Annotated in this window: 323 protein-coding genes, 4 tRNA genes, 4 pseudogenes, 1 riboswitch and 1 other annotated feature (1 of these 333 cut by a window edge); of the genes and pseudogenes, 137 read left to right on the top strand and 194 right to left on the bottom strand. The window is 59.1% G+C overall.

The window, feature by feature from the left end:
• The 3 genes from B3229_RS21230 to B3229_RS21220 all read right to left on the bottom strand — a co-directional run.
• On the bottom strand, window positions 1–267 hold a 267-nt coding region (locus B3229_RS21230; protein ID WP_286874194.1), incomplete at its 3' end, for a hypothetical protein.
• Between the two features lie 84 nt (window positions 268–351).
• Window positions 352–666, bottom strand: a complete 315-nt coding sequence (locus tag B3229_RS21225; RefSeq protein ID WP_048786048.1) for a hypothetical protein — start codon at window positions 664–666, stop codon at window positions 352–354.
• Window positions 647–1,036 carry a hypothetical protein gene (locus B3229_RS21220; protein ID WP_048786050.1) on the bottom strand — a complete coding sequence of 130 codons (390 nt, stop codon included), beginning with the start codon at window positions 1,034–1,036 and terminating at the stop codon, window positions 647–649. Before B3229_RS21220 ends, B3229_RS21225 begins: the two co-directional genes overlap by 20 nt.
• Window positions 1,037–1,176: 140 nt before the next feature.
• Between B3229_RS21220 and B3229_RS21215 the strand changes: the two genes are divergently transcribed.
• Window positions 1,177–1,803, top strand: a complete 627-nt coding sequence (locus tag B3229_RS21215) for a helix-turn-helix domain-containing protein (protein ID WP_286874191.1) — start codon at window positions 1,177–1,179, stop codon at window positions 1,801–1,803.
• A gap of 311 nt (window positions 1,804–2,114) precedes the next feature.
• Here B3229_RS21215 and B3229_RS21210 read toward each other — a convergent pair whose 3' ends face one another.
• The 3 genes from B3229_RS21210 to B3229_RS21200 form a co-directional block, all read right to left on the bottom strand.
• Window positions 2,115–2,279: a hypothetical protein gene (locus tag B3229_RS21210; protein ID WP_193390102.1), complete on the bottom strand. Its 165-nt coding sequence runs from the start codon at window positions 2,277–2,279 to the stop codon at window positions 2,115–2,117.
• A gap of 533 nt (window positions 2,280–2,812) precedes the next feature.
• Complete coding sequence (gene zinT, locus B3229_RS21205) at window positions 2,813–3,457, bottom strand: metal-binding protein ZinT (RefSeq protein ID WP_286874189.1); 645 nt, start codon at window positions 3,455–3,457, stop codon at window positions 2,813–2,815.
• A 79-nt stretch (window positions 3,458–3,536) separates the two neighbouring features.
• Window positions 3,537–3,893, bottom strand: a complete 357-nt coding sequence (locus B3229_RS21200; RefSeq protein WP_286874186.1) for a hypothetical protein — start codon at window positions 3,891–3,893, stop codon at window positions 3,537–3,539.
• A 462-nt stretch (window positions 3,894–4,355) separates the two neighbouring features.
• Here B3229_RS21200 and B3229_RS21195 point away from each other — a divergent pair.
• Together B3229_RS21195 and B3229_RS21190 are read left to right on the top strand one after the other, a co-directional pair.
• Window positions 4,356–5,416, top strand: a pseudogene (locus B3229_RS21195) (acyltransferase family protein).
• Window positions 5,417–6,625: 1,209 nt separating this feature from the next.
• Entirely contained in the window at window positions 6,626–7,801 is a 1,176-nt protein-coding gene (locus B3229_RS21190) for a glycosyltransferase (RefSeq protein WP_286874183.1), read from the top strand.
• Between the two features lie 958 nt (window positions 7,802–8,759).
• Here B3229_RS21190 and fliE read toward each other — a convergent pair.
• Window positions 8,760–9,071 (bottom strand): flagellar hook-basal body complex protein FliE, encoded by a 312-nt coding sequence (gene fliE, locus B3229_RS21185; protein ID WP_033749815.1) that lies wholly within the window; start codon window positions 9,069–9,071, stop codon window positions 8,760–8,762.
• A gap of 232 nt (window positions 9,072–9,303) precedes the next feature.
• On the opposite strand from fliE, the gene fliF reads away from it, so the two are divergent.
• From fliF to B3229_RS21110, 15 genes are all read left to right on the top strand, one after another.
• Complete coding sequence (fliF, locus tag B3229_RS21180) at window positions 9,304–11,016, top strand: flagellar basal-body MS-ring/collar protein FliF (RefSeq protein ID WP_286874181.1); 1,713 nt, start codon at window positions 9,304–9,306, stop codon at window positions 11,014–11,016.
• The gene (fliG, locus tag B3229_RS21175; protein WP_048781571.1) at window positions 11,013–12,005 is read left to right on the top strand and encodes a flagellar motor switch protein FliG; all 993 of its coding nucleotides are present in this window, start codon (window positions 11,013–11,015) and stop codon (window positions 12,003–12,005) included. The genes fliF and fliG overlap by 4 nt, the downstream gene beginning before the upstream one ends.
• Entirely contained in the window at window positions 11,998–12,690 is a 693-nt protein-coding gene (fliH, locus tag B3229_RS21170) for a flagellar assembly protein FliH (protein WP_048781572.1), read from the top strand. The genes fliG and fliH overlap by 8 nt, the downstream gene beginning before the upstream one ends.
• Complete coding sequence (gene fliI, locus B3229_RS21165) at window positions 12,690–14,042, top strand: flagellar protein export ATPase FliI (RefSeq protein ID WP_048781574.1); 1,353 nt, start codon at window positions 12,690–12,692, stop codon at window positions 14,040–14,042. The genes fliH and fliI overlap by 1 nt, the downstream gene beginning before the upstream one ends.
• 26 nt (window positions 14,043–14,068) lie before the next feature.
• Complete coding sequence (fliJ, locus tag B3229_RS21160; protein WP_033749821.1) at window positions 14,069–14,512, top strand: flagellar export protein FliJ; 444 nt, start codon at window positions 14,069–14,071, stop codon at window positions 14,510–14,512.
• A complete protein-coding gene (locus B3229_RS21155; protein WP_286874176.1) occupies window positions 14,509–15,789 on the top strand; it encodes a flagellar hook-length control protein FliK in 1,281 nt (426 codons plus the stop codon). The genes fliJ and B3229_RS21155 overlap by 4 nt, the downstream gene beginning before the upstream one ends.
• A 129-nt stretch (window positions 15,790–15,918) precedes the next feature.
• On the top strand, window positions 15,919–16,404 hold the full coding sequence (fliL, locus tag B3229_RS21150) for a flagellar basal body-associated protein FliL (protein WP_033749823.1): 486 nt from the start codon (window positions 15,919–15,921) through the stop codon (window positions 16,402–16,404).
• A 4-nt stretch (window positions 16,405–16,408) separates the two neighbouring features.
• A complete protein-coding gene (gene fliM / locus B3229_RS21145; protein WP_033749825.1) occupies window positions 16,409–17,416 on the top strand; it encodes a flagellar motor switch protein FliM in 1,008 nt (335 codons plus the stop codon).
• Window positions 17,409–17,813, top strand: a complete 405-nt coding sequence (fliN, locus tag B3229_RS21140) for a flagellar motor switch protein FliN (RefSeq protein ID WP_033749826.1) — start codon at window positions 17,409–17,411, stop codon at window positions 17,811–17,813. The genes fliM and fliN overlap by 8 nt, the downstream gene beginning before the upstream one ends.
• Before the next feature lie 5 nt (window positions 17,814–17,818).
• Complete coding sequence (fliO, locus tag B3229_RS21135; RefSeq protein ID WP_096073917.1) at window positions 17,819–18,208, top strand: flagellar biosynthetic protein FliO; 390 nt, start codon at window positions 17,819–17,821, stop codon at window positions 18,206–18,208.
• A complete protein-coding gene (gene fliP, locus B3229_RS21130) occupies window positions 18,208–18,939 on the top strand; it encodes a flagellar type III secretion system pore protein FliP (RefSeq protein WP_033750714.1) in 732 nt (243 codons plus the stop codon). The genes fliO and fliP overlap by 1 nt, the downstream gene beginning before the upstream one ends.
• A gap of 25 nt (window positions 18,940–18,964) precedes the next feature.
• Window positions 18,965–19,234 carry a flagellar biosynthesis protein FliQ gene (fliQ, locus tag B3229_RS21125; protein WP_033749828.1) on the top strand — a complete coding sequence of 90 codons (270 nt, stop codon included), beginning with the start codon at window positions 18,965–18,967 and terminating at the stop codon, window positions 19,232–19,234.
• Complete coding sequence (gene fliR / locus B3229_RS21120) at window positions 19,234–20,019, top strand: flagellar biosynthetic protein FliR (protein ID WP_033749829.1); 786 nt, start codon at window positions 19,234–19,236, stop codon at window positions 20,017–20,019. Before fliQ ends, fliR begins: the two co-directional genes overlap by 1 nt.
• A gap of 635 nt (window positions 20,020–20,654) precedes the next feature.
• On the top strand, window positions 20,655–21,290 hold the full coding sequence (gene rcsA / locus B3229_RS21115; protein WP_286874170.1) for a transcriptional regulator RcsA: 636 nt from the start codon (window positions 20,655–20,657) through the stop codon (window positions 21,288–21,290).
• Between the two features lie 134 nt (window positions 21,291–21,424).
• Window positions 21,425–23,137 carry a methyl-accepting chemotaxis protein gene (locus B3229_RS21110; protein ID WP_286874168.1) on the top strand — a complete coding sequence of 571 codons (1,713 nt, stop codon included), beginning with the start codon at window positions 21,425–21,427 and terminating at the stop codon, window positions 23,135–23,137.
• 126 nt (window positions 23,138–23,263) lie between these two features.
• Here the strand turns inward: B3229_RS21110 and dsrB are convergent, their stop codons facing one another.
• The gene (gene dsrB, locus B3229_RS21105) at window positions 23,264–23,458 is read right to left on the bottom strand and encodes a protein DsrB (RefSeq protein ID WP_048781581.1); all 195 of its coding nucleotides are present in this window, start codon (window positions 23,456–23,458) and stop codon (window positions 23,264–23,266) included.
• A 54-nt stretch (window positions 23,459–23,512) separates the two neighbouring features.
• Window positions 23,513–23,671, bottom strand: coding sequence for a YqaE/Pmp3 family membrane protein (locus B3229_RS21100; RefSeq protein WP_033749833.1), 159 nt, complete (start codon window positions 23,669–23,671; stop codon window positions 23,513–23,515).
• Window positions 23,672–24,027: 356 nt separating this feature from the next.
• Between B3229_RS21100 and B3229_RS21095 the strand changes: the two genes are divergently transcribed.
• The 3 genes from B3229_RS21095 (at window position 24,028) to B3229_RS21085 (ending at window position 26,653) form a co-directional block, all read left to right on the top strand.
• Entirely contained in the window at window positions 24,028–24,264 is a 237-nt protein-coding gene (locus B3229_RS21095) for a DUF2525 domain-containing protein (protein WP_048781583.1), read from the top strand.
• Window positions 24,265–24,610: 346 nt separating this feature from the next.
• Complete coding sequence (locus B3229_RS21090; RefSeq protein ID WP_286874159.1) at window positions 24,611–25,399, top strand: mannosyl-3-phosphoglycerate phosphatase-related protein; 789 nt, start codon at window positions 24,611–24,613, stop codon at window positions 25,397–25,399.
• A gap of 33 nt (window positions 25,400–25,432) precedes the next feature.
• Window positions 25,433–26,653, top strand: a complete 1,221-nt coding sequence (locus B3229_RS21085; protein ID WP_033749838.1) for a glycosyl transferase — start codon at window positions 25,433–25,435, stop codon at window positions 26,651–26,653.
• Here B3229_RS21085 and dgcQ read toward each other — a convergent pair.
• From dgcQ to B3229_RS21055, 6 genes are all read right to left on the bottom strand, one after another.
• A complete protein-coding gene (gene dgcQ / locus B3229_RS21080) occupies window positions 26,650–28,299 on the bottom strand; it encodes a cellulose biosynthesis regulator diguanylate cyclase DgcQ (RefSeq protein ID WP_286874156.1) in 1,650 nt (549 codons plus the stop codon). The two genes, B3229_RS21085 and dgcQ, sit on opposite strands and share 4 nt — an antisense overlap.
• 109 nt (window positions 28,300–28,408) lie before the next feature.
• Complete coding sequence (locus tag B3229_RS21075) at window positions 28,409–28,588, bottom strand: YodC family protein (RefSeq protein WP_048781589.1); 180 nt, start codon at window positions 28,586–28,588, stop codon at window positions 28,409–28,411.
• Between the two features lie 177 nt (window positions 28,589–28,765).
• Window positions 28,766–28,897, bottom strand: coding sequence for a hypothetical protein (locus tag B3229_RS21070; RefSeq protein ID WP_255351574.1), 132 nt, complete (start codon window positions 28,895–28,897; stop codon window positions 28,766–28,768).
• A gap of 41 nt (window positions 28,898–28,938) precedes the next feature.
• Window positions 28,939–29,850, bottom strand: a complete 912-nt coding sequence (locus tag B3229_RS21065) for a DUF808 domain-containing protein (RefSeq protein ID WP_286874154.1) — start codon at window positions 29,848–29,850, stop codon at window positions 28,939–28,941.
• Window positions 29,851–29,860: 10 nt separating this feature from the next.
• A complete protein-coding gene (locus B3229_RS21060; protein ID WP_033791378.1) occupies window positions 29,861–30,133 on the bottom strand; it encodes a hypothetical protein in 273 nt (90 codons plus the stop codon).
• Between the two features lie 65 nt (window positions 30,134–30,198).
• Window positions 30,199–30,675 (bottom strand): very short patch repair endonuclease, encoded by a 477-nt coding sequence (locus B3229_RS21055; protein ID WP_033791379.1) that lies wholly within the window; start codon window positions 30,673–30,675, stop codon window positions 30,199–30,201.
• A gap of 211 nt (window positions 30,676–30,886) precedes the next feature.
• Between B3229_RS21055 and dcm the strand changes: the two genes are divergently transcribed.
• Entirely contained in the window at window positions 30,887–32,257 is a 1,371-nt protein-coding gene (gene dcm / locus B3229_RS21050; RefSeq protein ID WP_286874211.1) for a DNA (cytosine-5-)-methyltransferase, read from the top strand.
• A gap of 115 nt (window positions 32,258–32,372) precedes the next feature.
• A complete protein-coding gene (locus tag B3229_RS21045) occupies window positions 32,373–33,965 on the top strand; it encodes a methyl-accepting chemotaxis protein (protein WP_286874149.1) in 1,593 nt (530 codons plus the stop codon).
• A 39-nt stretch (window positions 33,966–34,004) separates the two neighbouring features.
• Here B3229_RS21045 and B3229_RS21040 read toward each other — a convergent pair whose 3' ends face one another.
• Entirely contained in the window at window positions 34,005–34,256 is a 252-nt protein-coding gene (locus B3229_RS21040) for an Arc family DNA-binding protein (protein WP_048781596.1), read from the bottom strand.
• Window positions 34,257–34,333: 77 nt separating this feature from the next.
• On the bottom strand, window positions 34,334–35,032 hold the full coding sequence (locus B3229_RS21035) for a phosphohydrolase (protein ID WP_033749854.1): 699 nt from the start codon (window positions 35,030–35,032) through the stop codon (window positions 34,334–34,336).
• A 604-nt stretch (window positions 35,033–35,636) separates the two neighbouring features.
• Here B3229_RS21035 and B3229_RS21030 point away from each other — a divergent pair.
• The 3 genes from B3229_RS21030 (at window position 35,637) to B3229_RS21020 (ending at window position 37,430) form a co-directional block, all read left to right on the top strand.
• Window positions 35,637–36,314, top strand: coding sequence for a hypothetical protein (locus B3229_RS21030; RefSeq protein WP_033749856.1), 678 nt, complete (start codon window positions 35,637–35,639; stop codon window positions 36,312–36,314).
• A 160-nt stretch (window positions 36,315–36,474) separates the two neighbouring features.
• Window positions 36,475–37,251 (top strand): DgsA anti-repressor MtfA, encoded by a 777-nt coding sequence (gene mtfA / locus B3229_RS21025; protein ID WP_286874145.1) that lies wholly within the window; start codon window positions 36,475–36,477, stop codon window positions 37,249–37,251.
• 103 nt (window positions 37,252–37,354) lie between these two features.
• Window positions 37,355–37,430 (top strand) — tRNA-Asn (locus B3229_RS21020).
• Between the two features lie 392 nt (window positions 37,431–37,822).
• Here the strand turns inward: B3229_RS21020 and B3229_RS21015 are convergent.
• Window positions 37,823–37,978 (bottom strand): annotated as a pseudogene (locus B3229_RS21015) (LysM peptidoglycan-binding domain-containing protein); the annotation flags it as partial.
• A 516-nt stretch (window positions 37,979–38,494) separates the two neighbouring features.
• Here B3229_RS21015 and B3229_RS21010 point away from each other — a divergent pair.
• The 3 genes from B3229_RS21010 (at window position 38,495) to B3229_RS21000 (ending at window position 39,583) form a co-directional block, all read left to right on the top strand.
• Window positions 38,495–38,755 (top strand): GlsB/YeaQ/YmgE family stress response membrane protein, encoded by a 261-nt coding sequence (locus tag B3229_RS21010; RefSeq protein ID WP_048782259.1) that lies wholly within the window; start codon window positions 38,495–38,497, stop codon window positions 38,753–38,755.
• 21 nt (window positions 38,756–38,776) lie between these two features.
• Window positions 38,777–39,157, top strand: coding sequence for a YidB family protein (locus B3229_RS21005; RefSeq protein ID WP_286874141.1), 381 nt, complete (start codon window positions 38,777–38,779; stop codon window positions 39,155–39,157).
• A gap of 81 nt (window positions 39,158–39,238) precedes the next feature.
• The gene (locus B3229_RS21000; protein ID WP_286874138.1) at window positions 39,239–39,583 is read left to right on the top strand and encodes a hypothetical protein; all 345 of its coding nucleotides are present in this window, start codon (window positions 39,239–39,241) and stop codon (window positions 39,581–39,583) included.
• 272 nt (window positions 39,584–39,855) lie between these two features.
• On the opposite strand, the gene B3229_RS20995 is transcribed toward B3229_RS21000, so the two are convergent.
• The 11 genes from B3229_RS20995 to B3229_RS20945 all read right to left on the bottom strand — a co-directional run bounded on the left by B3229_RS20995 (window position 39,856) and on the right by B3229_RS20945 (window position 51,532).
• Window positions 39,856–40,620: an alpha/beta fold hydrolase gene (locus B3229_RS20995; protein ID WP_286874136.1), complete on the bottom strand. Its 765-nt coding sequence runs from the start codon at window positions 40,618–40,620 to the stop codon at window positions 39,856–39,858.
• Between the two features lie 9 nt (window positions 40,621–40,629).
• A complete protein-coding gene (locus tag B3229_RS20990) occupies window positions 40,630–41,694 on the bottom strand; it encodes a class I mannose-6-phosphate isomerase (RefSeq protein WP_286874134.1) in 1,065 nt (354 codons plus the stop codon).
• 18 nt (window positions 41,695–41,712) lie between these two features.
• A complete protein-coding gene (locus B3229_RS20985) occupies window positions 41,713–42,570 on the bottom strand; it encodes a glucose 1-dehydrogenase (protein ID WP_048782270.1) in 858 nt (285 codons plus the stop codon).
• 211 nt (window positions 42,571–42,781) lie between these two features.
• Complete coding sequence (locus B3229_RS20980; protein ID WP_286874132.1) at window positions 42,782–44,584, bottom strand: DNA/RNA non-specific endonuclease; 1,803 nt, start codon at window positions 44,582–44,584, stop codon at window positions 42,782–42,784.
• Between the two features lie 123 nt (window positions 44,585–44,707).
• Window positions 44,708–44,878, bottom strand: coding sequence for a hypothetical protein (locus B3229_RS20975; RefSeq protein ID WP_193390070.1), 171 nt, complete (start codon window positions 44,876–44,878; stop codon window positions 44,708–44,710).
• Between the two features lie 107 nt (window positions 44,879–44,985).
• A complete protein-coding gene (locus tag B3229_RS20970) occupies window positions 44,986–46,404 on the bottom strand; it encodes an EmmdR/YeeO family multidrug/toxin efflux MATE transporter (RefSeq protein WP_033749875.1) in 1,419 nt (472 codons plus the stop codon).
• A gap of 119 nt (window positions 46,405–46,523) precedes the next feature.
• Complete coding sequence (locus B3229_RS20965) at window positions 46,524–47,273, bottom strand: ABC transporter ATP-binding protein (protein WP_286874130.1); 750 nt, start codon at window positions 47,271–47,273, stop codon at window positions 46,524–46,526.
• Complete coding sequence (locus B3229_RS20960) at window positions 47,266–48,141, bottom strand: ABC transporter ATP-binding protein (RefSeq protein WP_286874128.1); 876 nt, start codon at window positions 48,139–48,141, stop codon at window positions 47,266–47,268. Before B3229_RS20960 ends, B3229_RS20965 begins: the two co-directional genes overlap by 8 nt.
• Window positions 48,134–49,411, bottom strand: coding sequence for a high-affinity branched-chain amino acid ABC transporter permease LivM (gene livM, locus B3229_RS20955; RefSeq protein WP_152904193.1), 1,278 nt, complete (start codon window positions 49,409–49,411; stop codon window positions 48,134–48,136). The genes B3229_RS20960 and livM overlap by 8 nt, the downstream gene beginning before the upstream one ends.
• A 7-nt stretch (window positions 49,412–49,418) precedes the next feature.
• Window positions 49,419–50,333: an ABC transporter permease subunit gene (locus B3229_RS20950; protein ID WP_096073395.1), complete on the bottom strand. Its 915-nt coding sequence runs from the start codon at window positions 50,331–50,333 to the stop codon at window positions 49,419–49,421.
• Window positions 50,334–50,416: 83 nt separating this feature from the next.
• On the bottom strand, window positions 50,417–51,532 hold the full coding sequence (locus tag B3229_RS20945) for a branched-chain amino acid ABC transporter substrate-binding protein (RefSeq protein WP_286874125.1): 1,116 nt from the start codon (window positions 51,530–51,532) through the stop codon (window positions 50,417–50,419).
• 59 nt (window positions 51,533–51,591) lie between these two features.
• Here B3229_RS20945 and B3229_RS20940 point away from each other — a divergent pair, with 59 nt between their 5' ends.
• The gene (locus tag B3229_RS20940) at window positions 51,592–51,954 is read left to right on the top strand and encodes a hypothetical protein (RefSeq protein ID WP_161801240.1); all 363 of its coding nucleotides are present in this window, start codon (window positions 51,592–51,594) and stop codon (window positions 51,952–51,954) included.
• The gene (locus B3229_RS20935) at window positions 51,879–53,333 is read left to right on the top strand and encodes an AMP nucleosidase (RefSeq protein WP_286874122.1); all 1,455 of its coding nucleotides are present in this window, start codon (window positions 51,879–51,881) and stop codon (window positions 53,331–53,333) included. The genes B3229_RS20940 and B3229_RS20935 overlap by 76 nt, the downstream gene beginning before the upstream one ends.
• A gap of 70 nt (window positions 53,334–53,403) precedes the next feature.
• On the opposite strand, the gene B3229_RS20930 is transcribed toward B3229_RS20935, so the two are convergent.
• The gene (locus B3229_RS20930) at window positions 53,404–54,045 is read right to left on the bottom strand and encodes a hypothetical protein (protein ID WP_286874119.1); all 642 of its coding nucleotides are present in this window, start codon (window positions 54,043–54,045) and stop codon (window positions 53,404–53,406) included.
• A 399-nt stretch (window positions 54,046–54,444) separates the two neighbouring features.
• Window positions 54,445–55,743 (bottom strand): NCS2 family permease, encoded by a 1,299-nt coding sequence (locus B3229_RS20925; RefSeq protein WP_216491711.1) that lies wholly within the window; start codon window positions 55,741–55,743, stop codon window positions 54,445–54,447.
• 428 nt (window positions 55,744–56,171) lie between these two features.
• Between B3229_RS20925 and B3229_RS20920 the strand changes: the two genes are divergently transcribed.
• Window positions 56,172–56,906 (top strand): response regulator, encoded by a 735-nt coding sequence (locus B3229_RS20920; protein ID WP_286874117.1) that lies wholly within the window; start codon window positions 56,172–56,174, stop codon window positions 56,904–56,906.
• 26 nt (window positions 56,907–56,932) lie between these two features.
• Here the strand turns inward: B3229_RS20920 and B3229_RS20915 are convergent, their stop codons facing one another.
• The 3 genes from B3229_RS20915 to B3229_RS20905 all read right to left on the bottom strand — a co-directional run bounded on the left by B3229_RS20915 (window position 56,933) and on the right by B3229_RS20905 (window position 60,449).
• Window positions 56,933–57,871, bottom strand: a complete 939-nt coding sequence (locus B3229_RS20915) for an ABC transporter substrate-binding protein (protein WP_033749891.1) — start codon at window positions 57,869–57,871, stop codon at window positions 56,933–56,935.
• Window positions 57,872–57,940: 69 nt separating this feature from the next.
• On the bottom strand, window positions 57,941–58,921 hold the full coding sequence (locus tag B3229_RS20910; RefSeq protein WP_033791420.1) for an ABC transporter permease subunit: 981 nt from the start codon (window positions 58,919–58,921) through the stop codon (window positions 57,941–57,943).
• Window positions 58,922–58,934: 13 nt separating this feature from the next.
• Window positions 58,935–60,449, bottom strand: coding sequence for a sugar ABC transporter ATP-binding protein (locus B3229_RS20905; RefSeq protein ID WP_286874113.1), 1,515 nt, complete (start codon window positions 60,447–60,449; stop codon window positions 58,935–58,937).
• A 144-nt stretch (window positions 60,450–60,593) separates the two neighbouring features.
• Here B3229_RS20905 and B3229_RS20900 point away from each other — a divergent pair, with 144 nt between their 5' ends.
• On the top strand, window positions 60,594–63,170 hold the full coding sequence (locus B3229_RS20900) for an ATP-binding protein (RefSeq protein ID WP_286874110.1): 2,577 nt from the start codon (window positions 60,594–60,596) through the stop codon (window positions 63,168–63,170).
• Here B3229_RS20900 and phnE (B3229_RS20895) read toward each other — a convergent pair.
• The 14 genes from phnE (B3229_RS20895) to phnF form a co-directional block, all read right to left on the bottom strand.
• Window positions 63,124–64,008 carry a phosphonate ABC transporter, permease protein PhnE gene (gene phnE / locus B3229_RS20895; RefSeq protein WP_286874107.1) on the bottom strand — a complete coding sequence of 295 codons (885 nt, stop codon included), beginning with the start codon at window positions 64,006–64,008 and terminating at the stop codon, window positions 63,124–63,126. The two genes, B3229_RS20900 and phnE (B3229_RS20895), sit on opposite strands and share 47 nt — an antisense overlap.
• Window positions 64,005–64,865 carry a phosphonate ABC transporter, permease protein PhnE gene (gene phnE, locus B3229_RS20890; RefSeq protein ID WP_286874105.1) on the bottom strand — a complete coding sequence of 287 codons (861 nt, stop codon included), beginning with the start codon at window positions 64,863–64,865 and terminating at the stop codon, window positions 64,005–64,007. The genes phnE (B3229_RS20895) and phnE (B3229_RS20890) overlap by 4 nt, the downstream gene beginning before the upstream one ends.
• Window positions 64,866–65,148: 283 nt before the next feature.
• Window positions 65,149–66,075 (bottom strand): phosphonate ABC transporter substrate-binding protein, encoded by a 927-nt coding sequence (gene phnD, locus B3229_RS20885; RefSeq protein WP_286874102.1) that lies wholly within the window; start codon window positions 66,073–66,075, stop codon window positions 65,149–65,151.
• Window positions 66,076–66,101: 26 nt separating this feature from the next.
• Window positions 66,102–66,932, bottom strand: coding sequence for a phosphonate ABC transporter ATP-binding protein (phnC, locus tag B3229_RS20880; RefSeq protein WP_048781723.1), 831 nt, complete (start codon window positions 66,930–66,932; stop codon window positions 66,102–66,104).
• Between the two features lie 83 nt (window positions 66,933–67,015).
• Window positions 67,016–67,786 (bottom strand): phosphonate metabolism protein PhnP, encoded by a 771-nt coding sequence (phnP, locus tag B3229_RS20875; protein ID WP_048781721.1) that lies wholly within the window; start codon window positions 67,784–67,786, stop codon window positions 67,016–67,018.
• Window positions 67,783–68,319: a ribose 1,5-bisphosphokinase gene (phnN, locus tag B3229_RS20870; protein ID WP_286874098.1), complete on the bottom strand. Its 537-nt coding sequence runs from the start codon at window positions 68,317–68,319 to the stop codon at window positions 67,783–67,785. Before phnN ends, phnP begins: the two co-directional genes overlap by 4 nt.
• Window positions 68,319–69,455, bottom strand: a complete 1,137-nt coding sequence (phnM, locus tag B3229_RS20865; protein ID WP_286874095.1) for an alpha-D-ribose 1-methylphosphonate 5-triphosphate diphosphatase — start codon at window positions 69,453–69,455, stop codon at window positions 68,319–68,321. Before phnM ends, phnN begins: the two co-directional genes overlap by 1 nt.
• The gene (gene phnL / locus B3229_RS20860) at window positions 69,452–70,156 is read right to left on the bottom strand and encodes a phosphonate C-P lyase system protein PhnL (protein WP_152904192.1); all 705 of its coding nucleotides are present in this window, start codon (window positions 70,154–70,156) and stop codon (window positions 69,452–69,454) included. The genes phnM and phnL overlap by 4 nt, the downstream gene beginning before the upstream one ends.
• Window positions 70,157–70,170: 14 nt before the next feature.
• The gene (phnK, locus tag B3229_RS20855; protein ID WP_286874092.1) at window positions 70,171–70,932 is read right to left on the bottom strand and encodes a phosphonate C-P lyase system protein PhnK; all 762 of its coding nucleotides are present in this window, start codon (window positions 70,930–70,932) and stop codon (window positions 70,171–70,173) included.
• On the bottom strand, window positions 70,922–71,770 hold the full coding sequence (locus tag B3229_RS20850; protein WP_048781710.1) for an alpha-D-ribose 1-methylphosphonate 5-phosphate C-P-lyase PhnJ: 849 nt from the start codon (window positions 71,768–71,770) through the stop codon (window positions 70,922–70,924). The genes phnK and B3229_RS20850 overlap by 11 nt, the downstream gene beginning before the upstream one ends.
• Window positions 71,763–72,839, bottom strand: a complete 1,077-nt coding sequence (locus tag B3229_RS20845) for a carbon-phosphorus lyase complex subunit PhnI (RefSeq protein ID WP_286874088.1) — start codon at window positions 72,837–72,839, stop codon at window positions 71,763–71,765. The genes B3229_RS20850 and B3229_RS20845 overlap by 8 nt, the downstream gene beginning before the upstream one ends.
• Complete coding sequence (gene phnH, locus B3229_RS20840; protein WP_033749918.1) at window positions 72,839–73,414, bottom strand: phosphonate C-P lyase system protein PhnH; 576 nt, start codon at window positions 73,412–73,414, stop codon at window positions 72,839–72,841. The genes B3229_RS20845 and phnH overlap by 1 nt, the downstream gene beginning before the upstream one ends.
• A complete protein-coding gene (gene phnG, locus B3229_RS20835) occupies window positions 73,414–73,860 on the bottom strand; it encodes a phosphonate C-P lyase system protein PhnG (protein ID WP_048781706.1) in 447 nt (148 codons plus the stop codon). Before phnG ends, phnH begins: the two co-directional genes overlap by 1 nt.
• Entirely contained in the window at window positions 73,860–74,573 is a 714-nt protein-coding gene (gene phnF, locus B3229_RS20830; protein ID WP_286874084.1) for a phosphonate metabolism transcriptional regulator PhnF, read from the bottom strand. Before phnF ends, phnG begins: the two co-directional genes overlap by 1 nt.
• A gap of 306 nt (window positions 74,574–74,879) precedes the next feature.
• Here phnF and B3229_RS20825 point away from each other — a divergent pair, with 306 nt between their 5' ends.
• Window positions 74,880–77,039 carry a putative bifunctional diguanylate cyclase/phosphodiesterase gene (locus B3229_RS20825; RefSeq protein ID WP_286874081.1) on the top strand — a complete coding sequence of 720 codons (2,160 nt, stop codon included), beginning with the start codon at window positions 74,880–74,882 and terminating at the stop codon, window positions 77,037–77,039.
• Window positions 77,040–77,072: 33 nt separating this feature from the next.
• On the opposite strand, the gene B3229_RS20820 is transcribed toward B3229_RS20825, so the two are convergent.
• The 20 genes and pseudogenes from B3229_RS20820 to B3229_RS20725 form a co-directional block, all read right to left on the bottom strand.
• Complete coding sequence (locus B3229_RS20820; RefSeq protein WP_286874078.1) at window positions 77,073–77,915, bottom strand: oxidoreductase; 843 nt, start codon at window positions 77,913–77,915, stop codon at window positions 77,073–77,075.
• 116 nt (window positions 77,916–78,031) lie between these two features.
• Window positions 78,032–79,810, bottom strand: coding sequence for a thiamine pyrophosphate-requiring protein (locus B3229_RS20815; protein ID WP_048781698.1), 1,779 nt, complete (start codon window positions 79,808–79,810; stop codon window positions 78,032–78,034).
• Window positions 79,811–79,866: 56 nt separating this feature from the next.
• Window positions 79,867–81,828: a hydantoinase B/oxoprolinase family protein gene (locus tag B3229_RS20810; protein WP_286874075.1), complete on the bottom strand. Its 1,962-nt coding sequence runs from the start codon at window positions 81,826–81,828 to the stop codon at window positions 79,867–79,869.
• A 2-nt stretch (window positions 81,829–81,830) separates the two neighbouring features.
• Entirely contained in the window at window positions 81,831–83,882 is a 2,052-nt protein-coding gene (locus B3229_RS20805) for a hydantoinase/oxoprolinase family protein (protein WP_286874073.1), read from the bottom strand.
• Window positions 83,883–83,898: 16 nt separating this feature from the next.
• Window positions 83,899–84,345: a GNAT family N-acetyltransferase gene (locus B3229_RS20800; RefSeq protein WP_048785677.1), complete on the bottom strand. Its 447-nt coding sequence runs from the start codon at window positions 84,343–84,345 to the stop codon at window positions 83,899–83,901.
• Window positions 84,346–84,532: 187 nt separating this feature from the next.
• Window positions 84,533–85,102 (bottom strand): hypothetical protein, encoded by a 570-nt coding sequence (locus B3229_RS20795; protein ID WP_286874070.1) that lies wholly within the window; start codon window positions 85,100–85,102, stop codon window positions 84,533–84,535.
• 84 nt (window positions 85,103–85,186) lie between these two features.
• Window positions 85,187–85,420 (bottom strand): hypothetical protein, encoded by a 234-nt coding sequence (locus B3229_RS20790; RefSeq protein ID WP_286874068.1) that lies wholly within the window; start codon window positions 85,418–85,420, stop codon window positions 85,187–85,189.
• Window positions 85,421–85,608: 188 nt separating this feature from the next.
• Window positions 85,609–86,121 (bottom strand): Lrp/AsnC family transcriptional regulator, encoded by a 513-nt coding sequence (locus B3229_RS20785; RefSeq protein WP_033749932.1) that lies wholly within the window; start codon window positions 86,119–86,121, stop codon window positions 85,609–85,611.
• 141 nt (window positions 86,122–86,262) lie between these two features.
• Window positions 86,263–87,579: a 4-aminobutyrate--2-oxoglutarate transaminase gene (gene gabT / locus B3229_RS20780; protein WP_048785673.1), complete on the bottom strand. Its 1,317-nt coding sequence runs from the start codon at window positions 87,577–87,579 to the stop codon at window positions 86,263–86,265.
• Window positions 87,580–87,692: 113 nt separating this feature from the next.
• A pseudogene (locus B3229_RS20775) lies at window positions 87,693–88,827 on the bottom strand (M20 aminoacylase family protein).
• 5 nt (window positions 88,828–88,832) lie between these two features.
• Window positions 88,833–89,759, bottom strand: coding sequence for a 2-hydroxyacid dehydrogenase (locus B3229_RS20770; protein WP_286874061.1), 927 nt, complete (start codon window positions 89,757–89,759; stop codon window positions 88,833–88,835).
• Window positions 89,759–90,607, bottom strand: a complete 849-nt coding sequence (locus B3229_RS20765; RefSeq protein ID WP_286874058.1) for a GNAT family N-acetyltransferase — start codon at window positions 90,605–90,607, stop codon at window positions 89,759–89,761. The genes B3229_RS20770 and B3229_RS20765 overlap by 1 nt, the downstream gene beginning before the upstream one ends.
• 249 nt (window positions 90,608–90,856) lie before the next feature.
• The gene (locus B3229_RS20760) at window positions 90,857–92,521 is read right to left on the bottom strand and encodes an ABC transporter ATP-binding protein (protein WP_286874055.1); all 1,665 of its coding nucleotides are present in this window, start codon (window positions 92,519–92,521) and stop codon (window positions 90,857–90,859) included.
• Window positions 92,518–93,366 (bottom strand): ABC transporter permease, encoded by an 849-nt coding sequence (locus tag B3229_RS20755; protein ID WP_033749946.1) that lies wholly within the window; start codon window positions 93,364–93,366, stop codon window positions 92,518–92,520. Before B3229_RS20755 ends, B3229_RS20760 begins: the two co-directional genes overlap by 4 nt.
• A complete protein-coding gene (locus B3229_RS20750) occupies window positions 93,363–94,319 on the bottom strand; it encodes an ABC transporter permease (protein WP_286874051.1) in 957 nt (318 codons plus the stop codon). The genes B3229_RS20755 and B3229_RS20750 overlap by 4 nt, the downstream gene beginning before the upstream one ends.
• A 24-nt stretch (window positions 94,320–94,343) precedes the next feature.
• Window positions 94,344–95,930 (bottom strand): ABC transporter substrate-binding protein, encoded by a 1,587-nt coding sequence (locus tag B3229_RS20745; protein ID WP_286874049.1) that lies wholly within the window; start codon window positions 95,928–95,930, stop codon window positions 94,344–94,346.
• A gap of 45 nt (window positions 95,931–95,975) precedes the next feature.
• Window positions 95,976–97,253: an NAD(P)/FAD-dependent oxidoreductase gene (locus tag B3229_RS20740; protein WP_286874047.1), complete on the bottom strand. Its 1,278-nt coding sequence runs from the start codon at window positions 97,251–97,253 to the stop codon at window positions 95,976–95,978.
• Window positions 97,254–97,263: 10 nt separating this feature from the next.
• Entirely contained in the window at window positions 97,264–97,932 is a 669-nt protein-coding gene (locus B3229_RS20735) for a haloacid dehalogenase type II (protein ID WP_286874045.1), read from the bottom strand.
• 28 nt (window positions 97,933–97,960) lie between these two features.
• Window positions 97,961–99,430 (bottom strand): aldehyde dehydrogenase family protein, encoded by a 1,470-nt coding sequence (locus B3229_RS20730; RefSeq protein ID WP_286874043.1) that lies wholly within the window; start codon window positions 99,428–99,430, stop codon window positions 97,961–97,963.
• A gap of 373 nt (window positions 99,431–99,803) precedes the next feature.
• The gene (locus B3229_RS20725) at window positions 99,804–101,264 is read right to left on the bottom strand and encodes an NAD-dependent succinate-semialdehyde dehydrogenase (protein ID WP_286874040.1); all 1,461 of its coding nucleotides are present in this window, start codon (window positions 101,262–101,264) and stop codon (window positions 99,804–99,806) included.
• 162 nt (window positions 101,265–101,426) lie between these two features.
• Between B3229_RS20725 and B3229_RS20720 the strand changes: the two genes are divergently transcribed.
• Window positions 101,427–102,092 carry an O-methyltransferase gene (locus B3229_RS20720; protein WP_286874037.1) on the top strand — a complete coding sequence of 222 codons (666 nt, stop codon included), beginning with the start codon at window positions 101,427–101,429 and terminating at the stop codon, window positions 102,090–102,092.
• Here the strand turns inward: B3229_RS20720 and cbl are convergent.
• Window positions 102,089–103,048: an HTH-type transcriptional regulator Cbl gene (gene cbl / locus B3229_RS20715; protein WP_033749969.1), complete on the bottom strand. Its 960-nt coding sequence runs from the start codon at window positions 103,046–103,048 to the stop codon at window positions 102,089–102,091. The genes B3229_RS20720 and cbl overlap by 4 nt on opposite strands.
• Before the next feature lie 250 nt (window positions 103,049–103,298).
• Here cbl and B3229_RS20710 point away from each other — a divergent pair, with 250 nt between their 5' ends.
• Both B3229_RS20710 and B3229_RS20705 read left to right on the top strand, forming a co-directional pair.
• The gene (locus B3229_RS20710) at window positions 103,299–104,012 is read left to right on the top strand and encodes a hypothetical protein (RefSeq protein ID WP_048781819.1); all 714 of its coding nucleotides are present in this window, start codon (window positions 103,299–103,301) and stop codon (window positions 104,010–104,012) included.
• 198 nt (window positions 104,013–104,210) lie between these two features.
• Complete coding sequence (locus B3229_RS20705) at window positions 104,211–104,690, top strand: Hcp family type VI secretion system effector (RefSeq protein ID WP_286874031.1); 480 nt, start codon at window positions 104,211–104,213, stop codon at window positions 104,688–104,690.
• Window positions 104,691–104,779: 89 nt separating this feature from the next.
• Here B3229_RS20705 and nac read toward each other — a convergent pair whose 3' ends face one another.
• The 4 genes from nac to B3229_RS20685 form a co-directional block, all read right to left on the bottom strand.
• The gene (gene nac, locus B3229_RS20700; RefSeq protein WP_033749973.1) at window positions 104,780–105,697 is read right to left on the bottom strand and encodes a nitrogen assimilation transcriptional regulator NAC; all 918 of its coding nucleotides are present in this window, start codon (window positions 105,695–105,697) and stop codon (window positions 104,780–104,782) included.
• 402 nt (window positions 105,698–106,099) lie between these two features.
• Window positions 106,100–107,122, bottom strand: coding sequence for an ABC transporter permease (locus B3229_RS20695; protein WP_193390071.1), 1,023 nt, complete (start codon window positions 107,120–107,122; stop codon window positions 106,100–106,102).
• Window positions 107,123–107,145: 23 nt separating this feature from the next.
• The gene (locus B3229_RS20690) at window positions 107,146–108,630 is read right to left on the bottom strand and encodes a sugar ABC transporter ATP-binding protein (RefSeq protein ID WP_048781811.1); all 1,485 of its coding nucleotides are present in this window, start codon (window positions 108,628–108,630) and stop codon (window positions 107,146–107,148) included.
• A 32-nt stretch (window positions 108,631–108,662) separates the two neighbouring features.
• Window positions 108,663–109,586 carry a sugar ABC transporter substrate-binding protein gene (locus tag B3229_RS20685; protein ID WP_286874027.1) on the bottom strand — a complete coding sequence of 308 codons (924 nt, stop codon included), beginning with the start codon at window positions 109,584–109,586 and terminating at the stop codon, window positions 108,663–108,665.
• 506 nt (window positions 109,587–110,092) lie between these two features.
• Between B3229_RS20685 and B3229_RS20680 the strand changes: the two genes are divergently transcribed.
• A tRNA-Asn gene (locus B3229_RS20680) sits at window positions 110,093–110,168 on the top strand.
• Window positions 110,169–110,329: 161 nt separating this feature from the next.
• Here B3229_RS20680 and B3229_RS20675 read toward each other — a convergent pair.
• The 10 genes and pseudogenes from B3229_RS20675 to B3229_RS20630 all read right to left on the bottom strand — a co-directional run bounded on the left by B3229_RS20675 (window position 110,330) and on the right by B3229_RS20630 (window position 119,910).
• On the bottom strand, window positions 110,330–111,628 hold the full coding sequence (locus B3229_RS20675) for an NtaA/DmoA family FMN-dependent monooxygenase (protein ID WP_048784776.1): 1,299 nt from the start codon (window positions 111,626–111,628) through the stop codon (window positions 110,330–110,332).
• Entirely contained in the window at window positions 111,625–112,836 is a 1,212-nt protein-coding gene (locus tag B3229_RS20670) for a M20 family metallopeptidase (protein WP_286874023.1), read from the bottom strand. Before B3229_RS20670 ends, B3229_RS20675 begins: the two co-directional genes overlap by 4 nt.
• A complete protein-coding gene (locus B3229_RS20665) occupies window positions 112,833–113,621 on the bottom strand; it encodes an ABC transporter ATP-binding protein (protein WP_286874020.1) in 789 nt (262 codons plus the stop codon). Before B3229_RS20665 ends, B3229_RS20670 begins: the two co-directional genes overlap by 4 nt.
• Window positions 113,618–114,391: an ABC transporter permease gene (locus B3229_RS20660; protein ID WP_286874017.1), complete on the bottom strand. Its 774-nt coding sequence runs from the start codon at window positions 114,389–114,391 to the stop codon at window positions 113,618–113,620. The genes B3229_RS20665 and B3229_RS20660 overlap by 4 nt, the downstream gene beginning before the upstream one ends.
• Window positions 114,388–115,392, bottom strand: coding sequence for an ABC transporter substrate-binding protein (locus B3229_RS20655; protein ID WP_286874015.1), 1,005 nt, complete (start codon window positions 115,390–115,392; stop codon window positions 114,388–114,390). Before B3229_RS20655 ends, B3229_RS20660 begins: the two co-directional genes overlap by 4 nt.
• 87 nt (window positions 115,393–115,479) lie before the next feature.
• Window positions 115,480–116,193 (bottom strand): annotated as a pseudogene (locus B3229_RS20650) (aspartate/glutamate racemase family protein).
• The gene (locus tag B3229_RS20645) at window positions 116,186–117,202 is read right to left on the bottom strand and encodes a D-cysteine desulfhydrase (RefSeq protein WP_286874011.1); all 1,017 of its coding nucleotides are present in this window, start codon (window positions 117,200–117,202) and stop codon (window positions 116,186–116,188) included. Before B3229_RS20645 ends, B3229_RS20650 begins: the two are co-directional and overlap by 8 nt.
• 110 nt (window positions 117,203–117,312) lie before the next feature.
• The gene (locus tag B3229_RS20640; RefSeq protein ID WP_286874009.1) at window positions 117,313–117,969 is read right to left on the bottom strand and encodes a methionine ABC transporter permease; all 657 of its coding nucleotides are present in this window, start codon (window positions 117,967–117,969) and stop codon (window positions 117,313–117,315) included.
• A complete protein-coding gene (locus B3229_RS20635; RefSeq protein ID WP_048782315.1) occupies window positions 117,950–119,068 on the bottom strand; it encodes a methionine ABC transporter ATP-binding protein in 1,119 nt (372 codons plus the stop codon). The genes B3229_RS20640 and B3229_RS20635 overlap by 20 nt, the downstream gene beginning before the upstream one ends.
• 11 nt (window positions 119,069–119,079) lie before the next feature.
• Window positions 119,080–119,910 carry a MetQ/NlpA family ABC transporter substrate-binding protein gene (locus B3229_RS20630; protein WP_286874006.1) on the bottom strand — a complete coding sequence of 277 codons (831 nt, stop codon included), beginning with the start codon at window positions 119,908–119,910 and terminating at the stop codon, window positions 119,080–119,082.
• A 213-nt stretch (window positions 119,911–120,123) separates the two neighbouring features.
• On the opposite strand from B3229_RS20630, the gene B3229_RS20625 reads away from it, so the two are divergent.
• The 3 genes from B3229_RS20625 (at window position 120,124) to B3229_RS20615 (ending at window position 123,068) form a co-directional block, all read left to right on the top strand.
• Window positions 120,124–120,765, top strand: coding sequence for a TetR family transcriptional regulator (locus tag B3229_RS20625; RefSeq protein ID WP_033750734.1), 642 nt, complete (start codon window positions 120,124–120,126; stop codon window positions 120,763–120,765).
• 73 nt (window positions 120,766–120,838) lie between these two features.
• Window positions 120,839–122,221, top strand: a complete 1,383-nt coding sequence (locus B3229_RS20620) for a D-arabinono-1,4-lactone oxidase (protein WP_286874000.1) — start codon at window positions 120,839–120,841, stop codon at window positions 122,219–122,221.
• Between the two features lie 19 nt (window positions 122,222–122,240).
• Window positions 122,241–123,068: a glycosyltransferase family 8 protein gene (locus tag B3229_RS20615; protein WP_286873998.1), complete on the top strand. Its 828-nt coding sequence runs from the start codon at window positions 122,241–122,243 to the stop codon at window positions 123,066–123,068.
• A 40-nt stretch (window positions 123,069–123,108) separates the two neighbouring features.
• Here the strand turns inward: B3229_RS20615 and B3229_RS20610 are convergent, their stop codons facing one another.
• Entirely contained in the window at window positions 123,109–124,230 is a 1,122-nt protein-coding gene (locus B3229_RS20610; RefSeq protein ID WP_286873995.1) for a Gfo/Idh/MocA family protein, read from the bottom strand.
• Between the two features lie 329 nt (window positions 124,231–124,559).
• Between B3229_RS20610 and B3229_RS20605 the strand changes: the two genes are divergently transcribed.
• Window positions 124,560–124,635 (top strand) — tRNA-Asn (locus B3229_RS20605).
• Between the two features lie 53 nt (window positions 124,636–124,688).
• On the opposite strand, the gene B3229_RS20600 is transcribed toward B3229_RS20605, so the two are convergent.
• The 3 genes from B3229_RS20600 to B3229_RS20590 form a co-directional block, all read right to left on the bottom strand.
• Complete coding sequence (locus B3229_RS20600) at window positions 124,689–125,021, bottom strand: type II toxin-antitoxin system PemK/MazF family toxin (protein WP_286873993.1); 333 nt, start codon at window positions 125,019–125,021, stop codon at window positions 124,689–124,691.
• Entirely contained in the window at window positions 125,022–125,279 is a 258-nt protein-coding gene (locus B3229_RS20595; RefSeq protein ID WP_048782244.1) for an AbrB/MazE/SpoVT family DNA-binding domain-containing protein, read from the bottom strand. It lies immediately after the preceding gene.
• A 517-nt stretch (window positions 125,280–125,796) separates the two neighbouring features.
• Window positions 125,797–127,008 (bottom strand): MFS transporter, encoded by a 1,212-nt coding sequence (locus B3229_RS20590; protein ID WP_286873990.1) that lies wholly within the window; start codon window positions 127,006–127,008, stop codon window positions 125,797–125,799.
• A 201-nt stretch (window positions 127,009–127,209) separates the two neighbouring features.
• Here B3229_RS20590 and B3229_RS20585 point away from each other — a divergent pair, with 201 nt between their 5' ends.
• Window positions 127,210–127,752: a TetR/AcrR family transcriptional regulator gene (locus tag B3229_RS20585; protein ID WP_048782251.1), complete on the top strand. Its 543-nt coding sequence runs from the start codon at window positions 127,210–127,212 to the stop codon at window positions 127,750–127,752.
• A gap of 76 nt (window positions 127,753–127,828) precedes the next feature.
• Window positions 127,829–129,025: an MFS transporter gene (locus B3229_RS20580; protein WP_286873988.1), complete on the top strand. Its 1,197-nt coding sequence runs from the start codon at window positions 127,829–127,831 to the stop codon at window positions 129,023–129,025.
• Window positions 129,026–129,067: 42 nt separating this feature from the next.
• On the opposite strand, the gene B3229_RS20575 is transcribed toward B3229_RS20580, so the two are convergent.
• On the bottom strand, window positions 129,068–130,090 hold the full coding sequence (locus B3229_RS20575) for an LLM class flavin-dependent oxidoreductase (protein ID WP_286873985.1): 1,023 nt from the start codon (window positions 130,088–130,090) through the stop codon (window positions 129,068–129,070).
• A 210-nt stretch (window positions 130,091–130,300) separates the two neighbouring features.
• Here B3229_RS20575 and B3229_RS20570 point away from each other — a divergent pair, with 210 nt between their 5' ends.
• A complete protein-coding gene (locus tag B3229_RS20570; RefSeq protein ID WP_286873984.1) occupies window positions 130,301–131,359 on the top strand; it encodes a fatty acid desaturase in 1,059 nt (352 codons plus the stop codon).
• Window positions 131,265–132,023 carry a phosphate/phosphite/phosphonate ABC transporter substrate-binding protein gene (locus tag B3229_RS20565; RefSeq protein WP_286873982.1) on the top strand — a complete coding sequence of 253 codons (759 nt, stop codon included), beginning with the start codon at window positions 131,265–131,267 and terminating at the stop codon, window positions 132,021–132,023. Before B3229_RS20570 ends, B3229_RS20565 begins: the two co-directional genes overlap by 95 nt.
• Before the next feature lie 12 nt (window positions 132,024–132,035).
• Here B3229_RS20565 and fusA read toward each other — a convergent pair whose 3' ends face one another.
• Window positions 132,036–134,132 (bottom strand): elongation factor G, encoded by a 2,097-nt coding sequence (gene fusA / locus B3229_RS20560; protein WP_286873980.1) that lies wholly within the window; start codon window positions 134,130–134,132, stop codon window positions 132,036–132,038.
• Between the two features lie 141 nt (window positions 134,133–134,273).
• Between fusA and B3229_RS20555 the strand changes: the two genes are divergently transcribed.
• Complete coding sequence (locus B3229_RS20555; protein WP_286873979.1) at window positions 134,274–134,579, top strand: ArsR/SmtB family transcription factor; 306 nt, start codon at window positions 134,274–134,276, stop codon at window positions 134,577–134,579.
• Between the two features lie 72 nt (window positions 134,580–134,651).
• The gene (locus B3229_RS20550; RefSeq protein WP_286873977.1) at window positions 134,652–135,563 is read left to right on the top strand and encodes a ketopantoate reductase family protein; all 912 of its coding nucleotides are present in this window, start codon (window positions 134,652–134,654) and stop codon (window positions 135,561–135,563) included.
• Here B3229_RS20550 and B3229_RS20545 read toward each other — a convergent pair.
• Window positions 135,549–136,343: an ElyC/SanA/YdcF family protein gene (locus B3229_RS20545; RefSeq protein ID WP_286873975.1), complete on the bottom strand. Its 795-nt coding sequence runs from the start codon at window positions 136,341–136,343 to the stop codon at window positions 135,549–135,551. The two genes, B3229_RS20550 and B3229_RS20545, sit on opposite strands and share 15 nt — an antisense overlap.
• 85 nt (window positions 136,344–136,428) lie before the next feature.
• Here B3229_RS20545 and B3229_RS20540 point away from each other — a divergent pair, with 85 nt between their 5' ends.
• A complete protein-coding gene (locus B3229_RS20540) occupies window positions 136,429–137,490 on the top strand; it encodes a LacI family DNA-binding transcriptional regulator (protein ID WP_286873973.1) in 1,062 nt (353 codons plus the stop codon).
• Window positions 137,491–137,564: 74 nt separating this feature from the next.
• Here the strand turns inward: B3229_RS20540 and tmaR are convergent, their stop codons facing one another.
• Together tmaR and B3229_RS20530 are read right to left on the bottom strand one after the other, a co-directional pair.
• Window positions 137,565–137,885, bottom strand: a complete 321-nt coding sequence (gene tmaR, locus B3229_RS20535; protein ID WP_033791495.1) for a PTS system regulator TmaR — start codon at window positions 137,883–137,885, stop codon at window positions 137,565–137,567.
• Between the two features lie 161 nt (window positions 137,886–138,046).
• Window positions 138,047–139,105 (bottom strand): FUSC family protein, encoded by a 1,059-nt coding sequence (locus tag B3229_RS20530; RefSeq protein WP_187143649.1) that lies wholly within the window; start codon window positions 139,103–139,105, stop codon window positions 138,047–138,049.
• A 207-nt stretch (window positions 139,106–139,312) separates the two neighbouring features.
• Here B3229_RS20530 and B3229_RS20525 point away from each other — a divergent pair, with 207 nt between their 5' ends.
• From B3229_RS20525 to B3229_RS20515, 3 genes are read left to right on the top strand one after another with little or no spacing between them, the layout of a single operon-like run.
• Window positions 139,313–140,065, top strand: a complete 753-nt coding sequence (locus B3229_RS20525) for a gluconate 2-dehydrogenase subunit 3 family protein (RefSeq protein WP_286873965.1) — start codon at window positions 139,313–139,315, stop codon at window positions 140,063–140,065.
• Window positions 140,062–141,825, top strand: coding sequence for a GMC family oxidoreductase (locus B3229_RS20520; protein ID WP_048785991.1), 1,764 nt, complete (start codon window positions 140,062–140,064; stop codon window positions 141,823–141,825). The genes B3229_RS20525 and B3229_RS20520 overlap by 4 nt, the downstream gene beginning before the upstream one ends.
• On the top strand, window positions 141,822–143,036 hold the full coding sequence (locus B3229_RS20515) for a cytochrome c (RefSeq protein ID WP_286873962.1): 1,215 nt from the start codon (window positions 141,822–141,824) through the stop codon (window positions 143,034–143,036). Before B3229_RS20520 ends, B3229_RS20515 begins: the two co-directional genes overlap by 4 nt.
• A gap of 34 nt (window positions 143,037–143,070) precedes the next feature.
• Here the strand turns inward: B3229_RS20515 and dacD are convergent, their stop codons facing one another.
• Entirely contained in the window at window positions 143,071–144,234 is a 1,164-nt protein-coding gene (dacD, locus tag B3229_RS20510; RefSeq protein ID WP_193390101.1) for a serine-type D-Ala-D-Ala carboxypeptidase DacD, read from the bottom strand.
• A gap of 175 nt (window positions 144,235–144,409) precedes the next feature.
• On the opposite strand from dacD, the gene sbcB reads away from it, so the two are divergent.
• From sbcB to B3229_RS20475, 7 genes are all read left to right on the top strand, one after another.
• Window positions 144,410–145,834, top strand: coding sequence for an exodeoxyribonuclease I (gene sbcB, locus B3229_RS20505; protein ID WP_082170607.1), 1,425 nt, complete (start codon window positions 144,410–144,412; stop codon window positions 145,832–145,834).
• A gap of 675 nt (window positions 145,835–146,509) precedes the next feature.
• Window positions 146,510–147,124 (top strand): helix-turn-helix transcriptional regulator, encoded by a 615-nt coding sequence (locus tag B3229_RS20500; protein ID WP_286873958.1) that lies wholly within the window; start codon window positions 146,510–146,512, stop codon window positions 147,122–147,124.
• Window positions 147,125–147,144: 20 nt separating this feature from the next.
• Window positions 147,145–147,690 carry a fimbrial protein gene (locus tag B3229_RS20495; protein ID WP_286873956.1) on the top strand — a complete coding sequence of 182 codons (546 nt, stop codon included), beginning with the start codon at window positions 147,145–147,147 and terminating at the stop codon, window positions 147,688–147,690.
• Between the two features lie 61 nt (window positions 147,691–147,751).
• Complete coding sequence (locus B3229_RS20490; RefSeq protein ID WP_312058238.1) at window positions 147,752–148,501, top strand: fimbria/pilus periplasmic chaperone; 750 nt, start codon at window positions 147,752–147,754, stop codon at window positions 148,499–148,501.
• Window positions 148,473–151,034, top strand: coding sequence for a fimbrial outer membrane usher protein (locus B3229_RS20485; protein ID WP_410477762.1), 2,562 nt, complete (start codon window positions 148,473–148,475; stop codon window positions 151,032–151,034). The genes B3229_RS20490 and B3229_RS20485 overlap by 29 nt, the downstream gene beginning before the upstream one ends.
• A 4-nt stretch (window positions 151,035–151,038) precedes the next feature.
• Entirely contained in the window at window positions 151,039–152,367 is a 1,329-nt protein-coding gene (stbD, locus tag B3229_RS20480) for a fimbrial usher protein StbD (protein ID WP_376747150.1), read from the top strand.
• Window positions 152,333–153,055, top strand: a complete 723-nt coding sequence (locus B3229_RS20475) for a fimbrial assembly chaperone (RefSeq protein WP_286873945.1) — start codon at window positions 152,333–152,335, stop codon at window positions 153,053–153,055. Before stbD ends, B3229_RS20475 begins: the two co-directional genes overlap by 35 nt.
• A gap of 125 nt (window positions 153,056–153,180) precedes the next feature.
• Here the strand turns inward: B3229_RS20475 and B3229_RS20470 are convergent, their stop codons facing one another.
• Both B3229_RS20470 and B3229_RS20465 read right to left on the bottom strand, forming a co-directional pair.
• A complete protein-coding gene (locus B3229_RS20470; protein ID WP_033750099.1) occupies window positions 153,181–154,536 on the bottom strand; it encodes an APC family permease in 1,356 nt (451 codons plus the stop codon).
• A 349-nt stretch (window positions 154,537–154,885) separates the two neighbouring features.
• Complete coding sequence (locus tag B3229_RS20465; protein ID WP_286873941.1) at window positions 154,886–156,301, bottom strand: glutamine synthetase family protein; 1,416 nt, start codon at window positions 156,299–156,301, stop codon at window positions 154,886–154,888.
• A gap of 210 nt (window positions 156,302–156,511) precedes the next feature.
• Between B3229_RS20465 and puuD the strand changes: the two genes are divergently transcribed.
• The 3 genes from puuD to B3229_RS20450 are packed head-to-tail and all read left to right on the top strand — an operon-like array spanning window position 156,512 to window position 159,132.
• Window positions 156,512–157,276, top strand: a complete 765-nt coding sequence (gene puuD / locus B3229_RS20460) for a gamma-glutamyl-gamma-aminobutyrate hydrolase (RefSeq protein ID WP_286873939.1) — start codon at window positions 156,512–156,514, stop codon at window positions 157,274–157,276.
• Window positions 157,273–157,830 (top strand): HTH-type transcriptional regulator PuuR, encoded by a 558-nt coding sequence (gene puuR, locus B3229_RS20455; RefSeq protein WP_048785982.1) that lies wholly within the window; start codon window positions 157,273–157,275, stop codon window positions 157,828–157,830. Before puuD ends, puuR begins: the two co-directional genes overlap by 4 nt.
• Before the next feature lie 24 nt (window positions 157,831–157,854).
• On the top strand, window positions 157,855–159,132 hold the full coding sequence (locus tag B3229_RS20450) for an NAD(P)/FAD-dependent oxidoreductase (protein ID WP_286873936.1): 1,278 nt from the start codon (window positions 157,855–157,857) through the stop codon (window positions 159,130–159,132).
• Between the two features lie 7 nt (window positions 159,133–159,139).
• Here the strand turns inward: B3229_RS20450 and B3229_RS20445 are convergent, their stop codons facing one another.
• Window positions 159,140–159,967: an SDR family oxidoreductase gene (locus B3229_RS20445; RefSeq protein WP_286873933.1), complete on the bottom strand. Its 828-nt coding sequence runs from the start codon at window positions 159,965–159,967 to the stop codon at window positions 159,140–159,142.
• Between the two features lie 147 nt (window positions 159,968–160,114).
• Between B3229_RS20445 and hisL the strand changes: the two genes are divergently transcribed.
• The 12 genes from hisL (at window position 160,115) to B3229_RS20385 (ending at window position 170,165) form a co-directional block, all read left to right on the top strand.
• A complete protein-coding gene (gene hisL / locus B3229_RS20440; protein WP_100396937.1) occupies window positions 160,115–160,162 on the top strand; it encodes a his operon leader peptide in 48 nt (15 codons plus the stop codon).
• Window positions 160,138–160,258, top strand: a sequence feature (His leader region). Its footprint overlaps the gene before it by 25 nt.
• 50 nt (window positions 160,259–160,308) lie before the next feature.
• Window positions 160,309–161,208 (top strand): ATP phosphoribosyltransferase, encoded by a 900-nt coding sequence (hisG, locus tag B3229_RS20435; protein ID WP_033791514.1) that lies wholly within the window; start codon window positions 160,309–160,311, stop codon window positions 161,206–161,208.
• A 3-nt stretch (window positions 161,209–161,211) separates the two neighbouring features.
• Complete coding sequence (hisD, locus tag B3229_RS20430; protein ID WP_286873930.1) at window positions 161,212–162,519, top strand: histidinol dehydrogenase; 1,308 nt, start codon at window positions 161,212–161,214, stop codon at window positions 162,517–162,519.
• The gene (gene hisC, locus B3229_RS20425; protein ID WP_286873927.1) at window positions 162,516–163,592 is read left to right on the top strand and encodes a histidinol-phosphate transaminase; all 1,077 of its coding nucleotides are present in this window, start codon (window positions 162,516–162,518) and stop codon (window positions 163,590–163,592) included. The genes hisD and hisC overlap by 4 nt, the downstream gene beginning before the upstream one ends.
• Window positions 163,589–164,656 carry a bifunctional histidinol-phosphatase/imidazoleglycerol-phosphate dehydratase HisB gene (gene hisB / locus B3229_RS20420; protein ID WP_286873924.1) on the top strand — a complete coding sequence of 356 codons (1,068 nt, stop codon included), beginning with the start codon at window positions 163,589–163,591 and terminating at the stop codon, window positions 164,654–164,656. The genes hisC and hisB overlap by 4 nt, the downstream gene beginning before the upstream one ends.
• A complete protein-coding gene (gene hisH, locus B3229_RS20415; RefSeq protein ID WP_286873921.1) occupies window positions 164,657–165,247 on the top strand; it encodes an imidazole glycerol phosphate synthase subunit HisH in 591 nt (196 codons plus the stop codon).
• On the top strand, window positions 165,247–165,984 hold the full coding sequence (hisA, locus tag B3229_RS20410; protein WP_048784157.1) for a 1-(5-phosphoribosyl)-5-[(5-phosphoribosylamino)methylideneamino]imidazole-4-carboxamide isomerase: 738 nt from the start codon (window positions 165,247–165,249) through the stop codon (window positions 165,982–165,984). Before hisH ends, hisA begins: the two co-directional genes overlap by 1 nt.
• Complete coding sequence (hisF, locus tag B3229_RS20405; RefSeq protein ID WP_286873919.1) at window positions 165,966–166,742, top strand: imidazole glycerol phosphate synthase subunit HisF; 777 nt, start codon at window positions 165,966–165,968, stop codon at window positions 166,740–166,742. The genes hisA and hisF overlap by 19 nt, the downstream gene beginning before the upstream one ends.
• Window positions 166,736–167,347, top strand: coding sequence for a bifunctional phosphoribosyl-AMP cyclohydrolase/phosphoribosyl-ATP diphosphatase HisIE (hisIE, locus tag B3229_RS20400; protein ID WP_286873916.1), 612 nt, complete (start codon window positions 166,736–166,738; stop codon window positions 167,345–167,347). The genes hisF and hisIE overlap by 7 nt, the downstream gene beginning before the upstream one ends.
• A 79-nt stretch (window positions 167,348–167,426) precedes the next feature.
• Complete coding sequence (locus tag B3229_RS20395; protein WP_048784165.1) at window positions 167,427–167,903, top strand: YbaK/prolyl-tRNA synthetase associated domain-containing protein; 477 nt, start codon at window positions 167,427–167,429, stop codon at window positions 167,901–167,903.
• A gap of 62 nt (window positions 167,904–167,965) precedes the next feature.
• On the top strand, window positions 167,966–168,760 hold the full coding sequence (locus B3229_RS20390; RefSeq protein WP_286873912.1) for an ABC transporter substrate-binding protein: 795 nt from the start codon (window positions 167,966–167,968) through the stop codon (window positions 168,758–168,760).
• Window positions 168,761–168,866: 106 nt separating this feature from the next.
• The gene (locus B3229_RS20385; protein WP_048784169.1) at window positions 168,867–170,165 is read left to right on the top strand and encodes a succinylglutamate desuccinylase/aspartoacylase family protein; all 1,299 of its coding nucleotides are present in this window, start codon (window positions 168,867–168,869) and stop codon (window positions 170,163–170,165) included.
• A 34-nt stretch (window positions 170,166–170,199) separates the two neighbouring features.
• On the opposite strand, the gene gndA is transcribed toward B3229_RS20385, so the two are convergent.
• The 25 genes from gndA to wbaP form a co-directional block, all read right to left on the bottom strand.
• On the bottom strand, window positions 170,200–171,609 hold the full coding sequence (gene gndA, locus B3229_RS20380) for an NADP-dependent phosphogluconate dehydrogenase (protein ID WP_286873908.1): 1,410 nt from the start codon (window positions 171,607–171,609) through the stop codon (window positions 170,200–170,202).
• A 314-nt stretch (window positions 171,610–171,923) separates the two neighbouring features.
• On the bottom strand, window positions 171,924–172,835 hold the full coding sequence (locus B3229_RS20375) for a polysialyltransferase family glycosyltransferase (protein ID WP_286873905.1): 912 nt from the start codon (window positions 172,833–172,835) through the stop codon (window positions 171,924–171,926).
• A 14-nt stretch (window positions 172,836–172,849) separates the two neighbouring features.
• Window positions 172,850–173,767: a glycosyltransferase gene (locus B3229_RS20370; RefSeq protein WP_286873903.1), complete on the bottom strand. Its 918-nt coding sequence runs from the start codon at window positions 173,765–173,767 to the stop codon at window positions 172,850–172,852.
• 52 nt (window positions 173,768–173,819) lie between these two features.
• On the bottom strand, window positions 173,820–175,634 hold the full coding sequence (locus tag B3229_RS20365) for a DUF4422 domain-containing protein (RefSeq protein WP_286873901.1): 1,815 nt from the start codon (window positions 175,632–175,634) through the stop codon (window positions 173,820–173,822).
• A 20-nt stretch (window positions 175,635–175,654) separates the two neighbouring features.
• Complete coding sequence (locus B3229_RS20360; protein ID WP_286873898.1) at window positions 175,655–176,785, bottom strand: glycosyltransferase family 4 protein; 1,131 nt, start codon at window positions 176,783–176,785, stop codon at window positions 175,655–175,657.
• A 10-nt stretch (window positions 176,786–176,795) separates the two neighbouring features.
• Window positions 176,796–177,689 carry a glycosyltransferase gene (locus B3229_RS20355; RefSeq protein WP_286873895.1) on the bottom strand — a complete coding sequence of 298 codons (894 nt, stop codon included), beginning with the start codon at window positions 177,687–177,689 and terminating at the stop codon, window positions 176,796–176,798.
• A complete protein-coding gene (glf, locus tag B3229_RS20350; RefSeq protein ID WP_286873893.1) occupies window positions 177,686–178,837 on the bottom strand; it encodes a UDP-galactopyranose mutase in 1,152 nt (383 codons plus the stop codon). Before glf ends, B3229_RS20355 begins: the two co-directional genes overlap by 4 nt.
• 18 nt (window positions 178,838–178,855) lie before the next feature.
• Window positions 178,856–179,596, bottom strand: a complete 741-nt coding sequence (locus B3229_RS20345; RefSeq protein ID WP_286873891.1) for an ABC transporter ATP-binding protein — start codon at window positions 179,594–179,596, stop codon at window positions 178,856–178,858.
• Complete coding sequence (locus B3229_RS20340; protein ID WP_286873889.1) at window positions 179,596–180,363, bottom strand: ABC transporter permease; 768 nt, start codon at window positions 180,361–180,363, stop codon at window positions 179,596–179,598. The genes B3229_RS20345 and B3229_RS20340 overlap by 1 nt, the downstream gene beginning before the upstream one ends.
• A 383-nt stretch (window positions 180,364–180,746) precedes the next feature.
• The gene (gene galE, locus B3229_RS20335; RefSeq protein WP_286873887.1) at window positions 180,747–181,760 is read right to left on the bottom strand and encodes a UDP-glucose 4-epimerase GalE; all 1,014 of its coding nucleotides are present in this window, start codon (window positions 181,758–181,760) and stop codon (window positions 180,747–180,749) included.
• A 53-nt stretch (window positions 181,761–181,813) separates the two neighbouring features.
• Complete coding sequence (gene galF, locus B3229_RS20330; RefSeq protein WP_048784187.1) at window positions 181,814–182,710, bottom strand: UTP--glucose-1-phosphate uridylyltransferase GalF; 897 nt, start codon at window positions 182,708–182,710, stop codon at window positions 181,814–181,816.
• 275 nt (window positions 182,711–182,985) lie between these two features.
• Window positions 182,986–184,326, bottom strand: coding sequence for an MOP flippase family protein (locus tag B3229_RS20325; RefSeq protein WP_286873884.1), 1,341 nt, complete (start codon window positions 184,324–184,326; stop codon window positions 182,986–182,988).
• The gene (locus tag B3229_RS20320; protein WP_033750174.1) at window positions 184,323–185,546 is read right to left on the bottom strand and encodes a glycosyltransferase; all 1,224 of its coding nucleotides are present in this window, start codon (window positions 185,544–185,546) and stop codon (window positions 184,323–184,325) included. The genes B3229_RS20325 and B3229_RS20320 overlap by 4 nt, the downstream gene beginning before the upstream one ends.
• A gap of 4 nt (window positions 185,547–185,550) precedes the next feature.
• Window positions 185,551–186,813: a colanic acid biosynthesis pyruvyl transferase WcaK gene (gene wcaK, locus B3229_RS20315; protein ID WP_286873882.1), complete on the bottom strand. Its 1,263-nt coding sequence runs from the start codon at window positions 186,811–186,813 to the stop codon at window positions 185,551–185,553.
• 186 nt (window positions 186,814–186,999) lie between these two features.
• Entirely contained in the window at window positions 187,000–189,210 is a 2,211-nt protein-coding gene (locus B3229_RS20310; RefSeq protein ID WP_286873879.1) for a phage tailspike protein, read from the bottom strand.
• 90 nt (window positions 189,211–189,300) lie between these two features.
• The gene (locus B3229_RS20305) at window positions 189,301–190,335 is read right to left on the bottom strand and encodes a glycosyltransferase (protein WP_033750181.1); all 1,035 of its coding nucleotides are present in this window, start codon (window positions 190,333–190,335) and stop codon (window positions 189,301–189,303) included.
• Between the two features lie 40 nt (window positions 190,336–190,375).
• A complete protein-coding gene (locus tag B3229_RS20300; protein ID WP_033750743.1) occupies window positions 190,376–191,128 on the bottom strand; it encodes a glycosyltransferase family 2 protein in 753 nt (250 codons plus the stop codon).
• 64 nt (window positions 191,129–191,192) lie between these two features.
• Window positions 191,193–192,110 (bottom strand): glycosyltransferase family 2 protein, encoded by a 918-nt coding sequence (locus B3229_RS20295; protein WP_033791537.1) that lies wholly within the window; start codon window positions 192,108–192,110, stop codon window positions 191,193–191,195.
• Between the two features lie 84 nt (window positions 192,111–192,194).
• Window positions 192,195–193,397, bottom strand: a complete 1,203-nt coding sequence (locus B3229_RS20290) for an acyltransferase family protein (RefSeq protein WP_286873873.1) — start codon at window positions 193,395–193,397, stop codon at window positions 192,195–192,197.
• A 33-nt stretch (window positions 193,398–193,430) separates the two neighbouring features.
• Window positions 193,431–194,153 (bottom strand): SGNH/GDSL hydrolase family protein, encoded by a 723-nt coding sequence (locus B3229_RS20285; RefSeq protein WP_286873870.1) that lies wholly within the window; start codon window positions 194,151–194,153, stop codon window positions 193,431–193,433.
• A 13-nt stretch (window positions 194,154–194,166) separates the two neighbouring features.
• Window positions 194,167–195,303, bottom strand: a complete 1,137-nt coding sequence (locus tag B3229_RS20280) for an EpsG family protein (protein WP_048784196.1) — start codon at window positions 195,301–195,303, stop codon at window positions 194,167–194,169.
• A 238-nt stretch (window positions 195,304–195,541) separates the two neighbouring features.
• The gene (gene wzc, locus B3229_RS20275; RefSeq protein ID WP_048784197.1) at window positions 195,542–197,719 is read right to left on the bottom strand and encodes a tyrosine-protein kinase Wzc; all 2,178 of its coding nucleotides are present in this window, start codon (window positions 197,717–197,719) and stop codon (window positions 195,542–195,544) included.
• A 12-nt stretch (window positions 197,720–197,731) separates the two neighbouring features.
• A complete protein-coding gene (locus tag B3229_RS20270) occupies window positions 197,732–198,166 on the bottom strand; it encodes a protein-tyrosine-phosphatase (RefSeq protein WP_048784198.1) in 435 nt (144 codons plus the stop codon).
• 8 nt (window positions 198,167–198,174) lie between these two features.
• A complete protein-coding gene (locus tag B3229_RS20265; RefSeq protein WP_033750198.1) occupies window positions 198,175–199,314 on the bottom strand; it encodes a polysaccharide export protein in 1,140 nt (379 codons plus the stop codon).
• 299 nt (window positions 199,315–199,613) lie between these two features.
• Window positions 199,614–201,047 (bottom strand): undecaprenyl-phosphate galactose phosphotransferase WbaP, encoded by a 1,434-nt coding sequence (wbaP, locus tag B3229_RS20260; RefSeq protein ID WP_048784199.1) that lies wholly within the window; start codon window positions 201,045–201,047, stop codon window positions 199,614–199,616.
• Window positions 201,048–201,845: 798 nt separating this feature from the next.
• Between wbaP and B3229_RS20255 the strand changes: the two genes are divergently transcribed.
• Window positions 201,846–203,420 (top strand): TerC family protein, encoded by a 1,575-nt coding sequence (locus tag B3229_RS20255; protein ID WP_286873863.1) that lies wholly within the window; start codon window positions 201,846–201,848, stop codon window positions 203,418–203,420.
• Between the two features lies 1 nt (window position 203,421).
• Here B3229_RS20255 and asmA read toward each other — a convergent pair whose 3' ends face one another.
• The 3 genes from asmA to udk all read right to left on the bottom strand — a co-directional run bounded on the left by asmA (window position 203,422) and on the right by udk (window position 206,572).
• A complete protein-coding gene (asmA, locus tag B3229_RS20250; RefSeq protein ID WP_286873860.1) occupies window positions 203,422–205,245 on the bottom strand; it encodes an outer membrane assembly protein AsmA in 1,824 nt (607 codons plus the stop codon).
• Between the two features lie 20 nt (window positions 205,246–205,265).
• The gene (dcd, locus tag B3229_RS20245) at window positions 205,266–205,847 is read right to left on the bottom strand and encodes a dCTP deaminase (RefSeq protein WP_286873858.1); all 582 of its coding nucleotides are present in this window, start codon (window positions 205,845–205,847) and stop codon (window positions 205,266–205,268) included.
• A gap of 83 nt (window positions 205,848–205,930) precedes the next feature.
• Window positions 205,931–206,572, bottom strand: coding sequence for a uridine kinase (gene udk / locus B3229_RS20240; RefSeq protein WP_033750212.1), 642 nt, complete (start codon window positions 206,570–206,572; stop codon window positions 205,931–205,933).
• 297 nt (window positions 206,573–206,869) lie between these two features.
• Between udk and B3229_RS20235 the strand changes: the two genes are divergently transcribed.
• The 3 genes from B3229_RS20235 (at window position 206,870) to yegD (ending at window position 211,628) form a co-directional block, all read left to right on the top strand.
• Window positions 206,870–207,484 carry a phosphatase PAP2 family protein gene (locus tag B3229_RS20235; protein WP_033750215.1) on the top strand — a complete coding sequence of 205 codons (615 nt, stop codon included), beginning with the start codon at window positions 206,870–206,872 and terminating at the stop codon, window positions 207,482–207,484.
• A 166-nt stretch (window positions 207,485–207,650) separates the two neighbouring features.
• Window positions 207,651–210,212 carry a diguanylate cyclase gene (locus B3229_RS20230; protein ID WP_286873854.1) on the top strand — a complete coding sequence of 854 codons (2,562 nt, stop codon included), beginning with the start codon at window positions 207,651–207,653 and terminating at the stop codon, window positions 210,210–210,212.
• 63 nt (window positions 210,213–210,275) lie between these two features.
• Window positions 210,276–211,628, top strand: a complete 1,353-nt coding sequence (gene yegD / locus B3229_RS20225; protein WP_286873852.1) for a molecular chaperone — start codon at window positions 210,276–210,278, stop codon at window positions 211,626–211,628.
• A 158-nt stretch (window positions 211,629–211,786) separates the two neighbouring features.
• On the opposite strand, the gene B3229_RS20220 is transcribed toward yegD, so the two are convergent.
• Window positions 211,787–213,127 (bottom strand): carbohydrate porin, encoded by a 1,341-nt coding sequence (locus B3229_RS20220; RefSeq protein ID WP_286873849.1) that lies wholly within the window; start codon window positions 213,125–213,127, stop codon window positions 211,787–211,789.
• 212 nt (window positions 213,128–213,339) lie between these two features.
• On the bottom strand, window positions 213,340–214,299 hold the full coding sequence (locus B3229_RS20215; RefSeq protein ID WP_286873847.1) for an aldo/keto reductase: 960 nt from the start codon (window positions 214,297–214,299) through the stop codon (window positions 213,340–213,342).
• A gap of 238 nt (window positions 214,300–214,537) precedes the next feature.
• Here B3229_RS20215 and B3229_RS20210 point away from each other — a divergent pair, with 238 nt between their 5' ends.
• The 13 genes from B3229_RS20210 (at window position 214,538) to B3229_RS20150 (ending at window position 234,209) form a co-directional block, all read left to right on the top strand.
• Window positions 214,538–215,761, top strand: a complete 1,224-nt coding sequence (locus B3229_RS20210; RefSeq protein ID WP_048785911.1) for an MdtA/MuxA family multidrug efflux RND transporter periplasmic adaptor subunit — start codon at window positions 214,538–214,540, stop codon at window positions 215,759–215,761.
• Window positions 215,761–218,883 carry an MdtB/MuxB family multidrug efflux RND transporter permease subunit gene (locus B3229_RS20205; protein WP_048785910.1) on the top strand — a complete coding sequence of 1,041 codons (3,123 nt, stop codon included), beginning with the start codon at window positions 215,761–215,763 and terminating at the stop codon, window positions 218,881–218,883. Before B3229_RS20210 ends, B3229_RS20205 begins: the two co-directional genes overlap by 1 nt.
• The gene (gene mdtC / locus B3229_RS20200; protein ID WP_286873842.1) at window positions 218,880–221,954 is read left to right on the top strand and encodes a multidrug efflux RND transporter permease subunit MdtC; all 3,075 of its coding nucleotides are present in this window, start codon (window positions 218,880–218,882) and stop codon (window positions 221,952–221,954) included. Before B3229_RS20205 ends, mdtC begins: the two co-directional genes overlap by 4 nt.
• Window positions 221,955–221,968: 14 nt before the next feature.
• Complete coding sequence (mdtD, locus tag B3229_RS20195) at window positions 221,969–223,375, top strand: multidrug transporter subunit MdtD (protein ID WP_048785905.1); 1,407 nt, start codon at window positions 221,969–221,971, stop codon at window positions 223,373–223,375.
• A complete protein-coding gene (baeS, locus tag B3229_RS20190; protein ID WP_048785903.1) occupies window positions 223,372–224,760 on the top strand; it encodes a two-component system sensor histidine kinase BaeS in 1,389 nt (462 codons plus the stop codon). Before mdtD ends, baeS begins: the two co-directional genes overlap by 4 nt.
• Before the next feature lie 6 nt (window positions 224,761–224,766).
• Window positions 224,767–225,474 carry a two-component system response regulator BaeR gene (baeR, locus tag B3229_RS20185; protein ID WP_048785919.1) on the top strand — a complete coding sequence of 236 codons (708 nt, stop codon included), beginning with the start codon at window positions 224,767–224,769 and terminating at the stop codon, window positions 225,472–225,474.
• 120 nt (window positions 225,475–225,594) lie between these two features.
• Window positions 225,595–226,956 (top strand): tRNA 5-hydroxyuridine modification protein YegQ, encoded by a 1,362-nt coding sequence (gene yegQ, locus B3229_RS20180; protein WP_286873840.1) that lies wholly within the window; start codon window positions 225,595–225,597, stop codon window positions 226,954–226,956.
• 222 nt (window positions 226,957–227,178) lie between these two features.
• Complete coding sequence (gene yegS / locus B3229_RS20175; RefSeq protein WP_033750248.1) at window positions 227,179–228,078, top strand: lipid kinase YegS; 900 nt, start codon at window positions 227,179–227,181, stop codon at window positions 228,076–228,078.
• Between the two features lie 221 nt (window positions 228,079–228,299).
• Window positions 228,300–229,514, top strand: a complete 1,215-nt coding sequence (gene manD, locus B3229_RS20170; protein ID WP_286873836.1) for a D-mannonate dehydratase ManD — start codon at window positions 228,300–228,302, stop codon at window positions 229,512–229,514.
• 10 nt (window positions 229,515–229,524) lie between these two features.
• Window positions 229,525–230,532, top strand: a complete 1,008-nt coding sequence (locus B3229_RS20165) for a Zn-dependent oxidoreductase (protein ID WP_048785896.1) — start codon at window positions 229,525–229,527, stop codon at window positions 230,530–230,532.
• Window positions 230,533–230,613: 81 nt separating this feature from the next.
• On the top strand, window positions 230,614–231,897 hold the full coding sequence (locus B3229_RS20160) for an MFS transporter (RefSeq protein WP_048785895.1): 1,284 nt from the start codon (window positions 230,614–230,616) through the stop codon (window positions 231,895–231,897).
• 64 nt (window positions 231,898–231,961) lie between these two features.
• Entirely contained in the window at window positions 231,962–233,422 is a 1,461-nt protein-coding gene (locus B3229_RS20155) for a mannitol dehydrogenase family protein (RefSeq protein WP_286873833.1), read from the top strand.
• A 100-nt stretch (window positions 233,423–233,522) separates the two neighbouring features.
• A complete protein-coding gene (locus tag B3229_RS20150) occupies window positions 233,523–234,209 on the top strand; it encodes a GntR family transcriptional regulator (protein ID WP_033750263.1) in 687 nt (228 codons plus the stop codon).
• 106 nt (window positions 234,210–234,315) lie between these two features.
• Here the strand turns inward: B3229_RS20150 and fbaB are convergent, their stop codons facing one another.
• From fbaB to thiM, 3 genes are all read right to left on the bottom strand, one after another.
• Window positions 234,316–235,368 carry a class I fructose-bisphosphate aldolase gene (fbaB, locus tag B3229_RS20145; protein WP_033750266.1) on the bottom strand — a complete coding sequence of 351 codons (1,053 nt, stop codon included), beginning with the start codon at window positions 235,366–235,368 and terminating at the stop codon, window positions 234,316–234,318.
• 147 nt (window positions 235,369–235,515) lie between these two features.
• Window positions 235,516–236,316 (bottom strand): bifunctional hydroxymethylpyrimidine kinase/phosphomethylpyrimidine kinase, encoded by an 801-nt coding sequence (thiD, locus tag B3229_RS20140; protein ID WP_286873829.1) that lies wholly within the window; start codon window positions 236,314–236,316, stop codon window positions 235,516–235,518.
• The gene (thiM, locus tag B3229_RS20135) at window positions 236,313–237,107 is read right to left on the bottom strand and encodes a hydroxyethylthiazole kinase (protein WP_410477763.1); all 795 of its coding nucleotides are present in this window, start codon (window positions 237,105–237,107) and stop codon (window positions 236,313–236,315) included. Before thiM ends, thiD begins: the two co-directional genes overlap by 4 nt.
• A 34-nt stretch (window positions 237,108–237,141) precedes the next feature.
• Window positions 237,142–237,238: riboswitch (TPP riboswitch) on the bottom strand.
• Between the two features lie 348 nt (window positions 237,239–237,586).
• Between thiM and B3229_RS21235 the strand changes: the two genes are divergently transcribed.
• The gene (locus tag B3229_RS21235; protein ID WP_312058263.1) at window positions 237,587–237,784 is read left to right on the top strand and encodes a hypothetical protein; all 198 of its coding nucleotides are present in this window, start codon (window positions 237,587–237,589) and stop codon (window positions 237,782–237,784) included.
• 76 nt (window positions 237,785–237,860) lie between these two features.
• Window positions 237,861–238,820, top strand: a complete 960-nt coding sequence (locus tag B3229_RS20130; RefSeq protein WP_286873824.1) for an AEC family transporter — start codon at window positions 237,861–237,863, stop codon at window positions 238,818–238,820.
• Between the two features lie 54 nt (window positions 238,821–238,874).
• Here the strand turns inward: B3229_RS20130 and ahpF are convergent, their stop codons facing one another.
• Together ahpF and ahpC are read right to left on the bottom strand one after the other, a co-directional pair.
• The gene (gene ahpF, locus B3229_RS20125; RefSeq protein WP_033750272.1) at window positions 238,875–240,443 is read right to left on the bottom strand and encodes an alkyl hydroperoxide reductase subunit F; all 1,569 of its coding nucleotides are present in this window, start codon (window positions 240,441–240,443) and stop codon (window positions 238,875–238,877) included.
• A gap of 71 nt (window positions 240,444–240,514) precedes the next feature.
• Window positions 240,515–241,078: an alkyl hydroperoxide reductase subunit C gene (gene ahpC, locus B3229_RS20120; RefSeq protein ID WP_033750273.1), complete on the bottom strand. Its 564-nt coding sequence runs from the start codon at window positions 241,076–241,078 to the stop codon at window positions 240,515–240,517.
• A 287-nt stretch (window positions 241,079–241,365) separates the two neighbouring features.
• Here ahpC and B3229_RS20115 point away from each other — a divergent pair, with 287 nt between their 5' ends.
• Window positions 241,366–241,794, top strand: coding sequence for a GNAT family N-acetyltransferase (locus B3229_RS20115; protein ID WP_096073487.1), 429 nt, complete (start codon window positions 241,366–241,368; stop codon window positions 241,792–241,794).
• A 22-nt stretch (window positions 241,795–241,816) separates the two neighbouring features.
• On the opposite strand, the gene apbC is transcribed toward B3229_RS20115, so the two are convergent.
• Complete coding sequence (gene apbC / locus B3229_RS20110) at window positions 241,817–242,929, bottom strand: iron-sulfur cluster carrier protein ApbC (RefSeq protein ID WP_033750276.1); 1,113 nt, start codon at window positions 242,927–242,929, stop codon at window positions 241,817–241,819.
• Between the two features lie 163 nt (window positions 242,930–243,092).
• Here apbC and metG point away from each other — a divergent pair, with 163 nt between their 5' ends.
• The 6 genes from metG (at window position 243,093) to sanA (ending at window position 250,184) form a co-directional block, all read left to right on the top strand.
• Window positions 243,093–245,123, top strand: a complete 2,031-nt coding sequence (gene metG / locus B3229_RS20105; RefSeq protein WP_286873817.1) for a methionine--tRNA ligase — start codon at window positions 243,093–243,095, stop codon at window positions 245,121–245,123.
• Window positions 245,124–245,391: 268 nt separating this feature from the next.
• A complete protein-coding gene (locus B3229_RS20100) occupies window positions 245,392–245,781 on the top strand; it encodes a CidA/LrgA family protein (protein WP_096073489.1) in 390 nt (129 codons plus the stop codon).
• Window positions 245,774–246,466 (top strand): CidB/LrgB family autolysis modulator, encoded by a 693-nt coding sequence (locus B3229_RS20095; protein ID WP_033791573.1) that lies wholly within the window; start codon window positions 245,774–245,776, stop codon window positions 246,464–246,466. The genes B3229_RS20100 and B3229_RS20095 overlap by 8 nt, the downstream gene beginning before the upstream one ends.
• 119 nt (window positions 246,467–246,585) lie before the next feature.
• A complete protein-coding gene (gene cdd / locus B3229_RS20090; RefSeq protein WP_286873812.1) occupies window positions 246,586–247,476 on the top strand; it encodes a cytidine deaminase in 891 nt (296 codons plus the stop codon).
• A gap of 155 nt (window positions 247,477–247,631) precedes the next feature.
• Window positions 247,632–249,329, top strand: coding sequence for an NAD-dependent malic enzyme (locus tag B3229_RS20085; RefSeq protein ID WP_048780743.1), 1,698 nt, complete (start codon window positions 247,632–247,634; stop codon window positions 249,327–249,329).
• A 135-nt stretch (window positions 249,330–249,464) separates the two neighbouring features.
• Window positions 249,465–250,184 carry an outer membrane permeability protein SanA gene (sanA, locus tag B3229_RS20080; protein ID WP_048780744.1) on the top strand — a complete coding sequence of 240 codons (720 nt, stop codon included), beginning with the start codon at window positions 249,465–249,467 and terminating at the stop codon, window positions 250,182–250,184.
• 311 nt (window positions 250,185–250,495) lie between these two features.
• Here sanA and mglC read toward each other — a convergent pair whose 3' ends face one another.
• From mglC to galS, 4 genes are all read right to left on the bottom strand, one after another.
• Window positions 250,496–251,506: a galactose/methyl galactoside ABC transporter permease MglC gene (gene mglC / locus B3229_RS20075; RefSeq protein WP_033750298.1), complete on the bottom strand. Its 1,011-nt coding sequence runs from the start codon at window positions 251,504–251,506 to the stop codon at window positions 250,496–250,498.
• A 19-nt stretch (window positions 251,507–251,525) separates the two neighbouring features.
• The gene (gene mglA, locus B3229_RS20070; RefSeq protein WP_048780745.1) at window positions 251,526–253,046 is read right to left on the bottom strand and encodes a galactose/methyl galactoside ABC transporter ATP-binding protein MglA; all 1,521 of its coding nucleotides are present in this window, start codon (window positions 253,044–253,046) and stop codon (window positions 251,526–251,528) included.
• A 69-nt stretch (window positions 253,047–253,115) separates the two neighbouring features.
• Window positions 253,116–254,111 carry a galactose/glucose ABC transporter substrate-binding protein MglB gene (mglB, locus tag B3229_RS20065; RefSeq protein ID WP_033750304.1) on the bottom strand — a complete coding sequence of 332 codons (996 nt, stop codon included), beginning with the start codon at window positions 254,109–254,111 and terminating at the stop codon, window positions 253,116–253,118.
• 314 nt (window positions 254,112–254,425) lie between these two features.
• Complete coding sequence (galS, locus tag B3229_RS20060) at window positions 254,426–255,466, bottom strand: HTH-type transcriptional regulator GalS (RefSeq protein ID WP_033791579.1); 1,041 nt, start codon at window positions 255,464–255,466, stop codon at window positions 254,426–254,428.
• Between galS and B3229_RS20055 the strand changes: the two genes are divergently transcribed.
• Window positions 255,465–255,620 carry a hypothetical protein gene (locus tag B3229_RS20055; RefSeq protein WP_161801232.1) on the top strand — a complete coding sequence of 52 codons (156 nt, stop codon included), beginning with the start codon at window positions 255,465–255,467 and terminating at the stop codon, window positions 255,618–255,620. The genes galS and B3229_RS20055 overlap by 2 nt on opposite strands.
• On the opposite strand, the gene yeiB is transcribed toward B3229_RS20055, so the two are convergent.
• From yeiB to B3229_RS20040, 3 genes are all read right to left on the bottom strand, one after another.
• The gene (yeiB, locus tag B3229_RS20050; RefSeq protein ID WP_286873803.1) at window positions 255,613–256,773 is read right to left on the bottom strand and encodes a DUF418 domain-containing protein YeiB; all 1,161 of its coding nucleotides are present in this window, start codon (window positions 256,771–256,773) and stop codon (window positions 255,613–255,615) included. The two genes, B3229_RS20055 and yeiB, sit on opposite strands and share 8 nt — an antisense overlap.
• Before the next feature lie 67 nt (window positions 256,774–256,840).
• Window positions 256,841–257,506: a GTP cyclohydrolase I FolE gene (gene folE, locus B3229_RS20045; protein ID WP_033750312.1), complete on the bottom strand. Its 666-nt coding sequence runs from the start codon at window positions 257,504–257,506 to the stop codon at window positions 256,841–256,843.
• Window positions 257,507–257,628: 122 nt separating this feature from the next.
• A complete protein-coding gene (locus tag B3229_RS20040; protein ID WP_048780747.1) occupies window positions 257,629–258,759 on the bottom strand; it encodes a YbfB/YjiJ family MFS transporter in 1,131 nt (376 codons plus the stop codon).
• Between the two features lie 105 nt (window positions 258,760–258,864).
• Here B3229_RS20040 and ptrR point away from each other — a divergent pair, with 105 nt between their 5' ends.
• The 3 genes from ptrR to fghA all read left to right on the top strand — a co-directional run bounded on the left by ptrR (window position 258,865) and on the right by fghA (window position 261,844).
• Complete coding sequence (ptrR, locus tag B3229_RS20035; protein WP_286873797.1) at window positions 258,865–259,776, top strand: putrescine utilization regulator PtrR; 912 nt, start codon at window positions 258,865–258,867, stop codon at window positions 259,774–259,776.
• Between the two features lie 88 nt (window positions 259,777–259,864).
• On the top strand, window positions 259,865–260,989 hold the full coding sequence (locus B3229_RS20030; RefSeq protein ID WP_033750320.1) for an S-(hydroxymethyl)glutathione dehydrogenase/class III alcohol dehydrogenase: 1,125 nt from the start codon (window positions 259,865–259,867) through the stop codon (window positions 260,987–260,989).
• A gap of 12 nt (window positions 260,990–261,001) precedes the next feature.
• Window positions 261,002–261,844: an S-formylglutathione hydrolase gene (gene fghA / locus B3229_RS20025; protein WP_277269578.1), complete on the top strand. Its 843-nt coding sequence runs from the start codon at window positions 261,002–261,004 to the stop codon at window positions 261,842–261,844.
• Window positions 261,845–262,124: 280 nt separating this feature from the next.
• Here fghA and B3229_RS20020 read toward each other — a convergent pair whose 3' ends face one another.
• The 5 genes from B3229_RS20020 to B3229_RS20000 all read right to left on the bottom strand — a co-directional run bounded on the left by B3229_RS20020 (window position 262,125) and on the right by B3229_RS20000 (window position 266,967).
• On the bottom strand, window positions 262,125–262,913 hold the full coding sequence (locus tag B3229_RS20020; RefSeq protein ID WP_048781469.1) for an ABC transporter ATP-binding protein: 789 nt from the start codon (window positions 262,911–262,913) through the stop codon (window positions 262,125–262,127).
• Window positions 262,910–263,968, bottom strand: a complete 1,059-nt coding sequence (locus tag B3229_RS20015; RefSeq protein WP_048781470.1) for a FecCD family ABC transporter permease — start codon at window positions 263,966–263,968, stop codon at window positions 262,910–262,912. Before B3229_RS20015 ends, B3229_RS20020 begins: the two co-directional genes overlap by 4 nt.
• Window positions 263,969–264,114: 146 nt before the next feature.
• Window positions 264,115–265,581: an amino acid permease gene (locus B3229_RS20010; protein WP_048781471.1), complete on the bottom strand. Its 1,467-nt coding sequence runs from the start codon at window positions 265,579–265,581 to the stop codon at window positions 264,115–264,117.
• A gap of 129 nt (window positions 265,582–265,710) precedes the next feature.
• Window positions 265,711–266,577, bottom strand: a complete 867-nt coding sequence (gene yieE / locus B3229_RS20005; RefSeq protein ID WP_286873789.1) for a DNA-binding transcriptional regulator YeiE — start codon at window positions 266,575–266,577, stop codon at window positions 265,711–265,713.
• Between the two features lie 9 nt (window positions 266,578–266,586).
• Window positions 266,587–266,967 carry a YkvA family protein gene (locus B3229_RS20000; protein ID WP_033750337.1) on the bottom strand — a complete coding sequence of 127 codons (381 nt, stop codon included), beginning with the start codon at window positions 266,965–266,967 and terminating at the stop codon, window positions 266,587–266,589.
• Window positions 266,968–267,067: 100 nt separating this feature from the next.
• On the opposite strand from B3229_RS20000, the gene B3229_RS19995 reads away from it, so the two are divergent.
• Together B3229_RS19995 and nfo are read left to right on the top strand one after the other, a co-directional pair.
• On the top strand, window positions 267,068–268,120 hold the full coding sequence (locus B3229_RS19995) for a YeiH family protein (protein WP_286873785.1): 1,053 nt from the start codon (window positions 267,068–267,070) through the stop codon (window positions 268,118–268,120).
• A gap of 54 nt (window positions 268,121–268,174) precedes the next feature.
• Window positions 268,175–269,020, top strand: a complete 846-nt coding sequence (gene nfo, locus B3229_RS19990; RefSeq protein WP_048781473.1) for a deoxyribonuclease IV — start codon at window positions 268,175–268,177, stop codon at window positions 269,018–269,020.
• Window positions 269,021–269,221: 201 nt separating this feature from the next.
• On the opposite strand, the gene fruA is transcribed toward nfo, so the two are convergent.
• The 4 genes from fruA to B3229_RS19970 form a co-directional block, all read right to left on the bottom strand.
• Window positions 269,222–270,919, bottom strand: a complete 1,698-nt coding sequence (fruA, locus tag B3229_RS19985) for a PTS fructose transporter subunit IIBC (protein WP_286873782.1) — start codon at window positions 270,917–270,919, stop codon at window positions 269,222–269,224.
• Between the two features lie 16 nt (window positions 270,920–270,935).
• Window positions 270,936–271,874: a 1-phosphofructokinase gene (gene fruK, locus B3229_RS19980; protein ID WP_033750346.1), complete on the bottom strand. Its 939-nt coding sequence runs from the start codon at window positions 271,872–271,874 to the stop codon at window positions 270,936–270,938.
• Window positions 271,871–273,001 carry a fused PTS fructose transporter subunit IIA/HPr protein gene (gene fruB / locus B3229_RS19975; protein WP_286873778.1) on the bottom strand — a complete coding sequence of 377 codons (1,131 nt, stop codon included), beginning with the start codon at window positions 272,999–273,001 and terminating at the stop codon, window positions 271,871–271,873. The genes fruK and fruB overlap by 4 nt, the downstream gene beginning before the upstream one ends.
• Window positions 273,002–273,275: 274 nt before the next feature.
• Window positions 273,276–273,530, bottom strand: coding sequence for a YkgJ family cysteine cluster protein (locus tag B3229_RS19970; protein WP_048781486.1), 255 nt, complete (start codon window positions 273,528–273,530; stop codon window positions 273,276–273,278).
• Window positions 273,531–273,690: 160 nt separating this feature from the next.
• Here B3229_RS19970 and yeiP point away from each other — a divergent pair, with 160 nt between their 5' ends.
• The 9 genes from yeiP (at window position 273,691) to yejF (ending at window position 284,566) form a co-directional block, all read left to right on the top strand.
• Window positions 273,691–274,263, top strand: a complete 573-nt coding sequence (yeiP, locus tag B3229_RS19965) for an elongation factor P-like protein YeiP (RefSeq protein WP_048781476.1) — start codon at window positions 273,691–273,693, stop codon at window positions 274,261–274,263.
• Between the two features lie 72 nt (window positions 274,264–274,335).
• On the top strand, window positions 274,336–275,322 hold the full coding sequence (locus tag B3229_RS19960) for a CobW family GTP-binding protein (RefSeq protein ID WP_286873774.1): 987 nt from the start codon (window positions 274,336–274,338) through the stop codon (window positions 275,320–275,322).
• 33 nt (window positions 275,323–275,355) lie between these two features.
• Complete coding sequence (locus B3229_RS19955) at window positions 275,356–276,057, top strand: phosphatase PAP2 family protein (RefSeq protein ID WP_048781478.1); 702 nt, start codon at window positions 275,356–275,358, stop codon at window positions 276,055–276,057.
• A gap of 545 nt (window positions 276,058–276,602) precedes the next feature.
• Entirely contained in the window at window positions 276,603–277,172 is a 570-nt protein-coding gene (gene mepS / locus B3229_RS19950; protein WP_065426286.1) for a bifunctional murein DD-endopeptidase/murein LD-carboxypeptidase, read from the top strand.
• 225 nt (window positions 277,173–277,397) lie between these two features.
• A complete protein-coding gene (locus B3229_RS19945; protein WP_286873769.1) occupies window positions 277,398–278,978 on the top strand; it encodes a cyclic di-GMP phosphodiesterase in 1,581 nt (526 codons plus the stop codon).
• Between the two features lie 60 nt (window positions 278,979–279,038).
• Window positions 279,039–280,847, top strand: a complete 1,809-nt coding sequence (locus tag B3229_RS19940; protein ID WP_286873766.1) for an extracellular solute-binding protein — start codon at window positions 279,039–279,041, stop codon at window positions 280,845–280,847.
• Between the two features lie 10 nt (window positions 280,848–280,857).
• A complete protein-coding gene (locus tag B3229_RS19935; protein WP_286873764.1) occupies window positions 280,858–281,943 on the top strand; it encodes a microcin C ABC transporter permease YejB in 1,086 nt (361 codons plus the stop codon).
• A complete protein-coding gene (locus B3229_RS19930; protein WP_193390068.1) occupies window positions 281,940–282,965 on the top strand; it encodes an ABC transporter permease in 1,026 nt (341 codons plus the stop codon). The genes B3229_RS19935 and B3229_RS19930 overlap by 4 nt, the downstream gene beginning before the upstream one ends.
• On the top strand, window positions 282,962–284,566 hold the full coding sequence (yejF, locus tag B3229_RS19925; protein ID WP_286873762.1) for a microcin C ABC transporter ATP-binding protein YejF: 1,605 nt from the start codon (window positions 282,962–282,964) through the stop codon (window positions 284,564–284,566). Before B3229_RS19930 ends, yejF begins: the two co-directional genes overlap by 4 nt.
• On the opposite strand, the gene B3229_RS19920 is transcribed toward yejF, so the two are convergent.
• The 3 genes from B3229_RS19920 to rsuA all read right to left on the bottom strand — a co-directional run bounded on the left by B3229_RS19920 (window position 284,553) and on the right by rsuA (window position 287,286).
• On the bottom strand, window positions 284,553–284,873 hold the full coding sequence (locus B3229_RS19920) for a hypothetical protein (RefSeq protein WP_033750373.1): 321 nt from the start codon (window positions 284,871–284,873) through the stop codon (window positions 284,553–284,555). The genes yejF and B3229_RS19920 overlap by 14 nt on opposite strands.
• A gap of 486 nt (window positions 284,874–285,359) precedes the next feature.
• Entirely contained in the window at window positions 285,360–286,556 is a 1,197-nt protein-coding gene (locus tag B3229_RS19915) for a Bcr/CflA family multidrug efflux MFS transporter (protein WP_048781483.1), read from the bottom strand.
• A 10-nt stretch (window positions 286,557–286,566) separates the two neighbouring features.
• The gene (gene rsuA, locus B3229_RS19910; protein WP_048781484.1) at window positions 286,567–287,286 is read right to left on the bottom strand and encodes a 16S rRNA pseudouridine(516) synthase RsuA; all 720 of its coding nucleotides are present in this window, start codon (window positions 287,284–287,286) and stop codon (window positions 286,567–286,569) included.
• Window positions 287,287–287,450: 164 nt separating this feature from the next.
• On the opposite strand from rsuA, the gene B3229_RS19905 reads away from it, so the two are divergent.
• Both B3229_RS19905 and rplY read left to right on the top strand, forming a co-directional pair.
• Entirely contained in the window at window positions 287,451–289,205 is a 1,755-nt protein-coding gene (locus tag B3229_RS19905) for a DEAD/DEAH box helicase (RefSeq protein ID WP_286873756.1), read from the top strand.
• Window positions 289,206–289,335: 130 nt separating this feature from the next.
• Window positions 289,336–289,620 carry a 50S ribosomal protein L25 gene (rplY, locus tag B3229_RS19900; RefSeq protein WP_033750384.1) on the top strand — a complete coding sequence of 95 codons (285 nt, stop codon included), beginning with the start codon at window positions 289,336–289,338 and terminating at the stop codon, window positions 289,618–289,620.
• Between the two features lie 63 nt (window positions 289,621–289,683).
• Here the strand turns inward: rplY and yejK are convergent, their stop codons facing one another.
• Entirely contained in the window at window positions 289,684–290,688 is a 1,005-nt protein-coding gene (gene yejK / locus B3229_RS19895) for a nucleoid-associated protein YejK (RefSeq protein WP_033791618.1), read from the bottom strand.
• A gap of 158 nt (window positions 290,689–290,846) precedes the next feature.
• Between yejK and B3229_RS19890 the strand changes: the two genes are divergently transcribed.
• The 5 genes from B3229_RS19890 to B3229_RS19870 all read left to right on the top strand — a co-directional run bounded on the left by B3229_RS19890 (window position 290,847) and on the right by B3229_RS19870 (window position 294,497).
• Window positions 290,847–291,074 (top strand): YejL family protein, encoded by a 228-nt coding sequence (locus B3229_RS19890; RefSeq protein ID WP_033750387.1) that lies wholly within the window; start codon window positions 290,847–290,849, stop codon window positions 291,072–291,074.
• Between the two features lie 21 nt (window positions 291,075–291,095).
• Window positions 291,096–292,850 (top strand): LPS biosynthesis-modulating metalloenzyme YejM, encoded by a 1,755-nt coding sequence (gene yejM / locus B3229_RS19885; protein ID WP_286873751.1) that lies wholly within the window; start codon window positions 291,096–291,098, stop codon window positions 292,848–292,850.
• A gap of 71 nt (window positions 292,851–292,921) precedes the next feature.
• Window positions 292,922–292,998: transfer RNA gene (locus B3229_RS19880), tRNA-Pro, on the top strand.
• Window positions 292,999–293,479: 481 nt separating this feature from the next.
• Window positions 293,480–293,683 carry a hypothetical protein gene (locus tag B3229_RS19875; protein ID WP_033750392.1) on the top strand — a complete coding sequence of 68 codons (204 nt, stop codon included), beginning with the start codon at window positions 293,480–293,482 and terminating at the stop codon, window positions 293,681–293,683.
• A gap of 61 nt (window positions 293,684–293,744) precedes the next feature.
• Window positions 293,745–294,497, top strand: coding sequence for a 4'-phosphopantetheinyl transferase family protein (locus B3229_RS19870; protein ID WP_286873749.1), 753 nt, complete (start codon window positions 293,745–293,747; stop codon window positions 294,495–294,497).
• Here the strand turns inward: B3229_RS19870 and B3229_RS19865 are convergent.
• The 3 genes from B3229_RS19865 to apbE form a co-directional block, all read right to left on the bottom strand.
• Window positions 294,494–296,164, bottom strand: a complete 1,671-nt coding sequence (locus B3229_RS19865) for a multidrug ABC transporter permease/ATP-binding protein (RefSeq protein WP_033750397.1) — start codon at window positions 296,162–296,164, stop codon at window positions 294,494–294,496. The genes B3229_RS19870 and B3229_RS19865 overlap by 4 nt on opposite strands.
• A gap of 84 nt (window positions 296,165–296,248) precedes the next feature.
• Complete coding sequence (gene alkB, locus B3229_RS19860; protein ID WP_033750400.1) at window positions 296,249–296,890, bottom strand: DNA oxidative demethylase AlkB; 642 nt, start codon at window positions 296,888–296,890, stop codon at window positions 296,249–296,251.
• A 17-nt stretch (window positions 296,891–296,907) separates the two neighbouring features.
• Window positions 296,908–297,915, bottom strand: coding sequence for an FAD:protein FMN transferase ApbE (gene apbE / locus B3229_RS19855; RefSeq protein ID WP_286873743.1), 1,008 nt, complete (start codon window positions 297,913–297,915; stop codon window positions 296,908–296,910).
• 400 nt (window positions 297,916–298,315) lie between these two features.
• On the opposite strand from apbE, the gene B3229_RS19850 reads away from it, so the two are divergent.
• Window positions 298,316–298,465 carry a hypothetical protein gene (locus B3229_RS19850; RefSeq protein WP_286873741.1) on the top strand — a complete coding sequence of 50 codons (150 nt, stop codon included), beginning with the start codon at window positions 298,316–298,318 and terminating at the stop codon, window positions 298,463–298,465.
• Here B3229_RS19850 and B3229_RS19845 read toward each other — a convergent pair whose 3' ends face one another.
• Window positions 298,466–298,921, bottom strand: a complete 456-nt coding sequence (locus tag B3229_RS19845) for a nuclear transport factor 2 family protein (RefSeq protein ID WP_286873738.1) — start codon at window positions 298,919–298,921, stop codon at window positions 298,466–298,468.
• Between the two features lie 104 nt (window positions 298,922–299,025).
• On the opposite strand from B3229_RS19845, the gene B3229_RS19840 reads away from it, so the two are divergent.
• Window positions 299,026–299,589 (top strand): TetR/AcrR family transcriptional regulator, encoded by a 564-nt coding sequence (locus tag B3229_RS19840; RefSeq protein ID WP_286873735.1) that lies wholly within the window; start codon window positions 299,026–299,028, stop codon window positions 299,587–299,589.
• A 25-nt stretch (window positions 299,590–299,614) separates the two neighbouring features.
• Here B3229_RS19840 and ompC read toward each other — a convergent pair whose 3' ends face one another.
• Window positions 299,615–300,727, bottom strand: coding sequence for a porin OmpC (ompC, locus tag B3229_RS19835; RefSeq protein WP_286873733.1), 1,113 nt, complete (start codon window positions 300,725–300,727; stop codon window positions 299,615–299,617).
• A 925-nt stretch (window positions 300,728–301,652) separates the two neighbouring features.
• On the opposite strand from ompC, the gene B3229_RS19830 reads away from it, so the two are divergent.
• Genes B3229_RS19830 through rcsB form a run of 3 tightly spaced genes read left to right on the top strand, consistent with a single transcriptional unit; the run spans window position 301,653 to window position 306,134 of the window.
• A complete protein-coding gene (locus B3229_RS19830) occupies window positions 301,653–302,804 on the top strand; it encodes an MFS transporter (protein ID WP_286873729.1) in 1,152 nt (383 codons plus the stop codon).
• Between the two features lie 23 nt (window positions 302,805–302,827).
• Window positions 302,828–305,482 (top strand): phosphotransferase RcsD, encoded by a 2,655-nt coding sequence (gene rcsD, locus B3229_RS19825; RefSeq protein ID WP_048780936.1) that lies wholly within the window; start codon window positions 302,828–302,830, stop codon window positions 305,480–305,482.
• A gap of 1 nt (window position 305,483) precedes the next feature.
• Complete coding sequence (gene rcsB / locus B3229_RS19820) at window positions 305,484–306,134, top strand: response regulator transcription factor RcsB (RefSeq protein WP_033750421.1); 651 nt, start codon at window positions 305,484–305,486, stop codon at window positions 306,132–306,134.
• A 65-nt stretch (window positions 306,135–306,199) separates the two neighbouring features.
• Here rcsB and rcsC read toward each other — a convergent pair whose 3' ends face one another.
• Window positions 306,200–309,052, bottom strand: coding sequence for a two-component system sensor histidine kinase RcsC (gene rcsC, locus B3229_RS19815; RefSeq protein WP_286873720.1), 2,853 nt, complete (start codon window positions 309,050–309,052; stop codon window positions 306,200–306,202).
• Window positions 309,053–309,244: 192 nt separating this feature from the next.
• Window positions 309,245–311,884: a DNA topoisomerase (ATP-hydrolyzing) subunit A gene (gyrA, locus tag B3229_RS19810; protein ID WP_048780899.1), complete on the bottom strand. Its 2,640-nt coding sequence runs from the start codon at window positions 311,882–311,884 to the stop codon at window positions 309,245–309,247.
• Between the two features lie 177 nt (window positions 311,885–312,061).
• On the opposite strand from gyrA, the gene ubiG reads away from it, so the two are divergent.
• The 4 genes from ubiG to yfaE all read left to right on the top strand — a co-directional run bounded on the left by ubiG (window position 312,062) and on the right by yfaE (window position 316,942).
• On the top strand, window positions 312,062–312,790 hold the full coding sequence (gene ubiG / locus B3229_RS19805; protein ID WP_286873717.1) for a bifunctional 2-polyprenyl-6-hydroxyphenol methylase/3-demethylubiquinol 3-O-methyltransferase UbiG: 729 nt from the start codon (window positions 312,062–312,064) through the stop codon (window positions 312,788–312,790).
• Between the two features lie 394 nt (window positions 312,791–313,184).
• On the top strand, window positions 313,185–315,470 hold the full coding sequence (gene nrdA, locus B3229_RS19800; RefSeq protein ID WP_286873715.1) for a class 1a ribonucleoside-diphosphate reductase subunit alpha: 2,286 nt from the start codon (window positions 313,185–313,187) through the stop codon (window positions 315,468–315,470).
• Between the two features lie 78 nt (window positions 315,471–315,548).
• A complete protein-coding gene (gene nrdB / locus B3229_RS19795) occupies window positions 315,549–316,679 on the top strand; it encodes a class Ia ribonucleoside-diphosphate reductase subunit beta (RefSeq protein WP_033750434.1) in 1,131 nt (376 codons plus the stop codon).
• 2 nt (window positions 316,680–316,681) lie between these two features.
• The gene (gene yfaE, locus B3229_RS19790; RefSeq protein WP_033791632.1) at window positions 316,682–316,942 is read left to right on the top strand and encodes a class I ribonucleotide reductase maintenance protein YfaE; all 261 of its coding nucleotides are present in this window, start codon (window positions 316,682–316,684) and stop codon (window positions 316,940–316,942) included.
• Between the two features lie 187 nt (window positions 316,943–317,129).
• Here the strand turns inward: yfaE and B3229_RS19785 are convergent, their stop codons facing one another.
• Both B3229_RS19785 and elaB read right to left on the bottom strand, forming a co-directional pair.
• Window positions 317,130–318,326, bottom strand: a complete 1,197-nt coding sequence (locus tag B3229_RS19785) for a nicotinamide mononucleotide deamidase-related protein YfaY (RefSeq protein ID WP_048780901.1) — start codon at window positions 318,324–318,326, stop codon at window positions 317,130–317,132.
• Window positions 318,327–318,492: 166 nt separating this feature from the next.
• Window positions 318,493–318,804 carry a stress response protein ElaB gene (elaB, locus tag B3229_RS19780; protein WP_033750444.1) on the bottom strand — a complete coding sequence of 104 codons (312 nt, stop codon included), beginning with the start codon at window positions 318,802–318,804 and terminating at the stop codon, window positions 318,493–318,495.
• A 272-nt stretch (window positions 318,805–319,076) separates the two neighbouring features.
• Here elaB and B3229_RS19775 point away from each other — a divergent pair, with 272 nt between their 5' ends.
• Window positions 319,077–320,735 carry a glucan biosynthesis protein D gene (locus B3229_RS19775; protein ID WP_048780902.1) on the top strand — a complete coding sequence of 553 codons (1,659 nt, stop codon included), beginning with the start codon at window positions 319,077–319,079 and terminating at the stop codon, window positions 320,733–320,735.
• Window positions 320,736–320,770: 35 nt separating this feature from the next.
• On the opposite strand, the gene B3229_RS19770 is transcribed toward B3229_RS19775, so the two are convergent.
• The 15 genes from B3229_RS19770 to lrhA form a co-directional block, all read right to left on the bottom strand.
• Window positions 320,771–321,220 carry a GNAT family N-acetyltransferase gene (locus B3229_RS19770; protein WP_286873712.1) on the bottom strand — a complete coding sequence of 150 codons (450 nt, stop codon included), beginning with the start codon at window positions 321,218–321,220 and terminating at the stop codon, window positions 320,771–320,773.
• A 63-nt stretch (window positions 321,221–321,283) separates the two neighbouring features.
• A complete protein-coding gene (gene nuoN, locus B3229_RS19765) occupies window positions 321,284–322,741 on the bottom strand; it encodes an NADH-quinone oxidoreductase subunit NuoN (protein WP_033750453.1) in 1,458 nt (485 codons plus the stop codon).
• A 6-nt stretch (window positions 322,742–322,747) separates the two neighbouring features.
• Entirely contained in the window at window positions 322,748–324,268 is a 1,521-nt protein-coding gene (gene nuoM, locus B3229_RS19760; protein WP_033750456.1) for an NADH-quinone oxidoreductase subunit M, read from the bottom strand.
• 212 nt (window positions 324,269–324,480) lie between these two features.
• The gene (nuoL, locus tag B3229_RS19755) at window positions 324,481–326,316 is read right to left on the bottom strand and encodes an NADH-quinone oxidoreductase subunit L (protein WP_286873709.1); all 1,836 of its coding nucleotides are present in this window, start codon (window positions 326,314–326,316) and stop codon (window positions 324,481–324,483) included.
• Window positions 326,313–326,615, bottom strand: coding sequence for an NADH-quinone oxidoreductase subunit NuoK (gene nuoK / locus B3229_RS19750; protein WP_003854236.1), 303 nt, complete (start codon window positions 326,613–326,615; stop codon window positions 326,313–326,315). The genes nuoL and nuoK overlap by 4 nt, the downstream gene beginning before the upstream one ends.
• Window positions 326,612–327,151, bottom strand: a complete 540-nt coding sequence (gene nuoJ / locus B3229_RS19745; protein ID WP_033750465.1) for an NADH-quinone oxidoreductase subunit J — start codon at window positions 327,149–327,151, stop codon at window positions 326,612–326,614. Before nuoJ ends, nuoK begins: the two co-directional genes overlap by 4 nt.
• A gap of 10 nt (window positions 327,152–327,161) precedes the next feature.
• Complete coding sequence (gene nuoI / locus B3229_RS19740; RefSeq protein WP_033750468.1) at window positions 327,162–327,704, bottom strand: NADH-quinone oxidoreductase subunit NuoI; 543 nt, start codon at window positions 327,702–327,704, stop codon at window positions 327,162–327,164.
• Between the two features lie 11 nt (window positions 327,705–327,715).
• Entirely contained in the window at window positions 327,716–328,693 is a 978-nt protein-coding gene (nuoH, locus tag B3229_RS19735) for an NADH-quinone oxidoreductase subunit NuoH (protein ID WP_033750471.1), read from the bottom strand.
• Entirely contained in the window at window positions 328,690–331,413 is a 2,724-nt protein-coding gene (nuoG, locus tag B3229_RS19730) for an NADH-quinone oxidoreductase subunit NuoG (protein ID WP_286873704.1), read from the bottom strand. The genes nuoH and nuoG overlap by 4 nt, the downstream gene beginning before the upstream one ends.
• Window positions 331,414–331,516: 103 nt before the next feature.
• The gene (gene nuoF / locus B3229_RS19725) at window positions 331,517–332,857 is read right to left on the bottom strand and encodes an NADH-quinone oxidoreductase subunit NuoF (protein ID WP_179944770.1); all 1,341 of its coding nucleotides are present in this window, start codon (window positions 332,855–332,857) and stop codon (window positions 331,517–331,519) included.
• 2 nt (window positions 332,858–332,859) lie between these two features.
• The gene (gene nuoE / locus B3229_RS19720; protein WP_033750480.1) at window positions 332,860–333,375 is read right to left on the bottom strand and encodes an NADH-quinone oxidoreductase subunit NuoE; all 516 of its coding nucleotides are present in this window, start codon (window positions 333,373–333,375) and stop codon (window positions 332,860–332,862) included.
• Window positions 333,376–333,377: 2 nt separating this feature from the next.
• Window positions 333,378–335,177, bottom strand: a complete 1,800-nt coding sequence (nuoC, locus tag B3229_RS19715) for an NADH-quinone oxidoreductase subunit C/D (protein WP_033750485.1) — start codon at window positions 335,175–335,177, stop codon at window positions 333,378–333,380.
• A gap of 117 nt (window positions 335,178–335,294) precedes the next feature.
• Entirely contained in the window at window positions 335,295–335,972 is a 678-nt protein-coding gene (locus B3229_RS19710; protein ID WP_033750488.1) for a NuoB/complex I 20 kDa subunit family protein, read from the bottom strand.
• A 15-nt stretch (window positions 335,973–335,987) separates the two neighbouring features.
• The gene (locus tag B3229_RS19705) at window positions 335,988–336,425 is read right to left on the bottom strand and encodes an NADH-quinone oxidoreductase subunit A (RefSeq protein WP_033750490.1); all 438 of its coding nucleotides are present in this window, start codon (window positions 336,423–336,425) and stop codon (window positions 335,988–335,990) included.
• A 661-nt stretch (window positions 336,426–337,086) separates the two neighbouring features.
• A complete protein-coding gene (gene lrhA, locus B3229_RS19700; protein ID WP_033791641.1) occupies window positions 337,087–338,010 on the bottom strand; it encodes a transcriptional regulator LrhA in 924 nt (307 codons plus the stop codon).
• 960 nt (window positions 338,011–338,970) lie between these two features.
• On the opposite strand from lrhA, the gene B3229_RS19695 reads away from it, so the two are divergent.
• Together B3229_RS19695 and yfbR are read left to right on the top strand one after the other, a co-directional pair.
• Entirely contained in the window at window positions 338,971–340,188 is a 1,218-nt protein-coding gene (locus tag B3229_RS19695; protein ID WP_033750497.1) for a pyridoxal phosphate-dependent aminotransferase, read from the top strand.
• Between the two features lie 68 nt (window positions 340,189–340,256).
• A complete protein-coding gene (gene yfbR, locus B3229_RS19690) occupies window positions 340,257–340,856 on the top strand; it encodes a 5'-deoxynucleotidase (protein ID WP_033750499.1) in 600 nt (199 codons plus the stop codon).
• Between the two features lie 30 nt (window positions 340,857–340,886).
• On the opposite strand, the gene B3229_RS19685 is transcribed toward yfbR, so the two are convergent.
• The 3 genes from B3229_RS19685 to yfbV form a co-directional block, all read right to left on the bottom strand.
• Complete coding sequence (locus B3229_RS19685; protein WP_048780907.1) at window positions 340,887–341,549, bottom strand: sugar phosphatase; 663 nt, start codon at window positions 341,547–341,549, stop codon at window positions 340,887–340,889.
• Window positions 341,550–341,561: 12 nt separating this feature from the next.
• On the bottom strand, window positions 341,562–342,056 hold the full coding sequence (locus tag B3229_RS19680; RefSeq protein ID WP_033791645.1) for a YfbU family protein: 495 nt from the start codon (window positions 342,054–342,056) through the stop codon (window positions 341,562–341,564).
• Between the two features lie 145 nt (window positions 342,057–342,201).
• Window positions 342,202–342,654, bottom strand: a complete 453-nt coding sequence (yfbV, locus tag B3229_RS19675) for a terminus macrodomain insulation protein YfbV (protein ID WP_033750506.1) — start codon at window positions 342,652–342,654, stop codon at window positions 342,202–342,204.
• 339 nt (window positions 342,655–342,993) lie between these two features.
• Between yfbV and ackA the strand changes: the two genes are divergently transcribed.
• Both ackA and pta read left to right on the top strand, forming a co-directional pair.
• Entirely contained in the window at window positions 342,994–344,196 is a 1,203-nt protein-coding gene (ackA, locus tag B3229_RS19670; RefSeq protein ID WP_048780908.1) for an acetate kinase, read from the top strand.
• A gap of 67 nt (window positions 344,197–344,263) precedes the next feature.
• A complete protein-coding gene (gene pta / locus B3229_RS19665; protein WP_033750511.1) occupies window positions 344,264–346,408 on the top strand; it encodes a phosphate acetyltransferase in 2,145 nt (714 codons plus the stop codon).
• A 168-nt stretch (window positions 346,409–346,576) separates the two neighbouring features.
• Here the strand turns inward: pta and yfcD are convergent, their stop codons facing one another.
• Window positions 346,577–347,095, bottom strand: a complete 519-nt coding sequence (gene yfcD, locus B3229_RS19660) for an NUDIX hydrolase YfcD (protein WP_033750514.1) — start codon at window positions 347,093–347,095, stop codon at window positions 346,577–346,579.
• Window positions 347,096–347,208: 113 nt separating this feature from the next.
• Window positions 347,209–347,850 (bottom strand): glutathione transferase, encoded by a 642-nt coding sequence (gene yfcF / locus B3229_RS19655; RefSeq protein WP_048780911.1) that lies wholly within the window; start codon window positions 347,848–347,850, stop codon window positions 347,209–347,211.
• 172 nt (window positions 347,851–348,022) lie between these two features.
• On the opposite strand from yfcF, the gene B3229_RS19650 reads away from it, so the two are divergent.
• The gene (locus B3229_RS19650; RefSeq protein ID WP_286873686.1) at window positions 348,023–348,943 is read left to right on the top strand and encodes a TIGR01777 family oxidoreductase; all 921 of its coding nucleotides are present in this window, start codon (window positions 348,023–348,025) and stop codon (window positions 348,941–348,943) included.
• 45 nt (window positions 348,944–348,988) lie between these two features.
• On the opposite strand, the gene hisP is transcribed toward B3229_RS19650, so the two are convergent.
• The 13 genes from hisP to B3229_RS19585 all read right to left on the bottom strand — a co-directional run.
• Window positions 348,989–349,762 carry a histidine ABC transporter ATP-binding protein HisP gene (gene hisP, locus B3229_RS19645; protein WP_033750531.1) on the bottom strand — a complete coding sequence of 258 codons (774 nt, stop codon included), beginning with the start codon at window positions 349,760–349,762 and terminating at the stop codon, window positions 348,989–348,991.
• 8 nt (window positions 349,763–349,770) lie between these two features.
• The gene (locus B3229_RS19640) at window positions 349,771–350,487 is read right to left on the bottom strand and encodes an ABC transporter permease (RefSeq protein WP_286873684.1); all 717 of its coding nucleotides are present in this window, start codon (window positions 350,485–350,487) and stop codon (window positions 349,771–349,773) included.
• Complete coding sequence (locus B3229_RS19635; RefSeq protein WP_286873681.1) at window positions 350,484–351,170, bottom strand: histidine ABC transporter permease HisQ; 687 nt, start codon at window positions 351,168–351,170, stop codon at window positions 350,484–350,486. The genes B3229_RS19640 and B3229_RS19635 overlap by 4 nt, the downstream gene beginning before the upstream one ends.
• 127 nt (window positions 351,171–351,297) lie before the next feature.
• On the bottom strand, window positions 351,298–352,080 hold the full coding sequence (gene argT, locus B3229_RS19630; RefSeq protein WP_048780914.1) for a lysine/arginine/ornithine ABC transporter substrate-binding protein ArgT: 783 nt from the start codon (window positions 352,078–352,080) through the stop codon (window positions 351,298–351,300).
• Window positions 352,081–352,348: 268 nt separating this feature from the next.
• The gene (locus tag B3229_RS19625; RefSeq protein ID WP_286873677.1) at window positions 352,349–352,918 is read right to left on the bottom strand and encodes a UbiX family flavin prenyltransferase; all 570 of its coding nucleotides are present in this window, start codon (window positions 352,916–352,918) and stop codon (window positions 352,349–352,351) included.
• A 112-nt stretch (window positions 352,919–353,030) separates the two neighbouring features.
• On the bottom strand, window positions 353,031–354,548 hold the full coding sequence (gene purF, locus B3229_RS19620) for an amidophosphoribosyltransferase (RefSeq protein WP_033750546.1): 1,518 nt from the start codon (window positions 354,546–354,548) through the stop codon (window positions 353,031–353,033).
• A 36-nt stretch (window positions 354,549–354,584) separates the two neighbouring features.
• The gene (cvpA, locus tag B3229_RS19615; protein WP_021509181.1) at window positions 354,585–355,070 is read right to left on the bottom strand and encodes a colicin V production protein; all 486 of its coding nucleotides are present in this window, start codon (window positions 355,068–355,070) and stop codon (window positions 354,585–354,587) included.
• A 252-nt stretch (window positions 355,071–355,322) separates the two neighbouring features.
• The gene (dedD, locus tag B3229_RS19610) at window positions 355,323–356,102 is read right to left on the bottom strand and encodes a cell division protein DedD (protein WP_048780915.1); all 780 of its coding nucleotides are present in this window, start codon (window positions 356,100–356,102) and stop codon (window positions 355,323–355,325) included.
• Window positions 356,092–357,366, bottom strand: a complete 1,275-nt coding sequence (folC, locus tag B3229_RS19605; RefSeq protein WP_286873652.1) for a bifunctional tetrahydrofolate synthase/dihydrofolate synthase — start codon at window positions 357,364–357,366, stop codon at window positions 356,092–356,094. The genes dedD and folC overlap by 11 nt, the downstream gene beginning before the upstream one ends.
• Before the next feature lie 86 nt (window positions 357,367–357,452).
• A complete protein-coding gene (accD, locus tag B3229_RS19600; protein WP_033750560.1) occupies window positions 357,453–358,364 on the bottom strand; it encodes an acetyl-CoA carboxylase, carboxyltransferase subunit beta in 912 nt (303 codons plus the stop codon).
• A 150-nt stretch (window positions 358,365–358,514) separates the two neighbouring features.
• Window positions 358,515–359,177: a DedA family protein gene (locus B3229_RS19595; protein WP_033750563.1), complete on the bottom strand. Its 663-nt coding sequence runs from the start codon at window positions 359,175–359,177 to the stop codon at window positions 358,515–358,517.
• A gap of 27 nt (window positions 359,178–359,204) precedes the next feature.
• A complete protein-coding gene (gene truA / locus B3229_RS19590; protein WP_048780917.1) occupies window positions 359,205–360,008 on the bottom strand; it encodes a tRNA pseudouridine(38-40) synthase TruA in 804 nt (267 codons plus the stop codon).
• Window positions 360,008–360,206, bottom strand: partial view of an aspartate-semialdehyde dehydrogenase gene (locus B3229_RS19585; RefSeq protein ID WP_286873645.1) — the 3' portion only. The gene runs 812 nt beyond the window's last position; only the last 199 of its 1,011 coding nucleotides appear in the window; its start codon lies off the right edge, out of view; the stop codon is at window positions 360,008–360,010. Before B3229_RS19585 ends, truA begins: the two co-directional genes overlap by 1 nt.

Here is a 360,206-nt window from a genome sequence, read left to right as displayed (position 1 = left end):
CTGATCCGCAGGCTGTGCGGCTGAAGCGTCGGGCGCAGCGCTCGCATCCGCCGATGGTGACGGCGACGGCGTATGCTGCGCCGTTGCATCTGGCGCGACGTGGGTTTCACCTGGCGTCTCTTCAGAGGTGGCTGGCGCCACCGTTGAAGGAGAAGATAAACGCTGCAGCTGCGGATCGGTCGGCACATTGGCGTCCGGTATGGCAAACTGCGGCAGCTCGGCGTCGCTTGCTGGCGTGGTTGAGTTAATAATGCTGGTATCGGTCATGGCAGACTCCTTAGTGATGATGAACGATCGGAGGGCGTGAAAGCCTTCACCAATCAGGTTAAAAATTCGCATTAGACTCTCCTGTTACGGCTTCGTAGCATTTTCATCCTGTATGACGACCCGCTTCACCTTGTCGACCGTCTGATCGGGCAGCGTATCCAGCTTCTTCTGAAGCACAGACACCTGCTTCGACAGCTCATCCACCTTGGCTTCACGTCGCGCGGCGGACTCGCGGGCTTCACGCCGGATGTCATCCACGCGCCGATTGGCAGTGCTGCTGACGTATAAAAAAAGAATGGTCATCACAATGCATACCAACGACATGCCCAGCATAAGCACACCGATCATGACTTTGCGCTTGTGGCTCACCGGTCTTATTTCACTGTGTATCTCGGCCATCGCTACGCTCCTCTAAAGTAGAAATCAGCCTGTCGATTTCATTACGAAACTTGCTGTTTTGGTCGGCATCGGTCATGACAACCAGAATGCCGAGCGCGTTTTTGATTAAGCGCAGATCGGTCTCCAGGGTAGATATCCGCCGTAAATTGGTATCATGGCGTATGCGTAGATCGTCATTCTCCTGACGGAGCAGCGCATTGCTCTCCTTCAGCAGTAAGACCTGCTCCTTATAGCTGGTAATGATTTCTCCACCGGCACGATTGCTGGTGACAATAGAAGCAATGCCTGCAATAAGCGGCTTCCAGAAAAGCGCGGCCGCTCCGCCCCCAAGAACTAACGCGCCAACACTGGTTATCAGACTACTTTCCATGCCTCACCTCTGTACCTCGACGGGTAACGGCTGCTGACGTCAGGCGTAAAACGCAAAGCGCCTCCCTCGCCGTAACTTAAGATTGCTTAAATTCACAGCTTAAGTATACTTAAGTCTGGCTCTCAGGAGATGTCAAGAAGATGGAAAAAGAAACCACGGGCGATCGTATTCGCTTCCGCCGTAAGGCACTGAATTTGACGCAAAAAGCTGTCGCGGAAAAAATCTCGGTTTCCCATGTGGCGATATCGCAGTGGGAAAAAGAGGAAACGCTGCCGCGCGGAGAAAACCTGCTGCGACTCGCAGAGGTGCTGGGCTGCGCGCCAGCATGGCTGGTAGACGGGGATGGACCGGTGTTTACTGTACAAACGCAGGCGCAAACCGGCCTGCCTTTTCTGGAGAGAGAACAGATTGGCGACTGGCTGGCGGAGGCGACGCAGGTTGAGATCCTCCGGCGGATCCCCACCGATCGCAGCTACTCTGCCACCAGCTTTGCCTTGACGCTGTGGGACAACGCGCTGGCCCCCCAGTGCCTGCGTGGCGACCTGCTGCTTATCGATCCGGAATTACCGCCCCAGCCTGGGGATCTGGTGCTGGCGCTTACTGGAGAGAACGAGTATGTGTTACGAAAATATCGCGCGCGCAGCCACAACAGCTTTGAACTGGCGCCGCTGAATGAGGATTACCCGCTGTTACGTTCATCGGAACAGGCGCTGTCTGTGTTGGGAACGCTGGTGGAGTGGCGACGCTATCGCGATGCGGCGCATTAAGCCGTTAAAATCTTCCGCTTCGCTCGAACTTTCGCCGCGAAGCAGCGTCCTACTATGCATGTGGATAATTCCATGTAACGATTTCACCCGCCTTGAGCGGGCTTTTTTTTGCCTATAAGAATTTCCTGTGACGAATGCCTGCTCCTGCATTTCTTTATCCTGGCGCCAGTGAGAAGATAATCTGGCGCTATGCGCATACCCTTTACGTAATGCAATCGAGAGTTCTGCTTGACTGGACTTGCCCGCTGACCTGTGCGGGCAATTTTTTGCGCGCTTTAATGAATAAAGCCGCCCGCAGACGGCTTTCATATTCAGGGATTCAGATTTTCATCCTCATCTTCATCCTCAATATCATCTTCTACATACTCATCATCTTCTGGCATCTCATCCCCCTCTCCGCCGGGTATATCTTCTACGCCGCCTGGGAGCTGGCCGTCGCCGGGAATGGGATCGATATCATCGGGACGTTCTGACATACGCACCTCCAGTTACCCCTATTGGGTATATTTAGTTTAGTGCTGTGACTATTTAATATGCGCCCTCCCTTGCTGAAACGTGAACGAAGCGTAAAAGATCAAACATTACGCCGTTGCCGTTTGGCTTATTGAAAAGGCTGTGTTCTATCTACTTTTTCACAAAAGCGCCGATAAATTTAATTCTGTTTATTGACGGATCGCTTTATAGGTTCTTCAATGAAATAAGAGACTGCACTGGAGGAAAAGCTCATGACCGAACTGTTACATATTATCTCTGTCAGCGCGATTGTCGCCGGAATATATCTAATTCAGTAAGAGAATGGTCACGCGCAGGTAATATTATGACGATAACCTTCTCTGATATGACCGCGGTGCCTGGGAGACGCCTCAGCGCAAAACCTGACGCAGCAAGGCCTGAGACAAAAATGCTGGTTGAAAACCGTCGTCGACAAGCCTTCTTACACCGTCTGAAATAATATATTGTTTTTCAGGAAAACGTCTGACTGAAATATATTCATCCAAATTCAGTAATATTAATGATGCAGCATCTCATCTACCACCTGTTCCTGTGTTAACTGCCAGGGATAATAAGTGGGCCAGTTATCCATCTCTTCCAGCAGCGCCTGCTGAGAGATATTGCCGCTAAAAAGATGAAAATGGCTCGACTTTCGTGGTGCGATAATATGATCGCTAAACTGCACATATTTCGGCGCCTGACTGTTCCTGTCGTGACATTCAAACAGGTAGCGAACGCCTTTTTTTCCGGAGGCATAGGTCAGGATTTTATGTCCGGCATAGCTGTAGCGGCAGGATGCCACGCTGTCGCCGCGGTGGAATTCGATGACACCATCTTCAATGCCCAGCCGCTCGATTTGCGTGGCGTAGCCTTTGCGGTAGTAAGCTTTGATCTGTTCTGGAGTTTTATGGCCATCTTTTTGCGCTTTCTGCGCGAAGACCGCATCCAGCTTGCCCTGCTCCAGCAGCGGATAGACGGACTCCCATACGCCATCCCAGTCTGACAGCGGGCGATCTTTGACATCTTTGTCGTCAAACTCCCCTTCGGCCGCTTTTTGCTCTGTTTGCGACAGCGCTGGGCCGTGTGCGTGGTGACCATGGGCCATAGCTTGCCCGCTAAGCAGCAGACTTAACGCGATGACTTTTCCTTTGCTTGCCAACATATTTACCCTCCATCAGTGAAAGAGTGTAAAATGTTATGATATAACATTTTTAAAAACAAGCTTTGCGTATGCCCTCTTGCTAGCTGGAATGGAAAAGCCCTTGCGCCTCTGATTTTGAATCTGTTGCCACCACGCACTTCACATCACGCAGCGCCTGTAGCTCGGCAAGTCGTGATTTCGCCTTTTCGCTGGCGTTGTGGCGCGCAATACCGTTGCCGATACCGAGATCGCCCATAAAACCCAGTACGGTGCGATAGTCAAAGCTGCCGGTCTCTGTGATCGCCTGCTGGATATGGCGCGTTTTGACGATTTCCTGTTCCAGTGCCTGGCAGTTCAGCGTCACCGCTTCTTCATCCGTTACCGCGGAAACCTGAGGGTACTGTTTGGTTGCGCAGGCGGAGAGCAGCAGCACGGCTGCGATTATGAGTATTTTCATTGGGATGTCAGTTATGCCGTGCTGATTATGAGGGGGTTGAACCTGCATATTCATGATTTAACTTTGCGGTTTTGCAGGGGTACGTTGATTCAGGCTGGTTCAAGGTTTATCAGAAGCATACCGCAAGGCACATTTCATCAATCGGGTGAATACGAGGTGTTTTGCGGTATTTTTTTGTGCTTCATGTGTGCTACGGGCTCTGGCAGCACACAATTTTGGCGGCTAAGGTCGTTGCGGTATATCTCTGTTAACAATGTAGAACATCAGAAGGCCATGAAAGAGCAAATAATGAGCAAAGATGAGATTTTTCTCAGTTTCTTATGCTGCGCCTCTTCCAACAAAGCGAAAAAAGATCAACAATAATCTGTTAAGGAAATGTAATAACTTACTAAGAATAATGCTAGCCTGCAAATCAGGTTGCATCACGAAGGGCTGAAATTGAAATCACTTAATATCAATTATATGGAGCGCATAGACCATTTAAGGTTCTTTGCTGCGGTTATGCTGATGGTTCACCACTTCAGAGGAAATATTAACTGGGATGGCTCTTTTTCTTGGAATGCATTTGCCAGGCTTTGGATGGAGAATGCGTCAAGCGGTGTTTCTTTATTCTTAGTTTTAACAGGCTTTTTGTTCTGCCTGATTTCTAACAGTGGAAAAAAAGAAATGCGTTACGGTGGGTATCTCTACAACCGAATTTTACGCATTTTTCCACTCATGGTTTTTTTGTATTCATAATCATATGCTGCAGCAGGCAGCAGTCAACTCCTATGGACATACTTAGGGTTTTAACACTCCAGTTGAATACAGGAAATATTTCTACCGGATGGGGAAACGAATTTTTCCCTTCTGGCCCTATATGGACGATTGCCGTAGAATTTCAGTTCTATCTAATCTTCCCATTCCTTGCTTTATTTCTTGGGAGATATGGACCAAAATATCTGGCAGGGATAGTTATTCTTATGCTCTTAGCTCGCTTTAATGTTGCGACATTGAAAGGCGGCGAAATTTATTACAACCTTTATCATACTATGATAGGAAGGCTTGACCAGTTCGCTATTGGTATGCTACTGGGTTATTTTTATCAAAATGGCAGACTCGACAGATTATCTCAATTGCGTTTTAACTTACCTGTAGCAATTCTTTCTTTTCTGGCACTCTCTGTTCTTTTTACTTTTAAAAAGACCACTGTACCTTATAGCACAATGTCATTCCCGATTGAGGCGGCTTTGTGGGGGATTATAGCAGTTTGCTACCTGAAGGCTCCACTTCCTGAAATAGCTGTTGTTAATAAATCACTATCAAGCTTGGGGATGGTTAGTTTCTCTATGTACCTTTTGCATCTGCCTCTTGGTTATATGGTAAATGTTATTTTTGGGTTTCAAAATGCTACTACTGTCACTGGTTCTCTTTCAGAATCAGCCGTCAGGATACCAATTATTATTGCTATTTCATTTTTCACCTTTTATATGATCGAGAAACCCTTTATGGGACTGAGAGTAAAGTATACTAAATCCAGATAGTTAAATTGGCCTTCCAACTCCTTCTGGAAGGCCCCTTTTGAATTAAGGTCGATAAATAATTAAAACAGATAATGTTTTTATCAAAGTACTGAACGCAATCGTTTTTGTTATAGCTGGTTTGGCTGAAAGAAAACGAGTTTTCTTTCAAGCCTTTGTAGTATTTTTTCTTTATATACATTGAAATATTACCCTGCTACATATCCGATTTATTTTTTTGCCTGTACTAATGCATGATAGAGCAAGGATTTTTGGGTTGAATCTAGTTGACTCATGAGAATGGATTACGTATTTCTACAGTTAATGCAGGATTGAGCGCAAAGGTCGCGCACGGTATATCTTTACGGGTACTATGTATTGAAAGCGTTTTTTAGATGGTTAGCCGGAACTTGTCATCACCGTCCAGAATCGTCGTGGTAACTTTACCCTGCACGATGATTTTCTCCAGCTTATCCCCGTCTATCGTTTCACCGTCCTGTGTAATCTGCCCTAAAGCAACAATTTGCCTGCCATCGGATAGCCATCGTATCAAAACGCTACCTCGTCGCCGTTTACGCCGCGATCGACGATGACAAAGCTCTTAAGCGTCTCTATGCGGAACGCGCTAGACGATAGGAGGAGGTCTAAGTTCTCTTCTATATATGACGCGCCCACTTCACATACCCCATGCTTCTCACTCCTCACATTTCATATTCGCCGCTATCAGTCACGAGTTCCTAGAGGCACAGCTGATAGTGCCTAATTCAGCGATTGTACTACTCCACTGTCCAGCCATGGTTGAGTTTCTCGAATTCGAGGCGAAAGTAGTTTGTGGTAACAATCCGGTGCCCTCGGCCATCGAGCTGGATGGCATTGCTAAACGCAGCGCCGATTTCATATTCGCCTGGCATAAAAACCACTTTGTCAATTTACTGTATATAAATATAGTAATATTAAATTTAAATCTGGTAAGCCGCTACGGTAAATTTTTATAAAGCCGGAGAGAGTAAGCAGGTAAGCCTGGATAAGCCAGGCGTGAGTGGTTAAGATTTAGTCACCCATCCCGTAGCCTGCTCAGATCGGCGCGGTATAAATCTGCCCTGGGACCGGGGCTTTTTCCAAAAATCTACAAGCTAATTAAAAAAACATATTTTTGAAAGTTATCATTAAGGATGGTACATTTTAGCAAATTTTTTCAGTATACAGATTCGACATTTGAGGAAGGGGTAGAAATTGGTAAACCTAACGACTCTTTTAAAGTTTTTTAGATTTTATATATTTTCCATATTTTCATTAACAAAAAAAATATCTACGATACATACAATAACGTTCAGGGTTTTCTCTCCTGAAGGTGGCCGTGGGGGCGGTTCAGCGGTGCAAACGTGTCAGAACTTACTTTTAGGGGATAGCTTTGGCAGTATTAGGCTAAAATACACCTATTTTGAAGAAAATGAATTCTCCCGTAATTGGCAAAGCAGACTAGCAGACCTTTTTGGTGCTACTTTTTTTGCTATTCAAAAGACTCGAAAAGAAAAAGGCTGCGCATACATAACTCACGATTACGGTACAGCTTTTGGACTGGCATTACTAAGAAAGCGCTTTATCTATATTGCTCACCTTCAAGGTCCGAGAGTAGAAGAGAAGCATAATTATGGTGAGATATTTACTAACACAGATGCCTGGATAGTTAATTTTTGCGAGAGGTTTGTGTTTAAAAAGGCTATGTATGTGTGCTTTCCAAGCGAAGGTGCGCGAGACTATTATTTTGAAAGTAAGTATCGCTCCCTTGACAAAGGAACCTCAAAGATTGGACCTGTATTATACAATACAGTTTTCACTAATCCACAACCCCAGCCTGTTGATGGGATCTTTGCAAACTCAGACGTGACCACTGTTCTTTCTGTTGGTTCGCTTCTGCCAGCTAAAGGTCTGGACCTTGCTCCAGCATATTTGGATAAAAAACTTAGGTTGACTGATACCAAGGTCAGGTGGATATTAGTTGGCTCAGGCCACCTGAAGGATGATATTTTAAATAAAGCAAAAGCTCTTGAGTTGGAGCACTCAAACTTTGAATTTATCTTTTTTGAGTCTTTGTCTTACCCACAGATACGTTATTTGAATTCAATCTGTGATGTTTATCTCATGCCTCACAGGGTATCTATATTTGACTTAGCCACCCTTGAAGCAATGATGGAAAGTAAAATGGTGATTCTCTCCCCTACGGGCGGTAACTTTGACTTCAATAAAGAAAATAATATAATTTTCACAAACGACGATACAACAAACATCTTTAGTCGCGAAGTTTTGACGGCCTATGGTAATAAAAATAAATACATTTACGAAAAGTATTTCTCGCCCAATAACTTTATAAAATCCTACCAGTCAGTAATTAAAGATTTAATTAATTAACCCAAAAAAAAAGGGCCACCTAAGTGGCCCCCAGTATTTAATAAAGCCTTCCTTCTTACTATAACTCATATCTGTCTCACAATAAAACGCCTTCTGTTTTTATACTATAAAAACCTTATATCTCAAAACCCCATCGCAAAGGATTGCATTGACTACTATTGATTCGCCATTCTTAATTAAAGCGCAAGTTAAGGTTTCAATTATGCAAACTCTCGATTATTACATAGCCTGCGCAGCCAGCTCCGCCTGCCGCAAGTAAACTACCAAATGATGATGGCCCACCAAAGCGCCTGCTCCTCCTGTTGCGGAACCAGAGGATTCTCCCGAACCAAATACCAAGGTACCCAACAGACATAGCCCCTAATAAGAACTACCTTCGGATCTGGTTCATGTATGAGGGCAAAAGACGGTGGGAGGGGTTCGGTGTACCCGAAATGCCGAAGACGGAAGCGGGCAACAGGGTAATAAGCATGATCGATGCAGCAGCAGAGGTCCTCCGCGACCAGCGCGAGCTGACAAGAATGTATCCTCAGACACCTTTCACTTTTCATACCAGGGAGTACGGTGAGCGGATCGAGGACCAGAAAACATTCGCCTTCAACGCCAGTCTGGATTCAGTAAACGGCAGGTCAGGCGCTTACTATTCAACAGAGTCGCCAGGTCAGATATGGAACAGTGCATTAAGGCGTGCAGGCCTTCGTTACCGAAAAGCATATTAGTCCAGCCACACCTATGCATGCTGGTCACTCTCTGCAGGAGCAAACCCCAACTTCATCGCCAATCAGATGGGGCATGCTAATGCGCAGATGGTGTATCAGGTATACGGATCCTGGATGAAGGAAAATGACGAAGCACAAAGGAGCCTGCTCAACGAAAAACTGAACGAGTTTGTCCCATCCATGCCCCACACCAAAGCGATCTAACCTTTAATTTTATGTTTATTAGTTAGTTAGCTAACCTAAACCTGCATATTCATAATATCGGTATAAGCCGCCACCAGCTTATTCCTCACCTGAATCCCCATCTGCATTGAGATAGAAGACTTCTGCATATCCACCATCACATCGTTCAGCGCGATGCCCGGCTTGCCCATTTCAAAATCCTGCGCCTGCGTGCGGGCGGTGTTCTGCGTATCGCTGATCTTATCAAGCGCCGCTTTCATGGTGGCGGCGAAGTCGACCGGCTGCGTCGCCTCGCTGCTTTTGTTACTGGCCTGCAGCGAAGTCAGCTGAAGCTGCTGTAAAACGCCGTCGATTGCCTGAATGGACATGCCGTTACCTCATTGAAAGAGAGATGGAATTTTCTACGCTCAAAAAGTTAACACATTGTCAATGAGACAAAGGCGCTAAATAACCGCAAAAAACCCGGCTTATTCGCCCATCGAATTTTGCGATAAAGAAAATAATGCCATGCATTGAAGTGGAGTTTCTTTTACGCAGTGTCAGGGAGTCTGTTTTGTCACTACAACAAACCCGGTCAATTATGTCAGGCAGGAATAGGTCATGAACGCGAGCGCAGCCGCTACACAGGATTCAGCCAAAAAAGGTTTCAGTGACCTTATCGCTCGCCTGCGCGCTAACCCGCGTATCCCCCTTATCGTTGCCGCCGCCGCCGCTATCGCCATCGTGATGGCGCTGGTGCTATGGGCGAAAGCGCCCGATTACCGCGTGCTGTATAACAATCTCTCTGATGAAGACGGCGGCGCGATTGTTACCCAGCTCACCCAGATGAATATCCCCTATCGCTTCGCCGATAACGGCGGCGCGCTGATGGTGCCGGCAGAAAAGGTGCATGAGCTGCGCCTGCGCCTGGCGCAGCAGGGGCTGCCGAAAGGCGGATCGGTGGGCTTTGAGCTGCTCGATCAAGAGAAGTTCGGCATCAGCCAGTTCAGCGAGCAGGTTAACTACCAGCGCGCGCTGGAAGGGGAGCTGGCGCGCACCATCGAAACCTTAGGGCCGGTGAAAACGGCGCGCGTGCATCTGGCGATGCCGAAGCCGACGCTGTTCGTGCGCGAGCAGAAAGCGCCTTCCGCCTCTGTCACCCTGAACCTGCAGCCTGGCCGCGCGCTCGATGAGGGCCAAATCCAGGCTATCGTGCATATGGTCTCCAGCAGCGTGGCGGGCCTGCCGCCGGGCAACGTCACCGTGGTCGATCAGAGCGGGCGCCTGCTGACGCGTTCCGACAGCGAAGGCCGTGACCTCAACGACGCGCAGCTGAAATATACCGCCGAAGTCGAAGCGCGCTACCAGCAGCGCATTGAAGCGATCCTGAATCCGATTCTCGGCCAGGGCAACGTGCACGCGCAGGTGACGGCGCAGATCAACTTCGACAAGAGCGAGCAGACCGACGAGAAGTATCAGCCGAACGGCAATCCGAGCAGCACCGCTATCCGCTCACGTCAGACCAGCACCAGCGATCAGACCGGCAGCCCGTATCCGGGCGGCGTGCCGGGCGCCCTCTCCAACCAGCCAGCGCCGGCTAACACCGCGCCGGTAAATGCGCCGAACGGTCAGAACGGCCAGAACGGTCAGAACGGCCAGCAGAGCAACGCCAACAGCAGCACCACCAGCACGGCGAACAGCAGCGCGCCGACCAACTCGCGCCGCGACGATACCGTGAACTACGAGCTGGACCGCACCATTCGCCATACCAAAATGAACGTTGGCGACGTGCAGCGCCTCTCGGTCGCGGTAGTGGTTAACTATCGCGCCGACGACAAAGGCAAGGCGATCGCCCTTAACGAACAGCAGCTGAAGCAGGTAGAAGATCTGACGCGCGAAGCGATGGGCTATTCCCAGCCGCGCGGCGACAGCGTCAACGTGGTCAACTCCGAGTTTACCGCAGCCGATCCAACCAGCGGCGATCTGCCGTTCTGGCAGCAGCAGGCCTTCTTCGATCAGATGATGAACGTCGGCAAATGGCTGCTGATCGCGCTGGTCGCCTTCATCCTCTACCGCAAAATGGTGCGTCCGCAGCTGATGCGTAAACGCGAAGCGGAAAAAGCCGCCGTGGAAGCCGCAGAACAACGCGCCGCCGCCGTGCAAGAGGAAGAAGCCTATAGCGTACAGCTCAGCAAAGATGAGCAGGATGCAGAGCGCAAGTCTAGCAACCGCATGAGCGCCGAGGTGATGAGCCAGCGCATCCGCGATATGTCCGAGAACGATCCGCGCGTCGTTGCGCTGGTTATCCGCGAATGGATGAGTAAAGAACTATGAGTCTGACCGGAACTGAAAAAAGCGCCATCCTGATGATGACCATCGGCGAAGAGCGCGCCGCCGAGGTGTTCAAGCACCTTAACCAGCGTGAAGTGCAGCACCTGAGCGCCGCGATGGCGAATATGCGCCAGGTGTCGCACAAGCAGCTTACCGAGATCCTGCGTGAGTTCGAGACCGACGCCGAGCAGTTCGCGGCGCTGAGCCTCAACTCCAACGAGTACCTGCGTTCGGTGCTGACCAAAGCGCTGGGCGAAGAGCGCGCCGCCAGCCTGCTGGAGGATATTCTCGAATCCCGCGAGACCACCAGCGGCATGGAAACGCTCAACTTTATGGAGCCGCAGGCCGCCGCCGATCTTATCCGCGACGAGCATCCGCAGATCATCGCTACCATCCTGGTGCACCTCAAGCGCGGCCAGGCGGCGGATATCCTGGCGCTGTTCGACGAACGCTTGCGTCATGACGTCATGCTGCGTATCGCCACTTTCGGCGGCGTACAGCCGGCGGCGCTGGCGGAGCTGACCGAAGTGCTCAACGGCCTGCTGGACGGCACCAACCTCAAGCGCGCCAAGATGGGCGGCGTGAGAACCGCAGCGGAAATTATCAACCTGATGAAAACGCAGCAGGAAGAGGCGGTCATCGAAGCGGTTCGCGACTTCGACGGCGAACTGGCGCAGAAAATTATCGACGAGATGTTCCTGTTCGAGAACCTGGTGGAAGTGGACGACCGCAGCATCCAGCGTCTGCTGCAGGAAGTGGAGTCGGAGCAGCTGCTGGTCGCATTGAAAGGCGCCGAGCAGCCGCTGCGCGAGAAGTTCCTCAAAAACATGTCGGCGCGCGCCGCCGATATCCTGCGCGACGACCTCGCCAACCGCGGACCGGTGCGTATGTCGGCGGTGGAGAACGAACAGAAAGCTATCCTGCTTATCGTGCGCCGCCTGGCGGAAACGGGCGAGATGGTAATTGGCAGCAGCGAGGAAACCTATGTCTGATGCCTTTTCCGCCCGCCCGTGGCAGCTCTGGCAGCCTGATGATTTAGGCCGCCGCGACGAGCCGGCGCCGGAGATCCTGCCGGAGCCTGAGGTGTTCGAATCAGAAGTCGACGAGCAGCAGCAGCTCGTCGAACGCATGCAGCAGCAGGCGCGCAAAGAGTCGCAGGCGCAGGGCTATAACGAAGGCCATCAGCAGGGCTTCGCCGAGGGTCAGAAAGCGGGCTACGACGCCGGCTTTCAGCAGGGGCTGGCCGATGCGCAGCAGCAGCAGGCGCCGCTTCAGGCGCGCATGCAGCAGCTGGTCACCGAGTTCCAGCACTCGCTGGAGGCGCTCGACAGCGTCATCGCCTCGCGTCTGATGCAGCTGGCGCTGGAAGCCGCGCGTCAGGTCATTGGCCAGGCGACCACGGTGGACGGCAGCGCCCTGCTGCGTCAAATCCAGCAGCTGCTGCAGCAGGAGCCGATGTTTAGCGGCAAGCCGCAGCTGCGCGTACATCCCGACGATCTGCAGCGTATCGAGCAGACCCTCGGTCCAACGCTCGATCTGCACGGCTGGCGCTTGCTGGCCGACAGCACCCTGCATCCTGGCGGCTGCAAGCTGAGCGCCGAAGATGGCGATCTCGACGCCAGCGTGGCGACGCGCTGGCAGGAGCTGTGCCGTCTCGCCGCGCCGGGAGAGTTTTAATGACCTCGCGACTTTCCCGCTGGCTGGGCGCGCTCGACGCCTTTGAAACCCGCATCGCTCAGGTGCAGCCGGTGCGCCGCTACGGTCGCCTGACGCGCGCCACCGGCCTGGTGCTGGAGGCGACCGGCCTGCAGCTGCCGCTCGGCGCCACCTGCGTTATCGAACGCAACGACGGCAAGAGCCTGACCGAAGTCGAAAGCGAAGTGGTGGGTTTCAACGGCCAGAAGCTTTTTTTGATGCCGCTGGAAGAGGTCGACGGCATTCTACCCGGCGCCCGCGTTTATGCGCGCGACAGCGGCCATAGCGGCAAACAGCTGCTGCTCGGCCCTGAACTGCTGGGTCGGGTGCTCGACGGCAGCGGCAAGCCGCTCGACGGGTTGCCGTCGCCCGATACCGGCTATCGCGCGCCGCTGATCACCCCGCCCTTCAACCCGCTGCAGCGTACGCCGATTACCGACGTGCTCGACACCGGCGTACGCGCCATCAACGCCTTGCTTACCGTCGGGCGCGGCCAGCGTATGGGCCTGTTCGCCGGTTCAGGCGTCGGCAAGAGCGTGCTGCTCGGCATGATGGCGCGCTATACCCAGGCGGACGTCATCGTGGTCGGGCTGATCGGCGAGCGCGGCCGCGAAGTAAAAGACTTTATAGAAAATATTCTCGGCGCCGAAGGCCGCGCGCGTTCGGTGGTGATCGCCGCGCCCGCGGACGTCTCGCCGCTGCTGCGCATGCAGGGCGCCGCCTACGCCACGCGCATCGCCGAAGATTTTCGCGATCGCGGCCAGCACGTGCTGCTGATTATGGACTCCCTGACGCGCTACGCCATGGCGCAGCGCGAGATCGCGCTGGCCATCGGCGAGCCGCCCGCCACCAAAGGCTATCCGCCTTCGGTGTTCGCCAAGCTGCCGGCGCTGGTGGAACGCGCCGGCAACGGCACGCACGGCGGCGGCTCGATTACCGCCTTCTATACCGTACTGACCGAAGGCGACGATCAGCAGGATCCTATCGCCGACTCGGCGCGCGCCATTCTTGATGGCCATATCGTACTGTCGCGTCGGCTGGCCGAAGCGGGCCACTACCCGGCGATCGATATCGAGGCCTCTATCAGCCGCGCCATGACCGCGTTGATCGACGAGGATCACTACGCGCGGGTGCGTCAGTTTAAACAACTGCTCTCCAGCTTCCAGCGCAACCGCGACCTGGTGAGCGTCGGCGCCTACGCCGCAGGCAGCGATCCGATGCTGGACAAGGCGATCCGCCTCTACCCGCAGATGGAAGCCTTTCTGCAACAGGGCATTTTTGAACGCAGCCACTACGACGACGCCTGCCTGCATCTGCACGCGCTGTTCGGCTAACGGCGGCGTCACGGGAGGAGTAAGCGATGAAGAGCGCCAGTGCCATCGACACGCTGCGCGATTTAGCGGAGCAGGATCTGGAAAAAGCGGTGATGCACCTCGGCGATATGCGCCGCGGCGTGCGCCAGGCGGACGAGCAGCTCACCATGCTGCTCGACTATCAGGATGAGTACCGCAACAAGCTAAACAGCGATATGTCGGGTGGCATCGCCACGACGCGCTGGACCAACTACCACCAGTTTATTCAGACGCTGGAACAGGCGATCGAGCAGCATCGCGCTCAGCTGAGACAGTGGAATCAGCGTCTGGAGCAGGCGCTGGCCAGCTGGCGCGAGAAGCAGCAGCGTCTCAACGCCTATCAGACGCTGATCAGCCGCGCGGCAGACAACGCATTACGAGTAGAAAACCGTCTCGATCAGAAACGGATGGATGAATACGCCCAACGGGCCGCATTGAGGAAAGGCGAATGATTACGCTGCCAAATATTGTCACCGCCGCCAGCGCGAAAGGCGAGCTGAAAAGTTCAGATTCCGCTGAGGTTTTGCACAGCGTCAAATCGCTGCCGCAGGACTTTCTGACCGAGCTGGGCAACCGCCTGCTGACGCTGGCGAAACAGCAGGGAAACGCGGCGCAATCTGCTGAAAGCGCAGAGGAAAAGGAGGACGCACCTGCGCCGAAGGGCCAGCTTGACGCGCTACTGACCGCCTTTGACAAAACAGAGGGTTTGAATGCGCTGCTGACGCCGGAAAATATTAAAGCCGCCACCAAATCCGCCGATGATAAGGATAAGGCGAGCGCGGAAACCTTAACCAGCAGCGAGGCGCAGACCATGCAGGCACTGTTCGCCATGCTGCCGACGTCGCCGGTTGCGCAGAGCAGCGTTTCCGCCGCTTCCGTCGCCGCCGAGTCGGGCGCCGACACGCGCCGCGGCGCGCTCGCTGGCAATGCGCTCTCGACGCTGAGCCAGGCGCTGAGCGATTCGCTGGCGCAAAGCGCGTCGCCATCGGCCAGCGCGCCATCGCACGCTGAGACGAAGGCGAGCCCGACGCAGCTGAACGCCGCATCAGTGGGCGCGGCAGCCAGCACGGCCAACGCCAGTGCGCCGCTGACGCTGGACGGCAGCTTTCAGCAGGCGCTGAGCAACGTCAGCAGGCAGGATGAAAAAAGCGCGCCGCTGACGCAGACGGACAGCAACGCACTGACCAGCGCGCCGATCAGCAGCAGCGCGGCGCCGCTGACGATGCAGACCGCCTCGGCGACGACCAGTACGCCGTCGACGCCGATGCTCAACGCGCAGCTGGGCAGCGACGAATGGCAGCAGGCTCTGAGCCAGCAGATTGTTATGTTCACCCGCAACGGCCAGCAAAACGCCGAGCTGCGGCTGCATCCGGCGGATCTGGGCGCCATCCAGATCAGCCTGAAGCTGGATAACGACCAGGCGCAAATCAATATGGCCTCCAGCCACAGCCACGTCAGGGCCGCGCTGGAAGCCGCCCTTCCGCAGCTGCGTAACGCGCTGGCGGAAAGCGGCATTAACCTGGGACAGAGTCAGGTAAGCAGTGACAGCTTCGCGCAGAGCCAGGGCTTCCAGCAGCAGCAGCAACAGCAGCAGGAGGCGCGCCGCGACGGACAGCACGGCGCCTTCTCTCTTTCCCAGGATGACGATAGCGAGATAACGCCGATCGCCGTTCCCGCCGCCCTTCAGGCGCGCATCCTCGGCACCGGCGCTGTCGATACTTTTGCCTGACAGCGACAAACGCTGAAGGTAAGCGTAAAACCCGCGTCTTTTCTTCCCATTGTTTGACTTAAGACGCGGGATAATCTGTCCAGGCAAACCGAGAGGTTTGCCCATAATTCACAGGAAGTTACTGCAAAAATGTCTGATAACGCGAAAGCAAAAGGCCGCAAACGTTCACTCTTAATTCCGGTGTTGCTCATTGTAACGCTGGCCGCTTGTAGCGTGGCAGGCTATGCAGTCTGGCGAATGATGAATAAACATGAGAGTGGCACACCGGAAGCTGCGAAAGTAGAACCGCCACCCGCTCCCGTCTTTTTTGCGCTTGATACCTTTACGGTCAACCTGATCAATCCCGACAACGATCCGGACCGCGTACTGTACGTAGGCTTTACCCTGCGTCTGCCGGACGAGGATACCCGTCGTCGGATGAATGATTATCTGCCGGAAGTGCGTAGCCGCCTGCTGCTGCTGCTCTCGCGACAGAGCGCCGCCGCGCTGGCGTCGGAGCAAGGAAAGCAAGCGCTGATTGAACAGATTAAGCAGGTGCTGTCACCTCCGCTGGTGAAAGGACAGCCTGCGCAGGTGGTAAATGACGTACTGTTTACCGCCTTCATTTTGAGGTAAACCAATGGGCGATAGCATTCTCTCCCAGGCTGAAATTGACGCGCTGCTTAATGGCGACAGTGACAGCGCGGTAGATGAAAAGAGTCAAAGCGGGCCGGAAGGCGACATTCGTCCTTACGACCCTAATACCCAGCGTCGCGTGGTGCGCGAGCGCCTTCAGGCGCTGGAGATTATTAACGAGCGTTTCGCCCGACATTTCCGTATGGCGCTGTTTAACCTGCTGCGCCGCAGCCCGGATATCAGCGTCGGTGCGATCAAGATTCAGCCGTATCACGAGTTTGCCCGCAACCTGCCGGTGCCGACCAACTTGAATCTTATCCACCTGAAACCGCTGCGCGGAACGGCGCTGGTGGTGTTCTCGCCGAGCCTGGTCTTTATCGCCGTGGATAACCTGTTCGGCGGCGACGGCCGCTTCCCCACCAAGGTGGAAGGCCGTGAGTTTACCCACACCGAGCAGCGCGTGATCCGCCGCATGCTGAAGCTGGCGCTGGAAGGCTACAGCGACGCGTGGAAGGCGATCTACCCGCTCGACGTGGAATATGTCCGCTCTGAAATGCAGGTGAAGTTCACCAATATCACCACCTCGCCGAACGATATCGTGGTCAACACGCCGTTCCAGGTCGAGATTGGCAACCTGGTGGGCGAGTTCAACATCTGTATTCCGTTCTCGATGATTGAGCCGCTGCGCGAACTGCTGGTTAACCCGCCGCTGGAGAACTCCCGCACCGAGGATAACCACTGGCGCGAGAACCTGGTGAAACAGGTGCAGCATTCGGAACTGGAGCTGATTGCTCACTTTGCCGAAACCTCGCTGCGGCTGTCGCGCATTTTGCAGCTGAAGCCTGGCGACGTGCTGCCGATCGAGAAACCAGAGCGCATTATCGCGCACGTTGATGGCGTCCCGGTGCTGACCAGTCAGTACGGCACCATGAACGGCCAGTACGCCCTGCGCGTCGAGCATTTGATTAACCCGATTTTGAATTCGCTGAATGAGGAACAGCCCAATGAGTGACAGCAATAAACCGTCCGACGACATCTCTGCGGACGATCTGTGGGCTGAGGCGATGAATGAGCAGGCCGTTAGCAGCGCGCCGCAGGCCGACGACGTCTTCAAAACGTTCGAAAGCAGCGCCGCCGCCGGTTCGCTGCAGGACATCGACCTGATTATGGATATCCCGGTCAAGCTTACCGTCGAACTGGGCCGCACCAAAATGACCATTAAAGAGCTGCTGCGCCTGACGCAGGGTTCCGTAGTGGCGCTGGACGGTCTGGCGGGCGAGCCGCTCGATATCCTGATCAACGGCTACCTGATTGCCCAGGGCGAAGTGGTGGTGGTTAACGATAAATATGGCGTACGCATCACCGACATTATTACGCCGTCTGAACGTATGCGTCGTCTGAGCCGCTAAATATGATGAACACCCAGTCCCACGCGCTGCAGCCCGCAGCGCCGGCCATCTCCGGCGGTTCCGTTGTGACCCAGGTCAGCAGCGTGCTGGCCGTGATTGTCCTGCTGATCCTCGCCTGCGCCTGGCTGGCGCGCCGTCTCGGCTTCGCGCCGAAGACGGTGAGCAGCCAGGCGCTGAAGGTGAGCGCCAGCGTGCAGGTCGGCCAGCGCGAACGCGTGGTGATTGTGGATACCGCCGAGGCGCGCCTGGTGCTGGGCGTTACGGCGGCGCAGATTACCCATCTGCACACGCTGCCGCCGGTCGCGCCGGATGCCCGTCCGGCCGCCGCGGCCGCGCCGCAAGATTTCCGTCAGCTGCTGCAAAACCTGGTTAAACGTCCCGGAAAACCCCAATGATGCGTCGACTGCTCTCTCTTCTGCCGCTATTACTGCTGGCGCCGGCCGCTCATGCCCAGCTGCCGGGACTGGTGAGCCATGCGTTGCCCAATGGCGGACAAAGCTGGTCGCTGCCGGTGCAGACGCTGGTTTTTATTACCTCGTTGACCTTTATTCCCGCCGTGCTGCTGATGATGACCAGCTTTACCCGCATCATCATCGTGTTCGGCCTGCTGCGCAACGCCCTCGGCACGCCCTCCGCGCCGCCGAATCAGGTGATGCTCGGCCTCGCGCTCTTTCTGACCTTCTTTATTATGGCGCCGACCTTCGACAAGATTTACGACGACGCCTATCTGCCCTTTAGCCAGGACAAGATCAGCATGGACGTCGCGCTGGAGAAAGGCGCGCAGCCGCTACGCGACTTTATGCTGCGTCAGACGCGCGAAGCGGACCTGGCGCTGTTTGCCCGCCTGGCGAACACCCCGCCCATTGAAGGGCCGGAAGCGGTGCCGATGCGCATTCTGCTGCCCGCATACGTCACCAGCGAGCTGAAGACCGCCTTTCAGATTGGCTTTACCGTTTTTATCCCGTTTCTGATTATCGACCTGGTGGTGGCCAGCGTGCTGATGGCGCTGGGGATGATGATGGTGCCGCCGGCAACCATCTCGCTGCCGTTCAAACTGATGCTGTTTGTACTGGTGGATGGCTGGCAGCTGCTGGTCGGTTCGCTGGCGCAAAGCTTCTATTCCTGATTATTCCGATTTCCCGGAGAAACTAATGACGCCAGAATCCGTTATGGCAATGGGCCAGGATGCGCTGCGCCTGGCGCTGATGCTCGCCGCGCCGCTGCTGCTGGCGGCGCTGGTCAGCGGGCTGATTATCAGTCTGCTGCAGGCGGCGACCCAGGTGAACGAACAGACGCTTTCCTTTATACCGAAGGTGCTGGCCGTGGCAGCGACGGGCGTGATTGCCGGACCCTGGATGCTGAATCTGGTGCTGGACTATATCCGCACCCTCTTCAGCAACCTGCCTTATATGATCGGCTAATGGTTACCCTCGACAGCGACCAGCTGGTTCACTGGGTCAGTCAGTTTTTCTGGCCGCTGGCGCGTATGCTGGCGCTGTTCGCCACCGCGCCGCTGCTGAGCGAGCGCGCTATCAGCAAACGCGTCAAAATCGGCCTGGCGGCGTTAATCACCTGGATAATGGTGCCAACGCTGCCTTCAGTGGAGGTAACGCTGTTTTCGCCCGCTGGCTTCTGGCTGCTGCTGCAGCAGATGCTGATTGGTATCGGGCTCGGGTTCACTATGCAGCTGGCGTTTGCTGCGGTGCGCCTCTCTGGCGAGGTGATCGGTTTACAGATGGGCCTCTCTTTCGCCACCTTTTTCGATCCAGGCAGTCGCTTGAATATGCCGGTTCTGGCCCGTTTTCTCGATATGCTGGCAATGCTGCTGTTCCTGACCTTCAACGGACACCTCTGGCTGATCTCGTTGCTGGCGGACAGTTTTCATACATTGCCGATTGGCGGGCAGCCGTTAAACGCCAATGCTTTTAATGCACTGGTCAAAGCGGGCGGTTTAATTTTCCTTAATGGCATGATGTTAGCGCTACCCTTAATCGTTTTGCTGCTTCTGATTAACCTGGTACTGGGTTTGTTAAACCGTGTTACACCTCAGCTCTCTATTTTCGCGGTTGGCTTCCCAATTACCTTAACAGTGGGAATTTTGACCATGGGGTTGATGATGCCTCTGGTTGCGCCCTTCTGTGAGCATCTGTTCAGCGAAGTCTTTGATTTGCTCGCCCAGTTCCTTTCGGAACTGTCTCACCCCTGATGATTAAGTATCTCACTATCTTTCTAAAGTGATACTTAAGCCACCTAAAACATTCTGTGCATTTTTCAAACCAGTTTTCTCAGAAATCAACTAAGGAAATTCTGATAAGTGAGAAGTAACTCTGAAAATTATTCTTATTAAACCGCGCTTCAAGTATTTTATTTCACAGATTCCCGGCACAGCTAACTTGGTGGAATCGTTGACAAAATCGGCAACAGATTGTTTTGGAACAAAAAAAATCCTTTAACGATTTTTCTTGTCAGGACCTTTTTTTTCCGGCATTGTCAACACTCGCTAAAACGTCACACTTTCGCGAATCAAATGTTTTTAAGAATCGTCCTATCAGAATTGACTGTGTTATGCGCGATAGTGACGAGGATCTCAAAACAGGGTGTTATGCACGCTTATTGCAAACCGCCAGCGATTCCCGCTATCACTGGAGGGATAAGTGACGTCAAGGCAGCACAAAAACAACTTTGCAGAAACGGGTCAGGGAAGAATACTTTTGGCAGGCGTATGGCCTGTCGCCAGACTGCTGAGCAGAATAAAAAAGTGTCTTAGAAATCTCTCTCGTACCGCAACGCGTAATTCATCGTTGATTTAAACGGATAACAAATTGGTGAGGGTCGCTAAACATGCCAACGATTATTATGGATTCATGCAACTACACACGCCTGGGATTATCGGACTATATGTCCTGTAAGGGAGTCAAAAAGAAAAACATCTTTTCTGTCTCCGATATTGAGCAATTACAGCAGCGCTGCGAACAGTTAAAACCTGGCGTAGTGTTTATTAACGAAGAATGTTTTATCCATGAATCAGATTCCAGCGACCGCATCCGAAATATTATTATGCAGCACCCGGAAACGCTGTTTTTCATCTTCATGGCCATTTCTAATATCCATTTTGAGGAATACCTCTACGTTCGTAAGAACTTGATTATTACATCAAAATCGATAAAAACGGCGACACTTGACTCCTTACTCAGCACTTATTTGCAGAAAAAGCTCAACGCGTCTACCCGTATTTCATCAGGTCTGGATGTACACCCTCTGACGTTAAGTCAGACGGAGTCAAATATGCTGAAAATGTGGATGTCAGGTCATGACACCATTCAGATATCAGACAAGATGCAAATTAAGGCCAAGACCGTTTCGTCACACAAAGGCAATATTAAACGCAAGATCAAAACCCATAACAAACAGGTTATCTATCATGTGGTGCGTTTAACTGACAATGTGACGTCAGGTATCTATGTCAATGTGAGATAGTCAACTCACGAAAGAACCGGCCACCAGGCCGGTTTTTTTTCGCCTTTTTTGCGAGCCAGATCTCACTCCACTCCCTAACCCTTTCCCCTTCTCTGCCGATGTTAGTTTCATAACCCCGACATGAGATCAAGGATATGAACACACCACTGGATTCTTCCACGCCGTCCAAGGCTGGCCTGTGGCGCAACCTGCGCCTGGTGCCGCTCTTCAGTATGATTTTCGGCGGTATTCTGCTGCTGTTTGCCCTCTGTATTGCCCTTGCCAGCTATTTTCTCATCCAGAGCAACCAGTCGCTCAAGGATGCCACCGACGAGATCCAGGTACGTATGGGGATCTCCAACAGCTCTAACCACCTGCGTACCGCGCGTCTCTATATTATTCAGGCTGGCGCCGCCGCTCGCATCGGCGAGATGGATGAGTTCAAAGCCAGCGTCGCCGCGACCGAGAAGCGAATTCAGCAGGCGCAGGAAGGCTTTAAGGTTTATCAGGAACGAAAGGTCAAAACCCCTGAAGATATCGCGCTCGACGCCCCGTTAACGGCGCGCTTCAACGACTATGTCGAAAAAGGGCTGAAGCCGATGATCAACGCCGGCAAACAGGGCAGCTTTGAGGGCATTATCGCGCAGGAGACCGACGTCACGCGCAAACTCGACAACGCCTATAACGACGTGCTGCTGCAGGCGATTAAGCTGCGCAACCAGCGCGCCGACGCCATTAACGCCACGGCGGAGCATCAGTCGCGCATCGGCTTTATCGCGATGGCGGTCGCCTTCGCCGCCGCCTTGCTGCTGACGCTGATGACCTTTGTATTCCTGCGTCGCGTAGTGATCAGTCCGCTGCGCCAGTCAGTCGCGCGTATTGAGCGCATTGCGCAGGGCGACCTCACCGCTCCGCCGGAACCGCACGGCCGCAGCGAAATTGGCACGCTGCTGCATAACCTGCAGCTGATGCAGGATTCGCTGGTGAAAACCGTTGGCACGGTGCGTGAAGGCGCGGTGGCAATCTATCAGGGTTCCGGCGAAATCTCTGCCGGGAATACCGATCTCTCTTCCCGTACCGAGCAGCAGGCCGCCGCGCTGGAGCAGACCGCCGCCAGCATGGAGCAATTAACCGCCACGGTGAAACAAAACGCCGAGAACGCCCACCACGCCAGCCAGCTGGCGGCAGACGCCTCCGGCAAAGCCCGCAGCGGCGGCGAGCTGGTGAGTGGCGTGGTGAAAACCATGACCAATATCTCCGGCAGCTCAAAGAAAATCGCCGAAATCACCAACGTCATTAACAGCATCGCCTTCCAGACCAATATTCTGGCGCTGAACGCCGCGGTGGAAGCGGCGCGCGCTGGCGAACAGGGCCGCGGCTTCGCGGTGGTCGCCAGCGAGGTGCGCAGCCTGGCGCAGCGCAGCGCCCAGGCGGCCAAAGAGATTGAGTCGCTGATTGCGGAGTCGGTGAATTTGATCAAAGACGGTTCGCATCAGGTAGGCGAAGCGGGCGAAACCATGGGCGAGATCGTCGAGGCGGTACGCCGCGTGACCGATATTATGGCGGAGATCGCCGCCGCTTCCGATGAACAGAGCCGCGGCATTCAGCAGGTCAGCCAGGCGGTCACCGAGATGGATAACGTCACGCAGCAGAACGCCTCGCTGGTGGAAGAGGCCTCTGCAGCAGCCGCATCGCTGGAAGATCAAGCGGGTAAACTTACCAAAGCTGTCGCCGCGTTTCGCCTGCAGGAGCATCCGACGCTGACAACAGCAACCGCCGCCGCTGCCGCGCCCGTGCTGAAATCGCCGCGCCTGACGCCGCGTCCGGCGCTGGCGACCTCCGGCAACGATAACTGGGAAACGTTCTAATGCAGAAAAAAATAAAGGCGCGCTGAGGCGCCTTTATTATTGTCGATTGAGCATAAAATAAGGCGCCGTCAGGCGCCTTATTATTGCCGCGATATTCAGAGAGAATAAAAGCAAAGCCCTGCGCCGCTATTCCGCCAGATAAGGCTCTACAAATATCCCTTCCGGATGATCGCCTTCGTTAAAAAACCAGATACCGAGCGGATAATCTTCCAGCGCCACCAGATACATGACCCCTTCGTTAAACGGCTCTACGGCGAGAATAGTGCCGAGGCGGCGCGGGCCGCCATCGGTCTTTACGGTGACGCGGTCATTGACCTTCATGCGCGTTGCTCCTGATGATTTTCCTGTGCATCAGTGTAAACGATGAGGCCCGCCTCAGCGACGCGCAATCACCCAAACCGCATGAATGATACCGGGGATATAGCCGCACAGCGTCAGTAGAATATTGAGCCAGAAAGCGCCGCCAAAACCGACCTGCATAAATACGCCCAGCGGCGGCAGAATAATGGCGATAATAATGCGTAACAGATCCATGGTCTCTCCTTGTCACGTTATGGTTTAACTCCGACTGTAACTATAGACGATGCCGCTGATAACAAAGGAAAAACCAGGTAAATTTACGTAAGCGGGCGCTTTTTCGCTTTCTTAACGTTTCGCGACAAGACTTCTGACACGGCAACCTTTTACACTTCTCTTACTGCTCCACCCCAAAGGGGCAGTCAACCTAAAAGTAACAAGGATTTTGCCCGCGCAGCGCGGGCTTTTTTTTGCCTGTTTCTTTTCCTGCCGCAGAGTTATTCGCTCCCCCTGGCCGCCGTCTATACTTAGCTGATCCGTCGCAATCCGTGGTCGGAGAGAAGCGAAATATCCTTTTAAACAAAAGGAGAGCGATGATGGCGCAAATCAATCCAGGCGGCCCTGATCTTCAGCCCGGCGAGAAACCCGACGTGGACTCGCTGCTCGACAGCCTGCCGCGCAGCACGGCGGCCCACCCGCAAACCTTCCCCGAGGTGGACAACAGCCGCCATCTCAGAACCGGCGGCCGCGCCTGGGGAAGCAGTATTGAACTGGCGGACGAGTACGAACTCGATATTCGCGACTGCACCTGTAACGAACTGAACCGCTAATCGCAGGCCAAAAAAAACCCGGCAGGGAGCGCCGGGTAAATAACCACGTAAATTCGTTACATCAGGAAATGCTTGATACCTCTGCAGAGTACGCCTGACCGGCGCTAAGACAAGTCCTGGCTATGCACAATACTGCTGCCCTTTTTGTATGAAACCCTCTGGCGTTACCGGGAACAGCCTGATTTCAGCCGCTTTGCGCCATGCGTTTTTTGTGCATCCCGCTTCGCTTCACCGTTACGTTTTAAGAATTATCCTGGATGTGCCGTACGACAGGGGAAAAGCAGGCGTAATCCGGCATCAACTATAATACTGAAAATCCGCCAGTTAATGTCGCAAGGAGCCTGCTATGCCCAGTTTGCAACAGCCGCTGTTAGTTATTACCGATCTGGATGGTTCCCTGCTCGATCATCATACCTATCGCTGGGATGCCGCCGCAGAATGGCTGGCTGAACTGCAGCGTCAACAGGTGCCGGTCGTGCTCTGCTCCAGTAAAACCGCCGCGGAAATCGCGCCGCTGCAAAAGCGTCTCGGCCTGACGAATACCCCCTTTATTGCGGAAAACGGCGCGGTGGTGCAGATGTCAGCGCAGCGACGCGAACGGATCCCTCCGGAAAGCCTCGCCTATGAGGCGCTCTGCCGCACGCTGAGCACGCTACAGCCGGGCTTTCGCTTTCAGGGCTTCAGCCGCTTCACCGATGCCGAAGTCGCGGCGATGACCGGTCTGACCGAAAGCGACTCGGCGCTGGCGCGCCAGCGCGAAGCGTCGGAGGTGATTGTCTGGCGCGATGACGAAGAGAAGCTGGAGGCGTTTCGCGCCGCGCTGGCGCAGCACCAGCTGCAGCTGACCCAGGGCGGACGCTTCTGGCACGTAATGCCCGCAGGCAGCGGCAAAGGCGAAGCATTGCGCTGGCTGCTCGGCCAGTATGACAGCGCGCCCGCTACCATCGGCCTCGGCGACGGCCCCAACGACGCGCCGATGCTGGATGCGGTTGACTACGCCGTGGTGATAAAAGGCTACAGCAAAACGCCGGTTACGCTGACCCGGCAGGACAGGCAACGGATCTACCATACGGCGCACTACGGCCCCGAAGGCTGGAAAGAGGGACTCGACTATTTCCTGACCCAGCCCGATTAAGCCGCAACCACTGATGATTAAAAGGATGGCGCGATGAGTGATTTTTATCAGAATGGCGTGATTACCAATTTCCATAATCTGACCAACCGCAGCGTTGAGTCGCTGGAAAAAGAGATGGTGCGCTTCGCGCGCAAACGCAAAATGGGGCTGATTCTGCCGTCACTCTTCTCCGAACTGGAAGGACCGGCGCTGGGCAATATCGTCGATGAGCTGGCCAAAGTGCCCTACCTCGACGAGATCGTGATCGGGCTCGATCGCGCCGACCGCGATCAATTTCTCTTCGCGCGCGAATTTTTTTCGCGCCTGCCGCAGCGCCACCGCATTTTATGGAATGATGGCCCGCGCCTGAAGGCGATCGACGCCGAGCTGGATAAAGAGGGGCTTTCACCCTCCCAGCCGGGTAAAGGGCGCAACGTCTGGTTCTGCACCGGTTTCACTCTCGCCTCGGATCGCACCCAGTGCGTGGCGCTACACGACTGCGATATCGTGACTTACGAACGCGGCATGCTGGCGCGCCTGCTCTATCCGCTGGCGAACCCGGCGTTTCAGTACGAGTTCTGCAAAGGGTTTTACGCACGCGTCGCCGACGGCAAGCTCAACGGCCGCGTGGGCCGCTTGCTGGTCGGCCCGCTGCTGCGCTCGCTGCAAAAGGTGTATGGCCACTCTGAATATCTCGACTACCTCGCCAGCTTCCGCTACCCGCTGTCGGGCGAATTCGCCATGCGCACCCACGTGCTCAACGGCATTAAAATTCCTGGCGACTGGGGGCTGGAGATTGGCGTGCTGTCGGAAATTTACCGCAACTACACCACGCGTCAGACCTGTCAGGTCGAGATCGCCGACAACTATGACCATAAACATCAGCCGCTGGCGGAAGATGACGGCACCGGCGGCCTGAAGCGGATGAGCAGCGATATCGTGCAGTCGCTGCTGCGTAAGCTGGCGACGATGGGCGTGCCGCTCACCAGCGACTCGTTCCGCGTGCTGAAGGCGACCTACTACCGCAACGCGCTCGATATGATGGAGATCTATAACCACGAAGCGGCGATGAACGGCCTGAAGTTTGACCAGCATATCGAAGAAGCGGCGGTCGAGATGTTCACCCAGTCGATTCTGGAGGCGGGACAGGCCTTTATCGAACGTCCTAACGACAAGCCGTTTATTCCCAGCTGGAGCCGCGTCCAGTCCGCCTTCCCCGATATCCTGCAGCGTATTTACCAGGCGGTGGAAGAGGACAACGCCGGCAACGTTTAACCTCTGGCGACCACGCGGTTGCGGCCCTGACTCTTCGCCAGATAGAGTCGGCGGTCCGCTTCCGCCTGCAGGCGAGTCGTCTGGTAGTCGCCCTGCTCTTCGCTGCTGGCGACGCCTGCGGAGAGCGTTACGCTAAAGCACTGGCTGGCGTTGACCAGAATGGTTTTCGCCGCCAGCCGCTCGCGCATCCGTTCCGCCACCTTTTCCGCATCCGCCAGGCCGGTTTCCGGCAGCACCACGCAGAACTCCTCGCCGCCGACGCGACCGGCCAGATCGTTTTTCCGCAGCGCCTGGGAAATAATCGCAGCGACGCGTATCAGCGCCTGATCGCCTGCCTGATGGCCCCAGGTGTCGTTGACTGCTTTAAAGTGATCGATATCGAGCTGGATCACCGCCAGCGGCGCGTTAAGCGCCCGGCAGCGCGCCGCCTCCGCTTCGAAGCGTTCAAAAAAGGCGCTGCGGTTAAGCAGCCGCGTCAGACCGTCGTAGCTGGCGCGCCACGCCAGCCGGTCGGAGAGCTGGCTCAGCCGCCGCACCAGACGCACGATGATCTGGTGCGTTAGCAGCAGCAGCAGCACGAACAGCAGCCACATCACCAGCATAAACAGCATGGCGCGTCCTAAATCCTGGCGCAGCCCTTGTGCCAGGGTTTGCTGGTTCACCAGATAGCCGTCGACGTTTTTCAACCTGCTCCAGCTGATGAACTGATGCTCGATCCGCAGCGCGCCCTGCGGCTGACGCGCGATTTGCGCATAGAGCCGCCGCCGCGCGCCGTCGCTCAGCGGCCTGGCGTCCGCCGCGTCAAGGGAGGCCACGGGCTGCTGCGCTTTGTCGAGCAGCAGCACGCTGCCCTGCAGCGCGCTGTGGCGCATCGTGCTCAACTGGCTGGCAATACGCTGCTGGGTGAAATCCATCGACAGCGCCCCATACCAGTAGCCGTTGATAAAGATGGGCGTGCTGACCGTCAGCATCGCGCCCTCATCTTCCGCGCCCTGATAGACGCCAGACCAGCGCAGCTCCTGAGGCGAGGCCAGCGTCGCCATGGCGCGAAACCAGGGGCGCGAAACCATGGTGGCGTAGTTGGCGGCGAGCGCGGAGAGGCTTTGCGGCGGACGCGAGGTGATAAAGAATCCGGCGCGCGAGGTGTACCAGAAGCGCGAATGGAAATCGGCTTCTGCATCGCTGAACTGCATAATAAAGCTGAACTCCAGCGCCGCGAGCAGCTCGCCGTCGAGCCGCGCCGGATCGCGCTGCAGCAGCGCGTCCTGCGCCAGCCAGCCGTCGCCGACGCCGTTTATCGGCATGCTGCGCGGCATATTGAGCCGCAGCTGCCACGCGCGCTGCGGGCGCAGCTGCTGAAATTCCGCCAGCGCGCGGCGTGCGTGGTGAGCGTCGAGCGGATGCGCCAGCGCGTAGGTGAACATGCGCCGGTAATAGATCATCCCGTCGATGCTCTCCTGAAACTGGCTTTCCAGCCCGTTCTGCATATCCGCCAGCGCAGCGCGCTGCCGATCTTCATAATTGATTTTCAGCGTGTAAAGCTCACGCCAGGTCAGAAAGAAAGAGAAAAGAAAGACCGCTAAAAACAAGAAGTGAACGCGCAGTTCGGGACGCAATTTACGAACAGAGAGCGGCAAAGCAGCCATCAGCAACGGTGCTCCGAATAACTGGGATCAGGCGAGTATAGCAGGCGCAGGGGATCAAAAAATCAGGGAAATCACGGGGGATGAAAAGCGCATCCCCGTTGAATAGCGCTTAGCTGGCGAGCTGCGTCTCAGAAATCGCGTGGCTCAGTTCATCCTGGTGAAAAGCTTCGCGGCGCACGGCGTAGCCGTCATACCAGCGACACTCTACCATTCCGCTGGCGTAGCCTGTGACAACCATGGCAGGTCCGCCCTCTTTATGCTGCACTTCATCACTAATCGTAAAGTTCATCACGCCTCCCCTTTTGACCGTTAACAGAACCTTTTTATCTATAGCAGCCATCTGGACACCCTGCCCGTTAAGGCATGGAAAAAAAGCGTAAATTCAGAATAAAGTAGTAAGAAATGTTGAAAATAAAAAAAGCGGATAAAAAGGCTTATCCGCTTTTAACATCTGCTGGCGCTGAAATCAGATTTTGCAGCCTTCGCAATCCGCTTCGTCGCCTAAGTCGTCAGGCACTTCATTGACCTTTTCCGCCGCTTTGGCTTCGGCCTGCTCAAGCTGGGCATCAATATCAAATTCAAACATATCGTCGTTCATTGCGTCTCCTCTCCTGACTTCACATCATATGGCAGTGCGCTTTATACCGATTTACCGCGCAGTTTAGCAATCAGATTCACCGCTAACAGCACGATCGACCCAACGATAAAGCCGAGCACCAGGTTGGCGCCGTTGCTGAGCAAACTGGCCACCAGCCCGCTCATATCGCCGGTAATCGATTCGATCAGATGATGCAGCGGCGTCAGGCCGTGCACGATAATGCCGCCGCCGACCAGGAACATCGCCAGCGTGCCGACCACCGATAGAATCTTCATCAGCCAGGGCGCGAACGCCAGTAAAAAGCGACCGATGCCCTGCGCGACCGAGGAAGATTTCTCATTCAGCCAGTAGCCGAGATCGTCGATTTTAACGATGGCGGCGACGATGCCATAGACCCCGATCGTCACCAGGATCGCGATGCCGGCGAGGATCAGAACCTGATTAAGCAGCGGCGCATCGGAAACGATGCCGAGGGTAATGGCGACAATCTCTGCGGAAAGAATAAAGTCGGTGCGCACCGCGCCCTTGACCTTGTTCTTCTCGAATTCGCGCGGATCCTGCTGCGCCAGCTTGTCCAGCCGCTGCTGGCGCGCCTCCGGACTTTTCTCCTGCTTATCGTGCTGCAGGCTGTGCATCACTTTTTCCACCCCTTCATAGCAGAGGTAGGCGCCGCCGATCATCAGCAGCGGCGTGATAAGCCAGGGCGCAAAGGCGGAGATCAGCAGCGCCAGCGGCACCAGGATCAGCTTATTGAGAAAGGATCCCTTGGCGACGCCCCATACGACCGGCAGTTCGCGATTGGCCTTAACGCCCGTGACCTGCTGCGCATTCAGCGACAGATCGTCGCCCAGCACGCCCGCCGTTTTTTTCGCCGCCACTTTGCCCATGACGGAAATATCATCCAGAAGTGTTGCAATATCGTCTAATAAAGTCAGTAAGCTGGATCCTGCCAAAATCTCTTCCTTATTCCGGTTCGTTATGTTGACAACAGGGACAGCGTTCCAGCGTCGCGACGGTAATGTCAGCGATGCCGTCGCACTCCCACTCTACGCGGACCGCGCCTGCCAGCTCGCCTGCATGCAGGTATTTGCTGACCGGGCTTTCCGTCATGCCGGTGATCTCCTCCGTCGCGACCAGGGTATCGCCGATATAGACGCGTGCGGTCGCATGGGCGTTGACCATGCGCTCGTCGCGCAGCTGATAGAGGCGTTTTACCGTCAGTTTAATACTGCTCATCCACAACTCCTGATCGCGGGGGAAGGCGAAATCTAACCCGGCGAAGCCGACAAGGCAAGGCGACCTCAGCGCGGGCGATAGTGCTGAATGCCGTTGTGATCGATTTCGGCGCTCTGGTCCATCGCCAGCAGCCACTCCTCCAGCCGCTCCTGCAGATCGCCGTCGCTGAGCCGCAGTTTGTTGCGCAGCGCGCACTCCCAGATAATCAGCACCTTCCAGCCGCTCTCCTGCAGCTGGCGCACGTAGCGGTTATCGCGCTCGACGTTGCTGTTGATCTTGCCGACCCAAAACTCGGTGCGCGTCGCCGGCACCTTAAAGAGATAGCAGTGGTGGTGATGCCAGAAACAGCCGTGCACGAAGATAATCGCCTGCTGCTCCAGCAGAACGAAATCGGGACGGCCCGGCAGATTCTTATCCTGAACGCGGTAAGCGAAACCGCGATCCTTTAGCAGCTGCGCCACCCGCAGTTCAATGGCGGTGTCCTGCTGGCGTATCGCACGCATATTTTTGCTGCGCGTCGTGCTGGAGTGTACATCGGCCATGGCGTCTCCTTTTTGCCTTCTCTATCAACTTTAGCCTGACTCACTAAAAGCGAAAGCCTGCGCCGCGCTTAGCGAGGCGGGTAAAATCCTGGCGATGCGTCCTGCAACGGCCTTAAGGCATCGCGCGCCAATTTCTTCGCAGCCAGAGGAGTGTTAGCATAGCCCGTTCACAGTTAAGGAAAAACGCATGCTTGTCGATGACGCCACCGCAATGACGGAACCCGCTCCTCCCCTGCTCTCTGCCGATAGCGAAACCGCTGACCTGATGCGCCAGGCGCTGGCGATTTACGCCGCGCGCGATTTAGCCGCGACATTTCACCAGGCGGGCTTCCACGACTGGACGCCGCAGCAGCTGACCCGTCTGCGGCAAAACAAAAGCGCGCTGCCGCCGCTGAGCGAAGGCGAACTCACGCTGTTGCGCAGTCTGCTGCCGACGCGTCCGGCCCATTACGACAACCCGCTGTTTCGCTTTATCGATCTCTTCGCGGGTATCGGCGGTATCCGCCGCGGCTTCGACGCCATCGGCGGAAAGTGCGTTTTTACCAGCGAGTGGAACAAAGAGGCGGTGCGCACCTACAAAGCGAATCACTACAGCGATCCGCAAGAGCACCGCTTTAATACCGATATCCGCCTGATAACCCAGCCAGACGGCCTGCGCGACGAGGAGGCTATCTATCGCCATATCGACGCGGCCATCCCCGACCATCAGGTGCTGCTGGCCGGTTTTCCCTGCCAGCCTTTTTCGCTGGCGGGCGTCAGCAAAAAAAATGCGCTGGGCCGCGCGCACGGCTTCGAATGCGAAGCGCAGGGCACGCTATTTTTCGACGTGGCGCGCATTATTGCCGCCAAAAAGCCGCCGATCTTCGTGCTGGAGAATGTCAAAAATCTCAAAAGCCACGATAAAGGCCGTACCTTCGCCGTCATTATGGCGACGCTGGACGAACTGGGCTACGACGTGGCGGACGCCGATGCCACCGCGCCGGACGCGAAAATCATCGACGCGCGCCACTTTCTGCCGCAGCACCGCGAGCGTATCGTGCTGGTGGGCATCCGCCGCGACTATCCCTTTAGCAACACGCTGTCGCTGCGTCAAATCCAGCAGCTCTATCCGCCCGCGGTGCCGAGCCTGCAGAGCCTGCTGGAGCCTGAGCCGGAAGAGAAATATATTCTTTCCGCCCAGCTGTGGCGCTACCTCTACGACTACGCCAGAAAACATAAAGCGAAAGGCAACGGCTTCGGCTTCGGGCTGAACGATCCGCGTCAGGCCGACGTCTGCGTCCGCACCCTCTCGGCGCGCTACTACAAAGACGGCTCGGAAATCCTTATCGATCGCGGCTGGGATCGCGCGCTGGGCGAAGCGGACTTCAGCAACGCCGCCAATATGGCGCGTCGGCCGCGCCGCCTCTCGCCGCGCGAGTGCGCGCGCCTGATGGGTTTCGAGGCGCCAGGCGAACGCCGCTTCCGCATTCCGGTTTCCGACACCCAGGCCTATAAGCAGTTCGGCAATTCGGTGGTGGTGCCGGTTTTCGCCGCGGTGGCGAAGCTGCTGTTGCCCTATATCAGGCAGATAAATCAGCCGTAACAGGACCAGAGTTTAGCTTAGTTACGCGCATTATGCTGTTTTTCGGCGAATGCGCCCGCTGTCACAACGCTGTCACGCAACCGGCGAATACTCGCTTTTATTTTCAGGTTGCGCTATGTCCTCTATCACACTGACCTCTCGCCGTTTTCGTCTGCGCCAGCCGGGATTGCCCGGCTGGCTCAGCAGCCTGCGCGGCAACTTTACCCTGTTCGTCATCCTTTTCTGCCTGCTGCAGGCGCTGGGCGTTACGCTGCTCGCCGCGCAGGTCAGCCATACGCAAAGCGCGCTGGCGCATACCGCCCTACTGCGGGAAAGGCTGGCCCTGCTCGATAAAGCGCGCATCGAACTGCTTACCGCCAGCGACAGCAGCCACCGCGCGGGCATCTATCTGATGCAGGATCAGCAGAGCGGCTCGGTAGACAGCTGGAAAAGCCTGGCCGACGGCGCCAGCGCCTCGCTGCAGCAGGCGAAAGCGCTGTTCGCGCGCTACCATGCCGACGAGAACGGTGCGCTGGCGCAGGGCTTTACGCTGCTGGCGCAGGGGCTGGAAGAGCAGTTAAAAGGATTAACGCATAACCAGATCGACGCCTTTTTCATGGTGCCGATGCAGGCCTATCAGCAGCAGTTTAACGACGCATGGTTTGCGGAGATCGACGCGGCCAACAAAGAACTCGGCGCGGTCAACCGCAGCACGCTGGCGAGTATGATTCACAGCCGTAACCTGTCGCTGCTGGTCAGCGCGCTGCTGTTCGCGCTGCTGCTGGTGGGCGGCGTGCTGCTGGCGCGCGGGGTTATTGCGCCGCTGCGCCACGCCAGCGTCCAGCTGCAGCGCATCGCCACTGGCGACCTGCTTCCGCCGCCCGCCGCCGGACGGCTGCAGCCGCGCGAAACGCAGCAGCTGTTCAGCGCCATGGCGGAGATGCGCCACGGGCTGCGTCATATCGTTGATGAGATCAATACCATCGCCGCCGGCGTGGCGGCGGGCGCAGGCGAGATGCAGCAGCATAACGCGCGCGTAAGCGCTCAGCATCAGTCGCAAAACGCCAGCTTCACCCATTTGTCGCAGCGGCTGCGCCGCGTGGCGGACGAGGTAGAGAGCAGCGCGCAGGTGTCGCAGCAGGCGACGCAGCAGGCGTACGACGCCGATCGGCTGATGCAGCAGTGCGTCTCGCGGGTAGATGAGATGGAGACGCAGATGCGCCAGATTGTCGCCGCCTCCGGGGATATCGCCGGGATCGTCGAGATGCTGGATAGCCTTTCGCTCCAGACACGCCTGCTGGCGCTTAACGCGGCGATTGAGTCTGCGCACGCCGGCGTATACGGCCGCAGCTTTTCGGTAGTCGCGAAAGAGATCGGCATGCTCTCCAGCCAGAGCAGCGGGTCGACGCAGCGCATCGACGGTTTGATCCAGCATACGCAGCAGCATGTCGCTCAGGGCTTTAACAAGGTCAAAGTGCTGGAAACGCTGTTTCAGACCATCAGCAGCGCAGTAGCCGATATCGCCGTGCAGCTGCAGGCGCTACAGCAGAACGCCACGGCGCAAAGCACGCGCGTCAGCCATATCGCCGCAGAGATCCACAAGCTGGACGAGACGCTACAGGCTAACGCCGGTCTCAGCGCGCAGCAGCAGCAGGCCGCCGACGCCCTGCAGCAGCAGGCGGCGCGTCTGGCGCAGAGCGTGCGGCAGTTCCGCATCGAGCAGGCGTAAACGCCGCCCATAAAAAACCCGTCTCGCGACGGGTCTTGTTTATTTCTTCTTCTTGGTCTGTTTCTTCAGCAGGGCGCGAAGCTGTTTGACCTCGTCCGCGGAAAACGCGTTTGACGCGGTTTCCGCCGTATCCTGATTGTCTACCGCAGAGGCGGTGGGCGGCAGCAGGCTCTCCTGTAAACGCTGAACAATCTCCTGACTCATTGAGATTTGATTCTCCAGCGCCAGCTGTTTCAGCTGCTCTTTCAGCGCCGGATCGATCTTAATCGTCAAATTTACCGTCTCAGTCATTCTGTTACTCCCTCGTTATTTATCATCAACGTAGCGGAAGTCACGGACGTTTAACATACTGTCATAAAAATTTAATATTAGGCGCGTAATGGGCTGAAATCGCGCAACACTGACTCGTCGAAGCTGGTGAGGTTGCCCTGCAGCTCCGCGCACAGCTTGGCCATATAGTGCACCAGGAAGTCGGCGTTATGCTGCGCCAGCGCCCTGCCCGCTTCGGTCTGCATCGTATCGGGGAGCCGCAGCAGCTTCTTCTGAAAGTGATCGAGCGTCCAGTTGACGTCGTTGAGCTCGCGCATCTTGCCGAGCGGATCCTCATTATCGAACAGCGGCCGGTTAAGCGCGCCGGCCGTATAGAATACGCGCGCCAGCCCGATAGCGCCCAGCGATTCGAGCCGATCGGCGTCCTGTACGATTTTCGCCTCCAGGGTTTCCGGCGCAATAGCGGCGCTGAAGCTGTGCGCCTTAACGGCGTGCGCCACCGCCGGGATCAGCGCGTCAGGAAAGTCGGGGAAATCCTGCGTCAGAATACGTGCGGTCTCTTCGGCGGCATAGGTCGAGGCAAGATGGCGCTCGGGGTGATTTTTCGGCAGGTTGACCACATCGTGGAAGTAGCAGGCGGTGAGCACGACCAGCGGACTGGCGTCGCTGCCTGCCATAATACGCTGCGCGCTCATCCAGACACGGCGCAAATGGGCGATATCGTGCGCCTTGTCATCATGAACCCAGTTAATCTGAAACCAGCTTTCGAAGCGCGTTTGCCAGAGTGAGAGCGACATGGCTTATCTCCCTGTTAATGTTTTGGTACCGGTCTTAACATCGGACCGTACGCAGTGGGACGTCATCTTACCGAGTAGCTGATGACAAATTTTTGACACAGGGTGGTGTAAAATGCGCAGTGACAAAACCGGTTCGAAAAAAATGAGACCGGGATCGAGTTATAGCGCTAATTCAAGCATTATCCCAGTGTTTAACAAACTTTCAGCATTAACCCATATCATTTATCTTAAGCAAAACTTATTAATATCGCTCAAAATTGACGCGCTGCCTCTGCAGCCGGCAAGGAAGCTCACCTGGAGCGAAACCCAGGCTCATTCAGGATATTGCAGCTTTGTGAAGGTTAAAGAATCTGAAAAGGTTTTAAAAACGTCCGATATAACGTACTGTATCCGGGTTATACCAGGTAAGGGACCACTTAGTAGACTCGGACTGGTGCGTTTTTTGCATTTTCGCTTTTTCCTAAAGGCAAATCGTTGTGTTGCCGTTACTGTAAGGCGTCAAATTGTTAAGCGGATTGATGTAAATTCATCGCCGCTGCACGCAGGCGCAAGACAGCGGTTTAATGTGTGTCCACCGGGTTCTATTTATATTCAGAGGTAATCAATGAAAGAACGGCCGATTCTTTTTTCCGAACAGCGGGTTCGCGCCCTGCTGGTTGGCCAGCAAACCCAGACCCGGCGCATCATGAAAACGCAGTCTTTCGGACCAGGTCAGGATCACCATGAAGGCGTGCATGCCTTTGACGTTAACGCCAACCATCTGCACGGCTATAAGCTGATGTCGATGGCCGATATCAGCCAGCACTGCCCCTACGGCAAGCCGGGCGATATTCTCTGGGTGCGCGAAACCTGGCGCGGGCCAATCGTGCCGGAAAACGATCTGGCGGAGTATGAGCGCGATCCGGCGCCGTTCCGCCTGCCGGCGTTTTGCCAGTACCGCGCCGACAACAACGAGCTGGGACACCATGCCCAGAGCGGCCCGGAAGCCGATCAGTTCGGCTGGCAGACCGCTATTCACATGCCCCGCTGGGCCAGCCGCATCAACCTGCAGATTACCGCCGTGCGTGCGGAAAAAATCCAGGATATCAGCGAAGATGACATCATGGCCGAGGGCGTGCAGACCGATTCGCACTTCCTCAACAACTTCTTCACCATGAACATGAATGCGGAGTCGCCTAAAGAGGCCTATCGCAAGGCGTGGCAGAAGCAGTACGGCGCCACCAGTTGGGAAGTGAATCCCTGGGTCTGGGTGATTGAATTTGAGCGCGTCGCGCGCAATTAATAGCGCTTTGCGTGCTGAATCACAGACAAATTGCATGCTAAGCGGTTGAATAGACAGCTTTCATCCCTGCAGCCAGATTAAGGTGCCAGCGACCGCTTCGGATGCTGGCATTTTTTCTGGCGGACAGGATAGCGCGGGTAATTCGTCAGCGAGTATTGCGATGTTTAAATGGCCGTGGAAAAACGAGAACCGCACCGTGCTTGCCGATCTTCCCTGGCGTCAGGCGCTGGCGCAGCCGGTGTTCAGCTGGCTGGACGAGGATGAGCAGCAGGCGCTGATTGCTATGGCGCAGCGTTTCCTGCAGCAGAAGAAACTGGTGCCGCTGCAGGACGTCGAGCTGGACGAACTGCACAGCGCGCGTCTCGCCCTGCTTTTCTGTCTGCCGGTGCTAAAGCTGGGGCTGGAGTGGCTCGACGGCTTTCACGACGTGCTGATCTACCCGGAACCTTTCGAGGTAGCGGACAGCTGGGAAGATGAACAGGGACTGGTGCATCACGCCGCCGCGGTGCATGCCGGGCAGAGCTGGACGCAGGGTCCGATCGTGCTCAACTGGCTCGACCTTCAGGACGCCTTCGATCTCTCCGGCTACAACCTGGTGATCCATGAGGTGGCGCACAAGCTCGACGCGCGCGGCTGCGGCTATACCAGCGGCATACCGGTGATGCCGCTGCGTGATGTGGCGGTGTGGGAAAAAGATCTGCGCGCCGCGATGGACGAGATTGAAAACGAGGTTGAGCTGGTCGGCGAGCAGGCCGCGACTATCGATCCCTACGCCGCCAGCGATCCCGCCGAGTGCTTTGCCGTGCTGTCAGAGTATTTTTTTACCGCGCCTGATTTGTTATACGAGCGCTTTCCGGCAATGTATCGTCACCTGAGTCAGTTTTATCGCCAGCATCCGCTGCCGCGTTTTGACGGCTTTTTCACCGCCACCGCCTAATTCGCGATCGCTTTGCTGCAAAGCTAGCCAGTTGAATGCTAATGTGTTTTTCGCTGTTGACAGGCCGGAGCGCGGCCATTAATATGCGCCCCATCGACACGATTCCTCTGTAGTTCAGTCGGTAGAACGGCGGACTGTTAATCCGTATGTCACTGGTTCGAGTCCAGTCAGAGGAGCCATATTTGTACTTTCATGCCGCTTCGCGAATCTCGCTCTGATGCAGATTCAACGAGTAAGCGTGAAAAGCCTTTCCGATGCGTCTTCTCTATCCCGCAGCGCATCGGACAAGAACGGTGGTCAGACTTCGCGTATTTTCATCGCCCTGATGGCCTGGCCGCCTTCTCTCCGAAGCTCCCTCAATACGCAGCCTTAACTTTCTAAGCACCCTCTTTATTCGCATTCACTATTTTAATCATCCCGACTATCTTGCTATGCAAGCGTAATAAGTAAAAGTTTGTTCCCTGCCGCCTCGATGACGAGCAGGCGCTGAAAAATGAATCAGCGGCAGGCAAAATAAAAACGCCAGCTGCTTTTTATTCAATGCAACTGGCATAAAGAGATATTCTGGCTATTACTCAGGAATATGCAGCACCTGACCCGGCGCGATTTTATCAGGGCTGGAGAGCGTAGATTTATTCGCTTCGAAAATCTTCATATAGAGAGAAGCATCGCTATAAAAATGTTTGGCAATAGAACTTAATGTATCGCCGGATTGTACGGTATAGGTACGCTCATCTTTATTAGCGGTGGTGCTCTTCGCTTCAGTGCTGTTTTCCACTGTCTTCAGCAGATCGCTGCCGATATCTTTAACCTTATCTAAAATACTCATATTCTAACCCTGTTTTTTAAACAATACGCTGTTGAAATCACTATATAAATTTTAGCCTTTAGAGTGTAAACAAATCTCAACGCATAAACACTCAATAGAAAATAAACAGAGATGTTATTCTCTTTTGTTAATTAAATTATCAATCACCTGCAAGTGTACACATACATTCCATTATTATTATTTAGAATATTGGCACAACCAGAAGAGACACAAAGAATTAACACCGCCTCTGTAATAAACAACATCAGATTAGCGTTCTTGTCATTTTTTAGCACGCCGAAGCGCACCCTGTTTATTAACTCATTGATTGTTTACCTGAGGTTTAGAATGAAGATTGTCATAAAAATAACGCGCCATATACCATATACGCCTGACGAGTTTTAATCAGATCAACCGATAACTAAGGAATGCGTAATGGGTATATTGTCATGGATTTTTTTTGGTTTAGTCGCAGGCATCCTGGCGCGATGCATTATGCCCGGTAAGGAACATTTAGGGATTATCATGACTATCCTGCTCGGCGTAACAGGCGCGCTGATCGGCGGCGTGATCAGTACCGCGCTGGGATTCGGCAAGGTCAGCGGATTCAACCTTTACAGCATTTTAATTTCTACCGCGGGCGCCATTATCGTTTTGTTTGTGGTGCATAAAATCAGAGCGCTAAAACAAGCATAATATTTACTTAAGGTGATAAAGATGGGTTTACTGGATACTATTCTGGAACTGGTTGGCGTTAATGATAAAGCTGGTCAGGAATTAAAAGGCGTTTTGCAATGGGTAGAACAACAAGGCGGTATTCATGCCATTGTTAACCATCTGCAGGCGGGTGAATTTAGCGATATCGTCAAATCCTGGCTCGGCGATGAGAATAATATGGTCATCAGCAGTGATATCGTGCAAAAAATGTTTAGTACGGAAGCTGTTCAGCAGTTAGCCAGTAATGTCGGCGTAAACAGCGAGGATGCCGCTAACCTGCTGGCGAGCTATCTTCCCCAGTTAGTTGATAAGATTTCTTCTGCTGGCGCTATTGTTAAAGAGGCCGATCTTGCCTCTGCGATAAGCGGATTCACGCGCTAAGGTAACTAGCAGAAGATTTGAGCCCCGGCGCATTAGCTGGGTCTTATGGTCCTGCCCGATATCGATACAGTTGAGTGACAGATGATCATTCCTAAAGCAAGATTTTTAAGGCAATGCTATTTAAAAAATATATCCCAGTCGCAACACCTCGCGCAGAGAGAATCTTTTAAAATCACCAATGATATTGTCAACGCGCTGCGACAGCCTGAAACGCACAAGCTCGGCTATTTCGTCTATGCCGGCCTAAAAGAGACGTACCCTCTCCTGTCGAGCGGAGCATTCGAAGAATACCTGGCAGAGATAAAAAACAGGTTTGAAGATGCAGGCTATAAGGTGGAATATGCATTCGCTCATAACGGCCTCTCTTTTCATATTGACTGGAGAAGCGAAGAGATAAGCCAGGAGATAACCGATAAGAGTGAATAGTTGCCATACCCTCAGCCCTGAGCCGCCGCCACACCTGAGTTAACCGATTTCCAGCCGCACTCCTCAGCCTGGCTTTTTACCGGCATTTTTTATGCCCGCTTCTTTTTACAGCAAACGACTTTTCGTTCAGTTTATCATCCAGCCGCTTTTCTTATCAGCCTCAGCGGCGACCAGCGTCACGCGCTTCTTCAGATTGCCAGCAGCCCTGCCGGTTTTCCGAAGGGTAAAAAGCCCGCTCAGAGCAAACTGAGCGGGCCAGGTGGCTTAACGCTTTAACCACAGGCTCCGAGATCGCGCTGCGCAAACGCCAGCATCCGCTCCGCCAGCGCCTGCGGCGTCTGCATCGGCATCAGGTGCCCGGCGCCGTCGATAATCTCCAGCTCGCCCTGCGGCAAATGGGCGCGCATCACCTCCAGCTGCGCCTCAACGCCCGGCACATTACCATCCTGGCTGCCGAGCACCATCATGGCGGGCAGCTCAAGACGGCCAATCTGCTCGCGCAGATCTTCCCGACTGCCGTGCAGCGCCCAGGCATGAAAAGCGGCCGGCGCGGCACTCTGCGCGTCGGCAATCGCCACCTCGCGCAGCACGTCCGGCAGATGCGCAGAGCAGGCGCCGTCGACAAAGGTTTCTGCCTGCTGGCGCGAGCCGTCAAAAGCGGCCTGCGCCTGACGATCCTGCTCGCTCATCGGCTGCGGTCCGGGCGGCGATGGCGCCACCAGCACCAGGCGCTGAAGATAATCGGGCCGTCGGGCGGCAAGCGCCAGCGCTACTTTGCCGGTCATAGAGTGGCCGACGAGGATCACCTTCTCCAGCTGCAGATGGCGAAGGGTTTCATCAACCCGATCCGCCATTGCAGCCACATCATAATCTTTCATGCCCGATGCTGCGCCAAAGCCCGGCATATCTAACGCCACGCAGCGGGCGGCGCGGTCAAGCCAGGGCAGAGTGGGAAACCAGGTACGATGCGATCCGCCCAGATAATGCATCAGCACAAATGTCGTCTCGCCCTCTCCCTGCAAGCTGTAAGGCAGCATAAAAACCTCCTATATCATCGTGCCGTGAATGTCGCCCAGCCGCGCAATCGCCGCCTCGCTATAGCCCGCCTGCCGCAGCGGCGCGACGACCTCGCGCGCCAGATCCGGCACATAGCCGATCAGCAGTTCGCCGGCGTCGCGCAGCGTTACTTCTGACAGCGCGGCGGGCAGCAGCACCGACTCGGCGCGACCCAGCGCGACGCTGACGCCATTCGCCTCGACCGTTAACGGATCGCCGAGGTTGGAAAGGATACGCGCGCTGTCGAAGCTGAAACGCTGTGGCTCGCTAAAGCGCCAGCGCTCCAGTGCAAAATAGGGCCCTGCGCAGCAGAACAGCCGCGTCAGCCCTTTCGCCTCCAGCGCCAGTCCCCGCTGCGGCGCGCAGCGCAGTTCCGGCCGCAGCTCCTGCAGCAGCGCATCGATATTCTTTTCCCACTCTTTCTGAGAAAGGCGCGACCCATCTTCCATGCGCCACGGCATCGCATGCTGCTGGATATTGGAGGTTTGCTCAATCTCATAGATCAGGGTATCGGGACCGAAGCTGTGCAGCATGCCGCCGGGTACATAAAAGGTGTCGCCCGCTTTTACCGGCACCCGATACATCACCGCATCGTAATCCTGCGCCAGCAGCGCGGCCTTAAGGCGGGCGTTATCCACGCCGTCGCGCACGCCCAGCAGGCAGGTGGCGTCAGGCGCGGCCCACAGGATATGCCAGGCTTCGCTTTTGCCGTTGGGCTGTTGCTCAAGCCGTTGCGCCAGCGCGTCGTTAGCGTGCAGGTGAACCGGCAGCATGCCGGTTCCGTCGATAAACTTGCTGAGCAGCGGAAAAAAGGGGCCGCGCCAGCCAGGGGCGACCATCTCGTCAGGATAGCGTTCGGTGAGCTGGCGCAGCGTCTGGCCCGCCAGCTCGCCGTTGGTGACGGAGGCGATCATGCCGTCCACGTCGCTGATTTCCCAGCTCTCCGCCACGCGCGTCTCAGGCAGACCCGCTTTTCCCAACTGCTCTCTGATACGCTGTCCGCCAAAGATATGAGTGGCGAGGGGCGTAGTCAGCTTTAAAGGATAAGCGTTCATCTCTCCTCCTGGACGAAATCAGATAACCGCGACGCCGCCTGTAACCGCAATAGTCGCGCCGGAAATATAGCTGGATTCGTCGCTGGCCAGCATCACATAGGTTGGCGCCAGCTCGGCGGGCTGTCCCATACGCTCCAGCGGCACTTCGCTGCCGAAGCTTTCCACCTGCTCCGGCGGCATGGTGGCCGGGATCAGCGGTGTCCAGATGGGGCCAGGCGCAACGGCGTTGGCGCGGATGCCCTTCTCCGCCAGCAGCGCCGCCAGGCCGCCGGAAAAGTTCACGATAGCGGCTTTGGTCGCTGAATAGGGAAGCAGTTTCGGCTTCGGCTGGTCGGCATTCACCGATGCGGTATTGATAATAGAGCCGCCAGCCGGCATGTGCGGCACTGCCGCCTTGCAGATATAGAACATGGCGTAGAGATTGGTTTTCATGGTGCGATCGAATTCATCATCGCTGATATCTTCCAGCGCGGTACGCGTCATCTGGAAGGCGGCGTTATTCACCACGATATCGATTTTGCCGAAGCGCTCAGCCGTCTGCGCCACGATGCTGCGGCAATGCTCTGCTTCGGTGATGTCGCCGGCGATCAGCAGCGCCTGCTGGCCCGCCTCTTCCACCCGCTTCGCCGTATCTTTCGCGTCTTCATGCTCATCCAGGTAGGAGATCACCACGTCCGCGCCTTCCCGGGCGTAGGCGATGGCAACGGCGCGGCCGATGCCGGAGTCGCCGCCGGTAATAATGGCGGTTTTGCCTTTCAGGCGGCCGGATCCCTGATAGCTGGTTTCACCGTGATCGGGTTTGGGATCCATTTTGAGGAAGCTGCCGGGCCATTCCTGCTGCTGCGCCTGCTGAGGATTCTGGGGACGATCTGTCATACGTTCTCTCCTTTTAGTGACTCTTTCACGCTCGTCAGTGGAGCTGAATCGTTATCAGCCTCGAGCCCTAAGTGTAGCAGCCATGTCAGAATCGCAAGTCTGCGTGCTAAGCGTAACGGTTTGAAGGAACAACAATTTTAGCGAAAAGATCGCGTAAAAAAGCCCGCACAGACGGGGCTGAGCGGGCTTTCAGGCGCAGCAAGCGCAGCGGCTAAAGCAGGTCTTCCCAGTTCATAATCAGCTTCGCCGGCAGCGGTTGCGCCAGCAGCGTTTCATCCGGCTGCCAGCTCTCCCAGTCGCGAAAAGCGGCGAAGTTTAGCCCGGTCAGCGTCTCCAGCGCGCTGACCGTCACGCGGTACTCGTCAACATTGGGGCGCGGTGTCGCCTGCGCATGGGGCAGCACGCGGCGCGGCTCATCCAGCAGTTCCGCCTGGCTGACCAGCAGCGCCGTTGCCTGCGGCTTGCCCGCCGCGTTGATGCGCAGTACCACCTTCCAGAACATCAGCGGCACCTGCCATTCCGCATACTGCCGCCACTGTTCGTTCAGGACCGGGCCGGTCAGCACGCTGATTTTTCGCTTCGACTCCAGCACGCCCGACTCCAGAATATAGCGCTCGACGCCCTGCCAGTACTGCAGGCTCTGATTGAAGCGAAAATGCTGCGGCGAACAGTTGGTAAAGTGAAAGGTATCTTTGTTGGCGCGCACTGCTTCCGCCGCCGTGCCCCAGGTGGGATCGCTGCGGCGCGTGAGATGGCCGCGATCGAACCAGCGGCTGAACTCGCTGTAAAAGGCCTGGCCGGTGACGTAGCGGCTGTCGATACGGCTCTCGTCGACCCAGCGATCCCCCTCCTCCAGCAGCGACGGCTGGCCGTTGCCGCGATCGATGGCGATATAGCGCGCGCCGTCGATGTTGGTGGCGGTAAAAAAGGCGAGACGCCGCTCGGCGTTCATCAGCAGAGAGAAGTGCTCATAGTCGAGCTGCGCTGCTGCGCCCTGACGGCCGTCGCGCAGCGGCGCCACTTCGGCGGCGCGCGGCGCGATAATGGCTGCCAGATCGATCGGCGCGCCCTCAAGGAAATCTGCCTGAAAGCCGTCGCGGTTGCCGTAGCCGCTCTCCGACGCGGCAGTGGCGGCCAGCGGAGCCGCGCTGTCGCTGGCGGTCAGCGCCTGCATCAACAGCGCCTGCTGCGGCGCAGGCAGCTGCGGCAGCTCGCCCTTCAGCCAGTCGATGATGGCGCTGATGCGAATCCCTTCATTCACCCAGCCATCGTCGCTTTCCACGCCGCCGTGGTGCAGCGCCACCAGCTGCCAGCCGTCGTTGAATACTGGCGCGCCGGAGGAGCCGCCGTCGGTGTCGGCCGCGTAGTGCAGCAGCTGCTCGTGACGCGCCAGCAGCGCATTGTTGCGCAAGGTAATCTGCTGCGGCGCGCCGCCTGGATGGTGAATAAGATTGAGACTGATGCCCAGCGCATGTTTGTCGTTGCGGTCGTTAAGCGCCAGCGGCTGCGGCGCATCGCCGCCTCCACCAGTGACCTCCCCCAACGCAATCAGGGTGCAGTCGAGCTCATCCGTGGGGCTGGTGAGAAAAAAACGCGCGGCATCGACGCCACAGGTGACGCCGTCCGCCAGCTCGCCCGCCTCGGTGCGCCGCCAGCCGAACTGTAGGGTAACGCGGCCCGCCGCAGGCGGCTCTGGCAGCAGATGATGGTTGGTGATAAGCAGGCCGCCGTGGGTTAAAAACGCGCTGCCAGCAGGCACGCCATCGTCGCGCAGCAGCGCCACGCCGCGCGCACAGGCCAGGCCCTGCGCTAAAAAGGCGACCGGCAGCAGATCGTTGCTGTTGCCGGTGATGACGCCCTGACGCAGATGCTGTTGAAAGGCGTAGCGCTGCGCGCGGGCGCGATCCGGCTCCGCGGTATCGCCCTGCGCCTGCGCGGCGCGGGTCTGCGCACGCTGCTGCGCGGTCAGTGCCAGCCGCGCGCTAATTAGCGCGGCACTCTCTTTATCGCTCATTCGCTTCTCCAGGATAAAAGGCATGCTGCCCTTTTAACCATAGCCGCTGCGGCTGTACCACAGACGAAAAAAAGCCCGCCGGGAGAGAGCGGGCTTTAGTGCCGAAAGCGATAACAGGGCGCGCTATTTTTCATGGTAGCGATGCACGGAGGGAAAATATTCAAAGCCGTAAAGCTGGCTAATGGGAAGCAGCAGCTCCTGCTCCAGGCTTAATTCACTCTCGCCATGCGAATCGCGTTTGCGCGCCTGCCAGACGGCGACGCGCGTTTTCCACAGCTGCAACAATGCTTTCATCGGGTTGATCCTCCGTTCTTGAGAGGTTCAGTAAACCCTCGGCGCAGCCATAGCTGAACCATTAATTTCTGCGCTTTATTGCCGAAAAACAGCTAAACGCCTGACGGCTACTGCTGCTTCGCCATCTTCGCCATCATTTTGCGGTAATTATCCAGCCACTTACCGCTCTTCAGCCGCCACCAGAAGCAGGCACCGCGCACCGCCCAGTCGAGGAACATGCCGAGCCAGACGCCGACCACGCCCATGCCAAGCATGATGCCCAGCACGTAGCCCACCACGACGCGCGCGCCCCACATGCTGAACATTGAGACGTACATGGTGTAACGCGCGTCGCGCGCGCCCTTCAGCCCCGCAGGCAAGACCCAGGAAGCGGCCCAGATCGGCATAAAGGCGGCGTTAAGCCAGATAAGATGCTGCGTCACGCTGATAACGTCCGGATCGCGGGTATAGAAGCGCGCCAGCACGCCGGAGAGCGGCACGGTCATAAACGCCAGCGCGCACAGACAGAGGCTTGCCAGCCAGAAAACATGCCTGATCTGCCGTTCCGCCTGATAAACCTGGTTGCGCCCCAGACGGGTGCCGGTGATGATGGTCGAGGCAGAGCCCAGCGCGTTGCCCGGCAGGTTGATCAGCGAGGCGATAGAGAAGGCGATAAAGTTGCCGGCGATGGCGTCGGTGCCCATGCCCGCCACAAACACCTGCGTCAGCAGCTTGCCGCCGTTGAAGAGCACCGATTCGATGCTCGCCGGCACGCCGATGCCCAGCACCTCCATCAGGATCTTCAGGTCCCAGCGGCGGAAATAGCTCGGCAGGCTGATCTTTAGCGAGGCGTTAAAACCGATCATCAGCACGTAAATCACGCCGATTGCGCCGATATAGCGCGAGATGGTCAGCCCCAGACCGGCGCCGACGAAGCCCAGCCCCTCCCAGGAGAAGGCGCCGTAGATCAACACGCTGCTGATAACGATATTAAGGATGTTCATCCCGCCGTTGATCAGCATCGGAATTTTGGTATTCCCCGCCCCGCGCAGCGCGCCGCTGCCGATCAGCGCTATCGCCGCCGCCGGATAGCTCCACGCCGAAGTCTGCAGGTAACTCAGCGCCAGCTCTTTGACCTTCGGCTCCGCGCCGCCGGCGATCAGATCGATGATCAGATGCCCCCACAGCTCGATGGCGAACACCAGCACCAGCGACAACACCGTCATCAGCGCCAGCGACTGGCGCGTGGCGGCGCGGGCGCGCTTGCCGTTGCGCTTCGCCAGGCTGAAGGCGACCACCACCGTGGTGCCGAGATCGATGGCGGCAAAGAAAGAGATGATGATGATGTTGAAGCTGTCCGCCAGCCCAACGCCCGCCATCGCCTCTTTGCCCAGCCAGCTCACCAGGAATGTGCTTAATACGCCCATCAGCATCACGCACAGGTTTTCGATGAAGATGGGCACCGCCAGTGGCGTGATCTCACGCCAGAACAGCGTGCGATAAAAGCGGCGTTTGGGATACCACGCCGTGCGCTTTATCGCCTGCATCACTGCTACGCCAGGATTTTGCAAGGGAATAACCAAATCAGAACAGATTGGACAGGAGTTGTAATGATGGGTCCGCTTAACTATTTATGCAAAGCGTTTCCCTGTCTTTTCAATCATTATTACACTCTTTTCTCGCTCTTCACCGCAGCGGCTGCCGCGCCGCCCAGATAGGCGCTGCGCACCTCTTCGTTATCGAGCAGCTCCCGACCGCTGCCGCTGAGGCGAATCTCGCCGTTCGCCATCACATAGCCGCGATCGGCGAGCGCCAGCGCATGACGGGCGTTCTGCTCCACCAGAAACAGCGTCATACCCTGCTGCGTCAGCTCGCGCAGAATGGCGAAGATCTGCTTAACCACAATCGGCGCAAGCCCGAGGCTCGGCTCGTCGAGCAGCAGCAGCCTGGGACGGCTCATCAGCGCGCGGGCGATGGCCAGCATCTGCTGCTCGCCGCCGGAAAGGGTCATCGCCCGCTGCCTGCGCCGCTCCAGCAGGCGTGGAAAGAGCGCATACATGCGCGCCAGATCGGCTTTCTGATGCGCGCTGCCGATGGCGATGGTGCCCATCTGCAAATTCTCTTCCACCGTCATATCGGCAAAAATCCGCCGGCCTTCCGGCGCCTGAGCGATGCCGCTGGCGGCGATAAAGTGGGTCGAGCGCTGGCTAATGGGCTCTCCCTGAAAATAAATTTCTCCCTGCGCGATGCGCGGCTGGCCGAAAATCGACATCAGCAGCGTCGATTTGCCGGCGCCGTTGGCGCCGATCAGCGCCACGGTCTCGCCGGGCTGCACGCTAAGCGAAACCTTTTTTAACGCCTGCACCGGGCCGTAGTAGAGATCGACCGCGTCAAATTTCAGCATCGGTTCAGCCATGAAGATCTTCCTCCTCTGCGCCAAGATAGGCGGCGATGACGCGTGGGTCCTGCTGGATCTGGCGCGGCGCGCCCTGAGCGATCACGTCGCCGTGGTCGAGCACCACGATATGGTCGGAGATCGCCATCACCATCGGCATATCATGCTCGATCAGCAGCACGCTAATACGGTGATCGGCGCGCAGGCGGTGCAGAATCGCGCTCAGCGCCTCGGTCTCTACGGGATTGAGTCCCGCCGCCGGTTCGTCGAGGCAGATCAGCTCCGGCTGGGTGCACATGGCGCGCGCTATCTCCAGCCGCCGCTGCTGGCCATAGGAGAGCGTGCCGGCCAGCCGATTGGCCGTCGGCGTCAGATCCACTGTTTCCAGCCAGTAGAAGGCGCGATCGAGCGCGCGGCTCTCCGCCTCGCGATAGCCGCGGGTATTGAAAATGCCCGCCAGCAGGTTGCGGTTCGCCAGCATATGCTGCGCCACCAGTAGGTTCTCAATCACCGACATTTCGCGGAACAGGCGGATATTTTGAAAGGTGCGCGCCAGCCCGGCGCGGTTCACCAGGTGCGCGCCGCCGAACATCTTGTACCAGAGCCGCGATCCCAGCAGCGTCGGTCGCAGCCAGTCCTGCGGCTGGATTTTCTGGCCGAGGATCTGAATCACGTCGGTGCTGCGCGCCTGCGCGTTCAGCAAAATGCGGCCGCCGCTGGCGCGGTAGAAGCCGGTCAGGCAGTTAAAGACCGTGGTTTTGCCCGCGCCGTTGGGACCGATCAGCGAGGTGACCGAGCCACGCTGCACGCGTAGGCTGACGTCGTTAAGCGCCTTGATGCCGCCGAAGCGCATCATCAGATGATCGACCTGCAAAATAGCGTCACTCATGGCGCACTCCCTTACGCGGCGCGACGCCGACGCGGCTGGTGCGCACCAGGCCGCGCGGCCGCCAGATCATCATCACCACCATCAGCATGCCGAACAGCAGCACCCGGTACTCGGCGAAGCTGCGCAGCAGCTCCGGCGCCACCGTCAGCACAAAGGCCGCCAGCACCACCCCGAGCGTCGAGCCCATTCCCCCCAGTACCACAATGGCGAGGATCAGCGCCGACTCGAAGAAAGTGAACGAGGTCGGATTGACGAATCCCTGATAGCTGGCGAAAAAGACGCCCGCGATGCCCGCCGTCGAGGCGCCGAGCATAAAAGCGGAGAGTTTCACCAGCACATGGTTTAGCCCCATCGCGCGACAGGCGATCTCATCTTCGCGCAGCGCTTCCCAGGCGCGCCCGACCGGCATGCGCGTCAGGCGATGCTTGATAAACAGCACCAGCGCCACCACCAGAACCAGCACCACATAGAGAAAGATAAACTTCATATTGGGGTTGTAGTCGAGGTGGAAAAACTCATGAAAAGGCACGCCGCCTTCGCGCGCGCGCCGACCAAACTCCAGACCGAGAAAGGTTGGCGACGGCACGGACACGCCGTTCGGCCCGCCGGTAAAGCTCAGCCAGTTGGTCAGCACCAGGCGGATGATCTCGCCGAATCCCAGGGTGACGATCGCCAGATAGTCGCCGTGCATGCGCAGCACCGGAAAGCCAAGCAGCGCCCCGGCGAAAGCGGCCAGCAGCGCGGCCAGCGGCAGCATGCTCCAGAATCCCAGCCCGAGATACTGATAGCCGAGCGCCAGACCGTAAGCGCCGATGGCGTAAAACGCCACGTACCCGAGATCGAGCAGGCCCGCCAGCCCCACCACGATATTCAGCCCCAGGCCCAGCAGCACATAGATCAACCCGAGGATCGCTACGGTCAGCAGATATTTGCTGGAGAGAAAGGGAAACAGCAGCGCCGCCGCCAGCAGCAGCGGCAGGATCCAGCGCAGCCGAGAGCGATAGCCCGGTTCGCGCACGTACACGCCGTCGTCCGCGCCTTCGAAGCGCCGCAGCAGCGCCCGTCCGCGCTCGGTCTGCAAAAAGAGGCTGAGCAGCAGCCGCCCCGCCATCACCACCGCCACCAGCAGCGCCACGCGTGCAGGGGCGAGCTGGAAGGCGTACCCTTTCAGCACCACGCCGACGATCGGTCCGAACACCACCACCGCAATCAGCCCGGCCAGCAGGGTCTCGCGCAGCGCCTGAGGCACATTGATAAATCGACTCATCATCGCGCCCTCATACTTTCGCCACCAGCGGACGGCCAAGCAGCCCCTGCGGGCGGAAGATCAGGATCACCACCAGCAGCGCGAAAGAGAAGACGTCTTTGTAGTCCGAGTTCACCAGCCCGGCGAACTGCGCCTCCGCCACGCCGAGCAGCAGCCCGCCCAGCATCGCGCCGGGCAGCGACCCGATGCCGCCCAGCACCGCCGCGGTGAACGCCTTGATGCCGATGATAAACCCGGCGTAAAAATCGAAGGTGCCGTAGTTCATCGTCACCAGCACGCCAGCCAGCCCGGCCATCGCCGCGCCGATAACGAAGACCAGCGAAATCACGCGATCGGTATTGATACCGAGAATGGCGGCCATACGCCGATCCTGCTGCACCGCGCGGCAGATACGGCCGAGGCGCGTGTACTGGATAATCCAGGTAAGCAGCGCCATGCCGCAAAAGGCAGCGGCGAGGATAAAGAGCTTGGTCCAGGTGATCTGCACCAGCCCGCCGTCAAACTCGACGCGCAGCACGCCGGTCAGCAGCGTCGGCACCCCCTGCTGATTGGGGCCCTGACTCAGCTGAACATAGTTCTGCAGGATCAGCGACATGCCGATGGCGGAGATCAGCGGCGCCAGCCGCGTCGAGTGGCGCAGCGGCCGGTAGGCGATACGCTCTATGGTCCAGCCGTAGACCGCCGTCACCACCACGGTGAAGAGCAGCGTGCCGAAAATCAGCAGCGGGAAAGAGTGCACGCCGAAGAATGAGAGCAGCGCCAGACCGATGGCGCAGAGATAGGCGGAGATCATATAGACCTCGCCGTGCGCGAAGTTAATCATACCGATGATGCCGTACACCATGGTGTAGCCGATCGCGATAAGGCCATATACCGCGCCCAGCGTCAGCCCGTTGATCAGTTGCTGAAGTAAGAAGGCGTCCATAACGAAGTCTCTGCGCAAAGCGGACCGCGCAACCGGGCGGTCCGGACAGGAAACGCCCCGCGATACGCAGGGCGGGCTCAGGCTTACAGCTGGTGATACTTGCCTTTGTCGTCCCACTGATAAACGACGTAATCGGAGACTTTCAGATCGCCTTTTCCATCCCAGGCTTTTTTCCCCATCACGGTTGGCACATCGTGAGATTTCAGCCATTCGCTGGCTTTCTCGTTATCCTTGCCCGCGCCTTTGTAGGCGGCCGCCAGCGCCTGGATAGAGGCGTAGGCGTAAAGGGTATAGCCTTCCGGCTCGAAGCCGCCTTTGCGGAACTTATCAATCACCGCTTTGCCGTCGGCGATCTGACGCGGATCGTTGCCGAAGGTCATATAGATGCCGCTGGTGTACTGCGGCCCGCCCGCGGCGGTAACCAGCTCCTGCGTCACGATACAGTCCCCGGAAAAAAAGTTCGCTTTTACGCCCTGCTCGCGCATCTGGCGCACCAGCGGACCCGCCTCGGGATGACAACCGCCGAAATAGACCACGTCGGGATTCGCCTGAGCGATTTTTGTCACCAGCGCGTTAAAGTCTTTCTCGCCGCGCGACAGGCCCTCATACATCACCTCTTTGACGCCGCGCTTCTCCAGCGCCGCTTTGGTGGCGTCGGCCAGCCCCTGGCCATAGGTATCTTTATCGTGGATAACCGCGACCTTCTTCGCTTTTAGCTTGTCGAGCATAAAGTTGGCGGCGATGGCGCCCTGCTGGTCATCGCGTCCGCACATGCGAAATAGGGTTTTCATACCGCGCTCGGTGATCTGCGGGTTAGTGGAGCCTGGGGTAATCGACAGCACGCCGGCGTCGTCGTAAACCTCCGAGGCGGGCATGGTACTGGAGGAGCAGAAATGGCCGACGACCGCCATTACCTTATCCTGATCGACCAGCCGGTTCGCCACCGCGACCGCCTGTTTGGGTTCGCAGGCGTCGTCGCCCTGCACCAGCACGATTTTCTCGCCGTTAATGCCGCCCGCCGCGTTGATATCCTCCGCCGCCTGCGTCGCCCCTTTCCAGTACTGCGCGCCATAGGTGGCGTTCGGCCCGGAGAACGGCCCGGCGACGCCAATTTTAATATCGGCCTGCGCGCTGAGCGCCGCGCCGATACAGCCTGCAATTACGATGTTTAACGACAACTTGATCAGTTTCTGAGACATGCTGTCTATCCTCGACACAGTGAGTTTGCGTTCGCCAGACCACGGCGCAGGAGCGGTGAATGTTTTTATTCGTTTCGGGAATGCTACGCGCGGCGACAGAGGCCGCTATCAATCGCAAGCAAGAATCTCGCCAGAACGCAACGGGCGGCGAGATTTCGCTAAAGGAAGGTGGCAACGCCAGCGACAGCGCACGACGTCACCTTCTGATTCATTTAAACGTAGGCGGGGATTGGCAACACGCCAGCACCCTGTTGGTGCATAATGCGGTCGATCACAGATTCTTGCTTTGCGGCGGCGGCAAACCCGCTAAGCTGTGGGGAAAGTTCGCTACATATCAGGAGAGTTTATGCCTACACAACGGAACGGCCTTACCCGCCAGCAGGCGCTGGATGAACTGGAGCGTCTGTACGACGACGCGGTGAACGCGCTGCGCGCGGCGATAAAAACCTATACCGAACAGGGCACGCTGCCCGCAGATGAGGCACGTCGCCAGGGGCTGTTTGTCTACCCTGAACTGCGCATTACCTGGCGCGGCGAAGGCCCGCAGCAAAACCGCACGCGCGCCTGGGGACGATTTACCCATACCGGCAGCTACAGCACTACCATCACGCGTCCGGCGCTGCTGCGCCACTATCTGAGCGAACAGCTGGCGATGCTGGAAAAAGAGTATGAGGTCGAGATTCAGGTCGGCCCCTCCAGCCAGGAGATCCCCTATCCCTACGTGATTGACGGCTCCGATCTGTCGCTGGACCGCACCATGAGCGCCAGCATTGCGCGTTATTTTCCCACTACCGAGCTGTCGCAGATCGGCGATGAAACCGCCGACGGCCTGTTTAACCCGGACGCGATTTTCCCCCTGTCGCACTTTGACGCGCTGCGTACCGACTTCTCTCTGGCGCGCCTGCGCCACTACACCGGCACTTCGGTAGAACATTTCCAGCCGTTTGTGCTGTTCACCAACTACACGCGCTATGTGGATGAGTTCGTCCGCTGGGCGACAGAGCAGGTACGCGATCCCGCCAGCGACTATGACAGCCTGGCCTGCGCGGGCGGCGCGGTGATCACCGCCGATACGGCGGACAGCGACGCGGCGATGCTGGATCTGGCGTGGAAAAAGCATCAGATGCCGGCCTGGCATCTTACCTCGCCTGGCCGACGCGGCATCACGCTGGTGAATATCGGCGTCGGTCCGTCCAATGCCAAAACCATCTGCGATCACCTGGCGGTGATGCGGCCGCACGCGTGGCTGATGATCGGCCACTGCGGCGGCCTGCGCGAAAGCCAGCGCATCGGCGACTACGTGCTGGCGCACGCCTATCTGCGCGACGACCACGTGCTCGACAGCGTGCTGCCGCCCGATATTCCGGTTCCGAGCATTGCGGAGGTGCAGCGCGCGCTCTATGACGCCACTAAAGCGGTGAGCAATATGCCAGGCGAAGAGGTCAAACAGCGGCTGCGCACCGGCACCGTGGTGACCACGGACGATCGCAACTGGGAGCTGCGCTACTCCGCCTCAGCGCTGCGCTTTAACCTGAGCCGCGCGGTGGCGGTGGATATGGAGAGCGCCACTATCGCGGCGCAGGGCTATCGGTTCCGCGTCCCCTACGGCACGCTGCTCTGCGTTTCGGACAAGCCGCTGCACGGTGAAATCAAGCTGCCGGGTCAGGCGAACCGTTTTTATGAAGGGGCGATTTCAGAGCATTTGCAGATCGGTATTTGCGCAGTAGAGCTGCTGCGCGCCGAAGGGGATAAGCTGCATTCACGTAAACTGCGTACCTTTAACGAGCCGCCGTTCCGTTAACTGAACAGAGCACGAGGGCCGTCTCGTGCTTTTCAGCTCTGAACAGAGAGGCAGCGCGCATGTCGCCTCTCTACATGTTCACCATAAATTCTCTTGCCAGCCAGCCAAGCACCGCGAGCACAGCCGGGACCAACAGCGTCCAGGTGATGCGGTCGTTGAGGCGGTCAAACTTTTCGTCGACGCGCTCGAACTTTTCATCAATGCGCACAAACTTTTCGTCCATGCGCTCGAATCTTTCGTCCATGCGGTCAAACTTTTCGTCCATGCGCTCGAATCTTTCGTCCATGCGCTCGAACTTTTCATCAATGCGGTCAAACTTTTCATCAATGCGGTCAAACTTTTCGTCCATGCGCTCGAACTTTTCGTCAACGCGCTCGAACCGTTCATGAATTCGCTCGAACTTTTCGTCAACGCATTTGAATTGTTCATGAACCCGCTCAAACTGCTTATCAATTGCGGCAAAATTAGTGTCGGCCTGTCCGGTCCAGTCACTGACTCGCGCAAATCGCTCATCAATACGCGCAAACTGGGCTGCCGTCTGGGCGAAGCCTTCAAGCATTTCACAGCGCAGCCTGAACTGGTCGGTACGCAGGCCTTCAACATCCGTTTTCGTGGCGAAATTTTGCGAACGTTCGGTCAGTATCGCGAGGTCTGTTTTTATCTGGTGCGTATCCAGCTCAAGCCGCTCGACGCGTTTAGTCAATCGCTCCATAGGGTTTCCTCCTGATTGCCGAAGAGGGATGAGGGGACAGGAAAACTTATGCGGAAGAGGGCTTAACGGAAACTCCATACTATTCTCTCCTTTCCTTGTTACGCCTTACAGTCATGCCACCGACGCCTCCCCTGACTGTTGGGTATTTAACCAGATTACCGCCCGGTAAACATTCCCCGTTCCGCTAATTCATTCATTAATGGCGAACGATGCGCACCTCGAATTAGCGCAGGCAGAGTAGCGCTGCGCCAGAAAAGCTAACACCCTTTCTGGCGGACTCTGGAATCCGCTACGCAAATCCCTAAGGAAAGAAACAAAAAAAGCGCGCAACACGATTTACGTCTTGCGCGCAGCAAAAGAATAAGACCGCGCCAGCCTGCACCAGCGCGGCGATCGCTATCAGGCGCTGAGCCAGCCCAGCTTGATCACGAACAGCAAAGAGAGGATCACCAGCGCCGCATTGACCTCTTTGGTACGACCGCTCAGCAGCTTCACCACCGTCCAGGTGATAAAGCCGAAGGCGATGCCGTTAGCGATAGAGTAAGTCAGCGGCATGGTCAGCGCGGTAACGGTGACCGGCGCCGCGGTGGTGATGTCTTTCCAGTCGATCTCCGCCAGGCCGGAGGCCATCAGCACCGCGACAAACAGCAGCGCCGGCGCGGTAGCGTAGACCGGCACACTGCCCGCCAGCGGCGAGAAGAACAGCGCCAGCAGGAACAGAATAGCGACCACGACCGCCGTTAAGCCGGTACGTCCGCCCGCGCTCACGCCCGCTGCGGATTCCACATAACTGGTGGTGGTCGAGGTGCCGAGCAGCGATCCAAACAGCGCCGCGGCGCTATCGGCCACCAGCGCGCGGCCCATTTTCGGGATATTGCCCTGTTCGTCCGCCAGTCCGGCGCGTTTAGTCACCCCCAGCAGCGTGCCGGTGTTGTCGAAGACGTCGACAAACAGAAAGGCGAAAATCACGCTGACCAGGCCAACGTTAAACGCGCCGGCGATATCGAGCTGCATAAAGGTGGGGGCGATTGACGGCGGCGCGGAGAAGACGCCGGCAAACGGCGACAGACCGATACCCATCGAAATAAACGTAATCAGCAGAATGCCGATCAGCACCGCGCCGGTGACGCGACGCGCCTCCAGCACCACAATCACCACAAAGCCCAGCAGCGCCAGCAGCGGGCCAGGCTTGGTCAGATCGCCCAGCCCGACCAGCGTCGCCGGGTTATCCACCACGATGCCTGCGCCTTCCAGCGCGATCAGCGCCAGGAAAAGCCCAATACCCGCCGCAATGCCGGCGCGCAGCGGCAGCGGAATGCTGGCGATAATCCACTCGCGGATTTTGAAAATCGACAGCGCAAAGAAGATGACCGCCGACAAAAACACCGCGCCCAGCGCGATTTGCCAGGTGTAACCCATGTGCAGCACGACGGTATAGGTGAAGAAGGCGTTCAGCCCCATGCCCGGCGCCAGCGCGATCGGGTAGTTGGCGATCAGCCCCATCAGGACCGATCCGATCGCCGCCGCCAGACAGGTGGCGACGAATACCGCCCCCTTATCCATGCCGGTGGCGCCCAGAATGCTGGGGTTAACAAACAGGATATAGGCCATTGCCAGGAAAGTGGTTATCCCGGCGATGACTTCGGTGCGGACCGTCGTATTATGCGCTTTTAGCTTGAACAGTTTTTCTAACATCATCATCTCTCAAGAGCGGAGACGGCACGAATGCGCGTTCTCACTTGCCAGTGTGGGTTACATGCTGATTATTGTGGTACCGCACGACGCGCCGCTGCATGCTGACGGCCGCTGTCGTCACGCCCTGAATCTCCTAAGGCCTGAAGAGATAGCAATCGCTATGCCAGCTGCAAACGCAATCGTTTACCTTTCCAGGCCTGGCATTTTCTAAGAGAAATCTGAACCAAAAGAAGGCGCGATTATGGTGCATTGCCCCGCTGCCGCGCAATCGTTTTCATCGCCTCCCCTGCGCCGCCGAAAAATTCTGCGCCAACGCACGCTTCCTTAAAGTCGATGGCGATATCGCTCACGTTTCCATCGCTTGTCGATGCGGCGCAAAACGCGCCATGTACACTCTTGTTAACCTTTTTTTAACCCTGAGGTCGCGCTGCATGAAGCCCGCCATTCTGGTTGTCGATGATGATAAAGCCGTCTGCGAACTGCTGCAGGATGTGCTGGATGAACAACAGTTTAGCGTTTACTGCTGCCACTACGGCCGCGACGCGCCGGCGCTGCTGGCGCAGCATGGCGACATCGCGCTGGTGATGCTGGATATGATGCTGCCCGATACCAACGGCCTGCTGGTGCTGCAACAGCTCCAGCGTCAGCGCCCGGACCTGCTGGTGATCATGCTGACCGGCATGGGCTCCGAAGCGGAAATGGTGGTCGGACTGGAGATGGGCGCGGATGACTATATCGCCAAGCCTTTTAATCCGCGCGTGGTGGTGGCGAGAGCGCGCGCGGCGCTGCGGCGCGGCGGTCGGCTTATACAGCCGGAGGCGGCGGAGAGCGGCTGGCGTTTTAACGGCTGGCAGCTGGATGAAGCGCGCTGTCAGCTGCTTAATCCGCAGCGCGAATCGGTGCCGCTGACGCAGGGCGAATATGCGCTGCTGCGCGCGCTGGTGCGCCACGCGCGCAAGGTGCTGACGCGCGATCAGCTGCTGGAGCTGACCCACGGCGAAAGCCTCGACGTTTTCGACCGCACCATCGACGTGCTGATTATGCGGCTGCGGCGCAAAATTGAAACCAATCCGCATCAGCCCAGCCTGATCCGCACCATTCGCGGCCTCGGCTATGTCTTTTCCGCCGATGTGACGCGTCCGGAAGCGGTCCGGCTGAGCGCCTGAAGGCGAACAGCCGGGAACACCCGCCGTTATTTTACCGTCCAGCCCTTGTAGCTGCCGACGTTGTTGCGATCAATCAGGGAAACCGGGATCAACACCGGCTTATCCGGCGCCGGTTTGCCCTGCAGAATGTCATAGCCGATCTCGACCGCTTTCGCCGCCATCACCTGCGGATCCTGCGCAGGGGTAGCGACGAACAGCGAATTCTTGCGCTTCAGCGCCTCTTCGCCGTCGGGCGATCCGTCGACGCCGACAATAAAGAACTCGTTGCGCTGCGCCTGTTTCGCCGCCAGATCGGCGCCGATGGCGGTCGGATCGTTGATGGCGAATACCGCATCCACTTTCGGATTGGCCGACAGCAGGCCGGTCATCACTTCCAGTCCGCCTTCACGGCTGCCTTTGGCGTTCTGATTCCAGGAGAGCAGCTTGATCTCGGGATGGCGTTTCAGCTCGGTCATGCAGCCCTCGACGCGGTTCTGCACGGCGGAAACCGGCGGGCCGTTGATGATCAGCACATTGCCCTTCTCCTTCAGGCGATCGGAGATGTATTTACAGGCCATCTCGCCCGCCTGGGTGTTGTCCGAGGTAATGGTGGCGTTGGCTCCATCAGCCGCCACGTCGACCGCCACCACCACGATCCCGGCGTCGCGGGCGCGTTTCACCGCCGGCGCGATACCTTTGGAATCGGCGGCGTTCAGGATAATCATGTCGACTTTCGCCGCGATAAAGTTATCAATCTGCGCCACCTGCTGGCCCAGGTCGTAGCCGCTGGAGACCAGCGTCACGTTGACTTTGTCCCCCGCCAGCTCGCGCGCTTTCATCTCCGCGCCTTTGGTAATCTGCACGAAAAACGGGTTGGCGAGATCGCCGACGGTGACGCCGATGGATTTGAGATCTTTCGCCTGGGCGAAGGCGCCGCTGAACAGCGTTGCCGCCAGCAGCCCGGTTACGATCGGATTAAAACGCATAGACCTTCTCCTGCTGTTATTAGAATCGCCAACGGCTGAATGGCGTAGGGTAAAAAAGGGGCGCCGCGCTCAGGAGACGTGGTGCCGGGTGCGATATTTGTCGATCAGCACCGCAATAATAATCACCGCGCCTTTGATCACCAGCTGCCAGAAATAGGAGACCCCCATTAGCGTCATGCCGTTATTGAGCGTGGCGATAATCAGCGCGCCGATCAGCGTGCCGGTAATGGTGCCGATGCCGCCGACGAAGCTGGTGCCGCCGAGGATCACCGCGGCGATGGCGTCCAGCTCATAGCCGACGCCGAGATTGCCGTTGGCGCTATAGAGGCGCGACGCCGACATTAGCCCGCCTAACCCGGAAAGCAGCCCGCTCATGGCGTAGACGAACACCAGCACCGCGCCGACCTTAATGCCGGTCAGCCGCGCCGCCTGCATATTGCCGCCTACCGCGTAAATATGAACGCCCAGCGTGGTGCGCCGCAGGATAAACCAGCAGACGGCGATCACGGCGAAGGCGATCACGATCAGCCAGGGCACCGGCCCGAGATAGCCGTTGCCTATCCACTCGAAGCTGATATCGGAATTAATCACCGTGGTGCCATTGGCCAGCAGGTAGGCGGCGCCGCGCAGCGCCGTATAGGTGCCGAGGGTGACGATAAAGGGCGGCAGTCCGGCCCAGGCGACCAGAATGCCGTTGAACAGCCCCATCACCAGACCTGCGCCGAGCGCCATGGGAATGGTCATGCCGGCGAGCATCGGATCGAGTGAGGCGACCATCGCCACCACCGCCGTGGTGCCGAGCATCGAGCCCACCGAGAGGTCGATGCCGCCGGTCAGGATGACAAAGGTCATACCGGCCGCCAGCACGATATTAATCGAGGCCTGGCGGGTAATATTCAGCAGATTGCCCTCGGTGAAGAAGTTCGGCGCGACAAAGCCGAATACCACCACAATCAGCACCAGGATCGGCAAAATGCCGACGGTTTGCAGCATGTCGCCTATCAGCGCCCGCTTGACGGTGGGCGGTTTCGCTCGCGTGGTCTCTGTCATCGCTCTCTTCTCCTTATATTTCCAGCGGCGAGGCGCTATGCGCCCCGGTGGCCAGCGTCATAATGTTTTCCTGGCTGATCTGATCTTTATCCAGCTCCCCGGCGATAGCGCCTTCGCGCATCACATACACGCGGTCGCTCATGCCGACCACCTCCGGCAGCTCGCTGGAGATCATCAGGATCGCCACGCCCTGCTGCGCCATCTGATTCATCATGCGGTAGATCTCGCTTTTGGCGCCGACGTCGACGCCGCGCGTCGGCTCATCCAGAATCAGGATGCGCGGCCCAATGGATACCCAGCGCGAAATCAGCAGCTTCTGCTGGTTGCCGCCGGAGAGGCCGCCCGCCCGCACCTGCGCATGCGGCACGCGAATGTTGAGCGTGGCGATGGCGTCTCCGGCGATCTGCCTGCCTTTGCGCCGGTTAAGCAGCCCGTAGCTGGCGTCACGCTCCAGCGTCGCCATCACGATGTTCTCCTGCGCCGCCATCTCCAGAAACAGCCCCTGCTCTTTGCGGTTTTCGGTGAGGAAGCCGATGCCGCGCGCAATGGCGTCGCGCGGCGAGTGGATAGCGACCTGCTGCCCGTCGATCCAAATCTCGCCGCCGCTGGGTTTACGCACGCCGAAAATCAGCTGCGCCAGCTCGCTGCGCCCTGCGCCCACCAGTCCGGCCAGCCCGACGATTTCGCCGGCGCGCACCGCCAGGCTGCTCGGCCGCACCTTGCCGCCGTCGGTCAGGTGATTGACCGCCAGACGAATGTCGCCGAACGGGATAGTACGATCCTTGTTAAAGAGATCGCTCAGCGGACGGCCGACCATCATGCGCACCAGCTCGCTGGCGTTCAGGGTGTCATGGGTCAGGCTACCGACATACTGCCCGTCGCGCAGCACGCTGACCCCATCGGAGAGTTCATACACTTCCGCCATGCGGTGGCTGATATAGATAATCGCCATGCCTTCGGCGCGCAGGCGCTTTATTAACGCGAAGAGTTGCTCGGTTTCGCGGTTGCTCAGCGCGGCGGTAGGTTCGTCCATTACCAGAATGCGGCTGTTGCGGTGCAGCGCGCGCGCGATCTCGACCTGCTGCTGTTCGGCGATGCTGAGGCGGCTGACGCGGTCGGTGGCGCTAAACTGCGCGCCGAGGCGATCGATCACCTGCTGCGCCTCTTCGGCCATCTGGCGACGCCGAATCAGCCCGCCGCGCGTGATTTCGCTGCCGAGAAAGATGTTCTCCGCGACCGTCAGGTTGGGCGCCAGGTTGATCTCCTGGTAGATCAGCGTGATACCTGCCGCCAGCGCCTCTTTCGGTCCTCGGATGGCATAGGGGCGCCCGTCGATCAGGATTTCGCCGCTGGTGGCGCTGTAGGCGCCGGCGAGGATCTTCATCAGGGTGCTTTTGCCCGCGCCGTTCTCGCCCATTAGCGCGTGGATCTCGCCGGCATACACCGTGAGGTCGACCCCCTTTAGCGCGTAAAACTGGCCGAAGCGCCGCGTGATGTCGCGCATTTGCAGAATCGGTGTGGCTGTCATGGACCGCTCCAGATAACGGTGATTAGGGCTGAGTAAAGCAGCGCTAAATAAATGGAAAATGTCAGCGGCCGTTCATATTTGTCATAAATGCGCCTGAGCCGCGCCCTATACTCGCCTCAGGCACGGCGGGCGCGGAGGCGCGGTATGCGGCATCAACATCCCTGGCAGGCGGGCGCGCGCGGCCGCCTGCTGCTGTTTAATCTGCTGGTGGTGTGCGTCACGCTGATGGTGAGCGCGGTGGCGATATTCGGCTTTCGTCATGCCGGACGCATTCAGGAGCAGGCGCAGGCGCAAACCCTGAGCGATATGAGCGCCAGCCTGGCGCTGGCGCGCGATACCGCCAGCGTCGCCACGGCGGCGGTGCGCCTGTCGCAGGTGGTGGGGGCGCTGGAGTATCAGAGCGAATCGCAGCGGCTGCAGCAGAACCAGCAGGCGCTGCAGCAGTCGCTGACGCTGCTCGCCTCGGCGCCGCTCGCGGCGCGTCAGACGGCGCGGGTAGCGCGCATCCGCGCGCGCAGCCTGATGCTGGAGCAGACCATCACTCAACTGCTGATCAACGGCCATCAGCGCCATCTGCAGCGCAACGCCCTGCTCAGCGGCCTGTGGCAGTCGCAGCTGCTGCTGGATCATATCAACCAGCTCGCGACGCGACTCGGCCCGGCGGCGGCGCTGCGTCAGCAGACCGAGCGGCTGCTGGCGGCGGCGATCCGCACGCCGTCGCCTGTCGCGGTCGTCGACCAGCTGCAGCAGGTGATCACGGCGTGGCGGCCCGATTCCGGCGATGCGGTGCTGGATGAGAAAATCGCGCAGCTGATCGCCACCCAGCAGTCGCTGCGGCCGCTGGCGGATCGCCTGGCGGAGAACGACCTCGCTATCGCCTATTCAACCTACCGCATCAAGGCGCTGGTGGCGGCGCTCAACGACGACATCACCGCCTGCGTGCAGCAGGTGGCGCAGCAGAGCGAAATGCGCAGCGCGGAGACCCATCGCGAACTCAACTCGGTGATCCTGTTTATCGCGCTGTTCGCCCTGCTGGCGCTGGCGATCACCGGCTATGCCGGGATCTATATCTACCGCAACCTCGGCTCCAGCCTGACCGCCATCGCCGACGCCATGACGCGGCTGGCGCAGGGCGAAACGCATGTTGCGGTGCCGGGCCTGCAGCGGCGCGACGAACTGGGCGATCTGGCGCGCGCCTTTAACGTCTTTGCCCGCAATACCGCCTCGCTGGCGCACACCTCGCGCCTGCTGAAAGAGAAGAGCAGCCAGCTTGAATCCACCTTTCTCGCCATGCGCGACGGCTTCGCGCTGTTCGACAACCAGGGTCAGCTGGTGGTGTGGAATGCGCAGTATCCTCAGCTGCTGGGTCTTTCCGGCGAGGCGCTGCATCGCGGCCTGCACTATCGCCAGCTGCTGGGGCGCGTGGGCGTGGATCTGCAGCATCCGGGCGAGCCGCAGGAGGTACGGCTGGCGGATGGGCGTACGCTGGAGCTGCGCTTCAGCCCGGTGCCGCGCCGCGGCATCGTCAACACCGTGCTGGAGCGCACCGCGCGCAAGGCGCTGGAAGAGGCGCTGGTGCACAGCCAGAAGATGAAGGCGGTCGGCCAGCTGACCGGCGGCATCGCGCACGACTTCAATAACCTGCTGGCGGTGATCATCGGCAGCCTGGCGCTGACGCAAGGCCAGCTGCCGCCGGGCAGTCTGGCGAGCCGCATCGAACGCGCGCGTCAGGCGGCGGATCGCGCCGCCCTGCTCACCCAGCGTCTGCTCGCCTTTTCGCGCAAGCAGGCGTTGCATCCGCGCGCCGTCTCGGTGACGCGGCTGGTGGACGAGCTGCAAAACCTGCTGCAGCACTCGCTGCTGCCCGGCCAGCGCCTGACGGTCGAGGCGCCGCGGCCCGGCTGGCTCGCCTGGATCGACGCCAGCCAGCTGGAGAACGCGCTGATGAATCTGGTGGTGAACGCGCGCGACGCTATGCAGCAGCAAAGCGGCGAGATCCGCCTGCGCATCGCCAGTCAGCGGCGCGAGCAAGGAGAACGCGTGGTGATTGAGGTGATCGACCAGGGCTGCGGCATGACGCCGGAAGTGCGGGAACAGGTCTTCGAGCCTTTTTTCACCACCAAAGAGACCGGCAGCGGCAGCGGGCTGGGACTGTCGATGGTCTATGGCTTCGTGCGGCAGTCCGGCGGCCAGATCGAAATCGACACCGCGCCCGGACAGGGAACTACGGTGCGGCTGCTGCTGCCGCGCGCGCCTGAAAGCGCGGTCGCGTCGTCGCCGCTGCCGCCGGTCGCCCCGCCGACGCCGCGCGACAAGCTGGTACTGGTGCTGGATGACGAACCGGCGGTGCGTCAGACGCTCTGCGAGCATCTGCACCAGCTCGGCTACGTTACGCTGGAGTGCGCCAGCGGCGAAGAGGCGCTGGCGCTGCTGCGCCAGACGCCCGATATCGATCTGCTGATCAGCGATCTGATGCTGCCCGGCGGCCTGAACGGCGCCGAGGTGATCCGCCAGGCGCAGCAGCAGTGGCCGCAGCTGGCGACGCTGCTGATCAGCGGTCAGGATCTGCGCCTGCAGCCGGTGGCGCTGCCGCTATGCGAACGGCTGGCGAAACCCTGGCGGAGCGCGCAGCTGGCGCAGGCGCTGGCGCGCGCCTGGCAGCGCAGCGAACGGCTCAGTCGCGCGCGGCTGGCTGCCAGAGCGGCACCGGCTTCCCGCTGATATAGCGCTTGCGCAGGCGGCTGGAGAGCGCATCCATGATCATCACCACCGCCACGAGGATCAGGGTTAAAAACATCACCACGTCCCAGTTCCACAGGCGCATATTCTCGGCGTAAACCAGCCCGACGCCGCCCGCGCCAACAAAGCCCAGCACCGCCGCCGAGCGGGTATTGGATTCGATCTGATAGAGGCTAAGCGCCAGGAAATGGGGAAACGACTGGGTAAAAATGCCGAAGCGGTGCTTTTGCAGGCTGTTGGCGCCGACCGCGCTCAGGCCGCGGCTCGGCGAGCGCTCTACCGCCTCGTGCCCTTCCGAGTAGAGTTTGCCCAGCAGGCCGACATCCTGCATCACAATCGCCAGCACGCCCGCCAGCGGCCCCATGCCGACGGCGCGCACGAATATCAGCCCCCATATCGCCATATCGATGCCGCGCAGCAGATCGAGCAGGCGACGCACCGCCCAGGCGATCGGCCGCGTCGCGCGGGCGTGCATCACGTTGCGCGCGGCGAAAAACGACAGCGGCAGCGCGATAATCGATGCGGTCAGGGTGCCGGCGAAAACGATCGCCAGCGTAATGCCGATTTGCGAGAAGTAGTAGCCGAACGGCCAGTTCATAAAATCGTGCCAGACGAACATGCGCAGAAAATAGCGGCCGAGCTGCTGCGCGCCCAGCGCAGCGCGGCTCCACTCGATACCGTAAAATTCAAAGAAGAACAGGTAGTAAAGCAGGATGGCGATCGCCGCCAGCGCGAGACGGCGCAGATAGCGCTTCTGCGCCGCGAACAGCGCCGGATTCTCCTGCCTGATTTTGCCGATGTCCGGCGCCAGCGCGATCATGCGGAACCCTCCACGACGCGACGGCGCAGCCGGCCGGAACAGGTGTCCAGCAGCGATACCACCACGATTATCAGCAGCAGCGTGATGCTGACCTGATCGTAACGATCGAGTTTGATATTGGTCATCAGCTCCTGGCCGATGCCGCCCGCGCCCACCAGCCCCAGAATGGTCGAGGAGCGAAAGTTAATCTCCAGACGCATAAAGCTGTAGGAAAGGAAAATCGGTTTGACCTGCGGCCAGAAAGCGAAGCGCATCCGTTGCAGTTTGCTGGCGCCGCAGGCGGCCAGCCCGCGAACCGGCCTGTCGGAGGCGCTTTCAATCGCCTCGTAAAAGAGCTTGGTCAGGCTGCCGACGGTGTGCAGCGCCAGCGCGAGAAAGCCGGGAATGGCGCCGATACCGAACGCCATCACGAACATCACCGCCCAGGCCAGCTCCGGCATGGTGCGAAGAAATGCGACAAAGGCGCGAATAGCAAAGCGCAGGCTCGCCGGGGTTTTAGTATTATCGGCGGCGAAAAACGCCAGCACCGCGGCGATACCAACCGCCACGATGGTAGAGGCAAGCGCCAGCTGCAGCGTCTCCCAGATCAGCGGCAGCTGAAAATGAAGGCGGTAGCCCCAGTACGCCAGCGATCCTTCGGTCTTTACGCCGTCGAACAGCGTGGAAAGGTGCAGCACCGGCAGCGTTTCCCACAGGTAGTCGAAGAAGTGCGGCATCGACGCCCACAGCGTGGTCAGGCTGAACTCTGACATTTTGCCTGCCAGCAGGTAGAGCGTCACCAGCACCAGCGACCAGATTAGCGTGTCGCGTTTCTGCTGGCGGCGGATGCGTTGGTAGTAGCGTTCGAAGTCAGTCAAAAGAAGATTCCTGCGTAATAAAAGAAATTAACTGAGCGTGCAACAGGCAGATTCTCAGGCCGCAGAATAGCTTACTCAGCGGGTTACAGGGGGAGAAGAGCAAAGCGTCCCGCGCCATGGACAAAAACGCCGTGAGCGTTTTTGAACAACGCCGCGCGTTGGCCCGGTAACGGGCGCACCTCAGGGATGAGGTGCGTATCCGCGCGGGCCGAGCCGGCAGGGATGCCGTCCTTGCGTCTTTGCGATCTCTCCCTGTCACCCGCGTCAGCGCCAGGTATCGACCTTAGCCGCGCTGTCCTTTCGCCAGATCGCGCTTCATATCGATAATATTCTGATAGTCCGCCACCGACGCCGGACCGATATGCTGCGCGCCGCCCACGGCCTTCACGAAACAGGCGTGCTGCTCTTTATCCAGCTTCTGAATCGTCTCGACCACTTTCGGTTTGAAATCGGCCGGCAGTTTATTGCTCACCAGCAGCGGGCCGTTCGGGATCAGCGGCGACTGCCAGATAATGCGGATCTGCTTCATCAGATCGGGGTGATCCATGCGGATCAGACGACCGAAAGCGCCGGAGCTATAGCCGCTGTTGTAGTCACCCACCAGCGAGCTCCAGGTCACCGCGCCGTCGAACTGGTTGTTCAGCACGCCGAGAATGTCCTGCTCGTGGCCGCCGGAAAAGGTGACGCTGGAGAAGAAGCCGTTGTATTTGTCATCGACGCTGCCGCCAAACTGCTTCTTAAAGGCCTGGTTCGGCATCAGGAAACCAGAGGTCGAATCGGGATCGGCCATGCCGAACGATTTGCCCTTCAGATCTTCCAGCTTCTTATAGGGACTCTCATTTTTCACGATCACCACCGAGTGGTAGCCTTTTGAGCCATCCTTGTCGTCCACCAGAATACCCACGATATCCACGGCTTTGGCATCCTGCAGATAGACGGAGGCGTACGAGGCGGGCGACATGCTCAGCACCATATCGATCTTGCCGCCCAGCAGGCCCTGGATCACGCCAGCGTAGTCGGAGGAGTTGCGCAGCTTCGTATCAACCTTGAGTTCCTTATCAAAAAAGTCCTTCACGCACTGGTTATCGCCAATCTGCTGGGTGGCGTTCTGGCCGCCAAGAATGCCCAGATTTAGCTCTTTCGGCGCATCCGCTGCGTTCACGCCAAAGGTCATTACGCTGGTCAGTAACGCTAATAAAGTCAGTTTCATTCGAGGTTTTTCTCTTGCCGTGGAGGTTAGTGAAGCTGATTGATTTCATCGCCGTACAGCTGCTGCAGCAGGCTGTCGGTCAGGTGCGCCGGATGGCCGTCGAACAGCACTCTGCCGCGCTGAATGCCGATCACGCGCGTGCAGTAGCTTTTCACCAGCTCAACCGAATGCAGGTTCACCATCACGCTGATGCCCTGCTCGCTCACCTGGCGCAGAACATCCATGATGCGTTTGGTATTTTTGGGATCGAGTGACGCCACCGGCTCGTCGGCCAGCAGGATTTTCGGGTTCTGCATCAGGGCGCGGCAGATGGCCACGCGCTGCATCTGGCCGCCCGACAGGTTCTCGGCGCGCTGCAGCGCCTGCGGCAGCATATTCATCCACTGCAGCAGTTCGATGGCGTGGGCGCGGTCGCTGTCGGAGAAGAGTTTAAAAAAGGATTTCAGCGTCGAGGTCTGGCTGAGACGGCCCAGCAGCACGTTGGTCAGCACGTCGAGGCGCGGCACCAGGCAGAAATCCTGAAAAATCATGCCGCATTCGCTGCGCCACTGGCGCAGCTGGCGGCTGTTGAGCGCCAGCAGATTGCGCTGCGGCTCGCCGTCGCGCAGGCTGTACACCGCGCCTTCCGAGGCGTCGATGGTGCCGTTAAGCATATGCAGCAGCGTCGATTTGCCTGCGCCCGAGCGGCCGATCACGGCGACCATTTCTCCCGCATGCAGATCAAAACTGACATTGTCCAGCACGCGGTTCTCGCCCCAGCGCTTGCCCAGACCCTGCACCGACAACACTTTCTCTCCGGTCTGGCTAAGCGGCGCGCTGCTGTTGTCCACCACCGTTCTTAACAGTGCCTGTGCCATGATTCACTCCGTATGCGTTGACAAGGGGTAAGTTGACGCCTATTACGGCCCGGCGTGATGACTCTCTGATGACAGAGAGGTGATCAAACGGTGACAGGGTCGTCCGCGCTCAACGACAGCGTTATGCCGTCGGCAGCGGCGGATACAGATTCAGGCAAGCGATTGTTTGCTAACCAGTTATCCATCTGATGCGACAGATGGGTCAGCCAGGCGCGACGCGGTGCGAGCCGGTCGACGATCGCCAGCGCGCGCGTCAGATCGTTATGGTTGCGCGCATCCGGAGACGGCGGATCGTTGCAGTCGATTACCAGTTCATCAATGCGCTGGCCGGTGAGAAAATCGTCGGTGTCGGGCGGCAGACCGCAGGTGTCGCACAGCCAGGCGAGCCGCGCGCCGTGCCAGTCGAACAGGTAACCGTGCGTCAGCTTCGAGTGCTGCAGCGGCAGCGGCGTCACCTGCAGCGCGCCGAAAAGATGGGGCACGAAGGGCGTCAGCGACGGACGGAAATCGAGCAGGCCAGGATGCTTAAAGAGATCGTCGCAGCCCCGCTCGTCCGGCGGCCCCCAGACGGGGATCGCCTCGCCGGTGCCCCAGCGCAGCGCGAACAGCCCCTGCACGTGATCCATGTGATAGTGCGTCAGCAGAATGCGCGACAGCTCGCCGGGGGCGAAGCGCTCCGTCAGCAGCGGCAGCCCGGCGTCGAGCAGGATGCGCTCGCCGCCCGCCTCGATCAGCGCGCTGCACGGCGCGCGTCGCCGTTTCGCATCGCCGCGCGCCCTTAAACAGGCGGCGCAGTCGCAGCCGAAAAGCGGCGCGGCGGTGACCCCGCCGGTGCCGAGAAACGTCAGCTTCATGAGAGCGGCTCCAGCAGCTGGCGCAGCTGCAGCAGGGTGTGCGACAGCGCGCCGTTGTTGTTCAGCAGGCGGCAGCCCGCTGGCAGCGGCTGCGCGGCGCGATCCAGCCGGCGCGCGATCTCGCTCTCGCTCTCCCGCCCGCGCAGGCGCAGACGCGTCGCCAGCACCTCCGGCGACACCGTCAGGCAGAGCGGCAGCAGCCGCGCGCCGTAGCGCGCCTGCGCCTGCGGCAGATGGTGGCGCGAGCCGTTGACCAGCACGTCGTGGCCGCGTTCCAGCCAGAGATCGAGCTCCAGCCCAAGACCGTAGTGCAGGCCGTGCGCCGTCCAGCGCAGGGCGAACAGCCCCTGTGCGGCGCGGCGCGCGAACTCCGTTTCGGTCAGGGCGATATGGTTCTCGCCGCCCGCGTCGGCCGCGCGCGTAATATAGCGATGGGCGATCAGCAGATTCGGCGGCGGCGCTTCACGCAGCGCGTTGAGCAGGCTGTCTTTGCCCGAGCCTGACGGCCCGATAAGCCAGATCAGGCGCGCCATCAGTAAACCTGCCTGCCCTGCGCCCAGACGTGACGAATATGCGGATGGCCGTGGTCGGTGTGCGCCAGCACCAGATCGGCGCGGCGGCCTTCGGCAATCGCGCCGCGATCCGTCAGGCCGAGCGCGCGCGCCGGATTGCGCGTCACCAGCGCCACCGCCTGCGGCAGCGCCAGCGGGTTGCGCTCGTCGGCGGCGAGACGGAACGCCGCGTCGAGCAGCGACGCCGGATAGTAGTCGGAGGAGAGAATATCCAGCAGTCCCTCCGCCGCCAGCGCCCAGGCGGCGACGTTGCCGGAGTGAGAGCCGCCGCGTACGATATTGGGCGCGCCCATCAGGATCTGCATCCCTCTGGCGCGCGAGGCGCGCGCCGCCGCCAGCGTAGTGGGAAACTCAGCGATGGCGCTGCCGACGCCGTGCGACTCCTCGACGTGCGCCTCGGTGGCGTCGTCGTGGCTGGCGATGGCGATATGGCGCGAGCGGCAGAGCGCGGCGATCGCCTGGCGGTTCGGCTGCGACCACTGCGCCGCCAGCGTCAGCTGCTCATGCTCGAAGGCATCCATCTGCTGGTCGTTGAGCGCATATTTGCCCTGGTAATATTCGCGATACTTCTCCAGCGAGGCGTACTGGCGCTGACCCGGCGAGTGATCCATCAGCGACACCAGCGACAGCTCCGGGGTGCCCATCAGCGCCTCGAACAGCGGCAGCGTGGTGTGGTGCGGCAGCTCGCAGCGCAGATGCAGCCGGTGTTCGGCGCGGTTCAGCCCTTTGCGGTTGCTGTCGCGAATGGCGTCAATCATTTTGCTCAGGTTATCGAGACGATGGCCGCCGTCGCGCACGTCGCCGACGCCGATGGCGTCCAGCACCGTGGTGATGCCGCTGGCCACCATCAGCGCGTCGTGGCTGCTCATCGCCGAGTGGGCGGGCCAGTCCACCTTCGGCCGGGGAGCGAAGAACTTATCGAGGTTGTCGGTATGCAGCTCCACCAGGCCGGGCAGCAGATAGCCGCCCTCGCCGTCCAGCGCGCCGGGCTGGCGGCTCGGGGTTTCGCTGAAGCTGGCGATCAGGCCGTCGCGCATCTCAAGCGATCCCGCCACCAGCTCGTTTTCCAGAATCAGTCGGACGTTGTTGATAATCATGCTTCCGCTCCGCTGTTGATCGGCTGCATGACGTGCAGGCGATCCGCCACCCGCTCGCGCACCGCTTCATCGTGAAAAATGCCGACGATGGCCGCGCCACGCGCGCGCGCCTGCTCAATCAGCTCCACCACCGCCGCACTGTTGGCTTTATCCAGCGAGGCGGTCGGTTCATCCAGCAGCAGCACCGGGTAGTCGGCGATAAAGCCGCGCGCGATATTGACGCGCTGCTGCTCGCCGCCGGAAAAGGTCGAGGGCGCCAGCGGCCAGAGGCGCGGCGGCACGTTGAGCCGCGTCAGCAGCTCTTTGGCGCGCTTTTCGCAAAAGGCGCGCTCCACGCCGCGCTCCAGCAGCGGCTGCATCACGATCTCCAGCGTCGGCACGCGCGGGATCACGCGCAGAAACTGGCTGACCCAGCCGAGGGTGTCGCGGCGCATCGCCAGCATCTGACGCGCCGGAGCCTGCGCCATATCGACCCACTCGCCGTCGTGACGCAGCCAGATATAGCCGCTGTTGGCCTGATAGTTACCGTAGAGCGCGCGTAGCAGCGTCGATTTGCCGCTGCCGGAGCGGCCGTGCAGCACCACCACTTCACCCTGCGCCACCTCAAGCGAGGCGTTCTGCAACACCGGCAGCTCGACGCCGCTCTGATTGTGCAGCACGAAGGTTTTACACAGATTCTCGACGCGCAGTTGTATGTTCATGCGTTTATCCGTCATTAGTTGAGCACCGATGAAACCAGCAGTTGGGTGTAGGGATGGTGCGGATCGTCCAGCACGCGGTCGGTCAGGCCGCTCTCCACCACGCGGCCCTGCTTCATGACCAGCAGCCGGTGCGCCAGCAGGCGCGCCACGCCAAGATCGTGGGTGACGATAACCACCGCCAGGTTCAGCTCGCGCACCAGGGTGCGCAGCAGATCGAGCAGCCGCGCCTGCACCGATACGTCCAGGCCGCCGGTCGGCTCGTCCATAAACACCAGCTTCGGCTGGGTGACGAGGTTGCGGGCGATCTGCAGACGCTGCTGCATGCCGCCGGAAAAGGTGGTGGGCAGATCGTCGATACGGTTAGCGGCGATCTCCACCTCCTGAAGCCAGCGGCCCGCCTGGGCGCGGATGTCGCCGTAATGGCGATTGCCCACCGCCATCAGCCGCTCGCCGATATTGCCGCCCGCGGTGACCTGCGCGCGCAGCCCGTCGAGCGGATGCTGATGCACCACGCCCCATTCGGTGCGCAGCAGGCGGCGTCGGTCGCTCTCCGACAGCGCGTAGAGATCGCGCTGGTTATAGAAAATGTTGCCCTGCTGCGGCGTCAGGCGCGCGGAGAGGCTGCGCAGCAGCGTGGTTTTGCCGGAGCCGGACTCGCCGACGATGCCCAGCACTTCGCCGGGATAGAGATCGAAGCTCACCGCTTCGAAGCCTTTGCCCGGCGCATAGAGATGCGTCAGGTTATTGACCGCAAGCAGCGGCTGTTCACTGTGCATGTTGCTGTTCCTGCTGCTGGTGGCAAAAATCGGTGTCGGAGCAGACGAAGAGGCGCGTGCCCTGGTCATCCATCACCACCTCGTCGAGGTAGCTGTGGCGCGAACCGCACAGGGCGCAGGGCTCATCCCACTGCTGCACGGTAAAGGGGTGATCCTCGAAGTCGAGGCTCTCAACTTTGGTAAAGGGCGGCAGCGCATAAATGCGCTTTTCGCGGCCTGCGCCGAACAGCTGCAGCGCCGGCATCATATGCATCTTCGGGTTGTCGAATTTCGGGATGGGCGACGGGTCCATCACGTAGCGATCGTTGACCTTTACCGGGTAGGCGTAGGTGGTGGCGATATGGCCGTAGCGCGCGATATCTTCATAGAGCTTCACCTGCATCACGCCATACTCCTCCAGCGCGTGCATGGTGCGGGTCTCGGTTTCGCGCGGCTCGATAAAGCGCAGCGGCTCCGGGATCGGCACCTGAAAAATCAGGATCTGATCCTCTTCCAGCGGCGTCTCCGGAATGCGGTGCCGCGTCTGGATCAGGGTGGCGTCGGTGGTGCGTTCGGTGGTCGCCGCGCCGCTGACGCGCTGGAAAAAGCGGCGGATCGACACCGCGTTAGTGGTGTCGTCCGCGCCCTGGTCGATCACCTTCAGCACGTCGGCGTCGCCAATTACGCTGGCGGTGATCTGAATGCCGCCGGTGCCCCAGCCGTAGGGCATCGGCATCTCGCGTCCGGCAAACGGCACCTGATAGCCGGGGATCGCCACCGCTTTCAGGATGGCGCGACGAATGGCGCGCTTGGTCTGCTCATCGAGATAGCCTGGGTTATAGCCGCTCAGCTCAGCCATGATTGCGCTCCTGATGGTCCTGACGCAGGCGCTTCAGCAGCGCCAGCTCCGCCTGAAAATCGACGTAGTGCGGCAGTTTGAGGTGGGAGACGAAGCCGGCGGCCTCGACGTTATCGGCGTGCGCCAGCACGAACTCTTCGTCCTGCGCCGGGCTGGTGACGCGCTCGTCGTGCTCGCGGGTTTGCAGCGCGCGATCCACCAGCGCCATCGCCATCGCCTTGCGCTCGGCGCGGCCGAACACCAGGCCGTAGCCGCGGGTAAAGTGCGGCGCCGCTTCGCCCTGCGTGGTGAAGCCGTTCACCATTTCACATTCGGTCAGCAACACTTCGCCGATCTCCAGCTCGAAATCGAGTTCTTCCGGGCAGATGCTGACGCTGAGGTAGCCGGTGCGGATCTCCCCGGCGAAGGGATGGGTGCGGCCGTAGCCGCGCTGGGTGGAGTAGCCGAGCGCCAGCAAAAAGCCCTCGTCGCCGCGCACCAACTGCTGCAGGCGCGCCGCGCGCGTCGCCGGAAAGCCCATCGGCTCGCGGGTGATATCCACCGGTTCGCTGCCGTCGTCGATCTCCTGCGCCGCCAGCCCTTCCTCGCTCATCATGGCGAACATATGCGGACAGCGGGACGCCAGCGCCTCGTCGGCGCGCGGCGCGGCCGGCGCCTCGCCGTTGGCCAGCAGGGTGAAGTCGAGCAGGCGATGGCTGTAGTCATAGGTCGGCCCCAGCACCTGGCCGCCCGGCAAATCTTTATAGACGGCAGAGATGCGGCGCTCGAGGCGCATCTCGCCGGTCGCCAGCGGCGCGCTGTCGGCCAGGCGCGGCAGCGTGGTGCGGTAGGCGCGCATCAGGAAGATCGCCTCCACTAAATCGCCGCTCGCCTGTTTGATCGCCAGCGCCGCCAGCTCGGGATCGTAGATGCCGCCCTCGGTCATCACGCGATCCACCGCCAGCCCGAGCTGCTGCGCCACCTGATCGCAGCCCAGCTCCGCCACCTCGCGCGCGCCGCGCCGCAGATCCGCCTGTAGCTGATGGGCGTTGGCAATCGCCTTCTCGCCTCCTTTAACCGCTACGTACATCAGCACACCTCCACGTCGGTGGTGCGCGGCAGCGCCATCATCGCTTCGCCGCAGGTAAAGATCAGATCGACGCCCTGCGGGAACGGATGCGGGCGGTTGCGCAGGTAGTCCAGCACGCTCTCCGGCAGCTGCGGCGCGATAGCGCGCGACTCGCGCAGGCCAGGCCCTGAAAGACGTAGCGTCAGCCCGCCGTTGAGCGACGGCACTTCAATAATCAGCGTGGTGCTCTTTTCCGGCGCGAGGTTGTCGCCTGCGGCGAAATCCGCCGGGCGCGGGCTGCTGGCGGCATGGCTCAGCGCAAACGGCGCGTCGCGGCTCTCGCTCAGCGGCGCGCCGGTATGGAAGCGCAGGTTGCTGCGCAGGATCTCGTTATCGACCTGCGGCTCGATCCAGAGCGGGCTCTCCTGATCCACCAGCGTCAGCAGCACCGCAGTCGCGGCGGGCGACAGCGCGCCCCAGCCCTGCGCCAGCGGCAGCGAGACCATCACGCCCGGCTCGCTCATCGCTTTCAGAATGCGACGGAAGGCGCGCTGCGCATCGGCCACCGGATGGTTAAAACTAGCCAGTAAAGTCATCAGTTATCTCCGCGAACCAGCGTAAAGAAATCTACTTTCGAGCTGGCAACTTCCCGCGCGCGCAGCTGGCGCTGCTCCTCGCGCAGTGCCGCCAGCGGCGTTATTACTTTTTCCGTCAACAGCGCGTGGGTCTGCGGCTGCTGCAACAGCGCGTCAATCAGGGCGCAGCGCTCGGCGTGCGCCTTGTCACGTCCCAGCACGTAGCTGTAGCCGAGCGTGCCGTCCTCGAGCTGCACCACGGCGCGCGTCACAGTGGCGTCGCCCATTACGAAACGCTTGCCGCTGGCGCCCATGCGCGCCATCAGCCGCGTCAGGCCGATTTCCGCCGGACGGATCAGCGAGAAGCGCGGCGCGAGGCGCAGCGCCTGCCAGTGCTGCGCCAGCGCCGAGGCGCTGCTGTGCGCCAGTACCGACAGCCACTGCTGTCGTTGCGTTAAGCTTTCCATCAGTGCTCCAGAGTCAGTTCGATCATGTCGCCACGCGTCAGGCTGACGGAGTACTCCGCCAGCGCGCCGTCGAGGGTCTTGTTCAGGGTGCGCACGCAGAGCAGCGGCGCGTGCAGCGCAATCTCCAGCAGGCGGCTCTCTTTGGCCTGCGCGCGACGCGTGCTGATGCGGGTCTGGCTGCGCGTCAGCCGGTGGCCGCCATGCTGCTGCAGAAAGTCGTGCAGCGAACCGCTGCTGAAGCGCTGCAGCGCCGGCCACCAGCTCAGATCGGGCAGGAAGTGGTTAATCACGCAGACCGGCACGCCGTTAACCCGGCGCAGAGTGCGCAGATGGATCACGCTGTCGCCTTCAAGGACGCCCAGCGCGCTGGCGACGTCGGCGCTGGCGGGACGCACCACCGCCAGCAGCCGCTCGCTGGTGGGATGGCTGCCCTGCTCCATCAGATTCTGGCTAAAGCGCGCCTGCGCATGTAGCGGATAGTCGTAAGGACGCATCAACACCAGGATGCCGACGCCGTGGCGGCGCTGCAGCAGACCTTTATTGACCAGTTCGTCCACCGCGCGCCGCAGCGTGTGGCGGTTCACCTCATAGCGCTCGGCCAGCTGTTGTTCGGAAGGCAGATAGTCGCCGCTGCGGTAGTTTTCCCGCAGCGCCTGCTCCAGCTGCGCGGCGACGGCCTGATAAACAGTGGTCGGATGTCTGGATATCTCCATCTTGAACAGATCCTCAACCTTGACTGAGTGGGGAGAGCAGCGATAAGTCCGGCTGCGTGTTGGCCACTACCTTGACCTGCGCAGATGACAGGATGGTGACCGTGCAGTGACGCGACGATGAATTCCAGACGGAGAGGCAGCCGGAGGCGGCATTATTAATTAACGTCGCTGAACGGTTTCTCCTGCGCGGCATCGCCCATTTTTTGACGCATAATCAACAACAACCTTGAACGTCAGTCACCGTGCAGGCTGGAGGATTTCTGCCAGGCTATTAACTGACATATCCTTGCTACGTGAAAAATCAAAATGATTAACAGCGCCAAACTTTCCGCGGGCCTGCGCGGCAGTTTTATTCGTGAAGTGCTGCTGCCGCTGGCGGCGATCCTGCTGCTGACGCTGGCGGGCGCCGGGACCGGCCTTTTTCTCAGTACCTCGATCAGTAACCAGAAAGCCCAGGCGCAACAGCAGCGAATGATTGAGGCCTCTTTTGCGCAGAGCCTGGCGGAACATCAGCGTCAGCTGCATAGCCTGTCGCGCTGGACGCCGCTGCTGACGCATCTCGAGGCGGCGCAGCCCGACCCGCGCTGGCTGGATGACAACGTCGGCCGCTGGCTCTACGAGATGTTCGGCCACCAGCTGATTATGGTGCTGGATGAGGCGCGTCGGCCGGTACAGGCGTGGCGCAACGGCGCGCTGCTGACCGATCCGGCGCGCGATGCCGGCGTGCAGGCGATTTTAGCCAGCGCGCTGCTGCGCGCAGCAGCGCAGCAGGAGGCGGCGGATCTCGCCCGCGTCGACGGCCGCGTAGCGGCGCTGGCGATCGGCGCCATCCGTCGCGATGCGCAGGCCGCGCCCCGCTTCATGCTGGTCAGCCTTAAATATCTCGACGACGGCTACCTCGCCGCCCTGGCGGAGCGCAGCCAGCTCAAGGGGCTGCGCTTCTCTGATCCCGGCACGCCGCCGGTCGCCCCGGCGCGCTTTATGCTGACCTCTCAGACGGACGGCGACGTCGGCTATATCAACTGGGATCCGGCGCGGCCCGGCGCGGAGATGCTGCGCGCCATCGGCCCCTCAACCGGCGTTGCCGTGCTGGTGGTAACGCTACTCTGCCTCTATATGGTGCGGCGGCTCTGGACCTCTTCCTTTAACCTGTCGCAGTCGATGCTGAAGCTCGGCGCCAGCGAAGCGCAGGCGCTGCACCTGGCGTTTCATGACGTGCTGACCGGCCTGCCGAACCGCGCGCTGGTGGAGGATCGCCTGACCCAGGCATTGGCGCTGGCGACGCGCCACGAGCAGCGCGTGGCGCTGATGCTGATTGACCTTGACCGCTTTAAAAACATCAACGACACCTACGGCCATCACGCCGGCGACGAACTGATTATCGCCGTGGCCCATCGTCTCGCCGGCCTGATGCGCGCCTGCGATACCGTGGGGCGCATCGGCGGCGACGAATTTCTCGTGGTGATGCCGGAAGTAGACCATATCGGGCAGGTGGAAGCGCTGGCGCAGCGTATTCTCGACGCGCTCAGCCAGCCTTTTCCGCTGTTTGGCGGCGAAGTGTGGAGCGGCGCCAGCATCGGGCTGGTGCTGGCGCCGAAAGATGGGGTAGATCGTCAGGAGCTGGTGCGCAAAGCGGACATTGCGCTCTACGAAGCGAAAAGCAGCGGGCGCGGCAAATATCGGCAGTTCGAACGGGTGATGGACGAGTCGATCCGCACGCGGCAAAGCATCGCCGCCGACCTGCGCGCCGCGCTGCAAAACTTTAAAGGGCTGGCGGTCTGGTACCAGCCGCTGATGGATATCGACGGCAAAAATATGGTGGGCGTCGAGGCGCTGCTGCGCTGGGATCATCCGACGCGCGGCGCCATTCCGCCGGGCGACTTTATCGCTATCGCCGAAGAGACCGGATTGATTATTCCGCTGGGAGAATGGGTGCTGCGTGAAGCCTGCCTGACGCAGCAGCGCTTCCCGGCGTTGATGGTGGCGGTCAACGTCTCGCCGGTGCAGTTTCGCGCCACGGGATTCGTGGCACGCATGATCGACATCATGCGCGAATGCGGCGGCGATCCTCAGAGAATTGAGCTGGAGATCACCGAAGGGGTGCTGATTGAGGATGAGCATGAGGCGCGCGCCATTATCATCGCGCTGCGCGACGCCGGTTTCCGCATTGCGCTGGATGATTTCGGCACCGGCTACTCCAGCCTCAATTATCTCAGCACCTTCCCGGTGGATAAAATCAAAATAGACCGCTCTTTTACCCAGTCGCTGGGCGTGGCGGAGAATTCGGTAGCGATTATCGAGTCGGTGGTGAAGCTGGGACACGCGATGGGGCTGACGGTGACGGCGGAAGGGGTGGAAACGGCAGGCCAGATGAGCGCGCTGGCCGATGCCGGTTGCAATCAGCTGCAGGGCTATCTGTTCAGCAAGGCGGTGCCGCTCGAGCGGCTGGGCGACTGGATGCGCTAAAACAGGCGCGCTGGCAGCCAGCGCGCCTGTCCGTTATTCCGGGAAGTCGGTCTCGACAGAGGTCTGCTTCCAGGCTTCAATCTGCGCCAGTCGCTCTTTCAGCTTCGCCGTGACCGCGTCATAGCCCCAGGCGCCCATCACCAGATGGCGCGGCGGGTTAGCGTGCTCGGTAATCGCGATCATCGCCTGCGCCGCGCGTGCCGGATCGCCCTTCTGCGTGCCGCTGTATTCTGAGGTCGCCTTCATGCGCGCCGCTGCGGTTTCGGCGTACTCCGGCAACCTGCTCGGCGTCTGATGCAGCGAACGGCCAGCCCAGTCGGTGCGGAACGGGCCCGGCTCGACGCAGATGACGTGAATGCCGAGCGGCGCGGTCTCCTGCGCCAGCGAATCGGACCAGCCCTCGACCGCGTGCTTGCTGGCGGAGTAGTAGCCGGAGCTGGCGAAGCCGATAAACCCGGCCACCGAGGTGATGTTAATGATATGGCCGCGACGCTGCTGACGCATCGTCGGCAGCACCGCGCGCGTCAGGGCGAACAGCCCAAAGACGTTGGCGTCGAACTGGTCGCGGATCGCCTGTTCTTCCCCCTCTTCCACCGAGCTCTGGTAGCCGTAGCCGGCGTTATTCACCAGCACGTCGATGGTGCCGAATTTTTCCAGCGCCGCCTTGACCGCGCCGTCGATGCTCTGCGACTGGGTCACGTCGAGCGCCACCGCCAGCGCGTTGCTGTGGCCTTCCACCAGATCGGCGATTTTCGCGGTGTCGCGCGCCGTTACCACTACGTTGAAGCCGCGCGCAATGGTCTGCTGCGCCAGTTCGCGACCGAAACCTGTCGAACATCCTGAAATAAACCACACCGGATTGTTATCTGTAGCCATGAGTGACTCCCAAACTGATTGGTGGCGAATCGCCTGAACCCCGACGCGAACGGCCTGGGGAAGAGAGTGGATAAGAGTAGCGGCCCGCGACCGGGCCGCTTAACGCTTCGTGCCTGTTACTTTTTATGCAGCAGCTGGCTGGCGGTGTCGCTGATAATCTGCGCCGCGCCGCGATCGCCCTTCGCCATCGAGCTCATAAAGGCTTTCGCCTGTTTAAAGGTAATGTGCGGGGGCAGCGGCGCTACTTCCGGATCGGTTTTCACCTCCAGCACCACCGGACGATCGGCGCTCAGCGCGCGTCGCCACGCGTCTTCCAGCTCATCCGGGTTGTCGACGAAGATACCCTGCAGGCCAAGCGACTCGGCAAACTGCGCGTAGCGGACGTCAGGCAGCTGCTGCGTCGCCTCGAAGCGCGCATTGCCCTCCATGACGCGCTGCTCCCAGGTGACCTGGTTCAGATCCTGGTTGTTGAAGACGCAGACGATAAGGCGCGGATCGCTCCACTGCTGCCAGTATTTCTGAATGGTGATCAGCTCCGCCATATTGTTCATCTGCATCGCGCCGTCGCCGACCAGCGCCACCACCGGTCGGTCGGGATGGGCAAACTTGGCGGCAATGGCGTAAGGCACCGCCGCGCCCATGCAGGCGAGCCCGCCCGACAGCGTGGCGCGCTGCCCCTGTTTGACGCGATAGTCGCGCGCGAACCAGTTGGCGCAGGAGCCGGAATCAGAGGTGACGATAGCGTTGTCGGGCAGCTGCGGCGACATCTCCCAGACCACGCGCTGCGGGTTAACGGGATTGGCGGGCGCGTGGGCGCGATCTTCCATGACTTTCCACCAGTCGCGCACCTGCACCGCAATCTCCTCCTGCCAGCTGCGGTCCTCTTTATGCTCCAGCAGCGGCAGCAGCGCGCGCAGCGTTTCCGCCGCGTCGCCGTGCAGGTTCACTTCGCACGGGTAACGCAGACCAAGCATCGCCGGATCGATATCGATCTGCACCGCGCGCGCCTTGCCCTCTTCCGGCAGGAACTCGGTCCAGGGGAAGCCGCTGCCGATCATCAGCAGCGTGTCGCAGTTCTGCATCAGCTCCCACGAGGGTTTGGTGCCGAGCAGGCCGATAGAGCCGGTCACGAAGGGGGCGTCGTCTGGCAGCACATCTTTTCCGAGCAGCGCCTTGGCGACGCCCGCCGCCAGCACGTTGGCGGCCTGCACCACTTCTACCGCCGCGCCGCGCGCGCCCGCGCCGATGAGAATGGCGACTTTTTTCCCGGCGTTGAGCACCTCGGCGGCGCGCTGCAGGTCAGCTTCGTAAGGCACCACTTTAGGACGCTGGTAGCCAGGGCCGGAGTGGGTAAAGCCGTGCAGATGCTTCGGCGCCTCCCAGGGTTCGTCCTGAATATCTTTCGGCACAATCACCACCGCCACGCCGTTTTGCGCTTTGGCGATGCGCACGCCGCGGTCAATCAGATGGCGCACCTGGGCCGGCGCGGCCGCCTCCTGCACAAAGTTGGCGACGTCGGCGAAGACGCGATCCAGATTCATCTCCTGCTGGTAGCTGGCGCCGCGCGCGGTGACTTCCGCCTGGCCGGCGATCGCCAGCACCGGCGCATGATCCATTTTGGCGTCGTAGAGGCCGGTCAGCAGATGTGTCGCCCCCGGCCCGCCGGTCGAAAGGCAGACACCCAGCTCGCCGGTAAACTTGGCGTGACCAGCCGCCATAAAGGCCGCCATCTCTTCGTGCCGCACCTGAATAAATTCAATGCCGTCGCCCTTTTCATTGGCGCGCTGGATGGCGCCAAGCACGCCGTTGATGCCGTCGCCGGGATAGCCGTAAATACGGGTTACGCCCCAGGCCTTCAGCCGTTGCACAAAGAAATCACTGGTTTTCATGCTCATCGTTGTCCCCTCGGTGAAAATCCGTGTCAGAGAGTAAGGGTAGACGACAATCTGGCTTATTCGCCTGCTAATGCGGGAAAGCGCAGCCGTAACTCGCTGAATATTTGCGCCATATCCGCCGCTTCCCCTGCCTGCTCGACGGCGCGAAACACCTGGGTTTTCAGAAAATGACGCCAGCTGACCGGCGCGTCGGCGAGAAAGGCGGTGAGCGCACGGTAGCGTTGCGGCGTCCAGATCGCCTCAAATGCCTGGCGCGCCGCACCGTGCTGAAAATGCGCCTCCACCTGCTGCGGCATCGCGGCGCGCAGCTGCGCCGTCGTCGCCTCATCCAGCTCGCCGTCCGCGAGCGCCACGCCGTACTGCGCGCGCGCCGCCGCCGCGCTGAGAAAGCCGCAGCGCACGTCGCTGAGCACCGCCGCAACGTCGCGCTGCGACGGCAGGCCGTAGCCGCCCGCCCCTGGCCCGCGCACTTCGACCACATCGCCCGTCTGGCAGTGGATCACGTCGCGGTTGCCGTGCTCCAGCAGCTTGCCGTCGCGCAGGGTGCGAAAGTAGGAAAGGCCGCCTGCGCAGCCGCCCGCCGCGCCCGCTGAGGCAAATACCGAACGATTGCGGTTGCGCGCGGTGACGGTGGTCTCCGGCGTGAAGATCTCAAAGGCCATTTCGGTCGCCAGCCCGCCGCGAAAGCGTCCGGCGCCGGCGCTGTCGGGCGCCAGGCCGTAGCGCAGGAAGCGGATGGGCACTTCCGCTTCGTTGATTTCGATCGGGGTGTTTTTCAGGAACGCCGACAATCCGCCCGAGCCGTCCGGCCCGTCGTGACGCGGCGTGCCGCCCGCGCCGCCGCCGACCGGCCCGAGCGAGGCGACCACGCTGCGGTTGCGCGCGTCCAGCGTGCGAATATTCATAATAGAATTGCCGCCCGGCGAGTTGGCCGGAAGCCGCGTCGGCAGCGCCAGTGAAAAGACGCCGACGGTGGCGATTTGCGACAGCGCGCAGGTGAGCGAGCGCATGCCGACCGCGGCGGGCGCTTCGCAGTTCATCACCGTGCCCGGCGGCAGGATGGCGCGCGTCGGGCGCAGCGTGCCGGCGTTAAGCAGCAGCCGCCGGTCCAGCGTCGAGAGCACGTAAGTCACGCCCACCAGCGCCAGCGGATGGCGCTCGCGGCCGCCGGTCGGCATGTTCAGCGACGAGGCGAGCTGCGGATCGCTGCCGGTGTAGTCCAGTTCCAGCCGATCGCCTTGCACCCGCAAAGTAATCGCCACGCGGCAGGGATAGCCGCCTTCGCCATCTTCGTCAGCGTAATCGGCGTAGAAGTATTCGCCGTCGGGGATGGTGCGGATAATGGCGCGCGCCTGCTGTTCGGCGTAGTCGAGGATGCCCTCAATGCCCTGCAGGAAATCCGCCGCGCCGAAGCGGGCGACAATCTCGTGGATCTTGCGTTCTCCGATGTTGACCGAAGCGATTTGCGCTTTGAAATCGCCCCAGTTCTGTTCCGGCACGCGCACGTTCAGCCGCAGGATACGCGCCACATCCTCGTTCAGTTCGCCGTTGCGGACAATCTTCAGCGGCGGAATGCGGATGCCCTCCTGCACGATATCGGTCAGGGAGCGCGACAGCGAGGCGGGCACCGCGCCGCCGATATCGGTGTTGTGAATATGGCCGACCACGAAGCAGAGGATGTCGCCGCCGTAAAAGACCGGCTTCCAGATATGAATATCGGGGGAATGAGTGGCGACGTTGCCCGCATAGGCGTCGTTGGTAATGCAGATGTCGCCTTCGTCGTAATGGTCGATCAGCGCCAGCACCGGCGCATAGTCGATGCCGCTGTACCAGGGCGCGCCGAAGCTGCGCGGCGAGGCGAACGCCAGCCCGTCTCGGCTGACGATCTGGCAGGAGAAATCCTCCGTCTCTTTGACAAAGGTAGAGTGCGCGGTGCGCATCAGGGTAAAGGCCATGGCGTCGGCCGCCGCCGCGCAGTAGTTGGCGAGTATTTGCAGATTACGTCCGTCAATAGCCACGATCACTTCTCCTCGCTCAGCGGAGTAATTAACAGATTGCCGAAGCTGTCCACCTCGACCTGCATGCGCGGCGGCACGCAGGTGGTGCAGTCGTCCTGCGCCACGATAACCGGCCCGCGCAGCCGATGGCCGGGACGCAGCGTCGCGCGCAGCACCAGATCGACCTGATGAAAAGCGCCGTCTATCCACGCCCTGACCTGCTTCGCCACCTGCACCGGCTCGCTGGCCGCCGCGAGACGATTCAGCGCGGGCTTCGGCGTGGGCGAGGCGATAACCAGCCGCAGGTTGATGAGCTGCACTGGCGCGGCGGCGTCGCTGTGGCCGAACAGCTGGTGATGCTGCTGGTCGAACGCCGCATGCAGCGCCGCCACGTCGGCGCTCGCCAGCCACGCCGCCTCCAGCGGCACGTCGATCTCGAACGACTGGCCGCGATAGCGCATATCGGCGCTGAACTGCAGCGTAAAAGGCATCTCTTTGCCGTGCTCGGCCGCCAGCCAGGCCTGCGCCCGCTGGCTCAGGCTCTCCGCTTCAGAGGCGAGCCGGTCCGCCAGCTGCGCGTTGAGATCGCCGTACAGCGTGCGGATAAAGTCGTTGCGGATATCCGCCACCAGCCCGCCCAGCGCCGAGAGCACGCCCGGCGTCGGCGGCACGATAACGCCTTTCATATTGAGTTCACGCGCCAGAAAACAGCCCATCATTGGCCCTGCGCCGCCGAAGGCGAGAAACCAGAACTCGCGCGGATCGAGGCCGAAGCGAGACAGCAGGCCGCTGGTATCGCCATACATGCTGGAGATCGCCAGTTCGATGGCGGTTTCGGCGGTCTGTTCTACCGAGACGCCAAGGCGATCGGCCAGCGGCTGCCAGGCGGCGCGCGCGGCGGCGACATCTACCTGCACGGCGTGGTAGCCGAGATCGCCATGGCCGATCATGCCGCAGGCGGCGAAAGCGTCGGTGGCGGTCGGCTGGGTGCCGCCGCGCTGGAAGCAGACCGGGCCCGGCAGCGAACCGGCGCTGTCCGGCCCCATCTGCATCACGCCCTGCCCGTCGATCCACGCCAGCGAGCCGCCGCCCTGCCCGACGGAGGTCACCGCCACCGAGGGTATATAGATTGGGAAGTCGCCGATGATTTCACCGTTGCCCTGCGCCACCTCGCCGTTAACGATCACCGCCACGTCGGCGCTGGTGCCGCCGATATCCAGGCTAAGGATGCGGTCGAAGCCGCAGGCGCTGGCGAGATAGCTGGCGCCGATAACCCCCGAGGCGGTGCCGGAGAGCACCATCTGCACGCATTCGCGCTTCGCCTGCTCGACGCCCATCACGCCGCCGTTGGATTTAGTGATGCGCGGCGGCGTGGTCACGCCTCTGGCGCGCAGCGCGCCTTCAAACTTTTCCAGATAGTTGATCACCATCGGCTGCACGTAGGCGTTGATGGCGGCGGTGATGGTGCGCTCATATTCGCGGATAATCGGCCAGATGTCGGCGGAACAGGAGGTCAGCAGGTCGGGCGCGACCTCTTCGACGATCGCCTTAACCGCCGCCTCGTTGTGCCCGTTGCGGTAGCTGTGCAGCAGCGCCACCACGATGCCCTGACAGCCCGCCGCGCGCGCGCCGTCGATGGCGGCCAGCACGCTCCCGCGATCGACGGGCTTCAGCACGTTGCCGTCGCGGTCGGTGCGCTCGTGGATGGCGAAGACGCGATCGCGACTAATCAGCGGCGCGGGCCGGCGGGAGAAGAGATCGTGGATATGGGGAATTTTCAGCCGCGCCAGCTCCAGCACGTCGCAAAAGCCGGCGGTGGCGAACAACGCCAGCCGGACGCCGCGCCGCTGGATAACTGCGTTGATGCCGACCGTGGTGCCGTGGGTAAAGTAGCCAATCTCTGCGGGATCGAGGCCGTCGCGTTCGGCGAACTGCGCCAGTCCGGTGAGAATCTCGCTGCCCGGCGCATCGGGCCGCGACAGTACTTTCAGGGTATGGATCTGGTTGGTTTGCCGATCCAGCACGGCGAAATCGGTAAAGGATCCGCCAATGTCCACGCCAACGCGGTAACGCATCTGTATCACTCCAGAGTCAGGAGAGAGGGAACTCCATCAGCTTGTGCGGCTCCTGCACCACGCGCCAGCCAAGCCGCTGGTAGAGCTGATGGGCATCGTTTGTCGAAAGCATCCAGCGCCGCACCGTGGCCAGCTCCGGATGCTCGCGCACGCAGCTTGCCAGCCAGCTGCCCAGGCCATGTCCACGCCACGCTTCATCGATAATGACGTCGCACAGCCAGCCGAAACGGGTGTAGTCGGTAATCAGCCGACCAAAACCGATCTGCGCGTCAAGGTGATAGAGCCCGAACGGCAGCGATGCGGCGATGGCCCGCTCGGTGGCGGCGCGCGACTGCCCTTTCGCCCAGTAGGCGCGCTCGGCCAGCTGAAAATGAATCCAGTCCATATCCAGCCGCGTCCGTTTAGTAGAAAGGGTAAAGTCGTCGCGCTGCCAGATATGGTCGGCGATGATCGGTGCGGTCATAAATAACTCCTTGTCGCGGCATGGGTTTATAGTAAATGCGCGGCGTCAGCCGACGCGGCTGAAGAGGCGCGGCGAACCGGTCAAATGCGGTGAAAAAAGCACGGAAAAGAAATTTTATGCTGCGTAGAAACACCAGGCCCGATTAGGTGTAAAAAGAGTGTGATATCGATTCCGTTACAAGAATAACTCACTCATTATGCTGTTCGGTATCAGACAAACCTGTCGGGTTTAAGGGGATCAACGTATCGATGCCATTTTTCAATATATTACGCGCTGCGCTTCTCATCTCTGGCGCAAAGAGTGAAAGCGTACCTACAATTAACAGCGTAGAAAACAGCGTTGCCAGTAAACCTGATATACCGCTGAGCATCCATTTAATAAAGCCGTGCATCAATGTAGCTGGCCAGCGTGGCTTTGCCACATAAGCGCTATAGGCTGCCGCATTATTTCCCCACTCAATCCATTTTTTCTCTAGCTCCTCTTTGTGATCAGATTTTAATAATGCAATCTTTTGATCACTGGCGAATTGGACTTGTTGGCTTACCCTGAGTACCAGCCGGTCAATAATACATGCCGCTTTATCGCGGTAATGGTCAAGCTGTCGTTCTGAATAGGCTATGCTGTCATGATAGCGTTCCAGATAAGCGGGCAACTGCGATTCAGGCAATCGACGTCTGAGCAGTTGTTTCGCATAATCATCTTTATCGGCTTTATAGATGGCATAAGCGATCAGCTGCCTGGTATCGTCCGTGTCCATTACTAGCCTGGTAAAGACCCATTGCTTTTGGTCTGGCATATAAAAACCTCACTAAAAAAATGCTAACAGACTGTTTGCTATTTCTTACTCTCCTTTTCTTACGCTGTTAAAGACTTCATTAAAAATCTTTCTTCCTTCAGCAGCAGTGATACCGCACTTTTTAAAAGCGTCCTCAGTTTCTCTTCTGTTTACCTCACTGAGTAAGAAATCATCCATTTTGGTCGTGGTGATTTTCAAACTCGCGACATGCGCAACGGCCAACTCGCCAATTTCGCGAATTTCATCCGTCGTTAGCGCGGGCATATGATATTGACTCATGATGTTCATCTCCTTATTTTCATCCAGAGTTTATATCGTCTAAAACGTCATTACATTAGTGAATCCATGCAAATTTTGAGGGACAGATTCCAGAAACGATCACAGGTGTGAAACAATAACTGATGACGACTAAAGCATCTGCTTTAGCCGCTTATGTAATCGCGTTCGATCAGAGTGAAGAATATAAGCTACAGCGCGCCCAGCACGTCATTCTGCCGGGTAATCAGCGAGCGCAGCGGCACGCTGCTCTTCATTACGGGCGATTTGATCACGATATAGCTGAAGTATTTGTCGATGCCGATTTGCGCATCCAGCATCTTCTCAATCACTTCCTGATAGTGCTCGATGCTGCGGGTGATAAAACGCAGCAGATAGTCGTAGCCGCCGGTAATCAGGTGGCACTCCATCAGCTCGTCCACGTCGCGCAGCGCGCTCTCGAACTTCATAAAATCTTCGCGGCGATGGCCGGAGAGCGTCACTTCGGTAAAGACCGTGACCGAATCGGTGATTTTGGTGAGATTGATATGGGCTTCGTAGCCGGTGATAAAGCCCGCCTGCTCAAGACGCTTGACGCGCTGCAGGCAGGGGCTGGGCGAAAGTCCCACGGCATCGGCGAGATTAACGTTGCTGATACGGCCATCTTTTTGCAGTTGCACCAGGATGTTGATATCGATGCGGTCAAGTTTCATTAAGCCGTTCATACCACCCCTCATTGTTAACCAATTGTGCAGGACGTGCTGATGGTATAACACGCTTTGCGTCGCCAGCGCCAGCGGTAACGCGCGCGTTATCCATCAGGAAAAATTATAATTATTCCAGCAATATCAATGAGGAAGATAGCGTCAGCCCAGACGGCCGGTGGCGCGCGCCAGCGCAATATCGAAGATATGCAGCGCCTCCTCCAGCTGTGAATCCGTGGTAACCAGCGGCGCCAGGAAGCGCACCACATTGCGCTGAACGCCGCATTTGATCAGCAGCAGCCCTTCCTGACAGGCGCTGTCGAGGATCTTCTGCGTCAGCGCGGCGTCAGGCTTGCCGGTTTCGAAGTCGAGGATCTCCACCGCCAGCATAAAGCCGAGGCCGCGCACGTCGCCGATGCAGGCGTACTTCTCCGCCAGCAGCTGTAGCCGCGCCAGCAGCTGTTCGCCAAGCGCATTCGCGCGCGCCAGCAGGTTGTCGTGCTCCAGCAAATCGAGCACCGCCAGCGCCGCCGCGCAGCCCAGCGCGTTGCCGCCGTAGGTGCCGCCCAGCCCGCCCGGCGTCGGCGCGTCCATGATCGCCGCCTTGCCCACCACGCCGGAGATCGGCAGGCCGCCGCCGAGGCTTTTGGCGACCGTCACCAGATCGGGTTTGATATTAAGGTGCTGGAAGGCGAACATCTTGCCGGTGCGGCCAAAGCCGGTCTGCACTTCATCGCAGATCAGCACGATGCCGTGCTGCTCGGTAATGCGGCGCAGCGCCTGCATAAACGCCGGACCGGCCGGCAGGAAGCCGCCGTCGCCCTGCACCGGTTCGATAATGATCGCCGCCACGCGCTCCGGCGCGATCTGCACGGCGAAAAGCTGATCCAGCGCCTTCAGGCAGTCTACTTCCGTTACGCCGTGCAGCGGATTAGGAAACGGCAGGCGATAGATATCCGCCGGGAACGGGCCAAAATTCTGCTTATAGGGCTGGCTCATACCGGTCAAGGTCACGCCCAGCAGCGTACGCCCGTGAAAGGCGCCGTCGAAAGCGATCACGCCGGAGCGATTGGTGTGCGCGCGGGCGATCTTAACCGCGTTCTCTACCGCCTCTGCGCCGCTGGTAAAGAAGACGCTCTTGTAGGCTTCCTCGCCGCCGACCAGCTGATTAAGCCGCTGCGCCAGCTCGATATAGCCCGGATAGGCCACCACCTGAAAACAGGCGTGGGAGACCAGGCCCAGCTGACGCGTTACCGCATTGACCACCGCCGGATGGTTGTGCCCGACGTTGAGCACGCCGATACCGCCGACGAAGTCGAGATAGCGGTTGCCCTCGACGTCCCAGACTTCGCTGCCCCTGGCGCGCTCAATCACCAGCGGATGGGCGGTCACCACGCCGCGCGGCACATTCTGCTCGCGCGCGTTCAGCAGCAAACTGTTGTCTGAATAGGTCTGTTGTTCGGCCATGACATTCTGCATTTTTATACCTCATCCACGTAACGTTCGGTTGGCTCAAGTATCGCAACCCACTGGTTTCGCATGCTGCCGTTATGGGTAGTGCTGCGGCATATCCTGTTAAAATCCGTGCCCTTTCAGCAGGGAAATTTCTTAACGCAGCGCGCGTCGGGCGAGCGCCGTCCACGCGCGCACGCCGTAAGGGATCAGCGCGTCGTTGAAGTCATAGGCGGAGTGGTGCAGCGGCCGCGAAGGCGCGGAGCCGATCCAGAGATAGGCGCCGGGTTTCGCCTGCAGCATAAAGGCGAAATCCTCCGAGGTAAGCGCGGGCTGCCGCGCGACGCTGGCGCTGAATCCCGCCTCGCTGAGCGCCGCTAAGGCGAGATTCGCCTCCGCCTCGCTATTTACCGTGGCCGGGTAGTAACGCAGATAGCTCACCTCCGCCTGCAGTCCGTGCGCGGCGGTGACGTGCTGCGCCATCTCACGCAGCCGCGCTTCGAGTATCGCCTGCGCCGTCGGGCTAAAGGTGCGCACCGTGCCGGTAATCGACGCTTCCGCCGGGATCATATTGTGCGAAAAGCCGCCCTGTATGCGCGTCACGCTCAGCAGCGCCGCCTCGCAGGGATCGATGGCGCGCGCCACCAGCGTATTAAGCTGCACCACCAGCTCGCTGGCCGCCAGCAGCGTGTCGCGCGTCAGATGCGGCTGCGCGGCATGGCCGCCGCCACCCTTCACGGTAATATCGAAACGATCCGCCGCCGCCATAATGGCACCGGGACGGGTCTGCACCTCGCCGAGCGGCAGTTCCGGCCAGTTGTGCAGCGCGTAGACCGCCTCGCAGGGAAAGCGGCTGAACAAGCCGTCGTCGATCATCGCCTTCGCGCCCGCCAGCCCCTCTTCCGCCGGCTGAAAGATAAAGCAGAGGGTGCCGTCGAGATCCTCGGCTGCGGCCAGCTGCTGCGCCGCGCCGAGCAGCATCACGGTATGGCCGTCGTGGCCGCAGGCGTGACAGACATTTTCCGTCCTGCTTTTCCAGGGCGCGTCGCCCTGATCCTGCATCGGCAGCGCGTCCATATCGGCGCGCAGACCGATAACGCGCGGACTGTCGCCGCGCTTCAGCACGCCGACCACGCCGGTTTGACCGATATCGCGATAGACCTCCAGACCGAGCTGCTGCAGAAAGCGCGCCACGATGTCGCTGGTGCGCGTTTCCTGGTAGCCGAGTTCCGGGTGGGCGTGCAGATCGCGCCGCAGCGCGACAAGAGCGTCAATGTTCATCAGTAACCTCGCGTACGGTCGATAAGGCCGATCATCGGCTCGCCGCGCTGATAGCGACGCAGGTTTTCCAGCAGCGCGGCGACGGCGCTCTCGTTTTGCGTCTGGCTGGCGATGTGCGGCGTCAGCCAGATAGCGGGATGACGCCAGAAAGGATGCGACGGCGGCAGCGGTTCGGGATCGGTGACGTCGATCACCGCCGCGCCGAGCCGACCGCTGTCGAGCGCCGCCAGCAGATCGGCATGATTAAGCTGGGCGCCGCGTCCCGCCTGCACCAGCGCCGCGCCGGGCGGCAGCTGCGCAAACAGATCGCGGTTAAGCAGGCCGCGCGTCTCCGCCGTTAACGGCAGCAAGCAGACCAGAATGTCGCAGCGCGCCAGAAAGTCGCCCAGCTGCGCTGCGCCGTGAAAGCACCGCACGCCGTCGAGCTGGCGCGACGTCCGGCTCCAGCCTGCGCAGTCGAAACCAAGCGAGACCAGCTGGCGTAGCGCCGCCTGGCCCAGCTCGCCCAGCCCCATGACGCCGACCCGGCGCGCGGCGGCGGGCGTAACGCTGTGCGCCTGCCAGCGCGCTTCGCGCTGCTGTTGCAGGTAGCGCACCATATCGCGATGGATGCCGAGCACCGCAAAGGTCACGTACTCCACCATGCCCTGCGTCAGTCCCGGCTCGATCATGCGCACCACCGGCAGGTCAGGCGGCAAGGCGGCGAGATCGAACTGGTCCGCGCCCGCCCCTACCGACAGCAGCGCTTTCAGGCCAGGAAAGGTTTCCAGCAGCCTCTCCGGTGGCTGCCAGGCGATCAGCATCTCTACTTCCAGCCGGTCGCCGGTTTCGGGCCAGAGATGCAGCTGAATATCGGGCGCATGCTGCGCCAGCCACTGCTGCCACAGCGCGCCGCGCTGGGGATCCGATTTATAGAGGATATGCATCAGGCCATCGCCTGGGTCATCAGGCCGAACGCCTGCATGCCGCCCGCTGGCGGCGTCCAGGGCGTGCCGCGCACCATGGTGGTAGGATTATCTACCTGCGCCAGGCCGAGCGTGGCGAGCCAGGGGGCCAGCGGCAGCGCGCCGTCGGTGTCGATACGGACAAATTCGCCGCGCAGGCCCTGCATCAGCGAGGCGACCAGCGCCTGCGCTGTCGGGAAATCCGGCGCGATAACCGGCCCAATCGCCCAGCCGTGGCCGAAGCGGCGCAGGCTGGCGAAAGCGCGGATTTCGCCCTGCGCATTCTGCAGCAGTACCGTCTGATGCTGGTTAATCAGGTGATCGATCAGCTGCGGACGCAGCATGCCGTGCGCCTGCTGGTCGAGGGCGGTGAGGGAAGACGCATCCTGCGCCTGCGCGCGGCGCGGCGTTAATCCCGTCGGGATAGCCACGGGCGGCACCGCCTCCAGCGCACGCGTCTGATGCTGGAGTATCTGCCCGGTCGTCACAAAGCCGAGCTTTTCATACAGCCCTTTGCCCATCTCGGTGGCGTGCAGCCGCACGTTATAGTCGGGCACTTTTTCCAGCAGCGTCAGCATCAGCTGCTTGCCCAGCCCGCGCCCCTGCTGCTGGCCATCCACGATCACCAGTCCGATGGTGGCGGCGCGTTCGCCCCAGCGCCAGAGGATGGCGCTGCCGAGCAGCCTGCCCTGCTCCTCTATCACGACGCCCTCGCCGAAGGCCAGCGCCTGCTGCCAGTCCTCGCGGCGGTGCGGCCACTTCAGCTGCTGCGTCATGGCGTAGCAGGATTCGATATCGTGCGCGTTCATGGCGCGAAAAGTAGTGGTCATGCGTTGCTCCTTACATCATGCCTGGCGTTTCAAGTGCGCTGCCGTCGACCAGACGGCTGTAGCGATAAGGTGTAGGGTCGACGATCGGCGCGTCGCTGGCGGCGATATCCGCCTCGCTGCGCGTCGCGTAGATGAGGGCGTTATCTGCGCAGCCAGATTGTTCACGGCCAGCGCACAGCCACCGGAGCGTACTAAAATACGTGAGGATGGCGCGCACTGCCCGGGGACAATATGGCAAGCAAGATAGCCCTATTCCGCCTTTAAAATCTCTTCGTGCTCATCCAGCCACCCCTGCCGCAGCTCCGGCACCGCGCGCTTCAGGCGCTCGAAGTAGAGCTCGCTGGTGGGCTTGTCGTAATCTTCCCGCGCCAGCTGGGTGACGATGCGTCCCGACTTCATCACCACGATGTTGTCGCACACCGCGCGCACCGCGTGCATATCGTGGCTGATAAACAGCACCGACAGGCCCAGCTCGCGCCGTAGCTCGCTGATAAGATCCAGCACCGCCGCCGCGACCACGGTGTCGAGCGCCGAGGTCACTTCGTCGCACAGGATCAGATCCGGCTCCGCCGCCAGCGCGCGCGCCAGGTTGACGCGCTGCTTCTGCCCGCCAGAGAGCGCCCAGGGCCGCCGCCACAGCACGCTGCGCGGCAGCTTCACCAGATCGAGCAGCTGATGCAGCCGCTGGGTCAGCGCCTGGCCGCGCAGGCCGTGAAACAGCGCCAGCGGCCGCGACAGGATGCGCTCGACGCTGTGCGCCGGATTGAGCGCGGTATCCGCCATCTGAAACACATACTGAATGCGGCGCAGCTCGTTGTCAGGCCGCTTGTGCATATCGCCGGCGATATAGTGGCCGTTAAACAGGATATGGCCGTGACAGGGCGCGTTGAGCCCGGCGATGGCGTGCGCCAGGGTGGTTTTGCCCGATCCTGACTCGCCAATAATGCCGATCGCCTGCCCTTTCCACAGCCTGAGGTTGATCTCCTCCAGAATGCGGATTTTCGGCTGGCCGTCGCTGCCGCGCGGGCCGTAGCCGGCGCTGAGGTCGCGCACCTCCAGCAGCGGCTGCAGCTCGCCGCTCTCCTCGCGCCACGGGCTGGGGCGCTCTTGCTGCCGCGCCGCGTCCATCAGCAGCCGCGTGTAGTCCGCCTGCGGCGCGCCGATCAGCCGTTCGGTGGTGCCGTACTCGGCGATCTGGCCGCGCAGCAGCACCAGAATGCGGTCCGCCATCTGCGCCACCACCGCCAGATCGTGGCTGACGTAGATGGCGGTGACGCCGCGCTGCGCCACCACGCGGCGAAAGGCCTTCAGCACTTCCACCTGGGTAGTGACGTCGAGTGCGGTGGTCGGCTCATCGAGGATCACCACGTCGGGATCGCCGATCAGCGCCATCGCGGTCATCAGGCGCTGCAGCTGCCCGCCGGACACCTGATGCGGCCAGCGATCGCCGATGGTGTCGGGGTTGGGCAGCGCCAGCTCGCGGAACAGCGCCACCGCTTTGGCTTTCGCCGCTTTGCGCGTCATGGTGCCGTGGATCACCACCGGCTCGATCACCTGATCGATAATCTTCATGCCGGGGTTAAACGAGGCGGCGGCGCTCTGGGCGATATAGGCGACTTTGTTGCCGCGAAATTCGCGCAGCTGCTGCGGGCTGAGGCTGTTAACGTCGACGCCCGCCACGTGAATATTGCCCTCGGCGATGCGGCAGCCGGGACGGGCATAGCCCATCAGCGCCATGGCGATGGTGGTTTTTCCCGATCCCGATTCGCCGATCAGGGCGAGCACTTCCCCTTTCTGCACGGTAAAGCGGATATCCGACACCAGATCGATCGGATCGCCCCTGTCGCTCTGCGCCGTGACGCGCAGCTTTTCCACCGAGATCACCGGCATTGCGGTATGCGGCATCACGTTCATACGCCCTCCTTCGCCAGCGTCAGCGGACGCATCTGTTGCAGGCTATCGATAAACAGGTTGGCGCCGATGGTCAGGCTGGCGATGGCCAGCGCAGGCATCAGCACCGCCGGCGAGCCATCAAACAGCCCCTGAATGTTTTCGCGCACCAGGGTGCCCCAGTCAGCATAGGGCGGCTGGACGCCGAGGCCGAGAAAGCTCAGGCCGCTCAGCAGCAGCACGATATAGACGAAGCGCAGTCCGAAATCCGCCAGCATCGGATGCACCATATTGGGCAGAATATCGTGAATGGCGACGTACCAGCGGCTTTCGCCGCGCAGCCGCGAGGCGCGCACGTAGTCCATATTGCGCAGGCTGCCCGCCATGGCGAAAGCGATGCGGAACGCGCCCGGCCAGTAGGTGAAGATGGCGGTAAGCAGCAGCATCGGCAGCGACGAGCCGAAAACCGCCACGATCATCAGCGACAGCACCTTGCCCGGCAGCACCAGCATGGCGTCGTTGACACGGCCGAGGATCTCCTCCAGCCAGCGGCCGGTCACCGCCGCCAGCAGCGCCAGCAGCGTGCCAATCAGGCTGGCGCCGATCGCCGCGCCCAGCGCCAGGCCGATAGAGAACTTCGCGCCGTAGAGAATGCGGCTGAGAATATCGCGCCCCAGCGCGTCGGTGCCGAGCCAGTTGTCGGCGGTAAAGCCGCCGAACAGCGGGCCGCCGCCGATATCTTCGACGTTGTGCGGCGCCAGCTGGTTGCCGAACAGCGCCATCAGCAGCCAGAAAATGGATACCGTCAGGCCGAGCCGCCCGGAGATCGACAGCGACTGAAAGAAACGAACGGGAAGTAAGGTATTCATGCGCTTCTCCATTTCGGGTTGAAGGCGATGGTCAGCACGTCGGCCAGCAGCAGCAGCAGCAGATAGCAGCCGGCGAACAGCATCACGCAGAACTGCACCACCGGCAGGTCGCGGTTGCTGACCGCATCCACCAGCTGGCTGGCGAGGCCGGGATAGCTGAAAATGGTTTCGATAATGATGACGCCGCCGAACAGATAGGAGAGGCTGAGCGAAATGGCGTTGGCGATAGGGCCGACCGCGTTGGGCAAGGCGTGGCGCAGCACGGCGCGCAGCGGCGAAACGCCTTTCAGCAGCGCCATCTCCAGCCAGGGGCTGTCGAGCTGGTTGATAATAGCGGCGCGCGTCATGCGCGCCATCTGCGCCACCAGCACGCAGCAGAGCGTCAGCACCGGCAGCGCGTAGGCTTTCAGATAGCTGACCAGATCCATATTGGGCGAGCCGAAGGACATAGCCGACACCCAGTGCAGCTTCACGGCGAAGATGAGCACCGCCACCGTCGCCACCAGAAACTCCGGCACCGCCACCGTCGCCATGGTGCCGATCACCAGCACGCGATCCAGCAGCGAACCGCGCGTCATCGCCGCCGTTATGCCGATCAGCAGCGCCAGCGGCACGCAGATCAGCGTAGTGATCGCCGCCAGCTCAAAGGTGGCGGGAATACGCTGCGCCACCAGCTGCATCACCGGCAGGTGGCTGGCGAACGAGGTGCCGAAGTCGCCCTGCAGCATGCCGCCCAGCCAGCTGAAATAGCGCAGCAGCAGCGGCTGATCCAGCCCGAGCTGGGCGCGCAGCGCCGCCACCGTCTCCGGCGTGGCGTTTTGCCCAAGGATCATCTGCGCCGCGTCGCCCGGCAGCAGGCTGGTGATAAAGAACACCACCACCGAGACGATCAGCAACGTCAGGATGCCGGCGCCGGTGCGCCGGGCGATCAGGAACAGCATGTATCGGTTCATCGGCGTTCTCCAGGGTCGAGAGGGTTAAGCGGACAGCCAGGCGAATTCGTGAAAGCGATAGCCCATCATCATGCCGGAGGGCCAGGCTTCAACGCCCTTCACCTTTTTGCTGTAGCCGTCGGTGGAGCTGATAAACGTCGGGATAATGGTGCCGCAGTGGTCGTAGATCAGCTTCTGCATATCGCCGTACATCTGCTTGCGCTTCGCCTGCTCCCGCTCGCCGCGCGCCGCCACCACCAGCTGGTCGAACTGCGCGTTCTTCCAGCCCGACTCGTTGTTGGGCGCGCCGGAGAGGTAGAACTGCGAGAAGAGCATATCGAGCGTCGGACGCGGGTTGATAGAGCCGTAGCCCACCGGATCTTTGGTCCAGTGCGTCGACCAGTAGCCGTCATAGGGCACGCGGCGCACCTTGATGTTGATGCCGGCGTTGCGCGCCACCTGCTGGATCAGCTGGCCGCCCTCAACCGCGCCTTCGATGTTCGGCGTGGTGACGATCTCCACCGTCGCGCCCTTCATGCCCGCCTTTTCGATGTGGAATTTTGCCTTCTCTACGTCAAGCGGACGCGGCTTCAGCTCGGCGTTGTAGAGCGGATGCCACGGCGGCACCGGCGTATCGTTGCTGACGTCGCCGTAGCCCTGCAGCACGGTTTTCACCAGCATCTCGCGCGGCTGCAGATATTTCAGCGCCAGCACGAAATCTTCGTTGCTGCCGGGCTTGATATCGGTGCGCACGATCAGGTTGGTGTACATGCCCGATTTGCTCTCCAGCACGCCGAAATCGCTGGTGGCCTTGATGCGCTTGCAGTCGTTGGCGCTCAGGGTCGAGACGATATGCAGATCGCCCGACATCAGGGCGTTGACGCGCGCCGCCTGGTCAGTAACGCCCAGCAGCTCCACCTCGTCGAGATGCGGCAGGCCCGGCTTAAAGTAGTTGGGGTTTTTCGTGCCTACCGAGCGCACGCCTGGGGTAAATTCCTTGCAGACGTAAGGCCCGGTGCCGATGCCTTTGGTGAAGTCTTTAGTGCCGTCCTGTACGATCAAAAACGGCGGCGCGGCGAGGATATAGGGCAGATCGAAGTTCGCCTGGCTCAGCACCAGCTGCACTTCGTTGTCGTTAACGGCGCTGATGGTCTTAAACTGCTCGGCAATTTTAAAGGCGTTCGAGGCGACGGCCGCATCTTTGTGTCGGCTAAGCGAGTAGACCACATCTTTCGCGGTAAGCGGCTTGCCGTCGTGGAAGGTCACGCCGCTGCGCAGCTTGATCTGCCAGGTGACGCCGTCGCTGGAGTCGAGCGACGCCGCCAGCGCCGGCAGCGCTTTGAGATCTTTATCCAGTTCGGTCAGCCCGTTGTAGAACATACACTGGCGGGTATAGTCGCCGCTGTTGTTGGCTTTGGCGGGATCAAGGGTATCGGTGGCGGAGGCGTTGGACATGGCGGCGCGGATTTTGCCGCCTTTCACCGGCGTTTCGGCGGCGAAACCCAGCTGCGGAAAACCGATAATGCCGCTGCTCATCACCGCGCCGGCGGAGAGCATTTTCATCAGGCCGCGGCGCGACAGCGTGCCTTCGGTCAGCATGCGCGTCAGCGCGTTATTATCATTTTGACTCATCTGCGTACCCTCAATAAGCGTTTAAGTTCACCTGGAATGCAAGCATCAAGAGAAACGATCTTTGGCTTTGTAATAGAGTCCGGCCAGCGGCAAAAACCACGGCTTGCCGTGATAACCGGGCAGCGCGGGCCAGGCGTCGCGCTGCCAGGGGTTGCGGTTGCTTTTTTCAGCGATCAGATCCGCCATCACCGCGCCCATCCATACCGACATCTGGGTGCCGTGTCCGCTGTAGCCCATGGAGTAGAAGACGCCGTCATGTTCGCCCGCATGCGGCAGCCGATCGGCGGACATATCCACCATGCCGCCCCAGCAGTAGTCGATGCTCGCCTGCGCCAGCGGCGGAAAGAGGCTGGCCAGCGTCGCCTGCAGAATTTCGCCGCTGCGCGAATCGGAGGTAGGGTTGCTGACCGCAAAGCGCGCGCGGCCGCCGAACACCAGCCGACGGTCAGCGGTGGTACGGAAGTAGTTGCCGAGGTTGAGCGAGGTGACGTAGGTGCGATCCTGCGGCAACACCTGGCGGATCAGCGCGTCGCCCAGCGGCGCCGTGACCACGATAAAGCTGCCCACCGGCACGATGCGGCGCTGGAACCAGCGAAAAGGTCCGACGTTGGAGCAGCCGGTCGCCATCAGCACTTTATCGGCGAGGATCTCGCCTCTGGCGGTCTGCACCCGGTGACGGTAGCCGTCAAGGCGGGTTAAGCCGGTCACCGCGTGGTGCGGGAAAATCTTCGCGCCGCTGCGCGCCGCCGCTTCCGCCAGCCCGATGCCAAACTTGCCCATATGCATCTGGCCGCCGCGCTTTTGCAGCAGGCCGCCGTGAAAGGCGTCGCTGCCGACTTCGCGGCGGATAGCCGTCTGGTCGAGCAGCTCAATCTCCGGGTCCACAGTGCGGCGCATCAGCTCCCAGGCCTCGCGCAGCCCGGCGAAATGGGACGCCTTGCTGGCAAGCTTGAGCTTGCCGCACAGGCGAAAATCGCAGTCGATCTGCTCGTCGCGCACCAGCTGTTCGACGTAGCTCACCGCGTCGTCGTAGGCGCGGTAGAAGCGCGTAGCTTTCTCGATGCCCTGGCTCGCCACCAGCGAGGCGAAGTTCTGCGCCACGCCGGTATTGCAGTGGCCGCCGTTGCGCGCCGAGGCCTGGCTCATCACCTCGCCGCCCTCCAGCAGCACCACGTCGAGGCCGCTGCGCGCCAGGTTCAGCGCCGCCGAGACGCCGGTAAAGCCGCCGCCGATCACCACCACGTCGGCGCGCGACGGCAGCGAACCTTCCGCCGCGCCGTGAAACGGCGGCGCGGTGGCCTGCCAGAACGATTCGAGTTTCATAGCGCGATCCTCAGAGTCCGACCAGGGCGGGCAGTCCGCCGATGTCAGGGATTTCGGTATAGCCGTAGTAAGGATTAGCCGGTTCATGGCCGCGATTAACCCAGGCTTTATGGGTGATGCCAAGATCGTGCGCCGTCATCAGGTCGTAGCGGAAGCTGGAGGAGACGTGCAGGATCTCCTCGGGCCGACAGTCGAGCTGCTGCAGCATATATTCGAAGCCTTTCATCTGCGGTTTGTAAGCCCCCACCTCTTCGGCGGTAATCGCCAGATGGATCGGCGCGCCCAGCCGCGGAATATGGTGCGGCAGCAGATCCTTCATTGAGTTGCTGAGCAGCACCAGTGGGAACTCGGTCGCCAGTTTCGCCAGCCCGGCCGGCACGTCGGGGTGCGGGCCCCAGGTGGCGCAGTCGGTGTAGATAAAGTCGCTGTCCGCCTTGTCCCACGCGACGCCCCACTTTTTGCAGGTGCGCTGTATCGCGTTGCTCACCACATCGTAGTAAGGCTTCCAGGCGCCCAGCACTTCATCCATGCGGTAGCGAGAGAAATCGGTGGTGAAGGCCTGCATCTCCTCTGCCGCCACGCGCTCGCTAAAACAGCGCGCCGCGGCGCCTGCCATGTCGAAGTTAATCAGCGTGCCGTAACAGTCAAAGGTGATGAATTTCGGTTTAAACAGTGCCATGACGCGACCTCGTCTTGATCAGGGAAGGTTAAAAATCGATGAGTACGCTTTTCTGGCGCTGACAGGCCTGAAACGCCTGCCGCCCCAAATCTTTGCCGATGCCGGAGCCGAGAAAGCCGCCGGTGGGAATGATGAAATCGCCGGAGCGGCCGTAGCGGTTGACCCACACGGTGCCCGCCTCGATGGCGCGTATCGCCCGCATGGCGCGCGGCAGGCTCAGGGTATGCACGCCCGCGCACAGGCCGTAAATCTCGTGCGCCGCCAGCCGCAGCCCCTCTTCTTCGTCGTCGAAGGTCTGCACCGTCAGCACCGGGCCGAAGATCTCCTGCTGCACCGCCGGGTTATCCTGCGCCACGCCGCACAGCAGCGTGGGCTGCCAGAACCAGCCGTCGCTGGTGTCGGCGAAACGCTCGCCGCCGACCAGCACTTCCGCGCCCTGCGCTTTCGCGGCGGCGATCACCGACGCGACTTTTTGTCCCTGGCGTTCGTCGATCAGCGGCGCGTAGCGGCTGTCGCCGTGCCAGGTCGCGCCGGGCTGCACGCTGCGGCACAGCGCGGCGAGCCGGTCGAGCAACGGCGCGGCGATGGCGCGCTGCACGATAAGACGGGTGCCCGCGACGCACGCCTGGCCGCCGTTAGCGGTAAAGCCGCGCAGGATGCGCTGCGCCAGCACCTCGATGTCGCCCGCGTCGTCAAACACCAGCTGCGGGCTTTTGCCGCCCAGCTCCAGCGTTACTGGCTTCATGCCGTGCTGCGCCACGTCGCTCATAATGCGCGCGCCGGTCAGAGTCGAGCCGGTAAAAGAGACTTTGCGCACCAGCGGATGGGTCACTAGCGCGTGGCCGGTCACCGCGCCGCTGCCCTGTACGATGTTGAGCACGCCCGCCGGCAAACCGGCCTGCACCGCCAGCTCCGCCATGCGCACCGTTGAGAACGGCGTCAGTTCAGAGGGTTTGAGCACCACCGCATTGCCCGCCGCCAGCGCCGGACCGCACTTCCACGACGCCATCGACAGCGGGAAATTCCACGGCGTAATGGCGCCGACCACGCCGTACGGCTCCGCTATCAGCATGCCGAGGCTGCTGTCGCGGGTCGGGAAGAGATCGCCACTGTACTTGTCGGCGCACTCGGCGTAGAAGCGGATCGCTTCGGCGGTAAACGGAATTTCATGCTGCGCTACGTCGCCGATGGGACGCGTGGAGCCGAGCGCCTCCAGCTGCGCCAGCAGGCTGTCCTGCTCGATAAGATCGGCCCAGCGGCGCAGCACCCGGCCGCGTTCGCGCGGCGCGCAACCCGACCAGCCGCTGGTTTTCAGCGCCTGATGTGCCGCCTGCACCGCGCGATCGACGTCGGCTGCGTCAGCCTCATGCAGCGTGGCGTAGACTTTGCCGTCCGACGGGCGTTTTACCGCGAACGCCGCGCCCTGGGTCTGAATGTGATGGCCGTCAATATAGTGGCCGACAGGAAGCGAAACTTTTTCAGGGTCGAAACTTAACATGGATAAATCCTTATTTGTTACACCCGTCAACCATTATGGAATTAGCGCGCTGGCAGGGCTTATATTCAGCGTGAATAAGCTCATGACAAAAGGTAATGCAGAAAGTATGCCAGCCAGCTAAAAAATAAAAATGCGTTTAAAACTGCGCAAAAAAATTTTCTGCCGTATTGAAAGCGGAAATTTTGCGTAATTGCCGAACCAATAAACAGATGATTTAGCTCACAAATTTCATGCATTGCCGTGGTGCATCGCGCATGAAACTTGCACTAAAATGGCCAGCGACGATAAAAACACGACATAGCGCACAAAATAAAAAAAGCGTTTGTCGCGGGTGCGACAAACGCCTGCATCAGAAAATTATGTAAAAAGCGAATTAATTCAGGCTGCCAATATGAAACGCTTTCTGCTCCAGATATTCTTCAATGCCATAGCGCGACCCTTCCCGACCTATTCCCGATAATTTTACGCCGCCGAACGGTGCGACCTCTAATGAGATGGCGCCGGTATTAAAGCCGACCATGCCAAATTCCAGCGATTCGGCGACGCGCCATGCGCGGCGAATATTTTCCGTGAAGAAATAGGCGCCCAGCCCATAGGGCGTATCGTTGGCCATCGCGATCGCCTCCTCTTCCTCGTCGAAGATAAACAGCGGCGCCACCGGCCCGAACGTCTCTTCATGGGCGATACGCATCTGGGTCGTGACCCTGCCGAGCACCGTCGGCTGCACGTATGTGCCGTTGCCGTGGCTGGTGCCGCCGGTCAGCAGCTCCGCGCCCTGGCCCAGCGCATCCTCGATGTGGTCGTTAACTTTTTCTACCGCGCGGTCGTTGATCAACGGGCCGATAGTGCTGCCGGGCGCAAAGCCGTCGCCCACCTTGAGCGTAGCGACAGCCTCGAGCAGCTTCGCCGCGAAGCGGGGATAGATGCCGCGCTGCACCAGAATACGGTTGGCGCAGACGCAGGTCTGTCCGGCGTTGCGGAATTTGCTGACCATCACCCCCGCCACCGCGATATCGATATCGGCGTCGTCGAAGACGATAAACGGCGCGTTGCCGCCCAGCTCCAGGCTCAGACGTTTCACGCTATCGGCGCTCTGCTGCATCAGCAGCTGGCCGATGCGCGTTGAGCCGGTAAAGGAGATCTTGCGCACCAGACGGCTGCCGGTCAGCGCCGCGCCAATCTCCGTCGGCAGGCCGGTCACCACCTGCAGCACGCCGGCCGGAAAGCCCGCGCGCTCCGCCAGCACCGCCAGCGCCAGCGCCGACAGCGGCGTCAGCTCCGACGGCTTCACGATAATCGGACAGCCTGCCGCCAGCGCAGGAGCGACTTTGCGGGTGATCATGGCGATGGGAAAGTTCCACGGCGTGATGGCCGCCGCCACGCCGACCGACTGCTTCAGCACCAGTATGCGGCGATCCTCGCTCGGCGCCGGAATAGTATCGCCGTAGATACGGCGCGCCTCTTCGGCGAACCATTTGACAAAGCTGGCACCGTACAGCACTTCGCCCTTCGCTTCAGCCAGCGGCTTGCCCTGCTCGGCGGTCATGATGGTGGCCAGATCCTCGGCGTTGTCGAGGATCAGCTGATGCCACTTCTCCAGCAGCGCGGCGCGGCTGGCGTTGGGGGTTTTGCCCCAGGCGATGCGCGCCGCATCGGCGCAGGCGATAGCGGCTTCGGTCTCTGCACGGCCCAGCGCCGGAATGGTCGCCAGGGTTTCACGGGTGGCGGGATCGATCACCGGCAGGGTTTCGCCGTTGTCTGCATCCTGCCAGCGACCGCCGAACAGCGCCTGCTGGCGCAGCAGATCGGAATCCTTTAGTTGAAGACGCGACATCTCACTCCCCTGTTTAATCGGTTTTCTTCCACTCTATCGCGTCGCCTCAGCGCAGGATGTTTTTCTCGCCGGGCAGAAACCTTAAATGGCGAGTTTTGCGCGCGGAAAGAAAATTTTATGCCGCGCGGCTGCTATGCTCAGTTTTTAAACAAGGAGATAACCATGAGCGATCATATGTGGCGAGCGGTCGATGACTACTTCACTCAGACGCTGGTCAAACCGGATGCGGCGCTCTCGTCGGCGCTGGCGCGCAACGCGGCCGCCGGTCTGCCGCCGATTGACGTAGCGGCCAACCAGGGCAAGCTGCTCTACCTGCTGGCGCGCATGATGAACGCCTCGCGCATTCTGGAGATCGGCACGCTGGGCGGCTACAGCACGCTGTGGCTGGCGCGCGCGCTGCCGGAGAACGGCAACATCGTTACGCTGGAGTTTTCGCCGCAGCATGCACAGGTGGCGCGCGAGAATTTCGCCGAGGCGGGCGTGACGGATAAAGTCGAACTGCTGGTGGGGCCAGCGCTGGAGAGTTTGCCAACGCTGCAGGGACCGTTTGATATGATCTTTATCGATGCCGATAAGCGCAATAATCCACACTACCTGCGCTGGGCGCTAAAGCTGGCGCGCGTCGGCAGCGTGATTATCGGCGATAACGTGGTGCGCAGCGGGCGGATTGTCGACTCGCAGTCCACGGATGAAAACGTGCAGGGGCTACGGCAGTATCTGCGCGACATCGGCGAGAATCCGCATCTGACGGCCACCGCGCTGCAAACCGTCGGCAGCAAAGGCTGGGATGGCCTGCAGCTGGCCATCGTCGAGTCGCTGCCGGATTAGATCTGAAAGTCAATCGCCGGCTCCTCTTCGCTTTGATAGGAGAGCGCCTGCCGTTTAATCTCTTCGAGCGACAGGTTGGCGTTGCATAACTCCATAAACTGCCAGACGTAGTTGCGCTGCAGCTGACCGCGCTTCAGGCCAAGCCAGACGGTATTGGCGTCAAACAGGTGATGCGCATCGATGCGCACCAGCGCCTCTTCCGGCTGAATTTCGCACGCCTGATCGGCAAGGATGCCGACGCCTAGCCCCAGCTCGACATAGGTTTTCACCACGTCTGAATCCTGGGCGCTCAGCACGATATCCGGCTTCAGGCCCGCGCTCTGGAAGGCGCGATCGACGCGCGAGCGTCCGGTGATGCCCTGGCGATAGGTAATCAGCGGGTAGCGGCTCAGGGTGCTGAGCGACACCGGCTGCTGCTGCACCAGTTCGTGATCGCTCGGCACCAGCAGCGCATGATGCCAGCTAAACCAGGGGAACGCCGCGAGGCTGGGGTTGTTCACCAGCAGTTCGCTGGCGATGCCGACGTCCGCTTCGCCTGCCAGCAGCATGGCGACGATCTCCTGCGGCGATCCCTGGTTAAGCTCGAGCCGCACGTTAGGGTAGAGCTGGCGAAACGCCTTGATAACGCGCGGCAGGCTGTAGCGCGCCTGGGTGTGCGTGGTGGCGATCGTCAGGATGCCGCTGGTTTCGTTGGTAAAAACGTCCGCCAGCCGGCGCACTTTTCCCGCCTCGTCAAGGATGCGTTCGGCGATGGTCAGCAGCGCTTTGCCCGGTTCCGTCATGCCCAGCAGGCGCTTGCCGCGGCGAATAAAAATCTCCACGCCCAGTTCATCTTCCAGATCGCGGATATGTCGGCTGACGCCCGACTGCGAGGTAAATAGCGTGTTTGCCACTTCCGTCAGATTGAACTCGCAGCGCGCCGCCTCACGGATGATTTTAAGTTGCTGGAAATTCACGGTATTTACCTCCCTTTACGAAATTGTTACCTCCGATGGTAAGAAGGTTTATTGATATCAACAAATAATAAAAACTTTGTGCTTATGCGCATGGGGAATATACGGCTGCGGGCATGCGCACTGTCGGGAAGCCTCTTTTACGCTTTAGCGCTAGCGAGGTCACAAAATGAGCGCGCGACGGCCAGAGCGGCTTGAAGGCAATACGCTTCAACGCATACCCTGATAACCATATAAACAGTAGGGATAAATTATGCAGGCTGCCGATGTTTTAAAGATGAAGTTTCAAAGCGACAGACTTCTGGCGCTTTATGCGCAACAGGGCGTGACCTCCACCTGGAAGGCAATGAAGGGAATAGGCTCTGATATTTACTCTGGCGTGGAGCGGGCTAGCTGGTATGCGTCGTGCCTGATTCCGGCATATCACGATGTATGCAAGCAATTGTATTCCGAAGACAAGAGAATGCTCTGTTCCATTCGCTCTCTTTACCGATATCGAGACGTAATTGGCCATATGCTTTATCTATATTTTCAAAAGGTTATTGAGGATATAGATAATGGCAACGAGCATGATATGGCGCGCTCTGTTAATTCAACTATTGCAGGAAGCATTGCCAGAATGCCGGCAGGAAAAGCAACCCGTTTAAGCCTGGCTGTTGCGCTGTCTGAGATGCTCTCCATGTCTGAAGTTGTATCGCGTTCAGTTGTTGAAAGGCTGGCTGCACGCGTGCCTAACGTTGTTTGGTTATTCCAGGTATTTGGAACAGATCAGAAATGTGCTCTTGCAGCCCGCAGGCTGAAATATATGGATGAAAAATACTATGTAATACTTTATAACGCTGAATTAGAAATGCTTTATTACTTTATTGAACCTGTTTTATCTGAAGTCATAAAAAACGTGCAGATGGAACGTTATCGTAACTTTGATGAAATGTACAAAGCCATCAAGAGCAAATATCATGTTTAAAACTTTTTTGTCGCTCATTTTTAATGAAGGACTCATTCTGGTCAGCCTAATTGGGTTTGGTTTATTTTACCTGGAGTTTTTCCCAACATACTGGCTGCTTTTAACGATAATTTCAATCATTGTGCTTATCATTCTGTTGCCGAAGTTTACAGCCAGATTTGATAAATACGATAAATAATCACTTTAAAAGGGAATTTTATGTCTAATCCAGCTTACCTATGGTTAACAGATGAAAATGGCTCGCCGATAATGGGGCCGTCGCTTGTGTCAGGCCGTGAAGGGGCGATCGAGCTAAAATCATTTACCCACAACGTCAATATTCCTGTAGATGGCAACACCGGCAGATTAACGGGAACGCGCGTTCATATGCCTATTATGTTTCAGAAAGAATTTGATCGCGTGACGCCGCTGCTATTTCGGGCGTTAAGCACGGGTAAAACGCTTCATTCCGCGACGATAAAAATGTACCAGATTAATGAAGCGGGTATAGAGCAGGAATATTTCAATATTATCCTTGAAGGCGTAAAGCTGACCTCTATTACGCCAGACCTCTACCCCGGTGCGCAGACGGGCACGCACCTTGAAACGGTTCTGTTACGCTATGAGAAAATTACCTGGAAGCATTGCGACGGGAATATTCTGTTCACCGACTCGTGGAATGAGCGAGCAACCTATTAAGGCGGTTGGCTGCCATATCAATGGGTCAGTCACTGTTCGATAATCTGCCTGAAGGCGCAAAAGCGGTCCCGCAGGACCGCCTGACAGTCTTAACTTACCAGCAGCAGCGCCCGCTCTTCCGCCATCGGCTTATTCAGCAGCGACAGCAAAATATCTTTTACCGCCTGCGCGGACGGCGAGAGCGGCAGGCGCGCCGATACGTTCAGCGACAGCGGCAGATTAAGCGCCGGACTGTTGATGCGCGCCATCCAGGCCTGGGTTGAACCGACCAGCGCGCGTGCGGCGGACTCCGGCAGCACCGTAACGCCCATACCGCTGGCGACGGCGGCGGTCAGCATCGACAGCGATTCGATTTCGCCGATAATACGCGCGCTGAGACGACGCAGCGAAAAGGCTTCGTCTACCCGCTTGCGCACCGCGCTGTAGTCGCGCGGCAAAAACAGGCTCATCTGCGCTACCTCGGCTAAATCTACCGAGCCGCCGGGGCAGTCGGTAGCGCCGACCAGATAAAGCTCCTCTTTCATCAGCGGCAAACTGGTGATACCCGCCGTCGGCGCGCGATCGTAAAGCACCGCCATATCAAGCTGGCCGTTCATCACCTTCTCATTAAGCGTGCTGCCGCTGTTTTCATGCAGATAAACCAGAATCTCCGGATGCTGCTCGCGCACCGTTTGCAGCAGCGGCATGGTCAGCGAAGAGGCCGCCGTGCCCGGCGCCATGCCGATGGAGACCTGACCGCTCAGCACCTGTCCGGCATTGATTACCGCCGTCTGCGCCTGTTCGCACTGCCGCAAAATCGTACGCGCATGTGCATAGAGGATTTTACCGGCTTCGGTCGGCGTCACGCCGCGCTTGGTGCGAATCAGCAGCTGCTGATCCAGCTCGTTCTCCAGCGTGGCGACCTGTTGACTGAGCGCAGGTTGCGCGATGTGCAGCACTTCAGCCGCCTGCGTCAAACTGCCAATATCGACGATTTTCACAAAGTATTTCAGTCGTCTTAAGTTCATCTTGCCTCCGTCACATTCCCCGAATGCCAATAACATCTGTTCTTGTGGCCTGCTGGCCTGGTAAGAGACAAATTGCAATTAGCAGGCCACTTTTTCTCAAGTCGCTGTCAGGCTGCTGCAGAAAAATCCTAACAACCCGAAAAATAAGCCTTTCTGATTACCCATTAAGAGTTAATAAGCAGCGGGAATGGCGCGTTAGCGAAAGAGGTCACCGCGACTGCACTCTGCTGGTGCAGACCCTGCGAGCCAGACGTGCATAAAAGTGATGACCCGCAGCGGAACAGACGCGATAACGCGACGGGAAGCGAAAAAAAGCGCGGTATCCAGCACGAAAACTTATTCAGAAAGAGAAAAAAGCCTGCCCGGCTTTTCAGGCGCGGGCAGGCCAGCAGTTGGAAAAAATCAGCGTTTTTTGCGGTTGCGATGCATATCGATAGCGACCGCGGCCACGATAATCATGCCTTTGATGATGTCCTGAACGTAGGCGTCGACGCCGACGAAGGTAAATCCGCTTTTGATCAGCCCCAGAATCACCGCGCCAATCAGGGTGCCGGTAATGCGCCCAACGCCGCCCATCAGGCTGCTGCCGCCAATCACCGCCGCGGCGATGGCGTCCAGCTCATAGGACATCCCCATGCTCGACTGGCCGCTGCTGACGCGCGCCGCCAGCACCACGCCCGCCAGGCCAGAGAGCGCCCCGGCGATGGTATAGACGATCACCAGATATTTATTCACGTTGATGCCGGAGACTTTGGCCGACGTCATGTTGCCGCCGATGGCATAAACGTATTTGCCGTAGCGGGTATGCTTCAGGGCGATATGAAACACCAGCGCCACCACCAGGAAGATAATCACCGGCATCGCGCCCTGCCCGATAGAGGTAAAGCCGTCGGAGAGAAAGCTGATCGGGTTGCCCTGCGTGTAGTACTGCGCCAGACCGCGCGCCGACACCATCATGCCCAGGGTGGCGATGAAAGGCGGAATCCCGGTGCGGGTAATGAGTACGCCGTTGACCAGGCCGCAGAGCAGACCCACGCCAATTCCCGCGCCGATGGGCACCACGGCGGGCATATTCACCAGCGCGGGAAACATCGGCGACAGGCTGTCGGAGGTTTGCGCTAGGCTGGCCGCGACCACGGCGGTCAGGGCGATCACCGAACCCGACGAGAGGTCGATGCCGGTGGTGATGATCACCTGCGTTACCCCGACCGCGATCACGCCGATAATCGCCACCTGCAACAGGATCAGGATCAGTCGGTTGGTGTTCATCAGAAACGACTGGTCGCGCACATACCAGCCGGCAATTTCGAAGATCAGCGCAATACCGACCATCACGATAAAGATGCCGGTATCTTTAGGCAATTTATGCCGCAGATTGCCGAAAAACGACGAATGTTCAGCCGTTGGAGTAGCCGTTGCTTTGATATTGCTCATAGGTGTCTCGCGCCTCACTCGGATGCCAGCGACAAAATGGTTTCCTGATCGGCCTCTTCTTTATCGAGGATGCCGGTAATCCGCCCCTGATGCATCACCATCACGCGGTCGCTCATGCCGAGAATTTCCGGCAGTTCCGACGACACCATGATGATGGCCACGCCGCGGTTGGCCAGCTCAGAGATCAAACGGTAGATTTCCGCTTTCGCGCCGACGTCGATACCGCGCGTCGGCTCGTCGAGGATAAGAATTTTGGGCTGCGCCAGCAGCCAGCGGGCAATCAGCACCTTCTGCTGGTTGCCGCCGCTCAGGTTGTTGATGATCTGATCCATGGTCGGCGTTTTAATATTCAGCCGCCGGATCTGCTCCATACAGTCCTGCGCCATCTTGACGTGGCTGACGAAGCCGCTCTTGCCGCTGTACTCGGGCATGTTGACGATGCTCATGTTCTCCATCACCGACAGCACAAGAAACAGCCCCGATTTTTTGCGATCCTCGGTTAAAAACGCCATGCCCTTTTCAATCGCCGTCGAAGGCGAATCGATCGTGACCGGCACGCCGTCGATCAGCACCTCGCCGCTGTCGACGCTCTCCATGCCGAACAAACTTTCCATCACTTCGCTGCGCCCGGCGCCGACCAGGCCGGCGACGCCGAGAATTTCGCCGCGCCGCAGGCTGAAGCTAACGTCATGGAAGCGATCTTTACTGGTAAGGCCGCGTACCGTCAGCACCTCTTCGCCGATGGCGTTGTTGAATTTGGGAAAGAGCTGGGTCAGCTCGCGCCCGACCATCTGGGTGATCAGCGACTGACGGGTAAACTGCGCGGTGTGGTTGCTGCCGACCCAGCTGCCGTCGCGGAAAATGCTGATCTCATCGGTAATGGCGAAGATCTCGTCCATTTTGTGGCTGATATAGATGATGGCTTTGCCCTGCGCGCGCAGGTCGCGAATGATAGTGAAGAGATGCGCCACTTCGCTTTCGGTCAGCGCGGAAGTCGGCTCATCCATAATCACGATGTCGGCGTTCCACGAGACCGCTTTGGCGATCTCCACCATCTGCTGCGCGGCGATACTTAACTCGCCCACCAGCCGGTCCGCCTTGAGGCGAATATTGAGCTGGTTGAGTAGTGTCTGCGTCTGCTGGTTGAGCTTGCCGTGATCGACAAAGCCGTACTTCATCGGCTCCCGTCCCAGCCAGATGTTCTCGGCAACGGTCATGTAGGGCACCAGATTAAGCTCCTGGTGGATCATGGAAATGCCGGAACGCAAGGCGTCCATGGTGTCCTGAAACTGCACCGGCTCCCCTTTAATGCGGATGGTGCCCCGATCGGGACGGTACATCCCGATCAGGCACTTCATTAAAGTGGATTTGCCCGCGCCATTTTCGCCCATCAAGGCATGAACCGATCCCGGACGCACGCGCAGCGAAACGTTATCGAGTGCCTTCACACCGGGAAAGAACTTGCTGATGCCTTCGGCTTCAAGCGCAAAAGCGGTCATACATCACCTCCGTACGGCTGAGTCGGGATCGGTTATTTCTGATTACGGTTCACGAACTGCTGCATATTGTCTTTGGTGATCAGCTGATAAGGGATATCGATGATCTTCTGCACTTTTTCGCCCTTCGCCAGCTTAACGGCCGCCTGCACCGCGCCTTCGCCCTGCCCGCGCGCGTCCTGGAACACCGTGGCGACCATCTTGCCGTTTTTCAGCATCTGCAGCGCGTCAGGGGTGCCGTCCACGCCGGCGATCAGGATATGGTTGGGGTTTTTGCCCAGCGCCTGCAGCGCGCCGATCGCCATTTCATCATTGTTGGAGGCGATGGCCTGGATATCGTCACCTGCGGTCAGCCAGTTACTCACCACGTCGACCGCGTCGTTACGCATAAATTTGGCGGTCTGCTTCTGAACCACTTTGATGCCGGGATATTTAGCCACCACCGCTTCGACGCCTTTGGTGCGGTCGCGCGTCGATTCGTTAGCGAGGTCGCCCATCAGAATCGCGACGTTGCCTTTGCCGTTCAGCGCTTTAGCCAGCGCCTCCATCTGCAGGCGGCCCGCCAGTTCGGAGTCCGATCCCACATAGGCCATTTTGTCGGTCAGCTCCGCCTGGGGACGGCGGTTAACGAAGATCAGCGGAATGCCGGCTTTGGTGGCCTGATCCATAATGGGTTTGACGGCGTTGGTATCTACCGGGTTGACGATAATGGCGTCGACGCCCTGGCCGATAAAGTTTTGCACCTGCTGCAGCTGCTGCGAGACATCCCCTTTGGCGTCTTCCAGCTGCCCCTTAACGCCCTCTTTCTGCATCTCTTTTTGCATCGCGGTACGCAGAATAGTGAGGAAGTTGTCGTCGAACAGCGCCATCGATACGCCGACGGAGAGATCTTTCGCCATCGCGGCGGCAGGTAACATGCAGGCTAACAGTGTGACAGCGAGTGTTTTTTTGATGTTCATGGGTAACCCTTATTGTCGTTAACTTGCCGACGCCGCTGATACCGCGAATGAAAAATATCTTTTACATTCACTCAACGTTGCTGGCGGTTTCAGGTCTGTTTACAGAGGTGAGTGCTGGGCATCGCGCTTTTTTGTGACCAACCCCTCCTTTTTACAATCACTTGTTTCTACACAGAATAGTTTTAAAATCCCGTTCCACTTTTACGACATGATACCGCTGATGATAATAAGCAGTTTATTTGTTCCATTAATTTTGTTTTTGAAATTTTTATCATAAAAGCACTGAAACAGTTGTTTTAACATCGGCAAATAACAAAACTTTGACACGCATCTAACATCTGCCGGGAAATGCGTTTAAAGTGAGATCCTGTCGGCAGTTTGAAATCTCGCCGAATCTGTTGAAAAAGCGGCAAACCGCTGCTTTTGCGAGCGTTCAGTCAGGAAAAGTGAAATCGTGCTTTGACAAGCCGGAACGGCGTCGCTAATATTCGCCCCGTTCCAACAATTCCTCTGTAGTTCAGTCGGTAGAACGGCGGACTGTTAATCCGTATGTCACTGGTTCGAGTCCAGTCAGAGGAGCCAAATTTAAAAAGCCCGCTCAGGGAAACCTGAGCGGGCTTTTGGTTTTTGGCGAGGGTATTGGGAGTTACACTTCAAACCCATCGTGCGAGCTATCCGGCAGTTTGATATCAATCCAGGGCGTAAAGCAGGCACGCAGCGCGGATGAAAACGCTGCGGCGCGATTAAAGCTGCGGCAGCGGCGCCAGCTCCAGGCTCGATCGGAAATCATCTCCCACATAATCACCGTCCAGCAGATCGCGTCTGCGCAGTTCCGGCAGCAGCCCGTTCAGCAGTAAATCTTCTTGATCGGGCTGCCCCAGACCGTGCAGCGAAATCACATCCAGCACGCCCGCGCGATAACGCTGCTCGATGGCGTCGGCCAGCGCCTCCGGCGTACCGGCGGTAAACCAGTGTCCGGTCTCTTCCGCCTTAATAATCAGCTCGCGCAGCGTCAGACCTTCCAGCGCAAAGCTGCGGAAGATCGCGGCGCGCCCCTGACGGCGGTGCACCTGCGCCAGCGCCGGGATCAGCGCGGCGGGCAGCGGCTGGTCGAGCGGCAGATCGCGCAGATCGATCTCGCCGCCGAGCATATCGGCCACGCGTAGCCTGCCCTGATCATAATTAATCCGCTCGTGCTTCTCGCGCAGGCGGCGCGCCACGTCGGCATCGCTTTCGCCGATGATGGCGTGGAAGGAGTTCATGATCAGCGGCGGGTTCTGTTCGCGACCAACGCGCCGCGCGCGCTGCTGCACGTCGGCAACAAACGCCTGTGCCGCCTCGAAGGTCGGCTGCGAGGTGTAAATCACCTCGGCAAAGCGCGCGCCCAGCGAGACGCCCGCCTCTGACTGCCCGGCCTGAAACTGCACCGGACGGCGCTGCGGCGGCGGCGGTACGTTGAGCGGCCCGGCGACCTGAAAATAGTCGCCGCGATAGTGAATCGCCTGCAGCTTCGCCGGATCGATCTTTATCCCACCGCTGGCGGTGCGCTGCACCGCATCAGGCTGGTTGGCGTCGAACAGCGCATTAATGACCTCAATAAATTCGCTGGCGCGCGCATAGCGCGCTTCCGGCGGCGGCAGCGCGCCTTCGCCGAAGTTCTCTTCGCCCACGGACGAGGTCACCGCGTTCCAGCCTGCGCGTCCGCCGCTGAGGTGGTCGAGCGTGCCGATCTGACGCGCCAGGTGATAAGGATGCAGCCAGCTGGTGCTGACGGTGGCGATCAGCCCAATATGGGACGTCGCCTGGCTCAGCGCCGCCAGCGCGATCAGCGGATCCTGACTGCCGGTCGTCCCTGCCAGCCCGGCAGGATCGGCCTGGAGCAGGTCAGCGGTGAACAGGCCGGTTATTTTCTCGCGTTCGGCTATCTTCGCCAGCGAGATGGCGCGCCTGATGCCGGTATCTGGCGCGCTGTCGTTGCTCGCCGCGATCACGCTGGCCGCGCCGACCAGCGTTTTGAGTTTTCTGCGATAGGGTTGCGTCACGATCCTCTCCTCTGTTGCGCCGTGAAATCGGATTTGATGCGCTGAAGCGCGTCGGCATCGGTCAGCAGACGCAGCCCGGTGCGCGCCAGCACTCGTGCGCCGACGATCAGCGCCTGATAGCCCTGTTCGGAATTAGCCGCCTCGCGGAACGGCACGGTGTGAAAAATCAGATCGTCCGGGCCGATTTTCAGCCAGGGGTGCGCCGTCGGCACCGCGTGGCTGATGTCGCCCGCGTCGGTAGAGACTTTGCTGGTCTGCGGCGAGCGATCGACCTGCTCGCCCGCCGCCGTCAGCTCCTCCAGCAGGAGCGCATCCAGCGCCGGATTAAGCCGGAAGTCGCGCGGGCCGACCTGGTGGTCAATCTCGACTCGTGCGCCGGTCGCCAGCGCCACGCCCTCCGCGATGGCGCGCAGGCGCGGCTCGAGCGCTTCCACCTGTTCGCGGCTGTCGGCGCGAATGTAGTAGTGCGCCGCGGCATACTCAGGAATGACGTTCGGCGCCTGGCCGCCGTTGGTAATAATGCCGTGCACGCGCACGCCGTCCGGCAGCTGCTGACGCAGCACGCTGATGCCGTTGTAGAGCAGCACCAGCGCGTCGAGCGCGTTAATGCCTTTGTGCGGCGCGCCGGCGGCGTGCGATGGCCTGCCGTAGAAGTGAAAATAGAGGTGATTATTCGCCAGCGTCGCTTCGGTAAGGCGCGTTTTACCCGCCGGATGTACCATCAGCGCCGCATCGACGCCGTCGAGCAGCCCCGCCTCGACAAAGCGTTTTTTGACGTTGCCCCTGGGGCCGCCCGGTCCTGCGAGACCGCCCTCTTCCGCAGGGGTGCCCAGCACCACCACGCGACCGCCGGTTTGCGGCAGCGTCTCGCCCAGCGCAATCGCCGCCGCGACGCTGGTCACGCCGATCAGGTTATGACCGCAGGCGTGGCCGATGTCGATCAGCGCGTCATACTCGGCGAGAAAGGCCACCGTCGCGCCGGGTTTATCGCTATCTTTCACGGCGTAGAAGGCGGTCTCGTGCCCGGCCACGTTGCGCGTCACCGTAAAACCCTGCGCCTCCAGCAGCTGCGTGAGCTGCTGGCTGGCGAAGTACTCATTGTTGCCGGTTTCTGGCTGGCTGAAGATCGCTTTCGACACCTCGACGTAGCGCGCGCCATACTGTTCAAGACTGTTTTCCAGCCGCTGTCGGAGCCTGTCCAGGGTCATTTTTCCTCCTCGGTGAAGGGCGTCAGATGGCGCTTCGCCTCCTGGCGCACGCGCTGTAATACATGGTGTTTGATGTCGCCGTAGTGCGGCTCGCTCGCCAGGGTCTCGATATCGCGCTGGCGGCCGAACGGCAGCCTGATTTCTTCAACGATGCGGCCCGGCCGCGCCGACATCACCAGAATGCGGTCGGCGAGAAACAGGGCCTCCTCGACGTCGTGGGTGACAAACAGCAGCGTGGTCTGGGTAGCGAGCCATGACTCGCGCAGCAGCTCCTGCATCATCATGCGGGTCTGCGCGTCAAGCGCGCCAAACGGCTCGTCCAGCAGCAGCACCTCAGGGCCAGGCAGCCAGGCGCGCGCCAGCGCCACGCGCTGCTTCATCCCGCCGGAAAGCTGCCAGGGCGCATGATCCTCAAAGCCCGCCAGCCCGACGCGCTTCAGCCATTCGCGCGCGCGCGCCTCGACCTTTGCCCGGTTGTGCTTGCGCAGGCGCGGGCCAAAAGTGACGTTCTCCAGCACGCTAAGCCAGGGAAAGAGGTTCGGCTGCTGAAAGATCATGCCGCGTGACGGATGCGGCTGCCGCACCGGCTCGCCGCCGCACAGCACGCGGCCCTGCTGCGGCCGGATAAAGCCCGCCAGCAGGTTGAGAATGGTGGACTTGCCGCAGCCGGAGGGGCCGAGCAGCACCACAAACTCCCCTTTTGTCAGGCTGAGATCGATATCTTCCAGCACCGTCAGCGCGCCGAAGCGCAGCGTGACCTGCTGCAGTGAAATAGGGTCGCTCATGCGTCTCTCCCGGCCCAGGGCACCAGCCAGCGCTGCAGGCCCAGCAGTATCAGGTCGAGCAGATAGCCGATGCCGCCGAGCAGTAATATGCCAAGCATCACGATATCGGTGCGCAAATAGGCGCTGGCATTCATCACCATCCAGCCGAGGCCGGAGTTGGCAGCCACCATTTCGGCGGCGATCAGCGAGGTCCAGCCAATGCCCACCGACAGGCGGATGGTAGTGAAAAGATCGGGCAGCGTATCCGGCAGCACCACGCGCAGAAAGATCTGGCGCGGGGATGCGCCCAGCGTCTGCGCCACGCGTATGCGCGCGCGCGCCAGCCGCTCTACCGCCGCCTGGGCGCCGACCACCACGCTGAGAAAGGTGGCGATAAAGATCAGAAAGAATTTGGAGGCCTCGCCAATGCCGAGCCACACCACCGCCAGCGGGATCAGGGCGATTTTCGGCAGTGGACGCAGGAACTGCACAAAAGGATTGAGCGCCGCCGCCAGCGGCTCCGACATCCCCATCAGCAGCCCCAGCGGCACGCCGATAACAATCGCGCAGGCGAACGCGCCGAGCGAACGCGCCAGGCTGACGGCGATGTTCTGCCACAGCGGCACCTGACGATAGCCGTCGCTGACCAGCTCCTGCGCCGTCAGGCCAATATCGGTCAGCGACGGCAGCAGCAGCGGATCGACCCACTGTCGCTCAGCCGCCGTTTGCCACAGCAGAAAAAACAGAGTCACCGAGATGACGCTGATGCTGATTTTGGTCCGCAGCTTCATGGCGCGGCGTGTGCAGCTTGCTGCAGGAAGCGCGGATTAATAGCCGCATTCCAGTGCGCCGGAATATCCCGCTTGCGCACTTCACCGGTTTCAGCGAGGAAGCTGGCGGTCTTGCTCAGCGCCTGGCCAATGCCGCTGGCGTCCGCATTTTTACCGTCGCCCAGCCAGGCCGCCGTCGCCTGGTCCTGAATCGACGGATACTCCAGCCCGGAAAGGGTATTGGTGGCGGTGGTCACCGGCGCGCCAACTTCTTTCGCTACCGTCGCCGCGGCTTGCTCAGGGTGTTGACGGAATTCATCCACCTTTTGCTGATGCACGCGCAGGAAGGCGCTGACGATTTGCGGATACTGCTCGGCGAAGGCTTTGCGCACCGCATAGTTGTTGTAGATCAGGTAGCCATCTTTCTGCAGATCTTTGGTGGCGAACACCTGATGGCCGCCCGCCGCTTCCAGCTGTTGGGCGAACGGCGCCCAGACGTAGCCCGCGTCAATATCGCCGCGCTTCCACGCGGCGACCATCTCTGCCGGACGCAGCGGCAGCAGCGTGATTTTGCTGCGGTCCAGGTGGTGTACTTTAATCGCCGCGTCCAGCGCATACTGCGAGGTGGAGTTAGGCGGATAGCCGACGCGCTTGCCTTCCAGATCGCGCAGATCCCTGATGCCCTCTTTGCCGATTAGCCGCTCGTAGCTGGCGATCACGCCGGAAACGCCGACGATCTCAATCGGCAGCTTGCGCACCAGACCCGCCGTTGCCGGGCTGGAGCCGAAGTTGGCGATATCGATAGCGTTGCTGGCGAAGTAGTTCAGCGCATCCGCGCCCGAAGCGAACTGCACCCAGTTCACTTTGGTGCCGAACGCTTTATCCAGCGAGCCGTCCGCCTTCGCCAGCATGATCACCTGCGAGCCACCGCTGTAGGCGATACGCACTTCATCCGGCGTGGCGCCGTAGCTGAAACCGCTGACCAGGCTAGCGGCGAGAAAAAATCCCAACTGCTTTTTCATAGCATTATCCTTGTGGAAGTCCTGACGACAGGCAAAAGCGTGCCGCCGCACGCGCAGAACGCGTAACGTGATTTAAGTATGTTGTAATTAAATAGCGCTTTGTTGCTGCTGCCAGAGGCGGGCGCACACTGCCGCCATCGCCTCTGCCGGATCGATCGCCGCGCTCGGCGGCTGCCAGCTAATCGCGCGCAGCGCCAGCGGCACTTCGGTACAGGCCAGCACCAGCCGCTCCGCGCCGCGATCCAGCAGCCCCTGCGCCTGACGCGCCAGCAGCGCGCCGCCCGCCGCAATATCGCCGCGCTTCACCGCGTAGCAGCCCGGCACAAAATAGTCCGCGATCTACGCGGCCGTGGGCAGCAGCGTTTCGATGCCGCGCTGCGCAAAGCGCCGCTGAAACCAGCCCGCGTCCAGCGTGCCCTGCGTCGCAATCAGCCCCACCGAGGCGGGTGCCAGCGCCGCTGCCGCCTCCGCCGCCGCGTCGGCGATATGCAGCAGCGGCGCGCGGCTGGCGGCCTGTAGCGCTTCGAACCAGTGGTGCGCGGTATTGCAGGCGATCACGATATGGCTGGCGCCGACGCGGTTCAGCCGCGCAATGCCGTCAATCAGCTGCGGCAGCGGCGACGGCCCCTGGCCCGCCAGCGCCTTTTGCCGATCGGGGATCTGCGGCACGTTCCAGACCACCATCGGTATCTGCTGCTGGTCGCTGGCGCTGTTCACCGCGCGCAGCAGCTGATACTGAAAATCGACGGCGGCGAGCGGCCCCATGCCGCCGAGCACGCCGAGCAGAAACGGCTCAGCCATGAGCGAAACTCGCCTCAAGCGGCTGCTGATAGCCAAACAGCCCCGCCGCGCCGCCGGTGTGGATAAACACCAGGTTCTCATCCTGTCGGAAGCGGCCCTGACGGATCAGATCGATCAGCCCGGCGAAGCCTTTGGCGGAGTAAACCGGATCGAGCAAGATGCCTTCGTGCTGCGCCAGCAGGGTCAGCGCCTCCAGCGTGCTCGCCGCAGGAAGGCCGTAGCCGTCGCCGACGTAGTCGCTGTTGGCCACCACCGCCTCGCGCGGCAGCGGCTGCGTCACGCCCAGCAGCTCAAGCGTTTGCGACGCCAGGTTCCAGACTTTCTGCTCCTGCTTCTCTTTCGGGGCACGCACGCTGATGCCCAGCACCGGAATGCCGCTGTTGCTGGCGAACAGGCCGGCCACCAGGCCTGCCTGAGTACCGCTGCTGCCGGTGGCGTGCACCACATGATCGATGCGCAGACGCTGCTCCGCCGACTGCCACAGCAGCTCCTGCGCGCAGGCGACGTAGCCCAGCGCGCCGACTGGGTTCGAGCCGCCGCCGGGGATCACATAGGGGCGATGCCCCTGTTCGCGCAGCTGCGCGGCGTGCTGCTCCATCGCCTGCTGCATATCGGCCCCGTTGGGCAGATGCGCAATGATTTCGCCGCCCAGCAGCTTGTCGAGCAGAACGTTGCCGGAGCGCTGGTAGGCTTCGCCGTAGTCGCTGACGCGCTGTTCGAGAAAGACGTGGGCTTTCAGACCGAGACGCGCCGCGCCGGCAATGGTCTGGCGCACGTGGTTAGACTGGGTCGCGCCCTGGGTAATCACGATGTCCGCCTTTTCTGCCAGCGCCTGCGCCAGCAGAAACTCCAGCTTGCGCGTCTTGTTGCCGCCCGTGGCGAGGCCGGTGCTGTCGTCACGCTTGATCCAGAGCTGCGGGCCGCCCAGCAGCTTCGTCAGATTGTGCAGCGGCTCCAGCGGCGTGGGAAAATGGCCCAGCGAAAGACGGGGAAAACGGGCGAGATGCATAGCGCACTCCTTGACAGGTTAAACAGGGATTTGCCGGTACTTTATGCCGGTAGCGCGCTGATGTTTAAAAAGAAATAGTGCTATCCATTGCGGGAAAAAGCACAAGCGCGCTAGTGCCGTTTATCGATGCGCGCCACCAGCCGGTCGCCCAGCCACTGAATGCCGCACACCAGCACGATCAGCACCGCGATCACTGCCACCATCACCGCGGTATCGAAGCGCTGATAGCCGTAGCGAATCGCCAGGTCGCCCAGTCCGCCCGCGCCAATCGCGCCCGCCATCGCCGACGCGCCAATCAGCGCCACCAGCGTCACCACGAAGCCGGCCAGAATGCCCGGCAGCGCTTCGGGGATCAGCACGTCCCAGACGATGCGCAGCTTGCTGGCGCCCATGGCGCGCACCGCGTCGATCAGACCGCGATCGACGTCGCGCAGCGAGACTTCCGCCACGCGCGCAAAATAGGGCGTGGCGGTGATAGATAACGGCACGATCGCCGCCCAGGTGCCGAGCGAGGTACCGACCAGAAAGCGGGTAAAGGGGATCAGCGCCACCAGCAGAATAATAAAGGGCAGCGAGCGGAAACCGTTGATAATCAGGCCGAGCACGCGGTTGACGCCGAGATGTTCGGCGATGCCGCCCGGGCTGGTCATCACCAGGATCAGGCCGAGCGGCAGTCCGGCGAACAGAGAAAAGAGCCCGGAGATCGCCGTCATGATCAGGGTCTCCCACAGCGCGTTGAGCAGCAGATCAATCATTACTGGCGACATAACCCACCTTTTCTACCTGAGCCTGCTGCTGCTGCAGCCAGGCGAGAACCCGTTGCTCATCGGCGCTGTTGTCAGCCGGAATGGCAATAAAGAAGCGCACCACCGCGTAGTGCTGAATATGGTCGACGCCGCCCTGAATCAGGCGAAACGCGCCGGGCAAGGCGCAGGCGAAACGCGTCAGCAACTCCCCCTGCGCCTCCTGCCCGGCGAAGTGCACGTTGTAGATCACCTCGCCCTGTTTTTGCTGGCTCAGACGCGCGGCAATGTTGTCGGGCAGCTGCGGCAGCAGCCCGCGCAGCAGCGTGCGCGTTAGCTGCGCCTGCGGATGCGCGAACACCTGCCACACCGGCCCCTGCTCGATAATCTCGCCGGCGTCGATGACCGCCACGCGATGCGCCACTGACTTAATCACCTCCATCTCATGGGTGATCAGCAAAATGGTGATGCCAAGCCGCTGATTCAGCGATTTCAGCAGCGCGAGGATCGAACGCGTGGTTTCCGGATCGAGCGCCGAGGTCGCCTCGTCGCACAGCAGCAGCGCCGGGCTGGCCGCCAGCGCGCGGGCGATGCCGACGCGCTGCTTCTGGCCGCCCGAGAGCGCCGCCGGGTAGTGCTGCGCCTTATCGGACAGCCCCACCAGCTCCAGCAGCTCCGCGACGCGTCGGGCGCGCAGGGCTTTCGCCATGCCGGCAATCTTCAGCGGCAGCGCCACGTTCTGCGCCACGGTTTTCGCCGACAGCAGATTGAAGTGCTGGAACACCATGCCGACGCGGCTGCGGACTTTTTGCAGCTGCTTCTCCGACAGGCCGGTAATCCGCTGCCCCTCAATCTCAATTTCGCCTTCGTCAGGCTGCTCCAGCCCGTTAAGGCAGCGGATCAGCGTCGATTTACCCGCGCCGCTGCGGCCGATAATGCCAAGGATCTCGCCCTTGCGCACGCTGAGCGATACCCCTTTTAGCGCCTGGGTCGCGCCGAAGCGGCGCGACACGTTTTGCAGGCGCACCACGCTAACGCCGCTCGCGGCAATCTCCTCCGCCCGCTCAGCCACGCCGCGCACTACCGCGCTGAGCGGAGCGACTGTCTCTGAAAATACCGTCATGCTCGCTATCCTTACCAGGCGGTCAGGCCGGTGCCTTTGTAGACCTGATCAAACACCTTCTTCACCGCGTCGTTCTGGTAGGAGGCGACCAGGGTTTTTACCCAGGGCGCGTCGACGCTCTCTTTTTTCACCGCGATAAAGTTGTTGTAGGGATTATCTTTCACCGGCTCTTGCGCAATGCGGTCTGCTTTGGTCAGGCCGCTTTTCAGCGCCCAGTCGGTATTCACCACCGCCGCGTCGAGATCGGGCACCGAACGGCCGATAATGCCGGAGTCCAGCTCTTTGATCTGAACGTGGCGCGGATTGTCGGTGATATCCGCCGTGGTGGCGGCAATACCCGCGCCTGCGCGCAGTTTGATCACGCCCTGCTGCTCAAGCAGCACCAGGCCGCGCGCCTCGTTGGAGGGATCGTTCGGCACGCCGATGACCGCGCCCTCTTTCAGATCGGCTGCGGATTTGACCTTTTTTGAGTAGAGGCCGATCGGCCAGACGGCGGTGTCGCCGACGCGCACGATGTCATAGTGGTTGACCTTGATCTGATTGTTGAGGAAGGGCTGATGCTGGAAGGCGTTCGCATCGACTTCGCCGTTCTGCAGCGCTTCGTTCGGCTGGTTATAGTCGTTAAATACTACGGTTTTTACCGTTAACCCTTTTGCCGCGGCCTGTTTCGCCACTTCGCGCCAGACATCCTCATCTTCGCCGCTCATAATGCCGACTTTGATTGAGGTTTTATCGGCGGCCCAGGCCGCTGAAATCGGTGCCAGCGCTGCGCCCGCCAGCAGCAGCGCCGCCGTGGTGAGAGTCAAAAATTTATTTTTAGCCTGTACCGCGTAAGTGTGCATAAGGTGTTTCCTGAAAGTTATAATCGCGGGAGTCAAAGTTAACCGTCGCAACGACAGTTAGCCGCAGTATACGCAGTTGCTTATATCCACATTATGATTTTTACGGGAATGCTATTCCTGAATTGAATATAAACACACAGCCGCTCGCGTCGCCAGACCGATCCGGCGGGCTGTGATACCATGCTGGCTGGATTTAATTTGTTACTGAGCGCTATGTCGGACACCACACCAAAACGAAAAAACGACCCTGAAGGGCTGAAAAAACGCATTCTCGCCGGCGCCCTGACCACCTTCGCCGAGTTCGGCATGCAGGGCGCGCGACTGGAGCAGATCGCCGAAAACGCGCAAACCACCAAACGCATGGTGGTTTATCACTTCGGCAACAAAGAGAAGCTCTATATCGAGGTGCTGGAGCAGGTCTACCAGGCGATCCGCCAGCATGAGACCGGCCTGAACCTGGCGGCGATGGAGCCGGAACTGGCGATGAGCAAGCTGGTGGAAGCGAGCTTTGACTACCACGTCTCTCACCCCGACTTTATGCGGCTGGTCTGCACCGAAAACCTGCTGCGCGGCCGCTATATCTCGCAGTCGCCGCGCATCAAGGCGCTGAACCGTAGCGCCCTCGACGTGCTGGACGATATTCTGGCGCGCGGTCAGCAGCAGGGCGTGTTTATTCGCGAGGTTGAAACCATCGACGTGCACCGCCTGATCAGCAGCATCTGCGTGCATCACGTCTCTAACCGCTACACCTTCAACGCCCTTTTCAGCCCCGACAACAGCGAAGAGGAGAGCGTCCGCCGCAATCGCCAGCTGGCGGTAACGGCGACGCTGCGCTACATCCGTAAAACGGGTTAAGGGAAGCGACAACGCTGTGATGGGCTACGCTTAACTGACGCCAATTCACCGATCTCAACACAGGAACGCAGTCGTGAGCAGAGACGCCGAACGTTATCCTCTACGCAACACCACCCTCAGCGCCGAAGACGATGCGCTATGGAACTGGGCGCAAAATGCCCGGGTTGGCAGCCGCCAGCAGTTACACCAGCCGCGCAGCGAGGCGGAGTTACAGCAGCTGCTACGCGCTACCCAGGGCCGCGTGCGCGTGGTCGGCAGCCGCCTGTCGCCGGGCCGCATGCTGAATGTCGAAGAGGATGACCTGCTGGTGGATATCAGCGCCCTTTCCGGCCTGCTGGCGCAGGATGAGCAGAGCGTCACCGTCGGCGCGGGCACCACGCTCAACGATCTCTATATTCAACTTACCGCGCTGGACCGCATGCTGGCCGCCTCGCCCGGCGTGATTGCGGTGCAAAAGCTGGCGGGCGCGATGGCGACCGGCACGCACGGCCAGGGGCTGCATCAAAGCTCGCTGGCGGACGAAGCGCTGCGCATTCGCATGGTGCTGGCCGACGGATCGATCCGCGAGTTCACGCGCGGCGAGCCGGATTTTCCCGCCGCGCAGGTGACGCTCGGCGCGCTCGGCATCGTTACCGCCGTCACGCTGCGCACTCAGCCCTTCCGCATTTACACCTGCCATAAAAACGCGGTGTCGGCGGATAATCTTGAGCAGGATTTGCTGCGCTGGAACAGCGAGTACGCGCTGAGCAAAGCCTGGTGGTTTGTCGACGATAATTTGATGCACGTCTGGAACGCGAACGAAGCGAAGGCGCAGGAAACCGCCGAGTGGCAGGCTAACGGCCGCGAGGTGGTGAAGCACGCCGATCAGGGCGACGACAGCCTGAACAGCACTATCGACCAGACGCTGGAGCAGATGCATCGCGACACGCAGATCCACGGCAAAGGCGGGAAACAGTTCCGCACCGTAACGCGCTTTCGCGACTTTACCGACGTCACCGGCGATATCTATCAGCTGTTCTGCCGCGGCATCGCGGTACCGCAGATTAACGTCGAAATCGGCGTTCCCCTTTCGCGTACACCTGCGGTTATCAGCAAAATCAAACGCTGGTACGCCGCAGACCGGCCGCATATGCACTATCCGATTATCCTGCGCTGCACCGGCGCGTCGGAAGCCTGGCTCAGCCCCGCCTACGGCGAGCCGACCTGCTTCTTCGGCTTTGTGGTCTATTACGCCGACGACGGTTCGCTGTCGCAGGATGGCCTGCACTTTCTTACCGAGGTAGAAAAGCTGCTGGCGGAAGAAGGCGGACGCCCGCACTGGGGTAAATATTACGACGCCGGACGCTACGCCTGGCGCGACGTTTATCCGCACTGGGACGACTTCCGCACGCTGTGCCGCGAACTGGATCCGCAGCGCCGCTTCAGCAACGATTATCTGACCGCGCTTTTTGACTGACTTTTACAGGGAGAGAACCATGTTTGCATGGGTTACGCTGCTGACGCAGCCCGATTATCTGGTGGGCGTTAAGGCGCTGCACCGTTCGCTGAAACAGAGCGGCACGCGCTGGCCGCTGGTGGTGATGACCACCGATGCGATCCCGCAGGCGGATTGCGCAGCCTTACAGGCAGAAGGCTGCGTGGTGCATCCGGTCGATCCGATCTATCCCAACAGCGCGCTGGAACAGCACTACGCCTCGGCGCAGTTCGGCGAAGTCTGGACCAAACTGCGCGCCTGGCAGCTGACCGACTACGCGCGAGTGGTGTTCCTCGATGCGGATATGCTGGTGCTGCAAAATATGGATGAGCTGTTTACGCTCGATCTCGGCGACAACCTGCTGGCGGCCTGTCACGCCTGCCGCTGCAACCCTAACCAGATCGCCTCTTATCCCGCCAGCTGGCAGCCGGAAAACTGTCACTATACCTGGCAGGATCGCGGCGAGCCTGCGCCTGTTCTGCTGGATAACTACCTTAACGGCGGTTTTCTGGTGCTTACGCCGGACAATGCGCTCTTCGAACAGCTGGCCGACCGCGTTGCCGCGATTGTGGACCTGAAGGCTTATCCCTTCTCAGAGCAGGATCTGCTGAACGAAGCGTTTCACGGACGCTGGCTGCCGCTCTCCTATATCTACAATGCGCTGAAAACCCTGCCGTTTCAGCACAGCCGGATGTGGAAAGAGAGCGAGGTGAAGAACCTGCACTTTATTCTGGCGAAGCCGTGGAAGCGCGATTTGCAGCAGCCGGAGAGCGAACGCGACCGCTACTATGCGCTGGATAAGCTGTGGTGGGAGAAAGCCGCAGGATAATGATTTGGGCGCGCGGCGTCACGGGCCGCGCGCTGCTCCGCTAAACCGCCTGCCAGCGCCGCTCGGTGGCGGAAACCGCAATCGCCTCCAGTACCTTCTGCACCTGCAACCCTTCGGCAAAATCGGGCCACAGGCGATCGCCTGCCGCGATGCCGTTAATCAGGTCGCGAATTTCCACCGTTTTCTGATCGTTAAAGCCGATGCCATGCCCGGCCGAGACGCAGAAGTTAGCGTAGTCGGGATGCGCCGGGCCGGTCAGGATGGTTTTAAATCCCTGACGCCCCGCCGGTTCGTCATGCAGATAGAGTTCCAGCTCCGCCATGCGCTCCTGGCTGTAGCGCAGCGTGCCTTTGGTGCCGGTGACGACATAGGTCAGCCCCATTTTGCTGCCGCAGGCGATACGCGAGGTTTCAATTACGCCGTGCGCGCCGTTGCGAAAGCGCAGCAGCGCGCTCGCCTGATCTTCATTCTCTACCGACAGCTGGCGGCTGGGATCTTTTGCATCGGGACGCGTTTTGATCACCGTCATCATGTCGCCGCTTACCTCTTCGATGTCGCCCACCAGATAGTGCGCCATATTGACGATATGCGCCGCCAGATCGCCCAGCGCGCCAAGGCCCGCCAGCGCCTTCTGGCAGTGCCAGTCGAGCGGCGTCTCCGGCTTCGCCAGATAATCTTCGTTGTGGGTGCCGTAGAAATGCACCACCTCGCCGATCTCGCCGCGCGCGATGATCTCTTTCGCCAGCTGGCTGGTGGGGTTTTTCATGTAGTTGAAGCCCACCAGGGTTTTCACCCCGGCGGCCTGGGCCGCCTGCACCATCTCTTCGGCGTCGGCCACCGAGAGCGACAGCGGCTTTTCCGAATAGACATGCTTGCCGTGGCGGATCGCCTCCAGCGCCATCTCTTTATGCAGGAAGTTGGGCGCGCAGATATCCACCACGTCAATTGCAGGATCGCGCACCAGCTCGCGCCAGTCGCCGGTCGAGCGCGCAAAGCCAAAGGCGGCCGCCTGCTTCTCCGCCAGCGCAGGATTGACCTCCGCCAGCATCTCGCGCACGATTTCGCCCTTTAGCGGAAAAACCGTCGGCGCCTGCGCGTAGGCGATAGCGTGGCAGCGTCCGATATAGCCGCTGCCGATCATGCCGATCCTGACTCTGTTCATCGACTGCCTTCCTGTTTCATAATTGAGTTTTTACGGAATATACGTTTCGAAATAACCCCAGGCAAACAGCAGAGATGAGAAGTGTGAGCCGCTTTGAAATCTTTGTCTTAAGGGATCGTCCGGGAGATTCAGGCAGTGTGACACACGCGCCGTAACAGGCGATTTTTTTCATTAAACCCTGCAGGGAAAAATAATTTTCGTTTGTTAGACGGGAGCATGTTTACCGGCGCACCGGCCTGTGGCGTTTATTTCAGCAGTTGAACATTTTTGTGAAAAAGGGCTTTGACATGGCCGATGCGGGTCGATAATATGCGCCCCGTTCAAGCGATTCCTCTGTAGTTCAGTCGGTAGAACGGCGGACTGTTAATCCGTATGTCACTGGTTCGAGTCCAGTCAGAGGAGCCATATTAGAAAAGCCTGCTTTTGAAGCAGGCTTTTTGCTTTTCTGCGTCATGGCGTTAACTCAAAATAGCATCCAGCCTGGCAAGCACTTCATTTACAACAGCGTCAGGTATGCGTTCCAGCCGCTTGCCGTTCCGGGCTGCCATATCAATGGTTCTGGGCTGGTCACAGCGAATAACGCCAGTCGTTTTTGTCCCTGCCCCTTCCAGTGAAACGGTGAAACCTGCCGTGCGAGCAAAGTTTCCGCCGCTGGTAACGGGAACAACAACGGGTAACCGGGTCAGCTTGTTAAACGATGCCTTCGATACGATAAGTACCGGACGTTTTCCACTTTGCTCGTGGCCGGCAATCGGATCCAGTGAAACCAGCCAGATTTCCCCTCTGTCCATTTACAGGATCTCCTTGCCCACCGCAGGCGCATCAATCCATTCCCGCTCTTCTTCGCTTATTTCAGCGTGCGGATCGCACTGCGCCAGCAGTTCCTCAAGCGAATAACGGGGCCGTTTCTGGGGTTCAATAATCAGGCATCCATTATCAATGGTCATACCTACCTCGCTGTCCGTCGACAGCTCCAGCGTTTTCAGCACGGCGGGAGGAACCGCCAGCATGATGGATCCGCCAACCTTTTTCAGGCGAGTTGTATACATAAAGCACCTCCGAATATTATATTTTAATATAACATCTACGGTGGGCGATGCACAATTATTCATCAGATTCACTGTGATTTCCTTAACGTAATAAAGCGTGAAGAAAGCCTTAATCCATCGGAAGACAGATCCAGCAGTTTTCAAAGGCGACATTGCCGGTAAAACGGCGATCATCCTGATACATCAGGCGCTTCTTTCAGGCCATGAAGCATTTCGTGCAGGCGGGAGCTTAGTTCGCGGTAAGAAGGCCGATAATAGAAAACTGTTTCTGCGGTTCAAAGGATTATGACGGATCTGATAAACGAAATGCGGCGCAGCTTCCGTATCCAGCCTGCGCCGGGGGATATCAGCGGTAACGTGAAGGCAAGTTTTTCATGCGCAATGCCCAGCACAGACAAAAACTGGCCTGTCTTATCGAAAAAATTAATAACTAAACTCTTATTCGATTGATTTAAAAAGCCCGCTCCGGGAAACCTGAGCGGGCTTTTTGCATTTATCATCCCTACTTCCGGCGTCGCTACTCAGCCTGCCGCAGCTGTCTGATCCCCGGCACCAGGCAGGCCGCCAGCGTCGCCGCCAGCACCGCCGCGGCGCAGCTCAGCAGCACCGTCTGGTTGCCGAAGCGCATCGCCAGCGGCCCGGCGGCCAGCTCGCCCAGCGGAATGGTGATAAAAGATCCCATCGCGTCATACGCGTAAACCCGCGCCAGCCGGTCGCGCGGAATATGAGTTTGCAGCGCCTGCGCCCAGATAACGCCGAACTGGCCGAACCCCATCCCGGCGATGCAGAACGCGACCATCAGCCAGCCGGCCGACGCGCCGCCCGCCAGCAGCAGCATGGGAAAAGCGCAAAGCGCCACCAGCATCACGCCGGTGAACATCGCGCGACGCGGACGCCAGCGCAGCGCGATGCCGGAGCCGATAATCAGCCCGACGCTTTGCGCCGCGATCATCACGCCCCAGCGGGCGCGGCCAAAGGCGCCGTCGGCGATAACCGGGCCAAGCACCATCACCACGCCGGTAAAAGCGGCGTTAACCACGGCGAACTGTGCTACCACCGCCCAGACCCAGCTGCGGGCGGTGAATTCTCGCCAGCCGTCGCGTAGATCCTGCCACAGCGTATTATGTGAATCCGCAGGCTGTACGCCGGTGCGCACCGCGTAATAGAGCGGCGCGGCCAGCGCGAAGCCGAACGCGTCCACCGCCAGCCCCCAGCCCGCGCCGATAGTGCTGGTGAGAATGCCGCCCAGCGACGCGCCGATAATGGTGCCGCCATAGACGCCCGACTGAATAAAAGCGTTTGCCTGCCGCAGCTTTGGCGCCGGCACGGTTTGCGGCACCAGCGCCGATGAGGCGGGCAGCGCGATACCTGCGGCCGCGCCGTTGACGGCGCTCAGCATCGCCAGGGTGATCAGGGTCGCGGCCTGCTCGAGCACCAGCCAGGCGACGCAGCTCTGAGAGAGCGCGGCAACAAGCGACGAGAGCAGCAGCACCCGATTACGCGAGTAGCGATCCGCCAGCACGCCGCCAAACAGCAGAAAGAGGACGTTGAAGAGCGAGCGCGCGGCGACCACTACGCCAAGGTCGGCGGCGGAACCGCCCATATCGAGCACCGCAAAGGCGAGCGCCACCGGCGCGACGCTGTTGCCCAGCACCGTCAGCGTGCGGGCGAAAAAGAGGTGGCGGAACGGCGCGTAGTGAAAGGCGTGACGCGGGGTGTTACTCTTCACGGCTGCGCTCCCTGCTGCCGAGCCTGATCCTTATGCTGCTGATAGTGCCTCCCTGCCGCTGGCTGCCGTCGATGTCGTGTAGGGCGAAATCATAACCGGAGTGGCACGCGCTGCCCAGCCCCATCCCGCCCGCGCCGCAAGCTTTGTCGCCGCCGAGCGGTTATCCTTACCCAGTTTACGTCAGAGAAATGAGAGCAGTTGATGGCCGTTACACGGGATATTAAAACCGACATTCTGGACGCGACGCTGACGGTGATAATCAACGAAGGCGTGCGCGGCACCACCTATCGCCGGGTGGCCGATCAGGCGGGCCTCTCGCCCGGCACCCTCACCTATCACTTTCCGCAAACCGATCTGCTGCTGATGGGCGCCTTCAGCTATATGGTGGATACCATCTCCCAGGCGTTCCGCCAGCGCATGCAGAGCGCGACCGAATGCGCGGACGCCTGCGAAGCGGTGGTGGATTTGATCTGCGGCGATGTCTGGGCCAGCCAGCGCCATCTGATCCTGAGTTTCGAGCTTTACTCGCTGGCGGCGCGCAAAGAGGCGTTTCGCCAGCTGCTGCAGCTGTGGATGGCGCGCAGCCGGGCGTCGCTGCACCTCTGCTTTCCCATGGAGACCGCCTGCGCGCTCGATGCGCTGATTGAGGGCTTAACCATCCATAATCTGCTCAACGACGCGCCGATGAGCCGCGACGCTATTTTGCGGGCGGTGCGAAAAATAGCGGACCCGGTTCGGGAATAATATTTCGCCTCTTCGCTCGCGCCGCGCCATTTTTGTATTATTCTCTCGTACATCCGTACGACAAACAGGAGTCGTGATGACGCCTCAACAACAGGCTCGCGGCAAGTGGGCCATTTTCGGTCTGATGTTTATTCCCGGCTTTACCTGGGCGTCCTGGGTCAGCCGCACGCCCTTTATGCGCGATACGCTCGACGCCTCAACCGAACTGATGGGCATGATTCTGTTCGGCTTCTCCTGCGGGTCAATGCTCGGCGTGCTGCTGGCCGGCAAGCTGATCGCCCAGCTCGGCACGCAGCGGGTGATGCGCTACGGCATGGTTCTGCTGCTGATCGGGCTGGTGCTGATGGCGCTCAGCCTGACGCTGGCGAGCGCGCTGGGCGTTTTCGCCAGCCTGACGCTGCTGGGCGGCGGCACGGCGCTGATGGATGTGGTGATCAACGTCGAGGGCGCCGCGTTCGAACGGGCGCTGGGCCGCTCTGTCATGACCATCATTCACGGCTTTTTCAGCCTGGGCACGCTGGCAGGCGCGCTGGCGGGCCTGGTGATGACCGCCGCGGATATCAGCACCAGCCTTCATTTTGCCGCCGTGCTGCTGGCGGATGTGCTGATCGCCGCCGTGGCGCTACGCCATCTGCCTGCGACCAGCGACGGCGAACGCAGCGAACAGACGCACAGCGGCGGCTTTATCGCGCAGGTACGCCATGAGCTGCGCGATCGCCAGCTGCTGATCCTCGGCGTGGTGATCCTGGCGATGGCGCTGGCGGAAGGCTCCGCCAACGACTGGCTGCCGCTGCTGATGATCGATGGGCATAACCTGAGCCACACGCAGGGCACGCTGGTCTATGCCGGTTTTACCGCGGGCATGACGCTGGGGCGCTTTCTCGGCGGCTATGTGGTCGATCGCATCGGCCGCGTCTGGATGCTGCGCGTCAGCGCCTTCTCCGCCGCGTTCGGCCTGATGCTGGTGATCTTCTCCGATAATTCATGGCTGGCTGCGGCCGCGGTGCTGTTCTGGGGCATCGGCGCGGCGCTCGGTTTTCCGCTCACGGTCTCCGCGGCAGGCGACGGCAACAACAGCGCGATTCGCGTCACCATCGCGGCGACCCTCGGCTATCTGGCCTTTCTGGTGGGACCGCCGGGACTCGGCTTTATCGGCGAGCACGCCGGACTGCGCATGGCGATGCTGCCGGTGCTGGCGCTGGTGGTGATAGCCCTGTTCTGCGCCGGGGCGGCGGGCAGCCGCAAGCTGGAAAAAGCGCAACAGGCGAGTTGATCCATGCAAAAAAAACGGCGGCCGAGGCCGCCGTTTTCACGCTTAGCGCCAGCCTAACTCCGGCGCGACATATTTCAGAATCGCTTCAATCACGTGCGCGTTGTAGTCGACGCCGAGCTGGTTCGGCACCGTCAGCAGCAGCGTGTCCGCTTCGGCAATCGCTTCATCCTGCGCCAGCTGCTTGATCAGCGCTTCCGGCTCCGCCGCGTAGCTGCGGCCGAAAATGGCGCGCGTCTTCTCGTCGAGGAAGCCGACGGAATCCTGCTCCTGGCCGCTGCGGCCAAAGTAGGCGCGGTCCATGTCGTTCACCAGCGCAAAGATGCTGCGGCTGACCGACACGCGCGGCTCGCGCTTGTGCCCCGCCGCTTTCCAGGCTTCGCGGTAGGCGCGGATCTGTTTCGCCTGCTGAACGTGGAACGGCTCGCCGGTTTCGTCATCCTTCAGGGTAGAGCTTTGCAGGTTCATGCCCATTTTCGCCGCCCACTCGGCGGTGGCGTTGGAGCCGGAACCCCACCAGATGCGCTCGCGCAGCCCTTCCGAGAAAGGCTCAAGGCGCAGCAGGCCCGGCGGGTTCGGGAACATCGGCTGCGGATTCGGTTTGGCGAAACCTTCGCCGCGCAGCACCTCTAGAAACGCTTCCGTATGGCGACGGCCCATATCGGCGTCGGTTTCGCCCTCCTGCGGCGCATAGCCGAAGTAGCGATAGCCTTCCACCACCTGCTCCGGCGAGCCGCGGCTAATGCCGAGCTGCAGACGGCCGTTGGCGATCAGGTCCGCCGCGCCGGCGTCTTCCGCCATATAGAGCGGGTTTTCGTAGCGCATATCGATCACGCCGGTGCCGATTTCGATTTTGCTGGTGCGCGCGCCGACCGCTGCCAGCAGCGGGAACGGCGAGCTGAGCTGACGCGCAAAGTGGTGTACGCGGAAGTAAGCGCCGTCCGCGCCCAGCTCTTCAGCGGCGACCGCCAGATCGATGGACTGCAGCAGCACGTCCTGCGCAGAGCGAGTGGCGGACTGTGAAGAGGGCGTCCAGTGACCGAAGGATAAGAAGCCAATATTTTTCATAATTCAGTTCCTTTCGCGGGCAGGTTTCGACCCTGCGTGAGAGATAAGATTCGATGGGCAAAGGTTACGTCAGCCGCGTCCTCACTGATAGCCAATAGTTTTCAACCGCATCATCAAGTTTTTCGACATAAGTAAGTCACTCAGGATCTTTCTCTTTTTCCCCGCCTTCGCGCATGTTGTGCTGAATTTGGTCACCTTCGGCAGGTTGCTATGACAAGAGGCTCATCCGACTACCTTAACGCGCAGCAGCGCGCGCAAATCCATCAGTGGAAGCAAAGCTGGCTGTGGCGCAGCGAGCTGCCCACCTGGCTGCTGATGGCGACGATCTACAGCGGCTGGTTCGCCACGCTGGCGTACTGGCAGAGGCTCGGTCTGTGGCCCGCCACGGGGTTGCTGATCCTGTTTACCAGCTGGTACCTGTCGCTGCAGCATGAGCTGATCCATGGTCATCCGACGCGCTTTCCGCGCCTGAACCAGCTGTTTGGCACGCTGCCGCTGGCGGTCTGGTACCCGTACGGGCTTTACCGCGATTCGCACCTGGCGCACCACCGCAACCACAGCCTGACCGATCCCGATGACGATCCCGAAACCTGGTATGTGTCACCGGCGCGCTGGGCGCGGCTGCGGCCCTGGCAGCGCCGGGCGATCCACCTGCGCAATACCTTTCCCGGCCGGTTGCTGCTGGGGCCGCTGCTGGATATTTACGCGGCGCTTCGGTCGCTGCTGCTGGCGATCTGCCGTGTTGAAGGGCGCGCAATCGCCATGTGGATCGTGCATCTGGCGCTGCTGGCCGTGCTGTTCGCCTGGATGGCGCGCCAGGGCTTCTCGCCGCTCCTGTTTACGCTGGCGGTAAGCTACCCCGCGCTGATGCTGACCAAAGTGCGCTCTTTCTATGAACACCGCGCCGCTGCCGATCCGCTGGCGCGCTCGGTCAATAACGAGGCGGGCTGGGCGTGGCGGCTGCTGTTTCTTAATCTCAACTATCACGCGGTGCATCACGACCTGCCCGGTCTGCCGTGGTATGGTCTGCGCAGGGTCTATCTGCTGTGGCGCGACGACTATCACCAGCGCAACCGCGGATTTCGCGCGGCAGGCTACGGCGAATGGATCAGGAATTTTACCACCACGCCCGTTAACGTTAACGCCCATCCGGGCTGGCAACAGGATCTCCCGCATGAAACGGCTTTCGCTACCGATGTACGACATCCATCGTCCGCACACCCAGGCGCTGACCGCCAGGCTGGCACAGCCGTTACGGGCGGATGTTGAATGGCCGGAGGATCTACTGGCGCACTGGCGCGCCGACGATCTGCTGCTGAGTCAGACCTGCGGCTATCCGCTGATGACGCAGTTGCCTGATGTGCAGCTGGTCGGCGCATTTGAACTCAGCGCGCCGGGCTGCGACGGCGCGCGCTACCGCAGCTGGCTGGTGGCGCGCGAGGAAGATGAAAACAGCGCGCTGGTCGATTTCCGCGGCCGCCGCGCGGTGGCCAACAGCCTCGATTCCCACTCCGGCTATAACGCGCTGCGCTACCTTATCGCGCCGCTGGCGCAGCAGGGCCGCTTCTTTAGTGCGACCCGGTTGAGCGGCAGCCATCGCCAGTCGCTGGCGGATCTGCGTGTCGGGAAAGCGGATATTGCGGCGATTGACTGCCTGACCTGGGCGCTGCTGCGGCGACACGCCGCGCACGAGCTGGCGGGGCTGGCGATCGTCGGCGAAACGCCGCTCTGCCCCGCCCCGCCGCTGATTACGTCCGCGCAAACGGATGAAGAGACGCTGACGACGCTGCGCCGCGTACTGACGCAGTTTGTCGAGGAGAAGGCGGCGCGCGCCAGCTTTATTACCGGATTTACCGTGCCGGAGCGCGCCGCGTATCAGGAGATAATGCGCTGGGAGACGCAGGCCGCCGCGCTCGGCGTGACGGCCCTGTAACGCGCCTCGCGCTTAGTGGCGCGCGGCGACCACCGCGTCCGCCACCTGACGCGGCGCCTGCGCGTAGTGGGCGAACTCCATGCTGTAGGTGGCGCGCCCCTGCGTCAGCGAGCGCAGCGCCGTGGAGTAGCCGAACATCTCCGCCAGCGGCACTTCGGCGCGGATAATGCGACCGCCAAAGTGCTCATCCATGCCCTGCACCTGTCCGCGGCGCGACGAGAGATCGCCCATAATGCCGCCCGCATACTCTTCCGGCGTTTCGACCTCTACCTTCATCACCGGCTCCAGCAGCACCGGATCGGCCAGCTTCGCGGCGGCGCGGAAGCCGAGAATGGCGGCCATGCGGAACGCCATCTCCGAGGAGTCGACGTCGTGATAGGAGCCGAAGGTCAGCGTCGCCTTCAGGTCGACGATCGGGTAGCCGGCAATCACGCCGCTGTTCAGCGCCTCGCGGATGCCCTTTTCCACCGACGGAATATATTCGCGCGGCACCACGCCGCCCTTGGTGGCGTCTTCGAACACAAAGCCGCCGCCCGGCTCCAGCGGTTCCAGCGTAAGCACCACGTGGCCATACTGCCCTTTACCGCCGGACTGGCGCACAAACTTGCCCTCGACGTCGCGTGCCGCCTTGCGCAGCGTTTCGCGGTAGGTCACCTGCGGACGGCCGATATTCGCCTCGACGCCAAACTCGCGCTTCAGGCGGTCGACGATGATCTCCAGATGCAGCTCGCCCATGCCGGAGATAATCGCCTGGCCAGACTCCTCGTCGGTGTGCAGCCGGAACGAGGGATCTTCCGCCGCCAGCCGCTGCAGCGCCAGGCTCATCTTCTCCTGATCGCCTTTGGTTTTCGGCTCGATCGACAGCGAAATGACCGGTTCCGGGAACTCCATGCGCTCCAGCGTAATAATGGCGTTGGGATCGCACAGCGTTTCGCCGGTGGTGACCTCTTTCAGCCCGACGCAGGCGGCGATATCCCCGGCGCGGATCTCCTCTATTTCATGGCGCGCGTTGGCGTGCATCTGCACGATGCGGCCGATACGCTCTTTTTTGCCCTTGACCGCGTTCCAGACGCTGTCGCCTTTGCGCAGCACGCCGGAATAGACGCGCACAAAGGTGAGCTGGCCGACGAAGGGATCGCTCATCAGCTTGAACGCCAGCGCCGAGAAAGGCTCGTCATCGCCCGGATGCCGCTCCGCCTCGTTGCCGTTCTCATCCACGCCTTTGATCGCCGGAATATCGGCCGGTGACGGCATCAGCTCGACCACCGCATCCAGCATGCGCTGCACCCCTTTGTTTTTGAAGGCGCTGCCGCACAGCATTGGCTGGATCTCGTTGCGCAGCGTGCGCTGCCGCAGCCCGGCGATAATCTGGTCATGCTCCAGATCGCCGCTCTCCAGCCAGGCTTCCATCAGTTCATCGCTCGCTTCGGCCGCCGCCGAGACCATTTTTTCGCGCCAGGCGTTCGCCTCGTCCAGCAGCGCGTCGGGGATCGGCGCGTAGCTGAAAGTCATGCCCTGCGACGCCTCGTCCCAGTAAATCGCCTGCATTTTCAGCAGATCGACCACGCCGCTGAAGTGCTCTTCCGCGCCGATGGGGATGACGATCGGCACCGGATTTGCGCTGAGGCGATCTTTCATCATCTGCACCACGCGGAAGAAATCCGCGCCCTGGCGATCCATTTTGTTGACGAACGCCAGCCGCGGCACGTGATATTTATTCGCCTGCCGCCACACCGTTTCCGACTGCGGCTGAACGCCGCCGACGGCGTCATAGACCATTACCGCGCCGTCCAGCACGCGCATCGAACGCTCGACTTCGATGGTGAAGTCGACGTGGCCGGGCGTGTCGATAATATTGATGCGGTGCGGCGCGAAGCTGCCGTCCATGCCGGGCCAGAAGCAGCTGACCGCCGCCGAGGTAATGGTGATGCCGCGCTCCTGCTCCTGCGCCATCCAGTCGGTCGTTGCGGCGCCATCGTGCACTTCACCCAGCTTGTGGCTCATTCCGGTGTAAAACAGGATGCGCTCGGTTGTGGTGGTTTTACCGGCATCGATATGCGCGGAGATGCCGATGTTGCGGTAACGCTCAACGGGAAGTGTTCGGGGCATGATGCGTCCTTAGTCGGTTGACTTGTGGCGCGGCGCGCAGGATTGCGCGCCGTCGAGAAGCAGCTTACGCTCACTGTACGACTAAATGCGAACAGTTTGAGCTATAATTGCGCAATTGATAGATCGTAGAACAGGAATACCATGCTGGAAAATCATCCGCAGCCGCACGAGATCAAACTGGAGGAGGTGCTGTTTGCGCTCGGCAATCCGATTCGCCTCGCCATTCTCCAGACGCTGGCGCAGCACGGCGAGCAGAGCTGCAACGCGCTGCGCGGCGAGATCGCCAAATCGACCATGACGCATCACTGGCGCGTGCTGCGCGACAGCGGCGTGATCTGGCAGCGGCCGGTCGGGCGGGAAAATCTGATTTCGCTGCGCCGCGACTGTCTGGATCAGCGCTTTCCCGGCCTGCTCCCCGCCCTGCTGGCGGCGATAGCGCGGCGCTGAGCAACGCCACGCTGGCAACCGCCGCCGTCTGGTTTTAAGGTAGGAGCCTCAACGGCTAAGGGAAAATCGAACATGCGCATTCTTATCGTAGGCGCCGGGGCGACCGGCGGATATTTTGGCGCGCGTCTGGCGCAGGCGGGACGTGACGTGACCTTTCTGGTGCGCGAGCGTCGCTTCAGGCAGCTCAGCGAAAACGGGCTGGTGCTGCGCACGCCGCAGGGCGTGGAGAAGCTGCAGCCGCAGCTGGCGCAGGCGGGATCGCTGCGCGGTCCCTACGACCTGATTATCCTGACGGTGAAAAGTTTCGCGCTGGCGCAGGCGATAGAAGACATTGCGCCCGCCGTAGGCGAACAGACGCTGATTATGCCGATCCTCAACGGCATGCGTCATTTCGACACGCTGCGCGATCGCTTCGGCGATAAGGTGATCGGCGGGCTGGTAAAAATCAACGCGACGCTGGGCGAACAGGGCGAAGTGGTGCGGATGACGTCGCTGCACCAGATCTATTACGGCGCGCTGGATGGCCGTAACGACGCGCGGCTGCAGCGCGTGGACGAGGCGCTGCGCGCGGCCAGCGTCGACGCCTTTTTTTCCGAGAATATTATCGGCGAGCTCTGGGAGAAGTGGCTGCTGCTGAGCACGCTCGGCGCGTTCTGCTGTCTGGCGCGCGGCGATACGCAGCAGGCGCTCACCGCCGAGGGCGGCGAAGCGCTGCTGCGCGGCCTCTTCAGCGAGGTGCTGGCGACCATTACCGCCGACGGCTACCAGCCGCGGCCGGCGGTGACGGCGAAAATCCTCGAGCTGCTGAGCAATCCCGCCACGCCGATGACCTCTTCGATGTATCGCGATTTAAGTCAGGGCTTTGATATCGAAGCGGAACAGGTGATCGGCGATCTGGTGACGCGCGCGGCGCGCAACGGCGTCAGCGTGCCGCTGCTCAACGCGGTGAACGTCAATTTACAGGTCTATTTAAAGAGCCGTTAACTCGCGCCTAGCCGCCAGCTGCGCCTGCACGGCGGGCAGCTGCATCAGGCGATGCCAGGCGGCGTCTACCGCATCGGGCATTTCGACTTCGCCGAAAAAGCCGGCCCCACGCGGGCCGTAGCCCTGTTCATCGTTGCGCAGGCGCTGCACTTCGCCCATCAGCAGCTGCACGAAGCGCTCCAGCGACCACAGCCCCTGCGGCGGCGCGCCGGTGATGCGGGCCATACCGGAATCGAGCGTCACGAACGGGGTAAATACCGGCCAGTTGATAAAGCGCGGCGCGTCGTCGCGCTCGCGCCACTGCCAGCGGAAGGTGGCGTCGGCGCGGCGCTGCAGCAGCGGATCCTGAATCAGTACCACGCGCTGCGGCCGCAGCTGGCGGGCGTCGAGCAGGCGCTGGCTGAAGGCGGCGTTTTCGCCGGAGTTGCGCGACGCCTCCTCCAGCAGCAGATCTTCTTCGTCGAGGCCGCCGAAAACACGGGCGATGGCCGCCAGCATCTGCGCCTCGCTTTTGCCGCGCGTCTCGATATCGCGATAGAGCGGATGCAGCGCCATCGCACGCGCCAGCGCGCCGGTGGCGTGGCCGATGCCGCCGCTGAGCAGCAAGGGCAGCCCGAACCTTTTCGCCAGCGCCACCGCGCCCTCGATATTCGGCAGCACGGCGTGGCCGGCAAGTATCGCCATATCCGCTTCGATGTCGCCTTCGACGGGCATATCGTCCAGCGACAGCCAGGCGGCGATAAGGTTGAGATCCTGAATGGCCTGATGGTTAAGCTGCATCTCTCCTCCGTTCGGGTTGCGCGCAGACGCGCCTGCGCGACGAAAAGTTTGTTACACTGACCGCCTCTGTCCAGTGGAGAAATCAATGACTTCCCGCGCTATCACTCTTGATGACGTCGCCCGCCTTGCCGGCGTCTCCTACCAGACCGTTTCCCGCGTGCTTAACCATTCGACGCAGGTCTCCCCGCGCACGCGGGCGAAAGTGGAAGCGGCCATGCAGCAGCTCAACTATGTGCCAAACCGCGTGGCGCAGCAACTGGCGGGCAAAGCGACGCGCACGCTCGGGCTCGCCACCAGCGATCTGGCGCTGATGGCGCCGGCGCAGATCGCCTCGGCGATCCAGCAGCGTGCCAGCCGCGACGGTTACCATCTGGTGATCGCCATGCGCAGTCACAACAGCGCCGCCGAGACCGTCAACGAACTGCTGGCGCAGCGCGTCGATGCGCTGATGATTAATCTGCCGCTGGCCGCTGCGGAAGCGGAGCAGATCCAGACGCTGTGCGGCAACAAGCCGGTAATTTTTATGGATGTCGAACCCCAGGCGCAGGTGGCGCAGTGTCAGTACTCCAACGCGCACGGCGCACGGGCCGCCGTCGAGCACCTGGTCGCGCTGGGGCATCGCCAGATCGGCCTGCTGAACGGCCCGGCGCAGGCGATTTCGGCGCAGCTGCGCGAAGCGGCATGGCGCGAAGCGCTGGCGGCGCATCGCCTGACGCCCTTCTGCGCGCTGCGGGGCGACTGGAGCGCCCAGTCTGGCTACCAGGCGATGCTGCAACAGCTGCCCGATTGCCTGCCGCAGGCGCTGCTGGTGGCGAACGATCAGATGGCGCTTGGCGCGATGCGCGCGCTGCATCAGCACGGCGTGGCGATTCCGGGCGAGATCTCGGTGGTCGGCTATGACGATACCGCCGAAAGCGCCTGGTATCAGCCGCCGCTGACCACGGTGCGCCAGGATCTGCAGGCGCTGGGGGAGCAGTGCGTCGAGACGCTGCTGGCGCGTCTGCAGGATGCGCCGCCGCCCTCCAGAGCGCTGGAGCCGGCGCTGGTGCTGCGCGCCACCACCGCCGCGCCGGGCGGCGAAGTACCGAATGGCGAGGCGCTGGCGCAGCAGCTGCAGCGCATCGCGCGCCAGCTGCTGCAGCGCTAATTTCAGCGAGTCACGCCGGTTTCAGACGAAAAAAAACCCACGCTGAAGCGTGGGTTTTGCCATTCAGCCTGCGCTTACTGCGCTTTCGGCTCGCCCATCGATTTCAGTTTTTTCGACAGGTCGCGACGCTCTTTCGACAGATCGGCGTTTTTGATGATGTATTCATCGACGCGATCTTCGTAGTCGGAACGCATGGAAGCGATGATTTCCTGAATCGCCTCGATGCTCATGCCCGGTTTAATATACTCGCTCAGGTTGTCCAGCAGCAGAACGCGCTTCTGGTTATCACGGATTTTCTTTTCGTTATCAGTGATTTCACGCTGCAGTTTGTTTTTACGACGGAACATACGCACAAACTCCAGTACGTCCTGAAATGATTGCTTGGCATTTTCCATGGTGGCACCTTTTTTTGGGCCTGCTTACGCAGGGGGTAGAGTCATAACCTTCAGCTTAGCGGTTCGCCAGCCGGGGCGACAATTGTCGCCGCTAAAATCGGACTGGCGCTTATCTTAGCGCAAAGAATGCGCCTTTCGCATTAAGTCATTGTCCTTGGTGATTATTTGCGCAGTGCCAGGCGGATCAGATCGGTCATGCGCTCCAGCTGCTTCGCCAGCTCCAGACTCAGCCAGACATAGCCGTAGATAGGCGTCTCTTCCAGCCGTTCGCTGCCCGCATCGGCGATCAGCTGCTTGAGCTCGCGGGTAATTTCCGTCAGCTCGTGGCTGTTGGCCACCACCTCGTCGGTCTCGCCGCGCAGCGCCAGCGCCGAAAGCGCGTGCAGCGTCTTTTCGGTCATCTGCTGGGTGCGCCGCAGCGTCGGCGCGTTGAGCAGGATAAGATGCGTTTCGCGCGAGGCCCACCAGGCTTCGATCTGCATCTCCACCGTATTCACCATATTGCGGTTGATGGTCTGAATCGCCTCGAATACCGATTTGGGGATACGCGTCTCTTTACTCGCCGGCACCAGCAGCGCGCGCATTTTCACAACGTTGGTCAGCAGCTTGCCCAGCGGCTTTTTCAGGCGCGGCTTCTCAATCAGATTAGGGGAAAAACCGGCGTGATAAATTTTGGCGATCTCCGCCAGCGAGTCCGACAGCTGGATGCGCCAGTGGGTATAGGCGCGCTGCGCCCAGATGGCGCTGAACAGCAGCGCCAGCAGCGAGCCGAGGATCACGTCGCCGCCGCGCCATAGCGCCACGGTGAAATCGCCCGCCGGCGCGCCGACCACCACGCTGAGCGTAATGCCGATCAGCAGCGCCATATAGGGATGTTTGCCTAACGTCAGGTAGCCGCACACCATCATCACGATGCCGCACCATGCCAGCATCACCGGCAGCGACATCATCTCCAGCTTAAGGGCGATCAGGCCTGAGATGGATCCAGCGAAGGTGCCGCAGATACGCTGGATGGCGCGAGGGAAAACGTTGCCCCAGGTAGAGATCGGTCCCATCACCACCACCAGCGTGATCAGCGGCCAGGTGCCTTCGGGAATACCGGTGAGCCGCACCAGCAAAAAGGTGAGTAAAAAGGCGATGGCGATGCGTACGCCATGCACGCTGCGGTAGTGGCGATAGAACCAGAACTCGATATTCGATATGGGCTTATCTGGGCGCAAGTTGGCTTTCCGACTGAGGATCATAAAGTGCGTTATTTTATCCCATGACGTTGCTAAGGCTTAATGCCGCTTCTACATTTCAATACAGTTTTGACACCTTCTTACAATTATCAACATTGCCTTTACAAGCACCCAAAACCATAAAAACAATCACATAACCATATCTCTTATTTTCGTTTATTTGATAACACGACTTAAGGAAGCGACATGAAGAAAAGAGCCAAAACTCTGCCGGGCGTCACGCGACGGCAGGTGTTGACCTGGTCTACGCTAGGCGTAGCCGCCACCGTTACCCGCGCGGCCGACGCCGTCTCCCTGAAAGGTTCGCCGGGCTGGACGCCCTTCTCCGATAATCCTCCCGAAACCTTCGACCAGCCCGGCTGGCTCTTTTTCACTCAGGAAGAAGCTGAAACTATTGAAGCCATCGTCGATCGCCTGATCCCCGCCGACGAGCTGAGCGTGGGCGGTAAAGAGGCGGGCTGCGCGCAGTTTATCGATCGTCAGCTGCACGGTTTTTACGGCACTTTTGAGCGCATTTATATGGAAGGCCCGTTCCAGAAAGGCACCGCTGAGCAGGGCGATCAGTCGCCGCTGGTGCCGCAGCAGCGCTACCGTCAGGGCCTGGCCGCGCTCGACCGCTACGTTCAGCAGACCTCTCAGAAACGCTTCAAAGATCTGACGCCGCAGCAGCAGGACGCGCTGCTGGCCGCGATGGAAGCAGGCAAGGTGCACTTCGAGGGCTTCGATGCGCAGTCGCTGTTTATCGAGGTGCTGAACAACACCATGGAGGGTTTTTTCGCCGATCCCATCTACGGCGGCAATCGCAATATGGCGTCGTGGAAAATGCTGGGCTTTCCCGGCGCGCGCTACGACTATCGCCCCTACATCGAGCGGCACAACGAAGATCTGCATCTCGAACCCATCAGCATCGCACAGTGGAAAGGCAGGGATAAGCCATGAAAAAATTACCTAAAACGGATGTCGTGGTGATCGGCCTTGGCTGGGCGGGTTCGATTATCGCCAATGAGCTGGCTGACGAAGGGTTAGAGGTGATCGGCATCGAGCGCGGACCGTGGCGCGATACCGCGCGCGATTTCAATATCGGCACCGTGACCGATGAACTGCGCTATGTGATGCGTGAAGAGCTCATGCTGCGCACGCGGCAGAATACCTGCACCATGCGCAATAACCCGTCGCAGACCGCGCTGCCGATGCGCACCTGGGGATCCTTTCATCCCGGCAACGGCACCGGCGGCGCGGGCAACCACTGGGCGGGCATTACCTTTCGCTTTCAGCCGCACGAATTCCAGCTGAAGAGCTATCTCACCGAGCGTTACGGCGCCGACGCGATGCCCGGCGAGCTCGCTTTGCAGGACTGGGGCACCACCTGGGAAGAGATGGAGCCGCACTATATGCAGTTTGAGCGCGTCGCGGGCACCTCTGGCTACGCGGGTAACCTCAACGGCGAGAAGCGCGCCGGCGGCAACCCCTTCGAAGGCCCGCGCAGCGGTGAGTATCCGACGCCGCCGCTGCGTCAGCCCTACGGCCCGACGCTGTTCGCGCAGGCGGCGAAAGAGATGGGCTATCAGCCCTTCCCGGTGCCCTCCTCGCTGGTTTCCGAGGCCTATACCAATCCCTACGGCGTCACCATGGGCCCCTGCACCTTTTGCGGCTTCTGTACGAACTACGGCTGCGCCAACTACTCCAAAGCCAGCGCCATTACTACCGTGCTGCCCGCGCTGATGCGCAAAGAGAACTTTACCGCCTATACCAACTGCGAAGTGCTGGAGGTGCTGACCGATTCCAGCGGCAAAAAAGCAACCGGCGTCACCTACGTCGACTCTTCCGGCGATACCTGGGAACAGCCAGCCGATCTGGTGATTGTCGCCGCCTTTACCTTTGAGAACGTGCGCCTGATGCTGCTGTCGCAGATCGGCGAGGCCTACGATCCGGTCACCAATAAGGGCACCACCGGCCGCAACTACGCCTACCAGACCGCCAACAACGTGACGCTGTTTTTCGATGACAAGAACTTCAATCCCTTTATCGGCGCGGGCGCGGTCGGCATGGGCATCGATGAGTTCAACAACGATAACTTCGACCACAGCGGCCTCGGCTTCTTCGGCGGCGGCAGTATCCGCGTGACGCCGATCGGCTCCGCGCCCATCGGCTATCGTCCGCTGCCGCCCGGCACGCCGAAGTGGGGATCAAAATGGAAACGCGCGCTAAAAGATAACTACCTCAGCACCATGTCGATCGGCTGCGAGGCCAGCAGCTACACCACGCGCACCAACTACCTTTCGCTCGATCCCAACTATAAAGATCCGCACGGTCGTCCGCTGCTGCGCATTACCTTCGACTTTTCGCAGAACGATCTGAAGATGGCGCAGTACTGCACCGGCAAGGTGGCGGAGATCGCCAAATCGATGAACCCGCGTGAAATGATCGTTAAACCGATGACCGGCCACTGGAGCAGCGTGCCCTATCAGTCCTCTCACGTCGTCGGCGGCTTTGTGATGGGCGCCGATCCCAGCACCAGTTCGGTCAACAAGCATCTGCAGGTCTGGGACGTGCCGAACCTGTTCGTGGTGGGCGCCTCCGCCTTTCCGCAGAATCCCGGCTACAATCCGACCGGCACCGTGGGCGCGCTGGCGTTTAAGGCGGCGCACGCGATCCGCACCTGGTATCTGAAACGTCCGGGGGAGATGATTACCGCATGAAAACGCTGAATGCACTCTCCGCCGCGCTGCTGCTGGTTGCAAGCGTCAGCAGCCAGGCGCAGCCGGAGTATGACCAGTATGCGCGCGGCAGCTACCTCGCCACCCTCGGCGACTGCACCGCCTGTCATACTACCGATGCGAAGCAGCCCTATGCGGGCGGCGTCAAGATCAATACCCCGTTCGGCGTGCTGGCCGGCGCCAATATCACGCCGGATCGCGAGACCGGCATCGGCGACTGGAGCTATGACGATTTCCGCCGCGCCATGACGGAAGGCATCGGCCACGACGGCAAACGGCTCTACGGCGCGATGCCGTTTACCGCCTACACGAAGATGTCCGAGCGTGACCTGCAGGATCTCTGGGCGTGGATACAGACGCTGCAGCCGATCCATCATGAAGTCGAAACCAACCAGCTGCCCTTCCCCTTTAATATTCGCACCAGCCTGATTGCCTGGAACTGGCTTAACTTCGATAAGGGCACGTTTATCCCCGATGCGAAAAAGTCGGCGGAGTGGAATCGCGGCGCCTATCTGGTGCAGGGTCTTGGCCACTGCGGCACCTGTCACACCTCGAAAAATTTTCTCGGCGGCGATAAAGGCGATCGCTTCCTCAGCGGTAGCGAAGTTGAGGGCTGGTATGCGCCTAATCTCGGCGCGGACGCCCATACCGGGCTGGGCAAATGGACGCAGGAGGATATCGTCAGCTATCTGCGCACCGGCGTGAACCGCTACGCCATCGCTTCCGGTCCGATGGCCGATGCGGTGCGTCACTCGACCCAGTACTGGCGCGAGGAGGATCTGCGCGCGGTGGCGACCTTCCTGAAAGAGGGCAAAACCCACGATGAAGAGGTGCCGCAGCCGCTGGCCGCCAGCGACGATCGCATGAAGCTCGGCGCGCAGATCTATGAGGCGAAGTGTTCCGCCTGTCACAGCCCCGGCGGACGCGGCGAGAGGAATATTTTCCCGCAGTTGGCATCCAATCCGCTGATCAACCAGCCGGACGCCACCTCGCTGATCCGCGTCGTCAGCGCGGGCAGCCGCGGCGTCGATACCGACGCGCGACCAACGGCGCCCGCCATGCCCGCCTTTGCCGGCGTGCTGGATGACGAGCAGATCGCCGCCGTGCTGACCTATGTGCGCAACAGCTGGGGCAACGCCGCCGCGCCGGTGTCGGCCAGCGACGTTAAGGATGTGAAGGACGATCTGAAGTAATCACGCGAGGCGGCAAGGAGGCCGCCTGTTGCCGTCAGAACCTCTGCTTCAGGTAGTCCTGAATACGCGTGAAGACGCCTGCTTTCTCTACCGCTGAGAGCGTGACCAGCGGATAGCTCGCCAGCTGTTTGTCCTTATCGATCACCTGAATCTCGCCGATGGTTTCGTTGGCTTTCAGCGGCGCCTCAAGCTCCTTACGGTTAATCACATATTTGGCCTTCACGTTCTGGATCTCGCTGCGCGGCAGCGACAGGTAGACGTCGTTAGCGGTGCCGACGGCGACGCTGTGCGGCGCGCCGTACCAGACGTTTTCGGTGCCGATTTTCTTGCCCGCGTGGAACAGCTGCACGGTGTCGAAGGTGTTCTGGCCCCATACCAGCAGCTTGCGCGCCTGCTCTTCACGCCCTTTCGGGCTTTTGCCGCCCATCACCACCGCGATCAGACGATGCTGGCCGACCACGTTGGAGGCGATGATATTGAAGCCCGCCGTTTCGGTATGGCCGGTTTTCAGGCCGTCGACGTGCAGATTGTTGTCCCACAGCAGCCCGTTGCGGTTGTTCTGCGTGATGCCGTTCCAGGTGAGGGTTTTCTCGCTGTACATGGCGTAGAAATCGGGTTCGCCGCTGATAATAGCGCGCGACAGCTTCGCCATGTCCCGCGCGGAGGAGAACTGGCCCGGCGCATCGAGACCGTGCACGGTTTCGAAGTGCGTGTTGGTCAGGCCCAGCTTCTGTACGTACTGATTCATCATATTGACGAAATTCTGCTGACTGCCCGCCACGTAGTCAGCCAGTGCCACGCAGGCGTCGTTGCCGGAGTCGATGATGACGCCGCGGCTGAGGTCGCGCACGGTGATCTTGTCGCCGGGCTTAATAAACATCAGCGAAGAGCCTTTAAATACCGGATTGCCCGCCGCCCAGGCGTCTTTACCGACCGTCACCACGTCGTCGCGGGTGATTTTTTTCGCGTCGATGGCGCGATCGACCACGTAGCCGGTCATCAGCTTGGTCAGGCTGGCGGGGTTGCGGCGCTCGTCCGGATTGCCGGCGGTCAGCACCTGTCCGGTGGTGGCGTCCATCAGTACCCAGGAGGCGGCATCAATCGACGGTGGCGTCAGGGGAAACGGCATATCGTCGGCCTGGGCCAGCGAAGCCAAAAAGAGAGTTCCAGTTACAGTGATCAACAGACGCCTTTTCAACACTTCATCCTCAAGGTTACGGGGAAAACAGCGGCTCGTTTTACGGCAAAAGGCATAAACAGGTTTGATTAAATTGAAAAAAAATGTGATCGGCCCGCCTCACCCGCAGGCGTAGTTGTGACCCGCGACGCAAGCGACTATGCTGTGCGTTGTTTTCTCAGTACAGGATATGCTCGTGCCCGCCTCTGAACGCACTTTTCTGTTTCACGATTACGAAACCTTCGGTAAAAGCCCCTCGCTGGATCGTCCGGCGCAGTTTGCCGCGCTGCGCACCGACAGCGATTTCAACCCTGTCGGGGAGCCGCAGATTTTCTACTGCCGCCCCGCGGACGACTATCTGCCGCAGCCGGAAGCGGTAATGATCACCGGCATTACGCCGCAGGTCGCGCGCGCGCGTGGCGTATCGGAGGCGGAGTTCGCCGCCCGAATCTATGCGCTCTTTACCGAAGAGCAAACCTGCGTGGTGGGCTACAACAATGTGCGCTTCGATGACGAAGTCACGCGCAACATCTTCTACCGCAACTTTTTCGATCCCTATGGCTGGAGCTGGCAAAACGGCAATTCGCGCTGGGATCTGCTCGATGTGATGCGCGCCTGCTACGCGCTGCGTCCCGACGGCATCGTCTGGCCAGAAAATGAGGACGGTTTTCCCAGCTTCAGGCTGGAGCACCTCACCAAAGCCAACGGCGTGGCGCATGAAAACGCGCATGACGCCATGTCGGACGTCCATGCCACGCTGGCGATGGCGAAGCTGGTGAAAGAGAAGCAGCCAAAGCTGTTTGAGTTCCTGTTTACGCATCGCAATAAAAACAAGCTGATGACGCTGATCGACATTCCGCAGATGAAGCCGCTGGTGCACGTCTCCGGCATGTTCGGCGCGGCGCGCGGCAATACCAGCTGGGTCGTGCCGCTGGCGTGGCATCCGGACAATCGCAACGCGCTGATCGTCGCCGATCTTGCGGGCGATATGACGCCGCTGCTGGAGATGGACGCGGATGCGCTGCGCGAGCGGCTCTACACGCGCAAAAGCGATCTGGCCGACGATGAAGCGTCGGTGCCGATTAAGCTGGTGCATATCAATAAGTGCCCGGTACTGGCGCCCGCCAACACGCTGCGCCCGGAAGATGCGGCGCGTCTGGGTATCGATCGTGAAGCCTGCCTGGCGAATCTGGCGCTGCTGCGTCAGCATGCCGAAGTGCGTGAAAAAGTGGTCACGCTGTTCGCCGAGGCTGAGCCCTTTACCGCGCCGGACGATGTCGACGCGCAGCTCTATGACGGCTTCTTTAGCGACGCCGATCGTGCAGGAATGAATATCCTGCGTCAGACCGCGCCCGCCAACCTGCCGGCGATGGATCTCGCTTTCCAGGATGCGCGCGTGGCGAAGCTGCTGTTCCGCTACCGCGCGCGCAACTTCCCTGGCACGCTGGATGACGCCGAGCAGCAGCGCTGGCTGCAGCACCGTCGCGAAGTCTTAAACGCGGAGCGCGTGCAGGCATTTTTGCTGGAGCTGGAGTCGCTGGCAAGCCTGCACGAAGGGGATGCAGAGAAGATGGCGCAGCTAAAAGCGCTTTATCTCTACGCGCAGGAACTGGTTTCCTGAAGCGACGCGCCGGCAGAGATATCGCCTCTGCCGGCTTTTCACGTTGCCCTGCTGTTTTATCCTCGCTTATCGCCCGCCAACACCTTGTTCTCAATTTATTCTTTTTAACCTTATCCCAAACATTAAACCAACGGCTTAAATCATATTTTTTCCCATTTAGCTATATTAGTTAACGAAATTAGCAGGGACATTTAAAGATAAAAGCAGCGGCAGATAAAATGTAAGAATATTCTTATTCGCAACAGTATAAATATCGCAACCCGCGCAGGAGGTTTATAAAGGCAACTATTAGCTTCCATACTTTATATTTAAATTTATTTATTGGTAATTAGCCGATATTCAACATCACGCATTTCCAGGGACCTTAGCCTCGCCGTCATATCATCACCTCCTGCGTTTATTTTTAGCAAATAGTGCGGAATTTTTATTGATCTAAACAGTCTGATTTCCTGATTATTCCTAAGAGAGAAAGAGCATTCCTAACCCTTAAGAACTAAATTAAAAAATTAAACGAACCAAGTTGAGAAAACTCAATGATTTTTTCACTGATTTACCGTTGAACCACTTAAGATTATTCTTAACTATCAATGTGTGCATTCTTTTTAACTTATTGAAACAGAAGGAATAAGCTGCCAGGATAGTATCAACTCTCTTAGCAAGCGGATAAATCAGCTTATGAGAAACATCACCAGAGAGGATCTTTGCTGCGCCAGCTGCAAATATGGCTGCCAGCTAATAAATCGTAATAATGAAGTTATTAATCGATGTCCCATACAGAAAATAGCAATATGGCCTGACGGCAATCACTACCTGAAAAAAGGGGTGCTCTCCCTCGTGGCAGGACGTTACGAAACCGTATTCTGTAAAGGATGTATATTTGTCGACTTTTCAGTGCATCGCCTGCGCTATTTTACCAATAACAACTGGCTCGATTATCTGAAGTCGACAGGCTTGAGCATTATTATCGTCAGCGATCGGCCAATGGGTCCGCTGGCTGCCTACTGGGGCAAGAATGGCAGCGTTTATTCCGTCATCTACTGCGGAATCTCCATAGAGAAAATCAAGAAGCAAATTAATTTCTATTATTATGGTTTAAAAGGAGGAGTGGCCAGCAAAAAAGTGAATGCGCTTTCCAGAGAAGAGGTCATTTTTCTGGATCTGGCGGTAAATGGATATTCACTTTCATTAATAGCGAAAAAAATGAATCTCGACGTTAAAAAAATCTACAACATCAAAGAATCCGTTCGCAGAAAAACCGGGCGCAGCCTTAATCAACTGCTTTCGGGCTAATGAGTACAAAGGATTATATTATGAAGACTCAAATTACTAAATCACCGCTGGCACTGCTTCTTGGCGGTTTACTGTTGTCCACTTCTGCGCTTGCCGCGTCAGAAAACACCATTAATTTCCAGGGCGAAGTCTCCGACGAAACCTGTTCGGTCGCGGTAAACGGCAACGCCGCCTCGCCAGTGGTGCTGATGCCTACCGTCAGTAAAAAAGATCTGGCGACCAGCGGCGCAACCGCCGGCCAGACCAGCTTTACCGTGGGCTTGACCGGCTGTACCGGCAGCAGCACCGCTTCAACCAAGGTCTCTACGGTGTTTGTCGGCAATAACGTCAGCTCAAGCGGCAACCTGCTCAATACCGGCACGGCCAAAAACGTCGAAGTGCAGCTGCTGGATACCAAAGATGCCGTCATCAACCTCACTGGCGGCTACACCGGCAGCGGCGATCTGACGCTGGGGATCGACGAAACGGAAGCTTCTGCGACTTATAACGCGCAGTACTATGCCACCGGCGCCGCAACCGCGGGTACAGTGACCGCCTCGCTGCAGTACGCCGTTACCTATCAGTAATATCTAAACCGGTGCGTGCTGAATGGATCGGCACGCACCGTTTATTAGTGAGATTCTGAGTATGTTTTCTCTTGTCAGGTCTGCGCTGCTCAGCATTAGCATGCTGCTTGTTATGGTATCTACCGCGCAGGGTAGCGTCACCATGCTGGGAAGCCGAATTATTTATCCGGCACAGGCGGCTTCCGTAGACGTTCAGTTTAAAAATAACGATGACTTCCCCTATATTATTCAGGCATGGTTTGACAGTGGGGATATTAATTCTCTTCCTCAGCAAAAGAGCGACACGCCTTTTATTATTACGCCGCCAGTTTTCCGTATTCAGCCGAAAGCGGGACAAATCGCACGCATAATTTTTAACGGCACCTCATCGCTGCCGCAGGATCGCGAATCACTATTTTGGTTTAACAATTTGCAAATTCCGCCCTCTACACGCGGCGCAGAGAGCAAACAAAATGCCATGACGGTGATGCTACGCAACAGGGTGAAATTATTTTATCGCCCGACGGGGATTGGCAACCCTGAAAATATTCTTAAAGGCGTACAGGTTAACTATTTCTTTGACAGCAAAAAAGGCAGCGGCATTGAAGTTAATAACGCTCAGCCCTGGCATCTCTCGCTGGTTTCGCTGTCGCTAAAAATAGCGGGAAAGAGACTTTCCGCCGAAGCGCAGATGGTTGCACCGTACGCTAAAAAAATATTCTGGTTCAGTAATGGTAAACAACGCTTGCAGGGCGCAGGCACGGTAACCCTCGCCGCGATAAACGATCAGGGAGCAAGACTAAGTGAAGATTTTGCGGTTAATTCCCAGTAACGTTAAATTTAACTTTTTCGTTTTAGGTGTATCCGCTTCTTTTTGCATGCCGGGATATTGTGATGATTTTTATTTCGACTCTTCGCTTTTTAAAGGATCCGCGTTTGGACAAAACATCGAGCAGTTTAATCATGAGGCCATTCCGGCCGGTGATTATCTGGTCGATGTCTGGTTAAATAATCAGTTGGTCAAATCCGGAGTGAAGCTGAAATTTATCGCTGCGGAAAAAGAGAAAAATGCGGTTCCCTGCCTGCCTCTTTCGCTGATCGAAATGATGCAAATCAAGCTGAACAAGGCGCAGGCGTCGAGCGAAAGTTGCGCGCCCCTTTCTGTCTGGATACCGGCGGGAAAATGGGCGTTCGATCCCGCCGCGCTGCGCCTGCAGCTGACTGTTCCACTCTCCGCCCTGCATAGAACGCCGCGCGGCTATATTCCGCCCTCGCAGTGGGATAAGGGCATCAGCGCGCTGTTTATTCGCCACAATACCAACTACACCTGGACGGAAAACAGCAGCGCCCACTATCGCTATCAATATTTATGGAGCGGCATTACGGCGGGCACCAACCTCGACAGCTGGCAGCTGCGCCATCAGGGCAATTTACGCTATCTCAGCAGCAGCACCGAGGGCGGCCGTTACCATTACAACAGCGTCCGCAGCTGGGTGCAGCATCCCATTGAAAGCATGAACAGTTTGATTTCAATCGGGGATAACTATACCGACAGCTCGCTCTTCGGCAGTCTGGCGTTTAACGGCATTCGTCTCGCCACCGATGAACGCATGTGGCCGCAGGGCCGCAGAGGTTATGCTCCTGAAATTCACGGCATCGCCACGTCAAACGCGCGCGTCGTAGTGAGACAGCTTAACAACGTGATCTATGAAACCAGCGTGCCGCCGGGTCCGTTTGTGATTGACGATCTCTATAACACGCGTAATCAGGGCGACCTGGAGGTTGAGGTCACCGAAGCGAACGGCAAAACCTCTTCCTTCACCGTACCCTACTCGTCGGTGCCGGATTCGGTGCGCCCCGGCAACTGGCGCTACTCGCTGGCGCTGGGCCGGGTTCGCCAGTACTACGCGGTGCAGAACCGCTTTTTCGAGGGTATTGTGCAGCGCGGCGTCAGCAACAGCCTGACCGCGACGCTCGGCTCAAGGCTGGCGGAAGATTATCAGGCCTGGCTGCTGGGTGGCGTCTGGGCGACGCAGGCTGGCGCTATCGGCGTCAACACCACCTACTCTCAGGCGAAGGCGGAGAATAACGCACGCACATCAGGCTGGCGCGCGGAGCTGAGCTACAGCAAAACCTTTCAAACCGGTACCAACCTGGTGCTGGCCGCCTGGCGCTACTCTACCAGCGGCTTCCGCGATCTGCAGGATGTGCTGGGCGTGCGGCGCGAGCAGCAGGCGGGTATTCACTACTACTCCGATTCGCTGCACCAGCGCAATCGCCTGTCGGCGACGCTGAGCCAGTCGGCTGGCGATTATGGACTATTCAGCCTGAGCGCCAGCACCGCCGACTATTACAATAATCAGTCGCGCATTTCACAGCTTCAGCTTGGCTACAACAACAGCTGGCGCAATATCAGCTATAGCCTCAACGTGGCGCGCCAGCGTACCGCGTGGATAAGCCGCAGCGCGTTCGATATCCGCGACAATGACGATCAGAGCCGCCGTCAGAAATACACGGAGAATACGGTTTCCCTGAATATTTCCGTGCCGCTCGACTGGGGCAAAGGGCTCGCCTCGGTGGCTTATAACTACAACCAGTCGAAACAGAACCGCTCCTCTACGGTATCGCTGACCGGTTCCGCGGGCGAACAGCGCGACTTTAGCTATTCGCTCTACGCCGGTCGCGATAGTTACCGCAACGGCACTGACGCCGAGGCGACCTCTTTCGGCGGCAACCTGCAGCAAAACACCCGCATCGGCGCGCTGCGCGCCAGCTATGGCCAGGGCAATGATTATCGCCAGGTGGGATTAGGCGCCTCAGGCACGCTGTTGATCCATAGCGGCGGCGTCACGGCTGGCCCCTACGCCAGCGACACCTTTGCGCTGATCCATGCGGAAGGCGCGCAAGGCGCGGTGGTGCGCAACGGTCAGGGCGCGGTGATCGATCGTTTCGGCTACGCCATTCTGCCCTCGCTGACGCCCTATCGTGAAAACACCGTCAGCCTCGACACGCTCAAGATGCGCGCCGATACCGAACTTAGCGGCGGCAGCCAGCGGGTCGTGCCCTATGCCGGCGCCGTCAGTCGCGTCAGTTTCGCCACGCTCAGAGGTAAAGCGGTGCTTATCTCCCTTGCCACGACGGATGGCGAGACGCCGCCGATGGGCGCGGAAGTGCGCGATGCCGAGAAGGTGCTGGTGGGCGTGGTGGGCCAGGGTGGCCAGCTATACGCGCGCGTGCCCCACGACTCCGGCACGCTGAAGGTGAGCTGGAATAACCAGAAAAGCGTCTGCCTGGTCACCTACCAGATTACCGGACGTCAGCAATCAGATCTTATCCCTCTCAATGGGTCATGCAGGAAGGAGTAATATGATGAGGCTAAAACAGACTCTGCTGGCGCTTACGCTGCTCGTCTTATCCCCCGCTCCGCTCTGGGCGAACTGTATCAAGGTGACCAGCACCTCTTCGCTCTCAGCGGAGGCGATTGCGGCGGGCTACACCGCCGCCTCCTGGACCGGCGCATGCGATACCTGCTCCGGCAATATCGGGCTGCCGTCGGTGATCAGCATCAACAGTGGTACCACTTTTCAGCCGGCGGGCACTCTGCTGGCCAGCGCCATGGGGTCGTTTCTCGCCGCCGCCAGCAACGCGCCCTATTCCCCCAACCAGATCCTCTTTCGCTGCGCGGCGGAGGACGCAGGCAGCCTGTATGAGATGTACGCCACTAACGGCGACAGCACCTACGCGGGCAAATACGTCAGCAGCGAAATCGACGGCGCCTACTACGACGTGGCGAAAAACGTCGCCGTGCGTATGACCAATCTCTCCACCGGCGAGTACTACAGCCGCTACTGGAAATCACGCCAGCTTACCGCCAGCAGCTGGTACAGCGACGGAACCTATATCTATATTCCGGCCAGCGCCTTCAGCAACGTGCTGTATGAGATGTTTAAAATCAGCTCCACCAGCTATTACGTCAGCGCCGCCAATCGCTATGTCGATACCTGGACGCAGCCGCGCGGCTATATCGCCTTTAAAGGCCCAGGGTTAAGCACCGACAGTCTGGCGGACGGCCAGGATAGCGCGACTAACTGGAACGGCTGGTACACCTATTGGCCCGGCGCCTGGAGCACCTATAAAAACGTGACTTACGTGCGCGGTGCGCTGTGCGAGGTGAAAGACTATCCGTCAGTGGTGCTGCTTCCAACCATCAGCGTCGGCGCGCTCGCCGCCGGCAACAGCAGCCAGGCGCCCTTCAGCGTGTCGGTGCAGTGCGAGTCGGGCGCGGTTTCCAGCACCGCCACCTCAACCAGCAGCTCGGCCAATGTGTCGATGGGTTTTCTGGTCAATCAGCCTCACGCCGTCGCGCAGGCGACTCAACTGGGGTTGACCACCTCCGGCGGCGGCCTGACGTGGCTGCTCGATACCCGCTACGGCAGCAGCGGCGTCGCCTCGGGCGTCGGCATCAAAATCTATGACGCCAACGGCGCCGCTATCAACCTGCTGCCCGATCTCTCGACCACCGGCACGGGAAACAGCCGCGGCTGGTATGCCTATAAAGATTTAACCTCGCTGGTCTCTTCCGGCGTGAGCGATATTTACAGCGGCGATTTTATCGCTTCCCTCGAAGCGATAAGCGGACAAACAATTACAGCAGGAACGGTGAATGCGCAGTTACAGGTCGTGGTCAGTTTTCAGTAAGGCGCTGGCGCTTATCGCTCCGCTGCTGGTTTTTCAGGCGCAGGCAGTGGTCAACGTGGATAAAACGCGTCTTATTTTCAACGAAGGTGAAATAAGCCAGACGCTCAACCTGAAAAACGGGCAGGAAAATCCGGTTATCGTGCAGATATGGAGCGACGAGGGAGACATGATGCTTTCGCCCGATATCAGTAAAACGCCGCTGATCGCGCTGCCGCCCGTGGTGAAAATGTACCCGGGCGAGCTGCGTGCGGTGCGCATTATGCTGACCAGCAAAGCGCAGCTCGCGCCCGACAAAGAGAGCCTCTACTGGCTGAACATTTATCAGATTCCGGCGCTGGCGAAATCGTCGGAGAAGGCGGAGAGAAAAGTCGTTCTGCCGCTGCGCATCCGGCTGAAGATCTTTATCCGGCCGGCCGGCGTAGCCGCCCCGCGTGCCGAAGAGGTGCAAAAGCTGCGTTTCGTCGCGCAGGGCAATTCGCTGAAAATAGAGAATCCGCAGCCCTGGTTTATGAATATGCGGCTGCGCGTCGGCGATAAGCTGCGCGTAGATGACGTGGTGGTTGCACCGCAGTCTCAGCAGACCATTCCGCTGACCGCACCCCTTACGCCCGGCGAGAAGGTCAGCTTCGAGGTGTTGAACGATAACGGCAATCCGGTGCGCTACCTGGGGGCGATCACCGCCTCCTGACCAGTATGCAGCTCATCGCCGCCGCGCAAAGACAGACAGGCGCTGGCGCAGGCGAAGCAAGAGTGGAAAGTGGCAATAAAAAAAGGGTGAGGCTTGCGCCTCACCCTTTTTTCGCAGCAGACGAATTACACTTCTTCGCTGTACTGCGGCACCGGATTACGGAAGCTGCGGGTGACGAACGCGAGGTAAACAATCCCCACGGCGGCCCAAATCAGGCCCAGCACCATCGAGCTCTCTTCCAGGTTAATCCACAGCGCGCCAACCGTCAGCGCGCCGAGCACCGGCAGCACCAGATAGTTGATATGGTCGCGCAGCGTGCGGTTACGCTTCTCGCGGATCCAGAACTGGGCGATCACCGAGAGGTTAACAAAGGTAAAGGCCACCAGCGCGCCGAAGTTCACCAGCGCTGTCGCGGTCACCAGGTCGAAACGGATCGCCATCAGCGCCACGGCGCCGACCAGCAGTACGTTCAGCGACGGCGTACGCCATTTCGGATGGATATAGCCGAAGAAGCGCTCCGGGAAGACGCCGTCACGGCCCATCACGTACATCAGACGCGACACGCCGGCATGCGCCGCCATACCTGATGCCAGCACGGTTACCACCGAGAAGATCAGGATGCCGAATTGCAGCACATGGCCCGCCACGTACAGCATGATTTCCGGCTGCGACGAATCGGGATCCTTGAAGCGCGAGATATCCGGGAAATAGAGCTGCAAGAAGTAGGAGGCCACGATAAAGATCAGGCCGCCGATCAGCGCCGTCAGGAAAATCGCGCGCGGAATAGTGCGCTCCGCGTCTTTGGTCTCTTCCGACAGCGAGCTGATGCCGTCAAAGCCCAGGAACGAGAAACAGAGGATAGTCGCGCCGGTAATCATCGGCACCACATGGGCGTCTGGGGACCAGAACGGCTGCGAGCTGGTGAGCGTGCCCGCGCCTTCGCCGTGCGCCACGCCGTAAATCACCATGCCGGTAATCCCGATCATCACCACAACCTGCAGCACCACGATCACGCTGTTAAAGTTGGCCACGGTTTTAATGCCGCGCAGGTTGGACATCGTCATAAAGGCCACCAGCAGCACCACGAAGATCCATGACGGAATGCCCGGCACCAGCGCTTCGAAATAGTTTTTCGCCAGCAGAATGTTGATCATCGGCATGAACAGGTAGTCCAGCAGGGATGACCAACCGACCATAAAGCCGACGTGCGGACTGATCGCCTTCTGAGCGTAGGTATAAGCGGAGCCCGCAGATGGGAAGCGGCGTACCAGCTTACCGTAGCTTACGGCGGTAAACAGAATCGCAATCAGCGCAAAGGCGTAGGCGGTGGCGACGTGACCGCTGGTCAGACCCGACACGATACCGAAGGTATCAAACAGGGTCATCGGCTGCATGTAGGCAAGGCCAATCATGACGACCGGAAGCAGGGTCAGAGATTTTTTCAGGTGGGCACGCTGTGGTGCTGAGGTATCAAGCGACATGTTTCAGACCTCCCTGAGCTGCAACCTGACTGGATTGCATCACGGGAGCGAGGAAGGCGGCGTTATGAGCCTGCGCGGCGCCGTAGTCATCACGGAAACGAGAGCCAGCGCGGGCTGGCTGAATGAATAACATCCCCATCTTTGTATCCTCAGTTCGTACGCTTGCGCGTTTTTTAACGTGTATCTATCCGGGCGCGCCCGGCCTCATGCGAATCGGTTAAGTACATGCAAAAAAAATAACCGAGGCTCTTAAAAGCATCGGTTATATTCGGAATTTTGCAGGCCGCGTATTTTGCCCCAAAACGCGGGAAAAACACAAGACCTGCTGATAAGTATAGCGACTTTTTTCTCAGGCGTTTTTGAGCATCCAGTCGATCTCCGTGGCGGTGACCAGCCGCTCGAACTGCATCATCTCGTGGCGCTTACAGCTGTGCCACACCGCGCCGAAACGCTCGCCCAGCAGCTTTTGCAGCGGAAAGCTGCTTTCAAATTCGAACAGCGCTTCGCTCTGACGCACCGGCAGCGGGATGCCTTCCGCCTCATGACCGTTGCCCTGAACCGGCTGCGGCAGCGGCAGCGCGGTATCCAGACCGTGCAAAATACCCGCCAGAATCGCCGACATCACCAGATAGGGGTTGGCGTCCGCGCCTGCGACCCGGTACTCGACGCGGTGGTTCTCCACGTCGCCGCAGGGGATGCGCAGCGCCACGGTGCGGTTGTTGTGGCCCCACGACGCCTGCAGCGGCACGTAGGCGTCCGGCACGAAGCGTCGATAGGCGTTGACGTTGGGCGCCAGCAGCGCCATCGAGGCGGGCATCAGGTCGAGCATGCCCGCCAGCGCGCGCTTCAGCAGCGCCGAGTCGCTGCCGTCATCGGCGGCGAAGGCGTTGTGATCGGCGGCGTCCAGCATGCTGATATGCACGTGCATGCCGCTGCCCGCGTACTCTTCATAGGGTTTGGCCATAAAGGTGGCGGTCATGCCGTGGTTCTCCGCCACCTGACGGATCAGCCTTTTAAGCTGTACCGCGTGGTCGCAGGCGCTCAGCACGTCGCGGGTATGGTGCAGGTTGATCTCAAACTGGCCGGGCGAGGCTTCCGCCAGCGCGCCGTCGGCGGGAATGTTCTGCTGGCGCGCCAGCGCGTCGATATCGCGCAGCACCGCGCCGAAGTGATCGAGATTATCCACCGAGTAGACCTGGCTCTGCATATTGCGTTCACTGCTGCCAGGCGCGCACGGCGGCTGAATATAGCCCTCGGCGTCGCGGGCCTTGTCAACCAGATAGAACTCCAGCTCTACCGCTACCACCGGAAAGAGTCCTCGGTTGCGCAGCTGCTGCCACAGCCGGTTCAGGACATTGCGGGGTTCAACGTCAAAGGGAGTGCCATCTTGGTTGCACATGGTCAACAGCAGCTGAGCGATGCGCGCAGGATCGGAAGCAGAGGGAACTAAGGTGCCGGGAACCGGTATGCAGAGGTTGTCAGGTTCGCCAAGAGATTGCCCGAGGCCAGCTTCTTCGACGGTATTGCCGAGGATATCCATAGCGAAAACCGAGGCGGGGAAATAACACCCTTTTTCCAGCTTCGCCAGCGCGGCTATCGGGATGCGTTTGCCGCGAAAGACGCCGTTTAAATCATTTAATAAAATATCGACATACTGCGTTTCAGGATGGCGTTCCAGCCAGTTTTTCACTTCAAGCTGGAACGCGCTGGTTCGTCTCTCTTCACTGTGACGCGTGAAGTCTTCTACTTCCACGAGGTTCGTCATATCCCACCCGCCTTCTACCGTTGATTGGTTTGCGCAATGCTCAAAATAACAGCCACTCCTCTAACATAGCGCCAACACAAAAAGTGTGCAAATGTAACAAATCTGTTTGAGAAACAAACAGCGCATTGCTAGATTGAAAAAATATTGCACGCTTTTTACCCGCTGCGGGCCCGATCGGTGAATTTTTTGAACGGCGAGTCGAGGAATGAGATGGGCATTATTTTTAACAACCCTTTGATCGGCGTAGCGATGTGCCAGATTGATCACGATGGCCATCTCACTCAGTCGGTGCATAACAAATATCTGACGGCGATAACCCAGGCGGGCGGCGTGCCGCTTGCCCTGCCACAGCAGCTCTGTGCGACGCCTCATCTGCTGGAGCAGGCGCTGGCGACGCTCGACGGCGTGTTGCTCACCGGCAGCACCAGCAATATCGAACCCTGGCACTACGGCGAAGCGGGCAGCGAGCCGCACGCCGATCCCGGCCGTGACCGGCTCGCCTTCGCCCTGATTACCTGGGCCACCAGCCGCAGGATGCCGCTATTCGGCATCTGCCGCGGCATGCAGGAGCTGGTGGTAGCCAACGGCGGCGCGCTGTGGCGCGATCTCGACCAGCGTAAAACCGGGCTGCCGCATCATGCAGAGGCGACGCTACCGCTGAGCGAGCAGTACGCCCCGGCGCACGACATCTTTCCCGAAGCGGACGGCCTGCTCGCCTCTCTGCTGGGCGGCGAGGCTATCCTGGCGGTCAATTCGCTGCATCATCAGGGCATCCGTGAAACGGGGCCGCAGCTGCGCATCGAGGCGCGCGCGCCGGACGGCCTGATCGAAGCGGTCAGCCTGCGGCACCATCCGTTCGCCCTGGCGGTGCAGTGGCATTCCGAATGGCAGCCGGAACAGAACGACGCCTCGCGCGCCCTTTTCGCGGGGTTTATCCATGCCGCACGGCACTATCACGAGGAAAAATCACCATGAACGATGCCGCTCTGGCGCCTGGACGACGCTTATCGCAAATCCGGCAAGAGTTGGGATTGTCTCAGCGCCGCGCCGCTGAACTGTCAGGTTTAACCCATAGCGCAATCAGCACCATTGAACAGGATAAGGTGAGTCCGGCGGTCAGCACGCTGCAAAAGCTGTTAAAGGTGTATGGGCTGTCGCTGTCGGAGTTCTTCTCCGAACCCAAACACCATGACGCGCCAAAGGTGATCGTCAGGCCAGAAGATCTGGTGGAGATCGGCAGCCAGGGCGTGTCGCTGAAGCTGGTGGATAACGGCCAGGCGAAGCGCTCGCTCGGCATGCTGCTGGAGACCTATCAGCCCGGCGCCAGCACCGGCGAAAAGCTGCGTCATCCGGGCGAAGAGACCGGGACGCTGCTGGAGGGAGAGATCACCCTGGTGGTCAACGGACAAAGCTACCACCTTAACGCGGGCGAAAGTTATGTGATCGATACCGGGCTGCCGCACAGCTTCACCAATCTCTCGGCGCAGCCCTGCCGTATCGTCAGCGCCCATACGCCCGCTAATTTCTGACGCATTCGCAGGCAGGAGGTTGAGATGAAACATGTTGAAAGCTACTACGCGGCGACCGCCAACGACCATACGCCCTGGCCGACGCTGCAGGAGAGCATCCAGTGCGACGTCTGCATCATCGGCGCGGGCTTTACCGGCCTTTCCGCCGCGCTCTACCTCACCGAGGCGGGCTATGACGTGGTGGTGCTGGAGGCGGCGCGCGTCGGCTTCGGCGCCAGCGGGCGCAACGGCGGACAGGTGGTCAACTCCTACAGCCGCGACGTGGACGTCATCGAACAGCGCTACGGCAACGAGAGCGCGCGCATGCTCGGCAGCATGATGTTCGAGGGCGCGGAGATAATACGCGACCGCATCGACCGTTACGCCATCGCCTGCGACTACCGGCCCGGCAATATCTTCGCTGCGCTTAACCCGCGCCAGATGAATCATCTGCGTCGCCAGCAGCGGCTGTGGGAAAAGTACGGCAACCAGGATCTGGAGCTGCTCGACGAGCGCGGCATCCGGCGCGAAATCGCCACCGAGCGCTACGTCGGCGGCCTGCTGGATCGACGCGGCGGCCACCTGCATCCGCTCAATCTGGCGCTGGGCGAAGCCGAGGCGATCCGTCGTCACGGCGGGCGCATCTATGAACGCTCCGCCGCGACGGCGCTGACCTACGGCGCGCCCAATCGGGTGAAAACCGAGCACGGCGAGGTAAACGCCACCTTCGTGATTTTCGCCGGCAACGCCTATCTGCCGTCGCAGCTGGAGCCGCGCCTGACGCGCAACAGCATGGCGTGCGGATCGCAGATCCTCGCCAGCGAGCCGCTGAGCCGCGATCGCGCGCTGGCGCTGCTGCCGAATAATCACTGCGTCGAGGACTGTAACTATCTGCTCGACTATTTCCGCCTGACGGCGGATAACCGGCTGCTCTACGGCGGCGGCGTGGTCTACGGCGCGCGCGATCCCGGCGACATCGAGGCGCTGATCCGCCCCAAACTGCTGCGCACCTTTCCGCAGCTGCGCGATCTCGCCTTCAGCTACCGCTGGAGCGGCAACTTCCTGCTGACGCTGTCACGGCTGCCGCAGTTCGGACGGCTGGAGAATAACGTCTATTTTATGCAGGGCGACAGCGGCCACGGCGTCACCTGCACGCACCTTGCCGGCAAGCTGATTTGCGAAGCGCTGCGCGGCGATGCGGAGCGCTTCGACGCCTTCGCGAAGCTGCCGCACCTGCCCTTCCCCGGCGGACGGCGCTTTAAAGTGCCGCTGACCGCCATGGGCGCCGCCTGGTATGCGCTGCGCGACCGGCTCGGCGTCTGAGCGGCGACTATTCCAGCGGCATTTTCGCCGGATCGTCGTAGCTGTAATCGAACCCCAGCTCGTTGCAGATGCGCGAGCCGTCAATCAGCTTGCCGGTGTCGCTGGACGCTGAGGGCAAAAAGGTTGGCGGCGTCAGGCCCAGCTGGCGCGAGACGGCGGGATAAAAGGTGGCGCGCGACGGATGTTTCGGCGCGCAGAGGTTATAGACGCGTCCGCCCTTCGGCGTCTGCAGCAGCAGGATAATCGCGCTGACCACATCATCGAGATGCACCAGATTGACGCCGTGCGCGCCATTCTCCAGCCCGGTTTTCCCCGCCAGAAAGCGGCCGGGATGACGACTCGGCCCCACCAGCCCCGCCAGCCGCAGAATATCGACCTGCGTGCCGGGCAGATCGTGCAGCCAGCTTTCCAGCGCGGTCAGGGTCTTGCCCGCCACCGTCTCCGGCTGCAGCGCGCTGTTTTCCTTCATTACGCCGCTGCCGCTGCCGTAGACCGAGGTAGAGCTGGTGAAGATAATGCGCGGCACCTGCTGCGCCAGCGCGCTGTCCACCACGTTCTGCACCGCCTGCATATAACTTTCGCCGCCTTCCGCCGTGCGGCTGGCGGGCAAGGTCACTACCAGCGCGTCGACCGCCAGCAGCAGGGCGAGATCCTCGGCGTCGCACTCGATTTCCGGCGTCAGCCGCAGCTGCACCGCGTCGATGCCGCAGCGGCGCGCCGCCTCGACGCCATCCAGCGTGGTTTTGCTGCCGGTAACCTGCCAGCCGCGCGCCGTTAGCGCCAGACCCAGCGGCATGCCCAGCCATCCCAGACCGATAATTGCGACCTTTTTCATATTAACTCCTGCGCTTGACTCACTGCCCTCCATCTTAGTGCGCCGCGCCGCCGAACCGCAAAGGGTAAAAAAGGGTTGCGCATCGCCGCTATCTTCGCTAGGTTAATCAACACGCAAATGAATACTCATTCAGCAACGGAATTTATTATGACACGCGTTCAGTTTAACCATCATCACCACCATCATCCTGACTAGTCTTTCAGGCGATGTGTGCTGGGAGACATTCAGATCTTCCAGTGGTGCGAACGCAAAGAGAACCCCCGGAAGATCGTCTTCCGGGGGTTTTTTTATGGGCTGGCGCAATACCTTTTCAGACAGGAATGAAACAGAGGACAGGACCGATGTTAGATAACAAGCGAATTCGCATAGCTATGCAGAAATCTGGCCGTTTAAGCGATGACTCACGCGAGCTGCTGGCGCGCTGCGGCATTAAAATCAATCTGCAGCAGCAGCGTCTGATCGCCTTCGCAGAGAATATGCCGATCGATATCCTGCGCGTGCGCGATGACGATATTCCCGGTCTGGTCATGGATGGCGTGGTGGATCTCGGCATTATCGGCGAGAACGTGCTGGAAGAGGAGCTGCTGACGCGTCGCGCGCAGGGCGAAGATCCGCGCTACTTTACCCTGCGCCGTCTGGACTTCGGCGGCTGCCGCCTGTCGCTGGCGATGCCGGTAGATGAAGAGTACACCGGTCCGCAGTGCCTGAATAACGCCCGCATCGCCACCTCCTATCCTCACCTGCTGAAGCAGTACCTCGACAAAAAAGGCCTTAACTTTAAACCCTGTATGCTGAACGGCTCGGTGGAAGTCGCGCCGCGCGCCGGCCTGGCCGACGCGATTTGCGACCTGGTGTCGACCGGCGCCACGCTCGAGGCCAACGGCCTGCGCGAAGTAGAAGTGATCTACCGTTCAAAAGCGGTGCTGATCCAGCGCGACGGCGAGATGGCGGCGGAGAAGCAGGAGCTGATCGACAAGCTGATGACCCGCATTCAGGGCGTCATCAAAGCGCGCGAATCGAAATACATCATGATGCACGCGCCGAGCGACCGTCTGGAAGAGGTGATTCAGCTGCTGCCCGGCGCCGAGCGTCCGACCGTGCTGCCGCTGGCGGGCGATCAGAGCCGCGTGGCGATGCACATGGTCAGCAGCGAAACCCTGTTCTGGGAAACCATGGAAAAACTGAAAGCGCTGGGCGCCAGCTCGATTCTTGTGCTGCCCATTGAAAAGATGATGGAGTAAGCCATGTCCTTTATGACCCCCGTCGAATGGCAGCAGTGCAGCGAGGCGCAGCGTCAGGCGCTGCTGCAGCGTCCGGCTATCGCCGCGTCCGACGCCATCAGCGCCACGGTGCGCGAGGTGCTGGATCAGGTGAAGCGTCACGGCGACGCGGCGCTGCGAGAGTTCAGCGCGCGCTTCGACAAGGCGCAGGTAGAGGCGCTGCGCGTCACGCCCGCCGAGATCGCCGCCGCCGGCGCGCGACTCAGCGACGACCTGAAGCAGGCGATGGCCGTTGCGGTCGCCAATATCGAAACCTTCCACAACGCGCAGCAGCTGGCGACGGTGGATGTCGAGACCCAGCCAGGCGTGCGCTGCCAGCAGATCACCCGGCCGGTACGCTCGGTCGGCCTCTATATTCCCGGCGGCTCCGCCCCGCTCTTCTCTACCGTGCTGATGCTGGCGACCCCGGCGCGCATCGCCGGCTGCGGCCGCGTGGCGCTCTGCTCGCCGCCGCCCATCGCCGACGAGATCCTCTATGCGGCGCAGCTGTGCGGCGTCGAAGAGGTGTTTCAGGTCGGCGGCGCTCAGGCGATCGCCGCCCTCGCCTTCGGCACCGAGAGCGTGCCGAAAGTCGATAAGATCTTCGGGCCGGGCAACGCCTGGGTCACCGAGGCGAAACGCCAGGTAAGCCAGCGTCTCGACGGCGCGGCGATCGATATGCCCGCCGGTCCGTCGGAAGTGCTGGTGATCGCCGACGAAGGCGCGACGCCCGCTTTTGTCGCCTCCGATCTGCTGTCGCAGGCGGAACACGGTCCCGATTCGCAGGTGATCCTGCTGACGCCGTCCCTGACGCTGGCGCAGCAGGTCGCGGAAGCGGTAGAGGCGCAGCTGCAGGCGCTGCCGCGCGCCGCCACCGCGCGCCAGGCGCTGGCGAGCAGCCGCCTGATTGTGACGCGCGACCTGGAAGAGTGCGTAGCGATCTCCAACCAGTACGGCCCGGAACATCTGATTATTCAGACGCGCCAGCCGCGCGATCTGGTCGATTCCATCACCAGCGCCGGGTCGGTTTTTCTCGGCGACTGGTCGCCGGAGTCGGCGGGCGATTACGCCTCCGGCACCAACCATGTGCTGCCGACCTACGGCTACACCGCTACCTGTTCCAGCCTCGGCCTGGCCGATTTTCAGAAGCGCATGACGGTACAGGAGCTGACGCCGCAGGGCTTCCTCAACCTTGCCGCCACCATTGAGACTCTGGCCGCCGCCGAACAGCTGGAGGCGCATAAAAACGCCGTTACCCTGCGCGTCGCCGCGCTGAAAGAGGAGCAGGCATGAGCCGCAATATTGAAGAGCTGGCGCGCGACAACGTGCGCGCCCTGACGCCCTACCAGTCCGCGCGCCGCCTCGGCGGCAACGGCGACGTCTGGCTCAACGCCAACGAATTTCCGCTGCCGGTACCCTTTGAGCTGTCGCAGCAGACGCTGAACCGCTACCCGGAGTGTCAGCCGAAGATCGTGATTGAGCGCTACGCCGCCTACGCCGGGCTACAGCCGGAACAGGTGCTGGTGAGCCGCGGCGCCGACGAGGGCATCGAGCTGGTGATGCGCGCCTTCTGCGAGCCGGGCAAAGACGCCATTTTGTTCTGCCCGCCGACCTACGGTATGTACAGCGTCAGCGCAGAAACCATCGGCATTGAGTACCGCACCGTGCCCGCCCTGGAGAACTGGCAGCTGAATCTGCCGGCTATCGCCGAACAGCTCGACGGCGTGAAAGTGGTCTATATGTGCAGCCCCAACAACCCGACCGGCAATCTGATCGATCAGGAGGATATCCGCGCGCTGCTCGACATGACCGCCGGAAAAGCGCTGGTGGTGGCCGATGAAGCCTATATTGAATTCTGTCCGCAGGCGACGCTGAGCGGCTGGCTGAAAGATTATCCGCATCTGGTGATCCTGCGCACGCTGTCGAAGGCGTTTGCGCTCGCCGGCCTGCGCTGCGGCTTTACGCTGGCGAATAAGCCAGTCATCGATCTGCTGATGAAGGTGATCGCGCCCTATCCGCTGGCGACGCCGGTCGCCGACGTTGCCGGTCAGGCGCTGAGCGAGCAGGGCATCGCGCTGATGCGTCAGCACGTCGCCGAGCTGAACGCCAGCCGCGCCTGGCTGCTGGAGCAGCTGCCCCAGATCGGCCTGGTGCAGCAGGTCTTCCCGAGCGAGACCAACTATATCCTGGCGCGCTTCGCTGATTCGCCTGCGGTGTTTAAATCCCTGTGGGATCAGGGCATTATTCTGCGCGACCAGAACAAAAATCCGGGCCTTGCGGGATGCCTGCGCATCTCAATCGGCACGCGTAAAGAGTGCGAGCGCCTGATCGCCGCGTTACAGGCTTTATCTGTGGAGAGAGCATGAGTCAGAAGACCCTTTTTATCGATCGCGACGGCACCCTTATCGCCGAGCCGCCTGAAGATTTTCAGGTAGATCGCCTGGAGAAGCTGGCGTTTGAAGCCAACGTCATCCCGGCGCTGCTGGCGCTGCAGAATGCCGGCTACCGGCTGGTGATGATCACCAACCAGGACGGGCTGGGCACCAGCAGCTTTCCGCAGGCGGATTTCGACGCCCCGCATAACCTGATGATGCAGGTGTTCAGCTCGCAGGGGATCCATTTCGACGACGTGCTGATCTGCCCGCACAAGCCGGAAGATAACTGCGACTGCCGCAAGCCGAAGACCAAAATGGTCGAGGCCTGGCTGGCGGAAGGCGCCATCGACGTGGCGAACAGCTATGTGATCGGCGACCGGCTGACCGATATCCAGCTGGCGCAGAATATGGGCATCCAGGGCATCCGCTTCGGCAGCGAAGGCGAGGACTGGAGCGCGATTCAGGCGCGCCTGACCAAACGCGACCGCCATGCGCTGGTCAACCGCAATACCAAAGAGACGCAGATTCGCGCCGAGGTGTGGCTGGACCGCGAAGGCGGCAGCAAAATTAATACCGGCGTTGGATTCTTCGACCATATGCTGGACCAGATCGCGGTGCACGGCGGCTTCCGCATGAATATAGAAGTGAAAGGCGATCTCTATATCGACGATCACCATACTATCGAAGACACCGGACTGGCCCTCGGCGAAGCGCTGCTGAAGGCGCTGGGCGACAAGCGCGGCATCGGGCGTTTCGGCTTCGTGCTGCCGATGGATGAGTGTCTGGCGCGCTGCGCGCTCGATATCTCCGGCCGTCCGCACCTGGAGTTCAAGGCGGAGTTCAGCTATCAGCGCGTCGGCGATATGAGCACCGAGATGGTCGAGCACTTCTTCAGCTCGCTCTCCTACGCCATGATGAGCACCCTGCATCTGAAAACCAAAGGCAAGAACGATCACCATCGCGTGGAAAGCCTGTTTAAAGCTTTCGGCCGCACCCTGCGCCAGGCGATCCGCGTTGAGGGCAACACCCTGCCCAGCTCGAAAGGAGTGCTGTAAATGAACGTGGTGATCCTCGATACCGGCTGCGCCAACCTGTCGTCGGTGAAGTGGGCGGTAGAGCGCCTTGGCTACACGCCCGACGTCAGTCGCGACCCTGACGTGGTGCTGCGCGCCGACAAGCTGTTTCTGCCGGGCGTCGGCACCGCGCGAGCGGCGATGAACCAGCTGGAAGAGCGCGATCTCGTCGACCTGATCAAAGCCTGTACCCAGCCGGTGCTCGGCATCTGCCTCGGCATGCAGCTGCTCGGCAGCAGCAGCGAGGAGAACGGCGGCATCAGTACCCTCGGCATTATCGACGCCGAATGCGGACTGATGGACACGCACGGCCTGCCGCTGCCGCATATGGGCTGGAACCAGATTACCGCCCAAGCGGGCAATCACCTGTTTCGCGGCATCGACCAAGAGAGCTACTTCTATTTCGTGCACAGCTACGCCATGCCGGTCAACGCCAGCACCATCGCCCAGTGCGATTATGGCCAGCCGTTCACCGCGGCGGTGCAGAAAGATAACTTCTTCGGCGTGCAGTTCCACCCCGAGCGTTCCGGCAAAGCGGGCGCGCAGCTGCTGAAAAACTTCCTGGAGATGTGATGATTATCCCCGCGTTAGATTTGATTGACGGCAAAGTAGTGCGTCTGCATCAGGGCGATTACGGCCAGCAGCGCGACTACGGCAGCGATCCGCTGCCGCGCCTGCAGGATTACGCCAGCCAGGGCGCGACGGTGCTGCACCTCGTGGACCTGACCGGCGCGAAAGATCCGGCGCAGCGCCAGATTCCGCTGCTGAAAACGCTGCTGAACGGCGTTGACGCCGTGGTGCAGGTCGGCGGCGGCATCCGCACGCGCGACGACGTCAGGGCGCTGCTGGATGCGGGCGCCAGCCGCGTCGTCGTCGGCTCCACGGCGGTAAAAGCGCCGGAAGAGGTGAAAGCGTGGTTCAACGAGTTCGGCGCCGAGGCGATCGTGCTGGCGCTGGACGTGCGCATCGACGCGGCGAACCGCAAAGAGGTTGCCATCAGCGGCTGGCAGGAAGCGGCCGGCGTCACGCTGGAAGAGGTCATCGCCTGGTTTGCGCCGGTCGGTCTGAAGCATGTGCTCTGCACCGATATTTCGCGCGACGGCACCCTGAGCGGCTCCAACGTCGCGCTCTATCAGGAAGTGACCGCGCGCTATCCCGACATTGCGTTTCAGTCCTCCGGCGGCATCGGCGGCATTGAGGATATCGCGGCGCTGCGCGGCAGCGGCGTTAAGGGCGTGATCGTCGGACGCGCCCTGCTTGAAGGTAAATTCACGGTTTCGGAGGCTATCGCATGCTGGCAAAACGCATAATACCCTGTCTTGATGTGCGCGACGGCCAGGTCGTCAAAGGCGTCCAGTTCCGCAATCACGAGATTATCGGCGACATCGTGCCGCTGGCGCAGCGCTACGCGCAGGAAGGCGCGGACGAGCTGGTGTTCTACGATATCACCGCCTCCAGCGACGGCCGCGTGGTCGACAAAAGCTGGGTGTCGCGCGTGGCGGAAGTGATCGATATTCCCTTCTGCGTGGCGGGCGGCATCAAAAGCGAAGAGGATGCGGCGCGTATTCTCGAGTTCGGGGCCGACAAAATCTCCATTAACTCCCCCGCGCTGGCCGATCCCGAGCTGATCACCCGCCTGGCGGATCGCTTCGGCGTACAGTGCATCGTGGTGGGCATCGATACCTGGTTCGACGAAGCCACCGGCAAATATCACGTTAACCAGTATACCGGCGACGAGGCGCGCACCCGCGTGACCCAGTGGGAAACCCTGGAGTGGGTGCAGGAGGTGCAGAAGCGCGGCGCAGGTGAGATCGTACTGAACATGATGAACCAGGATGGCGTGCGCAACGGCTACGATCTGGTGCAGCTGAAAAAAGTGCGCGACGTTTGCAAGGTGCCGCTGATCGCCTCAGGCGGCGCGGGCACCATGCAGCACTTTCTTGACGCCTTTGAGCAGGCGAACGTCGACGGCGCGCTGGCCGCCTCGGTGTTCCATAAGCAAATTATCAATATCGGCGAGCTGAAAAGCTTCCTGAAAGAGAAAGAAGTGGAGATTCGCGCGTGTTAACCAGAGAACAGCTGGCCCAGCTTGACTGGGTCAAAACCGAGGGCATGATGCCCGTTATCGTGCAGCACAACGTCTCCGGCGAAGTGCTGATGCACGGCTATATGAACCAGGAGGCGCTGGCGAAAACGCTGAGCGACGGCAACGTCACCTTTTTTTCGCGCACCAAACAGCGTCTCTGGACCAAAGGCGAAACCTCCGGTCATTTCCTTAAGGTGGCGAGCATTACGCCGGACTGCGACAACGATACGCTGCTGGTGCTGGCGAACCCCATCGGGCCGACCTGCCATCGCGGCACCTCAAGCTGCTTTTCGCCCGCCGCACCTGACTGGGTGTTTTTACATCAGCTGGAGCAGCTGCTGGCGTCGCGCAAAAGCGCCGATCCCGCCAGCTCCTACACCGCGCAGCTCTATGCCAGCGGCACCAAGCGCATCGCGCAGAAAGTCGGCGAAGAAGGCGTCGAGACTGCGCTGGCGGCAACGGTGAACGATCGCTTTGAGCTGACCAATGAAGCCTCCGACCTGCTCTATCATCTGATGGTGCTGCTGCAGGATCAGGATCTCGACCTCAGCGCCATCATCAACAATCTGCGCGCGCGGCATAAATAGCGGCGCGCCATGCTGCTCAACATCGGTACAGGTGCAGGATGTTGAGCAGCACGGTTCTCTTTTCGTTTCAGGATCCGGTATGACCACCCATGAAAAATTGATTGCCCTGCTGGAACAGCATCAGGCGCGCTATCAGCTGATGAGTCATGAACCGACCGGCAAATGCGAAGCGGTCGCGGCGATCCGCGGTACCGAGGTCGGCCAGGGCGCGAAGGCGCTGGTGTGTCACGTTAAGGGCAACGGCGTCAAACAGCATGTGCTGGCGGTGCTGCCGGCCGACCAGCAGGCAGATTTAGCCAGAGTGGCGGACGCGTTGGGCGGCCGACGCGCCTCGCTCGCCAGTCCGGCTGAGGTCGATACGCTGACCGGCTGCGTGTTCGGCGCCATTCCGCCCTTCTCGTTTCATCCCGATCTCAGGCTGGTGGTCGATCCGCTGCTGTTTGAGCGCTTTAGCGAGATCGCCTTCAACGCCGGACGGCTCGACAGGTCAGTGGTCTTGAACACGGAAGATTACCGCCGCCTCTGCAATGCTAACGTAGTGAAAATAATCCAGTAATTGTCATCGCGATCGCTGGCAGGTACTCTGCTTTATTCAACATCACGATAAAAGAAGAGACTATGACCACTCCCGCTTTCTCCCGTCTGCGCGCCGCGCTGATGACCGCCGTACTGGCAGGCTGCGCCTTTGGCGCTCAGGCAAAAATCGAACAGGTACGCTTCGCCGTCGATCCGACCTATCCGCCGTTTGAATCCAAAACTCCGCAGGGCAAGCTGGTCGGTTTCGATATCGACCTGGGCAACGCCCTGTGCCAGCAGATGCAGGCGAAGTGCGTCTGGGTGGAAAGCCAGTTTGACGGCATGATCCCGGCGCTCAAGGCGCGTAAATTCGACGCTATCCTGTCCGATATGGGCATCACCGAAGAGCGCCTGAAGCAGATCGACTTTACCGTGCCGCTCTATGACACCCATACGCAGCTGATTGCACGTAAAGGCTCTGGCCTGCTGCCGACCGCCGAGTCGCTGAAGGGCAAAACCGTCGGCGTCGAGCAAGGCACGGTGCAGGAGCGCTACGCGCTAGCCAAATGGCAGCCGTTCGGCGTTAGCGTGGTGCCTTACGGCGATCAGGCGCAGGTAGAGAGCGACCTGGTGTCTGGACGGCTTGATGCGGTCTTCACCGATGCGGCGCAGGCGGCGATCGGTTTCCTGAAGCATCCGCAGGGCAAAGATTTCGAGCTGGCCGGCCCGATTGTGCAGGATCCGATTATCGGTCCAGGAACCGCAATCGGCCTGCGTAAAGGCGACAGCGAGCTGAAGACCGCGCTGGACAGCGCCTTCGCCGAAATCAAAAAGAACGGCACCTTCGACAAGATTCAGAAACACTATTTCGAGACCGATATTTCCATTCAGCAGTAGTCTGAGGCGACCCGAGTGGTCGCCCGCTTTGATTCGGCACTATACTTTTCTTCATTTCCTGGGCGCAGTTGCGCCCGCTTCTAAATGACAGGACAATCAGCGCCCTATGCATCAACAACATCATCCCCTTCTCAGCGCCTCGCTGGGCACTCAGCGCGAAATCGTCAGCTTCCACTTCGGCGAAGAAAAATATAAACAGGTCTATATTCAGGCCTCGCTGCACGGCGACGAGATCCCCGGCATGGCGGTCGCCTGGTTTCTGAAGCAGAAGCTGATGGCGCTGGAGTCCGCTGGCAGGCTGCGCGCCGGCTTTACGCTGGTGCCGGTGGCCAATCCGCTGGCGCTGAGCCAGCACTGGCACGGCACCCATCTGGGACGTTTTCACAGCGAGTCGGGCCAGGACTTCAACCGTCGTTTTCCAGCGCTGGGCGAGAAGCTGGCGGCAGAGCTGGCGGGATCGCTGACGCCGAACGAAGGCGACAATAAACGGCTGATCCGCGACGCTATCGATCGCCATTACCGTGATGTGATTGCCAAAACCGAACTGGAAGCGCAGCGCTTTACGTTGATGCGTATGGCAAGCCAGGCAGATTTGATGATTGATTTGCACTGCGACTGGGAAGCCCTGACTCACCTCTACACCACGCCGCACGCCTGGCCAGATATTGAGCCGCTGGCGCGCTGGCTCGGCAGTGAAGTGCAGCTGCTGGCGCAGATTTCCGGCGGCGAGCCGTTCGACGAAGCCTGCTGCGAACCCTGGCTGACGCTGGCGCAACGCTTCGGCGACCAGTATCCGATGCCGCGCGGCCTGCTGCCGGTGACGCTTGAGCTGCGCGGCGTGCGCGACGTTGATCCCGATCAGGCTGAGCAGGATGCGGAGGCGATTATCAATGCGCTGCGCGAAAGCGGCTATATCGCGGCGGAAAGCCCGACGGTGTCGGCGGAAGTGGCGGCGCCGGTCATTGGCGGCGACGAGCTGGCGCTGGTGACGGCTAATGCCGAGGATATCGCCGGCATGACCGAGAGCAGTGCGGCGGCCAGTGCGCTGGAAGCGGTGGACATCCCGGAAGAAAGCGGCGTGATTAAGCAGCGCCATACTGAAGGCGCCGGCGCGGTTTCCCCTGCCCTTAAACATCCCGCTACGCCGCTGGCTGGCTGCGAGTATATTCGCTCGCCGGTATCGGGGCTGATTCTGCATCGCAAGAAGCTGGGCGCGCATATCCGTCCGGGCGAAGTGGTGGCCGAGGTGGTAGATCCAGTAACGGACGTTATTACGCCGCTGGTAGCGGAGTTCGGCGGCGTGCTTTATGCGCGGCACTGGACGAAGTTTGCAACGGCGGGAATGCTGGTGGTCAGGCTGGCGGGAGAAGATGAGGTGAGGAGCGGGGATTTGCTGGTGGGATGAAAAAAAGGCTTCCGGAAGGAAGCCTTTTTATTGTTTAGTCCAGCCACTCGGTGTGGAACACACCCTCTTTATCGATGCGCTTATAAGTATGCGCGCCGAAGTAGTCGCGCTGCGCCTGAATCAGGTTGGCAGGCAGCACTTCTGAACGATAGCTGTCGTAGTAAGCGATAGCGGCAGAGAAGGTCGGCGTCGGGATACCGTTCTGCACGGCATAGGCCACGACGTCACGCAGCGCCTGCTGGTATTCGTCAGCAATGTTTTTGAAGTATGGCGCCAGCAGCAGGTTGGCGATATTGGCGTTTTCTGCATAAGCATCGGTAATCTTCTGCAGGAACTGCGCGCGAATGATGCAGCCAGCGCGGAAGATTTTAGCGATTTCGCCGTAGTGCAGATCCCAGTTGTACTGCTCGGAAGCGGCGCGCAGCTGAGAGAAGCCCTGTGCATAGGAGACGATTTTGCCCAGATAGAGTGCGCGACGCACCTTCTCAACAAATTCCGCTTTGTCACCGGTAAAGGCCTGGGCCTGCGGGCCGCTCAGTACTTTAGAGGCGGCAACGCGCTGCGTTTTCAGCGAAGAGAGGTAACGGGCGAATACGGATTCAGTGATCAGCGACAGCGGTTCGCCGAGATCCAGCGAGCTCTGGCTGGTCCACTTGCCGGTGCCTTTGTTAGCGGCTTCATCCAGAATGACGTCAACCAGGTAGTTACCCTCTTCATCTTTCTTGGTGAAGATATCCTTGGTGATGTCGATCAGGTAGCTGCTCAGCTCGCCGTCGTTCCACTCGGTGAAGGTTTTCGCCAGCTCTTCGTTACTCAGACCCAGCGCGCCTTTTAACAGCGCATAGGCTTCTGCGATCAGCTGCATGTCGCCATATTCGATGCCGTTGTGCACCATCTTCACATAGTGACCAGCGCCGTCCGGACCAATGTAGGTCACGCAGGCTTCGCCATCTTCGGCGCGGGCAGCGATTTTATCCAGGATTGGCGCAACCAGCTCATAAGCTTCTTTCTGACCGCCAGGCATGATAGACGGGCCTTTCAGCGCGCCCTCTTCACCGCCAGAAACACCGGTGCCGATGAAGTTAAAGCCCTGCTCAGAAAGCTCTTTGTTACGACGGATGGTGTCTTTGTAGAAGGTATTGCCGCCATCGATCAGGATATCGCCTTTGTCGAGGTGCGGGGTCAGGGAGGCAATAGTTTTGTCAGTTGCTTCACCCGCCTGCACCATCAGCAGGATGCGGCGCGGTTTCTCAAGGGACTCCACAAACTCTTCGATGGTGTAGTAAGGCGCCAGTTTTTTGCCCTGGTTCTCGGCGATGACTTCATCAGTCTTTTCGCGAGAGCGGTTGAAGATAGAGACGGTGTAACCGCGGCTTTCAATGTTGAGAGCCAGATTACGTCCCATCACTGCCATACCTACAACGCCGATCTGTTGCTTGGACATTATTTACTCCTGTCTGAGGTCTCGCAAGGTGTTACCCGTAACACCAACTATACGCGATTGACATATTAACCTAACAATAAGCAGCATAGGTAGAAAATGATGCTTTAGGTAAATGATTTTGAAGGTGATATATAAATAGGGTCATTAGCGCTCAAAAACACCTGGAAATCATAATGTAATATGCAAGTCAAAAGGATATCTTTTTAGGATTCTAAAAAAGCCATGACATAAATACTATCTTAAAAGCAAACAATCGAAAAAAAATTTTATTTTTATTTAAACAGTGGTTGAAGCATCAACTTCAATATTTAAAATCAAAGTTTATAATTTAGCAAAAGAGACTGTATTTCTTTTAATTTATATTGACGCTCAGATAATGTAGCAGAATCAAAGGGCTCAACTTCAATCCCATATAAATCTTTTGCATTAACTAAAAGTGTAGAATAAACGCCGGAAAGTATTTTTATGTTTTTTGCATTTTTTAATAAAAAAACATCAGATGTCGGGGAATCATGCTCTATATACTTAAAGTTAATTTCATTAGAAGATCTCAAATAGTGAAGTAAGTTTTCATCTACTGAAAACCTGGTGTGCCCTAATAAAATAACATTATAGCCTTTTTTAGAAAAATTCTTAATGACATTAAAATACTCTTCTATCATTAATAAATTATGATTTTCATCGGGAAATCCGCCATGCCCAATAATAACGACGTTATTATTTCCTTCAATTAAGGGCACTCTATAACACCTGCTTATAACTTCAAGCTTTTCAATAACCTTGCTTATTTTAACTGGCAGAGAGTTAAGTTCATATTTTTGGTTATAGATATAAGGATGTAAACAAAAATAAAAGTCGCCGGACAAAAACTGATCATTATAAAACTGATAATAGCTAGTCAAACCTTCTTCATAGTAAGAATAATTTTCAGAAGGGAAAGCGGAAGTAATTGTCAGAAACATTTCAGGGAAAGGCGAAAAGACAACATCAAAAAAATTTACACTATGCGTATAATTTATTTTTGATGCATAGAAATCCTCATGATTTATAAAGTCAATATTTTTCCATCTGTGCAATCTATTAGCCCATAATCGATTACTATCCACTGATTGCCGATCGATTGTTATTAATAAATAGTCTTCATATTGCAAATTATCTTCGCTTGCAATGACTGATGCTAATAAAGTTGAATAGAAACCTGTCGAAATAAAAAGTCTTCTTTTCATAAATCAGCCTTTATTTAACGCATCTGCGTAAAAATATATTTAACAAACTTAAGTGTTTTTATTATGACTGAATAAAATATTTTATTATATCTTATTTTAGATATAATTTTACTACGTGCATAGTCATCATCGAATACTGCTTTTATGTGTTGATTTTGGCGGGCATTATAATCTAAGGAGTACTGCTGATTATTAGCGAATGAATCATGTAAAAATAAATATTTAGAATTAGTTATTTTATTTTTATTCCATTGAAATATTTTAGGATTAATATAATTACTTTTTATCGTTAACTGATATAGAGAAGTCTCCATTTTGTGAAACACAAATTTATCACTCGCTCTTATAAGATAATCCCATACAGGAAAATCACATCTAGTTTCTTTTAAATAACCAATTTTGTTTTTTATATTTTTAGGAAATAAAAAAGATAAGGAGCTTATAGTCGGTCTATTTAAAACATTATTTAATGAAATAAATTCATCATTAGAGGGGTGATTTTTGATTCCAGCTAACAATGGTCTTTTCAAGAAGGTAAATTCATAATTTATCATTACTTGAGAGTAAAATAATTCAGGGTTATCTTCTGAATAATTTTCTGCAACATACGTAAAATAATCTTCATTTATTCTATCAAATTGCTCAATAAATATTATGTAATCACCATTAGCAATTCTAAACCCAACATTCATTGCAGTCGCATAACTTTTACAGCTGTCTATATACAAAATATTAATATTTTGATGATGTCCGGAAAAGTGTTTACTTTTGAATTCGGACAGGGCTTGTTTATTCTCTTCAGAAGAGATAATTATCAATTCCCAGTGAGGATAAGACTGGCGAACTAACGAATAGAAAGTATTCTCAAAATGGACAAATTTATCAGTTAGAATTGTTACTACTGAAAATAAAATTCGTTTATTATCATTCATACCAATGCTCAAAAGCGGCGAATAATCGCCGCTCAGTTTTAGAAGTTGATTTTCAGCTTTCGTAAAATTTTGGCAATAAGTCTTTTATTAATTTAAGTTTTACCCCAAATACTTTCACTAAAATAAACCCGCCGTTAATTTTATAGGTTATTTTACCAGCATATTTCTCAATTATTTTATCTTGAGAACTCATCGGTGCATGTGGATTAAGCTTGCGATATCCCCAATAATAATCTTTTAATGGGTGAACACAAGTTAACGTCCATGGTTTTCGCCTGTCTGTGAAATGTAAGATGCCGATGTCTTGCACCGCTTCTGATTCTTGATTAGGACTATATTTCCTTTCCAAATCATTAGCTGTAAACATTCTACTATTAACATTCCATTTTAAGGGAAGAATTTTTGTTTCATTCTTAAAAGTAATGTTTAAAATATCTTGATCCTGAAGACTTATTTCTCGGTTATTGATGTAAAAATTTATCATGTAATCAATAAATACATCTTCATATTTTTCGCGAATTCTCTGCAAATCAAAAACAATCATACCCGCATTAAAGTAGTTGTTATCTGCCCCAAGTAAAAGACGCCGGGATTGTAAAACACCACCTTCATCGAGTGAAGCGCCAATGCATTTACCTTCGAGAGGCTCTAGCCATAACTTCGCAATATCATCAAGACAGATCATATCGGAATCTAAATAAATAACCTTATTTACACTTGGTAAAACTTTGTGTATTACCAAACGATAGTATGTATTTAAAGAAATATATGACCGATTAAGAGGTACTGATACAAAAAGCTCGGGATCAATTTCAACAAAATCGATAGAAATATTCGATTTTATATTAGTTTTTAAAAGTGTTCTTTTCTCATCTGTTAAATTTTTATCACAAAGAATATGAAAATTTATTTTTTGCTTAGGATGTGCATTGTCAACAATAGATTCGATTGTAGCACTAGCGTGAGCATAATAGCGATCATCAAAAGACATACAAATGTTTATAGGTTCAGCAAGTAATTTTTTTTCTTCTTTCTTTTTACTTTCAATTCTATAAACAATATCTTCTAAATTCAATTTTGGTGATTCAGCTAGATACATCAACCCTGCAGTTCGTACTTTGATATTTTTGTAAGCACGTCTAGCGTATAATACATACGCATTTACAAGTCTTTCTGCAATAAAACCCCAGATTCTGGATTGATACGAATCATAATTACTAATATCTATTCTAGATTCAGCTTCTTCTAATACCCCAAAAAGAAACTCACAATATTCATTGTAATATTCCCGTTTCATTATAGCGATATTCGCAAAAAAACATGAGGTTGAATACATTGACTCTAACAATGGTAAGTAAAAGTGCGGATACTTCTCCTTAACAATTTCGGCCACGATGTCTAGATCTTTACGATAGTGGTCTAAAGCATATTGATCATAGTTCGACATGATTTTCCAGGGTAATCCGACAGGATGAACGTTCCACACGGGCCCTGTTATAATATCTTGTTCACCGCAAATAGCTTTAATATGCTCAGGATCCAGCTTATGTTCCTGAACAATCTCTTCATCGAGCTTATTAATGACATCATAATCCCCATGAGATTTAAAAGAGAGATACCTTCTATAGTGCATTAAACCATAGTAATCAGCATCGTCATTTTTCCAGGCCCAATAGATAGCAGTTAGTTCGCACCAAGATTTATTTTTATGAGATATATTATCTCCTGTATCATCACCAATACAATAATCAAGTTTATTATCAGATAAAGCGCGTCCAACCTGAATTGGAATTATACATTCGTTCTTAATATATGGTGAACTCTTATGATGACAAACATAAATTTTGACATTAGGATTAGATGACACGTCGAACCTCTAAATAGAAATTAAAGTATATTAAGGTAAATTAATTTTGTTTTATTAAAAACAGATTGCAAACTGAAGCGCTCTTCGACTATTTTCCGGCCATTGACCCCCATCTCATATCTTAGGTCGGAATTAGACAGTAGAACACGAATTTTTTCTTTGAATTGTTTAGTATCATTCTTTTTTATAACAAATCCATTTACACTATCTTTTATTATGCTACTGCAACCGCCGCTATCATAAACAATACAAGCTCTTCCTATTGCAGCCCCTTCAATAATTATCCTTGGAATGCCTTCAAAATAAGTTGAAGGTAGTGCCACTATGTTACTTTCAGCAATTAGTTCAGGTACGTCATCGCGTTTGCCAAGCCAGTTAATTAAACCCAGGTTGTGCCACTTATTTATTTGCTCTATAGGGATGGCATCTCTATCATCTTTTACTTCAATGCCAGCAACATTTAGAGTAAAGTCAAAATTTTCTGACAGCAACTCTTTTTTTATATTTACTAAAACTTCTAACCCCTTGGACTTAAGTAGTCTGCTAGCAAATAATATTACGGGAGGAGTATTATTTTTTTCAGGGATATAGTTATAATTATTAATAAGATCTACACCCACTCCCTCAATGACAAAACATTGATGCTTTGAAACGTTCGTAAGGCTTTTTAGCAAATTCATATCATGAACATGCTCAAATATCAGTCTGCTTTTGGCATTTCCGAAAATGAAACTGTATAGTTTCCGTACTAAGAAATTCAGCGTTTTGTATAAAGGATCTTGCTTCATAAAAACTCTACCAAGACCAACAAAACTAGCCACAAAAGGTTTTGCTGATAGCCTTGAAAAAATGCCGCCAATAAGGATGGGCTTGATTGTTATTGAGTGTAAGATATCAGGACGGATTTTTCTTAAGATTAAGAAGATGTTCAACATATCTTTTAAAGACGAGAAAACATTTAAAGATCTTTCATGCATTCCACTCTCATAGCAATTCATACCAGCTCTTGTCAAAAATGTTTTTTCCTCTTTTGTAAAATGACCAATGACATATACATCAAAACCATCGTTTAAAAATAATTTTGCTCTATCAAACCAATGTAATTTAAAATACCAGCCTGAATTTATAAAAAAACAAATTTTCTTTTTCATTCATATACCACTAGTGGTTGCGACCACCTTTATTTTTCATTCCGTGAAAAATCCCTTTCAATAAATAAGCATAGTAATTTTTCTTATGCTTACATTTGAGCCCATCGATAGTATACTTTATTATCCTAATGCACTTAGATATGGTGCTAAAAAAATCCTTGCCTGGGAAATACTTCTCATATAGAAATAGATTCCTTGATAAATAGTATATCTTCCATTCCTGCCCATCCCAACTATTCTTTTCTTTAACATCATGAATAAACTTAAGCTCCGGGCAAAAAAATATTTCATAGCCATAATATGTAAGATTGTAGGAAAAAAACACATCGTCATAATATATGAATAAATCTGGCTGGATATACTTATAACTATTGACCAAAACTCTTTTCGAAATTATACATCCTACAAAAGAAAATGTTAATACTCTCTCTTTTAGATTAGGTTGGGCTATGTAATTTTCAGGATAACGAATATATTTTAAATTATCTCTTAACGTGATAGCTCTTTTCTTCCAGGGCAGATTCATTTTGCATATTTTTCCCTGTGGCGTTCGCACTTCACTGCAATATACATTTTTTTCATTTTTATCTATACTTGAAAAATTGCTTATAAAATCATCAGCTGGATAAGCATCGTCGTCAAAGAAAACGATCCATTCAGTTTCCAAATATTTAGATATATATTCTGACCCTAATCTAAATCCCCCAGCTCCACCATTATTATTTTTACTATGAAGAATAGTAATATTTGCATCAGCAATAGCATTTAGCCAATCTTCCGTATTGTCAGTGGAAGCGTTATTGACTATTACTATATGATTAAATGGCAACCTCCTTGTTGCCATTAAGGTTTTTTTTAACTTATGAAGCCGGTTATATGTTACAATCAGAGCAGTTATATTCATCTTACGGAAACTGCGAAAGAAGGCATTTTAATACCTTCTTTGATATTATTTAAATATAAACGTGAAGTGTTTAATGCTTCTGCTATTGTTACGTCCATATCCAAATATCTGTAAGTACCAAGACGGCCGATAAAAGTCACCTTTTCTTCTTTTTCAGCCAGTTGAACGTATTTATCAAGCATTTCCATTTCACCAACTTGCCGAATTGGATAGTAAGGAATATCATTTTCTCCACAACTTCTGCTGAACTCTTTATAACAAACAGATTCGGCATGTTTTTCCCATGGCGCAAAATATTTATGCTCTGTAATTCTTGTGAAAGGCACATCCTTTTCGCAGTAATTCATAACGGCACATCCTTGGTAGTCACCTTGATAATAGAACTTTTCAAAATCAAGAGTTCTATAACCTAGTCTTCCATAAATATGTTCGTAATATGCATCTAAAGGACCACTGTAAAAAACATGATCGTAAGCTTCTGCAACATTCTTTTCAAAAAAAGTTTCCAACTTTGTCTCAATATTTTCATGAGCCAGTAAATTTTCAACTATTTCTGTATAACCATTTTTTGGCATACCTTGGTATTTATGATTAAAATAATTGTCATCATAATTAAACCTCACAGGCAGACGTTTTAGTATCGAGGCCGGCAAATCTGCAGGAGATAATCCCCACTGTTTGATAGTATACCCTTTAAAAAAAGCTTCGTATAACTCTCGGCCTACAAAGCGCAGGGCTTGCTCTTCAAATGATTGGGGATCAGTAATATTAGATTCACCCTTTCCTTCAATAAATTTTTTAGCTTCATCAGGCGACAAAGTAAGACCAAAAAACTGATTGATTGTATGCAAATTAATAGGTAGCGAAAAAACCTTACCCGCTACTGTTGCCTTTACACGATTTATATAAGGCATCATTTCAGTGAATCGGCTTAAATAACTCCATACCTCTTCGTTATCAGTATGAAATATGTGAGGCCCATAAGTATGTACAGTGACGCCAGTTTTTGAATCAACTTCACTATAGCAGTTTCCTGCTACATGCTTTCGGGCATCAACTACTGTAACTTTATGTTCATTTTCGGCTAACTGTCTTGCTATGACCGCACCTGAAAAACCTGCACCAACCACCAAAACATTTTTTTTCATCAATTATTCCTTACACCCTTACTGCATAAACTTTTTATAATCAGCAATAACACTTTTGCTGTCGCCTATTTTTCTAACTTTATGATTCTCAATCCATATAACTCGATTGCAAACCTTTTCTATATCGCTCATGCTATGGCTTACAAAAAGAATGGTTACACCTTTTTCTTTGAAATCATTAATAGTATTTATGCATTTCTTTTGAAAACTTATATCCCCAACTGCCAAGACTTCATCTATTATGAGTATATCTGGATCTACCTGCGTAATAACTGAAAAGCCTAGCTTAGCTAACATCCCACTTGAATAAACTCGTATTGGCTCATCAATAAATTCGCCAAGTTCAGAGAACTCAATTATTTTATCTATTCTTTTATTAAGTTCTTTACGTCTGAGGCCTAATAAAGTTGCATTCAGTCTAATGTTTTCTCTGCCTGTTAATTCAGGATGAAAGCCTCCGCCGAGCTCCAACATTGAAGCCACTCTTCCATTTACTATAACCCTGCCGTTTGTTGGTTTAATCACACCAGCAACCAATGAAAGTGATGTACTTTTTCCTGCACCATTTCGACCAATAAGGGCGACAGATTCTCCTTTCTGTACCTGAAAAGAAATATCTTCTATTGCAAGATATGAACGCCCAGAAAGCATTGATAGTGCGCGTTTCGGGTTAAATATGAGTTCCTTAATACCTGAGCCTATATGATGATAGAGCGGGTATCTTTTAGTAACACTTTTAAATTCAATTGCCACAGTCATTACAATATCTCAGCAAAGCGGAATTTTAATTTATTAAAAACCCATACACCAGCAATTAGCATTATTACTGCAGAAACGTATATATGCATAAGTGTAATATAATTTATAGTTCCATGCATAAACATGTCTCGCCAGGATATTATCAATAGCGAAAGCGGATTAACGCTTATAATCCATCTATATGCTTCGGGAATCAAATCAATAGAGTATAAAATTGGTGTGCAATAAAACATTAGCATTATCCCAAGACTTATAAAGCGTTCAAGATCTCGGAAGAAAAGATTTAGAGTTGAAAGTAACAAAGCTAATCCATACGTCAATAGCATTTGTCCAAAACCAATCAAAGGTATTCCCCATAGCCAAGACAACGAAGGACGCATGTCATAGATATAAAGAAATACAATAATCACTGGAATTGTGCAAAGAAAATGCAAGAACTCCATTAACACATTACTAAAAGGAATGACCGATCTTGGGAAAACCGTTTTCTTTATTATCTGCGCATTTGCTATAAAAGAGAAAAGAGAATTACTTGCTGAACTTGCAAACCACTGCCAGGGAAATAAACCTGTTATCAGAAATATTGTATAATTTGGTATCTGAACTCGCATGACAAGTTTAAATATAAAGTAATAAATCATTGCGAAAAGTAGAGGGTTAGCTATCGACCAAAGATATCCCAAAAAGCTGCTTTTATAGCGTACTTTTAACTCTTTTTCTGTAATAACCGTGACAAGATCAATTAAATATCCGAAGTTATACTTCATATTTTGCTCAAATGTGCCTATGAATGTTATGGCTTGCTTGGTATTAAGGTGCTATAGCTTACAAAAAACAATGCTACCGCCCCTGGCCTGCAGCAACCAGTAAAGATTTTAATCTCTCAGCCCTGTAAACATATCATCAACTGGTATAGCCTGAGATTGAAACTAGAAATCACATTAGAAAAATCATGATTACCTGATTGTTAAGTTCAAGAAGATAAATCTTAAAACTTATTCTTCCAACACTAACCAGTCACCTGCCGGAAATCCTAACATTTTCATTGCTAATGCGAAAGAAGATGCGCTTCTTATCGAAGAATTAATAGTCAACTTCATACAAAACAAAAAGCCTGTCAATTGACAGGCTTTTTTCTTATAAAGAAAATCTATTTGAATCCGTTAGGATTTTTCGACTGCCAGTTCCACGTATCACGCATCATCTCTTCGATCCCGCGCGTCACGCGCCAGTCCAGCTCTTTATCCGCCAGGCTCGCATCGGCCCAGAAGGCCGCCAGGTCACCGTCGCGACGCGGTTTGATCTCGTAAGGAATTTGCTTACCGGACGCCGCTTCAAACGCCTTGATCATCTCAAGCACCGAATAGCCTTTACCCGCGCCGAGATTGTAGGCCTTGTAACCTTCAACCTTCGGTAAATGGTCGAGCGCTTTCAGATGCCCTTCCGCCAGATCGACGACGTGAATGTAGTCGCGCTGACAGGTGCCGTCCGGCGTCGGGTAATCGCCGCCGAATACGCCGAGCTGCGGCAGACGACCAATCGCCACCTGCGCGATATAGGGCAGCAGGTTGTTGGGAATGCCGGTGGGGTCTTCGCCAATCTCGCCAGACTCGTGCGCGCCCACCGGGTTGAAGTAGCGCAGCGCGATAGCTTTGAATTTCGGTTCGGCGAAGGCGAAGTCGCGCATCACGAACTCAATCATCAGCTTGGAGGTGCCGTAAGGGCTGGTCGTGCCGCCAATCGGCGTGGTTTCCACGTAGGGAACCGGCGCGTCGGCGCCGTAGACGGTGGCGGAAGAGCTGAAGATAAAGTCATAGACGCCAGCGGCGCGCATCTCTTCCAGCAGCACCACGGTGCCGGCAACATTGTTCTCGTAGTACTCCAGCGGCATGCGGGTCGATTCCCCTACCGCTTTCAGCGCGGCGAAGTGAATCACCGCCGTGATATCGTTGCTGGCGAACAGATCGCGCAGGCAGGCGCGGTCGCGAATATCGCCTTCGACGAAGGTCGCTTTTTTACCTGCCAGCTTCTCAACGCGATTAATCGCCTCGCGCGAGGCGTTGCACAGGTTATCCAGTACCACAACGTCGTCGCCGCGCTGCAATAACGCCAGCACCGTATGCGAGCCGATGTATCCCGCCCCGCCCGTTACCAAAATAGCCATGTGTGCTCCTGTCTAAGCTGCCGCGTCGGTGCGCGGCAAAACGTGAGAAAAAGTTATTTTGCCAGAATTTTCTCAATGGCGGCGCGGAAATCCTGCCCCATGCCGTTGCTGCGCAGGCCGTAAGTCACAAACGCCTGCATATAGCCGAGTTTACGACCGCAGTCGAAGCTGCGACCAGTCAGCAGCGCGGCATCGACCGGCTTCTTCTGGCTCAGGCTGGCGATAGCATCGGTAAGCTGAATACGGCCCCATGCGCCTGGCTCGGTGCGCTCAAGCTCGCCCCAGATATCAGCAGAAAGCACATAGCGGCCAACCGCGGCCAGGTCGGAGTTCAGCGGCGCTGGCTGATCCGGCTTCTCGACGAAGTCGGTGATGGTGCTGACATCGCCCGGGTTATCCAGCGGCTGCTCGGTGGTGATAACGGAGTACTCAGAGAGATCGGCGGTCGGCATATGCTGCGCCAGCACCTGGCTGTGCCCGGTCTCTTCGAAACGCGCCACCATAGCGGCAAGGTTGTAGCGCAGGTGGTCGGCGGTGGAGTCGTCCAGCAGCACGTCCGGCAGCACCACAACAAAAGGGTTGTCGCCGATCATCGGACGGGCGCACAGAATAGAGTGGCCCAGACCCAGCGGCTGCGCCTGGCGCACGTTCATAATGGTCACGCCCGGCGGGCAAATTGACTGCACTTCGCTCAGCAGCTGACGTTTTACGCGCGCTTCGAGCAGCGCTTCCAGCTCGTAAGTGGTATCGAAGTGGTTTTCCACCGCATTTTTGGAAGCATGGGTGACCAGCACGATCTCTTTGATGCCTGCAGCAACGCACTCATCAATGATGTATTGAATCATCGGCTTATCAACGACAGGCAGCATCTCTTTTGGAATTGCTTTCGTCGCCGGGAGCATATGCATACCGAGACCCGCAACCGGGATTACTGCTTTAAGCTTGGTCATATTTTTTCCATTTCATGAAGTGAATACGTGCGGTCGATTATGCAGGATCGGCCAGAACTGCAAGTATAATCTTTATCCGAAAATCCGACACTAAATGCCTGTCATCCCTTAGAAATTCATCTTTTTCCCACTGTTCAGGCGCGCCATAAAGTGAGCAAAGACAAGCGCTAACCGCCGGGTTAAAACCTGCGTCGATAACGCTGTTCGGTAAAGGTTAATGCCAGGCTAAAAAAGACTCGGGCGGCACGCTGGCCGCCCGAGAGGAAACGCGCCGATCAGAGCCAGCCTTCGAACCACTCCGGCCTGACAAACAGGTTGAAATGGTTTACCAGCGCGATGACCGCGATAAATATCGCCGACACCGACACCCACTGTCGCGCATAGGGCATAAAGCGAATGCCAATCACCGGCTTGATAAAGAAGGGGTGCGCGAAAGCGGAGATCAACACCTGCGAGATCGACAGCGTCAGCGCCACATAGAGCACGTTTGGCCAGATAAAGGTGGTCGCCAGCACCGCCAGCACCACCAGACTCGCCACCACATTCCAGTAGAACTCGACGCTGGTGCGCCCGTTGGCCTGCGAAATCGCGCCGGTCAGCCCGCCCATCGGCCGCAGCATGCCGAACAGCAGCATCAGCGGGATCAGATGGTAGACCTGCTCGTGCGACGCCCCATACAGCACGCGCACAATTACCGGCGAGAGAATGCCGATGGCGAGGTACATCGCGCTGCTGAACAGCATGATGACGAAGGTGCCCTTCAGGAACAGTTTTTTCAGCTGCTCTGGATCCTGCTGCTTCTCGGCGAAGCGCGGCAGCGCCAGGCGGTTAATCACCGGCGACACCAGCTTGAGCGGCTGGAGGATGAGCTCTTTCGCCAGCGAGTAGATGCCGAGCATCTCGGCGCCCATCACTTTGCCGACAATCAGGGCATCTGCCTGGGTACGCAGCTGGTTAATGGTCTGCGAGCCGAGCTGATAGATGCCGTAGCGTACCGCGCTGACGAAGGTCGCCCTGTCAAACTCACAGGTCGGCCGCCACGACTTCTCGCCGAAAGCGATCAGGCAGAGGATGCGGGTAAAAGCGTTGATAAACAGCCCGAGGATCGCCGCGGCTACCGTTAGCGAGGTGAAGTAGAGCATCGCTACGGTGCAGGCGAACGCAAACAGCTTGGTGGCCATCTCGATTTTCGCCAGCAGCACCATGCGTTTGGTTTTGATGTAGTGCGCCTGATACTGCGACAGGTGCCCCAGCACGAGGAAGTTGAGGCTGGTGAGCATAATCAGCCCCACCAGCTCCGGCAGGTGGTAAAACCAGGCGATGGGATACGCGACGCCAATCAGGATCAGACCGGTTACCAGGCTCAGCGAAACGTTGACCCAGTAAATGGTGCTCTGCTCGCGTCGGCTAATATCCTGGCGATGCACGATATAGCTGCTCATCCCCATATCCTGCAGCACGGTGGCGACCGCCAGAATCGCGTTGATAATCGCCAGCAGCCCCAGCTCGTGCGCCTCCAGCTTGCGCGCCAGCACGCTAAGCTGCAGCACCTGCAGCACTGCGGCAAAACAGGTACTGCCAAACAGCCATATCGCCTGTTTTTTCAAACCACTCACGCCAGCTGCTCCAGTAGCCTCGCCAGCTCGCCGTAGGCGATATGTTGGTTGAATTCCGTCTCGACCTTGCGGCGCGCCGCCGCAACGACCGGCGCGACGTCGATATCGCCCTGAGAGAGCCTGAAGAGCGTATCGGCCAGCGCCTCGGCGTCGTTTTCCGGCACCAGCCAGCCTGAAACGTTGTTCTCAATCAGTTCCGGAATGCCGCTGTGGAAGGTGGAGACTACCGGCAGCCCCACCGCCATCGCCTCCATCAGCGCGACCGGAATGCCTTCCATATCGCCATCGGCGGCGGTTTTCGACGGCAGCAGGAAGATATCTGCCTCGCTCAGGGCGGCGCGGATCTCCTCCTGCGGCTTAAAGCCCGGCATGCTGACGCAATCCTCCAGCCCGGCGTTGGCGATATGCTCGCGCATCATCTCATCCTGATCGCCGTTGCCGATAATGGTGAACTCAAACTGGCCGCCGCGCTGCTTCAGGAGTTCGCTGGCCTTCACCGCCACGTCGAGCCCCTTCTTCTCAGTGAGACGCGCCACGGAAACAATGCGCAGCGGCGAGTGAAACGCCTGGCGCGGCTCGAAGTTGAACTTCTCCGGCTCGATGCCCATGCGCGTAACGTGGATCTTCTCCGGCGGGCAGCCCATCTCGATCAGCTTGCGCTCCCACAGATGGCTAATCGGCAGCAGCAGCTCGCTCTGTTCGAACAGATTGACGTAATCCTGCTTATGCTCTTCCAGGATATGGCGACGCGAAATATCCGCGCCGTGGAACACCGTCGCCTGTTTGCCTACCAGCACGCCGAGTTCGCGCAGCTTATTGGCCAGCGCGCCCGCATAGCCGAAGTGCACCAGGAACACGTCAGCGGTATAGGGCTGGCGAGTATTCGCCACGATAGAGGGCAGCAGCAGCTTGCTGGACTGCGCGCCGTAGCGCCGCACGTTCAGCGAGCGGATCAGCGCCGGTTTCGCCACTTTCGGCAGCACCAGCTTCAGGCGCTGGTTGAGCTTGTCGAGGTTCGAGACCTTCTCTTCCGGCAGCAGATAGTGGGTGCGCGCCGCCAGCTGATATTCGTCGAAGGCCGCATGACGGTTCACCAGATCGCCCGGGAACACGGAGATAATCTCGACGTCGTAGCCGGCGTCGATAAAATGGGTCACCTGGTTCAGCACGAAGGTCTCAGAGGCGACCGGGAAACGCATGGTGAAAAAAGTCAGTTTCATAGCATTACCCCAATACGTTGAGGATCTCTTCTGTGATCCGGTTACCGACTTCGCGCTCGTGCGCGACCGCCGTATCGACCTGCTGCTTGATGGCGTCGTAATTCGCCAGCACCTCTTTTACTTTGCCGATCAGCGAACCGTCCATCAGGCTCTTCACATCGGTCGCCATTTGCGGCAGACCGAGCTGATTCATGACGCCCATCGACTTGTGTTCATAGTTGATAGCCACGGCGGGGGTACCGAAGTTCATGGAGATAATGGCAGAGTGCAGGCGCGTGCCGATAGTAAGATGGCAGCGGCTCAGCAGAATGCCCAGCTCCAGGTCATTGAACTCATCCATGATGACGTGGTAATTCTCCGGACGCTCGACGCTGTCGCGCAGGGTCAGCGCCACCATGCGATCGTCTTTGGCATAGCTGTCGATGCCGGTGCAGGTGGAGAAGGCGACCACCTGATAGCCTTCGGCGATCATGGCGTTGATCACGCGGCCAAAGGCGGCTTCATACTCTTGCTGCGTCACGCCCAGACGCTTGTCGAACGGCGCCAGCTCGCGCACGGTAATGGCGATGGTTTTGCGGCTGCTGATGATGTTTTGCCAGTGCAGCAGGTTGTGACTCGGCTGCTCGACGCTGCGCGCGCGCACCAGAAAGGCGGTGTCGACGCCCGGCGCAACTTTACGCGTGGTGACGCCATCTTTTTTCATCAGGTCGAGGCTGACCGACTCGCGCAGCACCAGGCTATCAACGCGGTCAAAAACAAAGTTCGCCAGCGCGTTGACGCGCGGATGCTGAAAAGGGCCGACCGAGTGGCCAATCAGATAAATCGGCTTTTTTGCCATCAGGGCGCAGAGCGCATGGTCGAACTGCGTCACACCGTAAAGATCGACGAAGAAAGAGCCGCCAACCTGGATAATGGCGTCGTATTGCTTCAGGCTGTCGGCGAAGGTTTGCAGATGTGCCGGTACGGCAAAAGATTTAAACAGCCCGCCTTTGCCCAGATGCGCCATCATAATGTTCGGCATCAGTCGGTTGGCGACCTTGCGCTTTACCGTGCCGATCAGCCCCTTCGCCGCTTTGCTGTTGTGCAAAAACAGCGAGTCCTGCTGAATGTCCTGCTGGAGCAAGTACCCAGAGCTCGTTGGATAACGGCTGATCGCGTCAATCTCTATGTCACTGCGGGCGGCATGTATTGAATCGATCAGCCCGCGGAGAATCGCGCCATCCCCGCGATTCCCACACGTGTGGTTACCCACCAATAAAATTTTCATCAACAACTCCGAAAAATTTCTTTTAATTTTTTACCCGGCCGGAACGTCTGCGATGCGTCGGGTAAACAAGCCGCCCTGTCCTGACGGGCAAAGTAAACTCTGCGTTCAAAAAAAAACCAATATACAAGCTAAAAAAGGCTCCAGAGGATGCTGCTCGCGCGCCTCCCTGCGCGCGATAAACGGTCATTAGCCTTTCACGGCGAAATAGGGCACGGCGCACTGTTCGCCGTTAATCACCATCGAGATAAAGCCTTTCGGCTTGCTGGTGTCCACCTGCTCGGCATTAAGCGCGCGCGATGCCAGCAGCAGATCGCCCTGCTCGTTGCCGCCGATGCCCGCCTTGCCGTTATGCAGGCTAAAGCGCTGCGGCGCCGCCACGTTGCCGGATGGCGGCGCAGCTTTCTCCATGCTGGCGCTGACGCGCGCGCAGCGGCCGGTGGCGAAGCGGTCTTTGCTGGTGGTCTTCATCAGCACCACCGCCGACGGCGTCCAGCCCGCCAGCTTCACGAAGATGCGCACTTCGCTGTCGTTGGCGGCGACGTAACGCACCTCGACGACCGGGCTGCTGCCCTCCGCAGACCAGCTCGCTTCCGCCTTGCTCTTCTTGCGCTGCACCTGGATTACCGCACGGCCGCCGGTGGAGCGATCGGCGATCGGATTCATCAGCGGCTGGCTGGTGCTGCCGTTGCTGAACTCCGACTGGCCGAAGATTTCGATCTCCCAGGCGTCGCCGACAGAGGGCGAATAGAGCGTGCCCAGCTCAAACCACGTCTGCTGGTCGCTGTTGTTCTCCAGCCGCCAGCGCGAGGTGATGTAGTTGTATTTCAGGCTGCCGTCGATGGCGACGCCGTAAGACTCCACGCGCGTCGATCCCATCTCCCAGACGTTGAGCCAGCGCTCGCCCTGATCGGAGTTATCGATCCAGCTACCGGACTGTAGATTGGTCTGGCGCATATTGAGGCGCGAGTTGTGCGCAATCAGCGGGTTTTTGCAATCCTCCAGGCTCAAGGCATCAACGATCCACTGACCGTTGGAGATGTCGCCCGGATGATCGCAGTGCTCGATCCAGCCATTATGAATAATCGACTGGCTGCAGCGCGGCAGGTTCAGCACCATACCGCCGCGGCAGTTCTGCGCGTTGAAGTTGGAAAGCTCGATAGCGGTGCTGTGATCCCAGGCGCCCGCCTTGCGGCCCGACCAGGCTGCTTTAATCACGTCGCCGGTGCAGCGCGAGGCGTACCACTGGTCGATTTTGCAGTCGAGCGTATCCAGCAGGCTGAGCGCGGTGCCGCCCACCGCGTTGAAGCGCAGACAGGCGCCGCGGAAGAACTGGCCGCCGTCGCAGGTGTTGCGAAACAGCCCCTGTTTATTGGGACGTTTGTCGCTGTTGCCGTTGAAGATCAGGTTAGAGATCTCGACCCAGCGCGCATTGACGTCGAAGACGAACTCCGACTGGCCGTCGGAGACGATGGTAGTGGCCGGGAAGTAGCCGAAGTTGACCATCGCGCCGGAGATGCGGAAAAAGCGGCGCCCTTCGCTGCCGAAATCGCAGGCGGAGACGAAGAAGGTGCCGGCGGGAAACTGCACGCAGATAGGCTGCTGCGCCTGTTCCGACCACTGGTACATCGCTTTGATGGCGGGCGCGGCGTCGGTTTTGCCGTCGGCGATGGCGCCGAAGTCAAACAGCGACAGGCGGTTGAAATCGTCCACCACGCGGCGCCAGTGAAAGCCCTCGCCGGCGAAGTTTACGCCGCCGTCGTCTTTTGCGTTCTGGAAGCTGCCGACAAACTCGCCGCCGCCCACTTCCAGCCCTTCATGCCAGCTTTTCAGCTTGATTTTCGCCCCTTCAAACAGCGGGCGGGTTTTGCGCAGCTCCTCAACCGAGGCGATCTCGCCAATCAGCTGATAGCCGCCCGGCTGCGCCAGACGCTGACTGAACGCCGCCTGACCCGGTCGGCTGACGTCGGGAATGTTAAACAGGATGTTGCCATCTTTGTCTTTCACCGTCATCGAATGCGACGGATCGGCGATCAGCGCGGCGTTGTCGTGAACGAAGCGGGCGAAGCTGCCTTTGTTGAGCGCGATCGGCTGGGTGATTTGCGCCAGCTTGCCGCTGTCGTCGCGCAGAAAAACCGGGATCTGGTTGCCAGCCTGGCTGGCGTCGCTGCCCGCCTTGCCGATCCAGAGCTGCCCTTCGAAGCCCTGCCAGAACTGCGGCGGCATGGCGTAGAGGTTCTCCGGCGTCAGAATCGGCACGTCGCCTTTCGGCACCGCCGCCGGATCGACCGCTTTCAGGGCGACGCCGCTGGTTTTCGCGGCGTGGCTGGAGAACGCACTGACGGAGAGTGCGGCAACAATGGAGGAGGCTGCGCTCTGCAAGACTTCTCTTCTTTTCATGCATCTAATCCCGTAGTCGATGGGGCCGCGCAATGGGCCATAACAGTGTCCCCTGAGGCACGTTGCAATCAGGCCCGTCCCTTGCCGCTGTTAAACCAGCGCCAGCCAGCTCTGCTTGATCTGCTTACCGTCGAATTTCAGCGCGGTAATTTTTGTTTTCTGACTCATGGCGTAGAAAAGCGCGTCGTCGCTGGCGAGCTGATCCATGCGCGCCAGGAAGGTCGCTTTGTCGTTCATCGGCACCAGGAAGCCATCTTCGCCCTGGTTGATAATCTCCTGCGGACCGGTTGGGCAGTCATAGGCCACCACCGGCAGCGACCAGGATTTAGCTTCGAGCAGCACCAGCGGCAGCCCTTCGTAGCGCGAGGTCATCAGCGCCATATCGCTGTCGCGGTAGTAGTCGTTGATATTGCTGACGCGGCCGACGAAGTTGACGCTGCCGGTGATGCCGAGCGCCGCCGCCTGATCTTCCAGCTGCTGGCGCAGCTCGCCGTCGCCGGCAATTACCAGCGTCCACTCCGGATGGGTTTGCGCGAAGTCGCGCCAGATATCGAGCAGCAGATCGAACCCTTTCTGGTGATCGAGGCGGCCCACCGCCAGCGCTTGACGACTGCGCGAGGTGCGCTCAAAGGCTTTGTACACCACCGGATTGGGGATTTGCTTGCTCGGAATGCGCCAGCGGGAGAAGACCTGATGGTCTTTGTCGGTCAGGACGATGACCTGATCGTAGTAGCGCAGCAGCAGGTATTTGAGGAGTTTGATCGGCTTGCTGAAGGAGTTGATGGCGATATGTTCGCAGGCATAGGCCTTGAAGCGTTTCTTCTTGCCGGAGAGCAGGCTCCAGAAAGCGAACATCACGCTCAGACGCCCCATGCTGATCAGAAATACGCTGTCGACCTCTTCGCTGTGAATGCGTCTGACAATACTTTTGATCGGATTGCTGTGTCCCTCAAAGCTGACGATCTCTTTGACGTGCTCAAAGGGATAGAAGGTTTTACCGCTGCCTTCCAGCGAATAGATGGTGACGTCGTGCGTTTCGCCCAGACACTCGGACATAAAGTTGCAGATGTTCTCAGTGCCGGCATACGAATAGGCATCTTTGATCACCAGGACGATTTTTTTCATTTAACGCTACCCACCTCAAAAGAGTAAAAAGACAATCCTGTTATCGATGCTTAAGGGTAAACAGTACGCCGTTCACCATATACCAGCCGTAATAGTAATAGATTTTTAAAGGATTGTTTTTATAGATAATTCTTAATAATTCCAGGTGCCACTTCGCCGCTTTATTCTTGTTGCGCGAAAGGGAATCGCCTAATTCGTAATAGTTGACGAGAATGCTCTGAATCACGCGCGCCTGTTTGTAGCGGGTGAAGAGTTCGTAGAGGAACAGGAAGTCCTCGTGCCCTTTACGCTGGAAGAAAATCCCCTGCGGCGGACGGCGGAAGCAGACCGAGGAGAAGCAGACGCGATACTGCTTCTTCACGAAGTTTTCCTGCTGCAGGTAAGGTTTGCTGTAGGTGATGTCGTGATCGGCGTTTTTGGTTTTGTAGTGATATTCGGTGATCACGAAATCGTCGCCGGAGGCGATAGCGGCCGCCTGCTGCGCCAGCTTGTCGACGTGCCATTCGTCGTCGCTGTCGAGGAAGGCGATAATCTCCTCTTTCGCCGCGCGCAGCCCGACGTTACGGGTCTCCGCCGCGCCGAGGTTTACCTCGTTGTCGAGAATGGTAATGCGCGGATCGTTACAGTGCTCGCGCACCAGCGCCAGCGAATCATCGGTAGATTTGTCGTTGATCAGGTAAAGGTGCCAGTCCGGCCAGGTCTGGTTCATTACCGACTGCACGGCGCGTAAAACCGTCTGGCGTGCGTTATACATCGGCATCACAATGCCTACGGTGCCAACATGATTCGTCATATTCATACCTGAATAAAAAAGTGTCGTTCCGGGAAAACGCTCCCGCGCAGGGAGCAAGAAAGAGTCAGGAAACCGCTTTTTCACCGCCCAGCCGCGCCCTTAACTTGTCTTTCACGCGGTTAAGGAAGTAGGACTGGTTGTCTTTGTTGGTGAGAAAGAAGTAGCGCGCGAAGGTCAGGCTCGCCATCAGCGACTTGCCGTCCATTTTGTAGCGCAGCGGCAGCTTAAACGCCTTGTAGGTGTCGATATCGCGCGCGGTCAGATGCGGCTTCATGGCATCCAGCCAGAAAAGCGAATATTTCACCGATTCGCCTTTATGCTTGGATCCAAATTTCGTCACCAGATGGTAGGTGGCGAGCGGGCGCGCGATCATCACGAACTCATAGCCGAGACGATCGGCGCGAATGCAGAAGTCGTAGTCCTGATGGCGGATATAGCGCGTATCAAACTGGATGCGCGCGGCATCCTCGCGCTTCAGCACGATGGTGCTGGTCTGGATAAAGCCGTAGCAGCCGAAGAGATACTCCGCCACGGTTTCGTTCTTACCCGGCGTCTGCATCGGCATCACCTTCAGGAAGCTGCCGTCCTGATAGATGTTCACCTGGCTGTAGATCACGAACTTGCTTTTGCCCTGCGCCTCCAGCTCCTGGATTTTACGGCTGGTCTCCAGCAGCTTGTCGGCGTGCCACTCGTCGTCCGCGTCGAGAAAGCTGATGTAGTCCCCTGTCGCCAGCTCAATGCCTTTATTGCGCGCGCCTGCGCCGTTCAGTTTCACCTCGGAGAGCACCAGGTTAATGCCCAGATCCTGATAGCGCTCGCTGTTGACTACCTCCGCCAGCGCCGCCGCATCGGCGGATTTGTCGTCAACGATGATCACTTCAAAATTGCGGTAGCTCTGCGCCTTGACGCAATCCAGCGTCGCGACGATCGACTGCGACGCATTATACGCGGGGATTACAATGGAGAAACGAATGTCCTTCATGCCAGTACCTCTTAAAAACAGGGCTGAAATCTATAAAAAAACAGGCTGCGTGCCGCGCAGCGGCGCCGGACGCAGCCGTGATAATCAGTAAGGGTTACCGGTACGATCCTGCTTGGTCGGCGCAACCTCAGCCGCCACCTTCTTCTTGTTGCTGCTGCCGATAAAGGGCTTTTCAACATAGAGATAGGTCATCTTCGCCACGTAGAACGACAGTATGAAGAACAGCGTGGAGATCAGGGTGTAGACCACCATGTTATGCGGCACCATGCTGAGCGGGATCTGCTTAATGAAGTAGAGCACCACGCCGTGGATCAGATAGAGGCTGTAGCTCACCTCGCCGATCGACATCAGGGTTTTGTTCTCCAGCATGCCAAGCAGGTTGTTGCCGCTGCTCACCACGAAGAAGATCGCCGTCAGGCAGCAGAGGAACACCAGATACCAGAAAGCGTTGCTGGTGAAGGCGAGCGCGAAAATCGCCAGCAGAATGCAGACCACGCCCGCGATACGCGACTGTTTAAAGACTGCCAGCCGGTCGCGCCAGGTATAGGCGAAGTAGCCCATCGCGAAACCCAGCACCGGACGCGGGTCGGTATAGGTTTTGCCCCACAGGCGCAGCGCCACGGCGACGCAGAAAATCGCGCCGATCGAGCCGAGGATCAGCAGGGTTTTGTACCTGCCGCTGGTGGCGCGGTTCACCACGAAAATCAGCGGGATAGAGAGATAGAGCAGCCACTCCAGACGCAGCGTCCACTCCACGCCGGCGTTGACGTCAGCGGTGAGAAAGTCGCCCATATGATAGCTGCCGACGAACAGCAGCCAGAGCACGGCGTCGGTTATGCTGTGCGCGTTGATATGCAAACCGCCCTGCGCCAGGCCGACCAGGATGATCACCAGCCCGGAGAACCAGAACATCGGCACGATGCGGCGCACGCGCGACTTCAGCAGCTTCCAGGTGAGCTGGCTCGCCGGCATGCCGTCGTTGTCCAGCCAGCGATAGAACAGAAACGCCGAGATCATAAAGAACAGCAGCACGCCGAACTTGCCGGCGTTGACGAAAAAGTTGCCTTCGGAGAACCAGACGAAATAGTCCTTATCGAAGATCCAGTTGCCGTCCAGCGAGTAGAGATAGTGCACCAGATGGGAAAAGGCGACGATGCTGGCCAGCAGCGCGCGCAGCCCGGAGATGCTTTTAATGCCGCTGCCGTTGTAAACGCCTTTATGGAACCCGGTCGCGCGCAGAAAGAGCAGCGCCAGACAAAACGACACCACCATGATTAATACGTACATGACAACTCCTGAAGCCACAGAGTGAGGTTGGGTTTAACTGCCGGGCTGCGACAGCTGTTTACCGAAGTTGGCACTGATGACGTCAAAGGTCTGCTGCGCTTTTAGCTTATAAAGCGATTCGGACGGATGAATACAATCCGCCGACATGCCGCTCTGCCAGTCGCGCTGCGCCTTGATGGCCGTCCACTGCTTCACGACAGGCACCCCTTCCGCCTTCGCGACCTCATTGAGCTGATAGACGTAGGGCCAGACGTTCCAGCGCTCGACTTTGCCGCAGATGGGATTCGGCTCCTGCAGCACCACTAGCTTGTTGTGCGCCTTCGCCTCTTTGACCAGCGCGGTCATAATGCGGCCATACTCTTCCGGGCTTTCCAGATGGGCGTTCTTGTCTTTAAAAAAGTAGTGACGCGCATCGTTGATGGCATAATTGAGCAGGATCAGCCGCGCGCTGGAGTTCGCCATGCGCTCGCTCCAGCCGCTGGGATCGTCCTTGCCCTTGTTGTAGAGCAACTCCGCCGCCTGCGCGCCCGGCACGCCGTGGTTTTTCACCTCGATAGCGTCGCCATATTTGCTTTGCAGCATTTTTTGCAGCCAGGCCATCTCATTGCCCGGCGCGATGATGTTTTTCCCGCCGGAGGACATCACGCCCGCCGTGGTGGAGTCGCCGTAGGCGTCGATAATAAACGGGCCTCGATCGGCGGCCTGCGCGAAGCAGGAGGCCGAAAGGATAGCTGCAGCAATAAGTGATTTAGTCATGTTACCTCCCCGGTTAATGGAACAGCTTGAATTCCTGAGCAACTTCATAGCCGACAACGGCCTGCTTCAGAGAAATCGTGTTGTAGTAGAGGTAATAGACAAGGAAGAACGCGAACATCGCGAACATGGCCGGCTTGAGTATCGGGCGAACCTGATACACCAGCGAGGCCAGAATAATCGGCTCGACCTGCAACAGATAGTTGGAGAGGCGCGCGCCCGACGAATAGTTATAGAAGAAGATACGGATGCCGCCGCCGATGGCGAAGGTCAGCACCAGCAGGTAGTTAAGGCGATACTGCTGGTAGTTATATTTTTTAATCTCGTTGCTCAGCAGGAAGTAGACGAAGATAAACACCAGCATGATGTTTTTCAGGTTCGACACCGAGAAGATGCTGCCTTCGCCCGTGTTGGAGGTTTCGTTGCTGTAGCCTTCCGCCCTCTCCCCCAGCGATCCCATGTGCGCCGAAATCAGTGAGATAAAGCTGGTGCCGCCGACTTTCGAGGCGGGAATGCTCAGCAGGATAATCGCCACCGGCCACCAGCGCGAGTCGCGGATAAACAGGAACGGCACGATGGTCACCACCATGACCGCGGTGTTGTGGCTGAAAAACGACAGCAGGGTAAAGGCGAGCGCCATCCAGTAACGCTTCAGATAGATATACCAGATCACCCCGAGGAACAGCGCCGAGCTCAGGCCGAAGCGGATCTGGTTCATATCTTTGTTGATAAAGATATGCGCCGAATAGAGCGCCAGCGCCAGGATCGGATAAGGCGACATCTTCTTGAAGAAGACCGCGTTAACCGCCACCGCCAGCAGGCAGAAGATAAACAGGAAAATGTCGGCGTTGTGCGACACCAGGCTGGTGAGATACGCCAGCACGAAAATCAGCGGTTCATAGCGGAAAAACGCCACTGTTTCGGCGAAGCCGTTCACCTGAATGCGGTTGATAAAGTCGGCGAAAAAGCTGCGGTACTGATAATCATCCATGCCGGTGCCGAGGCCGCGGATACCGCCGAACACCACCAGCGTCGCTGCGGCGATGCAAAGCAGATAAGTCAGGATGTGCGTAGTGCGTTCGTCTTTTTTCAGCAGGATTTCTACGATCGAAATCAGCAGCAGAAACCCTGATATATACCAATATGGAGCCATGGTGTGATTCCTTAATTCCACACGTTGCCAGCTGACAGGCGTTTACGCCTTCTGCGTAAAGCCGCGCCTGAAGGCGCCTGCCTGTTGCTGAACCATTCTGTTATGGGCGCCCGCCCGGTTATGCGTGTTATGCGTGGCGTCTGGCGCGAAACACAGAATCACCTGTGTACATCGTTGCGTGTCGTCTTTAACAGACGATAAAAAGGGGCGGTCTTGCCGCCCCGTTAATCGTCAAAGTTTAGCTTTTGGTCGGCTTGCCATATTCATAGTCGTAATAGTCGTAGCCATAACCGTAGGCATTGGCGGCTTTACGCACCACGGCGTTAAGAATGACGCCTTTGATCTCGATGCCGTTCTGCGCGAAGCGCTTGAAGCTGACGTCGATCTCTTTCGCGGTGTTGGTCTCAAAGCGCGCCACCATCAGCGAGGTGCCGGCCAGCTTGCCGATAATCGAGGCGTCGGTAACGGCCAGAATCGGCGGCGTATCGATCAGCACCAGGTCGTAGTTCTTGCTCGCCCAGTCCAGCAGCTCGCCCATGCGGCGGTGCATCAGCAGCTCCGACGGGTTCGGCGGCACCTGACCGCGCGGCAGGAAGTCGAAGCCGTACGGACCGCGCTGAATCATCGCCGGGCTGAACTCGGTTTTGCCGGAGAGCACGTTAGAGAGACCAGACTTGTTATCCGCGCCGATCAGGTCGTGGGTGTAGCCGCGACGCATATCGCCGTCGATGAACAGCACGCGCTGACCCGCTTTCGCCACCAGCGTCGCCAGGTTGGCGCAGATAAAGGTTTTACCAATGCCTGGGCTCGCGCCGGTGATCATCAGGATATTGTTTTTCGCTTCCATCATTGCGAAGTGCAGACTGGTACGCAGGCTACGGATCGCTTCGATAGAGAGGTCGGTCGGGTTGCCCAGCGCCAGCAGCGTTTCGTGCGGGTCGGTCTTCACTTTATGACCGCGACGCGCCAGCGCTTCGGTGTCTTTCTTACGCTGCCATTCAGAGAGCGGCACGCTCGCATAGACGTTCATACCCAGCTCTTCCAGCTGTTCCGGGTTCTCGATACCGTGATGCAGCAGCGCCTTCAGCAGCACCAGACCCACAGAGATGATCAGACCAAGCAGCAGGCTGGCGGCGATGATCAGCGTTTTCTTCGGCGCGACCGGCGCGTTAGCCGTTTCCGCGTTATCGATGATACGCACGTCGCCGACGGTGCTGGCTTTACTGATACCCAGCTCTTGCTGACGGTTCAGCAGCTGCATGTAGATCTCCTGACCCGCCTGTACGTCGCGGGTCAGACGCAGGATCTCTTGCTGAGTCTGCGGCATCTGGGAGATTTTCTTGTTCAGCTGCGCCTGCTCGCCTTCCAGCGTTTTGCGTTTTTCCAGCAGCGCGCGGTAGGTCGGGTGGTCTTTGGTGAACAGCTGCGACACTTCAGCTTCGCGGAAGGTCAGCTCGTTCAGCTGGCTCTGCACGCTGACGGAGGAGTCGAGCGCCGATTTCGCTTCCAGCGACATATCGACCGATTCGTTCTGACGACGGAACGCGTTCAGCTTGTTCTCAGCGTCGTCCAGCTTGGCGCGCACCTGCGGCAGCTGGTTGCGCAGGAACTCAAGGCTCTTCTCAGCCTGCTCAGATTTGCGCTCGACGTTTTGCAGCAGATAGTTGTTGACGATCTGGTTCAGCACCTGGCTGATGTGCTCCGGATCTTCACCCACATACTGCAGACCCAGCACGCCGGTGTCTTTGCCTTTATCGGCGACGGTCAGGTTCGCCAGCACGGAGTTGATCGCCTGCAGCTCGTTCAGCTTGGTGACGGTGAAGCTGGTGCCCTCTTCCGCCTGAATGCCGCTGACCAGCATGGTGATTTCGCCGTGCTGCTCCAGACGACCGACCTGGCCTTTAAACAGCTCGTCGCCGTCTTTGGTCACGGTATAGGTTGTCGGGCTGTTAACTTCCAGCTCAACGCTGCGCTTGTCGATAGTGCGCGGGATATCCAGACGGGAGATGGCGATCTGCGCCGGTTTGTTGCCCATCAGGCGCGACAGGCCTTTACCGATAATCGGGAAGTATTTCTGCTCGACCACGGTATCCAGACCGAGATCGCTCACGGTCTTGCCGATGACCATGCGCGATTCGAGGATCTGAATCTCGGTATCCGACTCCGGCGTCGCCGGCATCAGGGTTTGCAGATCCGAAAGTACGGAGCTGCTGTTTTTCTGCTCAACCTGCACCATGGCGTCGGCGCTGTAAATCGGCGTTGCAAAGAGTGTGTAGAGCGTTCCCACCAGCATAAAGAAGGCGGTTACGGCGACAATGATCCAGCGATGATCGATCAGCTGTCCCAAAAGGTGGCCAAGATCGAATCCCGTCGACTCCTCTCTTGGCGCGGTCATAACCTTATTTTTAATATTCATGGATAATCCCAACTATCGGCTTAATACGTTGACCCATTTCTGGGTAGCGTTTTCCAGTAACCCGTAAACCTCTTCAAAGGCCTCACGACTTTTTCTATACGGATCCGCGATTTCCTGTTGGTTGAGCCAGTGCCCAAGCAGCATGGTTTTTCCGCGCGCGGCTGGATCGATGCGATTGACCTGTTCGATATGACGTTTCTCCATCACCAGAATCAGGTCGAAATCGCGGCACATACTGGCGGTTAACTGCTGCGCGTGATGCCCCTCCAGCGAGAGGCCATGACGCGCGGCCACCTCGCTGGCGGTTTGATCCGCCGGATAGCCCTTGAGGGCGCTGAGCCCCGCCGAGGCGATACGCATGTCCGGCAGCGCGCGCTTCAGTAAGCGCTCTCCGGTAGGAGAGCGGCAGATGTTGCCGACGCAGACCACTAACACGGAGGTAATCATGGCTAAACCTAGTTCGACCAGTTGCGGAAACGCAGCGCCGCCTCGCTCGCGTCGTTGATGCCGGCGATGGTCGGCAGCAGCTGCGAAATCACGCGGTTCCAACGCGTCAGCGGCGTCGAGGTGACATAGACGATATCGTAAGGTTCAAGTTGGAATTCGGTACCCATGACCATCGCCGCCGCATCTTTGGTGTTCAGCTGATAGATGTTGGCGATTTTGGTGCGGTTTGTGCCGCGAATAGGACGGATAACGAATACGCCGGTGGCGTCAGCGGCAGTCTGATCCATACCCTGGGCGTTGCCCAGCGCTTCTGCCAGCGTCATGCCGCTGCGGTCCATTTTGAGCGTCGACTGCTGACGCACTTCGCCCATCACGAAGACTTTGAGATCGTCGTTGCGCGGCACGTAGAGGATGTCGCCCGGATAGAGCAGATGGTTCTGGCTCAGGTCGCCGTTCTGCATCAGCGCCTGCAGTGAGATGCGCTGCTCGGTACCGTTGTGCGTCAGCACCACGTTGCGCCAGTCTGCGTCCGCCGCCAGGCCGCCCGCGGCGTTGATGGCGTCCAGCACCGTCAGCGGCACGTTGGTGATGGGCTGCTGACCCGAGGTGGTCACGGCGCCGGTCACGTAGGTTTTCTGCGACTTAAAGGAGGCGATGCTGACATCAACCTGCGGGCTCTCGATATACTGCGCGAGGCGACGCGCGATCTCGCCGCGCACTTCGGTGACCGTACGGCCAACCACGCGGACTTTGCCGATATAAGGATAGAAAATGGTGCCGTCAGAGTGCACCCAGTTGCCGGTGTCGCTGGCGCTGCGGTACTGGCCGGCCGGCGTGGTCAGCTCTGGGTGATCCCAGACGGTGACGTTAATGACGTCGCCGATGCCGATGCGGTATTCATAGTTCTGAATTTCGTTCTGCAGCCCTGGGTTGGCCTGCGCCACCAGCGGCTTGGGTCGCATCTGCTCGACCAGGCGCGGCGTTAACGGGAAGACATTGACATATTTGTCGATGTCATAGTTGCTGTCCTGCTGCTCAACGACATCTTTTCCGCTAGTGGAAAGGTGCTGGCCAGGAACAACCGTACACCCTGAGAGAAATGTGGCGGATACCAGCATGGGTATCAATTTCGTTTTGATTGTAATCATCTAGATCTTCGCTATCAGTTATTGATTGATAGAGGCGAAAACGCCGCTGTGTAAGCGCTGAAAAAAAATAAACTCGCCAGCCTAAGCACTGAAAATGCCTGTCATTATCACTTGCTCCCTAACTCTTTTTTGTTGCTACCGATTAACTGGACGGAATAAGCAAACGCACAACCTTGCCTACTGCGTCAATTAACGGCTTCCTTCAGCCACGATAATGGCGGCTATCGCCAATGACGTTGCCAGCAGCGGCGCCAGGAACCAGGGAGCGTGCATATTTCGCTCCCCGCACTCGCCTGCTATCAATACGCCCCATCGCGCTTCAGTACGACACCGACCGTTTTGAACAAAATGGCGATATCGTTCCACAGCGACCAGTTTTTTACGTACCACGAATCGAAATAGACACGCGTTTCGTAATCAACGTCGTTACGACCGCTGACCTGCCACAATCCCGTCATGCCCGGTTTCGCCATCAGATAGTAGTCGACATCTCCGGCATAACGGCAAAGTTCATCTTCAATCACCGGACGCGGACCAACGAGGCTCATATCGCCGCGCACAACGTTCCACAGCTGCGGCAGCTCATCCAGGCTGGTTTTACGGATGAAGTGGCCGACCTTTGTGATGCGTGGATCGTTTTTCAGTTTGAAATCTTTATCCCACTCGGCGCGCGCCACCGGATCGGTGCGCAGCACCTCTTCCAGCACCTCTTTGGAGTTGATCACCATTGAGCGGAACTTCAGGCATTTGAACTTGCGGCCGTTCATGCCGACGCGTTCGTGTCCGTAAATCGGCGGTCCGCCATCGCGGCCGACCAGAAAGCCGAGCACCAGCAGCGCAGGCAGCAGCATGATAATAATCGACAGCGCGCCGACGATATCGAACGCTCGCTTCAGGAAGCGCGAGGTACGCTTCGCCAGATTGTTATTAACGCGCAGGATCATCACTTCATGGCTGAAGATATAGGCCATGTCGGTGCCGTAAAGCGGCACGCCGCGCAGCGTCGGGATAACGGAGACCGAGCGGCAGTTGTGTCTCGCCAGGTTCTTCAGCCACAGGTCGCGATACTGGCTCTGCTCATACTCGACCGCCACGATGAACTGCGTTTCACTGTGGGTCAGGTTCCAGAGTTCCGCCTCTTCGCGCAGCACCGGCACGCCGGAGATGCTCGCCTGCGGGCAGGTGCCGTCGACATCGTAAAAGGCGATAACGTCGAAACCCATCACCTCTTCGCTCTGCAGCGCCTGCCAGGCTTCCTGCGCATTTTTGCTGCTGCCGATAATAATGGTCTGCTTTTTCCACAGGCCGTAATGATTGAGCAGATGTTTAACCACCGCGCGCGACACCGGAATTAACACCAGCGCCAGCACCCAGGTCAGCAACCAGACGAAGCGCGACATTTGCCACTGCGACAGTGCGGTAATCGACAGGTCGATAATAGAAAAAATAAGAATGGTACGAAAAACTTCTTTCAGCTCGAACCAGAATGGTTTGCGGTAGGTAAAGTGACGCAGCCTGACCCAGAACCATCCGACGCAAATTACCGACAGGAGAATATGCGTAGCTATTTTCAAATGCAGATCTTTTTCAGAAATATCTGCCAGCGGCGAATCAGACATCATATTAATTAACGCCAGCGCTATGAATAATGCGGCGTTAAAACAAATTAAATCCGAACCTGCCAACAACAATTTAGTGAAAAGACTTTTAAACGTAATTTCAGTATCGCGCATATTTAACTCTTTATTTTATTTCCTTTAACCCGTGACGCCCTGAGCTGTGTAATAATTGAGCGAATCAGTCTCTCGTCGACATATGCGTAACTGAGGGGAGTTCCAGGGTGCGTTCACACCAGATTCCTTATCAAGAAAACAAGAAAATCATGATGAATACCAACAGATTACTCTGACTTAACCTGTCGTGACGCACTGATTATTTTCTAAACATAAAAGGCGTTTCAGGCACGCTACCGCCCTTGGCTGTCGCTGCCAATACCGCTTTTGATATCCTGTTTCCGGCCTGTCTTTCCCGGGCCGGTTGCCTGATGCATACCCACGGGACAGATCACAATTCACAACATTGGGTGCCAAATCAGTGGGCGAATATCAACATAAGCGCAGACTTTTAACAGCACGTTGCTATACTAGTTATTACTGGCTTCTTTACAAGTAGGCCCCGCCGTCCCCTGACTATTTTAGGAAAAAGACTACCAGCCATTAGTATTGAGGCCCGCCATCCGGCAAAAATGAAAGTGCAATACCCTGCGTAAAAATCAGATTATTACCATATTCGTCACGCTAATAAATTCTCCCACCGCCGTGATGAATTCAAAATCGATTCATCAATAATTCATCGGGTCGCCATCTTATCCTTTACCTAATTCTGGCTCGGTGCTGAAAGAAATCAGACGCTATCCTTTCATTATTCCCTGTGGACGCCCTAAACCTCGGGCGCGACGGCCTGTTGTGCCCTGCCCTCTGCTCCACTATCCTCAGACTTTACTGACTTCGATATATTCAGGCGGCTAAGGCATGTTGGAGGTGTTTGCGGATCCCTCGCTATGGGCGGGGTTAATTACGCTAATCGTTCTTGAACTGGTGCTGGGGATCGATAACCTGGTCTTCATCGCTATTCTGGTGGAAAAGCTGCCCGGCAAAGATCGCGACCGGGCACGCGTTATCGGTTTACTGCTGGCGTTGCTCTGTCGTTTACTGCTGCTGGCGTCGCTTTCCTGGCTGGTTACCCTGACGCAGCCGCTGTTTACGCTACGCGGTCATCCCTTTAGCGCACGCGATCTGCTGCTGTTGCTCGGCGGTCTCTTCCTGCTATTTAAGGCAACCACCGAGCTGAATACCCGGCTGGAAGGTCAGGATCACGACGACAATCAACAAAAGCGCGGCGCTAAATTCTGGCCAGTGGTGGCGCAAATCGTGGTGCTGGATGCCATTTTCTCGCTGGACGCGGTGATCACCGCCGTCGGCATGGTGAATCAGCTGCCGGTGATGATGACCGCCGTGACCATCGCGATTCTGCTGATGCTGCTGGCCAGCAAGCCGCTGACGCGCTTCGTCAACCGCCACCCTACTATCGTTATTCTCTGTCTGAGCTTTCTGCTGATGATCGGCTTTAGCCTGGTGGCGGAGGGGCTCGGTTTCGTCATTCCCAAAGGCTACCTTTATGCGGCAATCGGCTTCTCAATCGTAATTGAGGCGTTTAACCAGCTGGCGCAGCGCAACCGCCGTCGCGCCCTGTCAGCCGGCCGCCCGCTGCGTCAGCGCACTGCGGAAACCGTGCTAAGACTGCTGCGCGGCGAAGCGGACCACGCCGAGCTGGACCCGCAAAGCGCGATGCTGATCGCCGACAGCGATCGCCACGCGCTGTTTAACCGGCAGGAGCGGGTAATGATCGCCCGCGTGCTCAACTTCGCCCAGCGCCACGTCAACAGCATCATGACCTCGCGTCACGATATCGAACATATCAATCTGGATGACGACCCGGCGGAGATTATGGCGCGGCTCGACCGCAATCAGCATACGCGTCTGCTGATCACCGATCAGAGCAACGAGCTGCTGGGCGTGGTGCACGCCATCGACCTGCTGCATCAGTCGCTGCATCATCAGTCGCTGGATTTGCGCGCGCTGGTTCGTCAGCCGCTGGTGTTTCCCGAGCGGCTGACGCTGCTGCAGGCGCTGGAGCAGTTCCGCCAGGCGCGAACCCATTTTGCCTTTGTGGTAGATGAATTCGGCTCGGTGGAGGGCGTGGTGACGCTGAGCGATTTAATGGAAACCATTGCCGGCAACTTGCCCCTTGAGGGCGAGGAGATCGATGCCCGCTACGACGTGCAGACGCAGGGCGAAGGCCACTGGATCGTTAACGGCAATATTCCGCTGGAGGATTTAGCGCTTTACGTCAGGCTGCCGCTGGATGAGCGACGCAGCTACCACACGCTGGCGGGTCTGCTGATGGACAGCCTGCAGCACATTCCCGAAGAGGGTGAGACGTTGCAGGTCGGCAGCTATCAGCTACGCACCCTGCAGGTGGAGAATCATCGCGTGCAGAAGGTAGAGATCCTGCAACAGCTGCAGGATCCCGATTACGAAGTGTGACTTACGGCCGCAGCAGCTTGCGCAGGCTATCGTTGTCGCTGTTTTTCGGCTGGCGGTCCAGCCACTGATTCAGACGCGACTTCGCCTCGCTCTGCAGCTGCTGGCGCAGCACCTGATCGACCGGCAGCGAGTACTGCACATTATTCCAGCTGCCGTACATGCGCAGCGGAATCGCCTGCTGCGACAGCAGCGCGACTACTTTGTCATCGCCTTTCCAGCCGGTGAGCGTCAGGCCGAAGGTCACATCCAGCTGCTGCGTCGGCATATTGACCTCGCCGCCGCCCTCCAGCTTGAGCCGATCGCCCTCGCCTTGCAGATTCGCCAGATGCAACACGCCATTGTTCAGCGCCAGCGTGCCGCTAAGCTGGCGGATCCCCTGATCGGCGCTCTCGTCGCTGCTGACCCGATCGCTGGCGCGCGCCACCGCGCGACGCACCATCTGCTGCAGGTTAAGCTGCGCCAGCTTTACGTCGCTGGCGTTCAGCTGCGCTTCGCCGCGCCAGCGGCGTTTGGCCGCCTCCAGCGAAAGGCCTTCGCCGCTCAGGTCGCCCTTAAGCGAAACGGCGCCCTGAACGGTCTGCGGCATGTCGAAGGCGGCAAGCAGCGGCTGAATCGCGACGTGATTCAGCACCGGCTGCAGCGCGACGCGGGTTTCCGGCTGGCGAATATCGACGCTGCCCGGCACGGAAAAGTCGCCGTCGCCCAGCTTGCCGCTCAGCGCACGCAGCGCGATCAGCCCCTGCTGACTGGTGACGTCCAGCGCAAAGTTCTGCAGCGACAAACCGCGCCACACCGCGCTGTCCGCTTTTAAATTCACGGCCAGATTCATATCGTTAAGCGGCGAATCGAGATTATTTTGCACGCGCGGCGCGGCAATGACCGGCGCGCGCGCTACCGTGGCGTGCTGCGTTCCGTTCTCGCTCGCCTGAGGCGCATTCGCCATCAGGTTATCGAGGTTCAGCTGCGTGGCGTGCAGCTGTAGCGCAAGCTGCTGCGGCGGCGTCAGCGAACCGGTCGCCTCGCCCGACAGCGCGCTGTCGTTGGCGCTCAGCTGCATCTGCGTCAGCGCGAACTGCTGCGTCTCTGCGCGCCAGCTGCCCTGCGCGCTCAGCGTGCCTTTAATGCCCTGCGGCGGCATATTGGCGCCGCTCAGCGCATAGTTAAGTTCGTCGATTTTGCCGCTCAGGCGGTGCGGATACTGCGATGCGTCGAGCTGGCCTTTCAGCGACAGCACCGCGTTGCGCTGATTGCGCGTCAGGCTGGTGCTGAGTTCGATATTCGCCAGATGGCGCGCATCCTGATTGAGGTTGAGGTTGAGATTGCGGAAGTTATACTCATCGCCGCCCGGCTGACGCCAGATCAGCAGACTATCGGCGACGCGCAGCTGGCTGATATCGAACGACCAGCCGCTGGCGGGCGCGTCGGCATCGCTGCGGCCGGGCGCAACCGGGGCGTTTTGCGGCTGCTGCGGCGCGCTTTCCGGCGTGGCGCGCACCACGGCGTTGCTCAGCATGACCTGGCTAACGCTGAGCTGGTGCGACAGCAGCGGCCAGAGATTGACGTCGAGACGCATATTTTCCGCCGTGACCAGCGGTTGCGACGCGCCGGGGGCGGTCAGGCTCATACGTCCGGCCAGAATGCTGAGCTTAGGCCAGACGTGCCAGCGCAGATCGCCGCTCACCTCCAGCCGATAACCACTGCGTTGCTCGACCTGTTTCACCATGTAGGATCGAAAATCGTTTGGATTGACCAGCAGCACCAGCGCGGTCATGCCTGCAACGATGACCACCAGTAAAATGGCCAGCGTGGTTATCACTCTTTTCATCACATCCCCATGTTCGCGGTTTAATCTTTGTCGATACGACTGGCGACAGCACCCTGCTGTCCGCGATATTTGGCGTCTTCGCGACGGTTGTAAGGCCGCGCCGCCGGACCGGAAAGCGGCTCAAAGCTCAGCGCCCCGATCAGCATGCCTGGGCGCAGCGCCAGCGGCAGCTTGCCGGAATTATAGAACTCCAGCACGATGCGACCCTGCCAGCCGGGATCGATGCGGTGCGCGGTGACGTGCACCATCAGCCCGAGCCGCGCCAGCGAAGAGCGGCCGTCCAGCCAGCCTACCAGATCGTCTGGAATGGTGACCGACTCGAAGGTCACCGCCAGCGCCAGCTCACCGGGATGAAGGAAAAAGGCTTCGCCTGCCGGCAGCACGATCTCATCGCTCATAACGCGATCCAGCGCCGCGCTGACCTCATCTTTCGGACCGCTTAAATCAATAAAGGCCGCCGTGTGGCCACGGAACGTCCGGAACTGGTTGCCCAGGCGCACGTCCACGGTCGCGCCGTTAATACGCTCGACCGGCGGACGCGGATCGATAGCTAGCCGGCCGTCATCCAGCCAGGCTTCAATATCGCGGTCACATAATCTCATTCACCTGTCTCCATGATGTAAGTGTAGCGAACCGCCTGAAACTCGCGTGGCAGGCGGCTCGCCGCGCGTCAGACCCGACGCGCCTATTCGAAAAACTGGTTGATCCTGGACTTAAGAATATCAATGGCGATACGGTTTTTCCCGCCGCGCGGCACGATAATGTCGGCGTACTGCTTAGAAGGTTCGATAAACTGCAAAAACATCGGCCGCACGGTTTTTTGATACTGGCTCATTACCGAATCCATTGAGCGGCCGCGCTCGTTTACGTCACGCTTCATGCGGCGCATCAGGCAGATGTCGAGCGGCGTATCGACGAAAATCGAGAAGTTCATCTCCTGACGCAGGCGCGCGTCGGTAAGCAGCAGAATCCCCTCCAGAATAATCACCTTCTTCGGCTTGAGGTGAATGCTGTCGCGGGTGCGCGTATGCTCGACGTAGCTGTAGACCGGCAGATCGATAGCCTGGCCCGCTTTTAGCGCCTGCAGATGCTGCAGCAGCAGATCGTGATCCATCGCGCTGGGATGGTCGTAGTTGGTTTTTACCCTCTCTTCCATGGTGAGGTGGCTCTGGTCCTTGTAATAAGCATCTTCCGGGATGACCCCGATATGCTCGTCACCAACCTGATCACGAATTTCACGATAGAGCGTGCTGGCGATTAAACTTTTTCCGGATGCGGAGGCACCGGCAATGCCCACAATCACGCACTGATGAGACTTGTCAGTCATACTTTTTTTAAGACCTGATACTGGAGCCTGCGCTGTACGCGGATTAGGCGTTTTGACGCAGGACGGAATGGAGAGGGTTTAGTAGGCGCTAAGTATAGGGATTTCATTCTTTTGACGCCAGAGAAAAGCCGCTCGCGCCATTTCAGAATTTCCCCTTTTCAAACCGAAACCATTACCCGATAAACTACCTGACAGATCTGTTTTTACTTATGCGGCTGGCGCATCAGGCGACGGAAGCGCGTTCCGCCCCAGCGATGGCGCGGGAATATTACTGCCGGCCCACAATAAAGGAAGCTTATGCACTGGAGAACACTGACCTATTTCGGCGACAGCATGCTGCTGATCCCGACTGCGGTAATTATCGCCCTGATCCTGCCGTGGAAGAGCGATAACCGCCGCACGGTCTGGTACTGGCTGCTCGCCTTTGGCCTTGCCGGCCTGCTGGTGAGCCTGTCGAAAATTCTGTTTCTTGGCTTCGGCATCGGCAGCGCCCGTTTCAATTTTACCGGCTTCAGCGGGCACAGCGCCATGTCGGCGACGCTCTGGCCGGTGATGCTGTGGCTGGTGTCCGGCCGCTGGCCGAACCCGCTGCGGCTGCTCGCTATCGGCGTCGGCTATCTGATTCCGCTGATGGTGGGCTTCTCGCGGCTGGTGATCCATGCGCACTCCGCCAGCGAAGTGGCTACCGGGCTGCTGCTGGGCTTTACCCTCAGCTCCGCGTTTTTGCTCAGTCAGCGCCGTACCGCGCTGAAGGGCTTTAGCTGGCCGCAGGTCGGCGCGGCCTTTTTAGTGCCGCTGCTGCTGATGGGCCACGGACGCATCGCCACCACGCAACAATTTCTTGAACGTTTCTCCGCCGATCTGGCTGGACTGGAAAAGCCCTTCACCCGCGCCGATCTCTTCCGGCAGTAGCCGCGCTGCGCACTGTTGCGCCGCAACAGAGCCAGTCAATCCGTTGAATAACGCCCTAATTTGATTTAACAGACCCACGGCGGCGTCGATGTGCTAGCATGCCCGAAAGAGTATGACTGGCGCATTTTTCGTCATCCAGACGCCGTGCGCGCTGCCGGGTTAGTGAATGAGTGTTGAACTATTGTCCTCGCCGGACAAACCGCAAAATCGCCTGCTGAGCGCGCTGATTCTGGCCGCGCTCGCTTTTCTGCTGACGCTTTTTTGCCTCGAGCTGATTGTATTCAGCGGCCGTATTTCGCCTGTCTGGTTTGCGACCGCGCTGATGACCATCGTCGCCTTTCGCTCTCCTTCCCGCCATGCGCCGCTGCTGCTGTTGGGCTGCGCGGCGGGCACCGCGCTGGCGAACGCGCTGATCCTCGGGACCGATCTGGCCAATCTGAAATTTACTCTGCTCAACGTGCTGCAGGCGATGGTGGGCGGCGCGCTGCTGCGCGCGCTGCTAAAGCGTGAGGCGCCGCTGAACTCGCTGCACGACTGGCTACGCTTCGTGCTCTCGGTCGGCATGCTTACTCCGCTGATGGGCGGCCTGCTGGCGCTGTGGATGCTGAATATCAGCGGCAGCGGCACCTTTACCTTTCTCTCGACCTGGGTGATTTCCGAAATCATCGGCATGCTGGCGCTCGGTCCGGTGCTGCTGCTTTTGCCCTGGCCGCTGCGTCCCGCCGCGGTGAGCCTGCGCCGTCTGGCGGAATTCCTCTTCACCCTGTTGCTGACGGCGGGCGCAAGCTGGCTGGCGCTGCGCTTTATGCCCTGGCCGTTCACCTTTATCGTGGTGATCCTCTTCTGGTGTGCGGTGCGGCTGCCGAAGCGCGACGCGTTTTTGTTGTTTCTGCTGAACGCCTGCGCGATATCGCTGATCCTGGCGCTCGGCCTCGCGACGGTCGAGACGCGCGGCGAGGTGCCGGGTCAAATCGCCAGCTGGCTGCCCTTTCTGCTGGTGCTGATCCCGAGCCACGTGATGGCGCTGGTTATGGACGCCTTCCGGCGCGAAAAGCACCACATCAGCGAAAGCGAAACCCGGTTTCGCCACGCGATGGAATATTCCGCCATCGGCATGGCGCTGGTGTCGCCGCAGGGAGGCTGGCTGCAGGTCAATAACTCTCTCTGCCTGACGCTCGGCTTCCCCGACGCCGAGCTGAAAAAGCTCACCTTCCAGCAGATTACCCATCCCGACGATCTGGAAAACGATCTGCAGCATGCCGACCGGCTGCTGCGCGGCGAGATTGACGCCTATACCATCGAGAAACGCTACTTCCGCAAAAGCGGCGAGATCGTCTGGGCGCGCCTGACGGTATCGCTGGTGCGCGACGGCGCGCAGCAGCCGCTCTACTTTATTTCGCAGATTATCGATATCTCGGAGCTGAAACAGAGCGAGCAGGTGAACCGCCATCTGATGGAGCGCATTACGCTGGCAAACGAGGCGGGCGAAATCGGCGTCTATGAATGGAATCTGACGCGCAACGAGATGATGTGGGACCGCTATATGTACCGGCTGTTCGGCCTGCCCGCGCACCAGCCGCCCAGCCGCGAGCTGTGGCGCAGTCAGGTGCATCCGGCGGATCGCGAGCGGCTCGACCGCGCGCTGCAGCCGTCGGAAAAAGTCGACGTTTTCGATATCGAGTATCGCATCCAGCGCGCCGACGGCGTGCGCACCCTGCGCACCCAAGCGCGCCGCTTCTTCAACCAGGACGGCCGCATCGAACGCATGCTGGGCATCTGTCAGGACGTGACCCACCTGCGCAACCTTACCGACGCGCTGTTTCAGGAAAAAGAGCGCATGGCGATTACCCTCGACTCTATCGGCGAAGCGGTTATCAGCACCGACAGTGACATGCGCGTGACCTTTATGAACCCGGTGGCGGAAAAAATGAGCGGCTGGCGGCAGGAAGAGGCGGCGGGCCTCCCGCTAAGCGAGCTGCTGCATATCACCCAGGGTGTTCACGGCGCGCCGGTGGAAAACCAGCGGCTTCGCCGCCTGCCAACGGAGAAAGTCACGCCCGATCTGGATGACGAACTGGTGCTGCACGCCGCCGACGGCGGCGTTGTGGAGATCCACTACAGCATTACGCCGCTGCGCACGCTGCAAGGCGATGAGATCGGCGCGGTCATGGTTATTCAGGACGTCAGCGAATCGCGCCGGATAATGCAGCGCCTGAGCTACAGCGCGCTGCATGACACCCTGACCCGGCTGCCGAACCGCGCCAGTTTCGATCGCCAGCTGCAGCGTCTGCTGGGCGATGCGCTGACGCGCGGGCATCAGCATGTGCTGGCGTTTATCGATCTCGATAAGTTTAAAGCGGTCAACGACAGCGCCGGGCACGCGGCGGGCGACGCGCTGCTGCGCGAACTCGCCGATCTGATGCAGCGCCATCTGCGCGGCGCCGATTTTCTGGCGCGCCTCGGCGGCGACGAGTTCGCCCTTCTGATGCCGGAATGCGCGCTATCGCAGGGGTGCGAGATCGTGCAGCGCATCGTCACGGCGGTCAATAGCTACGCCTTTAGCTGGCAAGGCGGCACTTATCAGGTTGGCGCCAGCGCCGGACTGACGCAGATTGCCGCCGACAACGGCATCGGCGCGGAGGTGCTGTCGCAGGCGGACATCGCCTGTTATAACGCCAAAAAAGCCGGCCGCGGGCAGCTTATGGTATACGCGCCGCCGGCGCGCTGAGCCGCTTGCCAGCCCCGCTCAGCTGCGCTAAAGTCGCCCCCTTTTTTCCGGGAGGGGCATCAGATGTTCATTGGTTTCGATTACGGTACGGCGAACTGTTCCATTGCCGTGTGCGAAGAGGGTACGCCGCGCCTGCTGACGCTGGAGAAGGGTCAGCGCCTGCTGCCGTCGATGATTGCCGCACCGACGCGTGAAGCGGTGAGCGAATGGCTCTATCGCCATCATCAGGTACCGACTCCCGATGCGGAAACCACCGCGCTGCTGCAGCGCGCGCTGCGCTATAACCGCGAAGAGGACATTGAGGTGTCGCCCGCCAGCGTGCAGTTCGGCCTGAGCGCGCTGCAGCACTATATGGCGGACCCGGAAGAGACCTGGTTCGTTAAATCCCCTAAATCCTTTCTCGGCGCCAGCGGCCTGAAGCCGCAGCAGATCGCGCTATTTGAAGATCTGGTCTGCGCCATGATGCGCCATATCCGCGAACAGGGCGAAGCGCAGGTCGAGGCCGCGATCGATCAAGCGGTTATCGGCCGCCCCATCAACTTCCAGGGGCTCGGCGGCGACGACGCCAACGCTCAGGCGCAGGGCATTCTGCTGCGCGCCGCGCAGCGCGCCGGTTTCCGCGACGTGGAGTTTCAGTTCGAGCCGGTCGCGGCGGGACTCGATTTCGAAGCGACGCTGGAGAGAGAGACGCGCGTGCTGGTGGTGGATATCGGCGGCGGCACCACCGACTGCTCGATGCTGCTGATGGGGCCGGAGTGGCGCAAGCTATCGGACCGCCGCGCGAGCCTGCTCGGCCACAGCGGCTGCCGCGTCGGCGGCAACGATCTCGATATTATGCTGGCGTTTAAGACCCTGATGCCGCTGCTCGGCCTGGGCGGCAGGACGCAGAAAGGCACCGCCCTGCCCGCCCTGCCGTGGTGGAACGCGGTGGCGATTAACGACGTGCCGGCGCAGAGCGAATTTTACTCCGCCGCCTGCGGCAAGCTGCTGCGCGATCTGGTGCGCGACGCGGAACAGAGCGCGCAGGTGGCGCATCTGCTGAAGGTGTGGCAGCAGAAGCTCGGCTATCGTCTGGTGCGCGCGGCAGAGGAGAGCAAGATCGCCCTTTCCGATCGCGCCGCTTTCGACGCCAGCCTGGACTTTATCGCGCCACAGATGCACGCCGCTATCAGCGACACCCTGCTGCAGGAGGCGATCAATCAGCCGCTGGAGCGCATTCTGGAGCAGGTGCATCTGGCGCTCGCCAGCTGCGACGCAAAACCTGAAGTGATCTATCTTACGGGCGGCAGCGCGCGTTCGCCGGTGCTGCGCGCCGCGCTACAGCAGGCGCTGCCGGAAACGCCGATCGCCAGCGGCGACGATTTCGGCTCGGTGACGGCCGGTCTGGCGCGCTGGGCAGAGGTGATGTTTCGCTAAGAGAAAAGAAAGCAGGCGGGACAGGTCGGTCCGCGCGGATACGCGCCTCATCCCTGAGGCGCGTCTGTAAACGGCTTGACGCGATGCGCTTCGCGCCATGCCATCCGCTCAGATAGTTGTGTGCGGCCTGAGCGTGCAAACGTCAGGCCGCTGCGCTATCAGAAGTTGATATTGGCGCTGATGCCGCCGACAAAGGCATCCTTCACTTCGCTTACCGCGCCCGGCGCGACGATATACTGCACGTTCGGACGTACCTGCAGCCATTTCGCCAGCTTCACGTTGTAGTAAAGCTCGTAGTTATATTCCGAACCATCCTGAATCGGCAGATAGGTCGGGCTGTCGAAGTCCGTTTCGCCGTTGGCGGCGTTTTGCTGACGCTGCGCGCGGGTGTAATCGCTGTTAACGTGAATGCGCGCCGCGGCAATGCCGATCTCATCTTCAGGACGGGCGTCGAACGGGCCCGCCCAGGTAAAGGCGATCGACTGATAGTTGTCGGTCTTTGAGGTTTTGTGATCGTTCATCACTGCCTGGACCGATACGCCGATGCCGCGGCTGGCGTCGCCGCCCTGCGCCGTCAACTGCTGCTGCAACAGCACATAGCCGCCGTAGGCGTGATCTTTATCCTGATAGGCGCCGTCGCGCCAGCTGCCGTAAACGTCGCCGTTGGCGGACGAATAGTAGTAGCCGATGCGGTAGTTACCCGGCAGCTTGTCCGGACCCAGCGTCGGCTTCCAGCCCAGTTCCACCGGCACCAGGTTACCCTCGGAGTTGCTGGTGTCGAGGCGGAAACCGTCGCCGCGATCGTAGTTGGCGCGGTTCTGGTTATAGAAACCGACCTGGAAGAAGACTTCCGGCGTGATATTGAGCTTCACGCGGCCGCCCCACTGCGACACCGGCCAGTTAAACCAGCGGTCGCCGCGCCAGTTGCCCGCCTGGCCGCTGCCGAACGCCAGGTTCTGGAACTTGCTGTCGAAGTTGTCGAAGTCTTCGCCGACGGTGACGCGACCCGCTTTCAGGTTGACGACGTCATCAAACAGCCCTTTGCTCAACCAGAATTGCGTCAGACGCCAGGTCTGGCCGCGGCCATACACTTCCTGCACCGAAGAGAGCATGCCGGCACGACGATCGCCTACCTGCTCAGAAATATTGCGGCCGTCACGGTTGGTGATAGTGGCCTGGAACTGCGTATCCTGCCAGCCGAGCAGCTTTTCCAGATCGAGATTGGCGCCGAACGCCCACTGATCGCTGTAGCGCATAGAGGTGTTGGTATCGGCGCCGCCGCCGAGGTTCGATGCGCTTTCCATGGTGTAGTTGACGTCAAATTTAACGCCGTCATTTTCCAGCTGCGTTCGCGAGCCGCCCCAGTCGCCGAACATATAAGGCGAGTCATAGCTAAAGGCATCTGCGGCCACAGCAGAGGCGCTCAGCATGGCAAACATCAGGGAGCCGGCTGCCACACGGCGCAGCGGGAAGTGTTGCACTGCTTTTTTTCTGTTCATAATCGTTCTTCTTATCTGAATAAGGGTTAATTCCACGCAGAGAATAGTGCTGCAAAAAGTTCAACTTTTGTAAAAATGTGCGCACGAATAAGCAAAGAGACAGTTTTTTCAAACAAGTGTGAAGGGGATCGCTGAACGGAATCGCGGCCGTAATTAACGCATTATTTGGCACGCAAAATAATGACGAGGCGCTAGCGCCCCGTCTGGCGGGATTAGCGGCTGGCCTGCGCCAGTTTTTCACTCTCCTCTGGCGTCAGGCGCAGCTGCGTCGCGCCGATCAGATCGTCAAGCTGGGCGAGCGAGGTGGCGCTGACGATCGGCGCGGTAATGCTCGGCCGCGCAATCTGCCACGCCAGCGCGACCTGAGTCGGCGTCACGCCGTGCGCCTGGCTGATGTCGTCCAGCGCGGCCAGGATAGCCAGGCCGCGCGGGTTAAGATACTTCTCGACCACGCCCTGCCCGCGCGCGCTTTTGCCGGCATCCGCCGCGCTGCGGTATTTGCCGCTCAGGAAGCCGCTGGCCAGCGAGTAGTAGTTAATCACGCCCAGCCCGTGCTGCGTCGCCACCGCCTCCAGCGCCGACTCGTAGCCTTCGCGATCGTAAAGGTTGTATTCAGGCTGCAGGGTGGCGTAACGCGCCAGGCCCTGCTCCTCGCTGATCTTCAGCGCCTCCTGCAGGCGGGGCGCGCTATAGTTCGAGGCGCCGATGGCGCGCACCTTGCCCTCTTTGATCAGCGAATCGAACGCCGCCAGGGTTTCCGCCAGCGGCGTATCGGTATCGTCGCGGTGCGCCTGATAGAGATCGATATAGTCGGTTTGCAGACGGCGTAGCGAATCCTCTACCGCCTGACGAATATACTGCGGCTTCAGGCCGGTTTTCTCCGGCGAGAGTTCCATGCCGACCTTGGTCGCCAGCACGATGCGGTCGCGTTTGCCGCTCTTTTTCAGCCAGTTGCCGATAATGGTTTCCGACTCGCCGCCTTTATTGCCCGGCGCCCAGCGCGAATAGACGTCGGCGGTATCAATAAACCACAGCCCTTTTTCCACCAGCGCATCAAGCAATGCAAACGACTTCGCCTCATCCAGGGTCCAGCCGAAGACGTTGCCGCCAAAGGTTAACAGCGGCACCTGAATGCCGGTATCGCCGAGCTGGCGGGTTTCAACCTGACTCATCCTCTTCTCCTTGCGTAAGAAATGCCCAGACAAAGAGCATAGCAAAAGCGAAAAGCGCGCTTTATGCGTAATTCCTCGATAAGTTTGTTCTGAAAGGGATACTTACGTCGGGCTGACAGATATCCTTAATTCCTTCAACTTCTGCCCGCGTTGCGGGTCTACACTCTGCTATTTGCAGGCTGCCGCGTTTCAGCCTGCGTTTTGGGGATTTCGCTACTGCTGGAGAGCAACCGATAAGATGAACCGACCTTCCTTGTTGAAAAAGAGCCTGCTGACGCTGTTCGTGCTGGCCGCCGCCGCAGGCGGCTACTACTGGTGGCACCATCCGGCGCAGCCTGACGCCGATCCTCAGGCGTCGACCCGACCGCATCGCGGCAAGGGCGGCGCGGGCGCTCCGCCAGCGCCGGTACAGGCCGCCGCCGCCGTCAGCCAGAGCGTGCCGCACTTTCTCAGCGGGCTCGGCACCGTGACCGCCGCCAGCACCGTAACGGTGCGCAGCCGGGTCGACGGCGAGCTGATGGCGATCCACTTTCAGGAAGGGCAGCAGGTCAAAGCGGGCCAGCTGCTGGCGGAGATCGATCCTCGCCCTTATCAGGTGGCGTTAACCCAGGCGCAGGGCCAGCTGGCGAAGGATCAGGCGACGCTGGCGAATGCCCGCCGCGATCTGGCTCGTTTTGAAAAGCTGGCGAAAACCTCGCTGGTGTCGCAGCAGGAGCTCGATACCCAGCGTTCGCTGGTAAGCGAAACCCTGGGGACCATCAAGGCGGACGAAGGCAGCGTCGCCAGCGCCCAGCTCAATCTGACCTACAGCCGCATTACGTCGCCGATTGAGGGCCGCGTCGGTTTGAAACAGGTGGACGTCGGCAACTACATTACCAGCGGCGACACCAACGGTCTGGTGGTAATCACCCAGACCCATCCCATCGACGTGCTGTTCAGCCTGGCTGAAAACTATCTGCCCGATATCATGCAGGCGCAAAAGAGCGGCCAGCCGCTGGTGGTCGAAGCCTGGGATCGCAGCAACCAGACGCTGCTGACCCAGGGCACGCTGCTCAGCATCGACAACCAGATCGACGCCACCACCGGCACCATCAAAATGAAGGCGCGCTTCGACAATCAGGACGATAAGCTCTTTCCCAACCAGTTCGTTAACGCGCGGCTGAAGGTCAACACCCTGCAGGATGCGATTGTTATTCCGGCCGCCGCGCTGCAGATGGGCAATGAAGGCCACTTTGTCTGGGTGGTGAACAGCGACAATAAAGTGAGCAAGAAAAGCGTCACCGCCGGACTGCAGGACAGCCATCAGGTAGTGATTAACGCCGGCCTGAGCGCAGGCGAACGCGTGGTCACCGACGGGCTGGATCGCCTGACGGAAGGGGCGCAGGTGGAAGTCGTCGCGCCGCAGAGCACCGCGCTGAAAAGCAGCCGCGCGGCGCAACCGGCCAAAGGAGCGAGCGAGTAATGCAGGTTACGCCTCCTGACGCCAGCGGCGGGCCGTCGCGTCAGTTTATTTTACGTCCGGTCGCTACCACGCTGCTGATGATCGCTATTCTGCTGGCGGGCGTGCTCGGCTACCGTTTTCTGCCGGTTTCGGCGCTGCCGGAGGTGGATTATCCCACCATCCAGGTGGTGACGCTCTATCCCGGCGCCAGCCCGGACGTTACCACCTCCGCGATTACCGCGCCGCTTGAGCGCCAGTTCGGCCAGATGTCGGGGCTGAAACAGATGGCGTCGCAAAGCTCCGGCGGCGCGTCGGTGATCACCCTGCAGTTCCAGCTGACGCTGCCGCTCGACGTCGCCGAGCAGGAAGTGCAGGCCGCCATTAACGCCGCCACCAGCCTGCTGCCCAACGATCTGCCTAACCCGCCGGTCTACAGCAAGGTCAATCCCGCCGATCCGCCAATCATGACGCTGGCGGTTACCACCAGCAGCATGCCGCTGACCCAGGTGCAGGATATGGTGGAGACGCGCGTCGCGCAGAAAATCTCTCAGGTCTCCGGCGTCGGGCTGGTGACGCTCTCCGGCGGTCAGCGACCGGCGGTGCGCGTGCAGATGAACGCTCAGGCGCTGGCGGCGCTCGGCCTGACCAGCGAAGAGGTGCGCACCGCCATCAGCAGCGCCAACGTCAACTCGGCGAAAGGCAGCCTCGACGGCCCGGAGCGCTCCATTACCCTCTCCGCCAACGATCAGATGAAATCGGCGGAGGATTACCGTCAGCTGATCGTCAGCTATAAAAACGGCGCGCCGGTAAGGCTCGGCGATGTGGCCACTATCGAACAGGGCGCGGAAAACCGCTGGCTTGGCGCCTGGGCGAACCGCGAAGCCGCCATCGTGCTCAACGTGCAGCGCCAGCCAGGCGCCAACATTATCGCCACCGCCGATAATATCCGCGCGCTGTTGCCCTCGCTCACCGCCTCGCTGCCGAAGTCGGTGAAGGTCCAGCTGCTGACCGACCGCACGACCAATATTCGCGCCTCGGTCACCGATACCCAGCACGAGCTGATGCTGGCGATCGGTCTGGTGGTGATGATTATCTATCTGTTCCTGCGCAACGTGCCGGCGACGATTATTCCCGCCGTCGCGGTGCCGCTGTCGCTGGTCGGCACCTTCGCCGCGATGTATTTCCTCGGCTTCTCTATCAATAACCTGACGCTGATGGCGCTGACTATCGCCACCGGCTTCGTGGTGGATGACGCCATCGTGGTGATCGAAAACATCACCCGCTATCTGGAGAAAGGGGAAAAACCGCTCACCGCCGCGCTCAAGGGGGCGGGCGAAATCGGCTTTACCATTATCTCCCTTACCTTTTCGCTGATCGCGGTGCTGATCCCGCTGCTGTTTATGGGTGACGTGATCGGCCGTCTGTTCCGCGAATTCGCCGTGACGCTGGCGGTGGCGATCCTGATTTCCGCCGTGGTCTCGCTGACGCTGACGCCGATGATGTGCGCGCGCATGCTGAGCGCCGAATCGCTGCGCAAGCAGAACCGCTTTTCGCGCGCCAGCGAAGCCTTTTTCGAGCGGTTGATCGCCGGGTATGGCGGCTGGCTGCGCAAGGTGCTGGCGCATCCCTGGCTGACGCTGTCGGTGGCGCTCGGCACGCTGCTGCTCACCGTGCTGCTGTGGATAGTGATTCCGAAAGGCTTTTTCCCGCAGCAGGATAACTCCATTATCCAGGGCACGCTGCAGGCGCCGCAGAGCGCCTCGTACGCCAGCATGGCGGAGCGCACGCGCGACGTCGCCTCGCTGATCATGAAAGATCCGGCGGTGCAGAGCATGACCTCTTTCGTCGGCGTCGACGGCACCAACGCCGCGCTCAACAGCGCGCGTCTGCAGATTAACCTGAAGCCGCTGAGCGAGCGCGACGACCGCATCCCGCAGGTGCAGCAGCGGCTGCAGCAACAGATAAGCCAGCTTCCCGGCGTCACGCTGTGGCTGCAGCCGGTACAGGATCTGACGATTGAAACCCAGGCAAGCCGCACGCCTTACCAGTTCACGCTGCAGTCCGGCTCGCTGGAGTCGCTCGGCACCTGGGTGCCGAAACTGCTGGACGCGCTGCGCCAGTCGCCTGAGCTGCGCGATATCAGCAGCGACTGGCAGGATCAGGGGCTGGAGGCGTACGTCAATGTCGATCGCGACAGCGCCAGCCGCCTCGGCATCAGTATGGCGGACGTCGATAACGCGCTCTATAACGCCTTCGGCCAGCGCCTCATCTCCACCATTTATACCCAGGCGAACCAGTATCGCGTAGTGCTGGAGCAGGACAACCGCGCCACGCCGGGCCTGGCGGGTCTGGAAGGCATCCGGCTGACCAGCACCGACGGCGGCAGCGTGCCGCTCAGCGCCATCGCGAAAGTTGAGCAGCGCCACAGCGCGCTGAGCGTCAACCATCTCGATCAGTTCCCGTCGGCGACCTTCTCCTTTAACGTCGCCGACGGCTATTCGCTGGGCGACGCGGTGAAAGCGGTCAGCGCGGCGGAAGAACGGCTCGGCATGCCCTCTGAACTGATGACCCAGTTCCAGGGCAGCACCCTGGCGTTCGAGGCGGCGCTTACCAGCACCGTCTGGCTGATCGTGGCGGCCATCGTGGCGATGTATATCGTGCTGGGCGTGCTCTATGAGAGCTTTATCCATCCCATCACTATTTTGTCGACGCTGCCGACCGCCGGCGTCGGCGCGCTGCTGGCGTTGATACTGAGCGGCGGCGAGCTGGATATCGTCGCCATCATCGGCATTATTCTGCTGATCGGCATCGTGAAGAAAAACGCCATCATGATGATCGACTTCGCGCTGGCCGCCGAACGCGAGCAGGGCATGACGCCCTATGACGCCATCTATCAGGCATGCCTGCTGCGTTTTCGCCCGATCCTGATGACCACGCTGGCGGCGCTGCTGGGCGCGCTGCCGCTGATGCTCAGCACCGGCGTCGGCGCAGAGCTGCGTCACCCGCTCGGCATCGCCATGGTGGGCGGCCTGATCCTGAGCCAGGTGCTGACGCTGTTTACTACGCCGGTGATCTATCTGCTGTTCGATCGCCTCGGCCAGGCCGCGCGCCGTCGCTTTAGCGGACGGGAGGCGGAGCAGTGAGATTTTTCGCGCTGTTTATTCACCGCCCGGTGGCCACCACGCTGCTGACCCTTGCCATTGCGCTGGCGGGCGTGCTCGGCTTTCGCCTGCTGCCGGTCGCCCCGCTGCCGCAGGTCGACTTCCCGGTGATAGTGATTTCCGCCTCGCTGCCGGGCGCGTCGCCGGAAATCATGGCCTCGTCGGTAGCGACGCCGCTGGAGCGTTCGCTGGGCCGCATCGCCGGCGTTAGCGAAATGACCTCCACCAGCTCGCTCGGCAGCACGCGCATTATTCTGGTGCTCGATTTCGACCGCGACATCAACGGCGCGGCGCGCGACGTGCAGGCGGCCATCAACGCGGCGCAAAGCCTGCTGCCGACGGGGATGCCGAGCCGCCCCACCTACCGCAAGGTCAATCCCTCAGACGCGCCGATTATGATCATGACGCTGACCTCGGATATCTATAATCCGGGCCAGCTCTACGACTACGCTTCGACCCAGCTGGCACAGAAGCTGTCGCAGATCGAAGGCGTCGGCGACGTCACGGTCGGCGGCAGCTCGCTGCCTGCTGTGCGCGTCGCGCTGAATCCGCAGGCGCTGTTTAACCAGGGCGTCTCGCTGGACGCGGTGCGCGAGGCGATCGCCAACGCCAACCAGCGTCGTCCGCAGGGCGCGGTGGAGGATCGCCAGCAGCGCTGGCAGCTGCGCACCAACGACGAGCTGAAAACCGCCCGCGACTACGCGCCGCTGGTGGTGCATTACAGCAACGGCGCGGCGGTGAAGCTGGCCGACGTCGCCAGCGTGCAGGACTCGGTGCAGGACGTGCGCAACGCCGGGATGGCGGACGGCAAGCCCGCGGTGCTGCTGCTGGTGCGCAAAACGCCAGAGGCGAACGTGATTGATACCGTCGACCGCATTCGCGCCGAGCTGCCGACGCTGCATCAGACCATTCCCGCCGCCATCGACCTGCAAATTGCGCAGGATCGCTCGCCCACCATTCGCGCCTCGCTGCATGAGGTCGAGCAGTCGCTGACCATCGCCGTAGTGCTGGTGATTATGGTGGTGTTCGTTTTCCTGCGCTCCGGCCGCGCCACGCTGATCCCTGCCGCCGCGGTGCCGGTCTCGCTGATCGGCACCTTCGCCGCGATGTACCTGTGCGGCTTCAGCCTGAATAACCTGTCGCTGATGGCGCTGACCATCGCCACCGGTTTCGTGGTGGATGACGCCATCGTGGTGCTGGAGAATATCGCGCGCCACGTCGAGGCGGGCATGAAACCCTTGCAGGCGGCGCTAACCGGCGTGCGCGAAGTGGGTTTCACCGTGCTGTCGATGAGCCTGTCGCTGATCGCCGTCTTTTTGCCGCTGCTGATGACCGGCGGGCTGATAGGCCGCTTCTTCTCAGAATTCGCTATTACGCTGTCGGTGGCGATCGCCATCTCGATGGTGGTCTCCCTCACCCTGACGCCGATGATGTGCGCGTATCTGCTGAAGCCGCATGCGCCGCGCGCCCAGCCGCGCCGGCGCGGCGCAGGCCGGATGCTGCTGGCGATCCAGCAGGGCTACGGCCGCTCGCTGGGCTGGGTGCTGAACCATGCGCGCTGGGTGCTGCTGCTGCTGTTCGGCACCGTTGCCCTGACCGTCTGGCTGTTTATTCAGGTGCCGAAAACCTTTATGCCGGAGCAGGACACCGGCCGCCTGTCGGGCTTTATCTCCGCCGATCAGAGCATCTCCTTCCAGGCGATGCGCCAGAAGCTTCAGGATTTTATGGTAATCGTGAAGGCCGATCCGGCGGTTGAGAGCGTGGTGGGCTTTACCGGCGGCATGCGCACCAACAGCGGCTCGATGTTTATCTCGCTGAAGCCGCTCTCCGAGCGCAGCGAGAATGCCCAGGCGGTGATCGCCCGGCTGCGCGCGAAGCTGGCGAAAGAGCCAGGCGCCAGCCTCTATCTCAACGCGGTGCAGGATCTGCGCGCCGGCGGCCGCGAATCGAACGCCAGCTATCAGTATTCGCTGCTCTCCGACGACCTCGCCGCGCTGCGCGAATGGGAGCCGAAAATCCGTCAGGCCTTCTCCGCGCTGCCGCAGCTGGCGGACGTCAACTCCGATCAGCAGGACAAAGGCAGCGAAATGGCGCTGATCTACGATCGCGAAAGCATGTCGCGCCTCGGCATCGACGTCTCGGAGGCAAACGCCCTGCTGAACAACGCCTTCGGCCAGCGCCAGATCTCCACCATCTATCAGCCGTTGAATCAGTACAAGGTGGTGATGGAGGTCGATCCGCGCTACACCCAGGACATCAGCGCGCTGGATCAGATGTTTGTGATTAACAGCGACGGCAAACCGATTCCCCTGTCGTGGTTCGCCCGATGGCAGCCCGCCAACGCGCCGCTGTCGGTCAACCATGAGGGACTCTCCGCCGCCTCGACCATCTCCTTTAACCTGCCGGAAGGCGTTTCGCTGTCGGAAGCCTCTGCGGCGATCGATCGCACCATGACGGCTATCGGCGTGCCCTCCAGCGTGCGCGGCAGCTTCGCCGGCACTGCGCAGATGTTTGAGCAGTCGCAGAGCAGCCAGCTCTGGCTGATGCTCGCCGCCATCGCCGCCGTCTATATCGTGCTGGGCATATTATATGAGAGCTATGTCCATCCGCTGACCATTCTCTCGACGCTGCCCTCCGCGGGCGTCGGCGCGCTGTTGGCGCTGACGCTGTTCGATACGCCTTTTAGCCTGATCGCCCTTATCGGCATCCTGCTGCTGATCGGCATCGTAAAAAAGAACGCCATTATGATGGTGGATTTTGCGCTGGAGGCGCAGCGCAACGGCAACCTGAGCGCGCGCGACGCCATTTTCCAGGCCTGTCTGCTGCGCTTTCGCCCGATTCTGATGACCACGCTCGCCGCGCTGTTCGGCGCGCTGCCGCTGGTGATCACCAGCGGCGACGGCGCGGAGCTGCGCCAGCCGCTCGGCATCACTATCGCCGGCGGGCTGATTATGAGCCAGCTGCTGACGCTCTATACCACGCCGGTGGTCTATCTCTATATGGATAAACTGCGGCGCAAGCGCGGTAAAATTGGCCAGCCGGTGGAGAGTTAAGGAGAGAACAGCAAATGAACGCCCAAAACGCCACGGTTCGCTGGCAGCTATGGATTGTCGCCTTCGGCTTCTTTATGCAGACGCTGGACACCACCATCGTCAACACCGCCCTTCCCTCAATGGCGCAGGATCTGGGCGTCAGCCCGCTGCATATGCATTCGGTCATCGTCTCCTATCTGCTGACGGTGGCCGTGACCCTGCCGATGAGCGGCTGGCTGGCTGACCGCTTCGGCGTGCGCAACATTTTCTTCAGCGCCATCGTGCTGTTCAGCATCGGCTCGCTGCTCTGCGCCTTCTCTTCAACGCTCGATCAGCTGGTGATGGCGCGCGTGGTGCAGGGCGTCGGCGGCGCGATGATGGTACCGGTCGGCCGCCTGACCGTGATGAAAATCGTGCCGCGCGAGCAGTATATGTCGGCGATGACCTTCGTCACCCTGCCGGGACAGATCGGCCCGCTGGTCGGTCCGGCGCTCGGCGGCGTGCTGGTGGAGTATGCCAGCTGGCACTGGATCTTCCTGATCAATATTCCGGTCGGCATCATCGGCGCTATCGCCACCCTGACGCTGATGCCGAACTACTCGATGCAGACGCGGCGCTTCGATTTTCTCGGCTTTCTGCTGCTGGCCGTCGGCATGGCGACGCTGACCCTGGCGCTCGACGGCCAGCGCAGCAGCGGCGGTTCCTCGCTGCTGCTCGGCGCGATGATCCTGATCGGCCTCTTTTCGCTGTTGTATTATCTGATGCATGCGCGCGGCAACGACAATGCGCTGTTCAGCCTGAAGCTGTTCGACAACCGCCTCTACTCAATTGGTCTGCTCGGCAGCTTTTTAGGCCGTATCGGCAGCGGCATGCTGCCTTTTATGACGCCGATATTTTTGCAGGTCGGCATGGGCTTTACGCCGTTTCACGCCGGGCTGATGATGATACCGATGGTGCTCGGCAATATGGGCATCAAACGCATGGTGGTGCGTATCGTTAACCTGTTCGGCTACCGCAACGCGCTGGTCGGCACCACGCTGGCGCTCGCCGTCGTGGTGCTGCTCTTTCCGCTGGTGGCGCTGCTCGGCTGGCTGTGGCTGCTGCCGCTGGTGCTGCTGATGCAGGGCATGGTTAACGCGCTGCGCTTCTCCTCGATGAATACCCTGACGCTGAAGGATCTGCCGGACGCGCTCGCCTCCAGCGGCAACAGCCTGCTGTCGATGATTATGCAGCTGTCGATGAGCGTCGGCGTCACCATCGCCGGCCTGCTCTTAGGCGCGTTCGGCCAGGATGCGCTGGCCAGCAGCGACCATACCCACAGCCTGTTTATGACCGCCTACGCCTGCATGGCGCTGATTATCGCCCTGCCTGCGCTGGTGTTCTGGCGCGTGCCGAAGGAAACCAGTCAAAACGTCGATCTGCGACGCCGGAGAAAACCATGAAGTTGCCGTTGCGCCTGGGCATCAGCGCCAAACTCTTTTTAGCGATTTTTTCCACCTGCATGCTGGTGCTGATCACTATGCACTGGGGCGTGCGTCTGAGCTTCGAGCACGGCTTTGTCGACTACATCAAGCGCGGCAACGAGCAGCGGCTCGCCATGCTCGGCGATGCGCTGGCGGATCAGTATGAGCAGCACGGCAACTGGGATTTCCTGCGGCATAACGATCGGCTGGTGTTCACCATGCTGCGCTCGCTGGAGCAGAATCCCGACAGCAATAACCAGCTGCCACCGCACGGCTGGCGCACCCAGTTCTGGATTATCGACCAGCAGTATAAGGTGCTGGTCGGGCCGCGCGCGCCGGTGCCGCCGGAGGGCTCGCGCCGTAATATCACTACCAGCAACGGTAAAGTGGTCGGCTGGGTGGTGGGTTCGCCGCCGGAGCGGCTGACGCGCAGCACCGATATCAATTTCGATCATCAGCAGAAGCGCACCAGCTGGCTGATTGTCGGCCTGTCGACGCTGCTGGCGGCGCTGGTCACCTGGCTGATGTCGCGCGGCCTGCTGGCGCCGGTCAAGCGGCTGGTAGCGGGCACCCATCATCTGGCGGCGGGCAATTTCGCTACGCGCGTCGAGGTCGGCAGCCGCGACGAACTGGGCCAGCTGGCACAGGACTTTAACCGTCTGGCCAGCTCGCTGGAAAAGAACGAGAGCATGCGCCGCGCCTTTATGGCCGATATCTCCCACGAGCTACGTACGCCGCTGGCGATCCTGCGCGGCGAGCTGGAAGCGATGCAGGACGGCGTGCGCAAGCTAACGCCGGAGGCGATCGGCTCGCTGCAGAGCGAAGTCGGGGTGCTCAGCAAGCTGGTGGACGATCTGCATCAGCTTTCGCTCTCCGACGAAGGCGCCCTCGCCTATCGCAAACAGGCCACCGATCTGGTGCAGCTGCTGGAGGTGGCCGCCGGCAGCTTCAACGAGCGCTATCGCAGCCACGGGCTGACGCTGACGCTGCAGATGCCGGACGAAGCGCCTTTCTTCGGCGATCCCGATCGCCTGATGCAGCTCTTCACCAATCTGCTGGAGAACAGCCTGCGCTATACCGACGCGCCGGGCCAGGTCGAGGTGCGGCTCACCTATGAGGCGCCCTGGTGGCAGATGAGCTTTGTCGACAGCGCGCCAGGCGTCGACGCGCAGCAACAGGCGAAAATCTTCGAACGCTTTTTCCGCACGGAAGGATCGCGCAATCGCGCCAGCGGCGGCTCCGGGCTGGGACTGGCGATCTGCAAAAATATCGTCGACGCCCACGGCGGCCATATTGCTGCGGAGCACTCTGATTTAGGTGGACTGAAAATCGCGCTACAATTGCGCTATGTTCCCCAGCCGTAACTGATGATGACCGCCGAAAAAACCGACCCGCTGATTCTGGTAGTGGAAGATGAGCCGAAGCTGGCGCAGCTGATGATCGACTATCTTGAAGCCTCCAACTACCGCACGCACCATATCGCCCACGGCAGCGACGTGCTGCCTTTCGTCCAGCAGACGCCGCCCGACTTGATGCTGCTGGATCTCATGCTGCCCGGCAAAGATGGCCTGTCGCTGTGCCGCGAAATCCGCCGCTTCTCTGAGCTGCCGATCATTATGGTGACGGCGCGCACCGAGGAGATCGATCGCCTGCTTGGCCTGGAAATCGGGGCGGATGACTACATCTGTAAGCCCTTCAGCCCGCGCGAAGTGGTGGCGCGCGTGAAAACCATTCTGCGCCGCGTGAAGCGCGCGCCGGAAGAGCCCGGCAAGGCGTCGCTGCTGAAAATCGACGAAGGCCGCTTCCAGGCGAGCTGGCGCGAACAGCCTCTGGAGCTGACCCCCGCCGAATTCCGTCTGCTGAAAACCCTGGCGCTGGAGCCGGGCAAAGTTTTTTCGCGCGAGCAGCTGCTCAATCATCTCTACGACGACTACCGCGTTGTGACCGATCGCACCATCGACAGCCATATCAAAAATCTGCGGCGCAAGCTGGAGAATCTTGACGCCGACCAGCCGTTTATCCGCGCCGTCTACGGCATGGGCTATCGCTGGGAAGCGGATCTGTGCCAGTTGATCTAGATCAACTAACTGACGCGCGTCGCCGCCTACAATTTTGCACCTTTTGCCGGGCCGCTCACCTTGCGGCCACGGCACGTGCCGCGCCAGGCGGCATGCTGACCTGACATCAGTGAGAACACCATGAAACCAGAACTGCTCTCTCCAGCGGGTACGCTGAAGAATATGCGCTACGCCTTCGCCTATGGGGCGGACGCGGTTTATGCCGGCCAGCCCCGCTACAGCCTGCGCGTGCGCAATAACGAATTCACCCATGACAACCTCGCCAAAGGCATTGCCGAAGCCCACGCGCTGGGCAAGAAGTTCTATGTGGTGGTCAATATCGCGCCGCATAACGCCAAGCTAAAGACCTTTATTCGCGACCTGACGCCGGTGGTGGAGATGCAGCCGGACGCGCTGATCATGTCCGATCCCGGTTTGATTATGCTGGTGCGCGAGGCCTTTCCGCAGATGCCGATCCATCTTTCGGTGCAGGCCAATGCGGTCAACTGGGCGACGGTGAAGTTCTGGCAGCAGATGGGGCTGACGCGCGTGATCCTGTCGCGCGAACTGTCGCTGGAGGAGATCGCGGAGATCCGCCAGCAGGTGCCGGAGATGGAGATCGAGATCTTTGTGCACGGCGCGCTCTGCATGGCCTACTCCGGCCGCTGCCTGCTCTCCGGCTATATGAACAAGCGCGACCCGAATCAGGGCACCTGCACCAACGCCTGCCGCTGGGAGTATAAGGTTGAGGAAGGCAAACAGGACGAGGTCGGCAATATCGTCGAAGTGCAGGAGGTGACGCCGACGCTAGGGCTTGGCCAGCCAACCGATAAGGTCTTTCTGCTGGAAGAGAAGATGAAGCCGGGCGAAGTGATGAGCGCCTTTGAAGATGAGCACGGTACCTACATCATGAACTCGAAGGATCTGCGTGCCGTGGCGCACGTTGAACGCCTGAGCGAGATGGGCGTCCATTCGCTGAAGATCGAAGGCCGCACCAAATCGTTTTACTACTGCGCGCGGACGGCGCAGGTTTACCGCCGCGCTATCGACGACGCCGCAGCCGGCAAACCTTTCGATCCTGAGCTGCTGACCACGCTGGAAGGTCTGGCGCATCGCGGCTATACCGAGGGCTTTTTGCGCCGCCATACCCACGACAGCTATCAAAACTATGCGCAGGGCTATTCGATCTCCGAGCGTCAGCAGTTTGTCGGCGAATTTACCGGCGAGCGGCGCGGCGACTGGGCGGAGGTTGCGGTGAAGAATAAATTTCTGCTCGGCGACAGCCTGGAGATCATGACGCCGAACGGCAACCTGAACTGCACGCTGGAGGCGCTGCAGGACGCGCGCGGCGGCGCCATTGAGGTGGCGCCCGGCGACGGCCATCGCGTCTGGATGCCGGTGCCCGCAGACGTCGAGCTCGCCTTTGGTCTGCTGCTGCGCAATTTTACCGACGGCAGCAGCACGCGCGATCCCCATAGCAAATTACTCACGTCCCGCAAGTAAACCGATGAAGTTAGAACAGGATCACAGACCGCCGCGGCGCGCTCCTTTATAGTCGCGCCTGCTGCGAACGAGTAACAACTAATAGCTGTTGTATCAGGAACCACCTCATTCACCCGCCCGGCTCCCCCGTGCGGGTTTTCTTTTTTCCGCTTTTCTCCCGTAAATTTTCCCGCCTGACTATGCTATAAGCAGAAATCTTTGTGGGTTTTCAAGGACCGGAAAATGGAAAAACGACCGCTTACTCTACTTATTCTTAATGGCAAAGGCGCAGGCAACGAAGATTTGCGTGCGGCCGTCACCGCGCTGCGCGATGAAGGCTTCGACGTCGCCGTGCGCGTTACCTGGGAGAAAGGCGACGGCGAACGCTACGTTGAAGAAGCGCTGCGGCTGGGCGCTGAGACCGTGGTCGCCGGCGGCGGCGACGGCACCATTAACGAGATCGCTACCGCGCTGGCCGCCGTTGACGCCGCGCGTCGGCCGGTGCTCGGCATTCTTCCTCTGGGCACCGCTAATGATTTCGCCACCAGCGTCGGCATTCCTGCCGAGATGGAGCCTGCGCTGCGCCTCGCGGTTCAGGGCAAAGCCCACGTGATCGATCTGGCGCGGGTTAATCAGGATCGTTATTTCATTAATATGGCGACCGGCGGTTTCGGCACCCGTATCACCACCGAAACGCCGGAAAAGTTAAAATCTGCGCTGGGCGGCGTCTCCTATTTTATTCACGGCCTGATGCGCATGGATACGCTGAAGCCAGACAGCTGCGAGATTTCCGGCCCCGGTTTTCAGTGGCAGGGCGACGCGCTGGCGATCGGCGTCGGCAATGGACGCCAGGCGGGCGGCGGGCAGCGCTTGTGTCCGTCGGCGCTGATCAATGACGGCCAGCTCGATGTGAGCATCGTCACCGCACAGGAGCTGCTGCCTACCCTGCTGCACTCGCTGACCAGCAACGATGACAACCCGAATATCGTGACCGCGAAGCTGACCTCGCTGCGCATCGTTTCCCCTAATGAGATGACCTTTAATCTGGATGGCGAACCGCTCTCCGGCCGCGAGTTTGAAATTGAGGTGATGCCCGGCGCGCTGAGCTGCCGCTTGCCGCCGCAGTGCGCGTTGTTAGCCTGAGGCAGCATTTCAGGCGGTAAGATAAGTGCTTACGCGGGCAGCCTGGCCCGCGTTTTAACTTTTATGCAGCCTGTAACCCCAATTCGGCATCGATTTCTTACCACAGGCAGAGCGCGAAATCCTCTCTGTGATTGCCTTCACAACTCTGTTACACCAACTTGTATGGTAGTATAAATGCGCGTACTTTTTCAGCATTGATTGCTGAAAGAAGGCTATGAGAGATGAAAATTGTTAACGCTGAAGTCTTTGTCACCTGCGCAGGCAGAAACTTCGTTACGCTGAAAATCACTACCGACGACGGCATTACCGGCATTGGCGACGCCACGCTCAACGGGCGCGAACTGCCGGTCGCCTCTTACCTGAAAGATCATATCTGCCCGCAGCTGATCGGCCGTGACGCGCATCAGATCGAAGATATCTGGCAGTACTTCTATAAAGGCGCCTACTGGCGCCGCGGGCCGGTCACGATGTCGGCGATCTCCGCGGTCGATATGGCGCTGTGGGATATCAAAGGCAAAGCCGCCAATATGCCGCTTTACCAGCTGCTGGGCGGCGCGTCGCGCACCGGCGTAATGGTTTATTGCCATACCACCGGCCATACCATCGACGAAGTGATGGACGACTACGCAAAGCACAAAGAGATGGGCTTCAAGGCGATCCGCACCCAGTGCGGCGTGCCGGGCATGAAGACCACCTACGGTATGGCGAAAGGCAAAGGTCTCGCCTATGAGCCGGCGACCAAAGGCAACTGGCCGGAAGAGCAGCTGTGGTCGACCGAGAAATACCTCGACTTTACCCCGAAGCTGTTCGAAGCGATCCGCGACAAGTTCGGCTTTAACGAACATCTGCTGCACGATATGCATCATCGCCTGACGCCGATTGAAGCGGCGCGCTTCGGCAAAAGCGTCGAAGATTACCGCCTGTTCTGGATGGAAGATCCGACGCCGGCGGAAAACCAGGCGTGCTTCCGCCTGATCCGCCAGCATACCGTGACGCCAATTGCGGTGGGCGAAGTCTTCAACAGCATCTGGGACTGCAAACAGCTGATTGAAGAGCAGCTGATCGACTATATCCGCACCACCATCACCCACGCGGGCGGCATCACCGGCATGCGCCGCATCGCCGATTTCGCTTCGCTCTATCAGGTGCGCACCGGCTCGCACGGCCCGTCGGATCTCTCGCCGGTCTGCATGGCGGCGGCGCTGCACTTTGACCTGTGGGTGCCGAACTTCGGCGTGCAGGAGTACATGGGCTTCTCCGAGCAGATGATGGAGCTGTTCGACGCCAGCTGGACGTTCGAAGACGGCTTTATGCATCCGGGCGACAAGCCAGGTCTGGGTATCGAGTTCAACGAGAAGCTGGCGGCGAAATATCCCTATGAACCCGCCTATCTACCGGTGGCCCGTCTGGAAGACGGCACGCTGTGGAACTGGTAAGGAGCGCATCATGAAAAGTGTCGTGATTGAACAACCCGGCGAGCTGGTGCTGGCGGAGCGTCCGCTGCCAACGCCCGCAGCGGGCGAAGTCCGCGTCAAGGTGAAATACGCCAGCATCTGCGGCTCTGACGTGCATATCTGGCACGGCCATAACCCTTTCGCGAAATATCCGCGCGTCATCGGCCACGAGTTTTTCGGCGTGATTGACGCGGTCGGCGACGAAGTCGACGCCAGCCGCATCGGCGAGCGGGTAGCGGTCGATCCCGTCGTGAGCTGCGGTAGCTGCTATCCCTGCTCGGTGGGCCGTCCTAACGTCTGCACCACGCTGAGCGTCATCGGCGTGCACCGCGACGGCGGCTTTAGCGAATATGCGGTTGCGCCGGCCGGTAATGCGTACCGGCTGCCGGCAACTATTCCAGACAAACTCGCCAGCATGGTAGAGCCGTTCACCATCGCAGCCAATATCACCGCGTTCCTCAAGCCGCAGCCGCAGGATGTGGCGCTGATCTACGGCGCCGGACCGATGGGCCTGACGGCGATTCAGGTGCTGAAAGGCGTCTTTAAGGTGGCGCAGGTGTTGGTGGTGGATCGTCTGCCGGAACGTCTTGAGCTGGCGAAAGCCAACGGCGCGGATCGGGTGTTCAACAACGCCGAGGCGCCGCTGGCGGCCCAGCTGGAAGGCGTGCAGCCGACGCTGATTATCGACGCCGCCTGTCACCCCTCTATTCTGGCGGAAGCGGCGGCGCTCGCCTCGCCCGCCGCCCGTATCGGTCTACTCGGCTTCTCCGGCGAGCCCTGCAGCATTACCCAACAAAGCCTGACCAGCAAAGAGCTGTCGCTGTTTACCTCGCGTCTTAACAGCCACCGCTTTCCGCAGGTAATTGAATGGATGGAACAGGGCCTGATCCAGCCGGAAAAACTGGTTACGCACTATTTTTCGCTCGACGAGATCGAACGCGCGATGACGCTGTTCGAAAAAGACCCCCGTACCTGCTGCAAGGTCGTGCTGGCCATGTAGCTGTTGCCCTACCCTCACCGGGGATTCAGCCGGCGGCGTGCTGCCGGCGTTATATCACTATAAAAAAGCGTTGGAGCCACTATGTTTAAAAATCTGCGCTGGACAATCGTACTGCTGTTGTTTCTTGTTTACATGATCAATTACCTCGATCGTGTCGCCCTCTCTCTGACCCTACCGCTGGTAGAAAAAGATCTGGCGATCAACGCCGAACAGTTCGGCATGATCTTCGGCAGCTTCTTCTTCGGCTATGCCCTGTTCAACTTCGTCGGCGGCGTCGCCACTGACCGCTTCGGCCCCAAAATCGTGCTCGGCATCGCGGTCGGCATGTGGTCGCTGTTCTGCGGCATGACCGCGCTGGCGACCGGCTTCTGGTCGATGCTGATCCTGCGCGTGCTGTTCGGCATGGCGGAAGGCCCTATTTGCGCCTCGGCCAACAAAGCGATTAACGGCTGGTTTCCGAAAAAACAGGCGGCCACCGCAATGGGCCTGCTGAGCGCCGGCTCGCCGCTGGGCGGCGCGATCGCCGGGCCGATTATCGGCTATCTCGCGCTCGCGTTCGGCTGGCGTCCGGCCTTCGTGATCATCTGCCTGATCGGTCTGGTGTGGATGGCGATCTGGCTGTTCGTTTCGGCGGATAACCCGGCGAAGAGCCGCCACGTTTCCGCCGAGGAGCGCGCGCTGGTCGACCAGCTGAAAGCCGAGCAGCCGGGCGAAGAGGCGGATCTGGCGCAGGCGTCGCACGGATTCGGCTACTATCTGCGTCAGCCGATTATTCTGGTCACCGCTTTCGCCTTCTTCTGCTACAACTATATTCTGTTCTTCTTCCTGAGTTGGTTCCCTGCCTATCTGGTGCAGGCGCACGGCCTGGATATTAAATCGATGTCGATCACTACCATGATCCCGTGGATTGTCGGCTTCGTCGGCCTCGCGCTCGGCGGCTGGATCTCAGACAAGATCTTCAATATTACCGGCAGGTTACTGCTCTCCCGTAAAATTGTGCTGGTGGTCTCACTGTTCGCCGCCGCCGTTTGTGTGGCGCTGGCGGGTACGGTAAAAGAGGTCAACTCTGCGGTCATGATGATGTCGATCTCTATCTTCTTCCTCTACATCACCGGCGCCATCTACTGGGCGATTATTCAGGACGTGGTGCACAAGAGCCGCGTCGGCAGCATCAGCGGCTTTATCCATCTGGTGGGCAGCCTGTCGGGCATTATCGGTCCGATTGTCACCGGCTTTATCGTGCAGCATACCGGCAAGTTCGACAGCGCCTTCGTGCTGGCAGGCGGCGTCGCTGCCGTCGGCGCCTTCCTGGTGCTGTTCGTTATCCGCAGCCCGAAAGCGAGCAAAAAGCCGATTTCGGCGTAAGCAGCAGGTTTTACATGACTGAATCACGGGGCGCAGGACGCCCCGTTTGCCATAAGGACGAACTATGTTAGAGATTGATCGCCTTCCCGCCGACGTGCAGCGCCCGCGCTACGATCGCCGCAAACTGAAAACCCGCATGGTGCATATCGGCTTCGGCGCTTTTCATCGCGCGCATCAGGCGTTATGCAGCGACAAGCTGGCGGAACAGGGCAGCGACTGGGGCTATTGCGAAGTTAACCTCAACAGCGGCGAGCTGATCCAGGCGCTGCGTCAGCAGGATCACCTCTATAGCCTGACGGAAATGGCCGACAATTCGCTCAACACGCGGATTATCGGCGTGATTACCTCGGCGCTGCACGGCAAAAGCGACGGCATCGAGGCGGTGATCGCCGCCATGAGCCAGCCGGACGTGGCGATTGTCTCGATGACGGTCACCGAGAAAGGCTACTGCCATCATCCCGCCAGCGGCGATCTCAACCCGGATCATCCCGATATTGTGCATGACCTGGCCCATCCCGATGCGCCTCGCTCGCTGCCGGGCCTGATTCTGGCGGCCATCCGCCGCCGTCGCGACGCAGGCCTGCCGCCCTTCAGCGTGATGTCCTGCGACAATATGCCGGAAAACGGCCACGTCACGCGCAATGTGATTGTGCAGCTGGCGCAGCGGCAGGATAGCGCGCTGGCGGACTATATCCAGCAGCATGTCACCTTCCCCTCTACCATGGTCGATCGCATCGTTCCGGCGATGACCGACAGCGCGTTTACCCAGCTTGCCGAGCGTCTCGGCAGTCGCGATCCGGTTGCGGTGGAAGCAGAACCGTTTTTTCAGTGGGTCATCGAGGATAATTTCGTTAGCGGCCGGCCCGCCTGGGAGCAGGCCGGTGCCGAGCTGGTTAAGGACGTGCTGCCGTTTGAGGAAATGAAGCTGCGTATGCTTAACGGCAGCCACTCGTTTCTGGCCTATCTCGGCTTCCTCTCCGGCTATGAGCACATCAGCGACTGTATGGCGGACGCGAACCTGCGCACCGCCGCGCGCAGGCTGATGCTGGAACAGCAGGCGCCGACGCTGCGCACCCAGGGCGTGGATCTCACCGCCTACGCCGACTCGCTGATCGCGCGCTATGAAAACCGCGCTATCAAGCATCGCACTTATCAGATAGCGACCGACGGCACGCAGAAGCTGCCGCAGCGCCTGCTCGACAGCGTGCGCTGGCATCTGCGCAACGGCAGCAACTGCGACCTGCTGCTGCTGGGCGTCGCGGGCTGGATGCGCTATGTCGGCGGCGTGGACGAGCAAGGCGCGCCAATCGACATCCGCGATCCACTGAAGGCGGAACTGGCGGCGCGCGTAGCCGGCAGCGGCGAAGGCGAAGCGCGCGTGAAGGCGCTGCTGGGCATGAAAGCGGTATTTGGCGAGGATCTGGCGCAGAATGCGCAGGTGGTTGCGACGCTGACGCGCTTCTGGCTGCAGCTGCGCGAGCACGGCGCGCGCGCTACGGTGGCGCAGGCGGTGGGTTCGCCGTAATTGTTCAGTATCAAAAGCGCTGGCGCAGTCGCAGCGCGCTGATTAGACTGACACTTTCCCAACGGGCTGGCTGCGGCCAGCCGTAATACGGATATGCCGCATGTCAATCGCCTATACCATCACCACCAGCGAACCGGTTAACCAGCAGATTTATCGTTATCTGCGTAAGGATATCGTGACCTGCGTCATTCAGCCGGGTTCGCTGCTGTCAGAAAAAGAAGTGTCGGCCCGGTTTAACGTGTCGCGTCAGCCGGTGCGCGAAGCCTTTATCAAGCTGGCGGAAGCGGGTCTGGTGCAGGTGTTGCCGCAGCGCGGCACCTTCGTGCGTAAAATCTCTGCGCGTCGCGTCGCGGACGGCCGCTTTATTCGCGAAGCGGTAGAGGTGTCGGTCGTGCGCCGCGCCGCGCTGGAGATAGAGCCGGTGGCGCTAATGGCGCTGGAGCACAACCTTCAGCTGCAGAAGATGGCCGCCGATCGCCATGACAGCCAGGCGTTTCTCAGCCTCGACGATGAGTTTCACCGCCTGATTGCCGAGAGTATCAACTGCCTGCTGGCGTGGGAGACGGTAGAGAATATCAAAGCGGCGATGGACCGCGTGCGTTTTCTGACGCTGAGCGAGGTCTCGCCGCCGGACAGCCTGATTGAGCAGCATGAAGAGATCCTGTCGGCGCTGAAAAACCACGATGCCGACGCGGCCGAAGCGGCGATGCGCCGCCATCTGCAGGAGATGATTTTCTCGATTACGCCGATTGCCGAGCGCAACAGCGAGTGGTTTGAGTCGCTGTAAACTGCACGCAACCATAAAAGAGGCCAGCGCTCAGCTGGCCTCTTCGCCTTTTCACCTCTGCATTCTCTCAAATCCATTAAACCGCCGGCGGCGAAGCCAGGTTTAATCAGGCTATGGTGACCTCTTTCGACAAATAAACATCCTGCACCGCATTAATCAGCGCCACGCCATCCTTCAGCGACTTCTTAAACGCCTTACGCCCCAGGATCAGCCCCATGCCGCCCGCGCGCTTATTGATCACCGCCGTGCGCACCGACTCCGCGATATCGGTTTCGCCCGCCGACGCGCCGCCGGAGTTAATCAGCCCGGCGCGGCCCATATAGCAGTTCGCCAGCTGGTAGCGCACCAGATCGATCGGGTTATCCGTGGTCAGGGTGCTGTAGACGCGCTCGTCGGTATGACCGAACTTCACCGCCTTATAGCCGCCGTTGTTCTCCGCCAGCTTCTGCTTAACGATATCCGCCCCGATGGTCGCCGCCAGATGGTTAGCCTGGCCGGTCAGATCGGCGCTGGCGTGATAGTCGACGCCATCTTTCTTGAAATCGTTATTGCGCAGATAGGCCCAGAGCACGGTAACCATGCCCAGCTCGTGCGCGCGCTCGAAGGCGGCGGCGATCTCCTCTATCTGGCGGCGCGACTGTTCGGAACCGAAATAGATCGTGGCGCCGACCGCCACCGCGCCCATATTGAACGCCTGCTCGACGCTGGCATAGAGCGTTTGATCGTACTGCGTCGGGTAGCTCAGGGTTTCGTTATGATTCAGCTTCACCATAAAGGGAATGCGATGCGCATAACGACGCGCCACCGACGCCAGCACGCCATAGGTTGACGCCACGCAGTTGCAGCCCGCCTCAATCGCCAGCTCGACGATATGTTTGGGATCGAAATAGTGCGGATTGGCGGCAAAAGAGGCGCCTGCAGAATGTTCGACGCCCTGATCCACCGGCAGAATTGAGAGATAGCCGGTTCCCGCCAGGCGGCCGGTGTTGTACAGCGTCTGCATATTGCGCAGCACAGCAGGCGAACGGTTATTGTCGATCATCACGCGATCGACATAATCCGGACCGGGCAAATAGAGGTTTTCTGCGGGAAGCGCCAGACAGCGATGCTGAAGAAGAGAATCCGCGTCCTGGCCCAGTAACTGTACGATGTCCGTCATGTTAACTCCTGTCAGAAAAAGGTGATGCGCCGGCGCAGACCGGCGCGAGCCACCACAGCCTGAACGTCGCCGAATCACGACGCAAATTGCTGACTCCATTTTTCAGACGGATCCGTAGCAAAATTGACCCGGTTAAGGCGTTTTACCCTACCACCAGCGATGAAAATGGTGCACCGGCCCAATTCCCTTGCCTACTTCCAGCGTATCGGCCTGCATCAGCGCCTGCTGCAGCCAGGCTTTCGCCTCGCGCAGCGTGTTTGCCCAGCTGCTATGACGCGGACGCAGCGCCGCCAGCGCGGCGGAGAGCGAACAGCCGGTGCCGTGGGTATGACGCGTATTGACGCGCGGCGCGGTAAAGCGCTCCGCGCCGTCACGGGTGATGAGCCAGTCCGGGCTTTCACTGTCGCTGAGATGGCCGCCCTTCATCAGCACCGCCTGGCAGCCGAGCGCCAGCAGCGCTTCGCCCTGCTCCAGCATCGCCTCTTCGTTGCTCGCCGGCGCGCACTCCAGCAGCGCCGCCGCCTCCGGCAAATTGGGCGTAATTAACGAGACCTGCGGCAGCAGCAGCTCGCGCACGCTGGCGATGGCGTCAGGCGAGAACAAGGGATCGCCGCTTTTCGCCACCATCACCGTATCCAGCACCACGAAAGAGATGTCGGCTCGTTTCAGCTTTTCCGCCACGATCTGCACGATGGCGGTTTCCGACAGCATGCCGATTTTCGCCGTGTCGATGCGCACATCGCTGAGTACCGAATCGAGCTGCGCGCCTACAAAGTCTGGCTCAATGCGATAAACCGACTGCACGCCGCAGGTGTTTTGCGCCACCAGCGCGGTAATGACGCTGGTGCCATAGGCGCCGAGCGCCGAAAAGGCCTTGAGATCGGCCTGGATGCCGGCGCCGCCGCTGGGATCGGTGCCGGCAATGGTCAGCGCGTTGATACGTTTCATGCGCGCGCCTCCTGTGCCAGCTGCCACAGGGCATCAATAAATAGCGCGGCGAAGCTGCCGGGCGCGGCGGTCTGCGCGGCAGCGCGTTCGCCCGCCAGCGCCATGACGCGGCAGGCGCTGGCGACATTGCTCAGCCGGTCGCCAGGCAGACTGCAAAAGGCGGCCACCACGGCGGAGAGCGAACAGCCGGTGCCGACCACGCGCGTCATCAGCGCGCTGCCGCCGGGTACGCTTAGCGTCTCAGTGCCGTCGGTAACGTAATCAACCTCGCCGCTAATCGCCACCAGCGTCTGATGTTGCCGCGCCAGCTCACGCGCCGCCTCAAGCGCCGCTTCCGACTGGTGCTGCGTATCCACGCCGCGTCCGCCTGCGCTCTGGTGCGCCAGCGCGAGAATTTCAGAGGCGTTGCCGCGTACGGCGACAGGTCGCAGGGCAAGAAGCTGCTGGCAGAACTCAGTGCGCAGGCGCAGCGCGCCGACCGCGACCGGATCGAGCACCCAGGGCGTTTGCGCCGCGTCGGCGGCCTGCACCGCCGCCAGCATGGCGTCGCGGCGATCGCGGGTCAGCGTGCCGACGTTGATCAGCAAGGCGTCGGCCACGGCGGCGAACTGCGCGGCCTCATCAGGATCGATCACCATGGCGGGCGAGGCGTTGAGCGCCAGCAGGACGTTGGCGGTGATGTTCTGCACCACGTCGTTGGTCATACAGTGCACCAGCGGCTGGCGCTGAACGAAGCGGGCGAGAATGGGCGCGAAGTGCGCGTCGGAAAAGCGTTGAGGTTGGCGGATCATCATAACTCCCAACCGGCGAGCAAGAAGGCGAATGCGGTCAGGCATCTGACTTCCCTACGCTGGCATTATCCAGATCAGGTAATACGGGTCTTTCTCAGCCTTCACGCAGAAGGGCACCCCGAGTCGAATGTTACGCCAGCAGCATAGGAGAGGCGGCAAACGAAAGCAATAGACCTACCTCTTAAGAGGTATTACCAGTTAGCACGGTTCAGCATGATCTTGATCAACCAGCCAGCGCTGAAAAAAAGGCTTAATGCTGCGGGTTTAAATTTAAGCGGGCAGAACAAGAAGGATTTTATTTTTATTTATTACAAGCGAACCAATATTTACGTTGCAACTTAACGTTTGGAGTCTTTTTTTCTCCTGTAGACCCTGTCCGCCGCGCCAAACGCCGCCTGCTCTGTATTTTTATAAATAGATATTTAATTTCAATTCATTACGCGACATAACCTATACGCTGTCGACATCTGGGAAGCAATATGACGTTTTTTCCGTTTATTCCACATCGTCACCGCTGGCAAGACATCCATATTTCTCGCGCCAACGCCGTTGCGCCAAACGGCAGATGCTATTTTTCTACCTTTATTTCCGCCCGCTGTCGAACCTGCGATGAAATAATTCATCGCGTCTATTATCGCGATATCAGCGACGCACAAGCGCGACGCTGGCTCGGCTAGAGAATGCGCTGCCGGGTGACGCTTTTCGCAACATCATGTTAGGCTGATGTTACCTGATGCCGATAACAGACGCGCTATGCCTGGCTTGCTTGAAACCCTTACCCATCAGATTTACCTTTCCGCTCCGCTGTTTATTTTGATTTTTCTTGGCTACGGCCTGACGCGCATCGGCAAATGGCCGCTGACCATCAGCGAAGGCATGAACCGCTTCGTCTTTAACGTCGCCCTGCCCTGCATGCTGTTTCGCGTAATGAGCGACTTCTACAAAAGCCCGCCGGTGGATGTGCGGCTGCTGCTGGCCTTTTTCGGCAGCTGCTTACTGATTTTTCTCCTCGGCCGCCTCCTGGGCGCGCGGCTGTTTAAGCTCGACGGCGTCGCGGGCACGGTGTTCGCGCTCGGCGGCATCTTCTCAAACAACGTGATGCTCGGCATTCCGGTGGCGACGGTGCTGCTCGGCCCGCAGGCGCTGCCGTCGGTGGCGCTGGTGCTGGTGTTCAACAGCCTGATCCTCTGGACGCTGCTGACGCTCTCGGTGGAGTGGGCGAAACAGGGCAGCTTCTCGCTGAAAGGCATCGGCCATACCCTGCTCAGCGTGGCGAAGAATCCTTTGATTATCGGTATCCTCAGCGGCACCGCCTGGAGCTTTTTAAAACAGCCGCTGCCGACGATCGCCGCCGAACCGCTGCGCATGCTCGGCTCTATCGCCGCGCCGCTCTCGCTGGTGACGCTCGGCATGAGCCTGGCGCACTATCGCGTGCGCGACGGGCTGCGTGAAAGCTACACCATCTGTTTGCTTAAGCTGATTTTGCAGCCGATGACCATCTGGGCGATCGCCTGGCTGGTGCATCTGCCGCCGCTGGAGAGTCGGGTTGTGGTGCTGCTCGGTTCGATGGCGGTAGGCGTCAACGTCTATCTGATGTCGCAGAAGTTCAACGTGCTGACCGGCCCGGCGGCGGCAAGCATGCTGTTTTCTACGCTATTCGCGGCGGTGACCACGCCGGTGTGGATGATGCTGATGTCGTGGGCGGGCTATTAAAAAAAAAGCCCCGAGACAGAGGTCCCGGGGCCGTTGCGTGGCTATCGCAAAACGTTATTCAGCCGGTTTCGTGCGGATCAGGTAGTCGAAAGCGCTCAGGGAGGCTTTCGCGCCTTCGCCGCTGGCGATGATGATCTGCTTGTACGGCACCGTGGTGCAGTCGCCCGCCGCGAATACGCCTTTCAGGCTGGTTTCGCATTTCGCGTCAATCAGGATCTCGCCCATTTTGTTGCGCTCTACCGCGCCTTCCAGCCAGGTGGTATTCGGCAGCAGACCAATCTGCACGAAGATACCGCTCAGCGCGATGTCGTGCGCCGTCTGGTTGTTGCGATCGATATAGGCCAGTCCGGTCACTTTGCTGCCGTCGCCTTTCACTTCCGTGGTCTGCGCGTTCAGGATCACATCGACATTTTTCAGGCTGCGCAGCTTGTTCTGCAGCACCTGGTCGGCGCGCATTTCGCCAGCGAACTCCAGCAGGGTCACGTGCTCGACGATGCCTGCCAGGTCGATAGCCGCTTCAACGCCGGAGTTGCCGCCGCCGATAACCGCAACGCGCTTGCCTTTAAACAGCGGACCGTCGCAGTGCGGGCAGTAGGTGACGCCTTTGGTGCGATATTGATCTTCGCCTGGCACGCCCATGTTGCGCCAGCGCGCGCCGGTGGCGATGATGATGCTGCGTGATTTCAGCACGGCGCCAGAGGCGGTTTCAATCGCGTGCAGACCACCCTCTTTCGCCGCCGGGATCAGCTTGATAGCGCTCTGGGTATCGATCACGTCAACGTCATAGTCGTCAACGTGGGCGCGCAGCGAGCCAGCCAGCTTAGCGCCTTCGGTTTTCTGCACGGAGATGTAGTTTTCAATGTCTACGGTGTCGAGCACCTGGCCGCCGAAACGCTCGCCCATCAGGCCGGTACGGATGCCTTTACGCGCCGAGTAGATTGCCGCCGCCGCGCCTGCAGGGCCGCTGCCGACGATCAGCACTTCATAGGCGTCGCGCTTGTTCAGCTCTTCCGCCGCGCGCTTCTCGGCGTTGGTGTCGACCTTGCCGACGATCTCAGCAAGGCTCATGCGGCCCTGACCGAACTCTTTGCCGTTCAGGTAAACCGCCGGTACGCCCATCACGTTGCGCTCGGTAATTTCATTCTGGAACATGCCGCCGTCAATCGCCGTGTGCGAGACGCGCGGGTTGATAATCGCCATCAGGTTCAGCGCCTGCACCACGTCAGGGCAGTTGTGGCATGACAGCGAGTAGTACGTTTCGAAATGCAGGTCGCTATCCAGCGACGCCACCTGATCAAGCAGGCTCTGCGTCTCTTTCGACGGATGGCCGCCGGTCTGCAGCAGCGCCAGCACCAGAGAGGTAAATTCGTGCCCCATCGGCGAGCCGGCAAAGCGCGGGCCGCTGTGCGAGCCAGGGTTGGTGATCAGAAAAGAGGGTTTACGCACCGGACGATCGTTCTCTTCGCGGAAGCTGACTTTTTCAGACAGGCTTGCGATATCCGCCAGCAAATCGCGAATTTCCGCTGATTTGGCGCCATCGTCCAGGGTGGCGATCAACTCAACAGGCTTGGTTAATTTCTCAAGGTAGGCCTTGAGCTGGGTTTTTAAATTTGTGTCGAGCATAGTGAGTTCCTGTCAGAAGAAATCGGGTGCCGCAGCACCCGATAGAGAAGATCGAAAAGCCGGTGTGGAAATTAGATTTTGCCAACCAGGTCCAGAGACGGAGCCAGGGTTGCGTCGCCTTCTTTCCATTTAGCCGGGCAAACTTCGCCTGGGTGAGAAGCGACATACTGAGCGGCTTTCACTTTACGCAGCAGGTCAGACGCGTCGCGGCCGATACCTTCAGCAGTGATTTCGATCGCCTGGATGATGCCTTCCGGGTCAACGATGAAAGTACCGCGGTCAGCCAGACCTTCGGCTTCGCGCATGATTTCGAAGTTGCGGGTCAGCGCGCCAGTCGGGTCGCCGATCATGGCGTACTGGATTTTCGCGATGGTTTCAGAAGAACCGTGCCAGGCTTTGTGGGTAAAGTGGGTGTCGGTAGAAACAGAGTAGATATCTACGCCCAGTTTCTGGAATTCTTCGTAGTGGTCAGCCACGTCGCCCAGTTCGGTCGGGCAAACGAAGGTGAAGTCAGCCGGATAAAAGAAGAACACACTCCATTTACCTTCAACGTCTTTCTCAGTTACGTCGATGAATTCGCCGTTTTTAAACGCAGCGTTTTTGAACGGTTTGATTTTGGTATTAATGATAGACATCTGAAGTCCTCCGCTAAAAGATGTGATGTACGTTACAAAATTTTCGGGCCAACTTCTAATACGCAGTCGTTATCAATCAGATAAACGAAAGCTATCAAACGCGGCAAGCCGCACCGCTATTGACGCCGCCCCGGCATTCTACACGCAAAGCACCTTGATTTAACGCGGTTTATCTTTTCATCGCAGAACTGCTAGTTTTGTAGAGACGCTTATTGATAACGAGCCAGCGCCCTCTCTCCCGTTTGCGGATATGGCCAGCACTCTGATTGCCGTTAAGGGAGTTTACCGTGCAGATACGTTCTTATACCGAAGCCGATCGCCCGTTCCTGCGCACGCTGTTTCTTGCCGCGCGTCGCCATAACTGGCGCTGGCTCGACGACAGCCACTGGCAGCTGGAAGATTTCGACAGCGTGATCCTGGGCGAGACCGTCTGGGTGGCCGAGCTTGACGGCCACCGCGTCGGCTTTGCCGGCGTGCTGGAAAATGACAACTTCCTTCACAGCCTCTACGTCGATCCCGCTTATCAGGGCCGCGGCGTCGGCGCCGCGCTGCTGGAGAGAGTGCAGGCGAGTTTTACCAGCACCGGCGCGCTGAAGTGCCTGTTAATGAACAAGGCGGCGCAGGCGTTCTATTTAAAGCACGGCTGGAAGATTATCGCGCAGGGCGAGAGCGAACAGGGAAAATATGTGCTGATGCACTTTCCGCTGGCGTCCTGAGCCGACGCCAGCGGCGCGCGGTTTACAGCGCGCGGAAGGCGATGTCGCCGGGGATCACTTCGCCCTGCCAGTAGAGGCGCGAGGCGACGCGGCCCGCCAGCTGGCGATAGAGCGCGGTAAATTCGCTCTCCGGTCGGCGGATCACCGTCGGTTCGCCGTCATCCAGATCTTCGCGCAGGTTGATATGCAGCGGCAGCTGCGCCAGCAGCTGCGTCTGATAGTCCGCCACCAGCTTTTCCGCGCCGCCGGTGCCGAAGATCGGCTCGTGGAAGCCGCAGTGGCTGCAGATATGCAGGCTCATATTCTCCACCACGCCGAGCACCGGCACGTTGACCTTCTCGAACATCACCATGCCTTTGCGCGCGTCGATCAGGGCGATATCCTGCGGCGTGGTGACGACAATCGCGCCGGTTACCGGCACGCTCTGCGCCAGCGTCAGCTGTATGTCGCCGGTGCCTGGCGGCATATCGAGCACCAGGTAGTCGAGATCCGGCCACAGCGTTTCGTTAAGCAGCTGCATCAGCGCCTTGCTCGCCATCGGCCCGCGCCACACCATCGCATTATCGTCGGTCACCAGATAGCCGATCGAGTTGGTGGCGAGGCCGTGCGCCATAATGGGCGCCATATGGGTGCCGTCCGGCGAGGTGGGACGCTCATGCTCGGTGCCCAGCATATTGGGCACCGACGGGCCGTAAATATCCGCGTCGAGAATGCCGACGCGCGCCCCTTCCGCCGCCAGCGCCAACGCCATATTGACGGCGGTGCTCGACTTGCCGACGCCGCCCTTGCCGGAGCTGACGGCGATAATGTTCTTCACGCCGTTAACGCCGGGCTGGCCTTTGACGCGCTTCAGGGTAGCGATATCGTGGCGCAGCCGCCAGTCGATCGCCTGGGTGCCGGTCAGGCGCAGCAGTTCGGCGCTGGCCTGCGCCTTCAGCTCTTCAAACGCGCTCGCCCAGGCGAAAGGCATACAGAGTTCGATATGCAGCTTGCCGTCCAGCAGCGCCACATGGTGCAGCGCTTTCAGCGCGGTGAGGTTGCGATCGAGGGTCGGATGCCGGAAGCCGCTTAACACGCCCATAACCACGGCGCGCAGGGCTTCAGGTGAATGTGATGTCCGGGATTGTGCTGTCATCCCCACTCCTTGTTATTTTTTCTGTCGCTGGGTTCAGCGGTAACACAACAATGATATCAGATGTCGGCGCGGTCGACGCCAGACCGCCCTTGTGTTTACGCCCGCCAGGGCATGAGTTACCATCTAAGCCCGTTTTTTCAATCAACAGAAAGCTACGCAAACTATGACTCAAGTCGCTAAAAAAATAATGGTAACGTGCGCCCTGCCGTACGCGAACGGATCAATCCATCTCGGCCACATGCTCGAGCATATCCAGGCAGACATTTGGGTGCGTTACCAGCGAATGCGTGGCAATCAGGTCTATTTCATCTGCGCCGACGACGCGCACGGTACGCCGATCATGCTGAAAGCGCAGCAGTTAGGCATTTCGCCGGAGCAGATGATCGCCGAAATGAGTCAGGAACATCAGGTCGATTTCGCCGGCTTCAACATCAGCTACGACAACTATCACTCGACGCACAGCGACGAGAACCGCGTGCTGTCGGAGCTGATTTATACCCGACTGAAAGAGAACGGTTTTATTAAGAACCGCACTATCTCTCAGCTCTACGATCCGGAAAAAGGCATGTTCCTGCCGGACCGTTTCGTTAAGGGCACCTGCCCGAAATGCAAATCGCCGGATCAGTACGGCGACAACTGCGAAGTGTGCGGCGCGACCTACAGCCCGACCGAGCTGATCGAGCCGAAGTCGGTGGTCTCCGGCGCGACGCCGGTGATGCGCGACTCAGAGCACTTCTTCTTCGACCTGCCGTCGTTCAGCGCCATGCTGCAGGCCTGGACGCGCTCCGGCGCGCTGCAGGAGCAGGTGGCGAACAAGATGCAGGAGTGGTTCGAGTCTGGGCTGCAGCAGTGGGATATCTCACGCGACGCGCCCTACTTCGGCTTCGAGATCCCCGACGCGCCGGGCAAATATTTTTATGTCTGGCTCGACGCGCCGATCGGCTATATGGGCGCCTTTAAAAACCTGTGCGACAAGCGCGGCGATATCGATTTCGACGAGTTCTGGAGGAAAGATTCCACCACCGAGCTTTATCACTTTATCGGCAAGGATATCGTTTATTTCCACAGCCTGTTCTGGCCGGCGATGCTGGAAGGCAGCCAGTTCCGCAAGCCTAATAATCTGTTCGTGCACGGCTATGTGACGGTGAACGGCGCCAAGATGTCTAAGTCGCGCGGCACCTTTATTAAGGCGAGCACCTGGCTGCAGCATCTGGACGCCGACAGCCTGCGCTACTACTACGCCGCCAAGCTCTCTTCGCGCATCGACGATATCGACCTGAATCTGGAAGATTTCGTGCAGCGCGTAAACGCCGATATCGTCAACAAGGTGGTGAACCTGGCGTCGCGCAACGCCGGCTTCCTGACCAAACGCTTTAACGGTCAGCTTTCGGCCGAACTGGCGGATCCGGCGCTCTATCAGTCCTTTGTCGACGCCTCTGAGAAGATCGGCGAAGCCTGGGCGAGCCGCGAGTACAGCCGCGCCATTCGCGAAATCATGGCGCTGGCCGATCTGGCTAACCGCTATGTGGACGAGCAGGCGCCGTGGGTGGTGGCGAAGGAAGAGGGCCGCGACGCCGATCTGCAGGCGATCTGCTCGATGGGCATCAACCTGTTCCGCGTGCTGATGACCTGGCTGAAGCCGGTGCTGCCGAGCCTGAGCGAGCGCGCCGAGGCGTTCCTCAACAGCGAATTACGCTGGGAAGCGATCCCACAGCCGCTGCTTAATCATCAGGTGGCGCCGTTTAAGGCGCTCTATGGACGTATCGAAATGACGAAAGTTAACGCGCTGATTGAAGCGTCGAAAGAAGATGCCGCCGCGGCCAGCCAGCCGGCGACCGGCCCGCTGGCGGATGCGCCGATTGGCGATACCATTACCATTGACGATTTCGCCAAAGTCGATATGCGCGTGGCGCTGATCGAACACGCCGAGCTGGTGGACGGCTCCGATAAGCTGCTGCGTCTGCAGCTCGATCTGGGCGGCGAGAAGCGCCAGATCTTCTCCGGCATCCGCGCCGCCTATCCGGATCCGTCGGTGCTGATCGGCAAAATGACGATTATCGTCGCCAACCTCGCGCCGCGTAAGATGCGTTTCGGCGTGTCGGAAGGCATGGTGCTGTCAGCCGGTCCGGGCGGCAAAGATCTGTTTGTGCTCTCCGTCGACAGCGGCGCGCAGCCGGGCATGCCGGTTAAGTAAGGGGTTAAAGCTAAATAAGGGCGGCAAAAATGCCGCCCTTAAGGCCAAAGCAATGTGCCCGTCGCGGGTGGCATGGCCCGATCGCAAAGACGCAAAAGACGGCATCCCTGCCAGCTCGGCCTGCGCCATCCCTGGCGCAGGACGCTTTGCTCTTCGGTCCATGCCACCCGCTCGCAAACCTCTGTGCGGTCATCAAGGGCGACAGCAATGTCGCCCTTTTTTATCCCATGTCGCGTATGATGTTGTGCAGTGAAAACAGGAGCCTGCTATGCCCACTGTGCTGTCTCTGTGCTGGCGCTACGTGCGCGCCTTCGTCATCATCTATCTCTGCCTCTATGCGGGCAACGCCCTCTCCTTGCTGCTGCCTATCACCATTCCCGGCAGCATCCTCGGCATGCTGACGCTGTTCGCCCTGCTGGCAACGCAAATCCTTCCGGTAGATTGGGTTAAACCCGGCTGCCACCTGCTGATCCGCTATATGGCGCTGCTGTTTGTGCCCATCAGCGTCGGCATCATCAACTACACCGACGTGCTCAGCGCGCAGTTCGGCCCGATCGTGGTCTCTATTGTGGTCAGCACCTTTCTGGTGTTAACAATTGTCGGCTGGAGCGCCCATAAAATTCATACGCGCAGCGTGCAGGAGAAGCCCAGTGAGTGACATCTGGTGGTCGCTGCCGCTCAGCGTTGGCGCCTTTATGCTGGCGCGTCGCCTGGCGGCGAAGCTGAAAATCTCGCTACTCAATCCGCTGCTGGTGGCGATGGCGATCATTATCCCGCTGCTGCTGGTGCTGCAAATCCCCTACGCGCGCTATTTCGCCGGCAGCCAGATCCTCAATCAGCTGCTGCAGCCGGCGGTGGTCGCGCTGGCGCTGCCGCTCTACGAGCAGATGCATCAAATCCGCGCGCGCTGGAAATCGCTGATCGGCGTCTGCTTTATCGGCAGCCTGACCGCGATGGTCTCCGGCACCGCTATCGCGCTGTGGATGGGCGCGACGCCGGAAATCGCCGCTACCATTCTGCCGAAATCGGTGACCACGCCCATTGCGATGGCGGTCTCCGCCTCGCTGCACGGCATCCCCGCTATCAGCGCCATCTGCGTGCTGATCGCCGGCGTGCTTGGCGCGGTCTTCGGCCATATGGTGCTGAACCTGCTGGGGATAAAAACCCGCGCGGCGCGCGGACTGGCGATAGGCAACGCGTCGCACGCGCTCGGCACGGCGCGCGCGGCGGAGGTGGATTACCAGGAAGGCGCGTTCAGCTCGCTGGCGCTGGTGCTGTGCGGCATCATCACCTCACTGCTGGCGCCCTTTATATTTCCCCTGCTGCTGCACGCATTCGGGTAAAACTTTGCGATAGATCTCGCAAAGTTGAAACGATGCAAATCTGTTGCATTGTCAGAGCGATACAGATCACATATAACCCCTCTGGCGGCAATGGGCCGCCCGATATTAACGAGGCTATCATGCATCCACGTTTCACCTCCGCCTTCGACGCGCTGCCCGCTGCTCTGCAAAGCGCGCTGCGTCCGATTCTTGACGACGCGCAGTTTCAGGCGGCGCTGACGCCGGAGCAGGTCGCATCGCTGATGCAGCAGACCCGGCTGGATGCCGACGCGCTGGCGCTGGCGCTGCTGCCGCTGGCGGCGGCCTGCGCGGTCGCGCCGGTTTCGCGCTTCAACGTCGGCGCCGTGGCGCGCGGCGTCAGCGGTTATTGGTATTTCGGCGCCAATATGGAGTTCGCAGGCGTAGCGCTACAGCAGACTATCCATGCCGAGCAGAGCGCTATCGCGCACGCCTGGCTGCGCGGCGAGCAGCGCCTTGAGGCGGTCACGGTCAACTACACGCCGTGCGGCCACTGCCGCCAGTTTATGAACGAACTCAACAGCGGCACCGATCTGCGCATCAGCCTGCCCGGCCGCGGCGTCAGCACCCTGGCGGACTACCTGCCGGACGCCTTCGGCCCGCGCGATCTGAACATCACTACCCTGCTGCTGGATAAAGTGGATCACGGCTATCAGGGGGAAGGCGACGCGCTCGCCCAGGCGGCCATCGCCGCCGCCAACCAGAGCCACGCGCCCTACAGCGGCTCGCACAGCGGCATTGCGCTGCGCACCGCGAGCGGCGCGACGGTTACCGGACGCTACGCCGAGAACGCCGCTTTCAACCCGAGCCTGCCGCCGCTACAGGCCGCGCTGATCCTGCTTAATATGCAGGGCGAAGCCTGCGAAAACATCGAGGCCGCCGCGCTGGCCGAAGTGGAAAACGCCACGCTGGATCAGTTCGCCGCGACGCAGGCGACCCTGACCGCACTCGGATGCGAACAGCTGACGCGCGTCACGCTGCGCCAGGGCTGAGGCACAGAACACGCTTTCCAACACTTACGATATCTTTTATTTACAAAAGCTGTACATCGGCGAGAAATTTCATAGGATCGTGCGCCAGCAACACAAAAAAAGAACGACTGGCGTCTGAGCTTTGCCAGACAACACCGCAACCGGAGCATCAATTCATGGAACATGAGTACGAAAGTAAGCGTCCGCTGTACATCCCCTACGCTGGCCCGATCCTGCTGGAATTTCCCCTACTGAATAAAGGCAGCGCCTTCTCGCTGGAAGAGCGCAACGAATTTAACCTCAATGGCCTGCTGCCTGAAGCGGTCGAGAGTATTGAAGAGCAGGCAGAGCGCGCCTGGCGTCAGTTCCAGGACTTTAAAAACAATAACGATAAGCACGTCTACCTGCGCAACATTCAGGACACCAACGAAACCCTTTTCTATCGCCTGCTCGACAACCATCTCGAAGAGATGATGCCGATTATTTATACCCCGACCGTCGGCGCGGCCTGCGAACACTTCTCCGAGATTTACCGCCGCGCGCGCGGCGTCTTTATCTCCTATCCGAATCGCGCCCACATCGAAGACATGCTGCAGAACGCCACCAAGCAGAACGTGAAGGTGATTGTGGTCACCGACGGCGAGCGCATTCTCGGCCTTGGCGATTTGGGCATCGGCGGCATGGGCATTCCCATCGGCAAGCTGTCGCTCTATACCGCCTGCGGCGGCATTTCGCCGGCCTATACGCTGCCGGTCGTGCTGGACGCCGGCACCAACAATCAGCAGCTGCTTAACGATCCGCTCTATATGGGCTGGCGTCATCCGCGCATCACCGGCGAAGAGTACGACGCCTTCGTTAACGACTTTATCCAGGCGGTAAAACGCCGCTGGCCGAACGTGCTGCTGCAGTTTGAAGACTTCGCGCAGAAAAACGCCATGCCGCTGCTGCAGCGCTATCGCGACGAGATCTGCTGCTTCAACGACGATATTCAGGGCACCGCCGCCGTGACCGTCGGCACGCTGATCGCCGCCAGCCGCGCCGCAGGCAGCCGCCTGTGCGAGCAGAAAGTAGTGTTCCTCGGCGCAGGCTCCGCCGGATGCGGCATCGCCGAACAGATTATCGCGCAGATGAAATCGGAAGGTCTGAGCGACGAAGAGGCGCGCGCACGCGTGCTGATGGTCGACCGCTTCGGTCTGCTGACCGACAAGCTGCCGAACCTGCTCGATTTCCAGAGCAAGCTGGTGCAGAAGAGCGAGAACCTGAAAACGTGGGACACCGCCAGCGATTCTATCTCGCTGCTGGACGTGGTGCGCAACGCCCGTCCCGATATTCTGATCGGCGTCTCCGGCCAGCCGGGCCTGTTTACCGAAGAGATTATCCGCGAGATGCATAAGCACTGCGCGCGTCCTATCGTAATGCCGCTGTCGAACCCGACATCGCGCGTAGAGGCGACGCCGGCGGATATTATCGCGTGGACCGACGGCGCGGCGCTGGTCGCGACCGGCAGCCCTTTCTCGCCGGTGAGCTGGAAAGGCAAAATCTATCCGATCGCGCAGTGCAATAACTCCTATATTTTCCCGGGCATTGGTCTGGGCGTGATTGCCGCCGGCGCGACGCGCGTCACCGACTCGATGCTGATGACGGCAAGCCGCGCGCTGGCCGACTGTTCGCCGCTGGTGAACGAAGGCGAAGGTCCGGTGCTGCCGGAGATCAAAGATATTCAGGGCGTGTCGAAAATCATCGCGATGGAAGTGGGCAAAGCCGCGCAGCTGGCGGGCGTCGCGGTGGTCACGTCGGAAGATGTGCTGTCGCAGGCGGTCGCCAGCAATTTCTGGCTGCCGCAGTATCGTCACTATCGTCGTACCTCGATCTGACAACCGGTCGCCGGGCCGTTTCAGGCCCGGCTGCCGCGCAAAAATCCATCAGCCAACCGGCGGCGCCTTGCTTCGTAACCGGTCCTCAAGTAGCCTTGATGCACCGATTTTTCCTGACCCCGAGCGCTCACGCGTATGTTGAAACGCGTTTTTATTGGTCTTTTATTCATCATCTTACTGGTGGTGGCGATCGCGCTCGGCCTGGATCGCTGGATCAGCTGGAAAACCGCGCCCTATATTTATGAAGATGTCGCCTCGCTGCCGCATCGTCAGGTTGGCGTGGTGCTGGGCACCGCCAAGTATTACCGCACCGGCGTCTACAATCAGTATTATCTCTATCGCATTCAGGGCGCGCTGAACGCCTATAACAGCGGCAAGGTCAATTATCTGCTGCTGAGCGGCGACAACGCCATGAGCAGCTACAACGAGCCCATGACCATGCGCCGCGATCTGATCAAAGCCGGCGTCGATCCGCAGGATATCGTGCTGGACTACGCCGGTTTCCGCACGCTTGACTCTATCGTGCGCACGCGCAAGGTGTTCGACACCAACGACTTTATTATCATCACCCAGCGCTTCCACTGCGAGCGCGCCCTGTTTATCGCCCTGCATATGGGGATTCAGGCGCAGTGCTACGCGGTGCCGTCGCCGAAGAATATGCTTAGCGTCCGCTTCCGCGAGGTAGGCGCGCGCCTCGGCGCGCTGGCCGATCTCTACGTGATGAAGCGTGAGCCGCGCTTCCTCGGCCCGCTGGTGCCGATCCCGGCGGTGCATGAGGTGCCGGAAGATGCGCAGAGCTATCCGGCAGTAACGCCCGAGCAGCTGCTGGAAAGCGAGCAGAAAGCGCGGAAATAGAAAGAGCGGCCCTTAGGCCGCTCCTGAAAGAAAGATAAGGTGCTCACGCGGATGGCAGGGCTCGATCGCAAAGTCGCTCAAGGCATCCCTGCTCGCTCGGCCCGCGCGGATACGCACCTCGTCCTTGAGGTGCGCCCGTTAACGGGCCAACGCGCTGCGTTGTTCAAAAACGCTCCCGGCGTTTTTGTCCCTGTCGCGGGACGCTTTGCTCCACAGCCTCTGTCGCCCGCGCCGCTTCTGACACACACAAAGGGCACCCGCAAACAAAAAGAGCGACCCGAAGGTCGCTCTTTTTCAACATACTTTTGCTCTTACTTCTTACGCGAATACTTCAGCGAATCCAGCGCCACGGCGAAGATAATGATGCCGCCCTTGATAATGTACTGCCAGTAAGGGTTCACGCCGATATAGGTCAGACCGTAGTTGATCACGGTAAAGATAAGCACGCCGGTCACTACGCCCGCCACCGTCCCTACGCCGCCGGCAAAAGAAACGCCGCCCACCACGCACGCCGCGATGGCGTCCAGCTCATACATAAAGCCGAGGTTGTTGGTGGCGCTGCCGATACGGCCCGCTTCCAGCATGCCGCCGAAGGCGTAAAACACACCGGAAAGCGCATAGATCAGAATCAGGTTAAGGTTGACGTTAACGCCAGACACTTTCGCCGCTTCCGGGTTGCCGCCGATAGCAAAAATGTTCTTGCCGAAACGGGTCTTGTTCCACAGGATCCAGATGAAAATGATGGCGGCAATCGCGTAGAAGGTAATATAAGAGAGCTTGAAGTCGCCAAAGCGCAGGAAGCCCTGAGCGAACTTCGAGAAGCCGCTGTCAAACCCGGCAATCGGCGACGCACCGACGAAATCGTAATAGAGCGAGTTGATGCCGTAGACGATAATCATGGTGCCGAGCGTGGTAATAAACGGCGTCACCTTGAGGTAGGCGATGATCAGGCCATTCACCAGGCCGATCAGGCCGCCGATCACGCACACCACCAGAATTACCACCGGAATCGGCACGGTATCCAGCGTCGGAAACACCTTATTGGCGTTATCCATCGCCTGCAGCAGCGTCGCCGCCACTACCGCCGCCAGCCCCACCTGACGACCGGCCGACAGGTCGGTGCCCTGCGTAACGATCAGTCCCGCCACGCCCAGCGCGATAATAATACGCACCGAGGATTGGGTGAGAATATTACTCAGGTTCATCAGGCTTAAAAATGTCGGATCCTGGAAAATAATAATAGCCAGCAAAACCAGCAGAACGACATAAATGCCGCCCTCTTTCAGCCAGGTTAGCGCATTCTTTTTAGTAGTCGCTTTCATGTTAACAGCCCTTGCTTCATTAAAGGTGTAATGACGCTAAACGCAATATTTCGTTCTGCGTGGTTGTCTTGGTATCTACAATGCCCGCTACCTGACCGTTGCTCATCACCAGAATACGATCGGTAATGCCCAACAGCTCCGGCATTTCGGAAGAGATAATAATGATGCCCTTCTCTTTCTTCGCCAGTTCGGAAATCAGCTGGTAAATTTCGAACTTCGCGCCGACGTCAATGCCGCGCGTCGGTTCGTCGAGCATCAGTATTTCAGGCTGGGTCAGTAACCAGCGGCCGATAATCACCTTTTGCTGGTTGCCGCCCGAAAGCGATCCAATTTGCGTATGGTGGCCCGGCGTTTTTACGCGCATGGCGTCGATAACCCACTGGGTATCGCTTTTCATCCGCTTATTATCGAGCAGCCCGATATTGTTTTTATACTTCTTGATATTGGAGATTAACGAGTTAAACCCGATATCGAGAAAGGCATAAATACCGGTCGAGCGGCGCTCTTCCGTCACCAGCGCGAAACCGTGGTTAATCGCTTCGTTGGCGCTGTGGTTATTAATCGGCTTGCCGTGCAGCTTAATGGTGCCGCTTACCTTCTCGCGGATCCCGAACAGGGTTTCAACGATATCGGTACGCTTGGCGCCCACCAGCCCGGCGATGCCCAGAATCTCCCCTTTGCGCAAATCGAACGAAACGTCGCGAATCGACGGCTGACGCAGCGACGTTAAATGGCGCACCTCAAGAATGGTTTCGCCCGGCACGTTGCTTTTGTCAGGAAAGCGCTGGTTCAGGGAGCGGCCGACCATCATAGAGATGATCTTATCCATATCCAGACCTTCCAGCGGCTGGGTGGCGATCCACTGACCGTCGCGCAGAATAGTGATCTCGTCGCACAGCTGGAAAATCTCTTCCATCTTGTGCGAGATATAAACAATGCCGCAGCCGCGATCTTTCAGCTTGCGAATAATGGTGAACAGATGGTTCACCTCTTTCTCGGTCAGCGAAGAGGTCGGCTCGTCCATAATGACGATTTTGGCGTCATAGGAGAACGCTTTGGCGATTTCGATCATCTGCATCTGCGACACAGAGAGCGTCGCCACTTTGTCGCGCGGATCGATATCGATATCCAGCTCGTCGAAAATCGCTTTGGTATCGCGATACATTTTGTCCTGATCGACGAACGGCCCTTTTTGCGGATAGCGGCCCAGCCACATATTGTCCATGACGGTGCGCTGTAAAACCAGGTTCAGCTCCTGATGCACCATCGAAACGCCGTTTTCCAGCGCCTCTTTCGAACTTTTAAAATCGATTTCCTCACCCTGAAACAGGATGCTCCCCGTATCTTTTTTATAAATACCAAACAGGCATTTCAATAATGTCGATTTACCGGCGCCGTTTTCACCCATCAATGCATGAACGGAGTGAGGCCGCACTTTTAAATTCACATTATCTAAGGCTTTAACCCCTGGAAATGATTTAGAGACATTCGTCATTTCCAGCAGATATTCACGCTGCGCGGTCGGATTATCACTGGCCATAATTTACCTGGCTAAAAAAAGCGTTGGTCACGTGAAAACAGGGCGCGGCTCAGCCGCGCCCGGACAGGATTACTTCTGGAACTGAGACAGGTTCTCTTTATCGACCGGCACGTAAGGCACGCGGACGATCTTATCGGTGATCTTATAGCTGGTGCCCTCGGTCGCGGCTTTGCCGTCCGCCAGGTTTTTCGCCATATCCAGCGTCGCCTTCGCCTGGTTTTCCGCATCGTTCAGCACGGTGCCCGCCAGCGCGCCCGACTTAACCAGCGCCAGGGCTTCCGGCAGCGCATCGACGCCGAACACCGGAATTGAGGTCTTGTTATGCGCTTTCAGCGCTTCGACAGCGCCCATCGCCATGGCGTCGTTGTTGGCGATCACCACTTCGATTTTGTTGGCGTTCGGGCCGGAGAGCCACGCATCCATCTTGTCTTTCGCCTGAGCGGTATCCCACATCGCGGTATCCATCGCCAGCTGCTGGGTCTTGATGCCGTCCTGATTCAGGGTATCGATAACGTATTTGGTGCGCGCTTCAGCATCCGGATGGCCCGGTTCGCCTTTCAGCAGCACGAACTGAATCTGACCATCTTTGTTCAGGTCCCAGTTCGGCGAGGCTTTCCAGTGCTTCTCAATCAGTTTGCCCTGAATAATGCCGGACTCTTTAGAGTCGGTGCCGACATAGTAGGCTTTGTCGTAGCTGGCCAGCACTTTCGCGTTCGGCTCTTTGTTGAAGAACACCACCGGCACGTCGTTGCCGCGCGCTTTATCGATCACCACGGCCGCCGCAGCCGGATCCACCAGGTTAATCGCCAGCGCCTTCACGCCTTTCGCCATCAGCACGTCGATTTGGTCGTTCTGTTTGGACTGGTCGTTCTGCGAGTCATTCATCAGCAGCTGTACGCCGCCAAGGTTTTTAGCCTCTTTCTCGATGTCCTTACGAACCATCGACATAAAGTTGTCGTCATACTTGTAGATGGTCACGCCGATACGCGTGTCCGCTGCGTGTGCCGTTGCGCCGAACATCATGCTGGCAACCAAAGCTGTGAGCGTGAAAACCTTCTTATTCATGGTATCTCCGGTTTTTTGCAGGGTAGTACTGGCTCAGACGCGTCAGGCGCGCATGAGCTTTCGGTAAAGTAAGATTCGGCGAGTCGCAAAGAGGCGAGTAAGATCGCGCTGCCCCGCTGAATCGCCGTCCAGAAACCTGACTTCCATGTGCGACAACGCATCCTGAAGATGTGATGAACCTTTTCAACGGGTTGCTGAAACCACGCCTGCTGCGGTTAGTGCGGCGTTACATAATGTTTCAGTCCGGTAAGACGCTGCCATCATAGTGAGCGGCATGTTAATTAACTGTGAATACAATCACAGATTGAAAACGGTTACATGGCGCTATCGCCTGAATTAGTGACCGACTCCACATTTTGCCGCTGCGCCACGGAATGACGACGCACCAGCGTCGGCATAAAGACGTGCTGCGCGCTGACGTCCAGCTGGCCCGCCGCGCCGCTCAGCGCCAGTTCGGTGGCAAGTTTGGCCATAGAAACAATGGGATAGCGCACCGTGGTGAGTTGAGGATCGGTGTAACGCGACATGGGAATATCATCGAAGCCGATGACAGAGAAATGCTGTGGCACCTGAATGCCGTTATCTTTCAGCGCGGTAAGCGCGCCGGCCGCCATACCGTCGTTGTAGGCGAAAATCGCGCTGAGATGCACGTTGCGCCCCAGCAGTTCCACCATCGCCGCCTCGCCGCCCTGCATATCGGGCTCAGCGCTGGCGATCCAGCTCTCCTGCGGCCGAATCCCCTGCTCCGCCAGCGCCTGCTCCCAGCCTTCGCGCCGCTGCTGCACATCTTCGATGTCGTGACTGGAGCAGAGATAGCCGATGCGGCCGTGTCCCTGCTGCAGCAGCATGCGTGTCGCCATCAAGGCGCCCGCCACGTTATCCAGGCTGACGCAGCGATGGGCGAAGCCCGGCACGATGCGGTTGACCATTACCATGCCCGGCACCTGCTGCATAAAGGAGGCGAGCTCTTCGTCTGAAAGCGTTTTCGCGTGTACCACCAGCGCATTGCAGCGCTGACGGATCAGCACCTCAATCGCATGGCGCTCTTTATCTTCCTGATGCCAGGAGTTGCTGATCAGCACATGTTTGTGCAGGCGCTGCGCCACGGTATCTACCGCTTTCACCAGCGCGCCGAAGAAGGGATCAGAGACGTCCATCACCACCACGCCGATGGTGTCGCTGATCTGCGTTGCCAGCGCCTGCGCGTTGGCGTTGGGCCGGTAGCCCAGCGAATCCACCGCCTGCAGCACCGCGTCACGCGTCTCCGCAGTAACGGCGCTGCTGTTATTCAGCACGCGCGAGACGGTCGCCACCGACACGCCAGCCAGACGGGCAACATCACGAATCGTTATCATGCAGCTGTTCCACAGAGGAAAAAAAGGCATCACGCCAGGAAGTTATCCGGCGCTATTCTGGCAGGCGCGGCGCGGCAGCAGCGTGAATCACGTCACACTCATGAAAACGGTTACATACAATTATGTAACCTTTGTGATGAACATCATTATCTGAATGAGGAGCGATGCGGCGTTTTGCCCGCCGCCAGCCGCGTCAGGCGACGCCATAGCCATTCAAGCGGGCCCTGAGGGAAAAAGCGCAGCCAGATCACCGAGAAGAGAATATTGACCAGCCAGACAGCCGGCACAAACGCCAGCAGCTGCAGGCGATCGAAACGCATAAAGAGATCGAAACGGTAGAACAGCGTGGTGCAGATCAGCGTCTGCAGCAGATAGTTGCTTAGCGCCATGCGGCCGATGCACTGAATCGCCGAAGTAAGGCGCCAGCGCGCCAGCTGCGGCCAGTAGCCGAGGATCAGCGCGGCGTAGCCGAGACTGATAAAGGGGCTGGCGAGATCGCGCGGCACCTGCAGGTAGAAGCCGCTCCAGCGAAACGACCAGTGCAGCATCCACTGCGAGGCTACCCCAGACAGGGCGATGACATAGCCGACGGCCAGCAGAAGCGCGGCGCAGCGCCGGTAGTGGCGCAGGCTAAACTCGCCGGTCAGCCAGCCGCAGCGCAGCAGCGCGGCGCCCATCATCATCAGCCCGGCCAGCTGCCAGCCATACTGCGCCGCCAGCGCCATCAGGCTGGAGGAGAGATGGTCGAGGCGGTTCTGCACCGCTTCCCAGCCGCCGGCCAGCTTCCAGAAGCGTTCATACTCCAGGTCGGCCGCGCCGGGCAGCCATGAGCGGGTCGGCTCGGGGTCGGAGATTGAGCCGAAGATCAGCAGCACGCCGCAGCCTACCAGGTAGAGCAGCGCGCCAGTATGAAACAGGCTGCGCGTCGAGGGCACGTCGCGCAGCATTCGCCAGACGATAAGGCCGATAATGGCGTAATCGAGCAGGATATCCCCTTCCCACATCGCTACGGCGTGAAACAGACCGATAAGCGCCAGCAGCGTCAGGCGCGCCGATAGCCAGCGGCTGCCGCGCGGCAGCTGAAGCTGCAGGCCCGCGCCAAATAGCAGCGCGAACAGGGTGAGGAATTTCAGCTGCGCCAGGATGTCGAGCACTGCCCAGGTCCAGACCTCGTCGGTTGCGGGATCGCCGCGCCAGGCGGGATTAAGATAGGCGGCGGAAGGTAAGGCGAAGCCGACGATATTGAGCAACAAAATGCCGAGGATGGCGCAGCCGCGAATGAAATCCAGCGCATGATAACGTTGCATAGCGATCCCTGTTGGCGTGAAGCACCGCCGCCTGATAACTGGCGGCGGCTAAGGCGGCGGGTAACCTTTAAATATGACGCACCGCGCGCAGGAACTCCTGACGGGTATTCTGGCTCGACTTAAACAGGCCGCCCAGCGAAGTAGTGGTGGTGGCGCTGGTGGCGTCTTTCACTCCGCGCGCTTTCACGCAGTAGTGCACCGCATCGATAGAGACCGCGACGTTGTTGGTGCCGAGCAGCGTCTGCAGCGCTACCAGCACCTGCTGCGTCAGACGCTCCTGCACCTGCGGGCGCTGGGCGAAGAACTGCACGATGCGGTTGATCTTCGACAGGCCGATCACCTTCTCTTTCGGAATATAGGCCACGGTCGCTTTGCCGTCGATAATCACGAAGTGGTGTTCGCAGGTGCTGGTCAGGGTGATATCGCGCACCGTCACCATCTCATCCACTTTCATCTTGTTTTCGATGACGGTGATTTTAGGGAAGTTAGCGTAATCCAGACCGGAAAAGACCTCATCCACATACATTTTGGCGATGCGATGCGGCGTCTCCATCAGGCTGTCATCCTCAAGATCCAGATTCAGCAGCTGCATGACCTCGGTCATGTGGCCGGCGATCAGGCGCTTACGGGTTTCATCATCCATTTCACGCGTCGGCGCGCGTAACGGCGTTTCCAGGCCTCGCGCCAGCAGCGCTTCGTGGACCAGGATAGCTTCCTGACTAAGGGTGCTCATCGTACTCATCTCCGCAGGTGTAACGCCCGCCGGAGAGACCGGCGGGTTCAATTCTGAGCGCGTATTGTGAAGCTTTCCGCTGGGGTAATCCAGTAATCAATCCAATCGGCGATGAAAGCTTTTCACGACGATCGTCGCCACACCAGCAGTCCGGCCGCCGCCAGTCCCAGCCCGGCGATCCACAGCGCCGGCTCGAGGCGATGCAGCAGCGCGGTAGAGAGCGACGACAGCACCGGCCCTACCAGCTGTCCGACGGCGTAGCCGGTGGTCAGCAGCCCCGCCATATAGCGCGTGTGCTGCGGCGCCAGCTCGCGCGCATAGGCCAGCGCCAGCTGCACCACGCAGAGAAAGCCGCCGCCCACCAGCAGCGCGCCGAGCAGCAGGCCGCTAAAGCCCGGCAGCGCCGCCGCTGCCGCTACGCCCAGCGCCTGCGCCCAGAGCACGAAAGCCAGCCGTCGGTTGTTGCTGGCGAGGCCGCGCGTCAGGATCCCCAGCGCGATGCCGACTATCGCCGCGCCGCCGAAGATCGGCCAGACGAACTGGGCAAAAGCGCCGTCGGGAAATCGCGCCGCCGCCATCTGCGACAAAAAGGTAGCGGGCAGGATATAGCCGAAGCCCGCCAGGCTGTAGCTCAGCACCAGCCGCCGCAGGTCAGCGGTCAGCACCAGCGGATCCGGCGCCTGATCGGGACGATGCAGCTCGCCGACGCGGCGCGGCAAATTGCGCGCGATAGCGGCGATAATCAGCAGCGCCAGCAGGCCATAGGCAGCCCACGCCAGCGAGGCGGACGCCTGCGACGCATGCAGCTGCACCGCCAGCAGACCGCTGATAAAGATGCCCGCGCCCGGCCCGGCGAACACCGCCGCCGACAGGCTCGGGCGCCCGTAATGATGCAGCTGCTCGCTGCTCCAGGCCGCTACCAGCACCAGCGCCACGCCGCTCGCCCAGCCGATCAAAAAGCGCACCGCACCGTGCAGCCAGGGGCCGCTGACGCAGGCGGAGAGCAGCGTCAGGATCACCGCCCCCCAGACGCCCAGCTGCAGGCGCAGCTCGACGCGCCGGCGCGCGCGCATCGCGTCAAAGGAGCCGCACAGGTAGCCAAGATAGTTGAGGGCCGCCACCAGACTGGCGCTGGTCAGCGTCAGCTGGCCGTCGTGTATCATTAGCGGCACCTGCGGCGTAAAGGCGAAACGCCCGATGCCCATCACCACCACCAGCGCCAGAAAGGCGCTGAGCGCCACGCGAAAAGCCATATCCCTACTCCTGGGTTTTTATTATCACTTGCTTATAACATGCCAGCTCATTAAACTCACGGAAACTGAATAATTCGCATCAAGTTGTTTACGGGAAGAGAATATATGGATCTTGTCCAGCTACGCATGTTCTGTTCCGTGGCCGAAACCGGTTCGCTGGCGCGCGCCGCGGAACAACTCCATCGCGTCCCTTCCAACCTCACCACGCGGCTGCGCCAGCTGGAAGAGGAGATGGGCGTCGATCTGTTTATACGCGAGAAACAGCGCATTCGTCTGTCGCCGATGGGCCACAATTTCCTTAACTACGCGCAGCGCATCCTGGCGCTGAGCGACGAGGCGCTCAGCATGGCGCGCGCGGGCGAACCGGCCGGCAACTTCGCGCTCGGCTCGATGGAGAGCACCGCCGCGACGCGCCTGCCTGCCCTGCTGGCGGCCTATCATCAGCGCTTCCCGAAAGTGTCGCTGTCGCTGATCACCAGCACCTCCGGCGAGATTATCGACAAGGTGCGCGAAGGCACGCTGGCCGCCGCGCTGGTAGACGGTCCGGCGCCTTATGACGATCTCAACGGCTGCATCGCCTTTCGCGAAACCCTGACGCTGATCACCAGCCTGGATCATGCGCCGGTAGAGAGCGCGCGCGACGCGCAAAACGACACCCTGTTCGCGTTTCGCAACAGCTGCTCCTATCGCGTGAAGCTGGAAGCCTGGTATCGCGACAGCGGCGTCGCGCCCGGTAGCGTAATGGAGATCCAGTCCTACCACGCGATGATGGCCTGCGTGGCGGGCGGCGCAGGCGTGGCGATGATCCCCGAATCAGTGCTGAAGCAGATGCCTGAGCGCGCCCGCGTGCAGGCGCATCAGCTGCCGGCGGCGTATCGCGACACCGCCACCTGGCTGATGTGGCGTCGCGACGCCTTTACCCCCAACGTCGAAGCGCTGAAGTATTTGATTATTGATATGTTCGACGACCGCCCGCAAGACGACCAGCTGCTGCATCCGCTGCAGCTGGCAGAGTAATTGCCGATTACGCGCTATTTTTATTGATATCACGACCCACGGACGCGTCCAGACCGGCGCGTCCCTATCTGACCGCAAGAGGGATTGCATGAACATGATTAAAACTCGCGCCGCCGTTGCCTGGGCTGCTGGCGAACCGCTGAAAATCGAAGAAGTGGATTTGATGCCGCCGCAGAAAGGCGAAGTGCTGGTGCGCATCGTCGCTACCGGCGTGTGCCATACCGATGCCTATACCCTGTCCGGCAAAGATCCGGAAGGCGTATTTCCGGCCATCCTCGGCCATGAGGGCGGCGGCGTGGTAGAAGCGGTCGGCGAAGGCGTGACCAGCGTTGAAGTCGGCGATCACGTGATCCCGCTGTACACCCCGGAGTGCGGCAAGTGCAAATTCTGCCTGTCGGGTAAAACCAACCTCTGCCAGGCGATCCGCGCCACCCAGGGCAAAGGCCTGATGCCAGATGGCACCACGCGTTTCTTTAAAGACGGCAAGCCGATTTTCCACTACATGGGCACCTCGACCTTCTCCGAGTACACCGTGGTGCCGGAAATTTCGCTGGCGAAAATCAGCAAAGAGGCGCCGCTGGAAGAAGTTTGTCTGCTGGGCTGCGGCGTGACCACCGGCATGGGCGCGGTGATGAATACCGCCAAAGTGAAAGAAGGCGATACCGTGGCGATTTTCGGCCTCGGCGGCATCGGTCTGTCGGCGATTATCGGCGCGAAAATGGCGAAAGCGGGACGCATCATCGCTATCGACATCAACACCAGCAAATTCGACCTGGCGCGCAAGCTGGGCGCTACCGACCTGGTGAACCCGAAAGATCATGAGAAGCCGATTCAGGAAGTCATTGTCGAGATGACCGACGGCGGCGTCGATTTCTCCTTTGAGTGTATCGGCAACGTCAACGTGATGCGTTCCGCGCTGGAGTGCTGTCATAAAGGCTGGGGCGAATCGGTGATTATCGGCGTGGCCGGCGCGGGCGAAGAGATCTCAACCCGTCCGTTCCAGCTGGTGACCGGTCGCGTCTGGCGCGGTTCCGCCTTCGGCGGCGTGAAGGGCCGCTCGCAGCTGCCGGGTATCGTACAGGATTATCTGGACGGCAAATTCGCCCTGAACGACTTTATTACCCACACCATGCCGCTGGAAGAGATCAACGACGCCTTCGATCTGATGCATGAAGGGAAATCGATCCGTTCGGTGGTCCACTTTAACAAATAATCGGGAGGCGATATGGCATCCACGCTGGAACTGCTGGAAGAACACCGGATGTTCGGCGGCTGGCAGCAACGCTGGCGGCATCAGTCAGCCGCGCTTAACTGCCCGATGACCTTCAGCATTTTTTTGCCCAGTCCGAAAGGCGACACGCCGCCGCCTGCGGTGTGGTTTCTGGCAGGCCTGACCTGCACGGATGAGAACTTCAGCACCAAATCCGGCGCGCAGCGCGTCGCTGCGGAGCTGGGTCTGGTGCTGATTATGCCGGACACCAGCCCGCGCGGCGAGGCGGTCGCCAACGACGAGGCGTACGATCTCGGCCAGGGCGCGGGGTTTTACCTCAACGCGACCCAGGCGCCCTGGTCGGCGCACTTTCGCATGTTCGACTACCTGAGTCAGGAGCTGCCGGCGCTGATCGCCAGCAACTTCAATATCAGCGAGCGTCAGTCGATCATGGGGCATTCGATGGGCGGCCACGGCGCGCTGATGCTGGCGCTGCGTCTCGGCAACCGCTTTGCGTCGGCGTCCGCCTTTGCGCCTATCGTCAATCCATGCGAGGTGCCCTGGGGGCAGAAAGCGTTCAGCGCCTATCTGGGCGAGGATCGCGCGGCCTGGCGCGACTACGACAGCTGCGCGCTGATGCGCGAGGTGCAGTCGCGTTTGCCGATCCTGATCGATCAGGGCGACAGCGATCAGTTCCTGGCGGATCAGCTGCAGCCGGAGCGGCTGGATGTGGTGGCGAAAGAGGTGGGGTTCCCGCTGACGCTGCGCGTGCAGCCGGGCTATGACCACAGCTACTACTTTATTGCGACCTTCGTCGAGGATCATCTGCGCTTCCATGCGCAGCACTTGCTGGTGTAGGTCGTTCAGGGCCGCGATGCGGCCCACAAACGGCTCCATGGTTAAGGAGCGGGTGGCAGGGACAGAAGAGCAAAGCGTCCCGCGCCAGGGACAAAAACGCCGGGAGCGTTTTTGAACAACGCAGCGCGTTGGCCCGTTTACGGGCGCACCTCAGGGATGAGGTGCGTATGGCGCGGGCCGAGCTGGCAGGGATGCCGCTTTTTGCGTCTTTGCGATCTGTCCCTGCCACCCGCGACGGCACATTGCCGACAATCTCAGAGCCGCGATGCGGCCCTTTTTCTTAAACCAGTTCCGAGCCGACCAGCCCGTCAATCATCACCTGCGGCATTCCCTGCGAGCAGTGTTCGATACGTCCTTTCACGCCGTATACCTGCGCCAGCGTCTCCGGCGTAATCACCTGCTCCGGCACGCCGTCCGCTATCAATGCGCCCTCTTTCAGCATCAGCGCATGGTGCGCATGCCGTAAGGCGATATTGATGTCGTGCACCACTACCACGGTGACGATATTGCGCTGGGCGGTTTCACGACGCACCAGATCCATCACGTGAAACTGATAGTTCAGATCCAGCGCGCTCAGCGGCTCATCCAGCAGCAGCAGCTCCGGGCGACGGATCAGCGACTGCGCCAGACCGACCAGCTGTTTCTGCCCGCCTGAAAGCTGATCGAGATAGCGCATCGCCAGATGCGAAATGCCGAGCTGCTCCAGCAGATACATCACTTCCGCTTCGCTGGCGGCGTTATGCAAACCACCCGAGGCGCGCTGCGCCACGATAATCGACTCCAGCACGTGCAGATGCACGCCCGCCGGCAGCGTCTGCGGCAGATAGACCACGCGCTGGGCGCGGCGCGCGAACGGCTGCTGCATCAGCTCTTCGCCGTTCAGCCACAGTTCGCCCTGCCCTTTGTTCAGCCCGGCCAGCGCGCGCAGCAGCGTCGACTTGCCGCAGCCGTTCGGCCCCAGCAGCACGGTGATCTGGCCACGCGGCAGCAGCCCCACGCTGAGATCCTCAATGACCTTGCGTTTGGGGTAGCCCGCGGTGAAATGTTTTAACGTCAGCCCCTGAGTCATACATTCCCCCGATGACGCAGAATAATGCTCAGGAAGAACGGCACGCCCACCAGCGAGGTGACGATGCCGACCGGAATAATCACGCCGGGAATGAGGTTCTTGGAGGCGACCGACGCCATCGAGAGCACCAGCGCGCCGGTCAGGGCGCTGGCGGGCAGATAGTAGCGGTGATCTTCGCCGAAGATCATGCGGGCGATATGCGGCGCCACCAGCCCGATAAAGCCGATCGGCCCGACAAAGGCGACCGCCAGCGCGGAGAGAATACTGATGCGCAGCAGCGTAGCCAGGCGCAGGCGGCGCACGTCGATGCCGAAGCTGACGGCGCGATCTTCGCCGAGGCGCAGCGCGGTCAGCTTCCAGCTGCTGAGCAGCGAGAACGGCAGCAGCAGCGCGAAGGCCACGCTCAACACGCCGAGCTTCTCCCAGGAGGCGCGCGCCAGGCTGCCCATGGTCCAGAACACCAGCCCCTGCAGCGTATCTTCGCTGGCGATAAACTGCATCATCGACACCAGCGCGTTAAAGGTGAACACCAGCGCGATGCCGAACAGCACCACGCCCGAGGTAGAGACCCGCGTCCAGCGCGTGACGCCGTCGAGCATCAGCGCGGCGAACAGCGCGAACACAAAGGCGTTGGCGGAGATCAGCCACTGATCCGGCACGCCGGGAATGCCGATGCCGAGAATAATCGCCAGCGCCGCGCCGAACGCCGCCGCCGAAGAGACGCCGAGCGTAAAGGGGCTGGCCAGCGGGTTGTTGAGGATGGTTTGCATCTCGGCGCCCGCCAGTCCGAGGCAAAAGCCGACCACTACCGCCATTAGCGCGTAGGGCAAACGAATATCCCAGACGATGACGCGCGTGCCGGCGTCAACCGTGGCGGGATGGAGCAGCGATTGCCAGAGAGTCGGCAGCGAGAGGCCGGCCGGGCCAAGGGTAAAGTCCAGCACCAGCGAGGCGATAATCGCCAGCACCAGCACGGCGATCATCAGCATGCGGCGGCGCAGTACCTGATGATAGCGGCCCATAGCGCCCTGTGCGGGCAGAGTTGAGTCCGTCATAAAAAGCCTGTTTTAGGGGTTCGGTCGAAAACGCTGCCACAATAGAGCAGATGATAATAATTATCAATTCTTCAACCTAAACAAAACGGCACCTTAACGAAAAAAGCGCGGCCAGGCCGCGCTTACTGTGATGGCGCTGGTTAGCGTCACTCTTTGTGCGTCGGGAATTCCATCTCGCTGTACTTCACGAAGCGGGTGCCGCGCGTCAGCTTATAGCCCATCCAGATCAGCAGAAACAGCGGCAGGCCGATATAGGTAGCGGCGACGCCGTACCAGTCGATGCTGTCGTTGAGGAACGCCTGATAGTTCTGGCCCAGCGTGATGATCAGACAGAGCACGAAGGCGAAAATCGGGCCGACCGGGAAAAAGCCCGAGCGGTACGGCAGGTCGTCCAGACTATGGCCCTGCTTGATATAGCCGCGACGGAAGCGATAGTGGCTAATGGCGATACCCAGCCAGGCGATAAAGCCGGTCATGCCCGAGGTATTGAGCAGCCAGAGATAAACTTCCTGATTGCCGAACTTCGAGGTCAGGAAGCAGAGGCCCGCCACGACGGTGGTCGCCAGCAGCGCGTTGCGCGGCACGCCGCCTTTCGACAGCTGGGCGAAAATGCGCGGCGCTTTGCCTTCGCTCGCCAGGTTATAGAGCATGCGCGTCGAGGCGTACATGCCGGAGTTGCCCGCCGACAGCACCGACGTCAGGATCACCGCGTTCATTACCGCCGCCGCCGAGAGCAGTCCCGCGTTCTGGAACACCAGGGTAAAGGGGCTGACGCTGATGTCGGTAACGTCGTTGTGAAGCAGTTGCGGATCGGTGTAAGGCAGGATCAGGCTGATAATCAGAATCGCGAAGATATAGAACAGCAGAATACGCCAGAACACCTGGCGCACCGCGCGCGGAATGTTTTTCGCCGGATCTTCTGATTCGCCCGCCGCGATGCCGATCAGTTCAGTGCCCTGGAAAGAGAAGCCGACAATCATCGCCACGCCGATCATCGCGGCGAATCCGCCAGCGAACGGCGCGTCGCCGACCTGCCAGTTATGCCAGCCGGCGTGCTCGCCGCCGCGCAGGATGCCCACGATCATCAGTACGCCGACCACGATAAAGATAATCACGGTCGCCACCTTGATCAGCGAGAACCAGTACTCTGCTTCGCCAAAGCCTTTGACCGAAATAAAGTTAAGCAGGAACATCAGGCAGAGGAACAGCGCGCTCCAGATCCAGCCTGGCGTATCGGGAAACCAGTAGTTCATCACCAGCTGCGACGCGACGAGATCCACGGCGATGGTCACTGCCCAGTTGTACCAGTAGTTCCAGCCGAGAGCGAAACCAAAGCCCTCTTCCACATATTTTGCGCCGTAGGTGGCGAAGGAGCCGGAAACCGGCATAAAGGCCGCCAGCTCGCCGAGGCTGGTCATCAGGAAGTAAACCATCAGGCCAATCAGCGCGTAGGAGAGCAGCGCGCCGCCCGGCCCCGCCTGGGAGATGGTGGCGCCGGAGGCCACGAACAGACCGGTGCCGATCGATCCGCCGATGGCGATCATCGTCAGGTGACGCGCCTTTAACTCGCGTCGTAACGCAGGTTGTTGTGTTGTATTTGTGTCGTTATGCATGTGTAAACACTAGGCTCGCTAAAAATGAGGCGCGATTGTAGCAAGTCACCCTGCTCTGTATAGCATTGACGCCGTGTTATTAGTTACCTTCATGATCGCCGCTGAATTATAAGCAAAAACCTCTTGCGGCTATTCGCGGCAGTAGGAGAGAAAACGGTCAAGCGCTCTGGAAAGGTGCTTCTGGCGATGATGGATGCGGTACAGGGTACGCGTCAGCCGCGGCAGCGGAATCGTCAGCTCCACTAAGGTCCCCGCCTCCAGCAGATCGGCGATCACGCGCCGCGACAGGCAGCTGATGCCCATATTGTGCCGCACCGCATGCTTGATCGCCTCGGAGTTGCCCAGCTCCATGCCCAGTTGAAAAGCGGGCAGGTGCGAGAGCAGCAGATAGTCGACGATTTCGCGCGTGCCGGAGCCGTGCTCGCGCAGGATCCAGGGGGCGTTGCCGAGGCTCTCCAGCGTCACCGGCTGGCGCAGGATCTCCGCATCGGGCGCGGCAAAGACCACCAGCTCATCCTCCAGCCAGGCATCGCTTACCAGCTCGGTCATATGGCACGGCCCTTCGATCAGACCGACGTCGACGCGAAAATCGGCCACCGCGTTGATCACATCCTGACTGTTGCCGACGCTCAGCTCCAGCGGCAGGCCGGGAAAGTCGCGGCGATAGGCGGCTATCATGCCCGGCAGCAGGTAATTGCCGATGGTGCTGCTGGCGTAGATGCGGATCGCGCCGTTATCTTCTTTAAACAGCTGTTCGATTTCGCCCGCCTGCTCCAGCAGGCCAATGGCGCGCGGATAGAGCAAGCGGCCGTGTTCGTTGAGCACCAGCCGCTTGCCGACGCGGTCGAACAGCTGCACGGCAAGCTGGCCTTCCAGATCCGCCAGCGCCGCGCTCACCGCCGACTGCGAGAGCGCCAGCACCTGCGAGGCCTGCGTGGTCGAGCCGCTTTTCAGCACTTCGGTAAAGACTTCTATCTGCCGCAGCGTGATATGCATGGGTTCTCCTTACATCGCATAGCGCTGAACAAGGTAGTACAGCACCCCCAGCCAGATCAGCACCATCAGAAACAGGCCGAAGCCGCTGACCACTTTTTTGCCGCGCGCGCGCTGCACTTCAGCGCGCTCAGCGCTGCCGATACGGACGTCGCGCGGCAGCAGACGCAGCAGGATCAGCACGCCAAGGGGAATAATAATCGCATCGTCGAGCAGGCCAACGATAGGGATGAAATCGGGGATCAGATCGATGGGGCTGAGCGCATAGGCCACCAGCCCAAACGCCAGCAGCTTGAACCACCATGGGGTGCGCGGGTCACGACAGGCGAACCACAGCGTCAGCACATCTTTTTTAATCAGGGCGGCCCAGCGGCGCAAACGTCCAAATAACATCTTTCGGCCTTATCGTTTTATCTGGTTAATTATAAATATATTATCAATTTCACTTTTAAGCCAGCGCGGCGCATGCTTTGCCTGACACAAGGAGCAGATTATGGCAGAGCTGACTTTTCCCCGACTTCCCTTTTTTATTCAACACCGTTTTCCCGGCCTGCTGCTGACCGCTGCGATTGCCGGCGGTGCGGCCTGGCTGGCGCAGCGCCCGGAGATCGCCGGTCTGGGCCTCGGCGCGCTGACGCTGGCGATTATGCTCGGCATTCTGGTCGGCAACACGCTTTACCCTTCTCTCGCGCCGCACTGCGACGCGGGCGTGCTGCTGGCGAAGCAGAAGCTGTTGCGCCTCGGCGTTATTCTGTTCGGTTTTCGCATTACGCTGCAGCAGATCGCCGACGTCGGCGCGAGCGGCGTGCTGATCGACGTGCTGACGCTGAGCTCGACCTTCTTTATTACCTGTCTGCTGGGCATCAGGCTGCTGAAGCTTGACCGCGAAACGGTCTGGCTGATCGGCGCGGGCAGCAGCATCTGCGGCGCAGCGGCAGTGCTCGCGACCGAGCCGGTGGTGAAAGCGTCGCCGACGAAAGTGGCGGTGGCGGTGGCGACCGTGGTGCTGTTCGGCACCCTGGCGATCCTGATCTATCCCCCGCTCTGGCTGGTGGCGCAACACTATTTCCCTCAGCTAAGCGTCGCGCAGTTCGGCATCTTTACCGGTTCGACCATCCATGAGGTGGCGCAGGTAGTGGCGGCCGGTCATGCGGTCGGCCCGGAGGCGGAGAACAGCGCGGTGATCGCGAAAATGCTGCGCGTCATGATGCTGGCGCCGTTTCTGCTCTGCCTGAGCGGCTGGCTGCGCCGCGCGCCGCAGCAAACGCCGCGCCAGGGCATCACGTTTCCCTGGTTCGCGCTCGGTTTTATCGGCGTGGCGCTGTTCAACTCGCTGCATCTGCTGCCGGCCGCCTGGGTCGCCGATATTAATCAGGTCGCTAACCTGCTGCTGGCGATGGCGATGGCGGCGCTCGGTCTTACCACGCGCTTCGGCGCGCTGCGTCAGGCAGGCGTGAAACCGCTGCTGCTGGGGCTGATGGTCTTTGTCTGGCTGATCCTCGGCGGCGGCGCCATCAATCTGCTGGCGCAGCATTTCTTGCAGTAGATGCATCGGGTATGATGCGGGCTTCTTTTAGTCAGCCTTTTCTGGAGAAGCGGCATGAAATATATCGGCGCACACGTCAGCGCGTCTGGCGGCGTAGAGCAGGCAGTGATTCGTGCCCATGAACTGGAAGCCACCGCGTTTGCCCTGTTTACCAAGAATCAGCGGCAGTGGAAGGCGGCCCCGCTTTCGGCGGAGACCATCGACGCCTTTAAGGCCGCCTGCGAAAAATACCATTTTGGCCCGCAGCAGATCCTGCCGCACGACAGCTTTCTGATTAACCTGGGCCATCCGGAAGCGGAGCCGCTGGAGAAGTCGCGCGCCGCTTTTATCGACGAGATGCAGCGCGCCGAGCAGCTGGGTCTGACGCTGCTTAACTTCCATCCGGGCAGCCATCTGAACAAGATAGACGAAGAGGCGTGCCTGAAGCGCATCGCCGAGTCGGTGAATTTCGCGCTGGATAAGACCTCGCAGGTGGTGGCGGTCATCGAGAATACCGCCGGCCAGGGCAGCAACCTCGGCTTTCGCTTTGAACATCTGGCGACCATTATCGAGCACGTCGAAGATAAATCGCGCGTCGGCGTCTGTATCGATACCTGTCATGCCTTCGCGGGCGGCTACGATCTGCGTACCGAAGCGGCGTGCGAAGAGACCTTCGCCGAGTTCGAGCGCATCGTCGGCTTTCAGTATCTGCGCGGCATGCACCTTAACGACGCCAAGAGCGCCTTTGGCAGCCGCGTTGACCGTCATCACAGCCTGGGCGAAGGCAATATCGGCAAAACGCCGTTTAGCTGGCTGATGAAGGATGCGCGCTTCGATGGTATTCCGCTGATTCTGGAGACTATTAATCCGGATATCTGGAAAGATGAGATCGCCTGGCTAAAGGCAGAGCAGCAGAGTTAAAACCGCCTTGCTGCCTGCACACCGCACAAAGGTTAACAAGCGGGTGGCATGGGCCGAAGAGCAAAGCGTCCCACGCCAGGGATGGCGTGGGCCGAGCTGGCAAGGATGCCGTCTTTTGCGTCTTTGCGATCGGGCCATGCCACCCGCGCAGGCACGAAAGAAAAAAGGAGCCGCATGGCTCCCTTTTTCTTATAGCAAGGATCAGGCTTTCGCCAGCTCCTCTTCCGGGCGTTTCAGGATCGCGTAGCCCAGTCCCGCCACCGCCGTGCCGACGATAATCGATACCAGGTAGCCCAGCACCGGCGTAATCGCGCCAGGAATAAGCAGCACGAACAGGCCGCCGTGCGGCGCCATCAGCTTCGCGCCGATATACATCGAGATAGCGCCGGTCAGTGCGCCGCCGACGATACAGCACGGCAGTACGCGCATCGGATCGCGCGCCGCAAACGGAATCGCGCCCTCAGAGATAAAGCAGAGCCCCAGCACCAGCGCCGCTTTACCGCCCTCCTGCTGACCTTTATTAAACTTACGGCGCGCCACCAGCGTCGCGACGCCCATCGCCAGCGGCGGCACCATGCCCGCAGCCATAATCGCCGCCATCGGCGCGTAAGTCTGCGAACTCAGCAGGCCGACGCCGAAGGCGTAGGCTACTTTATTCACCGGACCGCCCATATCGGTACACATCATGCCGCCCAGAATCGCGCCCAGCAGCACCGCGTTCGCCGTGCCCATGTTCGCCAGCCAGGCGGTCAGGCCGGTCATGATCGCCGCGACCGGTTTACCCACCACGTAAATCATCAGCAGGCCGGTAATCAGGCTGGCCACCAGCGGAATAATCAGAATAGGCTTCAGCGCTTCCATACTCTGCGGCAGCCTGAGCTTGCCGCTGATCAGCTTCGCCGCATAGCCAGCGATGAAACCGGCAATGATGCCGCCAAGGAAGCCAGCGTTAATGCTGGTAGCGATCATGCCGCCAATCAGGCCCGGCGTCAGGCCCGGACGATCGGCAATGGAGAACGCGATAAAGCCCGCCAGCACCGGCACCATCAGCGCAAAGGCGCTGCCGCCGCCGATCTGCATCAGCGCCGCCGCCAGCGTGCCAGGCTCTTTAAAGGCGGTAATGCCGAAGGCGAAGGAGAGCGCAATGCTCAGGCCGCCCGCCACCACCATCGGCAGCATATAGGAGACGCCGGTCAGCAGGTGACGGTAAGCGCCCGCTTTCTCTTTTTTCTCTTCCTGCGGCTCGCCGCTCTGCGCGCCGGCAGCTTTGTAAGGTCTGGCTTCGGCCACCGCCTTATCCAGCTCCTGCGCCGTCTTCTTCAGCGCCAGACCGGTTGAGGTGCGGTACATCGGCTTACCGGCGAACTTCGCCAGGTCAACTTCGATATCCGCCGCCACGATCACCAGATCGGCTGCCGCCACTTCTTCTGGCGTAATCGCATTGCCTGCGCCGACGGAGCCGCGGGTTTCCACTTTTACCCACCAGCCGCGTTTGGTCGCTTCCGCCTGGATCGCTTCGGCGGCCATAAAGGTGTGCGCCACGCCGGTGGGACAGGCGGTGACCGCGACAATGCGTTTCTGCGCGTTCGGCTGCACAGCCGTCGGCGCCGCAGCGGTTGCGACCGCGGCCGGCTGCCAGGGTTTCGCTTCCGCTTTCGCCTGGGCAAGGAACTGCTCAGGCGCACGCACCGCCTGCTGCGCATCGCCCAGCCAGACGGATTTGCCGTTCAGCGCGGCGTCGTTCGGCAGCTCGCGACCGAGGACGATCGCCAGCTCCGCTTCCGCCGGGTTATCCGTAAAGGAGAAACCCGCCTGCGCGGCGGCGGCGGTCAGACGCTGTTGCGCCATCCAGGCCGAGGCCTGACCAATAGAAGGATCTTTTATCAGCAGCGTTTTCATTATCGCTCTCCTGCTGTCAGTTAACGGGTTGTAAGTCGACGCGCGCCATCATCGCGGCCAACTGGGTACGATCGGTAACGCCGACATTGCTCTGGCTGACGGCCATGGCCGCCACCGCCGTCGCAAGACGCAGCGTGTGTTCGCTGGATTCGCGCATCAGCAGGCCGTAAATCAGGCCGCCGACCATTGAGTCGCCCGCGCCCACGGTGCTGACCACTTCGCACACCGGCGGTTTGGCGATCCATTCGCCTGAGGCGTTGACCCAGAGCGCGCCCTCCGCGCCCAGCGAAATCACCACGTGGGCGATGCCCTGCTCGCGCAGCTCATGCGCCGCGCCAATCACATCCTGCAGCGTCGGCAGTTTGCGTCCGGCCCAGATTTCCAGCTCGCGACGGTTAGGTTTCACCAGCCAGGGCGCGGCTTTCAGGCCCGCCACCAGCGCTTCGCGGCTGCTGTCGAAAATAATGCACGGGCAGTGGGTGCGCAGGTCGCTCATCCAGCGGGTAAAGGCTTCCGGCTGCACGCCTGACGGCAGGCTGCCGCTGACGCACACCATGTCGAACTGGCCGAGCCAGGTCAGCGAATCGCTGGTAAAGCGATCCCAGTCCTGCTGGCTTACGTCAAAGCCGGAGAAGTTAAGATCGGTCACGTCATTGTTCTGCTCAGTGAGCTTGACGTTGATACGCGTGCGGCCCGGCACCACCTGAAAACGGTTGGCGATGCCCAGCTCGCTGAACAGCTGCTGAAAGCCGTCCTGATTCTCTTTGCCGAGGAAGCCGCCTACCGTGACGTCGATGCCGAGATCTTTCAGCACTTTCGCCACGTTAATGCCTTTGCCGGCCGCATGCAGGCCGGTGGTTTTCACCAGGTTGACCTCGCCGCGCTCGATCTCCGGGACAAAACCCACCAGATCGTAAGCGGGATTCAGCGTAATAGTTGCGACGCGTCTGCTCATGCTGCCCCCTCGCCCAGGCCGGAATTAATCGCCTCTTCAATGGCGTCCAGCGCCTGCTGCGCATCTTCGCCGCTGGCGGTAAAGCGCAGTCGATGGCCTTTCTTCACGCCCAGCGCCACCACTTTCATCAGGCTGCGGCCGTTGGCCGGTTTGCCGCTGCCGTCGAGGTTGGTAACGGTAATATCGCTGTTGAACTGTTTGATCACGCTGACCAGCGCCGTGCCGGGACGCGCGTGCAGCCCGTGCTCGTTGCGAATGGTGAACTCTGCGCTCAGCACTTCGGCCTGCTCGTCCACTTCGCTGGTGAGCAGCGCGTAGACGCCCGCCGCGTCCGCTTTCAGCAGGCGATCCGCCTTGCCGTTTTGCAGCAGCGTGCTGAGATAGCTCAGCACCTCCAGCGGTCGCTCGTCGACGGCGGATACCGTGACCAGCAGCGCCACTTTCTCGCCCTGATGTTCGCCCGGCGCGGCGGCGCGGCTGACCGCGACCGCGCTACGCAGGTTGCCGCGGCTGCTGTCGCTCAGCCAGATGCCCTGACCCAGGCTCAGCGGCGTCGCGGCCATTACGTCGGCAACAAAGCTGGCGTCTACCGCGCCTGCGGCCTGCAGGCGGCCGGCATTCAGCGCCTGCAGCGTAATCAGGTCGCTGGCGGCGACGTCTAAGGTAATCAGCGAGGTGTCGAAGCTGAATTCGGCCGCCTGTTTTTCGCCCATCAGCAGCGCGCGCAGATCTTCCGCCGAGGCGGTTTTGAGCTGTTCGGCGACGCTGTCGTCGCTCAGCACGTGCGTCAGCTGACGCAGCAGCGCCAGGTGTTCGTCAGATTTCGCCGCGATGCCGATCGCCACATAGGCAGTCTGGTCTTCGCCCCAGGCGACGCCCTGCGGAAACTGAAACACCTGCACGCCGGTTTTCTGCACCAGATCGCGCGTATCGGTGGTGCCGTGCGGAATGGCGATGCCGTTGCCCAGAAAAGTTGAGGTCTGCTGCTCGCGCGCCAGCATGCCGTTGACATAGCCTTCCGCAACGTTGCCCGCTGCGGTCAGCGCCGCCGCGACCTGACGGATCGCCTCTTCTTTATTTTGTGCGCTGGCTCCGGTGTGGATGGCCTGCAATTCGAGCTGGAACATATTTCTCCTCGCTTACTGAAATTGAATCGTTTCAGCCTGATGGCCGTTTAAAGCGCGGCGACGGGGCGCAAAGCGCGTCTCTGCCGCGCTGAAACGTTTCAAGGAGTCTGGTACAGCCCATCATGCCATGCAAGAAAATGCGTAAAATGCGTAGCAGATTTTTGATGTTACGCACACTTCATAACAGAGAGAGTAAGAATAACCTCAGGGAGCTGAACGCGCGCTGTAACGGTTTGCTCGCGCTTCGGCGCACGCGTCAGCAAGTTCAGCTCGGTCAGGGCGCGGTGTCCGCTTCCAGCTGCAGCAGATAGATCATCGCGTCGTGGCGCGTGGCGCCGCACATATCGCGCGACGGCTGCAAACCGGCGCAGACGGCGGGCCGCAGCGGCGAGCCGAACAGTTTGCAGCGCAAATCGGCGTCAAGCTGAACGCAAGGGGTATTGGCGGGTTTGCCCTGAGGCATGCCGGGGATCGGCGAAGAGATCGAAGGCGCGGTACAGCAGGCGCCGCACTGACTACGGCATTGCATGATGCGCTCCAGCGAGAGTTGAGCCGCGACAATAGCAGGCCGCGCGCGCGAAAGCCATGTCTGCGTCCGCGCGCGCATTTTTTCCGGCGCCATATTGCCTGTTTAAGCCGGCGCGAGTAACGTGGCGCGCATCGGAATCCTTCTTTAAGCGAGAGTTGCAATGCCAAGAGCGAATGAGATCAAAAAAGGGATGGCGGTGAGCTGGAACGGCAAGCTGCTGATGGTTAAAGATATCGATATTCAGAGTCCGAGCGCGCGCGGCGCTGTGACGCTGTATAAGATGCGCTTCACCGATATCCGTACCGGGCTGAAGGTGGAAGAGCGTTTTAAAGGCGATGATATTCTGGACGTCATTCAGCTCAGCCGCCGCAGCGTCACCTTCTCCTATATTGACGGCGACGAATACGTTTTCATGGATGACGAGGACTACACGCCCTACTCGTTCAAAAAAGATCAGATTGAAGAAGAGCTGCTGTTTATTCCCGAAGGCGGCATGCCGGGCATTCAGGTGCTGACCATGGACGGCCAGGTGCTGGCGCTCGAGCTGCCGCAGACCGTGGATATGGAAATCGTCGATACCGCGCCGGGCATCAAAGGCGCTTCCGCCAGCGCGCGCACCAAACCGGCCGGCATGAGCACCGGTCTGAGCATTCAGGTGCCGGAATACCTGAGCAACGGCGACCGCATCCGCATTCATATCGCCGAACGCCGCTATATGAGCCGCGCTGACTAGCAGACGCAGTTTGTGTTATAAAGTAACATTATGGCCGCTTTCGCGGCCATTCTCGTTTAAGGAGGCAGGAGCATGACGCGCGTTAATCTTATTACCGGCTTTCTCGGCAGCGGCAAAACCACCCTGCTACGCCATCTGCTGGCCCGCAAGCCGGCGCAGGAAAACTGGGCGATTCTGGTTAATGAGTTCGGCGAAATCGGCATCGACGGCGCGCTGCTGCGCGACAGCGGCGCGGCGTTAAAGGAGATCCCCGGCGGCTGTATGTGCTGCGTCAACGGCCTGCCGATGCAGGTGGGACTGAATATGCTGCTGAAACAGCACCGCCCGGATCGCCTGCTGATCGAACCCACCGGTCTCGGGCACCCGCGCCAGCTGCTGGAGATGCTGAGCGCGCCGGTTTATCAGCCGCTTCTGCAGCTTAACGCCACGCTGACGCTGCTCGACGCCCGCCAGCTCGCCGATGCGCGGGTGACGGCCAATGAAAACTTTCGCGATCAGCTGGCGGCGGCGGATGCGATTATCGGCAACAAAAGCGACCGCTGGGACGAAAACGATCGTCAGCGCCTGCAGCAGTGGCAGCAGACAACGCTTAACGGCCGTGCTTTTATCGAAACGCGCTTCGGCGCTATCGACGCGGCGCTGCTCGATCTGCCGCGCACAAATCGTCAAGCGCTGCCGCAGCCTGCGCATCATCATGCCCATCTTCAACGCGACAGCGGCCTCGCCGCGCTGCGCCTCGATGGCGAGGCGCGCTGGCGCCGGGCGCTAAATGAAGGCCAGGGCTACGTTGCCTGCGGCTGGATCTTTGACGGCGCGACGCGGTTCGACGGCGGCGCGCTGCTGGCGTGGGCGCGTCTCGCCCCGGTCGAGCGCATTAAAGGGGTGTTGCGCACGCCAGACGGCACGCTGCGCCTCAATGGTCAGGGCGGCGATGTGCAGGTCGAAACCCTGACCGCCGATGCGCCCGACAGCCGTATTGAACTGATCCACTCGCAACCCGTGGACTGGAATCGTTTGCAGTCTCAGCTGTTGAGGCTTCGTTTAAACTGGCCAGGTTAGTTTCTGCCGTTAATTTTTATTTGAGTGAATACGATGCGCGCAACTCGTTTTGTCACAATACTGCTGCTCAACGCGCTTGGCGTTGTTCTGTTTCTCTCCTGGTATCTGCCGCCCGATCACGGTTTCTGGGCCGGCGTCGATAAAGGGATCTTCTTCAGCTTCAATAACCAGATGGTCGATCATCCTGGCTTTGCCCTGCTGGTGGCGATCACCAACTTCCGCGGCTTCGATCTGGTGTCGCTGCTGGCGATGGGCGCGCTCTATCTCTTCTACTGGCGCCGCGAAACGCCGCCGGGGCGCCGCCGTATGCTGGCGATTGGCGTCACCATGCTGCTCAGCGCGGTTGTTCTCAACCAGCTCGGCCACCTGCTGCCGGTGCAGCATAAAAGTCCGACGCTGTTTTTTGACAATGTCCATCGCGTCAGCGAGCTGACCGGCATTCCGGCCAAGGACGCCTCATCCAACAGCTTCCCTGGCGATCACGGCATGATGCTGATGATTTTCGCTTGTTTTATGTGGCGCTATTTCGGCTTCCGCGCCTTTCTTACCGGCGCGGCTATCGTGGTGATTTTCGCCCTGCCGCGCGTGATGGCGGGCGCGCACTGGTTTACCGATATCGCCGTCGGCTCGCTTTCGGTGCTGCTGGTGGGACTGAGCTGGGTGCTGCTGACGCCGCTGAGCGACGCGATTGTCAGCTTCTTTTACCGCAAACTGCCCGGCAAATATAAGCCCTGAATAGCCGCAGGTAATTAAATCTCAAATCTATTGATAAGCGCGGAGTGAAGAATGGCCATATTCTTATCTCTCCGCGCTTATTAAAATCCCGCCAGTATTATTAGCAAGCTAACCATATAGCGATATATAGAAAATATTATGATGTTTTCTGCTGATAAAGGCGCTTTCTCCCACGCTGTCCAGCGCTAAAGCTCTTAAAAAGCGCCCTACCCGAAGAATTGACCCCATTTGATGTCCTTATTTTAAGGATAATTTTCCAAAATTGCGGATAAAGTAACCAGTCTGTTAAAGACTGATTTCACATCAAAAAAAGCTATTAGAAATTACGTAAAACCACTCGCCACGGCGTCTGGAATCGGTTAACCTCCAAGGCGTTGAGGGTATGGCAGCAGAAAATTCGGCTCCTTTTTATACAAAAACGTGTTCGTTAACACATTTTAGTAATTAAGGAATTGTCTTAGAGAGCAGCGCTTATTAATCTCAATCCGTTTTGTCATCTGGCTGGCGACATTCTGTCGTAAGGACATCGAAGGAATATACGAACAATGGTCAAGTCTCAACCAATACTGAGATATATCTGGCGGATTGTGCCTGCAGTGGCGCTGGCAACACTCCTCTCGGCATGCAGCAGTACCGGTCAACACGCAAAAAACGAGAATCATGAAGTTAACAACCAGAATGGTTTTTTACTTCAGGCGTCTCAGGATGAATTTGAAGAGATGGTGCGGAGCGTGGATGTTAAGTCCCGCATCATGGAGCAATACGCCGACTGGAAAGGCGTTCGTTACCGTCTCGGCGGCGACACCAAACGCGGCATCGACTGTTCCGCTTTCGTTCAGCGCACTTTTCGCGACCAGTTCGGTTTAGAGCTGCCGCGTTCAACCTCTGAACAGCAGGACACCGGCAGCGAGATTTCACGCGGCAAGCTGCGTCCCGGCGATCTGGTGCTGTTCCGTGCCGGCTCAACCGGTCGTCACGTGGGGATCTATCTCGGCAACGATAACTTCGTCCACGCGTCCACCAGCAGCGGCGTGATGATTTCCAGCCTGAACGACAGCTACTGGAAAAAACGCTACCGCGAGGGGCGTCGGGTATTAAGCCGCAATCCCAGCTGATTCCTGACCTTCGATCGTTTCTCAGCCAGAGAAAACAGAACGCTGCTTCGGCAGCGTTTTTTTTCGCCCCTGCACCGGATAATTGCATAGTAATCACGTAAAAGTGATTGTTTATCAGAAGAATAACGAGACATTTCCTGCCTTCTCGTTATATTCTCATGGCCTTCGCCAGAGAGCAGTCGTGCACAGTCAATAATAAAAGATAAGACAAGGGGAAAGCACTTCATGCCATTGTCCAGGGCGCTGATGCGCCAGGCCACCTATCCTCGCCGCATTGCCTGGAGCAGCGCGATTTTCGGTAGCCTGTTCTTTATTCTGTTTACCCTGATTTTGCTGACATTCATCTGGCATAAGCGGCAGCTACAGCATCAACAGCTGCTGCACGACAGCCGCGATGCGCTACAGCAGTCGCTGGACAGATTAGTCACCCATACCCTGAATCCCCTTCTCTCTTTTAGCCGTTTCGACTGTCACGCCATCAGCCAGGAACTGACCTCTCGTGCCGCCTTCGCCGGCGATCTGCGGGCGATTTTGCTGGTGCGCGAAGGCTACGCTTTTTGCTCCTCGGCGACCGGCGCGTTTCACCTGCCGCTCAACGCCATTTCCGACCAGACCGATCTCAGCCGCGATCGCGATCTTCGTCTGCTGAGCGGCACGCCGTTACAGCCCGGCAAGCCGGTCTTCGCTCTCTGGCTGCGCAATCCGCAAAGCGTACAGTCCGGCGTGCTCGCTACCATCAACCTTAACCTGACGCCCTATCAGCTGCTGGCCTCTTACCATCCGGAAATTTCCGGCATGGCGCTGGTGGCGCAGAACAGCGCGCTCGCCAGCTGGCAGCCTGCTACGATCGCGAAGAGCGACCTGCCGCCGCAGCCGCTGATGCAGCTGGCGTTCGACGGCTATCCGCTGCAGTTTGTTCTCTATGGCGATACGGTATCGATGCGCGATATTCAGATGATCGTGCTGAGCGGCATTTTGCTGTCGCTGCTGGTAGGCGGCGGCTGCTGGCTGCTGCTGTCGATGAACCAGCGTCCCGGCAAAGAGATCCTGCTCGGCATCAAACGCGGCGAGTTTCACGTCGAGTATCAGCCGCTGATCAGCACCCTTAGCGGCCGCGCCTACGGGCTGGAAGCGCTGCTGCGCTGGAACCACCCCAGCGAAGGCCTTATCCCGCCGGATATGTTTATCAGCTACGCCGAGTCGCTGAACCTGATTATTCCGCTAACGCGTCATCTGTTTGAGCTGGTGGCGCGCGACGCGCACCGGCTCAATCCCTACGTGCCCGCCGGCACCCATATGAGCCTGAATCTTTCGCCGCTGCATCTGGCGTCGGAGAGTTTTCAACAGGACGTTAAGCGCTGGATCGCCGCGATGCCGGATAATCATTTCAGCTACGTGTTTGAAGTGACCGAACGCACCATGGTTCGCGATAAAAATGCCGGCGAGGTTTTCGCCTGGCTGCATCAGAACGATATTCAGATTGCGATAGACGATTTCGGCACCGGCCACAGCGCGCTGATCTATCTGGAAAAATATCCCTTCGACTATATCAAGATCGATCGCGGCTTCGTGCAGAGCATCGGGACGCAAACCCTGAACTCCCCGGTGCTGGACGCGGTGCTCCATCTGGCGAAGAAGCTGAACCTGAAAACCGTCGCCGAAGGCGTGGAAACCGGCGAGCAGGCGGCCTGGCTGGTGCAACACGGCGTCAGCCATATGCAGGGCTACCTTTTTAGCCGACCGCTCAAGCCGGACCGGCTAATCGACTATTACCGCAGCCGCAGCCTGGCGACGCTGGCGGGATAGCTGGCCGCACCGGAAACTGCTACGCTAGCCTGCGAATAACCACGGGAGAACCTGAATCCTATGCTGTTTCGCCTGATATCGCTGCTGCTGTTAATGGCCCTTTGCGCGCCGCTGCGCGCGGAAGTCGTGCGCGAAAGCCGCGCCTTCGCCACGCTGGGCGAACCGAAATACGCGCCCGGCTTCAGCCACTTCGACTATGCGGATCCCGCCGCGCCAAAAGGCGGCCAGCTTACTCAGGCAGTAGTAGGCACTTACGATAACTTTAACCGTTACGCCTCGCGCGGCAATCCCGGCGCAGGCACCGAGACGCTCTACGATCGCCTGTTTACCTCTTCCGACGACGAGCCGGGCAGCTACTATCCGCTTGTCGCCGAGTCGGCGCGCTATGCCGACGACTTCCGCTGGATGGAGATTCGCCTCAATCCGCGCGCGCGGTTTCATGACGGCACGCCCATTACCGCGTCGGACGTCGCCTTTACCTTCGCTAAGTTTATGCATGAAGGCGTGCCGCAGTTTCGCGTGATTTATCGCGGCGCGACGGTAAAGGCGCTGGACGGCCAGCGCGTGCGCATCGATCTGCCGAAGCCAGACCGGGATTTAATGCTGGGGCTGCTGACGCTGCCGGTGCTGTCGCAGCGCGACTGGCAGAATAAAAAGTTCAACGAGCCGCTGAGCGCCCCGCCGCTCTCCAGCGGCCCCTACCGCATCAGCCGCTATAAGCTGGGTCAGTATATCGAGTACAGCCGGGTGAAAAATTACTGGGCGGCGGATCTGCCGGTGAACCGCGGGCGGTTCAATTTCGATACGCTGCGCTACGACTACTACCTTGACGATAATGTCGCCTTCGAAGCCTTTAAGGCGGGCGCGTTCGACCTGCGCGAGGAGGGCTCCGCCAAAAAGTGGGCGACCCAGTATCGCGGCCGCAATTTCGACAATCAGCAGATTATCAAAGAGTCCACGCCTAACCAGGCGTCGACCAATACCACCTGGCTGGCCATCAACAACGAAAAGGCGCCGTTCCGCGATCGTCGGGTGCGCCAGGCGCTGACGCTGGCGTTCGACTTCGAGTGGATGAATAAGGCACTGTTCTACGGCGCCTATCAGCGGGTCAGCAGCTATTTTCAAAATACCGAATACGCCGCGCACGGCCTGCCGGACGCCGCGCAGCAGGCGCTGCTGGCGCCGTTTAAAGATCGGCTGCCGCCGGAACTCTTCACCATGCCCTACGCGCCGCCGCGCACCGACGGCAGCGGCTACGATCGCGCGAATCTGCTGAAAGCGTTGGATCTGCTGCGGCAGGCGGGCTGGCAGGTAAAAAACCAGCAGCTGGTGAACGCTCAGAGCGGTCAGCCGCTGCGCATCGAGCTGCTGCTGCGCAGCGGCGCCACTAACGACTGGGCGCTGCCGCTGCAGCATAGCCTGTCGCGCCTCGGCATCAGCCTGACGCTGCGCGTGGTGGACGCTTCCCAGTATCTGCGCCGGCTGCGCGAAGGCGATTACGATATGACCGCCAGGGTCTATCTGGCGATGCCCATCCCCAGTTCCGATTTGCAGGTCAGCTGGCAGTCCGACTACATCGACTCCTCCTGGAACAGCGCGCGGCTAAAAGATCCGCTGGTCGATCACTTTGTTAAAGCGATTGTGGCGCATCAGGGCGACAAAGCGGAGCTGCTGCCGCTCGGCCAGGCGCTGGATCGCATCCTGTTATGGAATGCCTATATGATCCCGATGTGGTACAACGCGGAAGATCGTATGGCCTACTGGGATAAGTTTTCCCATCCCGCCGTCAAGCCCGCCTTCGCCAGCGGGCTGGAAAGCTGGTGGTATGACGTGAACAAAGCCGCGCGTTTGCCGGCTGAACGACGCTGAGGAGCCTGAGTTGGCCGCCTATTTCTTGCGCAGACTGCTGTTAATTGTCCCCACGCTGTGGGCGATTATCACGCTGAACTTCTTTATCGTGCAGATCGCGCCCGGCGGCCCGGTCGATCAGGCGCTGGCCAACATTCAGTTCGGCCAGACCACCGGCCTGCCGGGCGGCGGAGAAAGCGGCGCGCGCGGCGCCCTCAACCGCGTCGGCCCCGGCGACAGTGAGTACCGCGGCGCGCGCGGGCTCGATCCGGAAGTCATCGCGGAAATCAAAAAGCGCTACGGCTTCGACAAGCCGATGTGGCAGCGCTACGTCGAGATGCTGTGGAACTATGTGCGCTTCGACTTCGGCGACAGCCTGTTCCGCAGCGCATCGGTGCTGCAGCTGATCAAAGAGAGCCTGCCGGTTTCCATCAGCCTGGGGCTATGGAGCACCCTGATTATCTATCTGGTGTCGATTCCGCTGGGCATTAAAAAAGCGGTGCGCAACGGCAGCGCCTTTGACGTCTGGAGCAGCACCTTTATCATCATCGGCTACTCGGTGCCCGCCTTTCTGTTCGGCATCATGCTGATCGTGCTGTTCGCAGGCGGCAGCTATTTCGACTGGTTTCCGCTGCGCGGCCTGACCTCGCCGCAATTTGACTCGCTCTCCTGGTACGGCAAAATCGGCGACTACCTGTGGCACATCAGCCTGCCTGTGCTGGCGACGGTAATTGGCGGTTTCGCCACCCTGACCATGCTGACTAAAAACAGCTTCCTGGATGAGATCCGCAAGCAGTATGTGGTGACGGCGCGTGCCAAAGGGGTCAGCGAGCGGCGCATTCTGTATCATCACGTTTTCCGTAACGCCATGCTGCTGGTGATCGCCAGCTTTCCCGCCACCTTTATCGGCATGTTTTTTACCAGCTCGGTGCTGATCGAGGTGATGTTCTCGCTGAACGGACTGGGCCTGCTGGGCTACGACGCCACTATCCAGCGCGACTACCCGGTGATGTTCGGCACGCTCTATATTTTCACCCTGATTGGGCTGCTGATGAATATTCTCAGCGATCTGACCTATACGCTGGTCGATCCCCGTATCGATTTCGAGGGCCGCTGATGCGCTTGTCTCCCGTTAATCAGCAGCGCTGGCTGCGCTTCCGCCACAACCGACGCGGCTACTGGTCGCTGTGGATCTTTCTGGTTATCTTCGCGCTGTCGCTCGGCGCCGATCTGCTGGCGAACGAGAAGCCGCTGCTGGTCCGCTATCAGCAGCGCTGGTTCGTGCCGCTGCTGGTGAGCTACAGCGAAAGCGATTTCGGCGGCGCGCTACCCACCGCCGCCGACTATCAGGATCCCTGGCTGCAAAAACGGCTGGAGCAGCAGGGCTGGGCGCTGTGGGCGCCGATCCGCTTTAGCGATAGCACTATTAACTTCGCCACTTCGGCCCCCTTCCCTTCGCCGCCCTCGGCGCAGAACTGGCTGGGCACCGACGCCAGCGGCGGCGACGTGCTGGCGCGCTTGCTCTACGGCACGCGCATTTCGCTGCTGTTCGGCATTCTGCTGACGCTGTTTTCCAGCGTCATCGGCATTATCGTCGGCGCGGTTCAGGGCTATTTCGGCGGCCGCGTCGATCTGATCGGCCAGCGCGTGATCGAGGTCTGGTCCGGCATGCCCGCGCTGTTTTTACTGATCCTGCTCTCCAGCGTGATCCAGCCCAACTTCTGGTGGCTGCTGCTGGTCACGGTCATCTTCGGCTGGATGGGGCTGGTCAGCGTGGTGCGCGCCGAGTTTCTGCGCACGCGTAACTTTGACTATATCCGCGCCGCGCGGGCGCTGGGCGTTAGCGACGGGCGCATTATGCTGCGGCATATGCTGCCCAATGCGATGGTCGCCACCCTCACCTTTCTGCCCTTTATCCTGTGCGGATCGATCGCCACCCTGACCTCGCTCGACTTTCTCGGCTTTGGTCTGCCGGTGGGATCGCCGTCGCTTGGCGAACTGCTGCTGCAGGGCAAAAATAATTTGCAGGCGCCGTGGCTGGGGCTGGCAGGCTTCTTTACGCTGGCGATCCTGCTGTCGCTGCTGATATTTATCGGCGAAGCGGTACGCGACGCCTTCGATCCGGCCAGAGGAGTGTGACGATGTCGCTGCTTGCCATTCATCATCTTTCCGTCGCCTTTTCCCGCGGCGGCGTGACGCGCAACGTGGTCGAGGAGGTTTCCCTCAGCGTCGACGCGGGCGAAACCCTGGCGCTGGTCGGCGAGTCGGGATCGGGCAAAAGCGTGACGGCGCTTGCGGCGATGCAGCTGCTGCCCGCGCCGCCGGCGAGCTACCCCGCCGGCGAGATTCTGTTTAACGGCGAGGATCTGCTGCGCGTTGGCGAGCGGCGGCTGCGCGCGCTGCGCGGCAACCAGATGGCGATGATCTTTCAGGAGCCGATGGTCTCTCTCAACCCGCTGCACACCATCGAGAAGCAGCTTTACGAAGTGCTCTCTTTGCATCGCGGCATGCGGCGCGAGGCGGCGCGCGGGGAGATCCTCAGCGCGCTCGATCGGGTCGGCATCCGCAACGCCGCCGCGCGGCTGAATGATTTCCCTCATCAGCTCTCCGGCGGCGAGCGCCAGCGCGTGATGATCGCCATGGCGCTGCTGACAGAGCCGGCGCTGCTGATTGCCGATGAGCCGACCACCGCGCTCGACGTGACCGTTCAGGCGCAAATCCTGCGGCTGCTGCGCGATCTGCAGCGCGAACGCAACATGGCCATGCTGTTTATCACTCATGATTTGGGCATCGTGCGCCAGCTGGCGGGCAGCGTCAGCGTGATGCGTCAGGGCAGAATCGTCGAGCAGAGCAGCAGCGGTCTGCTCTTCAGCCAGCCGCAGCATCCCTATACGCGACAGCTGCTGGCGGCGGAGCCGGAAGGCCGCGCCGTGCCGCTGCGCGACGACGCGCTGCCGCTGCTGCAGGTGCGCAATCTGCGCGTCGGCTTTCCGGTGCGGCGCGGCCTTTTCAGACGGCAGGTGGCGGAAAATGTCGCCGTCAGCAACCTCAGCTTTACCCTGCGCCGCGGCGAGAGCCTGGGGTTGGTAGGCGAATCCGGCTCCGGCAAAAGCACCACCGGACTGGCACTGCTGCGGTTGCTCGCCGCGCAGGGCGAAATCTGGTTTGACGGCCAGCCGCTGCATGCGCTGTCGCGCAAGGCGCTGCTGCCGCTGCGCCGCCGCATTCAGGTGGTATTTCAGGATCCAAACTCCTCGCTCAATCCGCGTATGACGGTGCAGCAGATTATTGCTGAGGGGCTGGCGGTGCATCAGCCCGCTCTCGGCGCCGCGGAACAGCAAGCGCGCGTTATCGCGGCGATGGAGGAAGTGGGATTAGAGGCGGAGAGCCGTCACCGCTATGCAGCGGAGTTTTCCGGCGGTCAGCGGCAGCGCATCGCCATCGCCCGCGCGCTGGTGCTGGAGCCGCAATTGCTGGTGCTGGATGAGCCGACCTCGTCGCTGGATCGCTCGGTGCAGAAACAGATCCTCACGCTGTTGCGCAGCCTGCAGCAGCAGCGCCAGCTGACCTATCTCTTTATCAGTCACGATCTGCAGGTGGTGCGCTCGCTGTGCCATCAGGTGATGGTGCTGCGCCAGGGCGAAGTGGTAGAGCATGGCGACTGCGAGAGGCTGTTCGCCGCGCCCGCTGCAGATTATACGCGCGAGCTGCTGGCCTCGGCGCAGCTTAGTGACCGTTGAAGGTTTCCGCGATCGCCACGCCCTGGTTTTTCAGGCAGCAGCTGGTGGCGCTTTCGTCGCTGCGCAGGATAAAGAGGCATGGCGAGCCTTCGCACTCCGCCACGCGGCACTCGACCTGAATCGACGCCAGCGCGTCCTGCAGCTGATGCATAATTTCCCAGCCGGGGTGCCCGTCGTGGCTAATCAGGCGCAGCGCAATGAGATCCTGCTCATTGGCGACGCCCTCTTCCGCCACGATGGCGCTATGTAGCTCGCTGGCCCAGCGATAGCGCTGCGGCAGACGATGCACGATGGAAAGTTGCAGCATAGTTAATTGATATCCCCAGAGCGATTAACTTCAGTCACGATGAACAGCGCTTGCTGTTGCTGCTAAACGGCAGAAACGGACGTCAAGGCTTGCTCTCTCGTTTCCCAACATACGGTGTGCGGAAAGATTGTTTTTTGCGAGTCAGCTCGCATTTTGGCCTATTAGTACCGCGTTCATCGACAGTTAACAATCAGTTTAGACGCATTCTGGTTACTTTCTTAATCATTAATGTTCACAACTAAGAAACATATTAGGCTGGATATAGGGAAACGAAGCGGAGAAAAGAGATTATTTTGCAGCGGCATCAACACAGAGTGACAGGGTCCGATCGCAAAGTCCATGGCATCCATGCTCGCTCGGCCCGCGCAAATACGCACCTCATCCCTGTGGTACGCCCGTTACCGGCCAACGCGCGGGACGCTTTGCTCTTCGGGCCATGCCACCCGGCTTTTCTGGCTTTGTCAGCTGCCTGAAAGAACGATCGGGTTAGTGTCTGATCGCGCGCGGGCGCGATGCATAGATAAAAAACAGCACAGAGAGCGTGGCGCACGCCGCGATGGTGCCCACCATCGGCCAGGCGCTGTTAAAACTGGCCGTCGACAGCAGCGCGCCCACCAGCCCGCCGACGCCAAACCGCAGCGTACCCGCCAGCGACGATGCGGTGCCCGCCATATGGGGAAACTCGTCAAGGATCACCGCCATCGCGTTGGAGGAGACCACCGACACGCAGCCGATAAACATTGCGACGCCCAGCACCAGCGGAATGAATCCCATATGCAGCGCACTCACCGCCAGCAGCCAGATGCCCATCGCAAACTGGATTATCAGTCCGGCGCGGAACATCGCCAGCGGACCAAAGCGGCGCACCGCGCGGCTGTTGATCAGCGTCATCACGAACAGAAACACCACGTTCAGCGCGAAGTAGTAGCCGAAGTTCTGCGGCGAAACGTGATTAACCTCGATATAGACGAAAGGACCGGCGTTAAGAAAGGTAAACAGCCCGGCAAACGAGAAGCCGCTCGCCAGCATATAGCTGAAGGCGCGCTTGTGGCGGAACAGCGTAATGAAATTGCCCAGCATGGTGCGCAGATGAAAACGCTGGCGCTGCTCCGGCCTGAGCGTCTCGCGGATCTGCGTCATCACCATCACGGTGGTGATCAGCGCGGCGATCGACAGCGTCCAGAAAATGGCGTGCCAGTTCCACGCCAGCAGCAGCCAGCCGCCGATGATCGGCGCCAGCAGCGGCGCGATGGTGGTGATCAGCATGACAAACGACATCATGCGCGAGAAATCCTCTTTCGAGTAGCTGTCGCGCATCAGGGCGTTGATCACCACGCTGGCCGCCGCCGCGGAAAGGCCGTGCAGAAAGCGCATCAGAATCAGCTGGTCGATGGTCTGCGCCAGCGCGCAGGCGGCCGCCGCGCAGGCGAAAATCAGCGTGCCGAGCACGATCACCGGCTTACGGCCGTAGCTGTCCGCCAGCGGGCCGTAGACCAGCTGGCCGATGGCGAACCCCAGGATATAGAGGTTAAGCGTCATCTGCACGCTGCCTGCCGACACGCCGAATTCGCGGGCGATCTGCGGCATGGCAGGCAGGTACATATCGATGGAAAGCGGCATCAGCATCGCCAGCAATCCCAGAATCACCACCAGTCCCGCAGCTGAATTTTTATCCTTACGCACGGCCGCTCCGCTATTTCTGTTTTAACTCGTCGGGCAGCCCGACGCTGTTAATTTCATCTTCCGTCAGCGGACGATATTCGCCCGGCTCAAGATCGTCATCCAGCACGATGCCGCCGATACGTTCGCGATGCAGCCCGACCACGCGGTTGCCGACCGCGGCGAACATGCGCTTCACCTGATGGTAGCGCCCTTCGCTGAGGGTCAGCAGCACCTCGGTCGGCGTAATTTCTTCCATTTGCGCCGGCTGGGTCAGCGACTTTTCGCCGTGCAGCTGAATGCCCTCGGCAAACTGCTGCGCCACATCCGCAGCCACGGGATGCTCCAGCGTCACGCGGTAGGTTTTCTCGCAGTGGTGGCGCGGCGAGGTAATGCGGTGCGACCACTGACCGTCGTCGGTCAACAGCACCAGCCCGGTGGTGTCGATATCGAGGCGTCCCGCGGCATGCAGCTTCCACGCGGTCGGCTCTTCGATAAAGTAGAGGATGGTCGGGTGATCGGGATCGTCGGTGGAGCAGACATAGCCCTGCGGCTTGTTCAGCATAAAGTAGCGCGGGCCTACCTGCAGCTGCAGCGGATTGCCGTCATATTCCACCTCATGCTCGGGCTGGATTTTAAAGGCGGTGTCGCGCACCACTTCGCCATTAACGGTGACTTTTTGCCCCCGGATTTCACGACAGGCGATAGCCCGGCTGACTTCCAGTTGCTGAGAGATGAATTTATCGAGTCGCATGAATTCGCTTTGCCTGTTACTGCGGAGGGAAACTGAAACGGGGTTTTACCCGTTGAAAAAGTGCGGGAAGTATAGCCTGAACCAACGCTGCCGCACAGAGCCGTTCCTGCGTTTCATCCATTTTCATGGCATAATCTCGCTCAGTTTCGCAAAAGTGATCGGCCATGGCTTTTACTCTACGTCCCTATCAGCAAGACGCGGTTAACGCGACCCTCAACCATTTTCGTCGTCACGCCGAACCGGCGGTGATCGTGCTGCCAACCGGCGCAGGCAAAAGCCTGGTGATCGCCGAGCTGGCGCGGCTGGCGCGCGGACGCGTGCTGGTGCTGGCGCATGTCAAAGAGCTGGTGGAGCAGAACCACGGCAAATATCAGGCTTACGGGCTGGAAGCGGATATCTTCGCCGCCGGCCTGCAGCGCAAAGAGAGCCAGCGCAAGGTGGTGTTCGGCAGCGTGCAGTCGGTGGCGCGCAATCTGGCGCAGTTCGACAGCGCCTTTTCGCTGGTGATCGTCGACGAGTGCCACCGCATCAGCGATGATGACAACAGCCAGTATCAGCAGATCTTCAGCCACCTGCGCCAGCATAACCCGCAACTGCGCCTGCTGGGCCTGACCGCGACCCCGTTTCGACTCGGCAAGGGCTGGATCTATCACTTCCACTATCACGGCATGGTGCGCGGCGATGAGAAGGCGTTGTTCCGCGACTGCATCTACGAGCTGCCGCTGCGCTACATGATCAAGCACGGCTTTCTGGTGGAGCCGGAGCGGCTCGATATGCCGGTAGTGCAGTACGATTTCAGCCGTCTGACGGCGCAGGCTAATGGCCTTTTCAGCGAGGCGGATCTTAATCGCGAGCTGAAGCAGCAGCAGCGCGTTACGCCGCATATCATCAGCCAGATCGTGGAGTTCGCCGAGGATCGGCGCGGCGTGATGGTGTTTGCCTCGACGGTGGAGCACGCACGCGAGATCCTGTCGCTGCTGCCCGCCAACAGCGCGCTGATTTCGGCAGAGACGCCGGCGAAAGAGCGCGACGCCACCATCGCCGCCTTTAAGGCGCAGCAGCTGAAGTTTCTGGTCAACGTCGCGGTGCTGACGACCGGCTTCGATGCGCCCCACGTCGATCTGATCGCCATTTTGCGTCCCACCGAGTCGGTCAGCCTCTATCAGCAGATCGTCGGGCGCGGGCTGCGCCTGTCGCCCGGCAAAACTGACTGCCTGATTCTGGACTACGCCGGTAACCCGCACGATCTCTTTACCCCGGAAGTGGGCGCGCCGAAAGGCGCCAGCGACAATGAGCCGGTGCAGGTGTTCTGTCCCGCCTGCGGCTTCGCCAACACCTTCTGGGGCAAAACCACGGCGGACGGCATGATTATCGAGCACTTCGGCCGCCGCTGTCAGGGGGTGCTGGAAGATGACGAAGGCCACCGCGAGCAGTGCGATTTTCGCTTTCGCTTTAAAAGCTGCCCCGACTGCGGCGCGGAAAACGATATCGCGGCGCGGCGCTGTCACCAGTGCGACAAAATTCTGGTCGATCCCGACGATATGCTGAAGGCGGCGCTAAAGCTCAAGGACGCGCTGGTGCTGCGCTGCGGCGGCATGACGCTGACGCACGGCCGCGACGACAAGGGCGAGTGGCTGAAGGCGAGCTATTTCGACGAAGACGGCACCAGCGTCGACGAGCGCTTCCGCCTGCGCACGCCCGCGCAGCGCAAGGCGTTCGAGCAGCTTTTTATGCGGCCGCATCAGCGTGCGCCGGGCGTACCGCTCGGCTGGCAGACCGCCGCCGACGTGGTGGCGCTGCAGCCGCTGCTGCGCCATCCCGATTTCGTGGTGGCGCGCGCGAAAGGACAGTTCTGGCAGGTGCGCGAGAAAGTTTTCGACTATCAGGGCCGCTTCCGCCGCGCCAATGAGCTGCGCTAAGCGGCGGAATCATTTGCCCGCCCCGCCCATTACCGCTATACTGCCGCCCGCTTTTGCATTCGCAATCGCCTTTGAACAACCTGCCTGCTGCTGGGTCGCCTGTAGCAGGAATTATTGAAGAGACATAACCATGTTGACCATCAACGCAGAAGTACGTAAAGAGCAGGGTAAGGGTGCGAGCCGCCGCCTGCGCACAGCGAACAAATTCCCGGCCATCATCTATGGTGGCAGCGAAGCCGCTGTTTCTATCGAACTGGATCACGACTCTGTGATGAACCTGCAGACCAAACCAGGCTTCTACACCGACGTGCTGACTCTGGTTGTCGACGGTAAAGAAACCAACGTTAAAGTGCAGGCCGTTCAGCGTCACCCGTTCAAGCCAAAACTGCACCACATCGACTTCGTACGCGCGTAATCGCCTGCGAATCGACATAAAAAACGCCGCTTATGCGGCGTTTTTTTTTGGCTGGCTGAAGGCCTACTTGCCGCTGGTGCGACGCTGCAGCTGATCGCGCAGGTTCGGCGGCGTGCCTTTGATGGTTAAGGTGTCGGTAGCCGGATCCCAGAAAACGCGCTCGCCCAGCAGCCCGGCGTCAAAATTGAGCGTCAGACCGCCGCCGCTGCCGGCGAATTTGGTCAGCTGACGCAGCGTGCTGCGATCCGCCGGGAAATGCTCTTCCAGCTCGTAGCCCTGCTCCTGGGTAAAGGCCTGAAAGGACTTCTCGCCGAGCGGCGGCAACTCCTTCGACAGATCCTCCAGCGCAATCTCCTCGCCCGCCTGTAGCTGTTCGTTGCAGTAGCTGTAAACCTGCTGGCGATAGTTCTGCCGCTCGCTTTTATCCAGCTCCGATTCCGCGCAGTAGTCGTCCACCGCCTGCAGCAGCCCGCGGTTCTGCGCTTTGGTATCCAGACCGACGCTGGCGCCGAGGAAATCCATAAAGAAATCGGCGACCTTGCGCCCTACGCGTCCGCGCAGGAAGGTCAGATAGCGGGTGGATTCCGGCGTCAGCTCCCATTCGGTCAGATCGATGCGCGCCACAATGTCGGCATGGTTAATATCGAGATAGTGCGTGCTGCTGATGTCGAGCTGCTCGTTGACGCGCATGCTGCGCTGGCTGTTGAGCACCGCGATCAGCAGATATTCCACCGCCAGATAGCGATAGTGCACAAACAGCACTACTCCGCCTTCGGCGAAAGGATATTTAGCCAGCTCGTCGCGCAGGCGACCGGTCGCCGCGCGGCTGAACGCCAGGAAGTCGTCATTGCCTTTGCGGCAGTTGCGCAGCGCCTCCGCCAGTTCGCTCTCTTCGTTAAACAGGCCGTAGGCTTTGTTTTTCGCGCTGTAGACGCGGTGCAGCTCTTCTACCATCGCTTCCACGGTGGCGTTGGCGGGCAGCAGCGTATCGCGCAGTACCAGCTCAAGCTGATTCTCGTCGCGCTTGATCAGCTGATGCAGGGCAATCTGGTCGATATCCAGACTCATGGTAGACTCTCCTTTTAGTTCAGGCGCGTATTCAAACACCGCCCGCATCGGCTTTCAACTCCATGCTTTAGCCGATCGATGCGCTTTCGATAAAATTGCGGTAAAAACCCTGTCGTTACGGTACTATACCGCCTTTTGAAACGAGATTAGTCGACGATATGCCACAATCATCCCGTTACAGCGACGAACGCGTGGAGAAACTCCTCGCGCAACTGGCCCAGGTGCTGCAGAAAGACAATGCGCCGACCGACCTTTCCCTGATGGTGCTGGGAAATATGGTGACCAACGTGATCAACAGCGACGTTGCGCCGGCGCAGCGCCGTTCGCTGGCACGTTCTTTCGCGGAAGCCCTGCAGGCCTCCGTACGCGACGACAACGCCCATTAATCGCTGATTTGATCGCATAATATGGTAACCAACCGGCAGCGCTACCGCGAAAAAGTCTCCCAGATGATCAGCTGGGGGCACTGGTTTGCTCTGTTTAATATTTTATTCGCGTTGATTTTAGGCAGCCGCTATCTGGTGGTCGCCGACTGGCCCGCGTCGCTCGCGGGGCGCATTTACGCCTTCAGCAGCTGGATCGGCCACTTCAGCTTTATTGTGTTCGCCGTTTATCTGCTGGCGATATTTCCGCTCACCTTCGTGGTGATGTCGCAGCGGCTGCTGCGCGTCCTGTCGGCGATTATCGCCACCGTCGGACTGACGCTGATTATGGTCGACAGCGCGGTGTTCAACCGCTTCCATCTCCACCTTAATCCGGTGGTGTGGGAGCTGGTTATCAACCCTGACCAGAGCGAGATGGCGCGCGACTGGCAGCTGATGTTTATCAGCGTGCCGCTGATTTTCCTCGTGGAGATGCTGTTCGCCACCTGGAGCTGGCAGAAGCTGCGCAGCCTGAACCGGCGCTCGTTCGGCAAGCCGCTGGCGGCGCTGTTTATCACCGCCTTTTTCGCCAGCCATCTGCTCTATATCTGGGCCGACGCCAACTTCTATCGTCCGATCACCATGCAGCGCGCCAATCTGCCGCTCTCCTATCCGATGACCGCACGACGCTTTCTGGAGCGCCACGGTCTGCTGGACGCGCAGGCTTACCAGCAGCGCCTGATTCAGCAGGGCGATCCGGAAGCGGTGTCGGTGCAGTATCCGCTCAGCGATATCGCCTTCCGCGACGGCGGCACGCGCAATAACCTGCTGGTGATCACCGTGAAGTCGCTGAACGCTGGCGATATGGCGAAAGCGCTGCCGCAGCTTAATCAGTTCGCCAGCGACAACCTGCGCTTTACCCAGCACTTTAGCGCGGGCGACCTGCCGGAGAAAGGGCTGTTTGGCCTGTTCTACGGCATTTCCGCCAGTTATATGGACGGGGTGCTGTCGGCGCGCATGCCGTCGGCGCTGCTCGGCGCATTAAGTTCGCAGGGCTACCAGTTCGGCCTTTTCTCCTCCGAAGGCTTCAACCAGCCGCTCTATCGCCAGGCGCTGCTGACGGACTATAGCCTGCCCGCGACTGACAGCCAGCCTAACGCCAGCACCGTCACCCAGTGGCAGAACTGGCTGAACGGACAGAAAGGCGACGGTAATCCGTGGTTCTCCTGGCTGGCGCTGGACGGCGTCGATCTGAGCGGCGCCCCGGCGAAAACGCGTCAGCGTAGCTACCTGCGTCAGACTGCCGCCATCGATGAGCAAATTCATACAGTGCTCGCCACGCTGGAGCAGCGCGATCTGCTGAAAAATACCGTGGTGGTGATCACCGCGCAGCAGGGTATTGCGCTGGACGGCAACCTTGATAGCGTGGGCAACCGCGCGAACCTGCAGGTTCCGCTGGTGATCCACTGGCCGGACACCCCTGCGCAGACCATCGATCGCCTTACCGATCATCAGGATGTGATGGCGACGCTGATGCAGCGCCTGCTGCACGTGCGCACCAACCCGGTGAACTATTCGCAAGGGGAAGATCTCTTCGCCGCACAGCGCCGACACGACTGGGTCGCCAGCAGCGAAGATAATCGTCTGGTGGTGACGACGCCGCAGGTGACGCTGGTGCTCAACAATAACGGCAGCTATCGCGCTTACGATGCCAGGGGCAACGCCCTGAAAGATCATAAGCCGCAGCTGGCCTTATTGCTGCAGGTGCTGACGGAAGAGAAGCGTTTTATCGCTAACTGATTATTTATGAGGCAGTTAGACGGCTGCTGCTTGCATTCCGCCAGAGAAACAGTAGACTAAGCCCCACTGTTCGGCACGTAGCGCAGCCTGGTAGCGCACTGTCATGGGGTGTCAGGGGTCGGAGGTTCAAATCCTCTCGTGCCGACCAAAATTCCCAACTAAAGCAGCCTGTTAAGGCTGCTTTTTTTATACCTGCCGTTAGCCTTTTCTCTCTTGCGCCCAGACACATACGCTCCGCCTCCTTCGGCTTCCGCTCTCTGCGTGCAGAAACATGGTCTATACTGAGTTCTGTGTGGGTAACGAAGAGGAGAGTTTATGCATTATATTGAAAAAGACGATCCAAATAACGCGCCCGAGTCAGGCGACAAACGTCCTGAACCGGATCAAAAGCAGTAACCCACAAAGGCCGCCATGCGCGGCCTTTTTACTGCTCATAGCCCCGCGTGACCTGTAAGCTTTTTACCTGCTGGATAAAATATTACTCCCCTTTTCAGCCGCTTATTCTGTGCAATCCACTCTGATCTTCCTCACAAAAATCGCAGGCCGCCGCGCTTTTTAACCTTAGTGAAACAAAACTGTCATAAACATTCCTTAATCTTAATGCCTCTGAATTTCGGATGGATATCACTATGGTTATCAAAGCGAAAAGCCTGCAGGATGCGGAAGAACTGCTTCATTCAGGCGTCAGCAAAGTGGAACTGGCTTACAATATCGGCAGCGACGATTTTTTTCGCCTGGCCTCGCGCTGGTGCGATCGCGGCGCGCGCATCACTAAAGGTCACCATCACTTCGTGGTTTCCGTAAAGGGCTTTGCCATCCCGCCTAACGACTAAGCGGTTGCCCCGACCATGGCGGGCTGCTTTAATGCACTTTTGCGCGCCGCCGTGGAACCTTATGTATCCTCACATTATTTCTCTGCCGCCTCCCGAAGGCGGCTTTATTCGCTGCGCGCATCTGCGCCGTGGCGATGTGCTGCTGGCGCAGGCGCGCTTCGACCTGACTCTCTATGACGACAGCTTCAGCGTGCGCTGGAATCTGCCCCTTCCACCCGCTGTGCGGCAGGCGGTAAAAAAGCGCCGCGCCGAGTACCTGGCCAGCCGCTGGCTGGCGCGCGAGGTGACAGGCCGGATTGGCATTCCCGACTTTCTGCTGCAAAACCATAGCGACCGGTCGCCCATCTGGCCGCCCGGCGTGCAGGCGTCGCTGTCGCACACCGACGGGGCGGCGGCGCTGGCCGTGACCCGGCAGCCGCTCTGCATCGGCGTCGATATTGAAAGCGTGATGAGCCTGCGCACCGCAGAGGAAACCGCCGCGCTGCTGATGAACGACCAGGAAGAGGCACGGCTGCGCGCGCTGCCGCTGCCGTTTTCGCAGGCTGCAACGCTGCTGTTTTCGCTGAAAGAGAGCCTGTATAAAGCGCTGTGGCCGCAGCTGCATCAGCCGATGGATTTTCCGCAGGCCAGCCTGCTGGAGGCGGATATCGCCGCAGGCAAAGCGCTGCTTGTGCTGAACCACAGCTTTAGCGCGGCGTTTGCCGCCGGTATGCGGCTGGAGGCGGAATTTCAGCTGGAGGCGGATCGGGTGCTGACGCTGCTGACCTGTCCTGTGGCAGGCAATCAAAAACCGGCGCCGTCCCCTTTTCGCTAAGCCTTTTCTTCCTGCTGATAAGTGAGGTCGGTGCGCTGCACCGCGTCCAGCGTCGCCATGTCGCGCTCGCGTCCGGTCAGCTCGCTGAGTTTGCCTTCGCGCATCTCCAGCAGACGATCGGCATGCATAAAATAGTGGTCGTCGTGGCTGATGGCGAACACGGTTTTGCCCGACGCCTGCAGCCAGGGCAGCAGTTCGCGATAGAAGACGCGGCGGAAATGGGGATCCTGATCCGCCGCCCATTCGTCCAGCAGCAGCACGTCGCGCTCTTCCGCCGCCGCCAGCAGCAGCGCGACCCGCTTGCTCTGCCCTTTCGACAGCTGCAGGTTGAGTATTTTGTTGCCTTCGATTTTCAGCTTGTCCTGCATCTTCAGGCGCTCAAGCCAGGCCTGCACCAGCTTAGGATTCGCGGGCGCGCCTTCGCGCCCGATTAGCCGATCGAACAGGTGCACGTCGGTAAACACGGCGGAGAAGTGCTTGCGCCAGCGATCCAGCTCTTGCGCGCCAATCGGCTCGCCGTCCAGCAGCAGCGTGCCGCTGTGCGGCTGGTAGAGGCCGGTCAGCAGCATCGCCAGCGTCGACTTGCCGCTGCCGTTGCCGCCGATCAAAAATACCAGCTCGCCGCGTCGTAGCGTCAGGTTGATGGGGCCGACCTCGAAACCGTTTTGTCCGTAGTGGAAGCAGACGTCGCGCAGCTCCAGCGTGTGCCACTCCGCCAGCGGCGGCAGCGTATGGAAGCCCTCCTGATGGGGCGCCAGGTCGAAGGCGTTAAGCTTGCGAAACGCCACCTGGGCGCTGAGCAGCGTCGGCAGCGCGCCGACCGCCGACAGCAGCGGCGTGCGCAGGAACAGCAGCGTCAGCGAGAAGGTTGCCGCCACCGCGGTGTTCGCCCACCCCAGGCTGTTGGCCATAAAAAACACCATGCCGATAGCGCCGAGCGTCATGATATTCGACCAGTTCACCGCGCTGAGGTGGTAGGTATCGGCGCGCACGATATGGTGACGATAGGCTTTCGCGTCTTCCTGATAAACGGTTTCGTAGATCAGCTGGGCACGCTCGCGGTTCAGGTGCAGCTCTTTGCGCCCTTCCGTCACCGTCTGGAAATCGCGGTAGAGGTCATCTTCTACCTCGCGCAGTTTCGCCATATGGCGATAAACGCGCGACACCAGCAGCCAGCCGCCCACCAGCGTGACCGCCATCCACAGGCTGGAGACCATCAGCATTTTAGGCGAGAGCCAGGCGAGATAAATTGCCGATCCCAGCGTGATGATAATGCCCTGAATCAGCTCCGGCAGGCGGACAAAGGCGATAGTGATGGCGCGGATATCGCTGGTCAGTCCGGCCAGCAGCTGCGCGTTGCCGATCTGCTCCAGCCGCTCGACGCGGGTATCCAGAATACGCTTGATAAATTCGCCGCGCAGCCGCCAGACAAACTGGTGCCCCAGCAGCGTCAGCGCCAGCTGGGCGGCGAGCGTCACCGCCATCAGCAGCACCAGCTGCAGCAAAAAGCCAGGCAGCACGGAGAAGGAGGTATTGATGGCCGAAATCATTTCGCTGTTGATATAGGCAATCATGGCGATGCCGAGCACGGCGCTGAGCAGCGTCAGCAGGATCACGCCGATAAAAGGCCAGCGAAACTGGCGAAAAACAACCTTGAGCAACGCCATAAAAAAGTCCAGCAGTCAGGAGAGCAGCCAGCAGTTTAAAGCGATGCGTAATGATAGCAATAGTTATTCGCAATCGCGCCGCGCTCAGAAGGCGCGGCGGAAGGTCAGGTTGTAGCGGAACGCGCCAGCCAGCGGATGATCGCCGGGCTTAAGCGGCAAAATGCCGTGATAGCGCAGGCGCGACGGTCCACCCCATACCACCACGTCGCCATGCTCCAGCAGCACGCGCTGGGTAGCGTCGCCGCGCGCGAAGCCGCCGAACTGAAACACCGCCGGCAGCCCCAGCGACACCGACACGATCGGCTGACGCAGATCGCGCTCATCTTTATCCTGATGCAGCGTCAGCTTTGCGCCGGGCTCGTAGCGGTTGATCAGGCAGGCGTCGGGCGCGAACTGCGGGAATCCCGCCTCGCGCGCGCAGTCGAGCGCCAGCTGGCGAAACAGCGGCGGCATCGGCGGCCATTTGCGGCCATTTTCCGCATCCTGCTCGGTGTACTGATAGCCGCGCGAGTCGCTCGACCAGCCGAAGTCGCCGCAGTTGGTCATCGCCACCGACATGCGGTGGCCGCCCGGCGTGATGCGATGGTGGAACGGATTCTGTTGCGCCACCGCCAGCAGGGCCTCGATCAGCGCCGGCGCGTCGTCACGCGCGCGGCGTCGCAAAATGGTCGCGCCGTCCGCCAGCGGCTCCTGCCACGGCGCTTCTTCACTAAACAGATCAAGCATAACTCCCCCTTGCGCCGCTACTCGCCGTCGATCAGAAAGGCTTTGAACTGCGGCGACATCCAGCTGACGAATTTATCGTCCTCTTTACTGATAAGGTAGACCGCCAGCTGCTGCCGCAGCGCCAGCGCCTTCGCCTTTTCGCTGCCCAGAACCATCAGGCCGGTATCCCAGCCGTCAGCTTCCAGCGCCGTGGTGGCGATCACCGTGGCGGAGACCAGCTTGTGCTCAATGGGGCGGCCGGTCGCCGGATCGATGACGTGTGAAATACGTTTGCCGTCCAGTTCATAATAGTTGCGATAGCTGCCGGATGTGCTGATGCCGTGCCCCTGCAAGTCAACCCGCGCCTGCACGGCGTTTTCGCTGTCGGTGGGTTTCTGGATCGCCACGCGCCAGCGCTCGCCCTGCGCGTTCTCTCCACGGCTCAATACCGCCCCGCCGACCGAAACCAGATAGTTGTTGATCCCTTCGCGCTCCATCAGGCGCGCCAGATGGTCGGTAGCGTAGCCTTCGCCCATAGTAGAGAGATCGACATAGAGTCCCGGCAGATCTTTTTGCAGCCACTGCCCCTCCACCGTTTCGAGAACGCGCAGGTGCTGTAGCCCGGTTTGCGCCTTCGCGGCGGCGATCTCCGCCTCCGTCGGGCGGTGGGCAGGCTGTTTCGCCGGGCCGAAGCCCCAGAGATTCACCAGCGGCCCCACGGTGATATCCATCGCGCCGCCGGTTTTCGCGCCGATACGCAACGCCTCGGTGACAATATCCGCCATATCGGCGCTGACCGGCTGCGGCGCGTCGCCCTGATAGCGATTAAAGCGCGACAGCACGGAATCGGCTTTCCAGGTCGACAACGTCTGGTCATCCGCATCAAGCTGCTGCTGGATCGCCTGCTGCAGTTGGGCTTTGCGCGCGACGTCGACGCCCGCCAGCGACACGCGCCACACCGTGCCCATGGTTTTGCCTTCCAGCACCATCGCCTGCGACGGCGTTTTGCTATCGCAGGCGCTCAGGGCGCAAACTGCCGCTGTCATTAGCAGAATATTCCAGTATCGCATTCTTCCCTCATCTGTAACCCTATATTCCAGCCTGAAACAAAGCATAAGTCGTTAGTAAAGTAGTCAAAAGCGGCTTGTAAACCCGCACTGCCTGACCCACTCTCTGGCAGGGAACCGGCTGATAACAGGAGGCCCCAATGATCTATCTGATTCTCGCGTTCGCAGGCGGACTATTTATTTTCAGTATTGTTAAGCTGCTGCAACAGCGGCGTCAAAAGCGCCTTGACTGGGGCGCGGCGCGCCAGCGTTGAGCAGGTGTGCACCAAAATGCTGCGGCAGTGTAGCAAAGCAGGCGGGAAATCCGTGGCTGTGAGAGCGATCGAGCTGGCATGAATACTGCACTGTTTAGACCGGGTTTAATTCCGGGAGGTGCAGCATGCGTAAACCATCATCAACGCTCGGTCAGTGGCAGCAGTGGCTGAGTTTCTCCGCGTTCACCCTGGCGGGAGTAGGATTTGAGGGCAGCGCCCCGCCGCAGCCAAAAACGCCGCCTGCGGCCAGCCGCAGGCGGACGCTGCAGTCGTAGTTACATCCCCAGTTCGCTCAGACCCGGATGCTCTTCCGGGCGTCTGCCGAGCGGCCAATGAAAGCGTCGTTCGCTGGCCGCTATCGGCAGGTCGTTGATGCAGGCGAAACGTTCAATCATCAGGCCGTCAGTGCCGAAGCGCCAGTTCTCATTGCCGTAGCTGCGGAACCAGTTGCCGCTGTCGTCATGCCATTCATAGGCAAAGCGCACCGCCAGCCGGTCGTCATGCCACGCCCATAGCTCTTTGATCAGCCGGTAATCCAGCTCTCTGATCCATTTGCGGCTGAGAAACGCCACCACCGCGTCACGCCCCTGCACGCTTTCGCTGCGGTTGCGCCAGCGCGTCTCCAGACTATAAACCTGCGACACCCGCTGCGGATCGCGGCTGTTCCAGGCATCTTCCGCCATACGTACTTTTTCGATTGCGCTCTGTTCATTAAAGGGAGGAAGCAGCATTGTCGTCTCCTGCGGCTAAAGTCAGTAGGTAGACAGGTTTGTCTACTTGCGTTACTCTGCTGCATGTAGACAATTCTGTCTACTAAAAAATGGAAGGCCTGATTATGCTCGCTCCGCTTGTTTTCGATCCTGCCGCCGCCGCCCGCGACCGCATCCTGGCTGCGGCGCAGCGGCTCTTCTACCAGCAGGGCATTCGCGCCACCGGCGTCGATCGCGTGATCGCAGAAGCGGGTGTGACCAAGGTGACCTTCTATCGCCACTTCCCGGCGAAAAATCAGCTGATCGCAGCGGCGCTGGAGCAGCGGCATCAGCGCTGGATGCAGGGATTCCAGCAGGCGCTGGCGCAGACGCCCTCTCTGCAGGATGCCCTGCCCGCTGCGCTGGAAAGCTGGTTTAGCGAAGTGGATTTTCGCGGCTGCGCCTTTATCAACGCCAGCGCAGAGCTGGGCGAGAGTCTGCCTGAAATCAGCGCGCTGATCCGGCGACATAAGCAAGAGATGGCGGACGCCATCGCCCTCAGGCTGGCGCAAAGTGAACGCGGCAAAACAGGACAGATTATGTTGCTGGCGGAAGGCGCTATCGTGCGGGCGCAGCGGGGAGAAGAGGCGGAAGCGGTAACCGAGGATTTAGCCGCCGCGCTGGCGGCGATTCTGCAAACGGGAGCGTAGCCCGCAGGCTACGCTCTTGGCCGGTTTAGAACTGATAAACCAGACCCAGCGCCACGGTGTCGTCGGTGTTGATGCCGGCCGCGTCGGTGAAGTCATTGTCGTCCATCAGGTTGATCTGGTAATCAACGTAGGTGGACATGTTTTTGTTGAAGTAGTAGGTCGCGCCCACATCAACATATTTTTTCAGGTTCTGTTTGCCCCAGTTCTGAATGTCGGTGCCGCGTGAGGTCACAAACGCCAGAGACGGACGCAGGCCGAAGTCGAACTGATACTGCGCCACCAGCTCCCAGTTATCCGCTTTATCAGCGAAACCGTAGATGTCGTCGTCACTAGAGCCGAAGCGGGTGGCGTTGTAGGAACGGCTGTACATCGCCGCCAGATAGATATTGTTGGCGTCATACTTCAGGCCGCCAGTGTAAACTTCCGCCTTGTCGCCGCGACCCAGAATGGCCGGATCGCCGCCGTTCTGATTGTTGGTGCGGTCAGACGAGAACATGGCAGCGCCGATGCCGAAGCCAGAGCCGAGATCGTAGGTGGTGCTCAGGCCCCAGCCGTCGCCGTTCTCGCCCAGCACGTCGCGGCCAGAGGTTTCGCGGCTCGGGTTGTCGTTTTTGCCCTGATACTGAACGGCGAAGTTCCAGCCGTCTACCAGGCCGAAGAAGTTAGAGTTGCGGTAGGTCGCCATGCCGTTGCCGCGCTGGAACATAAAGTTGTCCGCGCCGTAGGTGTCGCCGCCGAACTCCGGCAGCACGTCGGTCCATGCGCCGATGTCGTATGCTACGCCGTAGTTGCGGCCGTAGTCGAACGAGCCCGCATCGCCGAATTTGATACCGGCGAAGCCGACGCGCGTGTAGCTGTCAGCGGTGCCTTCGCTTTCCGCCGTGTTCAGCGCCGCCTGATATTCCCACTGGCCGTAACCGGTCAGCTGGTCGGAAATCTGGGTTTCGCCTTTGAAGCCGAAGCGCAGGTAAGACTGATCGCCGTCATTACCGTCGTTGTCTGAGAAATAGTGCAGACCGTCGACTTTACCGAACAGGTCTAATTTGTTGCCGTCTTTATTGTAGATTTCCGCTGCGCTTGCAGAACCCGCTGCGACCAGCAGCGCAGGGATCATCAGGGAGAGAACGCGACGTTTCATTTTATTGCCCTCTGTTATATGCCTTATTTTTGCCACTGCGAGCTGAACGCTTAAAAATTCAGCCGGCACGCCATTGTTATTTTATAAAGAGCAATAAGCCATCACGAAAATGCTACGAAATTTCCAAAACTGTTTCATAATGCGAAACAGTTATTTCCAGATGTAAATTTTGCGGAACTAATAACCAGCACGTATCGATAAAAATTATCGCACAAAATATCAAACCGTTTTTTATACTTTTACTTTCATGCTGTTACATACGGTGTTATATGAGCACTGAATGATAAAACATATACGTCATCTGAGAATACAATAGATCCCGCTATCATCATTTATTTCATTATTACCTTCATTCACCCCGAATGAGATGTTTACCCTAATTTCCCGCCGGACCTGTATGTCCGGCATTTTTTTGCCCATCATTTGCCCTTCCCACTCTCTTTAACAGTAAACTTAATTAATGACATTAAAATAACGTCGCCGACGACCGGCATTTATTGCTAATAATCGCACGTCTGGTTAATTAAACTCCAGAATATTCCCCATGTTAATTTATCACTGTAATAAAGTGCTTTCTCTCATGGGTTGCTGGCCTTATTTAAACGCCCTCTGCGCACGCCGCAAAATATCGCCACAAAGCGTTCAGAATATCATCGCCTTACCGATAGCGGCGATTCAGTGGCTGACATCGCTATCCCAGGCAGACGGGTTAAAAACGTAACGTGCGAGGTGGAAAAGTGACGCTCAGGTCATCAGCTTTTTCGGAAAGGTGCCAGGAAAGTTCTGGAAAAGTACAGAGACGGGGTAAAAGTCGTTAAAATGCCGACTTTCACGCCGCTTTATCGCTACTCTGCCCTTCCCGGCAGCGCATGCGGCTGCGGCTTTGATGCTACACTTCGTCGCTTTATTACTCACGAATATCACTATGACCGCAATGGACGCCGCCCCAGCCAGGAAACTTCACAGCCGAGTCAGTCTGGGAACACGCCTCGTTTTTCTTATCGCCGGTCTCGGCATGTCCTCCTGGGCGCCGCTGGTGCCGTTCGCCAGCGAGCGGCTGGCGCTGAACGGCGCGTCGCTGGGCGCGCTGCTGCTCTGTCTCGGCATCGGTTCGCTGGCGGCGATGCCGGTAACCGGCGCGCTGGTAGGCCGCTTCGGCTGCCGCCGGGTCATGTTCGGTTCGACGCTGGTGATTCTGGCGATGCTGCCGCTGCTGGCGACGCTGGAGGTCATGTGGATGATGGCCGCGACGCTGATGGTTTTCGGCGCCGGGCTGGGCATGCTGGACGTGGCGATGAACGTGCAGGCGGTCGAGGTGGAAAAAGCGGCCGGCAAGCCGATGATGTCTGGCTTCCACGGCTTCTTTAGCCTCGGCGGCATTCTAGGCGCGGGCGCGATCAGCCTGCTGCTGGGCGCCGGTCTGTCGCCGCTGGCGTCGGTGGCGCTGGTGCTGCTTCTGATGGCGCTGCTGCTGGCGGCCAGCCTGCCGACGCTGATGCGCGAGCGCCTGCATCAGCCCGATCAGCCGTGGCTGGTGGTGCCGCGCGGCTTCGTCGCCTTTCTCGGCCTGCTCTGCTTTATTCTGTTTCTCGCCGAAGGCGCCGTGCTCGACTGGGGCGCGCTGCTGCTGCAGCGTCCCGCCATGTCCACCGCGCACGCCGGACTCGGCTATGCGGTCTTCTCGGTGGCAATGACCATCGGCCGCCTGACCGGCGACCGCATTATTCACCGCTTCGGCCGTTTTCCTGTGATGCTGACGGGCGCGCTGACCGCGTCGGCTGGCCTGGCGCTGGCGGTATTTCTGCCCTGGCCGCAGATGGCGCTGCTCGCTTTCCTGCTGGTGGGCTTCGGTTTGTCTAATACGGTGCCGATGTTATTCAATGCTGTCGGGAATCAACAGGATATGCCCTCGAATCTGGGGATTTCCGCCATGACAACGCTGGGATATGCGGGTATTCTCTCAGGTCCGGCCTTAATCGGATTTATTTCTCAATGGCTGAGCCTCAGCGGTGCCTTTCTGCTCATCGCGCTGCTGCTGCTGGCTGTGGCCGCCAGTGCCCGACTGGTTGCGCGATGATTTCAGGTGCCTGACACGCTATGTTGCCCTTTAAGTTTCCACTGACATCCGGCAATGTCACCCGCTTTTTTGTGATTTTCAATCTGGTGCTGCTGCTGGCGCTAGGCTTTATGGTCCATAACTCGGTCAACGCCTGGCTGACCGAGAAACGCTATGCCATGGCCGATCTGGCGCGCGCGACGCAAAAGCGCATCGACGCCTATCGCTTCGCCACCTGGCAAATTTACGAGAATCTCGCCACCAGCGCGGCGGGAAGCTCGCCGAACAGCAGCCTGCAGGAGACGCGGCTGCGTCCGGACGTCTACTATCTGGAAAAAACTCGCCGCAAAACCGAAGCGCTGATCTTCGGTTCGCACGACAGCAGCACGCTCGATATGACCATGCGCATGTCGAGCTACCTCGATACGCTGTGGGGCGCGGAAAACCCGTCCTGGTCGATGTATTTCCTTAACGGTCAGGACAACAGCCTGATCATGATCTCTACGCTGCCGTTGAAGGATATGGCGACGCGCTATAAAGAGAGCGCCATCAGTTCGCTGGTGGATGGCCGTCGCGCCGAGATGCTGCAGCAGGCCAACGCGCTGGACGAGCGCGAAAGCTTCTCGCCGTTGCGCCATTTCTCGTTTCAGAACGACCACTACTTTACCCTGCGCACCACCTTTAACCAGCCGGGCCATCTGGCAACGGTGGTCGCCTTCGACCTGCCGATCAACGATCTGACGCCGCAGAACATGCCGATCGAAAACTTCCAGCTGCGCCAGGATACTGCGCTGCCCGCCGCTAGCGGTCAGGAAGAGAGCGAGAGCACGCAGATCGCCATCGTCAATCCCGACCTGGAGATCGCCGCTACCCTTCCGAGCACGCCGCTGCAGCTGGTCTATCGCGTGCCGCTCACCAGCCTGATGATGGATACGCTGCATAATCTGCTGTGGCCGCTGCTGGTAAACCTGCTGCTGTTTCTGCTCTCTTTCGCCGGCATGACGCTGCTGCGCCAGCAGTCGCTGCGTCCAAGCGAAAACCAGAGCGCGGAGCTCGATTCGCTGCGCGTGCTGAACGAAGAGATTGTCGCCAGCCTGCCGGTCGGCCTGCTGGTGTATGACTTCGCCAGCAACCGCACCATCCTCAGCAATAAGATCGCAGAACATCTTTTGCCGCATCTGAATCTGCAAAAAATCATTAATATGTCCGACCAGCATCAGGGCGTGCTGCAGGCGACCATTAATAACGAAGTGTATGAGATCCGCCATGCGCGTAGCGTGCTGTCGCCGCATACCCAGCTGTTTTTAATGCGCGATCAGGATCGCGAGCTGCTGGTGAATAAAAAACTGCAGAAGGCGCAGCAGGTGCTGGATCGAAACCATCAGATGCGCCAGCAGCTGCTGCAAAATCTGGGTCACGCCCTTAATCGTCCGCTGGAAAACGTGGTGGCGCAGCTGGTGCAGCTGAGCCAGCGCGACGAAGACGAAACCGTGCTCGACCTGCTGGACGAGAGTCAGGGTCTGGCGCGGCTGGTGGACGATATCGTCCTGCTTAACCGTCTGGAGGCGCACGACTGGTCGCCAGACGCCAGCGTTTTCAACCTGCAGGAGCTGCTGGACGAGGTGGCGCTGGAAAGCCTGCCGCTGATGCGCCGCAAAGGGCTGTCGCTGGTGGTGAATAACCTGCAGCCTAACGATGAACAGCGCTTTGGCGACCGCCGCGCGCTGCGTAAAGTGCTCGCCACGCTAATGCACTATGCGCTAACCACCACGCGCTGGGGCAAGATCTCGCTGACGGTGAGCGCCGACGACGCGCATCCGGAACGTCTGCTGATTCAGCTGGTGGATACCGGCGCAGGACTGACCGTCGACGAGCTGGCGAACGCCGACTTCCCGTTCCTCGGCGAAACCAGTCAGGATCGCTACGGTCAGGCGTCCGGCATGGCCTTTTTCCTCTGCAAGCAGCTGTGCAAACAGATGGGCGGCAGTCTGGAGATTACCGCCAAACCGGATATCGGCACGCGCTACAGCATTCAGCTTCCGCTGGCGGTAGAGGCGCGGCCGGAGGAGGAAGAGGAGAAGCTGCTGGACGGCGTGACCGCGCTTATCGAGATCGAGGTGGAGGATGTCTACAAAATCGTCTGCCGTCATCTGGAGAACTGGGGCGCGCGCTGCCTGTCGCCCGAAGAGCGCCTGTCAGGCCAGGAACATGACGTGCTGGTGACCGACGATCCCAACAAGCTGAGCGGCTGGGCGCTGCTGCTGGCGGAGGATGAACTGGGTCACCACGCGCTAAACGATCGGCAATACCGGGTCAACTTCAATCTCAGCAATGCGCTGCAGGATGCGCTGCTGGCCTTGATTGAACAACAGCTGGCCCATGATTCCATGGATGAGAGTACAGAAGACGAGGAATTAACCCCGCTGCTCAGCGGCGGCTACTTCCAGCTGTTTACCGAGACAGTACCGCCTGATGTAAAGAGACTGTATACTGAGTCGGCGGAAAAGGACTACGCCATGCTTGCTCAGACAGCGCATCGCCTGAAAGGCGTGTTTGCCATGCTTAACCTGACGCCAGGCAAACAGCTTTGTGAAGAGTTAGAACTGCACATCAAAGCATGTGACGATTCAAACATTACAAATACCACCAGTGACATTGACGCTTACGTCAATGAACTGCTGCAGCAAGGTAACCAATAAGATGAATAACTTAAATGTAATTATTGCCGATGACCATCCAATTGTTCTTTTCGGTATCCGAAAATCTCTGGAACAAATTGAATGGGTCAACGTTGTAGGTGAGTTCGAAGACTCAACAGCACTGATTAACAGCCTGTCAAAGCTTGACGCTAACGTTCTGATCACCGATCTCTCCATGCCTGGCGAGAAATATGGCGATGGCATCACGCTGATCAAATATATCAAACGCCACTATCCGGATCTGTCGATTATTGTTCTGACCATGAACAACAACCCGGCAATCCTGAGCGCCGTGCTGGATCTGGATATCGAAGGCATCGTGCTGAAACAGGGCGCGCCGACCGATCTGCCGAAAGCGCTGGCTGCGCTGCAAAAAGGCAAGAAGTACACGCCGGAAAGCGTCGCGAAACTGCTGGAGAAGATCAGCGCCGGCGGCTATGGCGACAAGCGTCTGTCGCCGAAAGAGAGCGAAGTGCTGCGCCTGTTCGCTGAAGGCTTCCTGGTGACGGAGATCGCCAAGAAACTGAACCGCAGCATCAAAACCATCAGCAGCCAGAAAAAATCGGCGATGATGAAGCTGGGCGTCGATAACGATATCGCCCTGCTGAACTACCTCTCCTCCGTCAGCGCAACTCAGATCGACAAAGACTAACGCGTTGTTCAGACGGCGCTCAGGCGCCGTCTGGTTTTGCTTTGCGTCACGCTGCTGACGTCCGCCTACCCTTCCCGCGCTTTTCTTACCCGCTCCGCGTAAACCGCCAGCGTCGTCTTCAGCACGTCCAGCGTCACCGGTTTCGACAGGCAGTTATCCATGCCGGCCTCCATACAGCGCTGCTTCTCTTCCGCCAGCGCGTTGGCGGTAACGCCGATCACCGGGAAAACGTGACCAAGCTGACGCAGCCGCTGCGTCAGTCGGTAGCCGTCCATATTCGGCATGTTGACGTCGCTCAGCACGATATCGATCTCGCTGCGGCTGATGACGTTAAGCGCGTCGACGCCATCCTGAGCGGTTTTCACCTGATAGCCCAGCGTACCAAGCTGCTCCGACAGCAGCATGCGGTTAATGGGATGGTCGTCGACAATCAGGATCATAATATCGTCGTTGCTGATCACCTCTTCCGCCGGCGCAGAGAGCGCAAGGTTGGTCGCCGTGTCGCTCTGAATGGCGATGCGATAGATGCGCGCCAGCAGGCTTGGTAGCTCGTGCGGCGTCGCCGTGCTGTGCAGCCAGTGTCCCGGCGCGATTTCACGCGGCATATCGATATGGGCGCCGCTGAAGATAATGACCGCCCGCAGCGTCTGCTCGCCTTCCGGCTCATAGTCGGTGATCAGTACGTCGTCGCTGCCGCCTTTGCCGTTATACGGCAGAATAGCGATGCCCTGCTGCTGCAGATCGCGCTCGATAAAGCTGGCGAGATAGTCGTTGCGCATATCGATCCACAGGGTTTTGTCATGCAGCCCGTCGAGCAGCGGCGGCGCAGGGTGCTGGCCGTTATAGACCGGAATGCGCACGATAAACTGGCTGCCCATGCCCGGCTCGGAGTCCACTTCGATATCGCCGTCCATCATATTGGTCAGCTTTTCGCAAATGGCGAGGCCCAGGCCGGTGCCCTGGAAGTTGCGCTGCACGCCGTTGCCCACCTGGAAGAAGGGATCGAACAGCCGCGTAATCTCTTTGCCTGGAATCCCCACGCCGGTATCGCGAATGCGAAACGCCAGATAGCCCTCTTTCACATAGGCATGCAGAATAATGCAGCCGGTGTGAGTGAACTTGATGGCGTTGTTAAGCAGGTTGGAGATCACCTGCTGCAGCCGCAGCGGATCGCCGTCCAGCGCCAGCGGTACGTCATGCTCGATAAAGCAGTAAAGCGTCAGCCGCTTTTTCATCACCAGCGAGAGATAGTTGCCGGCAATATGGCTGAGGACTTCGCGCGGCGAGAAGGGACGCGGCTCGATCTTCAGCTGCTCCGACTCAATCTTGGAGAAGTCGAGAATGTCGCTGATGATTTTCAGCAGCAGGCTCGACGAGTTGTTCATCGCGGTGACCAGCGAATCGACCTCTTTCGGCAGCTGCTTGGTCTGCAGCAGGTCGAGGTTGCCGATAATGCCGTAAAGCGGCGTGCGCAGCTCGTGGCTGACGGTGGCGAGGAACATCGACTTCGACTGGCTCGCCTGTTCCGCCGCCTGCGCCATCTCCTGCAGCGACTGCTCCATGCGCACGCGCGCGGAGACATCCACCAGCACGCAGATCGCCACGTTTTCGTTGCGGTAGCGCGAGTGCACAAAGCTGATCTGCAGGTTGGTGTTGCTGCCGGTCAGCACGTCGACGAAGTTGACCTGCTGGCTGCCGATAATTTCATTGAGCCGCTGGCGATCTTCCTGCGTCAGCAGCGTCAGATAGTTGTGCGCCAGCTCGTTGCTGAGAATATTGGTGCCGTCGCGGGTGCGCAGAATGCAGATGCCCACCGGCGCCGAGGCGACGATTTTGCGGTTGAACTGCTCATGCTCCTCCAGCCGGTGCGCATTCTCCTCGGCTGGCAGGAACATCCGGCGCTCAAATAGCCAGGCCAGGGTAAAAAGCACAATCGCGCTGAGCAGATTGAGCAGCAGCGCGTTGATGATCATCAGCTTGAGCTGATCCACAAGCACGCGGGTCGACACCGACCACACCACGTTGAGATCGGAAGGCGGCAGCGGCTTTTTCAGCACCAGCTGGCGATAGCCGTCGAGGTAACCGAACCAGCTGGTGTCGTCCGACAAATCGTTAAGCGAGAAGCCGGCGCCGCCGCGACGCGACGTCAGCAGCGGCCGGTAATTTTCATCGACGATGGTGGCCACCACCGGCAGGCTGCCGGGCTGAATAAACTCGTCCAGCCGGATATTCTGCTCGACGCCCAGCAGCGCCTGCAGCTTATTGGCGACGTAAACCGGCACCATCATATAAAAGGTGCCGACGCCGGGCTGCGCGCTGGCGTTAACCCAGTAGACAGGATTGCGGCGCTCTTCGTCGTTGCCGTTGCGATAGCGCAGCACGCGCTCGCGCAGCGCCTTGAGGCTGCGTTCGCGATCTACGTTGCTGCTGCCGATGGTGAAGTCCGCCAGGCACTGGCTTTCGCCGCCGATGAAAAAGACGCGGTTCAGCTCGTAGGTCGAGGCGAAGTTGCTTTTCCAGTAGTTGATATAGTAGCTGAGCGAATCGAGCGAGTTGCGCCAGGTATTGCTCATCGAAGAGCAGTCGCCGTCGGAAAAGAGCGGCGTAAACTGCGGCAGCGTCGATTTGCCCGGCAGCACGCCGTTAATCATATCCAGGCCGCTGCTGGCGCTGGTGAGGCGATTTTCAGTGATGTACTTCAGCTCGCGCATCACGTCGGCGGAGTGGCGCACATACCATTCCGCCTGGCCATAGTTGCTGGCGAACTCTTGCCGCACGCTGCTCTCTTTGTCATGCAGCACGCTGATGATAAAGAAGGTGGTCAGCACCGCGCCCAGCGTCCAGAGCAGCAGCGCCAGCGCACGGAACAGGTAGCGCGAGATGCGCAGCGTGGTTCGGAAAGAGACCAGATATTTCAAGGGAAACTCACTACGGCAAGGTTAATGACGGGCTGGCTTCAGAATGCTCATTACACTAGCTTTATCAGGGAAGAAAAGCCAGTCGGCATCTGCGCTTAACGTGCCGCGCCGCAAAAAGCAACGGCAGGTCGGGTTGCCCTTTCCTGCCGTAAAATTGAGTGCCGCCTTCCCTGGCGGCGCAAGCGTGAAGCGTTACTCTTCTTCGTCCGCTTCCGGCGCGTCGTCTTCCGCTTCCGCTTCCGGCGCGATATCTTCCTCGCCTTCCGCTACGCTGCCGTCGATGGCGTCGAGCTCTTCCTCTTCCACCGGTTCGGCCACGCGCTGCAGACCCACCACGTTCTCATCTTCCGCGGTACGGATCAGGATCACGCCCTGGGTGTTACGGCCGACGATGCTGACCTCGGAAACGCGGGTGCGCACCAGCGTGCCGGCATCGGTGATCATCATGATCTGATCGCTGTCGACCACCTGCACCGCGCCAATCACCGGACCGTTACGCTCAGTGACCTTGATGGAGATCACGCCCTGGGTGGCGCGCGAACGGGTCGGGTACTCGCTAATCGCGGTACGCTTGCCGTAGCCGTTTTGCGTCACGGTAAGAATGGCGCCCTCTTCACGCGGCACGATCAGCGACACCACGCGATCTCCTTCCGCCAGCTTGATGCCGCGCACGCCCGAGGCGGTACGGCCCATGGCGCGAACGGCGTTTTCTGCGAAGCGCACCACTTTGCCGCCGGCAGAGAAGAGCATCGCCTCGTCGTTGCCGTTGGTCAGCGCCACGCCGATCAGCTCGTCATCTTCGCGCAGGTTCACCGCGATGATGCCCGCGCTGCGCGGACGACTAAACTCCTGCAGCGCCGTTTTCTTCACGGTGCCGCTGGCGGTCGCCATAAAGATGTTGAAGCCTTCGGTGTATTCGCGCACCGGCAGGATGGCGGTAATGCGTTCGTCAGGCTGCAGCGGCAGCAGGTTGACGATCGGACGACCGCGCGCCCCGCGGCTCGCTTCCGGCAGCTGGTAGACCTTCATCCAGTAGAGACGACCGCGGCTGGAGAAGCAGAGGATAGTGTCGTGGGTGTTGGCCACCAGCAGACGATCGATAAAATCCTCTTCCTTGATGCGCGCCGCCGACTTGCCTTTGCCGCCGCGACGCTGCGCTTCGTAGTCCGAAAGCGGCTGATACTTCACATAGCCCTGATGCGACAGCGTAACCACCACATCTTCCTGATTGATCAGGTCTTCGATGTTGATATCCGCGCTGTTGGCGGTGATCTCGGTGCGGCGTTCGTCGCCGAACTGGTCGCGCATAGCGATCAGCTCTTCCCGGATCACTTCCATCAGACGCTCGGCGTTCATCAGGATGTTAAGCAGCTCGGCGATCTGCTCCAGCAGCTCTTTGTACTCGTCGAGCAGTTTTTCATGCTCAAGTCCGGTGAGCTTCTGCAGACGCAGATCGAGGATCGCCTGCGCCTGCTGTTCGGTCAGGTAGTAGCGACCGTCGCGGATGCCGAACTCGTCGTCCAGCCACTCCGGACGCGCGGCGTCGTCGCCCGCGCGCTCCAGCATGGCGGCGACGTTGCCCAGATCCCACGCCTGCGCGATCAGACCCGCTTTCGCTTCGGCCGGGTTCGGCGCGCGGCGGATCAGCTCAATAATCGGATCGATGTTGGCCAGCGCGATCGCCAGACCTTCAAGGATATGCGCGCGGTCGCGCGCTTTACGCAGTTCGAAAATAGTACGGCGCGTTACCACTTCGCGACGATGGCGCACGAAGGCTTCCAGAATATCCTTCAGGGCCATGATCTTCGGCTGACCCTGATGCAGCGCCACCATGTTGATGCCGAATGAGACCTGCAGCTGCGTCAGCGAGTAGAGATTGTTCAGCACCACTTCGCCGACCGCATCGCGCTTCACTTCGATCACGATGCGCATGCCGTCTTTGTCCGACTCGTCGCGCAGCGCGCTGATGCCTTCGACGCGCTTCTCTTTTACCAGCTCGGCGATCTTCTCAATCAGACGCGCTTTGTTGACCTGGTAAGGGATCTGGTGCACCACGATGGTTTCGCGGCCGGTTTTGGCGTCGGTTTCCACTTCGCCGCGCGCGCGGATGTAGATCTTGCCGCGTCCGGTACGATACGCCTCTTCAATGCCGCGACGGCCGTTGATGATGGCGGCGGTCGGGAAATCGGGCCCCGGAATGTGCTCCATCAATCCTTCGACGCTGATATCTTCGTCGTCGATATAGGCAAGGCAGCCGTTGATCACTTCCGTCAGGTTGTGCGGCGGAATATTGGTCGCCATCCCGACCGCGATGCCGGAGGAACCGTTCACCAGCAGGTTAGGGATTTTGGTCGGCAGAACTTCAGGGATCTGCTCGGTGCCGTCATAGTTCGGCACGAAGTCGACGGTCTCTTTTTCCAGGTCTGCCAGCAGATCGTGCGCGATACGCGACATGCGCACTTCGGTATAACGCATCGCCGCGGCGGAGTCGCCGTCGACGGAACCGAAGTTGCCCTGTCCGTCCACCAGCATGTAACGCAGGGAGAAAGGCTGAGCCATGCGGACGATGGTGTCGTAAACGGCGGAATCCCCGTGCGGGTGATATTTACCGATGACGTCACCGACCACACGGGCGGATTTCTTATAGGGTTTGTTCCAGTCGTTACCCAGTTCGCTCATCGCGTAGAGCACGCGGCGGTGGACAGGCTTCAGGCCGTCACGAACATCGGGTAAGGCTCGGCCAACAATGACCGACATGGCGTAATCGAGGTAGGAGCTCTTTAACTCTTCTTCGATATTGACCGGTGTAATTTCTCTTGCAAGGTCGCTCATGGAGCCGCATTCCCTCTACATATGCCCGGATTTTAAAGGTGCGAAAGTATATCACACACCAGCCCGCTGGTGAACGTTAACCGCCGTTTTCCGGCGCTTTTCGTCGCGCCGGAAAGGTGCCCCCGAAAGCAATAAGCGTTTATACTCAGTCAACATTTTTTCTGGAGTAATGATTCAATGAATGCACAACCGCAGGAAACGCAGCCCAACGTCGATGCGCAGGAAATCGCTAAGTTTGAGGCGGTCGCCTCGCGCTGGTGGGATCTCGAAGGCGAATTCAAGCCTCTGCACCGCATCAACCCGCTGCGTCTGAGCTTTATCGCGCAGCACAGCAACGGTCTGTTCGGCAAAAAAGTGCTGGACGTCGGCTGCGGCGGCGGCATCCTGGCGGAGAGCATGGCGCGCGAAGGCGCAGAGGTCACCGGTCTCGATATGGGCGCCGAGCCGCTGCAGGTGGCGCGCCTGCATGCGCTGGAACAGGGGGTGACGCTCGACTACGTGCAGCAGACGGTAGAAGATCACGCCGAGGCGTTCGCCGGCCAGTATGACGTGGTGACCTGCATGGAGATGCTGGAGCACGTGCCGGATCCGCGTTCGGTGGTGCACGCCTGCGCGCGTCTGGTGAAGCCGGGCGGCGAGGTGTTCTTCTCTACCATCAACCGCAACCCGAAGGCCTGGCTGATGGCGGTGTTCGGCGCGGAGTATGTGCTGCGCATGGTGCCGCGCGGCACCCACGACGTGAAGAAATTTATCCGTCCGTCCGAACTGCTGGGCTGGGTCGACGAAACCGCGCTGCGCGAGCAGCACATTATCGGCCTGCACTATAACCCGCTAAGCGACAAGTTTCGCCTTGGCCGCGGCGTCGATGTGAACTACATGGTGCATACCCGCCACGTCAAAAAGTAACCTGCTGGCGCGCAAGGCGATTGCGCGCCTGTTAGCTTGCCCTCATCGTTTTTCTCTCTCTGTGGCTCCGCCGCTAGTCGGTTGTCGGGAAAAAACACAGCGATGTGCGAAAAATCAGCGGTCGATCAAAATCTCGAATTTTTTACCCTGGCAGTTGACACGCCGTTGGGCCTTATAAGTCGCGGGGTTAAGAAATTCCGCACAAAATACAAGCCCCAGGGTCATCATTTTTCTGTCTTGTTATCTGGCGGCAGGTCACTAGAATAACCTCCATATTGTTACTCAATCTCTCCCAACCCCCAACATATAGTGTTTATCCACAGAATTATTCACATTGAATAACCCTGTGAATAAACAGGGGACTCTTTTTCACTTACGGATGGTATAACGCGACATGAATCAAAGTCTGCTCGTTACTAAACGCGATGGCCGCCAGGAACGCATTGATCTCGATAAGATTCACCGGGTACTCGACTGGGCCGCTGAAGGGCTGAACAACGTCTCTGTTTCCCAGGTCGAACTGCGCTCCCATATCCAGTTCTACGATGGCATCAGAACCTCTGATATTCATGAGACCATCATCAAGGCCGCAGCAGACCTGATCTCGCGCGACGCGCCGGACTATCAATACCTTGCTGCCCGCCTGGCGATCTTCCACCTGCGTAAAAAAGCCTACGGCCAGTTCGAGCCGCCGAAGCTGTACGATCAGGTGGTGCGCATGGTGGAGATGGGCAAATATGACCCTCATCTGCTGGAAGACTACACGGTTGAAGAGTTCGAGCAGATGGACGGCTTTATCGACCACTGGCGCGATATGAACTTCTCCTACGCGGCGGTCAAGCAGCTGGAAGGCAAATACCTGGCGCAGAACCGCGTCACCGGCGATATCTACGAGAGCGCGCAGTTCCTCTATATTCTGGTCGCCGCCTGCCTGTTCTCCGGCTATCCGCGCGACACGCGTATGGACTACATCAAGCGCTTCTACGATGCGATCTCTACCTTTAAGATTTCGCTGCCGACGCCGATCATGTCCGGCGTGCGCACCCCGACGCGCCAGTTCAGCTCCTGCGTGCTGATCGAGTGCGGCGACAGCCTCGACTCTATCAACGCCACCTCCAGCGCCATCGTGAAGTATGTGTCGCAGCGCGCCGGCATCGGCATCAACGCCGGCCGCATTCGCGCGCTGGGCAGCCCGATCCGCGGCGGCGAAGCGTTCCACACCGGCTGTATTCCGTTCTACAAGCATTTCCAGACCGCGGTGAAATCCTGTTCGCAGGGCGGCGTTCGCGGCGGCGCGGCGACGCTGTTCTACCCGATGTGGCATCTGGAAGTAGAAAGCCTGCTGGTGCTGAAGAACAACCGCGGCGTGGAAGGCAACCGCGTGCGTCACATGGACTACGGCGTGCAGATCAACAAGCTGATGTACACCCGTCTGCTGAAGGGCGAAGAGATCACCCTGTTCAGCCCATCCGACGTGCCCGGCCTGTACGACGCTTTCTTTGCCGATCAGGACGAATTTGAACGCCTCTACACCAAATATGAGAAAGACGACAGCATCCGCAAACAGCGCGTGAAAGCGGTCGATCTCTTCTCGCTGATGATGCAGGAGCGCGCCTCTACCGGCCGTATCTACATTCAGAACGTCGACCACTGCAACACCCACAGCCCGTTCGACGCCAGCATCGCGCCGGTGCGCCAGTCTAACCTCTGCCTGGAGATCGCGCTGCCGACCAAACCGCTGGAAGATGTCAACGACGAGAACGGCGAAATCGCCCTCTGTACGCTGTCGGCGTTCAACCTCGGCGCGATTGAGAGCCTGGACGATCTCGAAGAGCTGGCGACCCTGGCGGTACGCGCCCTCGACGCCCTGCTCGACTATCAGGACTACCCGATTCCGGCCGCGAAGCGCGGCGCGATGGGCCGCCGCACCCTGGGTATCGGCGTGATCAACTTCGCTTACTACCTGGCGAAGAACGGCGTGCGCTACTCCGACGGCAGCGCCAACAACCTGACGCACAAAACCTTCGAAGCGATTCAGTACTACCTGCTGAAAGCGTCGAACGAGCTGGCGAAAGAGCAAGGCGCCTGCCCGTGGTTCAACGAAACCACCTACTCGCAGGGCATTATGCCGATCGATACCTATAAAAAGGATCTCGACAGCATCTGCAACGAGCCGCTGCACCTGGACTGGGACGGCCTGCGCGAGTCGATTAAGTCGCACGGTCTGCGCAACTCAACGCTCTCCGCGCTGATGCCGTCCGAGACCTCGTCGCAGATCTCCAACGCCACCAACGGCATCGAGCCGCCGCGCGGCCATATCAGCATCAAAGCCTCTAAAGACGGCATTCTGCGTCAGGTGGTGCCGGAGTATGAGCGTCTGAAAGATCAGTACGAGCTGCTGTGGGAAATGCCGTCCAACGACGGTTACCTGCAGTTGGTCGGCGTGATGCAGAAGTTTATCGATCAGGCGATCTCCTCCAACACCAACTACGACCCGTCGCGCTTTGCCAACGGCAAGGTGCCGATGAAGCAGCTGCTGAAAGATCTGCTGACCGCGTACAAGTTCGGCGTGAAAACGCTCTACTACCAAAACACCCGCGACGGTGCGGAAGACGCGCAGGACGATCTGGCGCCTTCTATCCAGGATGACGGTTGCGAAAGCGGCGCTTGTAAGATTTAAGGTTGGGCGGGAGCGCGTCTCCCGCCTGCGTTATTTCACGGGGCCGCGCTGCGCCCCGTCTACATTTGGACAGTTTGTATGGCTTACACTACGTTCTCACAGAATAAAAACGATCAGCTGAAAGAGCCGATGTTCTTTGGTCAGTCCGTCAACGTGGCGCGCTTCGACCAGCAGAAATATGACATTTTTGAAAAGCTGATTGAAAAGCAGCTCTCCTTTTTCTGGCGTCCGGAAGAAGTCGACGTTTCGCGCGACCGCATCGACTATCAGGCGCTGCCGGAGCATGAGAAGCATATCTTTATCAGCAACCTGAAATACCAAACCCTGCTCGACTCGATTCAGGGCCGCAGCCCGAACGTCGCGCTGCTGCCGCTGATTTCCATCCCCGAGCTGGAAACCTGGGTCGAAACCTGGGCCTTCTCCGAGACTATCCACTCGCGCTCTTACACCCATATCATTCGCAACATCGTCAACGATCCGTCGCTGGTGTTCGACGATATCGTCACCAACGAGCAGATCCTCGCGCGCGCCCAGGATATCTCGAAGTACTACGACGATCTGATCGAGATGACCAACTACTGGCATCTGCTGGGCGAAGGCACCCATCAGGTTAACGGCAAGAGCGTGACTGTGAACCTGCGCGCGCTGAAAAAGCAGCTCTATATCTGCCTGATGAGCGTTAACGCGCTGGAGGCGATTCGCTTCTACGTCAGCTTCGCCTGCTCTTTCGCCTTCGCCGAACGCGAGCTGATGGAAGGCAACGCCAAGATTATTCGTCTGATTGCCCGTGACGAAGCGCTGCACCTGACCGGCACCCAGCATATGCTGAACCTGATGCGCACCGGCGAAGACGATCCAGAGATGAAAGAGATCGCCGCCGAATGCCGTCAGGAGTGTTTCGATCTGTTCAAGAAGGCGGCCGAGCAGGAGAAAGAGTGGGCGGAATATCTGTTTAGCGGCGGTTCGATGATCGGCCTGAACAAAGATATTCTCTGCCAGTACATCGAGTACATCACCAATATCCGTATGCAGGCGGTGGGCCTGGATCTGCCGTTCCAGACGCGCTCTAACCCGATTCCGTGGATTAACTCCTGGCTGGTGTCGGACAACGTGCAGGTCGCGCCGCAGGAAGTGGAAGTGAGCTCCTACCTGGTGGGTCAGATCGACTCGGAAGTGGGCGAAGACGACTTTAACGATTTCCAGCTGTAAGTATGAGCCGTGCCGTTATTATCCTGCGCAGCTCCGGCCAGCGGCTGGAGTGCGCAGAGCATCACCCTAACCTGCTGACGACGCTGGAAGCGCATAACCTGTGCGTGGAGTTTCAGTGTCGCGAAGGCTACTGCGGTTCGTGCCGCACGCGCCTGCTAAAGGGCGAAGTTCACTATGCCGAAACGCCGCTGGCGTTTGTGGAGCAGGGCGAGATTCTGCCCTGCTGCTGTCTGGCGAAAGGCGAGATTGAAATCGAGCTGTAGCTGGCTTCTTTGCTCTCACAGACCACGCAATAGTCAAAACGCGGAAGGCAGGAAGCGAAGAGCAAAGCGTCCCGCGCCAGGGATGGCGCGGGCCGAGCTGGCATGGATGCCGCTTTTTGCGTCTTTGCGATCGCTTCCTGCCTTCCGCGTGGGCTCACGAAGCGACAGACGCCTCCGCTACCCTGTTTTACAGCTTCACCGACTCCAGCACGTCAATCCAGCCGTGGCCGGTGCTGACCTCGCTGCCGTGCAGCCAGCGGCGCAGCATATTCATCGCCATCATTGCCACTACCTTCTGCCGCGTCTCCAGATTGTGCCGACCGTGGGTAAACTTCACCCGCTGTCCCCAGCTCGCTTCCGGCGTATGCAGCGCCAGCGAAACTTCGCCCTCTTCCAGCGCGCCGGTCGACAGCGCCAGCACCGTACCCTGATGCGCCGCCAGCGCGCGCGTACGCTGCACCTGCTCCTCCAGCCCCTCCTGATGCGCCGGCAGAATTTCCGCTGCGCTCAGCGGCACCTCTGCCGCTGCCAGCTGCCAGTGCAGCAATCCGGCGGTGTACTGCTCGCTGAGCGCCAGACGAAAGCCGCGATCCTTGAGTTCGCGCGCCAGCAGCGTCGGCAGGCCTTCCGTGCCCTCAAAAATAGTGCACTCCGCCAGCAGCAGACGCACCTGCTGCCAGACCTGCTCCATCGCCACGCGCTGGGAGGCCGGTCCGGTCAGTTTGATTTCGATAATCGGCATTGAAGAGCGATAGCCCATCACCACGCCTTCCGGCAGCGCCAGCGGCTCCAGCTCGGCGGCGATATCGCTCTCGCCGCGGCCGAAAGTGGTAAGGCGCAGGCAGAGCGGTGGTTCAGGCAGGTCGAACTGCTGCTTGAGGCGCGGCAGAATCTGCTGCTCCACCATCACCTTAAACTCAGAGGGCACGCCGGGCGTAAAGAAGATCCAGCAGCGATTTAGCCGCAGCGCAAAGCCGCAGGCTGTGCCCACCGGATTATCCAGCATTTCGGCATTGGCGGGGATCTCCGCCTGCTTGCGGTTGCTCGCCGCCATCACCCGGCCGCGGCTGGCGAACCAGGCCTCGATGTTGTCCAGCCACGCCTGATGCAGCACCAGCTCGACGCCACAGGCTTTCGCCGCCGCCAGCGCGCTGAGATCGTCGCTGGTCGGGCCGAGGCCGCCGTTGACGATCAGCACATCCGCCACCTCGCTGCGCGCCTGCAGCGTTTCCACCAGCGACGCCAGCGAATCGCCTACCGTGCTGCGGCTGCTCATCGGCAACCCGTTCTGAAACAGCACATCCGCCAGCCAGGCGGCGTTGGTATCGACGATTTGGCCGTGCAGCACCTCATCCCCTGTAGACAGCATCTCGACTCTTATCACGTTGTCATCTCCTTTTGTCCATCGATCTACTGTAGGAAGCGCGCTGAGTAAACTCAACACAATAGTGCGCTTTTCGCGTCAGCGAGCAGTCAGGGGCAAAACAAGAAAGGAATGCGAGGAAGGGAAAACAAACGGCGGGTCGCCCCGCCGTTTTGAGCAGCACGTCTCAGCGACGCGCCAGCAGCAGGCCGAGCACCAGACCGGCGGCTGCGCCGATGCCGATACCCTGCCAGGGTTTCTCATGCACGTAGTCGTCGGCGCGGTAGGCGACGTTTTTCGCGCGATAGTAGTAGCTGTCGGAAGCCTGGCTTACGCGTGACTTCACATCTTCCAGCGCCTGCTCCGCTTTGGTTTTGAGCTCAATGTACTTCTGATCGGTCGGATCGCCTGACGACTTCAACACTTCTTCCAGCGTCTCGGTCAACAGCGCCAAATCATCATCCAGATTGGTGTCGAAAGCTTCTGTCTCTTTTACCATCATTTCCTCCGTGTCATTTACAAAGCAGTCTCTTAACTATAGCGGCAAAATCGCCGTTTGCAGGATGGTTTCACCAGGATTCCCCCGAGTTTCCCTCAGTGCGACCTCTGACGAAATTCCTCGGCCTTCTTGATTAATCTGATAAATTTAAGGCGGACTGAATTTTTCACCTGGCAGACTGTCGTACCCTGCTGTTATCTGCGCTTTTACGTCACCTGCGCGCAGAGCAGGACAGTCACAACACACTCGAACGCTAAGGAATAATTTCTGGCATGAATCGAAGAATGTTTATGAAAGCGTCAATGGCCTTCTCCGCCGTCAGCGGCATGACCGGCCTGTCCACGCTGTTTGCGCAATCCGCCTGGGCAGAAGATGGCATTGCAGACGGTGCCGCCGTGCGCTTCGATTTCGATGTACTGAAAAAGAAAGCCGCCGCGCTGGCGAAGCAGCCCTGGGGTGGCGCGCCCGGCGCGCTGCCAGAGACGCTGGCGACGCTGACGCCGCAGGCGTACAACGAAATTCAGTACGACGCCGGTCACTCGCTGTGGAACAACATCCCCGATCGTCAGCTCGACGTGCAGTTTTTCCACGTCGGCATGGGCTTTAAGCGCCGCATCCGCATGTTCTCGGTCGACGCCGACAGCCGCGAAGCGCGCGAGATCCACTTCCGCCCTGAACTGTTCAACTACAACAACGCGAAGGTGGATACACAGCAGCTGGTAGGCAAAAACGATCTCGGCTTCGCCGGCTTCCGCGCCTTTAAAAAACCAGAGCTGGCGCGCCGCGATATCGTCTCTTTCCTTGGCGCCAGCTACTTCCGCGCCGTGGACGACACCTATCAGTATGGCCTCTCCGCGCGCGGCGTGGCGGTCAACACCTTCAGCAACGGCGGCGAAGAGTTTCCTGACTTCACCGCATTCTGGTTCGAAACGCCGAAAGCGGACGACACCACCTTTGTCGCCTACGCCCTGCTGGACGGCGCCAGCGTTACCGGCGCCTATAAGTTCACTATTCACTGCGAGGCGAACCGCGTAGTTATGGAGGTGGAGAACCATCTCTATGCGCGCAAAGAGATCCGCCAGCTTGGCATCGCGCCGATGACCAGTATGTTCAGCTGCGGCACCAACGAGCGCCGCATGTGCAACACCTATCATCCGCAGATCCACGACTCCGATCGCCTGGCGATGTGGAGCGGCAGCGGCGAGTGGATTGCGCGTCCGCTGAATAACCCGCAGAAGCTGCAGTTTAACGCCTATCAGGATGAGAACCCGCGCGGCTTCGGCCTGTTGCAGCTCAATCACGATTTCAAAGATTATCAGGATGTTATCGGCTGGTATGACAAACGCCCCAGCCTGTGGGTAGAGCCGGTCGGCAAATGGGGCAAAGGCGCCATTAATCTGATGGAGATCCCCACCACCGGCGAAACGCTGGATAACATCGTCTGCTTCTGGCAGCCGGCCGAGCCGGTGAAGGCGGGCAGCGAGTTCAGCTTCTCTTACAAGCTTTACTGGAGCGGCCTGCCGCCGGTGCGCAGCGGTCTGGCGCGCGTTGACGCCACCCGCACCGGCATCGGCGGCTTCCCGGAAGGCTGGGCGCCGGGCGAGCACTTCCCTGAGACGTGGTGCCGTCGCTTCGCCATCGATTTCGTCGGCGGCGATTTAAAAGCGGCCGCGCCGAAGGGCATCGAGCCGGTGATTACCCTGTCATCCGGCACCTTTAAGCAGGTGGAGATCCTTTACGTCGAGCCGATGAACGGCTATCGCATCCTGTTCGACTGGTATCCAGAGAGCGACGCCACCACGCCGGTGGAGATGCGTCTGTTCCTGCGCACGAAAGATGAAACCCTGAGCGAGACCTGGCTCTATCAGTATTTCCCGCCGCCGGCGGATCAGCGTAAATATGTTGATGACCGTCAGATGACGGTGGGCTAAAAGAGAAACGGCGAGCTTTTTAGCTCGCCGTTTTACTATTTGCGCATATCAATATGCGGAATATTGTCTTCCAGATAGATCTCGCCGACCGCCTGAAAACCGAGGCGCCCATAGAAATCCTGCAGGTGCGCCTGCGCCGACAGATAAACCCCGCGCCCCGGCCAGTACCTTTCGCAGCTGCGCAGCGCCTGCGCCATCAGCTGGTTGCCGAGATTGATTCCCCGCGCGCTGGCGGAGACGATCACGCGCCCAATCGTCACCGGCGCGGCCTCGTCCGCAGGCGTCAAAATACGCGCGTAGGCCACCAGCTCATCGCCGCGCATCCCCAGAATATGGCGGTTATCCGCCACCAGATCCTGACCGTCGACGTCCAGGTAGGGGCAGGTCTGCTCCACGATGAATACTGCGCAGCGCAGCGCCAGCAGCGCATAAAGCTGCTGCGCGCTCAGTTCGCTGTGATGCCTGTCCTGCCAGCTGATATCCATAGGCTCTCCTGAAGACAAAAAAAATCAGGCCCGAGGGCCTGATTTCACAAGGGTAAACGCAGTTTACATCAGCGGCTGCGCCATCTGCACCAGCGTAATCAGCGGCTGCGGATAAACGCCGAGCAGCAGCACCAGAATCGCGGAGATCAGCACTACCACGCCGCCAGCGGTAAACGCCCAGTTGGCCGGAGTGTCGCGCGTATGCAGCTCCGGCGGGCTGAGGTAGAGACTCACGGTCACGCGCAGATAGTAGTAGAGGCCGATGGCGCTGCCGACAACCACGGCCGCCGTCAGCCACCACAGCTTCGCGTTGACGCCGGAAGCGATCACGTAGAATTTGCCGATAAAGCCGAGCGTCATTGGAATGCCGGCCAGCGACAGCATCATCACCGTCATCACCGCCGACAGCACCGGACGGTGCCAAAACAGGCCGCGATAGGAGTAGAGCGAATCGGCGTCCGGGCCGCGGTACGGGCTGGACATCAGGCTGACGACGCCAAATGCGCCCAGGCTGCTGAACAGGTAGCCCGCCAGATAAACGCCTGCGGTCTCCAGCGACAGCTGGTGGGTTTTCACCGCGATCAGCGCTACCAGCAGATAGCCGAGATGCGCAATCGAGGAGTAGCCCAGCAGACGTTTAATATTGCTCTGCGAAATCGCCATCAGGTTGCCGAACAGAATCGACACGAAGGCGATCAGACCTAACACGGTGCGCACGGCCTCGCTGTCGGTGAGCGGCGCGTACATAAACAGGCGCATGATCACGCCGAAGATGGCGATTTTGCTGGCGGTGGCGAGGAAGGTCGACACCGGCGCAGGCGCGCCCTGATAGACGTCCGGGGTCCAGAGGTGGAACGGCACCAGCGACAGCTTAAAGCCGAGGCCGATAATCATCATGCCGAGACCCACCAGCAGCAGCGGCTGCTGAATCATGGCGTCGTTCAGGCTCTCTCCCAGCTTCACGAAGCTCAGGCTGCCGGAATCGGCATAGATCAGCGCGATGCCGAACAGCAGGAAAGAGGAGGCGGCCGCCGACAGAATGGTATATTTCAGCGCCGCTTCCAGCGAACGTTTCTGCCGGAAGGCGTAGCCGATCATGCCGAACAGCGGCAGCGACAGCAGCTCGACGCCGATAAACAGCGACGCCAGATGATTGGCGCTCGCCAGCACGATGCCGCCCAGCGCCGCAATCAGCACCAGCAGATAGAACTCATCCTTGTTGTCCGGGAAACCAGCCAGCCAGGGATAGGCGAAGGTACAGGTCGCGAGGCTCGCCAGGATCACCAGCGCGGTGTAGAACACGGCGTAAGGATCGACCCGCAGCAGCGGCGTCACGTCCATGGCGCCCGCCTGCCCCACAAACCAGAGCGAAACCAGCGCCAGGTTCAGACCGATGACCGTCAGCGTGGCGTTAACAAAATGGTTGCGTCGCCAGGCAATGGACAGCATCACAACCACCACCGTCAATCCGACGATCAACAGCGGCAGCAACGCGATCAATTGTTGAAAAGTTATTGTCATGGCGAATTACGGCCTTGTAGTTGAAATTGAAGCGGTAAACCACTGCTGAATATTGCTCATGGCGGCATGGGACGTATCCAGAATCGGCTGCGGGTAAACGCCCAGCAGCACCAGCAGGACCACCAGCACCATAATCATCGTAAATTCACGCGGCGACATGCCCGGCAGCGGATCTTTCGACTTCGCTTCGCCGTAGTAGGCGCGCTGCATCATGATCAGCGAGTAGACCGAGGCGAACACCAGACCGAAGGTGGCGATAACGATAATCACCGGTACCACCTGGAAGCTGCCCGTCAGGATCATAAATTCGCCGGCGAAGTTGCCGGTGCCCGGCATCCCCAGATTGGCGACCGCAAAGAAGAGCGACAGACCCGGAATCCACTTAATGCGCGACCAGAGGCCACCCATCTGACGCATATCACGCGTATGCAGACGCTCATAGAGCTGACCGCACAGGATAAAGAGCGCGGCGGCGGAGAGGCCGTGCGCAATCATCTGCACCACCGCGCCCTGGAAAGCGAGCTGGCTGCCGGTGTAGATGGCGATCAGCACGAAGCCCATATGGGAGATCGAGGTGTAGGCGATCAGGCGTTTGATATCGGTCTGCGAGAAGGCCATCCAGGCGCCGTAGAAGATGCCGATAATGCCCAGCCACATGGCGATCGGCGCGAATTCCGCCGAGGCGTTGGGGAACAGCGGCAGGCTGAAGCGCAGCAGGCCGTAAGCGGCGGTTTTCAGCAGAATGCCGGCGAGGTCAACTGACCCCGCAGTCGGTGCCTGGCTGTGGGCGTCCGGCAGCCAGCCGTGCAGCGGCACCACCGGCATTTTTACCGCGAAGGCGATAAAGAAGCCCAGCATCAGCAAGTATTCCACCGTATGCGACATCGGCGTTTTCAGCAGCTGCTCGTAGTTGAACGTCCAGACGCCGGTAGCGTTGTAATGCACGAACACCAGCGCCAGAATGGCAATCAGCATCACCAGACCAGAAGACTGGGTATAGATGAAAAACTTGGTGGCGGCGGTGATACGGGTTTTACCGTCGGATGCCTTATGACCCCAGAGCGCGATGAGGAAGTACATCGGCACCAGCATCATCTCCCAGAAGAAGAAGAACAGGAACATATCGATCGCCAGGAAGACGCCGATGACGCCGCCCAGAATCCACATCAGATTGAGATGGAAAAAGCCCTGATACTTCTCGATTTCGTTCCAGGAACAGAGCACCGCCATCAGGCCGAGCAGGCCGGTCAGCACCACCATCAGCAGCGACAGGCCATCCAGCGCCAGATGGAAATTAATGCCGAAGCGCGGGATCCAGGAGGCGGAAAACTCCGACTGCCACTGCGGCATGCCCGCGGCCTGCGTCAGTGAATAGCCGCCCTGCAGCCAGAGCTGCAGCGATATCGCCAGCGTCAGGCCCATGGTAATCAGGGCTATCCAGCGCGGCGTTTTCGCGCCGAGGCGCTCAGCCAGCCAGCAGAGCAAGCCGCCGACGAATGGAATGATTATTAGCCAAGGTAGTAGCACTGAAGTCTTTCCCTTTTTTCTGCCTGTTTTCGGGCTATCTTGCTTGTCATTTTTGCCTCCGGCAGTGCTCGCAATCCTCACGTACTTCAGTACGCTCCGGTTGCTGCGCGCTGGCGGTGCCAAAACTGACCGCGCCGATAACGCCCTCATATTGGGCAATTTTTAACATTCTTGACCTGGGGCGACTCGCCGAGCCGCCCCGCTCATCAACCTTACACCACCAGCATCAGCGCCAGCACCACCACGGCGCCTACGCTCATCGAGGCGACATACCAGCGCAGATAGCCGTTTTCGCTGACTACCAGACCTTTGTTGGCGATACGCGACACCAGCGCAGGCAGGTTCATCACCGCATTCAGCGGATCGCGCTGCAGCAGCCAGGCGATACCGAGATAGGGTTTGACGAACACTTTGTCATACAGCCAGTCGAAACCCCAGGCAGCGAACCACCAGGTGCCGAAGAAGCGGCCCGGCACGCTGTTGGCGATGCGACTAACCAGCTGACGTTTGCCCAGCCAGAGCGCGGCGGCGATCAGGATACCGACTACGGCGACCACGCCGGAGGCGATCTCCAGTCCGACCTTGCCCGCTTCGCCGGTTTCGCTGTGCGGCAGCACGCCCGCCAGCGGCGGCGTGATCAGCGCGCCGACGAAGGTCGACAGCACCAGCAGCACAATCAGCGGCAGATGATGAGTAATCCCTTTGCCCGCATGCGCGTGGATCTTCTCTTCGCCGTGGAACACGATGAAGATCATGCGGAAGGTATAGATCGAGGTCAGGAAGGCGCCCACCAGGCCAGCCGCCATCAGATTGATGTGGCCGTTCGCCAGCGCGCCGAACAAGATTTCATCTTTACTGTAGAAGCCTGCCGTGATCAGCGGCAGCGCGGCCAGCGCGGCGCCGCCCACCAGGAAGCAGGCGTAAACCAGCGGAATGCTCTTACGCAGGCCGCCCATTTTAAAGATGTTCTGCTCGTGATGGCAGGCGAGGATCACCGAACCTGAAGAGAGGAACAGCAGCGCTTTAAAGAACGCGTGCGTCATCAGGTGGAAAATCGCCGCGTCCCACGCCTGCACGCCGAGCGCCAGGAACATGTAGCCAATCTGGCTCATGGTCGAGTAGGCCAGCACGCGTTTGATGTCGGTCTGCACCAGCGCGGCGAAGCCCGCCAGCACCAGCGTAATGGCGCCGACGATGCCGACCAGATGCAGCACGTCCGGCGTCAGCAGGAACAGGCCGTGGCTGCGGGCGATCAGGTAAACGCCCGCGGTTACCATGGTCGCGGCGTGGATCAGCGCCGACACCGGCGTCGGACCGGCCATCGCGTCCGCCAGCCAGGTTTGCAGCGGCAGCTGCGCCGATTTACCCACCGCGCCGCCCAGCAGCATCAGCGTCGCCCACTGCAGCATATGGTTGTCCGCCGCAAAGTGCTGCGGCGCCAGCTCCATCATCTCGCGGAAGTTGAGCGTGCCCAGTTCGTTGTAGAGGATAAACAGCGCAAAGGCGAGGAAGACGTCGCCGACGCGGGTGATGATAAAGGCCTTCATCGCCGCTTTGCCGTTTTCCGGGTTGCTGTAGTAGAAGCCGATCAGCAGATAGGAGCAGAGCCCCACCCCTTCCCAGCCGAGATACATCAGCATCAGGTTGTCAGCCAGCACCAGCACCACCATGCTCGCAATGAACAGGTTGGTGTAGGCGAAAAAGCGGGAGTAACCCTCTTCGCCGCGCATATACCAGGAGGCGAACATGTGGATCAGGAAGCCGACGCCGGTCACCACCGACAGCATGGTGAGCGACAGCCCGTCCAGCGTCAGATTGACTTTAATGTCGAAGTTGCCGACCTGCATCCAGGTCCAGAGCGCCTGGTTAAAAGGCTGCTGGCCATTGGCGAAAAAGTCGATGCCGACATAGAGCGTCACCAGCGCCGCCAGGCCCACCGAGCCCATACCGATCGCGGCCGACAGGTTCTCCGACCAGCGACCACGCGAAAACGCCAACAGCAGGAAGCCGATTAGCGGAAACAGGATTGTTAAGTAGAGAAGATTCATCCGCGCATCTCGCTCACAGTATCAATGTTCAGCGTCTGACGACGACGATAGAGCTGGAGCAGCAGCGCCAGGCCGATGCTGGCTTCCGCCGCCGCAAGGCTGATCGCCAGGATATACATCACCTGTCCATCCGCCTGTCCCCAGTAGCTGCCTGCGACGACCAGCGCCAGCGCGGCCGCGTTGATCATAATCTCAAGGCCGATCAGCATAAACAGCAGGTTGCGGCGTATCACCAGTGATGTCAGTCCAAGGACAAACAGCACGGCGGCAAGAATTAAGCCGTGTTGTAACGGGATCATGCGTGCTCCTCCTTATTGGCGTCGCGGTTGCTCAGCACTTCGCCCTGGCGCTCTTCGCGTCCAACATGGAACGCCACCACCAGACCCGCCAGCAGCAGCATAGAGGCGAGTTCCACCGCTAGAACGTAAGGCCCGAACAGGCTGATGCCTACCGCTTTGGCGTCGATGACCGTGCCGTCGATGCCCTGATCGTTGGCGGTCAGAATGGCGTACACCATCACCACCAGCAGCAGCAGCGAGACGATGCCGGGTCCAATCCACAGCGAGGGCTGCAGCCAGTCGCGCTCCTGCTTCACCGTGGCGTTGCCCAGGTTAAGCATCATCACCACGAAGACGAACAGCACCATAATGGCGCCGGCGTAAACGATGATCTCCAGCGCGCCGGCGAAATAGGCGCCGAGCGAAAAGAAGACGCCCGCAACGGAGAGCAGCGACACGATCAGGTACAGCAGCGCATGTACCGGATTGGTGTGGGTGATGACGCGCAGCGTCGTCAGCACCGCCACCAGTCCGCAAAGATAAAACGCAATTTCCATGCCGGGCTCCTTAAGGTAACAAGCCTTTGACGTCGATGGGCTTGGCTTCGTTTTCGGCGTCGCCCTTCTCTTTCCCTTCGATCGCCATACCTGCCATGCGGTAGAAGTTGTACTCGGGATATTTGCCCGGACCGGAGATCAGCAGATCCTCTTTTTCATACACCAGATCCTGGCGTTTGAATTCGCCCAGTTCGAAATCGGGCGTCAGCTGAATCGCAGTGGTCGGGCACGCCTCTTCGCACATTCCGCAGAAGATGCAGCGCGAGAAGTTGATGCGGAAGAATTCCGGGTACCAGCGGCCATCTTTGGTCTCTGCTTTCTGCAGCGAGATACAGCTGACCGGACAGGCCACCGCGCAGAGGTTACAGGCAACGCAACGCTCTTCGCCGTCGGGATCGCGCGTCAGCACGATACGGCCACGGTAGCGCGGCGGCAAATAGACCGGCTCTTCCGGGTACATCTGAGTTTCGCGCTTGGCGAAGGCATGCATGCCTATCATCCAGATACTGCGCACTGTCGTGCCGAAGCCAACGACAATATCTTTTAAAGTCATCTCAACACCTCTTACTGCGCGTTGTACAGAATCACTGCGGCGGTCGCCAGCAGGTTCAACAGCGTCAACGGCAGACAGACTTTCCAGCCGAACGACAGCACCTGGTCATAGCGTGGACGCGGAAGCGCAGCACGAATCAGGATAAACATCACCATAAAGAACGCCGTTTTCAGGGCGAACCAGATGAACGGCGGCAGGAACGGGCCCTGCCAGCCGCCGAAGAACAGCGTCACAATCAGCGCCGAGACGGTGGTAATCGCCACATACTCGCCGACGAAGAACAGACCGAACTTCATACCGGCATATTCGATGTGATAGCCGTCCGCCAGCTCCTGCTCCGCTTCCGGCTGATCGAAAGGATGACGGTGACACACCGCCACGCCCGCGATACAGAAGGTCAGGAAGCCGAAGAACTGCGGGATGATGTTCCACAGATGTGCCTGGCTCTCGACGATAGCGGTCATATTGAACGAGCCCGCCTGCGCCACCACGCCCATCAGCGACAGGCCGAGAAACACTTCGTAGCTCAGCGTCTGCGCGGAAGCGCGCATTGCGCCCAGCAGCGAGTATTTGTTGTTGCTCGACCAGCCGGCAAACAGCACCGCGTACACCGCGAGGCCCGCCATCATCAGGAAGAAGAGCAGCCCGATGTTGAGGTCGGTCACCATCCAGCTCGGCGACACCGGCACGATGGCAAACGCAAGCAGCAGGGAAACAAACGCGATCACCGGCGCCAGGGTAAAGATAAAGCGGTCGGTAAAGGGCGGAACCCAGTCCTCTTTAAAGAACATTTTGATCATATCCGCGGCGAGCTGCAGCGAACCGCCCCAGCCCACGCGGTTCGGCCCGTAGCGGTTCTGCCACAGACCGAGCAGGCGGCGTTCGGCGAAGCTCATAAAGGCGCCGCACGCCACCACGACCAGCAGAATGACGATCGCTTTGACCACGGTCAGAATGATGTCGATAACGTCCGGTGTTAACCAGCTCATTGCGCCGCCTCCTGCAGTTTGTCAATGTGCGCGCCCGCCAGGAACGGCGGCACGCCCGGCATACCCAGCGGCAGGCCAATCTGGCCCGGCTGCAGCGCGCTGGAGAGGCGCACCGGCAGACGCAGAGTTTCGCCCGAACAGGTAAACTCCACGGCCGCGCCGGCGTTCACGCCCAGCTTCGCCGCGTCCTGCGGGTTGATCACCAGCATCGGCTGCGGCATACGCTTCTGGAAGACCGGCGAACGCTGAGACATCTCCTCGCTGCCGAACAGCTGGTAGCAAGGCGCCACGCGCCACTGCTCGCCGCCGACGAATGCGCTCGGCACCTCAGTGAACCACGGCAGCGACGCTTCGCCCGCCTCGAACAAGCGCACGCCGGGATCGCCGTTGCGCAGCTTGCCGCCCACTTCGGCCTGGAATTTGTTCCACGCCTGCGGGGAGTTCCAGCCTGGCGCCCAGGCAAACGGGATTTGCGAACGCGGCGCGCTCGGCTGGTTGTTACCTTCCATCGAGAAGGCGAACATGGTGTCCCTGTCCTGCGGCTGACGCGGCTCGTGCACGCTGATGTTGGCGCGCGCGGCGGTACGTCCGCTGGAACGAATCGGCGAGCGGGCCAGCTTCTGTCCGCGAATGCGGAAGCTGGCGTCCGGCGCGGCCTCTTTAATGCCCTTCAGCTGCGGCAGCTTCGCCACCACGGCATCGATAACGTGATCGAGCTGGGTCCAGTCGATATGACGGCTTTCCAGCGTGCTGTGCAGCGAGTGCAGCCAGCGCCAGCTCTCCAGCATCACGATGCTGTGGTCGTAGTAGGCGGGATCGTAAACCTGGAAGAAGCGCTGCGCGCGGCCTTCATGGTTGATCGAGGTGCCATCGCTTTCGGCGAAGCTGGCGGTAGAGAGCACCAGGCCCGCTTTCTCCAGCGTGGCGGTGCGCTGATGGTCCACCACAATCACGTTGGTGGCGTTAGCCAGCGCGGCATCCACCAGCGCCTTCGGCGCGTGACGGTAGAGATCGTTCTCCAGCACCACCACCGTATCCGCTTCGCCGCTGCGCAGCTGTTCCAGCGCGCTGTCGAGCGTGTTGCCGCCCATCAGGCCCAGACCCATGCTGTTCGCCGCGCCAGCCAGCAGCGTAATGCCAACGTCCGCGCCGCGCGCTTTCAGCGCTTTGGCGACGTTCGCCGCCGCTTCGATCATCGCCGTGCTGCCCGAATGGGTGCCGGAAATAATCAGCGGTTTTCTCGCGCCGGCCAGCGCCTGCACCACGACGTCCAGCTTGCCGTTCAGGCTGCTGTCGAAGTCGCTTACCGCAGGCGCGCTCTCATCCAGCGCGCTGGCGATGGCGAAGCCAAGACGCGCCTGATCTTCCACCGGCGCGCGATAGCTCCACGCAGCGATATCATCGAGGCGGGTTTCGTCGACGTTGGTCACGAACAGCGGATGTTTCGCGTGCTGACCGATATTCATAATCGCGGCGATCTGCCAGTCGGCGACTTTCTGCGCCGCGGCCATTTCGCGCGCTTTGCCTTTCACTGCCTGGCGCACCGAGAGCGCCACGCGCGCGCCGACCTGGGTGAGATCTTCGCCCAGCACCAGCACCGCGTCGTAGCTTTCCATTTCGCGCAGCGACGGCGTATAGATGCCGCTTTCGCGCAGCACTTTCAGCATCAGCTCAAGGCGCGCCTGTTCGCCCGCCGGCATGCCGGTCGAGAAGTTTTCCGCGCCCACCAGCTCGCGCAGCGCGAAGTTGCTCTCAACGCTGGCGCGCGGAGAGCCGATGCCGATCGCGCGTTTCGCCTGACGCAACACGTCCGCCGCCGCGTTGACTGCCTGCTCCGCATTCAGCTGGACCCAGTCGTTGCCGCGCAGCAGCGCAGGGTGACGAGGACGATCCGCGCGGTTGACGTAGCCGTAGCCGAAACGGCCGCGGTCGCACAGGAAGTAGTGGTTAACCGTGCCATTGTAGCGGTTTTCGATACGACGCAGCTCGCCGTAGCGCTCGCCTGGGCTGGTGTTACAGCCGACGCTGCACTGCTGACAGATGCTCGGCGCGAACTGCATATCCCATTTACGGTTGTAGCGTTCGGAGTGGGTTTTGTCGGTGAAGACGCCGGTCGGGCAGATTTCCACCAGGTTGCCGGAGAATTCGCTCTCCAGCGTGCCCTCTTCCGGACGGCCGAAGTAGACGTTGTCGTGCGCGCCGTAGACGCCCAGATCGGTGCCGTCGGCGTAATCTTTGTAGTAGCGCACGCAGCGGTAGCAGGCGATACAGCGGTTCATCTCGTGAGAGATAAACGGGCCGAGATCCTGATTCTGGTGGGTGCGTTTTGTAAAGCGGTAGCGGCGGAAGCTATGGCCGGTCATCACCGTCATATCCTGCAGGTGACAGTTGCCGCCCTCTTCGCACACTGGACAGTCGTGCGGATGGTTGGTCATCAGCCACTCCACCACGCTTTCGCGAAACTCTTTCGCTTCGCCGTCGTCAATGGAGATAAAGGTGCCGTCGGAGGCCGGCGTCATGCAGGACATGACGAGACGGCCGCGGGTATCCTCGGCGTTCTGGAATTGCTTCACCGCGCACTGGCGGCAAGCCCCAACGCTTCCCAGCGCCGGATGCCAGCAAAAATAAGGAATATCAAGGCCCAGAGAGAGACACGCCTGCAGCAGGTTGTCCGCCCCGTTCACATCATATTCTTTACCGTCTACATGGATTGTAGCCATAGTGAACATGCTTCCGTAAGGCTCGTCAGAGACGAGCGTTAATCATATTCTCGCCCCGGTTGTGGGGCTGCGGCGCAGAGCCGGTTCCGTGTGCTGCGGCGAATTACCAGCGTGCTTTCAGCAGGTTAGGCTGAATACCGCCAATCGCGCGCGTATTGCCAAAGACCTGCGGCGCCATGCCGGCTTCAAACTCTTCACGGAAATATTTAATCGCGCTCTGCAGCGGTTCCACCGCGCCAGGCGCGTGGGCGCAAAAGGTTTTGCCTGGACCAAGCTGGCGGCAAAGCTGCAGCAGGGTTTCGATATCGCCCGGCTGACCTTTGCCCTGCTCCAGCGCGCGCAGGATCTTCACGCTCCACGGCAGGCCGTCGCGGCACGGCGTACACCAGCCGCAGGATTCGCGCGCGAAGAACTCTTCCAGGTTGCGCACCAGCGACACCATATTGATCTCGTGGTCGACCGCCATCGCCAGCGCCGTGCCGAGACGACTGCCCGCTTTACCGATGCTGGCGAACTCCATCGGCAGATCGAGATGCTGCTCGGTGAGGAAGTCGGTGCCCGCGCCGCCTGGCTGCCAGGCTTTGAAGCGCAGGCCGTCGCGCATGCCGCCGGCGTAATCTTCCAGAATCTCGCGCGCGGTAATGCCGAACGGCAGTTCCCACACGCCCGGATTTTTTACGCGGCCGGAGAAGCCCATCATCTTGGTGCCGGCATCTTCGCTTTTCGACAGGCCTTTGTACCACTCGACGCCGTTGGCGAGGATCGCCGGCACGTTAGAGAGCGTTTCCACATTGTTGACGCAGGTCGGCTTGCCCCATACGCCCGCGCTCGCCGGGAATGGCGGCTTGGAGCGCGGGTTAGCGCGACGCCCTTCCAGCGAGTTGATCAGCGCCGTCTCTTCGCCGCAGATGTAGCGGCCCGCGCCGGTGTGCACGATCAGTTCGAAGTCAAAGCCGGTGCCGAGAATATTCTTGCCGAGGAAACCCGCTTCGGTCGCTTCTGCAATGGCGCGACGCAGGTTGACCGCCGCCTCGATATATTCGCCGCGCAGGAAGATATAGCCGCGATAAGCCTTCAGGGCGAAGGCGCTGATCAGCATGCCCTCCACCAGTTGATGCGGCATCTGCTCCATCAGGAGGCGGTCTTTATAGGTGCCCGGCTCCATCTCATCGGCGTTGCACAGCAGGTAACGGATGTTCATGGATTCATCTTTCGGCATCAGGCTCCACTTCAGACCCGTGGAGAAGCCTGCGCCGCCGCGCCCTTTCAGGCCGGAATCTTTCACTGCCGCGACAATTTCGTCCGGCGCCATGCCGTTCAGCGCTTTTTCCGCGCCGGCATAGCCATTTTTGCTGCGGTATTCTTCGAACCAGACCGGCTGCTTGTCATCGCGCATGCGCCAGGTCAGCGGGTGCGTTTCCGCAGTACGAATGATCTGTTTGATGGTCATTGATACTGCTCCAGTAGCGAGGCGATGCCTTCCGGCGTCAGATGAACGTGCGTATCTTCATCCACCATCATGGTCGGGCCTTTGTCGCAGTTGCCCAGGCAGCAGGTCGGCAGCAGCGTAAAGCGGCCATCCGCCGTGGTCTGGCCGGGCTTGATGTTCAGATTCTGTTCCAGCGCCGCCTGAATGCCCTGATAACCGGTGATGTGACACACTACGCTGTCGCAATAGCGGATAACGTGACGACCGACCGGCTGGCGGAAAATCTGGCTGTAGAACGTGGCGACGCCTTCAACGTCGCTGGCCGGAATGCCCAGCACCTCGGCGATAGCGTTGATGGCGCCGTCCGGCACCCAGCCACGCTGCTTCTGCACGATCTTCAGCGCTTCAATCGACGCCGCGCGCGCATCTTCATAGTGGTGTTTCTCGTGCTCGATGGCGTGATGCTCTTCCGCGCTCAGCACGAAGACCTCGTTGGGGTCGATCGTATGAATGGCAATTTTTTGATCGTGCATAATTAGCGGTCCACGTCTGACATAACAAAATCGATACTACCGAGGTAAACGATCAGGTCGGATACCAGGCTGCCGCGGATCACCGACGGGATCTGCTGCAGGTGCGGGAAGCTCGGCGTACGCACGCGGGTGCGATAGCTCATGGTGCTGCCGTCGCTGGTCAGGTAGTAGCTGTTGATTCCTTTGGTCGCCTCGATCATCTGGAATGATTCGTTGGCTGGCATTACCGGGCCCCATGAAACCTGCAGGAAGTGCGTGATCAGCGTTTCGATATGCTGCAGCGTACGCTCTTTCGGCGGCGGCGTAGTCAGCGGATGATCCGCTTTGAACGGCCCTTCCGGCATATTGTTCAGGCACTGCTCGAGAATGCGCAGCGACTGCCACATCTCTTCCATCTTCAGCTGTACGCGCGTGTAGGCGTCGCTGATGCCCGCGCCGACCGGGATCTCGAAGTCGAAATTCTCATAGCCTGAGTAAGGACGCCATTTGCGCACGTCGAAATCCAGGCCGGTGGCGCGCAGCGCGGCGCCGGTGGTGCCCCAGGCCAGCGCCTCGTCCATATTGTAGGCGGCGACGCCTTTGGAACGGCCGACCAGCACGCTGTTGCGCAGCGCGGCTTTGTCATACTCTTTCAGACGCTTCGGCATCCAGTCGAGGAAGTCGCGCAGCAGGCGCTCCCAGCCCTTCGGCAGATCGTGCGCCACGCCGCCGATACGGAACCAGGCCGGGTGCATGCGGAAGCCGGTGATCGCTTCGACCACGTCATAAATCTTCTGGCGATCGGTGAAGGCGAAGAACACCGGCGTCATCGCGCCGACGTCCTGAATAAAGGTCGAGATATAGAGCAGATGGCTGTTGATGCGGAACAACTCGGAGAGCATTACGCGGATCACGTTGACGCGATCCGGCACCACGATGCCGGCCAGCTTTTCTACCGCCAGCACGTAAGGCATTTCGTTGACGCAGCCGCCGAGGTACTCGACGCGGTCGGTATAGGGAATGTAGCTGTGCCAGGACTGGCGCTCGCCCATCTTCTCCGCGCCGCGGTGGTGATAGCCGATATCGGGCACGCAGTCGACGATCTCTTCGCCGTCCAGCTGCAGAATAATGCGGAATGCACCGTGCGCCGACGGGTGGTTCGGGCCCAGGTTGAGGAACATAAAGTCCTCACTGGTGGTGCTGCGCTTCATGCCCCACTCTTCCGGCTTGAAGGTCAGCGCCTCCATCTCCAGATCTTCTTTCTGTTTGGTCAGCGTAAAGGGATCGAACTCTGTGGCGCGCGCCGGGTAATCTTTACGCAGCGGATGGCCTTCCCAGGTCTGCGGCATCATGATGCGCGTCAGGTGCGGGTGGCCGTCGAAGGTCACGCCGAACATCTCCCAGGTTTCACGCTCGTACCAGTTGGCGTTCGGGAAGATTTTCGTCAGCGTCGGCAGATGCAGATCGTTCTCTGACAGCGCCACCTTGAGCATGATGTCGCGGTTACGCTCGATCGACAGAAAATGATAGAAAACGGAAAAATCCGCGGCGGGCAGACCGGCGCGGTGGGTACGCAAACGCTCATCCATGCCATGCAGGTCATAGAGCATGATGTACGGCTTCGGCAGCTTGCGCAGGAAGGTCACGATCTCCAGCAGCTGCTCGCGCTTCACCCACACCACGGGAATGCCCGTGCGGGTTGGCTGAACGGTAAAGGCATCCGGCCCAAAACGGTTACGCAGCTCGCCGATCACCGGGTCGTCCAGGTGATCCCGGGTTTGCCATGCAGGCTGAGCGAGATCGTGCGTGGTTAAATCTGTCATACGTTACTCACCATTCCGGCCTGTCGCCAGGCACTCAAAAGAAGGCGTCAGGATGGGGCCGCGCATTAAATTGTGATGTTTTGCCGCGGGCGTGGAATCCATCCATGTACGGTGTTCTTACACTTCGTCAGGCGTGCGAAGATTGGTGACGGCGATGCGCTCGCCGCGTTTTCTCTCACGTTCCGACTGCATATTGGCGCGATAAACGCCCTGATCGCCGACGACCCACGACAGCGGGCGACGCTCTTTGCCGATCGACTCACGCAGCAGCAGCAGCGCCTGCATATAGGCTTCAGGACGCGGCGGGCAGCCAGGAATATAGACGTCGACCGGCAGGAACTTGTCCACGCCCTGCACCACAGAGTAGATATCGTACATGCCGCCAGAGTTAGCGCAGGCGCCCATTGAGATCACCCACTTCGGCTCCAGCATCTGGTCATAGAGACGCTGAATCACCGGCGCCATTTTGGTGAAAGGCGTACCGGCGATCACCATAAAGTCCGCCTGACGCGGCGAGGCGCGCATCACTTCCGCGCCGAAACGCGCGACGTCGTGCACGGCGGTAAAGGAGGTGGTCATCTCTACGTAGCAGCAGGACAAACCAAAGTTATAGGGCCACAGAGAGTTCTTACGGCCCCAGTTCACCATGTCATGCAGGGCATGCTCGAGCTTGCCCATGTAGACGCTGCGATGAACGTGCTGCTCAAGGGGATCGGCAACGATCTCCTGTTTTTGCAGAGGATAACGGTCGTTCTCACCACCGTTGGGGTCTATGCGGGTGAGCGTATAGTCCATCAGATTGCCTCGCTTTTACTGCTTATGAGGGTTGGTGTGACCGATCGGGCTGGATTTGACCACCACGCGACGACGTGCAGGCGCCCAGTCCAGCGCGCCGATACGCACCAGATAGACCAGCCCCGCCAGGAGCACCAAAATGAAAATTGCGGCTTCGACAAAGCCGACCCACCCGCTTTCGCGGATTGAGGTCGCCCATGCGTATAAAAAGAGCGCTTCTACGTCGAAAATGACGAAGAACATCGCGACGAGGTAGAACTTCGCCGAGAGGCGGATATGGGTATCGCCCACAGATTCGATACCGGATTCGAACGGCGTCTCTTTATGACGCGCGCGGGCGCGGCCGCCTAAGAGCCATCCTCCGGTAAGCATAAAGGCGCAAAGGCCGAAAGCGATAATGACAAATATGATAAACGCCCAGTGATGAGCGACGACTTCGGTGGCTGTTGACATACTCTTTGCTTACTCATCAAAAGTGGCGATGGCATCCTGCGCGGGTCACTTGCAGCAAACGCACCACATCGATTCAAGGGAAGGAAAAAAACCTTATAAATTATGCTGTCATTATCAATTAGGCAGCAATTTTATGGGGTCTTTTACTCCTTTCTATAACCTTTTGTCAACTTTGACAAAAGTATCCAAACATTATTTTACACGCGCATCAAAATTTTAACATATGATGCGCGCGTTGCCAGCTAAATCGCTTCAGTCTGTATGGTCTTTTAGAATGTAGCGTGAATTCAAATGCATGGATCGTGCATTTATCCAACGTATTCTGGCAGGCTTTAGCGCTTTTTCCTTCCCCTTGTCAGGGGTATTTTTTTGATCCAGGACACAAAACTGGCCTTTTTGTCCTTTTTTTCAGCAAATGCCGCCCAAATACGGAACAGAGTTTTCACATCTTCAGACAAAGAATTTCATCTTTGCCCCGATCGAAATGGCGTTTTAGTTTGTTAATGCAGGAAAAGCGCTTTAGGGCGGAAATAGCGAGGCAGCGGCCTTTCAGGCGGATAAAAAAAGCCCTTCGATGCAAAAGCATAACGAAGGGCTTTTTTATTACAGTTTTAACAACTGGCAGGCAGAACAAACGGAAACGGGCAATAGTCTCTGCCGGTTACTCTTCATCATCCAGCAACAGCGTCCCATCCGGGTTGGCGCTCAGATTGTAGGGATCGTTGGTAGACTGCATGGCGTTGAAAATCGCCAGCGCCAGTTCGTTATCACTGTCAGGATTGCGGCACAGCAGATATTGCGTATCCGGCAATACCGGCAGCCCTTCCGCCGCGCCCATGACGCGCAGTTCCGGACTCATCATCTCCACCGGACGCGCCGTCACGCCAAGGCCCGCTTTTACCGCGGCGCGTACTGCAGCCAGCGTAGAGGCAACGTAGGAGATACGCCACGGAATGCCTGCTTCGTTGAGGTGATCGATCGCCATATCGCGGTACGGACTCGGTTCGTCCAGCAGCACCAGAGGAATCGCTTCGCCGCGCTGAAAGATATAATCCGCCGCGCAGTACCACAACGTTGGCGACGTACGCAGCACCTGATGGGTAAAGCTGCCGGGGCTTGAAGTGGTCACAACCAGATCGACCTCGCCCTGGTTCAGCATCTCCATCATAAAGGGATTGCGTTTTACGCGGACGTCGATCGCCAGCTTCGGATAGACCGATGTCACGCGGTTAAGCAGGAACGGCAGGATGGTGTCGGAGGTATCATCTGAAGCGCCGATAGTCAGCACGCCCTGGATGTTGCTGTACATCAGCGATGTGCAGGCCTCGTCGTTGAAACGCAGGATTTTCCTGGCGTAGCCTAAAAGCTGAATACCGTGCTCAGTTAATAATTTATTACGTCCATGTCTGGCAAACAGCTCTTTACCTACCAATTGCTCCAGACGCTGCATCTGCTGGCTGACGGCCGACTGGGTTCGGCACACAGCGGCAGCAGCCGCCGCAAACGTGTTCAGGTCCGCAACGGCAACAAACGTTCTCAGCAGATCGAGGTCGAGATTCAGTATCGGACGATTTGCATTAGTCATGTTTTCTTCACTTATAAGATTTTTAAAAAACTACTACCCTGGTGTTATTACGCTACTTATCAAAGAGATAAGTGGTAATGATGCTCATTGCCGGTCCTGTGTGAGACCGTCAAAGAAATTCGTGTCAGACGTATACCGACAAACGCGCATCCCGAAACAGCGGGAAAGCAGCGTTGAGTAGACAGAAACAACTTCTGGACCGACAGCGCGGGAGCGCAATTGCAGGAAGCTGCGTTGGTGTCTAGGGTTCCGTACCTAAAGCGGACGGAAAAAGCCAGCTACGGGATTATGAATTGCGTAGCAGCTAAATGCGACAAATAATAAATTATACTTAATCATTTTTAACTTCAAAATGGAAATGATTTTGTGAAAAGCATCGTAATTTTTGACCAGATCGCATTTCAGGCCCATCCTGGCACACCGCTGCGCAATTTTTAACCGCCCAGTTTCTGAAAGTCGAGATAAAGTGCGAAGATACGCCTTAAATACCTTTTATCAGGTATGCACTGGCCCTTACGCCCAGGGAACTTTTCCGGCTATTTACAGCTGCTAAGGCGCCCCAGCGGGCACGAGCGCTTCCCGGTTGGCTTATCCTGCAATCGGTCCGGGTGGATTTTTAAACATTTATATAAAATAGCTTAACTATTTCCCTGTTCATCTACTTGCCTTTCCGCTCATATTTTAGCCGGAAACTTCGCGATTGCTTCTCAGCGCGACGGACAGCGTCGTTTACAGCCAACATCACGCAGGCCAGAGAAAAATATCGTTCATGAACTAAAAATCAGTTTTTGTAACCAGTTAATTGCAAAGAAATTATGCATTACCCCATGGCTGCCGTAAAAAGATGGCAAAGACGCCAAAACCTGCCGCCGCCCTTCTTTTGTCGCATTGAGGAGAGTACATTGTGCTGGTTTGATTTCTGCGGCAGTAAAAGGATTCTGCCCATAAAGGCGATTAAAAATGACTTTTCAAATTGATAAATCCGGCAAGCTGGAAAACGTCTGTTACGACATTCGCGGGCCGGTACTTAAAGAGGCTAAACGTCTCGAAGAAGAAGGCAACAAAGTTCTCAAGCTCAATATCGGCAATCCCGCGCCTTTCGGTTTCGAAGCGCCGGATGAAATTCTGGTCGATGTTATTCGCAACCTGCCGAGCGCGCAGGGCTACTGCGATTCAAAAGGGCTCTACTCGGCGCGTAAAGCCATTATGCAGCACTACCAGGCGCGCGATATCCGCGACGTCACGGTTGAAGACATCTATATCGGCAACGGCGTTTCCGAACTGATCGTGCAGGCGATGCAGGCGCTGCTGAACAGCGGCGACGAGATGCTGGTGCCCGCGCCCGACTATCCGCTCTGGACGGCGGCGGTATCGCTCTCCAGCGGCAAAGCGGTGCACTATCTGTGCGACGAATCGTCCGACTGGTTCCCCGATCTTGACGATATTCGCAGCAAAATCACGCCGCGCACCCGCGGCATCGTCATTATTAACCCGAACAATCCTACTGGCGCGGTCTACAGCAAAGAGCTGCTGCTGGAGATCGTCGAGATCGCGCGTCAGCATAATCTGATCATTTTCGCTGACGAAATCTACGACAAGATCCTTTACGACGCCTCGCAGCACCATTCGATCGCCGCACTGGCGCCCGATCTGCTGACCGTGACCTTTAACGGCCTGTCAAAAACCTACCGCGTGGCGGGGTTCCGCCAGGGCTGGATGGTGCTTAACGGGCCGAAGAAGCATGCGAAAGGCTATATCGAAGGGCTGGAGATGCTGGCCTCGATGCGCCTGTGCGCCAACGTGCCGGCGCAGCATGCGATCCAGACCGCGCTGGGCGGCTATCAGAGCATCAGCGAATTTATCGCGCCGGGCGGCCGACTTTACGAGCAGCGCCAGCGCGCCTGGGAGCTGATCAACGATATTCCCGGCGTCAGCTGCGTGAAGCCGAATGGCGCGCTCTATATGTTCCCGCGCATCGATGCGAAGAAGTTCAACATTCACGACGACCAGAAAATGGTACTGGACTTCCTGCTGCAGGAAAAGGTGCTGCTGGTGCAGGGCTCCGCCTTTAACTGGCCGTGGCCCGACCATGTGCGTATCGTTACCCTGCCGCGCGTCGACGATCTGGAGATGGCGATCGGCAAGTTCGACCGTTTCCTGCAAGGCTATCGCCAGTAAAACCCGCCGCGTATACTGACAGCATTTGGGGAAGCGCGACGCTTCCCCCGTTGCTGACAGGATAACGCATGACCCGAAGCCACTTTTTCGCCCATCTCTCCCGCCTTAAACTGATCAACCGCTGGCCGCTGATGCGTAACGTGCGCACCGAAAACGTGTCGGAGCACAGCCTGCAGGTCGCGATGGTGGCGCATGCGCTCGCCGTGATAAAAAACAAAAAATTCAGCGGCGCGCTCAACGCCGACCGCATCGCGATGCTGGCGCTTTATCACGACGCCAGCGAAGTGCTTACCGGCGATCTGCCGACGCCGGTGAAGTATTACAACGCGCAAATCGCCCATGAGTATAAAAAGATCGAGAAGATCGCCCAGCAGAAGCTGATCGAGATGCTGCCGGAAGAGCTGCAGGAGGAGTACCGTCCGCTGCTTGACGAGCATCAGCACAGCGAAGAGGAGCAGTCGGTAGTGAAGCAGGCGGACGCGCTCTGCGCCTACCTGAAATGCCTTGAGGAGCTCTCGGCCGGCAATAACGAGTTCCTGCTGGCTAAAGCGCGTCTGGAGAAAACGCTGCAGCAGCGTCGCACGCCGGAAATGGACTATTTCGTCGAGGTGTTTATTCCCAGCTTCAGCCTGTCGCTGGATGAGATCTCGCAGGATTCCCCGCTGTAAACCGGCGGCGTCTCGCGCCGCCGGCTGCGCTCAGCTTTGCAGATGCAGAGAGAAGCCGCCTTCGGCCTGTGGCGTGACCCGCAACGACGCCAGCGAATTAAGCTGCATCAGCGTTTCGCCGAGGCGCGGCGTATCGGCGGCGGGCGCGTTGATCGCGATCACGGCGCAGCCGGCGTCTAGTCCAGAGAGAATGCCGGCAGGCGCATCCTCGACCACCACGCACTTTTCCGCCGCCAGCCCCAGTTTTTCCGCGCCAAGCAGATAGGGATCCGGCGCGGGCTTGCCCTTCTCCACCTGCTCGGCCGTGATAAATACCGACGGCAGCGGCAGGCCAGCGGCCTTATGGCGCGCGTGCGCTACCGGCACCGAGCCGGAGGTCACGATAGCCCAGGGGATCTGCAGCGCGTTTAAGCGCGTCAGCAGCGCGTGCGCGCCCGGCAGCGCCCGCACGCCGTCGGTATCCTGCGCTTCGTTTTGCTCCAGCGCGCGAAACTCCGCCTGAATCGCCGCTTCCGGCTGGCCCGCCATAAAATGGCGCAACGAGGCGATCGCCTGCTTGCCGTGAATAAAACTCAGGATCTCCTCGGCCGCGATGCCGTGCCGCGCGCCCCAGTTGCTCCACGCGCGCTCTACCGCTGGCAGCGAGTCCACCAGCGTGCCATCCAGATCAAACAAAAAACCGCTATAGGTCACAAGACGCTCCCGTCAGGCGTTAATAATCTGCGCGATTTCCGTCGCGCTCAGATGATATTGACGCGGACAAGTGTGCCACACCGCCAGCATACGTCGATACTTTTCCCACATCGGCGTCTGCGCATTGAAGCCGTGCGTGCCGGAATCAAAATGGGTATAGCGCCCTTCGGTATTGACCATAAAGCGCACGTAGCCGAGGTAGCGCGCTTCTGTGGCGGCATCAAAGCCGAGGAAAGCGAGACGGCGTTCGTCCAGCGAGGCTTTATCGCCAAGATTCGACCAGGAGACGTGCAGCGCATGGTGCATCTCCATAATGTCGATAATGGTGCGGCAGGTCTCTTCCGTCAGTTCGCCGAACTCTTTATCCAGCTCGCGCATCTGCAGCCCGTAGCCGCGCTCGATAATGGTCTGATAACGGCGATAGCGCTCGGCGTTGTCCGGCTCCAGCATGGCCATCATTTTGTACTGGTTAGAGAGAATAAGACGCTGCGCGTGGGTCATTTCCATCGTAGGCTCCTGGGCCGACAGGCCGCTCAAGTATTAGACGGAAAATAGTGGCATAAGGCGGGTGATGCGGGTATGCCCGCATCACTTTTCTTTGATTTAGACCCGGTTGAGCGACAAATTCTCTCAGCGGGAAAAAGGCGGTCGATCAAAGATCGTCGAGGAAGGTGCGATCCAGCTGCTTGAATGCCCGCTTTAACAGGTCGGCCAGCGCCTGATAGGTCGGCTTGCCCTCAACCGGCGCAATCGCCTGGCCCGCTTCTTCCAGCCGGGCGCGCACTTCATGGAACCAGTGCAGCAGCGTAGGCGGCAGCGGCGTTACCGAGCGTTTGCCCAGCCACCACAGCCCCTGCATCGGCAGACTACAGGCGAAGAGCGCGGTAGCGACTGCCGGGCCGAGCTGTCCGCCGAGCGCGATCTGCCAGCTCAGCGTGAACACCGCCAGCGGCGGCATAAAGCGGATGGCGAAACGGGTTACGCTCGAGACGCGGTTTTCAGGAAAGATCGGCGCGAGGCGTTTGTCATTCGGCCAGGTCTTCATATAGTGCTGGCCGTTTTGGAAAATACGGAACCAGCCAGTATTGCCAGAATCATTCGCCATGGCGGACCTCAACTAAAACTGCAAAAAATAAAATTATTTTATAACTACACAACTTTACGTGACATCCTTCAAAATTTTTTGTCTTTAAAGGGCAGTCTCGCTATTCTGACCCCGCCTCAATAACCTACTGGAAGCGGGGAAAAACGTAAATCACAAACGTAGCGGCCAGCTTTCACTAAGCAAATTTCAAAAATTTGCGTAAAATTACCGAAATTTTTTTGCGGAGAAGCAACATTTTGACTACCGCAACGGAGTTATGATTAAGCTCCCCGCATTCATGGGCTACGCTGATAGTCTGATTGCCTTTTTTTTAGCCACTTTTAACAAATAGGTACTTCCATGTCGAGTAAGTTAGTACTGGTTCTGAACTGCGGCAGCTCTTCACTGAAGTTCGCCATCCTGAATGCCGCCAGCGGAGAGGAATACCTGTCCGGCCTGGCTGAATGCTTCCATCTTCCGGAAGCGCGCATTAAATGGAAACTGGACGGAGAAAAACACGAAGCCCCTCTAGGCGCCGGCGCCGCACACAGCGAAGCCCTGAATTTCATTGTTAAAACTATTCTGGCACAAAAACCAGAGCTGTCGGCACAAATTGCTGCAATTGGTCATCGCATCGTGCATGGCGGCGAGCAGCTGACGGAATCGGTCATTATTACCGACGCCGTGGTGCAGGGCATTAAAGATAACGCCTCTTTCGCGCCGCTGCATAACCCGGCGCATCTGATCGGTATCGAAGAGGCGATGAAAAACTTCCCGCACCTCTCCGACAAGAATGTGGCGGTTTTCGACACCGCTTTCCATCAGACTATGCCGGAAGAGTCCTACCTCTACGCCCTGCCCTACCGTCTCTATAAAGAGCACGGCGTTCGCCGCTACGGCGCGCACGGCACCAGCCACTACTACGTCACGCACGAAGCGGCAAAAATCCTGAACAAACCGGTCGACGAACTCAATATCATTACCTGCCACCTCGGCAACGGCGCCTCGGTGGCGGCGGTGCGTAACGGCAAGTGCGTCGATACCTCAATGGGTCTGACGCCGCTGGAAGGTCTGGTGATGGGCACCCGCAGCGGCGACATCGATCCGGCGATCATCTTCTATCTGCACGATACGCTGGGCATGAGCGTCGACGCCATTAACAAGCTGCTGACCAAAGAGTCCGGCCTGCTGGGCCTGACCGACGTCACCAGCGACTGCCGCTACGTCGAAGACAACTACGAAACCAAAGAGGACGCGAAGCGCGCCATGGATGTTTTCTGCCATCGTCTGGCAAAATACATCGGCAGCTACAGCGCCATGATGGACGGCCGTCTGGACGCGGTGATCTTTACCGGCGGCATCGGCGAAAATGCGGCGATGGTCCGCGAGCTGTCGCTGAAAAAGCTGGGCCTGCTCGGCTTTGAGGTCGATCATGAGCGCAACCTGGCGGCGCGCTTTGGCAAATCCGGCTTTATCAATAAAGAAGGCACCCGCCCGGCGATTGTCATCCCCACGAATGAAGAGCTGGTGATCGCCCAGGATGCGGCGCGTCTTACCGCCTGATGTTTCCTTCACCGTCAGCTTCGGCTGACGGCGTTGTTTTTGACACTACCTAAAGCGAGGTTCAAACGTGTCGCGTACAATCATGCTTATTCCTACCGGCACCAGCGTCGGCCTGACCAGCGTCAGCCTCGGCGTTATTCGTGCCATGGAGCGTAAAGGCGTTCGTCTCAGCGTCTTTAAACCTATCGCGCAGCCGCGCGCTGGCGGCGATAAGCCAGACCAGACCACAATGATCATCCGCAAGAACTCGTCGATTCCCGCCGCCGACCCGCTCAAGATGTCGCGCGTCGAGTCGCTGCTGGGCGCTAACCAGCAGGACGTGCTGATGGAAGAGATCATCGCGCGCTACCACGAAAACACCAAAGATGCGGAAGTGGTGTTGGTTGAAGGCCTGGTGCCGACGCGTAAGCATCAGTTCGCCAACGCGCTCAACTATGAGATCGCCAAGACGCTTAACGCCGAGATTGTGTTTGTCATGGCGCTGGGCAACGATTCACCCGCCCAGCTGAAAGAGCGCATTGAACTCACGCAAAGCAGCTTCGGCGGCAGCAAGAACAAAAACATTACCGGCGTCATCATCAACAAGCTGAACGCGCCGGTGGATGAGCAGGGCCGCACGCGTCCAGATCTGTCGGAAATTTTCGACGACTCCACCAAGGCGAGCGTCGCCAATATCGATCCGAAACAGCTGTTCGCCGACAGCCCACTGCCGGTACTGGGCTGCGTGCCCTGGAGCTTCGATCTGATCGCCACGCGCGCTATCGATATGTGCCGCCACCTCCATGCCGAAGTAATTAACGAAGGCGAAATCGCCACGCGCCGCGTTAAGTCGGTGACTTTCTGCGCGCGCAGCCTGCCGCATATGCTGGAGCATTTCCGTCCCGGCTCGCTGCTGGTGACCTCGGCAGACCGTCCTGACGTGCTGGTGGCCGCCTGTCTGGCCGCGATGAACGGCGTAGAGATCGGCGCCATCCTGCTGACCGGCGGCTACGAAATCGACAACCGCATTGCGAAGCTGTGCGAGCGCGCCTTCCAGACCGGCCTGCCGGTCTTTATGGTGAAAACCAACACCTGGCAAACCTCGCTCAGCCTGCAGAGCTTTAACCTGGAAGTGCCGAGCGACGATACCCAGCGCGTAGAGAAAGTGCAGGAGTATGTCGCCAGCTATATCAACGCCGACTGGATCGAATCGCTGACCGCGACCTCCGAACGCAGCCGTCGCCTGTCGCCGCCGGCCTTCCGCTATCAGCTCACCGAGCTGGCGCGCAAAGCGGGCAAACGTATCGTGCTGCCGGAAGGCGATGAGCCGCGCACCGTCAAAGCCGCCGCCATCTGCGCCGAGCGCGGCATCGCGACCTGCGTGCTGCTGGGCAACCCCGATGAGATCCAGCGCGTTGCCGCCGCACAGGGCGTCGAACTGGGCAAAGGCATCGAAATTGTCGATCCCGAAGTGGTTCGCAACAACTATGTGCCGCGTCTGGTCGAGCTGCGTAAGAACAAAGGCATGACCGAAGTGGTGGCGCAGGAGCAGCTGGAAGACAACGTGGTGCTCGGCACTATGATGCTGGAAAGCGGCGAAGTGGACGGCCTGGTGTCAGGCGCCGTGCACACCACCGCCAATACCATTCGTCCGCCGCTGCAGCTGATCAAGACCGCGCCGAACAGCTCGCTGGTCTCCTCGGTATTCTTTATGCTGCTGCCGGAGCAGGTGCTGGTGTATGGCGACTGCGCCATCAACCCGGACCCGACCGCGGAACAGCTGGCGGAAATCGCCATTCAGTCAGCGGACTCCGCCCATGCGTTCGGCATCGAACCGCGCGTGGCGATGATCTCCTACTCGACCGGCACCTCCGGCGCGGGCAGCGACGTGGAAAAAGTGCGCGAAGCGACGCGTATCGCGCAGGAGAAACGTCCGGATCTGGTGATCGACGGTCCGCTGCAGTATGACGCGGCGATTATGGAAGATGTGGCCAAATCCAAAGCGCCGAACTCGGCGGTCGCCGGTCGCGCCACGGTGTTTATCTTCCCGGATCTCAACACCGGCAACACCACCTACAAAGCGGTGCAGCGCTCGGCAGATCTGATTTCTATCGGTCCGATGCTGCAGGGTATGCGCAAGCCGGTTAACGATCTGTCGCGCGGCGCGCTGGTCGACGATATCGTCTACACCATCGCCCTGACCGCGATTCAGTCGCAGCAGGCGGAAGGCTAAGCCTTCTGGGTTCACATCCTCGCCGCAGGGAAGCGGCGGCCGAGGCCACACGGACGTGTTCACGCCGACTTTACGTAACCGGCTGTTGCCCGCGTCTGAACAGCACAAGCATCACAGGCCGCAAAAACAAAAAAACGCCCGACCGGGCGTTTTTTCAACCAACAATTTTTAAGCGTCGCCGTTGCGCGTCAGCCACAGCGAGAGCGCTTTCAGCGAATCATCGGTAAACTCGTCGCAGCGCGCGGTAATCTCATCCGGGGTCATCCAGAACACCTCATCCACCTCCTCTTCCTGCATGGCGAACGGGCCGTGATAGACGCAGCTGAACAATCCGCCCCAGACGCGAACATGCTCATCTTCGAAGTAGAACTTGCCGTGCTCGGCAAAAGGCACATCGGCAATGCCCAGCTCCTCCTCAGCTTCGCGGCGCGCCGACTCCAGCAGATCTTCGCCGCTCTGCACCACGCCGCCCGCGGTGGCGTCCAGCATGCCGGGCATGAAGTCTTTGGTCTCGGTGCGGCGCTGCACCAGAATCTTGCCTGCGCCGTCATGCACCACGATATAGGTGGCGCGATGGCGCATACGCTGCGCGCGCATCTGCGCACGCGTCGCCTGTGCAATCACTTCATTCTCTTCATTAACGATATCGACCCACTCGATAGCGTCGCCCGCGGTTTGATCCACCATCCGGTAACCCTTTTCTGTTCTGGCGTGCCGTGCGACACGCGCCTGATTGCCACGTCGTTGTTATAGTGTGCTGTAAGGTAATCACTTCCGCTCGCCTGAGCAAGCGGCGCAATCTATCGTTGTTTGCCGCTTTCCGCCAGCCAGAGCTGCACCGAGGCGCGCTGCCACTGAAATTCAGCATATTCCCTGAGCTTATCCGGCAGCGCGTCGCCGTGCAGCGCCAGGCGATTCAGCATCACCGCCAAATCCGTATCGGCAACGGACCACTCGCCGAACAAATTCTGCTGCTTGTCCGGCAGCAAGCGCTGACTCGCCGCAATCAGCTTCTCCGCCGCCTGCGCCGCCGCCGCGCTCAACGGCGGGAAGCGCTCGCCGGCGAATAACACCTCCGTTGGCCGCTCCTGACGAAGGGGTAAAAAATCGCTGCGCAGCCACGCCTGCACCTCGCGCGCCCGCGCGCGCTTCTCGCGATCGCGCGGATAGAGGCGATCGAATTCAGGCGCAGGAAAACGCTCTTCCAGATATTCAGCGATAGCAGAAGATTCGCTCAGCACGAAATCGTCAATCTGCAGCGTCGGCACGCGGCAGGTGAGCGACAGCGCGCGATAGTCGCTGTGGAACTGCTGATTTTGCGACAGATCGACGCGTTTCAGCGAAAAAGGAATGCCCTTCTCCGTCAGCGCGACGTAAACCGACATGGCGTAAGGACTAAAAAATGATGAATCAGACCACAGGGTGATGGACGGGTAATTCATCTGCTACCTCAACTGGCTTATCCGGGTAGCCTGATATTTACCGACTTTCTTTGCGCAAAGCAATGTCCGGCTGGTCCGATCTTCTCAAAGCGCGACGCAGTCCGGCAGCGCGCGGCCGCGCTTCTTCTATGCTGAAACAGTGCGTATCAGAAAAATGATAAGGAGACGCGAGATGCACATACTTATGACCGGCGGAACCGGGCTTATCGGCCGCCATCTTATTCCTCGCCTGCTGACGCTGGGGCATCAGATCAGCGTCGTCACGCGCGATGTCGCCGCCGCGCGGGAAAAGCTCGACGCGCGCGTCGCGCTCTGGTCAGGCCTGGCGCAGCAGCAAAACCTCGACGGGGTCGACGCGGTCATCAAGCTGGCTGGCGAACCCATCGCCGACAAGCGCTGGACGGAACAGCAGAAACAGCGGCTGTGCGAAAGCCGCTGGCAGATCACCGAACGCATCGCCTCGCTGATCAACGCCAGCCACGCGCCGCCGCGCGTGCTGATCTCCGGGTCGGCGACCGGCTACTACGGCGACACCGGCGAGCTGGTGCTGACGGAAGAGGATCAGGGCCAGGAGGAGTTCACCCACAGCCTCTGCGCGCGCTGGGAGCAGCTGGCGCTGAGCGCCCAGAGCGAGCGCACTCGCGTCTGCCTGCTGCGCACCGGCGTGGTGCTGGCCAGCGAAGGCGGCGCGTTAAGCAAAATGAAGCTGCCGTTCAAGCTCGGCGTCGGCGGCCCTATCGGCAGCGGCAAGCAGTATCTGCCTTGGATCCATATCGACGATATGGTCAACGCCATTCTCTGGCTGCTGGATCGCGACGACCTGAGCGGTCCTTTCAATATGGTGGCGCCTTACGCGGTGCGCAACGAGCAGTTCGCCGCCACGCTCGGCCATGTGATGCATCGCCCGGCCTTTATGCGCACGCCCGCCAGCGCCATCAAAATGATGATGGGCGAATCGTCGGTGCTGGTGCTGGGCGGGCAGCATGTGCTGCCGAAGCGGCTGGAGGCCTCCGGCTTCGGCTTTCGCTGGTACGATCTGCAAGAGGCGCTACAGGATGTCGTGGGAAAACCGGCAGGCAAAGGCGCGGCGTAGCGCCAGGCTGCTTTCCGCCTTCTCCGCTTACGGAGAAGGCGGCCCTTACTTCAGCGAGCCTTTAAGAAACTGCTGCAGGCGCGGGCTTTTCGGATTGCCGAACAGCGCGTCCGGCGGCCCTTCCTCTTCAATCTTGCCCTGATGCAGGAAGATCACGTGGCTGGAGACGTGGCGCGCGAACTCCATCTCATGGGTCACCACCACCATGGTTTTGCCCTCTTCCGCCAGCTTCTGCATGATACGCAGCACTTCGCCCACCAGCTCGGGATCGAGCGCCGAGGTCGGCTCGTCGAACAGCAGCACCTCCGGCTCCATCGCCAGCGCGCGCGCGATTGAGACGCGCTGCTGCTGACCGCCCGACAGGTGCACCGGATATTTCGCCTGCGCGCGCTCGTCGATGCCGACCTTATTGAGATAGTTGACGGCGCGGGCGCGGGCGTCCGCTTTGCTCAGTCCCAGCACCTGAATCGGCGCCTCCATCACGTTCTCCAGCACCGTCATGTGGCTCCACAGATTAAAGTGCTGAAACACCATGGTGAGACGAGTGCGCAGCGAACGCAGCTGTTCTTTATTCGCCACCTTGAGCTGACCGTCGGTGTCGCGCACCAGGTTGATCGGCTCGTTGGTCACGGAAATGGTGCCTTCGCTCGGCTTTTCCAGGAAATTAATGCAGCGCAGGAAGGTACTTTTCCCCGATCCCGACGATCCGATGATGCTGATCACGTCACCTGCATCGGCCTGTAAAGAGACCCCTTTTAATACTTCATGGTCACCGTAACGCTTATGCAGTTCGGTCACGCTTAATTTGTTATCAGCCATAGTTCTACTCAATGCGATGACGAAGGTTTGATGTGTGCGAGGAAGCGGCGCTCCGCCAGACGGAACAGGCTAATCAACACATAAGAGATAATCAGATAGAGCACCGCCGCGATGCCGAACGCGGTAAAGGGCTGGTAGGTCGCTGAGTTAATGTCGCGCGCGATCTTCAGCAGGTCCGGCACCGTCGCGGTAAAGGCGAGCGCCGTAGAGTGCAGCATCAGGATCACCTCGTTGCTGTAGGCGGGCAGCGCGGTACGCAGCGCGGACGGCAGGATAATGCAGCGGTAGAGCTTAAAGGTAGAGAAGCCGTAGGCGCGCGCCGCCTCGATTTCGCCATGCGGCACGGCGCGGATCGCCCCGGCGAAGATCTCCGTGGTATAGGCGCAGGTATTGAGGGTAAAGGCCAGCAGCGTACAGTTGAGCCCGCTGCGGAAAAAGGCGTTAAGCAGCTCCGAGCCTTTCACCACTTCCAGCGTATACATGCCGGAGTAGAACACCAGCAGCTGCACATAGAGCGGCGTGCCGCGAAAGATGTAGGTAAAGAGCCAGACCGGGGTGCTGACGAAACGGTTCGGCGAAACGCGCGCGATGGCCAGCAGCACCGCCAGACAGCCGCCGATCATCACCGACAGGATCAGCAACCACAGAGTAATGGCGACGCCGGTAAAGCGATAGCCGTCGGTCCAGAGCAGGGATTTCCAGTACTCCTGAATAATATCAATCATATCTCCGCCCTTTTTACGCCGACCGAGTAGCGGCGATTCAGCCACCACAGCACGCCGTTCGACAGCGTGGTAAAGATTAAATAGATCGCGCCGGCGACGATGGCGAAGTAGAACGGCTGCCAGGTGCTTTTACCCGCCAGCTGCGTCGCTTTCACCACATCCTCCAGCCCCAGCAGCGACACCAGCGCCGTGGCTTTCAGGATCACCTGCCAGTTATTGCCGATGCCGGGCAGCGCGTAGCGCATCATGCCGGGAAACAGAATGCGGCGAAATACCTGCGAGCCGGTAAAGCCGAAGGCGGTGGCCGCTTCGATCTGCCCTTTCGGCACGGCGAGAAACGCGCCGCGAAAGGTTTCGGTGAAGTAGGCGCCGTAGATAAAGCCGAGCGTAATGATACCAGCCACCATCGGGTCGATATCGAACTGGGCGAGGCCCATGGCGTCGGTCAGCGCGTTAAGGGCGATCTGCAGGCCGTAAAAAATCAGCAGCATCAGCACCAGGTCGGGCACGCCGCGGATCAGCGTGGTATAGCCTTCAAACAGCATCGCCAGCGGGCGACTGCGGGAGAGTTTCGCGCCCGCGCCGATCAGGCCGAGCACAACAGCCAGCACCACCGAACTGAGCGCCAGCTCCAGCGTCACCAGGGTGCCTTTGAGAATAACCTCGGAATAGCCGTACAACATTTAATCGATCCTGTCGTGGAGAAAACATCAATGTCCTGCCCGCGGGCGCACCAGCGGGCAGTCCTGACCAGATTGCGCGTTGCGCCGCGCGGCTCAACGCTGGAGGATCAGGTAAAGGTCGACAGGCTTAGTCACCGTACACATTGAAATCAAAATACTTTTTCGCGATCTTGTCGTAGGTGCCATCTTTGCGCATCGCCTCGAACGCTTTGTCGATGGCCGCCTTCAGCTCGCTATCGTCTTTACGCAATCCCATGCCGGTGCCGACGCCAAAAATCTTGTCGTCTTTCACCGCCGGACCGGCGAAGGCGTAGTTTTTGCCTACCGGCTGCTTCAGGAAGCCTTCGCTCGCCTGCACTTCATCCTGAAACGCCGCGTCGATACGACCCGCATTCAGATCCTGATAAACCAGATCCTGGTTCGCGTAAGGCGTCACGTTGACGCCTTTAGGGCGCCAGTTCTGGTTAGCGTAGGTTTCCTGCGTGGTGCCCTGCAGCAGGCCGATGTTTTTGCCCTTCAGCGACTCGATGGTCGGCTGAATCGGCGAGCCTTTCGGCGCCACCAGACGGGCGTTGGCCGCATAGAGTTTGTCGGAGAAGGCGATCTCTTCCTGACGTTTGGCGGTAATGGAAAGCGAGGAGATGATGGCGTCGATCTTCTTCGCCTTCAGCGACGGGATCAGCGCGTCGAAGTCGCTTTCAACATAGGTGCACTTCGTATTGATGCGTTTACAAATTTCGTTGGCAAGATCGATATCGAAGCCAACGAGCTGTCCTTGCGCGTTTTTCGATTCAAACGGCGGGTAAGTCGGGTCAGTCCCAATGCGAATCGACGACGGCACCGCGGCGAAAACGCTGGCGGCGCTGGTCAGGCCCAGCATGAGAGAAAGAGCCAGAACTCGCTTTTTCATAGATTACCCTCAGTGAAGTGCTTTTTGTTATGGGTGCGTGATGTGTTTGCGCTTGTTAAGCCACATATTTCTTGCATATTTCATGCCAGCAATGCAAGCCATTCGCGCGCCCGGCGCCGCGTCAGCAAGGCGTTGCCGCCGGGTTTGTGAGGGGAATATATCAGTGATGTCAGAGAGAAAAAGCGACCTTGTTAACTTTTGGTGCACCAAATGCACGAAGAGTGATCGCCAGCGCGCATTTGCACCTGAATAGTGCAAAATATGATGGTTATGCACCATTCCAGCGCGTAAAAAGATCCTGCGGCAGCGTAATGTCGAACTGGTCAACAACGCGGTTAACCGTCTGATCCACCAGTTCCATAATCGACTGCGGGCGATGATAAAAGGCCGGCACCGGCGGCATAATCACCGCGCCCAGCTCGGCGGCGGTGGTCATCATGCGCAGATGACCGATATGCAGCGGCGTTTCACGCACCCCCAGCACCAGCTTGCGCTGCTCTTTCAGCACGACATCGGCGGCGCGCGTCAGCAGGCTGTCGCTGTAGCTGTGCACGATGCCGGAGAGGGTTTTCATCGAGCACGGCAGGATAGCCATGCCCAGGCTCTTAAACGATCCCGACGAGATGCTGGCGGCGATATCGCGCACGTCATGCACCACATCGGCCAGCGCCTGCACTTCGCGCAGCGTGTAGTCGGTCTCCAGGCTAAGCGTCTGCCGCGCCGCCGGACTCATCACCAGATGGGTTTCCACCTCGCTAACCTGCTGCAGCACCTGCAACAGCCGCACGCCGTAGATCGCGCCGCTTGCGCCAGAGATGCCAATGATGAGTCGTTTCATGCGTGTTCCTTGCGGGTTCAGAGAGGCGCTATGATAGCGCGGGCCAGAACAGGAAAACAAACGGGGCGGATTTATCCGCCCCGTGCTTTTTCAGTCATCGCTGAGAACGCGCTTAGCCTTCGTTATGCAGCTCGAGGTTTTCGACTTCATTCTGACGCTGCAGCGCTTTGGCGTCGTCGTTGCGCAGCGACTGGAGATACTCCAGATACTGCTGATCGACATCTTTGGTGACGTAGACGCCGTTAAACACCGAACATTCGAACTGGGCGATATCGGGGTTCTCTTCGCGCACCGCTTCGATCAGGTCGTCCAGATCCTGGAAGATCAGCGCGTCGGCTTTGATCAGCTGGCAGATCTCATCGACTTCGCGGCCGTGCGCGATCAGTTCGGTGGCGCTCGGCATATCAATGCCGTAAACGTTCGGAAAGCGAATTTCCGGCGCGGCGGACGCCAGGTAAACGCGTTTCGCGCCCGCTTCGCGCGCCATCTCGATAATCTGCTCGGAGGTGGTGCCGCGCACGATAGAGTCATCCACCAGCAGCACGTTCTTGTCGCGGAACTCGGCGCGGTTGGCGTTGAGTTTGCGGCGAACGGCGCTGCGGCGCAGCTGCTGGCCCGGCATGATAAAGGTGCGGCCAACGTAGCGGTTTTTCACAAATCCCTGACGATAGGGCTTGTCGAGAATGCGCGCGATCTCCAGCGCGATATCAGTAGAGGTTTCCGGGATCGGGATCACCACGTCGATATCGAGATCTTCCCACTCGCGAGCGATTTTCTCGCCCAGCTTGGTGCCCATGCGCACGCGCGCGCTGTAGACGGAGATCTTGTCGAGGAACGAATCGGGACGCGCAAAGTAGACGTACTCGAACAGGCACGGGTTGCTTTTCGGGTTCTCGGCGCACTGGCGCGTAAACAGCTGGCCCTGCTCGGTGATGTAGACGCCTTCGCCCGGCGCGACGTCGCGCAGGAACTCAAAGCCCAGCGTATCGAGCGCCACGCTCTCGGAGGCGACCATATACTCGACGCGGCTGTCAGGCAGCACGCGCTTGCCCAGCACCAGCGGACGAATGCCGTTGGGATCGCGGAAGGCGACCATGCCGTGGCCGATGATCATGGCGACGACGGCGTAAGCGCCGCGCACCTGCTGATGCACCGCTGCCACCGCCGCGAAAATGTTATCCGCTTCCAGCGGGTCGTTCTGAAAACGGTCCAGCTCCTGCGCGAAGATATTCAGCAGGATTTCAGAGTCTGACGTGGTGTTGACGTGACGGCGGCCCTTTTCGAACAGGTGCTTGCGCAGGTCGTGCGCGTTAGTCAGGTTGCCGTTATGGGCCAGCGTAATACCGTACGGCGAGTTAACGTAGAACGGCTGCGCTTCAGAGGCGCTGGAGCTGCCTGCGGTCGGGTAGCGAACGTGGCCGATCCCCATATTGCCCTGCAGACGCTGCATGTGGCGAGCTTCAAAGACATCGCTGACGAGGCCGTTCGCCTTACGCAGACGGAAGCACTTCAGCGCATCGATAGTACAAATGCCTGCGGCGTCCTGCCCGCGGTGCTGCAGCACCGTTAACGCATCATAGATCGACTGGTTGACCGGCATAAACCCGGTGATACCAACAATACCGCACATGTTGTCATTTCCTCATTAGCCGCACTCCCGGTGGCGTCACCGGGGCAAAAAACTCGACGTGCTTTTCAGGTAGTCAAAAAACCATCTGATTATATAACTGAACTGGGGAATGAGCTGGGACTGCTGCCAGTCCGGACTTTTGGAAAAGCCGGTGAATGTGTCGAGGAAGAAAAGGATCGCGCTAACGATCAGCACGCCGCGTAACGCCCCGAAACAGACCCCCAACACCCTGTCGGTTCCCGACAGGCCGGTCTTTTCAACCAGCGAGCCGATCACATAGTTGACTATCGCGCCGACAATCAGCGTCGCGACGAACAGCACCGCGATGGCGATACCGTTACGCACCAGTTCGTCGTCAAAACCTGTAAACCAGACTGCAAGGTAGGCGTAGTAATGACTGGCGACAAAAAACGCGCATCCCCAGGTAACGAGAGATAAGGCTTCCCGGACAAACCCGCGAATCAGGCTGACCAGAGCCGAAAAACCAACTACCGCAATAATGACGTAATCAATCCAGATCATGAACTCTTCCAGCGCCAGTGCGTCTGCACCCCTGCATCCAGTTCGGGGCGCATTCTAACAGAAAAAGAAAACGTTTGCGTAGCGCTTTTCCTTTTCACCTTCCATAAAAAGGGCGATGAAAAAAACTTTCCTCGCCCTCTGGAGATTCAACTGCTCAAGACGTTGAATCTAAACTATTTATATTGCGCCGCGCGACTTTAACACTGCGTGCGGCGCCGCCTTTTTATGCCATAGGCGGCGCCAATCGATGCTTTAGCGCGCGCTATAGGGCTTCACCACGCCGCCAAGGCCAGAGACGCTCTGCAGCTCTGAAAGCGAACTCTGCAGTTTGGCTTTCGAGGCGTCCGGACCGACATAGATACGGGTGATTTGTCCCTGCACCGGCGTCGACGGCACGGTAAAGGCGCGATAGCCCGACAAGCGCAGTTTGGCAACGATTTCGCTCACCTTGGCCGCATTTTTCAGCGCGCCGAGCTGCACCACGTAAGCCTGACCGGCAGGCGCGCTCTGCTCTGCGGCCTTCGGCGTTTCCACCGTCTTCGCCGGCTCGCTCTGCTTAGTTTCCACTGGCTTAGATTCCACCGGCTTCGGCTGCTCGACCGGCCTGGGCTGCGCTTTCGGCTGCTCGACCGGTTTCGCTTTCGGCGTTTCCGCCGGCCGGGTTTTCGGCTGCTCAACCTGACGCGGTTTCGCCGGCGTATTCTGATGCACCGGCGGCGGCGTCACCACGCTGGGTTCGCTTTCGCTCTGCGGCGTGGCGTTGCCCTGCTCGGCGACAGGATTCCCGGCGGCGCTGTTGCCGCTGCTTACCGCGCTGCCCGCGCCCTGCGGCGGCTGCGACGGTAGCGGCTGCGTCACCGGCGGCACCATCTCGCTATCCTGCTGGTCGTCCGGCTTCGGCACCAGCGGGATCGCCGCGAACTCCTCTTTATAGTGCTTCTTTTTGCCGTCCAGCAGGCCCGGCAGCACAATCACGCCGACCGCCACCAGAATAATGGTGCCGACCAGGCGGTTCTGAAACTTACTTGCCACGACCTTTCTCCGTCTCTGTCGATTCCATGACCTGCGCCACGGTATGGAAAGATCCACATACCAGCACGATGTCCTGCGCCTCGGCCTGGCCGCGCGCCGCCTGCCAGGCGCTCTCCACGTCGGCAAAGGCGGTCGCCGCGTCGCGAGGCAGATGCGCCATCAGCTCATCGGCGGTGGCGCCGCGCGGTCCGTCAAGCGGCGCGCAGTACCAGCTATCGATTTGCGGCGCCAGCGCCGCCAGGGTGCCGGCGATATCTTTATCATGCAGCATCCCCACCACCGCGTGCACCCGGCCACGTTTCGGCAGCTGCGCCAGACGCGATGCCAGATAGCTCGCCGCATGGGGGTTATGCGCCACGTCGAGGATAACGCGCGGCGATTCGCTGACCGTCTGAAAACGGCCGGGCAGGATCGCCAGCGGCAGGGTATTGCGGATAATCGCTTCGCTGACCTTCAGGCCGGAGGCGCGCAGCGCCGCCAGCGCCGTGGCCGCATTGGGCAGCGGCACCTGCGGCAGCGGCAGGTCATTCAGCTCGCCCTGCGCGTCGCGGTAGGCCCAGCTTTCCGGCTGCTGGCTATAGCGCCAGTCGCGGTCGCGCTGTAACAGCAATGCGCCCTTCTCCGCCGCGACGGCGGCGATGCTGGCGGGCATATCCGGCTCGCCGACCACCGCAGGTTTGCCGCCGCGAAACACGCCCGCTTTCTCGCGGCCGATGCTTTCACGATCGGGGCCGAGCCAGTCGGTATGATCCAGCGCGATGCTGGTCACCACCGCTACGTCGGCGTCGACGATATTGGTGGCGTCCAGGCGGCCGCCCAGCCCGACTTCGAGGATCGCCACATCGAGCTGCGCCTGTTGAAACAGGTTCAGCGCGGAGAGCGTGCCGAATTCAAAATAGGTCAGGGAAACGTCGCCGCGTCCCGCTTCGATTTTCGCAAAGCTGGCGGTATGCAGCGCGGCGTCAAGCTCTTCGCCCTGCACGCGCACGCGTTCGGTATAGCGCACCAGATGCGGCGAGCTGTAGACGCCGACGCGGTAGCCCGCCGCCATCAGCAGCGTTTCGAGCGTACGGCAGGTGGTGCCTTTGCCGTTGGTGCCGGCGACGGTGAAGACGAAGGGCGCGGGTTTTAACAGGTCGAGGCGCTGCGCGACGCAGCGAATGCGATCCAGGCCCAGCTCGATGGTCTGCGTGTGCAGATGCTCAAGATAGTAAAGCCACGTGGCCAAAGGCGACGTGGCTTGAGGAAGGTGAAGAGTGTCCATATGTCCCGTTTAACAGATTTTGACCCGGTTCAGCCGGTTCGACGGTGCATTGGTGAAAGGCGCGGCGCGCGCGCCTCTCTCTCCTGTCAGGCCTCGTTGCTTTCCGGCTCTTCCGCAGGCGCGGTCGGTTCGCCATCGTGCAGCGGCGCGGGAAGATTCATCATCTTCGCCAGCAGGCTCGCCAGTTTATAACGCATTTCCGGGCGGCGAATGATCATGTCGATCGCGCCCTTCTCAATCAGGAACTCGCTGCGCTGGAAGCCCGGCGGCAGTTTTTCGCGTACGGTCTGCTCGATCACGCGCGGACCGGCAAAGCCGATAAGCGCCTTCGGCTCAGCGACGTTAAGGTCGCCCAGCATCGCGAAGCTGGCGGAAACGCCGCCCATGGTCGGGTCGGTCAGCACCGAAATATAGGGCAGACCGCGCTCCTGCATTTTGGCCAGCGCGGCGCTGGTTTTCGCCATCTGCATCAGCGACATCAGCGCTTCCTGCATACGTGCGCCGCCGCTGGCGGAGAAGCAGATCAGCGGACAGTTGTCTTCCAGCGCCTGCTCGACCGCACGCACGAAGCGCGCGCCGACCACCGAGCCCATCGAGCCGCCCATAAAGGCGAACTCGAACGCGGCGGCCACAATCGGCATACCGTGCAGCTGACCTTTCATCACGATCAGCGCGTCTTTCTCTTCTGTCTCTTTCTGCGCGGCGGCAAGGCGATCCTTATACTTCTTGGAGTCGCGGAATTTCAGGATATCCTTCGGCTCCAGCTCGCTGCCCAGCTCGGTCTGCGTGCCCTGATCGAGCAGGCTGTTGAGGCGCTCGCGGGCGTGCATGCGCATGTGATGGTCGCACTTCGGGCAGACCTCAAGATTACGCTCCAGCTCGGCGCGGTACAGAACCTGACCGCAGCTGTCGCACTTGGTCCAGACCCCTTCCGGGATGCTGGCACGGCGTGCAGGCGTAACGTTGCTTTTATTAAGAATGCGTTCAATCCAGCTCATTGAAGACCTTTTTGTTTAAAACTGACCTGGTCCAGTCATCTTATTTGCCGCTGAAAACCGCTTCAGCAGACATGAAATGTCGCTCATTAAACCACAACCCATTCCGACTGTGGATAAAAATCTGGTCTAACCGCGGCGCGACCGAACCCGTTACGGCTGTTTACCCTGTTTCGCCTGGCGGCGGTGACGCCACACTTCAATCACGCCGGGCAGCACCGACACCACAATGATCCCCACGATCAGCAGCTTAAGGTTCTCCTGCACCACCGGCAGGTCGCCGAACAGATAGCCCGCGTAGGAGAACAGCAGCACCCACGCCAGCGCGCCGGCGACGTTAAACAGGGCGAAATGGCGATAGGACATATGCCCCATGCCGGCGACGAAAGGCGCAAAGGTGCGCACAATCGGCACGAAACGCGCCAGGATGATGGTTTTGCCGCCGTGGCGATCGTAAAAGGCATGGGTTTTATCGAGATAGCTGCGGCGGAAGATGCGCGAGTTCGGGTTGCTGAACAGGCGCTCGCCGAACAGACGGCCGATGGTGTAGTTCACCGCGTCGCCCAGCACGGCGGCCACCACCAGCAGCGCCGCCATCAGGTGGACATTGAGGTCGTTGCCCGGCAGCGCCGCCAGCGCGCCCGCTACGAACAGCAGCGAGTCGCCCGGCAGGAAAGGCGTGACCACCAGGCCGGTTTCACAAAACAGGATCAGGAACAGAATGGCGTAAATCCAGATGCCGTACTGCGCAACCAGCTCGGCCAGATGCACATCAATATGCAGAATAAAATCAACCAAAAAATGGACGAACTCCATAACGCCTCTCTGAAATGACCTGCTAAATTAATCCACCAGGAACAACGGCCCCATTGGCGGTTCGGGTAACGCAAAATGCGACGGATAATCCACCGCCACTAAATAGAGTCCTTCCGCTCTGGCCGTCGCCGCCGCCAGGGTGCGATCTTTCGCCGCCAGCAGCGTCGCCATCCACTCCTCCGGCTGATTGCCGCAGCCGATCTCCATCAGGCTGCCGACGATATTGCGCACCATGTGATGCACAAAGGCGTTGGCCTTGATATCGACGATAACGAACGCACCCTGACGCGTGACGTTCAGGTGCATCACGTTGCGCCACGGCGTGCGCGACTGGCACTGCACGGCGCGGAACGAGGTAAAATCGTTTTCGCCCAGCAGACACTGCCCGGCGCGGTGCATCTTCCCGGCATCCAGCGGATGATAAAAATGGGTGACGCCGCGACCCAGGATCGCCGGACGCAGCCGCTGGTTGTAGATCAGGTAGCGGTAGCGCCGCGCCGTCGCGCTGAAGCGCGCGTGGAAGTCGTCCGGCACCGCTTTTACCCAGCGCACCGCGATATCCTCCGGCAGGTTGGCGTTAACGCCCAGCGTCCAGGCGCCGTCGGCGCGCTGCGAAGTGGTTTCGAAGTGCACCACCTGACCGGTGCCGTGCACGCCGGCGTCGGTGCGCCCGGCGCAGAACACGCTTACCGGATGATTCGCCACCTTCGACAGCGCTTTTTCAAGCTTCTCCTGCACGCTGCGCACTTCCTGCTGGCGCTGCCAGCCGTAGTAGCGGCTGCCGTCATACTCGACGCCCAGCGCCAGCTTATAGGTCTGACCTTCCGACATTACCAGAGATACTCCTGCACCAGCTTCTCAGCCGTTTTCACCGCCATCAGCGCGCCGCCGAAGCGAATGTTGTCCGCCACCGACCAGAACTGCAGCAGTTCAGGAATGCCGTAGTCGTTACGCACGCAGCCGATGCTGAGCTGTTCATTGCCGGAGGCGTCGCCGACCTGCGTCGGATAGCTCTCTTCGTCGCTCAGA

This window comes from Pantoea sp. UBA5035, assembly GCF_002415245.1.
Taxonomy (GTDB): domain Bacteria; phylum Pseudomonadota; class Gammaproteobacteria; order Enterobacterales; family Enterobacteriaceae; genus Pantoea; species Pantoea septica.
The sequence above is the reverse complement of the archived record's forward strand: the minus strand, read 5'-3'. Positions and strand labels throughout refer to the sequence as shown.

Excerpts from the sequence above, each read along its gene's own strand:
- B3229_RS21225 (WP_048786048.1), bottom strand. The coding sequence starts at position 666 with ATGGCCGAGATACACAGTGAAATAAGACCGGTGAGCCACAAGCGCAAA.
- B3229_RS21220 (WP_048786050.1), bottom strand. The coding sequence starts at position 1,036 with ATGGAAAGTAGTCTGATAACCAGTGTTGGCGCGTTAGTTCTTGGGGGC.
- B3229_RS21215 (WP_286874191.1), top strand. The coding sequence starts at position 1,177 with ATGGAAAAAGAAACCACGGGCGATCGTATTCGCTTCCGCCGTAAGGCA.
- B3229_RS21210 (WP_193390102.1), bottom strand. The coding sequence starts at position 2,279 with ATGTCAGAACGTCCCGATGATATCGATCCCATTCCCGGCGACGGCCAG.
- zinT (WP_286874189.1), bottom strand. The coding sequence starts at position 3,457 with ATGTTGGCAAGCAAAGGAAAAGTCATCGCGTTAAGTCTGCTGCTTAGC.
- B3229_RS21200 (WP_286874186.1), bottom strand. The coding sequence starts at position 3,893 with ATGAAAATACTCATAATCGCAGCCGTGCTGCTGCTCTCCGCCTGCGCA.
- fliE (WP_033749815.1), bottom strand. The coding sequence starts at position 9,071 with ATGTCCATTCAGGCAATCGACGGCGTTTTACAGCAGCTTCAGCTGACT.
- fliF (WP_286874181.1), top strand. The coding sequence starts at position 9,304 with ATGAACGCGAGCGCAGCCGCTACACAGGATTCAGCCAAAAAAGGTTTC.
- fliG (WP_048781571.1), top strand. The coding sequence starts at position 11,013 with ATGAGTCTGACCGGAACTGAAAAAAGCGCCATCCTGATGATGACCATC.
- fliH (WP_048781572.1), top strand. The coding sequence starts at position 11,998 with ATGTCTGATGCCTTTTCCGCCCGCCCGTGGCAGCTCTGGCAGCCTGAT.
- fliI (WP_048781574.1), top strand. The coding sequence starts at position 12,690 with ATGACCTCGCGACTTTCCCGCTGGCTGGGCGCGCTCGACGCCTTTGAA.
- fliJ (WP_033749821.1), top strand. The coding sequence starts at position 14,069 with ATGAAGAGCGCCAGTGCCATCGACACGCTGCGCGATTTAGCGGAGCAG.
- B3229_RS21155 (WP_286874176.1), top strand. The coding sequence starts at position 14,509 with ATGATTACGCTGCCAAATATTGTCACCGCCGCCAGCGCGAAAGGCGAG.
- fliL (WP_033749823.1), top strand. The coding sequence starts at position 15,919 with ATGTCTGATAACGCGAAAGCAAAAGGCCGCAAACGTTCACTCTTAATT.
- fliM (WP_033749825.1), top strand. The coding sequence starts at position 16,409 with ATGGGCGATAGCATTCTCTCCCAGGCTGAAATTGACGCGCTGCTTAAT.
- fliN (WP_033749826.1), top strand. The coding sequence starts at position 17,409 with ATGAGTGACAGCAATAAACCGTCCGACGACATCTCTGCGGACGATCTG.
- fliO (WP_096073917.1), top strand. The coding sequence starts at position 17,819 with ATGAACACCCAGTCCCACGCGCTGCAGCCCGCAGCGCCGGCCATCTCC.
- fliP (WP_033750714.1), top strand. The coding sequence starts at position 18,208 with ATGCGTCGACTGCTCTCTCTTCTGCCGCTATTACTGCTGGCGCCGGCC.
- fliQ (WP_033749828.1), top strand. The coding sequence starts at position 18,965 with ATGACGCCAGAATCCGTTATGGCAATGGGCCAGGATGCGCTGCGCCTG.
- fliR (WP_033749829.1), top strand. The coding sequence starts at position 19,234 with ATGGTTACCCTCGACAGCGACCAGCTGGTTCACTGGGTCAGTCAGTTT.
- rcsA (WP_286874170.1), top strand. The coding sequence starts at position 20,655 with ATGCCAACGATTATTATGGATTCATGCAACTACACACGCCTGGGATTA.
- B3229_RS21110 (WP_286874168.1), top strand. The coding sequence starts at position 21,425 with ATGAACACACCACTGGATTCTTCCACGCCGTCCAAGGCTGGCCTGTGG.
- dsrB (WP_048781581.1), bottom strand. The coding sequence starts at position 23,458 with ATGAAGGTCAATGACCGCGTCACCGTAAAGACCGATGGCGGCCCGCGC.
- B3229_RS21100 (WP_033749833.1), bottom strand. The coding sequence starts at position 23,671 with ATGGATCTGTTACGCATTATTATCGCCATTATTCTGCCGCCGCTGGGC.
- B3229_RS21095 (WP_048781583.1), top strand. The coding sequence starts at position 24,028 with ATGATGGCGCAAATCAATCCAGGCGGCCCTGATCTTCAGCCCGGCGAG.
- B3229_RS21090 (WP_286874159.1), top strand. The coding sequence starts at position 24,611 with ATGCCCAGTTTGCAACAGCCGCTGTTAGTTATTACCGATCTGGATGGT.
- B3229_RS21085 (WP_033749838.1), top strand. The coding sequence starts at position 25,433 with ATGAGTGATTTTTATCAGAATGGCGTGATTACCAATTTCCATAATCTG.
- dgcQ (WP_286874156.1), bottom strand. The coding sequence starts at position 28,299 with ATGGCTGCTTTGCCGCTCTCTGTTCGTAAATTGCGTCCCGAACTGCGC.
- B3229_RS21075 (WP_048781589.1), bottom strand. The coding sequence starts at position 28,588 with ATGAACTTTACGATTAGTGATGAAGTGCAGCATAAAGAGGGCGGACCT.
- B3229_RS21070 (WP_255351574.1), bottom strand. The coding sequence starts at position 28,897 with ATGAACGACGATATGTTTGAATTTGATATTGATGCCCAGCTTGAGCAG.
- B3229_RS21060 (WP_033791378.1), bottom strand. The coding sequence starts at position 30,133 with ATGAGCAGTATTAAACTGACGGTAAAACGCCTCTATCAGCTGCGCGAC.
- B3229_RS21055 (WP_033791379.1), bottom strand. The coding sequence starts at position 30,675 with ATGGCCGATGTACACTCCAGCACGACGCGCAGCAAAAATATGCGTGCG.
- dcm (WP_286874211.1), top strand. The coding sequence starts at position 30,887 with ATGACGGAACCCGCTCCTCCCCTGCTCTCTGCCGATAGCGAAACCGCT.
- B3229_RS21045 (WP_286874149.1), top strand. The coding sequence starts at position 32,373 with ATGTCCTCTATCACACTGACCTCTCGCCGTTTTCGTCTGCGCCAGCCG.
- B3229_RS21040 (WP_048781596.1), bottom strand. The coding sequence starts at position 34,256 with ATGACTGAGACGGTAAATTTGACGATTAAGATCGATCCGGCGCTGAAA.
- B3229_RS21035 (WP_033749854.1), bottom strand. The coding sequence starts at position 35,032 with ATGTCGCTCTCACTCTGGCAAACGCGCTTCGAAAGCTGGTTTCAGATT.
- B3229_RS21030 (WP_033749856.1), top strand. The coding sequence starts at position 35,637 with ATGAAAGAACGGCCGATTCTTTTTTCCGAACAGCGGGTTCGCGCCCTG.
- mtfA (WP_286874145.1), top strand. The coding sequence starts at position 36,475 with ATGTTTAAATGGCCGTGGAAAAACGAGAACCGCACCGTGCTTGCCGAT.
- B3229_RS21010 (WP_048782259.1), top strand. The coding sequence starts at position 38,495 with ATGGGTATATTGTCATGGATTTTTTTTGGTTTAGTCGCAGGCATCCTG.
- B3229_RS21005 (WP_286874141.1), top strand. The coding sequence starts at position 38,777 with ATGGGTTTACTGGATACTATTCTGGAACTGGTTGGCGTTAATGATAAA.
- B3229_RS21000 (WP_286874138.1), top strand. The coding sequence starts at position 39,239 with ATGATCATTCCTAAAGCAAGATTTTTAAGGCAATGCTATTTAAAAAAT.
- B3229_RS20995 (WP_286874136.1), bottom strand. The coding sequence starts at position 40,620 with ATGCTGCCTTACAGCTTGCAGGGAGAGGGCGAGACGACATTTGTGCTG.
- B3229_RS20990 (WP_286874134.1), bottom strand. The coding sequence starts at position 41,694 with ATGAACGCTTATCCTTTAAAGCTGACTACGCCCCTCGCCACTCATATC.
- B3229_RS20985 (WP_048782270.1), bottom strand. The coding sequence starts at position 42,570 with ATGACAGATCGTCCCCAGAATCCTCAGCAGGCGCAGCAGCAGGAATGG.
- B3229_RS20980 (WP_286874132.1), bottom strand. The coding sequence starts at position 44,584 with ATGAGCGATAAAGAGAGTGCCGCGCTAATTAGCGCGCGGCTGGCACTG.
- B3229_RS20975 (WP_193390070.1), bottom strand. The coding sequence starts at position 44,878 with ATGAAAGCATTGTTGCAGCTGTGGAAAACGCGCGTCGCCGTCTGGCAG.
- B3229_RS20970 (WP_033749875.1), bottom strand. The coding sequence starts at position 46,404 with ATGCAGGCGATAAAGCGCACGGCGTGGTATCCCAAACGCCGCTTTTAT.
- B3229_RS20965 (WP_286874130.1), bottom strand. The coding sequence starts at position 47,273 with ATGGCTGAACCGATGCTGAAATTTGACGCGGTCGATCTCTACTACGGC.
- B3229_RS20960 (WP_286874128.1), bottom strand. The coding sequence starts at position 48,141 with ATGAGTGACGCTATTTTGCAGGTCGATCATCTGATGATGCGCTTCGGC.
- livM (WP_152904193.1), bottom strand. The coding sequence starts at position 49,411 with ATGATGAGTCGATTTATCAATGTGCCTCAGGCGCTGCGCGAGACCCTG.
- B3229_RS20950 (WP_096073395.1), bottom strand. The coding sequence starts at position 50,333 with ATGGACGCCTTCTTACTTCAGCAACTGATCAACGGGCTGACGCTGGGC.
- B3229_RS20945 (WP_286874125.1), bottom strand. The coding sequence starts at position 51,532 with ATGTCTCAGAAACTGATCAAGTTGTCGTTAAACATCGTAATTGCAGGC.
- B3229_RS20940 (WP_161801240.1), top strand. The coding sequence starts at position 51,592 with ATGTTTTTATTCGTTTCGGGAATGCTACGCGCGGCGACAGAGGCCGCT.
- B3229_RS20935 (WP_286874122.1), top strand. The coding sequence starts at position 51,879 with ATGCCTACACAACGGAACGGCCTTACCCGCCAGCAGGCGCTGGATGAA.
- B3229_RS20930 (WP_286874119.1), bottom strand. The coding sequence starts at position 54,045 with ATGGAGCGATTGACTAAACGCGTCGAGCGGCTTGAGCTGGATACGCAC.
- B3229_RS20925 (WP_216491711.1), bottom strand. The coding sequence starts at position 55,743 with ATGATGTTAGAAAAACTGTTCAAGCTAAAAGCGCATAATACGACGGTC.
- B3229_RS20920 (WP_286874117.1), top strand. The coding sequence starts at position 56,172 with ATGAAGCCCGCCATTCTGGTTGTCGATGATGATAAAGCCGTCTGCGAA.
- B3229_RS20915 (WP_033749891.1), bottom strand. The coding sequence starts at position 57,871 with ATGCGTTTTAATCCGATCGTAACCGGGCTGCTGGCGGCAACGCTGTTC.
- B3229_RS20910 (WP_033791420.1), bottom strand. The coding sequence starts at position 58,921 with ATGACAGAGACCACGCGAGCGAAACCGCCCACCGTCAAGCGGGCGCTG.
- B3229_RS20905 (WP_286874113.1), bottom strand. The coding sequence starts at position 60,449 with ATGACAGCCACACCGATTCTGCAAATGCGCGACATCACGCGGCGCTTC.
- B3229_RS20900 (WP_286874110.1), top strand. The coding sequence starts at position 60,594 with ATGCGGCATCAACATCCCTGGCAGGCGGGCGCGCGCGGCCGCCTGCTG.
- phnE (WP_286874107.1), bottom strand. The coding sequence starts at position 64,008 with ATGATCGCGCTGGCGCCGGACATCGGCAAAATCAGGCAGGAGAATCCG.
- phnD (WP_286874102.1), bottom strand. The coding sequence starts at position 66,075 with ATGAAACTGACTTTATTAGCGTTACTGACCAGCGTAATGACCTTTGGC.
- phnC (WP_048781723.1), bottom strand. The coding sequence starts at position 66,932 with ATGGCACAGGCACTGTTAAGAACGGTGGTGGACAACAGCAGCGCGCCG.
- phnP (WP_048781721.1), bottom strand. The coding sequence starts at position 67,786 with ATGAAGCTGACGTTTCTCGGCACCGGCGGGGTCACCGCCGCGCCGCTT.
- phnN (WP_286874098.1), bottom strand. The coding sequence starts at position 68,319 with ATGGCGCGCCTGATCTGGCTTATCGGGCCGTCAGGCTCGGGCAAAGAC.
- phnM (WP_286874095.1), bottom strand. The coding sequence starts at position 69,455 with ATGATTATCAACAACGTCCGACTGATTCTGGAAAACGAGCTGGTGGCG.
- phnL (WP_152904192.1), bottom strand. The coding sequence starts at position 70,156 with ATGAACATACAACTGCGCGTCGAGAATCTGTGTAAAACCTTCGTGCTG.
- phnK (WP_286874092.1), bottom strand. The coding sequence starts at position 70,932 with ATGCACAGTGAACAGCCGCTGCTTGCGGTCAATAACCTGACGCATCTC.
- B3229_RS20850 (WP_048781710.1), bottom strand. The coding sequence starts at position 71,770 with ATGGCTGAGCTGAGCGGCTATAACCCAGGCTATCTCGATGAGCAGACC.
- B3229_RS20845 (WP_286874088.1), bottom strand. The coding sequence starts at position 72,839 with ATGTACGTAGCGGTTAAAGGAGGCGAGAAGGCGATTGCCAACGCCCAT.
- phnH (WP_033749918.1), bottom strand. The coding sequence starts at position 73,414 with ATGACTTTACTGGCTAGTTTTAACCATCCGGTGGCCGATGCGCAGCGC.
- phnG (WP_048781706.1), bottom strand. The coding sequence starts at position 73,860 with ATGGAAAGCTTAACGCAACGACAGCAGTGGCTGTCGGTACTGGCGCAC.
- phnF (WP_286874084.1), bottom strand. The coding sequence starts at position 74,573 with ATGGAGATATCCAGACATCCGACCACTGTTTATCAGGCCGTCGCCGCG.
- B3229_RS20825 (WP_286874081.1), top strand. The coding sequence starts at position 74,880 with ATGATTAACAGCGCCAAACTTTCCGCGGGCCTGCGCGGCAGTTTTATT.
- B3229_RS20820 (WP_286874078.1), bottom strand. The coding sequence starts at position 77,915 with ATGGCTACAGATAACAATCCGGTGTGGTTTATTTCAGGATGTTCGACA.
- B3229_RS20815 (WP_048781698.1), bottom strand. The coding sequence starts at position 79,810 with ATGAGCATGAAAACCAGTGATTTCTTTGTGCAACGGCTGAAGGCCTGG.
- B3229_RS20805 (WP_286874073.1), bottom strand. The coding sequence starts at position 83,882 with ATGCGTTACCGCGTTGGCGTGGACATTGGCGGATCCTTTACCGATTTC.
- B3229_RS20800 (WP_048785677.1), bottom strand. The coding sequence starts at position 84,345 with ATGACCGCACCGATCATCGCCGACCATATCTGGCAGCGCGACGACTTT.
- B3229_RS20795 (WP_286874070.1), bottom strand. The coding sequence starts at position 85,102 with ATGGACACGGACGATACCAGGCAGCTGATCGCTTATGCCATCTATAAA.
- B3229_RS20790 (WP_286874068.1), bottom strand. The coding sequence starts at position 85,420 with ATGAGTCAATATCATATGCCCGCGCTAACGACGGATGAAATTCGCGAA.
- B3229_RS20785 (WP_033749932.1), bottom strand. The coding sequence starts at position 86,121 with ATGAACGGCTTAATGAAACTTGACCGCATCGATATCAACATCCTGGTG.
- gabT (WP_048785673.1), bottom strand. The coding sequence starts at position 87,579 with ATGCAGAATGTCATGGCCGAACAACAGACCTATTCAGACAACAGTTTG.
- B3229_RS20770 (WP_286874061.1), bottom strand. The coding sequence starts at position 89,759 with ATGCATATCCTCTATAAATCGGATCCCCAGCGCGGCGCGCTGTGGCAG.
- B3229_RS20765 (WP_286874058.1), bottom strand. The coding sequence starts at position 90,607 with ATGACCACTACTTTTCGCGCCATGAACGCGCACGATATCGAATCCTGC.
- B3229_RS20760 (WP_286874055.1), bottom strand. The coding sequence starts at position 92,521 with ATGAACGTGATGCCGCATACCGCAATGCCGGTGATCTCGGTGGAAAAG.
- B3229_RS20755 (WP_033749946.1), bottom strand. The coding sequence starts at position 93,366 with ATGAATACCTTACTTCCCGTTCGTTTCTTTCAGTCGCTGTCGATCTCC.
- B3229_RS20750 (WP_286874051.1), bottom strand. The coding sequence starts at position 94,319 with ATGAACCGATACATGCTGTTCCTGATCGCCCGGCGCACCGGCGCCGGC.
- B3229_RS20745 (WP_286874049.1), bottom strand. The coding sequence starts at position 95,930 with ATGAGTCAAAATGATAATAACGCGCTGACGCGCATGCTGACCGAAGGC.
- B3229_RS20740 (WP_286874047.1), bottom strand. The coding sequence starts at position 97,253 with ATGAAACTCGAATCGTTCTGGCAGGCCACCGCGCCGCCGTTTCACGGC.
- B3229_RS20735 (WP_286874045.1), bottom strand. The coding sequence starts at position 97,932 with ATGGCACTGTTTAAACCGAAATTCATCACCTTTGACTGTTACGGCACG.
- B3229_RS20730 (WP_286874043.1), bottom strand. The coding sequence starts at position 99,430 with ATGTTAAGTTTCGACCCTGAAAAAGTTTCGCTTCCTGTCGGCCACTAT.
- B3229_RS20725 (WP_286874040.1), bottom strand. The coding sequence starts at position 101,264 with ATGTCGCGTCTTCAACTAAAGGATTCCGATCTGCTGCGCCAGCAGGCG.
- B3229_RS20720 (WP_286874037.1), top strand. The coding sequence starts at position 101,427 with ATGAGCGATCATATGTGGCGAGCGGTCGATGACTACTTCACTCAGACG.
- B3229_RS20710 (WP_048781819.1), top strand. The coding sequence starts at position 103,299 with ATGCAGGCTGCCGATGTTTTAAAGATGAAGTTTCAAAGCGACAGACTT.
- B3229_RS20705 (WP_286874031.1), top strand. The coding sequence starts at position 104,211 with ATGTCTAATCCAGCTTACCTATGGTTAACAGATGAAAATGGCTCGCCG.
- nac (WP_033749973.1), bottom strand. The coding sequence starts at position 105,697 with ATGAACTTAAGACGACTGAAATACTTTGTGAAAATCGTCGATATTGGC.
- B3229_RS20690 (WP_048781811.1), bottom strand. The coding sequence starts at position 108,630 with ATGACCGCTTTTGCGCTTGAAGCCGAAGGCATCAGCAAGTTCTTTCCC.
- B3229_RS20685 (WP_286874027.1), bottom strand. The coding sequence starts at position 109,586 with ATGAACATCAAAAAAACACTCGCTGTCACACTGTTAGCCTGCATGTTA.
- B3229_RS20670 (WP_286874023.1), bottom strand. The coding sequence starts at position 112,836 with ATGACCCTGGACAGGCTCCGACAGCGGCTGGAAAACAGTCTTGAACAG.
- B3229_RS20665 (WP_286874020.1), bottom strand. The coding sequence starts at position 113,621 with ATGAGCGACCCTATTTCACTGCAGCAGGTCACGCTGCGCTTCGGCGCG.
- B3229_RS20660 (WP_286874017.1), bottom strand. The coding sequence starts at position 114,391 with ATGAAGCTGCGGACCAAAATCAGCATCAGCGTCATCTCGGTGACTCTG.
- B3229_RS20655 (WP_286874015.1), bottom strand. The coding sequence starts at position 115,392 with ATGAAAAAGCAGTTGGGATTTTTTCTCGCCGCTAGCCTGGTCAGCGGT.
- B3229_RS20645 (WP_286874011.1), bottom strand. The coding sequence starts at position 117,202 with ATGCATCTCGCCCGTTTTCCCCGTCTTTCGCTGGGCCATTTTCCCACG.
- B3229_RS20640 (WP_286874009.1), bottom strand. The coding sequence starts at position 117,969 with ATGTCGCCAGTAATGATTGATCTGCTGCTCAACGCGCTGTGGGAGACC.
- B3229_RS20635 (WP_048782315.1), bottom strand. The coding sequence starts at position 119,068 with ATGACGGTATTTTCAGAGACAGTCGCTCCGCTCAGCGCGGTAGTGCGC.
- B3229_RS20630 (WP_286874006.1), bottom strand. The coding sequence starts at position 119,910 with ATGCACACTTACGCGGTACAGGCTAAAAATAAATTTTTGACTCTCACC.
- B3229_RS20625 (WP_033750734.1), top strand. The coding sequence starts at position 120,124 with ATGTCGGACACCACACCAAAACGAAAAAACGACCCTGAAGGGCTGAAA.
- B3229_RS20615 (WP_286873998.1), top strand. The coding sequence starts at position 122,241 with ATGTTTGCATGGGTTACGCTGCTGACGCAGCCCGATTATCTGGTGGGC.
- B3229_RS20610 (WP_286873995.1), bottom strand. The coding sequence starts at position 124,230 with ATGAACAGAGTCAGGATCGGCATGATCGGCAGCGGCTATATCGGACGC.
- B3229_RS20600 (WP_286873993.1), bottom strand. The coding sequence starts at position 125,021 with ATGGACAGAGGGGAAATCTGGCTGGTTTCACTGGATCCGATTGCCGGC.
- B3229_RS20595 (WP_048782244.1), bottom strand. The coding sequence starts at position 125,279 with ATGTATACAACTCGCCTGAAAAAGGTTGGCGGATCCATCATGCTGGCG.
- B3229_RS20585 (WP_048782251.1), top strand. The coding sequence starts at position 127,210 with ATGGCCGTTACACGGGATATTAAAACCGACATTCTGGACGCGACGCTG.
- B3229_RS20580 (WP_286873988.1), top strand. The coding sequence starts at position 127,829 with ATGACGCCTCAACAACAGGCTCGCGGCAAGTGGGCCATTTTCGGTCTG.
- B3229_RS20575 (WP_286873985.1), bottom strand. The coding sequence starts at position 130,090 with ATGAAAAATATTGGCTTCTTATCCTTCGGTCACTGGACGCCCTCTTCA.
- B3229_RS20570 (WP_286873984.1), top strand. The coding sequence starts at position 130,301 with ATGACAAGAGGCTCATCCGACTACCTTAACGCGCAGCAGCGCGCGCAA.
- B3229_RS20565 (WP_286873982.1), top strand. The coding sequence starts at position 131,265 with ATGAAACGGCTTTCGCTACCGATGTACGACATCCATCGTCCGCACACC.
- fusA (WP_286873980.1), bottom strand. The coding sequence starts at position 134,132 with ATGCCCCGAACACTTCCCGTTGAGCGTTACCGCAACATCGGCATCTCC.
- B3229_RS20555 (WP_286873979.1), top strand. The coding sequence starts at position 134,274 with ATGCTGGAAAATCATCCGCAGCCGCACGAGATCAAACTGGAGGAGGTG.
- B3229_RS20550 (WP_286873977.1), top strand. The coding sequence starts at position 134,652 with ATGCGCATTCTTATCGTAGGCGCCGGGGCGACCGGCGGATATTTTGGC.
- B3229_RS20545 (WP_286873975.1), bottom strand. The coding sequence starts at position 136,343 with ATGCAGCTTAACCATCAGGCCATTCAGGATCTCAACCTTATCGCCGCC.
- B3229_RS20540 (WP_286873973.1), top strand. The coding sequence starts at position 136,429 with ATGACTTCCCGCGCTATCACTCTTGATGACGTCGCCCGCCTTGCCGGC.
- tmaR (WP_033791495.1), bottom strand. The coding sequence starts at position 137,885 with ATGGAAAATGCCAAGCAATCATTTCAGGACGTACTGGAGTTTGTGCGT.
- B3229_RS20525 (WP_286873965.1), top strand. The coding sequence starts at position 139,313 with ATGAAGAAAAGAGCCAAAACTCTGCCGGGCGTCACGCGACGGCAGGTG.
- B3229_RS20520 (WP_048785991.1), top strand. The coding sequence starts at position 140,062 with ATGAAAAAATTACCTAAAACGGATGTCGTGGTGATCGGCCTTGGCTGG.
- B3229_RS20515 (WP_286873962.1), top strand. The coding sequence starts at position 141,822 with ATGAAAACGCTGAATGCACTCTCCGCCGCGCTGCTGCTGGTTGCAAGC.
- B3229_RS20500 (WP_286873958.1), top strand. The coding sequence starts at position 146,510 with ATGAGAAACATCACCAGAGAGGATCTTTGCTGCGCCAGCTGCAAATAT.
- B3229_RS20495 (WP_286873956.1), top strand. The coding sequence starts at position 147,145 with ATGAAGACTCAAATTACTAAATCACCGCTGGCACTGCTTCTTGGCGGT.
- B3229_RS20490 (WP_312058238.1), top strand. The coding sequence starts at position 147,752 with ATGTTTTCTCTTGTCAGGTCTGCGCTGCTCAGCATTAGCATGCTGCTT.
- stbD (WP_376747150.1), top strand. The coding sequence starts at position 151,039 with ATGAGGCTAAAACAGACTCTGCTGGCGCTTACGCTGCTCGTCTTATCC.
- B3229_RS20475 (WP_286873945.1), top strand. The coding sequence starts at position 152,333 with ATGCGCAGTTACAGGTCGTGGTCAGTTTTCAGTAAGGCGCTGGCGCTT.
- B3229_RS20470 (WP_033750099.1), bottom strand. The coding sequence starts at position 154,536 with ATGTCGCTTGATACCTCAGCACCACAGCGTGCCCACCTGAAAAAATCT.
- B3229_RS20465 (WP_286873941.1), bottom strand. The coding sequence starts at position 156,301 with ATGACGAACCTCGTGGAAGTAGAAGACTTCACGCGTCACAGTGAAGAG.
- puuD (WP_286873939.1), top strand. The coding sequence starts at position 156,512 with ATGGGCATTATTTTTAACAACCCTTTGATCGGCGTAGCGATGTGCCAG.
- puuR (WP_048785982.1), top strand. The coding sequence starts at position 157,273 with ATGAACGATGCCGCTCTGGCGCCTGGACGACGCTTATCGCAAATCCGG.
- B3229_RS20450 (WP_286873936.1), top strand. The coding sequence starts at position 157,855 with ATGAAACATGTTGAAAGCTACTACGCGGCGACCGCCAACGACCATACG.
- B3229_RS20445 (WP_286873933.1), bottom strand. The coding sequence starts at position 159,967 with ATGAAAAAGGTCGCAATTATCGGTCTGGGATGGCTGGGCATGCCGCTG.
- hisG (WP_033791514.1), top strand. The coding sequence starts at position 160,309 with ATGTTAGATAACAAGCGAATTCGCATAGCTATGCAGAAATCTGGCCGT.
- hisD (WP_286873930.1), top strand. The coding sequence starts at position 161,212 with ATGTCCTTTATGACCCCCGTCGAATGGCAGCAGTGCAGCGAGGCGCAG.
- hisC (WP_286873927.1), top strand. The coding sequence starts at position 162,516 with ATGAGCCGCAATATTGAAGAGCTGGCGCGCGACAACGTGCGCGCCCTG.
- hisB (WP_286873924.1), top strand. The coding sequence starts at position 163,589 with ATGAGTCAGAAGACCCTTTTTATCGATCGCGACGGCACCCTTATCGCC.
- hisH (WP_286873921.1), top strand. The coding sequence starts at position 164,657 with ATGAACGTGGTGATCCTCGATACCGGCTGCGCCAACCTGTCGTCGGTG.
- hisA (WP_048784157.1), top strand. The coding sequence starts at position 165,247 with ATGATTATCCCCGCGTTAGATTTGATTGACGGCAAAGTAGTGCGTCTG.
- hisF (WP_286873919.1), top strand. The coding sequence starts at position 165,966 with ATGCTGGCAAAACGCATAATACCCTGTCTTGATGTGCGCGACGGCCAG.
- B3229_RS20395 (WP_048784165.1), top strand. The coding sequence starts at position 167,427 with ATGACCACCCATGAAAAATTGATTGCCCTGCTGGAACAGCATCAGGCG.
- B3229_RS20390 (WP_286873912.1), top strand. The coding sequence starts at position 167,966 with ATGACCACTCCCGCTTTCTCCCGTCTGCGCGCCGCGCTGATGACCGCC.
- B3229_RS20385 (WP_048784169.1), top strand. The coding sequence starts at position 168,867 with ATGCATCAACAACATCATCCCCTTCTCAGCGCCTCGCTGGGCACTCAG.
- gndA (WP_286873908.1), bottom strand. The coding sequence starts at position 171,609 with ATGTCCAAGCAACAGATCGGCGTTGTAGGTATGGCAGTGATGGGACGT.
- B3229_RS20375 (WP_286873905.1), bottom strand. The coding sequence starts at position 172,835 with ATGAAAAGAAGACTTTTTATTTCGACAGGTTTCTATTCAACTTTATTA.
- B3229_RS20370 (WP_286873903.1), bottom strand. The coding sequence starts at position 173,767 with ATGAATGATAATAAACGAATTTTATTTTCAGTAGTAACAATTCTAACT.
- B3229_RS20360 (WP_286873898.1), bottom strand. The coding sequence starts at position 176,785 with ATGAAAAAGAAAATTTGTTTTTTTATAAATTCAGGCTGGTATTTTAAA.
- B3229_RS20355 (WP_286873895.1), bottom strand. The coding sequence starts at position 177,689 with ATGAATATAACTGCTCTGATTGTAACATATAACCGGCTTCATAAGTTA.
- glf (WP_286873893.1), bottom strand. The coding sequence starts at position 178,837 with ATGAAAAAAAATGTTTTGGTGGTTGGTGCAGGTTTTTCAGGTGCGGTC.
- B3229_RS20345 (WP_286873891.1), bottom strand. The coding sequence starts at position 179,596 with ATGACTGTGGCAATTGAATTTAAAAGTGTTACTAAAAGATACCCGCTC.
- B3229_RS20340 (WP_286873889.1), bottom strand. The coding sequence starts at position 180,363 with ATGAAGTATAACTTCGGATATTTAATTGATCTTGTCACGGTTATTACA.
- galE (WP_286873887.1), bottom strand. The coding sequence starts at position 181,760 with ATGGCTATTTTGGTAACGGGCGGGGCGGGATACATCGGCTCGCATACG.
- galF (WP_048784187.1), bottom strand. The coding sequence starts at position 182,710 with ATGACCAAGCTTAAAGCAGTAATCCCGGTTGCGGGTCTCGGTATGCAT.
- B3229_RS20320 (WP_033750174.1), bottom strand. The coding sequence starts at position 185,546 with ATGAAACTGACTTTTTTCACCATGCGTTTCCCGGTCGCCTCTGAGACC.
- wcaK (WP_286873882.1), bottom strand. The coding sequence starts at position 186,813 with ATGAAAATTTTATTGGTGGGTAACCACACGTGTGGGAATCGCGGGGAT.
- B3229_RS20310 (WP_286873879.1), bottom strand. The coding sequence starts at position 189,210 with ATGAAAAGAAGAGAAGTCTTGCAGAGCGCAGCCTCCTCCATTGTTGCC.
- B3229_RS20305 (WP_033750181.1), bottom strand. The coding sequence starts at position 190,335 with ATGAAAAAAATCGTCCTGGTGATCAAAGATGCCTATTCGTATGCCGGC.
- B3229_RS20300 (WP_033750743.1), bottom strand. The coding sequence starts at position 191,128 with ATGACGAATCATGTTGGCACCGTAGGCATTGTGATGCCGATGTATAAC.
- B3229_RS20295 (WP_033791537.1), bottom strand. The coding sequence starts at position 192,110 with ATGAAGGACATTCGTTTCTCCATTGTAATCCCCGCGTATAATGCGTCG.
- B3229_RS20290 (WP_286873873.1), bottom strand. The coding sequence starts at position 193,397 with ATGTACGTATTAATCATGGTGGTGTCGTTTTGTCTGGCGCTGCTCTTT.
- B3229_RS20285 (WP_286873870.1), bottom strand. The coding sequence starts at position 194,153 with ATGACTAAATCACTTATTGCTGCAGCTATCCTTTCGGCCTCCTGCTTC.
- B3229_RS20280 (WP_048784196.1), bottom strand. The coding sequence starts at position 195,303 with ATGGCTCCATATTGGTATATATCAGGGTTTCTGCTGCTGATTTCGATC.
- wzc (WP_048784197.1), bottom strand. The coding sequence starts at position 197,719 with ATGAATATTAAAAATAAGGTTATGACCGCGCCAAGAGAGGAGTCGACG.
- B3229_RS20270 (WP_048784198.1), bottom strand. The coding sequence starts at position 198,166 with ATGATTACCTCCGTGTTAGTGGTCTGCGTCGGCAACATCTGCCGCTCT.
- B3229_RS20265 (WP_033750198.1), bottom strand. The coding sequence starts at position 199,314 with ATGATTACAATCAAAACGAAATTGATACCCATGCTGGTATCCGCCACA.
- wbaP (WP_048784199.1), bottom strand. The coding sequence starts at position 201,047 with ATGCGCGATACTGAAATTACGTTTAAAAGTCTTTTCACTAAATTGTTG.
- B3229_RS20255 (WP_286873863.1), top strand. The coding sequence starts at position 201,846 with ATGTTGGAGGTGTTTGCGGATCCCTCGCTATGGGCGGGGTTAATTACG.
- asmA (WP_286873860.1), bottom strand. The coding sequence starts at position 205,245 with ATGAAAAGAGTGATAACCACGCTGGCCATTTTACTGGTGGTCATCGTT.
- dcd (WP_286873858.1), bottom strand. The coding sequence starts at position 205,847 with ATGAGATTATGTGACCGCGATATTGAAGCCTGGCTGGATGACGGCCGG.
- udk (WP_033750212.1), bottom strand. The coding sequence starts at position 206,572 with ATGACTGACAAGTCTCATCAGTGCGTGATTGTGGGCATTGCCGGTGCC.
- B3229_RS20235 (WP_033750215.1), top strand. The coding sequence starts at position 206,870 with ATGCACTGGAGAACACTGACCTATTTCGGCGACAGCATGCTGCTGATC.
- B3229_RS20230 (WP_286873854.1), top strand. The coding sequence starts at position 207,651 with ATGAGTGTTGAACTATTGTCCTCGCCGGACAAACCGCAAAATCGCCTG.
- yegD (WP_286873852.1), top strand. The coding sequence starts at position 210,276 with ATGTTCATTGGTTTCGATTACGGTACGGCGAACTGTTCCATTGCCGTG.
- B3229_RS20220 (WP_286873849.1), bottom strand. The coding sequence starts at position 213,127 with ATGAACAGAAAAAAAGCAGTGCAACACTTCCCGCTGCGCCGTGTGGCA.
- B3229_RS20215 (WP_286873847.1), bottom strand. The coding sequence starts at position 214,299 with ATGAGTCAGGTTGAAACCCGCCAGCTCGGCGATACCGGCATTCAGGTG.
- B3229_RS20210 (WP_048785911.1), top strand. The coding sequence starts at position 214,538 with ATGAACCGACCTTCCTTGTTGAAAAAGAGCCTGCTGACGCTGTTCGTG.
- B3229_RS20205 (WP_048785910.1), top strand. The coding sequence starts at position 215,761 with ATGCAGGTTACGCCTCCTGACGCCAGCGGCGGGCCGTCGCGTCAGTTT.
- mdtD (WP_048785905.1), top strand. The coding sequence starts at position 221,969 with ATGAACGCCCAAAACGCCACGGTTCGCTGGCAGCTATGGATTGTCGCC.
- baeS (WP_048785903.1), top strand. The coding sequence starts at position 223,372 with ATGAAGTTGCCGTTGCGCCTGGGCATCAGCGCCAAACTCTTTTTAGCG.
- baeR (WP_048785919.1), top strand. The coding sequence starts at position 224,767 with ATGACCGCCGAAAAAACCGACCCGCTGATTCTGGTAGTGGAAGATGAG.
- yegQ (WP_286873840.1), top strand. The coding sequence starts at position 225,595 with ATGAAACCAGAACTGCTCTCTCCAGCGGGTACGCTGAAGAATATGCGC.
- yegS (WP_033750248.1), top strand. The coding sequence starts at position 227,179 with ATGGAAAAACGACCGCTTACTCTACTTATTCTTAATGGCAAAGGCGCA.
- manD (WP_286873836.1), top strand. The coding sequence starts at position 228,300 with ATGAAAATTGTTAACGCTGAAGTCTTTGTCACCTGCGCAGGCAGAAAC.
- B3229_RS20165 (WP_048785896.1), top strand. The coding sequence starts at position 229,525 with ATGAAAAGTGTCGTGATTGAACAACCCGGCGAGCTGGTGCTGGCGGAG.
- B3229_RS20160 (WP_048785895.1), top strand. The coding sequence starts at position 230,614 with ATGTTTAAAAATCTGCGCTGGACAATCGTACTGCTGTTGTTTCTTGTT.
- B3229_RS20155 (WP_286873833.1), top strand. The coding sequence starts at position 231,962 with ATGTTAGAGATTGATCGCCTTCCCGCCGACGTGCAGCGCCCGCGCTAC.
- B3229_RS20150 (WP_033750263.1), top strand. The coding sequence starts at position 233,523 with ATGTCAATCGCCTATACCATCACCACCAGCGAACCGGTTAACCAGCAG.
- fbaB (WP_033750266.1), bottom strand. The coding sequence starts at position 235,368 with ATGACGGACATCGTACAGTTACTGGGCCAGGACGCGGATTCTCTTCTT.
- thiD (WP_286873829.1), bottom strand. The coding sequence starts at position 236,316 with ATGAAACGTATCAACGCGCTGACCATTGCCGGCACCGATCCCAGCGGC.
- thiM (WP_410477763.1), bottom strand. The coding sequence starts at position 237,107 with ATGATCCGCCAACCTCAACGCTTTTCCGACGCGCACTTCGCGCCCATT.
- B3229_RS21235 (WP_312058263.1), top strand. The coding sequence starts at position 237,587 with ATGACGTTTTTTCCGTTTATTCCACATCGTCACCGCTGGCAAGACATC.
- B3229_RS20130 (WP_286873824.1), top strand. The coding sequence starts at position 237,861 with ATGCCTGGCTTGCTTGAAACCCTTACCCATCAGATTTACCTTTCCGCT.
- ahpF (WP_033750272.1), bottom strand. The coding sequence starts at position 240,443 with ATGCTCGACACAAATTTAAAAACCCAGCTCAAGGCCTACCTTGAGAAA.
- ahpC (WP_033750273.1), bottom strand. The coding sequence starts at position 241,078 with ATGTCTATCATTAATACCAAAATCAAACCGTTCAAAAACGCTGCGTTT.
- apbC (WP_033750276.1), bottom strand. The coding sequence starts at position 242,929 with ATGACAGCACAATCCCGGACATCACATTCACCTGAAGCCCTGCGCGCC.
- metG (WP_286873817.1), top strand. The coding sequence starts at position 243,093 with ATGACTCAAGTCGCTAAAAAAATAATGGTAACGTGCGCCCTGCCGTAC.
- B3229_RS20100 (WP_096073489.1), top strand. The coding sequence starts at position 245,392 with ATGCCCACTGTGCTGTCTCTGTGCTGGCGCTACGTGCGCGCCTTCGTC.
- cdd (WP_286873812.1), top strand. The coding sequence starts at position 246,586 with ATGCATCCACGTTTCACCTCCGCCTTCGACGCGCTGCCCGCTGCTCTG.
- B3229_RS20085 (WP_048780743.1), top strand. The coding sequence starts at position 247,632 with ATGGAACATGAGTACGAAAGTAAGCGTCCGCTGTACATCCCCTACGCT.
- sanA (WP_048780744.1), top strand. The coding sequence starts at position 249,465 with ATGTTGAAACGCGTTTTTATTGGTCTTTTATTCATCATCTTACTGGTG.
- mglC (WP_033750298.1), bottom strand. The coding sequence starts at position 251,506 with ATGAAAGCGACTACTAAAAAGAATGCGCTAACCTGGCTGAAAGAGGGC.
- mglA (WP_048780745.1), bottom strand. The coding sequence starts at position 253,046 with ATGGCCAGTGATAATCCGACCGCGCAGCGTGAATATCTGCTGGAAATG.
- mglB (WP_033750304.1), bottom strand. The coding sequence starts at position 254,111 with ATGAATAAGAAGGTTTTCACGCTCACAGCTTTGGTTGCCAGCATGATG.
- B3229_RS20055 (WP_161801232.1), top strand. The coding sequence starts at position 255,465 with ATGCAGCTGTTCCACAGAGGAAAAAAAGGCATCACGCCAGGAAGTTAT.
- galS (WP_033791579.1), bottom strand. The coding sequence starts at position 255,466 with ATGATAACGATTCGTGATGTTGCCCGTCTGGCTGGCGTGTCGGTGGCG.
- yeiB (WP_286873803.1), bottom strand. The coding sequence starts at position 256,773 with ATGCAACGTTATCATGCGCTGGATTTCATTCGCGGCTGCGCCATCCTC.
- folE (WP_033750312.1), bottom strand. The coding sequence starts at position 257,506 with ATGAGCACCCTTAGTCAGGAAGCTATCCTGGTCCACGAAGCGCTGCTG.
- B3229_RS20040 (WP_048780747.1), bottom strand. The coding sequence starts at position 258,759 with ATGGCTTTTCGCGTGGCGCTCAGCGCCTTTCTGGCGCTGGTGGTGGTG.
- ptrR (WP_286873797.1), top strand. The coding sequence starts at position 258,865 with ATGGATCTTGTCCAGCTACGCATGTTCTGTTCCGTGGCCGAAACCGGT.
- B3229_RS20030 (WP_033750320.1), top strand. The coding sequence starts at position 259,865 with ATGAACATGATTAAAACTCGCGCCGCCGTTGCCTGGGCTGCTGGCGAA.
- fghA (WP_277269578.1), top strand. The coding sequence starts at position 261,002 with ATGGCATCCACGCTGGAACTGCTGGAAGAACACCGGATGTTCGGCGGC.
- B3229_RS20020 (WP_048781469.1), bottom strand. The coding sequence starts at position 262,913 with ATGACTCAGGGGCTGACGTTAAAACATTTCACCGCGGGCTACCCCAAA.
- B3229_RS20015 (WP_048781470.1), bottom strand. The coding sequence starts at position 263,968 with ATGACGGACTCAACTCTGCCCGCACAGGGCGCTATGGGCCGCTATCAT.
- B3229_RS20010 (WP_048781471.1), bottom strand. The coding sequence starts at position 265,581 with ATGCATAACGACACAAATACAACACAACAACCTGCGTTACGACGCGAG.
- yieE (WP_286873789.1), bottom strand. The coding sequence starts at position 266,577 with ATGCATATCACGCTGCGGCAGATAGAAGTCTTTACCGAAGTGCTGAAA.
- B3229_RS20000 (WP_033750337.1), bottom strand. The coding sequence starts at position 266,967 with ATGTTATTTGGACGTTTGCGCCGCTGGGCCGCCCTGATTAAAAAAGAT.
- B3229_RS19995 (WP_286873785.1), top strand. The coding sequence starts at position 267,068 with ATGGCAGAGCTGACTTTTCCCCGACTTCCCTTTTTTATTCAACACCGT.
- nfo (WP_048781473.1), top strand. The coding sequence starts at position 268,175 with ATGAAATATATCGGCGCACACGTCAGCGCGTCTGGCGGCGTAGAGCAG.
- fruA (WP_286873782.1), bottom strand. The coding sequence starts at position 270,919 with ATGAAAACGCTGCTGATAAAAGATCCTTCTATTGGTCAGGCCTCGGCC.
- fruK (WP_033750346.1), bottom strand. The coding sequence starts at position 271,874 with ATGAGCAGACGCGTCGCAACTATTACGCTGAATCCCGCTTACGATCTG.
- fruB (WP_286873778.1), bottom strand. The coding sequence starts at position 273,001 with ATGTTCCAGCTCGAATTGCAGGCCATCCACACCGGAGCCAGCGCACAA.
- B3229_RS19970 (WP_048781486.1), bottom strand. The coding sequence starts at position 273,530 with ATGCAATGCCGTAGTCAGTGCGGCGCCTGCTGTACCGCGCCTTCGATC.
- yeiP (WP_048781476.1), top strand. The coding sequence starts at position 273,691 with ATGCCAAGAGCGAATGAGATCAAAAAAGGGATGGCGGTGAGCTGGAAC.
- B3229_RS19960 (WP_286873774.1), top strand. The coding sequence starts at position 274,336 with ATGACGCGCGTTAATCTTATTACCGGCTTTCTCGGCAGCGGCAAAACC.
- B3229_RS19955 (WP_048781478.1), top strand. The coding sequence starts at position 275,356 with ATGCGCGCAACTCGTTTTGTCACAATACTGCTGCTCAACGCGCTTGGC.
- mepS (WP_065426286.1), top strand. The coding sequence starts at position 276,603 with ATGGTCAAGTCTCAACCAATACTGAGATATATCTGGCGGATTGTGCCT.
- B3229_RS19945 (WP_286873769.1), top strand. The coding sequence starts at position 277,398 with ATGCCATTGTCCAGGGCGCTGATGCGCCAGGCCACCTATCCTCGCCGC.
- B3229_RS19940 (WP_286873766.1), top strand. The coding sequence starts at position 279,039 with ATGCTGTTTCGCCTGATATCGCTGCTGCTGTTAATGGCCCTTTGCGCG.
- B3229_RS19920 (WP_033750373.1), bottom strand. The coding sequence starts at position 284,873 with ATGCTGCAACTTTCCATCGTGCATCGTCTGCCGCAGCGCTATCGCTGG.
- rsuA (WP_048781484.1), bottom strand. The coding sequence starts at position 287,286 with ATGCGACTCGATAAATTCATCTCTCAGCAACTGGAAGTCAGCCGGGCT.
- B3229_RS19905 (WP_286873756.1), top strand. The coding sequence starts at position 287,451 with ATGGCTTTTACTCTACGTCCCTATCAGCAAGACGCGGTTAACGCGACC.
- rplY (WP_033750384.1), top strand. The coding sequence starts at position 289,336 with ATGTTGACCATCAACGCAGAAGTACGTAAAGAGCAGGGTAAGGGTGCG.
- yejK (WP_033791618.1), bottom strand. The coding sequence starts at position 290,688 with ATGAGTCTGGATATCGACCAGATTGCCCTGCATCAGCTGATCAAGCGC.
- B3229_RS19890 (WP_033750387.1), top strand. The coding sequence starts at position 290,847 with ATGCCACAATCATCCCGTTACAGCGACGAACGCGTGGAGAAACTCCTC.
- yejM (WP_286873751.1), top strand. The coding sequence starts at position 291,096 with ATGGTAACCAACCGGCAGCGCTACCGCGAAAAAGTCTCCCAGATGATC.
- B3229_RS19875 (WP_033750392.1), top strand. The coding sequence starts at position 293,480 with ATGGTTATCAAAGCGAAAAGCCTGCAGGATGCGGAAGAACTGCTTCAT.
- B3229_RS19870 (WP_286873749.1), top strand. The coding sequence starts at position 293,745 with ATGTATCCTCACATTATTTCTCTGCCGCCTCCCGAAGGCGGCTTTATT.
- B3229_RS19865 (WP_033750397.1), bottom strand. The coding sequence starts at position 296,164 with ATGGCGTTGCTCAAGGTTGTTTTTCGCCAGTTTCGCTGGCCTTTTATC.
- alkB (WP_033750400.1), bottom strand. The coding sequence starts at position 296,890 with ATGCTTGATCTGTTTAGTGAAGAAGCGCCGTGGCAGGAGCCGCTGGCG.
- apbE (WP_286873743.1), bottom strand. The coding sequence starts at position 297,915 with ATGACAGCGGCAGTTTGCGCCCTGAGCGCCTGCGATAGCAAAACGCCG.
- B3229_RS19850 (WP_286873741.1), top strand. The coding sequence starts at position 298,316 with ATGCGTAAACCATCATCAACGCTCGGTCAGTGGCAGCAGTGGCTGAGT.
- B3229_RS19845 (WP_286873738.1), bottom strand. The coding sequence starts at position 298,921 with ATGCTGCTTCCTCCCTTTAATGAACAGAGCGCAATCGAAAAAGTACGT.
- B3229_RS19840 (WP_286873735.1), top strand. The coding sequence starts at position 299,026 with ATGCTCGCTCCGCTTGTTTTCGATCCTGCCGCCGCCGCCCGCGACCGC.
- ompC (WP_286873733.1), bottom strand. The coding sequence starts at position 300,727 with ATGAAACGTCGCGTTCTCTCCCTGATGATCCCTGCGCTGCTGGTCGCA.
- B3229_RS19830 (WP_286873729.1), top strand. The coding sequence starts at position 301,653 with ATGACCGCAATGGACGCCGCCCCAGCCAGGAAACTTCACAGCCGAGTC.
- rcsB (WP_033750421.1), top strand. The coding sequence starts at position 305,484 with ATGAATAACTTAAATGTAATTATTGCCGATGACCATCCAATTGTTCTT.
- gyrA (WP_048780899.1), bottom strand. The coding sequence starts at position 311,884 with ATGAGCGACCTTGCAAGAGAAATTACACCGGTCAATATCGAAGAAGAG.
- ubiG (WP_286873717.1), top strand. The coding sequence starts at position 312,062 with ATGAATGCACAACCGCAGGAAACGCAGCCCAACGTCGATGCGCAGGAA.
- nrdA (WP_286873715.1), top strand. The coding sequence starts at position 313,185 with ATGAATCAAAGTCTGCTCGTTACTAAACGCGATGGCCGCCAGGAACGC.
- nrdB (WP_033750434.1), top strand. The coding sequence starts at position 315,549 with ATGGCTTACACTACGTTCTCACAGAATAAAAACGATCAGCTGAAAGAG.
- yfaE (WP_033791632.1), top strand. The coding sequence starts at position 316,682 with ATGAGCCGTGCCGTTATTATCCTGCGCAGCTCCGGCCAGCGGCTGGAG.
- elaB (WP_033750444.1), bottom strand. The coding sequence starts at position 318,804 with ATGGTAAAAGAGACAGAAGCTTTCGACACCAATCTGGATGATGATTTG.
- B3229_RS19775 (WP_048780902.1), top strand. The coding sequence starts at position 319,077 with ATGAATCGAAGAATGTTTATGAAAGCGTCAATGGCCTTCTCCGCCGTC.
- B3229_RS19770 (WP_286873712.1), bottom strand. The coding sequence starts at position 321,220 with ATGGATATCAGCTGGCAGGACAGGCATCACAGCGAACTGAGCGCGCAG.
- nuoN (WP_033750453.1), bottom strand. The coding sequence starts at position 322,741 with ATGACAATAACTTTTCAACAATTGATCGCGTTGCTGCCGCTGTTGATC.
- nuoL (WP_286873709.1), bottom strand. The coding sequence starts at position 326,316 with ATGAATCTTCTCTACTTAACAATCCTGTTTCCGCTAATCGGCTTCCTG.
- nuoK (WP_003854236.1), bottom strand. The coding sequence starts at position 326,615 with ATGATCCCGTTACAACACGGCTTAATTCTTGCCGCCGTGCTGTTTGTC.
- nuoJ (WP_033750465.1), bottom strand. The coding sequence starts at position 327,151 with ATGGAAATTGCGTTTTATCTTTGCGGACTGGTGGCGGTGCTGACGACG.
- nuoI (WP_033750468.1), bottom strand. The coding sequence starts at position 327,704 with ATGACTTTAAAAGATATTGTCGTTGGCTTCGGCACGACAGTGCGCAGT.
- nuoH (WP_033750471.1), bottom strand. The coding sequence starts at position 328,693 with ATGAGCTGGTTAACACCGGACGTTATCGACATCATTCTGACCGTGGTC.
- nuoG (WP_286873704.1), bottom strand. The coding sequence starts at position 331,413 with ATGGCTACAATCCATGTAGACGGTAAAGAATATGATGTGAACGGGGCG.
- nuoE (WP_033750480.1), bottom strand. The coding sequence starts at position 333,375 with ATGCACGATCAAAAAATTGCCATTCATACGATCGACCCCAACGAGGTC.
- nuoC (WP_033750485.1), bottom strand. The coding sequence starts at position 335,177 with ATGACAGATTTAACCACGCACGATCTCGCTCAGCCTGCATGGCAAACC.
- B3229_RS19710 (WP_033750488.1), bottom strand. The coding sequence starts at position 335,972 with ATGGACTATACGCTCACCCGCATAGACCCCAACGGTGGTGAGAACGAC.
- B3229_RS19705 (WP_033750490.1), bottom strand. The coding sequence starts at position 336,425 with ATGTCAACAGCCACCGAAGTCGTCGCTCATCACTGGGCGTTTATCATA.
- lrhA (WP_033791641.1), bottom strand. The coding sequence starts at position 338,010 with ATGACTAATGCAAATCGTCCGATACTGAATCTCGACCTCGATCTGCTG.
- B3229_RS19695 (WP_033750497.1), top strand. The coding sequence starts at position 338,971 with ATGACTTTTCAAATTGATAAATCCGGCAAGCTGGAAAACGTCTGTTAC.
- yfbR (WP_033750499.1), top strand. The coding sequence starts at position 340,257 with ATGACCCGAAGCCACTTTTTCGCCCATCTCTCCCGCCTTAAACTGATC.
- B3229_RS19680 (WP_033791645.1), bottom strand. The coding sequence starts at position 342,056 with ATGGAAATGACCCACGCGCAGCGTCTTATTCTCTCTAACCAGTACAAA.
- yfbV (WP_033750506.1), bottom strand. The coding sequence starts at position 342,654 with ATGGCGAATGATTCTGGCAATACTGGCTGGTTCCGTATTTTCCAAAAC.
- ackA (WP_048780908.1), top strand. The coding sequence starts at position 342,994 with ATGTCGAGTAAGTTAGTACTGGTTCTGAACTGCGGCAGCTCTTCACTG.
- yfcD (WP_033750514.1), bottom strand. The coding sequence starts at position 347,095 with ATGGTGGATCAAACCGCGGGCGACGCTATCGAGTGGGTCGATATCGTT.
- yfcF (WP_048780911.1), bottom strand. The coding sequence starts at position 347,850 with ATGAATTACCCGTCCATCACCCTGTGGTCTGATTCATCATTTTTTAGT.
- B3229_RS19650 (WP_286873686.1), top strand. The coding sequence starts at position 348,023 with ATGCACATACTTATGACCGGCGGAACCGGGCTTATCGGCCGCCATCTT.
- hisP (WP_033750531.1), bottom strand. The coding sequence starts at position 349,762 with ATGGCTGATAACAAATTAAGCGTGACCGAACTGCATAAGCGTTACGGT.
- B3229_RS19640 (WP_286873684.1), bottom strand. The coding sequence starts at position 350,487 with ATGATTGATATTATTCAGGAGTACTGGAAATCCCTGCTCTGGACCGAC.
- B3229_RS19635 (WP_286873681.1), bottom strand. The coding sequence starts at position 351,170 with ATGTTGTACGGCTATTCCGAGGTTATTCTCAAAGGCACCCTGGTGACG.
- argT (WP_048780914.1), bottom strand. The coding sequence starts at position 352,080 with ATGAAAAAGCGAGTTCTGGCTCTTTCTCTCATGCTGGGCCTGACCAGC.
- B3229_RS19625 (WP_286873677.1), bottom strand. The coding sequence starts at position 352,918 with ATGAAACGACTCATCATTGGCATCTCTGGCGCAAGCGGCGCGATCTAC.
- purF (WP_033750546.1), bottom strand. The coding sequence starts at position 354,548 with ATGTGCGGTATTGTTGGTATCACCGGGTTTATGCCGGTCAACCAGTCG.
- cvpA (WP_021509181.1), bottom strand. The coding sequence starts at position 355,070 with ATGATCTGGATTGATTACGTCATTATTGCGGTAGTTGGTTTTTCGGCT.
- folC (WP_286873652.1), bottom strand. The coding sequence starts at position 357,366 with ATGGACACTCTTCACCTTCCTCAAGCCACGTCGCCTTTGGCCACGTGG.
- accD (WP_033750560.1), bottom strand. The coding sequence starts at position 358,364 with ATGAGCTGGATTGAACGCATTCTTAATAAAAGCAACGTTACGCCTGCA.
- B3229_RS19595 (WP_033750563.1), bottom strand. The coding sequence starts at position 359,177 with ATGGAGTTCGTCCATTTTTTGGTTGATTTTATTCTGCATATTGATGTG.
- truA (WP_048780917.1), bottom strand. The coding sequence starts at position 360,008 with ATGTCGGAAGGTCAGACCTATAAGCTGGCGCTGGGCGTCGAGTATGAC.